This is a genomic window from Dickeya parazeae Ech586, assembly GCF_000025065.1.
GTDB classification, from domain to species: Bacteria; Pseudomonadota; Gammaproteobacteria; order Enterobacterales; family Enterobacteriaceae; genus Dickeya; species Dickeya zeae.
On record NC_013592.1, the window covers coordinates 2,249,189 to 2,710,561 of the forward strand.

The window sequence follows — 461,373 nt, forward strand, 5'->3', positions numbered from 1 at the left end:
GCAAAAACCATTACCTGAACGAAGCAGCGAAACGGTGATTATTTCTCGGCGGTCGGCGTAGGTGGTGCAGGCTCGTCGGCTTCTGGCAACGTAACGTTCAGTTCCAGTACGGAAATATCGTCGCCTTTTTGTTCCAACTGCACCGTGACCATTTCCGGGTCTATCTGCACGTATTTGCAGATGACCTCCAGAATGTCTCGTTTGAGCTGCGGCAGATAATGCGGCTCACTGTCCCCACGGCGTCGCTCCGCGACAATAATCTGTAGCCGTTCCTTGGCGATATTGGCTGTCGTTTTTTTGCGGGACAAAAAGAAATCGAGTAACGCCATGATTTATCCCCCAAAGAGTCGTTTCAGGAAGCCTTTCTTCTCTTCCTCAATAAACCGATACGGTCTATCTTCGCCCAACAGGCGATCCACGGTATCTGCATAGGCTTTGCCTGCATCGGCTTCTTTATCCAGAATAACCGGCTCACCCTGGTTGGACGCTCGCAATACGGACTGGTCTTCCGGAATGACGCCTATCAACGGAATGCGAAGAATTTCCAGCACATCTTCCATGCTCAGCATATCGCCGCGGCTGACACGACCTGGGTTGTAACGGGTTAGCAGCAGATGTTCCTTGATAGGGTCCTGCCCTTGTTCTGCACGGCGCGATTTGGACGACAAAATCCCCAGAATGCGGTCGGAGTCACGCACTGACGAGACTTCCGGGTTGGTGGTAATGATAGCCTCATCGGCGAAATACAACGCCATCAGGGCACCGGTTTCAATGCCGGCAGGGGAGTCACAGATAATAAAATCGAACTCCATGTCAGCCAGATCGTTGAGAACCTTATCTACGCCTTCGCGGGTCAGGGCCTCTTTATCCCGGGTCTGCGAAGCCGGTAATATGTACAGATTTTCGGTACGCTTATCTTTGATCAACGCCTGATTCAGGGTCGCGTCGTTTTGGATGACATTCACAAAGTCATACACGACCCGGCGCTCACATCCCATGATCAGGTCGAGGTTACGCAGACCGATGTCAAAGTCGATGACAACCGTCTTCTTACCTTTTTGGGCTAAACCGGTAGCAATGGCCGCGCTTGAAGTGGTCTTGCCAACGCCCCCTTTACCTGAAGTAACAACAATGATGCGTGCCATAAATAATTCCTTTCAAGGGCCTAGTCTAGAGGTTGTATAGTCAAAACATGGTCAGGCGGATTGAGTTTCAGGCGTGCCGCCTTCCCGAAATAACTTTCCGGTATCTGGTCGCTAAGCCAGTAACGCCCGGCGATAGACACCAGTTCCGCGGCCAACTGGGTACAGAAGATCTGGCTGCTGACATCGCCAGAAACACCTGCCAGCGCACGGCCGCGCATCATGCCGTAAATATGGATATTGCCGTCGGCAATGACCTCGGCACCGGCACTAACATGGCTGGTGACGATAAGATCACAGTCGCGAGCATAAATTTGCTGTCCGGAACGGACGGGCGTGTTGATCACTCGTGTTTTTACGGGCGGAGCAACCGGTGCCGGAGGTTGAGTCGTCCGGCGTTCCTTGCCTTCACGTGATTTACCTTCACGTAATAGCGGGAGTCCCGCTCTGGCGATGACGAGCCTGAGTTGCTCATCATCGCATCCACTTACCCCTACAACCTTCAAACCGGCGTCGGTAATCGCCTGCTGAAGTTTGCTCCAGTCTGCATCAACGGGCAGTGTCGATACATTGACAACAACCGGTGCGTTTTTGAGAAACGCCGGTGCCTGCTCAATTTTTTCCTGCAATGCCTGGTGAATAATGTCGGGCTGTGCATCATGCAGATGAACAACAGATAAGGTAAAGTTGCTGCCTTTCAACTCAATTGGCGTTTGTGACATCTGTCCTGACTCAGTTTCAGCATCTTTAAATCCCCAGAGTAGCATTTAAGGCATGATATTCCAGAGCGCTCCAAGCATGTTATAGTCACATGAAAATACAGGCAAGACACCATTTTCCTGGTTCAGAGTAAAAAACATGTATTGTGTGATCTATAGAAGTTCTAAACGCGAACAAACATATCTCTACGTCGAAAAAAAAGACGATTTTTCCCGAGTTCCGGCAGAGCTGATGAAAAGTTTTGGTCTGCCACATCTGGTGATGATATTACCGCTTGATGGTAGTAAAAAACTGGCCTCAGCAGATATAGATAAGGTAAAACAGATGCTTAAGGAACAGGGCTTTTATCTGCAACTGCCTCCGCCGCCGGAAAATCTATTGGATGAGTTGCAGGCAAGCGAGAAAAAATAATGTCCGAATTATTTTCCATATAATGTTCGGGCAGCCGGAGGAATTCGCCGCTGTTTTTTAATACAGGGGTGTCAGAAATAAACCAGGAAATGCTTTAATTTTGCTGATGCTATTTCCCGGATACTGATTTATATACAGGTGTATTATAAATAACTTTATTTTCTGCCGCCCCTGAGGATTCCTTTCTTCGTCAGTGTATTGGTGGCGCTTGCATAAAGGTAGCGCAAAATTTCTGATACATTTCAGACACTATTGTTCATCAATTGTGCTTACTTTTTGGATGGCGATGCCGGTATGATGAGCAAGCTATGTCCCGCTCACTGTGGTGGGCTGGCGCATCCACTAACAGAAAAGTCAGGAGAGGGTTCATGTATCAACACAGAGACTGGCAGGGCGCATTACTGGATTTTCCTGTCAACAAAGTGGTGTGTGTCGGTAGTAACTATTCCGAACATATCCGTGAAATGGGTAGCGCCAAACCGGCGGAACCGGTTATTTTTATCAAGCCTGAAACCGCGCTGTGCGATTTGCGCCAGCCAGTGGCTATTCCGAAAGACCTGGGGTCGGTACATCATGAGGTTGAGCTGGCCGTACTGATCGGCACGCCGCTCAAACAGGCAAACGAAGAACGTGTCGCCAGAGCCATCGCGGGCTATGGTGTGGCATTGGATCTGACGCTGCGTGATTTACAAGCTGGCTTCAAAAAAGCCGGGCAGCCGTGGGAAAAAGCGAAGGGATTTGATGGTTCTTGTCCGGTATCTGGTTTCATTCCTGTGGCTGAATTTGGCGATCCGCAGCAGGCGGAACTGGGCATCAACATCAATGGTGAGGTGCGCCAGCAAGGAAATACCAGCGACATGATTACGCCGATCCTGCCGCTGATAGCCTATATGAGCCGCTTTTTCACCCTGCGCGCCGGCGACATTATCCTGACCGGCACCCCTCAGGGTGTGGGGCCGTTACAGGTGGGTGATGCATTGACCATTACGCTTAATGATCGCATCCTGACTACCCACGTCATTTGATTCAACGCCACCCGCGGTGTTGCTGCGGGTGGTATCCCTCATCGTCCGCCTTTACAATACCCAACAGACCTCCTGTTTATCATCGGAATTGCAGTTATGACTCAACAACCCTTTTGGGAAACCAAAACACTGGAACAAATGTCGAACGACGAGTGGGAGGCACTCTGTGATGGTTGCGGTCGCTGCTGCCTGCATAAGCTGATCGATGAAGATACGGAAGAGCTCTATTTCACCAATGTCGCGTGTAACCAACTGAATATTAAAAGTTGTCAGTGCCGTAATTACGCGCGTCGATTTGAGTATGAGCCGGATTGCATCAAGCTGACGCGAGAGAATTTGTTGTCATTTGACTGGTTACCGGAAACCTGCGCCTACCGTTTGATCCATGAGGGGAAAGGGCTACAACCCTGGCATCCGCTGCTGGCGGGCTCCAAATCGGCGATGCACCAGCAGCGAATCTCGGTACGTTATATCGCGGTGCGTGAAAGCGATGTGGTGGACTGGCAGGACCATATTTTAAACAAACCAGAGTGGGCCAGATAAAGGTGGGTAGCCTGACGGTGATATCGGCATGATGCAGTCAACAGTATTAGTTAGGAAATGCAGTTAACGTATCGTCTAAAACACGCCGGGCCAGAGTTTATCTGGCCCGGCGTGTTAGTGGTTCACTGACTTATTTACCGAAATGCTTAACGGCCGAACAGGTCACGGCGTTTGGGGCGAAATGGTTGGGCAATCAGTACCAGCACCGCCACCAGCAGGTAGGCACCGAAAATCACGATCATCCACTGTGGCATTTCCAGATTCAGGAAGTTCCACTGACGTTCGGCACAATCACCGGTTGCGGTGAAGATAGCCGGCAGCCATTTGTCCAGTGGTAACCAGGATGGGAAGCTGACAAAAAAGTCACAGGTAACGAAAGGCGAGGGATGCAACTGAATATTGGTGTGTTTGATGGCCAATGCCAGACCTTCCCAGGCACTGTAAATCCATAACCCGAGAGCTGGATAACGCAGCGCGGTACCCGGCGCGATGGCACCCACCAGTCCGGCGGCCATGACACCATAGAGCGCAGTTCGCTGATAAATGCACAGTACGCAAGGTTTTAGCATCAGTACGTACTGGAAATAAAGAGCGACCAGTTCAAAAGCCAGTGCCGTAAACGCCATCAGAAGCCAGGCGCCCCGGCCGCGGGAGCAACGGTTTAAAAATCGCAACATAAAAAATATTCCATGCTAAAAACGATAATATGAGCAGTGATAACCGTGCTCACCGCCCTCATTGAATCTTTGGTTCGGGTGAGCTGACGTTTCTCGCGGTGGTGGGGTTGCCCTGTACCGCATGGAATGTGCGTCAGCGCCTGAGCGAAGATTCTGCTGTGCCAACAAATACCCTGCTGTTTTTAACGCTTTCTGTGAGGGATCGCCAGTTTCATGACAAAATCCGCCCCTTACTATACACGATTTATCCCAGAGCATGACGGTATTGATCAATCATAACCGTATTGAATAATGGTGCTGCGGCCGCGTGCGTGCGTGCCATGTAACTGATGGTGCTTCACGGATACCGTCTCTCAGGATGAGAGTGGCGATAATAACCGTTTGTTGGAATAGGTTGTCGTTATCATGAAAATCCGTAATAACAAAACTTCAATATTACCAAGGATGGCATGCCATACTTGATTTAGACTGGTCATGCCAGTGAAAATAGTCTGCCGACGCGGATACGCCATCGGACCGCGGCAGGTAGCATTCAGGGCTTATGCCCAGGGAAAATAACCACCGTGCACAAAGCCACGGCGACAAATGGGCGTCTGGCGGAAACGGCAAGGTGGGCAAAATGAGAATAATGGCATCGCGACACGTCGCTATCTGACGTGGTGTCAGGAATTTCAGGGGAAATACGGTGGCAGATTGCGTTTGTCGTATCGATTTTCCTCTTTTAACGTTAATTAAATTTAACTATTTGATAGGTGTTTAGAGAAATTTATCGTAAGGCGTGGGGGATATTCGCGTTTGTTTACGGGTAATTGTCTTTAGTCACAGTTTTTATGTCGAATTGAGATTTTCAGGTCCTGCTATGCTATGTGATGTAGGGTTCGTTTGGTATGATGATGTTGACTTTCACTGGTAAACATCGCTACGGAATATAAACTTATGGTTATAAAGGCGCAAAGTCCGGCGGGATTCGCGGAAGAATATATTATTGAAAGTATATGGAATAATCGTTTCCCTCCTGGGTCTATTTTGCCCGCTGAGCGGGAGTTGTCCGAGTTGATCGGGGTGACGCGTACGACGTTACGCGAGGTGCTGCAGCGCCTGTCCCGTGATGGATGGCTCACAATCCAGCACGGCAAACCGACCAAAATCAATAATTTTTGGGAAACATCCGGATTAAATATTCTGGAAACGTTGGCTCGACTCGATCATGACAGCGTTCCCCAGTTGATCGATAACTTGCTGGCGGTGCGTACTAATATCGCCGGGATTTTCATCCGCACTGCAATCCGTTTGCATCCGGCAAAATCGGTCGAAATCCTTAAGCTGGCTGAGTCTGTTCAGGATACCGCAGATGCGTATTCCGAGCTGGATTACAACGTGTTCCGCGGGCTGGCTTTTGCCTCCGGCAACCCGATTTATGGTCTGATCATTAACGGGTTGAAAGGGTTGTACATTCGGGTCGGGCGTTATTACTTCTCTAATCCTGAAGCTCGCAAAACAGCACTGGCGTTTTATCGCCGTCTGGAGTCGTTGGGTCGTGATGGGTTGTATGAGCAGGTGCCTGATGCGATTCGTCAGTACGGTAAAGAGAGCGGTGCGTTGTGGCATAGCATGCAAAATGCCATCCCGCGTGATTTGGCGGAAGGTCGCCGATAGTCGCTTCTGCCACTAAATTGTCAGACAATAAAAACGGGTAGCGTCAAGGCTACCCATTTTTTATGGGAGCGCCATTGGTCATAAGGCCGGGTTGCGCGGCGGGCAACGGTCGATCAGTTCAATGCTGCCATCCTCGTTCATCTGCTCCAGTGTGACGTCAAATCCCCATAGACGATGAACATGTTTTATCACTTCATGGCTGCTTTTATCCAGCGGTGCGCGGTTTTGTGGCACATAGCGCAGAGTCAGTGAACGATTGCCGCGTAAATCTACGTTCCAGACCTGAATATTGGGTTCGATGTTGCTCAGGTTGTACTGGGAAGACAGCTCCTGGCGGATTTTCCGGTAACCTTTCTCATCATGGATCGCGGCAATCTCCAGATAATTGTTGTGATCGTCATCCAGTACGGTAAACAGCCGGAAATCCCGCATCACTTTCGGTGAGAGGAATTGGCTGATAAAGCTCTCGTCTTTGAAGTTTTGCATCGCGAAATGCAATGTTGTCAGCCAGTCTTTACCGGCGATGTCCGGGAACCAATAATGGTCTTCTTCCGTCGGGCTCTGGCAAATGCGCTTGATGTCCTGAAACATCGCAAAACCAAGCGCGTATGGATTGATACCGCTGTAATACGGGCTGTTGTACGGCGGTTGATAGACCACGTTGGTATGACTGTGAAGAAATTCCAACATAAAACGGTCGGACAGTTTACCCTCGTCATAAAGATGATTGAGGATGCTGTAATGCCAGAAGGTCGCCCAGCCTTCATTCATCACCTGAGTTTGTTTTTGCGGGTAAAAATACTGGCTTATCTTGCGCACGATACGCAAAATTTCACGCTGCCACGGCTCTAGCAACGGGGCATTTTTCTCCATGAAGTAGAGCAAGTTCTCTTGCGGCTCATGGGGGAAACGACGGGCTTTTTCCGGCGAGGTTTCCTGTTCACGACGCGGCAGTGTGCGCCACAGTTCGTTGACCTGACTTTGCAGGTAGGCCTCACGGCTTTTCTGGCGCAGCTTTTCTTCTTCCAGCGAGATTTTCTGCGGCCGTTTATAGCGGTCCACACCGTAATTCATGAGTGCATGGCAGGAGTCGAGCAGTTTCTCCACTTCATCGACACCATGGCGCTCTTCACATTGGGCAATGTATTGGCGGGCGAACAGCAGGTAATCGATGATCGAACTGGCGTCGGTCCAGCTACGAAACAGGTAGTTACCTTTGAAGAATGAGTTATGACCGTAACACGCATGCGCCATCACCAATGCCTGCATCGGCATGGTATTTTCTTCCATCAGATACGCGATGCACGGATTGGAGTTGATGACGATTTCGTAGGCCAACCCTTGCTGGCCGTGCTTATAACGCTGCTCGGTTTCGATAAATTTCTTGCCGAATGACCAGTGAGCATAGTTGATGGGCATCCCGATACTGGAATAGGCGTCCATCATTTGCTCAGACGTGATCACCTCGATTTGGTGGGGATAGGTATCCAGACGATACAGTTTGGCTACCCGGTCAATTTCATCCAGATAGACCTGCAGCAAATCGAATGTCCAGTCAGGTCCGTCATTCAGACGTTGTGGGCTTGTTACCCGCTCATCAGTCGATATAGCCATCAGCGCACCCCTCACTATAACTGCCGCCACTTCATTGCGTCGGCATACTTAATCGTAGCTTATTCTGAGAAAAGTGATGTGAAATCGGTAGCTTGGATGAAATCTTTAGATAGAAAGCCGGATGACGCGCCGTCAGCGCTACGCCTGATAGCGACACACCGCTGTGGGTTATCCTACGTTGTTGTGTTCACTCTCTCATAATAAATAAAAGCTATATCTGCAACAGATGACAATTAATACCCGCATGTTAAAGTAGGTTTTTATTTTGGTGTTTAAACTGTTACGCAGCATATTTCGCCGGATTGGCGGAGGAAGCAGGGAGAATAGCAATAATGAAGGTGGTAATTTTAGGGAGTGGTGTTATCGGCGTCAGTACCGCCTGGTATCTGGCGCAATCGGGGCATGATGTCACGGTTATTGATCGTCAGGCTGAGCCGGCTCTTGAAACCAGCGCGGCTAACGCGGGACAGATTTCTCCCGGTTATTCCGCCCCTTGGGCGGCACCGGGTATTCCACTTAAGGCCGTCAAATGGCTCTTTCAGCAGCATGCCCCGTTAGCGATTCGCCCGGATTTCACCGCCACGCAGCTGCGCTGGATGTGGCAGATGCTGCTAAATTGCGACAGCGCACACTACCGGGTTAATAAAGCTCGTATGGTCCGGCTGGCCGAATACAGCCGTGATTGCCTGCAGGCACTGCGTGCCGCAACCGGCATTGCCTATGAAGGGCGACAGGGTGGGACGTTACAACTGTTCAGAACCCCACAACAGTATGAAAATGCTTACCGTGATATCGCGGTGCTCAAGGAAGCCGGTGTTCCGTATGAATTGCTGGAGGCGAGCCAACTGGCTTCTGTCGAACCGGCGCTGGCGGGCGTACGCCACAAGCTGACCGGGGGATTGCGATTGCCGCATGATGAAACCGGCGATTGCCAGCTGTTTACCCGGCAACTGGCGACGATGGCGGCAGCAGCGGGTGTCACTTTCCGTTTCAATAGCCCGATACAGCATCTTGATGTGGAAGGGCAACGGGTCAGCGCGGTGTATTGCAGCGGTGAAAAAATTACCGCAGATGCTTATGTGATGGCATGCGGTTCCTATTCCCGCGGTTTATTGGATAAATGGTTCGATATCCCTGTCTATCCACTCAAGGGCTATTCGCTGACGATCCCGCTCTCTAACGAAGAAGGCGCACCGGTATCTACCGTACTGGATGAAACCTATAAGATCGCAATTACGCGTTTTGATCAGCGCATTCGCGTCGGCGGTATGGCGGAGATCGCCGGGTTTGATCTCTCGTTGAACCAGAAACGCCGGGCTACGCTGGAAATGGTGGTACGTGATCTGTACCCAAACTGTGGGCCGGTAGAACAGGCAACATTCTGGACCGGGCTGAGACCGATGACGCCAGACGGCACGCCATTGGTGGGGCGTTCCCCCTTGCAAAACCTGTATCTGAACACCGGACATGGCACGCTGGGGTGGACAATGGGGTGTGGCTCCGGTCAGTTGCTCGCCGATATTATCTCCGGCAAAACGCCAGCCATTGAGTACGACGATCTTTCTTTCTCTCGCTACGCCTGACTTTGCCATTCCTGCTAATCATTAACCGCTCTGATTGGGGCGGTTAACTATAAAAGGGATCCTCGCGGATCCCTCTAGATATATAAATGGTTAGTTTGCCAGTGGTGCATCCGGATGCAGGCCCAGCCAGCCGGGAGTGGGATCGCCTTTGGCTTCTCCGACATACAGACTCATTTGGGCACGGAAGCGTTCAACGGCGCCGCGATCAGACATGAAATCAGCAAATGCCTGTGGACGGGTGTTGCTGTATTCCCAGATGTGCTTATAACCCGCAGGCGGAGCCACGTCGGTGCGTACTGACCACATACGCGCAACCTGTGTTTGTGTTTGTGGGTCCAGCAGCCAGCTCAGATACAACTTGGCACTTTCAGGATGTTTGGCCTGTTTGAAGATGGCAGCACGCTGTGCCCAGGAGACAAAGGGGTCTGATTTCGGCAGTACAAATCGCGTTACTGAACCTGCCGCTGGAACCAGTGCGCCAGAACTGCTTGGGGTAGCGCTGTATTTACCCGTGGCTATTTGAGCGCCGGGTACGTTAGTTCCTCGGGCATAAACCGGGTCTTGCTCCTGGAGTTTTTCTACAAACACCCAGCCGTATTTATCCACTATTTGTTTGTACCAAAACAGCACCGCATCATCGTCGTTTGGATAGGCCAGTATCAGGTTGCCTTTTAAATCAGGGCGCAGATAGTCGTTTGCTTCTCGTGGCCAGGATTTCTCATCCAGCAACTGGGTGTTGACCAGGTTACTAAACGCGATGACGTACGCACCAATCCAGGCACCGTCTGCGTCACGAAATTCCGGGTAGACTTTGTCCCAGCCTACGGGTTTGTAATTCAGCAAAACCCCCTGTTTTTTCCAGCGAGGGAAATCCTGCACCGTCTGTAACTGCACCACATCCGGAATCAGGGTATTGGTCGCCAGTTGGTTGTCGATACGCGCGTCGTGATATTTGCTGTAGTCAACGATGACATTCAGTTTGATGCCAGGAAAACGGTTTTCAAACGCCTGTTTAAAGCCTGTTTGCTGTGACTGGACATCGCCACCGGCATAAACGGTGACCGTCCCGCCTTCCTTGAGCGCGCTCTGATAAATTTCATCCAGTGAACGGGTATCGGGTGCAACGGCAGCCTGCGCTTGCCAGCTGCTGATGCCCGCCATCATGGTCAATAGTAGTGCGGTTTTCTTCAAGTACTTCCCAGTGTATTGCATCGTGGTCTCCTTGACTGGGGGGATAAAAGCCGCGCCGACAGGCAATAACCTTATCAATTAAATGACGGCGACGGCGTAACAAACGAACGACTACAGGTGTTTTTCCCTTTTTCTGTCAGGGAATTGAGAATCGAGTCTATCGGATTAAATAAAAACAAACAGGAAGAAAAAATGAACGAAATGATTAAAAACATTGAATGATATGAGGTGGCGGGTTGTTCTTGTGACGCCATTTTTTCTGGAATTAAATGGCGGTAAATCGGGTGTTGCACAGCGATACTGTTAATTTTTTCTAATTGTTTTGGGTTGGGTAAAAGAATGGTCTGATTGTGTGGAAAAGGCTGATGGATCACAGACAAAGAGGAAAACGCCCTGGCTGGCAGGGCGGAGCAAGAGTCTCGGGCGAACGACCATCAGGCGGCGGTATTAACCAGGTTGCCTTGTGATGAGGCGGAAGCCAGCGAAGAGGAAAAGCTTTGCAGGAAAGTCGACAGCGATGCATTGCTGCTATCGCCACCCAGAGCGGTGACCATTGAACTGAACGCACTTTGCAATTCGCTCAACTGGCTGCTCGACACAGAACTGCTGGAAGAGGAATCGGAAGAGAGTGCACTAATCAGTGAAGACAGGTCATTTTTCATCGGGTTGTCAGACAACGACGATGAGTTGGATGACGCACCAATGCTGTGCAGGGTATCCATCAACGTATGCAGGAAGGTGGCCACGGCTTCCTTCGCACTGGAAGACGAGGTGTCCGACGTGCTGCTGTCTGTTGAGGATGTTGAAGATGTCGTGGAACTGGTTTCCGAGGTACTGCTGGTGCCAAGCGTAATACCAATTGAAGATAACGCTGTCACCAAAGACGAAAACAATCCCCCCTCTTTATCATCATCCTGTTTACGGTAAGGGAGCGCCGTTACAGAAGATGAGGAGGACGACGTGGAACTGACGCCGGATACCTGCAACACGGAATTATATAACCCCGAGTAGTTGGAGGATATGGACATCACCATGATATTTCTCCTTGTAGTATTTGCCAGAAAATTAACTACTGTCGACACGTGCATGAAATACACGACGCCGCATAGGTATATAGAATAATTAAAATTATTTTTCTATCAGGGGGAGTTGGCGTGGAGACGGTTCAATAAAGATTGAAAATCAATCGGATGAAAAGATGGTGATTTATTTTTCTATTAATAGCATAGAAAAAGGTGAAACGTAATGTTTGTAAGGATAGAGAAAGAAAAACGATATTGTAGAAATGGATTGAAATAAATAACTGCAAGGGTAAGGAAAGCGTAAATTTATTATCATGAAATCATAATAAGCGAAAAAATAAATCGCAGCCTCGACACCGGGACTCACTGTGTCCCGGCACAAGCACCGCGTTTGGCAGGGGAATCAGAGTTCGAAACCGGGGGCGACTTCTTTCACCGGTTTGCGACAGGCAGCCGGGACATCGCTGGCCGAAGAACGGACTGTACAGTCAGGGGCAAACGGGTTAAGCGACTCACGGTTTACGTAGATCAACAAGAGCAGGAGTATCAGCACGATGGCGCGCAGGCGTTTTTTCTTTTTCATATCATGTATCGGTTCATGTGATATATCGGCAGTATGACGCGTAGCGTTCAGGCCGCGGTAGGTTAAACGCCAGCTTACGGGAGCGCTACCTCGCTGTCTCGTTTTACAAACTTTTGTCATCACTGCCGTGTTGGTTGATAACCACGCTCTTGCCGTCAGCCTGGCTCTTGTTTCTGATAGCGGCTGGCAAGCCGCTATGGTGAATGGGACTACGTTATCAACCGTGATTGACCTGCCTCACCAGGCTAATCGATTACCGGCATAATCGACGAAGTGGTGGCCGCCTTCGCCCTGAAAAGCGGTTATTTGCTGCAGTAATCCACTGACGCTGGTTTCCACCGTAAGGGGTGCGTTACCGCCGCCGAGATCGGTTTGCACCCAGCCGGGATGTAATGACAGCAATGTGCCTTGTCGGCTGGCTATCGCATCGCTCAGGCTACGCGTCAGCATATTCAGCGCTGCTTTGCTGGCGGCGTAAAAAGGCAGTTCGGCATGGGGGTTTTCGGTCAGGCTACCCAGTCGTGAGGTCATGAATGCGAGTGTGGCACCAGGGGCCAGACAAGGCAGTAATGCTGATGCCAGAGCAATCGGTGCCAGTGTGTTGGTCAGGAATAACGGCACCAACTGTTCAGGTTCGATGGCGGTAGCATCCTGGTGTTCAGGGCCATAAATCCCGGCGTTAATCAGCACTAAATCGAACGAGGTTGCGACCAGCGACTGGCAAAAAGCGGTGCGTTGTGACGAGTCATTGATATCCAGCGCCAGCCAGTGTACCGCCAGCTTATCTGTTACGGTGGACGGCGTACGTCGTGTCGCACTGACTGTCCATCCTTGTTGGTGCAGTGCGGTGGCGATGCCGAGCCCCAGCCCGCGAGAGGCGCCAATGATGAGCGCTCGTTGTCCCGAATCCATAACCTGTTACCTCCTGAAGGGTCTGATGGCTATCTCCGTTGTCTGAGCGCTTTATTTTACGAGGAGTGGATGCGGCGCTACAAGATGAAACGCCACACCGGCATCAGGCGTAAAAAAACCAGCGTCTGGCGCTGGCTTGTGAGGTGGAGTGCTAACGGACTATAACGCATGCCGTTGTCGTTGCAGGGCAATCAAATGATCGGCTATCTGGCGAATGACCCAGAATGCGGTTTGTCCTACGTCGCTGTTTATTTCTGGGTCCAACGTGGTATCCACGCTTTTCAGAAAATCGGCCTCCAGCGAGTCAACAAAAGCGTCAAAGTCGAACTGACCACTACGCGGTAATTCTTTTTTGCTCAAAACCAGATTGAAACGTCGGGTAACCATCTGAATAGCCTGCTCGAATGCCTGGCGTTGCGCTGGTGTGATATATCCGCCCCGGTCGACCAGTTCAGTCCAACGGGTAGGGGTGTCGATATCATGTTCGGTCATGATGAATTTCCTGTCAGTGTATTTGCAGCGTGGTGGATTTAGGCACTTTGTAGTGATTGTTGACGTTATCCAGACTGGCGTTATTGACGTTGACTTTCAGCCCTTCGCTATCACTTTTGACGAAGGAGAACTTGCCGTTCTGGGCATCGATATTGCTCAGGTTGATGTTCCAGTTACCCTGTTGACCACCGTTGGTGCGAACAAACGTACCGAAATCTTTCACTTTGAAGTTATTGACGCTGAAATTGGCATCGGCATTGAGCTGGAATACCTTGTCAGCTGCGCCCTGTGCACTGCTGTTGGTGATAGAAACATTGGCCGGTTTACCCGTGTTGCTTTTCACCGTCAGTGCATCTTCGCCAACGTTAGTCCAGTGCACGTTATCGATTTTGGCATCGCCGTGCAGATGGATGCCGTCGGCGGCGTTGTTGCCAAAAATCACATTCTTGACTGAACCGCCGTCAGCGACTTCAAACAGGGGTTTTTGTCCTTCCTTCTGACCACCATCACCTAATGCCGGACCGGCAACATAGGTTTTACCTTTGCCGTCGAAGACCTCACCCGGGCCGACTTTGATTGGTTCATTCACAACGATAGCATTAGCGTTATCCGCCGTGGGAAAGGACACCGGGCCTGATTTACCTGAACCACTGGTGGGTACAGAACCGGTGGTATCACCTGGTGTGACGCCAGGTGTATTCCCCGTCGCGTTGCTGTTCGCCACATTATTGCTCCTCGCGTTGTTACCAACAGAAGGGGCTGCTCCGCCGTTAGCGCCATTGGCAGGGAGGGCGCTGCCCCTATCAGCCTGCGGTTGGGTGTGCTGATTTTTCTGGTTTTCCATCAGCATCGCTATCAGTGACAGCAGCAGTTTCGATAGCGGATCCTCGCCGATTTGGCCGCCGCCATCCTGTGTGGGAGAGATGCTATTACCGAGCGCGCTTTCACCGGCATCCTGTAGTAATGATTTGCTGAGATTCTCCAGATTGGATGTGCTGGCCGAGGCCGGAGTTCCACGCGAAGTCTGCGCGCCGGAAGGCCCGTTATTGCTCAATCCGTTATTCGTTATGCGGTCTGCGCCGCCAACACCGTTCGTAAGGCCCACGCTGGGGATGCGAAGCGTGATGCTGATATCTGACATGATATGCCCCTTTAACCCAAAGATGAGATACCGTTCCCAAAACAGACAGGCAAGACGGCCCTGTCTTTCACAGAATAAAAAACGCGCCTGATGTGTTTCATTCAGGAGAACGCAAGCAGGCGCGTGAGACGGTTATACCGTGGCTTTGCCGGTATCGTTGCCTGCCCCGGCAGGGGCTGGTGCCATACCGAATGGCGTTCCGCCTTTGCCGTCGGCCAGTTCGCTGGCGCTATGGCTGGCCCCGGTTGGCGCGATACCGCCGGTTTCAGGTGCCGTGCCGCTCATAACAGGGGCAGCTCCGTCACCAGCAGCCGGTGCCGTACCGCCGCTGCTGGGAGCCGCATTGCCGCCGGATACCGGTGCCGCGCCACCAGCACCACCTGAACCGCCCTGAGGCTGACCAAATTGGTTTTTCTGGTTTTCCATCAACATAGCTACCAGCGCCATCAGGATTTTCACCAAGGGGTTATCACTGATTTGGCCGCCGCCATCCTGCGTTGGAGAAATACCGTTGCCGAGGCTGTTTTCGCCCGAATCCTGCAACAGTGATTTACTGAGATCCTCCAGACCGCCCGTTCCCCCTGGGCCGGATGCTCCGCCTGCGCCTTGTGCGCCGCCCGCACCGCCACCACCACCTGCGCCGTCTAATCCGCCACCCTGTAATCCCTGACCGCCTTGCGCCCCGTTTTTCGGCATCAGCAAGTCCAGTAATTTGGTCAGCATATCGGTCAGCCCGTTTTGACCCTGGCTACCGTTTGCCCCCGCGCCATCGCCCAGACCGCTCAGGCCGTTATTCAGCCCGCCGCCCAGTCCGTTGCTCTGCCCACCGCCTTGTGTGTTGCCCGCACCGCCGCCGAGCGCATCACTGGTTCGCCCGAGAGGGCTGTCGCCGCCGCTCTGACCGTCTTTGTTGTTCAGCAGACTGGGGAGCAGCGCGGTCATGATCACCGCCAGCGCCTCCAACAGTTTGTTGTCCTGCGCACTCGATTTATTGCCGGAAAGCCCGTTACCGCCCAGGCCATTATTGAGGTTGTCTGCGCCGCCAACGCCACCCAGTCCGCCATTCAGGCCAGCACTGGGGAGACTTAGCGTGATGTTGATATCAGCCATAGTTCGCCTCTGTTTATCAGGATGTGGATGCCCGTTATCGAAAACGAGCGCGTGTCAGCACGGCAAATGCCCGCTGTTTGCTGAGTGAAGAAAGCGGCGTGATGGTTCCATCCCACACGTTGGGGGCGGCGGGAGGACATTCTGTGGGCTGACGGAACTGAAGGCGAGCACAGGCCACTCAACAGGCATCACCGCACTCAATCCAGCACACGGGAGAAGGCCAATGTTGGGCAATATCACTCATATTCAGCGACAACCGTCGTTGACAGACATCCAGAACTCCGCCCCCCAAAGCAGTCATACACTGACGCAAGGCAGTACGAGCGTGCCCGCGCAGTCCACGTCGGCGTCACTGCAACGGGCAGGAATGCACGCCGGTATCGCACACGTTAGCCAGCAGCCGTCGCTTCCCAATGGTGAAGGTGCGCAGATTGGCCGTTCTCCCAATTTGCAGGGCATGCAAGGGGCGATAGACCGCGCGCTATCGGCAGCTACGAATACGCCTGCGGTGGCCGGGTCAGGCAGCGTGATATCGCTGGATAAAAAAGGGCGGCTTGAACTGGGTGATGGGGTGTCCGATCACCTGAAAACGTTGTTGTCGCAAACAGTGGGTAAGAACGCGTTGCCCTTTGTTGCGCATCAGGCTAGCGGCGATGGTAGCCAACATGTGCTGATGGATAAAAGCGGTCGACTGTTTAGCCTGCATCTGGCCGGTGACAGAATGGTGGCGTTGCATTCCAGCGCTCCGGCGCAGGCGGGTAAAGCCGCACAGGCGTTGTCCGGCAAGCATCAGGCCAGCTTTGCGCTGGAGATGGATGACACACACGTCCGTGCGTCTGTCGTTAACCACAGTGGCGTCACTACCATCAACCTGCCACAACCGGGGCGGGTGGTTCAGGCGTTGCTGACAGGGGTGCACACCGACCCGTCAAACGAGAACCAGACGCTGAGGATTCATGATAAGGCACTGTATAGCCTGAATGCCGATCGGGTATGGGAGAAAAAGAGCGATACGCCGTACAGCCATCTGGCGAGTCAGGCGGATGGTAAATTGTATGCCGTGAAGGGGGATAAAACCCTTGCTAACCTGTCGGCGGGACAGGAATCGCCGCCGTTTGCCGACAAAATTAAATCCTTCTTCGCCAATGCACAGCACAACGTGGCGTTATTGACGGAAAAAGAGGACAGCACGGTACAGCTTCATCTGTTGCCGAAAGCCGATGCCCCCGCAGATCAGCACATCACGCTCAACCTGAAGCTCGAAGGACATGTGGCGCTGGCTCGCGGCAGTGAACAGGTGAACGCCAGAGCCGTCGGGCTGGAAGGCCATCGTTTGTTTGTTGCCGATGATGAAGGCAAGGTGTTTGTCGGGGCGTTGCCATCGGCTGGTGACAATACCGTGAAGCTGGAACCGTATCACAGCCCGGCGTTGAATGCGGTACTGGGTGAACACCACAAGGTGCAAGTTTTTGTGGCGGATGAACACGGTGCCATGCACGCGCAGGTTAACGACGCTGCCGGGCAGAAACATCTGGCCCCACTGGCAGATGGCAGTAAGCCGGGGGAAACCGAAGGGTTCACACCCGGCTGGAATCTGAGTGATGCACTGATAGTGGAGAATCAGGCCGGGTTAACCAAACAGGACCCACCGGCGCATGAGGTGATGGACATGGGGCGGCTGGGGGCCATGGCGCTGCATGACGGCAAAATTCACTACCTCGACAGCACCACTCAGAGCTGGACCAAAACCGAGGTGGGTGCCACTCAGCTGGCGCGTGGCCTGGATAATCAGGCCTACGTGCTGGATGAAGGGCAGGTGAAGAAGCTCTCTATCAACCAAAAAGCCGACAGCGTGACCCATGGCGATAACAATGTCTTTGCCGTTACGCAAGGACGTAACTCTCCGTCGGCGGGTGACCCGTTATCCGGGCCGGATAAAAACAGCGGTACCAGGGCACTGGCGGTGGTAGATGGCAACAAATATGTTACCGCCACCGCACAAGGCGCGTTGCAACTGCATCTTAACAAGCCGGGTTTACAGCGTGCGGCGATACCGCCGCAGCCATTACCGACCGATGGGCTGAGTGGTGAAGTGAAACATCTGGCGTTGGATAAGGAGCAGAACCTGTTCGCGCTCAATAACGACGGACAGTTATTCAGGCTGGATAAACGGGCGTTACAGGGTCACGCAGAGGCACGAGCCAGTAGCCAGTGGCAGCCGGTTGTGCTGCCGGACAATGTGAAGGCCGAGCGGTTGTCGACCAGTAAAAACCACGAGCCGATGATCGTGGATGACGGGCATCAGCAGCACAGCTTAACGAGCGATGGCTGGAAAACCGCCACACCGGAACCCCCCGACACGCATGCACCGCGTGCCGCCGCTGCGGCTTATGATCGGCTGGCGGGGGCGACCAAAGCGGTACACATTCCCTTGACTCACCTCACGGGGAAAGTGGAAGCACAGGTTCTGGGGCGCTCAGGGATGGAAAGCCATAAGACCAACAGTCACTTTGGTGATTTTTTGGGAGCTTATGTCAAAGAAACGGTGAAAGAGATAGCCAGAAAGCCGATTGACGCCGCACAACACCACCTGAAAGGGCGGGAAGGGCTGTCACCGCTTTACGACACGCAGGCCAACCTGTTTAAAAAATTGGAACTGGCGGTCTCTTCTCATCGCTGGAGTGCTAAACGTGAAGATTTGCAAAGTCGGCTGGAAAAACTCGATTTAGGCGAGGCCGGAAAGCCGTTACTGGATGAATTGAAATCATTCCAGAACGATGTGGAAATGAGTGCGGCTAAATCCGCCACCTTGCTAGGCAAGCATCAGGGGGTATTGCAACCTGGCGGCGAGGTCAACGACACCTTCAAACCCTCGGCATTCAAGGCGGTGGCTCAAGCCATCAATGATAAGCGTTCCGGCAACGATCTGAGTGTGGCGCTGTCGACGGTCATCGACGCGGCACCGCTTTCCAAAGACAGCAAAGCCGGGGCATTGCTGAACACCTTCGTCGCCAAAAAAGTCGACATGAGCTACCAGAGTGACAGCGTGGCAACCGGGCCCCGCCGCGATCTGGGCGATGCGATGGCGCTGACCAAATCACGTCTGGCGTTGGATGTCATGACGGCAAGCGATCTGCACGGCATCGTTGATAAGCTGGCCGCCTTCTCCGGTAAACAACCGAGCGCGGCTGATCTTAAGCCAGTGCACGCGGCCCTGAGTGCGCTGCGTGATCACCACTACGGTGATAACGATGTCAAAAAAGTCACGGATATGGGCTTTACCCGGTTTGGCGCGCTGGAGGCGGATTACGATGCGGTGAAAACGTTTACTCAGGCGTTTAGCAACGAGAAAAGCGCCGTCAACCTGACCTCTCGCACCTCGCTGGATGCCAGCGACAAGGCCGGGTTAGCCAGTAAACTCAAAGAGACCATTTTGTCGCTGGATAACGGTGAAAGCCTGGCCGTTAACCGCAGTTATAACGCAGGGGCCAGCACCTTCTATGTACCGGCGAAGGCCAAAGTGGTGCTCAACGCCACCACTTTTCCGATTGTGCCCAACGGCGGGGTAACCGGCGATCGTGCCTATAGCCTCACGTTCAGCCGCAGTGATAACGGCATTGACGTCAACTTTGGGCGCAATGGGGGATTGAATGCCAAAGTCGGGGTCTCAACCGGGCAAATACCGAATGATGCTAAGAAGAGTTTTGATTTCGACGATAAAAAACACACGATGACGTTGGATGTTCGCTTTGGCGGCAGTCTCTCCGCCGGGCTGGGAACCGTTCAACAACATGGCCTCAAATTCACGCTGAGCGAAAAAGAGCTGCCCGGTTTCATCGATAACCTGACAGAGGGCAAGGTGAATCCGCTGGATCTGGTGGCAAAGGGGAGCGACCATCGGGTCAAAGAGGGATTCTCCATTAAATTTGATGTGGATGCCGCCCTGACAGCTGATGCCCGTGCCGAAGTCAATCTGACGGATAAACCCGCTGCGTCGAAAAAAGGCAAAGTGCCGACCTCAGCAACCCGTTTTTCTGTTGGTGTGGGTGCTGGTGCGAACCTGATGTCGGCCAGCCATGAGCACAGCACAATACGGGGGGCGTTCACCGAGCAGAGTGCGACCACCAATAACCGGGCGCGTTTTATGAACCAGGTGAACGTCGGTGCCAACGCCACCGCCTTCGCCGGTATCACCCGACCGGACCCGAATGGTGCATGGGTCGCCCCGCTAACCACCGGCGCGTCGGCCATGATGACGGTGGACACCAAAACCAATCACAGTATCAGTATGCAGCTCAAACCGGCACAACCGCTGGAACATCGTGAGATGGATAACCTGCTGACGGCCTTGAAGAAAAAATTTACCGACCCAGAGACACAGCAGGTGCTGAAAGGCGTGAAAGACCTGACGGATGTTGGCGAACAACTGGCCATTCTGAATACGCATTTTGACGCGAAAACCCCGGTGGACGACGGTCAGTATGGCGCCATCAGGGATTTGCAGGCGAAGGTTCGACAGCATGACGCGGCGGGAAAACAGGGTGTGACGCTGGATAGCGCCAGCTACAGCACCACGTACGCTAACCTGTCCAAACTGGACAGCAATGGGATTTTCCATGCCCTGCGCAAGCTGGTCAGCGATAACCTGCCACCCACCAACGCCGAACGTATTCATGGGTTTATGGAGGAAAACCCGGCGCTGAAAGCCGTGGTGCAAAAAATGCAGTCACTGACTAATGCCACCGCGGGCGTCAGCCTGGAGTTGAAAGACGAGGTGAAAGCAAGGGTCGAAAAAGGCATCCAGAACAATACGCTGGGTAAGGATGATATTGCGGCTATTTTCCGCGACAGCAACAACCTGCGTATCAAGTCAGTCGATTTCACCCAAACAGTAAAAAATAAGGAAGGGCTGGCGTTTCCGCTGCCGATTGTCAGCGCAGGCAGCAGTGCCGATGTCAGCATGACCAAACTGCTGGGCAAAATTAACTTCAGCTACGGCCAGAACCAGAACAACCCCGCCAGTTTCAGTCTGGAAGGGGCTATCGCTAAAGCCAATCCTGAGGTGTCGCAGGCGGTCAATCATCTGCACCAGCAAGGGATTACGCTGGCAAAACAGTGAAAAGCGAAACCCCATTAACGGTTCATTAAGGTATTAAGGAGTAAAACACCATGACATCAGCACAACAACAGGCGGCGCGTTTGCTGCAACATTTCAGTCAGTTTAACCACACCCGACTGACGCTGAATAACGGCATCTGTGTTCTGAATGATGCACAGGGGCAAGAGGCGGCGGTCATCGAAGTGCCAGCACAAAGCGACAACCTGCTGCTGCACTGCCAGATAGTGAACCTGCAAGGGGAAGAGCGACCCGCTATCTACCGCCTGATGTTACTGCTCAATTTCGAAATGGCGGCGATGCGTGGCTGCTGGCTGGCACTGGATGAGTTCGATAACCTGCGGCTATGCACTCAGCACCCGCTTGATACGCTGGATGAGCCGGGCTTTACCTCGTTGCTTACTGGTTATATCCGGCAGGTGAGCGACGTTCGAGCCTTTATCACGCAGTCGTTGGCGGACAGTCAGGCCGCCTGACGAGGTCTGTACTAAGAGGTCTGTACTAATAAGTTCTTACACCTGAAATCATCCTATCAACATCATCACACCGGTCGCGGCTGCGACCGGCTTCGCACGACGCGCTTCCCGGTATCACAGCCAATCCCATGAATGCTAAGATATTTACTGACTGTACTGTTATTCGGTACATCCGGTGCGGCAACGAGCAGAGAGAGCGATGAACGAAAACAGGCTACGACCCGGTTTGATGGCGATTCACAGCAACCATCCTGAAGCGCTGCGTGACGTGCTGGTATCGTGGATGGCGGCCCACCCGCTGTCCGGGCTGGAAAACGAACTGATTCTGGTGCAAAGCAACGGTATTGGGCAGTGGCTGAAACTGGCGCTGGCGCGTGATACCCACGACGGCGGTTGCGGTGTGGCCGCCGCGCTGGATATTCAGTTACCGTCGCGTTTTTTCTGGCAGGCTTACCGGGCGGTGCTGGGCCGTGAGCAGGTGCCGGAAACCTCTCCCTTTGATAAACCGTTATTGGTCTGGCGGCTGCTACGCCTATTGCCGGACCTGCTGACACAGCCTGAGTTTGCCGCGCTGGCGCGTTTTTTGCGACAGGATACCGATTTGCGAAAACACTACCAGTTGGCCGAGCGGCTGGCTGACCTGTTTGACCAATATCAGGTCTATCGCGCTGACTGGCTGGCCGACTGGAGTGAAGGGCGGGATGTACTGACCAGCCACCGACGCGGCGTGGAGCCGCTGCCAGAGGAGCAGCGCTGGCAACCGTTGTTGTGGCGTGCACTGCTGGCGGATACCGGCGAGGCGCTGTCCGGCACCAGCCGTGCGGCGTTGCACCGACGTTTTCTGGATGAGGTCGACCGGCGAGGCGACAGCGAACGTCCTGCCGGTTTACCGTCGCGTGTTGTCGTGTTTGGTATTTCGTCATTATCGCAACAGGCGCTGGAACTGCTGGCGGCCATCGGGCGTTGGACCCAGGTGTTCATGTGCGTGCATAACCCGTGCGAACATTACTGGGGCAACATTATTGCCGATAAAGACCTGTTACGTGCTGAACGTGCCCGTCAGCAGCGAAAACCCGGCATGCCAGAAGTGATTGCGCTGGAGGAATTACATCAGCATGCCCACCCGCTGCTGGCGGCATGGGGCAAACAAGGGCGCGACTACATCGGATTGCTCGATGAGTACGACCAGCGTGAGCAATATGAGTCTCTGCTGCAACCGGTGATCTCGCGTATTGATCTATTCAACAGTAACGGCGAAGACTGCCTGCTGCATCAGCTACAGGACGACATTCGGGATTTGCGCCCGCTGGCGGAAAGTCGGTCGCGCTGGCCTGCCATCGACTCCGATCAGGACAGTTCTGTCCGGTTTCATTTGGCGCACAGCCCACAGCGTGAAGTGGAAGTGCTGCATGACCAACTGCTGGCGGCGTTTGCCGCCGACCCGACGCTGCGCCCGAGCGATGTGATTGTGATGGTGCCGGACATCAACAGCTATGCGCCGCATATTCAGGCGGTATTCGGGTTGATAGACCGGCAGAAAGACCCGCGTTACATCCCATTCAGTGTGGCGGATCGCGGTGCACGGCAGAACAACCTGGTGTTGGCGGCACTGGAAAAACTGTTGCACCTGCCGCAGTCGCGTGTGGCGGTCAGCGATGTGCTGGATCTACTGGACGTACCGGCGGTGCGTCAGCGTTTTGCCATTGAGGAAGAACAGCTACCGTTATTGCAGCGCTGGATTAGGGCGGCCAACGTGCGCTGGGGGTTACATGCGCGCCAGCGCCAAAGCCTTAACCTGCCGGATGCGCCGGAGCAGAACAGCTGGTTTTTCGGCCTGCGCCGTATGCTGCTGGGGTATGCGGTAGGCGCAGGTGGTGCCTGGCGGGATATCGAACCGCTGGATGAAATTGGCGGGCTGGATGCTGCGCTGGCTGGACAACTGGCGTGGTTGCTCGACAGGCTCGATTACAGCTGGCAGCAGCTGTGTCAGCCCGCAACGCCGGTGCAGTGGTGCGAGCGGTTACGTGTACTGTTGAGCACGTTTTTTGCGGCGGATGATGGCGAGGATGGCTTCATGCTACTGCAACTGGACGAAGGGTTGCAGAACTGGCTGGAGGCGTGCGAATCGGTCGCGTTGACGCAGGAACTACCGTTATCGGTGGTTCGGGAACACTGGCTGGGGTTATTTGAACAAACGAGCCTGACCCAGCCGTTTTTCGCCGGTGCCGTCACCTTCGCCACATTGATGCCGATGCGCGCCATCCCATTCCGCCATGTGTGCCTGCTGGGCATGAATGACGGTGATTACCCCCGCAACCGGGTGCCACTGGACTTCGACCTGATGGGGCAGGATTACCGCCCCGGCGACCGTTCCCGCCGTGAAGATGACCGTTACCTGTTTTTGGAGGCGCTGCTGTCGGCACGTGAACGGCTGTACATCAGTTGGGTTGGGCGCAGTATCCACGATAACAGCGAGCGTCCGCCCTCGGTGCTGGTGGCGCAACTGCGCGACCACCTCAGCAACGGCTGGCGGATTGTTAACGGGCAGGATGTGTTGCCCGCGCTAACGGTGGAGCACCGATTGCAGCCTTTCAGCCCGGAGTACTTTACCGCGGGCAGTTCGCTGTTCAGTTATGCCCGTGAATGGCGTGCCGGGCTACCGTCATACGATGGCGCGTCATCGCAAACGGCCGCCGCATCGGATGCGGTGTTGGATGATTATGTGCAGGATGGGGTGCTGACGTTGCGTCAACTGGCCGATTTTGTGCGTGACCCGGTGCGCAGCTTCTTCCGTTTACGGCTCAACGTCTGGTTTGAGCAGGAAGACCCCACCAGCCAGGATCAGGAACCGTTTGCCATTGATGCACTGGAAAACTGGCGGTTGCAACATGAATTGATTCAGGTACAAAAAGCCGCGTTGCAGCGGCAGATTCCCCGCGAGCAGGCGCTGGCTGAACATTTGCAGCGTATCACCCGGCGTGGAGAGCTGGCACCCGGCGGTTTCGCCACAGTACTGGAGCAGGATTTGGCCGAACCGATGGCGGACCTGTTTACCCGTTACGAACAGGAGCGGGATAAATGGCCGACACCGATACCGGACGAACCGCTGTCGTTGCCGGAATTACCGCTGGAAGACTGGCTGAACGAACTGCGCCTTGACGAACAGGGGAACCGCTGTCGGCTGGTGCTGGAAAGCGGCGGGTTGCTCCATCCCACCCGTCGCAGTTACCGCCTGGATAAACTGTTGCCGTTCTGGGTGGCGCATCTGGCCGGGCACCTCGGCGGGCACGCGTTACACAGCACATTGGTCAGTAAAAACGGTACCGTTCATCTGCCTGCGCTGGAGCCTGCGCAGGCGGCGGCTTACTGGCAGTCACTGATGGACGCCTGGCGAGAGGGCATGCGTTGCCCGTTGCCCGTCGCGGTGAAAACCGGGTTTCGCTGGCTGGAGGTTGGCGGTGAGCTGGGGCAATCGGCTGATGGTGAAGCAGGGAAAGCGGCACGCCAGTGCTATGAGGAGCATGATCCTGCTAACCGCAAATATGCTGAATCAGCGTCCAACCCTTATCTGGCGCGGGCTTTCCCGACGTTCGAGCATCTGTGGGCCGACGGCGAATTTGCCCGCTGGGTACAGCAGTTACTGGCACCGCTACACCACACACTGAAAGCCGCATCGGCGAGAAATAAAAAATCAGGGGGCCAGCCATGACGGCGAGCGCGTTACCTTCTGCGCTGGATGTACTGCGCTTTCCACTCTGCGGCAGTCGGCTAATCGAGGCCAGCGCCGGTACCGGCAAAACTTTTACCATCGCCATGTTGTATGTGCGGCTGGTGCTGGGGCACGGTGGTGAGCACGCCTTCTCGCGTCCGCTCAATCCGCCGGACATTCTGGTGGTGACCTTTACTGATGCCGCGACCCGCGAATTGCGTGACCGTATTCGCGCACGACTGGCGCAGGCCGCGGCTTACTTTCAGCCGAACGACAAGGGCGGCACGGCGGGTGAGGATGACGAGGTTGATCCGCTACTGCGCGAACTGCGTGCCGACTACCCATCAGAACAGTGGCCGGATTGCGCCCGCAAATTGCAACTGGCGGCGGAATGGATGGATGAAGCGGCGGTGTCCACCATCCACAGTTGGTGTAACCGGATGCTGGGCGAACACGCGTTTGACAGCGGCAGCCTGTTTAATCAGACGCTGGAAACCGACCAGAGCGAATTGCTGCTGGAGGTGGTGCGTGATTACTGGCGTACCTTCTTTTTCCCGCTCGATGCCCGTGATGTGCTGGAGCTACGCGATAGCTGGGCCGCACCGGAAGATTTTTATCGCAGCGTCACACCGTTGCTGGATTATGCTGATGAGATTGGCATTGATGACCTGCCCGCACAGATCTTCAGTACCGTCCGCGCAGAAAAAACACGCCAACTGGCGGCACTGAAAGCGCCCTGGACACAATGGTGCGACGAGCTGCGCGACCTGTTGAACGCCGCCGTGGCAGCGAAAAAAGCGGATGGCCGTAAGCTACAGGCCCGCTATTTCGACCCGTGGCTGGATAAACTGCAACACTGGGCGAGCAGTGACGAGACGACGCTGGATATCGGCACCGGCTGGACACGGCTGACGCCACAAGGGTTACGGGAGTGCTGGAAAATACCGGACGAGGCACCGTCACACCCGGCGTTACGTGCGATGGAAACGTTGGCGCAGCAGTTGAGCGACTTGCCGGAGCCACGTAGCCAACTGTTACGGCACGCCTGCCGCTGGATACACCAGCGTTTTCGCTCCGAGCAGGAAAGCCGGGCGCAGATGGGGTTTCAGGACTTGCTGACCCGGCTGGATGGCGCGTTGCGCGGCGATAACGGCGAACGGCTGGCGCAACGTATTCGTCGCCAGTTTCCGGTAGCGATGATCGATGAATTTCAGGACACCGACCCGCTGCAATACCGCATTTTCGATACCCTGTACCGGGTGGCAACCAATGATCCGCAACAGGGGTTGATCCTGATAGGCGATCCGAAACAGGCGATTTACGCGTTTCGCGGTGCCGATATCTACACCTATTTGCGCGCCCGGCGCGATACCGACGGCCGACATTACACGCTGGGGACCAACTTTCGTTCCACACAGGCGATGGTCGATGCCGTTAATCAAGTGTTTATGCAAGCGGAAAACCGTGCCAACGGCGCAGGCGCGTTTTTATTTCGTCAGCCGGATGGCGACAACCCGGTGCCGTTCTTGCCGGTGCAGGCTAACGGCCGTGATGACATCTGGGTGCAAGAAGGAACGCCAGCTGCGGCATTGACCTGCTGGACGCTGGAAACCGATGAACCGCTGTCGTCGTCAGAATACCGTCAGCGAATGGCGGCGGGGTGCGCCCGGGAAATGGTGCGACTGTTACAACTGGGCGAGCAGGGGCAGGCCGGTTTTGTCTCGTCTGATCAACGCTGGCGTCCGGTCAAACCGGGCGATATGGCGGTGCTGGTCAATACCGGGCGCGAGGCGATGGCGGTACGGGCGCAACTGTCCGCTCGCGGGGTGCGCAGCGTGTATTTGTCTGACCGGGAGTCGGTGTTTGACAGCCCACTGGCAGGAGAACTGCACTGCTGGTTGTCCGCCTGCGCTGACCCGGAGAACGACCGATTGCTGCGTGCCGCGCTGGCCACGCCGTTACTGGGGCTGAGCTGGCAGGCGCTTGACCGCCTTAACCACGACGAGCAGGAGTGGGAACGACGGGTGATGCAATTTGTCCGCTACCAGCAGTGCTGGCGTCAGCAAGGCGTGTTGCCGATGCTACGGCGGTTGCTGTGGGAGTTTGATGTCCCGCGTCGGCTGCTGGCTGCCGATAACGCCCGGGCGTTGACCGATGTGCTGCATTTGTCGGAGTTACTGCAACAGGCCAGCGTGCATCTGGACGGCGAACACGCGCTGATCCGCTATCTGGCGGAGCAGTGCCAGGCGGATAATCCCGGTAGCGATAGCCTGAAAGTGCGGCTGGAAAGTGACGCCGATCTGGTCAAAGTGGTGACCGTGCATAAATCGAAAGGGCTGGAATACCCGCTGGTGTTTCTGCCGTTCGCCTGTGCGTTTCGAACGGTCAGCCATCGGGATGTGCCGCTGAAATTTCATGATGATGACGGGCAGCCGCGCCTTGAGTTGATTGCCAGTGACGAGGCGGTTGCGCGAGCCGACCATGAGCGCCTGGGTGAAGACCTGCGTAAATTTTATGTCGCGTTAACCCGCGCGCGCTATGCCCTGTGGCTTGGGGTAGCGCCGCTGAAAGAACTGGAAAAAAGTGCTCCCGGCTATCTGCTCGGTGCCGGTGAGCCAGTGGAGGCCGGGCAACTGGCGTCATGTTTGTCGCTCTGGATCGGCCCGCACAGCCAGATAGCACCACTGCCGGAAAGTGATGATGCGGTATATCGCGCGGCGCGGGAAACACCGGCATTGGGGCAAGAGCCGCCGTTACCGGATATTCGCCGTCACCGTTGGCGCATCACCAGTTATTCCGGGTTGCAACTGGCACCGGAGGGGCAGTATCAGGAGCGTCGTGAGTCCGCCGCTCATGACGCCGCCGAAGTACAGAGCGCACGGCAGGAAACCTTTAGCGAACCGCAGGAAACCGCAGAGCGTCTGCCACCGCTGCCGGTCGGCTACGATATGTACAGCTTTCCACGTGGTGCGGTGCCGGGCAGTTTTCTGCATGGGTTGTTGGAATGGGCGGGTAAAGAGGGGTTTGCCGCGCTGGCAGCGGATCGCCCGCGAGTGGAAGATCAGGTAGCGCGACGCTGTAACCGACAGGGCTGGACACCGTGGATACCGATGCTGACCGACTGGCTGATGGCGCAACTCAACCAACCGCTGGCGTTGCCCGCATCACCCGCTGGTACGGTGTCACTGGCTGGTCTGACGCAGTATCAGGTGGAAATGGAATTCTGGTTTGCGCTCAATCAGGTCGATACGCAACGTCTGGACCAACAGGTCAGCGCCGCCACACTGGCGGGGGCACCACGCGTGCCGCTGATGCGTGACGCGCTCAATGGCATGCTGAAAGGCTTTATCGATTTGGTGTTTGAACATCAGGGGCGCTACTACGTGCTGGATTACAAGTCCAACTGGCTGGGGGCGGACGCCGCCGACTATGACTTAGCGCATATGGCTCGAGCCATGCTAGACCATCGGTATGATCTGCAACTGGCCTTGTACCTGTTTGCCTTGCACCGCTTACTACGCTCCCGATTGCCAGATTATGACTACGACCGTCATGTCGGTGGGGCGTTGTATCTGTTCCTGCGCGGTAGTCAGGCACCGGGGGGCGGCGTTTACGCTGAACGACCGGATCGGACGCTGATTGACGCGCTGGACCGCCTGTTTAGCGGTGATACGGAGGTGACGGCATGACCCTCACTCACCATGATGACGTGGTTCAACTGCTGGATCAGTGGGTTGATTGCGGGTGGTTACGCGAGTTGGATCGCGCGCTGGTGCGCTTTCTGCATCAGGAATGCCCGGAAGCATCACCGCTGTTGCTGCTGGGTGCGGCGCTGGTCAGTTATCAGCTTGGGCGCGGGCATGTGTGTCTCGATCTGGCCGCTACGCTGGCTGATAGCAGTTTTTCGCTGGCGTTGCCGCCAGAGGGCGATCGCAGTGACAACCGTAAGATAGCACGCCCGGCGCAGGCGCTGGCGGGGGTGACCCTGTCAGCCTGGCTGGCGGCGTTGCAGCAGCCGCAACTGGTGGCGCCGGGGGAAGGGGTAACCCCGCTGGTATTGGTGGGGTCGCGTCTTTATCTGCGTCGTTACTGGCAGTATGAGCAGGATGTCCGTCAGGCGATTACCCGACAGTTACGGCACAACGAAACCTTGCGTGCAGCCATCGCGTCGGCGGCGCTACGCCAGCGGCTGGAGGCACTATTTCCTGCGACGACACCTCATACCACCAACTGGCAGAAGCTGGCGTGCGCACTGGCGGCGGGCAGTGCCTTTAGCATCATCACCGGTGGGCCGGGTACCGGGAAAACCACCACGGTGGTGAAATTGTTGGCGCTGTTGCAGTCACTGGCGCTGGAGCAACAGGGCAAACCGCTGCGTATCCGACTGGCGGCACCGACCGGCAAGGCAGCGGCGCGGCTAAACGAATCCATCGCTGGCGCGATTGCCAGCCTGACGCTGGACGGTCTGGCGCAGGGAGAGGCGATTCGTACGCACATTAACAGCGAGGTGGTAACGCTGCATCGCTTGCTGGGTAGCCGACCGGATACCCGACATTTCCGGCACCATGCCGATAATCCGCTGCTGCTGGATGTGCTGGTAGTGGATGAGGCCTCGATGGTGGATCTGGAGATGATGGCGGCGTTACTGGCCGCCATGCCGCGCGATTCCCGGCTGATTTTGCTGGGCGACAAGGATCAACTGGCGTCGGTGGAGGCGGGGGCGTTGATGGGGGAACTCTGTCAACGCGCCGCACAGGGGCATTACCTGCCACAGACCTGTGACTGGTTGCGTGAGGTGACCGGAGAGGCACCGGATGACGACTTGCTCGACCCGCAGGGCAATGCGCTGGATCAGTCGATTGTTATGCTGCGTCACAGTTACCGTTTTGGTGCTGACAGCGGTATCGGGAAGCTGGCCGATGCGGTAAATAGGGGAGATAACGCGGCGCTGGCGTCTGTCTGGCAACATGGGTTTGCCGATTTGGCACGACTGACGCTCGCCGCGAATGATGACAACACATTGCGTGAATGGGTTATCGAGGGCGCTGCCAGCCGATTCGGGGCTCAATCTGGTGTGGCGGCTCCGGTGGGCTACGGTGACTACCTGCGGCGTATGGCGTCGACACGGCCAGCGCTGACGGCATCTATGGAGGCGTTTGACGCCTGGGCTACAGAGATTCTGGCGGCGTTTGGTCAGTTCCAGTTGCTGTGTGCGTTGCGTAATGGGCCGTGGGGCGTGGAGAGCATGAACGAACGCATCGCCCATTTGCTGTATCGGGAAAGGCTGCTGGCTGGCTGGCAAGGCTGGTACCCCGGAAGGCCGGTGATGGTGACCCGCAACGATTATGGTCAGCGGCTGATGAACGGTGATATCGGCATTACGTTGACGGTACCGCAGACGCAGCCGGACGGTACCCGGCTATGGGTCACCCGGGTGGCGTTCCCGGTCGGTGACGGCTCCTCAGGCATTCGCTGGATGATGCCGGGGCGCTTGTCGGCGGTGGAAACCGTGTTCGCCATGACGGTGCATAAATCACAAGGGTCGGAATTCACTCACACCGCGTTGCTACTACCCGATAGCTTAAGCCCGATTCTGACCCGTGAACTGGTTTATACCGGCATCACCCGTGCGAAGCAGGCCTTCAGCCTTGGTTGTGTCGGCGAACACAGTACGGTGCTGGCAGAGGCAGTCAGCCGACGGGTACTCCGGGTCAGCGGACTGGTGGAGTAGTCCGCCAGTCGCTTGCTGATAGCAACGGTGGTCGCGTTTGTTCTCCTGAAATTGTCCAGTGGTTTAGGCATGGTGCGATAGGGTGTCGCAGTCTACCTGTTTATACCGTCGATATCTGACTTGTTGAGGACGCATCATAAAGATGAAAATAACCACCGAAAGACTCGTCATTAGACCCTTTGAGACGAAAGATGCCGCTGGGTTATGGGAATATCTCGCCCAGCCGCGCATGAATTGTTTTATGGATGAAAAGCTCGATACCCTTGAGGATGCCATCAGCGAAGTACAGCGCAGGCATCACGATGAAACGCAATTTGCTGTTTGCCTGAAAGATACGGATACCCTCATCGGGCATGTATTTGCTGAACGCGATGACGTAGATAATGACACGTACGGCGTCGGCTGGCATTTCAATGGAAAATATGAAGGGAAGGGCTACGCCAGTGAAGCAGCGCGGGCATTTTTCAATTTCCTGTTTGATAGTAAAAATGGAAGGCGAATTTATGCGTACGTCGAAGATTATAATGTCCGATCGCAGAAAATGTGTGAGCGCCTGAATATGCGTAGGGAGGCCTGTTTTCTGGAGTTTGTTCCGGTATGGCGCCGCACCCCAGATGAAGTACAGCGATACGACAATACCTATGTGTATGCGATCTTAAAAAAAGAGTGGCGGGTGCAGACGTCATTGAACGAGCCATCGATCCGCTGAGGTAGGGAAAACTCCTCGCGGCATGGCAGTCAAGGAATGGTATTATTGTCGGCCGATCCTATCTGGAATTTTCACTGTGACCTCATTTGCTGAACTGAACGCGCTTGCTGCGGAACAACTCACCACCTTAAACGAACTGGGCTATCTGTCCATGACCCCGATTCAGGCTGCGGCATTACCGGCGATCCTCGCCGGGAAAGATGTCCGCGCGCAGGCGAAAACCGGCAGCGGCAAAACGGCGGCTTTCGGGCTGGGCCTGCTGCAGCATCTGGATGCTGGGCAGTTCAAGACTCAATCGTTGGTGCTGTGCCCAACCCGCGAACTGGCCGATCAGGTTGCCAATGAGTTGCGTCGTCTGGCGCGTGGTATGCCGAACATCAAAGTGTTGGTATTGTGCGGCGGTGTACCGTTTAGCATCCAGCGTGACTCGCTGATTCATGCTCCCCATATTATTGTCGCCACGCCGGGCCGACTGTTGGATCACCTGAAAAAAGAGACCGTCAGCCTTGATGCGTTGCAGACATTAGTGCTGGATGAAGCGGATCGCATGCTCGATATGGGGTTTGCCGATGCTATCGATGAGGTGATTCACCACGCACCGGCCGAACGCCAGACACTGCTGTTTTCCGCCACCTGGCCGGAGGCGATTGCCGCCATCAGCCGTCGTATTCAACGTGATCCGTTGGTCATTGAAATTGACACGGTGGATGAATTGCCGGCGGTCGAGCAGCAATTCTATGAGGTGTCGCGCAACGGCAAGCTCGATCTGCTGCAAAAGTTGCTGAGCCGTGAACAGCCCGCGTCGTGCGTGGTGTTTTGTAATACCAAGAAAGATTGTCAGGCGGTATACGATGCGCTGACCCACAGTAACCAAAGTGTACTGGCGCTGCACGGCGACATGGAGCAGCGCGATCGCGACCAGACATTGGTACGTTTCGCCAATGGCAGTAGTCGTGTGCTGGTGGCAACCGACGTTGCTGCACGCGGGCTGGATATCAAGGCACTGGAAATGGTGATTAACTACGAACTGTCGTGGGATCCTGAAGTGCATGTTCATCGTATTGGCCGTACCGCCCGTGCGGGTGAACAGGGGCTTGCCATCAGCCTGTGCGCGCCGGAAGAAGCCCAGCGAGCGAATGCACTGGAAGAGATGCTGAAGATGAAACTGACCTGGCATCCATTGCCCAGTGGGTTGCGTATCACTCCGCTGGAGGCCGCAATGGCAACGCTGTGTATTGATGGCGGCAAAAAAGCCAAAATGCGCCCCGGCGATATTCTGGGCGCGCTAACTGGCGACATGGGGCTGGATGGCGCGGATATCGGCAAGATTACTATCCACCCGATGCACGCTTATGTGGCCGTCAAGCAGTCGCTGGCGCGTCAGGTATGGAAGCAACTACAACAAGGCAAAATTAAAGGGAAGGCGGTGAAGGTCCGGTTGTTAAAGTGAGTGGATGACCGTTATCAGGTTCTCTTTCATTGCTATTATTCGTTGATAATCTCAGGGATGCTGGCTGCTTTTGCGGCCAGCATGTGTTGTGATTTATTTATTTCGAGCATCAGGTTAAAGATAGAAAATAGAGAAAGAGCTAATTATTAGTTTGGTCTTAATTTATCTAATTATACCATCTTGTTAATATAAAATATGAGAGTTAGAACACGTGAAATATAAATTTCATAAAATGACACATAAGTAAATTACTATTACAATGTAAGTTCTGGTGGGTTTATAGGCTGTCCCCATTAGTATCAGAAATAATAATTTTGATTATTTCCAATTATTTCCTAATGTTCATGTTATTAAGGATGGATGCTATGAATGGAAATGTTAGTCTCTGGGTTCGTCATTGTTTACATGCGGCTCTATTTGTTTCGGCTACGGCAGGTTCTTTCTCTGTATATGCTGATACAGTAAAAATTGACGCAAACGTTAATTATCAAATAATTCAAGGTTTTGGTGGAATGAGTGGGGTGGGGTGGATCAATGATCTCACCACGGAACAAATTAATACTGCATACGGGAGTGGGGTTGGTCAGATAGGGCTGTCGATTATGCGCGTCCGAATTGATCCAGACTCCAGTAAATGGAATATACAGCTTCCGAGTGCACGTCAGGCTGTTTCACTGGGAGCCAAAATAATGGCTACCCCCTGGTCACCACCCGCTTATATGAAAAGTAACAACAGCCTGATAAACGGCGGCCGTTTGTTGCCGGCAAATTATTCTGCCTATACTTCGCACCTGCTGGATTTCTCCAAATATATGCAGACTAACGGTGCACCGTTGTATGCTATTTCGATACAAAATGAGCCAGACTGGAAGCCGGATTATGAATCCTGCGAATGGAGCGGGGATGAATTTAAAAGCTATCTCAAATCGCAAGGATCCAAGTTTGGCTCTCTCAAAGTCATTGTCGCGGAGTCGCTAGGTTTTAACCCGGCGTTAACTGACCCGGTATTGAAAGACAGTGACGCATCAAAATATGTGTCAATCATCGGTGGGCACCTGTATGGCACGACGCCTAAGCCCTATCCGTTAGCACAGAATGCCGGTAAGCAACTGTGGATGACCGAACACTATGTTGATTCCAAACAGTCGGCTAATAACTGGACGTCGGCGATTGAGGTGGGCACTGAACTGAATGCCAGCATGGTGTCAAACTATAGCGCTTACGTCTGGTGGTATATTCGTCGTTCGTATGGATTACTGACAGAAGACGGTAAAGTCAGTAAGCGGGGTTATGTGATGTCACAATATGCCCGCTTCGTTCGCCCTGGTGCTCTGCGTATTCAGGCAACGGAAAATCCCCAGTCAAATGTTCATCTGACTGCTTATAAGAATACCGATGGAAAAATGGTGATTGTTGCGGTCAATACCAATGACTCCGACCAAATGCTATCGCTGAATATCAGTAACGCCAACGTGACTAAATTTGAGAAATACAGCACGTCAGCATCACTGAACGTTGAGTATGGCGGCTCGTCCCAGGTTGATAGTAGCGGCAAAGCAACGGTATGGCTGAACCCGTTAAGTGTGACAACGTTTGTCAGCAAATAATGTGGCGTATTAACCTGTATTAGTCACGACACTGTCTGACCAATCAGTCTGAAAGCATGAGAGTTACCGATTGTGGTAGGGGACAAATACCCTGAAGTAAACATAAAAGGTAGCTCTCATCCCATTATGTAATACAACCCGCGGCGTATGCACCGGGTGATGCCAAAATGGTGTAGGGGAGCGCTGATTTCCCGCATGATGTTGTGAAAAGGCGGCTCCGGTGCTTTTGTGTATTGCAGTATCTCGACGGTTCTCAAAGCGTTACCTCTGTCAACGGCTTGTGTATGCATCCATAAGATTGGACCCAAATGATCAGAATCGAAATGGCAGCATGTTATTCATTATCTTGCTTGAATATGAGTAAAATGAATTGCATGCAAGAATTCAGATGTGCCTCAATGGCCTCATTCTCAACGGGATAAATTAAGCCAATCGCAGCCTGCCGAAGAGGTTCTGCGACGCACATAGCGAGTATTGCTTTGGCACTGATATCTGCTGGTAATATCGGCCACCAGCCATGATTTTGCTGCCGTCTTATCCAGTCAGTTAGTAATTGTTGGCCCCGTTCTATACCATTTTCATGGTATCTCTTCAGCAGTTCCTCCTTACCCGGAAATTGAGTATTGAGAAGCCGGAACATTTTCACTGCCGTTTCTGATAGTGCCTGGCTACAAATCGCCGCCAGTAATTTTCTTAAGGTTGGTAAAACGTCATTCTTACTACTCGGATCGATTTGTAAGAGTGGGGCATAATTATCAGTCCAGTTCCGTACTGATAGGCCGAGCAGTTCTTCCCGATTCTTTGCAAAGCGATATACCGTTTTTTTGGCTACGCCAGCATGTGCTGCAACTGCTTGTATTGTTGTTGCGTCATACCCTTCATCAAATAGCAACGTCATCGTGCTGCTGATTATCTGCTTCTTCACTTCTTCCTGGGGGGCAGAGGGGCGTCCGCGTAGTTTGGGAGGGAGTGTTGGCATATGAACTCCTTTTGGCTTGTCATATAACCATTCTATAGGCTACATTTAGGAAACGCACGTCGTTTCCTAAATGTTGTGTATTTCCCGATTTTACTGGAGAAAAAAATGCGAAAACAAAATATCGCCCGGCCATGGCTTGATCATTCAGCATTGCTTGATCCCTCCCCAATGCCACTGGAGACAGGCATTAAGCGTCTGGATGATGGGAGTCTGATGGTCGCTGTGCGCACTGACTTACATGGTTGCAAAGGACGGATGATTGACTGGTGGTTTACCTTTTTTGAAACGACACAGCATATAAAGTGGTGGCATCCCATTGATCATGTTGAGCATTGCGGTTGGGACGCCAACTGGAAGCGTGGAGAAAGTTTTTACGGCGCAAGCATATATGCCATCGAGTCGTTAGCTGAGATTCCGCCCATCCCCGCCCGTCTGAAATTCCATCATCCCGCAGCAATATTTGGAGAAAAAGCTGTGGAAAAGGCGATGGCTGACGATTGCATCTCGGCAATTATTGCCGCAAGGGTAGGCTTCGGTGAAGAAACTGAACTGGATAGCCTGGGTGATCCATTGGACGGGCAGATGTTACATGTTGTTCGAGATACGCCTTTTGGATGCGTGCTGCGTAGCCGCTTTATTCTTGGTATGAGTAATGATGATCCCTCTAATCCCGCAGATGAAATTGGATTAGCGCTTATGCGACACTGTTATACTGAGTTCACGTTCCTATCTCGTTTCCTGCCTTCTCTATATTATGGCGAGAAAGCTAATGATGAAAAAATTGCACTTCCTTGGTAAGACTAACCGGATCGGGAAATAATCCGACTCTGCCACGGTTTCAGCCACCGGATCACAACGGTTATCGGATGTTCAGCGCACGGTCATCTGAGTTTGCAGCAGGCTGGCGAAACGGGTGAACAGCTGGCATGACTAACTGACGGTTGTATCTAATACTGTTGGCAGGTCACTCCTTGTCTTCATAGCGGCCGAGCTGTGGTGAACTCATTCGAAACACTATGCAATAAAAAATCCACGCAATCGCGTGGATTTTCTGGGCTTATTGGCTTTCGTGAGATTCTTTGAAACCCCATAAGACAACAAATTTTATTTAGACGTTAAACAAGAAGTTCATAATATCGCCGTCTTTAACGATATATTCTTTCCCTTCTGAACGCATTTTACCGGCTTCTTTGGCACCTTGTTCACCTTTGTAAGTGATGAAATCATCAAAGGCGATGGTTTGGGCGCGGATAAAGCCTTTCTCGAAGTCGGTATGAATTTTACCGGCTGCCTGCGGAGCCGTCGCGCCGACTGGGATGGTCCAGGCGCGGACTTCTTTCACCCCGGCGGTGAAATAGGTCTGCAGGTTCAGCAGTTTGTAACCGGCACGAATCACGCGGTTTAGCCCCGGCTCTTCCAAGCCCAGTTCAGCCATGAATTCGTCGCGCTCGGCGTCATCCAGCTCGGCAATATCTGACTCCACCGCCGCACAGACAGGAACCACCACCGAACCTTCGCTGGCAGCGATTTCACGCACCTGATCCAGGTAGGGGTTGTTTTCGAAACCGTCTTCATTCACGTTGGCAATGTACATGGTTGGCTTTAACGTCAGGAAACTCAGGTAACGAATGGCAGCTTTCTCTTCTGCACTCAGATCTAAGGCGCGAAGCATGCCAGCCTTTTCCAGTTGCGGCAGGCATTTTTCCAGCGCAGCTTGCTCAATTTTAGCGTCTTTGTCACCGCCTTTGGCTTTCTTCTGCACACGGTGCAGCGCACGTTCACAGGTATCCAGATCCGCCAGAGCCAGTTCGGTGTTAATGGTATCGATATCTTCCGCCGGGTTCACTTTACCCGCAACGTGGATGATATTTTCATTCTCAAAGCAACGTACCACATGGCCGATGGCTTCGGTTTCACGGATGTTGGTCAGGAACTGGTTACCCAGACCTTCACCTTTGGAGGCACCTTTTACCAGACCGGCGATATCCACAAATTCCATGGTGGTGGGGATGGTACGTTGCGGCTTGACGATCTCAGCCAGTTGGTCGAGGCGTAGGTCCGGCATCGGCACAACGCCGGTGTTGGGTTCGATAGTACAAAACGGAAAGTTGGCCGCTTCGATACCGGCTTTGGTCAGCGCGTTGAACAGAGTAGATTTACCCACGTTAGGCAGCCCAACGATACCGCATTTGAATCCCATGTTTATGTCACCTTAAAAATCACTAATCATCAGGCTTTGCGTGTAAAAAGCCTGTCAGAATGGAAAAAGTCAGTCTTGATGCTAATTATACACATAATGTGGCATGAACTCGATCCACCCGATGTTTCATCACGATGCTTTGAACGCATGCAGGCGGTTCATGGCTTTGACCATGTCTTCTTTCATCAAAATATCGGTACAGCGCAAGGATTCGTCGATAGCCTGATCGATCAGCGTCTGTTCGCTGACAGGCGGCTTACCGAGTACGAATCCCACCACTTTGTTTTTATCGCCCGGATGGCCGATACCGATGCGTAAACGGTGGAAATTGGGGTTGTTGCCCAGTTTACTGACGATATCTTTCAGCCCGTTGTGACCACCGTGACCGCCGCCGAGTTTCAGCTTGGCAACACCGGGTGGCAAATCCAGTTCGTCGTGCGCTACCAAAATTTCATCAGGCTGGATGCGATAGAAGGTTGCCATCGCAGCTACAGCTTTACCGCTCAGATTCATGAACGTTGTCGGCACCAGCAAACGTACATCGTTGCCTGCCAGAGACAGGCGTGCGGTATAACCGAAAAATTTACTCTCTTCTTTCAGCGGCTGTCGGTAGGCGTCAGCCAGGCGGTCAACGTACCAGGCGCCCGCATTGTGGCGGGTGGCGGCGTATTCGGCACCAGGGTTCGCCAGACCTACAATCAATTTGATACCACTCACAGTTGCATACCACTCATTATTGGATACGACTCACGCGATACGTTTTCAAACGGCCAGGGGCGTGCCACGTATCTGGGGAATTGGCAAAGCCGGTAGTGTAACGCAGGGGCAGTTGATCACCAACATGTGATCCTTCACGCAACCCCAGGCGGAGGGGCTGCTTATACTGTGAGCAGATCAGAAGGACACGCAGCACTATTTTAATTATTCACCGTGGTCTAATTATTTTCCCTGGTCTGATTATTTCCACTGGATATTTCTGGAGGTGAAATATGAAACGTAGAAATGCTGTGAGAGTGGGCAACGCATTCATGGGATTGGGTCTGTTGCTTATGGTTGCCGGAATAGCGTATTCGATTGCTAATCAACTGCCTGAATTAAATCTGCCGGGGTCGCTCTATTATGTAGAGTTACTGGCTATTTTTGCTGGTGCTATTTTGTGGCTGACAGGTGCACGTATTAGTGGTCGTGAGAGTGTGACGGACCGTTACTGGTGGCTGAAGCATTTTGATAAACGCTGCCGCCGCGAGCGTCATCCTTGAGTCACGCGTAGCTTAAGACGTAATCGACTCGTCGGCCGCAGGCGGGGTTATATATACCCGTCATATTTCACGTTGCAGGCGTGTGTTGGCGTTTTACTCGATCCATAACGAGGCCCAAGCGCATCGTTCAGCTGTGAATGTTCAACGTATGAATGTTCAAAACAGAACGTATTGCCCTGCAACCCGAATGAGGTGGGGGAGATATTCACCAGCATCGGGTAAGAAGAATAAAGACGGGTATAAATAATACGCATCGTCATAATGTGATGCCAATAAAAACGCCACCGGATAATAATGCTCCGGTGGCGTCGCCTTGCTAACCGAAATATCGATTAATGCTCGAACATCGCGGAAATAGATTCTTCGTTGCTGATGCGGCGGATAGCTTCAGCCAGCATGCCAGATAATGTCAGCGTGCGTACATTCGGCAGTGACTTAATATTTTCCGATAGCGGGATGGTATCGCAGACAATCACTTCATCAATGACAGAGTTCTTGATGTTCTCGTAAGCGTTGCCGGAGAAGATCGGGTGGGTAGCATAAGCGAAGACACGTTTGGCACCACGCTCTTTCAGCGCTTCTGCCGCTTTGCACAACGTGCCACCGGTATCGATCATGTCATCAACCAGTACGCAGTCACGACCCGCTACGTCACCGATGATATGCATCACCTGAGAAACGTTGGCACGAGGGCGGCGTTTATCGATGATAGCCATGTCGGTATCGTTCAACAGCTTCGCGATAGCACGGGCGCGAACCACACCGCCGATATCCGGAGAAACCACGATCGGGTTATCCAGACTCTGTTGCAGCATGTCTTCGAGCAGGATTGGGCTACCGAACACGTTGTCTACCGGAACATCAAAGAAGCCCTGGATCTGCTCGGCATGGAGGTCCACCGTCAGGACACGGTCAACACCGACGCTGGAGAGAAAATCAGCCACGACTTTAGCCGTAATCGGCACGCGGGCGGAACGCACACGGCGATCCTGACGGGCATAGCCGAAATAGGGGATGACAGCGGTAATACGTCCTGCGGAAGCGCGGCGCAGGGCATCAACCATAACGACCAGCTCCATCAGGTTATCGTTGGTGGGAGCACAGGTCGACTGGATGATGAAAATATCACCACCGCGTACATTTTCGTTGATTTGTACGCTGACCTCGCCGTCGCTAAAACGACCAACAGCAGCGTCGCCCAGACTGGTGTACAAACGGTTGGCAATACGTTGTGCTAGTTCCGGCGTAGCGTTACCAGCAAAAAGCTTCATATCAGGCACGAGAAGAACCTCAAGCTTGCGTCCAGAGAAATATTCCGCCTGCGGAAGGCCGTGTGTCGTACCGCAAGCAGGATATACATACGGGTGTATGGAAAAGATCGTTAGAGCACCACGGTCGGCGGTGGTGTTTTAGCAACCCTTAAATTGCCCGGAAAGCTGTTGTTGCAGTGGAGAAACGTTCATTCCACGGGCAACAAAACCCTGTAAACCTTCCGGGGCCCGGTCTAACACCTGACGAGCGGCGGACTCGGTGTCGAATTCGGCAAACACGCAAGCGCCGGTGCCAGTCAGGCGCGACGGTGCGTATTCTAACAGCCATAAAAGTCGCTCTTCAACCTCACGAAAACGTTTTCTTACGACGGCTTCACAATCGTTGCTGAAAGTTTGTGTCAGTAACTGTGACAAGGGGCGTACTGGCGAGTCTCGCGTCAGGTCTGGATCGCCAAAGATAAGCGGGGTAGGAATACTCACACCGGGATGCACCACCAGATACCATTTTTCCTCAGGTGAGGCGGGGGTGAGCTGTTCTCCCACGCCTTCAGCGAATGCGGCGTGCCCGTGCACAAATACCGGTACGTCCGCCCCTAACTTCAGGCCCAGCGCGGCCAGCGTGTCCACGGGAACCTGACTGTGCCACAACTGATTGAGCGCCACCAGCACGGTGGCGGCGTTAGAGGAGCCACCACCCAGACCGCCCCCCATCGGCAGACGTTTATCGATACTGATATCAGCGCCGGCAAACGGTAATCCGGCCTGTTGGCACCACGCCTGCAACAAACGGGCGGCGCGAACCACCAGATTTTGTTCATCGGGAACACCGGGCAGCGGCGTCAGCAGCACGATGTGTTGATCCTGACGTGGGGTAATGGTCAGCGTGTCGCCGTAGTCCAGAAACTGAAACAGCGTTTGCAGATTATGATACCCGTCCGGTCGGCGACCGGTGATGTACAAAAACAGATTCAGCTTGGCCGGGGAAGGCCAGCGGTTACTTGCAGTCGCCATGATTTATTGCGTCGTCCAGTTGTCCATTTTCAGTTTGATGCGCTGCTCGCCCTGAGTCAGCTCCAGATTCTGCGGCAATGGCAACGGGCCGTCGATATAGGACAGGTAGGAGACATTCCAGTGCTGATCGCCTTGCTGATAGTTGACGCTGCGCAGCAGGGCATGTTCGTCCAGTGTGAAATCCTGTGCGTCGCCCGGCAGACCAAGCATCCACTGGCGTAAGTTGTCGAGCGGAATCGCCATGCCGGTTAACTGTTGGACCATGTACTGTGCGTCTTTACCCATGTAGCGTTTGCCCTGATTGTCGGTTATCTGTACCAGGTCCGGGCTTGCCTGAAGCTCCAGTTCCGTGCCGCCAAGCGGGTTGGTGAGTAACAGACGGTAGCGCTGTGGGGAGGGCTGCTGCCAGAAAAAACGGGCATACAGTTTTTTCCTATCAGAAATATAGGCAAACGATCCGCGCGTTTGATAGTGGGTCAAATTTTGTACTTTCTGCTCGTGTTCACGCCACTCGGGAGAGGTGGTTTTTTTACCCGGTAGGGAGGGCTGAGTCAGGGTACAGGCTGTCAGTAACACACTCGCCAAAGGCAGTAACCGTAAGGCTTGGGTGGGTTTATTGGGCATGTCGAAGAGGTCCTGTTACAAGCATCATAGGTTCACAACAAGGCGTCACGCTAGCGGGGTTGACTGGCAGCGTCAATCCTTGTGATGTTACCTGGTAAGACGTTGATGATGTGAGTCTAGTCAATCGGGGTTACTTTTCTTGCCCGCAGGCTTCAAGTAGAATGCCCCTCAGATGAAACCCATACTAACACCGGGATTACTCTGTAGACCATGACCCTGCTTGCGCTTGGTATCAATCATAAAACAGCACCAGTCTCTCTTCGCGAGCGCGTTGCGTTCTCGCCGGACAGACAGGGGCAGGCGCTGCACAGTCTGCTACAACAGCCGTTGGTTCAGGGCGGTGTATTGTTGTCTACCTGTAACCGCACAGAGCTGTATCTGAGTGTGGAAGAGCAGGAAAACCGGCACGAACAGTTAATCGCCTGGCTGTGTGATTATCACCAGCTCAACCCTGATGACATCCGCAAAAATCTCTACTGGCATGAAGGCAACGCTGCCGTCAGCCATCTGATGCGTGTCGCCAGCGGATTAGATTCTCTGGTGTTGGGTGAACCCCAGATTTTAGGACAGGTCAAAAAAGCGTTTGCGGATTCTCAGCGCGAGCGTTCGCTGTCAGGCGATCTGGAGCGCATGTTCCAGAAATCATTCACCGTCGCCAAACGGGTTCGAACCGAAACGGATATCGGTGCCAGCGCGGTATCGGTCGCGTTTGCTGCCTGTACATTGGCCCGGCAGATTTTTGAATCGCTGGCGGATGTCAATGTGCTATTGGTCGGTGCAGGCGAAACCATCGAACTGGTATCCCGCCATCTGCGTGAGCACCGTGTGAAGCGGATGGTAATTGCCAACCGTACGCGTGAGCGCGCTCAGGCACTGGCCGAAGAAGTGGGTGCTGAGGTTATTACGCTGGCGGAGCTTGACGCACATTTACCGCAGGCGGATATCGTCATCAGCTCTACCGCCAGTACATTACCTATCATCGGTAAAGGGATGATGGAGCGCACGATGAAAGCGCGCCGCAACCAACCGATGCTGATGGTGGATATCGCGGTGCCGCGTGACATCGAGCCGGAAGTCGGGCGGTTGCCGAATATTTACCTGTATAGCGTGGATGACCTGCAGGCGATCATTCAGCATAATCTGGCGCAGCGCAAAGCGGCGGCGATTCAGGCTGAATCCATCGTGCAGCAGGAGTGTTCAGAGTTTATGGCGTGGCTGCGCGCGCAATCAGCGGTAGATACTATCCGGGATTATCGCTCTCAGGCGGATAGCCTGCGTGAAGAGATGACAACCAAAGCGCTGGCGGCAATACAGAATGGCGGTGATGTTGAGGCCATCGTGCAGGAACTGACGCACCGCCTGACCAACCGCCTGATCCATGCGCCTACCCGTTCGTTACAGCAGGCCGCCCGTGATGGCGATGTTGAGCGTTTGCAGATTTTGCGTGACAGCCTCGGCCTGAACTAGCATTCTTCTCCCCCCAAATGATTCAACACAGGATTGAACTGCCCGCATGAAGTCTTCTATTGTTGCCAAACTGGAAGCGTTACAAGAGCGCCATGAAGAGGTGCAGGCGCTGCTGGGAGAACCCAGCGTGATTGCCGATATGGACCGTTTCCGGGCGCTGTCCCGCGAGTACGCGCAACTTACCGACATTACCCGTTGCTTTGAGCGCTGGCAGCAGACGCAAGATGATATCGAAACGGCCGAATTAATGCTGGACGATCCTGAAATGCGTGATTTGGCACAGGACGAACTGCAGGCGGCTAAAGTAGCCAGTGAAGATCTGGAACAACAACTGCAGGTGCTGCTGTTGCCAAAAGATCCTGATGATGAACGTGGCTGCTTTCTGGAAATCCGGGCCGGTACGGGCGGTGATGAGGCCGCGTTATTCGCCGGTGACCTGTTTCGTATGTACAGCCGTTACGCTGAGTCCCGCCGCTGGAAGGTCGAAATCATGAGCGCGAGCGACGGCGAGCACGGAGGCTACAAAGAAGTGATTGCCAAGGTTGTTGGCGATGGTGCCTATGGGCAATTGAAATTCGAATCCGGTGGTCACCGTGTTCAGCGCGTGCCAGCCACCGAATCTCAGGGGCGTATTCATACGTCCGCCTGCACGGTGGCCGTGATGCCGGAAGTGCCGGAAGCAGAGTTACCTGACATCAATCCTTCTGATTTGAGAATCGATACGTTCCGTTCCTCCGGTGCGGGTGGGCAGCACGTCAACACCACAGATTCCGCTATCCGTATTACCCACCTGCCGACCGGCATTGTGGTGGAGTGCCAGGATGAGCGTTCGCAGCACAAGAATAAAGCCAAGGCGTTGTCGGTGTTGGCTGCCCGAATTCGCGCAGCGGAAATGCACAAGCGCCAACAGGAAGAAGCCTCTACCCGGCGCAACTTGTTAGGGAGTGGTGACCGCTCTGACCGCATTCGAACGTACAATTTCCCACAAGGGCGAGTGACGGACCATCGTATTAACCTGACGCTCTATCGCTTGGATGAAGCGATGGAAGGCAAGCTGGATATGTTGATTCAGCCTATCGTGCAGGAATATCAGGCTGACCAACTGGCAGCGCTGGCTGAGCAGGATCAATGAATTATCAGAGCTGGTTGAAACAGGCGACAGTCCGGCTTCAGGCAAGCGATAGTCCAAAGCGGGATGCTGAAATCCTGCTGGAGCATGTGACCGATAAACGCCGTACGTTTCTGCTGGCGTTTGGCGAAACTGAACTGACTGATGACGAAGTTTTGGCGCTAGAATCCCTGCTGGCACGGCGTGTAAACGGGGAGCCGATTGCTTATTTGGTCGGGTACAGGGAATTTTGGTCGTTACCGCTGGCAGTATCGCCAGCGACGCTGATCCCACGGCCGGATACCGAATGTCTGGTCGAGCAGGCGCTGGCCGTATTGCCCGACGGTGCGTCATCGGTGCTGGACCTGGGGACCGGTACCGGGGCGATAGCGTTGGCCATTGCCCATGAGCGGCCTGACTGTCAGGTTGTGGGTATTGATCGTCAACCGGATGCGGTCGCGTTGGCAAGCCAGAATGCCCGCCGACTGGGGATCCATAATGCCCGATTTTTGCCGGGCGATTGGTTTTCGCCGTTAGCCGGACAGCGATTTGCCGTCATTGTCAGCAACCCACCGTACATTGATGAGCATGATCCGCACCTGTTGCGTGGCGATGTGCGTTTTGAACCCGCCAGTGCATTGGTAGCGGGTGCGCAAGGATTAGCGGATTTACAGCACATTATCCGACAGGCGGGTGACTTCCTGCTGGATGACGGCTGGCTATTGCTCGAACACGGCTGGCAGCAGGGAGAGGCGGTTCGGGGACTGTTGTCGCAGCAGGGTTTCGTACAGGTGAAAACATACCGTGATTATGGTGATAATGAGCGAGTGACGCTGGGGCAATGGCCAGCCGGTACGCCTGACCAGTAATAAACCCCGTGGGGGCCTCTGGCGGCACAACTTGAACAGGATCACATTGGTAATGATTAGCGGTCATTATCGCTTGAGGTTCCAGACAGAGCTGCTGACGAACACGCGATTTGGCATTATTATCGGATTCGCTGGCGCGACCGGACTCGCGAGGCGTGTGGGCAGCGGTTATGAGGTTCGCTTTTCAGGCGTGCAGCTGACGTTATCTTTGCTTTGATGGAATAACTATGAGTTCTATTGCTGATTTTGAATTTAACCAGTCATCCTTAAGCGAAGGTGTGATCCTGGTCTCCCAGTCGATACGCCGCGATTTTTCCGCGCAGGAAGTGAAGCAAAATCTGCAACAGCTTGTTGATGAAGCGCGAGCGACTATCTCCGCCGATTTGGATCAGGATCAACAACTGGAGCAGTTGATTGACCTCTTTTTCCATACCTGGGGTTTTGGCGGTGCCAGCGGTGTATACCATTTGTCTGACGTGCTATGGCTGGACAAGGTGCTGGCTACCCGACAGGGGATGCCGGTGTCGCTCGGGATTATCTTCCTGCATATCGCTCATCAGTTGGATCTGCCACTGATGCCTGTGATTTTCCCCACTCAACTGATTTTACGTGCGGATTGGCTTGATGATGAAATGTGGCTGATTAATCCGCTAAATGGCGACACGCTGAGCGAGCATGTGCTTGAGGTCTGGCTGAAAGGTAATATCGGCCTCTCTGCCAGACTGCTGGATAGCGATCTGGATGAAGCGGAAAACGTGATGATTGTTCGTAAATTATTGGATACGCTCAAAGTTGCGTTGATGGAAGAAAAGCAGATGGAGCTGGCGCTGCGTGCCAGTGAGGCCGTGTTGCAGTTTGACCCTGAAGACCCGTATGAAATTCGTGACCGTGGTTTGATTTATGCGCAGCTGGACTGTGATCATATCGCGTTGTCAGACCTGAGTTACTTTGTGGAGCAGTGCCCGGAAGACCCGGTCAGCGACATGATCAAAAAACAGATTCACTCCATTGAACATAAGCAGATTGTGCTGCATTAGTTCGGGGCATCACCGGAAATCCGAATATCTGATTTATCCGACAATAAGGTAAGTTTATGAACAATAAAGTGGTTAACATCGGGTCTATCCCGGTCGGCAACCATCTGCCGTTTGTGCTGTTTGGCGGCATGAATGTGCTTGAATCCCGCGAACTGGCGATGCGGATTTGTGAGCACTATGTCACGGTGACGCAGAAACTGGGCATCCCCTATGTTTTCAAGGCTTCCTTTGATAAAGCGAACCGCTCTTCCATCCACTCTTACCGTGGTCCAGGTCTGGAAGAAGGGATGAAGATTTTCCAGGAGCTGAAAGACACCTTCGGCGTGAAAATCATTACCGATGTGCACGAACCGCAGCAGGCTCAGCCGGTTTCTGAGGTTGTTGATGTTATTCAGTTACCGGCCTTTCTGGCCCGCCAGACCGATCTGGTCGAGGCGATGGCCAAAACGGGCGCGGTTATCAATATCAAAAAACCACAGTTCATTAGCCCCGGTCAGGTCGGGAATATCGTGGATAAATTCCGCGAAGGTGGCAATGATCAGGTGATTTTGTGCGATCGCGGCAGTAACTTTGGCTACGACAATCTGGTGGTGGACATGCTGGGCTTCAATGTCATGAAACAGGTTTCGCATGGTGCGCCGGTGATTTTTGATGTCACGCATGCACTGCAATGCCGTGATCCGTTTGGTGCGGCATCAGGTGGACGCCGTGCTCAGGTTGCTGAACTGGCGCGTGCGGGTATGGCGGTCGGCATCGCTGGGTTGTTTATTGAAGCTCACCCAGAGCCGAACAGCGCCAGATGTGACGGTCCGTCGGCATTGCCGCTGGATAAACTGGAACCATTCCTGCAACAGATGAAAGCGATTGATGAGCTTGTTAAAAATTTCCCGGAATTGGATACCAGTAATTGATCGACGTTTCAGACATAAAAAAACCGCCATCTGGCGGTTTTTTTATGCATCACACGCGATGATTATTTGTACAGATCGGCACCGATAGTGTAGTGGTCGCCGTTTTCTTGCCACTGTTTGGTGATGTGGTAGAACTTGGCACCTTTCTTGTAAGCACGTTTGGCAACGGCTTCGGAGATATCTGTCGGGCTGCTAAAGCTATCGCGGAAGCTAATGGAGTCAAACGGTGCCATTTGAGCGGCAGTGGCGTTGTTGAGTTCCTGAATCTTGGTGCCATCCGGCATCGTTACCGTGTAACGAGAGCCTACGGTTGAAGACTGGGTCTGGAAAAAGTTACCCACCTTGTCGCTCAGGCTCGAAGAGGTGGCCACACCGGGGATTTCCACTTTAGAGGCGGCGGCACCACCAGCAGCAATTGCTGCTTTACCCGCTTCAGAGTCTGCCGGAATAGCATCGGGGCTTTGTACCTGACGTTTTGGCGCATCTTTCTTATAGATAAAAGCGGTAACTGACTGAGTGGCACCGCTGGAGTTGATATCGACTTGGCGAACAATATAGAAAGAGTATGCCTTTTTTTGCTGGGCGGCTTTACCGATAGCCTCGTTTACTTCTGGCTGATTGCCGAAATAACCAGTTACGGTAACGGTATCATAAGGTTCCTGGCGCACCGCTTCATCTTTTGGCAACTCTTTAACGCCACTGAATTCACGGTAAGATGTATCTTTGACGGCAGCCGGTGCATCTTTTTTATACAAATCAACGGTCACCTGCCAACGGCCACCGTTAACTTCGGAAGTACCCTGAATGTAAAACGCCGCTGCACCGCTCTCATCGGCCTTTTGGGAGGCATCGGCAGTTGCTTCATAAATAGCATCGTAACGACCATAAAAGGTAATACGCTTAAAGGGCTGTAGTGATTGTGCTTTTTCTGGCGTAAGTTCCTGCGCAGCCTGCGTCGAAAACGCTACTATTGATAAGAGTGTGGATGCAACAACGCTAGTTCTCAGCTTCATAAAAAATCCTTTCGCCTGACGCATACGGTGAATACGTTCCAAGCCATCTTTATGTGGTAGCCGCTGATTATGGCATGGAACCTGATGTTATGCCTCTGCATTTTAAGCCAAATCTTACAAAATCATGCGCGAATAGCAGAGAAAGAGAAAAATGAAAATAATCACCATTAATAATCGAATTCATTTTATAAACGATATTTATCGCAATTAATGCAGTTAACAAAGCGTTAACAGCGCCTTTTTGTGAGGTGCCTTTGAATATTGTTGTAGCAATAATGGTAGAAAAACTTGTTTTAGCTGTGATTTTTGACCGTAAATGGGCATAGCTGCCTGTCATAACTCTGCTTTTAGAACGTAATGGTTTTAGCAGTGGATCATTAATTCCATTTTAAGTAGGTTATAAAGGGACTTATCGCTGCCGCCGCGGGTGCTGGTAACAGCGACAAGTCATTTTTCAAGTGATTGACATAGCCTATATAAAACCTTCGTGACAACGAAAAGGGATTCACAATGCGTATTGGTGTACCAAAAGAGAGGTTGGCCAATGAAGCCCGTGTCGCAGCCACGCCAAAAACGGTGGAGCAACTGCTGAAACTGGGCTTTGAGGTCGCTATTGAACGTGGGGCAGGCAAACCAGCCAGTTTCGAGGACAGTGCTTACGAACAAGTCGGCGCGACAATTCTGGATACAGCGGAGATCTGGCAGAGCGATATTCTGCTCAAGGTGAATGCGCCGCTGGATGAAGAAATAGAGTTAACCCGCGCTGGCAGCACGATCATTAGTTTCATCTGGCCTGCTCAGAATCCGGCGTTGCTGGAAAAACTGGCGGCGCGTCAGGTGACCGTTCTGGCGATGGATTCTGTGCCGCGTATTTCCCGTGCCCAGTCCATGGATGCGCTGAGTTCGATGGCAAACATTGCCGGGTATCGTGCCATTGTTGAAGCGGCGCATGAATTTGGCCGTTTCTTTACCGGTCAGATAACGGCGGCAGGTAAAGTACCACCGGCGAAGGTGATGATCATCGGTGCTGGTGTGGCAGGGCTTGCCGCGATCGGGGCTGCTGGAAGCCTGGGTGCCATTGTTCGTGCATTCGATACACGCCCGGAAGTTAAAGAGCAGGTGAAAAGTATGGGCGCCGAATTCCTGGAGCTGGAATTCGAAGAAGAAGCAGGCAGTGGTGACGGTTACGCCAAAGTGATGTCTGAAGCCTTTATCAAGGCCGAAATGGCGTTGTTCGCGGCACAGGCGCAGGAAGTGGATATTATCGTCACCACTGCGCTGATCCCGGGCAAACCGGCACCGCGACTGATCACCCGTGAAATGGTGCAAAGCATGAAACCCGGTAGTGTGATTGTCGACCTGGCAGCACAGACCGGCGGTAACTGTGAGCTGACCGTTGCTGATCAGGTTACGGTGACAGAAAACGGCGTGAAGATCATCGGTTATACCGATTTGCCCAGTCGCCTGCCGACCCAGTCGTCACAGTTGTACGGCACTAACCTGGTGAATCTGCTGAAGCTGTTGTGTAAAGAGAAGAACGGCGAAATCGATATTGATTTCGAAGATAACGTTATTCGTGGCGTAACGGTGGTTAAAGCGGGTGAAATCACCTGGCCAGCCCCGCCGATTCAGGTTTCGGCACAACCGCAGCAGGCTAAACCGGCAGCAGCGGTTGCACCGAAAGAAGCGAAACCCACTTCGCCCTGGAAGAAATTTATCTTCATCGCGTTGGCGATAGTATTGTTTGGCTGGCTGGCAAACGTGGCACCGAAAGAGTTCCTGTCTCACTTCACGGTATTTGCGCTGTCTTGCGTGGTGGGATACTACGTGGTCTGGAACGTCAGTCACGCGCTGCACACGCCATTGATGTCGGTCACCAATGCGATTTCCGGCATTATTGTGGTGGGGGCGTTGTTGCAGATTGGGCATGGGGGATGGGTATCTTTTCTCTCCTTTATTGCCGTGCTGATCGCCAGCATCAATATTTTCGGCGGGTTTACCGTCACTCAGCGCATGCTGAAAATGTTCCGTAAGAATTAAGGGGTAACGGATGTCTGGAGGATTAGTGACAGCAGCATACATCGTTGCTGCAATTCTGTTTATTTTCAGCCTGGCTGGTTTATCCAAACACGAGACGTCCCGTCAGGGGAACATTTTCGGTATTAGCGGGATGGCCATTGCGCTGTTGGCGACCATCCTGGGGCCGCATGCCGGGAACGTAGGCTGGATTCTCGTAGCGATGGTGATCGGCGGCACTGTCGGTGTGCGCCTGGCTCGCAAGGTAGAAATGACCGAAATGCCGGAGCTGGTCGCGATTCTGCACAGCTTTGTTGGCCTGGCGGCGGTACTGGTTGGCTTCAACAGCTTTATTGGCGAAGCCGATATTGCTGAACCCATCATGGAAAATATCCATCTGACCGAAGTATTTTTGGGTATTTTCATCGGTGCGGTGACCTTTACCGGTTCGATTGTCGCGTTTGGTAAACTGCGTGGTTTGATTTCATCGAAACCACTGATGCTGCCTAATCGCCATAAGCTGAATCTGTTGGCGTTGGTACTGTCATTCCTGTTGTTGCTGGTGTTTGTCAAAACCGGCAGTGCTGGAATGCAGGCATTCGCGTTGCTGCTGATGACGCTGATTGCGCTGGCGTTCGGCTGGCATCTGGTGGCCTCTATCGGTGGTGCTGATATGCCGGTAGTCGTTTCCATGCTGAACTCCTATTCAGGGTGGGCGGCCGCGGCGGCAGGGTTTATGCTGAGCAATGACCTGCTCATCGTGACCGGTGCGTTGGTGGGTTCTTCCGGTGCGATTCTGTCTTACATCATGTGTAAGGCGATGAACCGTTCGTTCATTAGCGTTATTGCCGGTGGTTTCGGTACGGATGGCTCTTCGACTGGTAGCGATGAAGCGGTAGGTGAACATCGTGAAACCACCGCGGAGGAAGTTGCGGAACTGCTGAAAAACTCGACCTCGGTGATCATTACGCCGGGATATGGTATGGCGGTGGCGCAGGCGCAATACCCAGTGCATGACATTACCGCTAAACTGCGTGCTCGCGGTATTACGGTTCGCTTTGGTATTCACCCGGTTGCCGGTCGTCTGCCTGGGCATATGAACGTTTTGCTGGCGGAAGCGAAAGTACCTTACGATATCGTGCTGGAAATGGATGAAATCAATGACGACTTCACCGATACCGATACCGTGTTGGTGATCGGCGCTAACGATACCGTTAACCCTGCTGCCCAGGAAGATCCACACAGCCCTATTGCCGGTATGCCGGTACTGGAAGTCTGGAAAGCGCAGAATGTTATCGTGTTCAAGCGCTCAATGAATACCGGCTATGCTGGTGTGCAGAACCCGCTGTTCTTTAAAGAGAACACCCAAATGCTGTTCGGCGATGCCAAAGAAAGCGTGGAAGCGATTCTGAAAGCGTTGTAATCAGCACCCATACGATGAAACATCAGTAAAACAACAGGGGCCGATGGCCCCTGTTGTTATTGAAGGTTACGGGGCTGTATCGACGTGGTGGTCAGTTGGCCTTTTCCTGATTACCCGCGTCATTTTCACCCTGCAATGTGACCGGAGAGACAAAATCGTCTGGTTTAATGGCCAGCAAATCGCATTTTAGATGATCGATCACGTGTTCTACCGTGTTGCCGATAAACGCAGCGGACAGGCCGGTGCGCCCAAGCGATCCCAACACCACCACCCCAGCTTGCAGATGTTCCGCCAGGTCGGGAATGACCTCTTCCGGCAAACCTTTTTCCACGTGGGTGACGCGTTCATCCAAATTGAACTTCTGTCGCAGAGACTTCATCGCCAGCAGGTGTTGGCCGCGGATAGCTCCGTTATAGACACCGGGGTCGAAATCCGGTAGCTCAATGGCGATATTGATGGGGGTGACCGGATAAGCGCCGACCAGGTGGACTTCGGTTTGGTTAACCTGACGAGCCAAATCCAGTGCTTCGGATACCAGTTTTATATTGAGCGGGTCGTGATAGGGGTCTTCACTCGCCAGATTGACCGCCACCAGTGCGCGACTGTCTTCCGGCCAGGGCTGGTCTTTCACCATCCAGACCGGGCAAGGACATTTGCGCAATAACTGCCAGTCGGTCGGGGTGAAAATCACCGCCTCCAGCCTGTCGTGCTGGTGAGCCATTTTGAGCAATAAATCGTGTTTACCAGCAATCACCTCCTGAATAATGGCTTCATAAGGTTTGTTATGCCAGACGACCTTGATATCAATGGGGATCCCCGCATCAAGATAGTATTTACACTGTTCCGCAATCCATTCGGTTCGTTGGGCGATAACCCCTTGTCTCATCTCGGTTCGTTCATCCGGAGAGAGCAGGGTAGTCATTTCGTAGGAAAAGTCGTAGATAGGCAAAAACGCCTTAATACGACCACCAAGCCGCTGGACCAGATAAACGGCCCGTCTCAGTGCGGGCTGGTCATCCTGATTGGGGTCAATAGCTACCAGTAAATTCTGATACTTCGCCATAGCTCCTCCTGTTGGCTGTCACTCTGCAGCCTGCCCGTTAAGAGTAACGCAAGGAAATCGCTTTGAACAATACGATGAGCGCGACCGGATCAACAATTCAGAGCAATCATTGATCCGGCGCTGTACAGGGGGTGTTAAGCTTTCGTGCGAGATGAGCCAGCCAGTTCGGCCAGAAGCTCATTATTCTCGATAGTGATGTACTTGCCTTTTACAGCTAGCATACCGCTTTTCTGGAAGCGACCGAGTAGGCGACTGATGGTTTCTACCGTCAGGCCCAGATAGTTGCCAATATCGCCGCGAGTCATGGTCAGCCGGAATTCGCGAGGCGAAAAACCGCGCTGGGCAAAACGGCGGGAAAGATTGTAGATAAAGGCAGCCAGGCGCTCTTCGGCGTTCTTCTTCGACAACAGCAGGATCATGTCCTGATCGCCACGGATTTCGCCGCTCATCAACCGCATCATTTGCTGACGCAGGTTGGGCATTTTACCGGACAGGTCGTCCAGCGTTTCAAATGGGATTTCACACACCATGGACGTTTCCAGGGCCTGAGCAAAACTGGGGTGCTGGGCGTTGCCGATAGCATCAAACCCAACCAGATCGCCTGCCAGATGGAAACCGGTGATTTGTTCATCGCCTTGTTCGGTGATGGTGTAGCTTTTGATGGTGCCTGAGCGGATGGCATACAGTGATTTCAGTTCATCACCGGCCTTGAACAACGCTTGCCCTTTCTGGATGGGTTTTTTCCTTTCGATAATGTTGTCGAGCTGGTCGAGTTCATGCTCGTTCAGTGTGAAAGGAATACACAGTTGGCTGATGCTGCAATCCTGACAGTGGATTGCGCAGCCGCCAGACTGAATGCGTCGGATTATTCGCTTTTCAGGAATCATAGACTTTACTCAGGCGATAATTGATATTGGTCAATTTTAACAGCTTTTATTGGGTCTGATAAGATCTGCTATCTCTGGAACTGACAAGTAAATAGTGAGCTTATTAATATTTTTGGCACGATATTTGGATTCTTCGCCTCACCACTCGCGGATTTTCACTAACTTAGCGTCTGCTATTGAATAAATCTTGCTGTGGTAAATACCCTTCGTGGGTTAATAACCATTGTTTACGATGAATGCCGCCGGCGTAACCGGTGAGCGCACCTCGCGCACCAATAACGCGATGGCAGGGGACAACAATACTGATGGGATTGGAACCATTGGCCAGTCCAACGGCGCGGGCGGCACCTGGTTGCCCGAGTCTGGCAGCCAGTTCGCCGTAAGTGGTTGTCGTGCCGCAAGGTATGGTACGAAGCGCCTGCCAGACCTGATGCTGGAAGTCAGTGCCTGCAGCCGCGACTGGCAAGGTCTCAATAATGTTCAGGTCGCCTGCGAAATAGGCGGATAACGCATCGGTCAATTGACCGGGGTTATTACAGGCTTTTAACACGAACGAGTCATGACGGTAACGTTTATTCAGCGATTGATATAAATTTTCTTCATATTCACGCCATTCAACCGCTCTAAGGTGATAATTTTCATCAGCAATCAATAATAATTCCCCAATGGGCGTGGGGAGCGAATCAAATAAAAATGTCTGCATGGATATCGTGTTATGTAACGTCAGCCAATAACAGTGACGTGGTAACCAGATTTAAGCGTGGGCGCATTGTCGCTTTAATAGCAACATCTGTCACATAAAAACTGCATGATTTTTTAGAAAGGGCTGGAGGTGATAGCCGGGTAAACGGCCAGCACCTCCAGGGTACGGCAGATTCAGGATGAGGCCAGTTTTTGAAGTGTCGTCAACTGGTTAACGGCGTCTTGCATGGCGTCCATACCTTTGGCGAGATCTTTCAGATTACCCAGATTCGCCGTCATGTTGGCCCGGTCCTTATCGGTTTCGGCACTCATGGTGGCGATTTGGTTTGCTGCCGAGATACTTTTATCCGCCATTTGCGCAGTGGTCGTTACGGTTTGCTGAGCAATGGAGCGAATATGCGCGATGGTTTGAACGGCTTCATTAATGCTGTGGGTCGTCGCGTCAACCTGCTCTTTAGAGGAACTGGCCAGTTTGCGGACCTCATCCGCGACCACGGCGAATCCCCGACCTGCCTCACCCGCGCGGGCGGCCTCTACGGCGGCATTCAGTGCCAGCAAGTTGGTTTTATCCGCAATCGCATTGATACCGCTGGTGATATGACTGATGCTGGTTGAAATGCGTTCCAGGTCGTTAAGGCCGGTTTCCAGCCGAACCTGTGCTTCTTGTGTTTTTGAGGCGGAGTCGCTAATTGCACGGATGCTGCTTTGAGCCACATCCAGTGTATCGCTCTGGCGTAGCGTTGCCTGTTCCAGTTGAGGCATGGCTATCAACAGCGGTGCCAACGCCTGTTCATAATCAACCACCTGTTTGACTACGGCCGACTGAATGTCATGCAGGGCTTCCCAACGCCGCAGGGCGCGTTGGGCATAATGACCGGCGTAGGCGGCGTATTCGACCGGGAAATGGTTCATGGCTTTCACGTCACGGTCAAAAAATGCCAGTGCGGATAGCGTCTGGTTGATGGGTACCCCAAGAATTTCACCAAAGCTGGAAAACCCGGCGGCGGGAACCTGATCAAAAAACTGAGCTTGCTCCAGATTGGTGTTGCCAACCCGGCGCAGCACACAGTCATTGAGCAGTAACAGTTCCGGTTTGCCATGTTGTGACACAAATTGTTGCCAGTCCCGTTCGGTGGTGGCGATAAAATCGGTTGATTGCATAAGATGCAGTCGGTCACCAAATTCCAGGTCACAGAAAAAGGCAATATGGTCTTCTTTAATGGCGGCGACGGAACGAACGAAGTACTCGTCATTGACCTTAACTGCGAACGTTTTTCCTGTCAGATGCTGGCTGATTTGACCTGGTGGACAGCGTAAACAGGTAGCGATCGCTTCAATGATCGGCTGCTCATGGCCGTGGGCATCGAAAACAGATTTCACCGTACGGGCGACAGGGTCAGCTTCTGCCACCAGCCAGCTCTGTTTTGTCGGTTCAAAGTTCTGGCTTTTGAATGGCGCGAATGATTTGCCGGGCGCCATCTGACAGAACACGATCACCGCCTTTCCTTGTAGCACAGCGTTATCCGCACCAATGTAGGTGCCGCTGAAATCGAGCCGTCCACCTGCCGCACCGCCAATGGTCAGGCAGGGGAAACGGCGGCAGGCGTACCAGGCCTGCATCAAAAACCCTTCCGATGCCGCCAGACCATCACAATAAATCAGCGCAAAGGTGTTATCCGGAGAGAGCGGCATACTGACGTTCAGGCGCTCCAGTTCTCGTTTAATAGCGTCGATTCTGACGCGAGCGCTGGGTTTGTCATGCATGTGTAGATCGACCAGATGTACCTCATGTCTGGCGATCAGCGATTGAGGCATCCATAACCAACTGCCTTGCGGGCTATTCATCTCGCAATAAGCAGAGCGATTACGCTGACTGCATAATGCACCGGTGGAGGAGAGGGTGATCACGGTGCGATTAGGGGCTGAAAATCGTTGCCAGGCGCGATTGACCTCGGAGAAGTTGGCTTCAGGGGGGACGAATGCCAACAACAATCCCGGCTTTGAGGGGAGCCCGAGAGCGGACAACGAGGTAGGTAAAGCGTCACAACGATAGGTGCCACGTGCTGGGCGATTCCTTGTTAAGCCCGGGATTGCGATATGGCTCAGGAAAGATGACATGATATTTCCACTCCCTATATTTAAATTAATTTAATGGGAAGCCTGATTTTATCCTACGAGATGCAAATAGAGTGTAGGGTGATCGGGATCACCTGCCATCACTCGAATAGGCAAGAAATCTAATTCCGTGTGCGGGATCACATTGATGATAGTGGTAGATGAACGAGTTAGGGAATGATAAGAAAATTATTTTGTGAAAAATGAAATTACTTAGATTTATTAATGTATTTTGGGGTGAATAGGGTGGCTATCGCACGGATTACTGCCAGAGGATGGCCGATACAGTGCGCTGTCGTATCGGCCGGAGTCCGTTACTGGATAACGCCGCAGGCAATGCGCATTCCGCCGCCGCCGAGTTCCTTTGGTGTATCGGCGTAGTTGTCACCACCGGTATGAACCATCAAGGCGTGGTCTTTCACTTCCGATAGCGATTTCAACCGTGGCGCCAGTACCTCGTACGTGGCGCTGCCATCAGCATTGGCGACCAGACCAGGCAGATCGCCCAGATGACCTTTATCATTGTAAGGGCCAAGATGCCGACCGGTTTTTTGTGGATCCAGATGTCCACCCGCCGCCAGTGCCGGTACAGTATTGCCATTTTGCGTACCTGGCGCACAACTGGCATTAGCATGGACATGGAAGCCATGAATGCCCGGTTGCAACCCTTTCAGGTTGGGGCTAAACAACAGGCCATACTCTGTTTCAGTGATAGTGATATTACCAAGCGTATCGCCATCGCCAGTAGGTAGCGCCTCTTTCAGTGTGACGGTTGTACTGGCCGCATGGGCGATGACGCTGATGAACAGGCCAGACAGAATCAGTGCGTTGAGTTTCATGATACTCCCTTGTTTCCATTGTCGTGTATTGCCGCAGTCCTGATTATTACGCGGCAACATCAGCGGTCATGCCGAGGGCATAAAACGCCCGTTTACCTCATCAACGGGTACCCAAGAAAACGGATTCCCTCAAGCCAAATATAGTCGGCACGGTATAGCGCGCCAGTTTTTAGTGACGTTGTCACGTTTTGTCGACGGAAATCAATGCTGGAAGGGCCAGCCACACCCGCAGTTTGAGCATCGCCAGACGGTGTAATCGTCGACACAGGACAAAAATTGGGTCTATCACACTGATAAAACAACAATTCGATATATAGTGTAATCAGGGGATGGAAAATGTGATTAAAAAATCAGGCATGAAGGAGACGAAAAAAATGAGTAAGGGTGTGGTAACGAAAGGGCTGTGTGGCCTGTTGCTGGCAATGCCGCTCTGCGGTTTCGCCGATAACAAAAATCCGGATCTGATTGCCGGTTATACCTCGCAACAACTGGCTGATGCGTTACCGGAGGTGGTTGATGGCTTAAAACGCCGCGGTGTGGAAGTGGATGCCAAAGAGCATTCCGTGCAGGCCGAGTATGTAGATACCGCAACGAAACGTAAGACGCTGGTCACCATTTATATTCCGCCATCAATCAGCGGGCAGGAAGCGACTAGTGAAACTGAACTGGATGCTGCGGTTGCCAGTTCCGAGAAAGAGATGTTACGCCAGCGAATTCGCCCGGAGAAAAAGGAGCTGGTTGCCGATGGCACACCAAAATTCCGGTGTCTGCTGACCATTCTGAATGACCAGGTTGTGCATTCATTATGTTCCGCCGTGGTGAAAGGTCGGGTGGTGGAGATCCAGCCGGTCACACTGGTGGACAATAAAGCGTTTGAACCGGCACAGCAGCGCCAGGCCGGTGTGGTGTTGTCCATCGGAAAAAGTCTGCTGGCGACTAAATAGCGTAATTGTCATCGCCTGATGGCTCAGCCCTGCCGGTCGGTAGGGCTTTTTTATGGGCTGCAAGTGATGATAAAAAATCACCAATGATTAATTAAGCGCTAAATTTGTTATAAGTTGTGATTTTAATCACGTTTAATTGCTAAAATAAAATCAAACATTTCCGATAAGTAAAATATCTGTGCGCTTTTAATCAGGGCGTATTCCACTTAAGTCGGAGAGGCAAGGATGAGTGTGTTTGGGCGTTATGTGCGAAATCTCAAGGTTTCTCACAAGTTATATGGCGGATTTGGCATTGTATTGTTGCTGGTTATTCTGGCATCAACGTTTAGCTCAGTCCGTTTTTTCACGATTCGTGATTTATATATTAAGAGTTCGATCATGAATGAAATGGGCAATTTCATCGATCTGACTCGAATCGCCCGCATTAAATTCACCTATACCCTCAATGATGACAACCTGATTAACCTGAATAAATACCTGCAGCAGGCTCGCCAATTAAATGATAAAGCGAAGGCGCTGAAATGGGATGAGACGTATCAGGGCGATTTCAAAAATGTGGAGCAGGACTTTGCCGATTACACCCAAAATATCGACCGCATCAAAAGCAGTGTCGAGGGTATGAATGAAGTGATTAAAGGCATCTCGACACTTGACCAACAAGCCGCTCCCGGTGATGCGCTGTACACCCTGTCAAATGACATCAATCTATTACGCCAATATCATCAAACGTCTGTCCTCTATGGGCAATTGGTGGATAAGGTCCATTTGTTGCAAAAAGAGAACAGTGACGCGTCATTTAAGGCGGTGAAAAGTGCCTACGATCAGGCGAAAAAATCTTTCGATAGCTTGAATAGCGCACTCCCTGGCGAGGTGAAAAATAGCATCAGCGAGCTTGGCGAACGTATTGAGCGCTACAACCAGAGTGGGGTGAAATATAACGACAACGTGAATCAACTGAAGGCGTCTGATTCTGCACTCCGGGCGACCGGGGATAAATTGATTAGCGATATCGATGGTGTTCTCAAAAAGATCGGTGCTCGCAACAACGATATTATTAATAACTCTGTCTTCCAGACGGTTATTTGCGGCATCACCGCCGTTATTCTGGGGTTGTTGATCGCCTGGTCGGTTACGCGCCAGATTACCCGGCCGGTGATCGCCAACCTGAAACTGGCGGAGAAGATAGCCAGTGGCGATTTGTCCGCCAGTGTGACCGTGGCGCGGCATGATGAACTGGGACAATTGACGTTGGCAATGATGTCGATGACGGAAAAACTCCGTCAGTTGATAGCCGATATCCGACATAGTGTGTATAGCGTGGCCAAAGCCTCTTCTGAGATTGCGGCGGGCAACCATGACCTGTCCTCACGCACCGAACAGCAGTCGTCCGCGATTGTCGAGACCGCAGCCAGTATGGAACAGTTGACCGCCACCGTGAAAAACAATGCGGATAATGCGCGTCATGCCAGCCAGATTTCCGAACAGGCCACGGATAACGCGAATCGTGGTGGTGAGATTATTCACCGGGTCGTCCAGACGATGGGCGAGATTTCCGGCAGCTCGAAAAAGATTTCCGATATCACCAGTGTCATTAACAGCATTGCGTTTCAGACCAATATTCTGGCGCTCAACGCTGCCGTGGAAGCCGCGCGCGCCGGTGAGCAAGGACGTGGGTTTGCCGTCGTAGCCGGTGAAGTCCGCAATCTGGCGCAGCGTAGTTCACAGGCGGCCAAAGAAATCGAAGGGCTGATTTCAGAATCAGTGAGCCGGGTTAATACCGGGACGGTACTGGTATCCGATGCCGGGAGCGCGATGGATGATATTGTGGCGTCCGTCAAACGGGTACACGACATTATGGGAGACATTGCCTCCGCGTCGGATGAACAGAGTCGTGGTATTGCGCAGATTGGTGGTGCGGTATCCGAAATGGATTCGACTATTCAGCAGAACGCCGCGATGGTGCATGAATCCTCTGCGGCAGCGAATTCTCTGGAAGATGAAGCCGCCAGGCTCTCGCAACTGGTGTCGGTCTTCCGCCTGTCAGCGCAGGATGAGCCTCAGACATCAGGCAACACACCGATGTTGGCCAGCCGTCTGCGTCGGCCAGAGATCGCAAATCGACAAGCGGCATTACCGGGTAGCAATACCACACCAGGTAATAGCGCTATAGCCGATACTTCGGCGGATAACTGGACAACGTTTTAAGCCGACTACCATCGGTATGACAGACAAAAACGGCAGGCCATTCGGCCTGCTGTTTTTTATGGCATCGTTATCTGGCTGATATAGCGGAATTAGCGCAGATTCTGCGGAAAGTTGTCCGGCAAGTCGCTGGCCGGGCAATCAATAACGCTATTGTTGTTTTCACCACAGTCACGCACAAACGTGATGGTGGCGAATTCGTCAATCACTTCTGTCGGGTAGGCTGGGCCTGCTGCACGGTAAGATTCCATCAACGGAATGTGCTCATTCTGGAAGCAGACGGTTTTTTCCGGGTTATTGATGACCCAGCGTGGGAAGAAAATGGTGCCGTGAAAAATGCGATCGCCCAGGTTGACTATCAGGCTCACGTCGGTGCCGGTCGGCTCTGTCCAGGAAATTTTGTAAACATCGCTGGCGACACGGACAATGAACGCCTCCTGATCTTTTACCCAACGATTGGCCACGATACCGCTATGAATGCGGTAGTCTAATGTGTGACCATTTTTCACGTATATCTCGTAATTCCAGCCGTTATCGTAGGTATAAACCAGGTGTTTTCCTACAAAACCGCTGAGATCGTGTTTGTCGAAAGTACTCATACTGTTTTCCTTATTGTTGGCTGAAACAGAGTATAAGGCCTGAATAAATTGATGAATAACGCTGTTTTTAGTGTTAATTAATTCAATAATTAGATTGATTGGCTGGCTTATGCCGGTAGACCAACAGATGGAATGACGCAGATGCTGACGAAAACGACACTGGAACAATGGGCGCTGTTGCGGGCAGTGGTGGAGCTGGGTGGGTTTGCTCAGGCCGCGCAAGCGCTTAACCGTAGCCAGTCTTCGGTGAGCTACCAATTATCATTGATGCAGGAACGGCTGGGGGTCTCGTTGTTGGTGCCATCCGGGCGTCGGACGGTGTTGACTGCACAGGGGCAGCAACTGCTGACGCAGGCCATTCCGCTGCTTAATGCCTTTCACTCGCTGGAGTCGCGGGCAGACATGCTGCGGCGCGGCGGACGGGCCAGAATTGATCTGGTGGTGGATAGTATTTTCCCCAAACCGACTTTGTTTGCGGTGCTGCGTACTTTCCAGTCGCGTCATCCGCACACTCAAGTCCATTTAATGGAGGTGCTACGCAGCGAGAGTCGGGCGCAGCTTGCCGACTATCAGGCTGATATCTGGCTGATTTCCCAGCCGTGGGAGGGGATTAACCGAGGACGATTATTGATGGATATGGCATTCGTTGCTGTCGCGCGGGCAGACCATCCGTTGCATCAGCAGGCGCAGCCGTTGTCATTTGCGGATCTTAGCGCGTATCCACTGATTGAAATTATTGACAGACAACAGCAGAAAGAGAGCCTGCATAAACCCGCCAGCACGGAAAACTGGACATTTACCACGGTGGAAGCAGCCATCGAAGCGGTGATGCACGGTGTGGGTTATGGCTGGATGCCGCAAGCGCGTGTGGCCGATGGTCTGGCGTCCGGCATACTGAAATTGCTGCCCTTGCCACAAGGCGGGCGGCGTTTTACGCCGCTCTATCTGGTCGTAGAAGAGGATAAACAGCCTTACGACACAGAGGTCGCAACGCTGGTGGCTCTGCTGACGGAGGCCACCGATGTTATTGCGTAAAGTGACGTTGTCACTAATATGGTGGCAATGTTGTGATAACGCGCCTTGTACAACCGCTTACTCAGGCAAAATAGCGAGCCTTGAGCGGCATGAGTGCAGCGCCAATCACCGCCGGGTCATGCTGAATCTGGCTTAACAATAGCCGGGGATAACGGGCGGCGTGTCCATAGCGTGGCGGCTGCTGGGTGGGGGGCACGTTCAGTAACATCTCTCCCAATGCTGTTGGTAACTCGCCGCCAAAGACAATCGCCGCCGGGTCGACGACCGCCCGCAGCGCATCAATGGCACGGTTCAGGCAGGGCCTGACTTCTTCAACCCAGTCTGACACACCCGGCCACTGTGGGTTGAACTGTTTACGCAGGGCGCTGACCCGCTGAATATCGATCCCCTGTGCATTAAGCCGCTTAAGCAATTCGCCCAGTGCGGGGCGGGAGGAGAACTCCTGCCTGGTATAAATACGGCTGATTTCTCCGGCGTTGCCGAAAGAACCGGCAAAGGACTGGCCATTGAGGATGAGCCCCGCGCCAAAGCCATAGTTGAATGACAGGTAACCGAAGGTCGGGTACTGTAGCCCCGCGCCCAGCACGGATTCGCCAATCGCACCGGTGGTGGCGTTATTCTCAGTCCAGACTTCCAGATCAAACAGGGTTTCCAGCTCACTTTTGATATCCACCAGTGACCAGTCGCGAAGCGGTTCCGGTGCGTTAAACAACCGTTTTTCTTCCACCAGATAGCCTGCCATAGCGAACCCTATGCCCACCACGGCTGACGTGGGGATCGCGCACCGCTGAAGTGCCTTACGCGCCTGGTCTTTCAACATAAACAACGCACGCGTACGGTCATCCAGCGGAATATCGAGGGTTTCTTCATAGACCACCTGGCAACTGAAGTTGCACAGGCAAAACGTCAGCGCATCGGTATTTACCGAAATACCGATGCTATAACGAGCCGACGGCGCCAGTTCCAGCGCCGGGCTGGGTTTCCCGCGGCCATGTACAATGCTTTCACCTAACTGTAATAGCCCACGCTCCAGCAGGTTATCGATGATGCGGTGTACAGAGGGTTGGGTCAGGTTGGTCTGCGGTGACACCGCAGAGCGCATGATGTGCCGGTTACGACGAACGATATCCAGAACCAGACGTTCATTCACGGTAACACTTGCATTGTCGTGAAGTATTGGCCACATCAGGCGCGAGCCTCTGCGTGTGTCTTCATGGTGTTTATGATCCTTTTATCACGCCCCGTCGTGCGGTTAGCTCATTGCTGATGCCAGAGGGCATGCCGGAAATACCATGCTGTCAATTATCAAACATAAAGAATGATAATTATCTCTGATATCAGATACAACCCTATGGCTGATGCGATTTTTTGAGATATTACAGTTAATTTAAATATATTTCTTTATATATCATTTATTTGTGTTGTCTATTTTCTGTGACGCATTTGAAACGTATTTGTCATTATTATTATGCATAATGCATTATAAATTTAATTGGCAGCGTTTTCACCTGATTAAACAGGTGCCTGACAAACGACGGGGAGCGTGTGATGAGTAGACTGGAAGTGGAGCGCGCCAGTGTGGCTTACGGTGATACGCCTGTACTCAAGGGGGTGTCATTCGAGGCTAACGAAGGTGAGTTCGTTACCCTGCTGGGGCCGTCTGGATGCGGCAAAACCACGCTCTTACGGGCTATTGCTGGCTTTGTGCCACTGGATGGCGGGGCCATTCGTATTGGTGGGCGGGAGATGAATGGTCTTGAGCCAGAGAAACGCAACACCGCGATGTGCTTTCAGTCTTATGCCTTGTTTCCCCACCTGACCGTATCAGAAAACATTGCCTTTGGATTACAGCAACGGCGGGTGTCGGGAGAGGCGCTAAGCCACCGGGTCGTGGAAACGGCGTTGACGGTGGCGATGGCCGGACATCTGGATAAATTGCCTGCTCAGCTCTCAGGCGGGCAGCAACAGCGCGTGGCGCTGGCGCGCTCCATGGCCGTGCGACCGGACGTGATGCTGTTTGATGAGCCCTTGTCCAACCTGGATGCCCGACTGCGCGAGCAACTGCGGTTGCAGATTCGCACGTTACAACGCAAACAGGGCTTTACCGCTGTGTATGTCACGCATGATCAGGCTGAAGCGTTAGCCATGTCTGACAAGGTGATGGTGATGCACGGCGGCAGTATCATCCAGGCCGGTACTCCCCAGGATATTTATCAGCGGCCGGTTAACCGCTTTGTCGCAGATTTTATTGGTACCGCCAATATTATGGTCGGCACCGTCATGTCGCGGGATGAACTCTGCGGACATTATCGGGTGGCGACGCCGCTGGGCGAGTTGGTCGTGGCATCCGACGAACCGCCGATTCGGGATCGACTCTATCTGTGCTGGCGTCCTGAAAACGCCAGTCTGCTGTCCATGTCGGCGACGGGGCAGAATATTTTTTCTCTGCGGGTGAAACGCCATACTTTCCTCGGCAATCTGACCGACATCGAGGGAAGCCCACCAGATTCCGACATGACCTGCTATCGCATCCAACTGTTGGGATACCAGCCGTTACTGGAAGGTGAAACCTACACCTTTTCGCTACCGCTTGACGCGTTGCGTTTTTTGCGCGAGGAGGTGACATGAAATCGTCATTCATGGCTTACCTGTTACTGTTGCCTGGCGTGGGGGTTATTGTACTGGCGATGGGCGCGGTACTGGGGATGGCATTCTCCCAGTCGCTGGGTTTTTTCAATTTTGCCGGTGACAGTGCGTTTTCGCTGCGTTTCTGGCAGGTCATGCTGGCAGACGAGCAACTCTGGCGTTCTTTTTTCTATTCAGCCCGCATTGCCTTGTTTAGCGCCGTGTTGTCCGTTGCACTGGCGTACCCATTAGCCATTTGGCTACGTAAACCGTTTCCGGGGGCTGTTACCTTACGTGCGGTACTTAAAGCGCCGTTACTGGTGCCGGGGCTGACAGCGGCGTTTTTGTTCGTCAACTTTATCTCTTATCAGGGGTTTCTCAACGTCGCGATGTTACGGCTGGGGATAACGGAGCGGCCTATCCGTATGCAGAATGACGCCAACGGTATCGGCGTGATCCTGCTTCAGATTTGGAAACAGATGCCGTTTGCGTTGTTGCTGGTGAGTGGTTCCGTGCAGGCTATCGGCGAAACGGTGCTGGAGGCCGCCCGTAATCTGGGGGCCGGTGTCTGGGTTCGCTTTTGGCGGATTGTACTGCCGTTAACGTTACGGGCGTTGCAGACCGCCATGATGCTGATCTTCATCGGTGCTGCCGGTGACTTTTCCTTTCAGTCGGTTGCCGGGCCGGTCAACCTGAACTCCATGTCACAACTGATGTTGCGGGTACAACAGTCGGGAAGCGATGGCTGGAACCAGGCGGCGGTCGTGGCAGTGATGCTGATGCTGTTGTCGCTGGCGGGGGCCGGATTGTTGGCGATGGCGGCCGGTGCAGTGGTACGCGGCATAAGGAGATAACCGATGCAACAAACAGCCGTTAACCGACTCAATCGCCTGCTGGTCATGTTGTTTTTGCTCTTGGGGCTTGTCTGGCTGGTTCTGCCATTTGCCATGGCGATACTGTGGTCATTGGTGGATCCTGCCCACCCCTGGTCTTACCCGGATGTCTTTCCACCAGTCTTGTCGCTGTTACGCTGGGGTGAACTGTGGAATAACACGTCATTACCTGATGCGCTGCTGCACAGTTACTTGCTGGCGCCCTGCGTTACCGTAACGTGCCTGCTGCTGGCGATGCCGACGGCTTATGCGTTTGGGCGGTTGTCATTCCCGGCAAAAGGGGTGGCGCAGGCAGTGACGCTGTTGCCGATTGTGTTGCCGGGGTTCGTTATCGCGGTGTTCTTATCCTCATTACTGATGCGGTTGGGTGTTTATTCGCGGTTCATGGGGATTTTTCTTGGGCACACCGTGTTATTTCTGCCATACGCCATTCGCATTCTGAGTGTCTCCTTCAGTCAGGTGCGACAGGATTTGGTCGATGCGGCACGCAATTTGGGCGCGTCGGGCGGGGCGATCTTCCGGGTGGCTTACTGGCCGTCGCTGCAATCTGGGGTGATCGCGTCGATGATTATGGTGTTCATCCTTTCTATCGAAGAGTTTTCCGTTTCCTACATCGTGGGGGCACCGGATTTCATTACCGTACCCACCATTTTGTACTCATACCTTGGTTATAACTTCATCCGGCCTAATGCCGCGGTGGTGTCACTGATTCTGGTGGTGCCCAACGTGGTGCTGATGCTGTTGATGGAGCGCTGTCTTAAAAATGTGCCGACGTCAGCGTTCGTCAATAAAGGATAGCGATGATGCGGTCTCACTACTTATCAGGGAAATCATCAGGGGAGTCTTGCATGTTTACTCGATTTACGCAGTCGGCCTTACGCAAGCTGGTGGCGTTGCCGGTGTTGTTGTTGCCACTGTGCGGGGCTCAGGCCGCAGATTTAAAAACGATGTCCTGGCAGGACGTGGAGGCACAAGCACGCCAGGAAGGGCAACTTACCTGGTTTAACTGGTATTACCAGGACCGGCTGCGCGACGAAGTGAAGGCCTTTGAGAAACAGTACGGTATTCGGGTCACCATTCCGGATGGCGAGGCGGCGGGCAGTATCAATAAGCTATTGGCGGAACAGAACCGCGACCAGGGTGACATCGATGTGATATCGGTGGGGGGCAGTCAGTTTGGGTTGTTCAATGGACCCAAACTGTTCTGGGGGCCGCTGACATCACGGTTGCCCGGTGGTGACAAACTGACTTACCAGATAGAAGGGGTGGATACGAAAGGCTATGCCGTGGCGTTCTGGGGGAATCAGACAGTCATCGCTTACAACTCGGCCCGTATCAAGGAGGCCGACCTGCCGCATTCGTTGCCTCAACTTGAACAGTTTCTGGTGAAAAACCCCGGCGAGTTCGCTTTTAACGTAGAGAATGGCGGTTCCGGACCGGCATTCATCGAGTCTGTCACCCGCACGCTGGTGCCGGGTGTGAACTACCGCGACGGGCGTGTCACACCGGAGATATTGCAGCAACTCGCCCCATCCTGGCGCTGGTTCAATCATTACAAAAGTAGTCTGGTGATCAGCGCCTCCAACGCCGATAGCATCACCCGGCTTAATGCCGGTGAGTTTAAACTCGCCGCCTCCTGGGAAGATTTGGTGCTGTCACTGCAGCACAAAGGTGAATTGTCGCAGGACATCAAATTTTATCTGCCCGATTTTGGTATGCCGGGCGGCGGTAATGTCGTCGGTATTCCCGCTAATGCCAAACACAAAGCGGCAGCGTTGCTGTTTATCCACTGGCTGACACTGCCTGACACCCAACTGCGCTTCCATTCTCAGTTTGGTACGGCACCGTTGATGCCGGCGGGAACCGACGTGCCGGTATCCGGTTCACTGGAGCGGTCGCACAGCTTTGCCTGGGCGGCTAAACCGCTGGGCGAAGAAATGAGAAAACAGTTTATCCAAAACGTCATGCTGAAATGACATGACGACGCCTGGCCACAATACCGGAGCCCAACTGACTGATGGTCTCCGGTATCGACTGGGCGCAACGAAAAATAAGACGCCTGACGTCATCCAGATATCAACACATTTTTTTACTCAACACCGATGCATTGAAACACCAGGGAAACCATTATGTCTGATGTTGTAATCGAGCACTCACGTCGTTGCCGTGTGGTAGCGTCGTCACTCATTGCCCACCGTGGCGCCTCCTCGCTGGCACCGGAAAACACGCTGACTGCGATGCGTAAAGCGGCGCAGCAGGGCGCGACCTGGCTGGAGGTGGATGTCAAACTGACCAGAGATAGTCAGCCGGTGATTATTCACGATGACCGGGTCGATCGCACCACCAACGGCCGTGGTTTGGTCGCCGGGCTGACACTGGCGGAGATTCGCCAGCTTGATGCGCGCGCGCACTTTGGCGACGCATTCGCTGGCGTGACAATCCCAACCTTGCAGGAATTGATCGAATGTGTACTGGAATTAGACATGGGGCTGCAACTCGAACTCAAGCCTACCGCAGGCGATGATGTGGAAACGGCGGAGGTCGCACTGGCGGTACTGAAGTCAATGTGGCCTGCCAATCGTGATCGCCTGTTTCTGTCGAGTTTTTCTGTTCGCTCAATTCAGGCGGCGGCTCGATTGATGCCGGATGTCCCGCGTGCCTTTGCTGTGGTGGTTCCGCCCAAAAACCCCATCGCATTGTTACAGGAAACGAACTGCCAGATTTTGCACTGCTTGTCGGAACTGTTGGACGATGAGGCACAGCATATTCTGGCTGACAGTGGTATTGAATACGCGGTGGCGATTGTTAATGATGCCGCACAAGCCCGGCGATTTTTGGATAAGGGTGCTCAGACCGTACTGTCTGATATTCCCAATTTGCTGGGGTAATAACCGGAGGACGTCATGTCTGATTTGCAGTTACGCTTTGAAACCGCCAACGCGGTTATGGAAGAGGCCGCGTTACTGGCGAGGCAGTTGTTTGCCCGGCGTGACAGCGTGGTAGTGGAGCAGAAATCCGCCAACGACTTTGTATCGGATGCAGACCGTCAGGTAGAACAGTTGATTCGCGATCGCCTGAAAGATGTTTTTCCTGAGGACGCCATTTTGGGCGAGGAAATGGGCGGTGAGGTTGGCGATAGTTTTTGGTCTATCGACCCGATTGATGGCACCACCAATTTTTTGCGTGGCTTGCCGCTGTGGGGCATTTCCATCGGGTATGTCGAAAACGGACTGGCGGTGGTCGGTACCATTGCGTTACCGATGCTGGGCCTGACGCTGTCAGCCGCGATTGGATGCGGGGTCTGGCGCAATGGTATGCCTTATCGCCGTCAGGTTCCCTTCAGTGAAGTTCGTTTGTTGGCGTTGGGCGAAAGCAATAAATGGGCGGCGGCGGAAGTGGCGATGCTCGATGGCTATCTGCGCGATGAAGGCTGGGCCGTGGCGCGCTATCGTTGTGCGACGGTTGGGCTGAGTTTTGCCGCGCTGGGCTTTACCGATGGCTATGTGGAAAAAAATACCAGCATTTGGGATATCGCCGCCGGGGTGGTCATCGGCTCAGAAGCCGGGTTGGTGGTGAAATATCGGGGGAGTTACGAGGCGGGTGGCATGCATGTGGCAACGGCCATTCCCGAGGTACAACAGATAATCGAACCGTTTTTCATCCTCTGACTTAGTCGATGACTCGATCTGACTCGATATAGATAAATAAAAAAGCACCGCCAGTGCGGCGGTGCCAGTTCGACCCCATCAAAAATGGCGTTATTTGTTGATGAACGACCGTGGTTTTGGCGGTGTGGCCGCCAACGCCGCCTGAATGCGCATCGGGTTGAAATAATGACGCATCAGCCGAATGCGGTGATCGCTGGTAAATTCATACCGGATTGCCCAGTCGTAGCTGTAAGGGACGCGGGTAGATTTGGTGATCCCTTGCTGGCTGCCGTAAGCCATTGCCTGATTGTCGCTGAAGAAGACTTTTTCCACTACTTCGCTACTGAACTCCACGGTTTGGCTCATCAGTGACCAAAAACGGGAGAAACCTTCATGACCGTAGAATACGCCAGTGTACGGCACATCTACCGGGCCGGTCATGTCCCACACCAGTTGTTCACTCAGGCACGCCAGTGCCATCTGCAAGTCACCGGCGGTATAAGCCTGAGAGAGTTTTTCCAGCGTGGCCTGATTATTAGCGAAGGTCACCGCCTGGCTTTTGGCCTGGAAGCGCGGCGGCGGCGGCGGGGTATATTCGAATGTCGGTGCCGCGTGGTACGCGTTATCACCGGGGAACGGATGGGCAACAATGGCGCGGAAATCTTCGCGCAACGACCCCATTGCCATGACCGCCGGGGTGAGTTTCAGCGGGCGACCAGATAGCGCCAGTTGCAGGTTTTCCAGTATTTCGCTGTAACGGCGATTGAAACGCACAATGGCTTTACGCAGCTCGCTTTCTGGGTAATCGGCGATTTTGGCAGCACTGTGGGTTTTAACCGCTTTATCCCATTCGATGTTCAGTGGATCGCCGGTTGGACCGCTGGCGATGGTATCGCCGTGCGTGTACATGCGCTCACAGTAGATTTCGTTGAAGCGGTAGTAATGCGGCACATTATTTTCGTCACCCTGCCAAATATTGTGTGGTGAACCTTCGCCCTGATCGCAAATTTGACGCAGGGTATAGACCGCGCTGTCAAGATCGACCACGGGCGTAATATTGCCGTATGAGCCGTGGCAGAACTGTTCCGGTTCGATCTGCCGGGTAGGGTCGCCGCAGAACACGGCTTTTTCGCCGAAAGACTCCACCGCCGCACGCAAGCGTGATTCGATGTAGATGTAGTACTCACCGATAGACATGTCACTGCAAACATGACTGGCGACCACTTCCGGGCGAACGTACTTGGGGTGTTCGATTTGCATCGCCTGATGAATGGCGTGCTGAGAAAATGGATGAAGTTGAATTTCCAGGTCTTCAATACCGAACGGCAGTGTGGCCGGATAGTCAGGCATGAAACTGGGGCTGTTAATATCGGGTGTGCCGCCTACGGCGTTGAGTAGGTTGCCGACCATGACGAAATGCAACATTTCTTCTATTACGACCGAATGGATAACGTCAGTCACCCGTGGGTCGATATCGTCATTCACCGTGTAAAGCATGGTCAGATAGGGGGGGATTACCGCATGTTCCAGCACCATCGCCTTTTGCAGGAGATCACGGATGTCGTCCAGTTCATGGGCCAAATCTTTATGACTGGTGAGTTTGACGTAGCCCTTTTCCCTGAAAGTCGCATCCAAATCGTGCTGTTGGTTTTGTTCGTTTAAGTTCATGGTGTTATTCCGTCTAGTCAGTTGCGGCAGTGACGAAGTGTGTAATTAGTCTTATCTATTTATTCCTAGCATGAAACCTGAATATCATCATCTTTTGTAGCGCTTTTTTCACGTTTAACGTGTGCTGGCACACATTCTGTCCAGTTCGGAAAGAATTGTGTGCGCCGCCCATAACGTCAGTGCTGCCAGTGTCAGAGTCGGTGGTGCCGTTCCCATGCTAACCATATTTCCGGCTCCTACCAGATAGAGATTCTTATGAGTCCAACTACGCTGTTGGCGATCCACCACCGAGTGGTGCGGAGAGTTCCCCATGCAGTGGGTCCCTGCGATGTGCCCGGCGCCGGTAAACGCCAGCGGCTGCCCCTGACAGGTAAAATAACCGGGTTCACCGGGTGAATAACGGCTGTAGTCATGCATACCTATCTGTCGGAAAACCTGCCGCATGAACGTGCTGGCGCGAGCAACACCGGCGCGGGTATACAGCGACAGATCGTAATGAATCACCGGGCGGTAATTACCCAGCGCATCGCGGTAATCCGGATGGATTGTCACCCGGTTATGGTATTCCGGCAACTGCTCTACCATGCAACGTGCGCTGCATTGCCGTGACAGTCGCTCACGAATCTGGCTGCGTAAGCGGGGGCCACACAAGGGTTCTTGCAGTAACGCCTCAACATCGTCATACAGTTTGTTAACCGGCCAGCGCCAGCCGTCATTGCTCAGCTCGATACGAAACGCCGCCCGGTGTACACGGGCGCTGCCGCCTCGCATCGTTTCAATGCCTGAGGTGGTCAGCGGGCCACGCATCGGCCAGAGCGGTGCATCCGCCCGACCCCAAACCGGTAATACTGGATGATCCATCAGGTGGCGACCGACCAGATCATTGCCTTTACAGGCACCGGAAGCTAGCAGTAAAACCGCGTTAGCAATCGCGTTGCCAGCCAGTACATAGCGTCGGGCGCTGACGGTATGCAAATGATGTAATGCCGTTTCATGATGGACGTAATGACGAAACTGGATACCAGTGATAGCGTCGGTGGCAGGGTCGATCAATAGCTTATGCGCCACACTGCAGGTGAGCACATCCAGCCGTGTACCATCGGCGTCTTCCAGTGTTTTCAGCGCATTATAACGCGCCTGTGTCGGACAGAGCGGCGTGCAATAGCTATTACCGGTGCAATACAGGCCAAGGTGCGGGTTGTCGGCCGCCCCACGCGGGTGATAGCCGTGCCCATGATTATAAGCGGGATGCGGTACACCGTTACGGGCCGATGGGGTAGCGCGCAGTGACAGAGGGATAGGCTGTCCGTCCTCCATGATACTCATGCCGGTCAAACGCCGGGCCAGTTGCCGATCGCCCCAGGCGGTAGGTATCCCGTGCATGGGATAAACATAGTCCGGTGGAAAATGAATATCACCATACGCTTGTTCTTCGACATTGGCCGACACCCCCAGCTCATACTCGGCAGCCTGATACCAGGGCTCCAGGTCGTTATAACGCAGCGGCCAGTCCAACCCGACGCCGTAACGGCTTTGCAATTCGAAGTCTTCTGGTAGCATGCGCATGGCGCTGCCAAGCCAGTGTAGCGAGGTGCCGCCGAGCTGGCGGCAATAGGTAGAGCTGAATGGCAGCGGGCCGCGTTGCACCAGATAACCACGGTCGTCGTACCCATCCGGCAGTAGCTGATGCAGTGTTGTATCGTGCGGTACCGGCACATTGACATTATGTACGCCAGATACCTGATGGCTTTTATCCGGCCGCTGACGATAGTGCGTCAGCATCTCCCGGTAGCCGGTGTAGTGCAGATTATCTCCCGAGCCAGCTTCCAGTATCAGACAACGCTTGCCTGCGCGAGTCAGTGTTTTGGCCATCAGCGCCCCGGCAATGCCGCCGCCGACGATCACCACATCGTAATCAGTCTGTTCTGCCTGATGGGGTGTGACAAGGTTCATCCACGTGTTCTCCATTCAGCCATCGGCGGCTCGGCCCAGGCACCGAACTCCTGTTGACGGATTGACTGCGGATGGGCGTGGATAGCCTGCCAGATCAAGGCTTCTCGCCAGGCCGCCTCACTGAGAAAACGGGCGTCTGCATGGGGTGTCGGGTTGACCGGGATCCACTGCCCGGTATACCACAGCCGTAGCAGGCTGCGTGTGACGGGGCCGAGTGAGGATGATGTCAGTACCGTGTTTTGCAGCCAGGTGAGCCTTATGGTGTCATCATCGGGTTGTGCTGAAAAATCACGCTGCAATTGCCTGAAGGGTAACGGTGCTGCCTGTTGCAGCCAGGTGAAATAGTCATGGGCCAGCCCGGTTCCGGTCAGTTCAAACCGACTGAACCCGGTAAGCAGGGCGGAAAGGGTCAGAAAATCATCAAATGCGGTATCGGATTCGCTACTGTTACTCATGATGCGTTACCTGTGCCATGTCGTGAACAGCTAAGAGAGACCCGCGCGTCTGATCCGGGTGTCAGGCGTCGTGGAATAGGCGATGCTATATCTTTATCTTAGTTAATCGTTTTACGGCGATAGGCCGGGAAACGACATCAGTAACCGGATATGTGAATTCGGATGGTCAGCACGACTGGTGCATACCCAATCGATAACGGTAACTGATATCCCTGGAAGCGGTGCTTTTCTGTCTTCGCCAGAGAGCAGAAGAAACAGAACAGCATCAAGGTGGCGGAAAAAGAACGGGGTGGCCTGTGTTCCTTTTTTTAAATCAACAGCATGTTTTAAACCGGGCGAATTAACGAAAAAGCATGACAATAACAGACATTCGGTACAACAGTACGCACCCCGCCAGAAACTATGACGTGAGTGCTGCGTTTTTGCAAGACCAGCCTGATTTATAACGTGATTTTGTCGAAAGGAGTGGCCCGGAAAGCGACATAATTATTTGATTATGTAAACTTTTGTACAGAAAATGAAGAAGGGCGGAGCCTGCTACTCCGCCTACGTCGTTATCCTTCCGTGGGTTTGATCAGACTGAGGATCGTTCCCAGACGTTCACGTTGTTTTGGCTTGATATCACGACCAGCAGCGTAACCAGCGTTCTGGATAATCATCTCATTGAGACCAATAAGCCAGTCATAGATGTAATACGCGGTATTGTTGACCGGGGTAACCGACAACTTCGTTAGCCGACGTGAGGCACCAAAATTAGCGACCTGCTTTTCCGGCTTCGCGAAGATCTTGTTGCCTTTGTTGACGCGGCTGTCCGGGCGCAGGGATTCCGATATTTGCTGGAAGCCCAGCCAGGCGACGAAATCGCCGAGCACATTGAGTGCGCGGGATACCTGACGGTCTGCTTTGCTTTCCCGGTTAATCCCTAGCTGACCGGAATCCACCAGCATGATTTGTAATTCGTCTTCGAGTTTCAGACGAATACTGGCGGTAATCAGCTCTTCCACCAGCATTTCGATGGTGGGGCGGTTAATCCCCAACAGCTCAATGATGGCGACATTTTCCGGCAAATTGCGCAGGTGATTGATCCAGTAACGGTACAGGTTGCGGGCGAACTCTGCCTCATAGCTGTGATTCTCAGCCTGGTCTTCTTCCGTTTGCACGGGTACAGCGGGCGTTGGTTTTTCTTCGCTTTCAGCCTGTTCGCTATCATCGCCGAAGAGGTCGATATCCAGCCCGACGCCAAATGGCTCGTAACTGGCCATCGGCACGGTGGTATCCTGCGTTTCCTGATAGGCGACAAAATTACGCGATTGCTGCTCTTGTTGCTGCAAATAGAGATGACGCAGCTCATCACGAGAGGGTAACAGCCGCTCCAGTAATTCGCCGTGTACGCCGGTTCGCGTCTGCAGCGCTTTGAGCATCGATTCGGCGATGTGTTGCTTGCGCGCCGGATCGTCAGCACCCGCAGGTTGGTACCAACTGCCGAGCAGGTTATCAGACAACTCACGTTGTAACTCACTCAACTGTTCGTTAATACGCCCCAGTTTGACCTCGCGGCGAACTTCGGTATCCAGCCAGGCAGCCATGCGGTTGATGCCGCGCTTGTCCATCGCCAGCATGGTGCCCCAGGCATCGCCGGGGTTGCCCACATAGCGCTGTACCGCTTCATCGTTGTTATGACCGTGGGTGAAACGCCGGTCATGGCGGGTTACCGCCCAAATCAGCCCCGGTTTACGGCGGCTGCGAATTTGCGGGTTTTCCCCCTGGGTATGGCGAACCCAAAAATCCAGCGCACGACCGACGTGGCGCACATCCGCTTTACAGGCTGCGGCGGTACACACCATCAGCAGATTCATTTCCTGATCGTCGGTATAGCGTTCCAGCAAATAAGCGCGCTTGGCGCGCAGCAACGCTCGGGATAACGGGTGCGGTTTGAGCCGCAACAAGCGGTCCGGGTTATCGTCATCCGACTCTGCTTCAGGTTCATCCTGCAGGCTAAACCCCGGGAAATCGAGTAGGTCGACCTGACCGAATAGGGATTCCTTCGGTGGTGACAGCAGCGGAATCAGCACTTCGGCCGCCAGCATAATCAATTCTGCCAGCGACAGTTCCACGCCTCGGGCAGCACGACCATTCACGATAGGGCGTACCTGTACGCTCAGATCGGAAGGGCTATTAAGCCGGTCGAACTGGCTGGCATTAAAAATACCGCTGTCAGGTTGCAACGATTCGTCCACCAGCAGGCTAATCGGTGCCAGTACTTTTCGAGCACCGGAGAGTTGCTCCAGCGTGTGGGCAAAATGGCGATACAGCGAGGTATAGTCTGCTCGCTCACCCCACAGCACCGAGAACAGGCTGGCGCGATCGTCGATGCTGAGGTGTGGCGCCAGTTCGACCGCCATCGGCCAGAACTTGCGTTCCAGTGGTTTTTGCCGCCGGGCGTCATGACGCGTCAGGTAATCCCACAATGCCACCACATCATCGCTGCTCAGCCCGGTTACCGGCTCCTGTTGGCGGTGCAGCGACAGGGTTTTCAGGTGCTCGGCAATATGCTGCTCATCCAGTTCCGCGGTGTCGCTCTGGGCGTCTTCCAGAATGAAGGAGTAAGCGATAATACGGGCGATATCGGCTTCGTTAAGCAACTGGAGTTGCACCGGATTCGGCGTATTTTTACCATCGACCTGACGGGTAAAGCGGGTAACAAACGCCGGTTGCTGGTTGTCCGGGTTGATATTTTTCTGGTAATCCAGCGTAACGCCGCCGACGGACGTTTCGATTCGACCGTTTTCTCCGCCGGCCAGTGACGTCAGCAGGTAGGTTTTCCCCCCCTGAGCCAGACCGAACATCCCCATGGCGATCTCTTTGAGCGATGACTCGGACAACCCACGAGCTTTGTTGCGACAACGGCGCAATTTAATGATCAGCCTATCGGCTTCCATATCCAGACGAGGAACGTTGCGTCGGGTCTCTTCTACCCAGGCGATCGCCTGATCCACGCCTTGCGAAACGGACTGTAACTGACGGCTGAGGCGGCTCGACAACTGTTTGGGCGTTAATGGTTTCATTTCTTGAAGACGCTCCCGCTATCGATCCAGTAATGTGCCATGCCGGAAACCGTGCTGGATAAGGTATTCAGTTTTAACCTCAATTGATGCGGTGAAATAGTATGCCCCGACCCTAACACCGCACTGGCTATTTCAACGCGTTCTGGTGTGAGGTTATCGTCACCCGGTACGACTTTCAGACGCACATGCAGGACGCTGTCACCCGCGACTTTACGCGCCAGCTCCGGGTCGACTATCGACAGTGAATAGAGTGGCGAAGCGGGCCAACGCTCGTTATCCAACTGGCGGAAACCGAGGCACAGCGAACCGCGCACTTCAAAACCGGGTTGGTCATCCAGCGTGAAATCCGCATCATCCAGATCGATATCGTTATAGTAGACGTTATCGGTGGTGAGTGTGTTGGTGTTGTCGAGCATGCCAAGATAACGCACGGTGGAATAGGGCTCGAAATCCCCGGCTTTGAAGTAGAAGCCGGGCAGGCGTAGATCCAGCGCCAGCAGGCATAACATGGCCCCCACCGCCGCGGTGGATTTCGGGTTTTCAATGCGACCACGCTTGTTAAACGGGTACCAGTCGCTGGTGTGATAGCCATCCAACGACATCATGCGGTTAATCGGCAACGGTTGCAGGTGGCGGAACAACGCCTGAATGCCCGGGAAACGGGATGGCCGACCGGTCAGCAGCAGCACATCACAGGCGTACAGCGATACCACTTCCGACATCAAGCGCAAATGTTGGGTGATACTCATGCGGTTAGCCAGAAACTCGCTGTGTAGCTTGCTAAGACGCAGAATCAGCGGCACCTGCAGAATGTCGAACGGGGTCTCTTCATCCGGCAATTCGCGCTGGATCTCGTTGTTGACGTACTCCAGCACCTTACGGGTCGGCGTTTGCGACAGCATTTCACCGAACGTGGTGTCGATTTCCGCATTTAGATCGAGCGGGTCGAATCGTTCATAGGCTTCCAGAATCGCCTGCCCGATAGGAATGAACATTTGCAGCGTCACCTGCTGACGCAGTGTCAACTGTCCATCCATGCGGCCTTCACTGCCAAACAGGCGGGTCATCAGGCTATCCGGGCTGGTGACACCGGCTTTTTTCAACGCCGCCTGCAGGGCGGGCAGGACATACAACTGAATCACGTCCAGCAAAATGTCATCGCCGGCGACTTTGAACCCTTCACGAAACAGCAGGCGAGGAATGATTTTGACGTTGCTGCCGACACCGTCATCCAGCCAGTACTGAGTGATCGCCAAATCGGTGGTACCGCCACCGATATCGATAGACGCGATGCGCAAGGTTTTCCCTGGCTGCTCGTCATCCGCCAGTTCTTTATCCGGCCGCGCCATACTGGCGAAAAAGGCCTCCGCCCGGCCACCGAAATTCACTTGTGCTTCGTTGTAGAGATACACCATCTGCCCGCAGGTGGCTTCATCCCACTCCATTTGTACGTCAGGCACGGGCACAGTGCTGCGGCGCTTGTCGTCCGCCGTCAGGAACTCATCATCGGCCGGGTGCCATCCCATCGCTTTCCATACCAGTCCGATCGCTTCGATCATGCGACGGCGGAAAATCTCTCGCTCCGGTTTGGGCATGGCTGAAGGCAGGGTCAGAATAATATTGCGCAACTGACGCGGCGCATTGGCATGAATCATCTTCAGACGCTGGGCCGCGCTGTTCATTTGCATCAGCGCTTGTGCCAGCAACTCGGAGAGCATGAATGTCATGACCGAACTGCGACTGTAATGCGGGTCGAATACCGGCAGGCGTTCATCCAGCGGCAGGCTAAACAGGGGCTGACCTTCATCGTTGACCAGCATGGTCAACGGCATGGCGGTCGCCAACGGTTCCTGCTGGCGTGGGCTGGTTGTCTGGCTAAAACGCCAGCCCGGCACATACGGTTCTTCGTCCCACAGATAGCGACGCGGGCTGGAAATACCACTGGAACCTTCGGTTCCCTGACGCTGTAGCGCCAGACGGCTGGCTTCGCGACCAACGCGGGTAATCGATGGCCAGACAAAGGCGTCGTCGCGCCCGCTTTCAAAGGAGAAGTTTTGCTTACCGAAACGCACCTGGGCGAATTCCACCCGGCTGTCGAACAGTTCATTGTACAAATAATGCGGCTGACTCAAATCGCGAATCTGCAATTCGTAGGTCTGCCGCAAGCCGTTACTCTCATCGGCATGATCCTCCACCAGGATCCCGGCGGTATGGGAGTTGCCGACATCCAGGATCAGATCCACGTTAATGGCGGGTTCTTTCAAGGTGCCGCTGGTGATCCTGATTTCCGGTACATCCAGCAGCGTCGCCATAATATCCAGCAGATTCAGGTAATGCGCCTGATATTCGAATTCACGCAGGTTCTGGCGGATATCGCGAGGTTTGCGGTTTTCCACCGCGAGTGCTTGCTGCGAAAAGGTTTCGCGCAACCAGCCATCTACCCAGGTCTGATCGAGAAAATCATCCAGTTCTTCGCTGTGGTAGGCCAGCGTGAACAGTCGCCCGGCGTTGATATCGTTCTCGCTGGGGGCCAGTGCTTCAAGGTCATGGCTTTCCGGGTAAACGCGGGTATCGAACGCCAGACAGATCCGGTGAGTGTTGCCGTCATCGTCCGGCTCGTCGAGTTCCAGCACCTGTACCCGCGCCCAGTTATTCGGGCCGCCCATAAAGGTACGTGGTGGGTTAAAACGGAAAAACGGTAGCGGTAACCACGCGTTGCTCAGTAAATGGAGAGACTGCTCCAGCGTATAACTGGATTCCGGGTTGACCGCTTCCGGCAGCACCTGCATCGCGCTTGGCAGGGTGTATTTCCCGCTGTGTTCGTTATAGGTCAGTCGCAGCAACGGCCCATTGGCGCTTTTGCGCACGAAACGATTGGCGAATCCTGCGCGGGCTGGCGTGAGCTTCAGCGCAAAGTCAAGGAACTGAATACCGCTATTTTGAATCAGCGTAATGTGTTGTTTGTAATCTGTCAGGGTTGCCAGCATGGTTATTTACTCTCACGCTTAATCGTCATCGGTAGCACAGTGTCGGCATCATAGCGGCCTTTACATTCAGCAGCCTCGCTCGACTCCTGTCGGGTACAGACGATTTCCGGCATCGGATAGCGGGAACCATCGCTGCAGCGCGCACGGTAGCGGCTGTTGATCACCAGATTGCCGGATTGATGCAGCCCAGCTTCCACCTCGGCCTGGCAGGTGATGTTGTCGCCATAGGTAAAGTGCACCCGGCCTTTGCCGTTTTTGAGCTGATAGCGCAATACCGGCGGCTTACCGGTCAGTGGGTTTTTCACCGACAGTGTGGCTTGCCAGTTGCCATCCAGGAAGCGGATGGAACCGATTTTCACTGCGTCGGCCGGCATCACCAGCGCGCCTTTCGGCGCGGCGGCCATTTCTACTGCCGCTGGCGCTTGCGGTGCTTTCTCTTCCGCTTTTTTCTGTGGGTCAGCCGTGACGGGCTGCGGCAGCAGTGTGGCCACATTTAATGGCAGATTGGGTTGTGGGAGCGCATCCGTCGGCGTTGCACCCAGTGCACGTTTTTCCGGTTTGATAGCTGTCACGGCAGAGGGCGCGCTGCTTTCAGGGTGGGAAACGCAGCCGCGAATCTGAAACGCCAGCGTTGCCAGTAGTGCGATACCTGGCCCCAGAACCCAAGGACTGGTCCAGACACGGCGTACTGACAGCGGAGCGGGGGGTGCTGCGACCGGCTCGGCAATCACGACGGGTTCCGGCTCGACGACTGGCGGCGGTAACTCCGGTTCGGGTTCGGCAATGTGCACCGTGACTTCCGGCAAGGGTTCCGGTTCCGGAACCGGTTCAGGAAGTTCAACCGGACGCAGGCACTCCAGCACATCCTGGCGAGATTTTTTGCCCAGGCTGACGAATCCCCAGAAGGTAATAACCGGTTTATCGTCGACCAGATAAACATGATTGGAGCTCGGAAACTGAAAGGCTTTCGACAACAAGACGCCGAAGAGTTTTTGTGCAGGTTTGTCGGACTTCCGCGCACGTTCGCTGATAGCGTCAATCGTGTTGAGATAGTGCTCCAGCAGAGCCAACGCCTGCTCGCGTTGTTCGTCGCTGGCTGCCATCCAGGAAGTAATTTTACCGGAGAAAGGGGAATACCAGTCGATGCGATCGCCATCCTCATTAGGCTGAGGGATAGCCAGACAATCAGCGATAGGCTGTTGTTTGCGAAGACGCAGTGTTTCCCGTAGTTGTAGCGCCGAAGCATAAACGGGCTGGCCGTTCTCTCCCAACGCAAGAAAATCGTCTAAATTTCCACTGCGTAAAAATAATTTTGCCACGCCAAAGAGACCCTTTGTGATAAACCGTCAAGGCAGAAAATCGTGTCCACTGTCTGCGATTATAATTCTGATGGGCACGAATCAAATAAGTAAAGAAGTGACAAATATGACAAATATTTGCGTCATCAGCTCTCTGAGAAAGCAATATCGCATAAGTGCGATATGACTGAAACTAAAAAACCGGCTGAGAGCCATCTTACAGATTACCCTGCAACACGTCAGCAGGAAGCCGGTGGCCGGGATGTTGTGATGATGCTCGCATTGTTATTTCACACTAACATTTTTGTTAGTACTTACTAAAAGTGAGTTCAGGTCATATGCTGCGGATATGAGTTTCAACCGGATACCGAGGTTTAGGATATACGGGCTGAAGCGTGCAGCGGTATTTCCCCATTAACAGGAGTACACGATGTTTGCGATTACAGGAGCAACAGGTCAGTTAGGCCGTTTAGTGATTGATACTCTAGCGAAATCAGTACCGACAGCGCACATCATTGCTGTGGTTCGCGATCCAGCGAAAGCCAGTGGACTGGCGTCAAAAGGGATCCATGTGCGTTATGGCGATTACGATCGACCGCAAGCACTGGTCAAGGCACTGAGCGGGGTCGACAAGCTGTTGTTGATTTCATCCAGTGAGGTTGGCAAGCGCGAAACGCAACATAAAGCCGTTATCGACGCGGCTAAAGCGGCAGGCGTCGGTCTTATCGTCTACACCAGTTTACTGCATGCTGATACGTCTCCATTAGGATTGGCGGCGGAGCATCTGGCGACGGAAGCGGCGTTACAGGCTTCCGGCATTCCTCATGTGATTTTGCGTAACGGCTGGTATACCGAAAACTATGCCGCCAGTATTGCTCCGGCGTTGGCGCATGGTGCATTCGTCGGTGCGGCCGGTGAGGGGCGTATCGCGTCAGCGGCGCGTAGTGATTATGCCCAGGCCGCGGCTATCGTGCTGCAATTGAGCGGTCAGGCAGGAAAAATTTATGAACTGGCCGGTGACAATAGCTATACGCTGGCGGAGTTTACCGCCGAAATCGCCCGGCAGAGTGGCAAACCATTGCAGTATGTCAACCTGTCGCAAGCTGAGTTCGCCAACGCGTTAAAAGGCGCAGGCTTGCCAGGTGGCCTTGCCGATATGCTGGCTGATTCGGATGCAGGGGCGGAAAAAGGCGGGTTGTTTGATGATAAGAACGCGCTGTCAGCGTTACTGGGTCACCCGACGACGCCGTATGCCGATGTCATCCGCAGTACGCTGGCGTCGTTGTAGTGCCGTTATAGTGCCGTTGTCATTCGTCATTGATGACTGAGTGATGCTCTGAAGTGGTGCGTTTGGTTACTTACGCACCATTTTTTATTCTGCTAATTTTTCCTTTCACACTCTTCTGTCTGGTTTTTTTTTGGCAGCCTGAATTGTCTGTAACAAAACATCGATTTTCTTGATGAAATCTTGTCATTTTATTTCTGTTTTACTAACCTGTCTGTGTTGTCAGGCTATGTTGCCTGAATAGTTGATTCATGCCTAACAGGGAACATTCGCTTTTAACAGCAAAAGTGAATGGTGGGTGTTCAGCGAGCGTTTTATGAATTACGCGCTTACAACGCGTGTATTTATAAAAAGATGTTATGTCCGCACATAACATCATCAAATATGAACGTAATTTCATGGAGGAAGCGTGATGGCTTTATATAGCAAAAAAACCGATCTTTCTTCCGCACCGTCCGGTGGCTATACCGGTGTGGCGGATGTCTATCAATTCTGGAATTATCACCACCGCGGCGATGGCAATATTGGCGATAAGCCATCCTATACGCTGGAGCAGGCGCGGGATCAAATAACCCGTGGTAATGTCACCTGGAATGGCGACCATGTATTCGGTAAACCTGTCGCACTGACTTACGCTTTTCTTCAGTCAGTTTCTGATGCCAATATGCCTGATAATTACAAAGGTTTCGTTAAATTCAACGCCGCACAAATTCAGCAGGCCAGACTGGCATTACAATCCTGGGCCGATGTAGCCAATGTAACGTTCACGGAAGTTAAAAACCCTCAGCAGGCTACGATTAAATTCGGTAACTATACATTAACCTCTGATGGCCATACGGATAACAATAGCCAGGCCTTTGGTTTCTATCCTGGAAATTGGAAGTGGGCCGGTTCGGCCTGGTTTAATTACAATCAGGCTGATAACCAGCGGCCGGATATTAATGAATTTGGCCGCAATACGCTGGCACATGAAATTGGCCACACGCTCGGATTATATCATCCGGGGGATTATGACGCCTCCGATGGCAACCCTGGCTATAAAGACGTGACCTACGCCGAGGATACCCGTCAATTCAGTATCATGAGTTACTGGAATGAGGGCTATACCGGCGGCGATTTTCATGGCTATCATGCCGCCGCTCCGTTAATGGATGATATCGCCGCGATCCAGAAACTGTATGGCGCAAATATGACCACCCGCACTGGCGATACGGTATACGGGTTCCATTCTAATGCCGGTCGTGATTTTTATACCGCGACCGACAGCAAAACACCGCTGATATTTTCCGTTTGGGATGCTGGCGGCAATGATACCTTTGACTTTTCCGGTTATAGCTCGAATCAGCGCATCAGCCTGATTAGCGGTACGTTTTCAGATGTCGGCGGTTTGAAAGGTAATGTCTCCATTGCGGCGGGCGCTGTAATTGAAAATGCGATTGGCGGTTCCGGTAATGATGTCATTGTCGGTAATCTGTCTGATAACCGTATTGATGGTGGGGCGGGTAATGACGTGCTGTACGGTGATGGCGGCGCTGATATTTTAACGGGCGGGGCGGGTAAAGATATTTTTGTTTATGCCTGGGAAAAAGACTCGCTTGCATCGGCACCGGATACCATTACTGATTTTCAGCGTGGTGAAGATAAAATCGACTTATCCGCCTTTAATAAGAATCATGATCTCCAGTTTGTCGATCATTTCTCCGGAGCCGGAAACGAAGTGTTGTTGAATTGGGATGGTCAAGCGAATCAGACCAATATGTGGATGCATTTAAGCGGACACAGTTCGGCTGATTTTTTGGTAAACATTGTCGGTACGGCGTTGCAGCCGTCGGATTTCATTGTTTAAGAGCAATATAATTGTTTAAAAACAGTATGATTGTTTAAAAACGGTGCGCTCGTTTAACGGCAGTGTGATTTTTAACGAGAACGTTTAAACGAGCGCTTTTAAACAAACGAGAATAGAAACTCCCTGTTATTTACAGGGCCATTAAATAATGGCAGGTGATGTTTGATGTGAAATGATCCTGCCATTATCAATGTCTTTAACAAGATAGTTTCAATCATGAATCGCGCGCTCTGATAACCGAATGATGGGAATATCATGAAAAAGCTGATTATTGCGACATTACTGGGTGCACTGAGTGGAGGATGTATGGCGAGCAGTCTGAGATTACCGTCTGCAGCGGAGCTGAGCGGAGAGTGGGTATTAAGCGGCACGGAACAGCACTGCGATATCCGTTTGAATACCGAGGTGCTTGATAGCACGACCTGGCGACTGGCGGGCGACAAGACCTGCCTGCAAGCGCTGTTGCCGGAAGCGCCGGTTGGCTGGCGGCCTACGCCTGATGGGGTGACGCTGACACAGGCCGACGGTTCGGCAGTGGCGTTTTTCAGCCGTAATCGTGATCAGTACGAACATACGCTGGCTAACGGCAGTGTACGTATTTTGAAAAAGAAAGCCTGAGTGGGAGTCGCCCGTCGTGAATGCTTCCTCTGAGCAAGATCGTTCGCTGTTCGGCGTACTGCGTCAGTTTCGCCGCAGTTTTTGGAGCGTCGGCATTTTCAGCGCGGTCATCAACCTGCTGATGCTGGCTCCTTCGGTCTACATGCTCCAGGTGTATGACCGGGTACTGGCGTCAGGTAACGGTATTACCCTGCTGATGCTGACACTGCTGATGGCGGGACTGTGTGCTTTTATGGGCGCATTGGAGTGGGTGCGCAGTCTGCTGGTCGTGCGACTGGGGACCCGGATCGACCTGGCGCTCAATCAGGATGTTTTTAATGCCGCTTTTGCCCGTAATCTTGACGCCGGTGACGGTCGTGCCGGAATGGCACTCACCGATTTAACGCTGCTGCGCCAGTTTATTACCGGCAATGCGTTATTCGCCTTCTTCGATGTACCGTGGTTCCCACTGTTCCTGCTGGTACTGTTTTTATTGCACCCCTGGTTGGGGTTGCTGGCTCTGGGCGGCACCGTAGTTTTGGTGGCGCTGACCTGGTTAAACCAGCATCTGACCAGCCAGCCGCTGGCGGAAGCTAACCTACAATCCCAGCAGGCGACCCACCTGGCTGATGCCCAACTGCGTAACGCTGACGTGATTGAAGCGATGGGGATGTTGGGTAACCTGCGTCGGCGTTGGCTGGCGCGTCATTACCGCTTTATTTCTCTGCAAAATCTCGCCAGTGAGCGTGCTGCGGCTGTCGGCGGTGCCTCCAAATACAGCCGTATCGCATTGCAATCATTCATGTTGGGGCTAGGGGCATTGCTGGCGATCGACGGCAAAATTACACCGGGGATGATGATCGCTGGCTCCATTCTGGTAGGTCGTGTTCTAAGCCCGATCGATCAGTTGATCGGGGTGTGGAAGCAGTGGAGCAGCGCACGCATTGCCTGGCAGCGTTTGACCCGACTGATGGCGGTGTATCCACCGCGTCCAGAATCGATGGCATTACCCGCACCGGAAGGTCATCTCAGTGTTGAACAGGTATCACTGCGCCCGGCACAAGGTAATGGCAATGCCCGATTGCAGAATATCCATTTCTCACTACAAGCGGGGGAAACGCTGGTGGTGCTGGGGGCCTCTGGCTCCGGTAAGTCTACATTGGCCCGGTTGTTGGTCGGTGCACAAGCGCCGACGCAAGGCAAAGTGCGCCTGGACGGCGCAGATCTGGAACTGGTGGATAAAAGCGCGTTTGGCCCGGCTATTGGTTATTTGCCGCAGGATGTGCAGTTATTCAGAGGAACACTGGCGGAAAACATTGCCCGCTTTGGCCAAGCCGATCCACAGAAAGTGGTGGCGGCGGCAAAACTGGCGGGGGTGCATGAGCTGATTTTGTCCTTACCCAAAGGGTATGACACGGAATTAGGGGATGGCGGTAGTGGCCTGTCGGGTGGTCAGCGTCAGCGTATTGGTCTGGCCCGGGCGATGTACGGCGATCCTTGCCTGTTGGTGTTAGATGAACCCAATGCCAGCCTTGACAGTGACGGTGATAAGGCCCTGATGCAGGCGATCGTCGCACTGCAAAAACGTGGCGCCACCGTGGTGCTCATCACGCATCGTCCGGCGCTAACTACCTTGGCGCAAAAAATTCTTATCCTCCATGAAGGCCAGCAACAACGTATGGGACTGGCACGGGATGTACTGACGGAGTTGCAGCAACGTAGCGCAGCTAATCAGGCCCGGATGAATACGCCGGCTGCGATGCCGCAATGACAGGAACGGACCAATGACAGGCATGGATGTAACGACACAGGATGAATTAAACGAAGTGACAATGCGCGATCGTGCCAGCCGTGATGAAAAACGGGCGTTGCGATTGGGGTGGTGGCTGGTATTTGTCGGTTTTGGCGGTTTTCTGCTGTGGGCATTGCTGGCGCCGCTGGATAAAGGTGTGGCGGTGCAGGGGAACGTTGTGGTTTCCGGCAATCGCAAAGTGATCCAGCACATGCAAGGCGGCATTGTCGAGCGCATTCAGGTCAAAGAAGGGGACCGTGTTGCTGCCGGTCAGGTATTGCTGACGCTCAATGCCGTTGATGCTCGCACCACCAGTGAGGGATTGGGTTCCCAATATGATCAGTTGATTGCGCGCGAAGCCCGACTATTGGCGGAACAGCGCAATCAGCCATCGTTAGTGGCGACCCCCCGGCTGGTTGAAGCACGCCAGCGGCCGGAAATGGCGGGCATTATCGCGTTACAGGAAAATCTGCTGTATAGCCGACAACAGGCGCTGAAACTGGAAACTGAAGGTGTGCGCGCCAGTATCGAGGGCATGGAGACATCGCTTGGCGCGCTGCAAAAAGTGATCACCAGCAAGCAGTCGGAACAGGCCGTATTAAGCCAGCAATTGCAAGGGTTACGTCCACTGGCGGCGGAGAATTATGTGCCGCGCAATAAAATGCTGGAGATGGAGCGACTGTTTGCGCAGGTGAGCGGTGAACTGGCGCAAACCGGTGGCGATGCAGGGCGAATCCGTCGGGATATTCAGCAACAGAAACTGCGTATTGCCCAGCGTCAGCAGGAATATGACAGAGAGGTAAGCAGCGAGTTATCTGACGTACAGTCCAAACTGAACGAAGTGATAAGTCAGCGCGAGAAGGCGGATTTTAATCTGGCCAATGTGCAGGTGCGTGCACCGGTTGCCGGTACCGTGGTGGATATGAAGGTCTTCACTGAAGGTGGGGTGATCGCCGCCGGACAGGTGATGATGGAAATCGTGCCGGAAGATCAGCCCTTGCTGGTGGATGGGCGCATTCCGGTCGAAATGGTGGATAAAGTGTGGGCCGGGTTGCCGGTGGAGTTGCAATTTACCGCGTTTAGCCAGAGTACGACACCGCGGGTTCCGGGGACGGTGACCTTGCTTTCCGCCGACCGATTGGTCGATGAGAAAGACGGTATGCCGTATTACAGCCTGCGTATTCAGGTGAGCGAAGAAGGCAAGCGAACGTTGCATGGGCTGGAGATTAAACCCGGCATGCCGGTGCAGGGCTTTGTGCGTACCGGGGAGCGCTCGTTTATCAATTATCTGTTTAAGCCGTTGATGGATCGTATGCATCTGGCGTTGACGGAAGAGTAGCGGAAGAAAGCAATGCGAAGGAAAGCGGTATTACTGGCAATCGTGTTATCTCTGCCTAGCGGTGGCGCTCAGGCGATGGGGTTGGTCGACGCTTGGGAACTGGCGTTGCGTAACGATGCGCAGTTACGAGCGGCTGGTTTTGAACGGGACGCCGGGCAGGAAGAGGTAGCGATCGGTCGGGCCGGATTGTTGCCGTCGTTACAGTACAACTACGGCGTTAACTATAGCCATTCCAAGGTGACGCAGCGGGATCGTACGGTGAATAACACCAGTCAGCGTGATTACGACAACTATGTGTCAACGCTGACGCTGCGTCAGCCGTTGTTGGATTATGCCGCCTGGGCGCGTTATCAGCAGGGTATCAGTCGTAAACTGATGGCCGATCAGCGATTTCGTGATCGCAGCCAGGACTTGATGGTGAGGCTGTATCAGTCATGGAGCGACGCGCTTCTGGCACAGGAAAAATTGACGTTACTTGATGCGCAACGTCGCGCTTATGAGGAGCAACTGGCGTTAAACCGTCGCTTGTTGGCGGCGGGAGAAGGGACGCAAACCGATCTGCGTGAGACGGAGGCACGTTACACCGTCACTAATGCGCAACGTATTGAGCAGGAAGATACGCTGGATGCTGCCATGACTACGCTGGAAAATATGATTGGCTCGCCGCTACAGATTCAGGATTTGTCGCCGCTGGCGTTGGATGTGTTGCCGGATAACGTGACGGAAAACCGCTCTTTGACGCAATGGCGTGAACTGGCGGTCCGGCACAACGCAAAACTGGCGGTGCAGCGAGAAAACGTCGGTTACAGCCGCTATGAAATCGAGCGTAACCGTGCAGGTCATCTGCCAAGCATGGATCTGGTAGCGTCGACTCGCAATAGCCTGTCTGAATCTGAATATAACTATAACCAGAAATATGACACCCAGACGGTAGGGTTGCAGGTGCGTGTACCGCTGTATTCCGGTGGTGCGGTGTCGGCGTCAATGCGTCAGGCGACGGCGGAATATGAGCAAAGTCAGGCTGAACTGGATAATCAGACCCGGCAAACCTTTGCAGAATTACGTCGTCAATTTAACCTGTGTACCAACGGCGCAGCCAAGATCCGAGCCTGGCAAATGAGTGTCGCCGCCGCGGAGGAAGCCATTCGAGCTACACGGCAAAGCGTTGCCGGTGGTGAACGTATTAATCTAGATGTATTGATGGCGGAACAGGAGTGGTATAACGCCCGGCGCGAGCTGGCGGAAGTGAAATATCGCTGGCTACAGGCATGGTTAACTCTGCGCTATACCGCAGGTACGCTCAATGAGCAGGACATGATGCAACTGGCCGCCTGGTTCCAACCCGCCGATGTTGCCAGAAAAGGTAAGGTAAAAACGTCATCCGGCAATAAAACAAATTAATAAGCGCTTGTTGCGCGAAGTGATGCCGTTTCCACAAGATTTCTTTCGTAGCTGGCTGCGAAAGATGGGTGTGCCATTCGTTGGGCGGTCAGGGTGACTGCCGACGATATAATGGCGAATAAGGCATTCTGACTGTAATAAATAAGTCAGACTTTATGGAAGAAGTAATATGCAACAAAACGAGAATATACCATCAAATACCTCTGCTGCCGCCAAGGCAGGTAATTATATCGGCTATGCTGATGTCTATGATTTTTGGTATTACCATCAACGTGGCGATGGCGTGACGGTGAATGGCAAACCGTCCTATTCCACCGATAAAGCGGTGAGCGAAGGGTTAACCCGACCGCATACCACCTGGAACGGCGATAATGTGTATGGCAAGGCGGCGAATCTGACCTATTCGTTCCTGGATACCTTTACGTCGACGCCTAACGGCCATACCGGACCGGTAAAATTTACGCCGGTACAAATGGATCAGGTAAAACTGTCATTACAGTCCTGGGCGGATGTTGCGAACCTGACTTTTACCGAGGTCAGCCCCAGTCAAAAAGCGAATATTACTTTTGCTAATTACACCCGCAATGCGGATGGCAGTCTGAATACGGATACGCAGGCTTATGCGGCTTATCCGGGGACGCATCCGCTGTCGGGCAGCGCCTGGTTCAACTATAACCAGTCGACCGTTCGTAACCCTGATACGGAAGAATACGGGCGGCATACCTTCACCCATGAAATTGGGCACGCATTGGGGCTGAGCCACCCGGCTGAATATAACGCCGGTGAAGGGGATATCAGCTACAAAAACAGTGCGGCCTATGCAGAAGACTCCCGCCAGTTCAGCATCATGAGCTACTGGGATGTGGAAAATACCGGCGGAGACTTTAAAGGCCATTACTCCGCCGGACCATTGATGGATGATATTGCCGCTATCCAGAAGCTGTACGGTGCCAATATGACCACCCGCACTGGCGATACGGTATACGGATTTCACTCCAATACCGATCGTGATTTTTATACCGCGACCGACAGCAGCAAGGCGCTGGTTTTCTCGGTGTGGGATGCCGGTGGCAACGATACCTTTGATTTCTCTGGTTACAGCGATAACCAGCGTATCAATCTCAATGAAGGCGCGTTCTCGGATGTTGGCGGCCTGAAAGGCAACGTATCGATTGCCCACGGGGTGACCATCGAGAATGCGATTGGCGGCTCCGGCAACGATATTCTGGTTGGCAACAGCGCTGATAATGTACTGCAGGGCGGAGCAGGCAATGATGTGCTGTTCGGTAGTGTGGGGGCTGACACCCTGACCGGCGGTGCCGGACGCGACATTTTCGTCTACGGCAGCGGTCAGGATTCCACCTTGTCGGCGTACGACTGGATCACTGATTTCCAGACCGGTGTGGACAAAATCGATCTGTCGGCGTTCCGTAGCGAGGGTCAGCTGAGTTTTGCGCAGGACCAGTTCTCTGGTAAAGGGCAGGAAATCATACTGCAGTGGGATGCGGCAGATAGCATCACGAATCTGTGGTTGCATGAAGCGGGCCACAGCGCTGCCGATTTCCTGGTGCGTATCGTCGGTCAGGTGTCGCAGTCCGATATTATCGTGTAATTAATCACTGAAAATATTAAACAGGGTAGTGTAACTATCCTGTTTAATAAGATTTCCATCGAAATCTTATTTACATGCCATTCTGGCAGGGATGTGTTCGCCCTGAATAAGTAATGGCTACTCTCGGTTATATTATTTTCAGAGGATTTTATGGGAAAAAATCTGTCTTTACGTCAAGATGACGCGCAAAATGCATTATCTGCCAGTAGCAGCAATGCGTATAACTCGGTGTATAATTTCCTGCATTACCACGACCGGGGTAATGGGTTGACGATTAATGACAAGGCCTCTTATTCTGTTGATCAGGCTGTATCGCAAATCACCCGGGAAAATACCACCTGGAATGGCAGCAATATATTAGGTAAATCAGCCAGTCTGACATTTAAATTTTTGCAATCAGCAAGCTCAACCCCAGCGGGTGATACCGGGTTTGTGAAATTCAATGCAGAGCAAATTGCACAGGCGAAACTGGCATTGCAATCCTGGGCGGATGTCGCCAACCTGACGTTTACCGAGGTAACGGGAAATAAATCAGCCAATATCACCTTTGGTAATTACACCCGCGATGCCAGTGGTAATCTGGATTATGATACACAGGCCTATGCTTATTATCCGGGTCAGTATCAGGGCGCAGGCAGCTCTTGGTATAACTATAACCAGTCTAATATTCGCAGCCCAGGGACTGAGGATTATGGCCGTCAAACTTTAACTCATGAAATTGGGCACGCTCTGGGGCTGAGCCACCCGGCCGAATATAACGCCGGTGAAGGGGATATCAGCTACAAAAACAGTGCAGCCTATGCAGAAGACTCCCGCCAGTTCAGCATTATGAGTTATTGGGATGTGGAAGACACCGGTGGCGATTTCAGAGGTCATTACTCTGCCGGGCCGTTGATGGATGATATTGCCGCTATCCAGAAGCTGTACGGTGCCAATATGACTACCCGTACTGGCGATACGGTATACGGGTTCCACTCCAATACCGATCGTGATTTTTATACCGCGACCGACAGCAGCAAGGCGCTGATTTTCTCGGTGTGGGATGCGGGCGGCAACGATACCTTTGATTTCTCTGGCTACAGTAATAACCAGCGCATCAACCTCAACGAAGGCGCGTTCTCGGATGTTGGCGGCCTGAAAGGCAACGTATCGATTGCCCACGGGGTGACCATCGAGAATGCGATTGGCGGCTCCGGCAACGATATTCTGGTTGGCAACAGCGCTGATAACATACTGCAGGGCGGTGCAGGCAACGACGTGTTGTACGGCGGTGCAGGGGCAGATACGCTGACCGGCGGTGCCGGGCGTGACACATTCGTCTACGGCAGCGGTCAGGACTCCACCGTGTCGGCGTACGACTGGATCACCGATTTCCAGACCGGTGTGGACAAAATCGATCTGTCGGCGTTCCATAACCAGGGCCAGCTGAGTTTTGCGCAGGATCAGTTCTCTGGTAAAGGTCAGGAAATCATACTGCAGTGGGATGCGGCAGATAGCGTTACGAATCTGTGGTTACATGAGGCTGGCCACAGCTCTGTCGATTTCCTGGTACGTATCGTTGGTCAGGTATCACAGTCCGATGTTATCGTGTAATTAATTACTGAACGTTATACACAGGGCAGACTCTCTGCCCTGTTTTATTATTAAGACCTTGTCTCGGTATTATTCTTTACTACAATAATTTACGGCTAGTAATACTTGCTTTAGCGAAAAGCAATCGTTTTCTTTATTCTCCCTCATCATTCTTATAACTTATTTCAATTCCATCAATTAGCGGTGTATTTAAATTTTCATGCTAGCATTACGATGAAATGGAAAAATAGCGACACATTCTTTACAAAATCATTACAGTGAATTATATAACTAATTGGCGCTGGTGACAGTGCTGACCAGGTTATATCTGATATTAGCAAATTCATTTCCTAAAAGTAGGCCATTAAGTTGGTAGGGTATTTTTATCCGTAAATTTAATGGCGATTTATGACTATTCATGAGAATGAGGGTTTTATGGAAAGAAATCTGTCTTCACGTGATGATGACGCTTTGCATTCACTATCTGCTCCCAGCAGCAGTTATGACGCAATTTATAATTTGCTGCATTACCATGAACGCGGTAATGGATTAACGATTAACGGCAAACCCTCTTACTCGCTCGAGGAAGCGGGGGCGCAAATTACCCGTGACAATGTGAGCTGGAACGGTGCGAATGTGTTTGGCAAATCCGCTAACCTGACGTTTAAATTTCTGCAGTCAGCTCGAGCTACACCGGATGGCGATACCGGGTTTGTCAAATTCAATGCCGCGCAAATTTCCCAGGCGAAGCTGGCACTACAATCCTGGGCGGATGTTGCCAATATCACGTTTACGGAGGTCACCGGTAATCAGTCAGCGAATGTCACCTTCGGTAACTACACCCGTGATTCCAGTGGACGTTTAGACTACGGCTCTCAGGCTTATGCGTATCTGCCGGGAAGCGGTAGCGCTTCCGGTTCGACCTGGTACAACTACAACGTGGATAACATTCGTAGTCCGGATACGATGGAGTATGGTCGCCAGACCCTGACGCATGAAATTGGCCATGCGTTGGGTCTGAATCATCCTGGCGATTATAATGCCGGCGTAGGGAACCCCAGTTACAGCGATGTCACTTACGCGGAAGACACCCGCCAGTTCAGTATTATGAGTTACTGGAGTGAGAAAAATACGGGTGGTGATTTCAAAGGTCACTATGCCGCCGGGCCGATGCTGGATGATATCGAAGCTATCCAGCGTTTATACGGTGCCAACATGTCCACCCGTACGGGGGATACCATTTACGGGTTCCATTCCAATACCGATCGTGATTTTTATACCGCTACCAGCAGCAGCAAGGCGCTGATTTTCTCGGTATGGGATGCGGGTGGTAACGACACCTTTGATTTCTCCGGCTACAGTAATAACCAGCGTATCAATCTTAATGAAGGCGCGTTTTCGGATGTCGGCGGCCTGAAAGGCAATATCTCGATTGCGCACGGGGTCACCATTGAAAACGCGATTGGCGGTTCAGGCAATGATCTACTGATTGGTAACGATGCCAATAACACCTTACAGGGTGGTGCGGGTGACGATATCCTTTATGGTGGGGGCGGGGCCGATCGTTTGTATGGTGGTAGTGGTAAAGATACCTTTGTCTATACCGCGGTGTCCGACTCAAGTGTTAACGCCCCTGACTGGATTCTCGATTTTCAGACCGGGGTTGATAAGATCGATCTTTCCGCATTCAATACCGGCCACAATTTGCACTTTGTTAATCAGTTCAGTGGTAGCGGTGGGGAAATTATGCTTAATTGGGATGCGTCATCCAATGTCAGCAATCTTTACCTGAATCTCGATAACAATACTTCTGCGGAATTTCTGGTGAAAATCGTGGGGCAGGTGTCACAAACTGCGGATTTCGTTGTTTGACGTTTACATCAGAGAAGGGCGGTTATCCGCCCTTTATTCCTGAACACTTCCCGCCAATATTTATCGCATGTCATCACATCCCATGCACCAATAACCAACATTATATTAGTTACAACATACTATTTTTTATTAACCAAACTCTCACCTGAGACTCTATCGTTACTGTCGCAAAGCAGGGTTAAAACGGGAGATGAGAGGGTGACAAAGACGGAAGAAACGCTTGTCACCCTTCAAGGCAGGTTAGATAGCTATCCGGCGGCCGATTTCGATTACCTGATTGCCCGGCAACTGATAATACTCTGTGACATGCAGGCTGTTTCTCATCATCCAGGCAAAAAGATAGGATTGCCAGCGTGGCAGAGCATCAGTGCCGTCTTTAGCAACAATCGACTCATGCCCGATATAGTAAGTTACGGCCTCATGGTCGTTGCATGCCTGAATGGGTGGCGTTTGTTTAAGCAGTTCGGGGATATTGGGCTTTTCCATAAATCCGTAGTACGCCACACCTTGCCAGAAACCCGGGTACTGCTCGGTAATAATCAGTTTATCTTCCTTCCTGACTCGCGGCACATCCAGCACCTGAATAGTCAGCGCGATAATATTATCATGCAGTGCGTGATTACGCTTCACATGCCAGCGCATTACCGGGGGCGCTACATTTTGTATTCTTGTCAAAAATACGGCCACGCCCGGCACACGTGAAATACCATTCTTCTGTAATGATGATAGGAATTCATCCATCGACTGCGTTTTTTCCGCCACCATTTGTGATACCCGGGTCACGCCCCGACGCCAGATAAACATGATGCAGAAAATCAGCATGGCCAGTAGCAATGGAACGTAGCCACCCTCGAACACTTTCAGCATATTGGCGACGCAAAAACCGAGGTCTATCAGGATAAAGATCGCGGTGACACTCAGGCTTAGCATCCTGTTCCAGTGCCAAATCTTACGCATTGCCATATACAATAACAGCGTCGTCATCAGCATGGTAATGGATACGGCAATACCGTAAGCCGCGGCCAGCCGTTCTGACGATTGGAAAAAAATAACCAAACTGAGGGTCACCACCATTAATAGCCAGTTGACGGTTCCCAGATAGATTTGCCCATAACTTTGTTCCGCCGTTTGGGTAATTTTCATTCTGGGTAGCCAGCCCAACTGAATGGCCTGGCGGGTCATCGAAAAGGCACCTGAGATAATCGCCTGACTGGCGATTATCGTCGCCAGGGTTGCCAGGACAATCAAGGGCATTTGCAATGAGGGGGGACAGAGGCGATAGAAGATATTATTGCTGACGTCCGCACCGGATAAAATAAACGCGGCCTGGCCGGCATAATTGAGCAGCAGGCAGGGAAGTGCCACAACATACCAGGCAAGCCAGATAGGCTTGCGACCAAAATGCCCCATATCGGCATACAGTGCTTCCGCTCCCGTGACGCACAGAAATACACCACCAAGAATCAATAAGCCGATATGTCCGTGGCTGGCAAAAAATGCCAGCGCATAACCAGGATTCAGCGCCCAGAGCACAGCGGGATAACTCAAAATGCTCTTGATACCCAGTAACGCCAGAACGGCAAACCACAACAGCATCACTGGTGCAAAAAATCGGCTGATTCTGTCTGTGCCCAGCGGTTGAATAGCGAAGATAAGAATCAACAGAGCCAGCGTCAGCGGCAGGATATAACTTGCGGTTTCAGGAAACACCAGTTCCAATCCTTCCAGCGCTGACAACACAGAAATAGCTGGTGTAATCGCCCCATCGCCATAAATAAACGCCGCACCAAGCAGGCCGGCGGCAATGATCCACTTCTGATGTTTGGGTTGATTACCTTGTAGCAGAGACATCAACGCCAGAACGCCACCTTCACCTTTGTTATCAATCCGCATGGCGAACAGCGCATATTTAACAGAGGTGACAATGATTAAAGTCCAGAACAGTGTGGAGAGCAATCCCAGGATGGTGGCTGGCTGAGTAGCGTCACCAGATAGCTGTATTACGGTGTTGAAGGTATAAAGTGGGCTGGTACCGATATCGCCAAAAACAATGCCCAACGCGGAAATAGCCAATAAACCAGGTGATTTCTCTTGTTGCGTATTCATCATATGCACATCCCGGTGAAGAGTTAGTATCAGGAAAAATGCCGTGTAATCATAGTGTAGACGGTTATGATTATCTGAGTGTGACCCCACCGTAGTTCTGAACAACATCAGAAAACATAAAAAATTGTGAAGTGAAGCAACGTTTCTGTCACGGTGGCGTGGCGAGACGGAGGGCTCAAAAGAAAGAAGAGGGTTACCGGTTGTACCGGTAACCCTCAGAAGGTGGCCACAAGCGTTACCGATCGATTATGGCAATTGGACTTTTCCGGTGATCAGATAGGCTGACGACGTGCCATCTGGCATCGGTGGCAACGTATCACTTAATATGTTGCCTTTAAGATCGGTAAATTCGATGGGAATATCATTTTTGCCAACGAACTCAATAATAAAGTGATTGTAATCCGTTTTTGGCACGCTGACCCATTGTGTATCTCGTAAATACTTCACCCCGACAATGGGGTATTTCACGTTCCTGAACTGCACTGCCGCCCAGTAAGGATTTGAGCCTTCTTTAATCCTATACACGACGTTACCACTCACCGGTGCTTTAACCAGCTCCCACTGAATATTGATTTTACCATCTTGCAAATTACCAATTTTCTCGAAGGCATTGAATGAGAGATCTAAAGCACAATCTCCCCCTTCAGGGTAAAGATCCGTAACATATACAGTCGTGCTTCCTTTTGGGCCGGTGACTTTTAAATAAGCACCGGCAAGTGCTGCTTTTACTCCTTTATAGTCTAGTTGTGTCCGGTTTAACGCAGTAATTTCCATATTGGAAGGGATAGGGTCCAATAATAGAGCACCACCGGAATAACCTGAGCCGGTGGCTGTCGCGTACCCATAACAAATATCACCAAGTTCCCAGGCTGCCTGGGCATGTTGAGTCAGAGGAAAAAATAATACTGAGGATGCTAACAAAACTTTTTTAAGTTTCATCATTTTCATGTCCATATATTATTTAATGTAAGAATAAGAAGCATGTCCTGCTTCGGAGATAACAGTGTTGGACAATTGTTTTTTACGAAATAAGAAAAATCTTAATTTATGGGGTTTAATAAACGTTTTGTTTGTCATTTTTATGAAAAAATTAAACATCCTCAGGAATAGATAAAGAAATTGAAACACGTAATGCAATGATAGATATCGAGTGAGCAATGGTGTGAAGTGGACGATTTTAGGTGTCGATACATATAATCAAAACACCGACGGCCGCCGGTGTTTTGATCTCAGCTATTACTTTTTATCTATTTCTTCCCAGACGATGAGCTTCCCTCTGAGTAAAAGCATACTTGTCTTTATAATAAGTAGGATGATAATAAAATTCGATGCAATAAATAGCGGAAAGGCCATCCAGTATAATGCGCCTCCCGGTACGGCATGCCCCAACCGGATGGAGGTTGTTGCCAGTGACGCTACACCAAATGAGACGCTCCAGAATGCCGGGGAAAACGGTTGAGAGCAGTACCACGGAATCAGCCTGATCATAAATAGCACCTGCAACAAACCGTAACCAAATAACAACTTGGCAAACACGTCTACCTGGCCACCATTCACACTCAGCCAGGCACTACAAGCAACAAACGCCGGGGCCATCTGAATACCCAATGAAGAACGCACCGCAGGAGACATCTCATCGACATTCCTCAATCGGCTCAGTATTGCTGGTTCCAGGCTAAGCCATGAGAAAATCCCCGCCCCAAGGAACAGGGTACCCACATCCTGAAATCCCAACGCGCCGCATGCCATCGCACTGATAAAATTATTCGCGACAGTAGGGAGATACAACCCGGGCGTGGTTGCCTCATGGGGATGCCGTCCACGCCATAATCCCGCCGTTTGCCATGCGGCATAGGTGAGTTGGACTGTCACTGCGATGAGAAAAAGACCGAGCGCCGTTGGATAACTCCAGGGCACGAGCCCTATTGCGACCAACATGGAGGTGGCAGGAGCCAGACTCACAAAGCTACTTTTAAGCGGATGTCTTATCTCTTGCAAAAGCGTATCAGCATGCCTAACCATCCTGACAATGAGTGCCGCCATGAGCAGCACCCATATAATGGTGGCCATCATGATAAGGACGTTCGCCGGTATTGTTGTAACCGGCCATATGGTCGCTGCAAACCGCCATGAAAACCCCAGCCCAATAATCCCCAGAACGATGCCAAAGTAACCCGAGGGCAGGTTAAGACGTGATTTTTTCATCACTAGTCTCCTGAAAATTTCAAATTATTATTCGATGCAGCGTTCATGAGGCCAGGAAGACATCCTCTCTTGCTGGTGTTCAAAAAGCCATCCCATCATCGGCCGGTATACTTATATAGTTAGCAAAGAATGTCTATCCCCCTAATAGGTAATACTCTGGCTAACTTTTTGTTATAACTTGGAAATAACAAAACTGATGCATTTGTGGAAAAGACTGGTAATAAACGAAACGGTTGTTAACGTCAGCGGGCTCGATTGTACATAAACAATGCTTAATTGATTGGCGAGATTACCACCGCGAGGTTAGGGCACAAAAACAGAAGGGGCCGCTAGTACCCGGGTTCTCAAACTCTTGCAGGCTTTTCGGTAGCGAGCTGTCTGGTTGCGGATGTGGCGCAGTGATATCGTGCTCACGATTTTTTTATCATGTAGCGTCAGTAGCATGTTTTATACGTGGAATGCTATTTTGACTGTGATATGATTGCTTCACTTTTTCATTAGGGTTATTTCACTTGCCATCTTTTAAGTTCGGTCATCGTCGATACCTTCACCTACGCAGGGTTAATCGTTACGCTGTTCTATCGAGCAAGACTCATCCTTGTCAGTTCAACATATCTATTGTGCTATAAAACTAGCCATGCCATGGATGTGTATTAATTGAAATGGATTAAAATTATTACCTATAAAATACTATACCCAAAATAATTTGAGTTGCAGGAAGGCGGCAATCGAGTGAATCCCCAGGAGCTTACACAAGTAAGTGACTGGGGTGAGTGAGAGCAGCCAACACACCTGCAACTTGAAGTATGAAGGGTATATGCCACTGATCGTTTGCATGGAATATATAACAAAGAGAATATAACAGAATGGAATGGCTCTATATAGCTAGGATTGTGTCGACTTTTGCGGTTATTGTTTTGCATATCTCAGCATACACGGTAAATTTAGCTGAACTTGGCAGTCTTTCCTGGTGGGCTGGCAATGTATATGATTCATTAACTCGCTGGTGTGTCCCTGTTTTTGTAATGATTAGTGGAGCCTTATTGCTCTCTCCAGAAAAAAACGAAAGTCTTTCTTTTTTCTACAAAAAGAGGATGAGTAGGATCTTCTATCCGTTGGTCTTTTGGTCCGCTTTCTTTATTTTTTGGGGCGTAATCAAATCAAGGATTAGTGGTGGTGGTGAGATTGAGGTATTAAGAAATATCGTGAATGGCAGACCCTATTATCACCTGTGGTTTCTATATATGATAATGGGCTTGTATATTTTCACTCCATTAATTAGAGTCGTGGTGTTCAATACAGAAAGAAAATTTTTATTATTTTTCGTATTCATGATGTTCGCATTTTGCTCATTGAGCGATATGTATAACTTCTCTATAAAAAGTAACGATTTTCTGTTTTTTAGTGAGTTCCTCTATTACCTCCCTTACTATATCTGTGGGCACTTGATAGTCAGGAGTAACCCCAGCCGTTCGTCACTACATTACAGTGTTGTTTTTTTCGCTTCTTTTGTCTTTACCTGCCTGTTTTGTTACTTACTCTCTTTACTTTCGGGGAAAGAAAATGGTCTCTATTTTTATAATTACCTCAGTGTTAATGTCATCATTATGTCCATTTCTTTCATGTGGATCCTTAAGGGGATTCGCACTAACCATATTAATCCAGAAAGGTTAAAATCCTTATCTGAAATTAGCCTCGGGATTTATCTTATTCATCCCATTTTCGTCGAGTTGTTTTATTTTCTGACCTCAAGGCGGTGGATGGTTCAATCTGTCATCACTATACCCTTAATTTCCGCAATTGTTTTTTTATGCTGTGTTGTTTCGGTCTTTTTTATAAAGAAAGTACCTTATCTAAGGCGGGTTGTGTGATTGTTGAACTTGCTCTCCAGTCTTTGAGACTTACTGTACAATCACACTGAACAACTATCAGAATAGGGACCGGAAACGGTATCAACTGAGAACCATGCGGTATGAATACAGAACAGTTTTTTGAAAACATTGCACGGCAATATGGGGTGTCACCAGACTATCCATGGAAAAACACGAATGCCTGCGTATTTCGGCATCCAAACCGAAAATGGTTTTGTGTGCATATGACCGTGAAAAATCACCAGTTGGGGCGAGCAGGTGATGCGGAAGTGGACGTCGTTAACGTCAAAGCCAGACCAGAGACGATCGGTTCACTGCGCTCAATCAACGGTGTTTTACCGGCTTACCATATGAACAAAGAACATTGGGTAAGTATCGTCTTGCAGGAAATTGATACCGAGATACTTTGGCAACTGGTGTCCGATAGCCACCTGCTAACAGCATAACAAGCGATTCCCCGCAAGCCGGTGGGCTGCTAAAGCGGCTTTTCGACTTTTTTTCAACTTTTCAGCAATATTTTTCCCGCTCATTCGTCTACTACATCACAAGCAATTTATCCGCAAACGTGATGAGGTAGCAATATGATGGGAAATGGTGAAATGTATCGGCATGGTCGAGGTTATGGCTTCCATGGGCATCGGATGGCAAAGCCGCTATTGATTGCCCTTGTGCTGTTTGTCGTACTGGGACTACTGGTAATGTCGTTATGGAATGCGTTGTTACCAGCGATTATCGGGGTAAAAAGTATTGATTTCTGGCAGGCGTTGGGGCTGTTGGTACTGAGTCGCATTCTGTTTGGCGGCCTGGGATTCCGGCCTGGGATGTTTGGTATGGCACGCGAGCGTCGCCGTATGCACGAACGTTGGATGCAAATGACACCGGAACAACGTGAAGAGTTTATCCGGCAACGCCGTGACGAATTCGGCCATCGCGATCGCTGTAACTGGCATGGGCGCCGTCATGATCGCAATGCAACCGATGCAACACCTAAAACACCGGAAGCTGAGTAAGCGTGATGAAAGCCGAAATGGCAGGAGAGTCATTGCTGATTTCAGCCATCAAAGCCTGCCGGTCGCGGTTAACCGCTTTTATCCGCGGCCGTACGGCTGTGCGTGATGACGCTGACGATATCTTGCAGGAAGTGACGTATCAATTGATGACGGTGGAGCAGCCGGTGGAAAACGTCGCCGCCTGGTTGTTTCGTGCTGCACGTAACGAGATGACCGACCGGGCACGTAAAAAACGCGAGCTGCCGTTGTCTGGATATTTCATTGACGATGATGACGGAGATTTCCCAGAGGATGAACTGGCAGAAACGCTGTTCGGTACACCGCAAACGCCGGAAGATGAGTATCTTAAGGCGTTATTGTGGGATGAACTGGACGCAGCGTTATCTGAATTGCCATCCGCACAACGTGAGGTGTTCGACAAAACCGAGTTGCAGGGCTACAGCTATAACGAGCTGGCAGAGGAAACCGGCATCAGTGTTCAGGCATTGTTATCACGCAAACACAAAGCCGTTCTCTACCTGCGCACGCGGTTACGCAATGTCTACGATGCGCTAACAACAGAGTAGTGAGCCTCACGGCTGAAGGCCAGCCGCACACAGCAGTTGCGCACGTAACCAGACGTTGGCCGGATCATGACTATTTTTCGGATGCCAGTACATGCTGATGACAATCGGTTGTAGGGGTAGCGGTGGATCGAAAATATCAAGTGTCTGGGTAAAACGTTGCAACATTCGTCTGGGCAATGTGCAAAGCAGATCGGTTCCAGCAACAATCGGTGGTGCCATGGCATAACTTTGGGTGGACATCACCACGCTACGTTGGTACCCAAGACCGGCCAGCGTTTGATCGACAAAGCCAGTAAATGGATCTCCTTCGGAGGAAACCACCAGGTGGGGAAGGGCGCAATAGCTTTTCAGGTCAAGGGGAGCCGAGCCTCGCGGATGACCTTTACGCTGCGCGGTCGCAAACTCATCGTCAAAGAGTTTGCGTCTGATCCAGGCATCATGCGCTCCGGCATTCACGCCAATATAGATGTCAATATCACCTGTTTCCAACTGCTCAGGTAAACGAGCACTTTCCGGCAGAGCGAAGCGAAGCCGAATACCCGGTGCGGCTTCGCTAAACTGATTAACCAGATCTGCACCCAGCATCAGGGCCGGGTTTTCATGCAACGCAATCACAAACGTTCGACTGCTGCTTGCTGCATCAAAATGTATCGGTTCAAGCATGGCCGAGATATCGTGTAGAACGCTTGCAATCTGTGGTCGCAGCGACTCAGCTCTTGGTGTTGGTAAAACCCCACGTCCATGTGGGGAAGGGATAAACAGTTGATCACCAAAGGTAGCCCGCAGGCGTGACAGCCGGGCCGACATAGCCGGTTGACTGATACCCAGCCGGGCGGCGGCGTGCGTGATGTTCTGATCTTTCAGCAACGCATCTAGCGTCAGCAGCAGGTCAATATCAATGTCTGAAAATGGCGTCATTCTGTTATCCGTTTACTTTGTGACGGCAGCGGCACGATCAGTATAGGTGACGGGTACCCACGCATAGCCGCCATGTTCGTTTCGGGCAACATAGCCAATACCGGGGAATGGCAAATGTGGTGCAGCAATAAGATCTTTATTTCTGGCAAAGTTTTCAAACGCATGAATGCGTACACGAGCCGCCAGATCCTGGTCTTCATCATACGCGATAGTGATATTCGGCTGTGGGAACTGCACGGCAGCAATGTGGATAAGATCGCCCACAAAGGTTATCGTTTCACCTTCGCTTGTCAGCGTATAGAACGCCGATCCTGGCGTATGTCCAGGATGCACCGTACTCGTAATACCCGGTATTAGCTCCGTTGAGCCTGAAAACGGCACAACTTTACCCGCATCCAGATAGGGTTTTAAGGTTTTCTGGGCAATATCAAAGTAACTTTTGTCGTAGCCTGTTTTTTGCTGATTAGCGTTATTAAAGAAAAAATCAATGTCCGGTTTTCCCACGAACACGCGTGCATTGACGAATACCCGCTGACCGTCTTTAACCATGCCACCAGAATGATCGGAGTGCGCATGAGTCAGCAAAATATCAGTAATATCCTGCGGATGAATCCCTTGGGTCGCCAGGCTCTCAATCAGTCGACCGCCATTGCCAGGGCCAAATAGTTGGCCAGCACCGGTATCAACTAATATTTTGCGTCCGGGCAGACTGATCAGAAATGCATTAATGGATGCTTCAACCGGGTTGGACTGAAAGTTTTTAGCCAATAACGCGTCCGTATTCTGCGTTGTTGTACGCCGCAGCAGCTGGTGAAGATCCTGCGCGACACTGCCATCGGTAAATGATGTGACAAGAATTTTGCCAACCTGAACGCTATAGCCACCAGCCTGCTGTTGAACAGTATGCTGAGGTACGTCAGCCGCCATAGAGTGAAGAACAGGGTATAACAGCAACGATCCGGTTAACAGTGTTGTTGTAGCGAGTTTTTTTGCAATAAACATGATGGGCTCCTTACGAAAAGCCTCATGTTATTCCACCAACATTTTTTGAGAATCCGCATCTGGTGGATACGACCTATCCATGGTGTGAATAGGTCTGTATTTGTCCACGAAGATTGCCCATAGAGAGGGCGAGTTAATGCGGTCATATCGAGTGGCTGAATACACGTTAGCGTAGGTTGACAAAGTGACGCTCAAAATATGATGACAGCCACACGCGGCCTCCGACCACCACCATTAATCATGGCAGCAGGCCATACTGCGTCTCCTCTACCGGTTCCAGCCACTCATTTGTGGCACCTTCAGCAGGAACTTCAACCGCAATATGGGCAAACCAGCTGTCTCTGGCAGCACCATGCCAGTGTTTCGTGCCGGGCGGGATGTTAACGACATCGCCGACGCTCAGCCGACGGGCGGGTTTATCCCATTCCTGGTACCAGCCACGCCCCCCGGTCACCAGCAAAATTTGTCCACCCTTGTGATGAATATGCCAGTTATTACGACATCCAGGCTCAAACACTACATTGCCAATAGTCACGCCCTCAGTAGAAAGCATGCTCAGATAGCTCGTCCCCTGGAAATATTGTGCATAGGCTTCATTTTTCGGCCCTTTAGGGAAAATGCCGTTACCGTCAAAGTTATCGCTCATAAATTCTCCGCTTTTTATCTACTGAAGGCATTCACTGTTACGTTTTGCCAGCAACTGGTTCAGTACCTCTCGGGCATTGCCAGCGATTGTGGCTCCACAGTTAGCCGACAAAATATCCGTGAAATCTTTTAGCTGCTCCACAGTGAATCCATTATTGAGGCTGATGGCATAGTGGCTCTCAAGCTGGCTGTTCACTCCAGGCATTGCAGCCAGGGCTGAGATGGTGGCCAGTTCACGAGTCTGCCAACTCAGGATATCGCGCTGAAAAATATCGCCAAACAGATGTGCTTTAAGAAACTGGTCTATGGCGGGTGCAAACTCAAACAGCGCACCGCTGACAGGATGCCCGACCAGACGGGTCTGATTGTGGTAACCGGACTCAAGGCTGTTCCATTTTTCAGGCAGAGGTGTCGCCGGTATACCGATTTCATCACGGATACCCTGCTGGTGACGCTCCTCCGTGACTTTCATGAACGCAGCCAGTGCATTTAGGCTTCTGGGAAATCCTGCATAGGCATACATCTGAACCAATATTTCTTTAATTTCAGAGATGGTCAGCCTGGTATTCAGCCCGTCGTGAAGCGCTGCATTAAGATCGTTCATGTCCCCAGTTGCGGTAAATGCGGCAATAGAAATTATCGACTGTTGTTTTTCATTCAACAATGTCTGCATTGTCTCTCTCCTGATGACTTCGCCAGACTCGGCAAATAGCAGTAACTGGTTGAGTCAGTGATACAGTGTGGAAAGTGTAGTGCAGGCATTTCAGGATGATAAGATAGCCAGATGAGAATGCACTTGTGCAGGATTTTCACCAATGAAAATGAAAGAAAAGCTGAATGACCTTCAGGCATTTGCTGCAGTGGCAAGTGAACGCAGCTTCACCAGGGCGGCAGCTCGCTTGGGTGTTTCCCGTTCATCCCTGAGTCACGCGATGCTTGGCCTTGAAGAACGGGTAGGGGTGAGGCTGTTACACAGAACCACTCGCAGTGTGTCAACAACTGCGGCGGGTGCGCGTTTGTTGCGCGTCCAGTCGACGCCAGTTGACCAGAGCCTTTGAGCTTGTCATCGATGCATTACGCTGTCATACAAGATAAACCCAACAATTAGGTACCCGAATAACTCAGCTCACATGTGTATGAAGAAAATGTACTCAGTACCTAATGCAAGAAACGGGAGGGAAGTCAGAAATTACTAAGGCATTGATTTATCAGAACGTGTAATTGGCTTGTGAACTTATTAACCATTACATATTATTTAACATAATATACATTATGCGAACCAAGGTAAGGTCAGGCGGGTTCTGGCGTTTCGGCTTACCAATCTCCCCGTGGTCAGTACTGGCTTGAACTATAACCCTCAATTTGCCAAAACCGTGATCCCTGTCTAGGCTTAATAAAGCATTCGAATCATTTCCATAAAAATAATCAGGCGAATAGCGTTATGTCGCCAATCCGCATGTCAGTTGCCTTATACCACTCCCTCATCACACCCACATACATACAGGAGGTAAAGTGCCTGAATTGACTACGAATTGGGTTATTTTTACCGATCTGGACGGTTCATTACTGGAGCACGACACCTACCGGTGGGATGCGGCCAAACCCTGGCTGAACCGCTTGCAACGCCATCAGGTGCCGGTTGTCATCACCACCAGTAAAACAGCAGCGGAACTCCTGCCGCTGCAGCAGGAACTGGGGTTAAGCGATATGCCAGCTATCGTGGAAAACGGTGCTCACATTTTGCTGCCATCATGCTGGCAAACACCACCGCTATCCACACGTTCAATACATTCCCTTACCTACCCTGACCTCTGTCGGGCACTACAGCGGTTACGTGAACAATACGGCTTTCTATTCTGTGGTTTTGCGGACATGGATGATGCCACTGTGGCGGCAGCAACAGGTTTGACACTGCCGCAGGCGGCGTTGGCCCGTCAACGCTACGCTTCCGAGCCCATATTGTGGCAAGACGATACGACATCGCTGGAAACATTCAAGACCTGTCTGGCCCAAACACAGCTTTGTTTAACACAAGGCGGCCGTTTTCTTCATGTAATGCCTGACGGTATCAGTAAAGGTAATGCGGTACAGCGCCTGATAAAACAAATGCAATCAGCAAGCCGAGGGCCTGTGGTCACTATCGGATTAGGTGATGGCCCCAACGATGTATCGTTGCTGGAAGCCACTGACTATGCCGTGATCATCAAAGGTCATCACACCCATAACGTGACGTTGTCACCAAAAAATCATAAGGAGATCTACCATACACAGGCTGCCGGACCGGCTGGCTGGAATGAAGGACTCACCTATTTTCTTAGCCGCTACGGGGCTGAACTGCTTGATTGAGATGGGAGGAATAGCAACCATGAGTGAATTCTATCAGGATGGAATGATTACCAATTTTCATAACCTTACCCGGCGCAGCGTTGAAGAACTGGAATACGAGTTACAGGTGTTTTCCGGTCAGAGCAGTATGGGGTTGATCCTCCCTTCCCTGTATTCTGAGCTGGAAGGACCGGCGCTGGATAAGATTGTCGATATGCTCTCTCAGGTACCTTACCTGTCAGAAATCGTTATCGGGCTGGACAGGGCTGATCGCGAGCAATTTCTGTTTGCCCGACAATTTTTCTCCCGCCTTCCGCAGCGGCACCGCATTTTGTGGAACGATGGCCCGCGCCTGACCCGGCTCAGTCAGGAACTGACCGACAAGGAATTAGCGCCGATGGAACAAGGCAAAGGTCGTAATGTCTGGTTCTGTGTTGGTTATACCTTAGCGTCACGGCGCACGGCCTGTATTGCATTGCATGATTGTGACATTGTCACTTACGATCGCACTATGCTGGCTCGCCTGCTCTATCCGATTGCCAACCCCTATTTTCACTACGATTTCTGCAAAGGCTATTACGCGCGAGTGGCAGAGGGAAAGCTGAATGGCCGCGTTGGACGTTTGCTGGTTTTCCCATTATTGAAATCGTTGCAAAGCGTTTACGGTAATTCAGATTATCTTGAGTATATGCGCAGTTTTCGCTATCCACTATCCGGTGAATTCGCGATGCGCAGCCATGTGTTGCGGAATTTGCGCATTCCGAGCGACTGGGGGCTGGAAATCGGTATGCTATCGGAAATCCACCGGGGAACAGCGACCAGCCGTATCTGTCAGGTGGATATCGCTGACAATTACGACCACAAACATCAACCGATGTCGGAAAACGACCCCAGTTCCGGGTTGCAGCGTATGGCGATGGATATCACCAAAGCGCTATACCGCAAACTGGCAATTCAGGGCGTGAATATCACAACGGATTCGTTCCGGGTGTTACGTGCCACTTATTATCGAACCGCGCTGGATATGATCGACTCATTCGAACATGATGCCCGTATGAATGGCCTGCATTTTGATCGCCATACCGAAGAATCGGCAGTCGAATTGTTTGCTGATGTCATTACCCAATCAGGACAGGCATACAGTGACAGCCCTGGGGACAAACCGTTTGTCCCCAGTTGGAACCGTGTTCAGTCAGCATTTCCTGATATTCTGGAGCGGCTGTACGACGCCGTTGAAGCAGATAATCAGGAAATGAGTGATGCATAGTCTGCTGTCTTGCTCTTTTACCCCCGACTGGCAACAATAAAAGCCGTATCGGTGGTAAAGGAGCCATCCGGCTCAATAGCGTAATGGCGGATAACGTCGGCTGACATTTGCTGCTGCAGGGCGCGGATTGCCGTGACAAAGTGTTCAGGAGTCCGCATCCGCGTCACCCAGCTTTGGAATTCCAGGTGCAGACGCGATGTTTGCAAAGAACGTACTGTCAATCCGGCTTCGCTCAGCAGTGTCAACCATTCACCCGAGGTATAATCGCGTACATGCGATGTGTCGCGCAGCATTTCCGCCGTTTGCAGATAAACATCCAGCACCGGGTGACCGGGTGAAATCACGTCCATGAAAATCGCTTCACCTCCCGGTTTCAGCACCCTTCTGACTTCCCGCAGCGCCTGCCCGACATCCTGCCAGTGATGGGCTGAATAACGGCTCACCACCACATCAAAACTACCATCGGCAAATGGCAATGACTCCGCTACCGCCTGCTCTGTCCTGATATTTGCCAGCCCTTTTTCCTGTGCAGCACTGGCAACAACATCCAGCATTCGCGGTGACAAATCGCATGCCACCACGTTTTCGACCAGACTGGCAATGGTAAAGCTGACATGGCCGGCACCACAGCCTAAATCCAACACACAGGTATGGTGGTTGCCCTGTAGACGCTGGGCCAACTGGGCAAGGTCTTCGCCTTGAGCGTGAACGGCGCTGTTAAGATAGGCGTTAGCCTGCTCACCAAACTGTTGTTCGACGGACTGCTGGTGACTTTTGCTGCTTTCCATACCTGTTCCTTACCCGTGTTATTGATACCCAGACTCATCATTACCTCAAAAACCACTATAGAGCCAGACAATAATCGATAACAAACCTGTGTGGATTAGCCTGCGGCCCGGCTCGACAGAATATCTGCAACATAGTGCAACGCGGTATCCTGAGTACGAGCGGCACCGAAAAGATCAACACTGACATAGAGATAGCCATGACGTTGAGGTATGCTGATTTTCATTATGATGTTACAGGCAAGATCTTCGTGATAACGTGGCGAACACCGTGTTGGGTTCAAGTTGGGCTCAAACGCTGTCAAAAGCGAAAGATCGCTGTCAGGCATTGCAGTCAGAAATAATTGCAGTCAGAAATAACAGAGGAAAAACGCATGATTATTTTGGTTACCGGTGCAACGGCGGGCTTTGGTGAGGCAATTACCCGGCGTTTTATCAAAGAAGGCCATCAGGTTATCGCCACAGGGCGCCGCCAGGAACGTCTTGATGCGCTGAAAGCTGAATATGGCGATGCGCTTTTCACGCTTCGTCTTGATGTTCGCGATCGGCAAGCCATTGAGCAGGCTATCGCTACGTTACCTGCCGAATGGCGCAATATTGATGTGCTGGTCAACAATGCCGGTCTGGCTTTGGGGTTAGAGCCTGCGCATAAAGCCAACGTCGATGACTGGGAAACCATGATCGATACCAATAACAAAGGGTTGGTCTTTATGACCCATGCGTTATTGCCGGAAATGGTGAAACGCAATGTGGGCCATATCATTAATATCGGCTCGACTGCGGGCAACTGGCCTTATCTTGGTGGGAATGTCTACGGTGCGAGCAAGGCATTTGTGCGTCAGTTCAGCCTGGGATTGCGTGCCGACCTGTCCGGTACTCGTGTGCGTGTGACCAATATTGAACCCGGTCTGGTTGGTGGTACCGAATTCTCAGCTGTACGCTTTAAAGGCGATGAAGCCAAGGTCAGCCAGACATATGACAAATCCAACCCACTGACGCCGGAAGATGTGACTGAAGCGGTGTTCTGGGTGGCGACATTACCTGCTCATGTCAATATCAACACGCTGGAAATGATGCCGGTCAGCCAGACATACGGTGGCTTGAAGGTTACCCGCGACGAGTAATTCATACCGGTAGTACCAGATAAAGTAATACCACATCAATAGGCTTTCGGCGTGATGCGCCAACGCCTGATGTGAACATTCAGGGACGAACGCGGAGCGGTGTATCTGCCATGCCATTCAGGCGCAGTGATACCGACTCCGCCCAGACTATACTGCAGTGAAAGCAGCGGCGTACCCTGAATCTGTTAGTTCAGTTATAGTTTGTTGATGGTAGCGGATGCTATAGTCACCATGACGCTATCTTTGGTTATGACAACCTTGCTTTCGTATTTACAGAAACTCCTGTCTGGGTGAAACATGCAGAAAAAAACACGTAATTTACTCCTTCTTCTTACCTCATCCCTGTTTAGTCTGGGTCTTTTGTCATCAGCACAGGCTGCGCAACACATCGTGATTGATAACGGCAACAGTGCGTTATCAAAAGAAGCGGCGCGCCAGAGTAGCGAAGACTGGAACGAGACACGTACATTGCGTAATAAAGTGAACAAGCATCTTGAAAAACGCGTTGATAAAGCCGATCGGGATTTCGATAAAGCCGATATGGCAGAAGCGCTTGAAGAGAAATGCAAAGCCAGTTCTAACTTCAATGCTTACTGGGAACCCAGCTCTTCGCGCTGCCTTGACCGTCGCTCTGGCCGTCCGGTAACACCCTGATAGATTGATCTATACTTTATCTGCCCAGACTGGGCAGATAAACCATCAAGATGAGTGGGAGGATGCCATGAAGAAAACGATGCTGGCCGGTGCAATAGCGCTGTTACTGACACCACTTATCGCACAAGCGTCACAAGCCTCCTGTGAACAGATTCGCGATGACATCGCCCGCAAGATTATCAACAATGGCGTACCTGAATCCGGTTTCGAGCTGGATATCGTACCTAACGATCAGGTCAGCCAGCACGGCGGCCAGGTTGTTGGTCATTGCGGCCAGGATACACAGAAAATCGTTTATATCCGCCTTGCGGATAATTGATAACGACGATCTGAGCGCTCACCCGGTGGGTAAGAAGCGCTAGACGTAATCAATCGATGCCATGATGCGATATAAAAAAGGGGAGCGACATTCTCCCCTTTCCTCTTTGTTATTCAGCGCTAAAAATACCCGGGGATTACCTCCACCATAGACCGTGGATGATATAGAACCGGGTACCCGTCGACAGTTAGAACGACTGGCTAATCGCGGAAAGATCAATGTACGTGGACAAATCTCGTTGTTCTGCGCGGGGCAAATACGGTAGCTCACCCAATTGAGGGGCAGGAATTTTTTCCCGCAACGCCTGGATGATTTCAGCATAGTTAGCCAGCCCTGGGTTAATGCGGTTAGCAACCCAGCCGACCAACGGCAACCCATCATTAATAATCGCCTGCGCCGTCAGCAGCGCATGGTTGATACAACCGAGCTTTATCCCAACCACCAAAACGACCGGTAATTGTTCCTGAACCACCCATTCCGAATAGGTCCGCATGTCGTTCATTAAGGTACGCCAGCCGCCGCTACCTTCTACGATAACCATGTCTGATAGCCCACCAAGCTGGTTCAACCCTTCGGTCATCGCGCAGTAGTTAATCTCTTGTTCGCTGGCACTGATTTCATCTTCCTGTAACGACACAGGATTGACTTGCTGATAAGACAGTGGGATCGACGAGGCTTCCTGCAAGATCAGCGCATCTTTGTTACGCAGCCCCTCTTCTGTTTCCTTGCAGCTCTTGGCAACAGGCTTATACCCCGTCACGGTTTTGCCCGTTTTCGTCAGCGCCTGTAATAACGCCTTCGATACGACTGTTTTTCCAACGGCAGTATCCGTTCCTGTAACAAACATACGCTTTAACATGAAAACACCACTCCGGCAGGCCCCACCTGAAAAAATAAACCTCAAAAAACGTACTGATGAAGCCTAAAGTCTAGGGGATGGGCCTGTGGAGCGGCTTGCGTTAGCGCAATGTTTTGTCGGTAAGCGAAGACACGACGCAGTACTGATTAACCCTGCATCAGTTTAATCAGTAAAGAACCGTTATAGAGCGCATCCTTGATGAGAGCGGCACCGGGCACCGTTCCCTGATTATAAAAATGGGTCGATGTGACTTGCAAATGGTGACTATAAGCCGGTAATGCCTGACGGCGGATGCAATCAAGAATGGCAGGATACAGAATATCAGCAGCCTGATTCAGCGGAGAACCAATGAGAATTTTTTCCGGATTGAACAGGTTAACCATGATAGCGGTAATACGGCCCACGTTATTGCCAACATCAACGATAATATCTTTTGCCAGCTGATCACCGTTCAGTGCTGCCTCACACAGCGATTCGACCGTCAACGGTGAGCCATGCAACAGTGAACTCATCGAACCTTTCAGGCGCTGCTGGGCCAGTTCCAGCATACTTTCAATGCTGGCAACCGTTTCCAGGCACCCGTGATTACCGCAATAACAGCGCTTACCATAAGGGTCAACCTGCGTGTGGCCAATTTCCACCAGTGTTCGGCTACCGGCATGCAGTATACGTCCACCGGTAATAATGCCGGCACCGACGTTATGGTCGATAACTATCTGGATAACGTTTTGGCAACCGCGTGATGCACCAAACAACGCTTCTGCCATCGTCCAGGCGCAAATATCATGTTGCAGATAAACTGGCACCCCTGTGCGCTTTTCCAGCGCCGGGCCGATCGCCATTTCTTCCACGGCGTAAAACGGCATACGGTGAATGATGCCGGTGGATGAATCCACCATACCGGGAGAAGTGATAGCGATAGCGGTCAGTCGTTCCAACTTACGTTGGTGGCGGATAAAAAACTGATCGATGTCCGTCAGAATACGTTCCAGTAGAGGCTGGGGATGTTCACTCGGTAAATCAGCCTTGTCCTCCACCACCAGATATCCACTCAAATCACGCAGGGCCAACGTCATCACCTGGTTGCTGATTCGTACCGACAGATAGTGCCAAGCTTCGGTATCCAACACCAGTCCGATTGCAGGCCGCCCGCGGCTTCCCATCTCCTGGTACTCGGTTTCCCGTACCAGATGCGCCTCCATCAGTTCACGCACGATTTTGGTAATACTGGCGGGAGCAAGCTGGGCCTGTTTTGACAACTCAATGCGGGAGATGGGGCCATGTTCATCGATCAGTCGATAAACGCCACCTGCATTCATCTGTTTGATCTGATCGATGTGTCCCGGCTGACCACTGACAATCACGGTAAAGCGGCTCCTGCAATTAGGCGTAATGGGTATTTTTTACGCTGTAAAATAAAAAACTGAGGCTATGGTGGAGCTTTTGTAAATAGCCGTCAAATATTTGATTCGATATGTGATTAACCGCACATATTTTTGAGGGTATTACCCAACATTAGCGTGATTAACGTCTGGGCGGCGGTGTTCAGCGGGCGGTGCTGGTGGGTTACTAACCACATTTCACTGATAGCGTCTTTTTCCTGCAACGACAGGTATTTTACGCCATCTATCCGGATACGACGGAATGACGCTGGCAACAAGGAAACCCCTAACCCGGATGAGACCAGGCCGATAATTGTCATCGCCTCGCCGACTTCCTGCGTAATGTACGGTGTAATGCCGTATCTTTTGAGCAAATTCAGGACTTCATCGTACAGCGCCGTTCCCACTTCACGGGCAAAAAACACGAAGGGTTCATTGGCTAACTGCTGGATACTGATATGCCCGCCGGGAACAGAGGCCAGCGGGTGTTCCTCATGCACAACCGCCACCATTGGCTCATGCAGTAGTAGCTGATGACGCAGCATATCCGGCAATGGGTTGTTACGCATGACGCCCAGATCCAGCTTACCGTCAAGCAACGGTGCAATCTGTTGCTTAGTGTTGATCTCCATCATCTGGATATGTACTTCAGGATAGCTCTGGCGAAACTGCAACAGACTACGCGAAACCTGTTTAACAAACGGAGCTGATGAGGTGAAACCGATATTAAGCTCCCCTATTTCACCGCGCTGAATGCGGGCCGCTCGCTCTGCCGCCTGATTGACCTGGCTGATGATGGCCCAGGCCTCTTTCAGAAATAATTCGCCCGCCTGTGTCAGGCGTACATTACGGTTATTTCGCTCCAACAATTGAGCGCCGATTTGCTCTTCTAATGCCTGTATCTGCTGACTGAGAGGCGGCTGAGAGATATGCAGTCTTTCCGCTGCCCGCCCAAAATGCAGCTCTTCGGCGACGGCAATGAAGTAGCGTAAATGCCTGAGCTCAATATTCATATTTATAAAATATCATTATTAACAATTAATATATTATACAAAACAATCGGGCTAATTCTATGATTTGTCCACTGATGTTTTTGCCGTATTTTTCCGGATAAGGATTGATTTTGAGTACCCCCATGTCTGCACAGAGAATGTCCGTTTCTGTCACTGACGATATCCAACCTCAACGCGACACCCGCGTTCCTGTTTACAAAAATCCGTTTATCAGCCGAGGTACGCCGTCGTTCATTCGCGTTACGCTCGCCTTGTTTTCTGCCGGTCTGGCGACCTTTGCCCTGCTGTACTGCGTACAGCCCATATTGCCGATATTGTCGCAGGCTTTTGGCGTATCTCCGGCCACCAGCAGCCTGTCGCTTTCCGTTTCCACGATGACGATGGCTGTCGGATTGTTATTTACCGGCCCGCTATCAGACACCATTGGTCGTAAAAATGTCATGGTGGTATCGCTACTACTGGCGTCGGTATTTACCCTGCTAGGTTGCATGATGACCAACTGGGTCGGCCTGTTGGTGATGCGCGCCCTGGTTGGCTTATCGCTCAGCGGCGTGGGGGCGGTAGCCATGACCTACCTGAGTGAGGAAATCCATCCCAGTGTGGTGGCATTTTCTATGGGGTTGTATATCAGCGGTAACTCAATTGGCGGGATGAGCGGTCGTCTGTTAACCGGGGTCATTGCTGATTTTTTCGGCTGGCGTGTATCCATCACCTGTATTGGCATCGTCGCGTTACTGGCCTCATTGACGTTTTGGCGGATATTGCCGGATTCTCGTCACTTTCGTGCAGGTTCGCTGCGCCCTAAAACACTGTGGATCAATACCCGCTTACACTGGCGTGATGCGGGCCTACCTTTGTTATTTGCCGAAGGGTTCCTGCTGATGGGCTCCTTTGTGACGCTGTTCAACTATATTGGCTATCGCTTGCTGGATGCCCCCTACAACCTGAGCCAGACGGTGGTAGGGTTGCTATCGGTGGTCTTCCTCACCGGTAGCTACGCATCACCACGCGCCGGGGCGATGATTGCTCGTTTCGGACGGGGACCGGTATTGGTCGGCAGTATTATACTGATGTTATCAGGCCTCTTACTCACCCTGTTCAGTTCGCTGCTGATGATGTTTTTGGGGATGATGCTCTTTGCCGCCGGGTTCTTTGCCGCCCACTCGGTTGCCAGTAGTTGGATTGGTTTGCGTGCATTGCGCGCGAAAGGTCAGGCTTCGTCGCAGTATTTGTTCTGTTATTATCTTGGGTCGAGCCTCGCGGGTACTTCAGGTGGTTTCTTTTGGTATCACTATGGTTGGACGGGGCTGGTGCTGTTTCTGTCATGCTTGCTGACGCTGGCTATCGGCTTAGGATTCAAGCTGAAATCCCTGAAAAACTGAGTCAACGGTAACTTATCTCCCCCCTTCTACCCACCGGTGCTGAAAATTCAGAATCGGTGGGTACTTTGCTTTTTCGTACTATCAAGCTGATAAAAAGATGCATTGCTGAACCGGGCGTTTGGGATATAATCAATAGTATGTTGTAACTAATATGATGTTGAAAATTATGCCTGCCTACGACCTGATTGAACGGATGAACCGTTGCTTTACCTCACTGGAAGCGCATCTGGTTGAAATGCATCAATTGTTTCTCACCTTTAACTTTACCGGCGGGCGCTTGTTTACCCTCCCTCCGATAGAAAAAGGTACAGAGCATGACCCGGTAACACATATTCAGGTTATGTCCGTCACTGGTATAGAAGCCCGTGATATCGGTTTGCAGCATTTTCGGCATTTATTCATTCACCACTACGCTGAAACTATCAGTAGCAAAGCAGCCATCCGCCTGCCCGGCGTACTGTGTTTTCGGGTTAATAACGCTGAATCACGACAGGCTCGTCAGTTAGTGACGAACATAAACGCCCGGAAAAAGGAACTGGAGCAGATCATCACCGTGGAATCTGGACTGGAACCCGAGCAGCGCTTCGATTTTGTCCATGCCCACCTCAAAGGGCTGATAACACTGAGCGCCTATCGCACCATTACCCTGCTGCTTGATCCGGCCTCGGTGAGATTCGGCTGGGCGAACAAGAACATCATCAACAACATTACCCGTGATGCGTTACTGGAAAAACTGGAGAAAAGTCTGCAGGCAGGACGCAGTCAGGCACCATACAGCAAGGAGCAATGGGCATCGTTGCTGGAGCAGGAAATCCGTGATGTGAAGCGCCTGCCGGAACAGGCGTTGCTAAAAATCAAGCGGCCCGTGAAAGTTCAGCCGATTGCACGGGTCTGGTATCAGGAACAGCAGAAGCAAGTACAGCATCCCTGCCCGTCACCGCTGCTGGTGTTGTGTCATCAGGATACGATGCCGGTGATGGGAGACCTCAATGACTACGATGCTGACAACATTCAGCATCGCCATCGGCCCAAAGCCAAGCCGTTGCGGTTACTGATCCCGCGCTTGCATCTGTATACCGATGACGGTGCCTGAGTATCACGGTTTCATACTGCCGACCATGTCCTCTGGGCGAACCCACTGCGTAAATTGCTCCTCAGTGAGATAGCCCAGTTTCAAGGCTGATACCTTCAGTGTCAGCCCTTCTTTATGCGCTTTTTTGGCGATTTCAGCGGCCTTGTCATAACCAATATGTGGATTGAGCGCGGTCACCAGCATCAGCGACTCATTCAGCAATTGGTTAATCCGCTCGCGGTTAGGTTCAATGCCCACCGCGCAATGCTCGTTAAAGCTCTTCATACCATCAGCCAATAACCGAACGGATTGCAGGAAATTGTGAATCACCATCGGCCGAAAGACATTCAACTCAAAATTACCGGCAGCGCCACCCATATTGACCGCGACATCGTTCCCCATAACCTGGCAACATAACATGGTCATCGCTTCACACTGTGTCGGGTTGACTTTCCCCGGCATAATCGAGCTACCGGGCTCATTTTCCGGAATGGCGATCTCGCCAATACCGCAACGAGGCCCGGAGGACAGCCAGCGCACATCATTCGCAATCTTCATCAATGACGCAGCCAGACCTTTCAGTGCGCCATGCGCATGCACCAGCGCATCACAGGTTGCCAGGGCCTCAAATTTGTTCGGCGCACTCACAAAGGGATGTCCAGTCAGCGTCGCCAGTTCCGCCGCCACCCGCACCGCGTATTCAGGGTGTGTATTCAACCCGGTACCGACAGCTGTGCCGCCTAACGCCAGTTCACACAGGTGAGGAATGCTATTCTCGAGATGGTGCACATTATGCGATAGCATCGCCACCCAGCCAGAAATCTCCTGCCCTAACGTCAGCGGCGTCGCATCCTGCAGGTGCGTGCGCCCAATCTTGACGATATCGGCAAACTGCGTCGCCTTATCCGCGAGAGTCTGTTGCAACACGTTCAATTCAGAGATCAAATGCTCGCGCAGCACGGTCACTGCCGCAACATGCATAGCAGTGGGAAAAACATCGTTAGAACTCTGGCTTTTATTGACATCATCATTCGGGTGAACCAGCCGGTCATTACCCCGCTCTCCCCCCAACAATTCACTGGCCCGATTCGCCAGTACCTCGTTCATATTCATGTTGGTCTGAGTACCAGACCCCGTCTGCCAGATAGCCAGCGGGAATTCACCGACGTGCCGACCACTCAGGACTTCGTCTGCCGCCTGAATAATGGCATCACCTTTACTGGCGTCTAATAACCCCAAATCTATATTGACGCGCGCTGCTGCACGTTTGGTCTGGGCTAGCGCCATAATCAGTGCACCCGGCATTTTTTCTTCCGAAATACGAAAATGCTCCAGTGAACGCTGGGTCTGAGCCCCCCACAAATGCACGGCAGGCACCGCAATCGGCCCCATGGAATCTTTCTCAATACGCGTGTCTGACATGGTTTTCTCCTTTGCGAAACACGTCATTTTCAGATGACTGCGAATTATTACCTTTCTGGAATCATGGCATATAAAGCATTAGCATAGCGGGCATCGAGATGGCGCAACCTTATCAGGCGCGATTATCCGCCGTTATTGCCATGAAATTAACAATCTATTTAATAGCAGGAAAATATTATGCAAAAAATGCGCAACAATGTGCAGCATTATGCCTGGGGCAGTAAACACGCGTTAACCGAACTGTATGGGATTGAAAACCCAGACAATCAACCAATGGCAGAGCTGTGGATGGGGGCGCACCCGAAAAGTAGCTCTCTCTTACTTGATGAGCAGGGGCAGGCACAGAGCCTTCGGGATCTGATCAATAAAGACCCATCCGGTTTTTTAGGTACGGCAGTAGCAAAACGCTTTGGTGAGTTACCTTTCCTTTTCAAGGTATTATGTGCTGAACAGCCGTTATCGATTCAGGTTCACCCCAGTAAGTCTGCGGCTGAAGTGGGATTTGCGCGAGAAAATGCCGCCGGTATAGCGCTTGACGCCCCACAACGCAATTACAAAGACGCTAACCACAAACCGGAGTTGGTCTTTGCCCTCACCCCTTATCTGGCGATGAACGGATTTCGTGAACTGAAGGCGATCGCCGGTTTGTTGCAACCGCTAGCCAACGCCCACCCGGCTATCGCCGCATTTTTGTCATGCCCGGATAGCACCACGCTCAGTACCTTGTTCTCCAGCCTGTTGAGCATGGAAGGCAAGCAGAAAGCCTCCGCTATCGCCGGACTGAAAGAGGTTTTGAGCCATCAACATGGCGAACCTTGGGACACCATTCGCTTTATTGCACAGTTTTACCCTGATGACGGTGGTCTGTTTTCCCCGTTACTGCTGAATGTCGTTACACTGCAACCGGGCGAGGCCATGTTTTTGTATGCCGAAACCCCGCATGCTTATCTTCAGGGGGTGGCGCTGGAGGTGATGGCCAATTCGGACAACGTTCTGCGCGCCGGTCTGACGCCCAAGTATATTGATATCCCTGAGTTACTCGCCAACGTCCGCTTTGAGCCGAAATCTGCCGACACCTTGCTGACGTCGCCGGTAAAAACGGCCAACGAACTGAGTTTTCCTATTCCGGTCGATGACTTTGCCTTTTCACTGCATTATCTTACCGATGTACCGCAGATGCTGAGTCAGCAAAGTGCAGCTATTATCTTTTGTGTCGAAGGTCAGGCAGTGCTGGAACACGGCGCACAGCAGGTCCGTTTGCTGCCAGGCGAATCATGCTTTATCCCCGCCAGTGAATCACCGGTACAAATCCAGGGGAAAGGTCAGATTGCCCGTGTTTATAACCGGCCTTTACTGGTATAACGCCATGTATTCCCTGATGAGGAATACAACACATTGAATCAACAAGGAAATATAACGTGGCAAAAAAAACAGTTGTAGCCGCTGGGGTTGTTATTGCGCTCGCCGTAGCCTGGGGAGGTGCCTCCTGGTATACCGGCAAACAGATTGAACAGCATATTGGGGAAGTCACCGACAATCTGAACAACGAGTTAAAAAACGCGTACCCGCAATCAGGCATCAAGGTCGCCTACCGGGACTATCACCGCGGTATGTTCAAAAGCCAGGTCGCGTTGGTGTTACAGTCTGACGGTACCGATGCCCGGCAACGCCTGTTAGGTGCCAATGACGAAGTGGTCTTTAACGCCACCGTATTCCACGGCCCCTTCCCGCTGAGCGCCAGTCAGTTTAGCCTGAAACCGGCATTAGCCGCCGTACACGGCGAGCTGGCCAACACTGAATCAGTAAAAGCGCTGTTTGATCTGACGAAGAACAAACCGTTCATCACCGCAGACAGCCGCATTGACTATAACGGAGATACTCACTCTGCCGTCACGCTGGAAGCGCTGGACGTTAAAAGTCAGGATACGAAGGTTAACTTCAGCGGTACAACACTGTTGGTCGATGTGGCCGGTAATCTGCGTGCAGGCAAAGTGGTCGGCAATGTGGCCAACCTGACGATGGAGAAACCCAACCTGCAAGGACAGAATGAAAAACTGACGCTGCAGGATCTGGCGCTTAACAGCGACACCCACAAAGGTAAATTCGATCTCAATGTCGGCGACGCCAAACTCACGTTGAAGAAACTGGCGCTGGATGTTCAGAGCGGCGATAACCTGGTATTGAACGATTTCTCGCTGGTCAATCACAGCTCGGAAGATGACACGAATCTCGCAGGACAGCTGACCCTGTCGCTAGGGTCGGCGCTATTTCGCGATCAAAATCTGGGGTCGTGGAACATTAACTTCGCCTTCTCCGGGCTGGATGGCAAAGGTACCCGCCAATTCGTGACGGAATACCAGAAGAACCTGCAATCCTTGCTGCAAAACATCGATCAGATGACGCCGGAAGTTTACGACCAGCAGTTAGCTGCTCTGGTTCTGCACAATTTGCCGCAATTGTTGAAAGGTAATCCGAGTATCAAAGTAGCGCCATTAAGCTGGAAAAACGCCAAAGGCGAAAGTACCTTCACGCTGGCGTTGGATTTAACCGATCCGCTGCAAAAGAGCACCGCGCCAACCGCGAATCTCTCTGACGAGGAAGCGATTATCCGCCAGTCTGTTAAAAGTCTGGACGCACGCCTCAACGTGCCGATGGATATGCTTACCGAACTGATGATACAGATAGCGCCGAAAGCCACCACGGATGAAGAGAAAAAGCAACTGGACCAGATGGCTCGTCAGCAGACCCAACTGATGGCCAATATTGGTCAGATGAGCCAGGTTACCGTCACCAAAGACAACGCCATCACCAGTTCACTGCAGTACAGCGATGGCACCGTGACCTTCAACGGGCGTAAGATCCCGTTGGCTGAGTTCATCGCGCCGTTTATCACCCAGCCGTCGGAAAATGTGCCCGAGCAAGGTGATGATGCACCAGAAGACACCCAACCGGACGCATCCGTCAGTCCATAATCGCTCACCGGCGCCACTCAGGCGCCGGTTTCTTTCACTCGGCAAACACATCACGTTTTAACATGCAGTACAACAGACCGCGAGGCGGATGACACAAGCTGGCATCAGGTACTTATGCTTAATTTGTATTATGTCCGCATTGATATATAAACTTCTTTTTATCAATCAATGGTAAATTGCCTGGGTTTATTCTTATACTGCACACCGAGTTATCAGACTCTGTCCCTTGTGGAACGGTGGCGTAATGCCAGCGTCACAAGGAATACCGCCTGCTGATGGATTTTTTTAATAAAAAACGAGTACAACATACAACATGATTGATCCGTACATTCCGTTGACGGATATCCATCGCCATCTTGATGGTAATATCCGCCCCCAAACCATCCTTGACTTAGGCCGCCAGTTTACTATCGATTTGCCCGGCCATGACCTCGAGTCCCTGCGTCCCCACGTACAGATAATCGACCACGAACCCGATTTAATCAGCTTCCTGCAAAAGCTGGACTGGGGTGTGGCCGTACTGGGATCGCTGGATGCCTGCCGCCGAGTGGCTTACGAAAACGTGGAAGATGCGATCCGCGCCGGACTGGATTACACCGAGCTACGTTTTTCGCCTTACTACATGGCTCTCAACCATCAGTTACCGCTGGAAGGCGTGGTTGAGGCCGTGATCGATGGTGTTACCGCGGGTTGTCGCGACCATGATCACGCCGTGATGGTGCGCCTTATCGGCATCATGAGTCGTACCTTTGGTACCCACGCCTGTGAGCAAGAGCTTGACGCGTTGCTGGCACACAAAGACGGTATTATTGCCATCGATCTGGCAGGCGATGAGCTCGGTTTCCCCGGTGAGCTCTTCACCACACATTTTACCCGAGCGCGCGATGCGGGCTGGCATATCACCGCCCATGCAGGCGAAGCCGCCGGTCCGGAAAGTATCTGGCAGGCGATACAGCAGCTGGGGGCTGAGCGTATCGGTCACGGCGTCACGGCGATCGTCGACAGCGCACTGATGGAATATATGGCAGAGCACCAGATTGGCATTGAATCCTGCCTGACCTCTAACCTGCAGACCAGCACGGTAAAAGCGATGCATGAGCACCCACTGGTGCATTTCCTGCGTCACGGTATTCCGGCGACGATTAACACCGACGACCCTGCCGTGCAAGGGATCGATATTCGCCATGAATACGAGATAGCAGCGCCATTAGCAGGCCTGTTGCCGGAAGATATCCGACAGGCACAAGAGAACGGACTGCGTATGGCGTTTATCTCCGAGCAGGAAAAACAGCTGTTGCGCCAGCGTGCCCAACAACGACAGGCGTAATAAGACTGCGCCGGAAAAAAAAGCGGATACCACAAGGTATCCGCTTTTTTCATGCCGGAGTGACCTGTCGATAACATGGTCGACAGCATCCCATCACGGCATAGTTAGTCTTTCGGTTGTACGGACGAATGGTGACTGGAGATCAACCATTTACCGTCCTTGAAAGCATAAGTATAGGTATAACGCGCTTTAACCTGTGATTTGTCGCCAAATGTGAAGGTGTAATTGCCAATATCCAGCGCTTCGTTACAACCAATCTTGATAACGCGGTTATCAATGTTACCCACCGGTTTTTTCACCAAAAAGTGCTCAAAGTAGTCAATGCGCTCAGCATCTGTCGTACGCATTTTTCCAGACAGTGTCGGCAATAACACCGCGTCGGCCTCATAATTGGCGTTGACCTTCTTCGCATCCCCAGTCTGTAACGATGCATTCCAGCGATCAAACAAACTGGCGATAGCGCTTTCATCGGTCTTGACACAGGTTTCCGTTGTCGCAGCATAAGCCTGAGATGCGGTAATGGCACTGAGGAAACTCAGCGAGAGCAGCACTTTCTTATACATGTCTATCCCTCATCAATTAAGTAATGATTACTTTCTCTATCCCTATTGCTGCGAGGCCTCAAAAAGCCTCGCAGATTAACACTATAGTCAATGCACTCTCGGTTGACCATTTCGCAAGGAAACTCCCGACATCAGCAAAAGTGGTTTAACCCTGTATAGGATGTGTTATTTTCCCGCTTTTTCTTCACCCGGCGACACGGCTCGCTTCGCATAGCGCTGCGCCAGCGTCGCACACACCATCAACTGAATCTGGTGGAAAATCATCAGCGGCAACACCATTGCCCCAACGGCGGCGGCTGGAAATAGCACGTTAGCCATCGGGATACCATTGGCCAGACTCTTTTTAGAACCACAGAATACGATGGTGATTTCATCCGGGGTATTGAACCCCAATTTGCGGGCGGCCAGCGTGGTGCAGACCAGCACAATCCCCAGCAGCACCAGCGAACAGATAACCACCGCCAGCAGCGACCACCCGTTAATCTGATGCCAGATCCCCTGCACTACCGCCTCGCTGAACGCCACGTACACCACTAACAGAATAGATGACCGGTCAGTGATATTGATCAGTTTGCGATGACGATCGACCCAGCGGGCAATCAACGGACGGGACAGATGACCAATGACGAACGGCACCATCAGTTGCATGATAATGGAGCCGATCGCATGCAGCGTATCAGTTTGCCCACCTTGTGTATGCATCAGCAGGCCGACCAGGATCGGCGACAGGAAAACCCCGAGAATGCTGGATGCTGAGGCGCTACAAATTGCGGCTGCGACGTTACCGCGAGCCATCGAGGTGAACGCAATGGCGGATTGCACCGTCGCTGGCAATGCACACAGATACAGGAACCCCAGATACAGTCCGGGTGTTAAAACCTGCGGTGACAGGAACGCCATGCCGATCCCCAGTAATGGGAACAGAATAAAGGTACTGGCAAACACCACCAGATGCAGCCGCCAGTGACCCATACCAGCCGTAATCGCATCACGAGATAGCTTGGCGCCATGCATGAAAAACAGCAGTGCGATGGCGGCGGTGGTCAGGTTTTCGAAAAAAACCTTGGCCGTGCCCTCACACGGGAAAATGGACGCGGTAATAACGACCGCAATCAAAACCAGCAAAAATTTGTCAATTTTCAAGCGTTGTAACCATGCCATAGCGTGTTTGCATCCTCAGACATAAAAAATACAGGCGATCCTAAGATCGCCTGCTTAAACAATGCCCCACTATCAGCAATAAATACCCATAATGCAAGACTGAAACCCGTCTCACGTTCAAGGATTTACGTCACAAATCATGACGGTTACCGGCTAACTGCTCTTCAGTGTCATCGTTTTTTTCTGTTCATACGAGGTCAGCCCCAGCTCGATCAACTCCATCACGTTAATCGCCTGTCCGACAGGCACCGGGTTGTCGCCCCGCCCCCACAGCGCATCACGAATACCGGCATAATAAGCCTGGTAATGCCCGGGAATAGTCGGCACGGTTTGTTCTGCCAGTACCCCCTCACGGTGCAGAGTCAGAATACCGTCGTGGTTATCCTGCCCCCAGTCATCATGAGCTTGTGGTTTTTCGCCCGCTTTTAAGCGGTCTTCCTGCGGGTCAAGACCAAATTTCACATAGCTGCCCTGGGTGCCATGCACGATGTAACGTGCGCTTGGCGCAGCTGCCAACATGGTACTGTGCACCACGACACGTCGCTGGGGGTAAATCAGCGTCGCGTGGAAGTAATCCGCGGCTTTGCTGCCGGGACGAAGCTGCGCCATATCCGCCTGAATCGCCACCGGCAAACCGAACAGCTGCAACACCTGATCAATCAAATGTGGCGCCAGATCGTACCAAATACCACTCCCTTCGCCGCCCTCTTCACGCCAGCGTTGACGCACTTGCGGTCGATAGCGGTCAAAATGCGACTCCATATACACTACATCGCCCAGCGCCCCTGCTTTCAACAATTGCTGTAATGTCAGGAAATCGCTGTCCCACCGTCGGTTATGGAAGACGGAAAGGAGTTTCCCCGCATGCTCTGCCAGTTGGTTCAGCTCACGCGCCTGTGACAGTGTCACGGTAAAAGGTTTGTCCACCACCACATGCTTACCGGCCAGCAACGCCTGACGTGCCAGTGGAAAATGGGTGTCATTCGGGGTGGGTATGACAATCAGATCGATATCGGGATCAGTGAACAGCGCCTGCGGCTCCGGCACGACGTGCATTGAGGGCCAGTCAGCCTGAACTTTTCCCGCATCGCGGCTCGATACCGCCGCCAGCTTCATTCCTGACGTGGCTGCAATCAGTGGCGCATGAAACGTCTTACTGGCATAACCATAACCTAGCAGACCAACACAGATGGTCTCCGTCATATATTTCCCCTCATTGGCGGACCTGAAGATCAGGCCCGTTGTCTTGGTGCAATTAGGCGGCGTCCCGCCTTCAGCTCACCGCTGGCGGAACACAGCCTATTATAGCACCGGGGAAAATGATGATTATCGGACAGTACTGAGATGGCAGTGCCGGATAGTAATACTGAGATGATAATACTGATAGAAACCCCGGCTATAACTACCCATCACAGTCATAGCCGGGGTACATCGACAGGTAATTATGGCGTCACGACCCAAGGGTGAGGCGGAACGAGCGATTCACCCCGCCAGGGAGAAACCTCCACCGGTTTCTCTATCACCGGATGATGGATTTCGCTGTTACGCCGCCGGAAATCGCTAGGGCTAACGCCTACCCGCTTGCGGAAAACGCGGGAAAAATAGAGCTGATCGTCATAGCCCACCACACGACCGACAGCGGCTATCGACTCCTGTGTAGTCTGCAACAACAGCTTGGCGCGAATAACTCGTTGGTCTTCACGCCAGCGCAGGATGTTCACGCCAACCTGTTCACGAAACAGATGAGCCAGCCGCGACGGCGACAGACAAACATGGCGAGCCACCTCATCAATGCGCAGTTCTCCAGCCAGATTACCGGTAATAAACTGGCACGCCTCGATCACGCGCGGGTCCATAATGCGCTGCGGGCTCTGTGGATCCTCCTCCATAGCCCGCAATAACAGACGTTCCAGCAGATTCATCGCCAGTTCTTCAGCAAAGCGCCGCCCGGAACGGTGGGTCTGTTCAATATTGGCGAACAGCTTATCAAACTCCTGCAACAGCCCGGTACTGGAGAGCGTCAGCCGCCCGACATCACAGCCTTTACTGTGCCACTCCAGCCAGTCGGCCCAGTAGGCACGAGGGCGGAAATAGACCCAGCGGTGATACCAACAGTCGCTACCGGGCGCACGACCATAGTAGTGACGCGACCGGGGTGGAAACAGCAGCAGGTCGCCGGGGTTACAGAAAAACGTATCATCGCCATCCAACACCTTCCCCTGACCTTTGATGGTCAGGTTAATGATGTATCCTTTCATACCATCTGGACGATCAATGAAGAAATCCAGCGGTCCGCCAGCCAGAATCGGCGTCAGTCCCGCCACCAGATAGGCGTTAAACGCATAACCGGGCAGCAACGGGTTAGGCTGGGACTCATGCGCCATACGGTGATACATGCGGCCTCCTGAAAAAGAGATTCTCGTCTCGTTATGGATAGCGCCAGCACGGGCTGGCGCTATCCGGCTATCACACCGTTTTCTTCGACATTTGTTTGTAGCGGTCAAAGATAACCGCGGCCAGCAGAATCAGACCACGCACCACATATTGGGCAAAAGGCGAGATATTCAGCAGGTTCATGGCGTTTTCCACCGTCCCCAGGATCAACACCCCGGCCACCACATAGGATATCTTGCCGATACCGCCTTTCAGTGACACACCGCCCAGTACGCACGCTGAAATCACAATCAATTCATAACCGATAGACGTCATCGGCTGTCCACTGGTCATACGCGACGCCAGAATGATGCCTGCCGCCGCAGAGACCAGCCCGGACAGACCGAAAATAATGATTTTGGTCCGTACTACCGGTACCCCGGCCAACCGGGCGGCCTCTTCGTTACCGCCAATCGCCAGCGTATTGCGACCAAAGGTGGTTTTATTGAGCAGCAAACCGAACAACACCATACAAATGACCGTCAGCCAGATCGGTGCCGGTAACCCCAGCCAGTTGGCGTAACCCAGTGTGAAGAAACGCTCATCTTCAATACCAACCGCCTTGCCATCAGAAATGATGTACGCCAGCCCACGCACAATCTGCATGGTTGCCAGTGTGGTGATCAATGCGTTGATTTTCAGTTGCGCGATAACAAATCCGTTGAGTAAACCGAACGCAACGCCAAGCAGTAAACCAGCGGCGACGCCCAGCCACAAACTTTCGCTGACGTTGATCACCACGGCGGTGGTAACACCTGCACAGGCAATCACCGACGCGACCGACAGGTCAAAATCACCGGAAGCAAGGCAAAACAGCATGCCGCACGCCACCATGCCCGACATGGAAATCGCCAGCCCCAGCCCTTTCATATTGATGAAGGTAGCGAAATTGGGCACAAAAAACGTGCAGGCTAAAAACAGTGCGGCAAACACAACCAGCATGCCGTAATTATCCCAGATACGGGACAGGCTGAAGCCATGAGATTTACCGGCATGGGAAGGGGAACTAACCGTAGACATTCATCAACTCCTTGGCGGTCAGGCAACCGCGGGTTCAGTAGCAGTCGTTTTTAACATCGCCAGACTCAGGACCTGCTGCTCACTGGCTTCACCGTGCAGCAATTCGCCGGAAATGGCACCCTCGCGCATCACCACGATGCGGTCCGCCAGCCCCAGCACTTCAGGCAGGTCGCTGGACGCAAACAACACGGCAATACCCTGCCGGGCCAGCTCATAAATCACGTGGTAAATCTCATGCTTGGCACCGACGTCAATGCCGCGGGTCGGTTCATCCAGCATGATCACTTTCATATCCTCCGACAGCCAGCGACCGAGGATCGCCTTCTGCTGATTACCGCCGGACAGGTTCATGATCAGTTGCTCCGGCGACGGCGTTTTGATATTCAGCGCCTGAATGTGGTGATCGGCGTTTTCCTCCTCCCAGGCTTCATTGATGATGAAACCGTTCTTGATGTGTTTGCGACGGGCGCTGATATTGATGTTATCCCGCACCGAATGCACCGGAATGATGCCGTCGGCCTTACGATCTTCCGGGCACAGCATCAACCCGCTCCGAATTGCGTCGCCGGGGGTTCTGGCACGCAGTGGTTGCCCGTCCAGCCGCACTTCGCCGCTGGTAATACCGGTAGCGCCGAACAGTGCTTTCATCAGTTCGCTACGCCCGGCACCCACCAGCCCGAATAAGCCGACAATTTCGCCGCTACGCACCGATAACGACACCGGTGATTTCACACCGACAGCTTTGACTTCGTGCAGTTCCAGCCGCGGTTCGCCATGCGGACGCGGCTGATAACCGTAAATGTCGCCCAGATTCCTGCCCACCATCGCCTGCACCAGTTGCGCATGGTCAACCTGCTGCATATCGGAGAAGGTTTTCACGTAGCGCCCGTCTTTAAACACGGTGATGGCATCGCTCAGTGCAAAGATTTCCTCCATACGGTGTGACACGTACAGAATCACCCGTCCTTCGCTGCGTAACTCGCGAATCACCCGGAAAAGTTGTTCGATCTCACGTGCCGACAACGAGCTGGTCGGCTCATCAAAGGCGATAATTTTGGCATTACGTGCCAGCGCCTTAGCGATTTCCACCATCTGCCATTGCCCGATGGACAGGTATTTCAACGGGGTATCCGGGTCGATATCCAATCCAAGGTGTTCCAGTTGTAAACCGGCCTCATAACGCAGTAGCGATTGGTTTACCAGCCCCCCCTTGTGCGGCAACTGCCCCAGATAGATGTTTTCCGCTACCGTCATTTCCGGCACCAGATGCAATTCCTGGTAGATGATCGCCACACCGGCATTCAGCGCGTCCATCGTATTGGTGAAGCGCACTGGTTGCCCTTTAATATGAATTTCTCCCTGCGACGGCGTGTAATTGCCGCTCAAAATTTTCAGCAAGGTGGATTTCCCCGCGCCGTTTTCTCCCATCAACGCGTGGATTTGCCCGGCATGACAGTCAAAACTGATGTCATCCAGTGCTTTGACGCCGGGAAAAACTTTGCCAATCCCCCGGAAAGATAAATAAGGCGACTGTACGGTCATTTCAGCATCCTCAATGGTCTGCGCCGTCGGGTGACAGCGCGGCCAGTGTTTTGCCCGCACGACTACCAGCACGGGCGGGCAAAGGTCATTACATCAAGCCTTTTTTCTGCAGTTCGGTTTTAAAGTTATCGCGGGTAATCAGCACCACATCCGTCACCTCGGTGAATTTCTGCGGTTCAACGCCTTTCGTTACCCAGTCATGCAGCATCTGGATGCTCTTGTAGCCATGTACGTCCGGGCTTGGCAGCAGTGAGCCGTAGAAACCGGTCGGCTGTGCTTTGGACAGTTCGCTAACCGCATCCACCCCATTGATACCGATACCGATGACATTCGCGGCCTTGAATCCCTGACCTTCGGTCGCACGCACGCCACCCAGTACGGTGTTGTCGTTCATACCGACGATCAGCCAGTTTTTCACGTTAGGGTGTTGCACCAGCAGCGAGTTGGCGGCATCAAATGCGCCGGGGATATCGTTAGACTTGGTCGGTACCTGATAGATCTGTTTTTCCGGGAACCCAGCGGCTTTCAGCGCTTCCATCGATCCCGACGTACGGCGGCGAGCGGTATCCAGCTCATTGGCAGTGATCGCCATAACGGCGGTGTCTTGCAGTTTCCAGCCACGTTTCTGCATCTCTTTCCATAATTCCTGGCCCTGACGTTCGCCAATCTTGGTGGCGGCCATCATCACCAGCGGTACGGTGTCCATCGGTTGCCCTTTGGCATTCACAAACTGGTCATCTACCGCGATGACTTTCAGGTTATAGCTGCGCGCTTTGGCAACAATAGCTGACCCCAGTTTCGGATCAGGTGTACAGATAACGAAACCTTTGGCACCGCTGGCAGCCAGGCTGTCGATAGCATTGAGGGTTTTCTCGCCATCGGGCACGGCTATCTTGATAACGTCAAATCCCAGGTCTTTACCGGCTTTGTCGGCGAACCGCCATTCAGTCTGGAACCAGGGCTCTTCCGGTTGTTTAACCAGAAAGCCCAGCTTCATATTTTCTGCGATAGCCGATTGTGACATAACCGCAGCCAGGCCAATCGCCGCCAGAACCTTAGTGAATTTATGCATGGTTTTCTCCGCTCATTGTTATCTTTACCACGATGGCAACCGGAGGTGCCATCACGTATGTAAACGCTCTCAGTAAAATGCTTTTTTCTGGAACAACGGAAAAACAATAAGTTATTGTGATTCCATCCTCCGTTTACTTTCAGACGGGTAAGTTGTAGCGGGTATTTTCACCACGAAGAGAGAGCGCAATCACATTCAGAAACTACAGCTGATTCGTGCATAGATTCAGCAAATTTAACCTGCCGTTAACTTATGACCGCCATCACAAAACCCCTGAGCGTGACAGAAAAGTACATACTTCCAGCTAATGACTCCTCACGGCGTTAAATCGGCCTGTCTATCGTAAACAGCGTGATCCCTACGATTAACAGGAGCAGCAACGATGAGTGCGGGCGCCATTACTCTTGGTCTTGATTTTGGCAGCGATTCTGTCCGTGCGCTGGCGGTGGATTGCCACAGCGGGCAGGAATTGGAAACAGAAGTGGTCTACTATCCGCGCTGGCGTCAGGGACAATATTGTCACCCGGCCAGCAACCAGTTTCGCCACCATCCATTGGATTACATCGAATCACTGGAATTAGCGATTCGGACTGTGGTCGCACGATTGACTCCCGAACAGCGCCAGCAGATAACCGGCATTGGCGTCGACTCCACCGGTTCAACGCCTGCGCCCATAGATGAACAAGGCAACGTGCTGGCGCTACGTCCGGAGTTTGCGGATAACCCCAACGCCATGTTTGTGCTATGGAAAGATCACACCGCTATTGATGAAGCTGAAGCCATCAATCAGCTATGCCGCAGCGGCCAATTCCCGGATTACACCCGCTACATCGGTGGCGTGTACTCATCGGAATGGTTCTGGGCCAAAATTCTCCATATCACCCGGCAGGATGCGGCAGTACGTCAGGCAGCGGTCTCCTGGATAGAACTGTGTGACTGGGTACCCGCCCTGCTCTCCGGCACCACGGCGCCGGGCGCAATTCGTCGCGGCCGTTGCAGCGCCGGGCACAAATCACTGTGGCACCCGGATTGGGGTGGCCTACCGCCAAAAGATTTCTTGCAAGCGCTCGACCCCTGCCTGACAGAAAAACTGCACTACCCACTCTTTACCGAGACCTGGACCGCCGATCACCCGGTCGGCACGCTGACGCCACAATGGGCACAGCGATTAGGTTTGCCTGACAATGTCGTGATATCCGGCGGCGCTTTCGATTGCCACATGGGTGCAGTCGGTGCGGGGGCCCAACCTTACACGCTGGTTAAGGTCATCGGCACCTCAACCTGCGACATTCTGATAGCAGACGCGGATCGTGTTGGCGATAAAACGATCGCCGGGATCTGTGGTCAGGTGGATGGTAGCGTGGTGCCCGGTTATATCGGGCTGGAAGCGGGTCAATCGGCCTTTGGTGATATGTACGCCTGGTTTGGCCGCGTGCTGGGCTGGCCGTTGCAACTGGCCGCCAGCGAACACCCCGAATGGCAATCACAATTAGATCAACTGCAATCCAGCCTGTTGACACAGCTAACACAAGCCTGGGCCGACGCCCCTTCACTCGATCATCTGCCGATCGTACTCGACTGGTTTAACGGCCGTCGCACGCCGTTTGCCAATCAGCGGCTCAAAGGTGTGATTACCGACCTCAATCTCGGTACCGATGCCCCGCCGCTGTTTGGTGGATTGATTGCCGCCACCGCTTTTGGCGCACGCGCCATCATGGCGTGCTTCGAGTCTCAACAGATTCCAGTGGAAAACCTGCTGGCGCTCGGCGGGATCGCCCGTAAATCCGCCACCATCATGCAAGTGTGTACCGACGTGATGAACCGCCCGATGCAAATCGTGGCCTCAGATCAATGTTGCGCGCTGGGTGCGGCCATCTTCGCTGCTGTCGCCGCCGGGACGCACCCGGATATTCCTTCTGCACAACAGCACATGGCCTGCGGAATCGAACGCACATTGATGCCGGACCCACAGCGTGTCGCCCGCTATCAACAGCTTTACGAACGTTATCAGCAGTGGTGTCGGCTGGCGGAACCCGCCTACAGCCCCCACGCCGGGGCAGACCATTGAGTGTTTGCCGACCATCACTTTTACATCCCTTTGGGAACCCAAACAGGAGTCATCATGGAACAATTTAAGCCGCTCGAAGTCTGGTTTGTGATTGGCAGTCAGCATCTGTACGGCCCGGAAGCACTGCGTCAGGTGAAAGAGAATGCCGAAAAAGTGGTGAATGGCCTTAATCGTGACGCCAATCTGCCAGTGCGGCTGGTACTTAAACCGCTGGTCAAAACGCCGGATGAAATTACCGCGCTGTGCCGCGACGCTAATTATCAGGATAACTGCATCGGCTTGCTGACCTGGCTGCATACCTTCTCACCCGCCAAAATGTGGATTGGTGGCCTGAGCATTCTGAATAAGCCGTTATTGCAGTTCCATACCCAGTTCAATGCCGATATTCCGTGGGACAGTATGGACATGGACTTTATGAACCTGAACCAAACGGCCCACGGTGGACGTGAGTTTGGGTTTATCGGCGCACGCATGCGTCAGGCCCATCAGGTGGTGGTCGGTCACTGGCAGGATCGCAACGCCCATGAACGCATTGCCAAATGGATGCGCGTTGCTGCCGCGTTGCAGGAAAGCCGCCAGCTCAAAGTGGCACGATTTGGCGACAACATGCGGGAAGTGGCGGTCACCGAAGGTGATAAAGTCGGCGCGCAAATTCAGTTTGGCTACGCCGTCAGCGCCTGGGGATTGGGAGACCTGGTCGGTGTGGTGGACGATGTCGGCCAGGGCGATGTGGAAGCGCTGATTGAAGAGTACGAAGCAACCTATACGCTCAGCGACGCGGTCAAATTGCACGGTCCCAAACGGCAGAATTTGCTGGATGCCGCTCGCATCGAACTCGGTCTGAAGCGTTTTCTCGATCAGGGTAACTTTAAAGCCTTTACCACCAACTTTGAAAACCTCTACGGCCTGAAACAACTCCCCGGCATAGCGGTACAACGGTTGATGCAACAGGGATATGGTTTTGGCGCTGAAGGCGACTGGAAAACCGCTGCACTGCTGCGCGTCATGAAGGTGATGGCACAAGGTTTACCCGGCGGGACCTCCTTCATGGAGGATTACACCTACCATTTTGCACCAGGTAACAATCTGGTGTTGGGTGCTCACATGCTGGAAGTCTGTCCGAGTATTGCCAGTGAAGCCAAGCCGTTGGTGGATGCGCAATACCTCGGGATCGGCGGTAAAGCGGATCCGGTGCGGTTGATCTTCTCCGCCCCGGCCGGATCAGCACTGAATGTCAGCATGATCGATCTGGGCGATCGCTTCCGTCTGCTGGTGAATCAGGTCGATGCTGTCGCGCAACCGCACCCATTACCGAAACTGCCAGTTGCCCGTGCTCTGTGGCAGGCACAGCCATCACTGGAAACCGCAGCCGAAGCCTGGATTCTGGCGGGTGGCGCACACCATACTGTCTTCACGCAGTCGCTTGATCTGGATTATTTACGGTTGTACGCCGACCTGCATAACATCGAACTGACGGTGATCGACCAGCACACCACCCTGCCTGCCTTTAAAGACGGACTGCGTTGGAACGACCTGTATTACAAGCTGTGCGGACATCGGGCCTAATCCCCCCAACCGCTCGCCGGTCAGTAACACGGTAGTAAGTAACACGGTAAACGGACAGCACTGTAAACAACAAAGCCGACACCATGTGTCGGCTTTGTTTATTTTATAGATCAGACAATTACCCCTAAACGCAGCCAGTGACGGTCGCTATTTTGTCAGTGTCACAGCGTCATACATAAAGGTGCCGCCATTCAGCGTGAAGGTAATGGTGTTGGTGCCGTCGCGCAGTAAGCCACTGTCGATGGGAATACGCTCGTAGTGATATTTACCGCTGTTAAGCGCCCCGCGGTACACGGATTTGTCGTTGTCATACTGAATGTCTTTGACTTTAGTGCCGTTGACCAACACCGATAACGACGGCGTCGTCGGGTTGGTCATCCCACGATTGCTGGCCGCGGCAAACGCCACATTCAGCACCCTGCTGCTGCCATCGGCACGATCGATATAATTCACATTCCAGCTACCGGGATTCGTTTGGGCGTAATACCAATCCTGTGCTGGACTCGACTCGCCGATGGTATAAGTCAGATTTGCGGGAACATCATTCTGCCAGTGATAATTACGCAACTGGTCGCCAAATCGGAATTCAGACGCCAGCCGATCACTTTGACCAATAGCCCACACCACCGGTGCCGCTTGAGCTAACTGGATAGCAGGTATCGGCGTATTGCCGGTGACATTCACTACATCGCTGTAGAGCACGCCCGGCCTGCTGCCACCATTGGCGTAAATCGTCAGGGTATATTTTCCTTTGCGCACCTTATCAAAGCGGAAATTTCCCTGACTGTCGGTATTGGTGGTGAAGGCATACCCTAAGGTCTGTACATCTGACGCTTCATTGAGCGAAGACGATAGCGTCACGTTTAACGGGACGGTGGTATTAACACTCCCGGTGACACTGGCGCGATCCACCGAAAAACGACTGTCGTTTACCCAATTATATGGCCATGAGGCGATTTCCTGCAGACTACGCGCCAGCGCGTCACTGTACATCTGCTCATCGGTACCGGCGTTCACATACAACAACCAGGGTCCATACAGCTTTTGCCAACCTGGAGGGGCAATCAAGTCCGGCGTACCAAAATGCGACCCCGTCATATACATGATCGCCAGACCGTCCTGATGCACCATCAAATCCTGCTTGGTGTCGTCACCCGACATATACTCAGTACTACCCGGGACTATCCATGCACCGATATTGTTGCCGTATACGCCCCAGACCGGGGTTTTGCGCATATAACCGGCGAAGTCGTATTTGGAGTAATAACTACCATCCGGTAATTTCCAGGTTTCATCCTGAATCTTCTCAAAGTTATTGAGCTGGGAGTAGAGGTAAGGTTTGGTGGTATGAATACCATTGGAGATATGATCCAGCAGAAAAGGATTAAACCGGTACACCCCGCGTAATTCGCTCACCGTCAGATTGGATGATGTATCGTTACGTGCCACGGCATAGCTATAAATCCCGCTGACACCACGCCGTACGATAAAATGGTATTCCAGACTCAATGCGCTGGTTTCATTATCGATATAAGCAATATGTACAATGTCTTTCGTGTTTTCAATCACAGAAATCTGCTGTGGTTTAAACTTCAGAAATGCGCCTGAATAATAATCCAGATAACCGGTACTGCTTTTACCCAGCGCGTTCACCTGGCTATTGGCTTTATCGATAAGATTTTGACTGCCGTTTGACAGTGTGCCAATACTGCCATCGCTGCCAATCGCGACGGAAACTAACCCATTATCTATTTGTGCTTTCATGCCGGAAAGCCCCACACTGACATCAGACGGTGATGCCGCCTGCGCCAGTGAGGAACCGAGTATACTGATTGCGATAAGCATTTTTCTGCTTTGCATATACGTTTCCCTTTTCTCTACGTCATCGACATGACCCGAAATCGACGGAAAGAAACCGATTGGACGTCATGACCAACGCTCCTTCGTCAACATGCGGATTCCCCGCGCCTTCACCACCTGCGCGGAGTCCCATTCTGTGCAACCAGTGATATCCCCACCTTTTTGCTATTGCCCTGACGCTCAGGATGGTGGCAAAGAAACGAAGATATGCCTGACCACATTCGCATTTTCAGGTTACGGCGCGCTGACAATCCTATCGGGCAGCCTTTCAACAATCTCCGGAGCACACACTACCGATGCGCCCATAGAGCACGCTATTTACCCTGAGACACAAGATATAACGCCAATCTTCACGCCAGTGTTTTCTACTACAATCCGAATGTCGACAGGTATAGAAAACCAGTGAAAGCACTATTCATCCTTTTATTTATCAGTCGCAGGCACATTACTCGCGGTTTTACGAAATGACGTGTTAATGAAACCCGCAACGGCGTATTGATACTTGATGACGTCTCCTGACGACTATTTTTATTAACCACAATGCGTACCAAGTGTATACCCTAAATAATTCGAGTTGCAGGACAAAACGCACTGCGTTTTGAACAACGCCACGCGTTGGCCCTTTAGGGCAAGGCTAATTAGAGCCTTGTAACGCGGCAAGTGAGTGAATCCCGATGAGCTTACTCAGGTAAGTGATTCGGGTGAGCGAACGCCGCCAACACACCTGCAACTTGAAGTATGAAGGGTATATATTTTTGAATTCACTACTGGACAGAAATATTATGACGAATATACTGAATTCCCTAAAATCACTACTATTGATAATTTTGCGAAAATGAGTGTTTACGAATATTTGTTAAAATTCAGAAAAGTGAATTCACCAGAAAGTCTTGAAAAATTGTTTGATCACCTAAATTATTCTCTGACTGATGATCATGACGTTATTAATATGTACCGTGCTGCCGATCATCGTCGGGCGGAATTAGCCGCGGGCGGAAAGCTGTTTGATATTGGCCAGGTGCCGAAATCTGTCTGGCATTTTGTGGTCTGACATTTTATGGCCTGAGAGGTACGCTAACCTCACAGTCTGCCTGGATAACCCTTGCCACATGGCGGCCAGTGCTCTCCCCCCCACGCACCGCTCAGTGGATTTTCGCACCGTTTTATATTTTCTTACTATTTATACCCGAAACACCTTAGGCTGCTGGATAATGCGCTCGCGTTTTGAACAGTGCAACACGTTAGCCCTGTAGCGCAAGGCTCATGAGTAGGATTAATAACGCCATCCTGTTGCTTAACGGATGACGGCTAACGCCTGTCAGCTTATCTTTTTCCCTGCCTTACCCGCACGATTACTGAATAACCCCACAGAGGGTAAGTTGCCGAACGCCTGACAATGCCCGATAATACGCCGGTTTTATTGTGTAGGCACTGTAATGAGCGAATATGTATTACTGTTTGTTGGCACGATTCTGGTCAACAACTTCGTACTGGTGAAATTCCTGGGTCTATGCCCATTCATGGGCGTGTCCAAAAAACTGGAAGCCGCTATCGGCATGGGGTTTGCTACCACATTTGTGATGACGATAGGGTCGGTATTTTCCTGGCTGGTCAACACCTATGTCTTGCTGCCGCTAAACCTGCTCTACCTGCGCACGCTGGCTTTCATTCTGGTGTTTGCCGTCGTGGTACAATTCACCGAACTGGCGGTACGCAAAACCAGCCCGGCGCTATACCGCTTACTGGGTATCTTCTTGCCACTGATCACCACCAATTGCGCCGTCCTTGGGGTGGCATTGTTAAGCGTCAATCAGTCGCACAATTTCCTGCAATCCACCATCTATGGATTCAGTGCTGCCGTCGGCTTTTCACTGGTATTGGTGTTATTTGCTGCACTGCGTGAGCGCCTTGCGGTCGCTGATGTACCGGCGCCGTTCCGGGGCTCATCGATTGCACTGGTGACTGCAGGGCTCATGTCGCTGGCCTTTATGGGCTTTACCGGGTTGGTGAAACTGTGATGAACACTATCGGAATGGCCATTGTCGCTCTCAGCGCACTGGCGATAGTGTCCGGGCTCATTCTGGGATTCGCTTCCCGGCGTTTTCGCGTGGAGGCCGACCCGGTAGTCGAACATCTGGAAGCGATGCTGCCACAGAGCCAGTGTGGTCAGTGTGGCTATCCGGGGTGCAGACCTTATGCTGAAGCTATCGCCCTCAATGGCGAGCTCATCAACAAATGCGTACCGGGCGGAGAGCCGCTGATGCTCAAGCTGGCGGAGCGTCTGAACATCGAACCGCAACCGCTGGATGCCGATACGCCGCAAAAACCAGAACCTCAGGTCGCCTGGATAGACGAAGCGAACTGCATCGGTTGTACCAAATGTATTCAGGCCTGCCCGGTCGACGCCATTATCGGCTCCACGCGTGCCGTTCATACCGTCATCCGTGATCTGTGCACCGGTTGCAACCTGTGTGTGGCCCCCTGCCCGACGGATTGTATTGACTTAAGACCTTTAGCGCCGACAACCGCCAACTGGAAATGGAATCTCGACGCCATTCCGGTGCGTGTCATTCAGGCGGAAAACCGTGTGATCGAAAACCATGTTTAAGCTGTTCGCCGCCTTTAGAAAAGACAGAATCTGGGATTTTGCGGGCGGGATTCATCCTCCGGAAATGAAAACCCAATCCAGTCAGGTACCCCTACGGCAAGCGCCTATGCCTGACTATCTGATTATCCCGCTCAAGCAACATCTTGGCCCGGAAGGCGACCTGTGCGTCAACGTCGGTGACAAAGTACTCCGAGGGCAACCGTTGACGCGTGGCTTTGGCCGTATGCTGCCAGTGCATGCACCGACCTCCGGCACCGTGCATGCTATCCGTCAGCATATGAGCAACCATCCCTCCGGGTTGACGGAACTGAGCATCATTATTATCCCAGATGGGTTAGACCGCTGGTGTGAACGCCGTAAGCTGGTCGACTATCGTCAGGCAACAGCGTCTGAGCTGGTGGAGCATCTACATCAAGCCGGTATCGCCGGGCTGGGTGGCGCAGGTTTCCCCACCGCCGCCAAATTACAGGGCGGCCTGCGCGGCATCGAGACCCTGATCATCAATGCCGCTGAATGCGAGCCCTATATCACCGCCGACGACCGGCTGATGCAAGAGTGCGCACAGGAAATTGCACAAGGGGTCGATATTCTTGACCACCTGCTACAACCGCAACGCATCCTGCTGGGTATTGAAGACAACAAGCCGGAAGCCATCAGAGCACTACGTGTTGCGCTGGTGGATTACCCGCGCATTCAAATGCGCGTCATTCCCACCAAATATCCGTCTGGCGGCGCCAAACAACTAACCCGAATTCTGACGGGCAAAGAAGTGCCATTCGGCAAGCATTCAGCGTCTATTGGCGTGCTGATGCAAAATGTCGGCACGGCCTATGCTATCAAACGCGCGGTTATTGATGGTGAACCGTTAACTGAGCGTGTCGTCACCCTCACCGGCGATGCCTTGCGCCAGCCGGGTAACGTTTGGGTACGGCTGGGAACACCGGTACGTCATTTGCTGCGTCATGCTGGTTATCACGTCACCACCACTCAACCCATGGTCATTATGGGCGGGCCGCTGATGGGGTTCACCCTGCCCGCACTGGACGTGCCAATCATCAAGACCAGTAACTGTATTCTGGCCCCTGCCCGCGATGAAATTCAGGTGCAGGAAGAGGAGCAGGCTTGTATTCGTTGCAGCAAGTGCGCCGATGCCTGTCCGGCCGGGCTGCTACCGCAGCAACTCTACTGGTTTAGCCGGGGACAAGAGCACGAGAAAGCGCGCCAGCACCACCTGTTCGATTGTATCGAATGCGGTGCCTGCGCCTATGTTTGCCCCAGCAATATCCCGTTGGTGCAATATTACCGCCAGGAAAAAGCCGAGATTCAGGCGCTGAGTCAGGAATCCCGCAAAGCCGCCGAAGCGAAAGCGCGCTTTGATGCTCGTCAGGCCCGACTGGAGCGTGAAAAGCGCTCGCGTGAACAACGGCATAAACAGGCCGCTGCCAGTGTCGCCGCTACCGATAAAAGCGCCGTGATGGCCGCGCTGGAAAGAGTTCGAAACAAACAGGCCACCGCCGTTAAACCCGACATTCGCATTGAGCCGGGGCAGTTGCCGGACAACAGTACCGTTATTGCCGCCCGCGAGGCGCGCAAAGCGCAGTTACGTGAACGGCAGGCGGAAAAAGCACTGGATACCACGCACGACAATACCCCAAAAGCTGCCGTAGCTGCCGCTATCGCGCGCGTGCAAGCCCGTCAGGCTGAGGCAATGCGCGTTACCACCGTTGATATTACAACCAGCGGTATCACAACCACTGATGCTGAAACAAGCGACGCAAACGACAAGCTCGACCCACGTAAAGCGGCAGTCGCGGCTGCCATTGCTCGGGTAAAAGCTCGTAAAGCGGCACACTCTGATCATACCGAAGACACTGATAACTCCGAATACGTGACAACGTCACAGGATATTTCACCATCTACGGCAAGCGCATCCCCCGAAAGTCGTCTCACGACTACACCGACTGGCTCGCCCCAGAACGACAACCTCGACCCACGTAAAGCGGCGGTCGCCGCTGCTATAGCTCGGGTTAAAGCCCGTAAAGCGGCACTATCTGATAGCACCGGACAGGCCGACAGCACCGAGAGTGTGACAACGTCACCTGAAGCATCCCCATTAACGGCAGTCACCGCTCCCGACAGTGCTCTCACTGCTGCACCGGGCGACGCCACCCAGAACGACAGCCTCGACCCGCGCAAAGCCGCCGTCGCCGCCGCTATCGCCCGGGTTAAAGCACGTAAAGCCGCCGCATTGTCGGCATCGCAAGAGGATTAAATGGCTTTTAGAATCGCACCCTCACCGTTTACCCATAACCGCCAGTCCACCCGCGCGATTATGCGTTGGGTCCTGCTCGCCTGTGTGCCCGGCATCGTAGCGCAAGTCTGGTTTTTCGGGTACGGCAACCTGATTCAATTGGCACTGGCCAGCATCACCGCGCTTTTTACCGAATCGGTCATCCTGGCCTTGCGAAAACGCCCGGTGCTGGAAACACTGCTGGACAGTTCCGCGCTGTTAACCGCAGTATTACTGGCCGTCAGTTTGCCGCCGTTTACCCCCTGGTGGATGGTGATATTAGGAACAACCTTCGCGATTATTATCGCCAAGCAGTTGTATGGCGGACTGGGGCAAAACCCGTTTAACCCCGCGATGATAGGTTATGTTGTTCTGTTGATTTCCTTTCCAGTACAAATGACCAGTTGGCTACCGCCACAGGGATTGCAGGCATCCCCTGTCGGTTTTCAGGATGCGCTGATGGCTATCTTTACCGGCCATGGCACAGCAGGCCAGACTATCCAGCAACTGCTCCAGGGTGTCGATGGTATTAGTCAGGCGACGCCGCTTGATGCCTTCAAAACTGGCTTGCGCAGCGGCCATCAACCCGATGTGTTGTTGCATCAGCCGTTATTCAGCGGCGTAGTGGGCGCCTTAGGCTGGCAATGGATTAATCTGGCTTTTTTGGCCGGTGGCCTGTTTATGCTGTTGATACGGGTCATCCACTGGCAGATCCCGTTGAGCTTCCTGCTAGCGTTGTCCTTATGCGCGCTGGCTGGCTGGCATCTTCATCCAGAGATCAGCGCCCCGCCGCTGCTGCATCTGTTTTCCGGTGCCACGATGTTGGGCGCGTTCTTCATCGCGACCGATCCGGTAACGGCGTCGACCACCCCCAAGGGTCGTCTGATATTCGGTGCGCTGATCGGCATACTGGTATGGACCATTCGAACCTACGGTGGTTATCCCGATGGTGTAGCCTTCGCGGTATTACTGGCCAACATTACCGTGCCACTGATTGATTATTTCACCAAACCGCGCGCTTATGGCCATCGTTAAGGACGGATTATGTTGCTGACCACAATGCGTCGCCATGCGACTACACTGGCCTTGTTTGCCGCGTTCACTACCGGATTGACGGCGCTGGTCAACTATCTGACTGAAAGCACCATTTCACAGCAGGTCATCGCGCAACAGCGCGCCCTGCTTGATCAGGTACTGCCTGCCAATCGGTATAACAACAATCTGCTTAGCGAATGTTATCTGGTGACTGACCCGGCGTTGGGTTCCACTTCACCGCACCACGTGTATATCGCGCGCCAAGACGGCACCCCCGTGGCGGCCGCACTGGAAAGTACCGCGCCAGACGGTTATTCCGGCGCAATCCACCTGCTGATTGGTGCGGACTTTCATGGTAACGTGCTGGGAACTCGTGTTACCGAACATCATGAAACCCCTGGGCTGGGGGATAAGATCGATATTCGTATTTCCAACTGGATAACTGGTTTTACCGGCCAGACGATAACGGGTCCGCAGGACAGTCGCTGGGCGGTGAAAAAAGACGGTGGCCAGTTTGACCAATTTACCGGTGCCACCATTACCCCGCGCGCGGTGGTGAACGCAGTGAAACGCAGCGTGTTGTTTTTGCAGACCTTGCCGCCGCGTTTATCCAGCCTGACGCCATGTGGAGAGAAATAATGAACCAGACAAAGGAACTGGCCTTACAAGGGTTGTGGAAAAACAACTCTGCGCTGGTACAACTGCTGGGGCTCTGCCCGTTGCTGGCTGTCACCTCAACGGCCACCAACGCACTCGGGCTTGGGCTTGCGACCACACTGGTGCTGACTTGCACCAACATAGCCGTTTCAGCGTTGCGCCGCTGGGTGCCGGGCGAAATTCGTATTCCGATTTACGTTATGCTGATCGCCTCGGTGGTCACCATCGTGCAAATGCTGATCAATGCTTACGCCTATGGGTTATATCAGTCGCTGGGCATTTTTATCCCGTTGATCGTGACCAATTGCATCGTGATTGGGCGGGCGGAAGCGTTCGCATCCAAAAATACGGTGATACTGTCCGCGCTGGATGGATTGTTCATGGGGCTCGGGGCCACCAGTGCACTGTTTGTACTGGGGGCGATACGAGAAATCCTTGGCAACGGTACCGTGTTTGATGGCGCTGACCTGCTGCTGGGCAGTTGGGCACGGGTACTGCGCGTTGAGGTGGTACACATGGATTCGCCGTTCCTGCTGATGATTCTGCCACCCGGCGCGTTTATCGGGCTGGGAATGATGCTGGCCGGTAAGTACCTTATCGACGAGAAACGTAAACAGCGCCAGGCCCGTACGGTACGCCCCACCGTCATCGGTTCATCACAGACGTTAGCGGAATAATATGAACAAAGAGAAACGGATTGCCATTCTTAGCCGCCTGCGGGATAACAATCCCCATCCGACTACCGAGCTAGCATTCAACTCGCCGTTTGAGTTGCTCATTTCGGTACTGCTGTCCGCACAGGCAACCGATGTGAGCGTTAACAAGGCAACGGCAAAACTCTACCCGATCGCGAATACGCCACAGGCCATGCTGGACTTAGGTGTGGAAGGTGTAAAGGCGTATATCAAAACCATTGGGTTATTCAACAGCAAGGCAGAGAACATCATCAAAACCTGCCGCATTCTGCTGGAACAACATCAGGGTCAGGTGCCGGAAGACCGTGCCGCGTTGGAAGCGCTTCCTGGCGTGGGGCGTAAAACCGCCAATGTCGTATTGAATACCGCCTTTGGCTGGCCCACTATCGCGGTCGATACGCATATTTTTCGTGTCTGCAATCGCACCCATTTCGCACCGGGCAAAAACGTCGAGCAGATAGAAGAAAAATTACTGAAATACGTCCCGGCTGAATTTAAAGTCGACTGCCACCACTGGCTGATTCTCCACGGCCGTTATACCTGTGTCGCCCGTAAACCACGTTGCGGCGCATGCCTGATAGAAGACCTGTGCGAATACAAAGAAAAAGTCGATATCTGACCGACAACAGCGCTTTCCTATCATGATAAGGGCAGGTTTTCACCTGCCCTTATGCTTGTCATACCATGTTGTGTCATACGTTATTGACATCGCCACGGATGGCAATCGAGTGCACAATCGACGGTTATTTTATCGGTAGCGTCACATCCTTGAACATGGCTTCGATTTCTTCATTGGAGCGCAGCGCAATCGCGGTATCGACCACATCTCGCGTCAGGTGTGGTGCAAAACGATGAATAAAATCGTACATGTAACTGCGCAGGAACGTGCTACGACGAAACCCGATTTTTGTCGTGCTATAGCTAAACAGGTTATCGGCGTTGATCGCCACCAGATCAGGATCACTGGTTGGTGTCACTGCCATATTGGCGATAACACCAACACCCAGCCCCAGACGGACATAGGTTTTAATCACATCGGCATCGGTGGCGGTAAACACAATGCGCGGCGTCAGCCCGGCCCGATTGAACGCGGTATCCAGTTCTGAACGGCCGGTAAAACCAAAGGTATAGGTAACAATCGGATAAGCGGCCAGCTCCTCAATACTGATCTGGGATTTTCCCGCCAACGGATGATCGGGTTTCACAACCACCGCACGGTTCCAGTGATAGCACGGCAGCATGATCAGGTCTTCATACAAATGCAGCGCCTCAGTGGCAATGGCGAAATCCGCCGTACCCTTTGCCACCGCCTCGGCAATTTGCATGGGCGAGCCCTGATGCATATGCAACGACACGCGTGGATAACGCTCGATAAACCCTTTAATCACGTCAGGTAGTGCATAACGCGCCTGAGTATGGGTCGTTGCAACATACAGCGAACCTTTATCCGGATAGGTATGCTCACCAGCGACAGCCTTGATGGCATCGACCTTGGACAGGACTTCTCGGGCAATACGGATGATTTCCTGTCCGGCGGGTGTCACTTGCGTTAAATGTTTTCCGCTGCGTGCAAAAATCTGAATACCCAGCTCATCTTCCAGCATCCGAACTTGTTTACTGATCCCCGGCTGCGAGGTATACAACCCCTCGGCAGTGGAGGAAACGTTCAGATTGTGATTAACAACTTCAACGATATAACGAAGCTGTTGCAGTTTCATAAGTTATCCCATTCCGTAATATGTCATGCGCGGCGGCATCTGTGTTATTGACGTTATCTGCGTTGACAAGGTGGTGACAGCTCAATGCAACGGTGTAGATTCCCGCCATGTAATAAATGCCATTTAATCATAAAAAAATATTTTTTATAACCATTTCCCATATTGGTTAGACAGTACTGGCACTGGAAAACGGATTTTTATTTCCTTTTTTGTTATCGGCTGCCTGCGGATGATATTCATGATTCATGGATCAAAAAAGCCAGCCTGTGCAGGCTGGCTTAAGGTAATGTAACCGTAACCACTGGGAAAAAATGCGGTTTTAGTCAATTTATCGGCACAATTAACGGCTGGCCTCTGCCCATTTGCCGTCAACATAGAACGCCGACCATCCCGTTGCCTTTCCTTCTTTTTCAGAAGAAACATACTGTTGTTTGGTCTTACGGCTAAACCGCACCAGCGTTTTATTGCCTTCCGGGTCGGTTACCGGCGCATCAGCCAGATAACGCAGTTTTTCCGGCAGGCGATCGCGGAAACGCACCAGCTCTTCCACCAACGGCGCACGGGTTTCCCGTGATTTCGGGAACGTATTGGCCGCCAGGAACACACCGGCAGCGCCGTCGCGCAGTACAAAATACGCGTCGGACTTTTCACACGCCAGTTCCGGCAGTGGTACCGGGTCTTCTTTCGGCGGGGCCACTTCACCGTTACGCAGAATTTTACGGGTATTACCACAGGTCTCGTTGGTACAGGCCATGTACTTGCCGAAACGCCCCATCTTCAGGTGCATTTCCGAACCGCACTTCTCACACTCAACGACCGGGCCGTCATACCCCTTAAGCCGGAACTCGCCGTGTTCAATCTCATAGCCATCGCAGGATGGGTTGTTACCGCATACATGCAGTTTACGCTGATTGTCGATGAGGTAACTGTCCATCGCCGTACCGCATTTCGAACAACGGCGACGAGCACGCAGCGCATTGGTCTCGGCCTCATCACCTTCCAGCACGTTCAGCACTTCTGCTTCCGGGATCAGGTTGATGGTGGTTTTGCAGCGCTCTTTCGGCGGCAACGCATAACCCGAGCACCCCAGAAACACCCCGGTACTGGCGGTTCGAATACCCATCTTACGACTACAGGTCGGGCAATCAATGCTGGTCAGCACCATCTGATTCGGCTTCATCCCGCCTTCATCCGGCTCCAGCTCGGCGGTTTCCAGTTGCTTGCTGAATTCAGCAAAGAATTCATCCAGCACGGCTTTCCATTCGGCCTGGCTGTTGGCAACCAGATCAAGGCTGTTCTCCATACGCGCGGTGAAATCATAATTCATCAACTCGCGGAAGTTATCTTCCAGCCGGTCGGTGACGATTTCCCCCATTTTTTCCGCATAGAAACGACGATTTTCTACCCGGACATAACCACGATCCTGAATCGTAGAAATGATAGCGGCATAGGTGGAAGGACGGCCGATGCCGCGCTTTTCCAGTTCCTTAACCAGCGAAGCCTCGCTGTAACGTGCCGGTGGCTTGGTAAAATGCTGGCTTGGCAACAATTTTTCCAGTGACAACGCTTGTCCCACATCGACAGTCGGCAGCGTCCGGTCTTCATCGCTCTTGCGTAATGCCGGCATCACTTTCGTCCAGCCATCAAAACGCAGGGTACGCCCTTTGGCGCGCAGTTGATAATCCCCGGCACTGACCAACAGTGTCGTGGAGTCATACTGGGCCGGTGTCATCTGACACGCCACGAATTGCCGCCAAATCAGTTGGTACAGCTTTTGTGCATCAGCTTCCATGTCTTTAAGCTGGTCAGCCAGCACCTTGACATCAGAAGGACGGATCGCTTCGTGCGCTTCCTGTGAATTTTCCTTGCTGGTGTACAGGTTAGCGGCATCCGGCAGATAGCGTTTACCAAATTCACTCTGGATATAATCACGCGCCATCGTCAGCGCATCCTGACTCAGGTTCGTGGAGTCGGTACGCATGTAGGTGATGTGACCGGCTTCATACAGTCGCTGCGCCATCATCATGGTTTTTTTCACGCCAAAGCCCAGACGGGTGCTGGCGGCTTGTTGCAGCGTAGAGGTAATAAAGGGAGCGCCCGGTTTGCTGCTGGTCGGTTTGTCTTCCCGCTCAGCGACCACATAGCTGGCTTTTTCCAACAGGCTGAGCGCCGCCTGTGTCTGTGCCTGATTTACCGGACGGAAGGGTTTACCCTGATGATGCGTTACCTGCATCTGCAATGCCGTCTCGGCATTCGCCAGCAGATCGGCGTGCAACTCCCAGTATTCTTCCGGAACAAACGCTTTGATTTCACGCTCGCGTTCCACTACCAGACGCACCGCCACTGACTGCACTCGTCCGGCAGACAATCCGCGGGCAATTTTCTTCCACAACAACGGCGATACCATGTACCCCACCACGCGATCCATAAAACGGCGTGCTTGTTGGGCATTAACACGGTTGATATTCAGTTCGCCCGGTTTTTCGAACGCCTGACGAATGGCATTCTTGGTGATTTCGTTAAACACCACACGGCTAAAACGCTTGTCATCACCACCGATAATTTCCCGCAGGTGCCACGCAATGGCTTCCCCTTCGCGGTCAAGGTCGGTTGCGAGGTAGATGTGGTCGGCATTCTGTGCCAACGTTTTTAACTCTGAGACCACTTTTTCCTTGCCGGGCAGGATCTCATAATGGGCTTGCCAGCCATGGTACGGATCAACGCCCATGCGATTAACCAGTGCGGTTTTTTCATCTTTTTTGACCGCTTTCTTGGCCTTCTCGCCACTTTTGGCTTTCTCGGCGGAGCCTTCAGCGCCTTTCTTGCTCGCGGAACCCGAACCGCTGGTCGGCAAGTCACGTACATGCCCTACGCTGGACTTCACCACGTAGTCATTGCCAAGGTACTTATTAATCGTTTTGGCCTTTGCCGGGGACTCGACGATAACGAGAGCTTTACCCATAATATATTGTTACCTACTGAATTCTTTGAAAAAAGAAAAAATTTTCTCAGTTATTCGCTCTGGCTTTCCAGCCGGCGTAGCCTGAACCATCACGGTTGCGGGAAAATCGTTTTTTTAACGCGGCGACGGTGCGCCGCACGCATTCACTGCGCCGCAACCCTATGATCAATCAGGATTATTCTTTACTGCATCTCACTCATCGGCAACCGGTTCCATCCCGGCATAACGTAATTTTTCTGCCCGACGATGCAAAATCCCACACTCTACCTGATAAATAGCACCACGCAACCTAATTAGCATGTAAAACCGGTTTTCGCCAATCATTACTCTTGTGTTTATCGGCAAAGTAGTGAATAAAAATCAGTCAATTTGCGCTAAATCCCGCTCAGACGCTACAATAGCGCCAGAAAAACTAGGGTTACTTGCAGGAGAGAAAGACCATGCCTGGTTTTATACACATAAATGAAGAAAAAACACCGATTAGCCGCGAAGCCCTGTTACAGGAAGCCAATGCGCTGATTCAGAATCACGACGATTACCTGCATGGCATGATCGCCAATGCAGTCGAACAAAAAAATGGCGTACTGGTGTTTCGTGGCGAGTACTTTCTCGATAGCGATGGGCTCCCGACGAACAAAACCACAGCCGTGTTCAATATGTTCAAACATCTGGCGCACGTCTTATCAGAAAAATATCAGCTTGTTGATTAATACCAACCTTGCACCGGGAGCACACCGCCCGGTGCATCTTCGGTGTTGCAACTCTTCGGTGTTTTTAGTCTTCCCGGTTCACATGCCCTGTGGCATTCACCAATATTATCCTTTGCGCATTCGCGGTTATCCGCCGTCAGCCATGCTATGACCCTATGTTTTAGGCCGTAATAATGGAGAATGGCAACGCTACCATTAACAACACCCAAATAATTAAAAAAGAAATATAATAGACTTAATTTAAAAAGATATTATTTAAAGAGTAGCCATTCTTAAAAAGACAGAAAACATTTCACAACAAATATTGCGATTTATTTACAGAACAAAAATCATTATTTATACTCTCGAGCGATGCCTTATTGGCATCCATTAAAAATCATTTATGGAGAGTGTTATGAAAAAGCAATTTGGATTGCCTTTACTATTGTCACTCGCAGCAATTTTTAGTCATGGCAGTTATTCTCAGACCCTTAATAATACCAATGAGGCAGGACCACCTATTGAATTAGGTCTGACAGCGTTTGAATCACTGGAAAGTACAAGTCCGCTGTCTGCGGCCAGAGATACATCTCGCACCTCACAATCTGGCGCTTTACGAGCACCTGCCCCGGCCTTGTCTAGAGTTACCGTGTATGCTGTTGGTTCATCAAGTTGTGGCTGGGAATACATGACATCTGTTGGTCAGTCATCAACTACCTGTGATCACGGCGGTGCTCAACTAAGAGTGGCGGTGCAGGAAATTGGTTACGGCAGTAATCCAATTGCCTGGATGAATGGCAACTTATTACCCCGTTCAGCCAATTATCAAACTGACACCATTTGTGTTGTTGGGAATCAATACACATTCCCTTGTCCAGCGGGATATAACGTTGTTGGTTGGATGTACTATTATAACCTGGATGGAACTGATAACGGTCAGTTCAAATTCCAGGACACATCCACCAATGCCCCCATAAATACATTATTCACACAAACCTATATTAAATAACTCGCTATCTGAACAGCCCACCCGGGCTGTTTTTCACAGATAAAAACCTGTCACTAGTCTAATCTACCCGCCACCAACATAACAATAAATCAACCTTATTGTATGCACGTCATACATCAAGTTGTAGATGCAATGACTTTCCTGCAACTCGAATTATTTAGGGTATATAAAATCATAGTCCGAAAGTCAGAAAAATAAAAAATCCATAGTTCATATAGGCGACTATGGATAAAAAAGCAGCCAACATAGCAAAATTACTGACGAAATCGCTCAGTGCGTTTTCCCGCCAACTTACGCACGAACATCGGTCATCAGACTCTGCCCCTGTAAACGACGTAACGCATCGATCGTACCTTGTAGATTATCCGCACTTTGGCGATCATTGAGTGACAATGCGACAGCCATATTCTGTTGCAAGCGATTAAATACGTTCATCGGCTGCTCTGCATTTGAATACCCCAGAGAAGAAGCCCCCAGTCCGCCCGCAGTAGACAGTTCAGTAGAAGCCATCATGCCAACTAGCGGTGTTGTTTGATCAAGATCCAGTTGACCGCTGCGAATCAGGCGATTGACGGATTCATGTAGAGCAGTTGGCGTAATATGAGTAAAATCATAAGCCTCAGTCTGCACCGTGGTCGACTGGCTAGTCGGAGACACCGAACTCATATTCGCGGCCAGCAACGCAGCAAATGCCGACACGTCCTCTTTACGATGAGTAGCGTTATTTATCTGAGAGCGCTGATTCGCCAACAGGCTATATTCTCCAGTATCAATTTTCATCACACCTCCTTACGTCTATGATGGGAAGCAAAAGTCACCAGACCTGTTGGCAACATTTTGCAGACATCTGGATTGTCGGTTTAACCTTCATATCTTATGAAAACCGAAATTACAATCCATAAGAAATAATAAACAATTTAACTGGTTTTATCTAGTTTTAGTGAAAAAACCAGTTAACCATTCAAAATTTGAAATAAAACTAATTGAACGTGTAAGGTGGGCCACTAATAACATTAAAAATTATAATGGATTGAAAAATACAGTAATCTTGAATAGGAATGCCATACTCAGCAATAAAACTCAACGTACTGGACATAAAAGTCGTGATAAATCACAAGAAACCGATTTACCCACCTATCCGGCACGCCAAAATACACTGATGGTATTGATACAAAGGCAATACGCGGACAGGCAGGTCAAACAACCGACTTACAGGTGGGGATGATTTCCTCGTTGCCACCACCGCAGCATCAGACGTTCCAGCGCATCACTGGTACTGCCGGTTAACCGGTCCAACAGACGCTTGCGGCGGGTATAGCGTACCGCCAATACTTCGTGGTTTTCCATTTCAGCAATCAGTAGGTCGTCACTGGTGCCAATAGCATCCACCAGCCCCATGTCCTTCGCCTGTGTACCAAACCAGTGCTCACCGGTTGCGACCGATTCAATATCCAACGACGGGCGCATCTCGCTGACAAACTGTTTAAATAGCAGATGCGTTTCATTTAATTCCTGACGGAATTTTTCCCGCCCTTCATCCGTGTTTTCACCAAACAGCGTCAGTGTGCGTTTGTACTGGCCCGCCGTATGCAATTCCACATCAATATCTTTATTCTTCAATAACCGATTGAAGTTCGGGATTTGTGCCACCACGCCAATCGACCCGACAATAGCGAACGGCGCCGCCACGATACGATCCGCCACGCATGCCATCATATAGCCGCCGCTGGCCGCCACTTTGTCCACCGCTACGGTCAGGCGAATACCACGCTGCCGGATACGTTGTAACTGGGACGCAGCCAGCCCGTAGCCATGCACAACACCGCCTGGGCTTTCCAGGCGTAGCAACACTTCATCTTCCGGTCGAGCCACCGCCAGCACCGCCGACACTTCTTCTCGCAGCGAACTGACTTCGCCCGCGTCCATACTGCCGTTAAAATCGAGCACATATAAGCACGGGCGAGCGGATTTCTCCTCGCCACGTTTGGCTCGCTTCTTTTCCTGTTTGGCGGTTTCCTTATCTTCTTTTTTTTGTTTTTTCTCCAGCAGGTTACGCTCGGTGTCGCTCATAGCAGCAGAGCGCATCTCCTGCCGCATCTCACGGTATTGTTCGCCCAGATTAATCACCTGCAGTTCGCCTTTACGATGGCGTTTACGCTGCGTCATACCGACTGTCAGCACCACCAATGCGCCGATCGCGACGACAAGGGTGACGACTTTTGCCAGGAATAAACCATACTGAGAAAGTAATTCCACAAATACCGCCTTCATTGACCAATGTGATATATGACGTTGATTCTCAAACAACCATTACGGTTTACAGCGCGGGGCGCCGAGCTTCTAACCTAACGTATGACAAGCGTGATGGCGATGATCTTTATATATAAATTGAACTTTCCGCTGCTTTTTGCTGCGCAGTCTGTGAGAAAGCCGGACCTTCTGATTGAAAACACCTATTGTTTCAGGCATAAAAAAACCATGATGGCTTTTTAGGAACACCGCATCATCCACGAATGATGACAGCCAGAGGACACTGTTTTGCATTACCAACCGAAAAAAGATTTGTTGCAACACCGTATTATTCTGGTCACGGGTGCCGGTGACGGCATTGGACGCGAGGCCGCGCTGACCTACGCACGTCATGGTGCAAGCATGGTGTTGCTGGGACGTACCGAGAGTAAATTGCGGGACGTGGAACAACAAATCCTGCAAGAGTGCGGGACCCACAGTTATCTCATCCCCTGCGATATGCTGACCGCCAGCCACCATGACTTTGTGCAGATAGCCGGACAGCTTGGTCAGGCGCTACCGCGGCTCGATGGCGTGCTACACAATGCCGGTCTGCTGGGTGACATTGTGCCGATGGCTGAACAATCCGCTACCGTCTGGCACCAGGTCATGCAGGTTAACGTTAACGCGACTTTTATGCTGACACAGGCGTTATTGCCGTTGCTGCTGAAATCCGCCACTCCGTCGCTTATTTTCACCAGTTCCAGTGTGGGTCGTCAGGGGCGTGCTAACTGGGGGGCTTATTCGGTCTCCAAATTTGCGACTGAAGGCATGATGCAGGTGCTGGCCGAGGAGTATCGCAACCGCAACCTGCGGGTCAATTGCATCAATCCTGGTGGTACTCGTACCCCGATGCGCGCTGCCGCATTCCCCAATGAAGATCCGAACAAGCTCAAAACGCCAGCGGATATTATGCCGCTTTACCTCTATCTGATGGGGGATGACAGCCGCCGTAAGACCGGCATGAGCTTTGACGCACAACCCGACCGCAAACCCGGCCCAGCCGAATGATGCAACACACAATGGAACAAAGGGTATCCGCTTATGAGTGATGATCGTCACCAGCAACGTCAGCAGCGACTAAAAGAAAAAGTCGACGCCCGCATCGCCGCCGCTACTGATGTCCGTGGCATTCTGATGGTATTCACCGGTAACGGTAAAGGAAAAACCACGGCGGCCTTCGGCACGGTAACCCGGGCTGTCGGACACGGACTGAAAGCTGGCGTCATCCAGTTCATTAAAGGTGAATGGCCTAACGGCGAAAAGAATCTGCTACAGCAGCATGGGGTGGAGTTTCAGGTGATGGCGACCGGCTTTACCTGGGACACACAAAACCGCCAGACAGACACCGAAGCCGCCCAGCGTGTGTGGCAGCATGGCCTGCGTATGCTGGCCGATGACTCGCTCGATCTGGTGGTGCTGGATGAACTGACCTATATGTTGAGCTACGATTATCTGCCGCTGAACGATGTTATGACTGCACTACAGCAGAGGCCAGCGCATCAGAGCGTAATCATTACCGGCCGGGGTTGTCACCGCGACCTGCTGGAACTGGCGGATACCGTAACGGAAATGCGGCCGGTGAAACATGCCTTTGATGCCGGGATTCAAGCCCAGCAAGGAATTGACTGGTAGATATCAGGAAAGAACAACAGCAAAGAGGCTGCGCCAGTCGGCACAGCCTCAGACAAACCAATCAACCGTTGCGCTTCGGCGCACTGCGACGGTTACCAGACGGACGACTCGCTGCGCCCGTCTGTCCATGGCGTTTCACCGCACGGCGTATCTGGTTAGCCTTCACCCGACGGCGCTCACGCTCCACCGGCAGCTTACTGACCGTCTCTGGCGTCAGTTGCACCAGTTCACGCAAGTAGTTAACGTCAGCCAGCGGCATCTCCGTCCAGCCACCACGGGGTAACCCTTTCGGTAATTGAATATCGCCATAACGCACACGGATCAGACGACTCACCTGTACACCCACCGCTTCCCACAAACGACGTACTTCGCGGTTACGGCCTTCCGTCAGGGTGACGTTGTACCATTGATTCAGCCCTTCACCACCTTGATAACGAATCGCACGGAATGCCGCCGGGCCATCTTCCAGTTGAACGCCTTTACTCAATTGACGAATTTTATCATCACCCACTTCGCCAAAGACGCGTACGGCATACTCACGCTCGACTTCACGGCTAGGGTGCATCAGACGGTTAGCCAGCTCACCATCCGTTGTAAACAGCAGCAGGCCAGAGGTATTCACATCAAGACGCCCTACTGCCACCCAACGGTATCCCTGAATGCGCGGCAGACGATCAAACACCGTCGGTCGGCCTTCCGGGTCGCTGCGGGTACAGAGTTCCCCTTCCGGCTTGTAATACATTAATACACGGCAGACAGCTTCTTCAGTTTCACGAACTGACACCACATGTCCGTCGATACGAATTTTGGTCGCCCGGGTAACCTCAACGCGATCCCCCAACGTGGCAATCTTGCCGTCAACGCTAATGCGCCCGGCTTCAATCATACTTTCAATTTCGCGGCGTGAACCGTGCCCTGCACGCGCCAGCACTTTCTGTAGCTTTTCGCTCATTGAGCAACCTCTGATGTCGCCTTCACAGGCGTCGGGGGGAATGTCATTGATGACCAGAAATGCGTTAACTCATTAAAAATAAAGAGTTAACGCAGAATAGTGTGATTATACCTTGATTCAACCCATTTGTATGCCAAATGTTAGCGGCAATAGGCCTGATACCCGCGCCTGACCGTAGGTTTATTGCCAGAATAACGTATTACAGGAGACCGATTACAAAAACGGCGTTACATCCCCCGTGCCTTCGCGTACCACCACCGGTACATCTTCGGTCAGATCAATAACCGTGGTGGGCTGTTGCCCCAAAAAACCGCCGTGAATAATCAAATCCACCCGTTTACCCAGCTGTTCCTGAATTTCTTCCGGATCAGATTCGGCAAAATCGTTACCCGGCAGCATCAGCGTGGTTGACATTAACGGCTCATTTAGCACCGACAGCAAGTCCAACGCAATCGGGTTAGACGGCACACGCATACCAATGGTTTTGCGCTTATCGTTCATCAGGCGACGTGGCACTTCTTTGGTTGCCTTGAGAATAAACGTGTAATTACCCGGCGTATTATTTTTAATCAAGCGAAACGCGGCATTATCCACATACGCATAGGAGGACAACTCTGACAGGTCGCGGCACATCAGCGTGAAGTTATGGTTTTGGTCCAGCTCGCGAATACGGCAAATACGCTCCATCGCCGCTTTGTCTTCCAGCATACACCCCAGCGCGTACCCTGAATCGGTGGGATAAACGATAACACCGCTTTTACGCAGGATTTCCACCGTCTGGTTAATCAGACGCGGTTGCGGGTTCTGCGGATGAATATAGAAAAACTGACTCATGCTACATCCTCTGTCTTCTGAAAACGCGCCACTCTCAGGCCAACGACTACAACAGGAGAGACACGCTACAAAAAGCTGTATGAATACCGAGCGGGACGAATACGAAACCGATATAACGTCATCAATCCAGGTCACTGTCACTCTCAACGAGCCAGCACGACGTACCAACAACTGTCACCGTAACGCCGTAACAGCAACGGTGTAACCGTTGTTACCCACAGCGTGGTAACTTAGACCGCCAACGCCGGGTGCTGCCAGACTGGCTCCACGCCCGCAGGCAGCCACAATTTTCGACCCAACTCTATCCAGGCACAGGGTTGATGAAAATCCGACCCCTGCGACCCCAGCAAATGATAGTCGTGCGCATAACGCGCCAGTTGTGAACGCTCATCCGGCGCCTGCTGACATTGAGCAATTTCCATCGCTTCCCCGCCACAATCGGCAACATGCCCGATCAGGCGTTTGAGCCATTTGGTGGTCAGATCGTAACGGCCGGGATGCGCCAACACCGCCACCCCGCCCGACTGACGGATAGCGTCCACGGCTTGTTGTATTGTACACCACTGTGGCGGTACATAGCCGGTTTTCCCTTTCGCCAGGTATTTTTTAAACACCTGGGCGACCGTGTCGGCTTTTCTCTGCTCGACCAGATAGCGAGCAAAATGCCCGCGGGTGATCATGCCGCCTTCCGCCAGCCGCGATGCGCCGGCCAGCGCATCGGGGATAAGCGCCTTTTCCAGCCGATGGGCTATTTGTTCCGCCCGTTGCTGACGGTACTGCACCTGCTGTTGCAGCAACGAGGTCAACGCCGGATGGTCACAATCCATTCCCAGCCCGACGATATGAATTTCGTGATTTTCCCAGACCGTGGAAATCTCAACACCAGTAATCAACCGCAGCGGTAATGCCTGCTGCACAATAGCCGCACGCGCCTGCGCCAACGCGGCCGTGGTGTCGTGATCGGTAATTGCCAACACGCTGACGCGCATACTCACCGCTCGCTGCACCAACTCGGCTGGCGTCAGTAATCCATCAGACGCCGTGGTGTGGCTGTGCAAGTCATACAGGGGAAATGCAGGTGATGCGGGTAACTCATCTGGCACGTCGGGTATCTCGCTGTTTCAGGAAATTTCAGGCGGCATGATGCCATCAACCTGACGAAAAAGGAAAAAAGATCGGTCTATGCCGCCTGCTCTCGCCATCCTGCCATCAGCCACCAGACGTGTCCCCGAAAAAATCCGGTTAAATGTTATTGACTTCCTTTCTGCGTTCCAGTTAACTAGTACACAAGTTCAAGCGTAGCGATAAGCGAGGATATGGCGATGACGGTAACAACCCTGCTCCTGAAAAATCATGCTGGTTGGTGGCGCTTCTCCCTGTTGCGGGCGAAGTGATAACGCATAGCCATTTTCCGACATGCCTATCCTGAAACCCGCTGGTAGCGGGTTTTTTTATGGACAAAATACGAGTAAACATCATGCACACACCACAACCTGAGCTAGAGCTGTTGCGCGTCGACGCCGAATACCGTAACGACCCCAGCGCCACGTTCCACCAATTATGCGGCGCGCGTCCGGCAACGCTGTTGCTGGAGTCTGCCGAGATCGATAGCAAGCAGAATCTGCAGAGCTTGCTGATTGTCGACAGCGCATTGCGCATTACCGCCCTCGGCTCGCAGGTATCCATTCAGGCATTAACAGCTAACGGTGCCTCGCTGTTACCGTTGCTGGACAAGGCATTACCGAGCGATGTCACGGTCGATGTGCGTCCAAACGGCCGCGAACTGACCTTTCCTGGTATCAATGGTTTGTTAGATGAAGACGCTCGCCTGCGCTCGCTTTCAGTATTTGATGCGCTGCGCCAGATGTTGACACTGGTGATCTGCCCGCCGGACGAACGCGAAGCGATGTTCTTCGGTGGCCTGTTCGCCTACGACCTGGTGGCTGGTTTTGAGAGCCTGCCGCCACTCAGCCAGCAGCAGCGCTGCCCGGATTACTGTTTTTACCTGGCTGAAACACTGCTGATTGTGGATCACCAAAAACGGGTCACCCATTTGCAAGCCAGCCTGTTTACACCTGACGCCACTGAGCGTCTGCGTCTGCAACAGCGTCTGGAGCAGTTACAACACCAGTTACGTCAGCCTGCTCCAGCATTGCCGTACCAGACGGTAGACACCATGACACTGAGCTGCAATCAGAGCGATGAAGACTATGGTGCCGTCGTCAGCCAAATGCAGCAGGCAATTCGCATCGGTGAGATCTTCCAGGTCGTCCCGTCCCGTCGCTTCTCGCTGCCGTGCCCGTCTCCGTTGGCCGCCTACCAGACGCTGAAAGACAACAATCCGAGCCCTTACATGTTTTACATGCAAGATCAGGATTTCACCCTGTTCGGTGCATCGCCGGAAAGCTCGCTCAAATACGATGCCATCAGCCGCCAGATAGAAATCTACCCTATCGCTGGCACTCGCCCTCGTGGACGTCGCGCCGACGGCTCACTGGACCGGGATCTGGACAGCCGTATCGAACTGGAAATGCGCACCGACCATAAAGAACTGGCCGAGCACCTGATGCTGGTGGACCTGGCCCGCAACGATTTGGCGCGGATCTGCGAACCCGGCAGCCGCTACGTGGCTGACCTGACCAAAGTAGACCGTTACTCATTCGTCATGCATCTGGTCTCTCGGGTGGTTGGCACGCTGCGTCACGATCTGGATGTTTTGCACGCCTACCGCGCTTGTATGAACATGGGGACGCTCAGCGGCGCGCCTAAAGTCCGGGCGATGCAGTTGATCGCAGAAAGTGAGAAAACACGCCGCGGCAGCTACGGCGGTGCGGTAGGTTACTTCACCGCACGTGGCGACCTCGACACCTGCATCGTCATCCGTTCCGCCTATGTGGAAGATGGCATCGCTACCGTGCAGGCTGGCGCTGGCGTCGTGTTAGATTCCCAGCCACAAGCTGAAGCCGACGAAACCCGTAACAAAGCCCGCGCGGTTCTGCGCGCGATTGCCAGCGCGCATCATGCCCGGGAGGTGTTCTGATGGCCGATATTCTGCTACTCGATAACATTGATTCTTTTACCTATAACCTGGTCGACCAACTGCGTGCCAGCGGCCACAACGTCGTGGTATACCGCAACCAATTGCCTGCGGATGTGATCATCGAACGCCTGCAGCAGATGGAAAAGCCGGTGTTGATGCTCTCTCCTGGACCCGGTACCCCCTCTGAGGCCGGGTGCATGCCGGTACTGCTGCAACACTTGCGCGGCCAACTGCCGATCATCGGGATTTGTCTGGGACATCAGGCCATCGTCGAAGCCTACGGCGGTCATGTCGGTCAGGCCGGTGAAATCCTGCATGGCAAAGCCTCCAGCGTTGAACACGATGGTCAGGCCATGTTCATCGGATTACCCAGCCCGTTGCCGGTAGCGCGCTATCACTCGCTGGTGGGAAGCAATATCCCGGCTGAACTGGTGATTAACGCCAGTTTTAACGGCATGGTGATGGCAGTGCGCCACGATGAACACCGTGTCTGCGGTTTCCAGTTCCACCCGGAATCGATACTGACGACTCATGGTGCGCGTTTGCTGAATCAGACGCTGGACTGGGCTTTGGCTTGAATGGAAGGAGACACACGAATGCAACAGATTCTTGAGAAATTGTACCGTGCCGACATTCTGAGTCAGGCGGAAAGTCAGCAACTGTTTGCCGCTATCATTCAGGGTGAACTGGAGCCGACACAGTTGGCGGCGGCACTCATCAGCATGAAAGTGCGCGGTGAACACCCGGATGAAATCGCGGGTGCCGCGACGGCACTGCTGGCGGATGCCAAACCGTTCCCGCGTCCGGACTACCTGTTTGCTGATATTGTCGGCACCGGCGGCGATGGCTCCAACAGCATCAATATTTCTACCGCCAGTGCTTTTGTCGCGGCCGCCTGTGGCGTAAAAGTCGCCAAACACGGCAACCGTAGCGTTTCCAGCCGTTCAGGATCGTCTGATTTATTGTCGGCCTTCGGCATCAAACTCGACATGTCAGCGGAGTTATCCCGTCAGGCACTGGACGATCTGGGCGTATGTTTTCTGTTTGCGCCGCAATACCACACGGGGTTTCGTCACGCGATGCCAGTGCGCCAGCAGTTGAAAACCCGCACTCTGTTCAACGTGTTAGGACCGCTGATTAACCCAGCCCGTCCGCCGCTGGCGCTGATTGGTGTCTACCGGCCGGAACTGGTCGCGCCGATTGCCGAAACACTGAAAGTACTGGGGTATCAGCGTGCCGCGGTGGTACACGGCGGCGGAATGGATGAAGTCGCCATTCACGCCCCAACGCACGTGGCAGAACTGCGTGACGGGCAGGTAACCACCTACCAGTTAACCCCGCATGATTTCGGGCTGGACTCCTTCTCGCTGGACGATTTGCTGGGCGGCTCACCGGAAGAAAACCGTGATATTCTGGCCCGATTGCTCCAAGGTAAAGGGCAACCCGCGCACGATGCCGCCGTCGCGGCTAATGTGGCGCTCTTGTTAAAACTGTTCGGACAGGAAGATCTGCGGCAGAATGCCCAGCAAGCACTGGACGTGATTCATAGCGGTCAGGCTTACCAGCGTGTGTTGGAACTGGCAACCAGAGGATGATGATGAACATGCAGGAAACCGTATTAACCAAAATCGTACGCGACAAGGCACTGTGGGTAGCCGAACGGAAACAACAACAGCCGCTCGACAGTTTTCAGTCGCAGGTCACGCCCAGTTCGCGCCATTTCTATCAGTCGCTGAAAAAGGCCAGTCCGGCATTTATTCTGGAATGTAAAAAAGCCTCGCCCTCCAAGGGGTTGATACGGGCTGACTTTGACCCGGCTGCTATCGCGCGAGTTTATCAGGATTACGCCTCCGCCATTTCGGTGTTGACCGACGAGAAGTACTTTCAGGGTGACTTCGCCTTTCTGACCCAGGTGAGCGCTGCGGTTGCCCAGCCGGTTCTGTGCAAAGATTTTATTATCGACCCGTATCAGATTTACCTGGCCCGTTACTATCAGGCAGATGCCATCCTGCTGATGCTCTCAGTGTTGGATGATGACCAGTATCGCCAGTTGGCACAGGTGGCACACAGTCTGGATATGGGCATTCTGACTGAAGTGAGCAATGAAGCCGAACTGGCGCGTGCCATCGCTCTGGAGGCACGCGTTGTCGGCATTAATAACCGCGATTTGCGCGACCTCTCCATCGATTTGAACCGTACCCGCACACTGGCACCACAGTTACCCGCCAGCGTCACGGTCATCAGCGAATCCGGTATCAGCCGCTATGCCCATATTCAGGAATTAAGTCAGTATGCCAACGGCTTTCTGATCGGCAGTTCGCTGATGGAGGAAGACGACCTGTCCATGGCGGTGCGTCGGGTTATTTTGGGCGAAAACAAGGTCTGTGGACTGACTCGACCTGAAGATGCCGCCGCCGCGTTCCAGGCCGGTGCGGTATATGGCGGGCTGATTTTTGTTGCCAGCTCACCTCGCCACGTGACAACGTCACAAGCACGTACCGTCATGGCTGGCGCCCCGTTGCGCTATGTCGGGGTATTCCGTGACGCGCCACTGGCTGAAATCGTGGAAGCGGCATCATCGCTTCAACTGGCAGCAGTTCAATTACATGGCCATGAAGACGATGCCACCGTTGCTGCCCTGCGGGAACAACTGCCTGCAACCTGCCAGATATGGAAAGCCCAACCGGTCGGCGATACGCTGCCACCACTGGCATTACCACTGGTTGACCGGGTACTGCTCGACAACGGTCAGGGCGGCAGTGGTCAATCGTTCAACTGGTCGTTGCTGCAAGGGCAATCGTTACAGCAGGTATTGCTGGCCGGTGGCCTCAACCCGGACAACATCGCGCAGGCGGCCAAATTCGGCGCGGCAGGACTGGATGTTAACTCCGGCGTAGAATCGCAACCCGGCATCAAAGACTCACAAAAAATTGCGGCGGTATTTCAAACGCTGCGTGCGGCGCAATCCCGCCGCACCTCTCATGCATAAACAAGGTACAGGCTGATTATGACATTACTTAATCCTTATTTTGGCGAATTCGGTGGTCAGTATGTACCACAGATTCTGATGCCCGCCCTGCGTCAGTTGGAAGAGGCGTTTGTTAGCGCACAGCGTGATCCGGCGTTTCAGTCTGAATTCAGCGATCTACTGAAGAATTATGCCGGTCGCCCGACCGCGCTGACACGTTGTAAAAACCTGACGGCAGGCACCCGCACCACTCTCTACCTGAAACGTGAAGACCTGTTGCACGGCGGTGCCCACAAGACCAATCAGGTATTGGGTCAGGCGTTGCTGGCAAAACGGATGGGCAAAACAGAAATTATCGCCGAAACCGGTGCGGGCCAACATGGCGTCGCCACCGCGCTGGCGTGTGCGTTGTTAGGATTGAAATGCCGCGTCTACATGGGTGCCAAGGATGTAGAACGTCAGTCGCCGAATGTGTTTCGTATGCGATTGATGGGCGCAGAAGTCATCCCGGTACACAGTGGTTCTGCCACGCTGAAAGATGCGTGTAACGAGGCGCTGCGTGACTGGTCCGGTAGTTATGAAACGGCGCATTATCTGCTGGGTACTGCCGCCGGCCCCCATCCTTACCCCACCATTGTGCGGGAATTTCAGCGCATGATCGGAGAGGAAACGAAAGCCCAAGTGAAAGAAAGAGAAGGTCGCCTGCCGGATGCAGTGCTGGCCTGCGTCGGCGGTGGATCCAATGCGATTGGTATGTTCGCCGATTTCATCGACGAGCCTTCTGTGCGCCTGATCGGTGTAGAACCGGCAGGCCTTGGGATCGACACCGGGCACCACGGCGCACCACTGAAGCATGGTCGCACCGGTATTTACTTCGGGATGAAATCACCGATGATGCAGACGGATGACGGCCAGATTGAAGAGTCATACTCGATTTCAGCCGGTCTGGACTTCCCTTCAGTCGGTCCGCAGCATGCGTACCTAAACAGTATCGGGCGAGCTGAGTATGTGTCGGTAACCGACGACGAAGCGCTGAGCGCCTTTCGCGAGTTATCTCGTCATGAGGGTATCATCCCGGCGCTGGAGTCATCCCATGCGTTGGCACATGCGCTGAAAATGATCAACGCTGAGCCGGAAAAAGAACAAATCCTGGTGGTGAATCTGTCCGGGCGCGGCGATAAAGACATTTTTACGGTTCACGACATTCTGAAATCCCGGGGAGAAATCTGATGGAACGCTACCACGCTTTGTTTAAACGGTTATCTGAAAAGCAGGAAGGGGCGTTCGTACCGTTTGTCACCCTGGGTGACCCCACCCCAGCCTTGTCGCTACAGATTATCGACACGCTGGTTGCCGCCGGAGCCGATGCACTGGAGTTGGGTATCCCGTTCTCCGACCCGCTGGCAGACGGCCCAACCATTCAGAATGCCACGCTGCGTGCCTTCGCCGCAGGCGTAACCCCGGCGCAGTGTTTTGAAATGCTGGCCACTATCCGTCAGAAATACCCTGACCTGCCGATTGGGTTGCTAATGTATGCCAACCTGGTTTTCAGCAATGGTGTCGATGCCTTTTATCAGCGTTGCGCAGAAACCGGCGTTGACTCTGTGCTGGTTGCAGATGTACCGGTGGAAGAGTCAGCACCATTTCGTACTGCGGCCATGAAACAGGGTATTGCCCCTATCTTTATCTGTCCGCCGAATGCCGATGACGAGTTACTGCGTGAAATCGCTTCCTTTGGTCGCGGTTACACCTACCTGCTCTCCCGGGCCGGGGTAACCGGTGCAGAAACACGTGCTCAGCTACCGTTACATCATTTACTGGAAAAACTGCAGGAATACCATGCGGCGCCGCCGTTACTCGGTTTCGGTATTTCTGAACCGACTCAGGTGCAGCAGGCGTTAACATCTGGCGCAGCCGGGGCGATTTCAGGTTCAGCGATTGTCAAAATCATTGAGCGGTATCATGAGCAACCGGATACGATGCTGGCAAAACTGAGCGCATTCGTCAGCACGATGAAAGCAACCACCCGCACTCACTGATTTATCCCCCCCTTCGTTTTAACGCCATAGCCTGTTGACCGGCTATGGCGTTTTTCTTGTCAATCACTCCAGATCTTATCCACGGCGACACTGACCCCTTCCTTGCCCGGTATCTTGTCGTTTAGTTATGTCGCCCCTATCACTACATTCACCCTCACTCACAAGCAGGATTAACGTCACAAAATGATAAATATGCTCACAAATATGAATTTATTAAGAAGAAAATAAATTGTTAAAAATTAATTACAATAGAAAAAGTCAACAAAATTAAAATTTACAAAGACGTTTATATGTAACAAATAAAATATAAATGAAATAATTTAATTCCATTTTGTTGAAACATGGTTTTATTTCTATAGGCATAGATTTCCTGCTATGTAAATAGACGAACATCACACAATGAAATGGCTTTTCATTTTTTTCAATTTGATGTTCCTGATCACACATTTGTAAGCAGAGATAAATAAAAATCGGCATCGTGCTGCGCCACATCGGCGACACACCACTTATAAGAAATGATCTCTGAGAGGGTTATAACAATGAAATTTAAAATTCTGACAGTGATGGTTGCATCTTTGGTAAGTATGAGTTCAATGGCAGTGACGTTTGATTATCGCCATGAGATGTTAGATACCAAAAACGCCGATCACAAAGATCGACTGCTGATTTCGCACCGTTTTGACAATGGATTTGGTCTGTCTTCTGAAGTGAAGTGGAAACAATCCGGCACTGACACTACCCCAAACAAACCGTACAACGAACAAGTAAGTAATGGTACTGAAGTCACTGCCAGCTATCTGTATAAATTCAACAAAATGTTTAATACCGAGTTTGGCTTCAACCTGGTTACCGACAGTACAGGTAACACCTATCGTCCTTACATCAGAGGCGGGGTAAACTTTACCGATAGCCTGTACTATACGCTGCGTTATCGCCCGTTCTATCAGCGCATGGATGATAAAATCACCACATCAGGTGCTGACACCACAATGAAGGGCTACACGATTACCAGCGTACTGGGCTATAAATTCCTGGACAATTTCACAGTTGAATACGAGCTGGAATACAACAAAAATACCAAAGCAGGTGTAACTGGTTACCGCTTTGATAAAGACAGCGACAACTTCACTCACGACGTGAAGCTGGCCTACAAAATCGACAAAAACTGGACGCCGTACATTCAGCTCGCCAACGTTGAAGGCAGCAAAACAACTGACGAACGTCAGACTCGTTATCGCGTCGGTGTGCAATACAACTTCTGATAACCCTTATCGTGGTTATAAAAAAGGCGGAACCTCGGTTCCGCCTTTTTTGCTGGTTACGTCGTTTATTAGAACTTGTAACCGAAGCCAAACATAAACACCCAAGGATCCAGACGGGTTTTGATGCTCTGATCCTGACCTGCTGCCTTGAATTTTACAGTAGTATCGATATCCATCCACCATACCGACATATTCAACAGCCAGTTTTTATTCAGGTTGTAATCCAGACCCGCCTGTGCGGCAACGCCCCAGGAACTTTTCAGGTGCAGATCGGTTAACCCGGCATCCTGACCGGTCTGGTTAAATTTCTCATCAAAGAATGTCGTGTAGTTCAAACCAACACCCAAATAAGGGCGCAAACTGTCTGTACTCTGCCCAAAGTAGTACTGTGCCATCAGTGTTGGCGGTAAGTGTTTCACTTCAGCAATCTGGCCCACACCACCGACCCCCACCCGATGCTTAAACGGTGTTGCAGCCAGCAGTTCGACACCAATATTATCCGTCGCCATGTAGCCTAAAGTGAGGCCCAGTTGGGTATTGTTATTCACACTGAACGACCCCAAACCCAGCACATCATCAGAGCTGGTATGCGGGCGTACCGTTGCGGTTCCGGCACGAACAATAATATCCCCTGCCTGATGGGCTTGCGCCAGTGCAGGTACCATCGCCGCTGCTACCATCAATAAAGCAACCTTTTTCATTATCCACTCCATTTGTAATGGTTAATATCCGTGCGAACTATACCCACTAAGGGGTAGTTTTGTTTGAAGCCAGATCACATCCTGACAGGATTTTTATGGCAAAACGACCTCAATCAAATCATCCCAAGTCACTAAAAAACATAGAATTGATCCAAATCAAAAAGCACAGGAAAAGCAAATCCCCCGCAAGCACGAAAAAGAAGCTGCACAGCCTGACATTCCGGCGTAATGTTATTTTTTGAGCTGAGATTCAACGCCGAGTGAGGCCGGTGGATAATCAATGATGAGTCATCACAGTCACGCTAACCCTTGTATGGAATGCGGCGCATGTTGCGGTTATTTCCGGGTGTCTTTTTACTGGTCAGAAGCGAATGACGGAGGCGGCACCGTACCCGTTGAGCTGACTGAACCTATCACGCCTTTTCTGCGCTGTATGGCAGGCACAAACAGCAAACCGATTCGTTGCTGCGCGCTGGAAGGTAACATCGGCGAGTCGGTCAGTTGCCGCATTTATGCTCAGCGCCCTTCGCCATGCCACGAATTTGCGCAATCGGGTGAAAATGGTCAGCCTAATGATGCCTGCGATCGGGCACGCGCAGCCTATGGCTTACCGCCGCTCATCCCTGCCCGCTTGCCGCAGCCGTGCTCATAAATCAGAGCAAAAATAAGTAGATAGACGAAAGTGATGTCGGGGTGCCACGGAACACCTGAACGGGTTACAATAGCCAGCTAATTGCCTATTGCTAACTTTTGCCAAGGAGTTTTCATGCCTATCACGGCCAGCAGGTTGTACCGTGACACCTTGAATTTTACACGTAACCAGTTTTTCAGCATTCTTATGCTGTCGCTGCTGACGTCATTGATCACCGTCGTCCTTGGGCACGTCTTTACCCCCGATAGCGAGCAACTACAACTGCTCAGTAACAGCAACGTAGATTTATCCGCCATTGAGCAGCCAGGCATCAGCGATATCATTGCGCAACTCTCCCCCGAGCAACAACTCGTCCTGCTGAAGGCGTCCGCCGCAGGTACCTTTGCGACGCTGGTGGGGAATGCCCTGTTAACTGGCGGTATCCTTGTGCTGATTCAACTGGTCTCAGCGGGACACCAAACCAGCGCTCTGCGTGCCATTGCCGCTTCTGCTCCGCTGTTACCCCGCCTGCTTCTGCTGATCCTGGTTTGTACCTTGTTAATTCAGTTAGGCATGCTACTGGTGGTGGTACCGGGGATTTTATTATCCATCGCCTTTAGTTTGTCGCCGGTGATTGCCGTAACGGAAAAGCGCGGCGTATTTGCTGCCATGCGAGCCAGCAGCAAGCTGGCATTCGCCCATTTCCGCCAGACCGCACCAGCCGTCATGTTATGGTTACTGGTCAAAGTCGCACTACTGCTACTGATCGCCCGTTTGCCCATGGTGTCGCCAACCGCGATGGCGGTGATGTTAAATACTATCAGCAACATTATCTCTGCCATGCTGCTGGTCTATGTGTTTCGTCTATACATGCTGGTACGCGGTTAGTGCTACCTATCGAATGGGGGTGGCGCCAGCGCCGCTCCCTCTCACCGCGCCGTTATGGCGGTGATAACGTAATTTTCTGCAAATTGTTACGATAAATCGGGAATCGTGCCGCACAAACAGCGATAATAATTCGCAGAGAGTTCACCCTTTTTTGGTATATGCGGCCACACACCGGATACGTAACGGATTAACATAATGAAGCAACTTATTGATTTTATTCCTCTTATTGTCTTTTTTGTTTGTTATAAACTGTATGATATTTATGTCGCTTCGGGTGCATTGATCGCAGCAACAGCAGCAGCATTACTGTTTAGCTGGCTCATTTACCGCAAGATAGAAAAGATGATGCTGCTGACCTTCCTGATGGTGGCCGTATTCGGCACCCTGACGCTGGTCTTCCATAACGATCAATTCATCAAATGGAAAGTCACCATCATTTACACACTGTTCGCTACCGCGTTGCTGTTCAGCCAGTTTGTCATGAAAAAACCGCTGATTCAGCGCATGCTCGGCAAAGAGCTGGTCTTACCGGAAATGGTGTGGGCAAAACTGAACATAGCCTGGGCTATCTTTTTCCTGCTGTGTGGACTGGCGAACATCTATATTGCCTTCTGGTTGCCACAAAGCGTTTGGGTCGACTTTAAAGTATTTGGCCTCACCGGCCTGACTCTGGTATTTACATTACTGTGCGGCGTTTACATTTACCGTCACCTGCCGGGCGAACCGGAGAAGACGGAAAATGAAGGCGATAAATAACCCACCGCCACAGACTGATTATTGACTACTCACAAGCGGATTCGTTGATCCTATGAGCAAACAAGATGTATTACCTCACGGCGAGCTGGTGCTGCGCACCCTGGCCATGCCAGCGGATACCAATGCCAATGGCGATATCTTTGGCGGCTGGCTAATGTCACAGATGGATATCGGTGGCGCGATTCTGGCAAAAGAGATTGCAGAAGGCCGCGTTGTCACCGTTCGTGTTGACGGCATGACCTTTCTCAAGCCCGTTGCCGTTGGTGATGTGGTTTGTTGCTACGCCCGTTGCGTTCGTACCGGACGTAGTTCAATGACAGTCAATGTGGAAGTGTGGGTAAAAAAAGTATCAACAGACCCCATTGGCCAACGCTATCGTGCGACTGAAGCCCTGTTTACTTATGTCGCTGTCGATGAAGAGGGGCGTCCACGAGAGTTGCCGCAAGGGAAAAGCAACTTCGCACCAGAACAATAATCACCTTAACCATTCTGGAAGCATGACAATAAGGCACCACTTGCGGTGCCTTATTCATTGGTGCGACACTGACCCAGCTTATTCCATCGCCGTAGCGCCATTGACTTTGAAAATAATCGTCACCACCAGGTCTTTCCCTGGTCGATTCTCTTCATAACGCCACTTACGCATCGCCTGCCTGATATCTCGCTCGAACAGGTTTTGCGGTTCAGCTGACAACACCCGGACATTACCTACACGACCCGACTCATCCACATCGAACTGTACTTTAACCCGGCCTTCAATATGCAGGGCTAACGCACGGGCAGGATATTCCGGCTGAGCCCGATTTACCGGTTTGGGACCAGCCGGCTGGGCGCTGGCAACCGGTGCCTGACTAACCGGTGCCGGATTATGGCTCACGGTCTGGCTGGATGCGGGTGCGGCATTCGGCTCAGGCACACGTTCCTGGGGTTTGTCCTTTTGCGGCTCCAGCTTTTTCACCGGTTTGGGCTTTGTTTCCGGCTTAGGTTTCGGTTTCGGCTGAGGTTTAGGTTCCGGTAACGGAATGGGGACCGGTTTTGGCAACGGCGGCGGCTCAGGTTGAACCTGTGGTTCCGGCTCGGGTACCTGTGTTGGCTCTGGCTCAGCGGTCGGTGCGGGTGCGGCTTCCTGCGGTGCGGTGTTAACCATCATGACCTGGATCGGTTGTGGCGCCGTCGGCAGAGTGACTGATGTATTAAAAGAAGCAAACAACAACCCAGCTATCAGTGAACCATGGAATACGACGGAAACCAGTACAGGCCATGAGTATCGGTGGGTCAGGAAAAATGTTTTCTGCGGCATAGTTATATGATGTCCTCTCACCGCTCAAGTTTAAATGCAAATGACAATCATATTCAATAGCATCACCTCAATTCCTGTCATAAACGACGGTACGATTTATCCAGTTTCTGCCAATCAGACCAGGTTGGCCACAACGGGGATTGTTCCATTAGCATCATAGCGTATGATGACAGTTCATCTCATAACGATATGACACACCGAGGTTTACCATGCTGTATGTGATTTATGCTACCGATATCCCCGGCTCACTGGAAAAGCGTCTTGCCGCCCGTCCGGCACATCTTGAACGATTGCAGACACTACGCGATCAGGGGCGTTTGTTAACGGCAGGCCCGCTACCAGCCATTGACAGTGAAGATCCCGGTACCGCCGGATTTACCGGTTCCACCGTCATTGCCGAATTTCCATCGCTGGAAGAGGCTCGTCAGTGGGCTAACGACGATCCCTATGTCGCTGCGGGTGTTTACGAGTCTGTCAGCGTTAAACCCTTTAGAAAAGTTTTTTAATCTAAACTTGACGGAGGTTATGGAATTTTCAATAAATACGACCTCCATTTTCACCCTAAATATCTGAAATATTTTATTCATTTAATGATGTTATGTTGGCGGCAGTTTTCTTTAGCGAGTAAATTGTCATGTCAACATCCACCCCGTCACGCTCCGGTTTTCTGGGCAGAATACGCCAGTACCGCCTGAGTTTCCTTTCCGGTTTACTGTTGATCATCGGACTCTTTTCCTTATTACAGTTGTTGTCTGTAGGCATGATCTCGAAAACCATGACCGAGGTGCGTCAGGATAGCGCCGCCAACGAAGCACTACGCCAGCAGCAGGCACTGATGGACCAGGCACGAATGGAGGTGATGAACGCCAGCGATAAGCTCAATCGCGCAGGCATCTACCTGATGTTTGATAAGGAAACCGGCTCTGTCGGCAGTTGGAATAGCCTAATGTCGGAAGCAGAAACCTCATTAGCTAACGCACAAGAGTCTTACCAAAAACTGGAACGTTTCTCTGGCTCCGCACGTAATGATGCCGCTTTCACCGACCTCAAAAATAGCTATCAGCAGCTTTATAACGGGTTAGTTGAACTTGCCCAAGGCATTAAAAAAACGAACGAAATCGACATTTTCTTTGCCGTGCCTATTCAGGCTTACCAGACGCAGTTCACCCAGAAGTATTCCCGCTTCCTGCAGGAAAACGATACCCGCCAGAAACAGCATGCTCAGCAATTGTTGAATAACCTCGATGCTGCACACACCCTGTTTATCGTGATTCTGGGATTACTGCTGGTCATTTCGGTGCTGGTCTGGATTGGTGTCAACAAGGTGATCGTTCATCCACTTAAACGCATCACCGATCACCTGAAACTGATCGCATCCGGTGATTTGTCACACGACATTGCCATAGAAAAACGTGCAACCCGTGAAATTGCCGTATTGAACAATAGTGTGGTTCAGATGCAAAGCGGTCTGGTCGAGCTGATAAGCCAGGTTCGTCAGGGCATGGAAACCATGATGCAGCAGGTAAGCCACGTCACCAGCGACAACCGCCAGTTATCTGAACAGGCCAACCTGCAATCCGCAGAACTGAAAGTCACCACCGAGCACATCATCCAGATTAGCCAACATCTGGAACAGAATGCTCAGTACACGGAAAAGGCCAGCCATCATGCAGAAGAAACCAGCCATATCGCCGAACAGGGCGAAAGCATGATGAGCGACGTCAGAAACGCGATGCAGAATATTTCCAGCCGCAGTAAAGAAATGACGGAAGTGATCTCACTGATAGAAAACGTCGCCTTCCAGACGCATATCCTGTCACTGAATGCAGCGATTGAAGCGGCACGGGCCGGAGAAATGGGCAAAGGGTTTTCAGTCGTGGCACGGGAAGTCGGTACGCTTGCCTCGCAAAGCAGCCAGTCGGCGCAGAACATTAATGCCTTGATTCATGAATCAGACAGCAGTGTTGCCACGGGCGCTAAGCTGGTTGTTCGCCTCAATGACAGCTTGCAGGAAATCATTCAGGCCGCCAAAGGCACCAGCACATTCCTCAATGAAATCACTGATATTTCGCAACAACAGAATCAGAGCATTCATGAGGTCACCAACCGGATCAGCTCACTCAATGACACCGTGAAACAAAATGCCGTGCAGGTGGAAGCCTCGGCCCGAACCTGTCTTCAACTTCTTGAACAGGCAGAACAGCTCAACCTGTCGGTATCCCTGTTCCATTTGCCCGTGATAGAAGACACGCCGGTCGAGTCCAATGCCCAGCGCACGACACCGATTCAGGTCGCCAAAAGCTACGTCGCCCTGCCGCAGCATTCACCGGCACTGTAGGTATAGATACTCTGATCGGATAAAAAAGCCCAACAACCTGACGGTTGTTGGGCCTGACACTCACTACCCGGCGACTACCACTCGTAAGCTACGGCATACAATAACGCACGGCGCTGTTGCTTCTGGCACAGATAACGTACGTGATGGATATGTCGGTAACTACGCGACTGGGCCTCAAGCCAGCGACTCCGACGGCGCTGCACCTGACGTTGCATACGCCAGCGGCTGACTTCATTCCGGCTGCGTTTCATGGCACGACTCTTATGATAAGCATGATGGGCCCGCCTATTATATCCCCCTGTTTTCGCGCGCCAAGAGAGAAAGCAGGATTTTCCCGAATCCGCATGCTTGCCAGCCATACGCTATAGTATTCAGAGTAAAGGACTTTCCCCTCAGGGGAACTATGCATACACTTGAGCTGGTGAATATTTCGCAGCAGGGAACCGTGCATTGTTACTATGACAGCATTTTATACTGTACTTAGCGGATTACTGGTTTTCAGTTACTGGCTGCTTATTGCCAGTATTACGCTGCGCATTCTGATGAAAAGACGGGCCGTCCCTTCTGCGATGGCCTGGCTGTTGGTGATTTATATTCTGCCACTGGTCGGTATCGTCGCTTATCTGTTGTTCGGTGAGCTACATTTGGGGAAGCGCCGTGCGGAACGTGCCCGACAAATGTGGCCGGTGACAGCCCAATGGCTACGTGACTTGAAGGAATACCGCCGCATTTTCGCCACCGAGAATAGCGAGGTCGCCCGCTCATTATTTCAACTGTGTGAACGCCGACAGGGAATTGGTGGTATCAAGGGTAATCAGTTGCAATTGCTGACCTCCTTTGACGACACCATCAAAACGTTAATCCGCGACATCGAACTGGCACAAAGTAATATTGAGATGGTGTTCTATATCTGGCAGGCGGGCGGTTTGGTGGATCACGTGATGAACGCCCTGCTCTTAGCATCACGCCGTGGGGTCAAATGTCGAATCCTGCTCGATTCGGCAGGCAGCGTACAGTTCTTTCACAGTACCTACCCAGAGATGATGCGTACTGCTGGCATCACCGTGGTGGACGCGTTACAGGTGAATCTGTTACGCGCCTTCCTGCGCCGTATGGATTTACGTCAGCACCGCAAGGTCATCCTGATAGACAACCGTATCGCCTACACCGGCAGCATGAATATGGTGGACCCGCGTTATTTCAAGCAGGATTCCGGCGTTGGTCAGTGGGTGGACCTGATGGTGCGTATCGAAGGCCCGGTAACCACCACCATGGGCGTGATTTATAGTCTCGATTGGGAAATGGAAACCGGTCAGCGCCTGCCACCGCCGCCGCCGGATGTCAATATCATGCCATTCGAGCAAGAGCGCGGCCATACAGTGCAGGTTATCGCTTCTGGCCCCGGCTACCCTGAGGAGATGATTCATCAGGCATTGCTGACAGCGGTTTACTCTGCCCGGCAACAGCTCATCATGACCACCCCTTATTTTGTACCGAGTGATGACCTGCAACACGCCATCTGTACCGCAGCCCAGCGTGGCGTAGAGGTCAGTATTATCGTACCGTACAAAAATGATTCCATGATGGTAGGCTGGGCCTGTAAAGCCTTTTTCACCGAGTTACTGGCGGCGGGGGTCAGGATCTACCAGTTCGAAGGCGGTTTGTTGCATACCAAAAGCGTGCTGGTCGATGGGCAACTTAGCCTGGTGGGTACGGTTAATCTGGACATGCGTAGCCTCTGGCTGAACTTTGAAATCACGCTGGTGATTGACGATGACGGTTTTGGTAGCGATCTGGCCTGTGTGCAGGAGGACTACATGTCCCGTTCACGACTGTTGAATACCAAGGAGTGGTTAACGCGCCCTTATTGGCAACGGATTGTCGAGCGACTGTTTTACTTTTTCAGCCCACTGCTGTAATCACACCGCCCTTCATGCTCTAATACCCCCATTACGTTTTAACAGGAATGTTGTATGGATTTAAATAACCGCCTGACAGAAGATGAAGCGCTGGAACAGGCTTACGATATCTTTCTGGAACTGGCACCGGATAATCTGGATCCAGCAGATATTTTGCTGTTCAACCTGCAGTTTGAAGAGCGCGGCGGTGCGGAACTGTTTGACCCGGCGGAAGACTGGCAAGAGCATGTGGATTTCGACCTGAATCCGGATTTTTTCGCCGAAGTGGTGATTGGGTTGGCCGAGCAGGACGGTGAGGAAATTACGGACATTTTTGCCCGTATTCTCATCTGCCGGGAAAAAGACCACAAGCTGTGCCACATTCTGTGGAAAGAGTAACACTCTCGGACATAACCTGACTGGCGGGTCAACCGCCTGTCTTAAACGCAAAACGCCCCGTGTCAGGGGCGTTTCTTTTACGTGATACTGGATACCAGACGTATCAGCGTATCACGGTAATGGATCTACCTTCAGGCAAGATACGGCGTGTCTGAAGCTACCTTCCAGTACCGGCCGGGTTTTGGTGCACTCTGGCCCCACAACCGGGCAGCGGGTACAGAATACGCAACCTGATGGCGGGTTAATCGGCGAAGGAAGATCACCTTCCAGCAGTTGAATCTGCTTGTTGCGTTCCTTGTCTGGATCCGGAATCGGCACCGCCGACATCAGCGCGCGGGTATAAGGATGCTGTGGGTTATGGTACAGCTCATCATAGGTCCCCAGTTCTACCGCATGTCCCAGATACATCACCAGCACACGGTCAGAAATGTGTTTTACCACCGACAAATCATGGGCGATAAAGATCAATGACAGCCCCATCTCACGCTGCAACTGTTGCAGCAGGTTTACCACCTGAGCCTGAATCGACACGTCCAATGCAGAAACCGGTTCGTCACAGATAATCAGCTTCGGCTCCAGAATCAGTGCACGGGCGATACCGATACGCTGACACTGACCGCCAGAAAATTCATGCGGGTAACGGTTAATCAGGTTTGGCAACAAGCCGACCTTCATCATCATGGTTTTGACGCGGTCTTTCACTTCCTGACGCGACATATCCGGATGGTAGGTACGCAACGGCTCAGCAATAATTTCACCAATGGTCATACGCGGGTTAAGCGATGCCAGCGGATCCTGAAAAATCATCTGAATATCGCTACGTACATCACGCCATTCAGCATCACGCATCCCCAGCAGATCTTTCCCCAACCAGCTAATGCGCCCGCTGGTGGCTTTTACCAGGCCGATAATGGCGCGAGCCAGTGTGGATTTACCGCACCCCGACTCCCCGACCACGCCCAGGGTTTCCCCTTCATACAGACGTAAGGTAACGCCATCTACCGCCTTCAGCTTTTTAGCCGGTTGCCAAAACCATTGTTTGTCATCACGGATATCGAAGTGGACCTTGAGTTCATCCACTTCAAGTAAGACTTTTTTGTTTTCCAGCTCATTCATACTAATTCCCCCACACTCCGGAAACAGGCACGCAGACGACCTTCACCAAACGGCTTCAACTCAGGTGCATGCTGGCATTGTTCCTGTGCATACGGGCAACGCGGCTGGAAAGGACACCCTTTCGGCAGGCGCAACAGGTTAGGTGGATTCCCAGGAATAGTGGCCAGCTCAGCATTCTCTTCATCAAGACGAGGAATCGCTTTTAGCAGGCCCAAAGAGTATGGATGGGTCGGTTCATAGAAAATCTCGCGCGCACTGCCGTACTCCATGGTACGTCCGGCGTACATGACCAGGACTTTGTCGCAAATACCGGCGACCACACCCAGATCATGGGTAATCATGATAATGGCGGTATTGAACTCACGCTTCAGGTCATTGAGCAGCGTCATGATCTGCGCCTGCACCGTCACATCAAGCGCGGTAGTCGGTTCGTCAGCAATCAATAATTTAGGACGGCACAACAACGCCATGGCAATCATCACACGCTGGCGCATCCCACCCGAAAACTCGTGCGGATACATGCGCATCCGTTTTCTGGCTTCCGGCATTTTTACCGCGTCCAACATGCGTACCGATTCTTCAAACGCATCGCTCTTACCCAATTTTTTGTGCTGCATCAGCACTTCCATCAACTGATCGCCAACACGCATGTACGGGTTCAGTGAGGTCATCGGGTCCTGAAAAATCATGGCGATCTCTTCTGCTCGCAGGCGGTTAAGTTCACGCTCCGGCAGATTGAGAATCTCGCGTCCGTTGAAACGCGCCGAACCACCAATGTGACCATTGGCAGCCAGCAGCCCCATCAGCGCAAACGCCGTCTGGGATTTACCAGAACCGGACTCGCCCACAATCCCCAGCGTTTCACCGGCACTGAGCGAAAAATTAAGATCGTTTACCGCCGTGACATCACCATCAGGCGTACTGAAAGTCACGCGCAAGTCTTTAACATCAAGCAATGCGTCGCGGGTTTCTGACGTATTCATCATGATATGAAGCGTCTCCTTAGCGGTCTTTCGGGTCGAGGGCGTCACGCAAGCCATCGCCGATAAAGTTGAAACAGAACAGGGTTACCACCAGGAAACCGGCGGGATAAAGCAACAACCATGGCGCCACTTCCATTGAGTTAGCACCATCGTTTAATAATGCCCCCCAACTACTCAGCGGCTCCTGGGTACCCAGGCCAAGGAAACTCAAGAAGGATTCAAACAGGATCATGCTCGGCACCAACAGCGATGCGTACACCACCACCACACCCAGCACGTTTGGTACCACATGACGCAACACGATGCTACGGGAGGAAACACCACACACCAGTGCTGCTTCAATAAACTCTTTGCGCTTCAGGCTCAGCGTCTGGCCGCGGACGATACGCGCCATATCCAACCAAGAGACCATGCCGATAGCCACAAAGATCAACAGAATATTCTGTCCGAACAGAGTGACCAGCAAAATCACGAAAAACATGAACGGAAAGGAGTTGAGGATCTCCAAAAGACGCATCATCACTGAATCTACTTTGCCACCCAGATACCCCGACGCCGCACCATACAGTGTACCGACAATGACCGCCACCAGTGCTGCAGCAACACCGACCATCAGCGAAATACGCCCGCCGATAGCCACACGCACCAACAGGTCGCGACCGGAAGAATCGGTACCAAAGTAGTGTTTAGACGCCATATCCGGTGCACTGGACATCATATTCCAGTCGGTGTCCGCATAATTGAACGGTGCCACCATCGGGCCGATAACAACAAACAGCGTAATCAGCGTCAGGACAAACAGACTGGCCAGCGCGGCACGGTTGTGCATGAAGCGACGGCGCGCATCCTGCCACAGGCTACGCCCTTCCACTTCCAGTTTCTCGCTGAAGTTATCCAGCGCTTCACGGTTACGTTTATTCCAAAACATCAGTGATTTACCTTAGTAACGGATCTTCGGATCGATGACCGCATACAGCACATCGATGACCGCATTAAACAGAATGGTCAGCGCGCCCACTAAAATAGTCAGGCTCAGCACCAGCGAATAGTCACGGTTAAGCGCACCGTTAACAAATAACTGACCAATACCAGGTAAACCAAAGATGGTTTCAATCACCATAGAGCCAGTGATAATCCCCACGAAGGCAGGCCCCATGTAGGACAACACCGGCAACAGCGCAGGCTTGAGTGCATGGCGCAAAATGATCCGACGCAACGGCAACCCTTTGGCGCGGGCAGTACGGATAAAGTTTGAATGCAGCACTTCAATCATGGAACCACGGGTAATACGCGCAATGCTGGCGATATACGATAACGACAGCGCGACCATCGGCAGAATGATGTATTTTGGCGCACCGCCATTCCAACCGCCCCCCGGCAACCAGTGCAGGGTTATCGCGAATATCAGCACCAACAGTGGTGCTACAACAAAACTCGGGATCACCACCCCGGTCATGGCGAACCCCATGACGGTGTAATCCCATTTACTGTTCTGATTCAACGCGGCAATCACACCGGAGGTCACCCCCAGCACTACCGCCAACAGAAATGCAGCAATCCCCAATTTGGCCGACACAGGGAAAGCCTGGGCAACCAAATCGTTGACTGAATAATCTTTGTATTTGAAAGAGGGACCAAAGTCACCTTTCAACAACTGCACCAGATAATTGCCATACTGTTTGATCATCGGATCATTCAGATGGTATTTGGCTTCGATGTTCGCCATCACTTCAGGGGGAAGATTACGCTCTCCCGTGAACGGACTTCCCGGGGCCAGCCTCATCATGAAAAACGAGATGGTGATCAGGATGAACAGCGTCGGGATTGCTTCCAGGCAACGACGGAAAATAAATTTTAACATTGACCTTACCTATAAAACCGGTCTGAAATTTTCGCTTCTATTTATCAAACTTTATCAAACCGAATAAGGGCCGTGTGCTAAGCACACAGCCCCGTCATCATTAATGCTTGATAATATAAAGGTTTTTAACGTTCAGGTTATCCAGCGGATCTTTGCCTGTAATGCCACCCACGTACGGTTTAACCAAACGGGTGTTGGCATAGTAATACACCGGAACCACGACAGCGTCTTTTTCCAGCAGCGTCTCAGCCTGCTTGTAAACATTCGCGCGCTCTTCTTCAGTGGTGGCAGCCAATGCTTTTGCCATCAACTTGTCGAAATCCGCGCTCTTATAATGTGCGGTGTTGCTGCTGCTGTTGGAAATCATGGTGTTCAGGAACGTGGTCGGTTCGTTGTAATCCGCACACCAGCCAGCACGAGCGACATCGAATGTGCCCTGATGACGGCTATCCAGGAACGTTTTCCACTCCTGATTTTCCAGTTTTGCGTCTACCCCGATGTTGTTTTTCCAGATAGAGGACGCGGCGATCGCCAGTTTTTTATGCAGATCGGAGGTGTTGTACAGCAGGTTAAAGGTCAACGGTTTTTCCGGCGTGAAGCCAGCTTCAGCCAACAGTTTCTTCGCTTCAGCGTTACGTTTTTCACGTGACCAGCTCACCCACTCAGGCGGAGTCAGTTTGCCATCCAGACCATCGATGTACGGCGGGGTGAAACCGAACGCTGGGGTATCGCCCTGCGCTTTCACCTTGTTAACCAGAATGTCTTGATCCAGACCCAGCACCAGTGCCTGGCGTACACGCGCATCGTTAAATGGCGCCTTCTGGTTGTTGATCTCGTAGTAATAGGTACACAGATACGGATCCGCCTTCACTTCGTTGGGGATCTCTTTCTTCAACTTCTGGAACAACTCGATAGGCAGGTTGTTATAGGTCATGTCGATTTCACCGCTGCGGTAACGGTTAACATCCGTCACTTCAGAAGAAATCGGCAGATAGGTCACTTTGTTGATGATGGTATGCGCGTTATCCCAGTAATTCGGATTACGCTCCAGCACGATTTTCTCGTTCACAACCCATTCTTTCAGCGTATAAGCGCCGTTGCCGACCCAGTTAGCTGGCTGAGTCCATTTTTCACCGTATTTCTCAACGGCTTTCTGATTCACCGGGAAGGTGGAGGGGTGAACCAACAGCTTATAGAAGTACGGAACCGGCTCGCTCAGCGTAACTTCCAGCGTATGATCGTCGATGGCTTTCACACCCAACGTATCAGGGGATTTTTTACCATCGACAATCTCATCAATGTTAACGATATGACCAAATTGCAGGTAGCTGGCATAAGGAGAGGCTGTTTTCGGATCGGTAACACGACGCCAGCTATAAACGAAATCCTGCGCCGTCACCGGCTCACCATTGGACCATTTAGCGTCTTTACGCAAGTGAAAGGTCCATACTTTGAAATCTTTGTTATCCCAGCTTTCTGCAACACCTGGTGCCGGGTGGCCATCTGGAGAGGTAACCAGCAGCCCTTCCAGCAGATCGCGCGCGACGTTAGATTCCGGAACGCCTTCCATTTTATGCGGATCGAGGGAAGCCACTTCAGCACCGTTATTACGCACCAGCTCTTGCTTTTCAGCCAGTTGCACACCAGCCGGCACCGTAACAGCCCAGGCAGAAACGCCAGCGGAGGCCGTGATCGCAGCGAAAATGCTAACTGCCAGTCTTTTTTTAATAGTGTTGTTTACCATTATTTACCTTGCTCCTGTTCTACTGTTATCACCCAATCAGGCATATAACGTTTTTTACGTATTACGCGGACAGTCAATACCGTCGCCAGAGGAACGACTCTGGCGACATGCCGCTTAATCACATCAAAATTGTTTTATCCACGCCGCACGACCCGATACTCATAGTGCCGCAACAACGTGTTGGAAAAATCAACAGAGATAAAAACAGCACATAATCAGCAAATCAAAAACCGCCGCAGTCCCTTCCCAGGATCGGCAGTCTGTAGCCATTTCCACTCTTCCCTGATGGTACGCCCTCCCACAATTCCACAAAAAGTCGTCAGGGATAACGTTCTAATAAAATTAACTTATCCGTAACGGCTTGGGAGAATAGCGTGATGCCGAATGTATCAGAAGAATCCGTCTTCGCCAATAGATTTTGCAGGCTGTTACTTAAATTTCTTTTCAATCCCGGAAAGTCACAAAAAAACCAGTATGTATAAATGGATACAAAAGCACCCGTGCATTGTGTCAACTTGGCAAAAGCGCACCCGACAGCAGATTGTCCAACAACGGGTAAGTATGGAAGAATTAACCATAGTTTAGAACAAAAAATGCACGATAAAACACTCCCAACATCATCAGTGCCTTTCCAACGCCACATCCTCTACATGTGAATAAATTAACAGTGAAATCCCATGTGCATTGCAACAAAACATCTGCTGTGTTTTACGTCATATGCATTAGCTTATCTAAGGCATTCACGTAGCATAAAAATAAGTTATGCCACCCCATGTGATAAATAATAGTAGGGAATACGCCTTTTTCTGCTGATGATTACCGGGAAATAACATAAGAAAAAAATATTAATAAAAATAAGGCGTGCCGGAGGAATGAAATGTACACAATGGAGGATTTTTGAGCCTTGTAAGGTCATAGGCACGAGAGCACATTAACTTATCTTCAGTCCCGCTCTTTAACGCCATCGACATAGAAATGCTGCGAGAGCCAGATTGAGCAAAGGCTATCTCACTCAGGCGGATTCACCAGCGGCCCAGACATCACGTATAGTGTCCGAAACCTGGGCACGCTTGTTATTAGGACAATCCAGGAAATAACGCGCGGATGCCTGTCACGATAAACTCAATGCCGAGCGACATCAGCAACAGCCCCATAATACGCGTCACGACGTTGATGCCGGTTTGCCCAAGCAAGCGTACTAACGCCGGTGCGGCGCGAAACAATAACCAGCAACAAAATGAAAAAACGGCAATCGCCAACGACAGCCCCAATAAATTCTGCCAGCCGTGATAGCGGGAACTCCAGACAATAGTGGAACTAATGGCCCCCGGCCCTGCCATTAATGGTAATGCCAGCGGCACCACCCCAATACTTTCCCGATTGGCTGTTTCTGTCTTCTCCTGTTTATTCTGTTTGTCCTCACCCAGTTTGCCGCTGATCATCGACATCGCAATGGTGGTAATCAGAATACCGCCGGCAATGCGGAATGAATCAATCGAGATGCCGAACAGCCGCAAGATAGCGTCACCAAAAAATAGCGCGACCCAAAGGATAATCACCACAGAGACATTGGCAGTCAGGTTGGTTCTCGCCCGCCCGTCTCCTGCCTGATAGTTGGTCATACTGATGAAGATAGGCAGAATGCCTACCGGGTTTATCAACGCAAACAGCCCAATAAAAAACTTGATGTAACCAGAGAAATCCAGGACAGGCTGAATCACTTTTCACCTCTGAAGATTATTGTCAACGCCAGGCGTCTTTGGCGATCGACGGCACACACCGTGACATCGTCTACAGTAATGTAAAGTACAGCGTGCCTCCACTCTTTCATCTGACGATTATTCTCTGTCACCACGCCAATTTTCGATACAAATTCATCCAGAAAAGCACATAGAATGGTCATTTATTTTTAACAAATCCCGAATATAGATGGTATCGATTATCAATAACACCATGCTGAATGGTGTCAGCATGGCGATTTAGCGAGTGAGATCACAAAAAACCGACTAGTAACGGGGTATTCTGATTTCAGAGTAAAGAACAAAGCCTAACGCAGCGAATATTGCCCTTGTATCGGTAGCAGCTTTAGGAACAGCATTGAGAAACCATGGTTTCTGGCCGTAAACAAGGCAATGACATGCATCAGAAGATTAATCGAGCGCTTTGAGTCAATGGATAATCGTAAGAGCCAAATTATCAGGTACCTCAACCATTATCTATACTGCTTATTTATCGATGGACCATTGACTGAAAGAGCTTAACATTACAGGAGAGCATTATGGCCGTAACAAACGTTGCTGAACTTAACGCTTTGGTCGAACGCGTCAAAAAAGCGCAGCATGAATTCGCAAACTTCTCGCAAGAGCAGGTTGATAAGATCTTCCGTGCGGCAGCACTGGCTGCAGCAGATGCGCGTATTCCGCTGGCAAAAATGGCGGTTGCAGAATCAGGCATGGGGATCATCGAAGATAAAGTCATCAAGAACCACTTTGCTTCCGAATACATCTATAACGCTTACAAAGACGAACAAACCTGTGGCGTACTGTCCGTCGACGACACTTTCGGCACCATTACGATTGCTGAACCGATCGGTATTATCTGCGGTATTGTCCCGACCACCAACCCCACCTCTACCGCTATCTTCAAAGCGCTGATCAGCCTGAAAACACGTAACGGCATTATCTTCTCCCCTCACCCACGCGCTAAAAACGCGACCAACAAAGCAGCAGATATCGTGCTGCAGGCAGCGATTGCCGCCGGTGCCCCGAAAGACATCATCGGCTGGATTGATGAACCCTCAGTAGAACTGTCTAACCAGTTGATGCACCACCCGGATATCAACCTGATCCTGGCAACCGGTGGGCCTGGTATGGTGAAAGCCGCTTATAGCTCGGGTAAACCGGCTATTGGCGTAGGTGCAGGCAACACCCCAGTCGTGATTGACGAAACCGCTGACATCAAGCGCGTCGTCGCATCGATTCTGATGTCAAAAACCTTTGATAATGGCGTGATTTGTGCGTCCGAACAGTCGGTCATCGTCGTTGATGAAATTTATGACGCTGTACGCGAACGTTTCTCTACGCACGGCGGTTACCTGCTTAAAGGTAAAGAGTTGCAGGCAGTGCAGGCAATTATTTTGAAAAACGGTGCACTCAATGCCGCTATCGTTGGCCAGCCAGCCGTCAAGATCGCCGAAATGGCCGGTATTACAGTCCCTGCCAGTACGAAGGTATTGATCGGTGAAGTCACCCACGCCGACGAATCTGAACCGTTTGCACACGAAAAACTCTCTCCGACACTGGCTATGTACCGGGCGAAAGATTTTGAAGACGCAGTAGAGAAAGCGGAAAAACTGGTTGCGATGGGCGGGATCGGTCATACCTCTTGTCTGTACACCGATCAGGATAATCAGGCGCAGCGTGTGAACTATTTTGGCGACAAAATGAAAACTGCCCGTATCTTAATCAATACCCCAGCGTCTCAGGGTGGGATCGGTGATCTGTACAACTTTAAGCTGGCACCCTCGTTGACGCTGGGTTGTGGCTCATGGGGCGGTAACTCTATCTCCGAAAACGTCGGACCGAAGCACCTGATCAACCGCAAAACCGTTGCTAAGCGAGCTGAAAACATGCTGTGGCACAAACTTCCTAAATCTATCTATTTCCGCCGTGGTTCACTGCCGATCGCGCTGGAAGAAGTGGCGACTGATGGTGCTAAACGCGCCTTTATCGTGACTGACCGTTTCTTGTTTAATAACGGCTATGTAGACCAGATTACCTCCGTACTGAAACAGCAAGGTCTGGATACCGATGTCTTCTTCGAAGTGGAAGCCGACCCGACGCTCAGCATCGTTCGCAAAGGTGCCGAACAGATGAACGCGTTTAAACCTGACGTCATCATCGCTCTGGGTGGTGGTTCACCGATGGATGCTGCCAAGATCATGTGGGTTATGTACGAACACCCGGATACCCATTTTGAAGAACTGGCGCTGCGCTTCATGGATATTCGCAAACGTATCTACAAGTTCCCGAAAATGGGTGTGAAAGCAAAACTGATTGCCATCACGACTACCTCGGGCACCGGTTCCGAAGTCACACCGTTTGCCGTAGTAACCGATGATACCACCGGCCAGAAATACCCGCTGGCAGACTACGCACTGACCCCGGATATGGCGATTGTCGATGCTAATCTGGTGATGAACATGCCGAAATCGCTGTGTGCCTTTGGTGGGCTGGATGCAGTAACCCACTCGCTGGAAGCCTACGTTTCAGTACTGGCAAATGAATACTCCGACGGACAGGCGTTGCAGGCTCTGAAACTCTTGAAAGAAAACCTGCCAGCCAGCTACCACGAAGGCGCCAAAAACCCGGTAGCGCGTGAGCGCGTCCACAACGCGGCGACCATTGCCGGTATCGCTTTTGCTAACGCCTTCCTGGGTGTCTGTCACTCAATGGCGCACAAATTGGGGTCTGAATTCCATATCCCACACGGTCTGGCGAATGCCTTACTGATTAGTAACGTGATTCGTTACAACGCTAACGATAACCCGACCAAGCAGACGGCATTCAGTCAGTACGACCGTCCGCAGGCGCGCCGTCGTTATGCAGAAGTTGCCGATCATTTGGGCTTGAGTGCCGCCGGTGACCGTACGGCTCAGAAAATTGAAAAACTGCTGGCCTGGCTGGAAAGCATAAAGAAAGAACTGGGTATCCCGGCGTCTATTCGTGAAGCCGGCGTGCAGGAAGCCGATTTCCTGGCCAAAGTAGATAAGCTTTCTGAAGATGCCTTTGACGATCAGTGCACCGGGGCTAACCCACGTTATCCGCTGATTGCCGAACTCAAACAAATCCTGCTGGATTCGTTTTATGGCCGCCCGTTTGTCGAGCATAGCGTGACTGACGCCAAAGCCACTGCGGTAGCTGTTAGCGCACCAGCCAAAGCGGAAAAAGCAGAAAAGAAAGAGAAGAAAGCCGTTAACTAATAGCCGTTAACCACTACAAGCATTAGTCGTCTACCAAGCCCTGTGCATACCCGTACAGGGCTTTTTTACGCTCTCGCAGAAGATGCCGCCCTACCAATCTCAATCCCTCTAAACAGTCGCTAGCTGAGGCGTCCATAGGCCTGTATGACGTTGCGTATCGGTATGTCTGCACCCAACGCAAGAGAACGAAAATCAGGCCCGTAAACACCGGTTGTAAGCCTGAAATCAGGGTGATGAGTCGAGGGGCGATAAGAACAAAAAGAAAGCGTGGTGGGCTTGCCAGCAGCGATTCCCCTTTTAGGACGAAACCACCGCATTTTAAGCAACACCACACGCACGCCTTTTGGAACAGTCGTCATGGGATGGGAAATCTTACTGCCGACATTTCGGTCATCTGACGATGGGTATCCATACACATAAAGTAACGAATACTTAATTTTTATTAGCAATATTTACCGAGGGCTATAACCGGATCGCCTTGCCACACTCCGGTTATTAATAAGGCAGGCTAAATACTTAACCTATTATCGATATGGATTATTCCACCTCTGCCCGCGTCAGTCCCAGTGCGATTTTATAATGTTTACGGCATACCGATACATAACTTTCATTTCCACCAATGACAACCTGAGCGCCCTCAATGACGGGCTTGCCATGCGAGTCTACTCGCAATACGTGATTCGCTTTACGCCCACAATGGCAGACGGTTTTAAGTTCGACCAGTTTGTCCGCCCAAGCCAATAAATAATGACTGCCACTAAACAATTCCCCACGGAAATCGGTTCGCAGGCCATAACAAAGAACCGGAATGTCTAATTGATCGACAACATCACACAGCGCATTCACTTGCTCACGCGTCAAAAACTGACTTTCATCAATTAACACACAGTGAATAGTTTGCTGACGATGAGCCTGTTCAAGCACCCGGAATAAATCTGTCTGCTCGTTAAACAATAACGCGGGTGAAGAAAGACCGATACGAGAACTGACGATGCCGCTTCGCCCGGAACGATCGTCTATTTCTGCCGTAAACACCAGGGTCCGCATTCCCCGCTCTTGATAGTTATATGAAGACTGCAACAGTGCGGTAGATTTCCCTGCATTCATCGCGGAATAATAAAAATAAAGCTGCGCCATAGCTCCTCGGTCAACGGCATTCACCGGTCGGTAATCGTTAAAATTTATTGTAACATAGGTATTGATACTGACGAGGGTTTAGTCATACCGCCTGCGTTGTCAGTACCACAATCATTCTGTGGTTTAGTAATATTGAATGCGCCATCGTGGTGCTCAAAGAAACTATCGCTACGCTTGTGCATGGCTATTTCCGCTACAGAGCACGCTAACAGAATGTATTAGCTGGTTTGTTAGAAATTTATATTGCCCGTCTGATACGTGATTTTCGATTTAAATTTGCTAAATTTTAACAACCTGACAATTTTGCCTATTGCAGAAAATAAAACAGCACTCTATTATCTCTGTACTGTCACCGATAATATTTATTTTGAGATTAATCCAATGAGCGAAGCACTTAAGATTCTAAACAACATCCGCACTCTGCGTGCCCAGGCAAGAGAATGCAGCCTCGAAACACTGGAAGAAATGCTGGAAAAGCTGGAAGTCGTGGTTAACGAACGTCGTGAAGAAGAAAACCAGGCTCAGGCTGAAATTGAAGAACGCACACGCAAATTACAGCAGTACCGTGAAATGCTTATTGCTGATGGCATTGATCCTAACGAATTACTGCAATCTCTGGGTGCAAACAAAGTTGCGGGTAAAGCTAAACGTGCTGCACGTCCGGCTAAATATCAATACACCGACGAAAACGGCGAACTGAAAACCTGGACTGGCCAGGGTCGTACACCTGCAGTTATCAAGAAAGCCATCGAAGAACAGGGTAAATCCCTGGATGACTTCCTGCTGTAATTCTCAGTTAAAGAATAAAGTAAAAACACCCCTTTAAAGGGGTGTTTTTTTATGCCTGATTCGCTAAACCAAACACTCGCCCAACTGATGCTTTCGCCATACTTCGAACGACCAGCTGCAGGCTTTTTACTCGCCTCACCTTGACTCGTTCAATAATAAGCCTGTCTTTGTAGCGGTGTACTAACAGATGCCTTCATTCAGATTTGCACGCCCTCAGCCGTTTAACCGTGTAAGCGACTGAGGATATGCAATGTTGGCTACGTTCGTTACCCCGAATCACTTATCTGAGTAAGCTCATCAGGATTAAATGAGAGACAGTCTGTCTCTCACCGGAGGCCAGCCGTTGGCTGGTCAAATCGCTCCCAACGAATTTGTCACTCTCTTACTTACCACAGTCCTGCAACCTACATTATTTGAGGTATACAGAAGGGAAGAAGCGGATTAATTAGCGTCTTCTTCTATCGCGTCTTTCAGCCACTGGGTAAAGTCCTCACCCAGCGCGTCGTGACGAATACCATATTCCACGAATGCGGTCATGTATCCCAGTTTATTGCCGCAGTCGTGACTTACCCCTTTCAGGTGATAAGCCTCAACGGTTTCTTTTTCCATCAGCATGGCAATAGCATCTGTCAGCTGAATTTCATTCCCCGCGCCGGGTTCCGTTTTCTTCAGCAGATCCCAGATCTGTGCAGACAACACATAACGACCCACCACAGCCAAATTAGACGGCGCTTCTGACGCTTTGGGTTTTTCCACAACCCCAACCATAGGTGCACTGTCACCCGGTTTTAATTCTACGCCTTTACAATCCACCACACCGTAACTACTCACGTTTTCCACCGGCTCCACCATAATCTGGCTATGGCCCGTGCTATAAAAACGTTGCAGCATTTCACTGAGGTTATCTTTTTTCAGATCAGATTCGTATTCATCGATGATGACGTCCGGCAAAATAACCGCTACCGGTTCATCACCCACTAAAGGATGTGCACAAAGCACTGCGTGCCCTAATCCTTTCGCCAGCCCCTGACGAACCTGCATAATAGTGACATGCTCTGGACAAATAGCTTTAACTTCTTTCAACAACTGACGCTGAACACGTTTTTCCAGCATAGCTTCCAGTTCAAAGCTGGTATCAAAATGGTTTTCTATTGAATTTTTGGAAGAATGTGTAACCAAAATTATTTCATTGATACCGGCAGCAATACATTCATTAACTACATACTGGATTAACGGCTTATCGACCAGCGGCAACATTTCTTTGGGAATGGCCTTAGTCGCAGGCAACATACGTGTTCCCAACCCGGCCACTGGAATGACCGCTTTTTTTACTTTTTTATTAACAGTTGACATAAACAGCCTCGTATATATCGTTCAAATAATGAGCTTTATTTGTCCGGCGCATAAAACCGCGAAAGTATATCAGGTTCAATGCGTGATGCTCGTCCAATCTGGATGTGTGATGAGAAAAATCATAGGCCACATAGTAGGGGATAAAGAATAATTACGATAGACACACAGAGTCTGAAGTGCGGGGAGACTCGCCGCTATCGGATTAGTCTGTAGACAACATCAGACGCAGACGACCGCCACTCCCCCACATCTGACACTGCCATGCTGCACACGGGTAACTCATTTGATTGAGATAAGCTGCATCTAATGTGCCTAACGGTACGCCGTTATTCAGCCCGATATTATGATCTTCAACACTTAATGTGGCATGCAGACCAGCGGAAATCAGAATCAGTCGTTTCAATTCACGATGGTAATAACCCACCAGTAAAGGAAACTGCCCTTGCAGATTCGCCTGACGCAATAATTGGTTGACCTGATTAAGCAATACCGATAATTCAGGTAAGCGGCGCTGCTGGTGCGCCAGATGCTCCTGCAAAAGACTGTTGAATAACGCACGCAACAGTAATGCCGCCAGCACACCGTGATTATTCGCAGCCTGCGTCACATCAAGACAGTAGAACGCCAGCTCGTCCTCAGATAACGCCGCGATATCAAGCACCAGTCCTGGTCGGTCTGCCGCCATTAATTGCCGATAGTTAATACGACAATGCGCCAGCGTCTGCTGGACCGGTGGTTGCAACTGCTCCAGAAGTTTCAACGCTGCCCCTGGCGACTGGTTCAAGGTATCCAAATCGCGCATCAGTTGTTCCACTTCATTCGCCTGCGAAGTAAACATCGTCGGGTACAGGCAGGCCATCACCGACTCACGCAAACGCGTGTAATCATGCAAGGGTTTGAGCAGAACATCCTGCACGCCAAGGCGTAATATTCTGGCGACATCCGCCAGATGGCTGGTGGCAGACACCACCAGTACTGGCGTTGTGGTATCGTACAAACGCAAGCGCTCGACGAATTCAAAACCGCCCATCATAGGCATATTGAGATCGCAAATAATTAGATCGGGTGGCTGAACAGCCATTTTTTCCAGCGCTTCTTTGCCGTTACCCGCCTCGTGCACATCAGCGCCCAGGGATATCAGATAACCGGCCAGCACAGAACGGAAAACAGCCTCATCCTCAACCACTAAAATGTGTTTTCCCGTCAATGGTTGTGCCATCAGCGACCCCTTGAAACGCTTATTATCATTCGTTGCCGAATCGAAAACCTTCCTAGATGACCCGGTTGACCAGCGGCAACAATAACTCCCGCTGTTTTTCTACCGCCGCTCTGCCGGACTCAATAGCTTCCCCCGCCCGATGAAAATCCAGCGTGGCAATTTGCGGACAATAAGGTTGGATCAATACATCAGGAGGATCACCCGCCATACGGTTCATCTTCAGGCGATTCTCCAACACCTGTATAGAGGTACTCATTATCTCCATCGCGGTGGGCGTCACCTCCGTATGCCGACGAAAGCGGTGAGCTAAACGATAGCGAATACGCTCACGCCATCCGCGCGGTGGCGTCATTTCTTGCTCTTGCGCTGAAGCCATTTTGGCAGACAGCAGGTTATGCTGCTGCAAGCTGGCGTCATGCTGCAAATCCACCGCGATCACCACATCCGCCCCCATCGCCCGCGTCAATGAAACCGGGACCGGGTTAACCACGGCACCATCCACCAGCCAGTAACCATTCAATTGCACCGGCGCCAATAACCCAGGCATGCTGCAGGACGCACGAATGGCTAAATGTAAGTCACCTTGTGTGAGCCATAGTTCCCTTCCTGTACTCAGGTTAGTCGCTACAGCACCATATTTGATAGCACACTCTTCAATATGTTGCGTAAGTAGCAAATGCTTTACGTGGTTGAAAACACGGTCGCCCCGCAATAATCCCCCACGACGCCAGGAAAAATCCATCAATCGGATAACATCCCAGTAGCGGAAACTGTTTACCCAACGCGCCATGCTATCCAGGCGGTGTGTGGCATAGGCAGCACCAACCAGCGCGCCCACCGAACATCCAGCAACGACATCAGGGAAAATCCCCAACTCCTCCAGTGCATTCAGTACGCCAATATGCGCCCATCCCTTCGCGGCACCAGAACCCAATGCCAGACCTATTTTTACCTTCCGCATGGTGTTCCTCCTATGTCTTATTCTAGGCGGTGTCACACAATCGTGTGTGACAGTTATCGTGCGTGACAGTTACTGATGGCTATTTCACTGCAGAGCACGGCGGGATGCGATATCGTCGTGACGTCCTTAACGACGTCAGATGATTGCGGCCGACAAACCGTATTGGGTAACATACCCCACGCCTTATCGATGGTGTCTTAATTAATTAACGTTATTGCAGAATTTTGCAGGAGATAGTGTGTCCGAATATTGCCCATGCGGTAGTGCCCAGCCGTATGAACGCTGCTGTCAGCCCTACTTGCACCATGACAGTCAGGCACCTCGCCCTGAGTTGCTGATGCGTTCACGGTATACTGCTTACGTCAAACAGGACGTTGACTATCTGGTCGCCACCTGGCATCCGGACTGTCACGCGGAAAACTGGCGCACCGATATTGCCGCCAGTTGCGCGGATACCCATTGGCTTGGTCTACGGATACTGGATGTTACGCCGGGAAAAACAGCAGACGAAGGGTATGTGGAGTTCGCTGCCAGCTATAGCACAGCCGACCATCCAGACTCCCGGGTATTGATGAGAGAGCGTTCTCGCTTCCTTCGCTGTCACGATCGCTGGTACTATGTCGACGGCGTTCACTTGCAAACCGGCAGGAACGATAGCTGTCCGTGCGGCTCCGGCAAAAAATACAAAAAGTGCTGCGGACAATGACACCTTGATTACGGCGGTGATTCCGGCATCGCGTAACGGCAATACTTGATTTATGTTTTGGACAGGATCCCAACTCCATGCAATCCCAGAATATCCAAAGAAAAATTTTACGGACAATCTGCCCTGATGCAAAAGGGCTTATCGCCAAGATCACCAACATCTGCTACAAGCACGAATTGAATATTGTGCAGAATTCGGAATACGTTGATCACCGTACCGGTCGTTTTTTCATGCGTACGGAATTGGAAGGCATTTTCAATGACACTACACTGCTGGCCGATATGGACAGCGCCTTACCGGAAGGTTCCGTGCGCGAGCTTAGCAGCGCCGGGCGTCGCCGTGTTGTCATTCTGGTTACGAAGGAAGCACACTGTCTTGGCGATCTGCTGATGAAAAGTACCTACGGCGGTCTGGATGTTGAAATCGCTGCCGTGATCGGTAACCACGATACGCTGCGCACCCTGGTAGAACGCTTTGATATTCCGTTCCATCTGGTCAGCCATGAAGGCCTGACGCGCGAAGAGCACGACCTGAAAATGGTCGCGCAGATAAATCAATACAAACCGGACTACGTGGTACTGGCGAAATATATGCGAGTCTTAACTCCCGCGTTTGTCCAGAACTACCCTAACCGGGTTATTAACATTCATCATTCGTTCCTGCCAGCCTTCATAGGTGCACGTCCATACCATCAGGCGTATGAGCGTGGCGTGAAAATCATCGGCGCAACTGCCCATTACGTGAACGACAACCTGGATGAAGGCCCCATCATCATGCAGGATGTGATTAATGTGGATCACACCTACACCGCCGACGACATGATGCGTGCAGGCCGTGACGTAGAGAAAAACGTACTGAGCCGGGCACTGTATCATGTTCTGGCCCAGCGCGTGTTCGTGTACGGCAACCGCACCATTATCCTGCGTTGATTCGCTATCCTGCGTTGATTAGCACTTCGCCGCCCTTCGCCTACAATTGCATCGGGCGGCATAAAAAAACGGCAAACGAACTTGTTTTTGTTTTTTCAGCCTTTACAGGGGCGTGGCATTTGATATGATGCGCCCGCTCGAAACGAAAGAGCAATCAGGCCAGTGGTGGGGTTCCCGAGCGGCCAAAGGGAGCAGACTGTAAATCTGCCGTCACAGACTTCGAAGGTTCGAATCCTTCCCCCACCACCATCTCTACCGCGCATCGCGCGAGAATCCGAACATCGCCCAGTCGTTATCCAACGACACCATTCCAGAAAAAATAATCGATTACAAAATAACGATGATGCCAGTGCAAAGCCGATGCTGCCTGCAGGCGTTATGGCGTCAGTCTTATACCGGCATAATGGTCAGTGTCATCGTGTCCGATGCGAGAATCGATTACTCTTTCCAGCGCTCCGGCATATAACTGAATACCGGCAACTGCCAGGACCAGAAAATGGCTGCCAGACGCAGCGCCAGCCCGATGGAAAAAGAGATAAGCTGATTGAGGTCGTGGTTAACGCCGATTTCACGCAAGCTAAGGTACACCAGCGCTACCAGCAATGACACGCAGGCGTAGAGTTCCTTACGCAATACCATGGGCGTCCGGTTACAGAAAATATCCCGCAGGATGCCGCCAAAGATACCGGTGGTGATGCCGGCCATCACGACCACGGTGGGTGAATAACCCAGCTCGATAGCCACATTGCAGCCGATGATGGTAAATGCCACCAACCCCATGGCATCCAGCACCAAAAACAGCCGATGCAAATGATGCATCACACGCGATGCCAGCACAGCCAGCAGGCCTGCACCGATAGTGAGATAGATATAGGCAGGGTGTTGCGTCCAGGCGATGGGATAATTACCTAGCATAATATCGCGCACCGTACCGCCACCCAGCGCGGTAATAAAGGCGATCATCGAAACACCAAAAATATCCATGTTACGACGGCCAGCGGCCAGCGCACCGGACATTCCCTCAGCAGTAATAGCGATCAGATAGATATAGGTCAGCACACACGTACCCTTGTGAAATGTGCCCCTCCCTCTGTCCTTTTACCTGAGAGTTTACGCGGTGGTACCGCTTGCCCCTTCGGTGGGTTGTCTGGCAACCGCTCTCCAGTTGGCGTCATTGAAATGTGCAGTAAGGTGGCCTGAGCGATTATGGGAGTTTGCGCCTTCGGCGGGAAGTCGTGTTGTGGCATGTCGTGCCTTCCGCTCTCCTGCAAGGCGCGGAGTATACGGGCTATTGGTAACCGGTTCAACCAGCCATCACCGATAGTTATGACTGTTGACGCGATCGTATCGCCGCCGTGACTCCTCAGCCGCCTTTCTGCTAACATCAGGGCACGTTTTTTTAACAACGGCAGCGAACATGAAGTTTGTTTCTTTCAATATCAATGGGCTGCGAGCCCGCCCCCATCAACTGGCCGCAGTCATCGAACAACACCAGCCTGACGTAATCGGCTTACAGGAAACCAAAGTCCATGACGACATGTTTCCACTCGACGATGTAAAACAGTTCGGTTACCACGTTTTCTATCATGGACAGAAAGGCCATTACGGTGTTGCGCTGCTGACCAAAGCTGAACCACTGGCGGTTCGGCGCGGTTTTCCCACCGACGACGAAGACGCCCAGCGCCGTATCATCATGGCGGATCTGGCAACGCCACTCGGCACACTGACTGTGGTGAACGGCTACTTCCCGCAGGGTGAAAGCCGTGACCACCCTGTCAAGTTCCCCGCCAAAACCCGTTTTTACCAGGATTTGCAGCACTATCTTGAGCAGCACCATCAGGCGGACCAGCCGGTGCTTATTATGGGCGACATGAACATCAGCCCGACGGATTTGGATATCGGTATTGGGGAAGATAACCGTAAACGCTGGCTGCGCACCGGGAAGTGTTCATTCCTGCCTGAAGAGCGTGAATGGATGGAGCGGCTGAAAAACTGGGGGTTGGTCGATACATTCCGGGCTGCTAATCCCGAATGTCAGGATAAGTTCTCGTGGTTTGACTACCGCTCATCAGGGTTTGATGATAACCGAGGACTGCGTATCGACCTGATCATGGCGACCTCACCGCTGGCCAGCCGCTGCACCGCCACCGGTATTGATTACGCCATTCGGGGAATGGAGAAACCCTCTGACCATGCACCGGTATGGGCGGAATTCACTCTCTGAAATAACAACGGGGCTACATCGCCCCGTTATCCCTTGTTTATTGCTGATCTTTGAGGATCCGCCACACCAGATTATTGGTGCCCAGGTTGCCTTTATCTCGCTGGCATTGCAGTAATACCCCTTCCGCCCTGACTACCGAGCCTTCGGAGTAGCTTCTGTTTTGATAAATGCAGCAACTCATGCAATTGACCTGAGTTTCTCGCTGAACATTGCCACCGGCATTACCACCGTTCCCCCACACGACCTGTGGCGGCACAGGCACCACCACTTCTGTATTGGTCGTCCCCTGAGCATTGGCAGCGCCCTGCGTATTAATGGCCCCCTGCGTGCCAGATACCGTCCCCTGGGTGGCAACGGTATTTCCTGGCAAAATGACGGGATGTCCCTGCGTCACCACGGTGGTTTGCGTCGCCGCCTGCGTAGCGGAAGATAGCAACAAGCCTGTTGCCATCAGGAAGGTGCCCCATGCTTTCATCTGCGTTACTCCTTGGTGCTGGCTGAACGTGACTGACGACGTTTGCGCTTCTCGGGCGAAGCGCGCTTAACGGGTGGTAATCCTCTGAATGCCGAGATATTACCACTTTGTCGTGCCTGCTGAATAAGTTCGTACAACGACTGCGTCAGTGGCTGCATAAAATCCTGGTAGCGGCAACGCTTTTCACTAATTTGCGTCAGCGTGGCTTCCCAGTGTGCCGTCATATCCGGGTGCGCGGCGATCGGCGGTAACGCATGGATCAACGCCTTACCCGCGTCAGTCGCATGGATATGCCGCCCTTTCTTTATCAGGAACGCGCGTTTAAACAACAGTTCGATAATGCCTGCACGCGTGGCTTCGGTACCCAGACCATCCGTTTCACGCAGGATCTTCTTCAGCGCCTTATCCTGCACGAAGCGGGCAATCCCAGTCATGGCGGATAGCAAAGTCGCATCGGTAAACGGCCGGGGAGGCTGAGTTTGTCGCTCAACCACCTCCCCCCTCTCACACAACAACTCATCACCTTTCGCCACCACCGGCAACGGCATTCCCTCGTTTTCCTCGTCCCGTTCTTTATGACCGAGCAACGTGCGCCACCCCGCCTCTGCCAGAAAACGGGCCTTCGCCACAAACTTGCCACCGGCGATATCCAGCTCAATAACGCATTTACGAAAGACAGCATCAGCGCAAAACTGCATCAGGTACTGCCGGGCAATCAACCCATAAACCTGACTTTCCTGCTCGGTCAACGATGTGCGGGCGCTACGTGCGGTGGGGATAATGGCATGGTGTGCGTCAACCTTACTGTCATCCCAGCAGCGATTGCGGCGTTCAGGATCCGCCGCAGGCTGCGGCAATAAATCTGGCTGATGTGCGGCAATCGCGTTCAGTACTGCGTGTCGCCCGGCGAAATGTTCTTCCGGCAGATACCGGCAATCCGAACGCGGGTAGGTAATCAACTTGTGCGTTTCATACAACCGCTGGCAAATATCCAGCACTTGTTGGGCGCTCAAACCAAAGCGTTTAGCCGTTTCAATTTGCAAGGTAGAAAGGGAATACGGCAACGGTGCGGTTTCCGATTCCCGTTTATCATTATAGGCCGTGACCTGTGCGGGCTGCCCTTCGATGCGTTTAACAACGTGTTCAGCCAGCGGGCGATGCAGCAAACGCCCTTCTTCGTCCTGATACGGCTCACACGAATCACTTGGCTGCCACAACGCGATAAACCGCTCGTTGGCGGTAACGATATGGGCCTTAACCTCGAAATAGTCGCGCGACACAAAATTGTCTATCTCTTCATCACGGCGGACAACCAGCCCCAATACTGGCGTCTGCACCCGGCCGACTGACAACACGCCTTCATACCCGGCATTCTTCCCGAGCAGGGTATAGGCGCGGGTCATATTAATGCCATATAACCAGTCAGCACGTGAACGTGCCAGTGCGGAAACACACAGCGGCACAAACTCCCGGTTTTCACGCAGGCGCGATACTGCACGTTCCACCGCTTGCGGGTTCAGGTCATTGATAAGACAACGACGTACCTGCTGGCGTTTCGCTTCAGGCAGCGCCAGATACTCCAGCACCTCATCGACCAGCAACTGCCCTTCCCGGTCCGGGTCACCGGCATGGATCACTTCATCGGCCTGCGTCAGCAGTTTTTTGATCACATTCAGTTGCTTACTTACCGATGGACGTGGCTGGAGCAGCCATTTTTGTGGCACGATCGGCAAGTCAGCCAGCGACCAGCGCGCGTAGCGGGCATCGTAAACGTCTGGTTGTGCCTGTTCCAGCAGGTGCCCCACACACCAGGTCACCATATCCTGTTCGCCACAGGCAATGAAGCCATCGCCCCGCCGGTGCGGTTTAGGCAAGACATCGGCAATCGCTCTGGCAAGACTGGGTTTTTCCGCAATAAACAGTCGCATGTTACACCGCACAGCAGAACGGATATCCCTTGCTTCACTGCCCATCGGGCATGTGGCGCAAGGGAAACATCGTCAATACAGGATTAGAAATAGCTGACAAACTTCGTGCTATCAACGGACGCGACAGCGGCGGAGGCTTTAAGCTGCGGTGTCCCCAGATAGAGGAAACCGACGATTTCATCCGACGCACGGCAACCAAATGCATCGCGTACCAGCGGATGATGAGTCCAGGCACCACTGCGCCAGATACCGTTGAAACCTTGCGCCAGTGCGGCCATTTGCATCGCCTGTACCGCACAACCGGCCGATACCACCTGCTCCCAATGAGGCACTTTCGGATTATCCACGCAGTGCGCTACCACGGTAATGATCATCGGTGCACGAAACGGTGCCTGACGTGCTTTCTCAATCGCCGCCTCATCCTGCTTATCCTGCAATGCTGCTCGAACCAGCAACTCACTAAAACGGGACAACCCTTCATCCTGGATAATGGAAAAACGCCAGGGTTGTAGCGCACCATGATCAGGAGCCCGCAAACCCGCTCGCAGGATATTGTCCAGTACCTCACCTGTCGGCGCAGGGGCGGCCAGGCGCGACGCCGAACGGCGATTCAGTAGCAATTCCAGAGCATCCATCACATCTCTCCTGTCATGAAAAATCTGCTGTCGGTGAATAAAATCCGGTTGCGCGCCACGGTAGCACAGGTAGAAGATTTGTTACAAGTTAGCGCCCTGCTACTGACCCTGCGGCAAGATAAATAGCTGACTTTTATTCTGTCGCTCATTAGGATACCGCCAGTGCTCGCGTTCGGATGCGTTCGCGCAAATATCACCGCTAACCCGAAGCACAGCTTAAACCCAGTTTTCTTTTGACGGAGTGGACATGCGCACAATGTGGCGAATTTTCAGTGGAATATTCAGATGGGGATGGCGCCTGCTGAATTTCATCCGCGAATTTATCCTTAACCTCTTTCTGGTTTGCCTGATCCTGGTCGCTATCGGGATCTACAGCCAGTTCAAAGCCCCGCCGACCGAACCGGTGCGGGGGGCGTTGTTGCTGGATCTGACAGGGGTGGTGGTGGATAAGCCCTCCGTTAATAACAAGCTGCGCCAGTTCGGCCGCGAATTTTTCGGTGCGTCGGCAAGTCGCCATCAGGAAAACTCGCTGTTTGATATTGTCGACAGTATTCGACAGGCCAAAAACGACAGTAACATTACCGGCATGGTGATGGATTTGTCTGACTTTGTCGGCGCTGACCAGCCTTCACTGCAATACATCGGTAAAGCGCTGCGCGAATTCCGTGATGCGGGCAAACCGATTTTTGCCGTCGGCGACAATTTCAACCAGACGCAATATTATCTGGCCAGTTTCGCCAACAAAATCTACCTGACCCCGCAGGGAAATGTTGACCTGCATGGCTTTGCGACCAATAACCTCTACTACAAGACGCTGTTGGATAAGCTGAAAGTCACCGCGCATATCTTCCGGGTGGGCACGTACAAATCCGCCGTCGAGCCGTTTATCCGCGATGACATGTCGCCCGATGCCCGTGAAGCCGATAATCGCTGGATTTCCACCCTCTGGCAGCACTATCTCGATACTGTCGCGGCCAACCGTCAAATCACCCCTCAACAAGTGTTCCCGGGCGCTGATGCGGTCCTCGCTGGTCTGCAAAAGATGGACGGTGATACCGCGCGTTACGCGCTGGAAAATAAACTGGTGGATGAAGTCGCTCCCCATTCAGCGATTGAGCAATCGCTTATCAAAGCCTTTGGGTGGGATGCCAAAACTAAAAACTTCAATTTCACCAGCATTTATGATTACACCACGACGCCACCGGCCACGAGCAGTAATGAGATAGCGGTCGTATTTGCCAGCGGCACCATTATCGATGGTAAAGAAACCCCTGGATACGTTGGTGGCGATACCACCGCCGCACAGATTCGCGATGCACGACTGGATCCGAAAGTGAAGGCCATTATCCTGCGGGTCAACAGCCCCGGCGGTAGCGTAACGGCGTCTGAGCTGATTCGTTCTGAACTGATGGCTGCACGCCAGGCAGGTAAACCGGTTATCGTCTCCATGGGGGGGATGGCGGCGTCTGGCGGTTACTGGATTTCTACGCCAGCTAATACCATCATCGCCAGCCCCAACACGTTGACCGGGTCGATTGGTATTTTCGGTGTGGTGACCACGTTTGAAAACGCGCTGGATAGCATTGGTGTGCACACTGATGGCGTTGCCACTTCGCCGCTGGCTGATTTGTCTCAAACCAAGACACTGCCACCGCAAGTGAGCCAACTGATGCAACTTAGCATCGAGCGTGGTTACCAGAACTTTATTTCGCTGGTAGCCCAGTCACGCCAGAAGACACCGCAGGAAGTCGATGCGATAGCCCAGGGGCATGTCTGGGTCGGCAGTGACGCCAAAGCCAATGGTCTGGTGGATCAATTGGGCGACTTCGACGATGCCGTGAAGAAAGCCGCTGAACTTGCCAAACTGGAACAGTATCAGTTGAGCTGGTACACGGAAGAGCCGGATCTGCTCAACGTGATGTTCAGTCAGGTCAGAAGTTCGGTCTATGCGCTGTTGCCTTCCGCCGTGCAGGCGTTAGTACCGGCACCGGTGGCTCAACTGGCGCAAACCGTTCGTGCCCAGACCTCGATTCTGGACGCGCTAAACGATCCGCAAAATCGCTACGCGCTGTGCCTGAACTGCGGCGACTTACGATAACACTCCCTTACACAGCCCGACGCGAGTCGGGCTGTCTTTACCACTGAAACCTTTTTATAATCCCAGCATTTCAGGGCCAACCCTTTCTATAACCAATCGAGTCCCGACCCATAACATCCATGCAAAAGAAATCCATCTACGTCGCCTATACTGGCGGCACTATCGGTATGCAGCGCTCCGCCCACGGGTATGTCCCGGTTTCAGGTCACCTGCAACAGCAATTGGCGCAAATGCCGGAATTCCATCGCCCGGAGATGCCGTCATTCACTATTCATGAATATACGCCGCTGATTGACTCTTCCGATATGACGCCGTCGGACTGGCAATCCATCGCCAACGATATTCAGCAACACTATGACCAATACGATGGTTTCGTCATTCTGCATGGCACCGATACCATGGCGTTTACCGCCTCCGCGTTGTCATTCATGCTGGAGAATCTCGCCAAGCCGGTAATCGTGACAGGGTCACAAATCCCGCTGGCGGAACTGCGTTCTGATGGACAAACCAACCTGCTCAATGCGCTGTACGTGGCAGCCAATCATCCGGTTAACGAGGTGAGCCTGTTCTTCAACAACAAATTGTTGCGTGGCAACCGGACAACCAAAGCACATGCCGATGGTTTCGATGCTTTCGCGTCCCCGAACTTTCCGCCATTGCTGGAAGCAGGTATTCACATCCGCCGCTTAACACCCGCCAGTCACGAACCCGTCGACGGGTCGCTGATTGTCCATGCCATCACCCCGCAACCTATCGGCGTGGTAACCATCTATCCCGGTATTTCCGCCGATGTAGTGAGTAATTTCCTGCGTCAGCCGGTCAAAGCGCTGATTCTGCGCTCCTATGGTGTCGGTAATGCGCCACAAAGTTCAGGCTTGCTGGATGAACTACGCCGCGCGTCTGAGCGCGGTATCGTGGTGGTTAACCTGACGCAATGTATCTCCGGCCGGGTCAATATGGATGGTTACGCGACTGGTAATGCACTGGCACAAGCAGGCGTTATCAGCGGGTTTGATATGACGGTTGAGGCGGCGCTGACGAAACTGCATTACCTGTTAAGCCGAAACGATCTCTCCCCCGAGCAAATTCGCCAACTCATGCAGCAAAACCTGCGCGGAGAATTAAGCGATAAAGATTAAATCACCTGCAGCCGATGTATTAAGGGTATACAACATCAATGAGAAGAAGAGACGATGAACAGAGCACTCTTGCTGGTGGATATCCAAAATGACTTCTGTGCGGGGGGCGCACTGGCTGTCTCGGATGGGGATAGTGTGGTCGCGATCGCCAATCAGGCTATCGCGGCCTGCAAATCGGCTGGCGTCATGGTGGTAGCCAGTCAGGACTGGCATCCGGCGGATCACCGCAGTTTCGCCATTAACTCCGGTACCCATGTGGGTGAACAAGGCGAACTGGATGGCCTGCCGCAGATTTGGTGGCCAGTGCATTGCGTACAGGGTTCACCGGGTGCCGACCTCCACCCCCGACTGAATCAGCGCGCCATCGACTGGGTGGTGCGTAAGGGAATGCATCCCTTTATCGACAGCTACAGCGCATTTTTCGATAACGGTCACCGTACCCGCACCGACCTGAACGACTGGCTGAAAGCCAGAAACATTACCCGTTTGACCATCATGGGGCTGGCAACTGATTATTGCGTCAAATACACCGTGCTGGATGCGCTAGCGCTGGGGTATCAAACCGAGGTGCTGGCAGACGGCTGCAGAGGCGTTAACCTGCAATCCAACGACAGCCAGCAGGCGATAGACGTGATGGTAAAACACGGTGCCACCCAGGTTTCTCTGGCAACGTTTATTGCGTCACTGGGTTAATAACGCTCTTCTCATCACGCCAGCGCTCAGCGCTGGCGTGCCCAAATCACCGACATGTCTCATGCTTAGTCTTGTGGTTTCAGCGTGGTGATCGTATCACCAGCAAAGCGCTGTTTTAGTTCCTGCTTACTTTTCATTTCGATTTCACCACGGGTGTTGATCGTCATATGGTCAGCCTCGTTGTTATTACGCGCCTGCCATAGCATCACCATCTGTAGTGCATTTTCTTTTTGTTCCGCCGTCAGGGCCACACCATCTGGCCACTTTCCCAGTTCCACCGCGGTAGTCAGACGCTGATAAATCTCCGGCGTCATGCTGTTTATTAAATCGTCTAATTGCATGTTTTTTTCTGCCTGAAGTCAGATTTAGCTGAAACGTTTCAAGTCAATCTATTGGTTTCACGTCAATCTATTGTATTAGCCCAGCTAACCATCCGTCTGCTGACCATTTTCCGCATCAATAAAGCTGAGTGACACAGAATTCACACAATAACGTTCACCGGTCGTCTCCTGTGGACCATCCGGAAAGACATGCCCCAGATGAGCGTCACACTGACCACAACGGATCTCAATACGGTGCATATGATGCGAATGATCATCAAGATAGCGGACGGCCTGCTCATTCACCGGGCGATCAAAACTCGGCCAGCCACAGCCGGAATCATACTTGCTATCGGAATAAAACAACGGCTGATGGCAGCACAGGCAGTGATAAACCCCCGTGCGCTTGTTATGCAACAGCTTGCCGGTATAGGGGCTTTCGGTCCCCCGTTGCTGTGTCACGTGCCGTTGCAGGTCGGTTAACTCATCCAGATTGCGTTGGAAAACAGTTGTCTTGGTCATCAGATGCTCACTGAAACACGATTTTTTCACCAGAATGATGCTGCATAATTCTAACAAAAAGTTAACACCGCCACAGCCTATTTTGGCCTACACTTATCCCCACGCAGTAATGGCACATTTAATTGTGATCACTATCACAATTACACCTATGGCAGGTGTTTCCATGCCTGTGCATTCCTCATATGATTGGGTTATGCCCTTTAGTTAGGCTGATAGCTGTTTATCGTGCAACTGTTGAGCGGACTTTTGACTTACCGCAACGATTGACACGATTCCGCTTGACGCTCAGTAAGGTTTTTGTAATTTTACAACCAACCTTTTATTCACAAACCAATAGCTGGTGGAATATATGACTATCAAAGTAGGTATCAACGGGTTTGGCCGTATTGGCCGTATCGTTTTCCGCGCTGCACAGGAACGCTCTGACATCGAAATCGTTGCCATCAACGATTTGCTGGATGCGGAATACATGGCATACATGCTGAAGTATGACTCCACCCATGGCCGCTTCAAAGGTACTGTTGAAGTTAAAGACGGTCACCTGGTTGTTAACGGCAAAACCATCCGTGTTACCGCTGAGAAAGATCCGGCTAACCTGAAGTGGAACGAAGTTGGTGTTGACGTTGTTGCTGAAGCAACCGGTATCTTCCTGACCGACGAAACCGCGCGTAAACACATCCAGGCTGGCGCTAAAAAAGTGGTTCTGACTGGCCCGTCTAAAGACGACACCCCGATGTTCGTTATGGGGGTTAACCACGCTTCCTACGCTGGTCAGGATATCGTGTCTAACGCGTCTTGTACCACCAACTGCCTGGCACCGCTGGCTAAAGTTATCAACGACAAATTCGGTATCGTTGAAGCGCTGATGACCACTGTTCACGCTACCACTGCTACTCAGAAAACCGTTGACGGCCCGTCTCACAAAGACTGGCGCGGCGGCCGCGGCGCAGCTCAGAACATCATCCCGTCTTCTACCGGTGCAGCTAAAGCTGTAGGTAAAGTTATCCCGGCACTGAACGGTAAACTGACTGGTATGGCGTTCCGTGTACCGACCCCGAACGTATCTGTTGTTGACCTGACTGCCCGTCTGGAAAAACCGGCAACGTACAAAGAAATTTGTGCCGCTATCAAAGCCGCTTCCGAAGGCGAACTGAAAGGCGTTCTGGGTTACACCGAAGATGACGTGGTATCCACCGATTTCAACGGCGAAAAACTGACCTCTGTGTTCGATGCCAAAGCCGGTATCGCACTGAGCGACACCTTCGTGAAACTGGTTTCCTGGTATGACAACGAAACTGGCTACTCTAACAAGGTTCTGGATCTGATCGCTCACATCTCCAAGTAATGTGGCGATGAACAGATGATAAGAGGGCGACGTAAGTCGCCCTTTTTTATTGGGTAGATACCCGTCATACTTCACGTTGCAGGGGCGTTGTTCAACACGGGCGTATTGTCCTAAAACTCGAAGTATTTAGGGTATACAACAAGAACACTAAGGCAAAACCAATACCATGAACGACAACATTTATTCACTTCCCATCAGTCATGCGATCACCACCCACCTGAGCCAACGTCAACTGGGCCAACTGCCGGTGATTGTGGTCGACCATCCGCAGGTTCGTGCCGCCGTTGCCTTGCAGGGTGCTCACCTGCTGAGCTGGCAGCCTACTGGCGAACAGCCGGTGCTATGGTTAAGCGACAACACGCCATTTGAAAACGGTGTGGCCATTCGCGGCGGTGTGCCTATTTGCTTCCCCTGGTTTGGTCCGGCTGCGCAGCCCAATCACGGCTTTGGTCGCCTGCTGGCCTGGGAATTCACCTCGCACAGCGAAGACGCGAATGGCGTGACCCTCGCGTTTACTTTACGTGATTCCGAACAGACACGCGCCACCTGGCCGCATACGTTTACCGTTCTGGCTCGCTTCCATTTGACGGCCCACGAATGCCGCATGGAGCTCGAATGCCACGGTGACTACAGCCTGACCACTGCGCTACATACCTACTTCCAGATTGGCGACATCAGCAAAATTCGGATTAGCGGCCTGGGTGAGACCTTCATCGATAAGGTTAACGACGGTAAAACCGATACCCAGCAAGGCGACCTGACCTTTGCCACCCGTACCGATCGTATCTATACCCATCCGGCATCAGTCAGCCTGATTGAAGACCCGGAACTGAAGCGCACCATTGAAGTGCATCACGCCCATCACAGCGATGTTGTGGCCTGGAACCCAGGAGCAGAGCTGTCTCGCACCATCAGCGATATGACGGATGACGGCTACCAGACCTTTGTTTGTGTCGAAACGGCCCGAGTGACGCAACCGGCTGTGGCAACCACACAAACCCCGGCACGCCTGACCTCTACGATTCGTCTGCGTAAATAATCTTATTATTGTTGTTTCTGCTGAGCATGACTGGCGAAAGCCAGCCATGCTTTTGTTGTCCCGCTTAGACGACATCGAGCGGTTGCTTGTGACGAGGCGCCGGATAAGCCTCATCGAGGATAGCTATCTGCTCAGGTGACAACGTCACATCGAGTGCGACGGCGTTCTCTTTGACATGCGCCAGAGTACTGGCTTTGGGAATAGCAATAACGCCAGACTGGCGAACCACCCAGGCCAGCAACACCTGAGCGGGTGTCAGCGCCTGCTGGCGAGCAACCTGCACAACCGCCGGATGCGCCAATAAATCATGCCGCAATTGCCCGGCCTGAGCCAACGGGCAGTACGCCATCACCGGCAGTTGACGCTGCTGACACCAGGGCAGTAAATCATATTCGATGCCGCGTGAAGCCAGATGATACAGCACCTGATTAGTCTGGCACTGACTGCCACCCCGACATGACCACAGTTCTGCCATATCCCGCGTATCCAGATTAGAAACACCCCAGCGACCAATTTTGCCGGCCTGTTGCAAGCACTCCATCGCAGTAATGGTATCTGTCAACGGAATACCGCCACGCCAGTGCAGTAAATACAGGTCGATATAATCGGTTTTCAAACGCTTCAGACTGCGTTCGCAAGCCGCGATCGCCCGCTCCCCACCGGCATTATGCGGATACACCTTAGAAACCAGGTAAACCTGATCACGACGGCCACGCAGCGCCTCTCCGACCACCTCTTCCGCGCCACCATTAGCATACATTTCCGCCGTATCGATCAGCGTCATGCCCAGATCGATACCCGTTTGTAGCGCACTGACTTCCGCACGTCGTCGTTGCGCACTCTCTCCCATAAACCAGGTTCCCTGACCTATCGCGGGAACCGTTCTCCCCTCTGGGAATACCACCTGCTTTAGCATGTTCTTACCCTCCTGCGCTCAGGGTAACAAACCTCGCCCGCGCCATTAATGTGCAAATGGGGTGAACGCACCCCATTTTTGTGCAGCCAATGCACAATACGCGAGCACGCCATGTCAGAAACGATAACTGACACCACCGCCCAGCATCAGGTTATAGCTTTTATCAACCATCGGGCTGTCTTTCACTTCATCAGACAGGTGGATATAACGTCCGCTCACCCAGGAACTCCAGTTGGAATTGATTTGATAACCCGCACTCAACTCAACGTAGGGCGACCAGCCATCATTCGGTTGGTAATTGCGTAATCCGGAGCGTGCCGCTTCATCACCCGTCACACCATAATAGTAGCGGTTCTGGTTCTCACTCGACCAGGTAACCCCGACTCCCGGCGTCAGGCTCCAGTTACCGGCATTGAAGCGATAAAGGTAGGCGGAATCCCACACCAGACCGTTGCTGTAGTCTAACGTGTCGCCAGCGAAAACCGTGCGCAACGTTCCCCACTGGGCGTCGTAACGATACGCCAGCCCCGCCATCAACGTGCCACGTCGCCGATCGAGCTGCTTCATCTGACTATCATCGCTGTCTCCCGGTCTAAAACCGAAAGGATTGTAATAGGCCGTCAGTGATAGCTTGTTCTGTGAGTCATTCCACAAGTAATACCCGCCTTGCAGACCACGCAGATAAAAATTATCACCGTCATAGTTCACCATTGGGAAAGGATAAACATGCCCGCTATCGCCACGGTATAGTACCGTTCCGCCAACCGCACCAACGCCCAGCGAGAACTCCTCCGCCAGTGCGGTGCCTGTCGTAACAGCGCCAGCCAGTGTCGCCGTTAAGAAAGTGAATACGTGTTTTTTCACGGTCGTAGCGCTCCTTCGATGTTACACATTTGATCGCATTCGGCAGCATAGCAGCGCCGGAGTCCTACATACATCACATTAATGTGAAAGATACATAAGTTATAACGATTTCGTCTGCCCCATCATCACCCCGCATCGGGTCTGTGTTGGCGGATAAAAAAGCCAGCTTTACGCCTTCATGCCGAAGTGAGTCATTGAAATATCTTAAAAATGCGACGCAAGAATAGAGGCAAATTTATGGATGCAAACTACGCTTTAAACAAGGCAGAGGATTTCCGCTGACTACAGCCGGGTGCCAGTTATCCCCCGCCCTGTTGCCAGCCAAGTTGGCATAAGGGTTGCTGTATTCCAGTATGAGGTCTTCTTCCGGGAGAGCCATCCATTACATAGGCTTTATACATACCATTCGCTCTCTTACTCTGTGTTAATCGACGAAGGACGGGCAACGCTATGAACATATTTGATCATTATCGTCAGCGTTACGACGCTGCCAAAGACGAAGAGTTCACTCTGCAAGAGTTCCTTACCATCTGCCAGCAAGACCGCAGTGCGTATGCGAACGCCGCTGAGAGATTGTTAATGGCTATCGGTGAACCGGTTATGGTAGACACCGCCCAGGAACCACGTCTGTCTCGTTTGTTTTCCAACCGGGTAATTGCCCGCTACCCTGCGTTCGAAGAGTTCTATGGCATGGAAGAAGCCATTGAACAAATCGTTTCCTATCTGAAACATGCCGCGCAAGGGCTGGAAGAGAAGAAACAAATCCTCTATCTGCTGGGCCCGGTCGGCGGCGGTAAATCCTCTCTGGCTGAACGGCTGAAAGCGCTGATGCAGCGTGTTCCTATTTATATCCTGAGTGCCAACGGCGAGCGTAGCCCGGTCAACGACCATCCGCTGTGCTTGTTCAACCCGCAGGAAGATGCGTCAATCCTGGAGAAAGAATACGGCGTTCCACGCCGCTATCTGGGCACCATCATGTCCCCTTGGGCGGCTAAACGCCTGCAGGAATTCGGCGGTGACATCACCAAGTTCCGTGTCGTCAAAGTCTGGCCTTCGATCCTGGCCCAACTGGCTATCGCCAAAACCGAGCCGGGTGATGAAAACAATCAGGATATTTCAGCGCTGGTCGGTAAAGTGGACATCCGCAAGCTGGAGCATTTCGCACAAAACGACCCGGACGCTTATGGCTACTCCGGCGCGCTGTGCCGTGCCAACCAGGGCGTGATGGAATTCGTGGAAATGTTTAAAGCACCGATCAAAGTGCTCCACCCTTTGCTGACGGCCACACAGGAAGGCAACTATAACGGTACCGAAGGTATCGCCGCGCTGCCGTTTAACGGGATTATCCTTGCGCACTCCAACGAATCTGAATGGGTGCAATTCCGTAACAACAAAAACAACGAGGCCTTTCTCGACCGTGTCTACATCGTCAAAGTGCCTTACTGCCTGCGGGTTTCTGAAGAAGTCAGAATTTATGACAAGTTGTTGGTAAACAGTGAGCTGAGCCGCGCCCCTTGCGCGCCTGGCACGCTGGAAACCTTGGCCCGCTTCTCCATCCTGTCGCGGCTCAAAGATCCAGAAAACTCCAGTATCTACTCAAAAATGCGGGTATACGATGGTGAAAGCCTGAAGGATACCGATCCGAAAGCCAAGTCGTATCAGGAGTACCGTGATTACGCAGGTGTCGATGAAGGCATGAAAGGGCTTTCCACCCGTTTTGCCTTTAAGATCCTCTCGCGCGTGTTCAACTTTGATCACAGCGAAGTGGCGGCCAACCCGGTTCACCTGTTCTATGTGCTGGAACAGCAAATTGAGCGGGAACAGTTCCCGCAGGATGTGGCGGAGAAATACCTGGAACACCTGAAAGGCTACCTGATTCCGAAATACGCCGAATTCATCGGTAAGGAAATACAGACGGCCTACCTTGAGTCCTACTCGGAATACGGTCAAAACATCTTTGATCGCTATGTGACCTATGCTGACTTCTGGATTCAGGATCAGGAATACCGTGACCCGGATACCGGTCAGTTGTTTGATCGTGAATCACTTAACGCCGAACTGGAGAAAATCGAAAAACCGGCGGGTATCAGTAACCCGAAAGACTTCCGCAACGAGATCGTCAACTTTGTATTACGCGCCCGCGCCAGTAACAGCGGCCGTAATCCGAACTGGACCAGCTATGAAAAACTGCGTACGGTCATTGAGAAAAAGATGTTCTCCAATACCGAAGAGCTGCTGCCGGTGATTTCGTTCAACACCAAAACATCGACGGAAGAACAGAAAAAACACGACGACTTTGTCGATCGCATGATGGAAAAAGGCTACACCCGCAAACAGGTGCGTTTGCTGTGCGAATGGTACCTGCGCGTGAGGAAGTCATCCTGATGCCGGACATCGACAGGCATGTCGTTTGGGGGAAACATGGCCTATTTCATTGATCGTCGCTTGAACGGCAAGAACAAAAGCGCGGTTAACCGCCAGCGTTTTTTGCGCCGTTACAAGTCGCAAATAAAGCAGTCGATTGCCGGGGCCATCAACAAGCGTTCGGTCACCGACGTGGAAAATGGGGAGTCTATCTCGATCCCCAACGCGGATATCAGTGAACCGATGTTCCATCAGGGGCGTGGCGGGGTTCGTCACCGGGTTCATCCCGGTAACGATCACTTTGTCGAGAACGACAAGATCGAACGCCCTCAGGGTGGTGGTGGCGGTAGCGGCTCAGGCCAGGGGGATGCCGGGCAGGACGGTGAAGGTCAGGATGATTTCGTGTTCCAGATATCCAAAGATGAATATCTTGACCTGCTGTTCGAAGATCTGGCGCTGCCGAACCTGAAAAAAACCGAGCATCGGCAACTGAACGAGTACAAAACCCATCGTGCGGGGTACACCGCCAATGGCGTCCCCGCCAATATCAGCGTGGTGCGCTCACTGCAAAACTCGCTGGCACGCCGCATGGCGATGACCGCCGGTAAACGACGCGAGCTTCACCAGCGAGAGGAAGACTTGGCATTGCTGGAAAACACGGAACCGGCTCAGTTGCTGGAGGAGGAGCGGCTGCGTCAGGAAATCGCCGAGTTGCGCCAGCGTATTGCCAGTGTGCCGTTTATCGACACCTTCGATCTGCGTTACAAGAATTACGAACGTCGGCCGGAACCATCGAGCCAGGCGGTGATGTTCTGTCTGATGGATGTCTCTGGTTCTATGGACCAGGCCACCAAGGACATCGCCAAACGTTTTTATATTCTGCTGTATCTGTTCCTGAGTCGAACCTACAAAAATGTGGAGGTGGTGTATATCCGCCACCATACACAGGCCAAGGAAGTGGATGAGCAGGAATTCTTTTACTCTCAGGAAACCGGCGGTACGATTGTCTCCAGCGCCCTGAAATTAATGGAGGATGTCGTCAAAGAACGTTATAACCCCGCGCAGTGGAATATTTATGCCGCGCAGGCTTCCGATGGCGATAACTGGGCGGACGATTCGCCGCTCTGTCGTGAATTACTGGCCACCCGCCTGCTGCCGGTGGTGCGTTACTACAGCTATATAGAGATCACCCGCCGCTCTCACCAGACGCTGTGGCGGGAATATGAAGTGCTGCGGGAGAATTTTGATAATTTTGCCATGCAGCATATTCGCGATCAGGACGATATTTATCCCGTCTTTCGCGAAATCTTTCACAAACAAACCGTCAACAATTAACCAGACCAACATCAGCCAGCGTGTTACACGCTGGCTGTTTCCCCTCGCCTTTTTCTGCTGTACGGCCCGATATTTCATCAACCCAGCAAAAACTTAAATAACCGGTACCACCTTGCCGAACGATTTATTGAATGACGAGTCTTTAATTTTCCCCTCAGAGAATACAAACAGCATCTTGTGTTTTCCCATATAGGCGCCGAACCCGTTCTTCGCATTGATCACCACCGGGACCACCCAGCCAAATGTGACTTTATTCTTTGATGTGAATGAATCCTTTTCCAAATAACCTTTGTATGGCGCCATGAATGAATAATGCGCGCTATACGGGTCTTTCAGCGCAAAGCTGCAATAGCTGTAAATCTGTTTTTTATAATCTGCCGGTAATGTTCCATAATCCGCCGTTTCAGCGGCCATCCGCATAGAGGCTGACTGATTCGCACAGCCAACCAACACGACCGACAGCGCAGCCGCGGCAATGATTTTTTTCATTATGTATAATCCCGTTGATGGTTGTTTCCCATTGCAACATCTCAGGAATCACCTCAACGGCACCTTAACCACTATTCGGTCTCCACATTTTATCCTTAATCTTGAGCAAACTGGCGCTTACCTTCGCATCAGTTGCACTCGCTATGCCGTTAGCTCGACTTCATCAAAGCGGACCGTTATGATCGCGGTTTCAGTCATACTGGTTTCTCTCACGCTTTAACCATAGCGAATCCAGCACCCAACAATATGCCTGAGAACAGTATGCCTGAGGTGACCTCTGGTCAGGGTGCGCTTTAGATGGAATATCACGATGAAAAAAGTAGTACTGTCACTGATTGTCTCGGTCCTGTCGGCGCAGGCATTCGCTGCTCCGCAATTAGCAAATTTAAGTAAGCTGGAATATGGCGCGAATTGGGCATTTAACCGCGAAGAGGTTCAGTTGGTCTGCCGGGCTGACCACGCGATGTACGTGATTAACCCCAGCACACTGGTACAGTACCCGCTTAACGACATCGCCCGAGAACAGGTCAGCACCGGTAAAGTAAACGCCAGCCCGTTGGAAACCATCCTTCTGGATGACCCGAAAAATCCGGGGAAAAAAATGAGTCTGCAACCCTTTATTGACCGGGCACAACACCTCTGCCAGTAGCACATATAGCACGACAGAAAAGCGAGTGGATCGTCAATATGCAGGTTTGCGTTGGTTGTCACAAAGTGTACAGATTGTTTCAGAATTGACCGCCAAAGCGCGTGCCAGACTGGAAAACAAAGAGGGGTCGTCTACGCTTAAAGAGCAGGTTGTGATGCAACTTGCAACAAATGCCAACTTTTAGCGCACGGCTCTCTCCCAAGAGCCATTTCCCTAGACCGGGCACAGGAATCGTGTTCGGTCTTTTTTTAACTAATTGATATGTATTGATTTATTTTTCAATGTCCGAAAATGTCCGAAAACCCGTACCCGGTGTAAATTGCTGCAAGCTAGATATCGACTACTTTCTGTCACTGAATAACGGGTTCAGAATATATATCGCACATAAAGTCGGCCTCAATTACTCAAAGAGACCGAATAGAAAAGACACTGAGTTAGTTATGCGTCGCAAAAATGAACAATAAAAAACTGAACCTATTTTGCACATCATGCTCCAGGCTCTTTGAGTAATTTAGCGTGTACGTGTTATTAGATTAATTATGGTTTCTGTAATAAACCAGCTTCTTTCAGTGCCAGTACAACATCCATCTGCCCATTCTGGTTTTTCGCAGCATCAGGGTAATTTTCTGTAGCATTTCGCCACAACACAGCCTTTGAATACTTTCTGTCAGGTTCTTTTAGTACCAATTCCGCCGCTATCTTGGCATAGTCTTTATTTGGGCTATCCGATGATAGATAATTTCTCTTCGGAATCCCTTTAACATAACCATCCTGACACAAGCCAAGAAATGCAGACCGAGGACACCCTTTTTTCTGGCTATCCTTACTATTGGTGAACTGGGTAATTGAATCTTCCCAACACTCCCTTGGATCAGGCTTATTAAGCCTATCGTATACTGCCACTGCTGCTATTGCTGTTTTCCCATAAACGTTCATATTATATTTCTACCTCGCCATGTATTTCCTTGCTGATATATAGACCACTTTGATACTTCAGCGTATAGACATTGTAAACACTATTCCACCAGACATATAACATTACCACGCTCCTACCTTTATTATAAACCCATAATCATCACAAGTTAGAATCTATTAAATTATCGATTTTGCAGTCTGTAAACATCCCAGTAAGAATCTTGTTTTTATTGCATATATTTTGATTTTCACTCTTATTTCATTTATCTATCATCACTCCGGTAGTAATTTTCTAAAAAAATATAAATATGTGAAAATTGATAACTGCATTACCGCAGGCATTCAATGAATGTCTGCGGTAATCGTATTCATTCTTCCCACACGTGGAGATTACCACTGCGCCATAACTCACCATCCCAGGAAATCACATCAGGTGAAATCAGACAGCTTCTGCCCGGAAACAATCAACTCATCCAATAACATTTTACGGCGATCTGGCGGCGTATCGCGGCTAACCATAAAGCAGACTGCCGCTACCGCCTGACCACTGCGTGAGCGAATCGGGGCGGCCATGCAACAGGTAAAACTTTCCGATAGCCCTTCCGTCTGGCAATACCCTTGCAGCCCTGCCCGATGGATATCATCAAGGAACGCCTGTTTATCCAGAATGGTTCCATTCGCCAGACGATAATCCTCTTCAGGGATCAGCTCAAGAATGGCACTGTCTGACCAATTACTCAGCAGCAACCGTCCCGTCGCCGTCCACGGAATGGGAACGCGTACACCGATATCCGAGGTTATCTTGAAGGGATGCGCGTTACTTTCCGATAGCACTACGGTGTATTTATTCCCTTCCAGCATGCAGAGCTGCACGGTTTCACCATGACGCGCAACGAGTTCCACCATGAGCTGGTGCGCCCGACGAATCAAATCATTGTGCGCCATGTAGTCCGCACCATAGTAGTGCATCTCACGACCGAAGAACACGGCACCATCAGCATCCAGTTCCAGCAAGCCAGCCTCACTGAGCAGGCTCACCAGTTCATAGACGCTGGAACGGGGAGCACCTGTTGCGTCAATCAAATCACGCATGGCCATGGGTTTTCTGGAAATATGCAGTTGGCGAAAAATCTCGATGACCCGGTCCACACCGCGCGCCCGTGACGTTTTCTCGTCAGACATAGGCACATTCTCCTGTTGCAATCATGCAATGATAAATACGCTGAAAAAAGAAAGCATCATACACTGCCAGCCCTCGTTAACCCATCTCGATAAAATAATTTTTTACTCTGGATACCGATAATACCTGCGCTCCATTTTAGTGCCCCAATCTGGCGCAAATAAATAATGTTCGTTAAAGAAAACAAAACAACCGATGTTTTCATCCCTAAAACTGATATTCGTTTCTCTTATTTTTGGGATCCTGTCAGCAGGATTAAAAATTAAATACGGATCCCTATATTGCAAAAATAAAAATCCTGTGCAAATCTTGCGCTATCCGGTATTGCAGATTAAAGTCTGATATACCGGACAGATACACAGACAACACCATACCCGAGTTATCATGAATAAGGAGCAGGTGGCATGACGATCAAACGCTACGGCATTGAGGGTGGGACCGGTACCGGCGGGCAAAAACTGCCATTCGCACGGGCCGTCGAAGCCGATGGATGGCTGTATATCTCCGGTCAAACGCCCATGCGTAATGGCGAAGTGGTGGAAGGTGGCATCATCGAGCAAACGCAATTAGCGTTCGATAATTGCCTGACTATCATGCGTGAAGCGGGTTACCGTGTGGAAGATGTCGTCCACGTCACAGCAGTATTAACCGACTCCCGTTACTTCAGTTCATTTAATAAAGTATTTAGTGAAATATTTAACGGCCATCCTCCCGCACGAATTTGCAGCGTGCAGGATTTGGTCGTCGACTGCAAAGTGGAAGTGGATATGAAATGCTTTCGTGCCGATCGCAAGTAATTAAGTCCACGCTAAAAACAGGCTAATTATTTTCATTTTACGCGTCAAAACCAGGGTAGCCTGTTATTAATAAGCGTTTTCCACTTTTCTGCAAAATAACGGTTTTCATATCATCTCCATTCAATAAGAGAGCATAAAATGAATACAACATCGCTAAAAATAAACACCAGGCTCTTTGCCAGCGCGCTGGTGTTGTTGACCCTGGCAGGCTGTACGCCTACCGATGAGAAGAAGGCTGACAACGCTGCGCCGCAGTCTGCCCTTCAAACCGTTTTGCAACGTGGGACGCTACGCGTCGGTGATTGTCTGAGCTTCGCACCATTCGGCTTTTATGACCAGGCGGGTAACCCTGATGGGTACGATGTGGATTTGGCCAAAGCACTGGCAAAAGCGATGGGAGTCAAGCTAGAGATGGTCAACACCACCAGTGCGAACCGCATTCCTAACCTGCAGACCAATAAAGTGGATGTCGTGTTTTGTAACTTCACCCGCAACCTGGAACGCGCCAAAGAAATCAGTTTCACCGCCCCGTATGTCGTGGCAAGCGAAGCCATGCTGGTGCGTAAGAACAGCGGAATTCAGTCCGCTCATGATATGGCGGGCAAAACCATCGCCACCGTGAAGGGCTCAACAAACGGCGACGAAGTGCGCAATCTCGGTATCGATGTCAAGATTCAGGAATACGACTCATCCCAGGCGGCCATTCTGGCGGTAAAACAAGGTCAGGCTGATGCGATGATCGAAGATAATAATTTCCTCGCCTATCAAAGTAAGCTCGACTCAACACTGACGGTCACCAATGAAGCATTGGTTCCGCTTGAATACAACGCATTCGGCGTGAAGCAAGGCGATCAGGTCTGGCTGAATTACCTGAATGAATTCCTGTTTGAGATTAATGCGTCCGGCCAAAACGCAACGCTGTATCAGAAATGGTTTGGCAGTAAACCTCGCTACCCACTGAACCCACAATATTGACCGCACGTGGCGCAGCATTCACTGTTGCGCCGCTCAAAGGAGCAGACCCATGAATTATCAATGGCTAACCCTGTGGCACTATGGTGGTACGTTTCTGACGGCCACCTGGCTGACATTGCAGGTCACCCTGCTTGCTTTTGCACTGGCGATAGCACTTGGCCTGTTAGCGGCGCTGGCAAAAGCCTCATCGCTGGCACCGGTACGCTGGCTGAGTCACGGCTATGTGGAGTTCATTCGTAACACGCCGGTGCTACTACAAATTTTTATTATCTTCTTCGGGCTGCCCTCACTCGGTATAACCATGAGTGCAACAACAGCAGGGATACTGGCATTAGGCATTAATGTCGGCGCCTATTTATCGGAAACCTTTCGGGCCGGCATTCAATCGGTGCCTAAGGGCCAATTGGAAGCGGCCTGGATCCTGGGTATTCCACGTTGGCACATTTTCCTGAGCGTAGTGCTGCCCCAGGCCACGCGCGCTGTATGGCCTGCCATTATCAACAACCTGATCCAATTGCTGTTAGGTACCTCGTTGTTATCCGCCATTGCCCTGCCGGAACTGACGGGTACCGCAACCGTCATCAATGCCCGCACATTGCTGTATATCCAGACCTTCAGCATCGTGACGGTGATTTATTTACTGCTCAGCAATCTGTTTTCATGGTTAGGGCATCTGGCAGGACGGCGTCTGTTTACCCCGCCGCTGGTCACCCCGGTAAAAAAGCCCGCCGCCGGGCTGATAAGACAATGGCTGACTAATTCGCTGCCAAAACGGGAGAATGCGCTATGAACGACATCATCATCAGTGCTCTGCCGTTGCTGTTAACCGGTCTTGGTACCACGCTGGTACTCTCGGTGGCCGCAATTATTGGTAGTACGTTGCTTGGCCTGCTGGCAGCGGTGCTACGCACCAGCCGATTGCCCATCGCCCGACAACTCGCCCTGTTGTACATCGAGCTGTTTCGCGGCACACCCGTACTCATTACGCTGATGTTTATCTACTTCGGCGTAGCGTATTTTGGATACGACATTAACTTGTTCGCCGCCGGGATCCTGGGGCTGAGTATTTATCAGGGCGCTTACATCGCGGAAGTGTTTCGCGCTGGCATTGAAGCGGTGCCCAAAGGGCAATGGGAAGTGTCATGGATTTTAGGTTTATCCAAACGCCAGACCTTTCTCAGTGTGATCCTGCCCCAGACTCGTGGCATCGTGCTGCCCCCGCTGACCGGGCAATACCTGTCGCTGATTAAGGATACCTCAATAGTCAGCATGATTGGCATGTCAGAGCTGATGCATCAGGGGCAGGCGATTGTCGATCGTATCGGCCAGCCGGTCATCATTTATGGGCTGGTCGCCCTACTCTATTTCGCCGTTTGTTTTCCGCTTTCCCGTTGGGTTCAACATCACCAGGCCAGGAGCCAGTTATCATGAGCAAATCCGCCATTACACTGAGCCGTATTTCCAAATCATTTGGCACCACCCAGGTGTTGAAAGCCATCAGTCTTGACGTCTCGCCAGGTGAAGTGTTGGTGCTGATTGGCGCGTCCGGTTCTGGAAAAAGCACCGTATTGCGCATTATGAGCGGCCTGGAGAGTGCCGACAGCGGCGAGATTTGGGTCAATGATGTGCCGTTACATGATACCAACCGCAGCCATGAGATCTGTGGCCACGTTGGCATGGTGTTTCAGCAATTTAACCTGTTTCCGCACAAAACGGCGCTTGGCAACGTGACCCTAGCGCTGATAAAAGCACAAAAATTACCTGAAGCCGAGGCCACGAAACGCGGTATGGCTGCACTGGAACGTGTCGGGCTGGCGGAACGCGCGCACCACTATCCTGCGCAGTTATCCGGCGGGCAACAGCAGCGGGTTGCCATCGCCCGGGCATTGGCGGTTGAACCCAGGATTATGTTCTTTGATGAAGCCACCTCTGCACTCGACCCTGAGCTGGTCGGTGAAGTAATGGAAGTCATGCGCAGTCTGGCTCGTGACGGCATGACGATGGTGGTGGTAACCCATGAAATGGGCTTCGCACGCAAAACAGCTGACCGTGTGGTGTTCATGGATCAAGGCATAATCGCGGAACAAGGCTCACCCGAGCAGATTTTTGTGCATCCGCAAAATCCACGGACTCAACAGTTTTTATCCCGCGTACTTGAACATTAACAGGAGGCGACATGTCGATTCACTTTCCGTTGCAGGCTGATGGCTTACTGGATGCGCCGCACACCGCACCACGTTTTAAATCTGTTGCCGGTAGCGGTACGGAATACTTGCCTGTCGGGACGCCGGTGTTAAGCAGTGAAACGGTGTTCTCCCCGTTGATGTTGATGAAGCAGTCTGCTTTGGAGAACAACTTGCGCCAGTTGGCGGCCTTCTGCCGCGAGCGAGGCGTGATGCTGGCAGCCCATGGCAAGACGTCTATGTCTGCGACTGTTTTGCGCCGGGCGATTACCGAAGGTGGCGCATGGGGCATCAGCGCCGCGACGCCTGCGCAAGTGCGTGCACTGCGTCACTTCGGCATTCGTAATGTTTTTCTTGCCAATCAGTTGGTTGACCCTGCGGGTATCCGCTGGATAGCGCAATGGCAACAACAGCATCCCGACCACGGTTTCCTCTGCTACGTCGATTCACTGCACGGGGTAAAACTGCTGGAACAGCATCTTGGTCATAGCCGTATCTCGGTGTTGCTGGAGATGTCAGTCAGCGGCGGCCGTACTGGTTGCCGCTCACTTAAGGACGCTGTGATGATTGCCGACGCCATCGCGGCAAGCCCATCATTACAGTTGGTTGGTGTGTCAGGGTATGAAGGTGCACTGGGCGCCGGGCGGGATGCCTCCGGTATCGCACGAGTGAAAGACTATTGCCACATGCTAATCACCACCGCCGCACTGCTGGCGGAAAAGCGCTTATTCGGCAGCGACAACATTATCCTTAGCGCCGGTGGTGGGGCGTGGTTTGATGTGGTCACAGACTGTTTGACTAGCGCCCGCTTACCATTACCGGTTATCCCCTTGATCCGCTCCGGTGCCTACATGGCGCATGATAATGGTCTCTATGCGCGTATCGCACCATTCGCCCAGCCCGGTAGTCACCACCATTTCACTGCCGCACTGGAAATCTGGGGGCGCGTGTTGTCACGTCCAGAACCTGGACTGGCATTTCTCGATTTTGGTCGACGCGATGTGCCATTCGATCAAGATTTACCTATTCCGTTATGGATCCGCCAGGCAGACGGCAGCGCGGCACGTTCGGCCGCGCAGTTGCGCATCACGGAAGTTAACGATCAGCACGCGTATCTCAGCCTGCCAGACGCAGAACGGTTACAACCCGGAGACTGGGTGGGATGCGGCATTTCCCATCCTTGTACGGCATTTGATAAATGGCGCTACCTGCCATTGGTTGATGACCATTACTGCGTAACGGATTCACTGGAAACCGTATTTTAAGACGCTAACCTCGGCCCCACGGATGTGGTTATACCATTATGACGATTGAAAACGACTGAATGACAAACACCGCGGCAATAAGACCTTAAACACAAACGGTGTTACAGCAGATTTGATTTAACGTGGGAGTAGGAACGGCTGGCAAAAGCATCGCAAGGGGAATGGGTAAAAAGGGAACGGGTAATAGGGAGACTATTACCCGACACATATCAGGCAGATGGGGTTACTGAAGCCGCCATTTTTTTCAAATCCTGATCAATAAAGAACAAGCCGCCTTCCTGTGCATTCACCATACCCAGCTTGTCGAGAATGGATTTGAACAGTTTTTCTTCTTCGTGCTGTTCCGACACATACCACTGCAGGAAATTAAAGGTGGAATAGTCCTGCAATGTCATAGCAGCATGAGCCAGTTCATTGATTTTTTGGGTAATCAACTGCTCGTGCTCATAGGTCAGTTTGAAGACATCCTGCAACGAATCAAACTCGATCGGCGGTGCGGCAATCGCGCCCAATTGCGGCATGCTGCCGGTGTCGTTCAGATAATCGAACAGGCGTTGCATGTGATCCATCTCTTCACGGGAATGTGATTTCAGGAAAGCCGATGCACCTTCAAAACCTTTATCGCCACACCAGGCGCTCATCTGCAGATATAAATTGGCGGAGTAAAATTCAAGATTAAGCTGTTCATTCAGCTTTTGAATCATTTCTTTTTTTAACATGGCCGTTCCTTATTTTACTGGCAGGTGACTGATTTTCTTATTATGCCTGTAAAAGACGGGATTTAAAACATTCCATTAACACAAAATTGAAATAAATCCTTTATAACTTCAATGTATTATCATTTAGTTATGAGAATAATTTTCATTATTCTCATAGTTAGAAAATAGCTTTGATAATTATTTTCATTACCTGTTTTTATTAAGCATTCTGGGTTTATTAAAAATCCAGGTTTATAAAAAATAAAGTCAGTATGCTTGTCTGCATAATATACCCGGCACGGGCACATTTCCTTGCCTACGGTATACTCATGCCGGTGACAATGTCGCCAGAACACTAACCAGCGCAACCACCAGAACAGATAATGACAGTTCTACAATCGTCAATCGCAGAAAATAACCATAAGCGGTCGCACCAGCACGCTGAAAGCGCGGTACTACCCAGTAGCGATTGAATAACGCCAGCAGCACCATGGCAGCAACCAGCAAAACCTTCACCGCCAACAACGCGCTATACACCCCGAACGGCGGCAACGGCCAGCCGAGAATCAATCGGGCATTCACCAAACCAGTCAGGATTGCCAGCGCAACCGCCAGATGACCGAAACGAGAAAAGCGCATCATCGTCAGGATGGCATCGTCACGTGCCGACACCCGCTGCGCATCCCGTAATACCGGCAATAAAGGAGACAGTCCGCCGACCCAAAATGTCACCGATAACAAGTGCACCGCCTGACTCAAGCCATGCACTATCCCGGGCCATCCCTCCAACATCGCCGCGTGACCTACCCACGCCATACCACAGAGCTGGGCTACGCCAGACACCAGCATGCCCGTTAACCATCCACTGCGGTGCCAGAACACCGCCGCACACGTGATTAACGCCAGCACCGGTTGCCAGATCCATAGCATCCCGAAACGGGTACCCAGTACGGCATACCAGGTACTGACATCACCGATATTACGCCAGTCACCGCTCATCAATCCGGTCTGAGCCGCCAGGATACCAACAGCGGTCAACACGGCTACGATGCTGCTGAACACCATCACCCCATACAACCGTAACGCCAACTGCGCACGATAGGTCCGGGGTGACAGTAACCGACAATAGCAGGTTGTCCCTACCAGCAGCATGAGGCTGGAAAAATGTCCGATACGCAATACGGCGTATAGCGCTTCCAGCAGCATCAGCCAATCACTGCCGTATTATTTAACGTCAAAACGATAGCTTCCCTGCGTTTTATGACCATCGACAGACAACACATGCCAGGAAACCTGATAGCTACCACTGGCTAACGGCTTTTCAATCGGCACCACCATTACATTATGATGATCATTTTCTACCGTCGCCTTGCCTACCGACACCACCTGCCCCGCCAGCGTCAACTCCACACCACTGAACGCGGGTTCGATATCTTCAGAAAAAAGCAGCGTCAGAGAAGACGGTGCTGTTTGTTTTGCGATCACCTTGTCTGCCGCCGGAATCTGGCTTTTGAGATGGGCATGCGCCAGTGCAGCCTGAGAGATAAAAAGGCTTCCCACTAACAGTACTGCATTCATCACCGGAAAAAATGTACGCTTCAACATGTTCTTATCCCTTCTAATCATTTTCTGTTGCGTTCAGTTAACGCAAAACAACGGCAAGGATACGGGCCGCCCACCGCCTTGTCGAGAGTCCGGAAAGTAACAGGATTTGCCAATTCCGCACTTCTGCTTTACTTTTGTGGCGCAACAAAGAGGAGGCAATCATGGGATACAATCTGGCCGACCTGCCTTATGAAGAAATGGAAAAGGTCAATGTGGATTTGGCGGCATCCGGCGTAACGTTTCGCGAACGCTATAATATGCCGGTGATCATGGATGAAGTCGAACAGCAACAACCCGCACATCTGCGCCCTTATTTTCGCGAAAGGGTTAGTTACTACCGGGAACTATCCCACCAGTTCTCCACCTTACCGTACAACCCAAACAGTAAATAACGGCTCCATTCATCAGTACAAGTTCACAGCGACGCTATCCAATACAAACGGATAGCGCCTGATTACCCGTCCGCCCACACCGATTTCCGCCGTTTTTTCTAGTCAGCGCCGTCGTTTTAATGACCACAAAAGCACTTTTTCGCTTGCATCTGTCCACAAACAGGGGGTTAATGGATAGGCAACCAACCTTTTACCTAGCGAGGCACAAGATGAGTAAAGGAATGGACAGCAAGAAAAACGCCAAGAAAAAACCGCTGAAAACCGCCGAGCAGAAACGGGCGGAGAAGCGGGCCAAACGGGCTCAACCACAGCCTGAAATTAACTGAAACTAACCGCGTTGCCACAAATTTCGTTGTTCACCTAACCGAGCACCATTAAGGCAACATCCTGCGATCACCCTCTGCCTCCTGACACCTGGTGATCGCAGTTCCAACGCTTCGCGTCTGGCTTCTCGCTTTTCTTGTACTCTTTTTGGGTACCATTTTTCTGGCACGGCCTTTTCTGACGTTAGGGCTCGACAAACCAGGTTGCTTGTCTTACCCCGCTCCCCCCGTCCGGGGTACTACCCCGACAAAGTCTGGCTTTCAAGCAGCATTAACAGGAAGGTGAACTCCTGGGCAATGTCTTCAAACTGGGCCAAACGGCCAGATTTACCGCCATGGCCAGCCCCCATATCAGTGTGCAACAACAACAGATGATCGTCGGTTTTCAGTTCACGCAGTTTCGCGACCCATTTGGCCGGTTCCCAGTACTGAACTTGTGAATCGTGCAGGCCAGTCGTCACCAGCAAGTGGGGATAACACTGCGCCGAGACGCGATCATAAGGACTATATTGCTTGATGTACTGGTAATCAGCCGCGTTATTCGGATTACCCCACTCATCATATTCGCCAGTGGTGAGCGGAATGGACTCATCCAACATGGTCGTGAGTACATCGACAAACGGCACCTGCGCCACCACCCCATAAAACAGCGAAGGCGCCATGTTTATAACGGCTCCCATCAGTAACCCACCGGCGCTACCCCCCATGGCGAAGGTTTTTTTCGGGTCACCATAGCCTTGCGCCAGCAACGCTTGCGTAACATCGATGAAGTCGGTAAAGGTGTTCATCTTGTTGAACAACCGGCCCTGATCGTGCCATTGCTGTCCCAATTCCCCACCGCCACGAATATGCGCCAGCGCATACACGAAACCACGATCCAGCAGACTTAAACGACTGCTACTGAACTCTGGATCCATACTGCTGCCATAAGCGCCGTAGCCGTAAACCAGCAATGGGCTCTGCGCCAGTTTGCAGTCTTTGCGATACACCAGCGATACCGGTACCGATTCACCATCACGGGCGGTTATCCAGACTCGTTCGCTGCGGTAATTGTCGGCATCAAAATTTTTTACCGCGGATTGTTTGAGTACCGCCTGCACACCGGTTGCCATATCCAGTTCATAGATGGTCATCGGCGTGGTCATTGAAGAGTAACCGTAGCGCAGTTGTGTGCTCTCGGGCGTTGGGTTATAGCTCAGCCAACTCACGTAGGCTGGGTCATTAAACGCAATCTGGCGCGAAACCGCCGTTTGCCAGTGAATATAGCGAATCTGGGTCAACCCGCGCTCACGCTCTTCAACCACGTACCACTCATCAAACAGTGCGAACCCTTCTAGCACACAGTCCGGGCGTGGGGTGATCAATGGCTGCCAGGTTGATTCGTTGGCATCGTGAGCACGATAAAAGCCGAAGGTTTTGCCGTCTTTGTTGGAACGAACGTAAAAATCATCACGAAAATGGTCAATTACATACTCGTGATCCGCCCGCCTCGGTAAAAACACCTGCGGTTTTGCCTGTGGGTCAGTCGCATCCAGCAACAGAATTTCTGTACTGGTGGTACTTTCCAGATAGAGCAGGATATAACGCTCGGACGTGGTTTTATCAAGGCTGAGATAAAACGTATCATCTGTTTCCTCATACACCAGCGCATCCTGCTGCGGATCATCCCCCAGACGATGGCGATACACCTGATAAGGCAGCAACGTCTGCGGATGTTTACGCACATAATAGAGGGTGCAGGAATCTGCCGCCCATTCACTACCGGCAGACACATTCTCCAGCCGGTCCTCCAGCCATTCGCCGCTGGTCAGGTCTCGAAACGTCACCACATACTGCCGACGGGAGAGCAAGTCTTCTGCCACGCTCATCAGTCGATTATCAGGGCTTACCCCCAACGCACCAAGGCTGTAGAACTCGCTGCCAGCCGCCCGTTGATTGCCATCCAGCAATACCTGCCAGGTATCATGTTCCGTTTCCTGCTCCGGCTGGCGCTGATAAATAGCGTAATCTTTGCCGGGCTCGTAACGACTTTGGTAGCGGTAGCCGCGTTTCACATAAGGCACCGAAACATCTTCACCGGGGATCCGCGCCACCATTTCCTCGTACAGGGTACGACGCAGTGCTTCATGAGGCGCCATCACCTGTTCGCAATAGCGATTCTCTTCCTGTAGCCAGGCCAGCACATCCGGACTGTTGCGTTCATCGTCCCGCAGCCAATAGTAATTATCGATACGGGTATCGCCATGCATCGTCATCCTATGCGGGCGTTTTTCGGCTTGCGGCGCGCTCATGCACATCACTCCTTTCCATTCATTTGTCAGACTCTGCCTTACCGCTGCCCCACACTGGCAAACCAGCCATGGCGCAACGGCAAATGCCCAAAGCCTGTCATGAATCAGCAGGGGAATCCAGCTTGTACCGAGATCTGCACGGATTTTCACTCGCTTTTGCGTACCAGTACGCGAGTGATGCCAAACGCAAACGTTTTCGTTTATACTGTGGCCACGTTCGGGCCATAGTCCGCCCGTTTTTACCCCCCTCTTTTCACAACACCATCAGGTATCAGGTTATGTTAACAATGGGAACAGCCCTGCGTCCCGGCGCCACTCGCGTTATGCTGCTAGGTTCCGGTGAACTGGGAAAAGAAGTAGCGATTGAGTGTCAGCGTTTGGGAATCGAGGTGATTGCGGTTGATCGCTATGCTGATGCCCCGGCGATGCAAGTCGCTCACCGCAGCCATGTCATCAATATGCTGGACAGCGACGCATTAAAACAGCTGGTATTGCAGGAGCGCCCGGACTATATCGTGCCGGAGATTGAAGCTATCGCTACCGATATGCTGGTCGCTCTGGAACAGCAAGGACAACGAGTTGTGCCTTGCGCTGAAGCTACCCGTCTAACCATGAATCGTGAAGGTATCCGTCGGTTGGCTGCGGAAACGCTGGGGTTACCCACATCCAGTTATCGCTTTGCCGCCGACGAAGCCGCATTTCGTCAGGCTGCTCAGGAATTAGGTTTTCCCTGCATCGTCAAACCCGTCATGAGTTCGTCAGGGAAAGGCCAGAGCCTTATCCGTTCACCGGAGCAATTGGATCACGCCTGGCGCTACGCACAGGAGGGCGGCCGGGCCGGTGGTGGAAAAGTGATTGTCGAAGGTCTGGTGAAGTTCGATTTCGAAATCACATTATTGACTATCCACGCCGCCGACGGCCTGCACTTCTGTGACCCTATCGGCCACCGTCAGGAAGACGGCGATTACCGTGAATCCTGGCAGCCGCAACACATGAGCGACCTGGCGTTGGCGCGGGCTAAAGAGATTGCCGGCAACGTAGTAAAAGCGCTGGGTGGGTTCGGTTTGTTTGGCGTGGAGCTGTTTATTTGCGGCGATGACGTCATCTTCAGTGAAGTGTCGCCACGCCCGCATGATACCGGTATGGTGACACTCATTTCACAAGACCTGTCCGAGTTTGCTTTGCATGTCCGCGCGTTTCTCGGCTTGCCGATCGGCGCAATTCGCCAGTATGGACCATCCGCCTCGGCGGTTATCTTGCCGGAGCTAACCAGCAACGATGTGCGCTATCAAGGTCTGGAACAGGCTCTGAAACCGCATACCCAGATTCGCCTCTTCGGCAAGCCAGACATCAGTGGGCGCCGCCGTATGGGGGTCGCGTTGGCGACGGCCGACAATACAGAGGCAGCAGTAGAGCTGGCGAAATCCTGCGCGTCTGCCGTCAGCGTAAACGGCTGATATCCTGTATAAGACGGGCCTGTCGGCTCGTCGATTCAGAATGCAAAAAAAGCCCGCATGCGGGCTTTTTGATATGAAGAAAGGGATAACGCTATCAGGCTGTTGCGCCAGCAACCGCTTCACGCGCCAGCGCGGTAATACGATCGTAGTCACCGCTTTCCAGCGCATCAGCAGGCACCAGCCAGGAACCGCCAACACACAGCACGCTTTTCAGCGCCAGATAGTCACGATAATTCTTCAGTGAGATACCGCCGGTTGGACAGAAACGAATTTTGCCAAACGGACCGGCAATCGCCTGCAATGCCTTCACACCGCCATTTGCTTCAGCCGGGAAGAATTTAAACTCACGTAATCCGTAGTCCATCCCCAACATCAGCTCGGACACGGTGCTGATCCCTGGGATCAACGGAATAGTGCCTTCTGTTGCTGCTTTCAATAACGGTTCGGTCAGGCCGGGGCTGATGGCAAACTGCGCACCCGCTGCGGTCACTTCCGCCAGCTGCTGTGGGTTGGTAACGGTACCTGCGCCAACGATAGCGTCCGGCACTTCCTGTGCGATCAGGCGAATAGCCTCTACCGCGCAGTCGGTACGCAACGTCAACTCCAGGACACGAACGCCACCCGCTACCAGGGCTTTCGCCATCGGTACCGCGTGTTCCAGTTTGTTAATCACAATAACAGGAACAACCGGACCGGCTGTCAGAATCTGTTCCGCACTGGTTTTCCAGTTTTTCATCGAGGGTAATCTCCAGTCATGCCCAACGGGCATTGATTAATATCTGGCGCGCCCCTGCCACAGGGATCCGCAGTTACCCACGGATGTCCGACCGCACCGTCAGCCAAAAAAACGCTAACGGCCTCACTCCACCTTTCGGCAGTGCAAAACCGCTTTATTCCACTTCGTTCCAGGAACGCCCATCACGGGTAATCATGGCGACAGACGCCACCGGTCCCCAGGTCCCGGCCTGATAAGGCTTGGGAGAATCATTGTCCATTGCCCAGGCATCCATAATGGAGTCCACCCACTTCCAGGCTTCTTCCACCTCGTCACGACGCACGAACAGCGCCTGAATGCCGCGCATGCTTTCCAGCAACAATCGCTCATAAGCATCCGCCAGATGTTGCTGATTAAACGTTTCGGAGAAACTCAGGTCGAGTTTGGTAGTCTGCAACCGATGTTTGTGGTCCAGGCCAGGGATCTTGTTGAGGATCTGGATTTCGACCCCTTCGTCCGGCTGCAGGCGGATGATCAACTTGTTCTGAGGTAACTGCTGGTAGGAATCATGGAACAAATTGAGGGCTGGGTTTTTAAAGTAAACCACCACTTCCGAGCATTTCGACGGCAAACGCTTGCCGGTGCGCAAGTAAAACGGTACGCCGGACCAACGCCAGTCGTCGATATCGACACGAATCGCCACAAATGTTTCGGTGTTGCTAGCCTTGTTGGCACCCTCTTCTTCCAGGTAGCCAGGTACTTTTTTGCCCTGCACAAAGCCGCCGGTGTACTGACCACGGACGGTTACGTCATGCACATTAGAGCGATCGATACGGCGCAACGAGCGCAACACCTTCACCTTTTCATCGCGAATACGATCGGTGCTCAGGTCCGCTGGCGGCGACATGGCAATCATGGTCAGAATTTGCAACAGATGGTTTTGGATCATGTCACGCATCTGTCCTGCCTGATCGAAATACCCCCAGCGCCCTTCAATCCCCACTTCTTCCGCCACGGTAATCTGTACGTGATCGATAGTGCGGTTATCCCAATTGTTGGCAAACAGGGAGTTGGCAAAACGCAGCGCCAGCAAATTCAGCACGGTTTCTTTGCCAAGGTAGTGGTCGATACGGTAGACCTGGCACTCGTTAAAGAACTCTGCCACCTGGTTGTTAATAACCCGGGAGGATGCCAGATCGGTACCCAGCGGCTTTTCCATCACCACACGGGCGGGTTCTTTGTTAAGACCGGCTTTCCCCAAACCACGGCAGATGGCACCGAATGTGCTGGGCGGCATGGCGAAATAGTTGATGGTGGTACGATTTTGCTGATCGAGCATCGTTCCCAGACGATTGAACCCCTCGGTGTCTTCCACATCAAGGTTGCAGAAGTCGAGGCGGCTGCTCAATGTTGCCCATAGCGCCGCATCAAGCGGCTCTTTGAGAAAGGTTTCCAGCGCTTCGCGCACCACGCCGACATACGTGTCGCGGTCCCACGCCGCACGCCCGACACCGATAATGCGGGTTTCTGGATGAATATGGCCTGCTTTTTCCAGTTGATACAGTGAAGGCAGCAATTTACGGCGCGCAAGATCGCCCTTCGCACCGAAAATAACCAGGTCACACGCCTGGGCTGTTGACGTTACCGCCATTTTCAATCTCCTCATTGCAGGACGCTGTAATTTTATTACATCAATAATGTACTCTTTTTGACGCAAGCCAGTAAACCCGTAAGAAAACCACATTATCGACTGATTCTGATACCATAAGGCCTCAGAACCTATTGTGCCGATGAAGGAAACGAGTCTGGCATCCGCCTAAAAGAGAAATTTTCCATCGTTTCTGACAGTCAGTTACCGTTCTGAAAGTTAGACACACATCATGTTCTGACAAAAAAAGCCGATGACTGGGTGTGTCCACCTCTGCCAACCGTAGCGGGCTCGTAGTATATTTCACAAAATCCGCATCGGTTTCACCTTTGGCTGAAATCCAAAATACCATAGATGGTCGTTGTCATATGAATATGCTGGAAAAAATCCAGAGTCATCTGGAGCTGTTGAGCAAGTCGGAACGAAAGGTGGCGGAGGTTATTCTTGCCTCACCACAGACAGCCATCCACTCCAGTATCGCCACTCTGGCCGGTATGGCTGAGGTCAGCGAGCCTACCGTTAACCGCTTCTGCCGTCGTCTGGACACCAAAGGCTTTCCCGATTTTAAACTGCATCTGGCGCAAAGTCTGGCCAATGGTACGCCTTACGTGAACCGCAACGTAGAGGAAGACGACTCGGTAGAGTCTTACACCAGCAAGATTTTCGAATCCACCATGGCTGCGTTGGAACAGGTGAAATCATCTCTGGATATTCAGGCCATCAACCGCGCGGTGGACCTGCTTACCCAGGCGCGCAAAATTTCCTTCTTCGGGTTTGGTGCCTCGGCAGCGGTAGCCCACGATGCAATGAACAAGTTTTTTCGCTTCAATATCCCCGTGGTTTACTTTGACGACCTGGTTATGCAGCGCATGAGCTGCATGAACTCCGGTGAGGGCGACGTGGTGGTGCTGATTTCACATACCGGACGCACGAAGAGCCTGGTGGGGATGGCACGGCTGGCGCGGGAAAACGACGCGACTGTGATCGCCATTACCTCGGAAGGCTCGCCGCTTTCTCGCGAAGCCTCTCTGGTCTTGCAGGTTGATGTCCCGGAAGATACCGATGTTTATATGCCGATGGTGTCGCGTATCGCGCAGTTAACGCTGATCGATGTGCTGGCAACCGGTTTTACTCTGCGGCGCGGTGCAAAATTCCGCGATAACTTGAAGCGGGTCAAGGAAGCATTACGTGAATCGAGATTTGATAAGGAAGAACGATTCAGCAACCCGTTCAACTAATTATGCTATAACATCAACATCGGGTGGCAAGGTGTGATATCGATGATAAGACCAACCTGTCGCCCAATCATAACTACAGGCGCGGCATCCGGACAGTGCAGAGCGGCAAAAACGGCGCTATACCGTGCCCTCGCCTGACGGCATTACCACATTACAACAGCTTCACCAGTCAACGGAGTTATACATGTCCAGACGGCTCAGAAGAACCAAAATCGTTACCACGCTGGGGCCGGCTACGGACCGCGACAATAATCTGGAAAAGATCATTGCCGCAGGCGCAAACGTAGTCCGCCTGAACTTTTCTCACGGTACGCCGGAAGACCATCTTCTGCGGGCCGATAAAGTTCGCGAAATCGCAGCTAAACTTGGCCGCCATGTTGCCATTCTGGGTGATCTTCAGGGGCCCAAGATTCGTGTATCGACCTTCAAAGAAGGGAAAATTTTCCTGAATGTCGGCGACAAGTTCCTGCTGGATGCCAATCTGGAAAAAGGCGAAGGCGACAAAGAGAGAGTGGGTATCGACTATAAAGGATTACCCAACGATGTGGTTCCAGGCGATATTCTGCTGCTGGATGATGGCCGTGTGCAGTTAAAAGTACTGGCAGTCGATGGCATGAAAGTGTTCACCGAAGTCACTGTCGGCGGTCCGTTGTCTAACAACAAAGGCATCAACAAACTCGGTGGCGGCCTGTCGGCGGAAGCGTTAACAGAAAAAGATAAAGCGGACATCGTTACCGCAGCCAAAATCGGTGTAGATTTCCTGGCGGTCTCTTTCCCTCGTACTGGCGAAGACCTGCACTATGCCCGTCGTCTGGCTCGCGAAGCTGGCAGCAACGCCAAAATTGTGTCGAAAGTAGAACGTGCAGAAGCCGTATCAACGGATGAAGCAATGGATGACATTATCCTTGCTTCTGATGTGGTCATGGTGGCTCGCGGTGATCTGGGTGTGGAAATCGGCGACCCGGAACTGGTCGGTATCCAGAAAAAACTGATTCGCCGTGCTCGTCAATTGAACCGTTCCGTTATTACGGCAACGCAGATGATGGAGTCGATGATCACCAATCCGATGCCAACCCGCGCGGAAGTGATGGACGTCGCCAACGCCGTACTCGACGGCACCGATGCCGTGATGCTCTCTGCAGAAACTGCGGCGGGTCAGTACCCGGCAGAAACAGTTGCCGCGATGGCTAAAGTGTGTCTGGGCGCAGAAAAGATCCCCAGCATCAATGTCTCCAAACATCGCCTTGACGTGCAGTTCGATAACGTGGAGGAGTCAATCGCCATGTCCGCAATGTATGCGGCCAACCACCTTAACGGTGTTACCGCGATTATCGCCATGACCGAATCCGGCCGCACCGCACTGATGATGTCTCGTATCAGTTCAGGCCTGCCGATTTTCGCTATGTCGCGTCATGAGCATACCCTTAACCTGACTGCCTTGTACCGTGGTGTCACTCCGGTGCAGTTCACCAGCTATACCGATGGCGTCGCTGCAGCTAATGATGCCGTACTGCTGCTGCGTGACAAAGGCTTCCTGGTCTCCGGCGATCTGGTTATCGTAACCCAAGGGGATGTCATGGGAACGGTCGGTACCACCAATACAGTGCGTGTGCTGCGGGTTGAATAACCGCCAGACAGGCAATTCCTGTGATACCCGGTAATCACATATCGCGCATCATGGGTGATAACAAGGGGGCTGCTAACACTGCCCCCTTGTTATTCATCAGTGGTACGACCTGCGTGCTGCTTTCAGCTTTCTTGCCTGATTCATGCCTGATTAGTGCACCTTTACTACAGACTCACTATCCAGCCCGCCGGACAGATTGGCGCGACTGCGGCTGGCTTGTCCATTGCTGTAATCAACGTCATAACCACCAGAAAGGTTAGTACGACTGGTACTGCTTGAACCATCACTGTAATGGGTATCCAACCCGCCGGACCGGTTTACACGACTGGTGCTACTGGTACCGTCACTAAAATGAGTATCGTAGCCACCTGCCAGATTAGCCCGGCTGGTACTACTTCGCCCATCACTATAGTGGGTATCAAATCCCCCCAATAGATTAGTGCGACTGGTCGATGTAGAGCCGTCGTCATAACGACAATCCTGACCACCAGACAGATTGGCGCGACAGCTCTGCGCCTGGGAAAAAGGAATATGTGCAGTCAGTAACGCAAGATATAAAAGCGATTTATTCATAAAACTCGACCTTTCATCCAAAAAGGATATACCGTTATAGTGCCGGTCAGGAATAGCGGTTGTGTTATCTGACAAATTGGACTTCATTGCCATCACACTTATCGCTATTTCCTGACCGGTAAATTATTGCCATCTGCGCGAATGCTACTATTCCTTTTATTACTGCGCGATGTTCATCTTATTGTTTATTGACTAACGGACGGTTTTATTGGGCATTCGTGGTGGTATTTTTTATGTCGTCCTGTTTTTCTCCGGTGCTGGCTTTGGTTTTTTCCCTGGTATTAGCGCTATCAGTATGATGTTTTTTCACCACCTTCTTCGCTGACTTCTCTTCAGTTTTCGTTTGTGTTTGTGCCGTGGCCTTTTCAGGCTTTATGGTTGCATCCCCACTGGCATTGGCTTTCACGGCCGATGCGTCAAGCTCTGACCGTTTGGCAGCATCCGTGTTAGCTTTATCCACCGCCTTACCCAGTGCAGACTCCGCCGATGCGGGTGTCGTACTGGCTGCCGTGGCGTTAGTTGCGCTTTTTTCCACCGTGGTGGTCGCTGCGTTGGCAGTTGCATAAGTCGTTGCCAGTAAAACGCCTAAAAACAGTGGTTTCAGATTCATGGTTGAAATCCTTCAGCAGAAATTTTTTATTAGCCGGAATTAAATAAGCAATCTCGCATTATTTATGGTGGCTAACGGTTGAAGTCATAACAGAGCGGCTTCGGGGGTTATTAAATCAAAAGCGATAATAAAAAGAATATGGAATAGTCTGAGAAAAAAAGGGCGGCACTCAACGCTATTTTTAAATTTTTTTATAAGTTCCAGCGGTTATTAAATTAAGCAGACATTAACTGTTACAGATTATGTATTATCTCTCAACTCTTATGTGCAAGGGTACCAAGTAGTGGGTACATAGCGCAGAAAACGACGTCCTAAAAACGCAAATAAGGCAACCGGTACCCCGCTGGAAACATAAGGGCGATACCTGTGGTATCGCCCTTATTGGTTGTGCTCCTAACCCTCGGGTGACTTATTTCTTGCGCGGGTACAAATCCTTTCGCAAGTAGGGCTCTGTTTCCCCCGGTTTGCGGGTTTTCAACAGCTTCAGAATCCAAGTGTACTGCTCCGGATTAGGCGCCACCAGATGCTCGACTTCTTCATTCATACGACGGGCGATAGTATTATCGTCTGCGCCATTGATGTCGCTCATTGGCGGGCGGATATAGATATCCAGTTGTGACGTTTTGCCGTTATAAACAGGAAACAGCGGTACGATTTCAGCCCGGCAGACCTTCATCAAACGGCCAATCGCCGGTAGTGTCGCTTTATAGGTCGCAAAGAAGCCGACGAACTCGCTATGCTCCGCGCCATGATCCTGATCCGGCAGATAATACCCCCAATACCCTTCGCGAACCGAGCCAATAAAGGGCTTGATACCATCATTGCGGGTATGCAAACGACCGCCAAAACGACGGCGCAAGGTATTCCACAAATAATCCTGTAGCGGGTTTTTCTGGTTATGCATCATGGCCGCCATTTTCTGACCTTGCCAGCTCATCAGCATCGCCGGGATATCGACAGCCCAGCCATGTGGCACCATGAAAATAATATTACGCTGCTGCTCCCGCAGCGCATCGACAATCTCCATACCATGCCAGCGAACGCGACGATAAGCGCGGCTGGCTGGTAATATCGCCAGTTCCACCATCATCAACATCGCTTGCGGCGCGGTCGCAAACATTTGATCGATAATATGCTCGCGTTCGTTTTCCGTCAGTTGCGGCATGCATAGCAACAAATTGATGCGTGCGCGCCGTCTGGCGCCTTTAGACAATCGCCCTACCCACCGACCTAACGTACCCAGAATAGGATCGCGCAGACGAGCTGGAATACATACCAGTAGCGCCATCACCCCTACCACCAGCCAAATTCCCCAGTAACGCGGGTGCAAAAAAGCCGACGTAAACTGTGGGATGAATTCAGCGTTGGTTTTTCGTTCTTTTTTCTCTTGTTCCATGCAACCACTCTTCATTACAAAATCGGGTTAATGATAATCGCTACCCGATGTTTTGCAATTGAACACGCACTGGCCTGACATTTGCCCGTACGTGATAAAAAAACAGCCGGCAGCGTTGACTGCCGGCTGTCGATTATCCACAACGACACTCAGTCCAGTTGCAACTGAGGTAGAACTTCGCGTACATGCGCCAGATAATCACGACGTTCTTTACCCATCAAGCCCTCAGAGCGTGGCAATTTCGCTGTGAGCGGGTTAACCGCCTGCTGGTTAATCCACAGTTCATAATGCAGATGTGGGCCGGTTGAGCGTCCGGTATTGCCAGATAACCCAATTCGATCGCCGCGTTTCACCTTCTGCCCCGGCTTCACCAGCAAGCGGGTCATATGCATATAGCGGGTGGTATACTGACGCCCGTGACGCAAGGCGACGAAATTACCGGCTTCGCTATCACGCTCAGCCACAACCACTTCACCATCACCCACCGCCAGCACCGGGGTGCCTACCGGCATAGAAAAGTCGACGCCACGGTGCGGCGCAATGCGACCGGTGACCGGATTGAGACGACGTGGATTGAAATTAGAGGACACCTTGAACTGCTTCATGGTGGGAAAGCGCAGGAATCCACGCGTCAGACCTGAACCTTCCCGGTCGTAGAATTTGCCGTCTTCAGCGCGGAACGCATAGTAATTTTTCCCGCCGGTACGCAAGCGAACGCCCTGCAATTCACTTTGTTCGCTGTGACCATCCAGGATCTCGCGGGAAATCAGCACAGCAAAGCTATCGTCTTTACGCAACTTGCGGAAATCCAATTGCCATTGTAACGCACGAATCACTTCACGCACTTCGCTACTGGTCAACCCGGCAGCCTGCGCGCTGCTGGCAAAGCTGCCGTCGAGACGTCCGGTCAGCACCTTGTTTTGCCAGTCGCCCTCAACGTTTTCGATTTCCTCACGGAATATGTCGCCGCTGCGGGTATAAGTGCGGCTTTCACGTCGGGAGACTTGCCAGGTCAGGGTTTGTAGTGCGCCATCAGCATCCAGCGTCCAGCTCAACTGCTGACCAATTTTCAAATTCCGCAGCGCCGCATTCTTGTCCGCCAGTGCAGCAATATCGGACATATCGATGCCATATTGGGTCAGAATGCTGCTTAGTGTGTCACCGGTAGAAACAACGTACTCATGCGTATTATCAGAGTCTTTGTCGTCCAACTCGTCGCTGGCAATACCATTGGTTGTTGAGGGTTGATCCAGCGGTTCGCTGTTAGCTTCAGAAACATCCGTCGTTGGTGCAGGGGCAGTCGTTTGCTGGGCAGCAACAGGCGGCAACGGATTACTGTCCAGTGGTTCACTGGCTGGGGGATTCAGAGCCTGGCTCTGGGTGTGTGTTTGCGTTTTTTCGCTTTCCGCGTCTCTTACGATAACAGGTGCGTCATTGACTGGTGGATATGTCATTGGCCGCCAGACAGCGGCGGCCAGTGTAACAACAGTCAGTGACCCCAACATCACACGGTGAGGTCGGGGCAGGCTGTTATACGCCAGAGCGATAGTTCGGACTATCTGCTGCACTTATTCCTATCCTCATGATTTTTCCTTCAGGCAGCTCAAATACTGATCAGACAGTTGCGACAGAAAACGCATATAGCTGTCCTGATCCAGTGCAATGTCACTTCCCAATGGGTCCAGCACGCCGATGCGCACGTCAGTTCCCTTGGCGACAGCATTGATGACCGCTGGCCTGAATTGTGGTTCAGCAAAAAAGCAAACCGCTTTATGCTCAACCAACTGTGTTCGTATCTGGTTTAAACGCTGTGCGCCGGGTGCAATAGCCGGGTTGATAGTAAAATGCCCCAGCGGGGTCAACCCGTAATGCTGTTCGAAGTAGCCATAGGCATCGTGGAACACGAAATACCCTTTGCCGCGCACAGGCGTCAGCATATTAACAATATTTTTATCTGCCTGTGCAAGTTTCTCAGTGAATTTACGCAGATTTGCATCCAGTTTGTCTTTATTCTGCGGCATGAGTTCCACTAATTTTGCATGAATCGCAATGGCAGACGCCTGCGCCATTTCCGGCGACAGCCAGATATGCATATTAAACTCACCGTGATGATGCCCATCATCATCGCTATCCTGATGATTTTCAGGCTCATTACCGTGATCATGCTCGAGGCTGGCGTGATTGTCATGATCAGCGTCATGATGCGCATCATTTTCTGCTGCCGCCTGTTCAGGATGTGATTCTTGTAACAATAGCGTGCGGATTGCTGGTTGCTGGCTTAAGGCGATTTGCCGCTCTGCGGGTAACGGCTGTAACGTTTTAGACAGAAAGGCTTCCATTTCTGGACCGACCCAGATAACCAGTTGCGCCGATTTAAGGCGCTGTACATCAGACGGACGTAGTGCATAATCATGCGGCGATGCGCCGTCCGGGAGCAGCACTTCCGTTGGTGTCACACCTTCGGCGATAGCGGCGGCAATAAATGCCAGCGGGCGGATAGAGGTGACCACGGCAGCACAGGCCGTCGACGCACTAGCCAAGGCAGCCAATAATGCACCAGTGGCCAGCGCGGCGTTTAGCCATTTATAATGAGTTACTCGCAACATACCTAATCATCCGTCGATTTATTAACAATAACCCGTTATATTATAACGTCACACATCCTCTGCAAACAGAATTCTATGTCAACGCTGGTTTCACTGGAAAATATTGGCGTGCAGTTTGGCAACAAATCTGTACTCAATGATATTTCTTTTACATTACAGGCTGGTCGTATTTTGACGTTGCTTGGGCCAAATGGCGCGGGGAAATCCACGCTGGTACGGGTGGTACTGGGTTTGCAACATCCCACCCGCGGTACAATGACGCGGTCTGCGGGTCTTTGCATTGGGTATGTGCCGCAAAAACTGCATCTGGACCCTACCCTGCCCTTAACGGTAAAACGCTTTATGCAATTACGCCCAGGGGTGAAGACGCAAGACATTATGCCTGCATTAAAGCGTGTGCAAGCAGGCCATCTGCTTGAACAACCGATGCAAAAACTTTCAGGTGGCGAAACCCAGCGCGTTTTGTTGGCGCGCGCGATCCTCGCCCGTCCACAGTTGCTGGTACTGGATGAACCCACTCAGGGGGTCGACGTCAATGGACAGTTGGCGTTGTACGAGCTGATTAATCAGTTGCGGCAAGAATACCAATGCGGTGTGTTAATGGTTTCCCACGACCTACATCTGGTGATGGCGAAAACCGATGAAGTTCTGTGTCTCAATCAACATATTTGTTGTTCAGGCACGCCGGAAGTCGTGTCGCTGCACCCGGAATTTTTAGCCATGTTCGGCCACCGTGGTGCCGGACAGCTGGCTATTTACCGCCATCATCACAATCACCGTCACGATCTGAACGGGAAAATTATCTTAAAACGACAGGATGGTAATAACGCATGATTGAGTTGTTGTTGCCCGGCTGGCTGGCAGGGGTATGTCTGGCTGTGGCGGCAGGTCCGCTTGGTTCTTTTGTCGTGTGGCGCCGTATGTCCTATTTTGGCGATACTCTCGCCCATGCTTCATTACTCGGCGTCGCGATAGGGTTATTGTTGGGCGTTAACCTGTTCTATGCGGTGATAGCCATTACCCTGTTGCTGGCGGTGGGTCTGGTCTGGCTGGAGCGACGCCCCGGACTGGCCATCGATACCCTGCTCGGCATCATGGCACACAGCGCATTGTCATTAGGTCTGGTGGTAGTTAGTCTGATGAATAATGTCCGCGTCGACCTGATGGCGTATTTGTTTGGCGACCTGCTGGCCGTCACCAGTGAGGATTTGTGGCTGATAGGGCCGGGTGTACTGCTGGTGCTCGCTGTGTTGGGGTGGCAATGGCAGGCGCTACTCTCCATGACGGTCAGTCCCGAGCTGGCGCACGTCGACGGTGTAGCTATCGCCCGCACCAAACTGATTCTGATGCTGGTCACAGCATTAACCATCGGACTGGCGATGAAATTTGTCGGCGCACTGATCATCACTTCACTGTTGATTATCCCTGCCGCTACCGCGCGCCGATTTTCCCGCACACCAGAACAGATGGCACTCTGCGCGATGGGCGCGGGTATTCTGGCTGTCACCGGTGGGCTTGCCTTCTCGGCAGAAGCGAATACACCAGCGGGCCCTTCCGTTGTGCTATGCGCATCACTGCTGTTCATTCTCAGTCTGCTAAAAAAGCAGGCCGCCTGACCTGGCGTATCACGCTACGGTAAAACAATACCCACCAGTTGCAAGAACCAGAGTTGCCGCCAGCTTATAAACTGGCGGCAATAACGGATAGATGTGGCTGACGATATCGTCTTGTCCTGTTTACTCGCCGTGTTCACGAGTTAGCCCGAAATGGCGATAGGCATGCTGCGTCGCAATGCGCCCCCGTGGCGTGCGTTGCAGAAAACCCTGCTGAATCAGATAAGGCTCCAACACATCCTCAATCGTTTCGCGCTCTTCGCCGATAGCCGCCGCCAGATTGTCCAACCCCACCGGACCACCCATAAATTTATCGATAACCGCCAGCAGCAGTTTGCGGTCCATATAATCAAAACCCTCGGAGTCGACCGCCAGCATATCCAACGCCTGCACAGCGACGTCCGCTGAAATTGCACCGTCTGATTTCACTTCGGAGAAATCTCGCACCCGGCGCAGCAGTCGGTTGGCGATACGTGGCGTACCGCGTGACCGGCGAGCTATCTCCAGCGCACCGTCACCCGTCATATCCAACCCCAGACATTGCGCACTGCGTTGCACGATATGCTGTAAATCAGCCACCTGATAGAACTCGAGGCGCTGCACAATACCAAAACGGTCTCGTAGCGGTGATGTCAGCGAGCCCGCGCGGGTTGTCGCACCGATCAGCGTGAAAGGCGGCAAATCCAGCTTGATGGAACGTGCCGCTGGCCCTTCACCGATCATGATATCCAACTGATAATCTTCCATCGCCGGATAGAGCACCTCCTCCACCACCGGTGACAGTCGATGAATTTCGTCGATAAACAGCACATCATGTGGTTCAAGGTTAGTCAGCAGCGCCGCTAGATCGCCTGCTTTTTCCAGCACAGGTCCAGAGGTCGTACGCAGATTGACGCCCATCTCGTTAGCGACAATATTCGCCAGTGTGGTTTTCCCCAACCCCGGCGGGCCGAAAATCAACAGATGGTCAAGCGCATCACCTCGCTTGCGGGCCGCCTCGATAAAAATCTCCATCTGTTCCCGCACCACCGGCTGCCCGACATACTCTGACAGCAGCTTAGGACGAATAGCGCGATCCAGTATCTCTTCATCAGAGGCTGCCGCAGGTGAAATCAGACGATCGGCTTCAATCATATATACCTCACAACGCAGCGCGTAGCGCATCCCTGATCAGGGTTTCGCAGTCAGCGCCCGGTCGAGACACTTTACTCACCATCCTGCCCGCTTCCTGTGGTTTATAACCGAGCGCGACCAACGCAGCTTCAGCCTCAGCCAGCGGGTCCGTTTCCGGTGTTGTATTCCCGGTCGCCGCCGGCAAGGCAATATCACTGGCAGCATTAAACAAATCGCCATTCAGGCCTTTAAAGCGATCTTTCATTTCCACAACCAGCCGCTCTGCAGTTTTCTTGCCGACTCCTGGCAATTTCACCAGTGCGTTAATTTCCTGGCGTTCCACCGCGCTGACAAACTGCTGAGCCGACATGCCTGACAGAATCGCCAATGCCAGCTTCGGCCCCACGCCATTGACTTTAATCAGTTCACGAAACAAAGAGCGCTCTTGTTTATTGTTAAACCCAAACAACAGTTGCGCGTCTTCACGCACCACAAAATGGGTAAAAATCACCGCTTCCTGACCGAGATCCGGCAACTCGTAAAAGCAGGTCATCGGCATATGCACTTCATAACCCACCCCCCCTACTTCCAGCAGTACCTGCGGGGGTTGTTTTTCTACAATGATGCCTCTGAGTCTACCTATCACGTGATGCTCCTGCGGTATGGGCTAAGGTGTAATTCTGTATCATAAAAAAAGGCTGGATAGATATCCAGCCGAATATACGAAAAACGCGTGCGCACTTCAGGAATGGGCGTAATACGCCACATCACGCAGATCAGCTAGCAACCCTCGTTGTGTGGGTTGCCATCGCATGAAGAAGACGAACAGAAGATCCGATCGCTGCTGTAAAAAAACGCCGGTTTCCCGGCGCATTTTAGCGTAACCGACCGCGAGCGAGGTTGAGCCTCGTGCTACTCACCTGCAGGGCATTCTGACTGATATGACAGTGTGTAATAGCAATCGCCAGTGCATCGGCAGCATCTGCCTGCGGGTTAGCCGACAGTTTAAGCAGTGTTTTCACCATGTGTTGTACCTGGCTTTTTTCCGCCGCCCCCGTGCCGACCACCGTTTGCTTTACCTGCCGGGCCGCATATTCAAATACCGGCAGTGACTGATTTACCGCTGCAACAATGGCCGCACCGCGCGCCTGACCCAGCTTTAGCGCCGAATCAGCATTGCGAGCCATAAATACCTGCTCAATGGCGAAATAGTCAGGTTGAAACTGGGTGATGATTTCGCTGACACCGGCATAAATCAGCTTAAGACGTGTAGGCAGATCATCTACCCCTGTGCGAATGCATCCACTGCCGAGATAGGTTATCTGCCGTCCCTGCTGGCGGACAATACCGTAGCCGGTCACACGGGAACCGGGGTCGATACCGAGAATAATACTCATCGCTCTTCCCCAGTCACCCGTTGAAAGGAAGGGACTGCCATTACAGCAGTGCCGCTACCTCGTCGGAGATCTCACCGTTGTGATAAACCTCCTGAACGTCATCGCAATCTTCCAGCATGTCGATCAAACGCATCAATTTCGGTGCCGTTTCTGCATCCATATCGGCTTTGGTAGACGGAATCATCGATACTTCAGCTGCCTCAGACACCAGACCAGCGGCGTCCAACGCATCTTTTACCTGACCGAAGATTTCCCACGGCGTAAACACGTCGATGGCGCCATCATCATAGGACACCACGTCATCAGCACCGGCTTCCAGCGCTGCATCCATTACCGTATCTTCATCCAGACCCGGAGCATAAGAAATCACGCCTTTCTTGGAGAACAGATAGGACACCGAGCCGTCAGTTCCCAGGTTGCCACCGCATTTGGTAAAGGCATGACGCACCTCAGACACGGTACGATTGCGGTTGTCACTCAGGCATTCCACCATCACCGCTGTACCGCCAGGGCCGTAACCTTCATAAATGATGGTTTCCATGTTGGCGTCTTCATCGCCACCCACACCACGTGCGATCGCACGGTTCAGGGTGTCGCGCGTCATGTTATTGGACAGCGCTTTATCGACAGCAGCACGCAGGCGCGGGTTAGAACCGGGATCGCCGCCGCCTAAACGGGCCGCGGTAACCAGTTCGCGGATAATCTTGGTGAAAATTTTACCGCGTTTAGCGTCCTGTGCCGCTTTGCGATGTTTAGTGTTGGCCCACTTACTATGACCTGCCATAAAAATCTCCGAAAAAAGCCTGTTATTCCCTAACGTTATCGGGTCGCCGCGCTGCAGCGCTCCAAAAGCGGTTAAGGCCTGGCTGGGCAAATAACAAATTCTTCAATCGCCTGCCGGTTGCTCCAGGATTTGGTCAACCGCGCCGCATCGGGTGCATCCAGCCATTGGTAAGCCAGATGCTCACTGATTTCTATCTGACGCTCATCGGGCAACGCCAGACAGAACCAGTGTTCCAGGTTATGCGTCACGCCTGGGGCATAGCGACGTCTCAAATGAGCAAAAAGCTCGAATTCCACACTGCGTTGACAGTCAACCAACGACAACGCCTCAGCGGCGATGTCGATGTTAACTTCTTCTTTCACTTCACGCTGTGCGGCACATCGCGCGCTTTCATCCTCTTCCAGGCTGCCGGTTACCGACTGCCAGAAATCCGGATCATCACGCCGCTGAAGCATGAGCACCCGCCCCGTGTTCTGGGCATAAATCACCACCAGCACCGAGACAGGTCGCTTATAGTTCATCTTACTGATTCTCTGCATCCTGTGCGGCTTTGCCCTTACCTACCACCGCAATGGATAATTCCTCCAGCGCTGACGGGTTTGCGAAGCTCGGTGCTTCGGTCATCAGGCAGGCTGCTGCTGTGGTTTTCGGGAAAGCGATCACGTCACGGATATTGTCGGTACCGGTCAGCAGCATCACCAGACGATCAAGCCCGAACGCCAGACCAGCATGCGGCGGCGTACCAAATTTCAGGGCATCCAGCAGGAAGCCAAATTTTTCGCGCTGTTGCTGTTCGTCGATACCGAGAATACGGAACACCGTCTGCTGCATCTCACCGTTGTGGATACGCACAGAACCACCGCCGACTTCATAACCGTTCAGCACCATGTCGTAAGCGTTGGCGATAGCGGCTGTCGGGTTGGCTTTCAGTTCCGACGGGGACATATCACGCGGTGCCGTGAACGGGTGATGCATCGCGGCCAGACCGCCTTCGCCGTCATCTTCAAACATCGGGAAGTCGATGACCCACAGCGGCTGCCAGCTGTTTTCATTGGTGATTTTCAGATCACGGCCCAGCTTCAGGCGCAGCGCGCCCAGTGCGTCCGTGACCACTTTCGCGCTATCGGCGCCGAAGAACAGAATATCGCCGTCATCAGCAGCGGTACGTTCCAGCAAGGCGGCCAGAATGCCGTCGTTCAGGAACTTGGCCACCGGACTCTGGATACCCTCAAGCCCGTTAGCCTTCTCGTTAACCTTGATGTAAGCCAGCCCTTTAGCGCCGTAGATTTCGATAAATTTGGCATATTCATCTATTTGCTTACGGCTTAACTGTGCGCCACCCGGCACACGAATCGCGGCTACGCGGCCTTTGGGGTCGTTGGCCGGACCGGAAAAGACTTTGAAATCGACATCTTTAAGCAGGTCAGCCACATCCACCAGCTCCAGCGGGTTACGCAGGTCTGGTTTGTCAGAACCGAAACGGCGCATGGCTTCTGCGAAGGTCATGATCGGGAAATCGCCCAGATCCACCCCTTTCACCCCCAGCCACAGTTCACGCACCAGTTTTTCCATCACTTCACGCACTTGTGGCGCGGTCATAAACGACGTTTCCACATCGATCTGGGTGAATTCTGGCTGACGGTCGGCACGCAGGTCTTCGTCACGGAAGCATTTGACTATCTGATAATAACGGTCAAACCCAGACATCATTAGCAGCTGTTTAAACAACTGCGGCGACTGCGGCAACGCGTAAAATTTCCCCTTGTGCACACGGCTTGGCACCAGATAGTCGCGAGCGCCTTCCGGTGTGGCTTTGGTCAGCATTGGCGTTTCGATATCGAGGAATCCGTGGCTGTCCATGAAGCGGCGTACAAAGCTGGTAATGCGGGCGCGGGTTTTCAGACGCTGAGCCATCTCAGGGCGGCGCAGGTCAAGGTAGCGGTATTTCAGGCGCGCTTCTTCGGTATTGTTCTGGTTAGAGTCCAGTGGCAGCGGTTCAGCACGGTTGATGATGGTCAGTGCTGTCGCCAGTACTTCTACTTCACCGGTCGCCATGTCTTTGTTGATTTGAGTGTCCGGACGGGCACGCACTACACCAGTCAGTTGGATGCAGAATTCGTTGCGCAGCTCGGAAGCCAGATTGAATGCCTCCTGACGGTCCGGGTCGAAGAACACCTGCACCAGACCTTCGCGGTCGCGCATATCAATAAAAATCAACCCACCCAGATCGCGGCGGCGATTGACCCAACCGCACAACGTCACTTCCTGGCCCACATGGGACGAATTCAACAGCCCGCAATATTCAGTACGCATTACGATGTCCTTTTACACCGCCGCCGGTGCTCTGTTTCGCTTGCCAGATGGCAACGATAAGAATCGGTGAACCGGTCGGCATGGTTTTTCTGGATTACAGTCCAATGAAAAAAGGGGGGCATTATAAAGGAATTTCCCCACAACGATAAGTATGATGGTAGCGGTCTGCGGGCCGCCCCGCATACTCTTTTTTGTTTTTTACCGTGCATTTGCCTGCTGGTTACACAATTGCGGGGTATTATGCTAAAACCCTGTTACATCCATCGTCATAAAAGTGGATAGCCTCAGGGTATTGGCTCGCAGAGAAACCTATCAGGACAAGGGCTTATGTATATTGGTTTACCGCAGTGGCAGCATCCGGGTTGGACCCGGCTGGGCCTGCGCGATCTGGCGGATTACGCCCGCTATTTCAACTGCGTGGAAGGAAACACCACCTTTTATGCGTTGCCGTCGGCCGAATCGGTATTGCGCTGGCACGACATGACCCACGACGATTTTCGCTTCTGTTTCAAATTTCCCTCTGCCATTAGCCATCAGGCTGGTTTACGCCATTGCCAACAGCAGGTAGCGGAGTTTTTCCGCTGCCTTGAGCCACTCCACCCTCGTCTGGGGCAACTGTGGTTACAGTTGCCGTCCGCATTTGGCCCCGACCAGGAAGAAACGTTGTGGCAGTTCCTGGATGCACTGCCCACAGGGTTTTGCTACGGGGTCGAGGTGCGCCACCCTCTGTTTTTCGCTAAGGGTGACGATGAACGCCGCATCAACCAAGGGTTGCATCAACGTGGCCTGAACCGGGTGATTATGGACAGTCGGCCAGTGCACCATGCCGCACCGACCAGCGATGTAATACGCGATGCTCAACGCAAAAAACCCAAGGTACCACTGCACGTCGTGCGCACCGCCGATGCCCCCTTAATTCGATTTATTGGCAATGAAGACGCTGACGACAATCTCCGCTGGTTCACACCGTGGATAGACAAACTGGCGCAGTGGCAATCACACTCGCCTTATCTGTTCATCCACACGGCAGGCACCGCCAGCGCCCCTGAGCTGGCGCAACGGCTGTGGCCGCTTCTGAGCGCTGTCATTCCGAGCATGCCGCCCTGTCCCGACTGGCCGCAACAGACCTCGCTATTTTAAATAGCTGTCGCTTAACGCATATCGGTTTAAAAAGCGCGTATTGAAAATGTTTTTTGAAGATGATGCATTGAAGAGACTGTTTTAGCGCATTATTTCGGCATGCGGGCCCTTGTTTACTGTCATTGGCTTCTATCACAATTTCTTATTAACAGCATTGGATATCCGACAATTTTACCTACAATATCTTCGTGTTATGCGGTCAACAGACAAGCTATGATAACAGCCGCCGTTTATGGTCAGGCAATGGAGTAAAAAATGGTAAGCGCGCTTTATGTGGTGCTCAGCGCATTGTTGTTAGTGAAATTATCGGTTGATGTCGTAAAACTGCGGATGCAATACCGGGTGGCTTACGGCGACGGCGGGTTTTACGAGTTGCAGACTGCCATTCGCGTTCACGGTAACGCAGTCGAGTACATCCCCATCGGTGGCTTGCTGTTGGTACTGATGGAGATGAACGGAGCCATGAACGCGATGATTCATCTGTGCGGTATCATGCTGTTGCTCGGTCGGCTGTGCCACTATTATGGCCTGCGCCACCGCGAGTTGAACTGGCGACGTTCCGGCATGATGGCCACTTATGTTTCATTGCTGCTGATGATCCTGTTCAATCTCTATTATCTGCCCTGGGAGTTGATACTGACCCTGCGTTAACCCCATTCATTATTCACGGTAAGGCATCCCCGCCCGCTTATAGTGATGTCTTACCGCCTTTCTCTCATACATCTTTGTGCCATCTTTCTGCTAGAATGCGCCCCTGTTCTTCCCTGTATGTATATTTCCTGCTATGTCAAACCGCGATATGCTTTTTTCCGCGCCCATCGCCAATCTGGGCGACTGGACGTTTGATGAACGCGTCGCTGAAGTGTTTCCAGACATGATTCAGCGCTCTGTTCCTGGCTATTCGAATATTATTTCCATGATCGGCATGCTGGCGGAGCGCTTTGTCCAGGCGAACACCCAGGTCTATGATCTTGGCTGTTCTCTGGGGGCGGCCACCTTGTCGATGCGTCGCAACATTCATGTCCCCGGTTGCCGTATCATCGCTGTGGATAATTCGTCGGCGATGGTGGCACGTTGCCGCCGCCATATTGAAGCGTTCCGTGCCGAGACCCCCGTAGACGTTCGCGAAGCGGATATTCTGGATATCGACATCGAAAATGCGTCACTGGTTGTGCTCAATTTTACGTTGCAATTTATCCCGCCTGAACAGCGCTTGCTGCTACTAAAACGTATCTGCCAAGGGTTACGTCCCGGTGGCGCGCTGGTGCTATCGGAGAAATTCAGTTTTGACGATGCTTCTATCGGCGAATTGCTCTTCAATATGCATCTGGATTTCAAACGTGCCAACGGCTACAGCGAGCTAGAAATCAGCCAGAAGCGAAGCATGCTGGAAAACGTGATGCTCACCGATTCGGTTGATACCCATAAGGCCCGGCTGCGTGAGGCAGGCTTTGCACACAGCGACGTGTGGTTTCAGTGCTTCAACTTCGGCTCTTTGCTGGCACTAAAAGCGGAGCCGCAACCATGATCGATTTCGGTAATTTCTATCAATTGATCGCCAAAGGGCCGCTTAGCCACTGGCTCAATACGCTGCCGCCCCAGATCAGTCAATGGCAGCAGGAGTCGTTGCACGGCGAATTCAAACACTGGTTCAATAGCGTTGCACATTTGCCGTCTCTGACGCCCGACCAGCTCGACCTCACCCATAGCGTGACCGCCAGTCTGGACACACCGTTGTCGGTGCGTCAGCAAGCGGGTATTGAACGCCTGTTACGCAATCTGATGCCCTGGCGCAAAGGTCCGTTCTCGCTCTACGGCGTGACTATCGACACCGAATGGCGTTCTGACTGGAAGTGGGATCGCGTCATGCCGCATATCAGCCCGCTACAGGATCGGCTGATTCTGGATGTGGGCTGCGGCAGCGGTTATCACTTGTGGCGCATGGTCGGTGCTGGTGCCAAACTGGCCGTCGGAATCGACCCCATGCAACTGTTCCTGTGCCAGTTTGAGGCGGTACGCAAGTTGCTGGGTGACGATCAACGTGCACACCTGCTGCCGTTGGGCATTGAACAACTCCCGGCACTGGCGGCGTTTGATACCGTCTTCTCGATGGGCGTGTTGTACCACCGGCGTTCACCGCTCGACCATCTCTGGCAGCTCAAAAATCAGTTGGTTACCGACGGAGAACTGGTGCTGGAAACACTGGTGGTAGAAGGTGATGAGAATACGGTGCTGCTGCCGGGCGAACGTTACGCTCAAATGCGTAATATCTATTTCCTGCCTTCGGCTACCGCACTCGCCCGCTGGCTGGAAAAATGTGGTTTTGTCGACATCCGTATCGTGGATCAATGCGTGACGACGTTGGAAGAGCAACGCCGCACCGACTGGATGACGACAGCGTCGCTGGCGGACTTTCTTGATCCACATGACCGCAGCAAGACAATCGAAGGCTATCCTGCGCCGTTACGTGCGGTACTGGTTGCACGCAAGCCCTGACCGGGCAACCCGACAGGCAAAAACAGAGCGGCGCGACATGCCAGCTGATAGATAGCGACTGGCATGATCTCGCCGCCCCACTGCACAGAATGTTCAGTTGCGATGCTTGACGATCATATCAATGGCCGCTTCTTCGGTCATATCGGTACTTTGGATCTCGACCTGAATGTCCTGATTGCTGGTTTCATTAAAAAGCGTCGTATTACCAACGGTATGAAAATCACCGGTTACCGTGTCTCCCCTTTCCACCTCATAAATATCCAGCAATTTGGCAACGATAAACCGCTCTTCAGGATCGCGGATAACGATGAGACCAATGCGATGCTCATGATGCACAACGACTCCACGCATAACAGGATTCCTTTTGACTGTTGAGATAGTAAGCAGCATATCACCGGCTTAGAATGATAAAAGATAAGCGCATAACAATTCAGTGCATTTTTGGGTATGGATCACGTTCGATAACGGAATAATCGCTGCACCAACCCTGTATTACGCAAACGGCTGGACCACAATGTATAGCAGAAAAAAGCCCCGTTATAGCAGAAAAAAAGCCCCGACAAAGCGCCGGGGCCTGGTACTCGCAAGCAGACCGATAAAGGGAATGCTGCGCGGCAAAGGGCATCGGAAGAATACCTGATGGAGCCCACCCCACGGGATACCATCTAGGAAGCGGATGTCGCAGAGGGAGCCGTTTGCGGGCTCAACGCGTTTTTCATGGCCGCGACGACATCGCCATCAACACAGTAATGCTGGAACTCATCCATTTCAGTTTCAGAGCAGAGCGTGACGCCTAATTTGCGATAACGCATCGGCGAGGGTAACCACTGGCCTGCGGACGTATGTAACTCCTGAATGCCGCAGGCACGAAACTTGTGCAAATTAGTCAGACGCACCCCAGCTCCAGCCATAATGATTGGACCACAACTGGCCTCATTAAGTTCCCGTAATAGCGTTAAACCATTTTCGGCACTTTGCTGTTGTCCGGATGTCAGCACCCGGGCAATCCCTAAATCCGTCAGTTGATTCAGCGCCAGACGCGGATTCAGGCACAGATCAAATGCACGATGAAACGTGACCGCCAGCCCGTCACACCGGGCCATAACCTGCCGCATACGTGCAATATCAATGTGCCCTTCTTCATCCAAAACGCCTACAACTAACCCGGGAAACCCCATTGCCTTAATCTGATCAATGTCATACAGCATGGCGTTGAATTCCTGCTGGCTGTAGCAAAAATCTCCCCCACGCGGTCGAACCATCGGATGTACTGGAATAGACAGCATTTCCCGTGAGCAACGCAGCACACCGTACCCTGGCGTTAAGCCCCCCTCACGCTGTGCAGCACAGAGCTCTATTCGATCCGCACCTGCCTGCTGTGCCGTCAGTGCGCAGTCCAGGCTGTAACAGCAGACCTCCAACATCGGCATACCCCCTCCTTCGAAAAAATAACCAAACCGGAAAAACGCCAGACTTTCCGAAACAATTGCCCGCTCATCATGAGTTGGCCGTATGGAACACGGCCTAATACTGGCATCACCTCGCAGGTGGCGAAGAGAGGCATGTCACACTGGTGACAGCATTTACACGTGGAATATGACGCGCCACACAGTTTACCGACCATTTACCGGCCACCAATAGCATGTCATTGATGGCATACCATTTGTTATATGTGGCGTGGTGAGTTGTATGGCGCTTAACGGGACTTAACCTACTGGCTGGTGGAGTGTTCGCTGGCCACGATGTCCTGAATGCGATAGGGATGGAATTTTAACGTGATGCGACCATTGGTCACTGCCAGCGTCGGGTTGGGCAATCGTTCATGCTCACCCTGGGGATGACTGAATTTCAGTTTAATCCCGGGCGCCGTCAGGGCTGCATCAGACAAACAGGCCAGTGCGCGGGGATGAAATGTCGCCGGGTCGCCGGGCAATACCAATTCCACATGCTCCCACCCTTCATGCGGGTAATGCCGATTGCCTGGCCAGGGTAACTCCACGCAATCAATCTGCCACGGCCCAACGGTTAATGGCTGGTGCAGCGTGAACAGGCAGATTGTTCGGCCATTAATCACGTTTTCCGATAACAAGGTACCACAAGCCAGTAATGCGGTACGCCAGTGCTCAGCGGTACTGTTTTGATGACAACGCAGGGATATGTGGTCGGCTTCAAACGCAGCCAGATCAAGCTCAAGCTGTTGCGCGAGTTGCTGGAGTTCTGTCGTAAAGCGGGAAAGATCATTCATTAAGGAGGGGGGAAGCGTCGACGGTAACAGAGCGGTCATTATTTCCTCATTAACCTGAATAAAATGTTTATTCAGTATAATTTAACATAGGCAGAATAACCGCCATCTTTTTTATGCTTTTTGTATCAAACAATGCTGACATTAGCCCCCTATTCTTGTCTTTTCATGTCATCATTGACAATGTTGGACAAACTTCATTTCAATCAAACAATAATACCAACAGGCACTATTAACAAAATGAAAGAAATATAATATAAATTACAATTCATTGATTTTAAATGATTTTAAAAACCAGATGAGAGTATTCTTAAATATTCTCTGTAACATTGAGAAATAAACAAAAAGCAGATAACTTCGAAACTACCCACTCTCCACTAAATGACTGAAGGGCATTCATCATGTTACTAATAACGTTCTCTATGCTGGTTGTCATTGCTGGCTATTCTCTGTTCCGTCATTTCAAAACGATACAGAGCACACGCCTGAGTACGGATCGCCGACACAGACGGCGCTAAGTTTTTTTTTATAATTCCCTCCCTTCATTATTCCGGCTTGTCGGTAAGCCGTGTGTTTTACCTTAATTCTGATCATCGATAATGACAGCAAGTATCTTGCCGCATTATCAGGCACTGTATTTATTTTATTGCCGCCCCGCCCGGGGCGCTTGTTATGCTGCTCTGCTGACTACACCACCCAAATATGGTATAAAGAAAGGCTTGATTCGTCATTTAGGGTAAACCGGTGAATATTCAGGCTCTTCTTTCAGAAAAAGTCCATCAGGCAATGATTGCGGCGGGCGCGCCCGCTGACAGCGAAGCAATGGTTCGCCAGTCAGCAAAAGCGCAATTTGGTGATTATCAGGCAAACGGTATCATGGCTGCCGCCAAAAAATTAGGCATGCCACCGCGCCAGTTAGCCGAAAAAGTCGTTAACACGCTGCAATTGGATGGCATTGCAGCCAAGACAGAAATTGCCGGTCCCGGTTTCATCAATATCTTCCTCGATTCCCAGTGGTTGTCTGCCCAACTGGAGCACGCGCTAGCGGCACCGAAACTCGGTGTTTCACCGGTTGAACCGCAAACTATCGTCGTTGACTATTCTGCTCCCAACGTGGCGAAAGAGATGCACGTCGGCAACCTGCGCTCCACCATCATCGGTGATGCGGCCGTGCGTACACTGGAGTTCCTCGGCCACCATGTTATCCGTGCCAACCATGTCGGCGACTGGGGTACACAATTTGGCATGCTGATCGCGCATCTGGAAGATGTCCAAAATGACAGTACCCAAGACCTGGAGCTGGCTGACCTGGAAGCCTTCTACCGCGAAGCGAAAAAACAGTACGACGACGATGAAGTCTTCGCTGAGCGGGCGCGTGGTTATGTGGTAAAACTGCAAGGCGGCGACGAGTACTGCCGTTCAATGTGGCGCAAACTGGTCGACATCACCATGGTGCAGAACCAGCGCAGTTATGACCGCCTGAATGTGTCATTGACGCCAGAAAATGTCATGGGGGAAAGCCTCTATAACGCCATGCTGCCTGACATCGTCGCGGACCTGAAAGCCAAAGGGCTGGCAGAAGAAAGTGAAGGTGCCATCGTCGTCTATCTGGATGAATACAAAAACAAGGAAGGCGAACCGATGGGCGTCATCATCCAGAAAAAGGATGGCGGCTACCTCTACACCACCACCGATATTGCCTGCGCCAAGTACCGCTACGAAAAACTGGGTGCCAATCGTGTGCTGTATTACATCGATTCTCGCCAGCACCAGCACCTGATGCAGGCCTGGAGCATCGTACGCAAAGCCGGTTACGTGCCGGAATCCGTCAGCCTGGAACACCACATGTTCGGCATGATGCTGGGTAAAGACGGCAAACCGTTTAAAACCCGTGCTGGTGGCACCATCAAATTGTCCGAACTGCTGGATGAAGCCTACGAACGTGCACTGACGCTGATTGCCGGTAAAAATCCGGAAATGGAACGTACCGAGCTGGAACAACTGGCGCAAGTGGTCTCTATCGGCGCGGTCAAATACGCTGACTTGTCGAAAAACCGCACCACTGACTACATCTTCGACTGGGATAACATGCTGGCGTTCGAAGGCAACACCGCGCCGTATATGCAGTACGCTTACACTCGCGTGTCGTCTATTTTCAAACGTGCTGGCGTGGAAGAAAGCAGCCTGACGCAGCCTATCGTCCTGACGGCTGAACATGAGCAGGCGCTGGCGACTCGCTTGCTGCAATTCGAAGAGACCGTAACGACCGTAGCCCGCGACGGTACACCGCATGTGATGTGTGCTTATCTCTACGATCTGGCTGGGTTGTTCTCCGGTTTTTACGAGAACTGTCCGATTCTCAATGCTGACAACGACAGCACCCGCCAAAGCCGTCTCAAACTGGCACTGCTGACAGCCAAAACGCTGAAAACCGGCCTGGATACGCTCGGTATCCAGACCGTTGAGAAGATGTAATTATCCGAACCCTAGCCGACATCCACTACGTGATGTCGGCCAGTCTCAGTCAATGATTCGATTGTCGTTAACCGTTACCTCATCCCAACAGACAGCCGGGGTGCGGATACCTCGCCAAACTGTTGACGTTCCCCGCCTGCATTCAACCGAAAGATCTCTACCAATTGACGCAACCGCGCCGCCTGATCGTTGAGTGACTCTGCCGCTGACGATGCCTGTTCCACCATAGCGGCGTTTTGCTGCGTGACAGCTTCCATCTGGTTAATCGCCACGTTGATCTGGCTGATACCGCGGCTTTGCTCTTCCGATGCTAGTGACATCTCCCCTACCAGCGATGATGCATTGGTGATCAAGGTTTTGACATTGCTGATGGCATCGCGCACATCATCTGCCTGCTGCGACCCGTTTTTCACTGCCCCAATAGCATTATCGATGAGCGTTTTGATTTCTCTGGCTGCAGAAGATGAGCGCTGCGACAATGTGCGGACTTCGCCTGCTACCACGGCGAAACCCCGGCCATGCTCACCGGCACGTGCCGCTTCCACCGCGGCATTAAGCGCCAGAATGTTCGTCTGAAAAGCGATACCTTCGATCAGCGTGGTAATCTCAGCGACCTTTTCAGAGCCGGAAGCAATCGCCTTCATCGCCTGCATCATGCGTTCCACCGAGTCATCACCATGAGCGACGGCATCTGCGGCTTGCTGACCAAGACTATTGGCCTGACGGGCATTTTCGACGTTACTTTCTACAGTAGAAGAAATTTCGTGCATGCTGGCGGCGGTTTGCGCCAGTGATGCCGCCTGCTCTTCAGTACGTGCAGAAAGATCGATATTTGCTGCGGCGATTTCGTTAGATGCAGTTGCCACGCTCTCGCTAGCCGTACGCACGTCTGCCAGCACAGTCGCAAAACGCTCGGTCAGGCTGTTAAGCGCCTGTGCCGTTTTACCGATTTCATCGTGACGACTATCATCTGCCTGCAATGTCAGGTCCAGACTGTCGCTGATCGTCAACAGCGTGTGCTGCAAGTGATTGAGGCTACGCCGGACATAAAGCAGGATCATCAACGCCAGCGTGCCCGCTACCGCGACCGAAACAACAATCAAGCCGATAAGCGTATACAACGTGCTGTTATAGCTCTCCTTATTAGCTTTTTCCTGAGCCGAAGCCAGCGTCAGATTGTATTCACGCTGATCCTGCAAGGATTTGATCAAAGCCTGCTCTGTTTGCTTTTTAGCGCTTTCCGCTGCCGTATCGGTATTTTTCTGATTATTTCCCTCTTTATAAAGGTTATCGATGGACTGACGGTAAGATGCCAACAGTTGAATCGTAGTATCCGTCATCTGTGCATCGCGACTATCGGCAATGTAGTTCTGCTTATAATCCGCCATGAACTTATCCACATTTGCCAGCCTGTCCAGCGTGGATTTTAACTGGGCTGCACGCTGCGTCTGATCATCAATGTCTCTCAGCGACGCGAGCGCGACCCGAATTTCACGCACATTAATATTCGAATTAGATAATAATGTCAGGCTGGGTAGCGTATTCCCTGTCACGTATTCCACCCTATCTTTCGAATCCCCGAGTGCCTTAATGCCGTACCCACCCACCCCAATGAGCGCCAGTACGAAAATCATGATAGCTATCGCTAGCTTTTGGAAAATTGTCATCTTTTTTTCCTTTGTTTACTAAAGGTTATCGTGTTTTTATTTAAAGCATCAGCCGTGTTGCACTGATAACTCATTATCGGCAACAAGTGTTACACCATTAAAGGAATCGACTTACAAAACAGTAATATAAAAAACATTCCTTCAACGAAGAGCGATTAAAACCTGATCTTTACTGAATAGGTTATTTGTGAAGCTTTCGGCTTAACTGATCAGAAAAACTAAACAAAACGCTAAAAGTCAGTTGATGTGCTATTTTTTTAGGAAACGTCAGAATAAAAATGGAACCCTAAAAGGCAGGAATTCTCTGCAGGCGGCGGGTCAGACCACCTGCAGAACGCAAGAGAGAGCAAGAAAAAGAGAAAGATCAGAGACTGCGGCGAGAAAAATCTTTCGGGCGGAACCCCAATAAAGCCAGTGAAGCAAAGTAGCTGCCAGCCCCCACTACTACCACAAACAGCAAGCGCAGCAGGCGCTCCGTCATGTTGCCTTGCGCCCAGGGGGGCATCCACAGGTTCAGCGCTAGCAGCACCAGCGACATGACAACAACGGCCGTGACCATTTTAACCAGAAACATCGTCCAGCCGGGCTGCGGTGCAAACAGGCGCTGACGGCGCAATTGCCAGAACAGCAACCCGGCATTGATGCAGGATGCCAGACCAATCGACAGCGACAACCCGGCATGTTGCAACGGGCCGATAAACATCAGGTTCATCAGTTGGGTCATCACCAGTGTTGCAATACCAATTTTTACCGGCGTTTTAATGTCCTGCCGGGCGTAAAATCCGGGCACCAGCACTTTCACCAGGATCAACCCCATCAACCCGATGGAGTAAGCCACCAGCGCCCGCTGGGTCATCATGGCGTCAAAGGCACTGAATTTACCGTACTGAAATAACGCAACGGTCAACGGTTTAGCCAGCAACCCCAACGCGACGGTGGCGGGCAATGCCAGCAGAAAGCAAAGCCGCAGCCCCCAATCCAGTAACCGGGAATATTCCTGGTGATCGCCGCTGGCGACACTTTTCGACAGCGAGGGCAACAAAATCGTCCCCAGCGCCACGCCCAGCACACCAGATGGGAACTCCATCAACCGGTCAGCGTAATACATCCAGGAAACCGCGCCCTGGCTCAGGAATGAGGCAAAAATGGTATTGATGATCAGAGAGATCTGGCTGACTGAGACGCCAAGAATGGCGGGTGCCATCAACTTCATTACCCGGCTGACACTGGGGTCGCGAAACTTGATGCGAGGCAATACCAGCATGCCGATTTTTTTCAGATGCGGTAGTTGATAGCCCAGTTGCAGTACCCCGCCGACCACCACCGCCCAGCCTAACGCCATCACCGGCGGATTAAACCAACGCACACCCAGCAACGCAAAACCGATCATGCTGACGTTCAATAAGGTCGGTGCAAACGCTGGAACGGAAAAACGGTTCCAGGTATTGAGAACCGACCCGACCATCGACGTCAGTGAAATCAGCAGAATATAAGGAAAGGTTACCCGCAACAGTGCCGATGTCAGCTCGAAACGCTCCGGTGTGGAGGCAAAACCCGGTGCCGTCACCATGATGACCCAAGGCGCGGCAATCATCCCAGCGACCGTGACCAGCGCCAGAATCAGCGTCAGCATACCGGCAACATACGCCAAAAAGGTACGGGTTGCCTCTTCGCCTTGCTGGCTCTTGTACTCCGCCAGAATCGGCACAAACGCTTGGGAAAACGCGCCTTCGGCAAAAATACGTCGCAACAGATTAGGCAGTTTGAACGCCACAAAAAAGGCGTCGGTCGCCATACCGGCACCAAACACGCGAGCGACGATGGCATCACGCACAAAGCCCAACACACGGGAAAGCATGGTCATGGAACTGACCGCAGCCAATGATTTCAGTAGATTCATTCAGTTGTTCTGACTATGGGAAAGAGAGAGATGGCAGGGCAAAACCGGCTCAGCCGCCATGTCCACGACGGTCAAACCGCCCGCGATACGTCATACCAACAGCAACAACACTGACGGTCAGGTACGGCTATCGCGGCACACAGCCTAGTCGATTGTACCGTCAATAGCCACATGGACACCCGATGGTCGCTGCTTTTTTCAGCACTCTCTCAGCAGCGAGTCGATCAGCCTCTGTGCATACAACGCCTGATCGCCTGAGGTCAACGGCGGCGTCTGTGAAACCACCGCCTCAATGAAATGTCGGACAGCGCCGGTAAAACCACGTTGCTCCAGCGTGCTCTGCCAGGAGGGTGCAGGACGAACTACCACCACCCCCTCACGCTCTTCACGCCATTCCCGAAGGTTATCCACCTGATACCAGCCGCCGTCATTGATCAACTGAACGCTTTCTCGCTGGCTACCCGCCTGGCGATGCATGCTGGTGGTGATCAGGGTATGCGCGGTCTGAAACTGGTGTTCGGCGTACACCATCTGCCCTTGCGGGTTACACCGTATCCGGCCAGCGCACAAGATGGCGGTCGTATCCGGTGTTTGTGCCAGCCACAGTGCGGTATCCACCACATGCAAATAGTCATCCAGCAGCGTAAACGCCAGCAGCTGCGGGCCAACATTATCAACACGATGCTTTTCCATGCGCAGGCTATCCGGCAACGCCTGCACCTGTCTCAGCCGTTGGTAGAGCGGCGCAAAGCGACGATTGAACCCTACCATCAGCAGCAGATTACGACTGGCAGCCAACGCGACCAGATCTTCCGCCTGCGCCAGCGTTTCTGCCAGCGGTTTATCCACATAAACGTGTTTTCCGGCCAGTAGCAGTGTTTTCACCACCTCGTAGTGGCTGGCGGTACTGCTATGAACAAATACTGCGTCACACTGGCGACCCAACTCAGCCAGAGAAGAAAAGCAGGTTATGCGGTACTGTTGGCATACCTGTCGGGCTCGCGCCTGACCCGGCGACCAGGCCCCCACAAGTTGCCAGTCGGTAGCCTGAGACAAAATCGGTAAATAGGCTTTACGGGCAATATCCCCTAACCCCACCACACCAATACGCAAAAGTGTCATGCTATTCTCCCGCCTTCCCGCTTATCTGAGTGGTATCAGGCAAGGCGTGCCTGTAACGCAGCCAGTTGCGCACGCAGTTCAGCCACCTCATTTTCCAGCGCACACACCCGTGCGGCCAGCGAGGCATCTACCGATGCAGACGTCTCGTCCGACACAAAAGACGACACCGCCTCGTCAACCTCGCCGCTAAACAGATGCATAAACCGGCTTTCACGTTTACCGGGTTCCCGCGCCAGCCGCACGACAAACGGCCCGTCTTCCCGCTGTTGCAGGTGCTGTAGGACGTTCTCCACCTCGTCCATATCGGCAAACTCGTACAAACGAGCCGCACGGGTACGAAGTTCGCCCGGCGTCTGAGCGCCCCGCAACAGCAAGGTCGTGACCAGTGCCACTTCAGCGGTTGAAAACTTCAGGTCACCAAATTCGGAGTTACAGAAGCGGTGTTCATATTTCATCACCCGGTTGCCAAAACCGCTGACGGTACGCAGAAAATGCCGCTTCACCAGCAAATCCAGCGTTTGTTGTACCTCGCTTTCGCTCAGATCCACGACCGGCTCTCGGTTGGTTTTCTGATTACAGGCAGCGGTCAGTCCATTGAGGGACATCGGATACTGTTCCGGGGTGGTCACCTGCTTTTCCAGCAGGCAGCCAATAATCCGCGCTTCGCGGGGCGTCAGTTGGTATTTCATGGGTTCATCCTCATTAGGATCCGTAGCGGCGTGCACTTAACGCATCGGCGTCCATTCATTATTAGTCAGGGCAGTCAGCACGTGATCTTGCCATTTACCATCAATCAACAGGTAATTCTTGGCGTAACCTTCCTTCTCGAACCCCAGACGAGCCAACAGGTTACCGCTACGCTGATTATGCGGCATGTAGTTAGCCATAATACGGTGCATATGTTGCTGGCGTTGCATGTAACGCAGCGCAGATTGCAGCGCCTCATACATCATTCCTTGTCCCTGCCACTTTTGGCCCAGCGAATAGCCGAGGTAACAGGCGTGAAAAGAGCCGCGCAGCACATTGCTGAAGTTCGCGACGCCACGTACCTCGTTTTCATCCGGGTCCAGCAGCAAAAAGTAGTAGGCGCTGCCCTGTTTGTGCATATCGCAAATCACGCTTAGCCGCGCCTGCCAACCGGAAGGATAACAATGGCTGGCATCGCGCACCGGCTCCCAGGGTTTCAAAAAATCACGGTTTTCCGCGTAATACTCAGCCAGACGCCAGGCATCGCGTTCGTGCGCCAGACGGACCACCAGCCGTTCCGTAGTCAGACGGACTCTGGGTGTCGTTGAGCGATAGCCAAACATGCCTTCCCCCTCAGGTGACGGATTATCGATGAATAACTTTTATTAATGTGATCAACGCCAACGAACGTCGTCACAGGATAAACAACCCATAGCGCTTACTATAACCACATAAATTCCATAGCGTAAAATCATGACCGCTGAGTTATTGCACAATCGATACGCCGTAATGCCTTTTTTTCTTAAATTGTTCGTCAGATAACAGTTGAACGATAAAAAAATTTATTAGCAGGATCCCCTATCGCCATCACGCAATCAGCGAGAGAATGGAATGGTTATTTTTTACCTTCCTCTCTTTCTGCCTCGTGGTGAAACATGTCGTTGATGGCACAGGCTCGCAGCCTGGGTAAATATTTTCTGTTGCTGGATAACATGCTGGTGATACTGGGTTTCTTCGTGGTGTTCCCGCTCATTTCCATCCGTTTTGTCGATCAACTTGGCTGGGCTGCGCTCACCGTCGGGATTGCGCTCGGCCTGCGTCAGTTCACCCAACAGGGACTCGGTATTTTCGGCGGCGCGATCGCCGATCGTTTCGGTGCCAAACCGATGATCGTCACCGGCATGCTGCTGCGTGCCTCTGGCTTTGCGTTCATGGCGCTGGCGACGACACCGCTGATGTTGATGCTCTCCTGCGTGCTCTCTGCACTCGGGGGGACGTTGTTCGAACCACCCCGTAATGCCATGGTGATTAAGCTGACGCGTCCACATGAGCGTAGCCGCTTCTTCTCCTTGTTAATGATGCAGGATAACGCTGGTGCGGTGATCGGCGCGCTGATCGGCAGTTGGCTGATGCAATACAACTTTTCCGTGGTGTGCTGGGTCGGCGCAAGCGTATTTGTATTGGTGGCCTTACTGAACGCCTGGCTGTTACCCGCCTATCGTATTTCTACCACCCGCACTCCGATCCGCGAAGGCATGATGCGGGTCATGCGCGACCGGCGTTTTGTGGTCTATGTACTGACGCTGACCGGCTATTTCATGCTAGGCGTGCAGGTACTGTTGATGATGCCGATCATGGTCAATGAACTGGCTGGTTCGCCGTCTGCGGTAAAATGGATGTATGCGATCGAAGCCGTGCTATCGCTGACGCTGCTTTACCCCGTTGCCCGCTGGAGCGAAAAGCGCTTTCGTCTGGAACAACGACTAATGTTTGGGCTGTTCATCATGACCCTGAGCCTGATTCCGATGGGGATGGTCACCAGCCTGCAATGGCTGCTGGGGTTAATCGCCCTGTTTTACATTGGCTCTATCATCGCGGAACCGGCACGGGAAACGCTGGGAGCATCACTGGCTGATGCCCGTGCCCGCGGCAGCTATATGGGGTTTAGCCGTATGGGGCTGGCGCTGGGCGGCGCGCTGGGTTACAGCGGCGGCGGCTGGTTGTTTGATACCGGAAAGGCGCTCGGCCAGCCAGCTTTACCCTGGTGCATGCTGGGTATCATCGGCATGCTGACTCTGGCGGCCCTCTACTGGCAGTTCCACTTAAGACGTATCGAACCGGCCATGCTAAGCGAGCATTGATCGCAGGTTGGTTTAACATCCCGAACGGGGCGTCACATCGCCCCGTTTTTTGTCTTCAATTTCCAGCTGTTGCCGCACACATTGCGCATGGACGAGCCGACGCTGACAATAGATAATCCCCTTCGACACCATCATCACAGTTGCGTCCGATACGACGCTGCTCAACCCAAGGAGTTCCGGTATGAAACTGTTTATTTATGAACATTGTCCTTTCTGCGTGAAGGCACGCATGATTTTCGGTCTGAAGCAGTTACCGGTGGAACTGTGCGTGTTATCCAACGATGACGAAACCACGCCGATTTCGATGGTCGGTCAGAAAATGGTGCCGATTCTGCAAAAAGAGGACGGCAGCTATATGCCGGAAAGTCTGGATATCGTGAAATACGTTGATGAGCTGGACGGTAAACCGGTATTGACCGGTACTACTAATCCGGCGATTGATGCCTGGATTCGTGGCGTGTACGACTACGCGCCGCGTCTGCTGATTCCCCGTTTCTCCCAGGCCGACTTTGAGGAATTCGCGACAGAAGCCGGCCGTAATTACTTCATCAACAAGAAAGAGGGACAAATCGGCAGCTTTGCGACCCACTTTAGCCAGACTGATACTCTGACAAAACAGCTGGAAAGTGATCTGCAGGCACTGGCCCCATTGATTGTCTCATCACAGGCTTGCAATGGCACACTGTCACTGGATGATATCAACCTGTTCCCCTTGCTGCGTTCGCTGACTATCGTTGCTGACGTCAATGTCCCGGCGGCTATCGCCACCTACTGCGATACGATGTCTCAGCTTGCCAACATCGATCTGCTGATCGAACAGGCACAATAACCCCTATCGCCGCCGCCCGACGGCGGCGTTTAGGTGTATTCCGATTGGCGATATCAGCGGAATAACGCACCCTGCCGACAGGCCTCGCACGGCGGGGTAATCACGAAAAACAAGAGGTTATAACAATGAGAAAATCGGGACTGGCCGCTCTGGCGCTGTTGGGGACGTTACTCATCAGCGGTTGCAACCAGTTGGCGCAATACAGCCTGAGCGAGCAGGAAATCAATCAGTATTTGCAACAGCATAATGACTACCAGAAGCAACTGGGTGTTCCCGGTGTGGTGGACGCACACATTACGCTGACTGACCTGGCCAGCCAGATTGGTCGCACAGAACCCGGCAAAGTCACGCTGAGCGGCAACGCGAAAGTGGATATCAGTTCCCTGCTGGGAAAACAGCAGGCGGATATGAAGCTGACGCTCAAAGCCCAGCCGGTATTCAACAAGGATGAAGGTGCTATCTACCTGAGAGATATGGAGCTGGTGGATTACAGCGTTCAGCCAGAGAAGTTACAAACGGTGATGCAAACGCTGGCGCCCTACCTGAACCAATCGTTGAAAAGCTACTTCGACCAGAAGCCTGCCTATGTGCTAAACCCGGAGCACAGTAACAAAGAGGCACTGGCGAAAAAGTTGGCTAAAGGTATCGAGGTAAAACCCGGTCAACTGGTTATCATGTTGACCGATTAAATGGGAAACGCCCAGCCTGGCTGGGGTTTTCTATAGACAAAAAATCGGGTGGCATGTGCCACCCGTTTTTCATTCTTCAGACGACTCATCATCCGTTTCGTCGCCTTCTGCTTCCGCCAGTTCGTCACGCATCGCGTCCAGCGCTTCGCGGCAAATAATCGCCAGCGTACGATAAAACGCCGTCGTGGCATGGCTTTCCACCTTGCCCAGAAAACGATCGCTCCACGGCAACAAATAGTTATCGAAAAACGCTGACTGCGCTGCCGTTTCATCTTCCTGCGCCTGATCTTCCAGCCAGGATGCGGCCAGCAGCAATGCGCCAAAGTGATCGACCGGCCCTTCGCCTAATGGCATACCGCGCTGTTGTAAAAACTCCCGGATTTCAGTTTGCGGCGCGTCGGGCTCCCAACTGGAACGCCACGGCGACACTGAGGGTTCCGCGCCGAACAAGGCCTCGTAATCCACACTCATCGCCGGTAAATCGACACTGCGCTGCCAGCGCGCCATCAACGCATCCTGCTCTAACGGCCATTGCTGTGCCAGCTTGCCCTGCTCAATCAGGGTAAACAACGGCGCCAGCAGCGGATCCTGTGGCGAGCGGTTAAACAGCGTGCCGAGAATACGGCACACCACGGAAAATTCATTCATCTCATCAACCTGTAAAAAGACATGACAGCGCGATTAGTGACAACGTCACAGATCGGCAAACTCCGGGATGGCCGGTCTCCCGCGTAGTTCCAGAAAATCCAGCACCCGGCGCGGGCTGACATTCAACACGCGATCCTGCGGAAAATCAACGTCCCGCATAATACGCTCACAGTGTGGAAACTCACCCAGCGACCAGGCGATATGTGAATCTGATCCCAACGCCAGATACCCCCCCGCGTCGCGCACCGCTTCAGCTACTGCCCGGCAATTCGCCTCACTGCCTTTGCGGGAATGGGTAAACGAGGAATTATTCAATTCCAGCGCCACGTTATATTTCGCGGCCGCCTGAGCAACCGCCTGAATATCAATCGGGAATTTCGGGTTACCGGGATGACTAATGATATGTACTGACCCTTGCGCCATCGCGGCAATCATCGCTTCGGTGTGGATATCACGGTTTGAGGGGGGAAACACCGGCTCATGAAAACCAGCGATAACCACGTCCATACACTCCAGCATCGGCCCGGTGCAGTCGATGTCGCCTGCCAGATTCTTAATATTCGCCTCAATACCACGCAGGATACCGATCCCCTCCACCACCCGCGGCCAGACACGCATATTGATGAAATGCCAGTGATGCGGTGCATCCGCCATATCCGGGCCGTGATCGGTAATAGCGAACAGGCGGATCTGTTTGGTTTTGGCTTCTGCCACGTAGTCATGCAGGGTGCTGTAAGCGTGGGTACTGGCGACGGTGTGCATGTGTAAATCGACGGGGTACATGGTTTCTCCTGACTCGGCATTGATAAGCAAGCATACCATTTATCCCGCACTGGCACAGCCGAGGCAATGATGGGATAACGACAAATTAACAGAAATGAAACATGCACGATTTCCCCCCATCGCGCCGGAGAGCTGACAGACTGAAATGGCGACTAAAGCAGCAAATTGCGCTAAGTTTGGCTAAACGCACGCTTTTATGAAAGAAGTGTGTTGACGCTGCTGCGGATTTTCCCTAGAGTAGCGCCCCGTTGCCCCTGCTGGCGACGATCCGGTGAGGTGTCCGAGTGGCTGAAGGAGCACGCCTGGAAAGTGTGTATACGTGAAAACGTATCGAGGGTTCGAATCCCTCCCTCACCGCCAGGTTAAAAACAAAAACCCCAGACGAAAGTCTGGGGTTTTTGTTTTTAACCGGTGACGGGATGGATGAGAAGCCTCGACAGGGTTCGACAAAACGGCTTGCCGTTTTGGACCGCCGCAGGCGGCCCGCAGGGCGAGCGCAACGCGCGAGTCAATCCCGACCGGGGCTACATCGCTCTCCTGCTATATCGGCTATAGGCTGATTCATGTCCTTTTAGCCGTAAAGAATGGACAACACTTTCGCAAATATAAAATAATCACAAGTGGCCGCGCGTGATCCGCGATCATAGAAGAATATGTAGAACAGCAGGATTGTCATGATGTGAAAGCATTCCATATCATGATTTTTAGGACGGCAAAGCAAATCCAACATGCGCTCTTACGACGGAATTGACTATCAATACAACGGAACTGAACCTGAAAGGGAAAAAACCATCGGGGTCATTGCAAACATCCTTGGTTTTCGACCTTTAACAACTGATTTAGATTACTCCTTGAATTTCTATGCCGGAGGCTCAGGAATCAATGATTGCCTGGGTATTCGTTGCTTGTATGTCGAATCAGACTGGCCTGCAATAGCTAAGGCCCTTCGCCTCAAGCAAGTTAGCGAAGTGGCTAGCAACCCCACCTGGGAAGAAGCGTTTTTGTGGCTAATAAAGGCTGAAAGATCGATTGAAAATCACTGCTTCACGTTTATCAACAATCAGAAGCTCAAATTCCAAGATATTGCAGATAAACGCCATGAAATCTTTTTTTCCAACGAAAGTGACGTGAATTCGTGGTGTGTTGTGTGGCGCGACAATATCCACCTGAATTATCTGAGTTTCGATCAGGGGTGATTATTCTAGTTAAAACTACGTCGCCTAACTATTCTGAGCTGACCTCCGATAGCAAACACCAGAGAACCGCAGTGGCGATAACTCCCCCGGAAGGACTAAGGACTCTTTGCTCGACATTGGAACATCAAAAAAACATCAATTCCGGCTGAGTTATCATACCAGAATTTACTATTTGATACAGTTAGTTAGGTATTACATGCATCCAGATATTGAAGCGTTATCCAAAGATCTTCAGGTATTTATAGACTTTCTACTATCCGTGAATGAGAAGCATTGGGCTCATTGGTTTGAGAAAAATGCTGAATTAATACGCGGCTCTGACTTCAGAGGCATTGAAGGAATTTTATCGTCATTTGGTGGTATGGGTAGCATTAATGATCTGGTTATTCATCCAATCAATGGTCACACAATAACAGAAGAGCAGATTCGAACCGCTAACATTACGCTCGGATCATTACTAAGTTCAGTTGCTGGTAAAACCCGGAAACTCTATGCCGAAGAAATCGATGCCCGTCGGCGTAAATGACATTGATTAACTTTATTCGTCTTCTCACTGGGGTTCGCTGAAATCGACTTTCATTAAAAGAACCCCATCCAATCCATAACCCCACCACCCACAACTTCAAGCCCGAACCAAACTCACCCCCGCCTGCGCAAAAGGTGCCGTCACTTCATCAGGCACCGCGGATTCCACAATCAGCGTGCTGGCCATGGTGAGCTCGCCGATTGCATAGCGGGAGGCGACATTCAGTTTATCCTGTGTCGCCATGACAACGGTTTCCGCCGCACGTGCTGCCAGCGCCCGTTTGATATACGCCTCTTCCAGATCGCCGGTGCTGAAACCCGCTTGCGGATGCACTCCGGTGACGCCCATAAAAAAGATATCGGCGCGGATCGTCGCCAGTGCTTCCACCGCCGCCGCACCTACCGCGACCAGTGAATGCTTGTAAAGGCGACCACCAATCAGCACCACATCAATACCGGGGTGGTTTACCAACGCCACCGCCACACTCGGGCTATGCGTTACCACTGTCGCCGTCAGCGAAAGTGGCAGGCACGTCACCAGTTCACCACTGGTCGTGCCGCCATCAATCATGACGACCTGCCCCGGCAGAATCAGCGATGCAGCGGCCTGCGCCAGTTGATGTTTGGCTCCTATCGCTATCCGGCTGCGGGCATCAAAACTGACTACCGTTTCTGACGCAGGCAAGGCACCGCCATGTACTCGCTGTAATCGCCCTTCACTGGCCAGCTCACGTAAGTCACGCCGAATGGTATCTTCCGACACGCCAAAGGCATCGCTCAGTTGCTTTGCCAGCACCTGCCCTTCAGCCGCCAGTTGTTCCAGAATTCGCTGTTTGCGTTGTGTCGTCAGCATGGTGTTCCCCCAGTATGTTGTGCCTACCTTTATTTACTTGATTATGCCTGAATTTGCACGTTTATTCTTTTTATCAGTATTTCAGGCAACCAATTTCGCACGAAATTGCACGAAATAACTTGAGCATGCACGAAACCTCGCGCTAGGATGAGTGCTCATTCCTTGTTCAGGAGAGTAATAATGCTCACCACACGCGATCGCGTTCGTATTGTCGACAGCGTTGTACTGTCTGACGATTGGTATGTGCTGAAGAAAAACACCTTTGATTTTTTACGTCGGGACGGCACCTGGCAGCGGCAAAACCGTGAAACCTATGATCGCGGCAATGGCGCGGTTATCCTGCTGTATCATCGCCACAAGCAAACATTGTTGCTAACGCGCCAGTTCCGCTTTCCGGTCTTCGTCAATGGGCACGACGGGATGCTAATTGAAGCCGCAGCCGGTTTGCTCGATCATGCCGACCCCGAAGTGCGGATCCGTGCCGAAGCGGAAGAAGAAACCGGTTATCGGGTATTCAATGTTCGTAAGGTGATGGAAGCCTACATGAGCCCCGGTTCGGTAACGGAGAAACTCTATTTCTTTCTGGGGGAATATGACGATAGTTCGCGTATCGGCACGGGAGGTGGCATTGAAGATGAAGGTGAAGATGTGGAAACCCTGGAAATGACGCTACCGCAAGCATTGGCCGCGATTGCCGAAGGTACCATTATGGATGCCAAAACCATCATGCTGGTGCAGCACGTCGCGTTGCATCGTGCGCTACCGTTTGAGGGGTTGCCAGATTAATCACTAACCCGGTTTTCGGCGAGTGCAAAGGCTCGCCGCACCATACATCATCGTCAAAAGAGACACCTTCCTCATCTAATAATTATTTAGGGTATGCACCGGTTATTTTCCATTCGATGTTTTTACAAAATAACCAGACGAGTAATTCATGATCACTATTATTTCCCATAAAATAACGGCCTATTTTTCTCCTTTCTCAAAATAATTTAACTAACTGATATTTAAACGACATTAATATTTATTACACCATAATTTGACATTTCGTGATTTTTTACGCATACAGAATACAGCTGCTATACTGGCATCACGCACATGTTGCGGTTATTTTTCACCCAGCATTTATGATCTAAAAAATAAGATCCATCGCAAAGTTTTTACTTGTTATTTTTGTCCGCCCTATGGGATAGGGCAAACACGTATCCGTGAAAAACGAAGAGCCTATCCCAGTAGGCGTTATTGGCGCAGCCAGTTTGGACACGGACAGCGCGGAGACAACATGCAACGCATGTTGAACGGACAAAATACTTTGTCCGGCCCAACGGGCGAGCGCAGCGAGTAACCCGGAGCGTACACGGAGTACGTGAGGAGTTCGAGCACTGCCCAGGGCCAAAATGGCAAGTGAAATAGCCCTAATGGGATAGGCTCTAAAAAATCCGACAGGAGAAAATTATGAAAAAAATATATTCGTTGCTGGCTGGTTTGGTATTCACCGTCGGCCTGACGGTAAGCCCTGCTGTGCCCGCAAAGGGTCAGGCCGGTGTGTTTGATTTCTATCTATTGACGTTATCCTGGTCCCCCACGTTTTGTCTGACACACGCCAGTAATGAGCAATGCACCAAAGGGTATGGTTTTGTGCTGCACGGCCTGTGGCCGCAATATGCCAACGGTGGCTGGCCGCAAGACTGCCCACCGATTAAAGCGCTTACCGCGCAGGAACGTAAATACGGCAATACCCTGTTCCCAACCGATGCGCTGCTGACGCATGAGTGGGAAAAACACGGTACCTGTAGCGGGCTGGGCGCTAATGGCTATTTGCAGGCAGCGGATAAAGCCGTAACCAATGTGAAGATCCCCGCCAGCTTCAATGCACCGGCTAAGCCGCTGCAAATGACCGCCGAGCAGATTCTGGCCGCATTCCGCCAGAGCAACCCATCAATCCCACAGGATGGGATCGCCGCCGTTTGTAGCGGCCCGGAATTGTCTGAAATTCGGGTGTGCATGGACAAAAATCTGAATTTCCAGTCCTGCGGTAAATCGGTAAAAACCCAGTGTCGTGATGGCAACATCCGCGTGCCTAACGTGCGCTAATCCCCATGCTGGCGCAGATGCACGCCTGTTACATGACGCCTTTAGCCCGCCACGTGTGCGGGCTATGTCAAGTAATGTAGAAACAACGAATAACAATAATTACTTTTGTAAAGTTTTCCATTGTATTTATTCTGTTTGTGAAATATCACTGTCACGCTAGGTCTCTAGCATGTCCGGTCGGACATATTCATTCACCCCAGTGCAGGTATGAGAGCATGTTTTTGTTTTCCCCGCAGGACAGCACCTACACCAGGATGTTGTGCCAATTTGAATTTCAGGCACAACAAGAAGGGATTACTCGTCAAACCATGGCCGCCGCGGTGGTATTCCGGGGCGGGATACTCCTGGTGCGCCGCAGTGCGAATGATCCGATGTTACCCGGATACTGGGAAATCCCCGGCGGTGGCCGCGAACCTGGCGATCACAATCTGCTCGCCACACTGATGAGAGAATTGCAGGAAGAAACCGGCCTGCGTTTGCGTTATATCCGTCATTATCTGGGTTTTTTCGATTATCTGGTGCCGAGTAACGAAAAAGTTCGCCAGTGGAACTTTCTGGTTGACGTGATGCAAGAAGAGGTTTGCCTGAACGAAACCGAACACGATGCCTGGCAAATCGTGCGTCAACCGTCCGATATCCCGGAGGATTGTCCCATCAGTGAAGAAAGTCGTTTCGTGGTGAATGCCGCCATCTGCATGTTATGACGGCACGATGATAACGATAAGGCCATGCCCGCAAACTCAACTGTCAGACCCCGACAGATCGGGGTCTGACGGCATTTAGGCCAGCTGACCCAGCGAGGCCGGTTCGAACCCTTTAAGGCTATCCAACTCCTGACGATGCACTTTCGCCGCCCAGTGAGCGTCAGTCAGCAGTGCCCGCCCTACCGCGATTAAATCAAACTCATCGCGTTCCATTCGCTCCAGCAGTCTATTCAAGCCCGCCGGGCCAGACCCTTGCCCGGCAAACGCACCGAAGAAATCATCAGACAAGCCGACAGACCCCACGCTAATGGTCGCCGCCCCGGTGACTTTCTTCGCCCAGCCGGCGAAGTTCAGGCCGTTTTCACCGTCTACATCCGGGAATTCCGGTTCCCAGAAACGACGCTGCGAGCAATGCAGGATGTCCACGCCAGCAGACACCAGCGGTGCCAGCCAATCCTCCAGTGCCAACGGCGTCGGTGCCAGACGTGCACTGTAGTCCTGCTGCTTCCACTGACTGACGCGTAAAATCAACGGGAAATCCGGTCCGACCGCTTCACGGACGCTTTTCACCACCTCGGCGGCAAAATGCGCACGCTGTTTAACCGTTGCGCCACCAAAGGCATCGGTACGCAGGTTGGTTTCCCCCCAAAAGAACTGATCGATCAGGTATCCGTGCGCACCATGCAATTCCAGCGTATCAAACCCCAAGCGCTTCGCGTCAGCGGCTGCGCGGGCGAAGGCGGAAATGGTATCGGCAATGTCTTCTTCCGTCATGGCATGCCCACGCTCGACCTCTGGCGAGAACAGTCCTGACGGGCTTTCAATGTAATCCGGTTCCCACTCAACACCATTAAGCGGTGCTGAGCCGACATGCCATATTTGCGGCCCCATCTTGCCGCCAGCCGCGTGTACCTCGTTAATCACGTTCTGCCAGCCCGCTAACGCACGCTCACCATGAAAAAACGGGATCCCGGGGTGGTTACGTGAACCGGGGCGATCCACCACCGTACCTTCCGACAAAATCAACCCGACTTCACCTTCCGCACGGTGGCGATAGTAAGCGGCAATATCATCGCCCGGAATACCATCAGTGGCGAAACAGCGGGTCATCGGCGCCATCACGATACGATTTTTTAATTTCAGTGTTTTCAGCGTAAAAGGACGGAACAGCACATCAGTATTGGCCATGTAATCATCTCCTTGGGCATGAACCCGTGATGGTATACAATGTAAACCTGGTGTCAATCAGGCACATTCATGCTACCAGGTAGCCTCAAGGAAACCACCATGCTGAAATCTTGCGCCGCCCCTTACTCCCACGCTAACTGCCCCAGCCGCTTTTTGCTGGAACAAATCGCCGACAAATGGTCGGTACTGGTGCTTGGGGCATTATGTGAGAAACCGCTGCGCTTTAACGATCTCAAGCGCAGTCTGGAAGGCATTACGCAAAAGGCCCTGACGCAATGTCTGCGCAAACTGGAACGCAACGGTATTGTGGAACGACGGGTACTGGCATTTTCGCCTATTGCGGTGGAATACCATATCACGCCATTGGGCCACACACTGAAAGAACCCTTTCAGGCGCTGTACCGCTGGACGGTCGAACATCTGCCGCAAGTAGCGCAGGCTCGCGAGCGTTTTGATCAACGGCTCACTGAACAGGAACAAGCGATGTCCGACGCGCAGGCCTGAGGCGGTTGCGCAGCGAACCTCGCTTTTCCTCAGGTATCAGGACACCGTAAACGACATCATCATGCCGGTGTCCTCATGTTCCAGCAGATGACAGTGCGCCATGAATGCCCGTTCCTTCGGTGCCGGGTGACTAAACTGCACCAGCACCTCGCTGCGTGCGCCTTCCACATGCACAATGTCCTTCCAGCCACGCCGGTGCGCAGCAGGCGGTTTGCCATTTTCGGACAGAATGCGAAAACGGGTGCCATGAATATGGAAAGGATGCAGCATCATGTCGCCTTGCCCGGAAATACTCCAGACTTCAAGCTCGCCGCGTTTCACATCAAACATCGGCTGCCCCATCTGAAACGCGACACCATTGATACGATTGGCCGACAACAGATCCAGCGGTGCGAGTCCGGCTTGTGGGTCCATTGCCCCGTGATTCATATCGCCGGGGTTCATACCGTTATGCTTCATGTTGCCATGATCCATGCTGCCGTTACTCATCGCGCCATGATTCATACTGCCGTGATTCATACTCATGCCTTGCTGCCCCATGCCCGATGGCATAGACATGCCAGCATCATGCGACATCCCTTGCATCGAGCCGTGCGCGTTCATGTCCATCCCTGACATCGCCTGCATGCCATAACGCACCATGAGCGCCTGCATACCCAGCATGTCGAGCCGTGGGTCCATTGACAGTTGTAGCTGGCGCGTTTTCAGGCCCGCCGTTGATGGCAGTGCCGGTAATGGTGCCAGTGTTTCTGGCAGCTTGCCCGCCCCCGGTTGAGCGGAAGGCTGGATACGCAACACCGGTAAGGGTTGGTCAAACGGCGGCAGGCGCATCCCCATCTGTGTCACCGGCAATGTCACCATATCGAACGCTTTGCCGTCACGCGCATCGACCAGAACTTCAAACCGCTCACCCATCAACACCGTCAGGTTACTCACCTGCACTGGTTCAGCCAGCAGCCCACCATCACTGGCAATTACATACAACGGGCGACTGTCACTGGCCGCCAGCGTTAGCGAACGTGCGTTACATCCGTTAAGAATACGCAAGCGTAACCAACCGCGTGGCGCAGTATGCTGCGGATAGCGAGCGCCATTGGTCAGCATCAAGTCGCCAAACCAGCCAACCGCTGCCGACATCACATCCAGTTGATAGTCAATCTGCCCTTTGGCATCCAACCGCTTGTCTTGCAGAACCAATGGAATATCATCCACACCCCATTGAGCAGGTAACGGCAATGCACGGCTGACGGCATCCTGAATCAGGATAAGCCCACCCAGCCCCATCGCCACTTGTCGCCCGGTCACGCCATGGGTGTGTGGATGAAACCACGCTGTCGCAGCCGGCTGTTCAACCCGGAATGTCGCCGTCCATGTTCCACCCGGTGCGATCTCCGCCTGTGGGCCCCCATCGGCATCACCCGGAATTTCCATGCCATGCCAGTGCAGAGTGGTGGTTTCAGGCAAGGTATTGGTGACATTCATCGTCACCGTCTTGCCTTGCTCCAGTTGCAGTGCTGGCCCCAAAAATCCGCCATTGATGCCCCAGGTAGCGGTTTCCATTCCCGCCAGCCAACGCATACTGCCCGTTTGCAGTGTCAGTGCGATGTTGCCTGCCGCATCCGGTGCCAGCAGTGGTGGCACCGGCAGGCTCGGGCGCTCATCAGCCCATGCGGAACGGCTCCACCAGGGCAACAGGCTGGATGCCCCCAGCATAGCGCTCAATTTGATAAACTCACGGCGACGCATACCACTCTCCTCCAGTCAGTTATCATTCAAAAAAATGGTGATAATGACTGGCAGACTGCACCTTCCAGTAACAGGAAGGTCAAGCTTTTTTACTTCAATGGCGTTTTGCTTCCATCGTGTTCTACTTCACTCGTGTTTTACTTCGATCACGTACTGCCATGCAGTGAACATGCCCCGACAACCGCTGAACCCGTCACTGTAATAATGAATATATATTTTACTAACAACGAAAGTAATTTTATTTACCAACCCGTTTTTACGTTCTGTATCACTTTTGATTAAGACCACTCTGATTTTCTTCTGATATATTTTTTCCTTCATATCTCATTGCAATAATGTTTTTCCAACCGGCCAACATCGGCAAGATATCATCGATAGCGAGATAAAATGAGTGACTCCTTTGTTTCTGCGTTACTATCAGAAATAGCACCCACATTAGGTATTCAGATAGATTTTGAACCAGAATTCGGCTTTGTCGGCGAAATTACATTCCCTGACGGAAAGAAACATCTATTCAAAAACAGAAATCTCAACCTTAATCTCTCTGCATCATCAGATATTGCCAAAGATAAATTCTACACAAATTATTTTTTGCAAAAAAAAGGACTTAATGTCCCACGGGGAAAAACCTTTTTTTCTGAAAAGCTAAATAAAAAACTGCCACAGGAAAAGCGAAGAGGCATTGCTGAAGCGAAACAATTTGCCAAAGAGCTCGGGTTTCCCGTTTTTGTCAAACCCAACAATCTTAGCCAGGGAGAATGGGTAACCAAAGTTTATGATATAGCGGCAATGGCGATGATCAGTGAAAATATTTTTTCTCGTACGGATGTACTGCTGGTAGAGCAACCGTGCCTGGGACGTGATTATCGGGTTGTGGTGCTGGGGGAGACCGTAATATCGGCATACGAACGCTTTCCACTGGCTGTTTCTGGTGATGGCACCCGTACTATCCAACAGTTGCTGGCCGATGCCCAGCAAACACTTCCTCTGCATGGGCGTCCCAATAGCGAGATTGATCCTGATGACCTACGTATTGATCTCAAGCTGACTCAATTGGGTTTACATCGCGAAACGGTTCTGCCTTTCGGGAAAAAGGTATTTCTTCTGGATAACGCCAATCTCTCCACCGGCGGCACCTCATCGGATATTACCAGAAACATCCATGAAAGTTTTGCTGCTTTAGCCATCAACGCCACCGCATCATTAGGGCTGCGTGTTGCTGGCGTTGATATTATATGTCGTGATTTATGTCAGGATGCCGCTGCACAACGATGGAATATTATCGAAATTAATGCGGCCCCGGGTTTAGATAATTACGCCGCCTCAGGTTACGAGCAACGGGAACGCGTGAAAGATCTTTACAGGAGAATTCTGCTACAAATTCAACAGGAAAACAGCCTGTCTTATTAATTTATGATTACCGACAGGGATAGGCTCTAAAACCCCGTCACGCCTGACGGGGTTCAACGTAGTATTCCTTTCGTTAGTATTCCTTTCGTCCCAACCAGCGTTCTTTCAGAATGCTGCCACGAATGCCGATATCCAGCAACGGACGTGGTGGAATCCAATTCGGTTTACCCAGTAATTGCATTTCACTAATCAGCGGATTGTCGACGCCGCTTGCCAGATCCGCCAGCGTGCTGCCAGCAATGGTTTGCTTCGAGATACCGGCACCATTGCACCCCAAAGCGGCATACAGGTTATCGCCGTATTGCCCCCACGTCGGCGCCCCATTGCGTGTCACACCGATCATCCCAGACCAGCTATGCGCGATAGCCACATCCGCCAGTTGTGGGAAACGGGATAAAAAGATCGCCTGATGCCGCCGCGTGATATCTGCCGTGTATTTTGCCGTGACAGTGTAACCCGGTACGTAGGTGACATGCTGGCGAATCAAAAAACGGTGATCACGGGTGTAACGCAACGTTGCCCCGGCGATGGCATTTGCAGGCGTCATCCCCCATTCACCAATATTCCCGATGCGCTGTTGCTGCTCCGCCGTCAGTGGCTCAGTCAACGTAGCGAATGTCGATAATCCTGCCACCTGATGGGAAAACATCGGCAATTGTCGGGCACAACCGTTCGTCGCCACCATCACCTGCCGGGCCTGTACGCTCCCGTAAGGGGTTCGCACCCGCACCGTTGTGCCGGGTTGGATCTCCAGTACCGGCGAGCGCTCATACAGCGTGACATTATCAGGCAGGTTATCCGCCAGCCCCCGCACCAGCGCCGCCGGATTGAGCAAGACACAATTCGGCGTATAGATAGCCGCGTGGTAATAAGGCGTGCCTAATTGGCGGGCCAGGTTCTCGCCTTGTAATAACTGATAAGGTTCTGACAGCGACTGTAATTCGTGAGCATACTGGTCCAGCAATGTCCCCAGCTCAGGGCGGACAATACAGTGATACTTACCGCTACGGTTCCAGTCACATGCAATACCATAACGGGTGATCAGCGCCTCCAGTTGCGCCAGCCCTGCCTGCAACAGACGCCGATAACTGGCGGCTTTTTCCAGCTCTGCGGTGGAACTGCCGATGTTGTGTGGCAGGTCAATGGCAAACCCGGAATTCCGCGCGGACGCGCTGTCATCAATATCAACGGCATCCACCACCACCACCTGCTCATGTGGGCGGTTCTCCGCTATCCGGCGGGCGAACGCCAACCCGGCGTAACCCGCGCCAATCACCAGCCAGTCGGCGATGATCGACTGGCGCAACGCCGGTAGGCTTTCTCGCGACGACAACATCGCCGACCAGCCATTGGTGTTGGCATCCAGTGGTAATGCATTGATGTTCAAATTATTCTCCTATTTAAAACCGTTCTCTGTACAGCATACCCGCCCACAGCCAATTGCGGCGTGCAATTGGCTCTTTCACCGGCACATTTCATCATCGTAGCTGTCCCAGTCGTTGCTGGTTATCATGCCAATAGCGAAAACGGTGTAAGTAACGCTAATAATTCACGGCAGAACTTCATCAGTTCGGGGACCGAAAATATACGCCAGAATACCGCCTGTTTTGGTGTTGTATGCATACCAAAGCCAGTACCGGTGGGCTTTACTGCCAACAAAACGCCATTGTTCATCAAGCTCGCAGATAAGTGACACATCGGCATGAGCAACTGGCGAAGACGTTATTCGCTTTGGTGTGAGTTTTTTAATGTGCGGATGACAGTATTGATGCCAACGTTGAGTGTTCTTGCCGTATCGCGAACGCCAGCACTGTTGAAAGCCATGTCAACAATCTGGTCTCTAACGCCGGGTTTTCAAGCCTGATAAGTGTAAGTTAGTTGGAATACGCGGTGACATTCACGACACCGGAAACGTTCCTGACCTGCCGGATTTTTACCATGACGATAAACCAGAGCAGAATCACAGCGGGGCAATGAACATTAATGCTGGCCATAAGTCATCTCAAAAGGTCTTATTGTACACCTATTTCTACTAATTGGATTCCCCCCCCCTTTTGAGCGTCCATAGTTGGCGATATCTGTCCAGGAGTCAGCACCGGCGATAACAGCACAGAACGCAATGATTAACATATCGATGAATCAATGCTGTATTTGTCCGTGACGTCGGGGATCAGGGAAATCAGCAAATGACTGAATCAGTCCTTTCATCAAAATACTTTCCACTAAATTTACGAATTTATGTTTTGAGTATAATGAATTATCGCCAGTTCATTTTAGTGCGTAAACCCTGAGCAGCAGGGCATGCCTCGTTAACCTGTGGAGAGATGGCAGCTTTAAGCCGCTCGATGAAGCAGGAGTCCGCCGAGGCGAATCAGACTCCGGTCTGAACGTTGTAGGAATCCTCTCCCTTTAGGGCGGGGAAGATGTCAAATCATTGAAAGTGCAATTTCAATGAAATACCATTTCCCTCCCGTGAGTACAGGAGAAGTTCTCTGTTAGCGGTAGCAATGCTCGTAGCGGTCAGTGCCTTGGCGGGATGTATTACAGCGCCGAAACCACCGCAAGAACCCAACATGTCGCGGCTCGTTCCGGTCAACAAGACCTTGCCGAGTGAGCTGCCAGACTCCTTCTTCGGAAGGGAAGAAAGGGGGGCAGTAACTATGGGCATATTCAACAAGGGCGCGAGCCCGGCCGCTGTAACCCGCGACACCATCGACCACTACCGCCAGAAGCGCCGCGGTCTGGAGGTCGATATCCTTGATGAGATCCTGCTATCCCGGAAACCACCACTTCCCCGATCCCAACATCCCTGAGAGGAGTCGCCCCCTGATGAAAACCCGACAACTGCAAAAACGTATGGCAGCCATCGCAATAGCCATTGTCGCCACCCTCGCATCCTCGGTCGCCACGGCGCAAACCCCGCCCGTCGTGCCGCCTCGCAACCCCGACCGCGGCACCCTGCCGGTCATCTCCGGCTCGAAGGTCGGCGTTCCCTCTGGATCATGCACCGTAGGGGCGGTTTTGGTGCCCACGGGCATCTTCTCCAGACTGACGCCGTACCAACGTGCCACACGATGGATCGTGCTGGCCAAGCACTGTGCGCCGATGTACGCGACTATCCACCTGGGTGGTACCTCCACTGCCATCGGCAACGTCGTGTGGCAGTCGGCCGCCTCAGACATTGAGCTTGTGCGGGTTTCGCCCCAGCCGAATCCGATGGCGCTGTACTGCGCCACCCACCACAGCGCGGCGTTCTGCAATCCGATCCAGACCTACACCCCCCGTGCAAACAATCAGGTCTTCATGCTGCGTGCCGGGCGGGAAGCGCGACTTGCTGTTACCGGGTGGTCGAACGCGCCGGATGAACGGTTCTGCACAAGCGGTTGGCGCACCGGCGTCCGCTGCGTGTGGCGAGGCATGTCTCTCGCGCCGGGAATTTGGAGACCGAGTTATGAGCACATCGAGGCCGCCGACGGGGACGAGTTCAATAGCATCGACAGAGGCGACTCCGGCGGACCAGTCGTCACCTACGACCGGCATCTGATCGGGATCATCTCCTCCGGCGAGCCTAACGGCCGTGCCTTCATCTACTACACGCCGATGCAGCAGGTGCTGCACGAGCTGTTTAGCTACACCCTCGCTCCGGCCGACCTGCCCACCGCTGCCGACGAGGACAATCCGCTCTCCACCGGCGGTGAAAACGCTGGGTGGGAACTGGCGCCGACCGACGAGTGAGGCGCACGGCCGCGACCCACTGCGAGATGAAGGCGAGCGGGGCGGCGCGTTCAGGTGGGTAGTCGGGAAGCTATTCAGTCAGCAAAGCGCTGCACGGAGGCGGCGTTTTGCTATGTGGTTGAACAGCGACTGCCCACAAGGCCGCCAGTTGCTGAGCCGCGCTCTTGCAAGATCAGAGTAATGTGAAGTCATCTCCACACCTGTAAAGCTGTATCCCTCCGCCTGCGCCGCAACTAGAGTCGTTCCGCTTCCGGCAAACGAAGTAGCAGAAGGAAAATAACGAAGCGCTGGAAGCTCTTAACCGCTTTCACAATGAACACGGTTGTTTCAGCGATGAGTACAGGACATTTTAACAATGCAGTCCACTGTATACAGTAACATCGGGAAGCGCGCCGTCTATTCCCTGCTGCTTGATGTAACCAGCGATATTATCGGCCAGTTGAACCGTAGAATTGTGCTCCCCCTGCTGCCTGTTGAAAAGTACCCAAGCAGCACACGCCCCGAACGGCTGGTTCCGCTTGTCAGACTAACCGACGATAAAAAATAAAACGGGCTGTATCGCACAGCCCAAACAGGTTTGTTCTCAATATTATACCGCCCCGCCGACGGCAGGCGTCACTCAGAACTCAACGATGACCTTTTCTTCTGGATCCTCGCCCACAGAAACCCCGCCCATCCTCTGCAGATCCCCTATGGTTATCCGTGCTTTGGCCTCATAGCTGACCGTACCGCCGGACTCTACCCGTTCCAAATATAGCTTACTGGTGACAATATCCTTCAACGCCCCCCATGAGGAGGTCCAAATCCGGGTGCCAGCATTGACCACGACCGTATTCTTACCCAATAGATTATCTGCCAGGGACCGTCCTTCACCGGAGCCGATCCCCATCACATTGCACACCTCCACATAGGCCACCGCCTTGCCATCCAGCATGAACTCCCGCTCAGCCGCCACCTTCGATTTAGCCGTCGTTCCCGCCATCACCGTTATCACCTGCGGAGACACATAATCATTTATGCTGAACCCCAGCAAAGGTTCGCTGGGATAAGTGCTGGCAGCACCAGCGGTATTCAGAAATGCGGTCAGTTGATCCATGCAGGCTTTCACCGCCAGCTCGACTTTCAGTTTGGTGTCATTGCTCTTGATGATTCGGATATCTTTGCCATTCACGGTATCCATCGGTGCACCATCAGGGTATTTCATGTTGTACCATTCCGATGTCATGGTACCAGCATAATGCGGCAACCACTGCAACCGGTTATAGACCACTTTGCTAGTCTTCAGCTTATCCCAGGTAGCAAGAAAACACTTCGCTCGGTTGCTAACCATATCTTTATCCGGCGTATCTGCATAAGGCATTAGCGCTTCGCCCGGTTCCACATCGACAATCAGGTAACGGTCGCTAGCATTCAGGGGATGCTGGTTCAACAGCAGAGCTTTGTGCAAACCGAACGATCGCAGCAGTCCATAGGGTATGGTTTTCAGCCTGTTCTTCCGCGATGACAGTTTACCTTTCACTATCGATGCGTCCGCATCGGCAGGCGCGGCGGCATTGTCCAGCTTCCCACGCTCCCGGTTCATCAACCAGGCGCTGCAATCAATGGCAAAACGGATTTTTACCGCTCCTTTTCCCTGCGTATCCAGCTCCTTGATCAGATTCGCGGCTCCCGTCGTGATAACCCAATCGGTCATCAAGGGTGAATTCAGGTGCAGATGGATCAGCCATTCGACGTTCTGGAATTTCACTGCATCCGATGTTGTGGCGTCACTCAGCGTCTTCGCCCACGCCTTCATGGTCGCCAGCCCGCTCATTAGTTGATTGGAAATGATCAGAATCGTGCCGATGACTTTGCCTGCGGAGATCGCATTGTGACCAAATAGTTTCGTTTCATGCGTCTGTAGCAGAATGCCCGACTTGTTCAGGGCGTTATACCCTTCGGCGCTCAGGTTATTGGTCATCACATAATTGCTGACGTTTTTAACGTAATTCGCCACTACCGCCTCATCCGCCAGCGGCGCCAGCTTATAGGGTGTTAGTCTATCTACCATGTTCATCTCCATGAGTCTGCATATCGGAATAGCATTGCCAGCGCGGTGAGGGAACAACAATCGCCGCGCCATCACCACGCTGGCGCCCACCGAAAAATTACGTCATGTAGGTCAGGATGACTCGGCGAAACGCCGTGCCTGACAAGGGGAAAATCGCATTCGGATGAAAACCCGGCGGACACAGACGAAAACGCCGCGCCGGTGAAAAGACAGGGATCGCGGGGACAATGCGCCATAACCGACGATATGGCGCATTGTTGCTCAAATGAGAATTACGAAGGGGAGATTACGGCGTCGGCAGGTTCTCTTTCGTTTCGGCACCAAACCCGCGTAGCCCCACCACATGAACATGCTCGTGGTTCTGGAATACTTTTCGCACCAGTTTGTAGGTGGTGCCTTTTTCCGGGCTGATGTTTTCCGGCGCGGCGATAATCAGCTGCATTTCCAACCGTTCACACAGCTCGAACAAGGTCGCGATGGATTTCGCATCCAGACGCGCCGCTTCGTCGAGGAACAGCAGACGGCACGGCGAAATATCCTTGCCACGCAAACGGCGGGACTCTTCTTCCCAGCTCTGTACCACCATCACCAGAATCGACATCCCGGTACCGATGGCCTCCCCCGTGGACAACGCCCCACTCTCAGCACGCAACCAACCATCGGCACCACGGTTAACCTCCACTTCCATCTCCAGATAGTTTCGGTAGTCCAGCAGCTCTTCGCCGATGGTCTGCGGCGTACGCTGCCCCATGTCGATTTCTGGGTTCAGGCGCTGGTACAGCTTCGCCAATGCTTCAGAGAAGGTCAGTCGGGTGCTGTTGAACAGGTCCTGATGCAGTTCCTGCTGCTCGGATAAGACATTAAGCAGCGTGGTATGGGTTTCGCGCACGTTCACATTCAACCGCACACTCTTAACCTGACCGAATGCCACCGACTGCAATCCCTGGTTGAGCATGCGGATACGGTTTTGTTCGCGCTGGATGGTCTTGCGGATGATGTTCGCCACACTGCGGGAACTGATCGCCAGCGTTTTCTCGCGGGCGGTGAGTTCTTCCGTCAGCCGGTTCAGTTCTATCTCCATCTGTTCGATGGCTTCCACCGGGTCATCGGTACGGATGATATCCTGACGGATGCGCTCGCGCAGATGCTGATACACCGCAATGTAGAACTGAACTTTGCGCTCCGGTCGTTTCGGATCTTCCGACATGCGCAGCACGTCACGCAGGTGTTCGTTATCCGCTACCGCCTGACGCAACGCCCCCAGTGCCTTATCCGACATCGAGCGCAGTTCGTCGCCACTCATGTACGCCAGTTCACGGCGGTGCAAACGACGCTCTACGCCATTGTCTTTCACCAAGCGCATCACTGCGCACCAGCCCGCCTTGGCGGTCACCACCTGCTCGCGCATGACATGGTAATCACGCTCCAGCTTACGCAGCTTCTTCTGCAAGCTATCCATTTCCGCTTCACAGAAGGTTATCTGTTTTTCCAACTGGTTACGGCGAGAACGGTTGGCACTTAACGCCGCATGCAGTTCATCACGACGTGTCCGGGCACGCGCTTCTGCATCAGCATCTGCACGAACACCGATATCCGACAGCTCTTGCGTCAATTCCTTGAGCATGTCGCGTTTAGCGTCATAAGAACTCTTCAGCGATGCCTGCAACTGGCTGTATTGGGTCAGTTGCGCCTGATGCTGTCGCAGTTGCTCGCGGGCACGGGTACGCTCCTGCTCAGCCTGCTCCAGCCGCTGACGCAATTTATCATTAAGATCGGCATTGGCATTGAGCATGCCCGCCGAGTCGGTATAGCTGAAGTGTGCGCGACGCTGCACCACTTCGGTCAGGGCGAACGCCTGCTGTTTGGCAGTACGTTGCGCCGCCTGCGCCTGCGCATAATCTTCACGCATTTGCTCATGCTGCTGCGGGTCGTTTTGCAACACCGCCGCCAGCGGTTCCAGTTTCACCAGCGCAGCACCATGCTGCTGGATAAAACGCGCCGCGTCTTCGGCTTCGTCCAGCTCTTCACGAAGTTCTTCCACCCGATCGGCCAACGCATCATCACACAGCAGGCTGATACGCGGGATCAGGCGGTTTAGCATACCGACCTGCTCTTTCGCTTGCTCATATTGCTGACGCTGCTGCTGATTTTCGTTATCGAAATTACTGATAGCGCGATCCAGCTCGCTGCGTCGGCTACTGATCTGGCGGATTTCCGCTTCCGGATCCGCGTCAAATGCCACCGCTAAATGGCTACCGATAAAGCGACTGAACGCCTGATGCAGACGCTGGATTTTCTGGACGTCAAACGACAGCGTGGCGTACTGTTCCGCCAGTTGCTCGCGTTCTTCACGCAGGCTTTCCAGACGCTGTTCACGGGCCGCACGACCAAACAGTGGTACCTCGGGGAAGCGAGAATAACGCCACTGACGATCGGCGATTTTCACCACCACCGCTTTTTCCAGCTCTTCGACTTCAAACACGCTATCGTCAAACGACTGCGGATCCCCTTCAATCAAATAGAGGTCTTCCGGGCAATCGTCCAGACCGGCCAGTTGATCGCGCACCAGTGACAAGTCCGCCACCACGATGGCGTGACGCGACGGGCCGTATAACGCGGAGAAGTACGGCGCGTCATCCAGCGTCACATCATCATAAATTTCAGACAGCAGCACACCGCCAAACCGCTCCGCCAGTGCGTTAAGCCGCGGGTCTTCAGAGCCGCCCGGTTGGCTCAGGCGTTCAATCTGTGCGTCAATGTGCTGCTTACGAGCCGCTACACTGTCGCGCTCCACCGTGGTTTCACGTTCGCGCTCCAGCAATTGCTGCATGAATTCGGTGACTTGCTGGCTATCAGCAAAATGCTCGCCGCTCTGTTCACCTAACTGGGTCAGCGCTTCCTGCGCCGCCAGCCATACCGGTGCGCGAGTGGTCAGTTGCGCGATTCGTTGCTGGATCTGTTCCAGTTCCTGACGCAGTGCCAGACGATGCTCGCCAGCCTCCGACACTCGGACGGATAAATCTTCGATACGCGCTTCCAGTTCCTGTTGCAGGTCGTCGAGGTCTTCCGGCTGATAATCCTGGCCACTACGCTTGATGAATTCCTGCAACAAACGCTCGGCGTCTTGTTGTTCGCGCCGACGCTGTTCAAGTTCCGACACCCGCATACGCAGCGGTTGCACCTGCTCAGCCAGATAACGCTGGGAAGAGCTGTCGCGCAAGAGCTCGCGCGCAACATCCCAGGCTTCACTGCGACTGACGGCACCGGCAATGCGGCACACCAACTGATAAGCCTGCTCGAACTGGCTGTTGGCGGCATCTGCCACGCTCAGCTTTTGCTCCAGCATCAGCAGCAATTCTGTCGCTTCCTGCTCTTTGGCCTGGAAGCTGTCGAGCCACTCATCGGCGTTATCCGCTGTCAGTTCAGGCACCTGACACAAGCTGCGGGCACGCTCCAGCGCCTGCTGTGCCTGCTGGTACTGAATCGCACGCGTCTGCTGCACATCCAGCGCCTGCTGGTAATCGGCCAATTGGCTCTTCAGCTCGTCTACTTCCTGCTCGGCGGCGTCAGCGCGGGCTTCATTCTCTTCCAGTTGATCGCGCGCTTCTTCCACCACCTCGTTTTGTTCTTCCAGCCGGTAACTCAGCTCTTCCAGGTCGGCGTTGTAACGCTCGATTTTCTCCTGCTGGCGCATCGCAGTCTGCACCAGATTGAGGTGATCGCTGGCAGCCTGATAATCGGTTTCGAGATCGCTTTCAGCACCGCTCTGTTCTTGCAGTTCACGCGCCATTTCCACATGGCGGGTTTGCTCGGTGATCAACTGTTTACGGCTGGCGAACAACTCACGACGCAGCGCCAGCGCGCCATCCAGATGCACACGTCGCTCATTGGCGTGGCGCATGTAGTCGGCCGCCACGTACGAGGTCGCTTCAGAGATCAGGTGCTTAAACAAGTCGCGGTCCGACTGGGTAACGCGGATAGCTTCAAGCGTCATGCGGTTTTCACGCAGTGCCGCTTCCATATCCTGGAAGGCTTTACGCACGCCGCTGTTTTCCGGCAACAGGTAATCGCGCAGCGAGCGGGTAATGGCACTGGAAATCCCGCCGTACAGCGAGGCTTCGATCAGGCGATAAAACTTACTGCGGTCCGATGCCGAACGCAGGCGTCTGGGCACTACGCCCAGATCAAACATCAACGAATGGTAATCGGTGATGGAATTGAACTGCTTGAACTGAACGCCTTCGTACTCGTCAAGCCGGTCTTTGACATCCTGCAACGACAGCACGCGTGCCTGCCGCTCGCCCACCGTCTGGGTGAGGATCTGCGTCGGGGAAACGGCAATCGGCAGGCCCTGAATGGTAAAGGGTTTAATATCGACCTTACGGTCACGCCCGGCGACCTGCTGCAGGCGGACCCCGACCAGCACACGTTGATGACGAGAGTTGACGACATCGAGCACCGAGTAACACACTCCGGCACGTAGCTTACCGTGCAGCCCTTTATCACGAGAACCGCTGGTGGCACCCGCTTCTGTGGTGTTACGGAAGTGCAACAGCGTCAGATCGGGGATCAGCGCAGTGATAAACGCCGCCATGGTGGTGGATTTCCCAGCGCCGTTGCCTCCGGACAAAGTGGTTACCAGTTCGTCCAGATCAAACGTGCGGGCAAAGAAGCCGTTCCAGTTAACCAGCGTCAGTGAGCGAAATTTACCGCGTTCAATCATTCCTGTTCATCCTCAGCACGTTGATCATCACCGGAGGCGTTATCGCCAGTCCCCTCATCGCTATCGTCCAGCGACAGGCTGCCGTCTATCGGCATGGCTTCTCCATCACGGATCATCCGCAATTGCGCTTCACGTGGGTCATCACCACTACGCACATCGGCACCAAAACGAAACACCGCTTCGGTGATACGGAATTTGCTGCTGTCGACACCCATAAAATAGATCATGCCAAGACGACGTAACCGGTTAAGCGAGGTGCGCACCTTCTCCTGCAATTTCTGCCGGTCAAGGTCCGAGCCGGTGGAACGCTGGTTTACCAGCTTCAACAATTTGTTCTCATCCGCCAGGCTCAGCAGTTCTTCATACAGTTCCTGTTGGCTGAAAATGCCCTCATGCGCCAGCCGCTCGGGGCTGAGGTAGAGATAACAGAGAATTTTGCCCACCATCATATCCAGCTCGGACAACACCGAACGCGGGATAAGCGTGGTGGAGCGCGGTCGCAGGTAGAAAAATCCCTCGGGAGCGCGAATCAGCTCCACGTTATAACGGCCGTAGAACTGCTCCAGCTCATCCTGAAAATCCATCAGGAAAACGTGATTTTCCAGCTCTTCCACGCCAATGTGGCGACCGGCGCGCAGTTGGCTGTCCAGCGCCGGAAATAAGGTGTTGGAGAGCGCGGTCATCAGCCGGGCGGAAACGTGTTGATCAATATTTGTCGATGACATGGGCCTGTACCTTGGCTCCGTAATCATTGATTGCCTGCCACAGCGCAGGCAATCCGGTGAAATCAGCTTCGGCCACGCCCAGGCGAACTGCCTGGTCGACCACGATTCGGGCAACATCAAAATGCTGCGAGCGCGGGTACTGTGTCAGGTATTCCCGCACAACGTCACCCAGATTAAGCGGTATTTGTTGCTGTTTGTATTTCTGCAGCGCCTGCTCGATCATAGCGGCGATCTGCTCACGAATTTCACTGAAGGCTTCATACTCCAGATCCGGCGGCAACTCACCGGTGACCTCTTCAGAACGCAACGCCAGCTCTTCATCGCGCATGTCCAGCAGGCGATCGGCGTTGGCGTAGGTCAGCGCCCATGGCGCCTCGAAATAGCTTTGTACCGACTGACGCAACCGCTGGGCAAAGACGCGATTCTTATCCATATCGATGGCGGTACGGATAAACTTGTGAACATGGCGGTCGTAACCGATCCACAGGTCAATGCTTTGCTGGCCCCAGCTGATAATGCGGTCAAGTTTACCCTGCAGGTCAAAAACCAAATTGTCGACAAACGCCAGTTCAGCATGGCCGAGCGTCGCATCCTGAATACGCAGCAGGCTGGTTTGTAACTTGTCACCCGCCGCTTCCAGCGTGTCCTGCAATTCACGCAAGGTATCGGACGTTTCGGTCAACAGTTTTTCACAACTGGAAATCGCCGCACGCCAGTCCTGATTGAGCAGCCCGGCGATATTCTCTTTCACCCCATGCTGCTGCTCATCCATCACGCGCTGCGACAGGTCGATACTGTCGAAAATTTCCGCCACCGAATACTTGAGCGGTGCGAACACATTGCGGTGCCAGTGAAACTCGTCGCCCCCCTCTTCCGCAGCCTCAGCCGCGCGCCCCAGCTCCTGCGCCACGATCGACAACTGCATTGACAGACGCAGTGCGGAGAATTCACGCTGACGAATGTAATAGTCGGTGATACCGATACCCAACGGCGTCAGCCGGTAAATTGCGTTGCCATCCGCCAGCTCACTGGTGAATCGGTTGATCAAACGCTGGCGCACCAAATCGTTGATCGCATTATTGGCACGTACCGGAATGGTTTCATGGGTTTGTTCAAAGCCTTTACTGACATGACGAAACGCATCCACCAGTTCCCCTTCGCTCATTTCGCCATCCATACGCTCACCGTTTAAGGTGGCGATAGCCAGCAAAAACGCCAGACGCTCAGTGGGCAGCGTAATGGCAAAGTCATTTTTTCTCGCCCAGGCAACCAGTTCGGGTACGGTCTGGGAAAAATCACTCATAATGCATCCTTCATAGGGGGCTTATGCGCCATAACATGAATGTAGCGCCCCAGGCTGACAAAGGGCTCCTGCCGACAATAGCGCTGCTCCAGCGCCAGCAGCAGGTCAAAATCATCAATCTGTTGTTGCTTATTCTGCAGGTAGTCATGAAACACCCGGATGCCGGTCTTACCGCTCAATTGCAGCCCCAGTTCAGCAAGCCACTGATAGACCTGCGGCGGGTCCAACGGGTGGTCCGGTGACAGCGAACGCCGCTTGCGCTTGGGCATACCGGCTTCAACATAACCAAAGTTACCCAGCACCATATTGCGCATTACCAGCGCCTGGTGGTTGTAAAACATCAGCGATAGCGCACCGCCCGGTGCCAGACAATCGGTCAACGCACGCAACGCGTGTTGCGGCTGTGCGACCCACTCCAACACGGCGTGAAACAACACCAGATCGACCGGTTGCGATAAATGTGCACCGACATCCTGCGCAGCACAGCGCACGAAACGCATGTTATCCGCCACACCCTGTTCACGCGCCGCTTCATGGGCGCGCGTAATCATCTCATCGGAGAGATCGCACAACAACACCTGATGGCCCAACGCCGCCAGACGGCGGGACATCGGCCCTTCGCCACCGCCCGCATCCAGAATACGCAGCGGTTGTGACGGCAGGCGTGTCAACAGGGTTTCAAGATCCTGCCACAATACCGCCTGACGTAACCGCCCTTTGGTGGTGCCATAAATGTTGCGGGCAAATTTGTCAGCGATATCGTTAAAATTACGATCCTGCATTCCACGGTTCTGCATGATGGGTGACTGTACTACCTAAACAACTGGTTTTTCTCTGAACCTGACATTCTGTCACAGGCTGGCCTGGAATAAATGGTTTGAACACGCTAATTTCGCCCGTATGATGTTTTTTCATTCAAAAGGGACGCTATTTTATGCTGTTTGCCGTCAAAAAATACATCGGTAGTCTGTTACTGCCACTGCCGTTGTTAATGCTGGTACTGGGTATCGCGCTCGCCCTGTTGTGGTTTTCGCGCTGGCAAAAAACCGCTCGCATCATGCTGACCGGCGGCTGGCTGGTCCTGTTATTGTTGAGCCTGCAACCCGTGGCTGACAGGCTGCTGCTGCCATTGGAATCCCGTTACCCGACCTGGACGCCGGATTTTCCTAAAGTGAATTACATCGTGGTGTTGGGTGGCGGGTATACCTTTAATCCGGACTGGCCCCCCAGCGCCAATCTTATCAACAACAGCCTTGCCCGGGTCACCGAAGGTATTCGGCTCTGGCGTGCTAACCCTGGCGCCAAACTCATTTTTACCGGTGCTGCGGCACAGGGAAATCCCGTTACCAGCGCCAGCACTGCGGCGCGGGTCGCGGAAAGTCTGGGTGTGCCCGCACAAGATATCCTGCTGGTGGATAAGGCGCGCGATACGGAAGAAGAAGCGGCGGGAACTGAGGCCCTGATCGGCAAGCAACCATTCCTGCTGGTCACCTCCGCCAACCACCTGCCACGCGCGATTCGCTTTTTTCAGGCTCGCGGGCTGCATCCCATTCCTGCGCCCGCCAATCAATTGGCTATCACCTCGCCGTTAAACCCCTGGGAACGGGTATTCCCCTCCGCGCTCTATCTGTCTCACAGTGAACGCGCCTGGTATGAAGGACTGGGGCTTATCTGGCAACAAATGAAAGGGGTCACCCCACAGCCGGAATCCTGATAGCCGACCGACTGATGGCGGATAGACTAATGCCGGATAGATTGATAACGGCCACGCGGGAGACCCACACATCACCCGCGTTGCTGATTATTCAAGCCAGGGCAGTAATTCCCGAGTTGCGGTATCAAATAAGGGGCGATCCAACTGGCCGGTGTGGATATAACGGGAAACCGCCGCCCACAGGATGTACAGCCAGCGGCGGCAAACAAAGGATTCTGCCAACGGTGCCTGTTTCAGATAGTGATAAAACAACTGCTGCGGCATACCCGGCTCTTCGCACAAACGGAACAGGTCATACTCTCTCGGGGCCCACAGCATCATGCCGGGGTTGATCATCGCCAGCAATTGATCGCTGCGGGGGTCTTTGAGCATGCTGCGCAAGGTCAGATTGCCATGCACCAGTACGCAATTGTCATCAAAGTCCTCAAACAATCTGGGCAGACTTTGTCGTGAGCGGTACAGCACGGTGCGATCCTGCTGGGTCAGTTGCGTAGCATTGACATTCATCAGCGTGGCCCATAGCACCTCCAGTCGCTGGCGATACCAGTTTGCCCAGCTATTATCTTGTGTACTGTCTACCGTGCCGACGCAGCCATGACTGTCGATGCGGTGCCACGCCAGCATGTTCTCGACAATTTGATCCATCAGTAATGTCCAGCGCTGGGGCGAGCGGGACGGTGCTTCTACCGATACGCCACGCAAGCGTTCGATGAGCAGCAACTCCTTATAAGGTGCCTGATGCGTCATCACCATCCCGTAAACAGTGGGTAGCCTGACTTCACCTTCGCGGGACAGCATGGTCAGCTTATACGCTTCCTGTGCGGCAACGCCCTGGCAAATATAACTTTTCGCCAGCAGTGGCATCGCATTGCCCGCGTGATCGTACAGAGCATACAAGTGCGCGTAAGGTTGTTCACTGATGCGTTCAAGGCGACTGAGTGATTCCCCCAGCACCGTACTCAATTCAGCTTTCAAGAGTTCCATAAGCGACCTATCTCGCGGTTGCAGACTCGCGTCGTACTGATCACAGTCGTACTCACCTCGCACTTTACTCATCACGTACGGTAGTGCTCGTGTGTGGTGCGATCGCGTGTCATTGTCACATGCACTTATCATGCGAGTAGCACATAACAATTTCCCCAATGCAGATCAAAGAAAGCGGGATATACAACGGTGCAACTGATTGACGATAGACAGTATTCAGTCCCCCGCAGAACGGCCATCCCCCACTGTCGCTGGTTTACCGGCAAAAAAAGCCCGCCGAAGCGGGCATTAGTGAGATATCCGGTGGTATCGTCATCTATCCTTCCGGATAGCGGCCACACCTCGACTTATTTTCAACTCACCTTATTTCAGCTCAAACGCCCCCAGATCCGGCGCGGCACCTTGATACGCAATCTTCACGTCACCGCCCTTATCGATCATCCAGCTATCTGTCGCCAGACGCAGGTGTTTGAGCACCGGCAAGCTGCCATCAGCCTGACGTGGCGCGTCCCAACCGGTGGTCGATACACTCTGGAATTCCGCATCAGAAATCACGTTGCTGTAATTCCAGGAGTTGTAGCGCATATTCGCGCCATCGGTATAGGCCAGTGATTGCGACTTCGCCGCATAGGAAATATTGTTGCGCAGGGTACCCAATGCTATCGCGTTACCGTTTTCATCAATGCCACGCATGCTGAAGTTAACCGCATTTCTGTACGACGTATTGTTGAAGAAATCGTTCGCGACCGGATGGTGGTTAGCATAAAAACCGGCGGCTTTATTCAGAAAGGCCACCGAATTTCGCACAATGTGTTTCGGCGCATTGCTGATATATTTGGCGCCATAGCCACCCGCCTTGAAGCCGTTGCCGTTACCGGCAGCCAGGGATGTCGTGGTACCGGGCAGATAGCCGTGAGACCAGGCCCAGGAGTTCTCGATAGTGACCGAGGAATACGCGTTGATAAGATCAAAACCATCATCCGAATTAGACCAGGCACGGCAGCCGCTGAAAATATTGCCTGGCATGTTAGCGGCGATATGCGCACCGAAACCATCACCACTCTGTCCGGCGCCATTAGATGTCAACGGATCATAGTTATGGTGCGAGTCAGAATTAAGTACGGTGTTATTCGCACCATTTTGCAAGAATAACCCCGTACCCATGATGTGATGGATATCGAGCTGCTCAAACCGATTGTTGCTGCCTTTTATCCATACCCCCCATGACTCGTGGTTTTTATTATTGTTTTGCGGCACGCCTTTTATTTCGAGCCCTTTCAGGGTTATCCAGTCTGCGACGACGTTAAATCCTTTAACGCGGCAATCATCTTTCATCTGGCTGAAATCAAACACCGGGGTTTCACCGGTATAGGCGACATATTCAATGCGTTTGCCGGAGGTGCCACTCTTGTTGAGAGTAATCGCATTCACGATATCCGTCTGACTGGCGCAGCTGTTAAGCCCAGCGGTAAAGGTATAGGTACCACCACGAACCCACAGGCGATCGCCGGGGGAGAGGGTTTGTTGTGCGCGGGCGAACGATTTCCAGGGAGCGCTTTTACCGCCGTTGCCTGAATCACTGCCGTTCGGTGCCAGATAGTATTCTGCCGCCAGAGCTTGTGCGGCAGTCCCAGTCAGTACGCATCCCATGATTATGGGTAAAAGTTTTTTATTCATATTCATTGTTACTCCATCCTTAAGTAAAAAATTAATACATTCATCATAATGGGATGAATGCCATCCAATAATAAGCCATGGTTAATCATTGTGCATCTGCGTCATCGGTTTTTATTATTCCGATCTCTTTTTCATTATTTTTTCATTCCTTTTTTTCATTCCTCTGCTTCATTATTCCTGCCAATAATAAAAATCGGCCTTCTCAGACACCGGATTTATTCATGACAGGATTACCTCTCCTCAGGCAAAGCTGACAAGTCTTCAGGCAGAACTGACCAGCGAGGCCACTGGCAGGCATTATGCGAATGATGCTGAACGGCTGGTACCGATAACGGCACTGTGTGTGATAAAAAAAGGTGGGATAAAAAAAGCGCATGTGTTGTTAGCACATGCGCTTGCGAGGCGGTATACCGAAACCGACGTCAGTTAGCCATCATGACCGCTCTGACACGAGCCAGATCTTCAGGGGTATCAACGCCGACGCTCGGCACTTCTTTGGCTACCGCAACATGGATCTTCTCGCCGTACCAGAGCACACGCAGTTGCTCCAGCATTTCGATTTTTTCCAGCTGGCTGGGCGCCCAGCCAACATAGCGACGAATAAATCCGGCACGATACGCATAAATCCCAATATGTCTCAGGAAATGATCACCGATAGTCTCCTGGGATTCGGCAAAGCGGTCGCGTTCCCACGGGATTGTGGCGCGCGAGAAGTAAAGCGCATACCCTTCTGCATCGGTTACCACTTTCACCGCGTTCGGGTTAAACGCTTCCTCACAGGTCGTGATCGGCACAGCCAGCGTTGCCATACCAGCACGGCTGCCCGCCAGATTATCTGCTACCTGACGAATGATCACCGGCGGAATCAACGGTTCATCACCCTGCACGTTGACGATGATTTCGTCATCGGCAAACCCATAACGGTCGATCACTTCAGCCAGCCGCTCGGTACCGGAGTTGTGGTCCGGGCTGGTCAGACAGACTTCGCCCCCCGCCAGCTCAATGGCACGAGCCACATCGGCATGATCGGTCGCCACCACAACACGACTGGCACCCGACTCACGGGCACGCTCCATGACGTGTATCACCATAGGTTTGCCATGAATATCCGCCAGCGGTTTACCTGGCAACCGGGTGGATGCATAGCGAGCGGGAATAATTGCGGTAAACGTCATTGTGCAATCTCATCCGGCGCCAGTGAACGAGCTTCATTTTCCAACAGTACGGGAATACCATCCCGTACCGGGTAAGCCAGCCCGTCGACTTTGCAAATCAGTTCCTGTTTCTCTTTGTCAAAAACTAACCGCCCGTTACACACCGGGCAAGCCACGATTTCAAGCAAACGATGATCCATGCTTCCTCCCATCAAGAAGCGATTATCAAAAATAGCCGGTCACCCGGTTTTCGTCTGGCGCGACATACTGTGCGTATCAATCAGTTGCGTCAGACGCTGTAATAGTAACGTCGACTCCGGTGCCGACAATACGGCATCAACCGGCAGATACCACCAGTTGGCACGCGCAAAAGCGCGGCATTTCACCGCATCTTTTTCCGTCATCATCAGGGGCTGCTGGTCAGAGGCAGTCAGCCGCTGTAATTCTTCAGCTTGCCAGTGTTGATGGTCGGCGAACGCCACTTCACGCACCAGCGTGCTTCCCAGCGCTTTCAGCGTAGCAAAAAAACGCGGTGGATGGCCGATTCCCGCCATTGCGACCAATGGCGGCAACGTCGCTACCGCCCGGCGTTCTCCGGTCAGCAAATTCACGGCATCGCCCGCCGTCAGTTGCATGGCAATTTCGCCCGGTCGAGCGTCACCGCCATTCACAATGACTGCGTCAACAGTCCGCAAGCGCGAGGCCCGCTCCCGCATCGGTCCGGCAGGCAACCACCAGCCATTCCCAAAACGACGAATGCCGTCTACCACCACCAGTTCCATATCCCGAGCCAGCGCGTAATGTTGCAAACCGTCATCTGTTACAATCACATCCAGTAGGTGCTGAGCCAGCAATGCTTTCACCGCGTCACAGCGCTTGGGGGCAACAGCAACCGGCACACCGGTACGCTGGTAAATCAGTAGCGGTTCATCACCGGCCTGTGCAGTAGTCACCTCATCAGTCACCCGTAGCGGATAGTGTTCCGCTTTACCACCATAGCCACGCGACACCACACCAACGCGATAACCCCGCTGCTGCAATTGCTCCACCAGCCAGATAACAATAGGTGTTTTACCATTGCCGCCCGCCGTCAGATTTCCAACGACCACGACCGGTACTGGCGCACGCCACACCTTGCGCCAGCCATACTGATAACTCAGCCGTATAAGATGACTCACCAGCCCATAGAGCAACGACAGCGGTAGCAACACCAGATACAGTGCAGAGCGCCCCGACCAGATGCGTTCAATCATGCGCCAAACTGCAATTTGTGGAGCTGGGCATAGGCCCCGTTTCGCGCCAGCAACTCAGCATGCTGACCACGCTCGATGATCTGCCCATCCTCTACCACCAGAATTTCATCCGCATTTTCAATCGTGGACAAACGGTGGGCAATAACCAGCGCAGTACGGTTCTTTTGCAATTCGTCCAATGCCGCCTGAATAGCGCGCTCTGACTCGGTATCCAACGCCGATGTCGCCTCATCCAGAACCAGAATCGGGCAATCCCGCAACAGCGCACGGGCAATAGCGATACGCTGACGTTGACCGCCAGACAGTAACACCCCGTTCTCACCGATGACGGTATCCAACCCCTGATCCAGCTTGCCGATGAAATCCATCGCGTGGGCCATTTTGGCCGCCCGCTCGATATCCTCACGGCTGTAGCGATCGCCGCAGGCATAGGCAATATTGTTGGCAATGGTATCGTTAAACAGGTGAACATTCTGCGATACCAACGCCACCTGGCTGCGTAATGATGGCAGCGTATAATCGCGTAAATCGCATCCATCCAACAGAATTTCGCCAGACTGGATATCGTAAAAACGGGTAATGAGATTGGCGATGGTCGACTTGCCAGAACCTGAGCGCCCTACCAGCGCCACAGTTTTTCCGGGCAGGATATGCAGGCTAATATTTTTTAACGCCAGCGTTTCTTTACCAGGATAGGCGAAGTTGACATCACGGAATTCGATATTGCCTTTAGCGTGCTCCAGTACACGAGTACCGGTGTCTTTCTCCTGCTCCATATCCAGAATGGTAAACAGGGTCTGGCAGGCGGCCATACCACGCTGAAACTGCGCATTGACGTTAGTGAGCGACTTCAATGGCCGCATCAGCGTAAACATGGAGGAGAACACTACCGTGATGGTACCGGCCGTTAACGTTTCCATCACCGACGGGAAACTGGCGGCATATAACACGAATGCCAGCGCCAGAGAAGCAATCAACTGCACCACCGGGTCAGAAATGGAAGACGCGGATACCATTTTCATGCCCTGCTGACGCATGCGATTGCTGACGGCATCGAAACGCTCCGCTTCGACGGACTGCCCGCCAAAAATCAGCACTTCTTTGTGCCCTTTCAGCATCTGCTCAGCGCTGGTCGTAACCTGCCCCATGGTGTTTTGCATATTTTTGCTGATACTACGAAAACGCTTTGACACCACCCGCATGCTGTAGGAAACGAACGGTGCAATCAGCACCAAAATCAGCGATAACTGCCAGCTGTACCAGAACATCAGCACAAACAGGCCAATGATCGACGCCCCTTCACGTACTACGGTTACCAGCGCGTTTGACGATGAGGAGGCCACCTGCTCGGAATCATAGGTGATACGCGATAGCAATGTGCCGGTAGATTGCTGATCAAAAAAGGACACCGGCATCCCCATGATGTGGCTGAACAGCCGACGACGCATGTTCATCACCACCTTGCCCGATACCCAGGCCACACAATAACTGGACACATAACTGGAGATGCCGCGCATAATCATCAACCCGATGATAGCCAACGGCATCCACACCAGTACACTGCGATCAGCCTTGCCGAATCCGTCATCCAGCAACGGCTTGAGCAGGGACAGCATCAGCGTATCGCCTGCGGCGTTGACCACCAGCGCCACAGCCGCAACGGCCAGCCCGGCTTTATAGGGGGAGATCATCGGCCATAGGCGACGAAACGTCTGCCATGTGGAGAGATCTTTATCATTAATCATGCAATAAACCTGAGCCTTTGATAAATAGCCGTCTATTATTACTCATTATCCCGGCCAGCGCCAAACCACTGATGATACCAGCGAGGTGATATTTCACCCCGGTAGCGCAACATTTCGATGCTTTCGTCGAAAAAATGCACACTCAATTGCCCGCTGCTGGCTGTATCACGCCAGCGATACCCCATTTGAAGGTAACGCCTTACCACGCTGACCGCTGGCAAGCGCCACGGATTGTATCGGGAATTGGACGACAATACGGCTTTCGCCCCCACAGCCCGTAAAAACGGTGGTGATGACGATGTGGTGCTGCCATGATGCGGTACTTGCAGAATATCCGCCGCTAATTCGCCCGGTTGTGTGCGCAATAATACAGCCTCATCTTCGCGCTCTACATCGCCAGTCAGCAATACCCGATAATGCCCATCATCGACCCGAACCACACAGGAATCGTGATTGCCAGCTTCACGAACCCGTAGCGGCGGCCAGATAACGCTAAATGTCAGCCCCTGCCAACGCCATTGTTCCCCCTGAACACAAGGATGGTGGCTCGGCTCAAGCAACGAACTGTATATCGGCACCGATGGAAACGCGCTCTGTAATGTCTTCAGCCCACCGCGGTGATCCAAATGGCTGTGACTCAGGATAATGCCTTCCAACTGTAGCCCTCGCCATTTAAGATAAGGCAGGATTTCACGCTCGGCACTATTACCACCTTCCCAGCCGGGCCCAGTATCGTACAGCCAGGCTTTGCCTTGCTGTTCAATCACTACCGCTAGCCCATGCCCGACATCCAGCATATCAATGCGCCACAACGGCGCCGGGGGTTTAGGACGCAGCACCATGAAAAGAACCAACGCCAGCAGACTGAACGGGTATGTTCTCCACCAGCCAAAGCGCCAGACAATAACCGCCAGCCATCCTGCTACGCTGTACGGCACGAGATGTTCTCCAAGTGGTAACCAGCCCGGCGGCATAGCCTGCAACGGCAGGAAAACCAGTGCCAGCGATCGATCAGCCAACCACCAGAGACCTTGTGCCACCAGCGGAATCCCCATTAGCGGTAACGCCAGCAGAATCAGCGGCGTCGTCACAAATGAAACCAGCGGTACCGCCCACAAGTTGGCAGGTAGCGAACTCAGGCTAACACCATGAAAGATCAACACCTGCAGTGGCATCAGCAGCAGTGTGACGCCAGCCTGCATGTGTAATCCGCGCAGCCATACCCATCGCCATGCGTGTTGCATGTGCGGCGACAAAGGTGCCCATTGATACCAGAAAATTAAAGCGGCGACTGCCAGTGCCGAGAGCCAGAAACTGTCTGAAAGAACGCTCAGTGGATCACTGACCAGAATTACGGCCACACACCACAACCACACCTGCCATGATGACACTGACAGACCACGCAATCTGATCAGTGTCCAGCACGACAAAGCCAGCGCCGCTCTTACTGCAGGCGGGTTTCCTCCGGCCAGCCAGACATACACCCAGGCAAAACACAGACCACACCACAACGGGATACGATGCCCAACCAGATGGGCTGGCAGCAAGTATTGCGCCGCACGTACCAGACTCCAACCCAGCAGCGCCGCTAGTGCAATATGCAACCCCGATATCGCCATCAGGTGCATAATTCCTGTCTGTCGCAGCACATCGAGCACCCCGGCGTCCACCGTGGCCATTTCCCCAACCGCCAGTGCCAATATGATTGAGCGCCACGGTAGCGACAGAGTTTGCTGTTCCAGTACACCAACCAGTCGCTGGCGCAAACCACACTCTGATGTCTCAACCTCCGCAGCCATGATCCGCCCGGTAAACGGTTGGGCTTTCGCCAGCGCCCAGCGCTGGCGATCAAATCCCCCTTCATTTAACCGGCTATGTACAGGACGCAGCCGTAATCGAAGGTTCCACTGCTGCCCACCACACCAGTTACTCATCTGCGGTTGTGCATCCAATCTGGCATAGAGCGGCGGAAATACCCAACGCCCGTTAATCTGCAACAAACGCACCACAACCTGATCGGCATCTGCTTGTGCAAATCGAACACTGCTCACGCTGACCTTCGTGGTCAGCGGCTGCCGGGTATACCGTTCCACCTGATCCAGCATCAGGCGACCACTGTAGAAGCTCCAGAGCACGCCAATCACCACCCATCCGAATAGACAAAAACGTGATCTCAATAGCCACAATGCGGGTAGCCCCCACCACAGCACACAGGTATCTGGCATCTTCGGCATGATCAGCAACAACAACGGCCCCACAGTCAATGCTGTCGCCAGTTGGTTCAATGAAATTCTGATAGTGCATCCCTTACCCGTTGTCGCCGATGTTCTGGCAATCCTCCTTTCGGATGCAGTCTGCCAGCTCATCATCCCCGGTAGTAGACCGAAATGACACATCAGGAATCTGCTACGCAAACAACCGCAATAGTTGCACACCATTACATTGAGACTGCGAGGCGCGATGAATGTACCAACACGCCCCAGGCACCGCTGTTGACAATCAACCCTGTCCTGGTCAATCGTCTATCGCGATCGCACCACCGCTTAGATATGCAGGTGTAGAAATGCGGGTTGTGTAAATAATGGGAGATTGCGTAAATAACGGGAGATTGCGTAAATAACGGGAGATTGTGTAAACGTTATGCACGCCAATCTGTATAAACAACGAATGCAGGGATGACTATTGAAAAGGGAGACCTCACGTATGGCTGATAGACACGGCATTTTGTCAGTAGGGGCTTTGCTGCTCGGTTCATTGACGTTATCGGCCTGCTCGGTTGCCCCCCAGAGCCAGCCTGTTGATAACCCGATTCAAAAGGTGGCAAACGCCGCCAATGAATGTACTACCGATATACTGGCACAGGTGAAGCAGTTCGGTGGGAAATACCAGATAATAACCCGATATTACATTAAAAATCAGACGGCTGAGATAAATGGCAGCAGAGTTGTCGATACTCAGGTACGAGAGCTTCCTGCCATCAATGCTGCATCAGTTGATAAAGGCAACCCCGGCAGTGCCTGGCGCGACTGTATGAAAGGGAAAAATGCACTGGCACCGGAAATCGTGATGAGTCAGTCCTAGGTCTGGCAAACGGCTGGCATCCCATCAAATGCAGTGCAGCCCAAATGCATCAGGGCCGGAAACCCGGCCCTGAATCAGTGAAATTACTTCGCCTCTACCGGCGGTTTAATTTCACCCATTTCTTTAATTTTGCGGGACAACTCGCGACGCTCTTTCGACAGCTCCGCGTTCTTGATGATGTATTCATCAACACGGTCTTCATAGTCGCTACGCATGTTAGCAATAATGTTCTGGATGTCTTCAATCGACATACCCGGCTTGATGTACTCACTCAGGTTATCCAGCAGCAGTACACGCTTCTGGTTATCGCGGATTTTCTTTTCGTTATCTGCAATTTCACGCTGCAGCTTGTTTTTACGACGGAACATACGCACGAATTCCAGCACATCCTGGAAACATGGCTTAGTGTTACCCTTATCCATTTCTCTACCCTTACTTAACGATTAAGATTCGTCACGCGGAAACCGCTCTGCGTTAACCATACAGGTTAGCCGCTATCGTCGACAAGGTGGTTTATTCACATCGCTGATGCAATCGTTGCCTTTCTGTGCACCCTATCACTCCCGCGAGCAGATTGCACCTGACTCGATTCAACACAGCATAACATCGCTGCGGTCGACTTTAGTCAGACGACAGGATGGTTTACCATGGCGACCTTGTGTTGTCCGTCACCCTTTTTACTGAAAGAGTAATACGTTGCCGTTGCGCTGGCGAACCATTGCGCATGGTTCTAAGGCTAGCTAAAACCGGCGATGACAAACACGCTTCGCGGCGGTATGAGTATTTTATAACGCGCGCCGACGTCAGGCTGAACAGAGAGAAACCGTGCAAAACCAACACATCGAACCCACTTTTTTTATCCACGATTATGAGACTTTTGGCAAACACCCAGCCAAAGATCGCCCGGCACAGTTCGCAGGCGTCCGTACTGATTTGAATTTTACCGTGATTGGCGAACCAGTCGTGATCTACTGCCAGCCAGCCGATGACTACCTGCCCGACCCGGAAGCGGTAATGATTACCGGCATCACGCCGCAAGTAGCACAAAAACGGGGAGTACGCGAAGCCGAGTTTGCCAACCACATCCATGAGGCGTTCAGCGTGCCAGGCACCTGCATCATGGGATACAACAATATCCGCTTTGATGACGAAGTCAGCCGTAACCTGTTCTATCGTAACTTCTTCGACCCCTATGCCTACAGTTGGCAACAGGGCAATTCTCGCTGGGATTTGCTGGACATGTTGCGGGCATGCTATGCCTTGCGCCCTGATGGCATTGTCTGGCCGGAAAACGACGACGGTTTTCCCAGTTTCAAGCTGGAGCATCTGACTCGTGCCAATGGCGTTGAGCACACGCAGGCGCATGATGCGATGTCCGATGTCTATGCCACCATTGCGATGGCGCGGCTGCTTAAACAGGCACAACCTAAACTGTTCGATTATCTCTATGCGTTACGGAACAAAAATAAAGTCAGCGCGTTAATCGATATCCCGCAAATGAAACCACTGGTACATGTTTCCGGTATGTTTGGTGCCGCACGGGGTAATACCAGTTGGATTGTACCGCTGGCCTGGCATCCGGATAACCGCAACGCGGTCATTGTTTGCGATCTGGCGGGAGATATTCAGCCATTACTGGCTCTGGATGCGGATGAACTGCGTACCCGACTTTATACCCGCCGCGAGCTGCTGGCTGAAGATGAATCGCCTGTCCCTATCAAACTGGTGCATATCAATAAATGTCCTGTGCTGGCACCAGCCAGTACACTGCGACCAGAAGACGCTGAGCGGCTGGGCATCGACCGTCAGCATTGTCTGAATAATTTACAGTTGTTGCGTCAGAATAGTAGCGTAAGAGAGAAAGTCGTGGCGCTATTTGCCGATGCACCGCCGTTTGAGGCCGCTAAGGACGTCGACCTGCAACTTTACGATGGCTTTTTTAGTGACGCCGATCGCGCCGCGATGGCCATTATCCGTAAAACCGATGCTCAACATCTCCCTGCACTGAATCTCCAATTTGCCGATCGTCGGGTGGAGGAGTTACTGTTTCGCTATCGGGCGCGCAACTTCCCCGGTACGCTGGACGAACAGGAGCAACAACGCTGGCTGGCACATCGTCGAGAGGTATTTACCGCAGAGCGGTTACAAAACTATTTCGATACGCTTGATCAGCTCTACCAACAGCACGATGGCGACGAAAAGAAAACTACGCAGCTAAAGGCACTGTTTGCCTATGCACAACAACTGCTAGCCTGATGCCGGTATGAATCAGCAACACAAAACCCATTATCGAGTATGTAAACGGAACCCCTAGCCTGGCTGGGTTTTCTATAGACCAAAAACAGGCTCCCGCAGGAGCCCGTTCTCATCACCAGGAATTACGCCAAGTCTTCGTTGTACTGCGGTACCGGCTGGCTGAAACGGCGTGTTACGAATGCCAGATAGAGCAGGCCAATCGCCGCCCACACCAGTCCAAGCGTCATGGATGTACGCTCCAGATTCAACCACAACGCGCCTACCGTCAGCGCCCCCATTACCGGAAGAACCAGATAGTTCACCGTATCCTTCAGCGTCTTATTACGGCGCTCACGGATGTAGAATTGGGAAATCACCGACAGGTTCACAAAGGTGAACGCTACCAGCGCGCCGAAGTTAATCAACGCCGTCGCGGTAACCAGATCAAACGAAATTGCCGACAGCGCAATCACGCCAACCAGCAATACGTTCAATGACGGGGTACGCCAACGAGGATGCACGTAACCGAAGAAACGCTCCGGGAACACGCCATCACGCCCCATCACGTACATCAGGCGTGAAACACCAGCATGTGCTGCCATGCCGGATGCCAGCACAGTCACACAGGAAAAAATCAGAATACCGAACTGGAAGGCTTTACCTGCCACATACAGCATGATTTCAGGCTGCGAAGCATCCGGGTGCTGAAAACGCGAGATATCCGGAAAGTAGAGTTGCAGGAAGTAAGACACCACAACAAAGATCACCCCACCCAACAGGGCTGTCAGGAAAATCGCTTTCGGAATCACGCGACCGGCATCTTTGGTTTCTTCAGACAACGAGCTAATCCCATCGAAGCCGAGGAATGAAAAACACAGAATCGTCGCCCCCGTAATCATCGGGACTACGTGAGCGTTATCTGACCAGAACGGACGGCTGCTGGCCAACGTACCGGCCCCTTCCCCCTGAGACACACCGTAAATCACCATCCCCGTGATGACCACCATCACGGCAACCTGCAGTACCACTATCAGGCTGTTGAAGTTGGCGACGGTTTTGATGCCACGCAGGTTGGATAACGTCATGAACCCTACCAGCAACACGACAAAGATCCACGATGGGATACTGGGGATCAACGTTTCAAAATAGATTTTTGCCAGCAGGATATTGATCATCGGCATGAACAAATAGTCCAGCAACGATGACCAGCCCACCATGAAGCCCACTGTTGGGCTAATGGCTTTCTGGGCATAGGTATAGGCCGAACCGGCAGAGGGGAAACGACGCACCAGTTTGCCATAGCTGAGGGCGGTAAACAGGATAGCTATCAGGGCAAACGCATAGGCAGTTGCGACATGACCATCCGTCAACCCAGAGACGATGCCGAAGGTATCAAACAGCGTCATCGGTTGCATGTAAGCCAGTCCCATCATTACCACTGGCACCAGCGTCAGGGTTTTACGCAGTTGTACGCGCGATGTGGAAACCGTGGAATCAGTTGTCATTACGCAAACCTCCTTTACCGATAGCCGCCATCACCCATGAATTCATCGCCAATGGCAACGTAGCACAACGATGTTTCAGGTAACTGGACGTGGTCGCGCGAACGAGGTCGCTGTAACCGAGGTGAGCATGAGCAGCAGACACGCCGCCCGGTACAAAGTCTGCCCAGATAGCATCTTTGCCGCTGCGTTTACAGCACCAGCCGGCGGGCACCGGCTCAAAAACAACTGATTGCCCCATTGTCTCTCTCTATTCACTCTGCGCAGCCTGTATGGCATGCGTGTTACTGATATCTATCCGGAACCATCAACAGCGCCGGCCTCTTGATGAAATACAAAAAAATAACCGACGCGATAACGGTGCGTCGGTTTTTCAGGGCGCGTATTTTGCCCCAGCTAGCAATTTGAGACAAGACCTGTTCGTTCAATCGAGCGCGACTTACGCACTCGTACCAGTCTTGATGTGGATTAATCAACGCAGGCGTTTGCGTTTTTCGTTCTGATCCAACTCCAGCTCAGTAATAACCTGCTGTAATCCACGCTCCTGCACCGCACTTAACGTCGGGAATTTGAAGCTCAGGCGCTCTATTTGCTTGACCTCGCCTTTGCTGTCGACCACTTTTGTGGTGGCATGGTTGACAAACTCCATGTCCAGACAAAACTGCCCGTAACTGGCAAGATCGACATCGACGTTCTTCAATATCATCCCCGGCTCAAACAGCCTTACCAGGCTTTGTTCATCGGTGTACATGCACAGACCACCCAATGACAGATCCTTCAGGTTAAATTCAAAATAGGTACTGTCAGGTAATTCCCCACGGCAAACCATCGGTGGCCAGGCTGGCGAATTAATGCGGAAAAAATTACGGCGCTGGATATAGTACAGCACGTCAGGTATCGCCGCGCAGAAAGCAGGCAAGTCGTCATGTTCAACTGTGCGGATAATCGCAGTACGAAATTCAACTTTGGCACCAGCCGTTTCCGCCACAAAACCAAGTTCGCCAGCAAACAGCGCCCGGCTGTTTTCACGCTCCAGCGCGCCAAGGTCAAACAGGAACTCTTCCTCGTCCGAATCGACCTCAAGGATCTTACTGATGAATTGGCCATGTGTGTGATACACCATTACAGTGGCGTCCTGCTTTTGCAGTCCGCGCAATGTGGCGCAAATAGCCATTTTGCCGCGCCTGGCGTACTGTTCTTTCATATTGTCATCCACTACATCCATCCCCACCGTCAATTGAATGGTTAATCCGTTATTCAGTGTCCCAGACCCCCTGGATACGACATGGCACTAGTATCGACATGGTTCTCGTCAACTTTAGTGTTTTATCAATTCATTAGCTTATATACCCACCCTCTATCGCGTTGCCGATACGTCAGTCCGGTTTCTCACGTCTTTCCATAAAACTGTTCAGGGGTCAACGCACACAGTCATTCAATAATCAGCTATTCAGCAAGCCGTTATTCAACACCTGTTATTCACCTATCAGTTATTCAATAACTGCAAAAACCGCCAATGTTCTGAAACACAAATAGTGAAATATATATGGCGGACACGGAATCTCCGGCACGCACAATGCCCCGCCAGCGCGAGGCACATTTCATGAGAGGCACACATTCATGAAAAACAGGAGGGACTGTTAGTCAATAATAGACGAGGTTTAGGCGGCAGGATAGTGTGAAAGTAACCAGGTCAGCGCGAGTAGGTCAGCGCTACCGCCTGGGCTGATGTTACGCTCAACCAACGCACGGTTCATTTCCCGTAAGCCCTGATGCGTTACACCGTCAGACAGTAACGTGCGTGCATATGCCTGTACGAATGCCAATCCATCCATTCCTCCACGGGAAACGACATTGGTATCCGGGTTGTTGGCCATTAACACCACCAGTGCCTGCAATAAAGCGGTTTCATCGTCTTTACCCTGTGCACGAGCACGGAGGTAAGCGGGTAACGCATGCTGACGTGCAGTAGCAAACCCGCTGGCAGCCTCGCCACGTGCGCCGGTCAAACCGTGGCGCCGAAACAAAAACTCACCCGCTGTCGCCGTATGCTGACTGTTCTCCAACTCATTGCGAACCAAATCGGCACTCATCTGCGCCACGCCCTGACATAGGGAGTCCTGCGTCAACGGTTGTCGGCGCCCAGCCAACCAACCCGCTGCACTGCACAGCAGCCCAAAGGCAAAGATACCGCCTTTGTGGGTATTTACGCCGCCTGTCGCCGCCAGCATTGCCTGTTCCGCAGCAATACCAATCGGCCGCACCTGGGATAAGAGCTGGGTTATCGGCAACATACTGTGAGCCATTCCGGCTTCGGTAAAACGGGCAAACCACGGACTGAGGGCAGCGATACTGGCCTGAAATAACGGCACATCCATATCGCGATGCGCGCCATTATTATCCCTATCCACCAGACCGGGTTTTGGCGTCAACATCACTTCAACCGTCAATGCAGCGACCACACGTTGGTGAATATCAGGAAAGGCCACCAGCGCACCGGTGGCATCGGGAAATAGCGCAGTCAGTAATGGAGAAGCAACAACTGATTCAGTGGGCGTTAAACCAGGCATGGAGGATACTCTCGATTTTTTCAATCACATCCGGTAATGCATGGCGGCGCGAACGCGCGCAGGCATGAGCGGATTCCTCACAGAGTATACACCGACGAGGTTCGTGCGCCAGCAACGTTCGACTCACCGACCCTTCCTGCGGGCAGAACACGTCAAAATCCCACAGCCGACCCAGCGGATGCTGCTCTTCCAGCGCAATCGCCGCCGCCTTCACGCTCAGCGCATCCTTGGTTATCACCCAGAATGCCTCCGCCCCCGTCTCCAGCCAGTGCAGCTGCTGCTCCGGCACCCCCCATCCCCGGGCCAGACACAGGTCGTTGAACGCCGCCACCGCGGCCCCCATACCCCGACGGTACAGCGCCGAGTCCTTCACCGCACCCGGCGTCACCAGCGTCAGCGACACCACCGTCGACTGGTGCAACGCCAGCAGCTGCTGCTGGCGTGCATGGCGGCGATCCTTCGCCGCCAGCAGACTGTTCAGTGAGACGCTGACCGCAGTGCCTGTCGCTGCCTCGCTCACGCGTTGTCCTCTTTCACCTGACGCACCACGTCGATCACGCTGCCGTCACGGTAGCGGATCACCCCCACGATGCGGTCGTGGAATTCAATCGCCTTCGGTTCGCCCACCAGCGCTATCGCCCGCTGGTACAGTTCTTCGATAGGCATCACGCTCAGCCCGGCCTCGGTCAGCCGCGCCGCCACCTCCGGGCGCGCCGGGTTCACCGCGATACCGTGGTCCGTCACCAGCACGTCTATCGCGCTGCCCGGCGTCACGCAGGTGGTCACCTGACGCACCACCGTCGGGATACGGCTGCGGATCAGCGGCGCCACCACGATGGTCAGGTTCGCCGCCGTCGCCACGTCGCAGTGCCCGCCCGACGCCCCGCGCATCACCCCGTCCGACCCGGTTATCACGTTCACGTTGAACCGGGTGTCGATTTCCAGCGCACTCAAAATCACCACGTCCAGCTGGTCGCAGCACGCCGCCTTGGCGCTCGGGTTGGCGTACACGTTGGTCGAGATTTCCACGTGTTTCGGGTTTTTCGCCAGCGATGCCGCCGCGTTGGCGTCAAAGCACTGGGTGTCCAGCAGCGTCTCTATCAGCCCCTTCTCGTGCAGGTCGACAATGCTGCCGGTAATGCCGCCGAGCGCAAAACGCGCCGTCACCCCCTGTTTCTGCATCCGGTCTTCCAGAAAACGGGTACAGGCGGTCGAGGCCGCACCGGAGCCGGTCTGGATGGAAAAGCCCGGTTTGAAGTAGCCGGAATGGGCTATCACGTCCGCCGCCCGGCGCGCTATCAGCAGCTCCCGCGGGTTGCTGGTCACGCGCGCCGCCCCCACGCTGATTTTCGCCGGGTCGCCCACTTCCTCCACCGGCACCACGAAGTCCACCTGGTCCTGCACGATGCTGGCCGGCAGGTTCGGGAACGGCACCAGGCTTTCCGTCAGCAGCACCACCGTCTTCGCGTAGTGCGCGTCCACCATCGCGTAACCCAGCGACCCGCAGCGCGATTTCCCCGACGTGCCGTTGGCGTTGCCGAATTCGTCGCTGCTCGGCACCCCGAGGAACGCCACGTCTATCGTCAGCTCCCCGCTCTGCAGCAGGTGCACCCGCCCGCCGTGCGAGTGGATCTGCACCGGCTCGGTCATCAGCCCGTGCGAAATCGCGTCCGCCAGCTTGCCACGCATGCCGGAGGTGTAGATACGGCTAATCACCCCGTTGCGGATATGCTCTATCAGCGGCGCGTTGCAGGTCATCAGCGAGCTCGACGCCAGCGTCAGGTCCTTAAAGCCCAGCCGGGCCAGCGTGTCCACCACGTGGTTGATCACCTTGTCCCCTTCACGGAACGCGTGGTGGAAGGAGATGGTCATGCCGTCCCGCAGCCCGCTTTTGCGGATGGCGTCTTCCAGGTCGGCGCACAGCTTGCGCCGGTGTTTTTCGGTGACGTCATCCAGCCAGGGGGTACGGTGGTTGGCACTGACGAACGGGTGCAGCGGACGTTGTTCCGGGTATTGCTTCTGCAGTGCTTCAATAAAGTTACTCATGCTCTCATCCTGTCATTGCGACGGCCCGCCGGGGCGCTCTCCCGCCACCGGCCGGCCCGTGCAGAATCTGTCGGTTAACCGGGCCGTGCCTACTGGCGCACGCCGGAGGCCCGTGCACGCTCCACCACCTGGCGGGCGTGGTTGATAATCGGGCCGTCGATCATTTTTCCGTTCAGCGAGATGACCCCCAGGCCGGCGCGCTCGCCCTCTTCCGCCGCCCTGATCACCAGGTGGGCGTAATCCACCTCGTCCTGGGTCGGCGCGTAGGCGTTGTGCAGCAGTTCAATCTGCCGCGGGTTGATCAGCGACTTGCCGTTGAAGCCCAGTTTGCGGATCAGCTCCACTTCCTTCAGGAACCCCTCCTCGTCGTTGACGTTGGAGTACACCACGTCAAACGCGTCGATACCGGCGGCACGGGCGGCATGCAGCACCGCACAGCGGGCGTAGAACAGCTCGGTGCCGTCCCCGCGCTCGGTCTGCATGTCCATCACGTAGTCGAACGCCGCCAGCGCGATGCCAATCATGCGCTCGGACGAGCGGGCGATGGACACGGCGTTAATCACCCCGACCGCCGACTCGATGGCCGCCATGATGCGGGTGGAGCCGACTTCCCGGCCGCAGGCCTTCTCGATGCGCGCCAGGTGGTGCTCCAGTTCGTCGACGTCGTCGGTGGAGTCGGTCTTCGGCAGGCGGATGACATCCACCCCGCCGCGCACCGCCGCTTCCAGGTCCTTGAGCCCGAACGGGGTGTTGAGCTGGTTGATGCGCACCACGGTTTCAATGTCCCGGTACATCGGGTGCTGCAGCGCATGGAACACCAGCAGCCGCGCGGTATCTTTCTCGCGCAGCGACACCGCGTCCTCCAGGTCGAACATGATGGAGTCCGGCTGGTAGATGAAGGCGTTGGACAGCATGGCGGCATTGGCGCCCGGCAGGAACAGCATGCTGCGGCGCAGTTTTTTCGGTTGCGTGGTGCTCATCACAGTCTCTCCCAGTCAATCTGTTCCACCTCGGCGGCACGCAGCACGGCGCTCTGCACCCGGGCCCGGATGACGCAGTCCAGCGCCCCCTTGTCTTCCACCACCACGGTGCCGGACTCGACGCCCAGCGCACTCAGCGTGTCGTTCACCACCCGGGTGATCTGGTCGCCAAACTGCTTGATGACCTCACTGTTTATCACCACCGTCAGCGGGCCTTGCGCCGGGGACACCCGGACCAGCAGGTCGCTGGACTCGAAGGTGCCCGCCAGGGCTTCCTTGATAATTTTCATGTTGGTTTTCCTGCCTGATACATTAAAAACACGTCACGCGCAGGCGAGCTCGCCATAGCGTTGTAAATGCGCAAACGTCGTCGCCGGCACAATCTGGCGGATGGCGTCGAACTGGCGCTGCCGCAGCAGCCGCCGTACCGCCGAGGCGGATATCGCCTGACCGTCGTGCTCGCGCGTGCGTTCGATTTCCACCACCGTCAGGGCCGGGGCGGGCACCCGCCCGTCCTGCTCCAGCCAGTGGTGCATGTCCTGGTTGTACTGGTGCGTCACCGGGCAGAACGGCTCGGTGCCGACAAAGCGCCGGGTGATGCCGAGCGCCGGGGCGATGTACTGGCGGAAGATGATGAGGTCCAGCGCCGCGTGCGCCTGGCTTATCAGCGACTCTTCCTTCAGGAAATAGCCCGGAAAGGTGGCCTTGGATATCAAATATTCCGACCCGGCGTGCACCGTCAGGTTGGGGATGTCCGCCACCCCCTGGCGCACCATCTCCAGCCGCTCGGCGAACGGGAAGAAGGAGACGTCCTCGCGCACCACGAAGATGTGCAGCCAGTCGCAGGCCCGCGCGGCCTGCTCGGCCAGGTAGCGGTGCCCCAGCGTGAACGGGTTGGCGTTCATCACGATGGCGCCGATGTCCCGCCCCGGTCTGACTTCGGCCGCCAGCGACTGGCAGTACTGCCGGATGCCGAGCGGCGTGTTCTCCATCAGCACCGCCTGGTCGTCATAGCAGGCAATCGGGTAGAAACCGCAGCCGCGGAACGCCGTGACGTTGCAGGGACGGGTGTAGAGAAACAGGTGGAACAGGCCGCGCTCGGCCGCCAGCTGCACCACCTCGTTGACCACCTTCGCCCCCAGGCTGAGCTCGCGAAAGTCGGGGTCCACCGCCACACACTTGATGGTGCTGGCGCACAGCCCGGCACAGGCCACCAGCCGCCCGTGATGCGTGCCGGCCACAAAAAACTCGACGTCCCGGTCCATGTCCAGCTGGCAGCGCGCCAGCAGCGCGGTTATCTCCACCAGTGCGGGGGACGGGCTGCGCGCATCCAGCGTGGCAAACGTAACACTCTCGTCGTCATCGGCGTACATAACGGTTATCCTGCTTGTTACTGGGCCCCGTCACCGCGGGGCTGACGCCGCCGGTCACCCGGCAGCGGGAACGATTCAGTGCCCGGCCGCCACGGACGCGGCACGCGGGGCGGTCACCGGCCGGACGGCCTCGCCGATGGTGTTGCGCAGGTGGCCGACCTTCTCGATCTCCACCTCGATGCTGTCGCCCGGCTTGAGGAACAGCGGCGGGGTGCGTTTCTTGCCGACACCACCCGGCGAGCCGGTGATGATGACGTCACCGGCGCTGAGCGCGGTGAAGGTGCTGATGTATTCAATCAGGTCCGCCACCTTGTGGATCATGCTGGCGGTGTTGTCGTCCTGCACCATGCGGCCGTTGAGGAAGGTGCGGATGGCCAGGGCGTGCGGGTCGGGGATTTCGTCGCGGGTGGTGAGGTACGGGCCGAAGGCGCCGGTCTTCTGCCAGTTCTTGCCGGCGGTGAACCAGCTGTGCTGCCAGTCGCGGGCGGAGCCGTCCATGTAGCAGCTGTACCCGGCGACAAAGGACAGCGCGTCGTCACGGTGGATGTTCTGGCCGTTTTTACCGATGATGACCGCCAGCTCGCCTTCATAGTCGAACTCGCTGGAGTAGTGGGGCTTGAGCACCGGGGTGCCGTGGCCGGTCTGGGAGTCGGCGAAGCGCACGAACAGGGTCGGCGCGGGGTTCAGCTCGTTAAACTCCTTGCGCTTGTCGGCGTAGTTCATGCCGACGCAGAGGATTTTGGACGGCGCGACAATCACCGGCAGGAAGGTGACGTCGGCGACGGCGACATCCGGCGTGTCGGTCTGGAAGGCGGCGGCCTCGTGCAGCGCCTGACCGGCCAGCAGGGCCTTCAGGTCGGGGTAGCGGTCACCGAGACGGCTGCCCAAATCGATCAGACCCGCCGGTGTGTGGATCCCGTAACTGTTTTTGCCCTGATGGCGATAACTTGCAAGTTTCATAATCTTTCCCGTTTAAATAAGGCCGCGAGCTATCGCGGCGTTATTTGTTTTTTTGTCATACAACCGTCACACCAGGAACTTGCCGAGTACCAGCAAGGCCACGGAGACGTTGATTGCACCACCGATACGGGTAGCAATCTGAGCGAACGGCATCAGCACCATACGGTTACCAGCGGTGAGAATCGCCACGTCGCCGGTACCGCCCTGCCCGCTCTGGCAGCAGGAGATGATGGCAACGTCAATCGGGTGCATACCGATTTTCTTGCCAACGAAGAAACCAGTGGTAACCAGCGCCACGACAGTGGACACAATCACCAGCAGGTTGGTTATTGTGAAAGCATGGACCAGCTCTTCCCAAGGGGTGATCGCCACGCCAACAGCAAACAGAATCGGATAGGTCACCGAAGTCTGGAAGAACTTGTAAACAACCTGAGAACCTTCCAGCAAACGCGGAGACGCGCCATTAATCAGTTTCACGATTACAGCGGCAAACAGCATGCCCACTGGAGCCGGTAAACCAATCAGTTTGTAGCCCAGCATCCCGATCATATACAGCAGGATAGCCAGCAGTGCGCCTGCAGCCAGATTGGTTGGATCCATCTTGCCGCTCAAAGAACTGGTCAGCGAAGCCGGTGCCGTCTCAATGCTATTGGCTTTATTCGGCATCAGGTCACCTTCACCGGTCAGGTGCGGGTAGCGTTTACCCAGTTGGTTCAGCACACCGGCCAGGACGATGGCAGTCAGGCTACCCAGCATAACGATAGGCAGGATACGACCCAGTGCAACGCCTTGCTCCATATGCAGCAAGGTGGCGTAACCGATAGAAAGAGGAATCGCCCCTTCACCCACACCGCCAGCCATAATCGGCAGTACCAGGAAGAAGAAGATCTGGAACGGATCCAGGCCCAGCATAATGCCCACGCCCATACCAACCAACATGCCCACAATTTCACCACACAGCATGGGGAAGAAAATGCGCAGGAAACCCTGAATCAGCGTCTGGCGGTTCATGCTCATGATGCTGCCGACAATGATGCAGCAGATATAGAGGTACAGAATGTTGGTGGATTTGTAGAACTTGGTGGTCGCATCCACAACCACATGCGGCAACAAACCGTAGTAAACCAGTGCAGACGGAATAAACGTAGCGCAAATCGCCGCTGCTCCCATCTTACCGATAAAAGGTAAGCGCTTACCGAACTCACCACAGGCGAAACCGAAAAACGCCAGCGTGGCAACCATCACCACGATGTCACTGGGCAACTTGCCGTCCAGGCAATCCAACGCAATTAATAGCCCAGCCAGGATAAACAGCGGCACCGGAATAACACCAATTTTGTAGTTATCCAGAATGTGCCACCATTTTTCTTTTAATGAAACCTTCCCAGAGGCCTCATCTTTTACAACGATATAAGAATCATCAGTGGTACTCATAACCTTCTCCCCTTGTTATTTTCCCGTGCATATTAAGAGGTCAACACACGTTATTATGTGATAATCATCAAATTAAAAAATGAGTTTTAATGGCATTTATGGTTTTTATGGTTTTTATTATTTTTTCATTAAAAATCAAATGATTGAATTTTCAGATTGCGGGGAGTTTTGATGTGGTTTTTATGGTTTGTATGGTTGAAATGGTCCTTATTTCGAGAAAGAAATAATATGTTGTGAAAAAGTAATTAAAATGTCCACTCTCGGTGACAGGCAATTTACGTCTTATTTAAAACAACTGAAACAAAAATACTATTTTCACAATCTGCGCGAAACGCTTCACAAGACTATTTTTTAGTCCCTTTCTTTTACGCCTTTCATGATAAATTAGCCACCTTCGTTTGCGCGTTTTCTCGGTGATTAGCACATTATGACGGTCAGGCTCTCGTTCCATCTCAAGCTGTTCATCTACCTGATGATCTTTTTTTCTCTGTTGTTGATCACCGCAGGGCTTTACTACTATCGCGCCGTCGATCGGCAGCTCTATGACGAGTTGGGTAGCCGGGCGCAAATTCAGGCACGAGAAATCGCGATTATTCCCTCGCTCATCGAGGCGGTGAAATATAAAGATACCGCCACCATCGACAATCTGGTCGATCAAATCAAAGCCCGCAGCGACGCCAGCTTTATCGTCATCGGCGATCGCAACGCAACCCACTTGTATCATTCTGAGGAACCATCGCTGCTTGGCACAGAAATGATAGGTGGCGACAATAAAGAAGTGCTGGAAGGACAAAGCTCTATCACGCTACGGCGCGGCGCGATTGGTATTTCACTGCGTAGCAAAGCACCGATCATGGATGGAGATCAGGTTATCGGCATCGTGTCGGTCGGGTATTTGAAAAAGCGTATCGATAACCTGACATTCAGCAAAGTAGCCCATGTCGGGCTCCCTATCGTTGCGATGCTGGTTGCGTTGTTTTTCTTTTCCTGGTGGTTCTCCCGCAACCTGAAAAAGCAGATGTTTGGGCTGGAGCCGCTGGAAATCCGGCTATTGGTCAGGCAACAAAAAGCCTTGCTGGAATCTATTTATGAAGGTGTGATCGCCATCGACAAGCAACGCAATATTGCGGTGATCAACCACGCCGCCAAAGATTTGCTGGGCCTGACGATGCCTTCGTATCAATTACGCGGCAAACCAATCGACGACATTATTACCCCCGTGCCATTTTTCTCTAATGAAGATATTTGGATAACCGATACTCATGATGAGATTTGCCGTTTTAATCAGATCACGGTTATCGCCAGCCGTGTGCGCATTATGCTGGAAGATGAATTGCAAGGCTGGGTAATCAGTTTTCGTGACAAAAACGACATCCACACCCTAAGCATGCAACTCAGTCAGGTCAAACGTTATGCCAACAGCCTGCGTATTCTGCGCCATGAACAATTGAATTGGACGGCCACGCTGGCCGGATTGTTGCATTTGCGCCGCTATGATGAAGCCGTGCGTTATATTGAAGCCCAGTCCGAAGGGGCGCAGGTGGTGTTGGATTTTATCTCCAGTCGTTTCTGTTCGCCGGCACTTTGCGGGCTGTTGCTGGGTAAATTCGCCAGCGCCCGCGAGAAAGGCATTGAGCTGCGTTTTGACCCACGCTGCCAGCTTAACGGCATACCGGCCTCTCTCACTGAAACAGAGCTGATGTCAATTATTGGGAATTTAATTGATAATGCGGTGGAAGCGACACTGGCCTGCACCTCGAGTTACTACCCTGTCGAAGTGTATATCTACGACGGTGAGCAGGAATTGGTCATTGAAGTCGCAGATCAAGGGACAGGGATTGACCCCACAATTGCAGATCGGGTATTTGAGATGGGTGTCACCAGCAAAAAAGAAGGCGATCACGGTTTGGGTCTGCACCTGGTTGCCAGTTATGTCAGTCAGGCACAGGGTGTGATCGAAGTTTCTGACAATTCGCCTCACGGCGCTATTTTTTCTATCTTCATTCCAAAAACTACCAATAACAGGGAAAACGAGTACCATGCCGATTGCGAGCACCATGCCAACTGAACGAACGATTGAAAATTTCGACGTACTGATCGTTGAAGACGAGAGAAAGCTGGCAAATATCCACGCGGAATTTATCGAAAAGAATTTCGCGCTGCGAGTGATAGGTACGGCGTCAACCCTGAACGAAGCCCGGCGTATGTTGCAGCAATACAAACCCCGGCTGATGTTGCTGGATAATTACCTGCCAGACGGCGAAGGCGTTCAGCTGATTGAAAGCGAACTGATGCGTAGCATCAACTGTTCGGTGATTTTTATTACTGCCGCCAGCGACATGAACACCTGCGCACAGGCCATTCGCTGCGGTGCTTTTGATTACATCATCAAACCGGTGTCCTACCCGCGGCTACGCTCGTCGCTTGAGCGGTTCATCCAGTTTGTCAAAACCCAGCATACTTACAAAGTCGTCGATCAGCAGAATGTGGACGTTCTCTACCAGTTGCAGGCATCAACCGTACCTAATGGGCCTGGCAGCAAAGGCATTGAAGAAAATACCCTCAATCTGGTCAAACAGATCTTTCAGGATCAACCGGAAACCTTGTTCTCTGTCGATGAGGTGGTGGAAAAAACCGGACTCAGCAAAACAACGGCCCGACGTTATCTGGAATATGGGCTGGAAAATCAGTTTCTGGATGTAGAAATGCGTTATGGCAAGATTGGGCACCCACGCCGCCTTTACCGTAAAAAACACCTCGATTGAATCCTGTGGTTTACTTCTGCCTGCACCCGCATTTCGCGGGTATGGCACCATCGCCAGTTGACGGGGATCGTCTTAAAAATGAGGCTCCCGTGCCCGATGCCGACAGGCGTTAAGCCCCTATGGCCACCGCGTGCTGGCGTACCCCGTACGCTAGTCACCGCCTTTAAGGCTAAATCGTATCATTTAGTCAACTGCCTAACTTTTTTTGGCAATTCACCAGATAAATGGCCAGATGTCACAAAAACGATCACACAGTACAAGTACAACTAAACCTCCGTATTATAACCGCCGATAACACACTGCCCGGTACTGTAAATCGCATACTCAGATAAACCACCAACCTTCACCGCACCAAATCAATAACAACACTCAGGTAATCTATTTTAAGGAGCATGGCAATGGGGTTCAGCAGTGCAATAAAAAACACAAAAATCTCTCACAAACTCTACCTGGGATTCGGCATAGTATTATTGCTGGTAGTGATTGCCTCAACGCTCAGCGCCATGCGTTTTCGTGACATTCGAGATATCTACGAAAAAACCAATCTAATTTACAACATCAATATTGAGGTTTTTCAGGCCAAAATTAACCGCCTCAAATACTTCTATACACCAGATGACAGCACGCAGACTGTGTTAACCGGCTTCGTTAAACACGCCGCCGAACTGACTCAAAGCGCCCATACGCTGTCATGGCGCAACGATGAACTGGGTTATATCAATGATCTGGATAAGATCATGGTGGATTTCCAAAAAGCAGTCGCTGATATGTCGTCCTCCACACAGCAGGTTGTCGCACTAAGAAAACAAATCAGTGCGATGAATACACAAAACGCGGTCAAAAGTTTCCGTGACGGTCTGCAAAACCAGCAACTGGATAACACGTTATACCAGCGTGTCGAGGAACTGGCTTACGCCACCGAATCACTGAAAAACCTCTCTTACGAATTGCAGCTTGCTGGTACCGATGATGCAGCTAAAGCCTTCGCCAGTCGCTATGCAGAAGTACAAAAAACGTATCAAGACCTGCAGCCAACATTAACCGGCGACACACAGAAACTGGCGGAATCACTCTGGAAATACACCTCGCAATACGCCACGCTGAATCAAGATTACGCCCGCGTCTGGGGTGATTTGAAAAAAGCGGAAAATGCGGTGAAAACCGGCGGAGACAAAAGCAGCGCGGTGATCAAATCTCTGATTACTGTCGTGAAAAACCAGAATGACGCGTTGGCGTACGGTTCAGCCAGCGCGACGTTATTGATTGGCGTGATAGCAGTCATCATCGGGATTCTGATCGCGGTTTATATCATTCGCCAGATTACCCGCCCGGTTCTGCATAACCTGACACTGGCAGAACGTATCGCCAGTGGTGACCTGACAGCAACCATTGAGGTGGACCGCCACGACGAACTGGGCAAGTTAACCGCTGCGATGGCAGCCATGAATGATCGTCTGCGCCACATGATTTCCGATGTACGCGACAGTGTGGCGCGTGTGACCCATTCAGCCGCCGATATCGCCGCTGGCAACAGTGATCTTGCCTACCGAACTGAGCAGCAATCTGCTGCAGTGGTGCAAACCGCCGCCAGCATGGAAGAATTGACCTCAACGGTGAAGAACAATACGGAAAACGCCCGCCATGCCAGCCAGATTGCGTCGGATGCCTCCCAAAATGCGCATAAAGGCGGTGAAGTGGTGCAAAACGTAGTGAAAACGATGGACGATATCGCTGCCAGTTCACGGAAAATTGCCGATATTACCGCTGTCATCAATAGCATTGCGTTCCAGACCAATATCCTGGCATTAAACGCGGCGGTGGAAGCTGCCCGTGCTGGTGAACAAGGCCGTGGCTTTGCCGTCGTGGCTGGCGAAGTGCGTAGCCTTTCTCAGCGTAGCTCTCAGGCAGCGAAAGATATCGCCGCCCTGATTGCCGAGTCTGTAGAGCGCACAAACGCGGGCAGTACACTGGTCGCCGAAGCAGGACACACCATGGATAGCATCGTTAAATCGGTATCTCGTGTTAACGATATTATGGGTGAAATCTCTTCCGCGTCGGAAGAGCAAAGTCGGGGTATTGAACAAATCTCCCGTGCCATTACCGAGCTGGATAGCACGACGCAGCAAAACGCCGCGCTGGTTTCGCAGTCGTCTTCCGCAGCCAATGCGCTGGAAGAACAAGCCGTGTTGCTGGAAAAACTGATGGCCACCTTCCGGTTGTCCAACGCGGCAGTACCGTCATCACGCCCTGCCGCGGCGTTGAATAATCCACGTCGTCCGTTGCAGGCGCTGCCTGCTACTGCCAAAGCCTCAGCAAAACCTGCCGCTAAAAGTCATCAGGATGACTGGACTTCCTTCTAAGTTCCTCACGCTCGGATAGCAATTACGCTGATGAACACAACAGGCCCGCCTCTGGCGGGCCGCTTTCTTTATGGTGCCACGGTATACATCCAGCAACAGCTAACCATTTTCGAAGCAAACGACAATCTGACTTACATTAAAACACCATCGTCATCGGGTCTGGATATTGATATTCGAACCCCAGTTCACTGCAAATTCGTTGTCCGTCGACCAGTCTCGCTTTCAGCGGATCGCCTGATAAAAACTCTGGCGGCTCCAGCCCCATGCGACGCGCCTGTTCCGGGTAGAAGTCCTGCTTCGCGGGGTGTCCCGGCGCGCACAGGTTATAGAGGTGTCCACCATGCGGGCGCTGCAACAGCAGCATGATGGCCCCAATGACATCCTCCAGATGGACCAGATTGACCCCATGACTGCCATCAGGCAGATCATGCCGACCGGCAAGGAAGCGCCCAGGATGGCGATGATTCCCCACCAATCCAGCCAATCGTAAAATATCCACTTCGGTATGAGGCAACGCATGCAGCCATTGCTCCAGTTCCTGTAGCACCTTACCGGTTCCGGTTTCCGGCTGTAATGGACTGTTTTCTCTCACCCTGCCGCTAACTGTACCGTAAACAGAAATAGAGCTGGTATACATAATGCGTGGTACGCCATGAGCCAGAGCGCTATCGACCACCTGCTGCACCGCCTGCAAATAAGCGCCGCCCGCACGCTCAACCCGGCCCGGTGGCAAGGTGATGATGAGTGCATCTACGTTCAAGAGTGCGTCCAGTTCGTCCGGCTCACACACCAGATCGGGCGTCAGGCACAGGCGATAACACTCCACACCGGACAAGCGTGCTGCTGTTACGCCATCATCGGTGCTTTTGCTCCCCACCACCCGATATCCCCGGCTCTGTAGCGCCAGCGCCAGTGGCATACCCAGCCAGCCAAGCCCGATTATCGCTATCTTTTTCATCGTCGTTCTCCTGACTTCCCGGCGTTGTTCTTCGGATGAATACTCTGCGTTTTTCATTATGTACCCTTATTGCCCATCTGGCGGCAATGTGATTTATACGCTGCAGGTAAAAAAATGTTGCGCTATCACATCAACATGGTTTAGGTTAACCAACAGACAACACCACTCTACGTTTACAAAAATAGAGACGAATTTATGTTACGCGTTAATTTCAACCACCATCATCACCATCACCCTGACTAGTCTTTCAGGCGATAGGTGCTGGAAGACACTCAAATCTTCCAGTGGCGGTAGACGCGTAAAAAGCCCCCGGAAGATCGATTCCGGGGGCTTTTTTTTGGCCGGAATTTTTTAAAAAAGCCTGCTTAACAGGCATCACAGACAGGATAAATTGAGGTTCACATGCTGGATAAAACACGTTTGCGTATTGCGATGCAGAAATCAGGCCGCCTGAGCGATGATTCCCGAGAATTACTGGCCCGCTGCGGTATCAAAATCAACCTGCATCAGCAACGTCTGATCGCCTTTGCCGAAAACATGCCTATCGATATTTTGCGTGTACGCGACGACGACATCCCTGGGCTGGTAATGGATGGCGTGGTTGACCTGGGGATTATCGGCGAAAACGTGCTGGAAGAAGAGTTGCTCAATCGCCGTGCTCAAGGGGAAGACCCGCGCTATTTCACCCTGCGCCGTCTGGACTTTGGTGGTTGCCGCCTGTCACTGGCGATGCCGCTTGATGAGGAATACACCGGTCCGCAATGTCTGCAAAACAAACGTATCGCCACCTCTTATCCACACTTGCTCAAGCAATACCTGGATAAACAAGGTGTTAACTTCAAATCCTGTCTGCTGAATGGCTCGGTAGAGGTCGCGCCGCGTGCGGGTCTGGCTGATGCTATTTGTGACCTGGTTTCAACGGGTGCGACGCTGGAAGCCAATGGTCTGCGTGAAGTCGAAGTCATTTATCGCTCCAAAGCCTGTCTGATTCAGCGTGACGGCGAGATGCCCGCAGAGAAACAGCAGTTGATCGACAAACTGTTAACTCGCATGCAAGGCGTTATTCAGGCGCGTGAATCCAAATACATCATGCTGCACGCGCCTAGCGAACGTCTGGATGAAGTGATCGCACTGCTGCCGGGTGCTGAACGTCCCACCATCCTGCCACTGGCTGGTGACCAGAACCGCGTCGCCATGCACATGGTTAGCAGCGAAACACTGTTCTGGGAAACCATGGAAAAACTGAAAGTGCTGGGCGCCAGCTCTATTCTGGTATTGCCGATTGAGAAGATGATGGAGTAATGCCATGAGCAACCGCTTCGATACCTTGATTGACTGGCAAGCCTGTACGCAAGAAGAACAGCGCCGGTTACTGACTCGCCCGGCAATCTCTGCCTCTGACCGTATCAGCACGATTGTGGGCGAGATTCTGGCTGCCGTGCGTAAAGATGGCGACACTGCGTTGCGCGACTACAGCGCCCGTTTCGACAAAGTTCAGGTCGACAGCCTGCGCGTATCCGCCGAGGCGATTGATGCCGCCGTTGCACGATTGGGCGATGATATCAAACAGGCGATGGCGAACGCCGTACGCAACATTGAAACCTTTCACAACGCACAAAAGCTGCCGCCAATCAGCGTAGAAACCCAACCCGGCGTACGTTGCCAACAGGTCACTCGCCCCATCGCCAGCGTCGGGTTGTATATTCCGGGGGGGTCCGCCCCGCTGCTCTCCACCGTACTGATGCTGGCAACCCCTGCTCGCATCGCTGGATGTCAGCGTGTGATTCTGTGCTCTCCGCCACCGATTGCCGATGAGATTTTGTATGCGGCAAAACTGTGCGGCGTGCAGGAAGTGTTCCAACTGGGTGGCGCACAAGCAATCGCAGCGATGGCGTTCGGCACCGATAGCGTACCGAAGGTCGATAAAATTTTTGGCCCGGGCAACGCTTATGTCACCGAAGCCAAGCGTCAGGTAAGCCAGTCGCTCGACGGTACGGCCATTGATATGCCAGCAGGTCCGTCCGAAGTGTTGGTGATTGCCGATAGCGGTGCCACGCCAGATTTCGTTGCCTCCGACCTGCTATCACAAGCCGAGCATGGCCCCGATTCGCAAGTGATTCTATTAACACCCGATGCCGCGATGGCACAAGCGGTAATCAATGCAGTAGAGCGTCAGTTGGCAACGCTGTCTCGCGCAGACATCGCCCGTCAGGCGCTAGCCAGCAGCCGGGTGATCATCGCGCGCGATCTCGATCAGTGTATCGACATCAGCAATCAGTATGGCCCGGAGCACCTGATTATTCAGACGCGTAACGCCGAAACACTGGTCGATCGCATCACCAGCGCCGGGTCGGTATTTTTAGGTGACTGGTCACCGGAATCTGCCGGTGATTATGCCTCTGGTACCAATCATGTGTTGCCGACCTACGGCTACACCGCCACCTACTCCAGCCTGGGACTGGCGGATTTCCAGAAGCGTATGACAGTACAACAGTTGTCGCCGCAAGGGTTGCTGGGACTGGCCTCAACCATTGAAATCATGGCGCAGGCCGAACAACTGACTGCCCACAAGAACGCCGTTACCCTGCGCGTCAGCACCCTTAAGGAGCAAGCATGAGTATTGAGAATCTGGCTCGTGACAATGTCCGCCGCCTGACCCCATATCAGTCCGCTCGCCGCCTGGGGGGAAAAGGTGACGTGTGGCTCAATGCCAATGAGTACCCACAAGCGCCGCAGTACCAACTGACATTGCAAACACTCAACCGTTACCCGGAATGTCAGCCCGCACAAGTCATTGAACGTTATGCGGCGTACGCCGGTGTTGCACCGGAGCAGGTACTGGTCAGCCGCGGTGCTGATGAAGGTATCGAGCTGTTAATCCGTGCGTTCTGCGAACCGGGTAAAGACGCGGTATTGTTCTGCCCGCCGACGTACGGTATGTACGCTGTCAGCGCAGAAACGCTGGGGGTGGAACGTCGTATCGTGCCTGCAACCACCGACTGGCAACTGGATTTAGCCGCTATTGCGGATGCGCTGGACAACGTCAAAGTGATTTACGTCTGTTCGCCTAACAATCCGACCGGCAATCTGATCAACCCGAACGATTTGCGTCAGTTGCTTGAACTGGCGCGCGGCCGCGCTATCGTCGCTATCGACGAAGCCTATATCGAGTTTTGTCCACAGGCGACAACGGCTGGCTGGCTCGCACAATACCCGCACCAGGTAGTGTTGCGCACACTGTCCAAGGCTTTCGCGCTGGCTGGTCTACGCTGCGGTTTTACTCTCGCCAGTGCCGAGGTTATCCAACTGCTGCTGAAAGTGATCGCCCCCTACCCGCTGGCGCTGCCGGTAGCGGATATCGCCGCACAGGCCCTGAGTGAAGACGGCATCGCGACCATGCGACGCAACGTAGCCGAACTCAGTGAGAATCGCCGCTGGCTAAGCGACTCGTTGCAAACGCTGCCGAACGTGGAAACGGTGTACGCCAGTGAAAGCAACTATCTGCTGGTGCGCTTTACCGATTCACCCGCCGTCTTCAAATCCTTATGGGATCAGGGCATTATTTTACGTGACCAGAACAAACAGCCGGGTCTGGCGGGTTGTCTGCGTATTTCTATCGGCACCCGCTACGAATGCGAGCGCGTCATCAACGCGTTGCAGGCACTGTCGGGCAAAACAGCATAATTTGAGGAATCACCGTGGGATTAAAGTATCTTTTCATCGACCGTGACGGCACGCTGATTGCCGAGCCGCCCGAGGATTACCAGGTTGATCGGCTGGATAAGCTGGCTTTAGAACCGGATGTTATTCCGTCACTGCTCACCCTGCAAAAAGCCGGTTTCAAACTGGTGATGATCACCAATCAGGATGGTTTAGGCACCAGCAGCTTCCCGCAGGAAGATTTCGATCCGCCGCACAACCTGATGATGCAAATTTTCACGTCGCAAGGTATTCGCTTCGAACGGGTATTGATTTGCCCACACTTCCCTGGCGATAACTGTGACTGTCGTAAACCCAAAACCGCGCTGGTCGATGCGTTTTTGAAAGACAACGTGATGGATAGCACCAACAGCTTCGTGATTGGCGACCGTGAAACCGATGTTCAACTGGCGCACAACATGGGCATTACCGGCCTGCGCTATCAGCGCGATGGTCTCAACTGGCAGGCGATCACCACCCAGTTAACCCAGCGCGATCGTCACGCCCACGTGAACCGTGTTACCCGTGAAACCGCTATTGATGTCAACGTGTGGCTGGATCGCGAAGGCGGCAGCAAGATCCACACCGGTGTCGGCTTTTTTGACCACATGCTGGACCAGATTGCCACCCACGGCGGTTTTCGTCTCAATATCGACGTAAAAGGCGACCTGTACATTGACGATCACCATACCGTGGAAGATACCGGGCTGGCACTAGGTGAAGCACTGAACAAGGCGCTGGGTGACAAACGCGGCATTGCCCGTTTCGGGTTTGTGTTGCCGATGGATGAATGCCTGGCGCGCTGTGCGCTCGATATCTCCGGCCGTCCGCATCTGGAATACAAAGCAGAGTTTAACTACCAACGTGTTGGGGATCTCAGTACCGAAATGGTCGAGCACTTCTTCCGCTCGCTCTCTTACGCGATGGGCTGCACCTTGCACCTGAAAACCAAAGGTCGTAACGATCACCATCGCGTCGAAAGCCTGTTCAAAGTCTTCGGCCGTGCACTGCGCCAGGCTATCCGGGTGGAAGGCGATACGCTGCCCAGCTCCAAAGGAGTGCTGTGATGAATGTGGTGATCCTGGATACTGGCTGCGCCAACCTGTCGTCCGTGATGTATGCGGTCAAGCGTCTGGGCTATGAGCCACAGGTCAGCCGCGAGCCGGAGGTGGTATTACGCGCCGATAAGCTGTTTCTACCGGGGGTGGGTACCGCACAAGCCGCAATGGACCAACTGGCTGAACGCCAGTTAATTGCTCTGATTAAAGCCTGTACCCAACCGGTACTGGGTATCTGCCTCGGCATGCAATTACTGGGTAGCCGTAGCGACGAAACCGGCGGTACCGACACACTGGGCATTATCGACACGCCGGTCGTGCAGATGGCAGATCACGGTCTGCCTTTGCCGCATATGGGCTGGAATCAGGTGACATCGCAAGCTGGTCACCGCCTGTTCCGCGATATTCCAGATGGCTCGTACTTTTATTTTGTACACAGTTACGCCATGCCGGTTTGCGCCAATACTATTGCCCAATCGCACTATGGTGATGCCTTCACCGCAGCAGTACAGAAGGATAACTTCTACGGCGTTCAGTTCCACCCGGAACGCTCTGGTGCAGCAGGTGCCCAGCTACTGAAGAATTTTCTGGAGATGTAAACGGACATGATTATTCCCGCATTAGACCTGATTGATGGACAGGTGGTCCGTTTGCATCAGGGTGATTATGGTCAGCAGCGTCAGTACGGCAGCGACCCGCTTCCCCGCCTGCAAGACTACCAACAGCAAGGGGCGCAGGTATTGCATCTGGTGGATTTGACCGGAGCCAAAGACCCAGCGGCACGTCAGATCCCATTGCTGAAAACACTGCTGGCCGGGGTTTCTGTACCGGTACAAGTTGGTGGCGGCATTCGTACTGAACAAGATGTAGAAGCGCTGTTGGCGGCAGGTGCCAGTCGTGTGGTTATCGGCTCAACAGCGGTAAAGCAGCCTGAGCTAGTGCAGCAATGGTTCGCCCGCTACGGTGCTGACGCACTGGTACTGGCGCTGGATGTGCGCATTGACATCAATGGTGTGAAAAACATCGCCATCAGCGGCTGGCAGGAAAACTCCGGCATCACGCTGGAGCAAACGGTGGAACGCTACCTGCCCTTCGGTCTGAAACACGTGCTCTGTACTGATATCTCCCGCGATGGCACATTGCAGGGCTCTAACGTCGAGCTCTATCGCGAAATCAGTGCTCGCTATCCACAGGTCGCTTTTCAGGCGTCTGGCGGTATCGGTTCACTGTCAGATATTGCTGCGCTGCGTGCTAGTGGCGTGCGTGGTGTTATCGTCGGCCGCGCCTTGCTGGAAGGTAAATTCAACGTGACGGAGGCGATTTCATGCTGGCAAAACGGATAATCCCCTGTCTGGACGTGCGTGACGGCCAGGTCGTCAAAGGCGTACAGTTTCGCAATCATGAGATTATTGGTGATATCGTGCCCCTGGCTCAACGCTACGCACAAGAAGGCGCAGATGAACTGGTGTTTTATGATATCACCGCGTCATCAGACGGCCGAGTGGTGGATAAAAGCTGGGTTTCTCGCGTGGCGGAAGTGATCGATATTCCATTTTGCGTTGCGGGTGGTATCAAAAGTGTCGAAGATGCCGGGCAAATTCTGTCTTTTGGTGCGGATAAAATCTCTATCAACTCACCCGCATTGGCAGACCCAGCGCTAATTTCACGTCTGGCCGACCGTTATGGCGTACAATGCATCGTCGTCGGCATCGATACCTGGCATGATGCCGAAACCGGCCGTTATCATGTCAATCAATACACCGGCGATGAAAAGCGCACCCGCGTCACGCAATGGGAAACCCTTGACTGGGTGCAAGAAGTGCAGAAACGCGGTGCTGGTGAGATCGTGCTGAATATGATGAATCAGGATGGGGTGCGCAACGGTTATGACCTGACGCAACTGCGGCAGGTGCGCGATGTCTGCCAGGTACCGTTAATCGCCTCTGGCGGTGCCGGTACCTGGCAGCATTTTCTTGATGCATTTCAGGATGCCGGGGTGGATGGCGCATTGGCAGCATCGGTATTCCATAAGCAAATTATCAATATTGGCGAACTCAAGCAGTTCCTTAAGCAACAAGGCGTGGAGATCCGGGTGTGTTAACCGAACAACAACAAAGCCAGCTCGACTGGCAAAAAACCGATGGCATGATGCCTGCCATCGTACAGCATGCCGTTTCCGGCGAAGTACTGATGCTGGGTTACATGACCCAGGATGCGCTGCAGGTTACGCAAGAGACCGGTCACGTCACCTTCTACTCCCGCACCAAGCAGCGTTTGTGGACCAAAGGGGAATCGTCCGGTCACTTTCTCAACGTGGTCTCGATCACGCCGGATTGCGACAACGATACGCTGTTAATTCTGGTCAATCCGGTCGGCCCGACCTGCCATCTCGGCAACACCAGTTGCTTCCATCCGGCTGAGACACAGTGGCAATTCTTGTACCAGTTGGAGCAGCTGTTGGCAGAGCGTAAGCATGCAGACCCGACCAGTTCCTATACCGCCAGGCTTTACGCCAGCGGCACTAAGCGCATCGCCCAGAAGGTCGGTGAGGAAGGACTGGAAACCGCGCTGGCAGCCACGGTGCACGACCGCGAAGAATTGACCAACGAAGCCTCTGATCTGATCTATCACCTGCTGGTGCTGTTGCAGGATCAAGAACTGGATTTAGGAACCATTATCCAGCGCTTAAAAGAGCGCCATACCAAGTAATCTTCCCAGCCCGTTTTAGCGTTATTAAAACGGGCTTCTCCTCATTCCTCTGGCATCGCCGCTTCTGACGGCATCTACCCGCAATTCAGCCAAGTATCCTCAAGCTCACTTTATTTACCCTGCCCTTAATGTGCACTTCACACCACAAGGCGATGACGACAAGCCCTGTGGTGTGAGGATTCTGTTTATATCACTGACTCATAAGGGCAAACGATGAAATTTACCAATAGCCGCGTTAAACCGTTAAGTATTCTGGCGACAACAGTGGTACTGTCCTCTCAGCCGTCACAGGCCACCTCATCTGAGGTGGAAAACGTACTTAAACGCAATGGATTAGACAACACACAAATTATGACGCTTTACCGTAATGGTGAGTTAAGCGTAAAAGAAGATACACAGCTTCACACACTGACACTGGTCAATAAGGCGGTAGTCGAGACGCCACAGAGTACAACCCGTACCGCCAAATACTGGTATCACGCCATGCCACTAGCGGAATATCGCACCTTTGAAGCCAACGGATTAACCGCGTTACCTTGCACACAGCAATATACGGATTGCAAGCTGACGCTGGAGTACTCTTATACCCAGAAATCGTTATCCAAAGAAAAAGCCGGTATTCTGATTCAATTCAGTACACCGAAAGAAGGATGGCTCTATGAAAACTTTGTCACACGCCATCATTGCCCTGTCAAACAAGAAGGTGGTGGCAGCTTTATTTTAGGTGAAAAAGGTAAGGCAGCCGTAGCCAGCGGTGAATGCGACAAGGAATACCAAGGTATGGGGCTGGGTAATGTATTCAACAATTACCTGAAGCAAAAGAGTGTAACCCCGATTATCGCTTATGTATTACTGACGAAATAAGGCATATCAAGCGCACTCCCTGAGGGAAAGTAACGTCCCATAGTGGTCAGTGAGAGCTTTAGTATTCCTCTTCAAGCTACAGGCGCAAATAACAGCAACAGGCTGTTTCATTAGACAAAAAAATAGCACCCAATTAATTGGGTGCTATCTATCAAACAGGCGTTACGACTGACTACTCAGCCATAAATGTTAGCGCGATCGCGCAATTCCTTACCCGGTTTGAAATGAGGAACATATTTGCCTTCCAGTTCCACTTTCTCACCCGTTTTCGGATTACGCCCCACACGCGGTGCACGGTAGTGGAGTGAAAAACTGCCAAACCCACGGATTTCGATGCGATCACCGCTGGCCAGTGTTGTGGCCATCTGTTCCAGCATCTCCTTCACGGCATCCTCAACCACCTTGGCCGGGATATGAGATTGCTGTCCAGCAAGTCTTTCGATAAGTTCAGACTTGGTCATGATTCCTCCAAGCATGTGGTCAGTAAATGCCACGTTAACTTACTACCGTTTGAGGTCAGGCAGCAAGTCGGCTGCCCAACCCACCGTCATTACTCGCCTTTTGCAGCTTTGAACGCTTCAGCCATGGCGTTAGAGAAGTTACCTTCTTCCTGTTTGTTGTTAACAGAAGCGATGGCATCTTTCTCGTCAGCTTCATCCTTAGCACGGATGGACAGGCTAACAACGCGGTTTTTACGATCAACGCCAGTGTATTTGGCTTCGATCTCATCACCCACGTTCAGAACCAGGGTAGCGTCTTCGATACGGTCACGAGAGGCTTCAGAAGCACGCAGGTAACCTTCAACGCCGTCAGCTAATTCAACTGTAGCACCTTTGGCATCAACTGCAGTGACTTTACCTGTAACAATCGCACCTTTCTTGTTAACAGACAGGTAGTTGTTGAACGGGTCTTCAGCCAGTTGTTTCACGCCCAGGGAGATACGCTCACGCTCTGCATCAACCTGCAGAACAACAGCGGCGATTTCGTCACCTTTCTTGTATTCGCGAACGGCTTCTTCGCCAGCCACGTTCCAGGAAATGTCAGACAGGTGCACCAGACCATCGATGCCGCCGTCCAGACCGATGAAGATACCGAAATCAGTGATGGACTTGATCTTGCCTTCTACGCGGTCACCCTTGTTATGGGTTTCAGCGAACTGCTGCCACGGGTTGGCTTTGCACTGTTTCAGGCCCAGAGAGATACGACGACGTTCTTCGTCAATATCCAGAACCATAACTTCCACCACGTCGCCCACGTTAACCACTTTGGACGGATGGATGTTCTTGTTGGTCCAATCCATTTCGGATACGTGTACCAGACCTTCAACGCCTTCTTCGATTTCTACGAAGCAGCCATAATCAGTCAGGTTGGTTACACGACCGGTCAGCTTGGTGCCTTCCGGATAACGTTTAGCGATAGCGACCCACGGATCTTCGCCCAGTTGTTTCAGGCCCAGAGAAACGCGAGTACGTTCGCGGTCGAACTTCAGCACTTTAACAGTGATTTCGTCGCCCACATTGACGATTTCGCTCGGGTGCTTAACGCGTTTCCACGCCATATCTGTGATGTGCAGCAGGCCGTCAACGCCGCCCAGGTCAACGAATGCGCCGTAGTCAGTGAGGTTCTTAACGATACCTTTGACTTCCATGCCTTCCTGCAGGTTTTCCAGCAGTTGATCACGTTCAGCACTGTTTTCAGACTCGATAACAGCACGACGCGAAACGACGACGTTATTGCGTTTCTGGTCCAGCTTGATCACTTTGAACTCAAGCTCTTTGCCTTCCAGATGCAGGGTGTCACGTACCGGGCGAACATCAACCAGAGAACCTGGCAGGAACGCACGAATACCGTTCAGCTCGACAGTGAAGCCGCCTTTTACTTTACCGTTGATAACACCGGTAACAGTGGCCGCTTCTTCGTAAGCTTTTTCCAGCATCAGCCATGCTTCGTGACGTTTAGCTTTTTCACGGGACAGCAGGGTTTCACCGAAGCCGTCTTCTACCGCATCCAGAGCTACGTCAACTTCATCACCAACCTGGATTTCAATTTCACCCTGGGCGTTTTTAAACTGTTCTACCGGAATGGCAGATTCAGATTTCAGGCCGGCATCAACCAGGACTACGTCCTTGTCAATAGCAACGACAACGCCACGAACGATGGAACCCGGACGGGTTTCGATTTCTTTCAGGGATTCTTCAAAGAGTTGAGCAAAAGATTCAGTCATGTTGATAATCTTTGGGTTTTCAAATTTAACGTCCACCTGACATCCTGCCCGATGGGGTTGTTTCACATCCCCGAGGCATCCTTGCGGCGGGGTAAGAAATATAATCAGGACAATTGAGGCAATACCTGACGAACATACGCCAGAGCCTGCTTGACCACTTCGTCCAACGTCATGTGCGTGGAATCGAGCACCAGTGCATCCGGTGCCGGCACCAACGGTGCAACCGAACGGTTACGATCGCGATCATCACGCTCTTTAATCTCGGACAAAAGACGTTCAAAGTTAACATTAAAGCCTTTCGCCTGCAACTGGAGCATGCGACGTTTAGCGCGTTCCTCTGCACTGGCATCCAGAAATATCTTCACCGGCGCATCAGGAAAAACCACTGTTCCCATGTCGCGGCCATCAGCAATCAGCCCTGGCGAATCACGAAACGCGCGCTGGCGGCGTAATAACGCTTCACGTACTCGTGGGAATACCGCCGCCTGCGACGCTGTATTGCCAACCTCCTGAGTGCGGATCTCATTGCTGACATCTTCGCCTTCAAGAATCACTTTAAGTTGCCCATCTTCCGGCACAAATTGCACATCCAGGTGCGATGCTATCGGCACTAACGCCTCTTCAGACGTGATATCAACCTGGTGGTGCAACGCCGCCAACGCCAGCACGCGATAAATCGCGCCGGAATCCAGCAGATTCCATTGCAGTGCATTAGCCAGCGCTTTACACAAGGTCCCCTTGCCAGCACCACCGGGTCCGTCGACCGTAATTACCGGTGCAGTCACCGCCATTTCTCACTCCTTTAAAACCGGGAAATCGCCTGTCATTGCAGACAACATTCATACAGATAATACATGTCGCCATTATACCTTGCTGTGGCAGCAAGCGTGAGATTAAAGGCTTATTACTGCAGAAAATCGGGCAAATATTGTGATACCCAGAGTATAACGCTAAATAATAACGCACAGAGCTCTACTGGCAGATCAGTCCAGCCACTCCGTGCGTTAACGCATTAGCCGTGTTGGCTCAAACGTTCCAGTTGCTGGAAATAATCCGGGAACGTTTTGGCGGTGCATTTAGGGTCAAGGATAGTGACAGGCGTATCTGATAACGCCACCAGAGAGAAGCACATCGCCATGCGGTGGTCATTGTAGGTCCCGATTTCTGCGGCCTTTAGCTGCTTCGGCGGCGTAATACGAATGTAATCATGCCCCTCTTCCACTTCGGCACCGACTTTACGCAGTTCTGTCGCCATCGCCGCCAGACGATCCGTTTCTTTTACGCGCCAGTTGTAGATATTGCGCAGCGTCGTTGTTCCCCCTTCAGCGAACAACGCAGCGGTAGCAATGGTCATCGCCGCATCCGGAATATGGTTCATGTCCATATCAATCGCATGCAACTCACCACGCTGGCATTCGATATAGGCATCCCCCCAACGAACCTGCGCGCCCATTTTCTCCAGCACATCGGCAAAACGGATGTCCCCTTGCACACTGTTGCGACCAACGCCAGTCACACGTACCGTTCCGCCCCGAATAGCGGCAGCCGCCAGGAAATAGGAAGCAGACGAGGCATCACCTTCCACCAGATAATGCCCTGGTGATTGGTAATGCTGATTACCGGCAACCACAAACGTCTGGTAATTATTATTGGTAACCGTAATACCAAAGGTTTGCATCATATGCAGGGTAATGTCGATATAGGGTTTGGAAACCAGATCGCCCTTGATGGTGATCTGCGTATCCTGTACTGCCAGCGGTGCTGTCATCAGCAGTGCAGTCAGAAACTGGCTTGATACAGAACCATCTACGCTAATTTCGCCGCCCTGAAAGCCCCCCCGCAAACGCAACGGCGGGTAGTTTTCCTGCTCCAGATAATCGATACGAGCGCCGCCCTGGCGTAACGCATCCACCAAATGGCCGATCGGTCGCTCTTTCATGCGCGGCTCACCAGTCAGCACGATATCGCCATCTGTCAGGCATAGCGCTGCCGCCAGTGGACGCATCGCCGTTCCGGCATTTCCCAAAAACAACTCCAGTGGTGCAGACGCAGTGAACGCACCGCCCAGTCCCACAATGTCACACTCCGTACGACTGGCAGACAAATGATATTCAACGCCCAGAGCACTCAGGGCATTGAGCATATGGCGCACATCATCGCTATCCAGCAGATTAGTCAGCCGCGTTGTCCCTTTCGCCAACGCCGCTAACAGCAAAGCGCGGTTAGACACACTTTTAGAACCCGGCAAATTAATAGTGCCGTCAATTAATGAGATCGGTTGTAGGGTCAGGGATTCCTGCATGTGAAACATGTTCTCCAAAAGTTTACATAAAAACCCCGGCCAGATAACCGGGGTTTTAAATAAAAAACAGCACGCTATCGCGCTCTATTTATTACGTTTTATCACGTTATCAGCCGTGACGGCGCTCGAAGTCTGCCATGAACTCCGTCAGTGCTTCTACACCACTCAGCGGCATAGCATTGTAGATAGATGCACGCATACCGCCCACAACACGATGGCCTTTCAGCGCATGCAACCCGGCAGCCTGAGCTTCCTGCAGGAATACCGGATCCAACGCGGCATCGGCCAACTGAAATGGCACGTTCATACGCGAACGGCTGCCCGGGACAACATCATTACGATAAAAATCGCTGCCATCAATGGCGGAATACAGCAGATCGGCCTTCGCCTGATTGCGTTTTTCCATCTCCAAAAGGCCACCCTGCTCTTTCAGCCACTTGAACACCATGCCGGATAGATACCAGGCAAATGTCGGCGGCGTGTTAAACATGGAGTCGTTATCAGCCAGAATTTTGTAATCCAGAATCGACGGCAATTCACGGCGAGCCTTGCCGAGCAGGTCATCCCGCACAATAACCAGCGTCAGGCCAGCTGGCCCTACGTTTTTCTGTGCACCAGCATAAATGACGCCGTAACGGCTCACATCCAGCGGACGCGACAAAATACTGGAAGAGTAGTCCGCCACCACAATTTTATCGCCAAAATCCGGCTCTTCTTCGATGGCCAGACCGTCGATAGTTTCATTCGGGCAGTAGTGCACGTAAGCGGCATCATCCGACAGCGCCCATTCGCTCATCGGTTTAACACCGCGCAGACCATCAACGCGGGTTTTCACGTCAATAACGGTCGGTGTGAGATATTTCTCAGCTTCTTTAACCGCGCTGTGCGCCCAGTACCCGCCATCAATATAATCCGCGTGGGTTTTCTCTCCCAGCAGGTTGAGCGGAACCGCCGCAAACTGGGCACGGGCACCACCATGACAGAACAAGACCTTGTAATTCGAGGGGATTTTCAGCAAATCACGCAAATCCTGTTCAGATTCGCTGGCCACCTGCATGAATTCTTTGCTGCGGTGGCTGATCTCCATCACCGAGGTACCCAAACCGCGCCAGTTGCACAGTTCTTGTTCTGCTCGACGTAATACTTCTACCGGTAACATGGCCGGACCAGCACTAAAATTAAAAACCTGAGTCATTTCCCTTCACCACATATCAATAGCGACCTGTCTACGTCGCATCAGTTTACCTTGCTATCGGTTTTATCATTCGTCTTTCTTGCCTGCAACGCTTATTGCCCTGATGTCTGAAAACTTGCGTACTCCCCCGCCAGTTACCGTTTATGTTATGTCAACGTTGCATCGTCACCGGGAAGCGCCGCGCAATACACAACATGCGGGATAGAGTCAGTACACAAAACCACGTATGATGCAGCCTCCTCATCACATATTCAGGTTCGAACCATGACCCAAACGTTTATCCCAGGCAAAGACGCCGCCCTGGAAGATTCCATCGCCCGTTTTCAACAACAACTCCTCGACCTGGGGTTTAACATCGAAGAAGCCTCCTGGCTGAACCCGGTGCCCAACGTCTGGTCGGTACATATCCGCGACCGCGACTGCGCACTGTGCTTCACCAATGGCAAAGGCGCTACCCGAAAAGCGGCGCTGGCTTCCGCATTGGGTGAGTACTTCGAACGTCTGTCCACCAACTACTTTTTTGCTGATTTCTATCTGGGACAGCACATCGCCAAAGGTGACTTCGTACATTACCCCGACGAGAAGTGGTTTCCGCTTCCTGAAGATGACAGCCTGCCGGAAGGCATTCTGGATGAGCGGTTACACGCTTTCTACGACCCGGAGCAGCAACTGGTCGCCAGCGATCTTATCGATCTGCAATCCGGCAACCACGATCGTGGTATCTGCGCCCTGCCATTTACCCGCCAGTCTGACCAGCAGACGGTTTACATCCCGATGAACATCATCGGTAATTTGTACGTGTCGAACGGTATGTCGGCAGGCAATACCCGCAATGAAGCACGTGTTCAGGGGTTGTCAGAAGTATTCGAACGTTATGTGAAGAACCGTATTATCGCCGAGTCCATCAGCCTGCCATCGATCCCGGCTGAAGTGTTATCACGTTACCCTGGCGTCGTGGAAGCCATTGCCACACTGGAACAGGAAGGCTTTCCAATATTTGCCTATGATGCCTCACTCGGCGGTCAGTATCCGGTTATCTGCGTCGTGCTGTTCAACCCGGCTAATGGCACCTGCTTTGCGTCATTCGGCGCACACCCAGATTTTGGCGTAGCGCTTGAGAGGACCGTGACCGAATTGCTGCAGGGCCGTGGGCTGAAAGATCTGGACGTGTTCACGCCGCCGACATTCGATAATGAGGAAGTTGCCGAACACACCAATCTGGAAACCCATTTTATCGATTCCAGCGGTCTTATCTCCTGGGATTTGTTTAAAAATCAATCAGATTATGACTTCGCCGACTGGGATTTCAGCGGCACTACCGAACAAGAATTCGCGACACTGATGGCCATCTTCAACAAAGAAGATAAAGAAGTGTATATCGCGGATTATGAACATCTCTCAGTGTATGCCTGCCGTATTCTGGTGCCGGGCATGTCGGATATCTATCCGGCAGAAGATCTGCTGCTGGCAAACAACAGTATGGGTGTGCATCTGCGCGAAACACTACTGTCCTTGCCGGATAGCCAGTGGGAAAAAGAAGACTATCTGGCATTACTGCAGCAGTTTGACGATGAAGGCCTGGATGATTTTACCCGTGTGCGCGAATTGCTAGGCATAGCAACCGGTAAAGACAACGGCTGGTTCACATTGCGTATTGGCGAGCTGAAATCCATGCTGGCACTGGCAGGCGGCGATCTGGAGCAAGCACTGAGCTGGGCCGAATGGTCACTGGATTTCAACCAGTCGGTCTTCTCTGCGGCGCGCGGTAATTATTACCGTTGCCTGCAAACATTGCTGCAACTGGCTCTGGAACCTGAACGAGACCCTGCTCAATACTACGATGCCTTTGTCCGTATGTACGGCCAGGATGCCGTCGATGCTGCCAGTGCGGCGATTGCCGGCGAGCAATGCTTCTATGGCTTGTTCACCGTTGATGCCGATTTGAAAGCACTGCCCGCTCATCAGTCGCTGCTGGCAGCCTATGAAAAATTGCAGCGCGCTAAACGTGCACACTGGCAGGTGAAGTAAGCATTATCGCAGCAGACCGGATGACGCTATCGTTATCCGGTTGCTGTTTGCGACACAGGCCACAACGTATCAGACAGGCTATGCGTTTACACCCACAAGTTGACTTGCAAAATAACGCACTCACATGTTGAACAACACCACGAACTGGTATGCAAATCGAAGCCTATTGATAGGCAAGTAAGCGCGCCAACACCGTTGCAACGTGCGGAATGACAGGGATATGACCTATTTTTATGCCAGTTCATCTGCCCTGCCAATCTATAGTCGCCCAATATACCGATTAACCACATATTTTTTATGGTTAATTTGAAGTGCACCGAAATGACTTTTATAAATTCGTTATTGTTATCGAATGGTAAATGGCAAATTAAATAATATAAACTTGAAATATGATATCACTACAAAGACTTATTTTATTTAACGTCATACGGGCTAATTTCAACCCATAATTCAACTGTTTTGATAATTTTTAAAAAAAATTTTCTGCATAAAAAACAATATGATATGCGTTAAATCACTCCAAAACCTCCTCCTGATCAGCCTAATAAATTCCAGCGGTATGATCCACGTCAAATTATGGCGAATAACCCTTTGTTAGTATCTCACCGTAGATAATTTTTAAGAGAGAGTTAGTGTGAAAGCTGACAACCCCTTCACCTTGTTATTACCACCGGCGATGGCGAAAGTCGCAGAAGATGCCGGTGTGTATAAAGCAACAAAACAACCGCTTACTACGTTTTTTCTGGCGATCACTGCTGGCGTATTTATTTCAATCGCCTTCGTCTTTTATATCACGGCTACCACCGGTTCCTCATCCATGCCGTATGGGATGGCTAAACTGGTAGGAGGCATCTGCTTCTCCCTAGGGTTGATGCTAGTGGTTGTCTGCGGTGCTGATTTGTTCACATCGACAGTGCTGATTGTTATCGCTAAAGCTAGCGGGCGTATTACCTGGAAACAGCTAGGATTAAATTGGCTCAATGTCTATGTCGGCAACCTGATTGGCGCGTTGTTTTTCGTTGCGTTGATGTGGTTTTCCGGTGAGCACATGGTGGCAAATGGTGCCTGGGGCCTGAATGTACTGCAAACAGCTAACCACAAACTGGAACATACGTTTGTTGAAGCGTTATGTCTTGGGATACTGGCAAACCTGATGGTCTGCCTGGCTGTTTGGATGAGCTATTCTGGCCGTACGCTGACTGACAAAATGCTGGCAATGATTCTGCCTGTCGCGATGTTCGTCGCCAGCGGTTTCGAGCACAGTATCGCCAACATGTTCATGATCCCGATGGGGATTGTGGTTAAGAATTTCGCTCCAGAAACTTTCTGGCACGCCATCAGCATGACGCCGGGCCAGTTTGAACACTTGACCATCAGCAACTTTATTGTCGACAACCTGATTCCTGTCACGATCGGCAACATTATTGGTGGTGGACTGCTGGTAGGCTTGACCTATTGGGTCATTTATTTGCGCGGTGGGGATCAGCACTAAGCTGCTGTCGGCCGCAACGTCGGGTTATAAAAATCCAAATCAAAGGTAGGTGTAATATGACCGAACTTAATCAGAAACTCGCCCAGGCTTGGGAAGGTTTTAGCAAAGGCGAATGGCAGAATGGCGTCAACGTACGTGACTTCATTCAGAAAAACTACACGCCGTATGAAGGTGACGAAACCTTCCTGGCCGGTGCTACCCCGGCAACCAGCTCCCTGTGGGACAAGGTAATGGAAGGCATCAAGCAGGAAAACCGTACCCATGCGCCGGTTGATTTCGATACCGACGTTGCTGCCACCATCACTTCTCACGATGCCGGCTATATCAATAAAGGCCTGGAAAAAATCGTTGGTCTGCAGACTGATGCTCCGCTGAAACGTGCGATTATCCCGTTCGGTGGTATCAAAATGGTTGAAGGTTCCTGTGAAGTTTACGGTCGTAAACTGGATCCGCAACTGAAAAAAATCTTCACTGACTACCGCAAAACCCACAACCAGGGTGTGTTCGACGTTTATACTCCGGACATCCTGCGCTGCCGTAAATCCGGTGTATTGACCGGTCTGCCTGACGCATACGGCCGTGGTCGTATCATCGGTGACTACCGCCGTGTTGCGCTGTACGGTATCGACTACCTGATGGCAGACAAATTCGCCCAGTTCACTTCTCTGCAATCCAAACTGGAAAACGGTGAAGATCTGGAAGCGACCATCCGTCTGCGTGAAGAAATTGCCGACCAGCACCGCGCACTGGGTCAGATCAAAGAAATGGCTGCCAAATACGGTTGCGACATTTCCGGTCCGGCAACAAACGCTCAGGAAGCCGTACAGTGGACCTACTTCGGTTATCTGGCTGCGGTTAAATCTCAGAACGGCGCAGCAATGTCCTTCGGTCGTGTATCCACATTCCTGGATGTCTACATCGAGCGCGATCTGAAAGCAGGTAAAATCACCGAACAGGAAGCCCAGGAACTGGTCGACCACCTGGTGATGAAACTGCGTATGGTGCGTTTCCTGCGTACCCCGGAATACGATGAACTGTTCTCCGGCGACCCGATTTGGGCAACGGAATCTCTGGCTGGTATGGGTCTGGATGGCCGTACGCTGGTTACCAAAAACAGCTTCCGTTTCCTGAACACCCTGTACACCATGGGGCCGTCTCCGGAACCGAACATGACCATCCTGTGGTCTGAAAAACTGCCGCTGAACTTCAAGAAATTCGCCGCTAAAGTGTCTATCGATACCTCTTCTCTGCAGTACGAGAACGATGATCTGATGCGTCCGGACTTCAACAACGACGATTACGCTATCGCTTGCTGTGTAAGCCCGATGGTTGTCGGTAAACAAATGCAGTTCTTCGGTGCTCGCGCTAACCTGGCGAAAACCATGCTGTACGCTATCAACGGCGGTGTCGACGAAAAACTGAAAATGCAGGTTGGCCCGAAATCCGAACCGATCAAAAGCGATGTGCTGAACTTTGACGAAGTGATGGAACGTATGGATCACTTCATGGACTGGCTGGCTAAACAGTACGTTACCGCGCTGAACATCATCCACTACATGCACGACAAATACAGCTACGAAGCATCGCTGATGGCTCTGCATGACCGTGACGTGTTCCGTACTATGGCATGTGGTATCGCAGGTCTGTCTGTTGCAGCTGACTCCCTGTCTGCCATCAAATATGCCAAAGTCAAACCGGTTCGTGACGAAAATGGTCTGGCTGTAGACTTTAACATCGAAGGCGAATACCCGCAGTTCGGTAACAACGACCCGCGTGTTGATGACCTGGCTTGTGACCTGGTTGAACGTTTCATGAAGAAAATTCAGAAACTGAATACCTACCGTGGCGCTACCCCGACTCAGTCCGTACTGACCATCACCTCCAACGTGGTATACGGTAAGAAAACCGGTAACACTCCGGATGGTCGTCGCGCTGGTGCACCGTTCGGACCGGGTGCTAACCCGATGCACGGTCGTGACCAGAAAGGTGCCGTTGCCTCTCTGACTTCAGTCGCTAAACTGCCGTTCGCCTACGCAAAAGATGGTATCTCTTATACCTTCTCTATCGTGCCGAACGCACTGGGTAAAGACGATGACGTGCGTAAAACCAACCTGGCAGGTTTGATGGATGGTTACTTCCACCACGAAGCGTCTATCGAAGGTGGTCAGCACCTGAACGTCAACGTGATGAACCGTGAAATGCTGCTCGACGCGATGGAAAACCCGGAAAAATATCCGCAGTTGACCATCCGTGTATCAGGTTACGCCGTTCGCTTTAACTCGCTGACTAAAGAACAGCAGCAAGACGTTATTACCCGTACTTTCACTCAGTCCATGTAATTACATGTCTGTCTGAAAAGGCGTAAACTAAAGGCTCCACATCGGTGGGGCCTTTTTATAACGGGTATCCAGCTCGCTTTCTTTGTGGGCCGCCGCAGCGGCGCTAAAGATTTCTTCCGGAAATTTTTTCACCACTCCTGCCGAAATAAATCAGAACCTGTTTTGTCAGCCTGCTCTCATCGGCTGGCAGGCTGACAAAACAGATTCGACGCCGAACAGCGTGGTGTAGCCCTCCGTGCTACCCTGTTGTTACTGCGCTCATTGCAGGCCGTTATTTCCCGGCCCAACCTGGAGAAACCTCGCATGTCAGTTATTGGTCGCATTCACTCTTTCGAATCCTGTGGCACCGTAGACGGCCCCGGTATTCGCTTCATCACCTTTTTCCAGGGGTGTTTGATGCGTTGCCTCTACTGTCACAATCGTGATACCTGGGATACCCACGGCGGTAAGGAAATCACGGTGGAAGAGTTGATGAAGGAAGTGGTGACCTATCGCCATTTTATGAATGCGTCCGGCGGTGGAGTAACGGCATCAGGCGGTGAGGCTATTCTGCAGGCTGAATTCGTGCGCGACTGGTTCCGTGCCTGTCATGAGCAAGGGATTAATACCTGTCTGGATACCAACGGTTTTGTGCGGCGCTACGACCCGGTGATTGACGAACTGCTGGATGCCACCGACCTGGTTATGTTGGATCTCAAGCAGCTTAACGACGAAATACACCAAAATCTGGTAGGGGTATCCAATCACCGTACTCTGGATTTCGCTCGCTATCTTGCTAAACGCAACCAACGTACCTGGATTCGTTATGTGGTGGTACCTGGCTGGAGTGATGACGATGCCTCCGCTCATTTGCTGGGCGAGTTTACCCAAGGAATGAGTAATATCGAGAAGATCGAGCTATTGCCCTACCACGAATTAGGCAAGCACAAATGGACAGCGATGGGCGAGGAATACAAGCTGGATGGCGTGAAGCCACCTAAAGCCGACACAATGGATCGCGTGAAGTCCATTCTGACCAGTTACGGCCACAAGGTGGTGTATTAATCGGTAAACACCACCGTTCAAGACAGGGATAACCATCCTGCCTTGCTGACCAGCCAGAGTGCGTCATCTGCTGACTCACTCTGGCTGGCAATCGCCACCATGTCCCTCTTTCCCCATTCGCTGACCTATCCAGCTTGCATCGCCAGCAAGCACCGCAATATTCCTCGCTCATCATGTAAGTATCCCGGTAAACCGAACCATTCACTTTTAGAGATCTTCCGACATACTGATTATGTCCCGTTGAGGAGATCGCCATGCGTAAAGCCCGATTCACCGAACACCAGATCATTGCCGTTCTGAAGTCCGTCGAAGCCGGACGTACCGTTAAGGATGTCTGCCGTGAAGCCGGTATTTCTGAAGCCAGCTATTACAACTGGAAAGCGAAGTTTGGCGGTATGGAAGCCTCTGATATCAAAAAGATGAAAGAGCTGGAGGACGAAAACCGGCGTCTGAAACAGATGTTTGCCGATCTGAGCCTTGAGAATCGGGCATTAAAAGACGTCATCGAAAAAAAGCTTTAAAACCAGCGATAAAGCGTGAGCTCGTCAGTTATCTGACCGCGCAGTTTACGATGAGCATACGCCAGGCATGCAGGACGTTATCGCTGAGCAGGACGGTATTTCGTTATCAGCCGGATACGCAACGTGATGAGCCGGTGATTATGGCACTGACCGCAGCAGCTGAACGCTATCCGCGATATGGATTTAAAAAGCTTTTTCAGGTGCTTCGCAGGCAGGGCAATATCTGGAACCATAAAAGAGTTCACCGGATTTACTGCCTGCTGAAACTGAATTTTCGCCGTAAGGGAAAGCAACGTCTGCCGGTGCGTAACCCCGCACCGCTGGTGACGCCGGAAGCACTTAACCAGAGCTGGTCGATAGATTTTATGCATGATGCGCTGGTCTGTGGCAGGCGCTTTCGGACCTTTAATGTGGTAGATGACTTTAACCGCGAGGCTCTCGCGATAGAAATCGACCTGAATATCCCGGCGCAGCAGGTAGTCAGAGTACTGGACAGGATCGTGGCAAACCGTGGTTATCCGCTGAAACTGCGGATGGACAATGGCCCAGAGCTAATATCACTGACTCTGGCGCAGTGGGCTGAAGAGCATGGCGTGATGCTGGAATTTATCAAACCGGGAAAACCCACGCAAAATGCCTTCATCGAACGTTTTAACCGGACATACCGGACAGAGATACTGGATTTTTATCTGTTCAGAACATTGAATGAAGCACGGGAAATCACAGAGCGCTGGCTGACGGAATACAACAGCGAGCGGCCTCATGAATCCCTGAATAACCTGACGCCGGAAGAATACCGGCTGATGACTGAAAAACCGGATATCTCAAAAAGTGCATGGAACTAAAACGGGTGTGCTTACAATCACGTGTCACAATCCGAAGCAAGCGCGCGCTATAAAAATAAAGCATGATAACGACCATGTGACAGAGAGCAGCGCGCCACTCAATGAGACAATCTGGAGAAACTCAGGGCACCGTGCATCATCACACTGTGGGGCGTCTACTCGCTACTGATAAAGCGGGAGGTATACACCACAGAAAAAAGACATTGAACACAATGGACTGCGTTCAATGCGAATTGAACCAGCTTATACCCAAAGTAATCACACCCCAGGACAAGCGCTGGCCCACATCGATGCTCGCACGACGCGAGAATAAAGTGATACCGCCAGTACGTCTGCAACCTGAATTACGCTGGGTATTTGTGTTTCAGGGACACACTATGCGGCTCGATAAACTGGAAATTCGTTGGTTGAAACTATTCTGTAAGATTGTTGAGAATAAAGGTATCACCAATGCACAGGACGCCACTGGTCTGAGTCAGCCGGTACTAAGTCACTACCTGTCACGACTAGAAGATACACTAGGGCTCATTCTGTGTGAGCGCGGCCGTGGTGGGTTTTCGCTCACCACAGAAGGCGAACTGGTTTATCAGGAAGCGCGTTCGGTTATCGCAACACTAGATGATTTTGCCAACCGACTGGCTCGTATCAAACATGAGCTGATTGGTGAGGTGCGACTGGGCTGTCTGGATAATATTGTCTCTCATCCAGAGCAAGCCGTTCCGCTGGCCATACGCCGCTTACTTGAGTTGAGCCCCGATGCATCAATGAACCTCTACGTTAGCGACCATCAGTCGCTGATGGAACGGCTGCGCAACGGTGAACTGGATGTCGTGTTGACCGTCCTGCCAGACGATGTGCTACCCGATATTTTCTTCCAGCCAGCCTTTATTGAACACAGCTCATTTTATGCTGCTGCGGAACACGCTGAACGCATTGAACAGGAATGGCGTGACGGCACCCTTAATCCGAAGCGGTTATTGGTTGGCGGCTATGCCATGAACGATATTTGCAAACAACTTGGAGCCGTGGCTAAACAAGGACAACAAAACATTGCCTGTAGCGAGGAAGGTTGCATGCTACTGATTTTAGCCGGCACCCACGTGGGTTTTCTTCCGGACCATTATGCCTCACGCTGGGTACAGGAAGGCGTGCTGACGGCCATTGCGCCGGAAAACCTGCAACTTAACAGTATTTTTTATCTGGTGCGCAACGCCAGACAGCGGTTAAGCCCGGTGGCTGAAGTCCTGTGGAACAACATTGCCGAAATCGGGCGACTCTCGCCAGCATATCGTCGACGCCGACAGTAAGTCAGTCAGCACGGGAGTTACCTCATACCGCCAGCGGTCGGGGGTGATGGTCGGCTTTTTTCAGCAGAATAATCAAATACCCCAGCGATACCGCTGCAATCAGCACAAACAGTAGCTGGTCGGAATAGGTCTGCATCAGCATGGCGGCAAGACTCGGTCCGCACAGGCTGCCAATGGTGTAACTGAGCAATAATGCCTGATTCATGGCGACCAGTTCATTGGGCGCCACCTTCTCGCAAGCCCAAGACATCGCCACCGGATAAAGGGTAAACCCGGCAGCGCCAAGCAAAAACAGTGACGACGCCATGCTATATCGCCCCGGAAGCAGTATCGCCAGCGAGCCGAGGATCACGGCAAACACCAGCACCCGCAGCACCAGCAATCTACCGTAGCGATCCGCCATCCGCCCGACGGGCCACTGCCCGAGAATGCCCGCGCTGATTAATAACGCCATCCAGTAACCGACGCTGGCATCACTCATCCCCTGATGAGCCAGATACAGCGGCATCAAGCCGTACAACGATCCCAGAATGATCCCGGAAATGACACACCCTTGAATCCCCAGCCGGGCGGTACGATAACGTAACATCCGCCAGACGTTGACACGGTGCGTAACGGGCTGAGGGGGTGGGATGCGGGCAAACAGTAATGGCAGTGCAGCCAGCAGCACCAACGCCACCAGCCAGGGCAGAATACTGAACAGTGCGGTAGACACCATGCTCAGGAGCAACTGCCCAACAACGCTGCCCAAATAGTAGGCCATCATGTACGCAGCCAGCAGTTGCCCTCGATTGAGCGCATTACCGCTGCACAGCAGCGCGCTTTCTACTACGACCCAAATCAGCGCACAGGCAATCCCGGCAACAAAGCGCCACAGAATCCAGCTCCCGATGTCCGGCGATAATGCTAACGCCGCCGTCGCACCGCCAAACATCAGTACGGCCAGATAGTAACTGCGATTAAAACCGCCGTATCGAATTAGCCTGCCTGCCACCAACGTACCGACCAAATTCCCACTGAAATAGGCTGACCCTACAACGCCTACCTGCCAGACCGGCAATTGACGATCATTAAGCCATAACGGCACCAGCGTATTTAACACTGCCAGGCAAACAGTAAGCAGCAACAGCCCACAGAGCAACAGCAGAACCGGGCGTGTATAGGTTGACATGGAAAGGCGAACCGAAAAGAGAGGATATTTTGGGCGCATCATGCCACTGACAATGGCAAAGTCAATTGCCTTCTCACCGGCTGTCGCACATTTTGTCCATGCCACCCGATTCGCAGCCAATGCTGCACCTTTACAGGCATATCAACGCCGTGCGACTCGTTTCCATTCCAGGTTATTACCGAACCACTCCGCCAGAAAATCTACCAATGCTCGTAACGCTGGCGACATTCTCTCACGCGAGTGATACACGGCGTAAATATCCAACTCTTGCGGCTGTGATTCCGGGAATAGTGCAATCAGCCGTTTACTGGCGATCAGGTCGGTAACGGAATAGACCGGTTGTAAACTCACTCCGGCACCATTTAACGCTGCTTCCAGCAGCACCAGCGAATCATTGGCACTGAAACTACCGCTGACCGGTACCGCTATCGCATCGCCTTTACGGGTAAACTGCCACAGGCTCTTACCGAAGAACGAATAGGTCAGGCAATTATGTACGGCCAGATCTTCCACGCGCTGGGGCGTACCGTGCGTAGCCAGATACGAAGGTGACGCACACACGACCGACGGGCAGCCTCCCAACCGACGGGCAATTAACCCGGAATCTAACTGATTGGTAATGCGAATCGCCAGGTCGATGCGTTCTTCAATAAGATTCAGAGTATGGCTTGCGACCTGCAGGTCAACCGCCGTTTTGGGATAACGCAGCAGATAAGTCGTAATAGCTGCAACCAACGTCGCCTGCGCCAGTGACGGAGAACAGGTCAATCGCAGTAAACCCGCAGGCTCCTTCCTGCCTTTGGCTGGCATATCGAGTTTGTGCGATACAGCCAACAACTCACGGCAGTGCTGCAACACCGTTTCGCCCTCATGGGTCAGGCTCAGTTGCCGGGTACTGCGATGCAATAATCGAGCTTCTGCCCAACGTTCCATTTCAGCCAGGTAGCGGGTCACCATCGCGCGGGACATCTCCAACGCGTCGGCAGCCCCAGTCAGGCTCCCTTGTTCAGTGATGGTGACAAATACCTGAGCGGCGGTGATTCTATCCATTATTTGTCCGATTTATGCAACAAAGCTGACTGAAAGTGAGGATTTTTCTTTATAAAAATGAAACTTATCATGGCGCCCTCTCATTCAGAAAGGAATATTACCCATGTTAAAACGCACCCTGCTTGCCACGCTGTTAGCGTCTATGGCGTTTTCCGCTTCCGCCGCACTAAAAATGGAAGTCTATAACCCCGGAGAAAAATCCCTTTTCCCAGTGTCGTCTGAAATCATCACCGGGGAACATGACGCCTTACTTATTGATGCCCAGTTCCAACGTAACGACGCCGAAAACCTGGTGGCAAAAATCCGCGCTACCGGAAAAAAACTGAAGACCATCTACATCAGCCATCATGATCCGGATTTCTATTTTGGTCTGGATGTCTTGAAAGCGGCCTTCCCTGATGCACAGATTGTGGCCACACCACAAACTATCGCGGCCATCAATGCGACCAAAGACAAGAAAGTGGCTTACTGGGGCCCCATCCTGAAAGAAAATGCACCGAAGCAGGTCGTCATTCCACAGGCCCTGACCACCGATCACCTGACGCTTGAAGGCAGCAATATCGATATCATGGGTCTGAAAGGCGCAACGCCGGACCGAACCTTTGTCTGGGTTCCGTCACTGAAGGCAGTCGTCGGCGGCGTGCAAACCTCGGCCAATATTCATGTATGGGTCGCAGATACCCAAACTATCGCCTCACGTCAGGCGTGGTTGAGCGATCTGGATACTATCGATAAGCTCAAACCAACCACGGTAGTACCAGGCCACTACCTGCCTAACAAAGATGGCACATCGCCCTGGTCACTACAGAATGTGAGTTTTACCCGGAATTACCTGAAAACCTTCGAGAAAAACATTCCATTGTCAGCAAATAGCACTGCGCTGGTTGATGCAATGAAAGGTGCTTACCCGGACCTTGGTGAAGCAGCATCGCTGGAACTGAGCGCCAAGGTCATCAAAGGCGAAATGCAATGGCCTTAATATTCACCTGATAGTATCCGTGGTTGCCGCGACACGGCTTGCCTTAGTGCCGGCGGTGGGGGACTTTTCTTTCAGGTTTGCGATCTATGATCGCAGAACCGGAAGGATAAAATGACGCCACCGCCTGCTAACTCTCAGGAAATAGACAATAATTAAGATAGAGCGTCACACAGGTAGTCATAGCAGGCCACTCTGGCAATTGCTCGGGAAGGTTTGTGGCGCGATAACCAGTCTCTTTCCCTTTGCTGATGTGCCCTACCTATCGGGCAACATACGGAGCGTATGAATGAACAGGCTACACTACATCTTCGATCCTCTGTGCGGTTGGTGTTACGCCGCAGCGCCGTTAATCCATGCAGCTCGCAAAATTGAAGGGCTGCCTGTTGTGCTGCATGCTGGTGGTATGATGACCGGACCGAACCGGCGGCGCATCACACCGGAATGGCGGGATTACGTTCAGCCGCACGATCGTCGCATTGCTCAGATGAGCGGACAGCCATTCGGTGATGGTTATTTCAATGGACTACTGTGGGATGTCACCGCAACGCTGGATTCAGAACCCCCCACAACGGCGATTCTGGCAGCCGAGGAGCTCGGTGGCCGGGGGATTGATTTACTTGAGCGTTTACAGCGTGCCCATTATGTTGAAGGACTTTGCATCTCCGAAACATCGGTACTACTGAAAATGGCGGTGGAAATCGGTTTGCCGCTGGAAGACTTTGAAAACGCCTGCATACACTGGCGTGGTTTACCCACCCGTAAACACATTGAGGAAAGCCGCCAGTGGCTAACCCAATCAGGCGGTGCCGGTTTCCCCACCATCGTTTTCGCAGTAGACGATATTTTTACCACGTTGAATATCGCGCCCTGGCTGGGACGAGCAGACGACTGGCATAACTACCTGCTCAAACTGGTGGAAGAAAATCAGTAGCCCACCTTCAACCCGCTATTTCATGACCAATGCCATCAGAAACAGCGGGTTGCCCCAGCCCAGGCGAGGCATCTGATTTTTCTTTTTTCGCCGGGCACGATATGGGATGGTAGTCCTTTCATCAGAAAAGCACACAGGGCGACCCTCATGATTCGAGTTCATCATCTCAATACCTCGCGCTCGCAGCGGATTTTATGGCTTCTGGAAGAGTTGGATGTCCCGTATGAGGTGATCAATTACCAGCGTAATAAAGCCACGATGCGCGCACCAGCCTCGTTACGTGATATTCATCCGCTGGGGAAAGCGCCGGTCATTGAACACAATGGTAACGTTCTGGCAGAAACGGGACTGATTCTGGAATATCTGGTTGCGACATTTGGCCCGTATCTGGCGCCTTCCCCTGATAGCCCGGATTTCTGGCGTTACCGGTACTGGATGCACTACGCTGAGGGCTCGTTAATGTCGGCCATGTTACTCAAACTGGTGGCTTACAAGATGGGTCCGTTCGGCTGGCCAATCCGTAATATGGTCAACACCCAATGCAACCTGCATTACGATTTTCTGGAACAAGAAGCGGCAACCTCCCGCTGGCTGGCCGGTGATGCTTTCTCAGCAGCGGATATCATGATGGGATTCCCGTTAGATATCGCCGCTCAACGCGGTTGGCTCTCACCTTCCCGCCCTCATCTGTGGCGTTTACTGGAAGCAATGCGGGCTCGACCGGCCTGGCAACGAGCTGCACGATACGGCTAAAGCATTCACCAGACACCACACACATCAATCCCCCCCTGTTCACAGACAGTGGTCGGGGGGTATGATTCAATACGGATTAATAAAAAAGCGCCTTCTCCGTCTGGATTAACTGAAAACGCCACTGCCAGTCCTGTAGGGTAATGTGTGTTAACCGAGCCACCCCCTGATAGAACGGATGGCAGCAATGGCGTTCCAGTAAATCCAGATAACGCATCGACCACGGTAGCAAATGTTCGCTAAGCAGTTCCGGCAGGCTGTCCGGCTGATTTTCCGCACACCACGCTGCCAGCATCAGCATCAACCCAATGTGATCTTCCGGTTCATGGCGATCACAACGCGGCTCAATCCCCAACTCCCGCAGCCAGCGCCGCAGCGCCAGTGTCGAATCACCAAACAACACGTTTTGCCTGTCAAGGTATACCGACCCCCAGGGGGGTACGGGCATGCCTTCATCACCACTGAGCCATCGCTTCCAGGCAAGCGATAACCGCTCATCGTAACCGGGTTGTAACCCGCTATGAATTTGTCGGGCAACAATGGCAATATCGGCCTGGTTACCACACGGCCATGTCTGCTGCCACGCGGAGTGCCTCAGCCGTTCAATCAACGCGACATTGTGTTCATCATCAGGTGCGTAATAGAGTAGCGCGCCCAATAAGCGCCCGGTCAGACTAACAATATGTTGTGGCATAAATCACCTCGCTGGCTCAATCCTCAGGAGTTTTCCCCTTGTTCTCATCGTGCTGCCCTTGCCTTTCTTCTTGTGAAAACGGCTCGGTCATTACAATGACAAAAAACTTAGAACCCGATGAGCCAGAGCTCCATAAGAGGATGCCTGAATCCTCTTATCAACGTCGTGATCGGCACGGAATCAGACAATTCCACACCGCGTCATCATGCCAGGATGAATTTCAAAAGATAAAAAAAGCGCCCCGAAGGGCGCTTTAACGAGAACGTTGAAATAGGCGAGGGTTAGCCAATAAACTGCGCACCGTTCATGTACGGACGCAGCACTTCTGGCACTTCGATCCGGCCGTCGGCTTGCTGATAATTTTCCAGCACCGCCACCAGCGCACGCCCAACCGCCAGACCAGAGCCGTTCAGGGTATGTACCAGCCGGGTTTTCTTATCACCTTTGCTGCGGCAACGCGCTAGCATACGGCGGGCCTGAAAATCCCCACAGTTGGAACAGGAGGAAATTTCACGGTAAGTATTCTGCGCAGGCAGCCAGACTTCCAGATCGTAGGTTTTGCAAGCACCAAAGCCCATGTCGCCGCTACACAGCAATACTTTGCGGTAAGGAAGTTTCAGCAGTTGCAGCACTTTCTCTGCATGACCAGTCAGTTCTTCCAGCGCCTGCATAGAGTCTTCGGGGCGGACAATCTGCACCATTTCCACTTTATCAAACTGGTGTACACGTATCAGACCACGCATATCCCGGCCATACGACCCGGCCTCAGAGCGGAAACACGGTGTATGTGCGGTCATTTTGATCGGCAGAGATTCTTCATCCAGAATCTCATCACGCACCAGGTTGGTCAGCGGGACTTCCGCGGTTGGGATCAACGCATAGTTGCTGCTGTCCGCTTCTTCTTCCAGCGGGCGAGTATGGAACAAATCCTCTTTAAACTTAGGCAACTGCCCCGTGCCATACAACGTGGCATGGTTAACCAGATAAGGAACATACGCTTCTTCATAGCCATGTTCAGCGGTATGCAAGTTGAGCATGAACTGCGCTAGCGCACGATGTAACCGGGCAATCTGACCCCTCATCACCGAAAAACGAGACCCCGTCAGTTTTACCCCGAGCGCCATGCTCAGGCCGCCGGTCAGCTCCCCTAAATCGACATGGTCACGCACTGGAAAATCAAACTGACGTGGTTCACCCCAACGCATAACTTCCTGATTTTCAGAATCATCTTTACCCAACGGTACACAGTCATCCGGCATATTGGGAATAGTCAGTGCAATACTCTGGATCTCATTCTGAATCTGTTCCAGCTCAACTTTAGCAGCATCCAGTCTTTCACCCAGCGTATTCACTTCTCGGCGCAATGGCTCAATATCTTCCCCACGCGACTTGGCCGCTCCGATCTCTTTCGATCGGGAGTTACGTTCTGCCTGCAAATTTTCTGTTTCGACCTGAAGCACTTTGCGGCGTTCTTCTAGTTTACGCAGTGCTTCCACATCCAGTTTAAAATTTCGGCGAGCCAGTAATTTTTCGGCAACTGCGTCTAGCTCATTACGCAGCAAGTTGGGATCGAGCATGCTAGTCCTGTGCTTGTATTATTAAGGGGATATAGATAATGCAGGGTGCCGGTGGCGGCCCCCTGCAGCAGAAAATCTCGCAATAACCTTACCGCAACGTTAATGCTAGCGGTAGCGTTTTGTCGGGCTATTTTGATCCTGAGCAGCGAGCCAGGCCAGCTTTTCACCAATCTTGCCCTCTAAACCACGAGAAGTCGGCTGGTAATAGCGTGTTTCTGCCATTTCAGGGGGAAAATACACTTCGCCAGCGGCGTAAGCGTTAACTTCATCATGCGCGTAGCGGTACTCTGCCCCCAGCCCCATCTCTTTCATCAGGCGGGTGGGCGCATTGCGTAAATGCTCCGGCACATCGTAATCCGGTTTTTCTCGGGCATCACGCATCGCCGATTTAAACGCGGTATACACGGCGTTACTTTTCGGCGCACACGCCAGATACACTATCGCCTGGGCGATAGCCCGCTCGCCCTCCGCCGGGCCGACCCGAGTGAAACAATCCCAGGCGGCTATCGCCACCTGCATTGCCCGCGGGTCGGCATTACCGACATCCTCGGAAGCAATCGCCAAAAGACGCCGGGCAACGTATAGCGGATCGCCCCCAGCAGTGATAATACGGGCATACCAATACAACGCGGCATCCGGTGCCGAACCACGAACCGATTTATGCAATGCCGAAATCAGGTCGTAATAACGATCGCCTTTGTTGTCAAAGCGGGCGCTGCGTTCGCCAGAAACTTCTTTCAGTAATTCCAGCGTCAGCAGGCGACGGCCGGTGGCGTCGACTTCAGCCATATCAGCCATCATTTCCAGCAGATTCAACGAACGGCGCGCGTCGCCGTTAACCAGTTCAGCCAGCAAGCGGCGGGTTTCATCCGGCAACACAATCTGCTGCTCCCCCAACCCACGTTCTTTGTCCTGTAATGCCTGCAACAGTACCTGCTCAATATCGTCGACACTCAATGCCTTGAGCAGATAAACACGTGCGCGCGACAATAACGCCGAATTGAGTTCGAACGATGGGTTTTCCGTGGTAGCGCCAATAAATGTGATGGTGCCATCTTCGATATGCGGTAAAAACGCATCCTGCTGACTTTTGTTAAACCGGTGCACTTCATCCACAAACAGGATAGTACGCCGTCCAGCATCACGGTTCTGACGAGCCCGCTCGATCGCCTCGCGAATTTCCTTGATACCCGACGTTACCGCAGAAATACGCTCGACATCGGCCTGACCGTAATGACCAATCAACTCAGCCAGCGTCGTCTTACCGGTACCGGGCGGTCCCCACAGAATCATGGAGTGAAGCTGCCCGGCTTCAATCGCACGCGGCAACGGTTTGCCTGGCCCCAACAGGTGCTGCTGGCCAATATACTGCGCCAGAGTAACTGGCCGCATTCTTGCGGCCAGTGGCTGAAACTGTTGGCTGGAAAAGTCGAGGGACAGGTTACTCACACACGCCTCACTGACGCTGGTCGTCCACCGCTACGCCTTTCGGCGGCGTAAAACGAAACTTCGCGGCATCCACATCGCCATTCTGCTGGTTCTTCAGCGTATAGGCACTGCGCTGCCCATCCTGTTCGGTGGCGGTAAAACCATGAATCGTGCCATCGCTGCTCACGTTGATAGAAAACCGCTTGAGGTTACCGCTCGCCACCCGGGGGGTCAGATCAAACTCATCCCCTTTCTGACTCACGTTATATTTGCCCCAGTCTTTCGGGTCGTTACGAGTAATCAGAATAAACGGTGTATTACCTGTCGCGTCTTTCACCCAGGTTGCGGTGACTTGTTCCACGAAAGGGTTATAAAACCATAACGTTTTGCCGTCAGACACCAGCGTGCTTTCATCCGGCGACGTGGTTTTCCAGTTGAACAGATTCGGGCGTTTTACCCATAGTTCACCGGCCCCTTCTTGCACTGCCTCACCATCATCCGTCGTGACTTTCTGCGCAAAGCTGGCATGAAAGCTATTCACTTTGCTAAGACGGCTCTGCAAATCACTGGCAGCATCAGCATAGACTGCGCTGGAAACCAGACTGGTGAGCAAACAGCCCGTTATCAACCCTATTTTTATCATACAAAAAATCCTTTGCGTGTTCTTACCGCGACTGCGGCTAACCACAGGCGTCGCGCTCAACCGAACGCGACTCGGCTGGGCGCTACTGTATCCCAGCCGGAAGCGGCATGACAGGCGAATTATCTGTTATCTACGACATTTTACGCTTCTTTGCAGGACGGGTGCAGGAAGCGACATCACCACTGAACATTACTCCATCGGTGGTGGAGCCAGCACCTCACGGTTGCCATTATGGCCGGGGCTGCTGACTATCCCCTGCATTTCCATCTGCTCGACGATACGCGCTGCGCGGTTATAACCGATGCGGAACTGGCGCTGTACCCCAGAAATTGAAGCCCGCCGTTTTTCCACCACGAACGCTACCGCCTGATCGAACAACGGATCCAATTCTTCGTCTCCGTCAAAGCCCAGGCTACCGCCCTCGCCATCGTCATCACCGCTAATAATGCTATCGATATACTCAGGACGGCCACGCGCTTTCCAATCCTGAACCACCGCATGCACTTCCTGATCACGGACAAACGCGCCGTGAACACGAATCGGGATCGACGAGTTGGGCGCCATATACAGCATATCCCCCATGCCCAGCAACGATTCTGCGCCGCCCTGATCGAGGATAGTACGAGAGTCAATCTTGCTTGATACGGTAAAGGCAATTCGGGTCGGGATGTTGGCCTTAATAAGGCCAGTAATCACGTCGACCGACGGACGCTGCGTTGCCAGCACCAGATGTATCCCAGCAGCACGGGCCTTCTGCGCCAGACGAGCGATCAGCTCTTCCACCTTCTTGCCCACTGCCATCATCAGGTCAGCAAACTCGTCAACCATCACCACGATATAAGGCAGTTTCTCCAACACTGGCGGTTGGGTATCCATACTGTCGCCCGGTTTCCAGAACGGATCCGGGATCGGGCGCCCCATCGATTCCGCCTGCATCACACGTTCGTTATAACCGCTGAGATTACGCACGCCCAGTGCTGACATCAGTTTATAGCGACGCTCCATCTCACCCACACACCAACGCAGCGCGTTAGCGGCGTCCTTCATGTCGGTCACTACTTCAGTCAGCAAGTGTGGGATACCCTCGTATACCGACAATTCCAGCATTTTCGGGTCGATCATGATAAAGCGAACATCCGCTGGCGTCGCTTTATACAGCATGCTGATGATCATGGCGTTCACACCAACCGATTTCCCGGAACCGGTGGTACCGGCCACCAGTAAGTGCGGCATTTTCGCCAGATCGGCAACGACTGGCTGACCAGAGATATCTTTGCCCAATACCACAGCAAGCGGCGACGCATTATCACGGAATCGGTCGCAATCCAGCACTTCTCGCAGGAAAACGGTCTGACGGTGGCGGTTAGGCAGTTCAAGCCCCACGTAAGGCTTGCCGGGGATAACCTCGACAATACGCACCGCGACCACCGACAACGAACGCGCCAGATCACGCGCCAAATTGGAAATACGGGCGGCCTTGACGCCAGGGGCTAAATCCAGCTCGAATCGGGTAATCACCGGCCCGGGATGGTAATCCACCACCGTTGCCTTGACGCGGTAATCCGCCAGTCTGGTTTCAATCAAACGCGCCATCTCATCGAGTGCAACGCGATCAACCGGCGCGTCATTCATCGACGGAGGCGTTAGCAGATCCAACGACGGCAATGGCGTTGTCGGCTTTTGCAGCGGTTGATCATTTCGCATCAGGAAGGGATGGATCAGGCTATCCATAATCGACGGCGATGATTCCATTTCCGCAGATTTAGGCTCAACCGACACAGAGGCAGGCTCATCATCCGGGAACGACGCCTGGGCCGAGAGGGTAAACAGCGGCTCCGATGGGCCATCATCCACAAGGTCGGCAAACGGCGAAATGGCAAAAACGCTGTCTTTTGTCTTGGGCACTTCTGTCTGAGGTGCTTCCGCCTGATGTACTGTTGACTGATGTACTGCTGGCTGGCGTGGTGCTTCGGTTTTCAGCACATTGCCAGAGACATAACTGCCTGTGTCTACGGGTGGTTCAGCCACGACGGCACGCGGCACATCCATCTCTTGCGGTTCTGGCTCATGGATTTCACCGTAACGGGAGTGCTGCATGGCAGCGAAATCACGCGCCAGTTGCGCCTGCAATAGCGCATCTTGCGCCTCTTCGTGGTCCGGGTAGGTTTCGCCGTAGCGCTCACGTTGCTGGTCAGCAAAGGCTTGCCGCAATGCTGCTTCCTGGGCCAACGCCTCCTGATCCTCGTCAGCAAAACCTGTCGGTGACGGTTGCGCAGAATGCAGCGATGATTGAGCAGCCAATGCCGCCACCGTATCCGATGGCGTGACACCATCCTGTGCCAGCAGCCCCTCGGGTGCGGTTAGCTCATTTTGCGTAGTTGAATCGATTGTCGGCTGCTCTGCATGGGATGCCTGCGCTCGTTCTGCCTCACGAGCCTGCTGTTCAGCCAGCCGCTGCGAAGGCAGTTTGATACCATAAGATGCCAACTCACGCCGGGTAGGAATGCGTACCGGATTGGGTCGCGGCAATTCCGGCCCCATACCGCGTTTCACCTGCGGATTATTCTCTTCATCTGTGGTGAATGCCGGCATAAACGGCGTCGCACTCTTCGGCTCCGGTTCATTCACTACTGCAGCGACAGTATTGGTAACGGCGGCCACGGTTGTCACTGTTGCGGCTGTTCGGCCAATACGATCGTCTACCTGTAATGTCAGCGGTTGCCAGTCCGGCATGGACTCCGGTAATGATGGCGCAGAGCCGAACGATGAAGACATTACGCCGCCAGAGACTGACGACGGAGGATTCGCGGTCGTCACCGGAGGAACATCCGCTCGCGGAGCAGCTTCCGATGCGAGTTTCACTGACGATGGCACCGAGTACGCGGTCGGTTCTGGCAACGGCGTCATTGCTATCGGTTCAGGATGTGGCTTCAGCACCGGCTCCGCATCAGGCATCGCCGCCGTGTTCTGACTTTGATTTTCCCTCTGCACATCCACTGCTGCCACTGCGGTGCCAGCGACTGGGGTGGCTGGCATATCCGCCTGTACTGATGCAGCCGCCACTGCCGATATGGCCGTCACGGCGGGTGCGGAAAACAGCACGTCATCCTCATCCTCGTCTGCCGAGGGCGGTGCAGACGCAATTAGCACATCGCCTTTATCGGCATGTACGACGTCATGCGCGTGCTCTTCACGCAAACTATCATGACGGGAGGATTCGTGTTTCGCGTCTACGGATTGCTCATCGACATCATCGTCATCGTAAAGGTAGTCATCTTCACGACGACGGCCGGAAAAGAGTGTCAGGCATCCCATGACACCGGCACCGATCTTTTCCGCAATCGTCAACCAGGACCAGCCCGTGAACAGGGTCAACCCTGCCGCCCACACACACAACAAAATCATGGTGCCACCAATATTGTTGAAGCGCGGAATCATTGAGCTGCTGAGCAGGCTGCCTAGTACGCCGCCAGAGGCGAAATAGTAAATGTCGTCTACGTTAAGCGCCGCCAGCCCACAGGAAGTCAGTATCAAAGCCAGTGTGCCGATAAGGCGCAATGAGAGAGCAAAATAATCCAATGTGGCGCGTTGCCCACGCTGGCGATGAACAACCCAGCACAACGAGACCATCACCACAGGAATGGCATACGCCAGCACGCCAAAAACGAAAAACAAGGTATCTGCCAGCCAGGCCCCTACCCCGCCCCCCAGATTATGAATCGGCTCATGCCAGGCAGTCTGTGACCAACTGGGATCCGAAGGGCTGAAACTCAGTAGCGCTACTGCCAGATAAATGGCAAAAAGCACCACGACGATTAACATCGCTTCCAGTAAACGTCGACCCGCGCTGAGTTTTTTCAGCGTGATGTCTTTATCTTCTGTGTATTCCTGGCTCAAGCGTCTCTCCAGGTTCCCTGTAAATGTTTCATGATAAAGCGCCGAGTATCACCCGGCGCCATACTGTACAGATTCACAGGAGTGTAGCTGAATTTATCAGGTTATGCACCCTTGCCGTCAGCGAGTCTTGATGACCAGCCGGTTGCTTTGCTTCACTTCTTCCATCACCACATAGGTACGGGTATCGTTCACGCCCGGCAGACGCAACAGCGTTTCTCCCAGCAACTTACGGTATGCCGACATATCCGGTACACGGGTTTTGAGCAAATAGTCGAAATCCCCGGAAACCAGATGACACTCCTGAATTTCCTCAAGTTTTTGCACGGCTGCGTTGAACTGTTCAAACACATCCGGTGCACCGCGGTTGAGGGTGATCTCAACGAACACCAACAACGACGCATCGAGATAATGCGGATTTAGCAGTGCGGTATAGCCATTAATAAAACCCTGTCGTTCCAGACGCCGAACGCGCTCCAGACACGGGGTTGGCGAAAGGCCGACCCGTTTGGAAAGTTCCACATTGGAGATACGCCCGTCTTTTTGCAATTCGTTCAGGATGTTGCGATCGATACGATCAAGATCTTTTCCCGGACGCTTTTTCGTGTCTACCATTCTTATTGTCTCTCTTCACCCTTCCCTGTTAAACCGCTGTCTCTGACCAACTTCAATGTACCAGAGCCACCCCTAAAGAAGACCCCTGCCTTTTGTAATGTGGTCCTGCTCTGTTCCAACCACGTTTACGGAAACGTTATAAAGATACCGGTTATCAATAACCGGGCCGACGCCGCCGATTCAGACCCTAAACGCATAAAAGCTGGAGCATTCAACTATTCACATACAAAATATTTCCTCTTCCAAGGATGTTTTCGCAAAAGCGCAGCCGATTGTCAAAGTAAAACAATTAAAATCAGAAGAAAGTGCCAGATTCAGCCTCTGCACCCCAGTAGTGCAGCGTTTTCATGCGTCGTCTGCCGTCAAGATAGACGCGTTACCCGCGCCTGCCGATATTTCGTAACGATTGAACCAATAGCCAACAACATTTCTCCACACTTTTTTTACGCAGGTAATTTCCTTACAATCGGCTACATCGTCCGTTCGAGTGAAATGAGGAACTCATGAGCACTGCCAAACATCGTAAACTATTGATTCTGGGTTCAGGCCCGGCAGGCTATACCGCCGCGGTCTATGCCGCGCGGGCAAACCTAAGTCCACTGCTGATCACCGGGATGGAAAAAGGCGGTCAGTTGACGACCACCACTGAAGTGGAAAACTGGCCCGGTGACGCGGATGACCTCACCGGTCCGTTGCTCATGGAGCGCATGCACGCCCATGCAGTCAAGTTCAATACCGAAATCGTGTTTGATCACATCACACGCGTTGATCTACAAACTCGCCCGTTTCGCCTGTTTGGCGACAGCGACGAGTACACCTGTGATGCCCTGATCATCGCGACCGGCGCATCCGCCCGTTATCTTGGCCTGCCATCCGAAGACGCCTTCAAAGGCAAAGGCGTATCCGCCTGTGCTACCTGTGACGGTTTCTTCTATCGCAACCAAAAAGTAGCGGTCGTCGGCGGTGGTAACACCGCCGTCGAAGAAGCGCTGTACCTGTCCAATATCGCCGCTGAAGTTCACCTGATTCACCGCCGCGACAGTTTCCGTGCAGAAAAAATTCTGATCGACCGTCTGATGGCCAAGGTCAGCAGCGGTAATATCGTTCTGCACACCAATCGCACGCTGGATGAAGTACTGGGTGACGATATGGGTGTAACCGGTGTACGCCTGCGCGAGGCGGCTGGCGAAGCAGTCGAACAGCTGGATGTCGCCGGGGTATTTATCGCCATCGGCCACAGCCCGAATACCGCGATTTTTGGCGACCAGTTGGCATTGGAAAACGGCTATATCAAGGTGCAATCCGGTATTCACGGTAACGCCACGCAAACCAGTATTCCCGGTGTCTTCGCCGCTGGTGATGTGATGGATCATATTTATCGTCAGGCCATTACCTCTGCCGGTACCGGCTGCATGGCGGCATTGGATGCCGAACGCTACTTAGACGCGCTCGCCAAGTAACCATTACTGGCCTTGCCCGCCTTCCAGACCCGGTCGTGATCATGACCGGGTTTTTTATTGCCTGTCGCCGAGATAAAAATTGATCGCTCCCCCATCCCGGCATCGGCTTTTCATTTGCACAACCCCAACACCGAGGTAACATGACGCCACAACAGCCATTACACACATGATTGTGTTAAGTAACGGCTACATAAGCGTTATTTTCATGTAGCAACTGGAACCGACCGGCACCTGATGAAAGACACCCGACAACGAGAACTGACCCACTGGCTGAAACAGCAAAGCCGCCTGGCACATCGCTGGCTACGACTGTCTCTCCTGCTGGGCATGGTAAGCGGCCTGCTGATTATGGCGCAGGCATGGCTATTGGCATCACTGCTGCACGCCCTGATTATCGCCCATACCCCGCGACATCAATTAGTGATGACATTCCTGCTACTGGCGGCCACTTTCGTATTCCGTGCCTTAGTCAGTTGGGTACGTGAGCGCGTTGGTTTTCGCTGCGGACAAACCATTCGCCAGCATATCCGTCAGCAGGTATTGGATCGCCTGCAGCAACTGGGGCCAGCCTGGATTCAAGGCAAACCGGCGGGAAGTTGGGCGACGCTGATTCTGGAGCAGGTCGACGACATGCATGATTACTATGCTCGCTACCTGCCGCAAATGTATCTGGCCGTGATCATCCCGGTACTGATACTGATTGTTGTGTTTCCGGTGAACTGGGCGGCGGGGTTAATCCTGCTGACAACCGCGCCATTGATTCCGCTGTTCATGGCGATGGTTGGTATGGGTGCAGCCGACGCCAACCGGCGCAATTTTCAGGCACTGGCCAGACTGAGCGGTAACTTTCTTGATCGATTACGCGGTCTGGACACGCTGCGCCTGTTCCATCGCGGCGAAGCAGAGATCGAACAGATTCGTCAGGCATCTGAGCAGTTCCGCAGCCGGACCATGGAAGTGCTGCGTATGGCCTTCCTCTCTTCCGGCGTGCTGGAGTTTTTCGCTTCCATCTCCATAGCGGTAGTCGCCGTCTATTTTGGTTTTTCCTACCTTGGCGAGTTACATTTCGGCAGTTACGGTACCGGAGTCACCTTATTTGCCGGTTTCCTGGTACTGATTCTGGCACCGGAATTCTTTCAGCCGTTACGCGACCTTGGCACCTTCTACCATGCCAAAGCGCAGGCGATTGGTGCCGCAGAAGCGTTGCACCGCTTTATGATGGCCGCTAGCGAAGAAACCGGAAGCGGTACGCACCTTTTTCACAGTGATACCCCTGTCACGCTCACCGCCGATAAACTCATTATCTTGTCACCTGAAGGCAAGACGCTGGCAGGACCGCTGAGCTTCAGGCTGGAAGCCGGTCAACGCGTCGCACTGGTCGGCCCGAGTGGTGCAGGGAAAAGCTCGCTGCTGAATCTGCTGTTAGGTTTCCTGCCGTATCGCGGCTCAATCACTGTCAACGGTGAAGAATTGCACACCCTATCGCCCACGTCATGGCGACAACACCTGAGTTGGGTGGGACAAAATCCGCATTTGCCCGAATCGACTTTACGTCAGAATGTGTTGCTGGGACGACCGGATGCCTCGGAGCAGGCGCTGCAACAGGCGCTTGAGCGCGCTTATGTCCACGAATTTTTGCCACAGTTAGCGCAAGGTCTGGATACGCCCCTGGGCGACGGTGCCGCCCGACTATCGGTGGGTCAGGCACAGCGGGTCGCGCTGGCGCGTGCGCTGCTTCATCCATGTCGATTGCTGCTGTTGGATGAACCTTCCGCCAGTCTGGATGCCCACAGTGAGCAACGGGTGATGAGTGCGCTAAACGATGCCTCACGTTCGCAGACTACACTGCTGGTGACACACCAGCTCAGCGAAATTCGCGACTACGACGCCGTCTGGGTGATGGTCGACGGGCAGTTAGTCCAGCAAGGCGATTACCTCACGCTGAGTCAGGTAGCCGGCCCCTTCGCCACGCTACTGACGCACCGCCGGGGGGAACTGTAAGATGGAAAAAATTCACGTGATGCAGGTACTTAAACCCTTTTTGGCGTTGTATCGCCGCCATTTTTTTCGGCTCGGACTGGGCATCATATTGGCGATTCTTACGTTGCTGGCCAGTATCGGTCTGTTAACACTGTCAGGTTGGTTTCTGGCCGCGTCAGCGCTGGCTGGGCTGGCCGGATTAGCCACGTTCAACTATATGCTGCCTGCGGCGGGTGTACGTGGCGCGGCCATCCTGCGTACCGTCAGCCGTTACTTTGAGCGACTGGTAAGCCACGACGCGACGTTTCGCGTTTTGCTGCATCTTAGAGTGTTCACCTTTAGCCGCATTCTGCCGTTATCACCTGGTGGGTTGGTTCGTTTTCGCCAGGCAGAACTGCTCAACCGACTGGTAGCGGACGTGGATACGCTGGACCACCTCTACCTGCGCGTCATTTCACCGCTGATCAGCGCACTGGTGGTGATTGTGGCGCTGGCCTATGGGCTCAGCTTCCTCGATAGCTCGCTGGCGTTGACACTGGCAGCCATCATGCTGGCGTTGCTGGTGGTGCTACCGTTGGTTTTTTATCGTGCCGGACAGCCTATAGGTACTGATTTGACCGTGTTGCGTGCGCATTACCGGGTGCAATTGACAACCTGGATTCAAGGGCAGGCAGAACTGGCTGTCTTCGGCGCGTTGACACATTTTCGTCGGCAGTTGGAAATGCTGGAACTGCGCTGGTTTGAACGACAACGCCAACAAGCCGGACTCAGTGCACTGTCGCAAGCTATCCTGATTGCGGCCAGCGGCCTGACCGCCACCTTGCTGTTATGGCTGGCTGCTGGCGGCGTAGGTGGTGATAGTCAACCGGGAGCGCTCATTGCGCTATTTGTGTTTACCGCCCTTGCCGCATTTGAAACACTGGCCCCTGTAGCGGGGGCATTTCAACACATTGGCCATGTGGTGGCGTCCGCCGCACGGGTCAACCAGTTACTGACATTACGCCCATCAGTCACCTTCCCCACCCAAGGGCCTGAACGGTTAAAACAGGTTCAGCTTGCTTTGGATAGCGTGAGTTTTACCTACCCAGAGCAGAGCCAACCGGCGCTGAGCGATGTGTCACTCACGCTGACACCAGGCGAGCATGTCGCGCTGCTTGGGCGTACAGGCTGTGGCAAATCAACCCTATTGCAGTTACTGACCCGTGCATGGGATTGCAGCACGGGCGAAGTTCGCCTGAATGGCACCCCGCTTGCGGCATTTCCGGAATCCACATTGCGTGATGCCATGAGCGTAGTGCCGCAGCGGGTACATATTTTCAGTGCCACCTTACGGGAAAACCTGCGTCTGGCGGCACCGTCTGCCAGCGATGAGCAGCTCAGCGCCGTGCTCACGCAGGTCGGGCTGGAAAAATTGCTGGATGACCAGGGGCTGAACGCCTGGCTGGGCGAAGGGGGACGCCAACTCTCCGGCGGCGAACAACGCCGTATTGGCGTGGCGCGAGCCTTACTCCACCCAGCCCCTTTGGTGTTACTGGATGAACCCACCGAAGGGCTCGATGCCGACACCGAACAGCGTATACTGCAATTGTTGCGGCAACACTGCCTTGGTAAGACCCTGATCGTCATTACCCACCGTCTTAACGGATTGGAAAGCATGGACAGGTTGTTCGTGATGGATGGCGGGAAACTACTAGAACAGGGGTCACATCACAGCCTGATGGCGTTACAGGGGCGCTACTGGCAATTTCATCAACACCTGTAGGCCGAGGTGAGCATGTTACTGTGTGAACTCTCCCCGTTCTCACTGCAGTTTCCCGATCCACAAACTGCACTGCGCGACCCTAACGGTCTGCTGGCTTACGGCGGCGATTTGTCGCCAGAACGGGTTTTAAGTGCCTATCGGCAAGGCATTTTCCCGTGGTTTTCTCAGGACGACCCCATTCTATGGTGGTGTCCAGACCCACGGGCGGTGCTGTTTCCGGCGCAATTCCACCTCAGCCGCAGCATGAGAAAGTTCATGCGCCGCGCTGATTATCGCGTCACGCTCAATCAGGCGTTTGAGGCTGTAATCTCCGCGTGTGCCAGTGAACGCGAAGAAGGCACCTGGATTGGTGAAGAGATTATTCGTACCTATTGCCAGTTGCATTCAGCAGGTGTGGCCCATTCGGTTGAGGTCTGGCACGGCGAACACCTGGTCGGTGGGTTATACGGCATCGCTCAAGGTGCGCTGTTTTGTGGCGAGTCCATGTTCAGCAGGGTGAACAATGCCTCAAAATACGCTCTGACGACGTTTCTACAGCACTTTGTGCATCACGGCGGCCAATTGATTGACTGTCAGGTACTTAACGACCACACAGCCTCTCTGGGGGCGACGGATATCCCCAGACGCGAGTTTCTGCACTGGCTGCAACAGTTGCAGCATAAGGTCTTACTCGACGGATGCTGGCACCCGCAGGCACTGCCCTCTCCGATTGTTGGGGCGACATCCGTGGGGGATAAATGAACGGCGGCTGCTCACGCGCCTTTACATAATGAGGGTTTTTCGGCATTATCTTGCCGGTTAAAAACTAAGGTAATTACACCTAGAGGACTCGATGGCCAAAGAAGACAATATTGAAATGCAAGGCACCGTGCTGGATACGCTGCCCAACACCATGTTCCGCGTTGAGCTGGAAAACGGGCACGTGGTTACCGCTCATATCTCCGGTAAAATGCGTAAAAACTATATCCGCATCCTGACGGGTGACAAAGTGACTGTGGAACTGACCCCGTACGACCTGAGCAAAGGCCGCATTGTCTTCCGTAGCCGTTAACAACCGCACTATCGTCTGAAACGATAGTCGGTATGTTTACCTTTCAGCCCTTGCCTCTGGCGAGGGCGTTTGCATTTTAAGGCGGCACGTTACTTACCCACCTATTAATTCAAACGACTCGGATGCAGTAAGCACATAAGACGGTCATACCGCCATGAAAAAGGGCATCTGACGATGCCCTCTATATTTTTATTTTCGTTGGGTTTGAGGAGTAGTGTGCTTGCCTCACCGCCACACACTCCGTTAACCCCACTCAGTGAACCGCACCTTCAGTCTTAGTTTTCTGGGCGCTCAGGAAACGGTAGGTCAGTTGTTGGGCGGCGTTATCCAGTTCCACCTTCACAGAGCCGCCGTCCACCAGCGAGCCAAACAGTAACTCATTCGCCAACGGTTTCTTGAGGTTTTCCTGAATGACTCGCGCCATCGGCCGGGCACCCATCGCTTTGTCGTAGCCTTTCTCTGCCAGCCAGTTGCGTGCTTCTTCACTGACTTCCAACGATACTCCTTTGGCATCCAGTTGTGCCTGCAGTTCGACGATGAACTTGTCGACAACCTGCTGAATCACCTCTGCTGACAGATGGTTGAACCAGATGATGCCATCAAGACGGTTGCGGAATTCCGGCGTAAAGACCTTCTTGATCTCTTCCATCGCATCGCTGCTGTTATCCTGCTGGATGAGGCCAATCGACTTACGCTGGGTTTCACGCACCCCGGCGTTAGTCGTCATCACGACGATCACATTACGGAAATCCGCTTTGCGACCATTGTTATCAGTCAGCGTCCCGTTATCCATCACCTGCAACAGCAGGTTGAATACATCCGGGTGCGCCTTCTCGATTTCATCAAGCAACAATACCGAATGCGGGTGTTTGATGACCGCGTCGGTAAGCAAACCACCCTGATCGTAGCCGACATAACCCGGAGGAGCACCGATCAGACGACTGACCGTATGGCGTTCCATGTACTCCGACATATCGAAGCGTAACAACTCGATATCCAGCGCTTTCGCCAGTTGCACCGTGACTTCGGTTTTCCCCACCCCCGTAGGCCCGGCGAACAGGAACGACCCAACAGGTTTACGCTCATGACCCAGTCCCGCACGGCTCATCTTGATGGCTTCGGTCAGCGCTTCGATAGCTTTATCCTGCCCGAAGACCAGCATTTTCAGACGGTCACTCAGACTACGCAGCACATCACGATCACTGGCGGAGACCGTTTTCTCCGGAATACGGGCGATACGGGCAACCACCGATTCAATATCCGCCACATTGACGGTTTTCTTGCGTTTGCTGGCTGGCAACAGACGGCAGCGCGCACCCGCCTCATCGATAACGTCAATGGCCTTATCCGGCAAATGACGATCGTTGATGTATTTCACCGCCAGTTCTACTGCGGCGCGAATCGCTTTAGCGGTATACCGCACATCATGGTGCGCTTCGTATTTCGTCTTCAGACCGTTAATGATCTGTACCGTTTCTTCCACACTCGGCTCAGTGATATCGATCTTCTGGAAGCGGCGGGCTAGCGCACGATCCTTTTCAAAGATATTGCTGAATTCCTGATAAGTAGTGGAGCCTACCACACGAATCTTGCCGCTAGACAGCAGCGGTTTAATCAAATTAGCTGCATCCACCTGACCGCCGGAGGCGGCACCTGCACCGATAATCGTATGGATTTCATCGATAAACAGAATGCTGCTCTGATCCTGCTCCAGTTGTTTGAGCAACGATTTAAAGCGCTTCTCAAAATCCCCTCGGTATTTGGTACCGGCCAGTAAAGAGCCAATATCCAGCGAGTAGATCGTGCACCCGGCCATCACCTCCGGTACGTCGCCCTGCACAATGCGCCAGGCCAACCCTTCGGCGATGGCGGTTTTCCCTACACCGGATTCACCTACCAACAAGGGGTTGTTTTTACGACGGCGGCACAATACCTGAATGGTGCGCTCCAACTCGCTGTCACGGCCAATCAACGGGTCGATGCCCCCCACTCGGGCAAGCTGGTTGAGATTTGTAGTGAAGTTTTCCATACGCTCCTCCCCGCCAGCCTGTTCTTCGTTAACCGGATTCTCCGGATTTGCAGCCGGACCGGACTCTTCTTTGCGCGTACCATGGGAAATAAAATTCACTACATCCAACCGGCTGACGTCGTGTTTACGCAGCAGATAGGCGGCCTGTGACTCCTGCTCACTGAAGATGGCGACCAGAACGTTGGCACCCGACACCTCACTGCGCCCCGACGATTGCACGTGGAATACAGCGCGTTGCAACACGCGCTGAAAGCTCAGTGTGGGTTGTGTATCACGCTCTTCATCGTTTTGTGGCAGTGTAGGCGTGGTTTGTTCGATAAAGGTTTCCAGTTCCTGACGCAGAACCGCCAGATCGACAGTACAGGCCTCCAGGGCCTCTCGTGCGGAGGGGTTACTGAGCAACGCCAGCAACAGATGCTCCACGGTCATAAACTCATGCCGGTGCTCACGCGCTCTGGCGAAAGCCATGTTGAGACTGAGTTCCAGTTCTTGATTGAGCATAGGCACCTCCCCCAATAAATTGCCCTATTCAGGCTTTTTCCAGCGTACAGAGCAACGGATGCTCGTTCTCCCTGGCATAGCGGTTCACTTGCGCTACCTTGGTTTCAGCCACTTCGGCGCTATACACACCGCAGATGGCCTTGCCCTGATAGTGAACCGTAAGCATCAGTTGCGTTGCACGTTCAATATCATAAGAAAAGAACTTTTGCAGAACGTCAATAACAAATTCCATCGGCGTGTAATCGTCATTGTTAAGTATCACTTTATACATCGATGGCGGTTGCAAGGCTTCAGTATAATGCTCTTTAGTCAGGTCGTCGGTCTGTGGCCCAGTGCTATGATTTCCCATCTTCTACCCAAAATCAGTTCTGATACTTAATCGCTGGCTGTCATTACAGCAGCATGCCTGATTTTTATTGTATCACCGCCTGCTCAAAATCGCTCTGGCCCCACAAACTCCCTTCCTGATATTAACGGCAATAAAACCTGTCGATAGCGTTACCTGTATCAAATTTTCACAAACCTGCTGCAAAGTGTCCGAGCCGAGCGCTTGACGGCAAAGACGATTTCAATAGAGTGTAGGGTGGGATTGATGATGTTTTAATCAATTCGGTTTGCCTTAACCCAATAACCTCACCTTAGAGAACACTCTAGCGAAGGATGAAGATGTATGGAGACAGGTACTGTTAAATGGTTTAATAACGCCAAAGGCTTTGGCTTTATTTGCCCCGAAAGCGGTGGTGAAGATATTTTCGCCCACTATTCAACCATTCAGATGGACGGCTACAGGACGCTGAAAGCAGGTCAGGTCGTGCAATTTACCGTGCACCAGGGACCAAAAGGAAATCACGCCAGTCTGATCGTACCAGTCGCCGGTGAAACGGTCGCCTGAATGCTCACCTTACGCTTTCCGGTCTTTCTCCTTTAATTCCTGAGACCAGGTCAAACGACTCCAATACCGGCCGCCGTCGGGCGGCTGGTATTTTTAGAGCCTATCCCAGTAGGCGTTATTGGCGCAGCCAGTTTGGACTCGGATAGGTTCTTAATCCGCCCGTCCGCGCGCGAGCCATAACACTCGAGAAAACATGCTGCGAATCAGCGGCGGGATTGCCGATTCCCCCAGCGATGCGGCCTCTATCGCGACCTCAATCGCCAGATCCGGCTTCGACGTCCGATGAATTGCCTTGGTAATGATTTTAGCCGCTGACAGCGGCACCGGTTCCGGTAATTGCGCCACCCGGTGATAGACCTGGCTAAACCCATTGCGATACATAAAATGTTCCATATCCAGGGCTGGCAACATCGTCAGGTGATCGCGCTCGGATTCCCCTTGCGACTGCAACAGGCTACGAGCGGTAGCCGCGTATTTTTTCCCGGCGTCATCGCCATCCACCAGCACATGCCATTCGATCCCCATGCGATAGGCGAATTTCAGTAGCGGTCTTAGCCCTGCCTGCGCAAATTCGATCACTCGCACCCCTTCCGCTTCAAAATGGTGCCCGCACTGGCGCGCCAGTTCGCTAAGCATCCAGACCTCGGTTTCGCCCTCTACCAGCAACCAGCAGCGCGCAAACAGCGATGTCGGGCGATTAAATCGAATGTGGAAGGTAATGCGGCGGCTGTCTTCCTGCGTCATGCCCTGCCGACCGATACGATAGGTCGCCACCTTCGCCGACTCGCGTACCAAACGGCACACCTGCTCTACCGGCACCAGTGACAGCAGCTCGCCGGAATTCGTGGTAGTGATTTTCTGTAATGGCAATTGCGTCAGCAGCCCCCATGCCACCGACAGCATGATCGGATGCAAGCGGGTTTCCGGGTCTTCTATCAACAGCAGGGGTCTGGCGTGTGGGTCTAACACAGCGGAACCTTTGGCCTGCAACAACGTAGAAAACAGCTCCAGCAGAATAATGCGGCGGCTGCGATTGTGAGAGCCGGAAATCATACGGTTGATGTTATCCAGCGAGCGCCAGGCCCGGCCATTACCAGCCCGCGCATGACGATGATGGCGCCTGTCGTTCGGGTCAGCACCCTGCTCAGAAAAATAGTGCTCCACCAGTTGGCGCATCGCCACCAACCCCTGGCGCAGCTCCTGATTTGTCAGCCGATTGGGATTCTGCGCCAATTCTCGCACCAGTGTTTCGAACTGGCGTGATAACAGCTCATTATCATCGACTTGCGGCATCAATGTACCGGTGCGGAAGCGGCGGATAAAACGGGCGTCGCGCAGCCGCAGCACCGGATGCAGGCGCACGATTTCGCTAGCCAGCCAGTCGATATTGTCCAACGCCAACGCCTGTCCATTGGCGTCCAGAAAACTGCGCCAGGTAAAAATCGCCTGACTTTCATCCATTTCCCCTTCCAGACGATAAAAAATACGGTGCAATCGTCCTTCACCTTTAATCCAGACCGGTGATAGAGAGCGGTAACGGGGAGCCAGGTGGTGACCCGGGGCAGACTCACAAAACGTAAAGATCACCTGCAAGTGACGTTCCCGGCTGGTTTCATCGCCGGGTGTAAAATGAAAATCCTGCAGATCGAAGTGATAAAGCGGCGGCGACGGTGTCAACAGCAGCGAAAGCGCATCCAACAGGCTGGACTTTCCCCAAGCGTTTTCACCGATCAGAACCGTATTCTCATCCAGTGTTAGCGACAGTCGGTTAATGCCCCGGAATCCAACAATCTCGACTCTTTCCAGATACATCCGTGCCTCCAGTGCTGTGCTTTCCTGATGAGCATGACGATAAAAGCACAACAGGGTCAAGCCCTATGCCTCGGATCTGCCTCGCGACGCATAAAAATGCCCCACAGATGCGAGTGATTTTCATCCACACATGAAAATTGCGCTAAATCAAGTTCACCTTAAATTGCATATAAAAAGCCTTTTTAGACACCCGCAACCGTTCTATTCTCATAACAGGCATTATAAATGCAACTTTAATAAAGGAAGCCATCATGTATTGTGTGCAATGTGAACAGACCATCCGAACCCCGGCCAGCAATGGCTGCGCCTACGCGCAAGGCATGTGCGGTAAAACCGCTGAAACCTCTGACCTGCAAGACCTGCTGGTTGCTGTTCTCCAGGGATTGTCGGCCTGGGCGTTGCAGGCACGCGCGCTGGGCATTATCGATCACGACATCGACAGCTTTGCTCCTCGCGCCTTCTTCTCTACCCTGACCAACGTAAACTTTGACTCGCCGCGCATCATCGGTTATGCCCGCGAAGCCATTAGCCTGCGCGAAGGTCTGGCAACCCGTTGCCGTCTGAAAGACGCCAGTGTTACCGTCGACCACCCGATGGCGGAACTGCAACTGGCGGGCGACGACATCCCGACCCTGTTACAGCAGTCTGCCGAGTTTGCGCTGAACAAAGATAAAGCCGCGATTGGCGACGATATCCACGGGCTACGCATGCTGTGCCTGTATGGCCTGAAAGGCGCGGCGGCCTACATGGAACACGCCCACGTACTGGGGCAACATGATGACGCCTTATACGCCGACTACCATGCATTTATGGCCTGGCTTGGCACCGCGCCTACCGATGTCGATACGCTGCTCGGCAATGCAATGGCTATCGGCAAAATGAACTTCAACGTGATGGCGATTCTGGATCAGGGTGAAACCTCCGCCTACGGCCATCCGCAACCGACTCAGGTTAACGTCCGTCCGGTGGCAGGCAAAGCCATCCTGATCTCCGGCCACGACCTGAAAGACCTGCGCATGCTGCTGGAACAAACCGAAGGGACCGGGATCAATATTTATACCCACGGTGAAATGCTGCCAGCGCACGGTTACCCGGAATTGAAAAAATTCTCCCATCTGGTCGGTAATTACGGCAGCGGCTGGCAGAACCAGCAAACCGAATTCGCCAAATTCCCCGGCCCGATCCTGATGACCTCCAACTGCATCATCGACCCTAACGTAGGCCAGTATACCGACCGTATCTGGACCCGTAGTATCGTCGGCTGGCCGGGTGCTCAACATCTCGAAGGGGATGATTTCAGCGCAGTCATCGCCCAGGCACAGCAACTACCGGGCTTCCCGTACAGTGAGATTGAGCATCTGATTACCGTCGGATTTGGTCGCCAGACGCTGCTGAATGCGGCAGATACGGTGATTGATCTGGTCGCCAGCAAAAAACTGCGCCATGTCTTTTTGGTTGGCGGTTGCGACGGTAGCCGTACCGAACGTAGCTACTACACCGATTTCGCCCGTAGCGTACCGCAAGACTGCCTGATCATGACGCTGGCGTGCGGTAAATACCGCTTCAACAAGCTGGATTTCGGCACACTGGAAGGCTTACCGCGTCTGCTGGATGTCGGTCAGTGTAACGACGCCTACTCAGCCATCATGCTGGCGGTCAATCTGGCGGAAAAACTGGGTTGCGGCGTCAACGATTTGCCGCTGAGTCTGGTGCTGTCATGGTTTGAACAGAAAGCGATTGTTATCCTGCTGACACTGCTGGCGCTGGGTGTGAAAAATATCTACACCGGCCCTACCGCACCGGGCTTCCTGACACCGTCGCTGCTGGCCATCCTGAACGAGAAATTCGGTATGCGCTCTATCACGACCGTTGAGCAAGACCTGAACGATATCCTCACCGCCTGATCGGTTTGTTGACCTTCACCTTCCGCCGCAACCCGGCGGAAGGCTGTTATGGAGACTCCCCATGACTATGCCTACCCCGCAATGCCCTAACCGCATGCAGGTGCACTCTCTTCATCAGGAAACGCCGGATGTCTGGACGATTTCGCTGATTAACCACGATTTTTATCCCTGGCAACCCGGCCAGTACGCACTGGTCAGCATCGCCAACAGTAGCGAAACGCTGCGTGCCTATACCTTGTCTTCATCACCGGGAGTCAGCCCCTTTATCACGTTCACCGTACGGCGGCTGGAAAACGGCGTTGGTTCACGCTGGCTGACAGAGCAGGTAAAACCCGGTGATTATTTGTGGATCTCCGACGCACAAGGCGAATTCACCTGCAACGCCGTCAGTGACCGTTACCTGATGCTGGCTGCTGGTTGTGGTGTAACACCGATTATGTCGATGACCCGCTGGCTGCTGGCGAATCACCCACACACCGACATTCAGGTCATTTTCAACGTCCGCGACCCGCAACACGTGATTTTTGCTTCGGAGTGGCAAACGCTCTGTCAGCGTTACCCGCAGCAACTGCAACTCACGCTGATGGCAGAGCAACAGGCAAACGCCGGTTTCCTCAGCGGACGTCTGACAGAATCGGTGCTACAACAGCAAGTACCCGATATCACCCGCCGTACCGTAATGACCTGCGGTCCGCAGCCGTATATGCAGCAGGTAGAAACGTTCTGCTTACAGGCCGGTGTGCCACGCGATCGTATATTTAAAGAGCAGTTCGGTGCCCCGGATATGGCGGGGGATGATGACGGCGAACAACTCACGATGACTATTCGCCATTCATTACAACAAGTGAAAGTTCCGGTCGGTATCAGCCTGCTGGCGGCACTGGAAAGTCATCAGTTACCGGTGAATGCCGCCTGTCGCGCTGGCGTATGCGGTAGCTGCAAAACACGAATTCTCAGCGGCCACTACACCACCAGCAGCACCATGACGTTGACGCCGGAAGAAATTGAAAACGGCTATGTACTGGCCTGCAGTTGCCAGCTACAAGGGGACGTCGAGCTAGCCTGATTTCCCGTACCTACCCACCTACGGCTCCATCAGCCTCTGGACCTACCCCGCATTTTCGTTACAAAACCATTAAGGCGGGGTTTTTCCCCTTTCAGCTTACCGCTATATTAGGCGGTACACGCCCGGTGCGGGGCGCAATCACCGCGCTATGGCATGCCATACGCTGACTGCCTGTTTTTAGGCTACATTTGAATAGCTGATTTTTACATAGCCTATTTTTACATAACCCATTTTTACATAATCTGTTTTTTACATAATCTATCGTTTCTTAGGGTCTGCATGGCGGACGTAAATATCGACAGGGACACCGCTGCCGTTTTAAGTTGCGTTGTTGTGGCAGGAGCAAAAAATACATGATGACCGTCAAACCCGCCCCGATTCTTATCCTTGGTGCCAGTGGCTATATTGGCCGACACCTCCTCACACGACTGAGTCAACAAGATCAACCGCTGATTGCCGCCTCACGCCATATCGACTCGCTGGCGGCGCTCAACCTTTCTGGTGTGCGCTGTGAACACATCGATTTAATGAAGCCCTATACACTGCCTGAAGGGCTATGGCAGGCAGAGACGCTCTATTATCTGGCGCACAGCATGGGCGATGGTGCCGATTTTCTGGAGCGGGAATATCAATCGGCGCAAAACCTGCGACAGGTGTTACGCACCAGCCGGATCCGACAGATTATCTATCTGGGGTCAGCACAAACCGACAAGCACCCATCCACCCACATGCAGGCACGTAAACTAACCGGCGATATTCTGCGCAGTAGCGGTATCCCGGTCACCGAACTGCGTGCGGGGATCATCGTCGGGCCGGGCTCCGCTGCATTCGAAATCATGCGTGATATGGTCAACAATTTGCCGGTGCTGACGCCACCACGCTGGGTGCGCTCGAAATCCTCACCGATCGCGCTGGAAAACCTGCTCACCTACCTGACGGAAATACGGCACCACCCAGCCGAACAGCACCGCATTTTCGATGCCGCCGGTCCGGAATACCTCAGCTATCAAACCCTATTCGAACGATTTATTCACCTGACCGGTAAACGCCGTCTGTTGCTTCCGGTTCCCGTACCGACCGCGTTGATCTCAGCCTGGTTTCTCAACCTGATAACCTCGGTTTCCAGTTCCACCGCCCGGGCGCTGGTGCAAGGGCTGCGGCATGACTTACCCATGGACGATAGCGAACTGCGGCGTCTGATTCCGCAGCGGTTATTGACCTTTGACGACGCGGTACGGGCCACGCTGGATGACGAAAAAGCCGCCGCACAGCACCCTGACTGGGCCTTTGATCCAGATGTACAGGCACGCTGGCGCCCTGATTACGCCTTCTACCCGAAACAAGCCGGTTGCAGCTACAAGACCAACGCCAGCAGTCAGGCACTGTGGAACATCGTGCAGCAAGTCGGCGGTCAACACGGTTATTTTTACGCCAATCCGTTATGGACAATTCGGGCCAAAATAGATGACTTGTGCGGCAATCAGGTGAGTTATAACCGTCCGGAACGGTCAGAATTGATGGAAGGCGACCTTATCAATGGCTGGAAAGTCATTCGGCTGAAACCGCTGCGGCAGTTGGTGCTGTTGTTTGGCATGAAAGCACCCGGGCTTGGGCGACTGGCGTTTTCTATTGACGAGCGCGGCACTTACCGGGTGCTGGATGTTCGGGCCTGGTGGCATCCGGCAGGTTGCAACGGATTAGGCTATTGGTTCCTGATGATGCCCGCACATTTGTTCATATTCCGTGGCATGGCACGCCGTATCGCAGCGCTGGCACAGGAAGCGGAACAACGGGATATCCATCGTCTCTCTCATCACGACTGAACCAGCCTCTACCGCACACCTGCCTTGGGCAACAAGGCAGGTTTCACACCGTGCGGTGCAGATCCATACCGTTCGCGTCACAGACGATAAGCAGGCAAAACCTCATGCCGCGCCCTTACACGATGCCACGCCGTATTTTTCCAACAGGGCATCAGCAATCGCTTCGGTTTCCGCATCAGCCTCACCGTCGTAGCGCTGCTGCCGGAAATGCATCTGGAATGCCGCCACGACCCGTTTCTGCTGACGTTCGCTCATTCCCTCTTTGACCTCATAGCCATAACACGCCAATTTGGTGAGCAACACGGTTCTGTCGACCGGCATCGTTTTCCCTCTGTCACCCATATAGAAACGCACCCGTGCCGCGTCCGGCCAGGCACCAATCCCCGACGCTGCCAGTTGCCGCCAGGGGAACAACGGGCCTGGGTCAACCTTGCGCTGAGGTGCTATATCGCTGTGGCCCACCACATCCTGTGGGGCAATGTGATGGCGTGCGATAATGTCACGCGCCAGAGAAGTGACCAGTGCAATTTGCTGCGGTGTGTAGGGTTGCCACCAATGCGTGCCAGACGCCGTCTGACGCCAGCCAGGGTTTTCCTGCTCGATGCCGACGGAGGTTGCGTTTAACTGACTGTAGCCGCGCCAGTAACTGGCGCCCGCATGCCAGGCAGCCTGTGATTCTGGCACCAGTTTCCACGCCACGGGTTTACCGTTTACTCGCGGAGGATAAGCGGGGACCAGATAATGTGCGCTGACTTGCTCAGCGGTGAGTGTTTCCAGCGACGAATCCAGATCTTCGGCTGTGTAGTGCAGCACCAGAAAACGGACTCGTTCACCGCGACTAACCGCCTTCGACGACAGATCTAGCTGGTAATCGCCTTCATCGACATACCGCTCACGCGTCTGACAGCCTGCCAGCACGATCACCGCCATCAGCACTGCGCTTCGCCACACCAACCGAATCGCTTTTCTTGTCATGAACCACGAACCACAACCGCCGTGCCGCTGACGGACACCATTAGCATGCTGCCGTTTTTCCCCACGGTTTCATAATCAATATCGATACCGACGATAGCATTCGCCCCCAGTTCCTCAGCTTGCTGTTGCAGTTCACGAAAGGCGATTTGCCGGGCATGGCACAACTCTTTTTCATAAGCACCGGAGCGGCCACCAACAATGTCTCGAATACCGGCAAAGAAATCCCGAAAGATGTTGGCACCAAGAATGGCTTCTCCCGTCACCACACCGCAATAGGTTTCAATAACCTGTCCTTCCAGCGTGGGTGTTGTCGATAACAGCATCATGCCTCCTCGCATCCGATGTTCACTTTCATGACCAACCGTGTTTTTCACAGTCTTCTTACGCTTTTATAGCAATTTCCGCCATTAACAATGCATTTTACAACACAGACGTCATCAATCACCTGTTTTAACAACGAACTGCGCCAAAACCGGGCCACCTTATAGCTGAAGATTGTGTGCCACAGTACGGCGATTGCCTTGACAAATCCACCACCATCGCGGCAAAGCAATATTTTGTGCTAAAATAGCGACAATAAGTCGTGTATTCGCAAATTTTAACCCGTGGCGATTGCATAACTATTCTGCCGAGGCTACCATTTGCGGCATCAATGTCTATTCAATTCTTGCGCATGAGTATTCAACTAAACAGCATTAACTGTTTCTATGGCGCACACCAAGCGCTGTTCGATGTCACCCTTGATTGTCCATCCGGCGAAACGCTGGTATTGCTCGGCCCCAGTGGGGCTGGCAAAAGTTCATTATTACGGGTACTGAACCTGTTGGAAACGCCTCGCTCCGGCACCCTGAGCATCGGCGGTACGACGTTTGATTTTAGCCAGACACCCGGTGAGAACGCGATCCGTGAACTGCGCCGCAATGTCGGCATGGTGTTCCAGCAGTATAATTTGTGGCCGCACCTCACTGTGCAGCAAAATCTGGTCGAAGCCCCCTGCCGTGTACTGGGCCTCAACCGTCAGGAAGCACATACCCGGGCGAAAAAACTGTTGAGCCGCCTGCGACTGAGCGACTTTGCCGACCGCTACCCGCTCCACCTTTCGGGTGGCCAGCAGCAGCGTGTTGCCATTGCCCGCGCGCTAATGATGGAACCGCAGGTACTCTTGTTTGACGAACCGACCGCGGCCCTCGACCCGGAAATCACCGCTCAGGTGGTGAGTATCATTAAAGAATTGAGCGAAACCGGTATTACTCAGGTCATCGTCACCCATGAAGTCGACTTCGCACGTAAAACCGCCAGCCGCGTGGTGTATATGGAAAATGGCCGCATTGTGGAACATGGCGACGCCTCACACTTTTCCCAACCACAAACACCCGAGTTTGCTGGCTATTTATCTCACTGATAGATAAGGATAATAACATGAAGAAACTGCTCGTTGCCGCCCTGCTCGGCGGCTTAAGTCTTTCCGTCGGCGCAGCTGAGACCATTCGTTTTGCCACGGAAGCCTCCTACCCTCCGTTTGAGTCGGTAGACGCCAGCAACCAGATCGTCGGTTTTGATATCGATCTTGCTAACGCACTGTGTAAACAGATTCAGGCTACCTGTACCTTCAGCAATCAGGCATTCGATAGTCTGATCCCCGGTCTGAAATTCCGTCGCTACGATGCAGTCATCGCCGGTATGGACATCACCCCGGAACGCCAGCAGCAGGTGTCATTTACCCAGCCATATTATGAAAACTCAGCGCTGTTCATCGCTCAGAAAGACAAACTGGCTGATATCGCCGCGCTCAAAGGCAAACGCGTCGGCGTGCAGAATGGCACCACACACCAGAAATACCTGCTGGATAAGCATAAAGACATCACCGTTGTGCCGTATGACAGCTATCAGAATGCCGTGCTGGATCTGAAAAATGGTCGCCTGGACGCCGTCTTTGGTGACACTGCCGTTGTGAACGAGTGGCTGAAAGAGAACCCGAACCTGGCATCCGTCGGAACTAAAGTGACCGATAAAGACTACTTCGGTATCGGTTTGGGTATTGCGGTTCGCCAGAACAATGATGAACTGGTGAAAAAATTCAACGATGCGCTGAACAACATCAAGCAGGATGGCACCTACCAGACCATCTACAAGAAATGGTTCCAGCAGTAATCCGATAGAAAATCAATGATTGAATTTCAACCTCTAGCAAGCGCCGCCGGGATGACCGTCGGCCTTGCCGTTTGCGCTCTGGTGCTCGGGCTACTGCTGGCTATGCTGTTTGCCCTGTGGGAAACCGCGCGCTGGAAAGTTATCAGCGCCTGCGGCACCGCCGTCGTCACGTTACTGCGCGGTTTGCCGGAAATCCTGGTGGTGCTGTTTATCTATTTCGGCTCATCGCAATTGATGCTGATGCTGTCAGATGGCTTTACGCTCAATCTCGGTGTGATACAGATCCCCGTTAAGCTGGCGATAGATAACTTTGAAGTCAGCCCGTTTCTGTGTGGCGTAATTGCCTTGTCGCTGCTGTATGCCGCTTATGCGTCGCAAACGCTGCGTGGCGCACTGAAAGCGGTGCCACAAGGGCAATGGGAGTCTGGTCAGGCACTGGGCATGAGCAAAGGCGTGATTTTCCGCCGACTGATCATGCCACAGATGTGGCGTCATGCCCTGCCCGGTTTAGGCAACCAGTGGCTGGTGCTGCTCAAAGACACCGCGCTGGTGTCGCTTATCAGCGTTAATGACCTGATGCTGCAAACCAAAAGTATCGCCACCCGCACGCAGGAACCCTTTACCTGGTACATGATTGCAGCCGCTATCTATCTCGCCATTACGCTGTTCAGCCAGGTGATCCTGAAGAAAATTGAAACACGCGCCACACGCTTTGAACGGAGGCCGTCCTGATGCTGGGTTACATTCCCGAACTGCTTAAAGGGTTGCACACCAGTCTGATGCTGACGCTAGCGTCGTTACTGCTGGCGTTAGTGCTCTCGCTAGTGCTGACGGTTATTCTGACACTAAAAACCCCGGTACTGTCCGTTCTGGCTAAAGGCTATATCACCTTGTTTACCGGTACCCCGCTGCTGGTGCAGATATTCCTGATTTATTACGGTCCGGGTCAGTTTGAGTCGATTCGCCGTATAGACTGGCTATGGAATCTGTTATCGCAGCCGTGGTTGTGTGCGGTCAGCGCGCTGGCGTTGAACAGCGCCGCGTATACCACACAGCTGTTTTATGGTGCCGTGCGGGCGATTCCATCCGGCCAATGGCAGTCTTGTGCCGCGCTGGGGATGAATCAGCGTCAAACGTTGCGTATCCTGCTGCCGTTTGCGTTTAAACGCGCGCTCTCCTCGTATTCCAACGAAGTGGTGTTGGTATTCAAGGGGACATCGCTGGCTTACACCATCACCCTGATGGAAGTGATGGGCTACGGCCAGTTGCTGTATGGTCGCACTTACGATGTATTGGTGTTTGGCGCGGCAGGCATCGTCTATCTGTGCGTCAATGGCCTGCTGACGCTATTGATGCGCTTGATCGAACGACGCGCACTGCGGTTTGAACAGCGCAACACCTGAATCATCAGTAAATATAACGTAATGACTGATCACGCCAGCTTTTATGCTGGCGTTTTTTTATGCGAGAAACCCATCTCTCCACGGAAAAAACATCGTAAATTATGCTTTATTTTTACTCATATTAGCCTGACATCAGGGCATTCAGGCCAGTAACGTGCAAAATAAAATGAATTTATAGTCATATTATTTGCATATAAATACATTTGATGGCATGGTATTGGCATCCTTACCAACGGCTATTAGGTTGGTATATATAAAATAATCTGGAGTACCCCATGAGAAAGCTTATTCTTGCCGCACTGCTGGCCAGCACCACCTTTAGCGCACTGGCAACAGAAACCATTCGTTTTGCTGCATCGGCCACCTATCCGCCGTTCGAATCGCTGGATGCCGACAACCAGATCGTCGGGTTTGATATCGACCTCGCCAATGCGCTGTGTAAACAATTACAGGCGACCTGTAGCTTCACCAATCAGGCATTTGACAGCCTGATTCCGGCGCTGAAATTCCGTCGGTACGACGCGATTATTTCCGGTATGGATATCACCCCAGAACGCAGCAAACAGGTGGCGTTTACCCAGCCTTACTACGCTAACTCGGCTATCGTCATCGCCCAGAAAGGCAAGTTCCATTCACTGGCTGACCTGAAAGGTAAGCGCATCGGTATGGAAAATGGAACAACCCACCAGAAATTTCTGCAGGAAAAACACCCGGAAGTGACAACCGTCCCGTATGACAGTTACCAGAATGCGCTGATCGACCTGAAAAACGGCCGCCTTGACGGCGTATTCGGCGATACTGCCGTGGTCAACGAATGGCTGAAGAACAATCCGGACTTAGCCACCGTCGGCGAGAAGATCACTGATCCAACCTATTTCGGCATTGGGTTAGGCATTGCCGTTCGCCCGGATAATCAGGCGTTACTGGAAAAACTGAATGGTGCGCTGAATGCCATCAAGGCTAATGGCACCTACAAAGCCATCAACGACAAGTGGTTCCCGCAGCAGTAAAATATGTGACCTTCACGCTGCCGGTGGCTACCGGCAGCGTACTGATGGAAAAGACGGTGAAGAGGGACGGGACTAAAGACAACTTACATCTGAAAACGCCCATCACTGACGTATCTCCCGGATTAGACACGCCGTTGTAGCAATGTCAGCACCTCATAATGCGCGGTATGCGGGAACATATCGAACAACTGCACCTGCTGTATCTGGTAGGCAGGCAAGCGTGCAATATCTTTCGCCATACTTTCGGCATTACAACTGGAATACAACAGATACGGTGGTGCCATACGACTCAGGTAGTCGCACAGTTCAGCGCCAATCCCTCGCCGGGGTGGATTAACGATCACCAGATCCGGCGTCTGCATTTCGCCAACCGCAAAGCGAGTGGAATCCAGCGCAGCAAAGCTGACATTCTCAAGCCCCAGCAGTGTCGCTGAGTGTTGCGCACAGGCAATCGCCTCTGGGCTAATTTCAATACCGGTGAGCACTCTATCCGGCCCGGCGCAATGCAAACCGAATCCACCCACGCCACAAAAGAGATCCCACAGGCTGCGTATCGGTAACGTCGACACCCACTGGCGGGCCGTGTCATACAATGCGGCGGCAACCACCGGGTTAGTCTGAAAGAAACTTTGCGGTCGAATATACAGCGGCACCTGGTTAAAACGCTCCTCCAACGCCTGCGCTGGCGTCAGCGGAATCTCCTGATCCCCTTCCAGTATCGCCTGATGAACAGGCTGGATATTCGCCGATATCACCGTCAACTGCGGCAACTGCTGCTGTAACCACGGTAATGCAGCGCGCAGTTGTGCCAGTTTCGTTTCGGAACGTAAAACCAGCCGCAGCATAAAACAACCGCTGAGGGTACTTTGCGTCAGTAGCAGGTATTTCAGCTCTCCCCGACGCCGGGCGACGTTATAAGGCGTCAAACCTGCGCGGGCGATAAAGACTTTTAACACGCTAAACACCGGTGCAAAACTGTCGGGATAGAGCGGGCAGTCACACAGATCAACCGCCGAACCGTCACGGTGCAACATCCCCAATAGCGGACGTTCCACACTGCCGCTGACCACCATCTTGGCTTTATTGCGAAACGCGGTCTGTGGCGAGGTGAACGGCGTCAGCCAGCGCTGGACCGGGTGATCGGCCAGCAGCTTAGACAAGTGCTGTTGCTTATCGATGATCTGCTGTGGGTAGTCGGTTTCCAGCCATTGGCAGGAACGGCACGAACCGTCGGTATAGCGGGAACATTGCATGGAAAATCTGAAATCTGTCGTTAACATCAAGGGGGGCCGATTGTATCACCCCCACGCGGGAAAGTTAGGGATGGCGAGTAAAAAAACGCTGGCTACGCCGGGGCAGGAACAACAGCAAAATCAGCAGAAAATCCGGCAATCGCTGCATCAACAAATGGTGAAGGATTTCACCGACGCCATCGCCGCTGACGTGAAAAATCGGTGGCAAAAATTCCACTAACGACGCCGTTAGCATATACACCGTGACCAGACACTGGGTTATCAGAAAACACCAACGCCCCCAGTTGATCCCGCTGAGAACCGCGAACCCACAGCGGATTTCAAGGCATACCACCAGCAGTGCAGCCAGCAGTACCAGCGTACTGTCCCACTGCTTTGCGCTACTGCTGAGCCAGCCACCAAAGCCGCTCCACCCCAGTTCACTGATGGTCAGGACGATGCCCAGACACCGGGTGGCGATAATCGCCCATCCCGCCACCATCACCGCCACAGGTGCGAATACGCCACGCTGTAGCAGTTCCCGTTTGCCGTACAGTATGATTGCATTCCCCCTGAAATGACCACGCCACCAAAAGTATGGCGGCGTGGTGAGAATTGGCAAGTTCGGGGGAAGGCAAAACGCTGTCAGCCGCGCCTCGCTTTTTGCAAATCACGCTGGCGTTGCTTTTCCGCCCGAGCCATAAACCACCAGGCAATCAAACCGATAATGCCTACCACCAACAATATCAGAGATGCCAGTGCGTTAATCTGCGGGTTAACGCCCATTCTTACGCTGGAAAACACCAGCATCGGCAGGGTCGTAGCACCGGGGCCGGAAACAAAGCTGGCAATCACCAAATCATCCAGTGACAGGGTAAAAGCCAGCAACCAGCCAGACACCAGCGCCGGAGCAATCATCGGTACGGTAATAATGAAAAAGACTTTCAGCGGTGTCGCACCTAAATCCATTGCCGCTTCTTCAATCGAATGATCCAACTCGCGCAAGCGGGCACTGATCACCACGGTGACATACGCCGAACAGAAGGTGACATGCGCCAGCCAGATGGTCAGCATGCCGCGCTCTGCAGGCCAGCCAATAGCCTGCGCCAGCGACACAAACAGCAGTAGTAACGACAACCCGGTGATAACGTCCGGCATCACCAGCGGTGCGGTCAGCATAAACGCAAACCCGTTAGAACCGCGGAAATTACCAAAACGCACCATCACTACCGCCGCCAGCGTGCCCAATACCACCGCCATGGTCGCCGAGGCCGCCGCGATAGTCAGGCTAAGCGCCACCGCGCTTATCATGGCAGAGTCTTCAAACAGCGCGCTGTACCACTGGGTAGACCACCCTGCCCACACCGTCACCAGCCGGGAACTGTTGAAAGAGTAGATAACCAGCATCAGCATCGGGGCATACAGAAAACTGTATCCCAGCACCAAAATCAGCGTCCGCCACGGTGAACGCACGACTGGTAAATTGTTCATGACTGATCCTCCGCGACTTTATTCTGATGTTTATGGAACCAGATGATCGGAATAATCAGCAGGAACAGCATCACCATCGCTACCGCCGACGCGACCGGCCAGTCGCGGTTATTGAAAAACTCCTGCCACAGAATACGGCCAATCATGATGCTATCCGGCCCGCCTAACAGCTCAGGGATCACGTATTCCCCGACGGTCGGGATAAACACCAGCATCGACCCGGCAATAATGCCGCCTTTGGTCAGCGGCACAATGACGCTAAAGAAGGTTTTGACCGGCCGCGCCCCCAAATCCAGCGAGGCTTCCACCAGCGAATAATCCAGTCGGGTCAGCGCGGTATAAATCGGCAACACCATAAACGGTAAATACGAATAGACCACACCGATATACACGGCCAGATTGGTGTGCAAAATCACCAGCGGCTGATCGATGACCCCAAGCCAAAGCAGGAAATTATTCAGGATACCGTTATCTTTCAAAATCCCCATCCACGCGTACACACGGATCAGGAACGAGGTCCATGACGGCAGGATCACCAGCAGCAGCAGAATGTTGCGGGTGGACGGCTTACTGTGTGCCACCGCCCAGGCCATCGGATACCCGACCACCAGACAACACAACGTAGAGACCGCCGCGACTTTCAGCGATTGCAGGTAGGCATCGATATATAACGGGTCAGACAATAATTGCAGATAGTTGCCGATATTCAGGCTGATTTGCAGCCGATCTTCCGCCCATGCGATCAGATCCGTATACGGCGGCACCGTACGCGCCATTTCGGCAAAACTGATCTTGAAGACGATCAGAAACGGCAGCATAAACAGGCATAACAGCCACAGATAAGGCAGGGCGATCACCAGTTTGCGGCCATGCGCCAGACGCAGCCGCGCCAGCGTCGCACGCAGCGGGCTCATCGGCTGGCCCGGCGGTTCATGTTGTTCAGATAACATCGCCATTGCGTCTTCTCCCGTTATACCGTCAACACCACGCAACTGTCCGCATCCCAGCACAGGCGCACTTCATCTCCCCAGGTGGGCGAGCCTTTGCGGAAACGGTCGGCGTTTTGCAACTGGGCGCTGATCGTCTGCCCACTGGTTAACCGGACATGGTAAATAGAGAGATCACCCAAATAGGCGATGTGCACCACTTCGCCCACGGCAAAGTTACATCCATCTGCTGGCACCTCGTCGCATAACATGATTTTTTCCGGGCGCAGCGCAATATAAACCGGCACGCCATCCACCACGGATACATCAGAATTGACCTTCAGCGGATGCACCAACCCCGGGCTTTGCACAATAAGCGCATCGTCCTGACGCTCTTTCAACAGCCCTTCGAACATATTGACTGAACCGATGAATTCAGCACTAAAGCGCGTATTCGGGTTTTCGTATATTTCTTCCGGCTCGCCAATCTGCACAAATTTGCCGCGATTCATGATAGCGATGCGGCCCGCCATGGTCATGGCTTCTTCCTGATCGTGGGTCACCATCACACAAGTCACCCCCACTCGCTCCAAAATGTCGACCACTTCCAGTTGCATGCGATCGCGCAATTTTTTATCCAACGCGCCCATCGGTTCGTCCAGCAACAGCAGTTTCGGACGTTTCGCCAGACTGCGCGCCAGCGCCACACGCTGACGCTGACCGCCAGAAAGCTGATGCGGTTTACGCCCGGCGAATTCCTGCATATGCACCAGCGTCAGCATCTCTTCGACGCGATCGTTGATTTCACCGCGCGATAACTTGTCCTGCTTCAGGCCGAAAGCGATATTTTTCTCCACTGTCATGTGCGGAAATAACGCATAGGACTGAAACATCATGTTGATCGGGCGCTGGTAAGGCGGTACCAACGACAGGTCCTGTCCATCCAGCACAATTTGTCCCTGGGTAGGTTGCTCAAAACCCGCCAGCATGCGCAGCAGCGTGGATTTACCACACCCTGAAGCCCCCAACAGGGCGAAAATTTCGCCTTTATAGATGGTCAGGCTGACGTCATCAACCGCAAACTGACCATCATACGCTTTGGTCAGGTTACGCACTTCCAGCAACGGCATGGCCGCTTTCTGGGGTTTGGGGCGGGGGATCGCTTCGTTCACTTAATTTGCTCTCCGGCAAAAGCAGAACAAAATCGCAGCCACATGACTGCGACACAAATAGCACAAACAGGCGGGGTAAGCCGCCTGTTGCATGAAAGTGGAGTCAAGGACAGCGATTATTTCCCGCTTTTTACCTTGGTCCACGAGCGTGTAATCACGCGGTCAATCTTGGGCGATTGCACCTTAAGCGTAAACAACTTGGCGCGAATATCCGCTGGCGGATAAATATTCGGGTTATTACGCACGTCATCTTTCACCAGTGCAGTCGCCTCTTTATTGGGGTTGGCGTAATACACATGGTTACTGATGTTGGCAATCACCTCCGGTTTCAGCAGATAGTTGAGGAACTGATAGGCTGAATCCAGGTTCTTGGCATCTTTCGGAATGGCGAAGACGTCAAAGAATGCCAGCGCGCCTTCCTTCGGAATGCTATAGCTGATATTCACGCCATTTTTCGCCTCTTTCGCCCGGTTGGCTGCCTGCATGACGTCGCCAGCCCAGCCGATCGCCACGCAAATATCGCCGTTGGCCAGATCGTTAATATACTGGGAGGAATGGAAATAGCGGATGTTCGGACGCAGTTTCAGCAGTAAATCCGTGGCGTCTTTGGTGTAATCCGACTCATTGGTACTGTTTGGGTTTTTACCCTGATAGTTCAGCACCGTGGCATAAATCTCAGCCGGTGCGTCAAGGAAGGATACGCCACAGCTCTTGAGCTTCTCCAGGTTCTCCGGTTTCAACACCAGATCCCAGCTGTTCACCGGCGCATCTTTACCCAGCACGGCCTTAACCTTGTCGACGTTATAACCAATACCGGTGGTTGCCCACAGATACGGCACCGCGTATTTATGGCCCGGATCGTGTTCTTCGATGAGCTTCATCAGCTCAGGATCAAGATTTTTGTAGTTCGGCAGTTTGCTCTTATCCAGTGGCTGGAAGACACCGGCGCTGATCTGGCGCCCCAGGAAGCTGGCAGACGGCACCACCAAGTCGAACCCTGTGCTGCCGGCCATCAGTTTGCCTTCCAGCACCTCGTTGGAGTCAAACACGTCATACACGACTTTAATGCCGCTCTCTTTCTGGAAGTTTTCCAGCGTGTCAGGCGCAATATAATCAGACCAGTTATAGACGTGCAGCGTTTTCTCTTCCGCCGATGCGGTGACGGACGCGGCCACCATTAAGCCGGCTAAAACACCCGAAAGCCATTTTTTACGTTGGGTGAACATCCGTTCCTTCCTCCATACCAGGGGTAAATACAGGGGGGTGAATGCACAGTGTCAGCAAATGACACCGTTCTGTGTTTCTTCATGCTCAGAATAACAACAGGCTCAGAATAACAACGATGATGCATGGCTATGCACCCGCGTTTTTCATCGTTAATACGCAATCCGCTATGACGTTATTATCTGAACCACACAGAAATAAAGCATAACCGCACTATTCCGCCCGTACCATACCAGAAAGTAAAAAACAGGTTTTATCGATTATTTATTCACAATTTATCTATGTGCTACGCCCTGAAACGGCAAAGGCAGAAAAACATCTGGTTTAGATAATAAAAAACCGCATTAAATGCGGTTTGAATAAATAAGCAAAGCTGATGACCAGCTATTGATCCATAACGTAATCAATGCAGGCTGGAGGTGTTGAAACGTTCAGCAGGGCTCTCTTCCTCATCACCCAAAAACAGCAGATTATTGGCACTGGCTTCCATAATAACCATGGAAACCTGCTGCTCAGCCTGCTCCATGAAATGGCGGAACTGTTCCAGTGTCATCCCCGCACCTGCGCTGAATGTCTGGCAGACGATCAATTTGGGCAGGTTATCGTCCTGAATATCAAGAAACGCTTTAGCCGTCAGCGAGCTGGCGTTGATCTGGCTCAGATTACTCATCAACGGGATCAGGGCGGTGGGTTTCACTTCCGCCAGCGCGGAAAACAGGATGACGCTGTCCGCCATATCAACCTTGGCGTCAAACACCCCGTCAAAATTCTGCATGTGCGGCAAATGCAACGCCTGACAAGAGTCACATTCGAAGTAAATAATGCCCAGTTGATCCAGCCACCGCCGAAGCAAATTCAAATCAGGGACGATGATTGAATCCATCTTGACCGCCTCATATTTCATGGAGATAAAAACCTGACCTACGCAATGCCTAACTCAGGAATAGCCGACCAATCGTCATCACGAACTGGCCATCACGGCGCGTCGACGCGCTAAAAACCGAATGGGTGCAAAACAGTTATTCGCAGCACAGTCATCCGCAACACACTCACCCTGTTCTGGCTACCCGAGATACAGAACGATGATGTTGTTCAATATATTCGATCATCATCCCTGCGATATCCAGCCCGGTAGCGGTTTCGATACCTTCCAGCCCGGGTGAGGCGTTGACCTCCATCACCAGAGGCCCTCGCGCCGAACGCAGTATATCAACACCCGCCACATTCAGTCCCAATGTTTTTGCGGCCTTTACCGCAGTTGCACGCTCTTGCGGCGTGATGCGTACCCGGCTGGCCGTTCCGCCCCGGTGCAGGTTGGAGCGAAAATCACCCGGTTTAGCCTGCCGCTCGATAGCCGCGACCACGCGATCGCCGATCACCAGACAACGAATATCTTTCCCTTGAGCCTCACGCACATATTCCTGTACCAGAATATGCGCATTAAGGCCCCGAAAAGCATCAATGACGCTTTCCGCCGCCTGCTGGGTTTCCGCCAGCACCACGCCAATACCCTGCGTGCCTTCCACCAGCTTCACCACCAGCGGTGCGCCACCGACCATTTTGATCAGATCCGCGGTGTCATCCGGTGAATGAGCAAATCCGGTGATCGGTAAGTCAATACCCTGGCGGGCCAACAGTTGCAATGAGTGCAGTTTGTCGCGGGCACGGATGACCGACATCGCATTATTCAGCACCATGCTGCCCAGCATTTCGAACTGGCGTAACACCGCAGTGCCATAAAAAGTAATGGCGGCGCCGATACGCGGGATCACGGCGTCATAGTGCCCGAGATGACGCCCGCGGTAATGCACTGACGGTGCGGCAGAGTTAATGTTCATGTAACACGACAGCGGGTTGAGCACCTCGATATCATGCTGCCGCTCTTCCGCCGCCTCACATAATCGCTTGCAAGAATAGAGAGAACCGTCCTGTGACAGAATGGCGATTTTCATAGCGCTCCAGTACTACCGGGTGGCCCAACCTTGCTGGTGCAGGTAGTCCAGCATGAACGGACGGCGCTCTTTGCTCAGGGTGCGCCGAATTTGGTCGCTCCAGCTCTCCATTCGCTGATTGCTGTCGCGATGGCGATAATACTCAACAATATGCTGATCGTATTGCGCCAGTAGCTCGCTATCCAACGGCTGATAGCGGTTTTCATGCACGACCAGCGCTGCCGGTAAACGCGGTTTGAGGTCCGGCTGCACGGCCGGATATCCAAGGCACAGTCCAAATAGCGGCAAAACCTGCTGTGGTATCGCCAGCAGGCGCGTCACTTCAGCAATCTGATTACGGATGCCGCCAATGAAGACACCGCCCAGCCCCAGCGATTCTGCTGCCACCAGCGCGTTTTGTCCCATCAGCGCCGTATCAACGCTGCCAAGCAGCAATTGTTCGGCCAGGCCCAGCTCGGCCTGCGGGTAGATTTGCTGATGCCGATAAAAATCGGCGCAGAATACCCAAAACTCCGCGGCCTGCCCCACCCACGGTTGTTCGCCGGTCAGGTGTACCAGTTGCGAGCGCAACGCCTGGTCAGTAATACGAATTATCGAACTGCACTGCAGAAAGCTGGACGTCGACGCACTTTGCGCGGCGGCAATAATCGCGGTCCGCTGCTCATCGCTAAGCGGCTGGTCGGTAAATGATCGGATGGAACGATGTTGGCGTAACAGTGAAATGGTTGGCGTCACGTTGAATATCCCTGAAGAACGATGGTGAGATGACACACTCTGACGACGTGGGCTGTACAAATTATAGGGCTTTGGGGCTTGTCGTTTGGCGATAAACGACCTGTATTAGCCATACGCCACGTTGCACAGACGTTGGCTTTCTTTATTGCATTGTCCACCCATACTGCCCATCAATGTCACTCATCAATAGGCTATGCCCCGACACCACCGCAGCCTCACGCCACCAAGCACATCAGTGAGTATATGTCAGACCAGCCGGTAGACCAACGTTGCAAGCGATTTTAGTCAACCGTTATCAATAGATGCGACAACCCACGACACAACATGAATACGGACAAACAGAGCAAGACATAGATGACGCTAATCGTTATAACAGGCAATGACTACTTCAGATCACCGCAGATTGCGGGCATAGTAACGCGGTTGGCTAAAACCGTTTACAATTATGGGTAGGTCCTGATAGCAGAGATACCCAGATAACATAGAGATGTTAAGGAGTTTACATGTACGCAGTTATTTTTGGTCGTCCTGGTTGTCCTTATTGTGTCCGAGCCAAAGAACTGGCTGAAAAATTGACCGAAGAGCGCGACGATTTCAATTACCGTTACGTTGATATCCATGCAGAAGGCATCAGCAAAGCTGATTTGTCTAAAACGGTGGGCAAACCGGTAGAAACCGTACCTCAGATTTTCCTGGATGAAAAACACATTGGCGGCTGCACCGACTTTGAAGCCTATGCCAGAGAGCATCTGTTCAATTAATCCCGCGCCGTTTATCTGCTCATCACCAAGGCACCAAGCGTACCTTGGTGATTTTTTGGTGTTTAGCGTAAGTAATGCAGACTCACCGCCCGTAAAAATAGAAACGCCAACGCCCCCATCAGACACCAGAACACCGCGCTGCTGAGATAAGCCAGTTCCTGCCAGAACGACAAGCTGGGAAAATACCATAGTTGCAACACCAACAGACAAACCGGCATCGCCACCACCGCGCCCATGAGGGGATAACGCAATCGCCGGTTACGCGACAAGTAGCTTGATACCATTCCAGGCAGTAAAAACAACAGCATCCCCGGATCACCATGAAAGCCGTCTTCCAGCGATGTCCCCACGATACGCATCTTTTGACTTAAAAATACTAACGTAAACAAGACAAAACAGCTGACTACACCCAGCCACCCTCTATTGCCTGTCATGTGAGCCTCCCCGAAATAGACTAAACCTGCGCATGACGGAGCAACGGTCGTCGCCCACCACTATCATGCGCAGCAGGTATCCCTGATGGGACGAAAAGCCAGCTTCGTGGTGATTTATCAGCATCACCGGCTGGTTGTCCGTCGGAGAAATCACTAAAATAGCCGCGTCATGCCAGACGGTATTTCCCGTCTTTTGAGACGTTGCCAGATAAAAAATAATGGGGTCCGCTCCTTTCTTATCATCATAGTGTCGTCCAGACATGGTCAGCGCCCCTTTAATGGGGTAAATTTAGTCTAAATTATTTTTTATATCAATAATTTACCAGTAAACAACAAGTTACATTCCATGAATATAAACGTCGCTGATTTGTTAAACGGGAATTACATTCTGCTGTTATTCGTCGTTCTCTGTTTAGGTCTTTGTCTGGGGAAATTGCGGCTCGGCTCGGTTCAACTCGGCAATTCTATTGGCGTTCTGGTGGTGTCGCTGTTACTGGGACAACAACATTTCGCTATAAATACCGAGGCGCTGAACCTCGGTTTTATGCTGTTTATCTTTTGCGTCGGTGTTGAAGCCGGTCCCAACTTTTTCTCGATTTTTTTCCGGGATGGTAAAAATTACCTGATGCTGGCGATGGTGATGGTCAGTAGTGCATTGCTGATAGCACTGGTGCTGGGTAAGGTATTCGGTTGGGGAATCGGCCTGACCGCCGGTATGCTGGCCGGTGCCATGACCTCAACCCCCGTGCTGGTGGGGGCTGGCGATGCGCTGCGTAACACCATTAGCCTTGGGCCACAGCTGTCGATAACGCAAGAGCAGTTGAGCCTCGGTTACGCCTTGACCTATCTGATTGGTCTGGTCAGCCTGATATTCGGCGCACGTTATCTGCCTAAATTGCAGCATCAGGATTTGCCGACCAGTGCCCAGCAAATTGCCCGTGAACGCGGGCTGGACACCGACAGCCAGCGCAAAATTTATCTGCCGATCATTCGTGCCTATCGGGTTGGCCCTGAACTGGTGGCCTGGGCCGATGGTAAAAACCTGCGTGAGCTGGGCATTTATCGCCAGACGGGATGTTATATCGAACGTATCCGGCGCAATGGCATTCTGGCAACGCCGGACGGCGACGCAGTACTGCAATTAGGGGATGAAATCGCACTGGTGGGATATCCCGACGCGCACGCCCGCCTGAACCCCAACTTCCGCGACGGCAAAGAAGTGTTCGAGCGCGAGCTGCTGGATATGCGGATCGTGACCGAGGAGATTGTGGTGAAAAACCACAACGCCGTGGGTAAGCGCCTAAGCCAGTTAAAACTGACCGATCACGGCTGCTTCCTCAACCGCATCGTCCGCAGCCAAATCGAAATGCCAATCGATGACGGCGTGGTGCTGAACAAAGGCGATGTCCTGCAAGTCAGCGGCGACGCTCGCCGGGTAAAAAGCATTGCGGATCGCATTGGCTTTATTTCTATCCACAGTCAGGTCACCGACCTGCTGGCATTTTGCGCCTTTTTCATCATCGGTATTATGGTCGGGTTGATTACCTTCCAGTTCCGCAATTTTTCTTTCGGCATCGGTAACGCCGCCGGTTTACTGTTTTCCGGCATCATGCTCGGTTTTTTACGCGCCAACCATCCGACGTTCGGTTATATCCCTCAGGGCGCATTGAATATGGTGAAAGAGTTTGGGCTGATGGTGTTCATGGCTGGGGTAGGACTCAGCGCGGGCAGCACCATCAATCACAGCTTTGGCGATGTCGGCATCCAGATGGTGCTGTCCGGGTTGATTGTCAGCCTGCTGCCGGTAGTGGTCTGTTTCCTGTTTGGTGCCTATGTGCTGCGCATGAATCGGGCATTGTTATTCGGTGCCATCATGGGCGCGCGCACCTGTGCACCGGCCATGGAAATTATCAGCGATACCGCCCGCAGTAATATCCCGGCGTTGGGCTATGCCGGAACCTATGCCATCGCCAACGTACTGCTGACCCTGGCCGGTTCGTTGATTGTGGTTATCTGGCCGCAATTGCCCGGCTGAGTGATTTTGTAAAGCAACGTCAATTTTTTTTCAAATTACGCAGAACTTTTTTCCAGGGGTAAAGTCTGAGTTAATGCCACTGCTTTTCTTTGATATCCCTGAATTGAGGAGCCCGTCGTTCACGCCGGTTAGGTTCAAGAACGACGGGCATTTTCTTTTAGGTATGCCCCGTTATGTGTGGCCCAAGAGTCCTTCTACACCTTACGTCACATACGCAGCCCTGATGCTTCCTGTCTTATCCTTTTACCTTCGCACCCGCTGTAAACAACAGAGCGTTACGTTAATAAGCCAGCCTAATAAGCGCCGCCGCGTTATAACATTTGCACGATAGATTTGCGCCTTGTATTTCATGAAGGTTATATTAATGCTCCGTCTGCTGAGCAATCAGCACACATTGCCTGCGGTTAACCATTCCCGGTGCATTTCCTTTTACCCCATTTTTATCCTGATTCAGGTGTAGCCATAAAAGATGGCACAGTGTGGGGTGATCCTGCATTGGAACGCGTTTGACCGGTCTTATTGAGGAAAACATGGAAACGCGTCGCGCAGCAAGGCTCAACAAACTGGCTCAGGCTTTAAAAAAGGCCGATAAACTGCACCTGAAGGATGCGGCACAACTGCTCGGCGTCTCTGAAATGACGGTCCGGCGTGACCTGAACGCACGCCCCGATGCGTCCGTTGTGTTGCTGGGTGGCTATGTCGTTTGTGACCCGAAAAACAACGGTGCTACCAGCTATTTTGTCTCCGACCAGCAGACCAAACACGTGGTAGAAAAGAACATCGTGGGTGAACTGGCGGCTGCCTGCATCGAACCCAACGATACGATTTTCTTCGACTGTGGCACGACCATCCCGTTTATTATTGCCGCCATTCCAGACGACCTGCCGTTTACCGCGATTTGTTATTCGCTCAATACGTTTATGGCATTGCAGGACAAACCGAATGGTCGGGTGATTTTGTGCGGCGGGGAGTTTCATCCCGATAATGCTATTTTTACCCCGCTGGGGCACCAGCACGAGTTGGATCAGATCTGTCCAACCAAGGCCTTTATTTCAGCAGGCGGCATTGACACACAAGCCGGAGCCACCTGCTTTAGCTTCGCCGAGCTGGCGATAAAGCATCGCGCCATGGCGCTGTCTCAACGGGTCATTCTGGCAGCGGACAGCAGCAAGTTCGGCAAACGTAAACCCGCCCGTATTGGTGCGCTGACGCTCTTTGATACGATTATCACTAACCGCGTGCCGGATAGTGACGCCCTCCACTACCTCAAAGCCAACAACATTGAGTTATTGACCCCTTAGCCCCCTCGCTGCAGTCGGCGTTTTAAGCCCTACTGCAGCGCCTTATTCCTGTCAGCCAAATAATCCGCCAAACCAGCCGGACAGCGTCATCAACACGGAATCCCACAACCGGCCAAAAAAGCCTGCTTGCGGTATATCATCCATCACCACCAGTGGGCGTTGGCCGATGCTGTTGCCATCGAGTTGGAAATCAATCGTGCCGACAACCTGCCCTTTTTTCAGCGGCGCTTGCAACTGCCGTTGCGCCAACGTAAAGCTGGCTTTCAGGTTCTTCGCCTGCCCTTTCAGCACCGTCATCGCGGCATCCTGCGCTACCCCTAATCTGACCTGTTTTTCGCTGCCAAGCCATACCCGTTGGGTCGTAAATGGGGTATCGCTGCGTATCAGCGTCGCGGTTTCGAAGAAACGGAACCCCCAGGTCAGTAATTTTTCACTTTCCCGGAAACGTATCGTGTCGGAAGGCGCACCCAATACCACCGAAATGAGCCGCATGTCACCATCGACAGCCGAAGCCACCAGACTATGACCCGCCCCATCGGTATAGCCGGTTTTCACCCCATCGACACGCAAGTTGCTGCTCCACAACAAACGGTTACGGTTTGGCTGGCGGATATTATTGAAGGTGAACTCTTTCTCGCTGTGTAATGCGTATTCGCTCGGTACATCGCGAATCAACGCCTGTGTCAGACGCGCCATGTCACGGGCCGTACTGTATTGTCCTGGTGTATCCAGACCATGTACCGTCAGAAAATGGGTGTTCGTCAGCCCCAGCGTCGCCGCGTACTGGTTCATCAGACTAACAAACGCATTCTGGCTCCCGGCGACATAATCCGCCAGTGCGATGCTGGCATCATTACCTGACTGAATCACTATCCCTTTATTAAGATCGGACACCGAAATCTGATCGCCCGGTTTAAGAAACATCAGTGACGACCCACGTAACGTCGGATTGCCGCCAGCCCAGGCGTCTTTTCCAACCGTCACTTTATCTTCTGGCGTGATCTTACCCACTTTGATGGCCTGACCAATCACGTAACTCGACATGATCTTGGTCAAGCTGGCGGGATCGAGTCTGGTGTCTGCATTCGACTCGGCCAGCACCCGGCCGCTGCCGTAATCGATCAGGATAAACGCTTTGGCGTCAATTTGTGGCGGAGGCGGCATCTGCTCGGCCTGAAGTACCGGCGAAACCGCCATCAATATCCCGGTAGCGGCGGCAACGATGCGTCGCCAGGAAATGCGAGGTGTCACTATCTTCATGCGCGCTGTCCATAAATTGTTAAAAATGAGGAGTATCAAACAGTTTACTGGGCCTAACGGGTACAAGGTAGCCTGACATATCTGAGAATAAAACCGACCACACTGTAAAGTTCATCAAAGAAAAAGAAAAAATCAGCGGAATCTGTCGACAGGCTCAGTCACAGCCACTGCAAAAAGGGGAAAAACCCCTTGATTACACCACCGATGACTCAGTCGTCCCGCATATCTATCGAAATGATTAAAATTTTTTATAAAATAGTCTTCGCATACTACTTAGGCCAACATTTTCATTCTGTTATTTCCACTTCGAAAGTTTAATAGTGCAAATAAATTAACTGGCATTTATCTCATCCCAAATAATGTGTTAAATTAATCATGTCAATATATTAACAAAAACGATGGAAGGAAGATTTCTTCGGCTTTTTTAAGCGGGAGCGTTATTAATTCGGTTAAATTTCACGACGAAAAACAATCTAACGATAGCGCCATGCCCTGTCGGGCAAACAAAAGGGACTTTATCATGTCAATAGAAAAATGCATTGTCACATATGACTCATGGAAAATATATGTTGAAAGGCATATTTCCGATCCTGCACATGAAACCATCATTATGGTTAACGGAGCACTATCGACAACGGCAGCGTTCAAAAACACCGTCAAGAATCTGTCTGGCAGGTTTAATATCATTCTTTTTGATTTACCGTTTATTGGTGAATCATTGCCGCACAACACGCTGGACAGAGTCATAACCAAAAACGATGAGGTCAACATCCTGCTCCACCTCATCGATACCTTTGAACCAGACCACATACTGTCGATATCATGGGGCGGGCTGTCTTCGATGTTGGCTTTGTCAAACAAACCCAAGCATATCAAGAAGGCCGTGATCGCATCATTTTCGGCACATCTTAACGATAAAATGCGCGATTATATCCAACGCGCCAGGTATTATATTCACTCAAAAGAATTCGAAAGAGCGGCGGAGTTACTCAATAATGAAGTAGGTAAATTTTTACCACCTTTATTAAAGCACATTAATTTAAAACACATCTCTTCGATGAGTGAATTCGCCTTTCAACAGGTTAACTTCCATATAGATCAAGTGCTCACACTGAAAGAAGAGAATTATATCGAAATATTCAAGGATATTAACGCTGATATACTTTTCTTGAATGGCGAAAATGACGAGTACACTACCGCTGACGATATCAAAAAAATGGGACAGTACATTCATAGCTGTGAATTCAGTACCATTCCCGAAGCGGGCCACTTCCTCGACCTTGAAAACAGGAAAGCGGCAAAACAAGTTGCAGAGAAAATAATCTCGTTTTTCGCATAATCGTTATCGCCGTCAGGCTGCTGGATAACTGCCAGCAGCCTAATCACTGAGCTGATTATCAAACAGTACTAACTTATCGCTCCTATCGCTGATATTCCTGCATTTTTAGCGCCTGTTCCCCCCATCGCCTGACGTTAGCACCACTGCTTTAGAACCACCGACCTTAGAACCACAGACCTTAGAACAATCGGTGACATCAAACCCTTGCTGTGGATATAGTGGCAACAGTCTGACATTGGTATGAGCAGCGTGTGCCATCCCACCACCTGCTTTATTGCGCCAAAAATCAACTCAAAGGAGTAGTGCCATGTTGAAAATCTGGGGTCGTGAAAACTCGACCAATGTGAAAAAAGCACGCTGGTGCGCGGCAGAACTTGGACTGGCCTATGAGCTGGTTCTGGCAGGCGGGCAATTCGGTCGCAACCATGACCCGGATTATCTGGCCATGAATCCTAACGGGCTGGTACCCTGCCTGCAGGACGACGATTTGGTGCTGTGGGAGTCGCACGCCATCGTGCGTTATCTGGCGGCACAGTACGGCCAGGGGCGTTTTTATCATGCCAATGCGAAAACTCAGGCTGGCATCGACAAATGGCTGGACTGGGCAGCAGGGTTCTCCGAGCCCTACAAACAGGTATTTATCAACCTGGTGCGTACTGCGCCGGAAAAAAGCAACAGGCAAGCTGTCGAAGCCGGTATCGCCGGTTGTGAAAAGTTATTTGCTATTGCTGATAGCGTACTGGCGACACAGCGCTGGCTTTCCGGCGAAGAGTTCGGCATCGGCGACATCCCGACCGGGTGCATCGCGTATAGCTGGTTCAATCTGCCGATTGAACGCCAGCCTCGGCCCCATCTGGAGCGCTGGTATCAGCAACTGACTGAGCGGGAAGCCTTCCGCCAGACCGTCATGCTACCGTTAACGTAACCTCTTTTCTTAACATCTCACCCAACGTCATCGCTTGCCGTGCGCCCCACACCGGGCGCACATTCTCACCAGCGGTCACGAATCTGACAGCCCCACCTTTAGCAACTTGCCATTATCCTGATCGGTCAGCACATAGAGATAGCCGTCTGGCCCTACCCGCACGTCACGGATACGTTCCCCCAGTTCCGTCAGTAGACGTTCTTGCGAGACAATACGGTCGCCTTCCAGCGATAAACGAATCAGGCTGGTCCCCGCCAGTGCACCGATAAATAGCGAGTGGCGCCAGGCAGGAAAACGACTGCTGTTATAAAATGCCATCCCGCTGATAGCAGGCGAGACTTTCCAGTAATAGACAGGTTGGGTCGTGCCAGCCACTTCCGCACCCTGAAACTCCGGAATCTTTTGCCCGGAGTAGTCGATACCATAGGTCGCCAGTGGCCAACCGTCATTCTCTCCCGGTTGGGGGATATTGATCTCATCGCCGCCACGCGGGCCGTGTTCACTTTCCCACACATCGCCAGACCACGGATTCAGCGCCAGCCCTTGTGGATTTCGCAATCCGTAGGCCCAGATTTCCGGCCGGGCACCCGTGTGATTCACGAAAGGATTATCGATGGGAACACCCCCATCCGGCGTAAGGCGTACCAGTTTACCTTGCAGGCTTCCCAAATCCTGGGCCAGCATCCGTTGCTGGTTTTCACCGAGTGCGATAAACAAATGTCCTTGTTTATCGAATACCATTCGCCCGCCAAAATGGGCACCGGTCGAGCGTTTCGGCAGTTGCCTGAAGATCACCGTAAAATGATTCAACCGCTGCATATCATCTGACAGCACGCCAAACCCTACTGCAGTTCCGGCCAGCCCCTCCGGCCCGGCTTCGGCATAACTCAGGTAGACCCGACGATCCTGACGAAAATTCGGCGACAACACCACATCCAGCAAACCACCTTGCGAATGAGCAAACACAGCCGGAACACCGCCTATTGGTGCAGAAAGCCCCTTACCGGCATGCCAGCGCCGCAACTGACCTGAACGCTCCGTCAGCAACAGCCCTTGATCGTCCGGCAAAAATGCCAGCGACCAGGGATGATCAAGATTCGCCTGCAACACGGCGACGGTCGGCGCGGCAAACAGCCCCGCAGAAAACAGCCAGCTCGCCGCCAATACCGGCAAGGTAAAAAAATGAAAGCGGGGAAACGACATGCCTGGTTCTCCCTGTTATTGGTGGTGGCAAGACGCTAGCCACATGAAAAACGATGCGGACGGTAAAATTAGCAGACGGTAAATTAATAGCATGCAGGCCTCAGCCATCAGGCAGAATTTACTCAAATTTGCATCCTGCCCATCATCGCCCCCACGACTGGGCCCCCCCGTGCACTGATTGTTTTATAATCACACAGGACTGTTTCCTGACGGCGATTCAGGTATAATCCGCCGCATTTTTCCGCCCCAACCCGATGTATGAGACGCTATGACTGTTAACACTTTCGATCCTTCACAAACCACCACACTGTCGGCACCGCAAAAAGCGCTAAACGATCAATCCGCTGACGTCAGCAAAGATCTGTCACGCAAAATTGGCTTTGTCAGCCTCGGTTGCCCGAAAAATCTGGTGGATTCGGAGCGAATTCTGACCGAGCTGCGTACCGAAGGGTATCAGGTGGTGCCGAGCTACAACGATGCCGATCTGGTTATCGTCAATACCTGTGGCTTCATCGATAGCGCAGTACAGGAGTCGCTGGAAGCCATTGGCGAAGCGCTCAATGAAAACGGCAAGGTCATCGTGACCGGCTGTCTGGGCGCGAAAGAGAATCAGATCCGCGAGGTGCACCCCAAAGTATTGGAAATCACCGGCCCGCATAGCTACGAGCAGGTGCTCAGCCACGTGCATCATTATGTTCCCAAACCAGAACATGACCCGTTTACCAGTCTGATACCGGCTCAGGGTGTCAAACTGACGCCACGCCACTACGCTTACCTGAAAATTTCCGAAGGCTGCGATCATCGTTGCACCTTCTGTATTATCCCGTCGATGCGTGGCGATTTGGATAGCCGCCCTATCGGTTCGGTGCTGGATGAAGCCAAACGGCTGGCAGAAGCCGGTGTGAAAGAACTGCTGGTCATCTCGCAAGACACCTCTGCCTACGGCGCTGACGTCAAACACCGCACCGGATTCTGGAACGGTCAGCCGGTGAAAACCAGTATGGTCAGTCTGTGTGAGCAATTATCGACGCTGGGGCTGTGGGTCCGCCTGCATTATGTGTATCCCTATCCGCACGTGGATGATGTGATCCCACTAATGGCAGCGGGCAAAGTGTTGCCGTATCTGGATATCCCGCTGCAGCACGCCAGCCCGAAAATCCTCAAGCTGATGAAGCGCCCCGGCGCGGTAGAGCGAACGCTGGAGCGCATCAAACGCTGGCGCGAGATCTGCCCGGATCTCACCTTGCGTTCAACGTTTATCGTTGGCTTCCCCGGTGAAACGGAAGAGGACTTCCAGATGCTGTTGGACTTCCTGCAAGAAGCACAGTTGGATCGCGTGGGCTGTTTCCGGTATAGCCCGGTTGAGGGTGCCGCCGCGAACGATCTGCCGGATCAGGTACCGGAAGACGTGAAAGAAGACCGTTACCATCGTTTCATGCAGGTACAGCAGCAGATTTCCAGCCAACGTCTGCTGGCCAAAGTCGGCCGGGAATTGAAAGTGTTGATCGATGAGGTCGATGAAGAAGGCGCTATCGGTCGCAGCATGGCAGATGCGCCGGAGATCGACGGAGCGGTCTATCTGAACGGTGAAAACCGGGTCAAGGTGGGCGATCTGGTGACGGTCAAAATTGAGCATGCCGATGAATACGACCTGTGGGGTTCACTGGTCTGATCGTCACGACACTGGCCGATGATCACTCGGCCAGTGATTCATCCCGCCTTGATTATGCTCAAAAAAACAGCGTCACTTGCCGCTTCCAGACAGTTCGCCTTGCGTCGTTTCAGTACCTCAAGTAGCCTTGCCTGATGATTACCGACGCCATAATGACTCTCTACTCCATACGGACGAAGGCAGCAGCATGTGGAAACGCCTGATATTCGGTCTTTTCGCCACCATTTTGGTGTTAGCCTGCAGTGCTTTTCTGCTTGATCGCTGTATCAGCTGGCGCACAGCCCCTTACATCTACGAGGACGTGGAGGATTTGCCGCCGCGTCAGGTTGGGGTGGTCTTGGGTACCGCTAAGTACTATCGCGCTGGTGTTATCAACCAGTATTACCTGTTTCGTATTCAGGGTGCGCTCAATGCTTTTAACAGCGGCAAAGTCAGTTACTTGCTACTGAGCGGCGACAATGCCCAGCAAAGCTATAACGAACCGATGACCATGCGGCGCGACCTGATCGCGGCCGGGGTCCCGCCCGCCAGCATCGTGCTGGATTATGCCGGGTTTAGGACGCTGGACTCTATCGTCAGGACCCGCAAGGTATTCGATACCAACGATTTCACGATTATTACTCAGCGCTTCCATTGCGAGCGCGCGCTATTTATCGCGCTGCACAAGGGGATTCAGGCGCAATGTTTTGCGGTCCCCTCGCCTAAGGATATCTGGCAGGTACGATTACGGGAATTTGGTGCCCGGCTTGGCACGTTGTTTGATTTGTATATTCTAAAACGTGAACCCCGCTTCCTGGGGCCACAAGTTCCGATTCCGTCCGAATACAAAATTTCGCATGACGAACCCAGCTACCCGGCGGTGCCGCCAGAATTCATGACCGATCAGGAGCCCAGAGTAGTAGAGCCGCCGCTACGCCAGAAGCCAGCGGCACCTCCGTCCCGCTAGTCATGACTCATTGGCTGACTGCGCTGAAACCGGACCGGCGACTTTAGCCGTCAGCCAGTGCCATAACCACTCAATCGGCCCTTGTCGGAACGCGCCCAACCAAAGGCGCGCGACCAGAAGATTGCACAACCAGACTGGCGGCACAACCAGCAGTAACTGCCAGCGATCAAATTGCATGAACCCGCCCAGGCGGTTGAACAGCGTGGTACAAATCAGGGTTTGCAGCAAATAGCTACTGAGCGCCATACGCCCGACGCTGGCTATCCAACGGGTAAGCCGCCAGTTCGTCAACGTCGGCCAATATCCGTAGCACAACGCCAGATAGCCAACCGCCTGTAGCGGCGCGCCAGTCTCTCGCGGAATTTGTAGCAACAGACCGCACCAGCGATAGTCCCACTGCAGTTGCCACTGGGCGATAACGCCTGCGCCATTAATCAACAGCGCCAACGGCAGCAACCACAGTGCAACGCGCCGATAATGTCGCAGGCTAAACTGGCCTCGCAACCAACCGCTACGCATCAACGAGGCACCCAGCAACATCGATCCAGCCAGCAACCAGCCATACTGAACCCCCAGCGACAACAGGCTTTCGTTCAATAATGACAAGCGATTTCGCCAGGCCTCCGGCCCGCCCTGCGTTAACCACCAGGCTTCATAATTCACCTCGGCAAGTCCGGGTTGCCAGAAACTGCCACCATCCTGACTCAGCACCTGACTCAAGACCACCAGCATCGCCAGCCCCATCAGGTACAGCACCACTCCGGTACGCAACAGCATGCGGGTACTGTCGGCATGACGCAGCATGCCGTAACACACCAGCCCAATCAGGCCATAATCCAGCAGAATGTCGCCATCCCACAGGAAAATCGCATGCAGCAGGCCGAAAACCATCAGCCAAAACAGTCTGGCATGAATCCAGCGCTTACCGCGTCTTAGTAGCAGTTGCAATCCAGCACCAAATAACAGGGCAAATACCGTGAGAAATTTTCCCTGCGCCACCATGTCCATCAACGCCCACGCCCAGGCATCAGCCGCAGAAGGCGGCCCCTGCCACGCCGGGTTGAGATAGGCGGCATGCGGCAAACCGAATGACACAATATTCATCAATAGAATGCCAAGCATCGCCAACCCACGGGCGAAGTCCAGCATAGGAATACGAGATGAGGAAGGCGGCGTTGGTGACATGGTTTTCAGCAAATACCGGGACGTGTCCGCGAATTGTAGTGACTGGGACAACAAATGCCCATGCTTTTCTGGCGATGGCGATTAACCGCCAGAAAAACATCGGCAATGCCGATCAATTATGATGGTGGCGCACAGCGCGCAGAAATTCCTGACGGGTATTCTGACTGGATTTAAACAGACCACCCAACGAGGTTGTCGTAGTGGCACTGGTGGCATCACGAATTCCGCGTGCTTTAACGCAATAATGTACCGCGTCAATCGATACCGCCACATTATTCGTGCCAAGCAGCGTCTGCAACGCGACCAGAATTTGCTGCGTCAAACGTTCCTGAACCTGCGGACGCTGGGAGAAAAACTGTACGATCCGGTTTATCTTAGACAGCCCAATCACACCGTCTTTCGGGATGTATGCCACAGTGGCTTTGCCATCGATAGTCACAAAATGGTGCTCGCATGTGCTGGTCAGCGTGATGTCACGTACCGTCACCATTTCATCAACTTTCATCTTATTTTCGATGATAGTGATCTTCGGAAAATTGGCATAATCCAGTCCGGAAAAGATCTCTTCCACATACATTTTGGCGATGCGGTGAGGGGTCTCAGCCAGACTATCATCCTCCAGATCGAGGTTCAGCAGGTTCATGATTTCCGTCATGTGCTCAGCAATCAGGCGCTTACGGGTTTCACGCTCCAGCATTTCGCCGCGCAGAGGGGTTTCCAGTCCACGTGCCAGTAACGCTTCGTGAACCAGGGCCGCTTCTTTTGTTAATACAGCCGACATGTTTTTCTCCAGCAGGTGTTCTCACTCTAACGTTGCCCAGAGCCAACGTCGGCCACAACTCTAATGGAGTGCCTGATGATTATCCAGTGATTGTGTGTCATGGCTGATGAAAAGACTTCAACTTGCCATTACGAGCTTGCCATCATGCCATCACACTCTCCTGCCATCGTAATATGCCCTGCCGCATTCACACAGATGAATGCGGCGGACGTTAATACGTTAGACATAGATACGTTAATAGATGGCGGCGTTAGAATTTCTCCCAGTTACCCTGTCCACCGGTTTTACCGGCTGGTGGCAAAGCGGGCGTCGTTCCTTTAAGTGATGGGCGTTTAAGCGCCAGGTTGTCGGTCTGTCCCCGATTCCCCGTCGCCGAACGGTACTCGGTACCAAGATGGAACACTTCCACCGCCTGCGTCAGTTGCCGCGCCTGCTCTTCCAGTGAGGCTATCGCCGCCATTGCCTGTTGTACCAGGGTCGCATTCTGCTGGGTCACGCCATCCATTTCATTGACAGCCTGACCGATTTGCGAAATCCCCCGACTCTGTTCGTCTGACGCAGAGGCAATCTCCCCAATCAAATTACTGACGTGCGATACCGTGTCGATAATCGTCCGCATCGCCTCCCCGGCCTGCTTGACCTGCGTTGACCCCACATCCACCCGGGATACCGACTCCGCAATCAAGCCTTCAATCTCTTTGGCCGCCTGAGCGCTGCGTTGCGCCAGGCTGCGCACTTCGCCTGCGACCACAGCAAACCCCCTGCCCTGTTCACCGGCACGGGCCGCTTCCACCGCCGCGTTCAGCGCCAGAATATTAGTCTGGAAGGCAATACCGTTAATAACCGAGGTAATATCGGCAATCTTGCGGGAGCTGGCGGTAATACTGTCCATCGTGTCCACCACAGTATTGGTGATTTTCCCGCCTTGTATCGCGGCGTCGGAGGCCTCCTGCGCCAGTTTGGTGGCCTGATGGACGTTTTCTGCATTGTGCTGCACGGTAGAGCTCAGTTGCTCCATGCTGGCGGCGGTTTCCTGCAACGCTGATGCCTGCTGCTCGGTTCGTCCGGAGAGATCATTATTACCTTGCCGGATTTCGGTCGCCCCCTGATAAATCGCCTCGGCGGTATCACGAATCAACGAGACGGTATCTTTCAAGCTCAGTTGCAGTTTTTTGATGTCGGGAATCATACGCCCGGCACAGTTACGGCCGAATTCATCCAGATGCTGATCAAGCCGACCCGCGATCAGTTTCCCAAGGTGCGCCTGAATTACAGAGATAGGGTTTACCAGATACTTGGTCAGATAGCGTTCACTGACCAGGAAGATGATCACACTGACAATCAGCGCCAGTATTAAAGTATTTCGGGTCCAGTCGTTATGGGTATTCACTGCCCCCAAAAAGTCAGCATTCGTCACCGCCGCGGTGTATTTCTGCGCCGCATCACCAAATGCCCAACTGGCAGGTGGATACACTTTACGAAATACGCTGCGAAACGCCTCCAGATCGTTTTTCTGCAGCGCAGAATACATGGGATCGATCGCCGTCGAAAGCAATGCCGACCAGCTTGATACCATTTCATCGGTAATTTTTTTATCTACACCAATTTGTGGTGCTGCCTTAAATTTTCCCAGTGCATCTTTGGTATTATTAATAGCTGTCAGCGCCATATCTAATGTCTTTTTAGCATTCTCTGCATCGCTAAATTGCAGATAATCCATCACACGCGCCATTCGGGTGACGGAACGGAAGTATTGGTCATTACCATAGGTGAGATAACTCTGGGTTTTACTTTGGGTCGAGTTATCATTTAACAGTAGCGTGACCTGCTTTAACGAATACAGGCTGTAGCCGGATACACTCCCCCAGAGCACCACAAAAAATCCCATAATAAATAACATCATGACTCTTATACTGATATTTCTTAGAAAAGACATAATTAACTCCCGAATGTTATTTGACGTTTTCCAGGATTTGCTGAGCAGCAGAGTGTCCTTTACCCCTTAATACAACAGTCACCCCATCAGAACGCACTGCGCCAAATACCACCAACGGTTCTTCATATAGCGCAAATGATACCGATTGGTAGTTATAAGCAGGATGATCACTCTGTGAACGCGCACGCTCTGATTTATCAGCAAGTATAGGCAGGGATAGAAAAAATGAGATGACGCAACCGGTTATTCGTATAAAAACCACGTCAGAAAAACGGCAATATCACGCGACTGTCACACTCCCGTTATGTCGGAATACCCAATAAAAAATGCACCGGCTAACCGGTGCATTTTCGTGTAAAACATGAACGTCGGCCCAGACTCAGAAGGTTTCCCAGTCCCCATGCGATGACCGGGCTGGCAACGCCGCCGTTTTCGGCGCCGGTCGTTTCAGTGCCGGTGTGGCGGTACGTGGCGCGTGTAACATTGACGACGACCCCAGGTCAAACGACGCCACCGCTGCCGCCAGGCTCTGCGCCTGCTCATCCAGCGAAGCCGCTGCCGCTGACGCTTCCTGCACCAGCGCCGCGTTCTGCTGCGTCACGCCGTCCATTTCCGTCACCGCCTGACCGATTTGCTCGATACCCCGGCTTTGTTCATCAGACGCCGCCGAAATCTCACCCATCAGGTCATGCACTCGCGAGACCGAGGAGATAATCCCCTCCATCGCGCTGCCTGCCTCACGTACCAGTGTCGAACCCGTATCTACCCGGCTTACCGATTCGCCAATCAGCGTTTCAATCTCTTTCGCCGCCTGCGCACTGCGCTGCGCCAGGTTTCTCACTTCACCCGCCACCACTGCGAATCCACGACCCTGCTCACCGGCCCGCGCCGCTTCCACCGCCGCGTTCAGTGCCAGAATGTTGGTCTGGAAAGCGATACCGTTTATCACGCTGGTGATATCCGCTATCCTGCGGGAGCTGTCGGAGATACTCTGCATGGTGGTCACCACGTTGTCGGTAATGTTACCGCCCTGTCTGGCCATCTGCTGGGCTTCTTCCGAAATTTGACGGGCCTGACGCACGTTATCCGCGTTATTTTTTACCGTCGAGGTCAGCTCTTCCATGCTGGCGGCGGTTTCCTGCAGCGCAGCGGCCTGCTGGTCGGTACGGCGTGACAGTTCGTCATTCCCCTGGCGGATTTCGCTGGTACCGGTATAAATCACCGTCGAGCTGGCGTGAATGGTCTGCACCGTATCACGCAGGTTGTGCTGCATCGCCCGAATATAGGGGATCAACTGACCGGCACAGTTACGGCCGAACTCGTCGAGCTCCACACCCAGTTTGCCGCTGGTCAGCAGTTCCAGATGACGCTTGATTTGACCAATCGGTTTCACCAGATAGTTCACCAGATAACGGTCGCTCAGGAACAGTACGATAACCCCCAGAATCAGTGCCGCCAGCAACAGATTTTTATTCACGGTAATGTGTCTTTCGACCTGGATGATGCCATCGTCAGACTGGATAGCCGTGGCATATTTCTCCGCGATAGCGCCGAATTCCAGGCTCAACGGAGGGTACTGTTTGCGGAACAACTGGCGGAAATCCTCCATGCGACCGTCTTTAATCGCTGTCAGCATCGGCTCCACCGCGCTTTGCAGTAATCTGCCCCACACCTCGGTCATTTGTTGTACGACCTGTTTGTCGACCCCGATGTGCTCGCTGCCCTTAAACTGGTCCAGCGCGTCTTTGCTGTTTTTCAAAGCGGTATCGGCGGAACTCAATGTCTTCTGAGCATTCTCTGTATCACCCGTCTGCAAGTAGTCCACCGCACGCAGCATTCGGGTGACGGTGCGAAAATACTGGTCATTACCTTTGACCAGCATGGAGTAACTTCTTTTTTGTGACATGTTGTCATTCAGCAGATCATTCATGTCACCAAATGAACTCAGTGTGAAGACAGAGGCCATTCCCCAGATAACGGTAAACAGCGTCAGGATAATTAACAGCATTCTTCTGACGGTGATGTGTCTTAAAATATTCATAATGGACTCCGGATAATTAGTCGCGCCTTTAGCGCTTGCGTAGTCATGGCCACCGGTGTTTGGTTATTCCCCAGTTCAAATAATGTGCAAATTTAAAACTGTACACCTGACATATATCGTGGCAAGAAAAACCTTGGCTAAAACGTTCAAAAAATGAATAACACTTTTTAATTCCGGCATACAGTACGGTTAAATAAAACCGCGTTTCCTTTTTATACATCACATTTATTCTACCACGTCTGCCAACACGTTCACTGTGTTTTCATCGTTAAAGCTACAGAACAAAAATTAAGTGAGCCTTAAATTTAAGATATAAAAATGACAGTGATCACGTTATCTCACCTTCAACCGTTTTATTTTTAATTTCCTACGTTACTGTTCTTTGAATTTTAATGCTTGCGACATTATCCTGTCTTATTTGGCTCTCGCCGATAGCAGAATGCACCGGCAACCGGTGCATTTTCGTGTAAAACATGAACGTCTGCCCAGACTCAGAAGGTTTCCCAGTCCCCATGCGATGACCGGGCTGGCAACGCCGCCGTTTTCGGCGCCGGTCGTTTCAGTGCCGGTGTGGCGGTACGTGGCGCGTGTAACATTGACGACGACCCCAGGTCAAACGACGCCACCGCTGCCGCCAGGCTCTGCGCCTGCTCATCCAGCGAAGCCGCTGCCGCTGACGCTTCCTGCACCAGCGCCGCGTTCTGCTGCGTCACGCCATCCATTTCCGTCACCGCCTGACCGATTTGCTCGATACCCCGGCTCTGTTCATCAGACGCCGCCGAAATCTCACCCATCAGGTCATGCACTCGCGAGACCGAGGAGATAATCCCCTCCATCGCGCTGCCTGCCTCACGTACCAGTGTCGAACCCGTATCTACCCGGCTGACCGATTCGCCAATCAGCGTTTCAATCTCTTTCGCCGCCTGCGCACTGCGCTGCGCCAGGTTTCTCACTTCACCCGCCACCACCGCGAATCCACGACCCTGCTCACCGGCCCGCGCCGCTTCCACCGCCGCGTTCAGTGCCAGAATATTGGTCTGAAAAGCGATGCCGTTTATCACGCTGGTGATATCCGCTATCCTGCGGGAGCTGTCGGAGATGCTCTGCATGGTGGTCACCACGTTGTCGGTAATGTTACCGCCCTGTCTGGCCATCTGCTGGGCTTCTTCCGAAATTTGACGGGCCTGACGCACGTTATCCGCGTTATTTTTTACCGTCGAGGTCAGTTCTTCCATGCTGGCGGCGGTTTCCTGCAGCGCAGCGGCCTGCTGGTCGGTACGGCGTGACAGTTCGTCATTCCCCTGGCGGATTTCGCTGGTACCGGTATAAATCACCGTCGAGCTGGCGTGAATGGTCTGCACCGTATCACGCAGGTTGTGCTGCATCGCCCGAATATAGGGGATCAACTGACCGGCACAGTTACGGCCGAATTCTTCCAGTTCGACGCCTAACTTGCCGCTGGTCAGCAGTTCCAGATGACGCTTGATTTGACCAATCGGTTTCACCAGATAGTTCACCAGATAACGGTCGCTCAAAAGCAGCACGGCAATGCCAATGATCAATGCAACCAGCAGCGTACTTTTGCTCATGGCGATGTAACGCTCGACATCTACGATAGTATTGTCGGACTGAATGGCAGCAGCATATTTTTCCGTCAACTCACTGAGTTCCACACTCATTGGCGGATATTGCTTCAGATAAATTCGTTTAAATTCGTCCAGTCGCCCCGCTTGCAACGCGGCCATCATCGGCTCTACCGCATTAGCAAGAATCTGCTCCCACGAAGTCACCAATTTCTGAACCTGCTCATCGCCAACGCCTATCTGCCGACTATTCTTAAATTGCGCCAACGCCTCTTGGGTATTTTTAAGCGCCTCTGCCGCACTTACCAAAGTTTTTTGTGCACTATCCGTATCACCTTGCTGAATAAACTCCGGCACACGCGACATGCGCGTTACTGCACGGGAATATTGATCATTCCCTCTGACCAGAATGGAATAGCTTCTTTTCTGATCCTGATTATCGTCTAATAATCGACTGACATTACCTAACGAATATAACGTAAAAGAAGAGGCAATTCCCCATACAATACTGAATAAGGCAAGAATGATTAACATCATTCTTCTGACGGTAATATTTTTCAAAAACATCATAGCAGGCTCCGAATTATTTTTGCGCTCAGCACGTATTTTCATCATCACCCACGCTAGCTATACTGAATGCCATCATAAAACCTTCAGCACAAATTATTTGCACTCGCATAGTGACAAGAAAACCCCTGATAGAGTGGATAACAATGGCGTTATTATCGGCCATAACATTTACCGCTCTTTTATGAATCATTGCCAATGAGACAAATAAAAAGTCTGACTTATCTATTTTGTCACCCGAAAAAATAATTCGAATCTCGACAATTTTCACGTCGAGAGTAAACAGCGAAAATTAAGCTAGCCTTAACACCAGTCATCACCAACATAAAGAATGGTAGTTTTGACCGGTATTCTTTTGTTATCTTATTAAGATCATTGGCTGTTTTCCTTTCATCGGCTATACCGATTACTGCAATTGCTATTTCCTTTAAATTAAAGCTCATGAGAACGCCATCATCGACTGTGATGCTGTGACAAAGAGAGAGAAAATCGAGCAGGCTGTAAAATAACTACCACAAGAATATGAAGAGAAACGGGCGATGCGAAAAGAAACGGGTGACGTGTAATGACGACACATAGGCCAGCCATCACCGCACAACGCGGTGATGGCTGTTACTGCACGTTTAGCGGGATGACAGCGCTCCTAATGCCAGGGGTGATGACGACAGCCTCTGGTTTGCGTGATACGAGTGACCATCCTCTTCTGACAGGCTGAATACGGCGACGGCATCAGCCAGTTGCCCAGCCTGCTGCTCCAGTGAGGCAGCGGCCGATGCCGCCTCTTCCACCAGTGAGGCATTCTGCTGCGTCACGCTGTCCATTTCCGTCACGGCCTGACCGATTTGCATAATGCCACGCTTTTGCTCTTCCGATGCCGAAGCAATATCCCGGATCAACGCATCCACACCCATAATACCGCTGATGATATCGCCCATCGCCGCTCCGGCCTGCGCCAGTTGGACAGATCCATCCTCCACACGCTGAACGGAATCGCTGATAAGCGCACTGATGTCTTTGGCGGCCTGAGCACTACGTTGCGCCAGGTTACGCACTTCCCCCGCCACCACAGCAAACCCTCGACCAGACTCACCAGCCCGAGCGGCTTCCACCGCCGCATTGAGCGCCAGAATATTGGTCTGAAAAGCGATACCGTTAATCAGGGTAATGATGTCGCTAATCTGGCGGGAACTGCTGGATATTCCTGCCATCATCGCCTCCAGCGCTTTTCCAACCTCACCACCGGTAACAGCTCGTTTCGTCGCATCCTGTGCCAGTTGGCTGGCTTGTTTCAGGTTATCCGCGTTGTGAATAACGGTAGCGCTCAGTTGCTCCATGCTGGCTGCCGTTTGCTGTAATGAAGCAGCCTGTTGCTCTGTCCGGCTGGCAAGTTCATCGTTACCGCTTTTGATTTCACTTGCCCCCACATGCAATGCCGCCGAGTTATCACGAATAACGCTCACCGTGTCGCGCAGATTGCTTTGCATATGATGAATGTATGGGATCAATTGCCCGATACAATTACGGCCGAACTCTTGCAACTCAACGCCAAGACGCCCCTGCGTCAATGCAGTCATATGACGTTTGATGTCGCCTATCGGCTTAACCAGATAGTTAACCAAATAACGATCGCACAACAGCAACATCAGAACCCCCAACACCAGTGCCGCACTGAGTACATTTCGACTGATAGCGGCCAAATGGTTCGCTTTCTCTAATGAGTTATCAACCTGTATCATTTCGCCGTACTGCGCCACATTGTTGCCAAACGCCAGCGCCAGCGCGGGATAAACATCCAGATAGTCATGTTGATATTCGTCAAAGTGCCCTGCCTGACTGGCATTGAGCATCGGAATCAGCGCCTGGGAAATCGCGTTTTCCCAGGAATCAGTGATTTTTCCCGCCAGTGTCGGGTCGATTCCGTCCTGACTGGCGGCACGGAAAGTACTCAGCAGCGAGCGGGTCGTATCGAGATTACTCTGCACCTTTTGCAATAAAGCCTGAGCCTGCGCCGTATCTCCTCGTTGTTGGAATAATGTACTGCGATTAAGTAACGCGATTGACTGGGTAAAAGCCTCCCGACCATTAGCCAGAATAGTGTAGTTTTTTTTCTCAGTCTGATTCGTGTCCAATAATGATTCGACTTTATTGAGCGACATGATCGTCGTAATCGCACTGCCTCCCCAGATTAAAGTAAATCCGGTGAGTATGATTAATAACATAGCCCTGATGGTGATATTTTTTAAAATGCTCATCATGATATCCAGATAATTATGTGTAGTTTGAATAATGACCTATCCACAACGCGGAAAAACGCGATGGCGCGAATATGGATAAGGTATTTCCCTTGGATAATCCGGGTCGCATAAAGCCAGTGATTGCATGACTTTCCAGTCACTTACATGGGTAAGTAGCCAGGACTACATCATGAATCTGCGACCTGAAATAGGGTGGGTATAACGGGTAGGAGAGCAATCAATACTGACTGCCAATGCCGCCCACATACCCGTCATCCTTCAAGTTGCAGGTGTATTGGCTACGTTCGCTCACCCGAATCACTTACCTAAGTAAGCTCATCGGGATTCACTCACTTGCCGCCTTCCCGCAACTTGAATTATTTGGGTATAGGATGTCATAAGAAATAAAGAGCGATAACCAGGCTACATGCCAAAACCCGAATCTCATCTTATCCTCACTTTGTGATAAAAAAAAAGCCGTCCTGTTACATTGCGGCTCATTTAAATGTCACAAAAAATAAATATGAGTGCCTCGCATCGATTATTTACCCTCTCTATGTCAGGGATATTAATCAGGTAATCACCTACGTTATTAAAAATATGCCGAGCCCGCAGAATCTATTCCAATAAAACGATACGGTGTGCGATGCCGCTTTTTATATCAGTAGACCGGCATGTACCCGGGTTGTCAGCAGCCTTCACAACCGCTACACTCAATAAAAATAAACAACTAAACAAAACTTATTCACGAAAAGAGAATGCATGGACCTGACTCAACTGCGTATGTTCTGTCTGGTGGCGGAAACTGGCTCTCTGGTGCGTGCCGCTGCCCAGCTTGGACGCGTGCCGTCTAACCTCACCACCCGACTGCGCCAGTTGGAACAAGAACTGGGTACCGATCTATTTATTCGTGAACGCCAGCGAGTCCGTCTTTCACCGGCAGGCCATAATTTTCTGTGTTATGCCCAACGTATTTTGTCACTCAGTGATGAAGCGCTAGCCATGGCGCACACCAGTGAACCTGCCGGTCTGTTTGCGCTGGGAGCGGTAGAAAGCCTGCTTACCACAGCACTACCTGAACTACTGGCGCTATACCATCGCCGTTACCCCCAGGTTCAGGTGTCGCTGCGTAGCGATACCTGCGGCGCATTGCTGGAAGCCGTGAATGCGGGTGAGCTGGCAACGGCGCTGGTCACCGGCCCGGTCACCCATGATGCCATCAACAGTTGCCGCATTTTTTCACAGCATTTAGTGCTGATTACCGCGGCAGGCATTCCGCCAGTGTCCCAGGCCTCACAGGTCAAACACCTGCCTTTGCTGACATTCTCCGCCGGGTGCGGCTACCGACAGCGACTGGAAGGCTGGTTTCGTGGGCAAGGCATCACCCCGGCCGCTATCGTAGAAATGCCATCTTATAGCGCGCTGCTGGCAGGCGTTGCAGCAGGAAGTGGCGTGGCGATGGTACCGATCGACGTTCTGAACGCGCTGCCTGCCGGGCAGCAGGTTCAGCCCCACCAATTACCGGGAGACGTGGCGTCGGTCACCACCTGGCTTATCTGGCGGAGGGATGCGTTTGGCCCCAACGTCGAGGCACTGAAAAAACTGATGATTGAACTCGGCACCTGATGCCTCGCTGTCAACAGGCCGTATCAACTCGCGAATACCGAAAATTATCTCTATACCTCACTATACCTGACTGCATAAAAGGAGCTTCACCATGCAAATGATCAAAACCCGTGCCGCTGTCGCCTGGGGCCCCAACCAACCACTGTCAATCGAAGAAGTGGACCTGATGCCGCCGCAGAAAGGCGAAGTCCTGGTGCGTATCCTCGCCAGCGGTGTCTGCCATACCGACGCCTACACGTTATCCGGCAAAGACCCGGAAGGCGTATTCCCGGTGATCCTCGGTCATGAGGGTGCCGGTATCGTCGAAGCGGTGGGAGAAGGCGTCACCAGCGTCGCAGTCGGTGACCACGTCATCCCGCTTTATACCCCTGAGTGCGGGGAATGCAAATTCTGCCGATCAGGTAAAACCAACCTGTGTCAGGCTATTCGCGCCACACAGGGTAAAGGCCTGATGCCAGACGGCACCCACCGTTTCTTTAAAGACGGCAAACCGATTTTCCACTACATGGGGACCTCAACGTTTGCAGAACGTACCGTCGTGGCGGAAATCTCAGTGGCAAAAATCAGTAAAGACGCTCCGCTGGAAGAAGTCTGTCTGTTAGGTTGCGGCGTCACGACCGGGATGGGTGCGGTGACCAATACCGCTAAAGTGAAAGCCGGTGATACGGTAGCGGTATTTGGTCTCGGGGGCATCGGGCTGTCTGCGATTATTGGCGCCAAAATGGCCGGAGCCGGTCGCATTATCGGTATCGATATCAACACCAGCAAATTTGAGCTGGCACGCAAGCTGGGCGCGACCGACCTCATCAACCCGAAAGATTACGACAAACCGATTCAGGAAGTGATTGTAGAAATGACCGACGGCGGCGTGGATTTCTCTTTCGAGTGTATCGGTAATGTCAACGTGATGCGTTCCGCACTGGAGTGTTGTCATAAAGGCTGGGGGGAATCGGTGATTATCGGTGTGGCCGGCGCAGGCGAAGAGATCGCCACCCGCCCCTTCCAACTGGTGACCGGGCGTGTCTGGCGCGGCTCCGCGTTTGGCGGCGTCAAAGGTCGCAGCCAACTGCCGGGGATCGTCCAGCGCTATCTGGATGGCGAGTTCCAGCTCAACGACTTTATCACTCACACCATGCCACTTGAGCAAATTAATGAGGCATTTGATCTGATGCACGAGGGCAAATCCATTCGTTCTGTGGTGCATTTCAACTGATGACGGAGAACCCACTCGCCATGACGACGTCACTGGAATTGCTGGACGAACACCGGTTGTTCGGCGGCTGGCAACGGCGCTATCGCCATGCGTCTAGCACGCTGAATTGTGACATGACCTTCAGCGTGTTTTATCCGCCTGTGGCCGGAGATCCCCCACCGCCCGTGTTGTACTGGCTGTCGGGGTTAACCTGCAACGACGAGAACTTTACCACCAAGTCCGGTGCTCAGCGCTTCGCAGCCGAACTGGGGTTGGTGCTGATAATGCCGGACACCAGCCCCCGCGGCGATGACGTACCGGACGATGCGCAGTACGATCTGGGCAAGGGCGCAGGCTTTTACGTCAATGCTACCCAGGCGCCCTGGGATCGGCACTTCCGTATGTTCGACTATATCAGCGATGAACTACCTGCATTAGTGCGTCAACACATCAGTGCCAGCGACCGGCTTTCGATTAGCGGCCATTCGATGGGTGGACACGGCGCATTGATGATGGCTCTGCGCCATCCCGGCCGGTTTCGTTCAGTGTCGGCCTTTGCCCCTATCGTCAATCCGACGCAGGTACCCTGGGGGCAAAAAGCCTTCAGCGCCTATCTGGGGGATGACCCGCAGCATTGGTTGGACTATGACAGTTGCTACTTACTCGCCCATAGCGGCTCGCCGCTACCGACGCTTATCGATCAAGGCGATAGCGACAGCTTCTTGCACCTGCAGCTCCAGCCTGAGCAACTGGAAACTATCGCCAAAGCCCGGCAGTGGCCGTTGACGCTGCGTATACAGCCAGATTACGACCATAGTTATTATTTCATCGCGAGTTTTATTGAAGATCATCTGCGTTTTCATGCAAAACACTTGCATGAAAACTAAACGGAGTTGTTTAATAACATCACCTCACAGCACGGGACGGTCCATCATGGGCTGTCACGGTCTGTGTCGGTGTAGCATTTAACCTGTGAGATCGCCACTGATGATGGGAATCTGCCCTGACGGGCAATGATTGACGGCGGGATAGATTCCTGTAGCCGTGGCATCCTCGGCTACTGTGTGTTTGTCGGCGTGCGGATTAAAAAAAGCCAGGGAAATGTTTTTCTCATTCTTTGTCTGTTTTTATGGTGCGTACCGGCCCTCTGGAGGTCGGAACTGATCAAAACACCACAGCGTGTAACATTAACGTTGTATTCAACGTTGTATTGCAACCACTAACAGGGAGTAATTTGTTTTGGAACGCAAGCGAGTATCTTCCACCGAGCTGTTTGCCGTGGGGTACGATTCGGAAAACCGCATATTAGAAGTAGAATTACTAAACGGTAGTCTGTATCAGTACAAAAACGTGGCACTGATGATTTATGAAGAGCTGATGGCATCTAATGCCAAAGCACGCTACTACGCACGTTACATCAGAAACTCCTTTCCGTATGACAAGCTGCAGTAACCCTGCCCGATACCACACCAACGGGGCGATGTTGTAAACCGCCCCGTTGTTTTATCACACGCCCGTCTGTTCTACCGACCGAAACGCCGCCAGCAGCCTTCCAGCGTCTATCGCACCGGGCAAATAATGAATGGATTCTCCTGCCTGCAACGTCCGCGCAATCACCGCCTGGATTGATGCGGTATCTTCAATATCTACCCCCAACTCAGCCAGCGACACCGGCAACCCGAACACCTGGAATGCCGTTTTCAACTGGCGCAACGTATCAGACTGCCCTAACAACGCGCATTGCACCAAAATACCGTATGCCACCTTGGTCCCATGCAGAAACGGCTCTGTTTGCGGTAATACCGTCAGCCCATTGTGCACCGCATGCGCCGCCGCCACTCGGGTATAACGCTCACCCAGCCCCCCAACCATGCCGCCACCGGCAATAATCGCGTCAATCACATCCAGAAAATCCTGATTCAACGTGGTAGCACCCACCGCCTTCAGTGCGGATTCACTCTGGCGCAGCAGCACATCACGGATGTCCTGCGCGGTTTGCAACCCGAGCCGCACTGTCAGTGATAACGCCTGTGGCTCGGGGCTGAGCACCACCGCCTCATACCATTTGGCCAGCGTGTCACCAATACCTGCCAGCAGGTACGCCACCGGTGCGGCCAACAGAATACGTGGTTCCACCAGTACCAGATGATTAGCATCAGTAAAAATCTCAAACCGCAGAGCCTGCCCGGCTTCGTTATACCAGACAGACAGCGGCGTCCAGGCGGCACAGGTCGCCGCGATAGTCGGTATCGCCACCAGCGGCAAGCCCAGACGACGCGCCACCACCTTGGCGGTATCTAACACCGCTCCCCCCCCCACGCCAATCACCACCGTGCGATCATCGCCCGCTGCCGCGATTAATCGTGCAACTTCATTTTCACTGCAATGCGCGGAAAAGCAGGCCGTGCGGGCCGTCGGCGCGGAAAATGCCGGGGGCAAATAAGGCCGGGCTGCCGCCAGTGCACGCTCACCGTGAATCCAAAATGCACGCGACAATATCTCGGGTGGATAAAATTCGCTCAGTTGGTCAATCGCCCCTGGAAAAGAAAAATAGTTGGCCGGCCCTACCTGGACGCGGATATCAGTTGTACTCATTACGGATATGTTCCTGTTCAACTAGTGAGGGGATAAACCTCCGGTTTAACCGGAAACCCTGTGCGGAAACACCACATTGAAAACCATATTTAGGCATAACGGATCGCGGTGTTAATAACGTTTTTGCTTAAGTTATGCTTTTTCATTTCTGTCTTAAGACGTCTGGAGCGCCATTCAGGCATTCCATTCTGCGGTTAATGTGATATTTTTCAACGTCGACATCTCGTCATTATCGCTATTAAGAACACGTTGTTGTCAATTATGTCCATAAACCCGCGCTCGCGTCTGGAAATGCGCTACATTTCCATCTCTTTTGCCGGATTTCCGGCCCTCAGACAAGTGAATTTCACGCTGGAAGGCGGTTCTATCCATGCGTTGACTGGCGCTAACGGCGCGGGAAAATCCACACTGATGGCGATTCTTTCTGGCGCTTATGACCATTACAGTGGAGATATTCTGCTGGATGGCGAAAAAGTCGCAATTCATTCTCCGCGAGACGCTAAACGCCACGGTATTCATCTGGTACAGCAAGAAGTGGACGCCGCGCTGGTGCCGACGCTGTCGGTCGCGGAAAACATTATGCTGGACCAGTTGGCGCAAAGCGGCCATGTTCTCAACTGGCCTGCGCTCTATCAGCAGGCACAGGCATTGTTGACACAGTTAGGGGTCAGCATCAACGTCCGCCAGCGACTGGAACGCTGCACGCTGGCGGAAAAGCAGCAAATCCTGCTGGCACGTGCCCTCTCTCATCGTTGCCGCTTTTTAATTCTTGATGAACCCACAGCACCGCTTGATCAGGAAGAAAGCGCCCGTTTGTTTGCGGTCGTTCGTCGCCTGCAACAAGACGGTATCGGCATCGTCTTCATTTCACATCGCATTCATGAGCTGAGCGCTATCTGCGACACATTGACGGTACTGCGTGACGGGCAGTTCGTCAGCAGCGGAACGATGCAAGGGCTCAGCGGTGAAGAAATTGTTGAACGCATGCTGGGCCATCAGTTGGATGACATTTTCCCACCACGTCGCCAGCAGCATGATGGTCATGTGCTGTTGCAGGTAGACGGCCTGCACGATGACACACTGCTGCACAACATTTCACTGCGGCTACGCAAGGGAGAAATCCTTGGCATTGCCGGTCTTGCCGGTGCAGGCAAAACGGAACTGTGTAAAGCGCTGTTTGGTGCAACTCGTAGTCGGGTTGATGGCGGGCGCTATCTGGGGAAACCCTGGCGCCCTACCTCACCGGCCGACGCGGTGCAACAGGGGATTGCGCTGGTACCAGAAGAACGGCGTAAAGAAGGCATTTTTATTGACGATTCCGTTACCATGAATCTCAGCATCAGCGACTGCGACAGTTTTTCCCGTTACGGGCTATTCGGGCATGGTCAGGCGCTGGCCTGGGCCCGGTCCCTGATCCAGCGTCTGACCATCCGCACCAGCGGGCCGCAACAGCGCTTGCGGCGCCTGTCCGGCGGCAACCAGCAAAAGGTCGCTATCGGCAAATGGTTACGCAGCGACATGCAAGTGTTGATTTTGGATGAGCCCACTAAAGGCGTGGATATCAAAGCCAAACAGGATTTGTTCACCCTGATCGACTCCCTGGCCCGACAGGGTAAAGGCGTGATTTATGCTTCCGGTGAGTTCTCCGAACTGGTGGGGCTGTGCGATCGCATTTGTGTACTGTGGGATGGACGCATCGTCGCTGAGCTCGACGGTGCCGATGCCGACGAAGAAACGTTGTTACTTTATTCAACCGGAGGAACTCCCGCGTGAGTCAGCCAATCGTATCCAACAGCGCCCCGAAGGACGCGATCCCCTTTCACCATCGTCTGTTCGACCTGTTTTATAAATGGGGAATGCTGATTACCGTCGTCTTGTTGATTGCCTTGTTTGGGCTGGCATCGGACAACTTTCTGGATCCGAACAACATCATCAACATCCTGCGTTCTATCGCCATCGTCACGGTGATAGCGATAGCGGTATCCATTTCGCTGTCAGTGGGTGGATTTGATCTATCGGTCGGGTCGACCGCCTCGCTGGCGAATGCGCTGGTGATATCGCTGTTCGTCTGGCATGGCTTTAGTACCACCGGCGCTATCGTTCTGACGCTGGCCTTGTGTTTGTTAGTCGGGCTGTTTAATGCCTTTTTAATCGTGATTCTGCGTATTCCGGACATGCTGGCAACGCTGGCGAGCCTCTTTGTGATTCAGGGGGTCGCCATGACGTACAGTTACGGTGGCTCCATCACCCAGAATATGCTGTTGCCAAGCGGCGAGATGGCAGAAGGCGTGATCCCCGAGGTGTTCTCTACACTCGGCCATGTACCGGTAATTGTAATAATCATGCTGGTCGTGACCATTCTGGTGCAGTTGTATATGTCACTCACCAAACACGGTCGACGTATGTACGCTATTGGGGGCAACCCGGAAGCGGCGCGACTGGCAGGGATCCGCACCGCGCGTTACCGGGTGCTGGCGTATCTGCTTTCATCACTGTTAGCGGCACTGGGCGGCATTCTGCTGGCATCGCGTATCGGTTCATCGCAGGTCAACGCGGGGGGCGGTTATCTGATGGACGCCGTCGCTGCTGCTTATATTGGCTTTTCGCTGGCTGGCTCCGGTAAACCGAATGCATTGGGTACGCTGGTAGGTGCGGTGATCCTCGGTGTATTGCAAAACGGGCTGGTCATGCTATCCGTACCCTACTACGCGATGGATATCATCAAAGGGTTAGTACTGGCACTGGCGCTGGCGATGACTTATTTTCATAAACGCTAACGCTTGTAGCTCATGGACGCTGACGCTGGTATCGGTCACGTTCTTCCCTCACGCTGTGAGGCACCACAGCGCTGCATATAAAAAAAATGGGGCGGGGATCACCGCCCCAAAAAGGCAAAGGGCTAAATCGTTTACACGCTAACGCACTGTGTAGCCAGACATCGTCTAACGCTTCAAACGCCGCAGAACACTGAACCCCAGCCTGGCGACGCCGGACAGCAGTTGGGACAGATTCAGTGAATTCAGCAGTGACCACAGTAGATATACCCGCACGGTTTTGCCGTAACTGGGTGAACCATGGACATCATCCAGCGACAGAATATGCGTTCTGTTGGATAAGCGTCGGATAGTGTCTGCTTCCATATTCGGGATCACCTCATCACGCAGGCTCTGAACGTAATACAGCCTGACCCCGTGGTTGATGTCCCCCGGGTGCATCACGAAGGTGCTATCGAGATACTGAAATATCTTGTCGTCATCATCGAGTTCCGGATGTGTTTTCCCCACGTTGTGCCCGATGACCAACCGTGTCACGTACGGCAACCGCCGGTAGACCTCCCTGTCGTGGTACAACGAATCCAGCGGTGTGCCAGCCATGGTGATGCCCACGATACGGTTGTCGGTCAGGCTGTTCTTGTAGGCGATAAACCCACTGAAGCTCAGGCCGAAAATATGGCAGCGTATGTCCGCGCGATCCTGTGCGAGATAATCCAGCACATCGCTGTACATGCGAAAAGACTGTTCGTTATACGGCAGTTGGTTTTCCCCCACCCCCGGCATTTCTGTCAGCACCACGGTCACGTCAAACCGCTCGAACAGCCCCACCAGATTCACCCACTGCTCTTTTAACGAGATGATGCCCCCGTTGATGATGATGACGTTATTGGTGTTCTTTTTCCTGACGTAGCACACCTGCCGTCCCTGCGACAGGCTGACCCGCGTTACCGCACCGCTCTCGATATACTGCTGATGAAACAACCGCTGGCAATGCTGGTTGCATTCATGCTGAAGTGGTGTTTCTGGATAGGGGAAACGCGCCAGATTGTAAAGCGAACAGGCCTTGAGCCACTCGCCTTGCTTTTCATACTGTTGCGCCTGATAGTAAAACATCTGGCTCCAGCTATGCGGCGCATCATCCCCCAGATGATGAATATCCGGCAGAATGGCGCGAGTTTCCGCGCCGACGTTCAACACATAGCTATGTAGCAGCACAAAATTTTTGAGTTCATCAAGCATCATGATGATGACTCCAGTGCAAAACCTTCCATGTTGCTTTTTATCCGTGTCAGAAATTCTGATGCCAGTCTGCCGTCCAGTACCCGGTGGTCGAAAACCATGGTCAGGTTCACCACGTGTGACAGAACCATGTCATGTGAAGACCGCGACACCCTTTCGTTGATCACTCCCACCGTGAAGGTGAACGTGGAACCAGAAATCGGAATACAGGCATCAGGGCCGTTTTTCCCCAGCGATGTCACGGTAAAGCTCCCCCAGGTTTCCGCCTGCAGTTTTGGCGACAACATGGCCAAACGCAGCAGTAAACCGGCGAGCCACGTCGGCAAACGCTGAATAAAACGAATTTTCTTGTAATGCTCGCTGGTCGCCGCATCCTCTTGCTTGAACTGTTGCAGCGCCCGCCCAATCTCGGCAACAGACAGCTTTTCGGTATGCTTGATGACCCGGGAATAGACCCCGGATACACCGTTTAGCGTCTTTTCCAGCGTGACCCGGGTGCTGATGTCATCCGGACAAATCAGCGTACTGTCGCTACCGAATTTGATCATCGCATTCAGTTGCGGAAATTGGTTCAACGCTTCGCTGATCGCCTTGATGGTAATCGCCGTCATATTGCGTTGCATCCCAGCTGCCACAATACGCGAGACATCTATCTCGCGCATGATAGTAATCGCCGGAATACCTCGGGATATCGCCAGAAAAGAGAGCGTCTGGCGTCTTTCCCTAGACACTTTCAGTAACTTCATGGCTCACAACCTTGTAAATGTCATTCAGCGTGGTGCACTGCAATACCTGTTCAACATCGATTTTGACGTTTTGTTGTTTTTCGATTTCCATCAACAGATAGACGAAGGTCAACGAGTCCCATTCCGGGAGAGTAGTTAAATCTTCCTGCGCCTGTTCAATCGCCAGTGCCATACCAGTTTTGGTGTTGATCAGACTAATAAAGTCGGCCAGTTTCATGCTCATTCCCCTTCTTTAACAGTGACGCTATTGCTGCTCTCGGCCAGCAACGCGGGTACCGGGTCGATAACGTTGAACACATTGCTTGCGGTTTCGGTGAATCCACAATCCGGATAAAAACGCTGGAATTTTTTATTTTTTTCGGTCGGGCCGTACACCGCGGTAACGCGATTAACACCCCGCGCCTGGCACACGCCGAACAACCAGCGCATCGCCGCGAACTCGATTTGACGCCCGAAGATACGGCAGCTCATGATGAAGTTATCGATATGACAGCCATCGCTGTCGAAACGCAGGAATATCGCGCCGATAGTGCCGTAGTCGCCGATGCGGTCGCGGCACGCCAGCGTAAACGCCTGATACCCTTCCCGAGCCAGATAACCCGCCACATCCTGTGAGCTCATTCGTTGTGTCGTCATGTTGAACTGGTTGGTGCGCAGCGTCAGTTGTGATACGCGATCCAACGTGGACTCATCCACCGGCTGGATAGTCAGCGTCATCTCCAGACTGCTCAGAAAGGCGTGGTCGTCTTCAAACTCTTTTTGCAGTTCAGTACGACGCTTGTTCTGCGCGTAGCTCAGATTGCGCATGCGGTCATCACTACTGATGGTTGGACGCAGGAAATAGTCGGCCGCGATCAGCGTGGCGACGTTCTCTGCCGCATCGCCGGAAAAATCCATCACGGTGATGTCCGGAATGCGGGCTTTGACTTCCGCGCATTCGAACGCCGAGTCATCGATAAACAGCATGTGTTCCGGAGAAATGTTTAACTCGCTGGCAATACTCAGAATGTTGCCGCTTTTCGCCTGCCAATTGGCGCAGACCACGGAAAACTTATCCAGCGAAATGCGCATCTCGTCGGCTCGGCGTTTAAACGCCTCTTCCACATTCTCCAGGTTGTTTTTGCTACAAATCGCCAGAATGACACCCTGATCGTACAGGTTGCGCAGGTACTCCTGATAACGCAGATGCCCAGTGCCGATATGTTTATCGGCCATCAGAATGCCGTCAACGCCGTCGTCTGCCAGAATGCCCTTCCACAAGGTATTATCCAGATCGCTGACCACGCATTTCAGCGTTTTCCCTAGCGCTTGTCGGATAGCACCGACACCAACGCGTGCAATGGCGTCCAACGCGTCCAGACCGACGCCCAGCCCCAGCAGTTGCGCCGTCCGGCTGGTGGCGGGGTCCTCCACCGTTCCACCGGCTTCCTGTAAAGAAACCACCGTCACGCGGTCTTCTGTCTGTTCCAGCGTCAGGAGATGGTCGTTGAACTCGTTGATCAACTGTTTCACCACCGCTCGCTGATCTTGTGCGATGATCTGTTTGAGTTGCGACTCACCAATATGGATGGTGTTCAGCACCAGGCGGGCATCACAACTGGCAGTAGAAAAATTCAGCAGATACGCCAGTCGTTTTTTTTGCTCGTGGATATTTTCACGGATATCGTCCACCGCCAGCAGAGAACCGATGTCGTTTTCGATAAAAGACGTATCCAGAACGTAGAAATGAAACTGTGCCCCGAACGCTTTGATGTCAGCAGCATTCCCCAACACATGGGGAAAATAGTCGCTGTAAATACCATCATAAAAAGAAGGATAACAACCCAGAGCATTCAGGTTAAACGTAATCAGGTCATTCAATGCTTTGTGATTGAAGTTACTGAATGTGGCTATATTAACGATGTGCTTTCCTTCCGCCGTTATTTTTTTCGAGGCGGCAATACGGCTCAATGCATTATCCTGTTTCATAAATATCCTTATTCTCCTTGTCCCTGTCAGATTGCAGAGGCCCCCACTCGCGACGTGACCTGCCTATTCCTCCTGCCTGGCCATGCCTGATACCACCTGACAGCCCCTGACTGGCGGGCGTGTTGGCTCGCCTCCGGGCCATTACGGAGATCATGACCAGAACATTCACGCGGCTGTCATGCGACAAGGCCCGTGATGAGCCTTGTCTTGAAAAGCAAACGTATTGCGGTGCGTAATAAAAAGGCCGAACACTCTGCAATTTTACTTTGGGGAGTATCAATAAACGTCTTTTTATCTGATATTACAAAAGACCTTTCTTATTTCTTAGAATAAGACCACCTGCCAGCCAGCGTGACGATTCAACAGATATACCGATGGCACATTCATTGGCAAGTGAGATATCACTAAATTCTTTTATCTGGAAAAACAGCGCAGCATTGGCGGTGTTACCAATTTTATCCACCAGGCTGAATATCTCATCCCCTGTGTAGCCGATGTCAGATAAAATCTTTTCCAGCATGGAACCGGAGAGTTGTGGTGGAAGCAGCCAGTTTGGCCGACCACCTAATTTATCTGTTAATGCATTGAGCGTATCCTGGGTAATAACCGGGACCAGCTTTTCAATTAATTTATATTCTTCATTGAGCAAGGCGCCGTAATCGATGTCATTACGGGAGCCACGCCAACTCGCCAATTGCCCGACCGCTTCATCAACACCGAGATATTTAAAAGAGATGTGTTCAATCTCAATGCTGGATGCGGTTGACTGGCTGGAGACCAGACATCCTCCAACGCCGTCACCAAACAGCGTGTAATTCACCAGTTCCTTGGTATCTTTCTTACCAGAATGTTCCTCGAAGAAATTCAGGAACTTATAAGCCGTCTCAACCCCGATAACCAGGCCGTTTTCCAAACCATTGTCTGGCGTTGCCACCAGCTCGCGAGCCAGTTTGAGCGCCTGCACCGCACCGGAACACCCCGAAACAATCTGGTAGGTTTCAATCGGCCCAAAATTCATGGCATGGCATGCCTGATTGACACTACTTGGCAAAAGCGTATCCGGCGTAGCAGAGGCTACGATAATAAAATCGATACGTTCTTTATTTATGCCAGCACTGGCAAGCAGTTTCTTGATGACGATAGTAATTAACTCTGCTGATGACGCAATGGATTTACCGGTATTCATATTAACAGCAAAATGTCGGCCAGTATTTCCGAAGAGTTTTTTAATTAACTCAGGCTTAAATCCAATCTTATTCCCCAATTCCTGATTGCTAATAATCGGACCAGGCAAATGGGTTTCCACCGCATTAATATATACGCTCATATCTGTTCCCTCATCGAAGCTTGTGACAAAGGTCTCATACTCGTTTTTGTTTTGCAACTACAAATTCAATTACCATTATAAAAAATTACCCCATCTTATCTATTCCATCACTGAGGGAAAATAATTATTACCAGGGTAATTTTTAGATATGCCAATTTCTTTTTTCCATGTTAACGTTTTGTTGAATTAACCAGTAATCCCGTAAGGATGATAATAACCGCCCACGCTGACAACGTAGTGATGACGGGATAAGTCCACATATCATAACCAATAACGCCAAAAACAGTCACAACTCCATAAAATGGAGTACCGTGAATGCCCGATATAACGTTATAACCTTCCCAAACACCACTGGCATTCCGGTTAAAAATATAAGACGTAAAAAAAGTGTCATATATTCGAAGCAAAGATTATTCATAAAAAGTATTTTCAGCGCGCCACAATAACACCACTTAAATAACCAGCCACCAAAATAAACAAAAAACACTTCTTTATGTAGCTTATCTAAAAATGAGCGATAGAAATAAGCCAGTGATATTTATTATATTATATAGTTTTGGCGCTGAATTATTGGAGGAAAAATTCTGCCTATAATAAAACCAGACTATTTTTACCACAGTGTCTGCATGATGCGCGGCCAGTGCGTTATCACAAGGCGCTCCTGCGCTGCACGATGCTGTCTTCTGACTGAAATGTGATCGTAATCGCATTTTCACCCACAATTAACTACAATAGCACGCTCGTCACACCCGTTCAGGATCCTGCTATGACATCCGCTTCCCCTTCACGCGCCACCGCCTGGTTACGCGTGGTGACGCTGGCCGTGGCCGCATTTATTTTTAACACCACGGAGTTTATTCCGGTGGGGCTGCTCAGTGACATCGCCAATACCTTTGCCATGAAAACCGAAGATGTTGGGCTGATGATCACCATTTATGCCTGGATAGTGGCGCTCGCCTCGCTGATCTGCATGTTGCTGACCAGCGGTATTGAACGCCGTAAATTACTGATCGGGCTGTTCAGCCTGTTTATCCTCAGCCATTTGCTGTCTGCCGTCGCCTGGAACTTTACCGTGCTGGTCATTTCCCGAGCCGGTGTCGCACTGACGCACTCGGTATTCTGGTCTATTACCGCCTCACTGGCGATTCGTATGGCTCCCCACGGCAAGCGGGCACAGGCATTGGGGCTCATCGCCACCGGCTCGTCACTGGCGATGGTACTGGGGCTGCCGCTGGGGCGGGTTATTGGCCAATACCTCGGCTGGCGAATCACCTTTCTGACTATCGCCGCAGGCGCGACCATTGCCATGATCCTGCTGGCACGTTTGCTGCCATTACTGCCGAGCGAGCATTCCGGCTCCTTGTCCAGTGTGCCGAAACTGTTCCGCCGCCCGGCGTTGGTCGGTATCTACCTGTTGACCGTCGTGGTCGTGACGGCGCACTTCACGGCTTACAGCTACATTGAACCCTTTATCCAGACTGTGGCCGGTCTGCCGGAAAATTTCACCACCCTGATTCTGTTGCTATTCGGGTGCGCCGGTATTGTGGGCAGTATGCTCTACAGCCGCTACAGCGAGCGTTTCCCGCTGGCGTTTCTGGTGACAGCCATGCTGTTGTTGTTAGGCTGTCTGACATTGCTGATGCCGCTGTCTGCCCACCCCTTCAGCCTGACGTTGCTGTGTCTGGTCTGGGGACTGGCAATGATGGCGATTGGCCTGGCGATGCAAGCCAAAGTCCTGTCACTGGCGCCTGATGCCAGCGATGTCGCCATGTCGATTTTCTCCGGCTTGTTCAATCTTGGTATCGGCGGTGGCGCACTGTTGGGGAGCCAGGTGAGTCTGCATCTGGGCATGGATAAAATCGGTTATATCGGCGCACCGCTGGTGCTGTTTGCGCTGGTTGCCCTGCTGCTCACGGTTTATCGCAGTGTGCGACTGGTGCATTCCCGCATCTGAGTACGACGTCTTTTGGGCGTAAAAAAAGCCAGTCGGTAATCCGGCTGGCTTTTTGGTTTAGAGGACCGTTATTTGTATTCCGGGAAGGTCATCTCGCTGTATTTCACTACCCGTGATTTTCTCACCAGACGATAGCCCAGCCAAATCACCAGAAACAGCGGAATACCGATGTACGTCGCCGTCACCGCATACCAGTCAATCTTATCAGCCAGAAACGCCTGATAGTTCTGCCCCAAGGTAATGACCAGGCAGAGTATAAAAGCAAAGATAGGCCCTAACGGGAAAAAGCCGGAACGGTACGGCAGTGCCTTCAAGTCATGCCCTTGCGCGACATAACCACGGCGAAAACGGTAGTGGCTGATGGCAATACCCAGCCAGGCGATAAACCCGGTCATACCGGAGGTATTCAGCAACCACAGATACACTGTCTGATTGCCAAACATCGACGACAGGAAACACAGACCTGCGACCACCGTGGTAGCGTACAACGCATTACGTGGTACCCCACCTTGAGAAAGTTTGCCGAAACACGCCGGTGCCTTACCTTCCTGCGCCAGCGTGAACAACATACGGGTGGAGGCATACATACCGGAGTTACCTGCCGACAACACCGCCGTCAGGATAACCGCATTCATGACTGCCGCAGCCGACAGTAAGCCAGCATTCTCAAACACCAGCGTGAACGGGCTGACGCTGATATCTTTCACATCGTTACGCAGCAGGTTAGGGTCGGTATAAGGAACCAGCAGGCTGATAATCAGAATCGCGAAGATATAAAACAGCAGGATACGCCAGAATACCTGACGAATAGCACGCGGAATGTTAGTCTGCGGATCTTGGGACTCCCCAGCCGCCACACCAATCAATTCGGTGCCCTGAAACGAGAAGCCGACGATCATGGCGACACCGATCATCGCGGAAAATCCGCCAGCAAACGGCGCATCGCCAATCTGCCAGTTATGCCAGCCCGCATGTTCACCACCGCGCAGAATACCGATAATCATCAGCACCCCAATGGCGATGAACAGAACCACGGTGATCACCTTAATCAGCGAGAACCAGTATTCCGCTTCACCAAAGCCTTTCACCGAAATGTAGTTCAGCAAAAACATCAGCGACAGGAACAACGCACTCCAGACCCAGCCAGGCACTGATGGGAACCAGTACCCCATGACCAGTTGTGCCGCCACCAGGTCAACGGCGATGGTAACCGCCCAGTTGTACCAATAGTTCCAGCCCAGCGCGAAACCGAATCCCTCTTCCACATAGCGTGCGCCATAGGTGGAGAACGAACCAGACACCGGCATAAATGCCGCCAGCTCGCCAAGACTGGTCATCAGGAAATAGACCATCAGGCCGATCAACGCATACGACAACAGTGCCCCACCCGGCCCGGCTTGCGACACCGTGGCACCCGAAGCGACAAATAACCCGGTACCGATCGAACCGCCAATGGCGATCATCGTCAAATGCCGCGCTTTCAGCTCACGGCGTAGCGTGGTTCCCCGCGATTGCGCGAGGTCAGTATCATGTTGAGCCATTACTATCCATGCCCTTGAAAATTTGAGGGCGGATTGTAGGCAATCTGCTACCTGCTGGATAGCGCATAGCGCGGATTATAAGAGACCTTCATAACTCACCCGGCATCATAAGTAATCCCTCTGGAATACACGCCGGGTTTGTAATGCTGATGTTGCCAGGCTGTTAGGGGTGGTCGCCTTCCCGGCAATATTCCAGAAAGCATTGCAGCACGCCAGATAAGTGTTTTTGGCGATGGTGTACCAGATATAACGTGCGGCTCAGTCGGGGTAAAGGAACCGGTAACTCCACCAACACGCCGGTGGCGAGCTGCTCGGCGACCACATGACGCGACAGGCAACTGATACCGATGCCATGACGCACCGCGTGCTTGATAGCCTCTGAGTTGCCAAGCTCCATCACCAACCGGAAATGTGGCAGACGTGCCAGCAGCAAATGATCCAGCACTTCACGTGTACCTGACCCGTGCTCACGCAGGATCCACGGCGCATCCGCCAGCATGGGTAACGTAAAATCATTGCCAATCAGCGGATTACCGGGGGCGCAAAACACCACCAGTTCGTCTTCCCGCCAGGGCTGGGTGAGCAAATCCGGATGATGGCACGGCCCTTCTATCAGGCCCAAATCAACCCGAAATTCAGACACGGCATTGACCACATCCAGCGTGTTCCCCACATACAGCTCCAGTGGGATGGCGGGAAAATCCTGACGATAGCGGGCAATCATCGCCGGCATCAGATAATTACCGATGGTACTGCTGGCATAAATACGCAGCGCGCCGTTATCACGCCGGAAAAGCTGTTCAATTTCCGCCGACTGCTCCAGCAACGCCAGCGCTTTAGGGTACAACAGCCGACCGTGTTCGTTGACCACCAGTCGTTTACCCACACGATCGAACAGCTGTACCCCCAGTTGACTTTCAAGATCAGCCAACGCGGCGCTGACGGCGGACTGTGACAGCGACAACACCACCGATGCCTGTGTGGTTGAACCGCTTTTCAGGACTTCGGTAAACACTTCCAGTTGACGTAACGTAATGTGCATAGGGGCTCTTATCGTAAATATCTATAGGTTATAAATATATAATCAATTTCTATTTTAAGCGCGCTGATCATAGGCTGTGCCCTCAACCTTACATTGATAGCGGGTATGGCTATGTTTTCATTTTCTTCCAGGGTACAACGACTTTCCCCTTTCTCCACAGTGGGCCATCTGCTGACTGGCATCATCCTGATTGGCCTGCTGACCCGTGGCATCTTATGGTTATCCGGCCTGCCGACCATTGCCGGATTGGGACTCGGTTCCCTAACGTTGGCGATACTGGTTGGCATGGTGCTGGGCAATACGGCTTATTCGCACCTGCAACCCTGGTGTGACGCCGGTGTCCAGTGGTCCCGGCATTACCTGCTGCGCTGGGGCATCATCCTGTACGGCTTCAGACTGAGCTTCCAACAACTCACCGCCGTCGGTAGCGCCGGTCTGGTTATCGATGTACTGACGCTGACCTCTACCCTGTTGCTCGCCTATTGGCTGGGACGGCGCTGGTTCCAACTGGACGGACATACCGCTTTGCTGATTGGCGCAGGCAGCAGTATTTGCGGCGCCGCAGCGGTACTGGCCACCGCCCCGGTACTGAAAAGTACCGCCGATAAAGTCGCGGTCGCGGTATCCACCGTCGTTTTGTTCGGTACTACCGCCATGTTTCTTTACCCATGGATGTACCAACATTTTATCCAGTATAGCGGCTGGTTATTTACCCCGCAGACTTTCGGACTCTACCTCGGTTCCACCGTACACGAAGTGGCGCAAGTGGTCGCCGCGGGTCACGCTATCAGCCCAGAGACGGAGAATACGGCAGTCATCGGTAAAATGTTACGCGTCATGATGCTGGCCCCGTTTTTGTTCCTGCTTGGCTTGTGGGTCAAGCAACGCCAGCCTGCTCACCAGACTGCGACGTCCGCTACTGCGGGTTATCCGTGGTTTGCGCTGGGCTTTGTATTGATGTGTGGTTTCAATTCGCTGAACTGGCTACCCACTCGCTGGGTCGCCTTACTCACGCAACTGGATAACGTACTGTTGACGATGGCGATGGTAGCGCTGGGGATAGCCACCCGCCTAAGCACGTTGCGACAGGCGGGGGTTAAACCCTTACTGCTGGCGGCAGTATTGTTCATCTGGTTAGTGGCAGGCGGTGCTGCCATCAATCTGGGGATACAGCATCTTTTTGCCTGAATGAATCTCCCAGGGTGAAATAACGCCTGGGTGAAACACGGGGCTACAGACCGTGACGTGGTGATGTCATAATGTGCGGGCATAAAAAGGAGAAAACCATGAAATATGTCGGAGCCCACGTCAGTGCATCTGGCGGCGTGGATCAGGCGGTTGCCCGCGCCCACGACATCGGCGCCACCGCGTTCGCGTTGTTTACCAAAAACCAGCGCCAATGGCAGGCCGCGCCATTAACGGCGGAGGTGATTGACCGTTTTCAGGCTGCCTGCGCCCGGTATCACTTCACCCCGGCGCAAATACTGCCGCACGACAGCTATCTGATCAATCTGGGGCATCCCGATGACGAGGCTTTAGGCAAATCCCAGGCGGCATTTGTCGACGAAATGATGCGTTGCCAGCAACTGGGGCTGACATTGCTGAATTTTCATCCCGGTAGCCACCTGCGTCAGATAGACGAAAGCACCTGTCTGCGCCGTATCGCCCAGTCCATCAATCTGGCGTTGGAAGCGACCAGCGGTGTCACCGCAGTGATAGAAAACACCGCCGGTCAAGGGAGCAACCTGGGGTTTCGGTTTGAACATCTGGCGGAAATCATCAGTCAGGTGGAAGACAAAAGTCGGGTCGGCGTCTGTATCGATACCTGCCATGCGTTCGCTGGCGGTTATGACCTGCGCACCGAGGCTGACTGCGAACGTACCTTTGCTGAACTGGAGCGTATCGTCGGTTTCAGCTATTTACGCGGTATGCACCTGAATGACGCGAAAAGCGAGTTTAATAGTCGGGTGGACCGTCACCACAGTCTGGGCGAAGGCAACATCGGTAAAACCGTGTTCAGCTATATTATGCGCGACTCGCGCTTTGACGGCATTCCACTGATTCTGGAAACCATCAACCCGGATATCTGGGCGCAGGAAATCGCCTGGTTAAAGTCACAGCAATCGCCAGCCAGCCTCCTCTGATAGCACACCGAGACAGCGACAGCGGCCAGTCACTGGCCGCTACACCGTCTCATCAGGCCGTTTCCTCCCGCCGTAATTGCGCTGCCCGCTCGAATATTCGGTTTGATACCGTGCGCGGTTTATTCCCTTGTCCGTCCGGTTGCACAACGCACTGAAATGCATCACGCAGTTGCATCGCTTTTCCCTGCTCATCACGCCCGATGGCGTATTTATCGTGAAAGGGCGAAATCGCCAGCGCCAGATTATCAATAATCGTGTCGCGATAAGAAAAGGCGTTTTTCTTTACCGACAACATCTGATTGATGATAGCGCAGTCGATCAACGTACCGGTGAGCCATTCGGTTTCACAGGCATACCCGGCACACCAGCGTAACTGATTACCGCGAGTAAAAGTTTCGATTAACTCGGTATGAGCCCCCACGAAGCAGGCACCGAGCAGCAACCCGGTAATATTGAACTGATGCGACAATTCGCCGATAGGTACCAGCACATCCCGAATGTGCGTCCCCCCCAATCGTTTCCCCTGACCGTGCGCGGCGACATAAATAATGATGTTTTTAAAAGGAATCTTGCACAAACACTGTAACGCGGTGCGAAAACTGGTCTTGTCGTAGAAATTGGCGCAATACACCTCGGTGTCACCGGCGACCTTGGCAATACCCTCAATAAACGGCACGACGGATGAGCGGTTGGCATCAAGCGCATCCAGCTCCCAGGGCGACTCCAGCACCAAAATCCCCCGGCTGGCATAATGACGCGGCATGGCATTCTCCTTCTCAGCGACCCTAGCATGACGAAATCATACCGCTGTTGAGTGCAGCACCTCGCGGAAAAAACGTAAAAAAAACGCCGGTACATCGCACCGGCGTTTTTATCACTGCATTATCATTAAGCGTCAGGCTTTAGCCAGTTGCTCTTCCGGACGTTTCAGCACAGCGTACAGCACGCCAGCCACGACCGTACCCGCTATGATGGAAAGCAGGTAGCCCACTACCGGTGTGATCGCACCTGGAATCAGCAGTACGAACAGACCACCGTGCGGAGCCATCAGCTTAGCGCCAATCGCCATAGAAATGGCGCCTGTCAGCGCGCCACCCAGGATACAGCACGGCAGTACACGCATCGGGTCACGGGCAGCGTAAGGAATGGCCCCTTCGGAGATGAAGCACAGCCCCAGTACCACCGCCGCTTTACCACCTTCACGTTCGGTAGCTGTGAATTTCTTCGCGGCAATGAATGTTGCCAGACCCATCGCCAGCGGCGGCACCATACCAGCAGCCATAACGGCAGCCATTGGCGCATACACCTGGCTACTGAGCAGCGTAGTACCGAATACATACGCCACTTTGTTTACCGGGCCACCCATATCGGTACACATCATGCCGCCCAGAATGGCACCCAGAATGACCGCATTCGCCGTACCCATGGATTGCAGCCAGCCAGTCAGGCCAGTCAGGATTTTCGCAACTGGAGTACCGACGACGTAAATCATGATAAGACCGGTTATCAGCGTCGCGAACAGCGGAATAATCAAAATCGGTTTTAGCGCCGACATACTCTGCGGCAACGTCACATGGTTGCTGATAGCACGCGCCAGATAACCCGCCAGGAACCCGGCGATGATACCACCAAGGAAACCCGCACCGGTGCTGACAGCCAGCATACCGCCAACCAGACCCGGTGTCAGACCCGGACGGTCAGCAATGGAGAACGCAATGTAACCCGCCAATACTGGCACCATCAGTGCAAACGCCGAACCGCCGCCGATCTTCATCAGCGCAGCTGCCAGCGTTCCTTCTTCCTTGAACGCGGTAATCCCGAATACGAACGACAAGGCAATACACAGACCGCCTGCTACCACCACTGGCAACATGTACGACACACCGGTCAGCAGGTGACGATACGGACCTGCGCCGCCTTTTTTGGCCGAGTCAGCCGCCGCCGCACCACTTTGGGCAGATGGCTGGAAGACCACCGCTTCAGACAGCGCTTTATCAAGCTCTTGCGCCGTCTTCTTCAATGCCAGACCAGTCGAGGTACGGTACATTTTTTTACCGGCGAACTTGCTAAGGTCGACTTCAATGTCCGCCGCCACGATAACCAAATCCGCCTGTTCTACTTCTTCCGGGCTAATCGGGTTACCTGCACCTACGGAGCCGCGGGTTTCCACTTTCACCCACCAGCCACGTTTTTTCGCTTCGCTTTCGATAGCCTCAGCCGCCATGAAGGTGTGCGCTACCCCTGTCGGACAGGCGGTCACCGCCACAATACGTTTGGCCGCAGTCGGCGCTGCCGCTGGAGCCGTAGCAACCGGAGCCTGATACGGCTTCGCGTCAGCTTTCGCTTTCTCCAGGAACTGAGCCGGCTGACTCAACGCCAACTCGACATCCCCGGCAAACACGTTCTTGCCATTCAATCCACTGTCTGCCTGTACGGAAGCACCCAGCACGATCGCCAGTTCCGCATCAGCAAGTTGCTCAGTGAGGGTAAGTCCTGCGTTAGCTGCGGCAGCACCGAGCAAATTCTTCACCAGACGGCTTTTAGCCAGCCCCAGTGATTTATCGAGTATCAGCAGCGTTTTCATTGTTTATCTCCTGCTGTCAATTAAAGGGTTGTAGATCAACACGCGCCATCATCGCAGCCAGCTGCGGACGATCGCTAATGCCTACGTTACTCTGGCTAACGGCCAGCGCTGCCACCGCAGTGGCCAGACGCAACGTATGTTCACTGGACTCACGCATCAATAAGCCATAAATCAATCCCCCCACCATGGAGTCACCCGCACCTACCGTACTGATCACTTCACAGGCTGGCGGCATCGCTCGCCAGGCACCGGACGCATTGACCCACAGCGCGCCTTCCGCTCCCAGCGAAATCACGACATGAGCAATACCCTGTTCACGCAACGCATGCGCTGCATCTACCACATCCGCCAGCGTAGGTAATTTACGCCCAGCCCAAATTTCCAGCTCACGGCGGTTGGGTTTTACCAACCACGGCGAGGCTTTCAGGCCTGCTACCAGCGCTTCGCGGCTGCTGTCGAAAATAATACACGGACACTGGCTACGCAGACGCGACATCCAGTCGGTAAACGCATCCGGGTCAACACCACTCGGCAAACTGCCACTGACAGCCACCATGTCAAACTGCCCCAACCAGCTCAGCGAATCGTTAACGAAACGCTGCCAGTCTTGCTGGGTCACCTCAAAACCGGAGAAATTCAGATCGGTCACATCGCCATTCTGCTCGGTGAGTTTGACATTAATACGCGTACGTCCCGAAACTACCTGGAAACGGTTAGCGATGCCCAACTCGCTGAACAACTGTTGAAAACCGTCCTGATTGTCTTTGCCCATGAACCCACCGACGGTGACATCAATACCCAGATCTTTGAGTACCTTGGCAACGTTGATGCCTTTACCTGCCGCATGCAGCCCCGTAGTCTGGACCAGATTCACCTCGCCTCGTTCGATTTCCGGGCAATACCCTACTAAATCATAGGCGGGATTCAGGGTAATGGTGGCAACGCGTCTGCTCATGCTGCACCCTCCCCAAGACCAGACTGAATTGCCTCGCCGATAGCCTTCAGCGCAGCTTCAGCATCTTCGCCACGGGCGGTAAAGCGCAGACGGTGGCCACTTTTCACACCCAGAGCGACCACTTTCATCAGACTGCGGCCGTTGGCGGGTTTGCCGGTGCCGTCAAGATTCGTCACCGTTATCTCGCTGGAGAACTGTTTAATCACGTTGACCAGCATCGCGCCGGGACGGGCATGCAGACCATGCTCATTGCGGACAGTAAATTCGGCTTCCAGAGCGTCGCTCTCGGCTTCACCTTCGGTTGCCTCGTCACTGGTCAGCAACGCCAGTAACGTGGTTTCGTCAGCAGACAGCAGGCTGTCAGCTTTGCCGACAATCAACAACTTGCTGAGATAATCCAGCGACGCGAATACCTGCTCGTCAGCGGCCGATACGGTCAGTAACAGCGCAACGGTTTCGCCGTCTAGCGCGAACGGCTCTGCCGGGCGACTCACCGCCAGTGCACTTACCAGGTTGCCATTCAGGCTATCGTTCAGCCAAATGCCCTGCCCCAGATGGGTCGGTTTAGTGGCGACGACATGGCTGACGAAACTGGCGTCAACTGCGCCAATCTGCTGTAAACGACCGGCGTTCAGCGCCTGCAAAGTCATCAGGTTATCCGTTGCCACATTCAGGTTAATCAGCGACGTATCGAAGCGGAACGCGCCCGCCAGTTGTTCGCCCATCAGCAACCCACGCAGTTCATCGGCGGAGGTGGTGCTGGCCAGACGGGCTGCAACGCGGTCATCGCTCAGCACATGGGTCAGTTGACGTAACAGCGCCAAGTGTTCGTCAGAACGGGCGGCAATGCCCAGCACCACATAAGCAGTCTGGTCTTCCCCCCACGCAATGCCCTGCGGGAACTGGAATACCTGAACACCGGTTTTCTTCACCAGATCTCGCGTATCGGTCGTGCCATGCGGGATGGCGATACCGCTGCCAAGATAAGTCGATGTCTGCTGCTCACGCTGCAGCATCCCCGCGACATAGCCTTCGCTCACGCAACCCGCTTCGGTCAGAGCGGCGGCCACCTGACGGATGGCCTCCTCTTTCGTACCGGCGGAAGCACCTAAATGAATGTCGTGCTGTGACAACTGAAACATAATGCTCCTCTCTTGCTGAACTTGAATCGTTTCAGCTTTTATGAGAAATAATTTGCTGACTCGCTCAGGGTAATTTCAGCAAAACCTCGCTGAAACGTTTCAAAAATTCTGCGTTTTTCATTATGGCTATGCAAGCATTCTGCATGGATGAAATGACAGATCTTAGAGGTCACGCACATTTTCACCCGAAAATTCAGTGCGCATTAACAGGTTGTCACATTTGTGCTGAATGGGTGCTGAAGAAAAAAAGTTGAAACAGGCTTTCGTTTCTACCCTATCAGCGTAAGATAGCGCGTTCAGTTTTCTCTCTGTTCTTTTTTTAACCTGAATTCAGCATGACATTGTCTTCCACCCGTATAGCCCGGCGTCTGCCCGACCTGACATCCTCGGCATTCCTGATGATTGCCTTCCTGACCGGGATTGCCGGTGCGTTGCAACTCCCCACTCTCAGCCTGTTTTTGTCAACGGAAGTACAGGTCCGCCCCGTTATGGTGGGGTTGTTTTATACCGGCAGCGCGGTGATCGGTATCGTCGTCAGCCAGGTTTTAGCAACCTATTCCGACCGCCAGGGCGACCGCAAAACGCTGATCCTGCAATGCTGCCTGCTGGGTGCGCTCTCCTGCCTGCTGTATGCCTGGAACCGCAACTACTTTGTTTTGCTGTTCATCGGCGTATTACTGTCGAGCTTTGGTTCCACCGCCAACCCGCAATTATTTGCGCTGGCAAGGGAACATGCTGATCGCACCGGCCGGGGCGCGGCCATGTTCAGCTCCGTGATGCGAGCTCAGATTTCGCTATCGTGGGTTATCGGGCCGCCGGTTGCTTTCGCGTTAGTGTTGGGATTCGGGTTCCCGGTGATGTACCTGACGGCAGCCGCGGTGTTCGTCTTATGCGGATTACTGGTATGGCTGTTACTGCCCTCCATGCCGAAGACCCGGGTTAAATCCGCAGCAACACTGGAATCGCCGCGGCAAAACCGGCGCGATACGCTACTGCTGTTTAGCGCCTGCACCCTGATGTGGACCTGCAACGGCATTTATCTCATCAATATGCCGTTATATCTGGTGCATGAATTGCAGTTACCGGAGAAACTGGCCGGGGTGATGATGGGTACCGCCGCCGCGCTGGAAATTCCGGTGATGCTGCTGGCAGGGTATCTGGCCAGTCGATTAGGCAAACGTCTGCTGATGCGTTTAGCGGTGATAGCTGGGTTGGTTTTCTATACTGGCCTGACGTTGCTGAACAATGACTGGGCATTGCTGGCGCTGCAACTGCTGAATGCGATTTTCATCGGTATTCTGGCCGGAATGGGTATGCTGTATTTTCAGGATCTGATGCCGGGTCAGGCCGGTGCCGCCACGACGCTATTTACCAATACCACCCGGGTCGGCTGGATCATTTCCGGCTCACTGGCTGGGATGGTAGCCGAGGTCTGGAGTTATCATGCCGGCTTTGTCATCGCTATCGCGATGCTGGCTGGCGCTGCCGTCTGCATGTGGCGCATCCGCGACGTTTGATGCGCTCAGGGCGCGGTGGCGTCTTCCAGTTCGATAAGGTACAGCATCGCCTCATCACGACTGTTGCGACACATGTCACGATTCGGTTGTAAACCACGACACACTGCCGGACGTAAAGGCGAAAAGAACAGGCCGCAACGCATACGCTCATCAAGATGAATACAGGGCGTATTGGCGGGTTTTCCCTGCGGCATGCCGGGAATCGGGCTGGAGATAGACGGTGCGATACAGCAGGCACCGCAATCAGAACGGCATTCCATCAGTGACCTCCGGGGATTTCCGTCGCTAGTGCAGGCCGCAGAGCCTAACAGGCTGGTGGCCGCAAGGCTACTACTACTCTATTACCAACATTTATCGCCAGCAGTTATTGGCGGCATTCATGGCCGGTGTTTGGCATCGTTATCATTCCTGCCGTGTTTTATCCCACGGGCCGTTTGTCTGATGTCAGACAGCCACAAATCCCTCTTGCCTGAACCCATCCTGACGAGTAACGTGTCGCCACAAAAATTTCTCTTCTTTATTTAAGGTACATTTCATGGCAAGAGCGAATGAGATCAAACGCGGCATGGCCGTTAACTACAACGGTAAACTGCTGCTGGTAAAAGACATTGATATTCAAAGCCCCAGCGCCCGTGGTGCCAGCACGCTGTACAAAATGCGTTTCGCTGACGTTCGCACCGGACTGAAAGTAGAAGAACGCTTCAAAGGTGATGACATTCTGGATACCATCACCCTGACCCGTCGCTCGGTCACCTTCTCTTATATTGATGGCGACGAATACATCTTTATGGACGAGGAAGATTACACCCCGTATACCTTCAAAAAAGAGCAGATTGAAGACGAACTGCTGTTTATCCCGGAAGGCGGTATGCCGGGTATTCAGGTATTGACAATGGATGGTCAGTTGCTGGCGCTGGAACTGCCGCAGACTGTCGATCTGGAAATCGTCGAAACCGCACCGGGCATCAAAGGGGCTTCAGCCAGCGCCCGCAACAAACCGGCCACACTGACTACCGGTCTGGTGATTCAGGTGCCGGAATACCTGAGTGCGGGTGAAAAAATCCGTATTCACATCCCTGAGCGCCGCTATATGGGTCGTGCGGACTAATTCGCTAAGCTAACCCAAGCTCACACCACCCTTCTCCGCGTCTGACAGACTATGTCAGACGCTTCCCGCACATACGCAAGGAGACTCCCGTGTTGACGAAAGTAAACCTGATTACCGGCTTCCTCGGTAGCGGCAAAACCACCACCATCAGGCACCTGCTCTCTCATAAACCCGAAGGTGAAACCTGGGCGGTGCTGGTTAATGAGTTTGGTGAAATCGGTATTGACGGTGCGTTGTTAAGCGACACCGGCGCACTGCTCAAAGAAATCCCCGGCGGTTGCATGTGCTGTGTCAACGGCCTGCCGATGCAGGTAGGACTCAACATGCTGTTGCAGAAAAAACCGCATCGGTTACTGATTGAACCGACCGGCCTGGGTCACCCGAAACAGATTCTGACACTGCTGACCTCCGAAGCCTATCAGCCATGGCTTCAGCTACAGGCCACTTTGTGTTTGCTGGATCCACGCCAGCTTGGCGACAGCCGTTATACCGACAATGAAAACTTCCGCGATCAGCTTGCTGCCGCGGATGTCATCATCGCTAATAAAGAAGACACCTGGCAGCAGAGCGACCGTGATGCACTGCAACGCTGGCATCAACAGCAGGGTCAGGATCGTCGACTGATCACCTTGTCTCAGGGGCAGGTCGATACCACCCTACTGGACCTGCCGCGGGACAATCACACCGCGTTGCCGGATGCCCGCCACCACCATCATGACGCTCCGGCTAAAACCGGGCTGGCGGCACTCAAACTGACGGGTCGCGAAAGCTGGCGTCGTGCGCTAAATCAGGGCCAGGGGTATTACGCCTGCGGCTGGATTTTTGATGGCGAGACTCAATTCAACACCGCTCGTCTGCTCGACTGGGTGCGGTTGGCACCGGTAAGCCGTGTTAAAGGTGTGATGCGTATTGCCGAAGGTACGCTGGTGGTCAACCGTCAGGGATTCGACCTGCGCATTGAAACGCAGCCAGCATCACCGCCCGACAGCCGTATCGAAATCATTAATGACTCTGAGGCTGAATGGAACACGCTGCAAAAACAGCTGTTAGATTGCCGCGAGAGGTAAGCACAACCGGTAGCGCATGCAGCCAGCGTTATACGGAAGTCGGGATGTCTGTCAGAACGCCATACTCCCTTTTATTTCTCGTTCTGTATGCCTATCGCAGTGTTTTATCGGGCTGACGTGGGATATTTCATCACGAAATCATATAAACAAAAAAGACAAAAAAACTCGCAATCTGGTTTTCGTTAAGGTATGGTCGTCGAGGTCCGAGATTCATGGGCAGACATCCGGCCAGTTAAATAGATGTTGCGACACCAATAATAATGTGCGGTGTTGCACAAATTAACAGACGAATAATTGTCCCATGAAAAGTAGTGCTTTAGTCTGACACTCGTTTTGTTTGGCATAGATAACAGTGTTTATAAACACAGCATAACGATTGAATCGTTAAGGACATCAAGGGAACATAACAACAATGGTCAAATCTCAACCGACTCTGAGATATATCTGGCGGGTTTTACCTGCCGTGGCAGTAGCGATAGCGCTTTCTGCCTGTACCAGCAACAATGCAAATGTTAATAATCAAACTGATAGGCGTGTGGTTAACGGTGGTGACCCTTCACTACAAGCCTCTCAGGATGAATTCGAAGCGATGGTTCGCAACGTGGAAGTCAAATCCAAGTTGCTTGAACAATACGCTAATTGGAAGGGCGTACGTTATCGTCTCGGGGGCGACAGCCGTAAAGGCATCGACTGCTCCAGTTTCGTTCAACGCACTTTCCGCGAACAGTTTGGTATAGACTTGCCGCGCTCCAGCTATGAGCAACAAGACATCGGTGTTCAGATTCAGCGCAACAAGCTGCGTCCCGGTGATCTGGTTGTCTTCCATGCGGGGTCAACCGGCCGTCACATGGGTATCTACCTCGGTAACCAGCAGTTCGTTCATGCTTCCACCAGTATTGGTGTGACTATTTCCAGTATGGATGACAGCTACTGGAGGCCTCGCTACCGTGAAGCTCGCCGGGTGCTGGAACAAGCGCCGCACAGCTGATTTACTTTTCCCTTGATATAGTCCAGACAATCAGAAAACGCCGCCTGCCAAACAGCGGCGTTTTTTTATTACCTGTCGGTTGCCTCCCGATCATCATCCGGGGTGATTAACAGTAGGTTCGACGTGTTATTTCGTGGTAAAACAGAACGCCATAGCGTCCGGCATCGCGATTGCCAGGAATTTCAGGCTTTTTCTCCGTTCAGTCTGCTTTCATACGGAGAAACATGAGGTTATCAGGAGTCAGCCCTTTCGATGTTTACACGTGCGATTATCGCCGCCTTACTGTCCACCTGCGCTTGGCTGGCGTATGCCGAACCCACCACGCTGCAGACCTACGCGTTCGCCACCCTGGGTGAGCCGAAATACCCACAGGGGTTCACCCATTACGACTATACCAACCCGGCGGCCCCCAAGGGCGGCAACGTAACGTACAGCGCGCTGGGCACCTTCGATAACTTTAACCGCTTTGCGTTGCGTGGCCTGGCTGCCGCTCGTACTGAAAGCCTTTACGATTCGCTCTACGTCAGTTCGGAAGACGAACCGGGCAGTTATTACCCGCTGATTGCGCTTAACGCCCGCTATGCCAGCGACTACAGTTGGATAGAGATAGACATGAACCCGGCCGCCCGTTTCCACGATGGCTCGCCGATTACCGCGTCTGATGTGGCGTTCACGTTCACGATGTTTATGACACAGGGTGTGCCGCAGTTTCGTCTTTATTACAAAGGCACTGAAGTCAGTGTGATTAACCCGCACCGGGTGCGCTTTACCTTCGCCGAGCCTGACAAAGAAAAAATGCTGGGGATGCTAACGCTACCGGTTATGCCAGAAAAATTCTGGCGCGACCACAAACTCAGCGACCCGTTAAGCACCCCACCGTTAGCCAGTGGCCCCTATCGCATCTCCGATTATCGCATGGGGCAATACGTGATTTATTCCCGTGTCACCGACTACTGGGCTGCCGACCTGCCGGTCAACCGGGGGCGCTACAACTTTAACCAGTTGCGTTACGACTACTATCTGGATGACAGTGTCGCGCTGGAAGCCTTCAAGGCAGGTGCCTTCGATCTGCGCATCGAAGGTTCACCCAAACACTGGGCAACCCAGTATGAAGGCGGTAACTTCGCACGGGGTTATATTCTGAAGAAAGATGAAACTAATCAGGCGGCGCAGGATACCCGCTGGCTGGTGTTTAACATCCAACGCCCACAGTTTAGCGATCGCCGGGTGCGTCAGGCGCTGGCACTCGCCTTTGATTTTAACTGGATGAACAAGGCCCTGTTTTTTAGTAGCTACCAACGCCCCTACAGTTTTTTCCAGAACACCGAGTACGCCGCGCAGGGAATGCCATCTGCTGCCGAACTGGCCTGGCTGACGCCGCTGAAAGACCGTCTTCCCACCGAGGTTTTCGGCCCGGCATACCGCCCGGAGGAATCCGATGGCAGTGGTTATGATCGCGCGGGTCTGCTTAAGGCATTACACCTGTTGCAGCAAGCGGGTTGGGAATTGAAAAATCAGGTGCTGGTCAATAAGAACACCGGCCAGCCTTTTCGTTTTGAGTTGCTGCTACCCAGTGCCTCAAACGCTATCTATGTGTTGCCGTTCCAACACAATCTGGCTCGGCTCGGCATCCGTATGGAAGTACGCAGCGTCGACAGTCCGCAATTCAATAATCGGTTTCGCAAGCGTGATTTCGACATGATCCCGAAACTGTATCCGGCGATGCCCTACCCCAGTTCCGATCTGGCGATCAGTTGGAGCTCCGCCTACATCAACTCGTCCTACAACTCGCCGGGTGTCCAAGACGCGGCTATCGACCAGTTGATTGACGATATTGTTCGTCATCAAGGTGATAAAGCCGCGTTGCTGTCATTGGGCCCGGCGTTGGACCGGGTACTCACCTGGAACCAGTTTGCGATCCCGATGTGGTATTCCAACCACGACCGTTTCGCCTACTGGAACAAATTCGCCATGCCGGCAAACCGCCCGGCCTATTCGCTGGGTCTCGACAGTTGGTGGTATGACGCCAATAAAGCCGCCACCCTGCCGGCAGCGCGTCGATAAGGAGCCGATGTGGGAACTTACCTGTTACGCCGATTACTGCTGGTGATCCCCACGCTGTGGGCCATCATCACCATCAACTTTTTTATTGTGCAAATCGCGCCGGGTGGCCCGGTCGATCAGGCGATTGCGTCCATTGAAATGGGCCAGGGCACAGGTTTTAGCATGGGTGGCAACGACGGCGGTGGGCTGGCTCGTGGGCCGGGGGGCAAACCTTCGGTGGAAAACACCTATCGTGGTGCACGCGGTCTGGACCCGGAAGTGATCGCTGAAATCACCAAACGCTACGGGTTTGATAAACCGCTGCATGAACGTTACCTCAAGCTGTTGTGGGATTATGTCCGTTTTGACTTCGGCAACAGCCTGTTTCGCGGTTCGTCCGTGATTGCATTGATTAAAGAGAGCATGCCTGTTTCGATATCCCTTGGGTTATGGAGCACGCTGATTATCTATCTGGTATCGATTCCTCTGGGTATAAACAAGGCGGTGCGTAATGGCTCGGCGTTTGACGTCTGGAGTAGTACGCTGATTATTATCGGTTACGCCATTCCCGCGTTTCTGTTCGCTATTTTGCTGATTGTCGTGTTCGCGGGTGGCAGTTATCTGGATTGGTTCCCGCTACGCGGTCTGGTATCCCCGCATTTTGATAGCCTCTCCGCGTTCGACAAGGTCATCGATTACCTGTGGCACATTACGTTACCGGTGTTGGCGACCGTGATTGGCGGCTTCGCTACGCTGACCATGCTAACCAAGAACTCATTTCTGGACGAAATCCGCAAACAGTACGTGATCACCGCTCGCGCCAAAGGCCTGGAAGAGAAACAGATCCTCTACCGTCACGTGTTTCGCAACGCCATGCTGCTGGTGATAGCCGGTTTTCCCGCCACGTTCATCAGCATGTTCTTTACCGGTTCACTGCTGATTGAGGTGATGTTCTCCCTTAATGGCCTCGGTCTGCTGGGGTACGACGCCACTTTGCAGCGTGATTACCCGGTGATGTTCGGCACCTTGTACATTTTTACGCTCATCGGCCTGTTGCTGAATATTCTCAGCGACATGACTTATACGCTGGTTGACCCGCGTATCGACTTCGAGGAGCGCCAATGAGTCGTCTAAGCCCGATTAATCAGGCGCGCTGGGCACGTTTTCGCGCTAATCGCCGAGGTTACTGGTCGTTATGGGTTTTTCTGGCGCTGTTTCTGGTGACACTCTGCTCGGAGTTAATCGCTAACGATAAGCCGTTATTGGTGCATTACAACGGGCAGTGGTACACACCGTTTATCGTGGATTACAGTGAAACCACGTTCGGCGGCCAACTGGCGACAGCGGCCGATTACCGCGACCCGTGGTTGGCTAAGCGGCTGGAACAAGGCGGTTGGGTGGTGTGGCCGCTGATTCACTACCGCTATGACACCATCAATTACGCCACTCAGCATGCATTTCCTTCACCGCCTTCACGCCAGAATTGGCTCGGTACAGACAGCCAGGGGCGTGATGTGCTGGCGCAAATCCTGTATGGTTTTCGTATTTCCATTCTGTTTGGGCTCGCACTGACGCTGCTGTCCAGCCTGATTGGCATTGTGGTCGGAGCCTGTCAGGGGTATTACGGCGGGCGTATCGATTTGTGGGGACAGCGCGTTATCGAGGTCTGGTCCGGTATGCCGACGCTGTTCCTGATTATCCTGCTCTCCAGTGTGATTCAGCCAAACTTCTGGTGGCTGCTGGGCATTACGGTACTGTTTGGCTGGATGGCGCTGGTCGGCGTGGTGCGAGCGGAATTCCTGCGCACCCGCAATTTCGACTATATTCGCGCCGCACAGGCCATGGGCGTTAGCGATCGCTCCATCATGTTCCGCTGCATGCTGCCCAACGCGATGGTCGCTACCCTCACCTACCTGCCGTTTATTTTGTGTGGCTCCATTACCACCCTGACCTCGCTCGATTTTCTGGGGTTCGGTTTACCGATGGGCTCGGCGTCACTCGGCGGTTTATTGCTGGAAGGGAAAAACAACCTACAGGCACCGTGGCTGGGTATCACCGTCTTCATCGTGCTGGCGGTGGTGCTGTCACTACTTATTTTTATCGGCGAAGCCGTTCGCGACGCCTTTGACCCGAGCAAGGCGCATTGATATGTCCGAACAACCTTTACTTGACATTCGTGACCTGAGTATCGCGTTTCGCAGCGGCGACCAGCAACGGTGTGTGGTCGAAAACGTCTCACTGCGTATTGCCGCCGGAGAAACACTGGCGCTGGTGGGGGAATCCGGCTCCGGCAAAAGCATCACCGCGTTATCGGTGTTGCGCCTGTTACCTTCGCCGCCTGTGGTCTACCCTCAGGGCGATATTCTGTTTGCCGGTGAGTCGTTGCTACACGCCAGTGAACAGCAACTACGCCAGGTGCGCGGCAACCAGATTGCCATGATCTTTCAGGAACCGATGGTGTCGCTTAACCCGCTACACACCATTGAAAAACAGCTGGCGGAAGTGCTCTCGCTGCACCGGGGCATGCGTCGTGAGGCCGCCCGTGACGAAATCATCCGTTGTCTTGAACGTGTTGGTATTCGTCAGGCGGCACGACGGCTGGCGGATTTCCCTCATCAGCTTTCCGGTGGTGAACGCCAGCGGGTAATGATTGCCATGGCATTGCTGACTCAACCCCGCCTGTTGATTGCGGATGAACCGACCACTGCGCTGGATGTTACCGTACAGGCGCAAATTCTCGACCTGCTGAACGAACTCAAGCAGGAACTGAACATGAGCCTGCTGTTTATTACGCACAACCTGAACATTGTGCGTCGGTTGGCTGACCGGGTGGCTGTCATGCAGGCAGGGCGCTGCGTCGAGCAGAACCTCACTCATGCGCTGTTCAGTGCGCCACAACATCCTTATACCCGACAATTGCTGGATGCCGAGCCAACCGGGGAAGCCTTACCGCTCACCTCGGATACGTCAGCCCTGCTGGATGTCCGGGGGCTGGGTGTCAACTTCCCTATCAGACGCGGTTTGCTACGCCGTACGGTGGGGGAAAAGTCGGTATTGCAGGCGCTGAGCTTCTGTCTGCGCCGTGGCGAAAGCATCGGGCTGGTGGGTGAGTCGGGGTCAGGGAAAAGCACTACCGGGCTGGCGTTGCTGCGGTTACTGCGCAGTCAGGGCGAGATCTGGTTTGATGGCCAGCCGTTGCATCAATTTAACCGCAAGCAAATGCTGCCGTTTCGTCGCCGCATTCAGGTCGTCTTTCAGGATCCCAACGGCTCATTGAACCCACGACTGAATGTGGAGCAAATTATCGCGGAAGGGCTACGGGTTCATCACCGACTGAGCGCGACAGAACAGACACAGCGGGTTATTCAGGCCATGCAGGAAGTCGGGTTGGATCCGGATAGCCGTCACCGCTACCCATCAGAGTTTTCTGGCGGTCAGCGTCAGCGTATTGCTATCGCCCGAGCCTTGATACTGCAACCGGAATTGCTGATTCTCGACGAGCCGACCTCATCGCTCGATCGCACGGTTCAGGCACAGATTCTGACTCTGCTGAAAACCCTGCAACAGACCCACCAGCTCGCGTATCTGTTCATCAGCCACGACTTACACGTCGTACGCGCACTTTGCCATCAGGTCATCGTACTGCGCCATGGTGAGGTGGTCGAGCAAGGTGACTGCCGACAAATCTTTGAACATCCGCAGCAGGATTACACCCGAGCGCTATTACAGCTGTCAGCCTAACCACGATTCAGAAGTACATGTCAGACGGACATGAGAACAGAAATCAGGCAGCATCGATACCGATGCTGCCGGTTCAGAATGGGTATTGCGCGCAAACCGACTCGGCGATCGCCACACCCACATCTTTCAAACGACACATCGCCGCACTCTCGTCCTGACGATATAAAAACAGGCAGGGCTCGCCTTCCCACTCCACCACGGCACATTGCAGTTGGATCTCATCCAGCGACTGGTTGAGATGCCGCATGATCTGACGGGCTTCATCGCCGTCATGGCTGAGTAGTTTAAAACCAATCAGATAACTGTCGTCATCCAGGCCGCAAAGCGGAATCGGTTCAACTTTGACACCAGTAAAACCCGATGACCATCGATAACTTTGCGGCAAGCGATGGACTACCGAAAGTTGGAGAGTATTCACAGCGTCTTCCTCAGCTAAGCTGCCATAAATTCACAAAATTATAACATAAACTCATAGGATTTTTTGCCAGACATCTTTCTTTTACCACGATTTAGATACAAAAAATCAACATATCTTCATAATGAGGCCAACCCAGACGCATGGCGCTCAATGTGGTCACTGGTCAAAACGTTAACAAGATCACGTTCCTGATCGATTTTGCGCTATATGTAACCTTTTATTCCCAATATCTCAACCCATTTCTTCTAGTTGTTCACTTTTGGTTCAAAATTTTCACAATTCAGGAACGGCTGGCGGGTGAACTGCCAGCGATGCGCTGGCAGTCTTATCAGAAAAAAGACAGAAAGGGAGTATTAACGCCGACTGGCGTACACAAATAAACCGAGGGCAGCAACCGAGCACACGGCCATGGCGCTCACCATCGGCCAGGCGCTTTGAGCGGTTGCCAGTGACAACACCGTACCCATCAGCGACCCCAGCCCGAAACGTAGCGTCCCGGCCAGTGACGACGCCGTACCAGCCATGTGAGGGAAGTCATCAAGGATCACCGCCATGGCGTTAGACGCCACGGTAGCCACACAGCCCACGAACACCGCCACGCCCAGTACCAGCGGGAAAAAACCCAGATGGAAACTGCAAACCGCCACCAGCCATATTCCCATCACAAACTGGATGATCAATCCCAGCCGGAACATGAACATCGCCCCCATGCGCGACACGATACGGCTGTTGAGCAATGTCATCAGAAACAGGAACACGATATTCAGCGCAAAGTAGTAGCCAAAATGTTGAGGTGACACCCCGTTCAGGTCGATGTAGACAAACGGCCCGGCGCTGAGAAAAGCAAACATGCCGGAAAACGACAACCCACTGGCGAACATATAGCTGAAAACGCGACGATGACGAACCAACTGGAAAAAATTCCTCAGCGTGGTACGCAGGCGAAAACGCTGCCGTCGCTCTACCGGCAAGGTTTCATGCACACATAGCCATACCAAAACTGTCGCCACCAGCGAGGCCGCCGCAATTGTCCAGAAAATGGCATGCCAGCTCAGCCAGAATAGCAACGCGCCGCCGATAATCGGGGCCAGCAGCGGCGCTACCGTCATGACCAGAATCACAAACGACATCATGCGCGAAAATTCATCTTTCGAGAATCGGTCACGCAGCAACGCGTTGATCACCACGCTGGCCGAAGCAGCGGACAGACCGTGCAGAAAACGCATATGAATCAGTTGTTCGACCGTTTGCGACAGTGCGCAGGCCGCGGCAGCTAGCGTAAAAATCAGTACGCCACCCAGAATCACCGGCTTACGACCGATGCTGTCCGACATCGGGCCGTAAAACACCTGCCCTATCGCAAAGCCGAGCACATACGAACTGAGGGTCATCTGCACCCGGCCGGGATCAACAGAAAATTCTTTTGCAATCACGGGCAAGGCAGGCAGATACATATCGATGGCGATAGGCATCAGCATCGATATCAACCCCAGGATAAAAATCAGACCGACGCGCGAAGATGAGGGTGGTTGCACGACAAACATTTCTCCAGACAGAAGAACAGTTCCCGCCGCCACAGCAGCGGGGCAAAAACGTCAGGCCAGATCAAAAACCTCCAGCCAGATAAGGACAGACCGACGACAACGCGTTGGTTACTGCCCGAAACTGTCGACTTCTTCCTGTGTCAACGGCCGGTATTCACCCGGCTCCAGCGTGTCATCCAATGTAATGGCACCAATACGTTCACGATGCAGCGCCACCACGTGGTTGCCGATCGCCGCAAACATACGTTTCACCTGATGGTAACGCCCTTCAGTGATAGTCAGACGGACCTGATGTTCAGACAGCACCTCCAGGGTGGCCGGGCGGGTTAGGTTCTTCTCATTATGCAGTTGAACACCTGCCTGAAATTTTTCCGCCGTATCGGCCGCCAGTGGCTGCTCCAGCGTCACCAGATAGGTTTTTTCACAATGGTGCTTTGGCGAGGTAATCCGGTGTGACCACTGCCCATCATCGGTCAGCAGCACTAAACCGCTGGTGTCGATATCCAGCCGCCCGGCAGCATGCAACTTGTGCGCGACCGGTTCGTCAATGAAATACAAAATCGTCGGGTGGTCAGGATCGTCGGTTGAGCACACATAACCCTGCGGTTTATTGAGCATGAAATACCGCGGCCCATTTTGCTGCTCGAGCACATTGCCGTCGAACGCCACTTCATGCTCTGGCAACAGTTTGAATGCCCCGCTTTTTACTACCTCACCGTTTACTGTCACACGCTGTGCACGCAGTTCGCGCACTATCAGAGAACGGCTGATTCCCAACTGCTGGGAAAGAAATTTATCCAATCGCATTAATGAATGACTGCCTATGGTGATCACGAATTGCCGGTCAGGTACGGACGTAACGTCACCTGACAGGAATAAGGCGTTGTCTTTCACACCGAATATCCTCTTTCAGAAAAGATATTGATGCAGACCGCCTCTCTGTATCGTTTAAAAAAGCATAATAAAAGCAACTTTACCACGTTGCCATCCTGCCGCTATCGGCCGGCACTGCATGTAAAGTCTATAGCGATGCTTCGCCGTCATACGGCGATAAATCGCCCGATAATTATCAGGAGACCTATTATGTCATCGATTCACGGTCATGAAGTATTACATATGATGGTGACCGCCAACAGATCCTTTACCACTGATGAACTGATTGCCGCCATCGAGGCGCGCTTTGGCCGCGATGCCCGCTTTCATACCTGCTCTGCCAGCGACATGACCGCCGCCGGGCTGGTGCAATTTCTGGCTGACAAAGGCAAATTCATTGCGCAAGATAACGGCTTTACGACCCACGAAAGCAAAATCTGCCGCCACTGATGTCATTTACACTGCGCCCGTACCAGCAAGAAGCGGTTGACGCTACCCTTGCCTATTTTCGCCAGCACACCGCTCCGGCGGTGATCGTCTTACCCACCGGCGCAGGCAAAAGCCTGGTGATTGCCGAACTGGCGCGGCTGGCGCGTGGGCGGGTATTGGTACTGGCGCATGTCAAAGAACTGGTTGAGCAGAATCACGCGAAATATTGCGCGTTGGGTTTACCGGCGGACATTTTCGCCGCCGGGCTCAACCAGCGTGACAGCACGGGCAAAGTGGTGTTCGGCAGTGTGCAGTCGGTCGCTCGCCATCCTGACCAATTCGACGATGCGTTTTCGCTGCTGATTATCGATGAGTGTCACCGCATTAGCGACGATGAAAACAGCCAGTATCAGCAAATTATTCAGCACTTGCAGCAGGCCAATCCCCGGTTACGGCTACTGGGGTTAACGGCAACGCCTTACCGCATGGGTCGGGGGTGGATCTATCAATACCATTACCATGGCATGATCCGTGGTGACGAAAGCTGTTTGTTCCGCGACTGTATCTACGAATTGCCGCTGCGTTACATGATACGCCATGGTTTTCTGGTGCCACCGGAGCGACTCGATATGCCAGTGGTGCAGTACGATTTCAGCCAGTTAGCCGCCCGCAGTCATGGCTTGTTCAGCGAGGTGGACTTAAACCGGGAAGTAAAACGTCAGCAGCGGGTCACGCCACAGATAGTCCGCCAAATTATCGAGTACACCGCCGATCGGCGCGGCGTGATGATTTTCGCCGCCACAGTGGAGCATGCCCGGGAAATAGAAGGCTTGTTACCGCCTGGTGAAGCGGCGCTTATCAGCGGGGAAACCCCTACCCCACAGCGGGACGCGCTCATCAGCGCCTTCAAACAGCAGCAATTGCGTTATCTGGTGAACGTGTCGGTATTGACGACCGGTTTTGACGCACCGCATGTCGACGCTATCGCCATTTTACGCCCGACGGAATCCGTCAGCCTCTATCAGCAAATCATCGGGCGTGGCTTGCGTCTGTTTCCCGGGAAAACCGACTGCCTGATACTCGATTATGCTGGTAATCCCTTTGACCTCTACACGCCGGAAGTCGGCAACAGCAAACCACACAGTGACAGCCAACCTGTGCAGGTATTCTGTCCGCAATGCGGTTTCGCCAACCTGTTCTGGGGGAAATGCACCGATGACGGTAGCGTAATAGAACATTACGGCCGCCGCTGTCAGGGCTGGCAGGAGGACGAACACGGCAAACGCCAACAGTGCGACTACCGTTTTCGCTTCAAGAGCTGCCCGCATTGCGGCGCGGAAAATGATATCGCCGCCCGACGCTGCCAGACCTGCGATGCGCTATTGGTCGACCCGGATGACATGCTGAAAGCCGCGTTGAAGCTTAAAGATGCACTGGTGCTACGCTGTAGCGGGATGCAACTGCAACACGGTACCGATGCCAAAGGCGAATGGCTGCGTATCACCTATCACGACGAAGACGGTGCCGATGTCAGCGAGCGCTTTCGCCTGCATACATCAGCCCAGCGTAACGCGTTTAACCATGTGTTTCTGCGGGTGCATCAGCGTGCGCCCGGCGTCCCGTTCCAGTGGCAACGCGCCGACGACGTGGTGGCCCAGCAGGCGTTGCTGCGGGCACCGGACTTCGTGGTGGCACGTCTGCAGGGAAAATACTGGCAGGTGCGGGAAAAAATCTTCGATTATCAGGGCCGCTATCGCCGGGCAAACGAACTGCGCGGCTAGCTTTAGGCGGTTTTATTTGCCCGCACGACCATATTCCGCTAGAATCTCGCCCGCTTTTATTTCGAATATCAACATTGTTATTTGAACAAAGCGGATTATCCTGCCTGTTGCTGGGTCGCCTGTAACAGGGTCATTTTATTAAGTAGAGAAAGCAATGATTACTATCAACGCAGAAGTACGTAAAGAGCAGGGTAAGGGTGCGAGCCGCCGCCTGCGCACTACCGGTAAATTCCCCGCTATCGTTTACGGTGGCAGCGAAGCGCCGGTTTCCATCGAACTGGACCACGATATCGTTAAAAACCTGGAAGATCGTAACAGCGAAGGCCTGTACGGTGAAATCGTCCTGGTTATCGATGGCAAAGAAACTAAAGCAAAAATCCAGGCTGTTCAGCGTCATCCGTTCAAGCCGAAACTGACTCACATCGATTTCGTTCGCGTGTAATTACACTACAACGTTTCGACGAGCCAGCAAAAACGCCGCACAACTGTGCGGCGTTTTTGTTTGTGCCTTCTCGCGACTTCTCCCTGCCATGTTGCTCTCTGCCATACCCACACAACATCAGTCTCCAGATAAAAAAACGCCACCGCAGTTGGCGATGGCGTTTGGCTACACGAAAACGGTGATTATCAGGCGTGGCTACCTTGGGCAACCAGCGGGATATCACGCTCACGCGGCGCTTTCGGCGGCTGGATAAACAGGGTAATCACCAGCGAAACCACCGACAGCAGCGCAATAGCGATAAAGGTGCTGTGGAACCCGCCCAGTGCGGCGGCGATAAAGGAACCGGCTAATGGGCCTAAGCCAAACCCCTGATAAATCAGGCCATAGTTTTTACTGTGGTGTTTGAGGCCAAAGAAATCAGCCACAATCGCCGGGTAGACCGTGATATTTCCGCCGAAGCAGAAGGCTACCGCCCCGGTGCACAGGAAGAACGTCATCGCATTGAGCGGCAGGAACGCCATCACTGTGACCGCCAATGCAGTGACCAGCAGCGTGAAGTTCAGCACCCGCAAGCGACCGACTTTATCAGACAGATACCCCAGAATCAGGCGACCGGCTGTGTTGCAAATGGCAATCGCTGATACGGCGCTGGCAGCCGTGACCACATCCAGCCCAGCCATTTTGACGCCGATATCCTTCACGATGCCGATCAAGTACAACCCACTCATGCAGGAGGTGAAGAACACCACAAACAACAACCAGGCTTCTTTGCGACGCAGCATTTCACTGACGGTGAAGTTAACGTTGCCACCCTGAGCCGCCGTCTGGACCGGCTGTGCCGGTGCGTCTTTCAGCAGCATCGCGCCGCCGGTGATCATCACTAACGCCATGGCTCCCCACCAGAAAAACGTCTGGGACACACCAACATGCATCAGCAACGCGCTATTGACGTATTTAAACACCAGACTCCCGGTGCCATATGCGCCGACGGACACCCCGGCAATCACACCTTTGCGATTCGGGAACCACTTGATCAGATTGGATAACGTGGTGATGTATGCCGTACCGTCGGCAAACCCGACCACGAGCCCGACCAGCAACCACAGCATCGGCAATGACGACACCATGGATGTCGCCATCAACGCCACACCCAACACCAGACCGGCAATCAATGTCAGCTTGCGGATACCGATACGCTCCTGAATGCGGCCAGCAAACAAGGTCGCGAAAGCCAGGAAAAAGCTGGTAAGGGAAAACGTTGTGGCAACCGAACTGAGCGGCCAGTGAAATTTATCAACCAATGGTTGGTTGTAAAGACTCCAGGTGTAGATGGTTCCCAACCCCATTTGAGACAGGATGGTTCCGGCAACAATAACGCCGCGATTTACTGGTTTTCCGTTCATAACGGTAGCCTCGATTTTTCTGGTGTGAAGACAAAGCAGGCAAAACGGCCTGCGAATGGCACCAGTATAAGGAGGGGTCACAACCACGGATTAAAGAACGGCATGAACGGCATGAATCAGGGAATGAAATGCATCCAGAGCGGTATTAATGACAGTAAATCTATCTTCTCATGTCTGACGTCTGACCTCCTAACCACTACAGACGCATCAGTTGACGGAATTCCCGCACTTTGCTACGACTCACTGGCACCTGAAAATCCAGATCGCTCAGTTTGAGGATATAGGTATTGTTGAACCAGGGTTCTATCTCACGGATCTTGCTCAAATTTACGCAATACGAACGGTGGCAGCGAAAGAAGTAGGCCTCCGGCAAGCGGCTGCAAAACTCGGTAATGTTCATCGACATGACGAACTCATCACGCCGGGTGTACACAAAGGTCAGTTTTTCGTGGGATTCGGCGTAATAGATATCGTGGATGTTGGTGACGATAATCCGCTTATCTTTGACCAGATTGATGGTCATCGGTGCCGGACGGGTGCTGTCGCTGCTGGGATGCGCCGGTAATTGCTGTTGCTGCCACGCCGCTTCAAGTTTTTGCAGCATGCCGACTATGCGGGTTTCATGATACGGCTTGAGAATATAATCGAACGCTTCCAGCTCAAACGCCTCTACCGCATGATTTTTATAAGCGGTAATGAAAACAATCAGCGGTTTATGCGCAAACTGGCTGATGTTTTTCGCCAGCATCACCCCATCCAGCGAAGGGATGTTGATATCAAGGAAGATGACGTCCACCCGGTTATCCTGCAGGTATTTCAGCACATCGAGGCCATCATCAAACACCGCATCCACGTCGATCTGGCTGTGTTGTTTGATAAGCCAGCTCAACTCCTGCTGTGCCAGAAATTCATCTTCGACAATGATCGCCTTCACGTTATTCTCCTGTCACCGGCCCTGCTCTGAGGGAAACGCCACCGCGTTATCCACACGCTCAGTGTTGTCACGGGTAATAAAAAATTCGATTTCCGTCCCAGGGTTAAGGCGACTGATGTGCAGCCCCTCCCCATACAGCAGTCTGATCCGATGATGTACATTGAGCAGACCAATCTTATTACCCGGTAACTCATTGCGCTCCACGCGGGCAATCACCTCATCGCTGATGCCAATACCGGTATCACGCACCGCCACCCGGATACGATCGCCCTGCTCCCGGATACTCAACGTCACCACCCCTTTGCCTTTGCAAGAACGGATACCGTGCACAATCGCATTTTCAACCAACGGTTGAATCAGCAGACCGGGAATCAGGCAACTGACGTCCTCATCAATCTCGTAAATCACCGTCAGCTTATCGCCAAAGCGCGCCTGCTCAATAGCGATGTAATCTTTTATCTGATAAAGCTCGCTTTTTATATCAATCAGTTCCTCGTCATTGCGCTCCAGGTTGTAGCGCAGATAACGCGACAAATTGATAATAAGCTGGCGCGCGGTATCCGGGTTAAGCCGGATAGAGGTGGAAATGGCATTCAGCGCGTTAAACAAGAAATGTGGATTGATCTTGCTTTGCAGCGCCCGCAGCTCCGCACGGTTTGCCATATCACGCAGTTGCTCAGCGCGTGACACCTCAAGCTGGGTGGAGATGATTTGCGACAACCCGACAGCCATCTCTTTGAGCGACCAGGTGATGCGGTGCGCCCGCTGGTAATAGATTTTTAGCGCGCCAGTCACTTCGCCTTTTTCCCACAGCGGGATGACGATCATCGAATGGATTTCCGGAGTGCGGTAGGCCTCATCATTGTTTTTGATGATAATCTTTCCGCTCTTGAGCGCCAGTTGCGTCGTCGGGCTCAGGTCACGATCACCGCTGTGGTAGTTCTCTTCCCCGACCCCCACGTAGGCCAGCACCTGCGAGGTATTAGTGATCGCCACCGCATCGGCATCGATATCGCGACGGATAATATCGCAGATCGTACTGAGCGACTGGCTATTGATATGGCGAAACAGCGGTAGCGTTTTATTGGCGATATCCAGCGCCAGCTTGGCCTGCCGCGCAGCAACCGCCTCTTTTTCCCCTTCCACGCTACGCACCAGCAGCACGATCAAACCGATACTGACCGCCCCCAAAATCATCGGAATTGCGATATGCGCGACAATGTCCAGCCCCAGTGAAAACGGCCGAGCCCACAGTACCACCAGCAACATAGTCAGCGACTCACACAACATGCCGCCGACAATCCCCACACTCCAGTGGCGATCACGCGGGATGCGGTGGTGAATCCAGGCAGACATAAACCCGGCGATAATGCTGGTGATAAGGCAAGGGACCGAGGTAATGCCGTGCATATCGATCAAGTAGCGATGCACCCCGGCGATCACCCCTGTGGTAATGCCCACCCACGGCCCAAACAGGATACCGCCAGACATCACCGCGACCACCCGCACATTCACCAGTGACCCTTCCACATTGATGCCAGACCAGGTACTGAATAACGCAAATAGCGAAAAGATGGCAGTAACCACCGCCAGGTCAAAGCGTGAATGCTCATCCTGCTGAAGTAGCTGACGAAAATGTCGTGTTCGGGTCAGGAAAAACAGGCAAATAAGCATCAGCGCCGCACGGTCATATACCGCCAGCACCATGTCAAAGATAGAACGCACGGGAATCTCACCACCTATACAGCCGAATACCCATCATAAAACAAGGGGCAAGCACTGCCAAACCCGTTTGCCATCAGAGATATTTCTGCCTGAACAGGCCCCCACGGTGGGAGGCCTGCGAAGAATGCGAAGGAAAGGGAAAAATCAGCGATTGCCGCCGCCGAACCGACGCTGCAACTGGTCGCGCAGATTAGGTGGTGTACCTTTGATGGTCAAGGTATCAGTAGCCGGATCCCAGAAAATACGTTCGCCTAACAGCAGTGCATCGAAATTAATGCTAAGCCCACCGCCGCTACCGGCGAATTTGGTCAACTGGCGTAACGTGCTGCGATCCGCCGGGAAACTCTCTTCCAGCTCATACCCTTGCTCGGCGGTAAACGCCTGGAAGGTTTTCTCGCCCAGTGGCGGCAGTTCGTTTGACAGCGCCTCCAGTTCGATTTCCTCCCCAGCCTGCAACTGTTCATTGCAGTAGCTGTACACCTGCTGACGGTATTGCTGACGCTCGTTTTTATCCAGTTGTGCATCCGAGCAGTAATCATCTACCGCCTTCAGCAGCCCTTTATTTTGCGCCTTGGTATCCAGTCCTTCAGCCGCCGCCAGGAAATCCATAAAGAAATCAGACACCTTACGGCCAACGCGACCTTTAAGAAACGTCAGGTAACGGGTGGATTCCGGGCTGGTTTCCCATTCGGTCAGATCGATGCGCGCCACGATATCCGCATGGTGGATATCCAGATAATGGGTGCTGCTGATATCCAACTGTTCGTTGACCCGCATGCTATTACAGCTGTTCAGCACCGCAATCAGCAGGTACTCGACTGCCAGATAACGGTACTGACAAAACAGCACCACGCCGCCTTCCGCGAAGGGGTATTTCGCCAGTTCGTCACGTAACCGGCCCGTCGCCGCACGCGAGAAAGCCAGAAAGTCATCATCGCCTTTACGGCAGGAACGCAATGCCGCCGCCAGTTCGCTCTCTTCATTAAACAGGCCATACGCCTTGCTTTTAGCGCTGTAGACGCGATGTAGCTCCGCCATCATATCGCTGACCGCGCCATTCACGGTCAATAACGAATCGCGCAGCACCATTTCCAGCGACTGCTCGTCACGTTTGATCAACTGGTGCAGGGCAATCTGGTCGATATCCAGACTCATGGTAAACTCTCCTTCTAGTAAGGCGCGTATTCAAACACCAGGTGTTCCGGCATGCAACTCAAAAGCACCTCGATTCTCGCGGGCAGTATTGATAAAAGTGCGGAAAACCACGCCCCTATACGGTAATATATTTGCCTTTCACCACCAGAGATACACGATTTTATGCCGCAATCATCCCGTTATAGTGACGAACAAATCGAACAACTGCTGACTGATCTGGTCAATGTATTGGAAAAGCACCACACTCCGACCGATCTTGCACTGATGGTGCTCGGCAACATGGTCACCAATCTGCTCAATACCAGCATCGCGAATCCGAAACAGCGCGAGGCGTTGGCGGGTTCTTTTGCCGACGCGTTGCAAGCGTCTATAAAAACCAACGACATCCATTGATACCGGCCCGTTTATGGTAACCAACCGTCCGCGCTACCGTGAAAAAGTCTCCCAGATGATAAGCTGGGGGCACTGGTTCGCCCTGTTCAACATTCTACTCGCACTGGGGTTGGGTAGCCGTTATCTGTTCGTTGCCGACTGGCCATCGTCACTGCCTGGACGGCTGTATTCGCTGGTAAGCTGGCTGGGGCATTTCAGCTTTATCGGTTTTTCTACCTACCTGCTGATCATTTTCCCGCTGACATTTATTGTGATGTCGCAGCGATTGCTGCGCTTCCTGTCTGCGGCACTCGCCACCACCGGTCAGACACTGCTGATCGTTGATGCCTCGGTATTCAGCCGTTTTCATCTCCACCTGAATATGACGGTCTGGGATTTGGTGACCAACCCGGACCAAAGCGAAATGGTGCGCGACTGGCAGCTACTGTTCATCAGTGTGCCGGTCATTTTCATGGTGGAGATGCTATTCGGCACCTGGTGCTGGCAAAAGCTACGCAGCCTTAACCGGCGTCATTTCGCCAGACCGATGGCGGCCGTCTTCATTGTGGCGTTTTGCCTGTCTCACCTGATGTACATCTGGGCGGATGCCAATTTCTACCGCCCGATCACCATGCAACGCGCCAACCTGCCCCTCTCCTACCCGATGACGGCCCGCCGTTTTCTGGAGAAACATGGCCTGCTCAATGCGCAAGAATATGAGCGCCGTCTGGCATTGCAGGGCAACCCGGACGCGGTCTCGGTCGAATACCCGCTCAGCGACATCCGTTTTCGCGACGCAGGCAGTGGCTATAACCTGTTGCTGGTGGTGATGGACAGCGTGCCGGATCAGGACACACCGCATTCCATGCCTAATCTGGCGCGCTTCGCCGAAGAAAACGTTCGCTTCAGCAACTATTTCAGCGCCGGTACTCAGCAAGATGGTGGTCTGTTTAACCTGTTTTATGGCATCTCCACCACCTACATGGACGGCATACTCGGCAGCAGCAAACCGTCTGCGCTGATCGATGCCCTGAGTCAGCAGGGTTACCAGTTTGGTCTGTTCTCCGCCAGCGGATTTAACAGTCCATTATACCGTCAGGCACTGTTATCCGACTTCTCACTGCCACCGCCCCAACCGCAAAGCGATGACGCTATCACCACACAGTGGGTCAAGTGGCTGGACAACAATACCGGTACCCGTTCGCCCTGGTTCTCGTTCATCGAGTTCAACCACGCGACCGCAGGCAGTAATGGCCGCCCGCTTGCCGCTGGCGAACAACAGCGTCGCTACCGTCAGGATACCGCCAGTATTGATGAACAAATCGACCGCATCATCACGACGCTGCGGGAGAAAAACCTGCTCGATAAAACGGTGGTGGTGATTACCGCCGAACAAAGCAGTGCCGAACGCCTCAAAGACGACGACCCGTCGCCAATGAACCGGGAACACCGCCAAGTGCCGCTGGTCGTTCACTGGCCTGAAACCCCGGCACAGACCATAAGCAAAATGACTGACCCGAAAGATGTGATGACCACGCTGATGCAACGCTTGCTGCATGTGAAAACGGCGACGGAAGATTACTCGCAGGGAGAGGACTTGTTCAGCGCTGAACGACGCACCAACTGGCTGCTCAACGGTGACAGCAATTCGCTGACCATCATCACACCGCAGCAGGTCATTCAGCTCGGTCGCAACGGCAGTTACCGGGCTTACGACGCCAATGGCCACTTATTACCGGATGAAAAACCGCAGTTAGGGTTGCTCTTGCAGGTGCTGACGACTGAACGGCGATTTATTGCCAACTAACTGCCTAAATCTAAAGCAGTCGTTTAGGGCGGCTATTGCAATCGGGTCAGGAAACGGTAGTATAGCGGCCCATAGCATCGGCACGTAGCGCAGCCTGGTAGCGCACCGTCATGGGGTGTCGGGGGTCGGAGGTTCAAATCCTCTCGTGCCGACCAAATACACCTTCCGTAAGTACCGGTTACTGACGGAAACCCCACAGAAACCCGCATCCTCTCTGAGTTTGCGGGTTTTTTGTTGCCTGTTATCTATCGGGATACCCCGTTTACAGCCGGAAAATTTAGTTATACGCTTAGTTATACCGCCCCATATAACTACAAAACCGTATAACTACGATGGCCCGTATAACTACCCCGCTGACCAATACCGAGATCAAAGCCGCCAAACCTGCCGAGAAGGAATACACGCTACAAGACGGGGATGGGTTGTATCTGTTGGTGAAACCGAGCGGTTCTAAAATCTGGCGCTTTAACTATTACCGCCCTGATACAAAGAAACGAGCGTTAATCAGCTTTGGCGCATTCCCTGCGGTTTCTTTGGCTGAAGCCAGGCAACGGCGTGAATCAGCAAAAGCCCTGATAAGCAAAGGCATCGATCCGCAATTCCACCAGCAACAGCAGCGCGAACAAGAACAAGCCATCAACCAGAACACGTTCGCCAAAGTCGCCGCCGACTGGTACGAAGTGAAAAAATCTCAACCGCTGGCTGCAAACACGATTAAAGATATCTGGCGCTCATTGGAAAAATACGTGTTCCCGTTCATCGCAAATCAGCCTATCAGCCAGCTTACCGCCCGCCATTTCATCACTGCGCTGGAACCGATACAGGCCAGTGGCAAACTGGAAACCGTTAAACGGGTTAGCCAGCGTATTAACGAAGTGATGGACTATGCCGTTAACTCCGGCCTGATACCGGCTAACCCGGCGGCGAAAATCCGCAAAGCATTTCAGACACCGGTGAAAACCCATATGCCGACCATCCGGCCAGAGGCATTGCCTGGCCTGATGAAAACACTATCGGTCGCCAGCATCGAGCTACAAACCCGGTTATTGATTGAATGGCAATTGCTGACCGTTGCCCGCCCGGCTGAAGCCGCAGAAACCCGCTGGAGCGAGCTAGACCTTACGGAGAACACCTGGACAATCCCGGCTGGCCGCATGAAGATGCGCCGCGAGCACGTCATTCCCCTGCCCTCACAAGCGTTAGCCATTCTGGACGCCATGAAGCCAATCAGCGGGCACCGGGAATATCTGTTCCCTTCCGCTAAAGACCCGAAACAGCCGATGAACAGCCAAACCGCTAACGCCGCATTGCGTCGCATGGGTTACAAAGGCGTGCTGGTGTCCCACGGTTTGCGCGCTATCTTCAGTACCGCCGCCAACGAAGCAGGCTTCCCGCCGGACGTCATCGAAGCCGCGCTAGCTCACGTTGACACCAATGAAGTGCGCCGCGCCTACAACCGTTCCACCTATCTGGAGCAACGCAAGGTACTGATGTGCTGGTGGGGTGAGTTTGTTGAAACCGCCGCCACCGGGAAAGCGTTAGCATCCGACGGGGCACGAGGTTTGAGGGTGGTTGGAGAGTAGTGGATAAAATCACAGTGGGGGTCTTCCCACACCTCCCCTATACGCGCTACGATTCCGGTGTATACCAATGATAACCGAATAAAGCCACGTCTAGGGTAGCTCCCGAACGCCCGATCCCTACGGGCTGGCGCTGGCTTCTATCACATAGGGCTATGCGAGGGGCGTAGATGACTGATTCAGTGTTAAATATTCCACGACATATTCGGCGATTGAGAATCGTCAGTGCGGAACTAGTGGCACTTGTAATGGCTGGAGTCTCTTCCGAAGCTGAAAGTATCATAGATGCAGAAAATAATAACTACACATTCTGGAGAGAAGCCAAAATTTATAAAGAGTCAATTTTACAGGCCATAAAGCTAAAAGAAATAACCCCTATTAAAGTGCTTGCCCCACTTCCTGCATCATTTAACGGTTTTATAAATGACGAAACCATTTTAGAACCACATGAAATAAATATTAATACTTATATAACCAATGCTGATTTTCTTGCATCTGATATATGGCCTTGGGCAGAAAAAGAACTATCAGAAGATTCATTTTCTGAAGGAGGTCGCCAACACCACAAGCAAGAGCCAATATCACCAGAAATCGCAGAGGAATCAAAAGAATCAATAGCCGCTCTGAAAAACAAAATAACCGAACTGGAAAAGGACATCCAAGAGTTAAAGAAATTCCTCCCTTGCCACATTGGATCATTTGTCGGAGGTGCCGATAACGACCCTCTATTTCAGGCTATCAGAATAAGAAACACCGAATGGGTAAACTATGACCCTAAAAATAGCGATACCAGAGTAAACCAGCAGGCCATAATCACAGATCTGAGAACCAATTATGGGTTTGTTGAAATCACAGCCAAAGCTATTGAAAAAGTCGCCTGCCCCATTGACCGTAACCCGTCTAAATCTGCTTAAAGTCTACCGTGAGGGTAAACACCCTCAACCCTCACGGTAGATTACCATTACCCTAAATGATGTTGCCCTGACACTAATCGCCTATGCCAACATCCCCATATCGCCGGAATCTACCGGTATCGTTGGAGATAGATGAAATGGCACCAGCAGAAAGAAAAATCCTACTGAAGAAAGAAGTTAAAGCGATCTTGCGCCTGAAGTCTGATAGCGCTTTTCAGGACATGATCAATGCAGGGGAATTCCCCAAAGGCTTTCGCATCGGCCTGCGCCGTGTGGGTTGGTTTGAGGATGACGTTAATACCTGGCTGAATCAGCGCATCGCAGAACGCGACCAGATGACGGGGGTGTGACATGTCACAAACAAAAAACGCCCGCGCTACCGGGCGTCAATGTGAACAAAATAGACCTGCTACGCAAATGCATATTGCTGGCGGACATAATAACCAGCCAGCGCGGATAAGACCAGTCCCTAAGAAGCATCGCGCACGGGTTTTCATGCTGCGTTCCGGCGCGGGTGGTTTTACCGAGAATGACATTCTCCACCACTGCCGCCTTTCTTCTGGCCGGAATTACGCCACGGAATTAGAGCGCCTGCTTGATATTCGGTTAGTGCGTATTGACGAACCTAACGTTGACGGGATCGGCTGTCATTACCGTTATCGGTTTGCAACGCGTGATGATATTTCCCGCGTCATTCGACTGGTCAATAGCAACGCAGAGATTAACGGCCACCCGCCGCTTACCCGGCAGGAAATCAGCCATATTCTAAGCCTGTACCCGGATTACGCCGCCCGCTAACGGAGCCTGATTTTATGACATCAAAAAATAATGACCTTCACGGTCAGGGACTCGCTCACCCTGAAAACAGCCAGAGCGATATTTCCAGTCATGGCTTTGCCGAATTAATCCCGGTGATTTCTGGCCGGATAGGCGAACGCGAAACCAATATTGTGAGCGCCAAATCCCTGCATATTGCGCTGGGTGTAGGGCGATTTTTTGCCAACTGGATAAAGGGAAGGGTAGAAGAATACGGCTTTGTGGAGGGTGTCGATTTCATAACTTTTGATTCCCCTGAATTGGTGAATCAAAGTGCAAATTATGAGCAATTATTGCCAAAACGGGCAGTAATTACCAAACGTGGACGCCCTGAAAAGGATTATGTCTTATCACTTAACATGGCAAAAGAGCTGGCAATGGTTGAGCGCAACGAGCAGGGCCGCGCCGTTCGTCGTTACTTCATCCAGTGCGAGGAAGCCTTACACCGCAGTGCGCCGGAAGTGGCCGCCCGTTTTCGCCGCCAGTTGAAGGCCCGCCTGACCGCCGCGAATTACTTCAAACCGATGTGCGCCGCACTGGAAATCGCCCGTTCTGAGCTGGGCAAGAAAACCCTGCCGCACCACTACACCACCGAAAGCAACATGATCGCCCGCCTGGTACTGGGCGGCCTGACGGCAAAAGGCTGGGCGCAGGTCAACAATGTGGCCGGTGAACCCCGTGACAGCATGAGCGCCGACCAACTGGAGCACCTGTCCTACCTTGAGCAGACCAACATCACGCTGATTGAACTGGGGCAGGACTACCCCCAGCGCAAAGCCGAATTAACCCGGCTGTCTCAACGCTGGATGGCAAAACGGCTGGGGGTGAATCATGCGTAACTTACGCGACGTTGCCCGCAGGGTACGCAAAAATCGCTTGCCGTTTGCTTCACAGATGGGCTATTTTCAACAGGCACCAGCAAAATCTGGTGCCGGGATTGGCGTCCTGACTATGATCGAGGCGACACATGACGCGCCGAGCGTCTTTTTTTGTGTCGTTAATCTGACTCACCCTTTTTTCAGCGCTGCGGGTATAATCCGTGCCGCTCACAAAGTAATGGTGGGCTGGATGGGGGCATCGAAAGATGCGCCGGGTTCCTTGATCACCGGTTACGCCAACCCTGTTCAGCTCACCACCAGTGAAATTGGCGTTTCCGGTGGTGAAAAGTTTTCACCGATCAAGGAGGCTGCCACATGCTGGCTACTACCCCTACCCCCAAACCGCAATTTATCTGGCTTATTGCCGCAATCCGCCGCGACTGTCTCACACAAAAACCGGTCATTCATCGTATCCCCGCCGTTTCTGAACACGAAGCCCGCCGCACACTGGCTGGCGATCACCTCTGCTTTTTCGCGGGCCGCCTGCCGGTTAAGGCGGTGCGCCATGTTTGATAACACCCCGTTAGAACTGGATGAAATTATCGACCAGTGCCGGGCGCTGGCCTATGCCGCCGTCAACACGGATGAATCGCAGGCGCGTGAAATCCTGCTGTTTGTCCTGCAAGAGCGTATCGACCACCTGTATCGCGCCAGCCAGAAAGAGCCTGAACAAGCGGAGGTGTCCCATGCATGACCAGCTCCCCACCCTCAACGCCACACTGAGCGTGCCGCCTGACTTTACCGGGCGCGTGCTGGTGTATGTGGAGAACGGCAGAGCCTCCAGCGACCGCCGGTTATTCGATGATGAACACGTCGCCTGTCTGGATGCCTTTCTGGAGCTGGCCCGGCTGGCGGGCTGGCAGGTTGTTGCGCCAACGGGAGAGCCACAGTGAACAAACAACGCCCCCTTTCCATGCTGGCGGCGCAATGCGCCGGTAGTCACGTTGACCTGTGGCCCGACGGTATCCGAATCACATATGAGAACGCCGCCGTGCCAGATGAACCCTGCTTACTGACCTTTAATGAGGCCGTTTCCCGTCTGGACAGCAATGAATATGACCGGGCGTTATTGACCGGCGTTCAGGTGGTGCGGGCGCTGACCGATGCCATGCTACAGGGCCATTTCAGGCCGGATGACCGGCAAAAACTGATCCTGTTCCGCTGGTTTGTGTCGGTGAAATTCGTGCTTGAACAGGAAGCGATAAACGGCTGCGTCACCGTGACGGACGACAGCGGCCACCCGACACCCGCCGCACTGTACCGCAGCCAGTACGGTGAATTACCCGTTTTCCCTGCCGCAGAGCGTGCAACCCTTGCCGATGCGGTCGAAGGGGCCATGACAGCCACATACGGGGAGGAAGACGGGCGGCGCAATGCGCTGGCGCTCTATGTCGCTATGGTGGGGCCGGTGGCCGGTGAGCTGACCGAAACCGGGCGCAGTGTGATGGCGACCCTGCATGACCAGGCGTTACAGCTCTTCGCGCTGGATAGCGTGCTGCCGCCACCGGCAACGCACTGAGGGCAATGGAATGCGCAATATCGATTTTATCCGTGAAGTGACCCGCTCGGCGGTGGGCTGCTGGCCTGATGTGCTGGCCCTGCTGGGTATTGAGGTTCCCCGCCACCCCACCACGCTCACCCCCTGCCCGGCGTGCGGGGGTAAAGACCGCTTCCAGTTCGATAATCTGGACGGGCGCGGCACCTGGCATTGCCGCCACTGTGAGCCGGAAGCCGGTGACGGGCTGGCGCTGGTGATGAACGTTCGCCAGTGTAATGCGGCAGACGCCGCCCGTCTGGTGGCCGACGTGCTGGGAATGCCAGCCGGTGCGCCAGCGCCGGACACGCGCCAGCATGATACCCGGCAATCATCGTCTGCCGACGAGCAGGCCCGTACCGCAGAAAAAGCCCGACGCTTTGCCGCCCGGCTGAAAAAACTGATCGCACAGGCACAGCCGGGGGAGTCTGCCTATCTGGCCGGAAAGGGCTTAACCGGGTTGTCGTATCCGCTGCTGCCCGATGGCACCCTGCTGCTGACGTTACAGGACGCCAGCGGCACCACCGCCGCCGCACAGACGATTAGCCCCGATGGCCGCAAGCGGCAGGTGGCAGATTCAGCGAAACGCGGCGCGTATCACGCGGTGAATGCGCCCGCACAGCCCGATACGGTGATTATCGCCGAAGGGCTGGCGACAGCATTAAGCGTTCACCAGATGTGCCCGGAGGCGCTGACCCTCGCCGCTATCGATGCGGGCAACATGGTACCGGTGGCAAAGGCCATGCGCACCCGGTATGCCCGCGTTCGTATCATTCTGGCCGCCGATAACGACATCAAACCGGATACGCCGAACGCAGGGAAAGACTGGGCGGAGAAAGCTGCCCGTGCGGTGAACGGCCAGGTGGCCCTGCCGCCCACCGATACCAAGGCCGACTGGGACGATTACCGCCAGCAATACGGGCTGATGGCCGCCACGCAGGCGTTTGCCGCCTCACTGTATTCGCCGCCAGCGGATGAACCGGACGACAGCAGGCCAACGCATAGCGACCCGTTAAAGCCACATGTGCAAAGCCGCCGGGATGGCGTGTTCTGGATAACCCCCAAAGTGGATAAAGACAGCGGCGAGATTATCAACAATGAAAGCTGGCTGTGCTCCTCGCTGGCAGTGGTGGGCATTGGCCGGGACGACAAAGACCAGTATCTGATAATGCGCTGGCGGCCCATCGGCGCGAAGACCGACACCACACAGGCCATTCCGCTGGCGGATATCGGCGAGCGCGAGGGCTGGCGAACGCTGAAAAACGGCGGCGTGAACGTCACCACCAAAAACAGCCTGCGTGCCATTCTGGCCGACTGGCTCCAGCGCAGTGCCGCACGGGATATCTGGCATATCGCCCACGCGACCGGCTGGCAGTGTGGGGCTTACCTCATGCCGGACGGGGAAATCATCGGCACCCCCGACAGGCCGGTACTGTTCAGCGGGCGCAGCGCAGCCGCCGCAGGCTACACCGTCAGCGGCACGGCAGCAGGCTGGCGCGACACCGTGGCCCGCCTTGCCGGGGGCAATTACGCCATGATGACCGGTATGGCGGCGGCACTGGCCGCCCCGTTAATCGGCCTGGTGGGCGCTGACGGGTTCGGCATCCATTTCTATGAGCAATCAAGCGCCGGGAAAACCACCACCGCCAGCGTTGCCACCAGCCTGTACGGTAACCCGGAGTTACTGCGCCTGACGTGGTACGGCACCGCGCTGGGGCTGGCGAACGAAGCCGCCGCCCACAACGACGCGCTGATGCCGCTGGATGAAGTCGGTCAGGGCGCTGACCCGGTGAGCGTGGCACAGGCCGCCTATGCACTGTTTAACGGCGTCGGCAAATTGCAGGGAGCCAAAGAAGGCGGTAACCGGGAGTTAAAGCGCTGGCGCACGGTGGCAATCAGCACCGGCGAAATGGATTTGGAAACGTTCATTGCCAGCGTGGGCAGAAAGACCAAGGCGGGCCAGTTGGTACGGCTGCTGAACATCCCGTTAAGCAAAACGGCACGCTTTCATGAACACGCCAACGGCAAACAGCACGCCGACGCACTGAAAGACGCCTGCCAGCAGTACCACGGTGCCGCAGGCCGGGCGTGGATTAAGCACCTTGCCGACCACCCGCAACAGGCTATCGAGGCCGTGAGAGCCGCTGAAACCCGCTGGCGCAGCCTCATTCCTGCCGACTATGGCGAACAGGTTCACCGGGTGGCCGCCCGCTTTGCCGTGATGGACGCGGCGCTGTCACTGGGCCGGGTCATTACCGGCTGGGATGAACAGGCTGGCCGGGATGCGATACAGCACAGCTTTAATGCCTGGGTGCGCGAATTCGGTACCGGCAACAAGGAGCACCAGCAGATTATCGAGCAGTGCGAAGCGTTCCTGAACGCCCACGGCCTGAGCCGGTTTGCCCCGCTGCCCTATAACCCGCAAGACCTGCCTATACGTGACCTTGCCGGATACAGGGACAGGGGCAAGCACGATGCCGCTCCGATGATGTTCTACACCTTCCCGGCCACCTTTGAGGGCGAAATCGCCAGGGGGTTTAACGTCAGGCAGTTTGCCGAAATCTTGCGCTGTGCGGGCATGTTGACGCCCCCTACCAGCGGGCGCGGCTATCAACGTAAGTCACCACGCATTGATGGGCGACAGATAAACGTCTACGTGCTTCAGTACCGACCGGAGGACGACTCGCCAGAATAGGAGACTTTCACACACGTAGAAGGTGTGTTGGTTCAGTCAGTTCAGTTGGTTCAATGTGTAAAGATGATTGTTATGTAAGGAAAATATTTTCCATTTTGAACCAACACTGAACCAACAACCGGGCGTTTTGAACCAACACGGCGACGTACCCGGTTACTTTCTGGCTGGCGGGCTGCGTGAACCAACAAAAAGCACGTCTGAACCAACGAAACCGACGCGGTGTTGGTTCACACACATCCAGTGCTGGCGCGGCCTGACGGCCCGTGAACCAACTGAACCAACTGAACCGACATCTTTCTGCTGATCTATAGGGGAATGTGGCGGGGTAAAAAAGCAGAGAGCCGTAGTCCGATGAACCGGCTACGCGCCATTATCCCTATTTACGCAACACACATTGATATCATTTCATTTTATGAAATAATGATTACTGTATAAATATCAGGCCAAGGGGGATGTATGGAGGCGGGCGGCAAGGTCAAACCGGTTTTACTCAGCAGGCATCAGGTGGAGGCACTCCGCCGTATTCAGGAGCAGGAGCGCCGCCAGTCACCGCTGGGGATTGCGCCCA

General features: G+C 52.8%; 400 protein-coding genes, 3 tRNA genes, 9 pseudogenes, 1 riboswitch and 2 other annotated features (1 of these 415 running past the window's edge). Of the genes and pseudogenes, 210 read left to right on the forward strand and 202 right to left on the reverse strand.

Features of this window, described 5'->3' with window-relative positions; translation table 11 throughout:
- Positions 1-38: 38 nt before the first annotated feature.
- From minE to minC, 3 genes are read right to left on the reverse strand one after another with little or no spacing between them, the layout of a single operon-like run.
- Positions 39-329 (reverse strand): cell division topological specificity factor MinE, encoded by a 291-nt coding sequence (gene minE, locus DD586_RS09840; protein ID WP_012884660.1) that lies wholly within the window; start codon positions 327-329, stop codon positions 39-41.
- Positions 330-332: 3 nt separating this feature from the next.
- Positions 333-1,145, reverse strand: a complete 813-nt coding sequence (gene minD / locus DD586_RS09845) for a septum site-determining protein MinD (RefSeq protein ID WP_012884661.1) — start codon at positions 1,143-1,145, stop codon at positions 333-335.
- 20 nt (positions 1,146-1,165) lie between these two features.
- Positions 1,166-1,864, reverse strand: a complete 699-nt coding sequence (minC, locus tag DD586_RS09850) for a septum site-determining protein MinC (RefSeq protein ID WP_012884662.1) — start codon at positions 1,862-1,864, stop codon at positions 1,166-1,168.
- Positions 1,865-2,000: 136 nt separating this feature from the next.
- Between minC and DD586_RS09855 the strand changes: the two genes are divergently transcribed.
- From DD586_RS09855 to DD586_RS09865, 3 genes are all read left to right on the forward strand, one after another.
- On the forward strand, positions 2,001-2,273 hold the full coding sequence (locus tag DD586_RS09855; protein ID WP_012884663.1) for a YcgL domain-containing protein: 273 nt from the start codon (positions 2,001-2,003) through the stop codon (positions 2,271-2,273).
- 368 nt (positions 2,274-2,641) lie between these two features.
- Positions 2,642-3,298, forward strand: coding sequence for a fumarylacetoacetate hydrolase family protein (locus DD586_RS09860; RefSeq protein WP_012884664.1), 657 nt, complete (start codon positions 2,642-2,644; stop codon positions 3,296-3,298).
- A 96-nt stretch (positions 3,299-3,394) separates the two neighbouring features.
- Positions 3,395-3,841 carry a YcgN family cysteine cluster protein gene (locus DD586_RS09865; RefSeq protein ID WP_012884665.1) on the forward strand — a complete coding sequence of 149 codons (447 nt, stop codon included), beginning with the start codon at positions 3,395-3,397 and terminating at the stop codon, positions 3,839-3,841.
- Between the two features lie 146 nt (positions 3,842-3,987).
- Here DD586_RS09865 and dsbB read toward each other — a convergent pair whose 3' ends face one another.
- Both dsbB and DD586_RS22475 read right to left on the reverse strand, forming a co-directional pair.
- Positions 3,988-4,518: a disulfide bond formation protein DsbB gene (dsbB, locus tag DD586_RS09870; RefSeq protein ID WP_012884666.1), complete on the reverse strand. Its 531-nt coding sequence runs from the start codon at positions 4,516-4,518 to the stop codon at positions 3,988-3,990.
- A gap of 353 nt (positions 4,519-4,871) precedes the next feature.
- On the reverse strand, positions 4,872-5,030 hold the full coding sequence (locus DD586_RS22475) for a hypothetical protein (protein ID WP_157668898.1): 159 nt from the start codon (positions 5,028-5,030) through the stop codon (positions 4,872-4,874).
- Positions 5,031-5,454: 424 nt separating this feature from the next.
- Here DD586_RS22475 and fadR point away from each other — a divergent pair, with 424 nt between their 5' ends.
- Complete coding sequence (gene fadR, locus DD586_RS09875) at positions 5,455-6,174, forward strand: fatty acid metabolism transcriptional regulator FadR (protein ID WP_012884667.1); 720 nt, start codon at positions 5,455-5,457, stop codon at positions 6,172-6,174.
- Positions 6,175-6,252: 78 nt separating this feature from the next.
- On the opposite strand, the gene DD586_RS09880 is transcribed toward fadR, so the two are convergent.
- Positions 6,253-7,788 (reverse strand): SpoVR family protein, encoded by a 1,536-nt coding sequence (locus DD586_RS09880; RefSeq protein WP_012884668.1) that lies wholly within the window; start codon positions 7,786-7,788, stop codon positions 6,253-6,255.
- Positions 7,789-8,120: 332 nt separating this feature from the next.
- Here DD586_RS09880 and DD586_RS09885 point away from each other — a divergent pair, with 332 nt between their 5' ends.
- Positions 8,121-9,371 carry a D-amino acid dehydrogenase gene (locus DD586_RS09885; protein WP_012884669.1) on the forward strand — a complete coding sequence of 417 codons (1,251 nt, stop codon included), beginning with the start codon at positions 8,121-8,123 and terminating at the stop codon, positions 9,369-9,371.
- Positions 9,372-9,461: 90 nt separating this feature from the next.
- Here the strand turns inward: DD586_RS09885 and DD586_RS09890 are convergent, their stop codons facing one another.
- The 7 genes from DD586_RS09890 to DD586_RS09920 form a co-directional block, all read right to left on the reverse strand.
- Positions 9,462-10,583, reverse strand: coding sequence for an ABC transporter substrate-binding protein (locus DD586_RS09890; RefSeq protein WP_012884670.1), 1,122 nt, complete (start codon positions 10,581-10,583; stop codon positions 9,462-9,464).
- A gap of 413 nt (positions 10,584-10,996) precedes the next feature.
- Entirely contained in the window at positions 10,997-11,596 is a 600-nt protein-coding gene (locus tag DD586_RS09895; RefSeq protein ID WP_012884671.1) for a hypothetical protein, read from the reverse strand.
- Positions 11,597-11,987: 391 nt separating this feature from the next.
- Positions 11,988-12,167 (reverse strand): hypothetical protein, encoded by a 180-nt coding sequence (locus DD586_RS09900; RefSeq protein ID WP_041164407.1) that lies wholly within the window; start codon positions 12,165-12,167, stop codon positions 11,988-11,990.
- A 237-nt stretch (positions 12,168-12,404) separates the two neighbouring features.
- Complete coding sequence (locus tag DD586_RS09905; protein ID WP_012884673.1) at positions 12,405-13,079, reverse strand: SDR family oxidoreductase; 675 nt, start codon at positions 13,077-13,079, stop codon at positions 12,405-12,407.
- A gap of 159 nt (positions 13,080-13,238) precedes the next feature.
- Positions 13,239-13,571 carry a hypothetical protein gene (locus DD586_RS09910; protein ID WP_012884674.1) on the reverse strand — a complete coding sequence of 111 codons (333 nt, stop codon included), beginning with the start codon at positions 13,569-13,571 and terminating at the stop codon, positions 13,239-13,241.
- Between the two features lie 13 nt (positions 13,572-13,584).
- Positions 13,585-14,712 carry a pectate lyase gene (locus tag DD586_RS09915; protein WP_012884675.1) on the reverse strand — a complete coding sequence of 376 codons (1,128 nt, stop codon included), beginning with the start codon at positions 14,710-14,712 and terminating at the stop codon, positions 13,585-13,587.
- A 132-nt stretch (positions 14,713-14,844) separates the two neighbouring features.
- On the reverse strand, positions 14,845-15,822 hold the full coding sequence (locus DD586_RS09920; RefSeq protein WP_012884676.1) for a hypothetical protein: 978 nt from the start codon (positions 15,820-15,822) through the stop codon (positions 14,845-14,847).
- Between the two features lie 223 nt (positions 15,823-16,045).
- On the opposite strand from DD586_RS09920, the gene DD586_RS09925 reads away from it, so the two are divergent.
- The 8 genes from DD586_RS09925 to DD586_RS09960 all read left to right on the forward strand — a co-directional run bounded on the left by DD586_RS09925 (position 16,046) and on the right by DD586_RS09960 (position 34,620).
- On the forward strand, positions 16,046-20,941 hold the full coding sequence (locus DD586_RS09925; RefSeq protein WP_012884677.1) for an AvrE-family type 3 secretion system effector: 4,896 nt from the start codon (positions 16,046-16,048) through the stop codon (positions 20,939-20,941).
- A gap of 50 nt (positions 20,942-20,991) precedes the next feature.
- Positions 20,992-21,414: a type III secretion system chaperone gene (locus tag DD586_RS09930; protein ID WP_012884678.1), complete on the forward strand. Its 423-nt coding sequence runs from the start codon at positions 20,992-20,994 to the stop codon at positions 21,412-21,414.
- A 199-nt stretch (positions 21,415-21,613) separates the two neighbouring features.
- Entirely contained in the window at positions 21,614-25,123 is a 3,510-nt protein-coding gene (recC, locus tag DD586_RS09935; protein ID WP_012884679.1) for an exodeoxyribonuclease V subunit gamma, read from the forward strand.
- Positions 25,120-28,812, forward strand: coding sequence for an exodeoxyribonuclease V subunit beta (gene recB / locus DD586_RS09940; protein ID WP_012884680.1), 3,693 nt, complete (start codon positions 25,120-25,122; stop codon positions 28,810-28,812). Before recC ends, recB begins: the two co-directional genes overlap by 4 nt.
- Positions 28,809-30,854, forward strand: coding sequence for an exodeoxyribonuclease V subunit alpha (gene recD, locus DD586_RS09945; RefSeq protein ID WP_012884681.1), 2,046 nt, complete (start codon positions 28,809-28,811; stop codon positions 30,852-30,854). Before recB ends, recD begins: the two co-directional genes overlap by 4 nt.
- Positions 30,855-30,996: 142 nt before the next feature.
- A complete protein-coding gene (locus DD586_RS09950; RefSeq protein WP_012884682.1) occupies positions 30,997-31,563 on the forward strand; it encodes a GNAT family N-acetyltransferase in 567 nt (188 codons plus the stop codon).
- A gap of 76 nt (positions 31,564-31,639) precedes the next feature.
- Positions 31,640-33,013, forward strand: coding sequence for an ATP-dependent RNA helicase DbpA (gene dbpA, locus DD586_RS09955; protein WP_012884683.1), 1,374 nt, complete (start codon positions 31,640-31,642; stop codon positions 33,011-33,013).
- A 365-nt stretch (positions 33,014-33,378) separates the two neighbouring features.
- Positions 33,379-34,620, forward strand: a complete 1,242-nt coding sequence (locus tag DD586_RS09960) for a glycoside hydrolase family 30 protein (RefSeq protein ID WP_012884684.1) — start codon at positions 33,379-33,381, stop codon at positions 34,618-34,620.
- Between the two features lie 170 nt (positions 34,621-34,790).
- Here DD586_RS09960 and DD586_RS22480 read toward each other — a convergent pair.
- Positions 34,791-34,877, reverse strand: a pseudogene (locus DD586_RS22480) (NIPSNAP family protein); the annotation flags it as partial.
- Positions 34,878-34,954: 77 nt separating this feature from the next.
- Positions 34,955-35,599, reverse strand: a complete 645-nt coding sequence (locus DD586_RS09965) for a TetR/AcrR family transcriptional regulator (protein WP_012884685.1) — start codon at positions 35,597-35,599, stop codon at positions 34,955-34,957.
- Between the two features lie 105 nt (positions 35,600-35,704).
- On the opposite strand from DD586_RS09965, the gene DD586_RS09970 reads away from it, so the two are divergent.
- Complete coding sequence (locus DD586_RS09970; protein WP_012884686.1) at positions 35,705-36,397, forward strand: DAPG hydrolase family protein; 693 nt, start codon at positions 35,705-35,707, stop codon at positions 36,395-36,397.
- Between the two features lie 310 nt (positions 36,398-36,707).
- Here the strand turns inward: DD586_RS09970 and ychF are convergent, their stop codons facing one another.
- Positions 36,708-37,799 carry a redox-regulated ATPase YchF gene (gene ychF / locus DD586_RS09975; RefSeq protein ID WP_012884687.1) on the reverse strand — a complete coding sequence of 364 codons (1,092 nt, stop codon included), beginning with the start codon at positions 37,797-37,799 and terminating at the stop codon, positions 36,708-36,710.
- Between the two features lie 129 nt (positions 37,800-37,928).
- A complete protein-coding gene (pth, locus tag DD586_RS09980; RefSeq protein ID WP_012884688.1) occupies positions 37,929-38,516 on the reverse strand; it encodes an aminoacyl-tRNA hydrolase in 588 nt (195 codons plus the stop codon).
- A gap of 272 nt (positions 38,517-38,788) precedes the next feature.
- On the opposite strand from pth, the gene ychH reads away from it, so the two are divergent.
- On the forward strand, positions 38,789-39,058 hold the full coding sequence (ychH, locus tag DD586_RS09985) for a stress-induced protein YchH (protein WP_012884689.1): 270 nt from the start codon (positions 38,789-38,791) through the stop codon (positions 39,056-39,058).
- A gap of 332 nt (positions 39,059-39,390) precedes the next feature.
- On the opposite strand, the gene prs is transcribed toward ychH, so the two are convergent.
- From prs to lolB, 3 genes are all read right to left on the reverse strand, one after another.
- Complete coding sequence (prs, locus tag DD586_RS09995; RefSeq protein WP_012884690.1) at positions 39,391-40,338, reverse strand: ribose-phosphate diphosphokinase; 948 nt, start codon at positions 40,336-40,338, stop codon at positions 39,391-39,393.
- Between the two features lie 129 nt (positions 40,339-40,467).
- Positions 40,468-41,340, reverse strand: a complete 873-nt coding sequence (gene ispE, locus DD586_RS10000; protein WP_012884691.1) for a 4-(cytidine 5'-diphospho)-2-C-methyl-D-erythritol kinase — start codon at positions 41,338-41,340, stop codon at positions 40,468-40,470.
- A 3-nt stretch (positions 41,341-41,343) separates the two neighbouring features.
- Positions 41,344-41,964 carry a lipoprotein insertase outer membrane protein LolB gene (gene lolB, locus DD586_RS10005; protein ID WP_012884692.1) on the reverse strand — a complete coding sequence of 207 codons (621 nt, stop codon included), beginning with the start codon at positions 41,962-41,964 and terminating at the stop codon, positions 41,344-41,346.
- 210 nt (positions 41,965-42,174) lie between these two features.
- Between lolB and hemA the strand changes: the two genes are divergently transcribed.
- The 5 genes from hemA to kdsA all read left to right on the forward strand — a co-directional run bounded on the left by hemA (position 42,175) and on the right by kdsA (position 47,356).
- A complete protein-coding gene (gene hemA / locus DD586_RS10010; RefSeq protein ID WP_012884693.1) occupies positions 42,175-43,431 on the forward strand; it encodes a glutamyl-tRNA reductase in 1,257 nt (418 codons plus the stop codon).
- A 46-nt stretch (positions 43,432-43,477) separates the two neighbouring features.
- On the forward strand, positions 43,478-44,563 hold the full coding sequence (gene prfA, locus DD586_RS10015; RefSeq protein ID WP_012884694.1) for a peptide chain release factor 1: 1,086 nt from the start codon (positions 43,478-43,480) through the stop codon (positions 44,561-44,563).
- Entirely contained in the window at positions 44,560-45,408 is an 849-nt protein-coding gene (prmC, locus tag DD586_RS10020; protein ID WP_012884695.1) for a peptide chain release factor N(5)-glutamine methyltransferase, read from the forward strand. Before prfA ends, prmC begins: the two co-directional genes overlap by 4 nt.
- A gap of 227 nt (positions 45,409-45,635) precedes the next feature.
- Complete coding sequence (gene sirB1 / locus DD586_RS10025) at positions 45,636-46,445, forward strand: invasion regulator SirB1 (protein ID WP_012884697.1); 810 nt, start codon at positions 45,636-45,638, stop codon at positions 46,443-46,445.
- A 56-nt stretch (positions 46,446-46,501) separates the two neighbouring features.
- A complete protein-coding gene (gene kdsA / locus DD586_RS10030; RefSeq protein ID WP_012884698.1) occupies positions 46,502-47,356 on the forward strand; it encodes a 3-deoxy-8-phosphooctulonate synthase in 855 nt (284 codons plus the stop codon).
- Positions 47,357-47,418: 62 nt separating this feature from the next.
- On the opposite strand, the gene ydgH is transcribed toward kdsA, so the two are convergent.
- Together ydgH and DD586_RS22020 are read right to left on the reverse strand one after the other, a co-directional pair.
- Positions 47,419-48,369 (reverse strand): DUF1471 family protein YdgH, encoded by a 951-nt coding sequence (gene ydgH, locus DD586_RS10035; protein WP_012884699.1) that lies wholly within the window; start codon positions 48,367-48,369, stop codon positions 47,419-47,421.
- Positions 48,370-48,436: 67 nt separating this feature from the next.
- The gene (locus tag DD586_RS22020; RefSeq protein WP_152426592.1) at positions 48,437-48,706 is read right to left on the reverse strand and encodes a hypothetical protein; all 270 of its coding nucleotides are present in this window, start codon (positions 48,704-48,706) and stop codon (positions 48,437-48,439) included.
- 173 nt (positions 48,707-48,879) lie between these two features.
- Here DD586_RS22020 and pntA point away from each other — a divergent pair, with 173 nt between their 5' ends.
- Both pntA and pntB read left to right on the forward strand, forming a co-directional pair.
- Positions 48,880-50,409 carry a Re/Si-specific NAD(P)(+) transhydrogenase subunit alpha gene (gene pntA / locus DD586_RS10040; RefSeq protein ID WP_012884700.1) on the forward strand — a complete coding sequence of 510 codons (1,530 nt, stop codon included), beginning with the start codon at positions 48,880-48,882 and terminating at the stop codon, positions 50,407-50,409.
- A 10-nt stretch (positions 50,410-50,419) separates the two neighbouring features.
- A complete protein-coding gene (gene pntB, locus DD586_RS10045; RefSeq protein WP_041164410.1) occupies positions 50,420-51,808 on the forward strand; it encodes a Re/Si-specific NAD(P)(+) transhydrogenase subunit beta in 1,389 nt (462 codons plus the stop codon).
- Positions 51,809-51,899: 91 nt separating this feature from the next.
- Here pntB and uspE read toward each other — a convergent pair whose 3' ends face one another.
- The 5 genes from uspE to sodC form a co-directional block, all read right to left on the reverse strand.
- Complete coding sequence (gene uspE / locus DD586_RS10050) at positions 51,900-52,871, reverse strand: universal stress protein UspE (protein WP_012884702.1); 972 nt, start codon at positions 52,869-52,871, stop codon at positions 51,900-51,902.
- A gap of 134 nt (positions 52,872-53,005) precedes the next feature.
- Positions 53,006-53,758, reverse strand: coding sequence for a fumarate/nitrate reduction transcriptional regulator Fnr (fnr, locus tag DD586_RS10055; RefSeq protein ID WP_012884703.1), 753 nt, complete (start codon positions 53,756-53,758; stop codon positions 53,006-53,008).
- Between the two features lie 163 nt (positions 53,759-53,921).
- Positions 53,922-54,461: a methylated-DNA--[protein]-cysteine S-methyltransferase gene (gene ogt / locus DD586_RS10060; RefSeq protein ID WP_012884704.1), complete on the reverse strand. Its 540-nt coding sequence runs from the start codon at positions 54,459-54,461 to the stop codon at positions 53,922-53,924.
- A 173-nt stretch (positions 54,462-54,634) separates the two neighbouring features.
- Complete coding sequence (locus DD586_RS10065; protein WP_012884705.1) at positions 54,635-56,578, reverse strand: methyl-accepting chemotaxis protein; 1,944 nt, start codon at positions 56,576-56,578, stop codon at positions 54,635-54,637.
- A 311-nt stretch (positions 56,579-56,889) separates the two neighbouring features.
- Positions 56,890-57,414: a superoxide dismutase family protein gene (gene sodC, locus DD586_RS10070; RefSeq protein WP_012884706.1), complete on the reverse strand. Its 525-nt coding sequence runs from the start codon at positions 57,412-57,414 to the stop codon at positions 56,890-56,892.
- 374 nt (positions 57,415-57,788) lie between these two features.
- Here sodC and DD586_RS10075 point away from each other — a divergent pair, with 374 nt between their 5' ends.
- Both DD586_RS10075 and DD586_RS10080 read left to right on the forward strand, forming a co-directional pair.
- Complete coding sequence (locus tag DD586_RS10075; protein WP_012884707.1) at positions 57,789-58,358, forward strand: hypothetical protein; 570 nt, start codon at positions 57,789-57,791, stop codon at positions 58,356-58,358.
- A gap of 225 nt (positions 58,359-58,583) precedes the next feature.
- The gene (locus DD586_RS10080; RefSeq protein ID WP_012884708.1) at positions 58,584-60,563 is read left to right on the forward strand and encodes a methyl-accepting chemotaxis protein; all 1,980 of its coding nucleotides are present in this window, start codon (positions 58,584-58,586) and stop codon (positions 60,561-60,563) included.
- Positions 60,564-60,652: 89 nt separating this feature from the next.
- On the opposite strand, the gene DD586_RS10085 is transcribed toward DD586_RS10080, so the two are convergent.
- A complete protein-coding gene (locus DD586_RS10085; protein WP_012884709.1) occupies positions 60,653-61,159 on the reverse strand; it encodes a phenolic acid decarboxylase in 507 nt (168 codons plus the stop codon).
- Between the two features lie 141 nt (positions 61,160-61,300).
- Here DD586_RS10085 and DD586_RS10090 point away from each other — a divergent pair, with 141 nt between their 5' ends.
- A complete protein-coding gene (locus DD586_RS10090; protein ID WP_012884710.1) occupies positions 61,301-62,194 on the forward strand; it encodes a LysR family transcriptional regulator in 894 nt (297 codons plus the stop codon).
- A gap of 61 nt (positions 62,195-62,255) precedes the next feature.
- Here the strand turns inward: DD586_RS10090 and DD586_RS10095 are convergent, their stop codons facing one another.
- Entirely contained in the window at positions 62,256-63,380 is a 1,125-nt protein-coding gene (locus DD586_RS10095) for an ROK family transcriptional regulator (RefSeq protein WP_012884711.1), read from the reverse strand.
- Positions 63,381-63,742: 362 nt separating this feature from the next.
- Here DD586_RS10095 and DD586_RS10100 point away from each other — a divergent pair, with 362 nt between their 5' ends.
- From DD586_RS10100 to DD586_RS10125, 6 genes are all read left to right on the forward strand, one after another.
- A complete protein-coding gene (locus tag DD586_RS10100; RefSeq protein ID WP_012884712.1) occupies positions 63,743-64,822 on the forward strand; it encodes an ABC transporter ATP-binding protein in 1,080 nt (359 codons plus the stop codon).
- Entirely contained in the window at positions 64,819-65,673 is an 855-nt protein-coding gene (locus tag DD586_RS10105; protein ID WP_012884713.1) for an ABC transporter permease, read from the forward strand. The genes DD586_RS10100 and DD586_RS10105 overlap by 4 nt, the downstream gene beginning before the upstream one ends.
- A 3-nt stretch (positions 65,674-65,676) precedes the next feature.
- Positions 65,677-66,510, forward strand: coding sequence for an ABC transporter permease (locus DD586_RS10110; RefSeq protein WP_012884714.1), 834 nt, complete (start codon positions 65,677-65,679; stop codon positions 66,508-66,510).
- 50 nt (positions 66,511-66,560) lie between these two features.
- Positions 66,561-67,688: an extracellular solute-binding protein gene (locus DD586_RS10115; protein WP_012884715.1), complete on the forward strand. Its 1,128-nt coding sequence runs from the start codon at positions 66,561-66,563 to the stop codon at positions 67,686-67,688.
- Positions 67,689-67,841: 153 nt separating this feature from the next.
- The gene (locus DD586_RS10120; RefSeq protein WP_012884716.1) at positions 67,842-68,600 is read left to right on the forward strand and encodes a glycerophosphodiester phosphodiesterase family protein; all 759 of its coding nucleotides are present in this window, start codon (positions 67,842-67,844) and stop codon (positions 68,598-68,600) included.
- Positions 68,601-68,615: 15 nt separating this feature from the next.
- Complete coding sequence (locus DD586_RS10125) at positions 68,616-69,380, forward strand: inositol monophosphatase family protein (protein ID WP_012884717.1); 765 nt, start codon at positions 68,616-68,618, stop codon at positions 69,378-69,380.
- Positions 69,381-69,470: 90 nt separating this feature from the next.
- Here the strand turns inward: DD586_RS10125 and DD586_RS10130 are convergent, their stop codons facing one another.
- The 6 genes from DD586_RS10130 to DD586_RS10155 form a co-directional block, all read right to left on the reverse strand.
- A complete protein-coding gene (locus tag DD586_RS10130) occupies positions 69,471-71,027 on the reverse strand; it encodes a ferritin-like domain-containing protein (protein WP_012884718.1) in 1,557 nt (518 codons plus the stop codon).
- A gap of 114 nt (positions 71,028-71,141) precedes the next feature.
- Positions 71,142-72,980 carry a GMC family oxidoreductase gene (locus DD586_RS10135; protein ID WP_012884719.1) on the reverse strand — a complete coding sequence of 613 codons (1,839 nt, stop codon included), beginning with the start codon at positions 72,978-72,980 and terminating at the stop codon, positions 71,142-71,144.
- Positions 72,977-73,435: a hypothetical protein gene (locus DD586_RS10140; RefSeq protein ID WP_012884720.1), complete on the reverse strand. Its 459-nt coding sequence runs from the start codon at positions 73,433-73,435 to the stop codon at positions 72,977-72,979. The genes DD586_RS10135 and DD586_RS10140 overlap by 4 nt, the downstream gene beginning before the upstream one ends.
- A gap of 554 nt (positions 73,436-73,989) precedes the next feature.
- Positions 73,990-76,500 (reverse strand): putative virulence factor, encoded by a 2,511-nt coding sequence (locus DD586_RS10145; RefSeq protein WP_012884721.1) that lies wholly within the window; start codon positions 76,498-76,500, stop codon positions 73,990-73,992.
- On the reverse strand, positions 76,497-79,487 hold the full coding sequence (locus tag DD586_RS10150) for a virulence factor SrfB (RefSeq protein ID WP_012884722.1): 2,991 nt from the start codon (positions 79,485-79,487) through the stop codon (positions 76,497-76,499). The genes DD586_RS10145 and DD586_RS10150 overlap by 4 nt, the downstream gene beginning before the upstream one ends.
- A gap of 2 nt (positions 79,488-79,489) precedes the next feature.
- Positions 79,490-80,806 carry an SrfA family protein gene (locus DD586_RS10155; protein ID WP_012884723.1) on the reverse strand — a complete coding sequence of 439 codons (1,317 nt, stop codon included), beginning with the start codon at positions 80,804-80,806 and terminating at the stop codon, positions 79,490-79,492.
- 409 nt (positions 80,807-81,215) lie between these two features.
- On the opposite strand from DD586_RS10155, the gene DD586_RS10160 reads away from it, so the two are divergent.
- The 9 genes from DD586_RS10160 (at position 81,216) to DD586_RS10200 (ending at position 94,101) form a co-directional block, all read left to right on the forward strand.
- Positions 81,216-82,073: an SDR family oxidoreductase gene (locus tag DD586_RS10160; protein WP_012884724.1), complete on the forward strand. Its 858-nt coding sequence runs from the start codon at positions 81,216-81,218 to the stop codon at positions 82,071-82,073.
- Between the two features lie 409 nt (positions 82,074-82,482).
- Positions 82,483-83,916: a serralysin family metalloprotease gene (locus DD586_RS10165; protein ID WP_012884725.1), complete on the forward strand. Its 1,434-nt coding sequence runs from the start codon at positions 82,483-82,485 to the stop codon at positions 83,914-83,916.
- A 255-nt stretch (positions 83,917-84,171) separates the two neighbouring features.
- The gene (locus DD586_RS10170) at positions 84,172-84,534 is read left to right on the forward strand and encodes a protease inhibitor Inh/omp19 family protein (protein WP_080516770.1); all 363 of its coding nucleotides are present in this window, start codon (positions 84,172-84,174) and stop codon (positions 84,532-84,534) included.
- A 16-nt stretch (positions 84,535-84,550) separates the two neighbouring features.
- Complete coding sequence (locus DD586_RS10175; protein WP_012884727.1) at positions 84,551-86,284, forward strand: type I secretion system permease/ATPase; 1,734 nt, start codon at positions 84,551-84,553, stop codon at positions 86,282-86,284.
- 13 nt (positions 86,285-86,297) lie between these two features.
- Positions 86,298-87,644 (forward strand): HlyD family type I secretion periplasmic adaptor subunit, encoded by a 1,347-nt coding sequence (locus DD586_RS10180; protein ID WP_012884728.1) that lies wholly within the window; start codon positions 86,298-86,300, stop codon positions 87,642-87,644.
- Positions 87,645-87,656: 12 nt separating this feature from the next.
- Complete coding sequence (locus DD586_RS10185; RefSeq protein WP_012884729.1) at positions 87,657-89,045, forward strand: TolC family outer membrane protein; 1,389 nt, start codon at positions 87,657-87,659, stop codon at positions 89,043-89,045.
- Positions 89,046-89,214: 169 nt separating this feature from the next.
- Positions 89,215-90,657 carry a serralysin family metalloprotease gene (locus tag DD586_RS10190; RefSeq protein ID WP_012884730.1) on the forward strand — a complete coding sequence of 481 codons (1,443 nt, stop codon included), beginning with the start codon at positions 89,215-89,217 and terminating at the stop codon, positions 90,655-90,657.
- A 150-nt stretch (positions 90,658-90,807) separates the two neighbouring features.
- A complete protein-coding gene (locus tag DD586_RS10195) occupies positions 90,808-92,250 on the forward strand; it encodes a serralysin family metalloprotease (protein WP_012884731.1) in 1,443 nt (480 codons plus the stop codon).
- Between the two features lie 414 nt (positions 92,251-92,664).
- Positions 92,665-94,101: a serralysin family metalloprotease gene (locus DD586_RS10200; RefSeq protein ID WP_012884732.1), complete on the forward strand. Its 1,437-nt coding sequence runs from the start codon at positions 92,665-92,667 to the stop codon at positions 94,099-94,101.
- Between the two features lie 240 nt (positions 94,102-94,341).
- Here DD586_RS10200 and DD586_RS10205 read toward each other — a convergent pair whose 3' ends face one another.
- The 3 genes from DD586_RS10205 to tehA form a co-directional block, all read right to left on the reverse strand.
- Positions 94,342-96,210 (reverse strand): potassium transporter Kup, encoded by a 1,869-nt coding sequence (locus DD586_RS10205; RefSeq protein WP_012884733.1) that lies wholly within the window; start codon positions 96,208-96,210, stop codon positions 94,342-94,344.
- A gap of 243 nt (positions 96,211-96,453) precedes the next feature.
- The gene (locus tag DD586_RS10210; protein WP_041164926.1) at positions 96,454-97,149 is read right to left on the reverse strand and encodes an expansin EXLX1 family cellulose-binding protein; all 696 of its coding nucleotides are present in this window, start codon (positions 97,147-97,149) and stop codon (positions 96,454-96,456) included.
- 294 nt (positions 97,150-97,443) lie between these two features.
- The gene (gene tehA / locus DD586_RS10215; RefSeq protein ID WP_012884735.1) at positions 97,444-98,412 is read right to left on the reverse strand and encodes a dicarboxylate transporter/tellurite-resistance protein TehA; all 969 of its coding nucleotides are present in this window, start codon (positions 98,410-98,412) and stop codon (positions 97,444-97,446) included.
- An 866-nt stretch (positions 98,413-99,278) separates the two neighbouring features.
- Here tehA and DD586_RS10220 point away from each other — a divergent pair.
- From DD586_RS10220 to DD586_RS10235, 4 genes are all read left to right on the forward strand, one after another.
- Positions 99,279-100,283, forward strand: coding sequence for an acyltransferase (locus DD586_RS10220; RefSeq protein WP_012884736.1), 1,005 nt, complete (start codon positions 99,279-99,281; stop codon positions 100,281-100,283).
- Between the two features lie 101 nt (positions 100,284-100,384).
- Positions 100,385-100,729 carry an MmcQ/YjbR family DNA-binding protein gene (locus DD586_RS10225; RefSeq protein ID WP_012884737.1) on the forward strand — a complete coding sequence of 115 codons (345 nt, stop codon included), beginning with the start codon at positions 100,385-100,387 and terminating at the stop codon, positions 100,727-100,729.
- Between the two features lie 138 nt (positions 100,730-100,867).
- Positions 100,868-101,293, forward strand: a complete 426-nt coding sequence (locus tag DD586_RS10230) for a hypothetical protein (RefSeq protein WP_041164928.1) — start codon at positions 100,868-100,870, stop codon at positions 101,291-101,293.
- A 5-nt stretch (positions 101,294-101,298) separates the two neighbouring features.
- Positions 101,299-101,859 (forward strand): RNA polymerase sigma factor, encoded by a 561-nt coding sequence (locus tag DD586_RS10235; protein WP_012884739.1) that lies wholly within the window; start codon positions 101,299-101,301, stop codon positions 101,857-101,859.
- A 6-nt stretch (positions 101,860-101,865) separates the two neighbouring features.
- Here the strand turns inward: DD586_RS10235 and DD586_RS10240 are convergent, their stop codons facing one another.
- The 4 genes from DD586_RS10240 to DD586_RS22265 form a co-directional block, all read right to left on the reverse strand.
- Entirely contained in the window at positions 101,866-102,777 is a 912-nt protein-coding gene (locus DD586_RS10240) for a LysR family transcriptional regulator (protein WP_012884740.1), read from the reverse strand.
- A gap of 12 nt (positions 102,778-102,789) precedes the next feature.
- A complete protein-coding gene (locus DD586_RS10245; protein ID WP_012884741.1) occupies positions 102,790-103,779 on the reverse strand; it encodes an MBL fold metallo-hydrolase in 990 nt (329 codons plus the stop codon).
- A gap of 238 nt (positions 103,780-104,017) precedes the next feature.
- Entirely contained in the window at positions 104,018-104,425 is a 408-nt protein-coding gene (locus tag DD586_RS22260) for a cupin domain-containing protein (protein ID WP_012884742.1), read from the reverse strand.
- Between the two features lie 18 nt (positions 104,426-104,443).
- A complete protein-coding gene (locus tag DD586_RS22265) occupies positions 104,444-105,097 on the reverse strand; it encodes a carboxymuconolactone decarboxylase family protein (RefSeq protein ID WP_012884743.1) in 654 nt (217 codons plus the stop codon).
- A gap of 142 nt (positions 105,098-105,239) precedes the next feature.
- Between DD586_RS22265 and DD586_RS10260 the strand changes: the two are divergent.
- The 3 genes and pseudogenes from DD586_RS10260 to DD586_RS10270 all read left to right on the forward strand — a co-directional run.
- Positions 105,240-105,452, forward strand: a pseudogene (locus DD586_RS10260) (LysR family transcriptional regulator); the annotation flags it as partial.
- Positions 105,453-105,936: 484 nt separating this feature from the next.
- Positions 105,937-106,770 (forward strand): mannosyl-3-phosphoglycerate phosphatase-related protein, encoded by an 834-nt coding sequence (locus DD586_RS10265; RefSeq protein ID WP_012884745.1) that lies wholly within the window; start codon positions 105,937-105,939, stop codon positions 106,768-106,770.
- Between the two features lie 19 nt (positions 106,771-106,789).
- Positions 106,790-108,016 (forward strand): glycosyltransferase family protein, encoded by a 1,227-nt coding sequence (locus tag DD586_RS10270; RefSeq protein ID WP_012884746.1) that lies wholly within the window; start codon positions 106,790-106,792, stop codon positions 108,014-108,016.
- Positions 108,017-108,033: 17 nt separating this feature from the next.
- On the opposite strand, the gene DD586_RS10275 is transcribed toward DD586_RS10270, so the two are convergent.
- Both DD586_RS10275 and DD586_RS22360 read right to left on the reverse strand, forming a co-directional pair.
- Complete coding sequence (locus tag DD586_RS10275) at positions 108,034-108,804, reverse strand: class I SAM-dependent methyltransferase (RefSeq protein WP_012884747.1); 771 nt, start codon at positions 108,802-108,804, stop codon at positions 108,034-108,036.
- A gap of 95 nt (positions 108,805-108,899) precedes the next feature.
- On the reverse strand, positions 108,900-109,028 hold the full coding sequence (locus tag DD586_RS22360) for a hypothetical protein (protein ID WP_267195270.1): 129 nt from the start codon (positions 109,026-109,028) through the stop codon (positions 108,900-108,902).
- Positions 109,029-109,175: 147 nt separating this feature from the next.
- Between DD586_RS22360 and ydfG the strand changes: the two genes are divergently transcribed.
- From ydfG to DD586_RS10290, 3 genes are all read left to right on the forward strand, one after another.
- Positions 109,176-109,925, forward strand: a complete 750-nt coding sequence (gene ydfG / locus DD586_RS10280) for a bifunctional NADP-dependent 3-hydroxy acid dehydrogenase/3-hydroxypropionate dehydrogenase YdfG (RefSeq protein WP_012884748.1) — start codon at positions 109,176-109,178, stop codon at positions 109,923-109,925.
- A 297-nt stretch (positions 109,926-110,222) separates the two neighbouring features.
- Entirely contained in the window at positions 110,223-110,579 is a 357-nt protein-coding gene (locus DD586_RS10285; RefSeq protein WP_012884749.1) for a DUF1283 family protein, read from the forward strand.
- Positions 110,580-110,646: 67 nt separating this feature from the next.
- Positions 110,647-110,898: a DUF1161 domain-containing protein gene (locus tag DD586_RS10290; protein ID WP_012884750.1), complete on the forward strand. Its 252-nt coding sequence runs from the start codon at positions 110,647-110,649 to the stop codon at positions 110,896-110,898.
- 187 nt (positions 110,899-111,085) lie between these two features.
- Here DD586_RS10290 and bioD read toward each other — a convergent pair whose 3' ends face one another.
- The 3 genes from bioD to DD586_RS10305 all read right to left on the reverse strand — a co-directional run bounded on the left by bioD (position 111,086) and on the right by DD586_RS10305 (position 114,152).
- Entirely contained in the window at positions 111,086-111,757 is a 672-nt protein-coding gene (gene bioD / locus DD586_RS10295; RefSeq protein ID WP_012884751.1) for a dethiobiotin synthase, read from the reverse strand.
- Between the two features lie 146 nt (positions 111,758-111,903).
- Positions 111,904-113,121 carry a sugar metabolism global transcriptional regulator Mlc gene (gene mlc, locus DD586_RS10300; protein WP_012884752.1) on the reverse strand — a complete coding sequence of 406 codons (1,218 nt, stop codon included), beginning with the start codon at positions 113,119-113,121 and terminating at the stop codon, positions 111,904-111,906.
- Positions 113,122-113,237: 116 nt separating this feature from the next.
- Complete coding sequence (locus tag DD586_RS10305; RefSeq protein WP_012884753.1) at positions 113,238-114,152, reverse strand: LysR family transcriptional regulator; 915 nt, start codon at positions 114,150-114,152, stop codon at positions 113,238-113,240.
- Positions 114,153-114,289: 137 nt separating this feature from the next.
- On the opposite strand from DD586_RS10305, the gene DD586_RS10310 reads away from it, so the two are divergent.
- Complete coding sequence (locus DD586_RS10310) at positions 114,290-115,534, forward strand: MFS transporter (RefSeq protein WP_041164416.1); 1,245 nt, start codon at positions 114,290-114,292, stop codon at positions 115,532-115,534.
- 166 nt (positions 115,535-115,700) lie between these two features.
- Positions 115,701-116,627 carry a DNA replication terminus site-binding protein gene (tus, locus tag DD586_RS10315; RefSeq protein ID WP_041164930.1) on the forward strand — a complete coding sequence of 309 codons (927 nt, stop codon included), beginning with the start codon at positions 115,701-115,703 and terminating at the stop codon, positions 116,625-116,627.
- A 3-nt stretch (positions 116,628-116,630) separates the two neighbouring features.
- Here the strand turns inward: tus and fumC are convergent, their stop codons facing one another.
- On the reverse strand, positions 116,631-118,028 hold the full coding sequence (gene fumC / locus DD586_RS10320) for a class II fumarate hydratase (RefSeq protein ID WP_012884756.1): 1,398 nt from the start codon (positions 118,026-118,028) through the stop codon (positions 116,631-116,633).
- A gap of 177 nt (positions 118,029-118,205) precedes the next feature.
- On the opposite strand from fumC, the gene manA reads away from it, so the two are divergent.
- The 3 genes from manA (at position 118,206) to add (ending at position 122,327) form a co-directional block, all read left to right on the forward strand.
- Complete coding sequence (gene manA / locus DD586_RS10325; protein WP_012884757.1) at positions 118,206-119,390, forward strand: mannose-6-phosphate isomerase; 1,185 nt, start codon at positions 118,206-118,208, stop codon at positions 119,388-119,390.
- 56 nt (positions 119,391-119,446) lie between these two features.
- Positions 119,447-121,000 carry a YdgA family protein gene (locus tag DD586_RS10330; RefSeq protein WP_012884758.1) on the forward strand — a complete coding sequence of 518 codons (1,554 nt, stop codon included), beginning with the start codon at positions 119,447-119,449 and terminating at the stop codon, positions 120,998-121,000.
- 313 nt (positions 121,001-121,313) lie between these two features.
- Positions 121,314-122,327, forward strand: coding sequence for an adenosine deaminase (add, locus tag DD586_RS10335; protein WP_012884759.1), 1,014 nt, complete (start codon positions 121,314-121,316; stop codon positions 122,325-122,327).
- Between the two features lie 104 nt (positions 122,328-122,431).
- Here add and DD586_RS10340 read toward each other — a convergent pair whose 3' ends face one another.
- The 7 genes from DD586_RS10340 to DD586_RS10370 all read right to left on the reverse strand — a co-directional run bounded on the left by DD586_RS10340 (position 122,432) and on the right by DD586_RS10370 (position 130,118).
- A complete protein-coding gene (locus tag DD586_RS10340) occupies positions 122,432-122,890 on the reverse strand; it encodes an SgcJ/EcaC family oxidoreductase (protein ID WP_012884760.1) in 459 nt (152 codons plus the stop codon).
- Positions 122,891-123,055: 165 nt separating this feature from the next.
- The gene (locus DD586_RS10345; protein ID WP_012884761.1) at positions 123,056-124,051 is read right to left on the reverse strand and encodes a bile acid:sodium symporter family protein; all 996 of its coding nucleotides are present in this window, start codon (positions 124,049-124,051) and stop codon (positions 123,056-123,058) included.
- Between the two features lie 153 nt (positions 124,052-124,204).
- The gene (locus tag DD586_RS10350; protein ID WP_012884762.1) at positions 124,205-125,254 is read right to left on the reverse strand and encodes an oxidoreductase; all 1,050 of its coding nucleotides are present in this window, start codon (positions 125,252-125,254) and stop codon (positions 124,205-124,207) included.
- A gap of 239 nt (positions 125,255-125,493) precedes the next feature.
- Positions 125,494-126,447, reverse strand: a complete 954-nt coding sequence (araC, locus tag DD586_RS10355; protein ID WP_012884763.1) for an arabinose operon transcriptional regulator AraC — start codon at positions 126,445-126,447, stop codon at positions 125,494-125,496.
- Positions 126,448-126,517: 70 nt separating this feature from the next.
- A complete protein-coding gene (gene araH / locus DD586_RS10360) occupies positions 126,518-127,504 on the reverse strand; it encodes an L-arabinose ABC transporter permease AraH (protein WP_012884764.1) in 987 nt (328 codons plus the stop codon).
- Between the two features lie 18 nt (positions 127,505-127,522).
- Positions 127,523-129,046 carry an L-arabinose ABC transporter ATP-binding protein AraG gene (gene araG / locus DD586_RS10365; RefSeq protein WP_012884765.1) on the reverse strand — a complete coding sequence of 508 codons (1,524 nt, stop codon included), beginning with the start codon at positions 129,044-129,046 and terminating at the stop codon, positions 127,523-127,525.
- 88 nt (positions 129,047-129,134) lie between these two features.
- Positions 129,135-130,118: an arabinose ABC transporter substrate-binding protein gene (locus DD586_RS10370; RefSeq protein ID WP_012884766.1), complete on the reverse strand. Its 984-nt coding sequence runs from the start codon at positions 130,116-130,118 to the stop codon at positions 129,135-129,137.
- 382 nt (positions 130,119-130,500) lie between these two features.
- Here DD586_RS10370 and DD586_RS10375 point away from each other — a divergent pair, with 382 nt between their 5' ends.
- Together DD586_RS10375 and araA are read left to right on the forward strand one after the other, a co-directional pair.
- The gene (locus tag DD586_RS10375; RefSeq protein ID WP_012884767.1) at positions 130,501-132,186 is read left to right on the forward strand and encodes a ribulokinase; all 1,686 of its coding nucleotides are present in this window, start codon (positions 130,501-130,503) and stop codon (positions 132,184-132,186) included.
- A 54-nt stretch (positions 132,187-132,240) separates the two neighbouring features.
- The gene (gene araA, locus DD586_RS10380) at positions 132,241-133,752 is read left to right on the forward strand and encodes an L-arabinose isomerase (RefSeq protein ID WP_012884768.1); all 1,512 of its coding nucleotides are present in this window, start codon (positions 132,241-132,243) and stop codon (positions 133,750-133,752) included.
- A 147-nt stretch (positions 133,753-133,899) separates the two neighbouring features.
- On the opposite strand, the gene DD586_RS10385 is transcribed toward araA, so the two are convergent.
- Positions 133,900-135,612: a polysaccharide lyase family protein gene (locus tag DD586_RS10385; RefSeq protein WP_012884769.1), complete on the reverse strand. Its 1,713-nt coding sequence runs from the start codon at positions 135,610-135,612 to the stop codon at positions 133,900-133,902.
- 835 nt (positions 135,613-136,447) lie between these two features.
- On the opposite strand from DD586_RS10385, the gene ydgT reads away from it, so the two are divergent.
- The 8 genes from ydgT (at position 136,448) to nth (ending at position 143,516) form a co-directional block, all read left to right on the forward strand.
- The gene (gene ydgT, locus DD586_RS10390) at positions 136,448-136,663 is read left to right on the forward strand and encodes a transcription modulator YdgT (RefSeq protein ID WP_012884770.1); all 216 of its coding nucleotides are present in this window, start codon (positions 136,448-136,450) and stop codon (positions 136,661-136,663) included.
- A 385-nt stretch (positions 136,664-137,048) separates the two neighbouring features.
- Positions 137,049-137,630, forward strand: coding sequence for an electron transport complex subunit RsxA (gene rsxA, locus DD586_RS10395; protein ID WP_012884771.1), 582 nt, complete (start codon positions 137,049-137,051; stop codon positions 137,628-137,630).
- Positions 137,630-138,220 (forward strand): electron transport complex subunit RsxB, encoded by a 591-nt coding sequence (gene rsxB, locus DD586_RS10400; protein WP_012884772.1) that lies wholly within the window; start codon positions 137,630-137,632, stop codon positions 138,218-138,220. The genes rsxA and rsxB overlap by 1 nt, the downstream gene beginning before the upstream one ends.
- On the forward strand, positions 138,213-140,492 hold the full coding sequence (rsxC, locus tag DD586_RS10405; RefSeq protein ID WP_012884773.1) for an electron transport complex subunit RsxC: 2,280 nt from the start codon (positions 138,213-138,215) through the stop codon (positions 140,490-140,492). Before rsxB ends, rsxC begins: the two co-directional genes overlap by 8 nt.
- Positions 140,493-141,545 (forward strand): electron transport complex subunit RsxD, encoded by a 1,053-nt coding sequence (gene rsxD, locus DD586_RS10410; protein ID WP_012884774.1) that lies wholly within the window; start codon positions 140,493-140,495, stop codon positions 141,543-141,545.
- A 12-nt stretch (positions 141,546-141,557) separates the two neighbouring features.
- Entirely contained in the window at positions 141,558-142,184 is a 627-nt protein-coding gene (rsxG, locus tag DD586_RS10415; protein WP_041164932.1) for an electron transport complex subunit RsxG, read from the forward strand.
- Positions 142,184-142,879, forward strand: coding sequence for an electron transport complex subunit E (locus tag DD586_RS10420; RefSeq protein ID WP_012884776.1), 696 nt, complete (start codon positions 142,184-142,186; stop codon positions 142,877-142,879). Before rsxG ends, DD586_RS10420 begins: the two co-directional genes overlap by 1 nt.
- A 1-nt stretch (position 142,880) precedes the next feature.
- A complete protein-coding gene (gene nth, locus DD586_RS10425; RefSeq protein ID WP_012884777.1) occupies positions 142,881-143,516 on the forward strand; it encodes an endonuclease III in 636 nt (211 codons plus the stop codon).
- A gap of 124 nt (positions 143,517-143,640) precedes the next feature.
- On the opposite strand, the gene cysB is transcribed toward nth, so the two are convergent.
- Together cysB and topA are read right to left on the reverse strand one after the other, a co-directional pair.
- Entirely contained in the window at positions 143,641-144,615 is a 975-nt protein-coding gene (cysB, locus tag DD586_RS10430) for an HTH-type transcriptional regulator CysB (protein WP_012884778.1), read from the reverse strand.
- 340 nt (positions 144,616-144,955) lie between these two features.
- Positions 144,956-147,577: a type I DNA topoisomerase gene (gene topA, locus DD586_RS10435; protein WP_012884779.1), complete on the reverse strand. Its 2,622-nt coding sequence runs from the start codon at positions 147,575-147,577 to the stop codon at positions 144,956-144,958.
- A 440-nt stretch (positions 147,578-148,017) separates the two neighbouring features.
- Between topA and DD586_RS10440 the strand changes: the two genes are divergently transcribed.
- Both DD586_RS10440 and DD586_RS21395 read left to right on the forward strand, forming a co-directional pair.
- A complete protein-coding gene (locus DD586_RS10440; protein ID WP_012884780.1) occupies positions 148,018-148,287 on the forward strand; it encodes a YciN family protein in 270 nt (89 codons plus the stop codon).
- Between the two features lie 394 nt (positions 148,288-148,681).
- Positions 148,682-149,275 carry a YolA family protein gene (locus tag DD586_RS21395; protein ID WP_012884781.1) on the forward strand — a complete coding sequence of 198 codons (594 nt, stop codon included), beginning with the start codon at positions 148,682-148,684 and terminating at the stop codon, positions 149,273-149,275.
- 291 nt (positions 149,276-149,566) lie between these two features.
- Here the strand turns inward: DD586_RS21395 and DD586_RS10445 are convergent, their stop codons facing one another.
- On the reverse strand, positions 149,567-150,055 hold the full coding sequence (locus DD586_RS10445; RefSeq protein ID WP_012884782.1) for a hypothetical protein: 489 nt from the start codon (positions 150,053-150,055) through the stop codon (positions 149,567-149,569).
- A gap of 429 nt (positions 150,056-150,484) precedes the next feature.
- Positions 150,485-151,531, reverse strand: a complete 1,047-nt coding sequence (sohB, locus tag DD586_RS10450; RefSeq protein ID WP_012884783.1) for a protease SohB — start codon at positions 151,529-151,531, stop codon at positions 150,485-150,487.
- A gap of 282 nt (positions 151,532-151,813) precedes the next feature.
- Here sohB and DD586_RS10455 point away from each other — a divergent pair, with 282 nt between their 5' ends.
- Positions 151,814-152,575, forward strand: coding sequence for a YciK family oxidoreductase (locus DD586_RS10455; RefSeq protein ID WP_012884784.1), 762 nt, complete (start codon positions 151,814-151,816; stop codon positions 152,573-152,575).
- A 33-nt stretch (positions 152,576-152,608) separates the two neighbouring features.
- Positions 152,609-153,199: a cob(I)yrinic acid a,c-diamide adenosyltransferase gene (gene cobO / locus DD586_RS10460; protein WP_012884785.1), complete on the forward strand. Its 591-nt coding sequence runs from the start codon at positions 152,609-152,611 to the stop codon at positions 153,197-153,199.
- 61 nt (positions 153,200-153,260) lie between these two features.
- Here cobO and rluB read toward each other — a convergent pair whose 3' ends face one another.
- From rluB to DD586_RS22365, 4 genes are all read right to left on the reverse strand, one after another.
- Entirely contained in the window at positions 153,261-154,151 is an 891-nt protein-coding gene (rluB, locus tag DD586_RS10465) for a 23S rRNA pseudouridine(2605) synthase RluB (RefSeq protein WP_012884786.1), read from the reverse strand.
- A gap of 213 nt (positions 154,152-154,364) precedes the next feature.
- Complete coding sequence (locus DD586_RS10470; RefSeq protein ID WP_012884787.1) at positions 154,365-154,985, reverse strand: L-threonylcarbamoyladenylate synthase; 621 nt, start codon at positions 154,983-154,985, stop codon at positions 154,365-154,367.
- A gap of 230 nt (positions 154,986-155,215) precedes the next feature.
- Entirely contained in the window at positions 155,216-156,088 is an 873-nt protein-coding gene (gene rnm, locus DD586_RS10475) for an RNase RNM (RefSeq protein ID WP_012884788.1), read from the reverse strand.
- A gap of 189 nt (positions 156,089-156,277) precedes the next feature.
- Positions 156,278-156,403, reverse strand: a complete 126-nt coding sequence (locus DD586_RS22365; protein WP_012884789.1) for a hypothetical protein — start codon at positions 156,401-156,403, stop codon at positions 156,278-156,280.
- Positions 156,341-156,440 (forward strand) — a sequence feature (Trp leader region). It overlaps the preceding gene by 63 nt.
- A 22-nt stretch (positions 156,441-156,462) precedes the next feature.
- Between DD586_RS22365 and DD586_RS10480 the strand changes: the two genes are divergently transcribed.
- The 6 genes and pseudogenes from DD586_RS10480 to DD586_RS10510 all read left to right on the forward strand — a co-directional run bounded on the left by DD586_RS10480 (position 156,463) and on the right by DD586_RS10510 (position 164,294).
- Positions 156,463-158,025 (forward strand): anthranilate synthase component 1, encoded by a 1,563-nt coding sequence (locus tag DD586_RS10480; RefSeq protein WP_012884790.1) that lies wholly within the window; start codon positions 156,463-156,465, stop codon positions 158,023-158,025.
- Positions 158,025-159,620, forward strand: a pseudogene (trpD, locus tag DD586_RS22270) (bifunctional anthranilate synthase glutamate amidotransferase component TrpG/anthranilate phosphoribosyltransferase TrpD). Before DD586_RS10480 ends, trpD begins: the two are co-directional and overlap by 1 nt.
- A gap of 8 nt (positions 159,621-159,628) precedes the next feature.
- Complete coding sequence (trpCF, locus tag DD586_RS10495; protein ID WP_041164935.1) at positions 159,629-161,014, forward strand: bifunctional indole-3-glycerol-phosphate synthase TrpC/phosphoribosylanthranilate isomerase TrpF; 1,386 nt, start codon at positions 159,629-159,631, stop codon at positions 161,012-161,014.
- Between the two features lie 15 nt (positions 161,015-161,029).
- Positions 161,030-162,223, forward strand: a complete 1,194-nt coding sequence (trpB, locus tag DD586_RS10500; protein WP_208855568.1) for a tryptophan synthase subunit beta — start codon at positions 161,030-161,032, stop codon at positions 162,221-162,223.
- Complete coding sequence (gene trpA, locus DD586_RS10505) at positions 162,223-163,032, forward strand: tryptophan synthase subunit alpha (RefSeq protein ID WP_012884795.1); 810 nt, start codon at positions 162,223-162,225, stop codon at positions 163,030-163,032. The genes trpB and trpA overlap by 1 nt, the downstream gene beginning before the upstream one ends.
- Positions 163,033-163,571: 539 nt before the next feature.
- Positions 163,572-164,294, forward strand: coding sequence for an oligogalacturonate-specific porin KdgM family protein (locus tag DD586_RS10510; RefSeq protein WP_012884796.1), 723 nt, complete (start codon positions 163,572-163,574; stop codon positions 164,292-164,294).
- Between the two features lie 68 nt (positions 164,295-164,362).
- Here the strand turns inward: DD586_RS10510 and ompW are convergent, their stop codons facing one another.
- Entirely contained in the window at positions 164,363-164,995 is a 633-nt protein-coding gene (gene ompW, locus DD586_RS10515; RefSeq protein ID WP_012884797.1) for an outer membrane protein OmpW, read from the reverse strand.
- Between the two features lie 283 nt (positions 164,996-165,278).
- Here ompW and DD586_RS10520 point away from each other — a divergent pair, with 283 nt between their 5' ends.
- The 4 genes from DD586_RS10520 to yciA all read left to right on the forward strand — a co-directional run bounded on the left by DD586_RS10520 (position 165,279) and on the right by yciA (position 167,745).
- Positions 165,279-165,647, forward strand: coding sequence for a YkgJ family cysteine cluster protein (locus DD586_RS10520; protein ID WP_095522555.1), 369 nt, complete (start codon positions 165,279-165,281; stop codon positions 165,645-165,647).
- A 114-nt stretch (positions 165,648-165,761) separates the two neighbouring features.
- On the forward strand, positions 165,762-166,514 hold the full coding sequence (locus DD586_RS10525) for a YciC family protein (RefSeq protein ID WP_012884800.1): 753 nt from the start codon (positions 165,762-165,764) through the stop codon (positions 166,512-166,514).
- A gap of 195 nt (positions 166,515-166,709) precedes the next feature.
- A complete protein-coding gene (locus DD586_RS10530; protein WP_012884801.1) occupies positions 166,710-167,270 on the forward strand; it encodes a septation protein A in 561 nt (186 codons plus the stop codon).
- 52 nt (positions 167,271-167,322) lie between these two features.
- Positions 167,323-167,745 carry an acyl-CoA thioester hydrolase YciA gene (yciA, locus tag DD586_RS10535; protein WP_012884802.1) on the forward strand — a complete coding sequence of 141 codons (423 nt, stop codon included), beginning with the start codon at positions 167,323-167,325 and terminating at the stop codon, positions 167,743-167,745.
- Positions 167,746-167,823: 78 nt separating this feature from the next.
- Here the strand turns inward: yciA and tonB are convergent, their stop codons facing one another.
- The gene (gene tonB / locus DD586_RS10540) at positions 167,824-168,570 is read right to left on the reverse strand and encodes a TonB system transport protein TonB (RefSeq protein ID WP_012884803.1); all 747 of its coding nucleotides are present in this window, start codon (positions 168,568-168,570) and stop codon (positions 167,824-167,826) included.
- Between the two features lie 209 nt (positions 168,571-168,779).
- On the opposite strand from tonB, the gene DD586_RS10545 reads away from it, so the two are divergent.
- Both DD586_RS10545 and DD586_RS10550 read left to right on the forward strand, forming a co-directional pair.
- Positions 168,780-169,076 (forward strand): YciI family protein, encoded by a 297-nt coding sequence (locus DD586_RS10545; RefSeq protein WP_012884804.1) that lies wholly within the window; start codon positions 168,780-168,782, stop codon positions 169,074-169,076.
- Between the two features lie 128 nt (positions 169,077-169,204).
- The gene (locus DD586_RS10550; protein ID WP_012884805.1) at positions 169,205-170,908 is read left to right on the forward strand and encodes a methyl-accepting chemotaxis protein; all 1,704 of its coding nucleotides are present in this window, start codon (positions 169,205-169,207) and stop codon (positions 170,906-170,908) included.
- 74 nt (positions 170,909-170,982) lie between these two features.
- Here the strand turns inward: DD586_RS10550 and DD586_RS21845 are convergent, their stop codons facing one another.
- Positions 170,983-171,159, reverse strand: coding sequence for a YciY family protein (locus DD586_RS21845; RefSeq protein WP_012884806.1), 177 nt, complete (start codon positions 171,157-171,159; stop codon positions 170,983-170,985).
- Between the two features lie 207 nt (positions 171,160-171,366).
- On the opposite strand from DD586_RS21845, the gene cls reads away from it, so the two are divergent.
- Together cls and DD586_RS10560 are read left to right on the forward strand one after the other, a co-directional pair.
- On the forward strand, positions 171,367-172,827 hold the full coding sequence (gene cls / locus DD586_RS10555; protein WP_012884807.1) for a cardiolipin synthase: 1,461 nt from the start codon (positions 171,367-171,369) through the stop codon (positions 172,825-172,827).
- A 54-nt stretch (positions 172,828-172,881) separates the two neighbouring features.
- On the forward strand, positions 172,882-173,205 hold the full coding sequence (locus DD586_RS10560; protein ID WP_012884808.1) for an HI1450 family dsDNA-mimic protein: 324 nt from the start codon (positions 172,882-172,884) through the stop codon (positions 173,203-173,205).
- A gap of 111 nt (positions 173,206-173,316) precedes the next feature.
- Here the strand turns inward: DD586_RS10560 and oppF are convergent, their stop codons facing one another.
- The 6 genes from oppF to DD586_RS10590 form a co-directional block, all read right to left on the reverse strand.
- Entirely contained in the window at positions 173,317-174,321 is a 1,005-nt protein-coding gene (gene oppF / locus DD586_RS10565; RefSeq protein ID WP_012884809.1) for a murein tripeptide/oligopeptide ABC transporter ATP binding protein OppF, read from the reverse strand.
- On the reverse strand, positions 174,318-175,307 hold the full coding sequence (oppD, locus tag DD586_RS10570; protein ID WP_012884810.1) for an ABC transporter ATP-binding protein: 990 nt from the start codon (positions 175,305-175,307) through the stop codon (positions 174,318-174,320). The genes oppF and oppD overlap by 4 nt, the downstream gene beginning before the upstream one ends.
- 16 nt (positions 175,308-175,323) lie before the next feature.
- Complete coding sequence (oppC, locus tag DD586_RS10575; RefSeq protein ID WP_012884811.1) at positions 175,324-176,232, reverse strand: oligopeptide ABC transporter permease OppC; 909 nt, start codon at positions 176,230-176,232, stop codon at positions 175,324-175,326.
- Positions 176,233-176,244: 12 nt separating this feature from the next.
- On the reverse strand, positions 176,245-177,165 hold the full coding sequence (oppB, locus tag DD586_RS10580; protein ID WP_012884812.1) for an oligopeptide ABC transporter permease OppB: 921 nt from the start codon (positions 177,163-177,165) through the stop codon (positions 176,245-176,247).
- A 100-nt stretch (positions 177,166-177,265) separates the two neighbouring features.
- Positions 177,266-178,909, reverse strand: a complete 1,644-nt coding sequence (oppA, locus tag DD586_RS10585) for an oligopeptide ABC transporter substrate-binding protein OppA (RefSeq protein WP_012884813.1) — start codon at positions 178,907-178,909, stop codon at positions 177,266-177,268.
- A 1,076-nt stretch (positions 178,910-179,985) separates the two neighbouring features.
- Positions 179,986-180,630 carry a YchE family NAAT transporter gene (locus tag DD586_RS10590; RefSeq protein ID WP_012884814.1) on the reverse strand — a complete coding sequence of 215 codons (645 nt, stop codon included), beginning with the start codon at positions 180,628-180,630 and terminating at the stop codon, positions 179,986-179,988.
- A gap of 557 nt (positions 180,631-181,187) precedes the next feature.
- Here DD586_RS10590 and adhE point away from each other — a divergent pair.
- Complete coding sequence (gene adhE, locus DD586_RS10600) at positions 181,188-183,890, forward strand: bifunctional acetaldehyde-CoA/alcohol dehydrogenase (RefSeq protein WP_012884815.1); 2,703 nt, start codon at positions 181,188-181,190, stop codon at positions 183,888-183,890.
- 537 nt (positions 183,891-184,427) lie between these two features.
- Here the strand turns inward: adhE and DD586_RS10605 are convergent.
- Complete coding sequence (locus DD586_RS10605; RefSeq protein ID WP_012884816.1) at positions 184,428-185,027, reverse strand: thymidine kinase; 600 nt, start codon at positions 185,025-185,027, stop codon at positions 184,428-184,430.
- 381 nt (positions 185,028-185,408) lie between these two features.
- Here DD586_RS10605 and hns point away from each other — a divergent pair, with 381 nt between their 5' ends.
- On the forward strand, positions 185,409-185,816 hold the full coding sequence (gene hns, locus DD586_RS10610; protein WP_012769908.1) for a histone-like nucleoid-structuring protein H-NS: 408 nt from the start codon (positions 185,409-185,411) through the stop codon (positions 185,814-185,816).
- Between the two features lie 441 nt (positions 185,817-186,257).
- Here the strand turns inward: hns and galU are convergent, their stop codons facing one another.
- The 3 genes from galU to rssA all read right to left on the reverse strand — a co-directional run bounded on the left by galU (position 186,258) and on the right by rssA (position 189,349).
- Positions 186,258-187,169 (reverse strand): UTP--glucose-1-phosphate uridylyltransferase GalU, encoded by a 912-nt coding sequence (galU, locus tag DD586_RS10615; RefSeq protein WP_012884817.1) that lies wholly within the window; start codon positions 187,167-187,169, stop codon positions 186,258-186,260.
- 202 nt (positions 187,170-187,371) lie between these two features.
- Positions 187,372-188,388 carry a two-component system response regulator RssB gene (gene rssB, locus DD586_RS10620; RefSeq protein ID WP_012884818.1) on the reverse strand — a complete coding sequence of 339 codons (1,017 nt, stop codon included), beginning with the start codon at positions 188,386-188,388 and terminating at the stop codon, positions 187,372-187,374.
- Positions 188,389-188,440: 52 nt separating this feature from the next.
- Entirely contained in the window at positions 188,441-189,349 is a 909-nt protein-coding gene (gene rssA / locus DD586_RS10625) for a patatin-like phospholipase RssA (RefSeq protein WP_012884819.1), read from the reverse strand.
- A 238-nt stretch (positions 189,350-189,587) separates the two neighbouring features.
- Here rssA and DD586_RS21400 point away from each other — a divergent pair, with 238 nt between their 5' ends.
- The 3 genes from DD586_RS21400 (at position 189,588) to DD586_RS10635 (ending at position 191,233) form a co-directional block, all read left to right on the forward strand.
- On the forward strand, positions 189,588-190,055 hold the full coding sequence (locus DD586_RS21400) for a YchJ family protein (RefSeq protein ID WP_012884820.1): 468 nt from the start codon (positions 189,588-189,590) through the stop codon (positions 190,053-190,055).
- A 77-nt stretch (positions 190,056-190,132) separates the two neighbouring features.
- Positions 190,133-190,984 carry a formyltetrahydrofolate deformylase gene (purU, locus tag DD586_RS10630; RefSeq protein ID WP_012884821.1) on the forward strand — a complete coding sequence of 284 codons (852 nt, stop codon included), beginning with the start codon at positions 190,133-190,135 and terminating at the stop codon, positions 190,982-190,984.
- Between the two features lie 164 nt (positions 190,985-191,148).
- Positions 191,149-191,233, forward strand: a tRNA-Tyr gene (locus DD586_RS10635).
- A 189-nt stretch (positions 191,234-191,422) separates the two neighbouring features.
- Here the strand turns inward: DD586_RS10635 and DD586_RS10640 are convergent.
- Positions 191,423-192,043 carry a trimeric intracellular cation channel family protein gene (locus DD586_RS10640; RefSeq protein ID WP_012884822.1) on the reverse strand — a complete coding sequence of 207 codons (621 nt, stop codon included), beginning with the start codon at positions 192,041-192,043 and terminating at the stop codon, positions 191,423-191,425.
- A gap of 21 nt (positions 192,044-192,064) precedes the next feature.
- Positions 192,065-192,159, reverse strand: a riboswitch (glycine riboswitch).
- A gap of 242 nt (positions 192,160-192,401) precedes the next feature.
- On the opposite strand from DD586_RS10640, the gene xthA reads away from it, so the two are divergent.
- Positions 192,402-193,208 carry an exodeoxyribonuclease III gene (xthA, locus tag DD586_RS10645; RefSeq protein ID WP_012884823.1) on the forward strand — a complete coding sequence of 269 codons (807 nt, stop codon included), beginning with the start codon at positions 192,402-192,404 and terminating at the stop codon, positions 193,206-193,208.
- 37 nt (positions 193,209-193,245) lie between these two features.
- Here xthA and DD586_RS22485 read toward each other — a convergent pair whose 3' ends face one another.
- The 3 genes from DD586_RS22485 to DD586_RS10660 all read right to left on the reverse strand — a co-directional run bounded on the left by DD586_RS22485 (position 193,246) and on the right by DD586_RS10660 (position 196,246).
- Positions 193,246-193,683, reverse strand: a complete 438-nt coding sequence (locus DD586_RS22485; protein WP_012884824.1) for a DUF1496 domain-containing protein — start codon at positions 193,681-193,683, stop codon at positions 193,246-193,248.
- A 5-nt stretch (positions 193,684-193,688) separates the two neighbouring features.
- Positions 193,689-195,611: a DNA topoisomerase III gene (locus DD586_RS10655; protein ID WP_012884825.1), complete on the reverse strand. Its 1,923-nt coding sequence runs from the start codon at positions 195,609-195,611 to the stop codon at positions 193,689-193,691.
- A gap of 83 nt (positions 195,612-195,694) precedes the next feature.
- The gene (locus DD586_RS10660) at positions 195,695-196,246 is read right to left on the reverse strand and encodes an NAD(P)H nitroreductase (protein ID WP_012884826.1); all 552 of its coding nucleotides are present in this window, start codon (positions 196,244-196,246) and stop codon (positions 195,695-195,697) included.
- Positions 196,247-196,493: 247 nt separating this feature from the next.
- On the opposite strand from DD586_RS10660, the gene sppA reads away from it, so the two are divergent.
- The 3 genes from sppA (at position 196,494) to pncA (ending at position 200,176) form a co-directional block, all read left to right on the forward strand.
- Positions 196,494-198,344: a signal peptide peptidase SppA gene (gene sppA / locus DD586_RS10665; RefSeq protein WP_012884827.1), complete on the forward strand. Its 1,851-nt coding sequence runs from the start codon at positions 196,494-196,496 to the stop codon at positions 198,342-198,344.
- A 119-nt stretch (positions 198,345-198,463) separates the two neighbouring features.
- Positions 198,464-199,483: an asparaginase gene (gene ansA, locus DD586_RS10670; RefSeq protein WP_012884828.1), complete on the forward strand. Its 1,020-nt coding sequence runs from the start codon at positions 198,464-198,466 to the stop codon at positions 199,481-199,483.
- Between the two features lie 54 nt (positions 199,484-199,537).
- Complete coding sequence (gene pncA, locus DD586_RS10675) at positions 199,538-200,176, forward strand: bifunctional nicotinamidase/pyrazinamidase (RefSeq protein WP_012884829.1); 639 nt, start codon at positions 199,538-199,540, stop codon at positions 200,174-200,176.
- 65 nt (positions 200,177-200,241) lie between these two features.
- On the opposite strand, the gene DD586_RS10680 is transcribed toward pncA, so the two are convergent.
- The gene (locus tag DD586_RS10680; protein ID WP_012884830.1) at positions 200,242-200,517 is read right to left on the reverse strand and encodes a YeaC family protein; all 276 of its coding nucleotides are present in this window, start codon (positions 200,515-200,517) and stop codon (positions 200,242-200,244) included.
- An 84-nt stretch (positions 200,518-200,601) separates the two neighbouring features.
- Complete coding sequence (gene msrB / locus DD586_RS10685) at positions 200,602-201,018, reverse strand: peptide-methionine (R)-S-oxide reductase MsrB (protein WP_012884831.1); 417 nt, start codon at positions 201,016-201,018, stop codon at positions 200,602-200,604.
- 349 nt (positions 201,019-201,367) lie between these two features.
- Between msrB and gapA the strand changes: the two genes are divergently transcribed.
- Together gapA and DD586_RS10695 are read left to right on the forward strand one after the other, a co-directional pair.
- Entirely contained in the window at positions 201,368-202,363 is a 996-nt protein-coding gene (gapA, locus tag DD586_RS10690; RefSeq protein ID WP_012884832.1) for a glyceraldehyde-3-phosphate dehydrogenase, read from the forward strand.
- A gap of 166 nt (positions 202,364-202,529) precedes the next feature.
- Positions 202,530-203,402, forward strand: a complete 873-nt coding sequence (locus DD586_RS10695) for a D-hexose-6-phosphate mutarotase (RefSeq protein WP_012884833.1) — start codon at positions 202,530-202,532, stop codon at positions 203,400-203,402.
- A 64-nt stretch (positions 203,403-203,466) separates the two neighbouring features.
- On the opposite strand, the gene DD586_RS10700 is transcribed toward DD586_RS10695, so the two are convergent.
- Entirely contained in the window at positions 203,467-204,318 is an 852-nt protein-coding gene (locus DD586_RS10700; RefSeq protein WP_012884834.1) for an aldo/keto reductase, read from the reverse strand.
- 114 nt (positions 204,319-204,432) lie between these two features.
- Positions 204,433-205,182 carry a MipA/OmpV family protein gene (locus DD586_RS10705; RefSeq protein WP_012884835.1) on the reverse strand — a complete coding sequence of 250 codons (750 nt, stop codon included), beginning with the start codon at positions 205,180-205,182 and terminating at the stop codon, positions 204,433-204,435.
- A 450-nt stretch (positions 205,183-205,632) separates the two neighbouring features.
- Here DD586_RS10705 and yeaG point away from each other — a divergent pair, with 450 nt between their 5' ends.
- Both yeaG and DD586_RS10715 read left to right on the forward strand, forming a co-directional pair.
- On the forward strand, positions 205,633-207,567 hold the full coding sequence (yeaG, locus tag DD586_RS10710; protein ID WP_012884836.1) for a protein kinase YeaG: 1,935 nt from the start codon (positions 205,633-205,635) through the stop codon (positions 207,565-207,567).
- 36 nt (positions 207,568-207,603) lie between these two features.
- Positions 207,604-208,881: a YeaH/YhbH family protein gene (locus DD586_RS10715; protein WP_041164937.1), complete on the forward strand. Its 1,278-nt coding sequence runs from the start codon at positions 207,604-207,606 to the stop codon at positions 208,879-208,881.
- 93 nt (positions 208,882-208,974) lie between these two features.
- Here DD586_RS10715 and DD586_RS10720 read toward each other — a convergent pair whose 3' ends face one another.
- Complete coding sequence (locus DD586_RS10720; protein ID WP_012884838.1) at positions 208,975-209,370, reverse strand: hypothetical protein; 396 nt, start codon at positions 209,368-209,370, stop codon at positions 208,975-208,977.
- Between the two features lie 310 nt (positions 209,371-209,680).
- Between DD586_RS10720 and DD586_RS10725 the strand changes: the two genes are divergently transcribed.
- Complete coding sequence (locus DD586_RS10725; protein WP_012884839.1) at positions 209,681-210,019, forward strand: YebY family protein; 339 nt, start codon at positions 209,681-209,683, stop codon at positions 210,017-210,019.
- 537 nt (positions 210,020-210,556) lie between these two features.
- On the opposite strand, the gene DD586_RS10730 is transcribed toward DD586_RS10725, so the two are convergent.
- The gene (locus DD586_RS10730) at positions 210,557-210,955 is read right to left on the reverse strand and encodes a DUF6979 family protein (RefSeq protein ID WP_012884840.1); all 399 of its coding nucleotides are present in this window, start codon (positions 210,953-210,955) and stop codon (positions 210,557-210,559) included.
- A gap of 408 nt (positions 210,956-211,363) precedes the next feature.
- Positions 211,364-212,116, reverse strand: coding sequence for an IclR family transcriptional regulator (locus DD586_RS10735; protein ID WP_012884842.1), 753 nt, complete (start codon positions 212,114-212,116; stop codon positions 211,364-211,366).
- A 402-nt stretch (positions 212,117-212,518) separates the two neighbouring features.
- Here DD586_RS10735 and DD586_RS10740 point away from each other — a divergent pair, with 402 nt between their 5' ends.
- The 6 genes from DD586_RS10740 to DD586_RS10765 all read left to right on the forward strand — a co-directional run bounded on the left by DD586_RS10740 (position 212,519) and on the right by DD586_RS10765 (position 217,334).
- Positions 212,519-212,911 (forward strand): RidA family protein, encoded by a 393-nt coding sequence (locus DD586_RS10740; RefSeq protein WP_012884843.1) that lies wholly within the window; start codon positions 212,519-212,521, stop codon positions 212,909-212,911.
- Positions 212,912-213,049: 138 nt separating this feature from the next.
- Complete coding sequence (locus DD586_RS10745) at positions 213,050-213,886, forward strand: ABC transporter substrate-binding protein (protein WP_012884844.1); 837 nt, start codon at positions 213,050-213,052, stop codon at positions 213,884-213,886.
- Between the two features lie 49 nt (positions 213,887-213,935).
- Positions 213,936-214,676 (forward strand): amino acid ABC transporter permease, encoded by a 741-nt coding sequence (locus DD586_RS10750; protein ID WP_012884845.1) that lies wholly within the window; start codon positions 213,936-213,938, stop codon positions 214,674-214,676.
- Positions 214,673-215,317, forward strand: coding sequence for an amino acid ABC transporter permease (locus DD586_RS10755; RefSeq protein WP_012884846.1), 645 nt, complete (start codon positions 214,673-214,675; stop codon positions 215,315-215,317). The genes DD586_RS10750 and DD586_RS10755 overlap by 4 nt, the downstream gene beginning before the upstream one ends.
- Complete coding sequence (locus DD586_RS10760) at positions 215,314-216,051, forward strand: amino acid ABC transporter ATP-binding protein (protein ID WP_012884847.1); 738 nt, start codon at positions 215,314-215,316, stop codon at positions 216,049-216,051. The genes DD586_RS10755 and DD586_RS10760 overlap by 4 nt, the downstream gene beginning before the upstream one ends.
- Before the next feature lie 11 nt (positions 216,052-216,062).
- Positions 216,063-217,334, forward strand: a complete 1,272-nt coding sequence (locus DD586_RS10765; RefSeq protein WP_012884848.1) for an alanine racemase — start codon at positions 216,063-216,065, stop codon at positions 217,332-217,334.
- A gap of 209 nt (positions 217,335-217,543) precedes the next feature.
- On the opposite strand, the gene ftnA is transcribed toward DD586_RS10765, so the two are convergent.
- The 3 genes from ftnA to copC form a co-directional block, all read right to left on the reverse strand.
- Positions 217,544-218,053, reverse strand: coding sequence for a non-heme ferritin (gene ftnA, locus DD586_RS10770; protein ID WP_012884849.1), 510 nt, complete (start codon positions 218,051-218,053; stop codon positions 217,544-217,546).
- Between the two features lie 306 nt (positions 218,054-218,359).
- Positions 218,360-219,238 carry a copper homeostasis membrane protein CopD gene (gene copD, locus DD586_RS10775; RefSeq protein WP_012884850.1) on the reverse strand — a complete coding sequence of 293 codons (879 nt, stop codon included), beginning with the start codon at positions 219,236-219,238 and terminating at the stop codon, positions 218,360-218,362.
- A gap of 18 nt (positions 219,239-219,256) precedes the next feature.
- Entirely contained in the window at positions 219,257-219,637 is a 381-nt protein-coding gene (copC, locus tag DD586_RS10780) for a copper homeostasis periplasmic binding protein CopC (protein WP_012884851.1), read from the reverse strand.
- 161 nt (positions 219,638-219,798) lie between these two features.
- On the opposite strand from copC, the gene DD586_RS10785 reads away from it, so the two are divergent.
- Positions 219,799-220,029: a DNA polymerase III subunit theta gene (locus DD586_RS10785; protein WP_012884852.1), complete on the forward strand. Its 231-nt coding sequence runs from the start codon at positions 219,799-219,801 to the stop codon at positions 220,027-220,029.
- A 562-nt stretch (positions 220,030-220,591) separates the two neighbouring features.
- Here the strand turns inward: DD586_RS10785 and DD586_RS10790 are convergent.
- The gene (locus tag DD586_RS10790) at positions 220,592-222,643 is read right to left on the reverse strand and encodes a S9 family peptidase (protein ID WP_012884854.1); all 2,052 of its coding nucleotides are present in this window, start codon (positions 222,641-222,643) and stop codon (positions 220,592-220,594) included.
- A gap of 278 nt (positions 222,644-222,921) precedes the next feature.
- Here DD586_RS10790 and purT point away from each other — a divergent pair, with 278 nt between their 5' ends.
- A complete protein-coding gene (purT, locus tag DD586_RS10795; protein WP_012884855.1) occupies positions 222,922-224,100 on the forward strand; it encodes a formate-dependent phosphoribosylglycinamide formyltransferase in 1,179 nt (392 codons plus the stop codon).
- A gap of 94 nt (positions 224,101-224,194) precedes the next feature.
- Here purT and DD586_RS10800 read toward each other — a convergent pair whose 3' ends face one another.
- Both DD586_RS10800 and zwf read right to left on the reverse strand, forming a co-directional pair.
- Positions 224,195-224,836, reverse strand: coding sequence for a bifunctional 4-hydroxy-2-oxoglutarate aldolase/2-dehydro-3-deoxy-phosphogluconate aldolase (locus DD586_RS10800; protein ID WP_012884856.1), 642 nt, complete (start codon positions 224,834-224,836; stop codon positions 224,195-224,197).
- A gap of 154 nt (positions 224,837-224,990) precedes the next feature.
- On the reverse strand, positions 224,991-226,466 hold the full coding sequence (gene zwf / locus DD586_RS10805; RefSeq protein WP_012884857.1) for a glucose-6-phosphate dehydrogenase: 1,476 nt from the start codon (positions 226,464-226,466) through the stop codon (positions 224,991-224,993).
- 365 nt (positions 226,467-226,831) lie between these two features.
- On the opposite strand from zwf, the gene DD586_RS10810 reads away from it, so the two are divergent.
- Both DD586_RS10810 and pyk read left to right on the forward strand, forming a co-directional pair.
- Positions 226,832-227,701: a MurR/RpiR family transcriptional regulator gene (locus DD586_RS10810; protein ID WP_012884858.1), complete on the forward strand. Its 870-nt coding sequence runs from the start codon at positions 226,832-226,834 to the stop codon at positions 227,699-227,701.
- Between the two features lie 184 nt (positions 227,702-227,885).
- Positions 227,886-229,328 (forward strand): pyruvate kinase, encoded by a 1,443-nt coding sequence (pyk, locus tag DD586_RS10815; RefSeq protein ID WP_012884859.1) that lies wholly within the window; start codon positions 227,886-227,888, stop codon positions 229,326-229,328.
- A gap of 150 nt (positions 229,329-229,478) precedes the next feature.
- Here pyk and DD586_RS10820 read toward each other — a convergent pair whose 3' ends face one another.
- From DD586_RS10820 to znuA, 5 genes are all read right to left on the reverse strand, one after another.
- Positions 229,479-229,901: a hypothetical protein gene (locus DD586_RS10820; RefSeq protein ID WP_012884860.1), complete on the reverse strand. Its 423-nt coding sequence runs from the start codon at positions 229,899-229,901 to the stop codon at positions 229,479-229,481.
- Positions 229,902-230,106: 205 nt separating this feature from the next.
- Entirely contained in the window at positions 230,107-230,511 is a 405-nt protein-coding gene (locus DD586_RS10825; RefSeq protein ID WP_012884861.1) for a hypothetical protein, read from the reverse strand.
- A 409-nt stretch (positions 230,512-230,920) separates the two neighbouring features.
- Positions 230,921-231,907 (reverse strand): lauroyl-Kdo(2)-lipid IV(A) myristoyltransferase, encoded by a 987-nt coding sequence (gene lpxM / locus DD586_RS10830; RefSeq protein WP_012884862.1) that lies wholly within the window; start codon positions 231,905-231,907, stop codon positions 230,921-230,923.
- 149 nt (positions 231,908-232,056) lie between these two features.
- A complete protein-coding gene (mepM, locus tag DD586_RS10835; RefSeq protein WP_012884863.1) occupies positions 232,057-233,475 on the reverse strand; it encodes a murein DD-endopeptidase MepM in 1,419 nt (472 codons plus the stop codon).
- 12 nt (positions 233,476-233,487) lie between these two features.
- Positions 233,488-234,513, reverse strand: coding sequence for a zinc ABC transporter substrate-binding protein ZnuA (znuA, locus tag DD586_RS10840; protein ID WP_012884864.1), 1,026 nt, complete (start codon positions 234,511-234,513; stop codon positions 233,488-233,490).
- 75 nt (positions 234,514-234,588) lie between these two features.
- On the opposite strand from znuA, the gene znuC reads away from it, so the two are divergent.
- Positions 234,589-235,347: a zinc ABC transporter ATP-binding protein ZnuC gene (znuC, locus tag DD586_RS10845; protein ID WP_012884865.1), complete on the forward strand. Its 759-nt coding sequence runs from the start codon at positions 234,589-234,591 to the stop codon at positions 235,345-235,347.
- Positions 235,344-236,129: a zinc ABC transporter permease subunit ZnuB gene (gene znuB / locus DD586_RS10850; RefSeq protein ID WP_012884866.1), complete on the forward strand. Its 786-nt coding sequence runs from the start codon at positions 235,344-235,346 to the stop codon at positions 236,127-236,129. The genes znuC and znuB overlap by 4 nt, the downstream gene beginning before the upstream one ends.
- A 120-nt stretch (positions 236,130-236,249) precedes the next feature.
- Here the strand turns inward: znuB and ruvB are convergent, their stop codons facing one another.
- From ruvB to aspS, 6 genes are all read right to left on the reverse strand, one after another.
- Positions 236,250-237,260: a Holliday junction branch migration DNA helicase RuvB gene (gene ruvB, locus DD586_RS10855; RefSeq protein ID WP_012884867.1), complete on the reverse strand. Its 1,011-nt coding sequence runs from the start codon at positions 237,258-237,260 to the stop codon at positions 236,250-236,252.
- Positions 237,261-237,267: 7 nt separating this feature from the next.
- A complete protein-coding gene (gene ruvA, locus DD586_RS10860) occupies positions 237,268-237,885 on the reverse strand; it encodes a Holliday junction branch migration protein RuvA (RefSeq protein ID WP_012884868.1) in 618 nt (205 codons plus the stop codon).
- A gap of 229 nt (positions 237,886-238,114) precedes the next feature.
- Positions 238,115-238,636: a crossover junction endodeoxyribonuclease RuvC gene (ruvC, locus tag DD586_RS10865; protein ID WP_012884869.1), complete on the reverse strand. Its 522-nt coding sequence runs from the start codon at positions 238,634-238,636 to the stop codon at positions 238,115-238,117.
- Between the two features lie 40 nt (positions 238,637-238,676).
- Positions 238,677-239,420, reverse strand: a complete 744-nt coding sequence (locus DD586_RS10870; protein ID WP_012884870.1) for a YebC/PmpR family DNA-binding transcriptional regulator — start codon at positions 239,418-239,420, stop codon at positions 238,677-238,679.
- A 71-nt stretch (positions 239,421-239,491) separates the two neighbouring features.
- Complete coding sequence (gene nudB, locus DD586_RS10875; protein ID WP_012884871.1) at positions 239,492-239,941, reverse strand: dihydroneopterin triphosphate diphosphatase; 450 nt, start codon at positions 239,939-239,941, stop codon at positions 239,492-239,494.
- A gap of 1 nt (position 239,942) precedes the next feature.
- Positions 239,943-241,733, reverse strand: coding sequence for an aspartate--tRNA ligase (aspS, locus tag DD586_RS10880; RefSeq protein WP_012884872.1), 1,791 nt, complete (start codon positions 241,731-241,733; stop codon positions 239,943-239,945).
- 327 nt (positions 241,734-242,060) lie between these two features.
- Here aspS and DD586_RS10885 point away from each other — a divergent pair, with 327 nt between their 5' ends.
- From DD586_RS10885 to cmoB, 4 genes are all read left to right on the forward strand, one after another.
- Positions 242,061-242,873 (forward strand): DUF72 domain-containing protein, encoded by an 813-nt coding sequence (locus DD586_RS10885; RefSeq protein WP_012884873.1) that lies wholly within the window; start codon positions 242,061-242,063, stop codon positions 242,871-242,873.
- 255 nt (positions 242,874-243,128) lie between these two features.
- The gene (locus tag DD586_RS10890) at positions 243,129-243,524 is read left to right on the forward strand and encodes an MAPEG family protein (protein WP_012884874.1); all 396 of its coding nucleotides are present in this window, start codon (positions 243,129-243,131) and stop codon (positions 243,522-243,524) included.
- Positions 243,525-243,657: 133 nt separating this feature from the next.
- Entirely contained in the window at positions 243,658-244,401 is a 744-nt protein-coding gene (cmoA, locus tag DD586_RS10895) for a carboxy-S-adenosyl-L-methionine synthase CmoA (RefSeq protein ID WP_041164425.1), read from the forward strand.
- On the forward strand, positions 244,398-245,369 hold the full coding sequence (gene cmoB / locus DD586_RS10900; RefSeq protein WP_012884876.1) for a tRNA 5-methoxyuridine(34)/uridine 5-oxyacetic acid(34) synthase CmoB: 972 nt from the start codon (positions 244,398-244,400) through the stop codon (positions 245,367-245,369). The genes cmoA and cmoB overlap by 4 nt, the downstream gene beginning before the upstream one ends.
- A 93-nt stretch (positions 245,370-245,462) precedes the next feature.
- Here the strand turns inward: cmoB and DD586_RS10905 are convergent, their stop codons facing one another.
- From DD586_RS10905 to DD586_RS10915, 3 genes are all read right to left on the reverse strand, one after another.
- Positions 245,463-245,759: a hypothetical protein gene (locus DD586_RS10905; protein ID WP_016941238.1), complete on the reverse strand. Its 297-nt coding sequence runs from the start codon at positions 245,757-245,759 to the stop codon at positions 245,463-245,465.
- Positions 245,760-246,034: 275 nt separating this feature from the next.
- The gene (cutC, locus tag DD586_RS10910) at positions 246,035-246,799 is read right to left on the reverse strand and encodes a copper homeostasis protein CutC (RefSeq protein ID WP_012884878.1); all 765 of its coding nucleotides are present in this window, start codon (positions 246,797-246,799) and stop codon (positions 246,035-246,037) included.
- Between the two features lie 281 nt (positions 246,800-247,080).
- Entirely contained in the window at positions 247,081-247,653 is a 573-nt protein-coding gene (locus tag DD586_RS10915) for a VOC family protein (RefSeq protein WP_012884879.1), read from the reverse strand.
- Positions 247,654-248,355: 702 nt separating this feature from the next.
- Here DD586_RS10915 and argS point away from each other — a divergent pair.
- Positions 248,356-250,086: an arginine--tRNA ligase gene (argS, locus tag DD586_RS10920; RefSeq protein WP_012884880.1), complete on the forward strand. Its 1,731-nt coding sequence runs from the start codon at positions 248,356-248,358 to the stop codon at positions 250,084-250,086.
- 74 nt (positions 250,087-250,160) lie between these two features.
- Here the strand turns inward: argS and DD586_RS10925 are convergent, their stop codons facing one another.
- From DD586_RS10925 to rimJ, 5 genes are all read right to left on the reverse strand, one after another.
- A complete protein-coding gene (locus tag DD586_RS10925) occupies positions 250,161-251,753 on the reverse strand; it encodes a methyl-accepting chemotaxis protein (RefSeq protein WP_012884881.1) in 1,593 nt (530 codons plus the stop codon).
- 364 nt (positions 251,754-252,117) lie between these two features.
- A complete protein-coding gene (murJ, locus tag DD586_RS10930) occupies positions 252,118-253,653 on the reverse strand; it encodes a murein biosynthesis integral membrane protein MurJ (protein WP_012884882.1) in 1,536 nt (511 codons plus the stop codon).
- A 198-nt stretch (positions 253,654-253,851) separates the two neighbouring features.
- Entirely contained in the window at positions 253,852-254,775 is a 924-nt protein-coding gene (locus DD586_RS10935; RefSeq protein ID WP_012884883.1) for a Gfo/Idh/MocA family protein, read from the reverse strand.
- A gap of 35 nt (positions 254,776-254,810) precedes the next feature.
- A complete protein-coding gene (locus tag DD586_RS10940; RefSeq protein WP_012884884.1) occupies positions 254,811-255,464 on the reverse strand; it encodes a YceH family protein in 654 nt (217 codons plus the stop codon).
- A gap of 36 nt (positions 255,465-255,500) precedes the next feature.
- Positions 255,501-256,085 (reverse strand): ribosomal protein S5-alanine N-acetyltransferase, encoded by a 585-nt coding sequence (gene rimJ / locus DD586_RS10945; RefSeq protein WP_012884885.1) that lies wholly within the window; start codon positions 256,083-256,085, stop codon positions 255,501-255,503.
- Between the two features lie 312 nt (positions 256,086-256,397).
- On the opposite strand from rimJ, the gene mdtH reads away from it, so the two are divergent.
- The 3 genes from mdtH (at position 256,398) to DD586_RS10960 (ending at position 259,121) form a co-directional block, all read left to right on the forward strand.
- Positions 256,398-257,603 carry a multidrug efflux MFS transporter MdtH gene (gene mdtH, locus DD586_RS10950; RefSeq protein ID WP_012884886.1) on the forward strand — a complete coding sequence of 402 codons (1,206 nt, stop codon included), beginning with the start codon at positions 256,398-256,400 and terminating at the stop codon, positions 257,601-257,603.
- A 181-nt stretch (positions 257,604-257,784) separates the two neighbouring features.
- Positions 257,785-258,432, forward strand: coding sequence for a glutaredoxin 2 (gene grxB / locus DD586_RS10955; RefSeq protein ID WP_012884887.1), 648 nt, complete (start codon positions 257,785-257,787; stop codon positions 258,430-258,432).
- Between the two features lie 125 nt (positions 258,433-258,557).
- Positions 258,558-259,121, forward strand: a complete 564-nt coding sequence (locus DD586_RS10960; RefSeq protein WP_012884888.1) for a lipoprotein — start codon at positions 258,558-258,560, stop codon at positions 259,119-259,121.
- Between the two features lie 69 nt (positions 259,122-259,190).
- Here DD586_RS10960 and DD586_RS10965 read toward each other — a convergent pair whose 3' ends face one another.
- Together DD586_RS10965 and DD586_RS10970 are read right to left on the reverse strand one after the other, a co-directional pair.
- A complete protein-coding gene (locus DD586_RS10965) occupies positions 259,191-259,769 on the reverse strand; it encodes a TorD/DmsD family molecular chaperone (protein ID WP_012884889.1) in 579 nt (192 codons plus the stop codon).
- 45 nt (positions 259,770-259,814) lie between these two features.
- Positions 259,815-260,552, reverse strand: a complete 738-nt coding sequence (locus DD586_RS10970; RefSeq protein ID WP_012884890.1) for a phosphatase — start codon at positions 260,550-260,552, stop codon at positions 259,815-259,817.
- A gap of 270 nt (positions 260,553-260,822) precedes the next feature.
- Between DD586_RS10970 and DD586_RS10975 the strand changes: the two genes are divergently transcribed.
- The 3 genes from DD586_RS10975 to DD586_RS10985 all read left to right on the forward strand — a co-directional run bounded on the left by DD586_RS10975 (position 260,823) and on the right by DD586_RS10985 (position 262,274).
- Positions 260,823-260,912, forward strand: a tRNA-Ser gene (locus tag DD586_RS10975).
- A gap of 368 nt (positions 260,913-261,280) precedes the next feature.
- The gene (locus DD586_RS10980; protein ID WP_012884891.1) at positions 261,281-261,748 is read left to right on the forward strand and encodes a hypothetical protein; all 468 of its coding nucleotides are present in this window, start codon (positions 261,281-261,283) and stop codon (positions 261,746-261,748) included.
- A gap of 196 nt (positions 261,749-261,944) precedes the next feature.
- Complete coding sequence (locus tag DD586_RS10985) at positions 261,945-262,274, forward strand: DUF6966 domain-containing protein (protein WP_012884892.1); 330 nt, start codon at positions 261,945-261,947, stop codon at positions 262,272-262,274.
- A gap of 96 nt (positions 262,275-262,370) precedes the next feature.
- Here DD586_RS10985 and DD586_RS10990 read toward each other — a convergent pair whose 3' ends face one another.
- Positions 262,371-263,126, reverse strand: coding sequence for a DeoR/GlpR family DNA-binding transcription regulator (locus tag DD586_RS10990; RefSeq protein ID WP_012884893.1), 756 nt, complete (start codon positions 263,124-263,126; stop codon positions 262,371-262,373).
- Positions 263,127-263,306: 180 nt separating this feature from the next.
- Between DD586_RS10990 and DD586_RS10995 the strand changes: the two genes are divergently transcribed.
- The 3 genes from DD586_RS10995 (at position 263,307) to DD586_RS11005 (ending at position 265,924) form a co-directional block, all read left to right on the forward strand.
- The gene (locus DD586_RS10995; protein ID WP_012884894.1) at positions 263,307-263,912 is read left to right on the forward strand and encodes an NUDIX domain-containing protein; all 606 of its coding nucleotides are present in this window, start codon (positions 263,307-263,309) and stop codon (positions 263,910-263,912) included.
- Positions 263,913-264,581: 669 nt separating this feature from the next.
- A complete protein-coding gene (locus tag DD586_RS11000; protein WP_012884895.1) occupies positions 264,582-265,220 on the forward strand; it encodes a ribonuclease T2 family protein in 639 nt (212 codons plus the stop codon).
- A gap of 215 nt (positions 265,221-265,435) precedes the next feature.
- Positions 265,436-265,924 carry an NUDIX hydrolase gene (locus DD586_RS11005; protein WP_012884896.1) on the forward strand — a complete coding sequence of 163 codons (489 nt, stop codon included), beginning with the start codon at positions 265,436-265,438 and terminating at the stop codon, positions 265,922-265,924.
- Between the two features lie 75 nt (positions 265,925-265,999).
- On the opposite strand, the gene DD586_RS11010 is transcribed toward DD586_RS11005, so the two are convergent.
- Positions 266,000-267,112: an NADH:flavin oxidoreductase gene (locus tag DD586_RS11010; RefSeq protein WP_012884897.1), complete on the reverse strand. Its 1,113-nt coding sequence runs from the start codon at positions 267,110-267,112 to the stop codon at positions 266,000-266,002.
- A gap of 99 nt (positions 267,113-267,211) precedes the next feature.
- Between DD586_RS11010 and DD586_RS11015 the strand changes: the two genes are divergently transcribed.
- Positions 267,212-267,616 (forward strand): winged helix-turn-helix transcriptional regulator, encoded by a 405-nt coding sequence (locus tag DD586_RS11015; RefSeq protein WP_012884898.1) that lies wholly within the window; start codon positions 267,212-267,214, stop codon positions 267,614-267,616.
- 36 nt (positions 267,617-267,652) lie between these two features.
- Here the strand turns inward: DD586_RS11015 and cueO are convergent, their stop codons facing one another.
- Positions 267,653-269,362, reverse strand: coding sequence for a multicopper oxidase CueO (gene cueO / locus DD586_RS11020; RefSeq protein ID WP_012884899.1), 1,710 nt, complete (start codon positions 269,360-269,362; stop codon positions 267,653-267,655).
- Between the two features lie 387 nt (positions 269,363-269,749).
- On the opposite strand from cueO, the gene DD586_RS11030 reads away from it, so the two are divergent.
- A complete protein-coding gene (locus DD586_RS11030; protein WP_012884900.1) occupies positions 269,750-270,772 on the forward strand; it encodes a cyanophycin synthetase in 1,023 nt (340 codons plus the stop codon).
- 73 nt (positions 270,773-270,845) lie between these two features.
- Here DD586_RS11030 and DD586_RS11035 read toward each other — a convergent pair whose 3' ends face one another.
- Both DD586_RS11035 and DD586_RS21705 read right to left on the reverse strand, forming a co-directional pair.
- On the reverse strand, positions 270,846-272,159 hold the full coding sequence (locus tag DD586_RS11035; RefSeq protein WP_012884901.1) for an NAD(P)/FAD-dependent oxidoreductase: 1,314 nt from the start codon (positions 272,157-272,159) through the stop codon (positions 270,846-270,848).
- Positions 272,160-272,243: 84 nt separating this feature from the next.
- A pseudogene (locus tag DD586_RS21705) lies at positions 272,244-272,766 on the reverse strand (IS1 family transposase); the annotation flags it as partial.
- Between the two features lie 513 nt (positions 272,767-273,279).
- Here DD586_RS21705 and DD586_RS11040 point away from each other — a divergent pair.
- The 4 genes and pseudogenes from DD586_RS11040 to DD586_RS11050 form a co-directional block, all read left to right on the forward strand.
- Positions 273,280-273,585 carry a hypothetical protein gene (locus DD586_RS11040; RefSeq protein WP_041164430.1) on the forward strand — a complete coding sequence of 102 codons (306 nt, stop codon included), beginning with the start codon at positions 273,280-273,282 and terminating at the stop codon, positions 273,583-273,585.
- Positions 273,586-273,601: 16 nt separating this feature from the next.
- Positions 273,602-274,507, forward strand: a complete 906-nt coding sequence (locus DD586_RS11045) for a trypsin-like serine protease (RefSeq protein WP_012884903.1) — start codon at positions 273,602-273,604, stop codon at positions 274,505-274,507.
- A 266-nt stretch (positions 274,508-274,773) separates the two neighbouring features.
- Positions 274,774-274,860, forward strand: a pseudogene (locus DD586_RS21420) (type II toxin-antitoxin system CcdA family antitoxin); the annotation flags it as partial.
- A gap of 2 nt (positions 274,861-274,862) precedes the next feature.
- Positions 274,863-275,051: pseudogene (locus DD586_RS11050) on the forward strand (CcdB family protein); the annotation flags it as partial.
- Between the two features lie 75 nt (positions 275,052-275,126).
- On the opposite strand, the gene DD586_RS11055 reads toward DD586_RS11050, so the two are convergent.
- From DD586_RS11055 to cmoM, 5 genes are all read right to left on the reverse strand, one after another.
- A complete protein-coding gene (locus DD586_RS11055) occupies positions 275,127-276,557 on the reverse strand; it encodes a hypothetical protein (RefSeq protein ID WP_012884905.1) in 1,431 nt (476 codons plus the stop codon).
- Between the two features lie 286 nt (positions 276,558-276,843).
- Positions 276,844-281,280 carry a chromosome partition protein MukB gene (gene mukB, locus DD586_RS11060; protein WP_012884906.1) on the reverse strand — a complete coding sequence of 1,479 codons (4,437 nt, stop codon included), beginning with the start codon at positions 281,278-281,280 and terminating at the stop codon, positions 276,844-276,846.
- The gene (gene mukE, locus DD586_RS11065; RefSeq protein WP_012884907.1) at positions 281,277-282,005 is read right to left on the reverse strand and encodes a chromosome partition protein MukE; all 729 of its coding nucleotides are present in this window, start codon (positions 282,003-282,005) and stop codon (positions 281,277-281,279) included. The genes mukB and mukE overlap by 4 nt, the downstream gene beginning before the upstream one ends.
- Positions 281,986-283,308: a chromosome partition protein MukF gene (mukF, locus tag DD586_RS11070; protein WP_012884908.1), complete on the reverse strand. Its 1,323-nt coding sequence runs from the start codon at positions 283,306-283,308 to the stop codon at positions 281,986-281,988. The genes mukE and mukF overlap by 20 nt, the downstream gene beginning before the upstream one ends.
- Positions 283,305-284,090 carry a tRNA uridine 5-oxyacetic acid(34) methyltransferase CmoM gene (cmoM, locus tag DD586_RS11075; RefSeq protein WP_041164432.1) on the reverse strand — a complete coding sequence of 262 codons (786 nt, stop codon included), beginning with the start codon at positions 284,088-284,090 and terminating at the stop codon, positions 283,305-283,307. Before cmoM ends, mukF begins: the two co-directional genes overlap by 4 nt.
- Before the next feature lie 152 nt (positions 284,091-284,242).
- Here cmoM and elyC point away from each other — a divergent pair, with 152 nt between their 5' ends.
- Positions 284,243-285,022 carry an envelope biogenesis factor ElyC gene (gene elyC, locus DD586_RS11080; protein ID WP_012884910.1) on the forward strand — a complete coding sequence of 260 codons (780 nt, stop codon included), beginning with the start codon at positions 284,243-284,245 and terminating at the stop codon, positions 285,020-285,022.
- A gap of 87 nt (positions 285,023-285,109) precedes the next feature.
- Here elyC and DD586_RS11085 read toward each other — a convergent pair whose 3' ends face one another.
- The 7 genes from DD586_RS11085 to DD586_RS11115 all read right to left on the reverse strand — a co-directional run bounded on the left by DD586_RS11085 (position 285,110) and on the right by DD586_RS11115 (position 294,231).
- Entirely contained in the window at positions 285,110-286,006 is an 897-nt protein-coding gene (locus DD586_RS11085; RefSeq protein ID WP_012884911.1) for a YcbJ family phosphotransferase, read from the reverse strand.
- Positions 286,007-286,369: 363 nt separating this feature from the next.
- Positions 286,370-287,689, reverse strand: a complete 1,320-nt coding sequence (gene pelN, locus DD586_RS11090) for a pectate lyase PelN (protein WP_012884912.1) — start codon at positions 287,687-287,689, stop codon at positions 286,370-286,372.
- A 416-nt stretch (positions 287,690-288,105) separates the two neighbouring features.
- Positions 288,106-288,858 carry a 3-deoxy-manno-octulosonate cytidylyltransferase gene (gene kdsB, locus DD586_RS11095; RefSeq protein WP_012884913.1) on the reverse strand — a complete coding sequence of 251 codons (753 nt, stop codon included), beginning with the start codon at positions 288,856-288,858 and terminating at the stop codon, positions 288,106-288,108.
- The gene (locus tag DD586_RS11100; RefSeq protein ID WP_012884914.1) at positions 288,855-289,037 is read right to left on the reverse strand and encodes a Trm112 family protein; all 183 of its coding nucleotides are present in this window, start codon (positions 289,035-289,037) and stop codon (positions 288,855-288,857) included. Before DD586_RS11100 ends, kdsB begins: the two co-directional genes overlap by 4 nt.
- 39 nt (positions 289,038-289,076) lie before the next feature.
- The gene (gene lpxK, locus DD586_RS11105) at positions 289,077-290,090 is read right to left on the reverse strand and encodes a tetraacyldisaccharide 4'-kinase (RefSeq protein WP_012884915.1); all 1,014 of its coding nucleotides are present in this window, start codon (positions 290,088-290,090) and stop codon (positions 289,077-289,079) included.
- Entirely contained in the window at positions 290,087-291,835 is a 1,749-nt protein-coding gene (gene msbA / locus DD586_RS11110) for a lipid A ABC transporter ATP-binding protein/permease MsbA (RefSeq protein WP_012884916.1), read from the reverse strand. Before msbA ends, lpxK begins: the two co-directional genes overlap by 4 nt.
- A gap of 38 nt (positions 291,836-291,873) precedes the next feature.
- Complete coding sequence (locus DD586_RS11115) at positions 291,874-294,231, reverse strand: ComEC family protein (protein ID WP_012884917.1); 2,358 nt, start codon at positions 294,229-294,231, stop codon at positions 291,874-291,876.
- 307 nt (positions 294,232-294,538) lie between these two features.
- Here DD586_RS11115 and DD586_RS11120 point away from each other — a divergent pair, with 307 nt between their 5' ends.
- The gene (locus DD586_RS11120) at positions 294,539-294,916 is read left to right on the forward strand and encodes a hypothetical protein (RefSeq protein WP_012884918.1); all 378 of its coding nucleotides are present in this window, start codon (positions 294,539-294,541) and stop codon (positions 294,914-294,916) included.
- Positions 294,917-294,999: 83 nt separating this feature from the next.
- Here DD586_RS11120 and DD586_RS11125 read toward each other — a convergent pair whose 3' ends face one another.
- Entirely contained in the window at positions 295,000-295,338 is a 339-nt protein-coding gene (locus DD586_RS11125; RefSeq protein WP_012884919.1) for a DUF496 family protein, read from the reverse strand.
- A gap of 403 nt (positions 295,339-295,741) precedes the next feature.
- Between DD586_RS11125 and sbcB the strand changes: the two genes are divergently transcribed.
- A complete protein-coding gene (sbcB, locus tag DD586_RS11130; RefSeq protein WP_012884920.1) occupies positions 295,742-297,172 on the forward strand; it encodes an exodeoxyribonuclease I in 1,431 nt (476 codons plus the stop codon).
- 122 nt (positions 297,173-297,294) lie between these two features.
- Here sbcB and DD586_RS11135 read toward each other — a convergent pair whose 3' ends face one another.
- From DD586_RS11135 to DD586_RS11185, 11 genes are all read right to left on the reverse strand, one after another.
- A complete protein-coding gene (locus tag DD586_RS11135) occupies positions 297,295-298,656 on the reverse strand; it encodes an APC family permease (protein WP_012884921.1) in 1,362 nt (453 codons plus the stop codon).
- Complete coding sequence (locus DD586_RS11140) at positions 298,646-298,894, reverse strand: hypothetical protein (RefSeq protein WP_012884922.1); 249 nt, start codon at positions 298,892-298,894, stop codon at positions 298,646-298,648. Before DD586_RS11140 ends, DD586_RS11135 begins: the two co-directional genes overlap by 11 nt.
- A gap of 231 nt (positions 298,895-299,125) precedes the next feature.
- On the reverse strand, positions 299,126-299,878 hold the full coding sequence (locus DD586_RS11145) for a flagellar brake protein (protein WP_041164435.1): 753 nt from the start codon (positions 299,876-299,878) through the stop codon (positions 299,126-299,128).
- A 436-nt stretch (positions 299,879-300,314) separates the two neighbouring features.
- Positions 300,315-301,223, reverse strand: coding sequence for a triphosphoribosyl-dephospho-CoA synthase CitG (citG, locus tag DD586_RS11150; RefSeq protein ID WP_012884924.1), 909 nt, complete (start codon positions 301,221-301,223; stop codon positions 300,315-300,317).
- Positions 301,201-301,743, reverse strand: a complete 543-nt coding sequence (gene citX / locus DD586_RS11155) for a citrate lyase holo-[acyl-carrier protein] synthase (RefSeq protein ID WP_012884925.1) — start codon at positions 301,741-301,743, stop codon at positions 301,201-301,203. Before citX ends, citG begins: the two co-directional genes overlap by 23 nt.
- The gene (gene citF / locus DD586_RS11160) at positions 301,740-303,269 is read right to left on the reverse strand and encodes a citrate lyase subunit alpha (RefSeq protein ID WP_012884926.1); all 1,530 of its coding nucleotides are present in this window, start codon (positions 303,267-303,269) and stop codon (positions 301,740-301,742) included. Before citF ends, citX begins: the two co-directional genes overlap by 4 nt.
- An 89-nt stretch (positions 303,270-303,358) precedes the next feature.
- Entirely contained in the window at positions 303,359-304,249 is an 891-nt protein-coding gene (citE, locus tag DD586_RS11165) for a citrate (pro-3S)-lyase subunit beta (protein ID WP_012884927.1), read from the reverse strand.
- Complete coding sequence (gene citD, locus DD586_RS11170) at positions 304,249-304,539, reverse strand: citrate lyase acyl carrier protein (RefSeq protein ID WP_012884928.1); 291 nt, start codon at positions 304,537-304,539, stop codon at positions 304,249-304,251. The genes citE and citD overlap by 1 nt, the downstream gene beginning before the upstream one ends.
- Before the next feature lie 33 nt (positions 304,540-304,572).
- A complete protein-coding gene (gene citC / locus DD586_RS11175) occupies positions 304,573-305,622 on the reverse strand; it encodes a [citrate (pro-3S)-lyase] ligase (RefSeq protein WP_012884929.1) in 1,050 nt (349 codons plus the stop codon).
- 75 nt (positions 305,623-305,697) lie between these two features.
- Entirely contained in the window at positions 305,698-306,582 is an 885-nt protein-coding gene (locus DD586_RS11180) for a fumarylacetoacetate hydrolase family protein (RefSeq protein WP_012884930.1), read from the reverse strand.
- Positions 306,583-306,648: 66 nt separating this feature from the next.
- Positions 306,649-308,016 (reverse strand): 2-hydroxycarboxylate transporter family protein, encoded by a 1,368-nt coding sequence (locus tag DD586_RS11185; protein WP_012884931.1) that lies wholly within the window; start codon positions 308,014-308,016, stop codon positions 306,649-306,651.
- Positions 308,017-308,443: 427 nt separating this feature from the next.
- On the opposite strand from DD586_RS11185, the gene DD586_RS11190 reads away from it, so the two are divergent.
- The 3 genes from DD586_RS11190 (at position 308,444) to DD586_RS11200 (ending at position 313,141) form a co-directional block, all read left to right on the forward strand.
- Positions 308,444-310,084 carry an ATP-binding protein gene (locus tag DD586_RS11190; protein WP_012884932.1) on the forward strand — a complete coding sequence of 547 codons (1,641 nt, stop codon included), beginning with the start codon at positions 308,444-308,446 and terminating at the stop codon, positions 310,082-310,084.
- Entirely contained in the window at positions 310,056-310,781 is a 726-nt protein-coding gene (locus DD586_RS11195) for a response regulator (RefSeq protein WP_041164436.1), read from the forward strand. The genes DD586_RS11190 and DD586_RS11195 overlap by 29 nt, the downstream gene beginning before the upstream one ends.
- Before the next feature lie 398 nt (positions 310,782-311,179).
- Entirely contained in the window at positions 311,180-313,141 is a 1,962-nt protein-coding gene (locus DD586_RS11200; protein ID WP_012884934.1) for a methyl-accepting chemotaxis protein, read from the forward strand.
- Between the two features lie 136 nt (positions 313,142-313,277).
- Here DD586_RS11200 and DD586_RS11205 read toward each other — a convergent pair whose 3' ends face one another.
- The gene (locus tag DD586_RS11205; RefSeq protein WP_012884935.1) at positions 313,278-314,099 is read right to left on the reverse strand and encodes an SDR family oxidoreductase; all 822 of its coding nucleotides are present in this window, start codon (positions 314,097-314,099) and stop codon (positions 313,278-313,280) included.
- A gap of 195 nt (positions 314,100-314,294) precedes the next feature.
- On the opposite strand from DD586_RS11205, the gene hisL reads away from it, so the two are divergent.
- The 10 genes from hisL (at position 314,295) to DD586_RS11250 (ending at position 322,429) form a co-directional block, all read left to right on the forward strand.
- The gene (gene hisL, locus DD586_RS22030) at positions 314,295-314,342 is read left to right on the forward strand and encodes a his operon leader peptide (protein WP_107768459.1); all 48 of its coding nucleotides are present in this window, start codon (positions 314,295-314,297) and stop codon (positions 314,340-314,342) included.
- Positions 314,318-314,438: a sequence feature (His leader region), on the forward strand. (Overlaps the previous gene by 25 nt.)
- Positions 314,439-314,501: 63 nt before the next feature.
- Positions 314,502-315,401: an ATP phosphoribosyltransferase gene (hisG, locus tag DD586_RS11210; RefSeq protein ID WP_012884936.1), complete on the forward strand. Its 900-nt coding sequence runs from the start codon at positions 314,502-314,504 to the stop codon at positions 315,399-315,401.
- 4 nt (positions 315,402-315,405) lie between these two features.
- Positions 315,406-316,716, forward strand: coding sequence for a histidinol dehydrogenase (gene hisD / locus DD586_RS11215; protein ID WP_012884937.1), 1,311 nt, complete (start codon positions 315,406-315,408; stop codon positions 316,714-316,716).
- Positions 316,713-317,783 carry a histidinol-phosphate transaminase gene (gene hisC, locus DD586_RS11220; RefSeq protein ID WP_012884938.1) on the forward strand — a complete coding sequence of 357 codons (1,071 nt, stop codon included), beginning with the start codon at positions 316,713-316,715 and terminating at the stop codon, positions 317,781-317,783. Before hisD ends, hisC begins: the two co-directional genes overlap by 4 nt.
- 14 nt (positions 317,784-317,797) lie before the next feature.
- Positions 317,798-318,865: a bifunctional histidinol-phosphatase/imidazoleglycerol-phosphate dehydratase HisB gene (gene hisB, locus DD586_RS11225; protein WP_012884939.1), complete on the forward strand. Its 1,068-nt coding sequence runs from the start codon at positions 317,798-317,800 to the stop codon at positions 318,863-318,865.
- Complete coding sequence (gene hisH / locus DD586_RS11230; protein ID WP_012884940.1) at positions 318,865-319,455, forward strand: imidazole glycerol phosphate synthase subunit HisH; 591 nt, start codon at positions 318,865-318,867, stop codon at positions 319,453-319,455. The genes hisB and hisH overlap by 1 nt, the downstream gene beginning before the upstream one ends.
- A gap of 6 nt (positions 319,456-319,461) precedes the next feature.
- Entirely contained in the window at positions 319,462-320,199 is a 738-nt protein-coding gene (gene hisA / locus DD586_RS11235; protein WP_012884941.1) for a 1-(5-phosphoribosyl)-5-[(5-phosphoribosylamino)methylideneamino]imidazole-4-carboxamide isomerase, read from the forward strand.
- On the forward strand, positions 320,181-320,957 hold the full coding sequence (gene hisF / locus DD586_RS11240; RefSeq protein ID WP_012884942.1) for an imidazole glycerol phosphate synthase subunit HisF: 777 nt from the start codon (positions 320,181-320,183) through the stop codon (positions 320,955-320,957). Before hisA ends, hisF begins: the two co-directional genes overlap by 19 nt.
- A complete protein-coding gene (gene hisIE / locus DD586_RS11245; protein WP_012884943.1) occupies positions 320,951-321,565 on the forward strand; it encodes a bifunctional phosphoribosyl-AMP cyclohydrolase/phosphoribosyl-ATP diphosphatase HisIE in 615 nt (204 codons plus the stop codon). The genes hisF and hisIE overlap by 7 nt, the downstream gene beginning before the upstream one ends.
- 213 nt (positions 321,566-321,778) lie before the next feature.
- Positions 321,779-322,429 carry a hypothetical protein gene (locus tag DD586_RS11250; RefSeq protein WP_012884944.1) on the forward strand — a complete coding sequence of 217 codons (651 nt, stop codon included), beginning with the start codon at positions 321,779-321,781 and terminating at the stop codon, positions 322,427-322,429.
- 176 nt (positions 322,430-322,605) lie between these two features.
- On the opposite strand, the gene ihfB is transcribed toward DD586_RS11250, so the two are convergent.
- From ihfB to serC, 5 genes are all read right to left on the reverse strand, one after another.
- The gene (ihfB, locus tag DD586_RS11255; RefSeq protein ID WP_012884945.1) at positions 322,606-322,890 is read right to left on the reverse strand and encodes an integration host factor subunit beta; all 285 of its coding nucleotides are present in this window, start codon (positions 322,888-322,890) and stop codon (positions 322,606-322,608) included.
- Between the two features lie 89 nt (positions 322,891-322,979).
- Positions 322,980-324,653, reverse strand: coding sequence for a 30S ribosomal protein S1 (gene rpsA / locus DD586_RS11260; protein ID WP_041164946.1), 1,674 nt, complete (start codon positions 324,651-324,653; stop codon positions 322,980-322,982).
- A gap of 104 nt (positions 324,654-324,757) precedes the next feature.
- Positions 324,758-325,444: a (d)CMP kinase gene (gene cmk, locus DD586_RS11265; RefSeq protein WP_012884947.1), complete on the reverse strand. Its 687-nt coding sequence runs from the start codon at positions 325,442-325,444 to the stop codon at positions 324,758-324,760.
- 221 nt (positions 325,445-325,665) lie between these two features.
- Positions 325,666-326,955 carry a 3-phosphoshikimate 1-carboxyvinyltransferase gene (aroA, locus tag DD586_RS11270; protein ID WP_012884948.1) on the reverse strand — a complete coding sequence of 430 codons (1,290 nt, stop codon included), beginning with the start codon at positions 326,953-326,955 and terminating at the stop codon, positions 325,666-325,668.
- Between the two features lie 109 nt (positions 326,956-327,064).
- Positions 327,065-328,150, reverse strand: coding sequence for a 3-phosphoserine/phosphohydroxythreonine transaminase (gene serC, locus DD586_RS11275; RefSeq protein WP_012884949.1), 1,086 nt, complete (start codon positions 328,148-328,150; stop codon positions 327,065-327,067).
- Between the two features lie 264 nt (positions 328,151-328,414).
- Between serC and ycaO the strand changes: the two genes are divergently transcribed.
- From ycaO to DD586_RS11310, 6 genes are all read left to right on the forward strand, one after another.
- The gene (ycaO, locus tag DD586_RS11280) at positions 328,415-330,178 is read left to right on the forward strand and encodes a 30S ribosomal protein S12 methylthiotransferase accessory factor YcaO (RefSeq protein ID WP_012884950.1); all 1,764 of its coding nucleotides are present in this window, start codon (positions 328,415-328,417) and stop codon (positions 330,176-330,178) included.
- Positions 330,179-330,812: 634 nt separating this feature from the next.
- A complete protein-coding gene (focA, locus tag DD586_RS11285) occupies positions 330,813-331,670 on the forward strand; it encodes a formate transporter FocA (RefSeq protein WP_012884951.1) in 858 nt (285 codons plus the stop codon).
- 56 nt (positions 331,671-331,726) lie between these two features.
- Complete coding sequence (pflB, locus tag DD586_RS11290) at positions 331,727-334,009, forward strand: formate C-acetyltransferase (protein ID WP_012884952.1); 2,283 nt, start codon at positions 331,727-331,729, stop codon at positions 334,007-334,009.
- A 303-nt stretch (positions 334,010-334,312) separates the two neighbouring features.
- The gene (gene pflA / locus DD586_RS11295) at positions 334,313-335,053 is read left to right on the forward strand and encodes a pyruvate formate lyase 1-activating protein (protein ID WP_012884953.1); all 741 of its coding nucleotides are present in this window, start codon (positions 334,313-334,315) and stop codon (positions 335,051-335,053) included.
- Positions 335,054-335,307: 254 nt separating this feature from the next.
- Positions 335,308-336,419, forward strand: a protein-coding gene (locus DD586_RS11305) for an IS3 family transposase (protein ID WP_095522536.1) whose coding sequence is annotated in 2 segments (ribosomal slippage) — positions 335,308-335,569 and positions 335,569-336,419 — 1,113 coding nt in all. Because the reading frame shifts where the segments join, the coding sequence is not laid out codon by codon here.
- 377 nt (positions 336,420-336,796) lie between these two features.
- Complete coding sequence (locus DD586_RS11310) at positions 336,797-337,726, forward strand: LysR family transcriptional regulator (RefSeq protein WP_012884955.1); 930 nt, start codon at positions 336,797-336,799, stop codon at positions 337,724-337,726.
- 22 nt (positions 337,727-337,748) lie between these two features.
- Here DD586_RS11310 and DD586_RS11315 read toward each other — a convergent pair whose 3' ends face one another.
- Both DD586_RS11315 and DD586_RS11320 read right to left on the reverse strand, forming a co-directional pair.
- Positions 337,749-338,897: an MFS transporter gene (locus DD586_RS11315; RefSeq protein WP_012884956.1), complete on the reverse strand. Its 1,149-nt coding sequence runs from the start codon at positions 338,895-338,897 to the stop codon at positions 337,749-337,751.
- Between the two features lie 141 nt (positions 338,898-339,038).
- Complete coding sequence (locus tag DD586_RS11320) at positions 339,039-339,947, reverse strand: LysR family transcriptional regulator (RefSeq protein WP_012884957.1); 909 nt, start codon at positions 339,945-339,947, stop codon at positions 339,039-339,041.
- Between the two features lie 103 nt (positions 339,948-340,050).
- Between DD586_RS11320 and DD586_RS11325 the strand changes: the two genes are divergently transcribed.
- The 3 genes from DD586_RS11325 to DD586_RS11335 all read left to right on the forward strand — a co-directional run bounded on the left by DD586_RS11325 (position 340,051) and on the right by DD586_RS11335 (position 342,610).
- The gene (locus DD586_RS11325) at positions 340,051-340,926 is read left to right on the forward strand and encodes an MBL fold metallo-hydrolase (RefSeq protein ID WP_012884958.1); all 876 of its coding nucleotides are present in this window, start codon (positions 340,051-340,053) and stop codon (positions 340,924-340,926) included.
- A gap of 286 nt (positions 340,927-341,212) precedes the next feature.
- On the forward strand, positions 341,213-341,857 hold the full coding sequence (locus DD586_RS11330; RefSeq protein WP_012884959.1) for a DsbA family protein: 645 nt from the start codon (positions 341,213-341,215) through the stop codon (positions 341,855-341,857).
- Between the two features lie 147 nt (positions 341,858-342,004).
- Positions 342,005-342,610: a glutathione S-transferase family protein gene (locus DD586_RS11335; RefSeq protein ID WP_012884960.1), complete on the forward strand. Its 606-nt coding sequence runs from the start codon at positions 342,005-342,007 to the stop codon at positions 342,608-342,610.
- Positions 342,611-342,686: 76 nt separating this feature from the next.
- Here DD586_RS11335 and dmsD read toward each other — a convergent pair whose 3' ends face one another.
- The 7 genes and pseudogenes from dmsD to lrp form a co-directional block, all read right to left on the reverse strand.
- Positions 342,687-343,301 (reverse strand): Tat proofreading chaperone DmsD, encoded by a 615-nt coding sequence (gene dmsD, locus DD586_RS11340; protein ID WP_012884961.1) that lies wholly within the window; start codon positions 343,299-343,301, stop codon positions 342,687-342,689.
- Between the two features lie 281 nt (positions 343,302-343,582).
- Positions 343,583-344,878, reverse strand: coding sequence for a serine--tRNA ligase (serS, locus tag DD586_RS11345; RefSeq protein WP_012884962.1), 1,296 nt, complete (start codon positions 344,876-344,878; stop codon positions 343,583-343,585).
- 105 nt (positions 344,879-344,983) lie between these two features.
- Positions 344,984-346,327 carry a replication-associated recombination protein A gene (locus DD586_RS11350; protein WP_012884963.1) on the reverse strand — a complete coding sequence of 448 codons (1,344 nt, stop codon included), beginning with the start codon at positions 346,325-346,327 and terminating at the stop codon, positions 344,984-344,986.
- A gap of 7 nt (positions 346,328-346,334) precedes the next feature.
- Entirely contained in the window at positions 346,335-346,949 is a 615-nt protein-coding gene (lolA, locus tag DD586_RS11355) for an outer membrane lipoprotein chaperone LolA (RefSeq protein ID WP_012884964.1), read from the reverse strand.
- Positions 346,950-347,138: 189 nt separating this feature from the next.
- Positions 347,139-349,181, reverse strand: a pseudogene (locus DD586_RS22490) (DNA translocase FtsK); the annotation flags it as partial.
- A 1,152-nt stretch (positions 349,182-350,333) separates the two neighbouring features.
- Positions 350,334-350,771: pseudogene (locus DD586_RS22495) on the reverse strand (DNA translocase FtsK 4TM domain-containing protein); the annotation flags it as partial.
- A gap of 192 nt (positions 350,772-350,963) precedes the next feature.
- Positions 350,964-351,458: a leucine-responsive transcriptional regulator Lrp gene (lrp, locus tag DD586_RS11365; protein WP_010277211.1), complete on the reverse strand. Its 495-nt coding sequence runs from the start codon at positions 351,456-351,458 to the stop codon at positions 350,964-350,966.
- Positions 351,459-351,961: 503 nt separating this feature from the next.
- Here lrp and trxB point away from each other — a divergent pair.
- The 5 genes from trxB (at position 351,962) to infA (ending at position 357,711) form a co-directional block, all read left to right on the forward strand.
- Positions 351,962-352,918, forward strand: coding sequence for a thioredoxin-disulfide reductase (gene trxB, locus DD586_RS11370; protein ID WP_012884966.1), 957 nt, complete (start codon positions 351,962-351,964; stop codon positions 352,916-352,918).
- Positions 352,919-353,152: 234 nt separating this feature from the next.
- Positions 353,153-354,919: a heme ABC transporter permease/ATP-binding protein CydD gene (cydD, locus tag DD586_RS11375; protein ID WP_012884967.1), complete on the forward strand. Its 1,767-nt coding sequence runs from the start codon at positions 353,153-353,155 to the stop codon at positions 354,917-354,919.
- Between the two features lie 19 nt (positions 354,920-354,938).
- Positions 354,939-356,660: a heme ABC transporter ATP-binding protein/permease CydC gene (gene cydC / locus DD586_RS11380; protein ID WP_041164952.1), complete on the forward strand. Its 1,722-nt coding sequence runs from the start codon at positions 354,939-354,941 to the stop codon at positions 356,658-356,660.
- Positions 356,661-356,672: 12 nt separating this feature from the next.
- Positions 356,673-357,401, forward strand: coding sequence for a leucyl/phenylalanyl-tRNA--protein transferase (gene aat / locus DD586_RS11385; RefSeq protein ID WP_012884969.1), 729 nt, complete (start codon positions 356,673-356,675; stop codon positions 357,399-357,401).
- Between the two features lie 91 nt (positions 357,402-357,492).
- On the forward strand, positions 357,493-357,711 hold the full coding sequence (infA, locus tag DD586_RS11390; protein WP_002211347.1) for a translation initiation factor IF-1: 219 nt from the start codon (positions 357,493-357,495) through the stop codon (positions 357,709-357,711).
- 253 nt (positions 357,712-357,964) lie between these two features.
- Here the strand turns inward: infA and clpA are convergent, their stop codons facing one another.
- On the reverse strand, positions 357,965-360,241 hold the full coding sequence (gene clpA / locus DD586_RS11395; protein ID WP_012884970.1) for an ATP-dependent Clp protease ATP-binding subunit ClpA: 2,277 nt from the start codon (positions 360,239-360,241) through the stop codon (positions 357,965-357,967).
- Positions 360,242-360,269: 28 nt separating this feature from the next.
- Positions 360,270-360,590, reverse strand: a complete 321-nt coding sequence (gene clpS, locus DD586_RS11400) for an ATP-dependent Clp protease adapter ClpS (protein ID WP_012884971.1) — start codon at positions 360,588-360,590, stop codon at positions 360,270-360,272.
- A gap of 321 nt (positions 360,591-360,911) precedes the next feature.
- Between clpS and cspD the strand changes: the two genes are divergently transcribed.
- Positions 360,912-361,133, forward strand: coding sequence for a cold shock-like protein CspD (gene cspD, locus DD586_RS11405; RefSeq protein WP_012770072.1), 222 nt, complete (start codon positions 360,912-360,914; stop codon positions 361,131-361,133).
- Between the two features lie 150 nt (positions 361,134-361,283).
- On the opposite strand, the gene DD586_RS11410 is transcribed toward cspD, so the two are convergent.
- Positions 361,284-362,945 carry an ATP-dependent endonuclease gene (locus tag DD586_RS11410; RefSeq protein WP_012884972.1) on the reverse strand — a complete coding sequence of 554 codons (1,662 nt, stop codon included), beginning with the start codon at positions 362,943-362,945 and terminating at the stop codon, positions 361,284-361,286.
- Positions 362,946-363,196: 251 nt separating this feature from the next.
- Here DD586_RS11410 and hcp point away from each other — a divergent pair, with 251 nt between their 5' ends.
- From hcp to DD586_RS11425, 3 genes are all read left to right on the forward strand, one after another.
- On the forward strand, positions 363,197-364,849 hold the full coding sequence (gene hcp / locus DD586_RS11415) for a hydroxylamine reductase (protein WP_012884973.1): 1,653 nt from the start codon (positions 363,197-363,199) through the stop codon (positions 364,847-364,849).
- Between the two features lie 61 nt (positions 364,850-364,910).
- A complete protein-coding gene (gene hcr, locus DD586_RS11420; protein ID WP_012884974.1) occupies positions 364,911-365,915 on the forward strand; it encodes an NADH oxidoreductase in 1,005 nt (334 codons plus the stop codon).
- 353 nt (positions 365,916-366,268) lie between these two features.
- Positions 366,269-367,738 carry a DUF2867 domain-containing protein gene (locus DD586_RS11425; RefSeq protein ID WP_012884975.1) on the forward strand — a complete coding sequence of 490 codons (1,470 nt, stop codon included), beginning with the start codon at positions 366,269-366,271 and terminating at the stop codon, positions 367,736-367,738.
- Between the two features lie 102 nt (positions 367,739-367,840).
- Here DD586_RS11425 and DD586_RS11430 read toward each other — a convergent pair whose 3' ends face one another.
- Both DD586_RS11430 and DD586_RS11435 read right to left on the reverse strand, forming a co-directional pair.
- Positions 367,841-368,713, reverse strand: a complete 873-nt coding sequence (locus tag DD586_RS11430; RefSeq protein ID WP_012884976.1) for an N-acetylmuramoyl-L-alanine amidase — start codon at positions 368,711-368,713, stop codon at positions 367,841-367,843.
- A complete protein-coding gene (locus tag DD586_RS11435) occupies positions 368,710-369,036 on the reverse strand; it encodes a heavy metal-binding domain-containing protein (protein WP_012884977.1) in 327 nt (108 codons plus the stop codon). Before DD586_RS11435 ends, DD586_RS11430 begins: the two co-directional genes overlap by 4 nt.
- Positions 369,037-369,386: 350 nt before the next feature.
- Here DD586_RS11435 and artP point away from each other — a divergent pair, with 350 nt between their 5' ends.
- From artP to DD586_RS11460, 5 genes are all read left to right on the forward strand, one after another.
- Positions 369,387-370,115: an arginine ABC transporter ATP-binding protein ArtP gene (artP, locus tag DD586_RS11440; protein ID WP_208855551.1), complete on the forward strand. Its 729-nt coding sequence runs from the start codon at positions 369,387-369,389 to the stop codon at positions 370,113-370,115.
- A 17-nt stretch (positions 370,116-370,132) separates the two neighbouring features.
- Complete coding sequence (gene artJ, locus DD586_RS11445; protein ID WP_012884979.1) at positions 370,133-370,864, forward strand: arginine ABC transporter substrate-binding protein; 732 nt, start codon at positions 370,133-370,135, stop codon at positions 370,862-370,864.
- Positions 370,865-370,879: 15 nt separating this feature from the next.
- Complete coding sequence (gene artQ / locus DD586_RS11450) at positions 370,880-371,596, forward strand: arginine ABC transporter permease ArtQ (protein ID WP_012884980.1); 717 nt, start codon at positions 370,880-370,882, stop codon at positions 371,594-371,596.
- Positions 371,596-372,267 (forward strand): arginine ABC transporter permease ArtM, encoded by a 672-nt coding sequence (artM, locus tag DD586_RS11455; protein ID WP_012884981.1) that lies wholly within the window; start codon positions 371,596-371,598, stop codon positions 372,265-372,267. The genes artQ and artM overlap by 1 nt, the downstream gene beginning before the upstream one ends.
- A gap of 275 nt (positions 372,268-372,542) precedes the next feature.
- Entirely contained in the window at positions 372,543-373,277 is a 735-nt protein-coding gene (locus DD586_RS11460; RefSeq protein WP_012884982.1) for an arginine ABC transporter substrate-binding protein, read from the forward strand.
- 122 nt (positions 373,278-373,399) lie between these two features.
- Here DD586_RS11460 and rlmC read toward each other — a convergent pair whose 3' ends face one another.
- The 9 genes from rlmC to nfsA all read right to left on the reverse strand — a co-directional run bounded on the left by rlmC (position 373,400) and on the right by nfsA (position 382,009).
- Positions 373,400-374,530, reverse strand: coding sequence for a 23S rRNA (uracil(747)-C(5))-methyltransferase RlmC (gene rlmC, locus DD586_RS11465; protein ID WP_012884983.1), 1,131 nt, complete (start codon positions 374,528-374,530; stop codon positions 373,400-373,402).
- 64 nt (positions 374,531-374,594) lie between these two features.
- A complete protein-coding gene (locus tag DD586_RS11470; RefSeq protein ID WP_041164954.1) occupies positions 374,595-375,047 on the reverse strand; it encodes a YbjO family protein in 453 nt (150 codons plus the stop codon).
- Positions 375,048-375,154: 107 nt separating this feature from the next.
- On the reverse strand, positions 375,155-376,000 hold the full coding sequence (gene potI, locus DD586_RS11475; RefSeq protein ID WP_012884985.1) for a putrescine ABC transporter permease PotI: 846 nt from the start codon (positions 375,998-376,000) through the stop codon (positions 375,155-375,157).
- The gene (gene potH, locus DD586_RS11480) at positions 375,997-376,956 is read right to left on the reverse strand and encodes a putrescine ABC transporter permease PotH (protein ID WP_012884986.1); all 960 of its coding nucleotides are present in this window, start codon (positions 376,954-376,956) and stop codon (positions 375,997-375,999) included. The genes potI and potH overlap by 4 nt, the downstream gene beginning before the upstream one ends.
- Before the next feature lie 14 nt (positions 376,957-376,970).
- Complete coding sequence (gene potG, locus DD586_RS11485) at positions 376,971-378,098, reverse strand: putrescine ABC transporter ATP-binding subunit PotG (RefSeq protein ID WP_012884987.1); 1,128 nt, start codon at positions 378,096-378,098, stop codon at positions 376,971-376,973.
- Between the two features lie 116 nt (positions 378,099-378,214).
- Positions 378,215-379,324 (reverse strand): spermidine/putrescine ABC transporter substrate-binding protein PotF, encoded by a 1,110-nt coding sequence (gene potF, locus DD586_RS11490; RefSeq protein WP_012884988.1) that lies wholly within the window; start codon positions 379,322-379,324, stop codon positions 378,215-378,217.
- A gap of 401 nt (positions 379,325-379,725) precedes the next feature.
- Positions 379,726-380,205 carry a YbjN domain-containing protein gene (locus DD586_RS11495; protein ID WP_012884989.1) on the reverse strand — a complete coding sequence of 160 codons (480 nt, stop codon included), beginning with the start codon at positions 380,203-380,205 and terminating at the stop codon, positions 379,726-379,728.
- A 166-nt stretch (positions 380,206-380,371) separates the two neighbouring features.
- Positions 380,372-381,274, reverse strand: coding sequence for a 30S ribosomal protein S6--L-glutamate ligase (rimK, locus tag DD586_RS11500; RefSeq protein ID WP_012884990.1), 903 nt, complete (start codon positions 381,272-381,274; stop codon positions 380,372-380,374).
- Between the two features lie 12 nt (positions 381,275-381,286).
- Positions 381,287-382,009, reverse strand: coding sequence for an oxygen-insensitive NADPH nitroreductase (gene nfsA / locus DD586_RS11505; protein ID WP_012884991.1), 723 nt, complete (start codon positions 382,007-382,009; stop codon positions 381,287-381,289).
- 503 nt (positions 382,010-382,512) lie between these two features.
- On the opposite strand from nfsA, the gene DD586_RS11510 reads away from it, so the two are divergent.
- On the forward strand, positions 382,513-382,770 hold the full coding sequence (locus tag DD586_RS11510) for a GrxA family glutaredoxin (RefSeq protein ID WP_012884992.1): 258 nt from the start codon (positions 382,513-382,515) through the stop codon (positions 382,768-382,770).
- A gap of 62 nt (positions 382,771-382,832) precedes the next feature.
- Here DD586_RS11510 and DD586_RS11515 read toward each other — a convergent pair whose 3' ends face one another.
- The gene (locus tag DD586_RS11515; protein ID WP_012884993.1) at positions 382,833-383,204 is read right to left on the reverse strand and encodes an inner membrane protein YbjM; all 372 of its coding nucleotides are present in this window, start codon (positions 383,202-383,204) and stop codon (positions 382,833-382,835) included.
- Between the two features lie 346 nt (positions 383,205-383,550).
- Between DD586_RS11515 and DD586_RS11525 the strand changes: the two genes are divergently transcribed.
- Positions 383,551-385,239, forward strand: coding sequence for an aspartate:alanine antiporter (locus DD586_RS11525; protein ID WP_012884995.1), 1,689 nt, complete (start codon positions 383,551-383,553; stop codon positions 385,237-385,239).
- 530 nt (positions 385,240-385,769) lie between these two features.
- On the forward strand, positions 385,770-386,540 hold the full coding sequence (gene deoR, locus DD586_RS11530) for a DNA-binding transcriptional repressor DeoR (protein ID WP_012884996.1): 771 nt from the start codon (positions 385,770-385,772) through the stop codon (positions 386,538-386,540).
- 51 nt (positions 386,541-386,591) lie between these two features.
- On the opposite strand, the gene DD586_RS11535 is transcribed toward deoR, so the two are convergent.
- Positions 386,592-387,800 carry a serine hydrolase gene (locus DD586_RS11535; protein WP_012884997.1) on the reverse strand — a complete coding sequence of 403 codons (1,209 nt, stop codon included), beginning with the start codon at positions 387,798-387,800 and terminating at the stop codon, positions 386,592-386,594.
- A 520-nt stretch (positions 387,801-388,320) separates the two neighbouring features.
- Here DD586_RS11535 and DD586_RS11540 point away from each other — a divergent pair.
- Together DD586_RS11540 and DD586_RS11545 are read left to right on the forward strand one after the other, a co-directional pair.
- On the forward strand, positions 388,321-389,139 hold the full coding sequence (locus DD586_RS11540) for an alpha/beta fold hydrolase (protein ID WP_012884998.1): 819 nt from the start codon (positions 388,321-388,323) through the stop codon (positions 389,137-389,139).
- A 307-nt stretch (positions 389,140-389,446) separates the two neighbouring features.
- Positions 389,447-390,064 carry a glutathione S-transferase family protein gene (locus DD586_RS11545; RefSeq protein WP_012884999.1) on the forward strand — a complete coding sequence of 206 codons (618 nt, stop codon included), beginning with the start codon at positions 389,447-389,449 and terminating at the stop codon, positions 390,062-390,064.
- A gap of 75 nt (positions 390,065-390,139) precedes the next feature.
- Here DD586_RS11545 and DD586_RS11550 read toward each other — a convergent pair whose 3' ends face one another.
- On the reverse strand, positions 390,140-391,267 hold the full coding sequence (locus DD586_RS11550) for a PQQ-dependent sugar dehydrogenase (RefSeq protein WP_012885000.1): 1,128 nt from the start codon (positions 391,265-391,267) through the stop codon (positions 390,140-390,142).
- Between the two features lie 268 nt (positions 391,268-391,535).
- On the opposite strand from DD586_RS11550, the gene rimO reads away from it, so the two are divergent.
- Positions 391,536-392,939, forward strand: a complete 1,404-nt coding sequence (gene rimO, locus DD586_RS11555) for a 30S ribosomal protein S12 methylthiotransferase RimO (protein ID WP_012885001.1) — start codon at positions 391,536-391,538, stop codon at positions 392,937-392,939.
- A gap of 187 nt (positions 392,940-393,126) precedes the next feature.
- The gene (gene sanA, locus DD586_RS11560) at positions 393,127-393,885 is read left to right on the forward strand and encodes an outer membrane permeability protein SanA (RefSeq protein ID WP_012885002.1); all 759 of its coding nucleotides are present in this window, start codon (positions 393,127-393,129) and stop codon (positions 393,883-393,885) included.
- Here the strand turns inward: sanA and yeiB are convergent, their stop codons facing one another.
- The 6 genes from yeiB to DD586_RS11595 all read right to left on the reverse strand — a co-directional run bounded on the left by yeiB (position 393,886) and on the right by DD586_RS11595 (position 404,230).
- Entirely contained in the window at positions 393,886-395,070 is a 1,185-nt protein-coding gene (gene yeiB, locus DD586_RS11565; RefSeq protein WP_041164442.1) for a DUF418 domain-containing protein YeiB, read from the reverse strand. It abuts the gene before it with no gap.
- A 112-nt stretch (positions 395,071-395,182) separates the two neighbouring features.
- Positions 395,183-395,851: a GTP cyclohydrolase I FolE gene (folE, locus tag DD586_RS11570; protein ID WP_012885004.1), complete on the reverse strand. Its 669-nt coding sequence runs from the start codon at positions 395,849-395,851 to the stop codon at positions 395,183-395,185.
- 250 nt (positions 395,852-396,101) lie between these two features.
- The gene (locus DD586_RS11575; RefSeq protein ID WP_012885005.1) at positions 396,102-397,787 is read right to left on the reverse strand and encodes a methyl-accepting chemotaxis protein; all 1,686 of its coding nucleotides are present in this window, start codon (positions 397,785-397,787) and stop codon (positions 396,102-396,104) included.
- A gap of 379 nt (positions 397,788-398,166) precedes the next feature.
- Complete coding sequence (locus tag DD586_RS11580; RefSeq protein ID WP_012885006.1) at positions 398,167-399,828, reverse strand: methyl-accepting chemotaxis protein; 1,662 nt, start codon at positions 399,826-399,828, stop codon at positions 398,167-398,169.
- A 491-nt stretch (positions 399,829-400,319) separates the two neighbouring features.
- Positions 400,320-401,981 carry a methyl-accepting chemotaxis protein gene (locus DD586_RS11585; RefSeq protein ID WP_012885007.1) on the reverse strand — a complete coding sequence of 554 codons (1,662 nt, stop codon included), beginning with the start codon at positions 401,979-401,981 and terminating at the stop codon, positions 400,320-400,322.
- Positions 401,982-402,601: 620 nt separating this feature from the next.
- A complete protein-coding gene (locus tag DD586_RS11595; protein WP_012885008.1) occupies positions 402,602-404,230 on the reverse strand; it encodes a methyl-accepting chemotaxis protein in 1,629 nt (542 codons plus the stop codon).
- Between the two features lie 744 nt (positions 404,231-404,974).
- Here DD586_RS11595 and DD586_RS11600 point away from each other — a divergent pair.
- The 4 genes from DD586_RS11600 to DD586_RS11615 all read left to right on the forward strand — a co-directional run bounded on the left by DD586_RS11600 (position 404,975) and on the right by DD586_RS11615 (position 408,482).
- Entirely contained in the window at positions 404,975-405,838 is an 864-nt protein-coding gene (locus DD586_RS11600) for a LysR family transcriptional regulator (RefSeq protein ID WP_012885010.1), read from the forward strand.
- 91 nt (positions 405,839-405,929) lie between these two features.
- The gene (locus tag DD586_RS11605; RefSeq protein ID WP_012885011.1) at positions 405,930-407,051 is read left to right on the forward strand and encodes an S-(hydroxymethyl)glutathione dehydrogenase/class III alcohol dehydrogenase; all 1,122 of its coding nucleotides are present in this window, start codon (positions 405,930-405,932) and stop codon (positions 407,049-407,051) included.
- Positions 407,052-407,071: 20 nt separating this feature from the next.
- The gene (fghA, locus tag DD586_RS11610) at positions 407,072-407,917 is read left to right on the forward strand and encodes an S-formylglutathione hydrolase (protein ID WP_012885012.1); all 846 of its coding nucleotides are present in this window, start codon (positions 407,072-407,074) and stop codon (positions 407,915-407,917) included.
- A 352-nt stretch (positions 407,918-408,269) separates the two neighbouring features.
- Positions 408,270-408,482: a KTSC domain-containing protein gene (locus tag DD586_RS11615; protein ID WP_012885013.1), complete on the forward strand. Its 213-nt coding sequence runs from the start codon at positions 408,270-408,272 to the stop codon at positions 408,480-408,482.
- A 54-nt stretch (positions 408,483-408,536) separates the two neighbouring features.
- On the opposite strand, the gene DD586_RS11620 is transcribed toward DD586_RS11615, so the two are convergent.
- Positions 408,537-409,625 carry an oxidoreductase gene (locus DD586_RS11620; protein ID WP_012885014.1) on the reverse strand — a complete coding sequence of 363 codons (1,089 nt, stop codon included), beginning with the start codon at positions 409,623-409,625 and terminating at the stop codon, positions 408,537-408,539.
- Positions 409,626-409,886: 261 nt separating this feature from the next.
- Here DD586_RS11620 and DD586_RS11625 point away from each other — a divergent pair, with 261 nt between their 5' ends.
- Together DD586_RS11625 and DD586_RS11630 are read left to right on the forward strand one after the other, a co-directional pair.
- The gene (locus DD586_RS11625; protein ID WP_012885015.1) at positions 409,887-411,398 is read left to right on the forward strand and encodes a sugar ABC transporter ATP-binding protein; all 1,512 of its coding nucleotides are present in this window, start codon (positions 409,887-409,889) and stop codon (positions 411,396-411,398) included.
- Between the two features lie 83 nt (positions 411,399-411,481).
- Positions 411,482-412,402 (forward strand): ABC transporter permease, encoded by a 921-nt coding sequence (locus DD586_RS11630; protein WP_226511704.1) that lies wholly within the window; start codon positions 411,482-411,484, stop codon positions 412,400-412,402.
- Positions 412,403-412,567: 165 nt separating this feature from the next.
- Here DD586_RS11630 and DD586_RS11635 read toward each other — a convergent pair whose 3' ends face one another.
- The 5 genes from DD586_RS11635 to DD586_RS11655 all read right to left on the reverse strand — a co-directional run bounded on the left by DD586_RS11635 (position 412,568) and on the right by DD586_RS11655 (position 417,679).
- Complete coding sequence (locus tag DD586_RS11635; protein WP_012885017.1) at positions 412,568-413,641, reverse strand: alpha/beta hydrolase; 1,074 nt, start codon at positions 413,639-413,641, stop codon at positions 412,568-412,570.
- Positions 413,638-414,384 (reverse strand): 2-oxo acid dehydrogenase subunit E2, encoded by a 747-nt coding sequence (locus DD586_RS11640; RefSeq protein ID WP_012885018.1) that lies wholly within the window; start codon positions 414,382-414,384, stop codon positions 413,638-413,640. The genes DD586_RS11635 and DD586_RS11640 overlap by 4 nt, the downstream gene beginning before the upstream one ends.
- Positions 414,362-414,607 (reverse strand): acyl carrier protein, encoded by a 246-nt coding sequence (locus DD586_RS11645; RefSeq protein WP_152490388.1) that lies wholly within the window; start codon positions 414,605-414,607, stop codon positions 414,362-414,364. Before DD586_RS11645 ends, DD586_RS11640 begins: the two co-directional genes overlap by 23 nt.
- A complete protein-coding gene (locus tag DD586_RS11650; protein ID WP_012885020.1) occupies positions 414,604-416,352 on the reverse strand; it encodes an HAD-IIIC family phosphatase in 1,749 nt (582 codons plus the stop codon). Before DD586_RS11650 ends, DD586_RS11645 begins: the two co-directional genes overlap by 4 nt.
- Before the next feature lie 301 nt (positions 416,353-416,653).
- Positions 416,654-417,679 (reverse strand): beta-ketoacyl-[acyl-carrier-protein] synthase family protein, encoded by a 1,026-nt coding sequence (locus DD586_RS11655; protein WP_012885021.1) that lies wholly within the window; start codon positions 417,677-417,679, stop codon positions 416,654-416,656.
- 766 nt (positions 417,680-418,445) lie between these two features.
- On the opposite strand from DD586_RS11655, the gene DD586_RS11660 reads away from it, so the two are divergent.
- On the forward strand, positions 418,446-419,633 hold the full coding sequence (locus DD586_RS11660; protein WP_012885022.1) for a sugar transporter: 1,188 nt from the start codon (positions 418,446-418,448) through the stop codon (positions 419,631-419,633).
- Positions 419,634-419,701: 68 nt separating this feature from the next.
- Here DD586_RS11660 and DD586_RS11665 read toward each other — a convergent pair whose 3' ends face one another.
- Positions 419,702-421,174: an amino acid permease gene (locus DD586_RS11665; RefSeq protein WP_012885023.1), complete on the reverse strand. Its 1,473-nt coding sequence runs from the start codon at positions 421,172-421,174 to the stop codon at positions 419,702-419,704.
- A gap of 163 nt (positions 421,175-421,337) precedes the next feature.
- Positions 421,338-422,216, reverse strand: coding sequence for a DNA-binding transcriptional regulator YeiE (gene yieE, locus DD586_RS11670; RefSeq protein ID WP_012885024.1), 879 nt, complete (start codon positions 422,214-422,216; stop codon positions 421,338-421,340).
- A gap of 105 nt (positions 422,217-422,321) precedes the next feature.
- On the opposite strand from yieE, the gene DD586_RS11675 reads away from it, so the two are divergent.
- Positions 422,322-423,404, forward strand: a complete 1,083-nt coding sequence (locus DD586_RS11675) for a YeiH family protein (protein ID WP_041164447.1) — start codon at positions 422,322-422,324, stop codon at positions 423,402-423,404.
- A 98-nt stretch (positions 423,405-423,502) separates the two neighbouring features.
- Positions 423,503-424,360 (forward strand): deoxyribonuclease IV, encoded by an 858-nt coding sequence (gene nfo / locus DD586_RS11680; RefSeq protein ID WP_012885026.1) that lies wholly within the window; start codon positions 423,503-423,505, stop codon positions 424,358-424,360.
- Between the two features lie 52 nt (positions 424,361-424,412).
- Here the strand turns inward: nfo and DD586_RS11685 are convergent, their stop codons facing one another.
- The 4 genes from DD586_RS11685 to fruB form a co-directional block, all read right to left on the reverse strand.
- Complete coding sequence (locus DD586_RS11685) at positions 424,413-425,123, reverse strand: hypothetical protein (RefSeq protein WP_012885027.1); 711 nt, start codon at positions 425,121-425,123, stop codon at positions 424,413-424,415.
- A gap of 132 nt (positions 425,124-425,255) precedes the next feature.
- On the reverse strand, positions 425,256-426,944 hold the full coding sequence (fruA, locus tag DD586_RS11690) for a PTS fructose transporter subunit IIBC (RefSeq protein ID WP_012885028.1): 1,689 nt from the start codon (positions 426,942-426,944) through the stop codon (positions 425,256-425,258).
- Positions 426,945-426,960: 16 nt separating this feature from the next.
- Positions 426,961-427,899, reverse strand: coding sequence for a 1-phosphofructokinase (gene fruK, locus DD586_RS11695; protein ID WP_012885029.1), 939 nt, complete (start codon positions 427,897-427,899; stop codon positions 426,961-426,963).
- Positions 427,896-429,041 (reverse strand): fused PTS fructose transporter subunit IIA/HPr protein, encoded by a 1,146-nt coding sequence (fruB, locus tag DD586_RS11700; protein ID WP_012885030.1) that lies wholly within the window; start codon positions 429,039-429,041, stop codon positions 427,896-427,898. Before fruB ends, fruK begins: the two co-directional genes overlap by 4 nt.
- A 335-nt stretch (positions 429,042-429,376) precedes the next feature.
- On the opposite strand from fruB, the gene DD586_RS11705 reads away from it, so the two are divergent.
- Positions 429,377-430,558: a sugar efflux transporter gene (locus DD586_RS11705; RefSeq protein WP_012885031.1), complete on the forward strand. Its 1,182-nt coding sequence runs from the start codon at positions 429,377-429,379 to the stop codon at positions 430,556-430,558.
- Positions 430,559-430,563: 5 nt separating this feature from the next.
- On the opposite strand, the gene DD586_RS11710 is transcribed toward DD586_RS11705, so the two are convergent.
- Positions 430,564-430,818, reverse strand: coding sequence for a YkgJ family cysteine cluster protein (locus DD586_RS11710; protein WP_012885032.1), 255 nt, complete (start codon positions 430,816-430,818; stop codon positions 430,564-430,566).
- Positions 430,819-431,093: 275 nt separating this feature from the next.
- On the opposite strand from DD586_RS11710, the gene yeiP reads away from it, so the two are divergent.
- The 7 genes from yeiP to yejF all read left to right on the forward strand — a co-directional run bounded on the left by yeiP (position 431,094) and on the right by yejF (position 439,505).
- A complete protein-coding gene (gene yeiP / locus DD586_RS11715; protein WP_012885033.1) occupies positions 431,094-431,666 on the forward strand; it encodes an elongation factor P-like protein YeiP in 573 nt (190 codons plus the stop codon).
- Between the two features lie 89 nt (positions 431,667-431,755).
- Positions 431,756-432,733 (forward strand): CobW family GTP-binding protein, encoded by a 978-nt coding sequence (locus DD586_RS11720; protein ID WP_012885034.1) that lies wholly within the window; start codon positions 431,756-431,758, stop codon positions 432,731-432,733.
- A 412-nt stretch (positions 432,734-433,145) separates the two neighbouring features.
- Positions 433,146-433,721, forward strand: coding sequence for a bifunctional murein DD-endopeptidase/murein LD-carboxypeptidase (gene mepS / locus DD586_RS11725; RefSeq protein ID WP_012885035.1), 576 nt, complete (start codon positions 433,146-433,148; stop codon positions 433,719-433,721).
- Positions 433,722-433,973: 252 nt separating this feature from the next.
- Positions 433,974-435,785, forward strand: a complete 1,812-nt coding sequence (locus tag DD586_RS11730) for an extracellular solute-binding protein (RefSeq protein ID WP_012885036.1) — start codon at positions 433,974-433,976, stop codon at positions 435,783-435,785.
- A 9-nt stretch (positions 435,786-435,794) separates the two neighbouring features.
- The gene (locus tag DD586_RS11735; protein WP_012885037.1) at positions 435,795-436,889 is read left to right on the forward strand and encodes a microcin C ABC transporter permease YejB; all 1,095 of its coding nucleotides are present in this window, start codon (positions 435,795-435,797) and stop codon (positions 436,887-436,889) included.
- A complete protein-coding gene (locus tag DD586_RS11740) occupies positions 436,886-437,911 on the forward strand; it encodes an ABC transporter permease (protein WP_012885038.1) in 1,026 nt (341 codons plus the stop codon). Before DD586_RS11735 ends, DD586_RS11740 begins: the two co-directional genes overlap by 4 nt.
- A 1-nt stretch (position 437,912) precedes the next feature.
- Positions 437,913-439,505, forward strand: a complete 1,593-nt coding sequence (gene yejF / locus DD586_RS11745; RefSeq protein WP_012885039.1) for a microcin C ABC transporter ATP-binding protein YejF — start codon at positions 437,913-437,915, stop codon at positions 439,503-439,505.
- A gap of 73 nt (positions 439,506-439,578) precedes the next feature.
- Here yejF and DD586_RS11750 read toward each other — a convergent pair whose 3' ends face one another.
- The 3 genes from DD586_RS11750 to rsuA all read right to left on the reverse strand — a co-directional run bounded on the left by DD586_RS11750 (position 439,579) and on the right by rsuA (position 442,274).
- The gene (locus tag DD586_RS11750; protein ID WP_012885040.1) at positions 439,579-439,923 is read right to left on the reverse strand and encodes a YejG family protein; all 345 of its coding nucleotides are present in this window, start codon (positions 439,921-439,923) and stop codon (positions 439,579-439,581) included.
- Positions 439,924-440,276: 353 nt separating this feature from the next.
- Positions 440,277-441,467: a Bcr/CflA family multidrug efflux MFS transporter gene (locus DD586_RS11760; protein ID WP_019845684.1), complete on the reverse strand. Its 1,191-nt coding sequence runs from the start codon at positions 441,465-441,467 to the stop codon at positions 440,277-440,279.
- A gap of 108 nt (positions 441,468-441,575) precedes the next feature.
- A complete protein-coding gene (gene rsuA / locus DD586_RS11765; RefSeq protein WP_012885043.1) occupies positions 441,576-442,274 on the reverse strand; it encodes a 16S rRNA pseudouridine(516) synthase RsuA in 699 nt (232 codons plus the stop codon).
- Between the two features lie 276 nt (positions 442,275-442,550).
- Between rsuA and DD586_RS11770 the strand changes: the two genes are divergently transcribed.
- From DD586_RS11770 to rplY, 3 genes are all read left to right on the forward strand, one after another.
- Complete coding sequence (locus DD586_RS11770; protein WP_012885044.1) at positions 442,551-442,790, forward strand: YecH family metal-binding protein; 240 nt, start codon at positions 442,551-442,553, stop codon at positions 442,788-442,790.
- On the forward strand, positions 442,790-444,550 hold the full coding sequence (locus tag DD586_RS11775) for a DEAD/DEAH box helicase (RefSeq protein WP_012885045.1): 1,761 nt from the start codon (positions 442,790-442,792) through the stop codon (positions 444,548-444,550). Before DD586_RS11770 ends, DD586_RS11775 begins: the two co-directional genes overlap by 1 nt.
- Before the next feature lie 154 nt (positions 444,551-444,704).
- Positions 444,705-444,992 (forward strand): 50S ribosomal protein L25, encoded by a 288-nt coding sequence (gene rplY / locus DD586_RS11780; protein WP_012885046.1) that lies wholly within the window; start codon positions 444,705-444,707, stop codon positions 444,990-444,992.
- A gap of 185 nt (positions 444,993-445,177) precedes the next feature.
- Here the strand turns inward: rplY and DD586_RS11785 are convergent, their stop codons facing one another.
- The 4 genes from DD586_RS11785 to yejK form a co-directional block, all read right to left on the reverse strand.
- Entirely contained in the window at positions 445,178-446,395 is a 1,218-nt protein-coding gene (locus DD586_RS11785; RefSeq protein WP_012885047.1) for an L-lactate MFS transporter, read from the reverse strand.
- A gap of 196 nt (positions 446,396-446,591) precedes the next feature.
- Entirely contained in the window at positions 446,592-447,329 is a 738-nt protein-coding gene (locus tag DD586_RS11790) for a LytR/AlgR family response regulator transcription factor (RefSeq protein ID WP_012885048.1), read from the reverse strand.
- 12 nt (positions 447,330-447,341) lie between these two features.
- On the reverse strand, positions 447,342-449,054 hold the full coding sequence (locus tag DD586_RS11795; protein WP_012885049.1) for a sensor histidine kinase: 1,713 nt from the start codon (positions 449,052-449,054) through the stop codon (positions 447,342-447,344).
- A gap of 144 nt (positions 449,055-449,198) precedes the next feature.
- On the reverse strand, positions 449,199-450,209 hold the full coding sequence (gene yejK, locus DD586_RS11800) for a nucleoid-associated protein YejK (protein WP_012885050.1): 1,011 nt from the start codon (positions 450,207-450,209) through the stop codon (positions 449,199-449,201).
- A 162-nt stretch (positions 450,210-450,371) separates the two neighbouring features.
- On the opposite strand from yejK, the gene DD586_RS11805 reads away from it, so the two are divergent.
- From DD586_RS11805 to DD586_RS11865, 15 genes and pseudogenes are all read left to right on the forward strand, one after another.
- On the forward strand, positions 450,372-450,602 hold the full coding sequence (locus tag DD586_RS11805) for a YejL family protein (RefSeq protein WP_012885051.1): 231 nt from the start codon (positions 450,372-450,374) through the stop codon (positions 450,600-450,602).
- Between the two features lie 13 nt (positions 450,603-450,615).
- On the forward strand, positions 450,616-452,388 hold the full coding sequence (gene yejM, locus DD586_RS11810) for an LPS biosynthesis-modulating metalloenzyme YejM (RefSeq protein ID WP_012885052.1): 1,773 nt from the start codon (positions 450,616-450,618) through the stop codon (positions 452,386-452,388).
- A gap of 78 nt (positions 452,389-452,466) precedes the next feature.
- Positions 452,467-452,543 (forward strand) — tRNA-Pro (locus DD586_RS11815).
- Positions 452,544-452,720: 177 nt separating this feature from the next.
- A complete protein-coding gene (locus DD586_RS11820; RefSeq protein WP_012885053.1) occupies positions 452,721-453,971 on the forward strand; it encodes an integrase domain-containing protein in 1,251 nt (416 codons plus the stop codon).
- 167 nt (positions 453,972-454,138) lie between these two features.
- Positions 454,139-454,882, forward strand: a complete 744-nt coding sequence (locus tag DD586_RS21100; protein WP_012885054.1) for a hypothetical protein — start codon at positions 454,139-454,141, stop codon at positions 454,880-454,882.
- 137 nt (positions 454,883-455,019) lie between these two features.
- On the forward strand, positions 455,020-455,232 hold the full coding sequence (locus DD586_RS11830; RefSeq protein WP_012885055.1) for a helix-turn-helix transcriptional regulator: 213 nt from the start codon (positions 455,020-455,022) through the stop codon (positions 455,230-455,232).
- A gap of 1 nt (position 455,233) precedes the next feature.
- The gene (locus DD586_RS11835; RefSeq protein WP_012885056.1) at positions 455,234-455,680 is read left to right on the forward strand and encodes a hypothetical protein; all 447 of its coding nucleotides are present in this window, start codon (positions 455,234-455,236) and stop codon (positions 455,678-455,680) included.
- Positions 455,681-455,694: 14 nt separating this feature from the next.
- Positions 455,695-456,537 (forward strand): antA/AntB antirepressor family protein, encoded by an 843-nt coding sequence (locus DD586_RS11840; protein WP_012885057.1) that lies wholly within the window; start codon positions 455,695-455,697, stop codon positions 456,535-456,537.
- A gap of 112 nt (positions 456,538-456,649) precedes the next feature.
- Positions 456,650-456,865, forward strand: a pseudogene (locus DD586_RS22500) (ash family protein); the annotation flags it as partial.
- A gap of 26 nt (positions 456,866-456,891) precedes the next feature.
- The gene (locus DD586_RS22280; protein WP_035343254.1) at positions 456,892-457,089 is read left to right on the forward strand and encodes a host cell division inhibitor Icd-like protein; all 198 of its coding nucleotides are present in this window, start codon (positions 456,892-456,894) and stop codon (positions 457,087-457,089) included.
- Positions 457,082-457,270, forward strand: coding sequence for a hypothetical protein (locus tag DD586_RS21425; protein ID WP_012885058.1), 189 nt, complete (start codon positions 457,082-457,084; stop codon positions 457,268-457,270). Before DD586_RS22280 ends, DD586_RS21425 begins: the two co-directional genes overlap by 8 nt.
- Positions 457,263-457,469: a hypothetical protein gene (locus DD586_RS11850; protein ID WP_012885059.1), complete on the forward strand. Its 207-nt coding sequence runs from the start codon at positions 457,263-457,265 to the stop codon at positions 457,467-457,469. Before DD586_RS21425 ends, DD586_RS11850 begins: the two co-directional genes overlap by 8 nt.
- On the forward strand, positions 457,466-458,095 hold the full coding sequence (locus DD586_RS11855; RefSeq protein ID WP_012885060.1) for a hypothetical protein: 630 nt from the start codon (positions 457,466-457,468) through the stop codon (positions 458,093-458,095). The genes DD586_RS11850 and DD586_RS11855 overlap by 4 nt, the downstream gene beginning before the upstream one ends.
- Positions 458,096-458,105: 10 nt before the next feature.
- Entirely contained in the window at positions 458,106-460,805 is a 2,700-nt protein-coding gene (locus DD586_RS11860) for a TOPRIM and DUF927 domain-containing protein (protein WP_012885061.1), read from the forward strand.
- A gap of 456 nt (positions 460,806-461,261) precedes the next feature.
- Positions 461,262-461,373, forward strand: the 5' portion of a protein-coding gene (locus tag DD586_RS11865) for a hypothetical protein (RefSeq protein ID WP_012885062.1). The gene runs 77 nt beyond the window's last position; only the first 112 of its 189 coding nucleotides appear in the window; the start codon lies at positions 461,262-461,264; its stop codon lies off the right edge, out of view.

Excerpts from the sequence above, each read along its gene's own strand:
- minE (WP_012884660.1), bottom strand. The coding sequence starts at position 329 with ATGGCGTTACTCGATTTCTTTTTGTCCCGCAAAAAAACGACAGCCAAT.
- minD (WP_012884661.1), bottom strand. The coding sequence starts at position 1,145 with ATGGCACGCATCATTGTTGTTACTTCAGGTAAAGGGGGCGTTGGCAAG.
- minC (WP_012884662.1), bottom strand. The coding sequence starts at position 1,864 with ATGTCACAAACGCCAATTGAGTTGAAAGGCAGCAACTTTACCTTATCT.
- DD586_RS09855 (WP_012884663.1), top strand. The coding sequence starts at position 2,001 with ATGTATTGTGTGATCTATAGAAGTTCTAAACGCGAACAAACATATCTC.
- DD586_RS09860 (WP_012884664.1), top strand. The coding sequence starts at position 2,642 with ATGTATCAACACAGAGACTGGCAGGGCGCATTACTGGATTTTCCTGTC.
- DD586_RS09865 (WP_012884665.1), top strand. The coding sequence starts at position 3,395 with ATGACTCAACAACCCTTTTGGGAAACCAAAACACTGGAACAAATGTCG.
- dsbB (WP_012884666.1), bottom strand. The coding sequence starts at position 4,518 with ATGTTGCGATTTTTAAACCGTTGCTCCCGCGGCCGGGGCGCCTGGCTT.
- DD586_RS22475 (WP_157668898.1), bottom strand. The coding sequence starts at position 5,030 with ATGGCGTATCCGCGTCGGCAGACTATTTTCACTGGCATGACCAGTCTA.
- fadR (WP_012884667.1), top strand. The coding sequence starts at position 5,455 with ATGGTTATAAAGGCGCAAAGTCCGGCGGGATTCGCGGAAGAATATATT.
- DD586_RS09880 (WP_012884668.1), bottom strand. The coding sequence starts at position 7,788 with ATGGCTATATCGACTGATGAGCGGGTAACAAGCCCACAACGTCTGAAT.
- DD586_RS09885 (WP_012884669.1), top strand. The coding sequence starts at position 8,121 with ATGAAGGTGGTAATTTTAGGGAGTGGTGTTATCGGCGTCAGTACCGCC.
- DD586_RS09890 (WP_012884670.1), bottom strand. The coding sequence starts at position 10,583 with ATGCAATACACTGGGAAGTACTTGAAGAAAACCGCACTACTATTGACC.
- DD586_RS09895 (WP_012884671.1), bottom strand. The coding sequence starts at position 11,596 with ATGGTGATGTCCATATCCTCCAACTACTCGGGGTTATATAATTCCGTG.
- DD586_RS09900 (WP_041164407.1), bottom strand. The coding sequence starts at position 12,167 with ATGAAAAAGAAAAAACGCCTGCGCGCCATCGTGCTGATACTCCTGCTC.
- DD586_RS09905 (WP_012884673.1), bottom strand. The coding sequence starts at position 13,079 with ATGGATTCGGGACAACGAGCGCTCATCATTGGCGCCTCTCGCGGGCTG.
- DD586_RS09910 (WP_012884674.1), bottom strand. The coding sequence starts at position 13,571 with ATGACCGAACATGATATCGACACCCCTACCCGTTGGACTGAACTGGTC.
- DD586_RS09915 (WP_012884675.1), bottom strand. The coding sequence starts at position 14,712 with ATGTCAGATATCAGCATCACGCTTCGCATCCCCAGCGTGGGCCTTACG.
- DD586_RS09920 (WP_012884676.1), bottom strand. The coding sequence starts at position 15,822 with ATGGCTGATATCAACATCACGCTAAGTCTCCCCAGTGCTGGCCTGAAT.
- DD586_RS09925 (WP_012884677.1), top strand. The coding sequence starts at position 16,046 with ATGTTGGGCAATATCACTCATATTCAGCGACAACCGTCGTTGACAGAC.
- DD586_RS09930 (WP_012884678.1), top strand. The coding sequence starts at position 20,992 with ATGACATCAGCACAACAACAGGCGGCGCGTTTGCTGCAACATTTCAGT.
- recC (WP_012884679.1), top strand. The coding sequence starts at position 21,614 with ATGAACGAAAACAGGCTACGACCCGGTTTGATGGCGATTCACAGCAAC.
- recB (WP_012884680.1), top strand. The coding sequence starts at position 25,120 with ATGACGGCGAGCGCGTTACCTTCTGCGCTGGATGTACTGCGCTTTCCA.
- recD (WP_012884681.1), top strand. The coding sequence starts at position 28,809 with ATGACCCTCACTCACCATGATGACGTGGTTCAACTGCTGGATCAGTGG.
- DD586_RS09950 (WP_012884682.1), top strand. The coding sequence starts at position 30,997 with ATGAAAATAACCACCGAAAGACTCGTCATTAGACCCTTTGAGACGAAA.
- DD586_RS09960 (WP_012884684.1), top strand. The coding sequence starts at position 33,379 with ATGAATGGAAATGTTAGTCTCTGGGTTCGTCATTGTTTACATGCGGCT.
- DD586_RS09965 (WP_012884685.1), bottom strand. The coding sequence starts at position 35,599 with ATGCCAACACTCCCTCCCAAACTACGCGGACGCCCCTCTGCCCCCCAG.
- DD586_RS09970 (WP_012884686.1), top strand. The coding sequence starts at position 35,705 with ATGCGAAAACAAAATATCGCCCGGCCATGGCTTGATCATTCAGCATTG.
- ychF (WP_012884687.1), bottom strand. The coding sequence starts at position 37,799 with ATGGGATTCAAATGCGGTATCGTTGGGCTGCCTAACGTGGGTAAATCT.
- ychH (WP_012884689.1), top strand. The coding sequence starts at position 38,789 with ATGAAACGTAGAAATGCTGTGAGAGTGGGCAACGCATTCATGGGATTG.
- ispE (WP_012884691.1), bottom strand. The coding sequence starts at position 41,340 with ATGGCGACTGCAAGTAACCGCTGGCCTTCCCCGGCCAAGCTGAATCTG.
- lolB (WP_012884692.1), bottom strand. The coding sequence starts at position 41,964 with ATGCCCAATAAACCCACCCAAGCCTTACGGTTACTGCCTTTGGCGAGT.
- hemA (WP_012884693.1), top strand. The coding sequence starts at position 42,175 with ATGACCCTGCTTGCGCTTGGTATCAATCATAAAACAGCACCAGTCTCT.
- prfA (WP_012884694.1), top strand. The coding sequence starts at position 43,478 with ATGAAGTCTTCTATTGTTGCCAAACTGGAAGCGTTACAAGAGCGCCAT.
- prmC (WP_012884695.1), top strand. The coding sequence starts at position 44,560 with ATGAATTATCAGAGCTGGTTGAAACAGGCGACAGTCCGGCTTCAGGCA.
- sirB1 (WP_012884697.1), top strand. The coding sequence starts at position 45,636 with ATGAGTTCTATTGCTGATTTTGAATTTAACCAGTCATCCTTAAGCGAA.
- kdsA (WP_012884698.1), top strand. The coding sequence starts at position 46,502 with ATGAACAATAAAGTGGTTAACATCGGGTCTATCCCGGTCGGCAACCAT.
- ydgH (WP_012884699.1), bottom strand. The coding sequence starts at position 48,369 with ATGAAGCTGAGAACTAGCGTTGTTGCATCCACACTCTTATCAATAGTA.
- DD586_RS22020 (WP_152426592.1), bottom strand. The coding sequence starts at position 48,706 with ATGACAGGCAGCTATGCCCATTTACGGTCAAAAATCACAGCTAAAACA.
- pntA (WP_012884700.1), top strand. The coding sequence starts at position 48,880 with ATGCGTATTGGTGTACCAAAAGAGAGGTTGGCCAATGAAGCCCGTGTC.
- pntB (WP_041164410.1), top strand. The coding sequence starts at position 50,420 with ATGTCTGGAGGATTAGTGACAGCAGCATACATCGTTGCTGCAATTCTG.
- uspE (WP_012884702.1), bottom strand. The coding sequence starts at position 52,871 with ATGGCGAAGTATCAGAATTTACTGGTAGCTATTGACCCCAATCAGGAT.
- fnr (WP_012884703.1), bottom strand. The coding sequence starts at position 53,758 with ATGATTCCTGAAAAGCGAATAATCCGACGCATTCAGTCTGGCGGCTGC.
- ogt (WP_012884704.1), bottom strand. The coding sequence starts at position 54,461 with ATGCAGACATTTTTATTTGATTCGCTCCCCACGCCCATTGGGGAATTA.
- DD586_RS10065 (WP_012884705.1), bottom strand. The coding sequence starts at position 56,578 with ATGTCATCTTTCCTGAGCCATATCGCAATCCCGGGCTTAACAAGGAAT.
- sodC (WP_012884706.1), bottom strand. The coding sequence starts at position 57,414 with ATGAAACTCAACGCACTGATTCTGTCTGGCCTGTTCATCAGCGTCATC.
- DD586_RS10075 (WP_012884707.1), top strand. The coding sequence starts at position 57,789 with ATGAGTAAGGGTGTGGTAACGAAAGGGCTGTGTGGCCTGTTGCTGGCA.
- DD586_RS10080 (WP_012884708.1), top strand. The coding sequence starts at position 58,584 with ATGAGTGTGTTTGGGCGTTATGTGCGAAATCTCAAGGTTTCTCACAAG.
- DD586_RS10085 (WP_012884709.1), bottom strand. The coding sequence starts at position 61,159 with ATGAGTACTTTCGACAAACACGATCTCAGCGGTTTTGTAGGAAAACAC.
- DD586_RS10090 (WP_012884710.1), top strand. The coding sequence starts at position 61,301 with ATGCTGACGAAAACGACACTGGAACAATGGGCGCTGTTGCGGGCAGTG.
- DD586_RS10095 (WP_012884711.1), bottom strand. The coding sequence starts at position 63,380 with ATGTGGCCAATACTTCACGACAATGCAAGTGTTACCGTGAATGAACGT.
- DD586_RS10100 (WP_012884712.1), top strand. The coding sequence starts at position 63,743 with ATGAGTAGACTGGAAGTGGAGCGCGCCAGTGTGGCTTACGGTGATACG.
- DD586_RS10105 (WP_012884713.1), top strand. The coding sequence starts at position 64,819 with ATGAAATCGTCATTCATGGCTTACCTGTTACTGTTGCCTGGCGTGGGG.
- DD586_RS10110 (WP_012884714.1), top strand. The coding sequence starts at position 65,677 with ATGCAACAAACAGCCGTTAACCGACTCAATCGCCTGCTGGTCATGTTG.
- DD586_RS10115 (WP_012884715.1), top strand. The coding sequence starts at position 66,561 with ATGTTTACTCGATTTACGCAGTCGGCCTTACGCAAGCTGGTGGCGTTG.
- DD586_RS10120 (WP_012884716.1), top strand. The coding sequence starts at position 67,842 with ATGTCTGATGTTGTAATCGAGCACTCACGTCGTTGCCGTGTGGTAGCG.
- DD586_RS10125 (WP_012884717.1), top strand. The coding sequence starts at position 68,616 with ATGTCTGATTTGCAGTTACGCTTTGAAACCGCCAACGCGGTTATGGAA.
- DD586_RS10130 (WP_012884718.1), bottom strand. The coding sequence starts at position 71,027 with ATGAACTTAAACGAACAAAACCAACAGCACGATTTGGATGCGACTTTC.
- DD586_RS10135 (WP_012884719.1), bottom strand. The coding sequence starts at position 72,980 with ATGAACCTTGTCACACCCCATCAGGCAGAACAGACTGATTACGATGTG.
- DD586_RS10140 (WP_012884720.1), bottom strand. The coding sequence starts at position 73,435 with ATGAGTAACAGTAGCGAATCCGATACCGCATTTGATGATTTTCTGACC.
- DD586_RS10145 (WP_012884721.1), bottom strand. The coding sequence starts at position 76,500 with ATGAAACCATTAACGCCCAAACAGTTGTCGAGCCGCCTCAGCCGTCAG.
- DD586_RS10150 (WP_012884722.1), bottom strand. The coding sequence starts at position 79,487 with ATGCTGGCAACCCTGACAGATTACAAACAACACATTACGCTGATTCAA.
- DD586_RS10160 (WP_012884724.1), top strand. The coding sequence starts at position 81,216 with ATGTTTGCGATTACAGGAGCAACAGGTCAGTTAGGCCGTTTAGTGATT.
- DD586_RS10165 (WP_012884725.1), top strand. The coding sequence starts at position 82,483 with ATGGCTTTATATAGCAAAAAAACCGATCTTTCTTCCGCACCGTCCGGT.
- DD586_RS10170 (WP_080516770.1), top strand. The coding sequence starts at position 84,172 with ATGAAAAAGCTGATTATTGCGACATTACTGGGTGCACTGAGTGGAGGA.
- DD586_RS10180 (WP_012884728.1), top strand. The coding sequence starts at position 86,298 with ATGACAGGCATGGATGTAACGACACAGGATGAATTAAACGAAGTGACA.
- DD586_RS10185 (WP_012884729.1), top strand. The coding sequence starts at position 87,657 with ATGCGAAGGAAAGCGGTATTACTGGCAATCGTGTTATCTCTGCCTAGC.
- DD586_RS10190 (WP_012884730.1), top strand. The coding sequence starts at position 89,215 with ATGCAACAAAACGAGAATATACCATCAAATACCTCTGCTGCCGCCAAG.
- DD586_RS10195 (WP_012884731.1), top strand. The coding sequence starts at position 90,808 with ATGGGAAAAAATCTGTCTTTACGTCAAGATGACGCGCAAAATGCATTA.
- DD586_RS10200 (WP_012884732.1), top strand. The coding sequence starts at position 92,665 with ATGGAAAGAAATCTGTCTTCACGTGATGATGACGCTTTGCATTCACTA.
- DD586_RS10205 (WP_012884733.1), bottom strand. The coding sequence starts at position 96,210 with ATGATGAATACGCAACAAGAGAAATCACCTGGTTTATTGGCTATTTCC.
- DD586_RS10210 (WP_041164926.1), bottom strand. The coding sequence starts at position 97,149 with ATGATGAAACTTAAAAAAGTTTTGTTAGCATCCTCAGTATTATTTTTT.
- tehA (WP_012884735.1), bottom strand. The coding sequence starts at position 98,412 with ATGAAAAAATCACGTCTTAACCTGCCCTCGGGTTACTTTGGCATCGTT.
- DD586_RS10220 (WP_012884736.1), top strand. The coding sequence starts at position 99,279 with ATGGAATGGCTCTATATAGCTAGGATTGTGTCGACTTTTGCGGTTATT.
- DD586_RS10225 (WP_012884737.1), top strand. The coding sequence starts at position 100,385 with ATGAATACAGAACAGTTTTTTGAAAACATTGCACGGCAATATGGGGTG.
- DD586_RS10230 (WP_041164928.1), top strand. The coding sequence starts at position 100,868 with ATGGGAAATGGTGAAATGTATCGGCATGGTCGAGGTTATGGCTTCCAT.
- DD586_RS10235 (WP_012884739.1), top strand. The coding sequence starts at position 101,299 with ATGAAAGCCGAAATGGCAGGAGAGTCATTGCTGATTTCAGCCATCAAA.
- DD586_RS10240 (WP_012884740.1), bottom strand. The coding sequence starts at position 102,777 with ATGACGCCATTTTCAGACATTGATATTGACCTGCTGCTGACGCTAGAT.
- DD586_RS10245 (WP_012884741.1), bottom strand. The coding sequence starts at position 103,779 with ATGTTTATTGCAAAAAAACTCGCTACAACAACACTGTTAACCGGATCG.
- DD586_RS22260 (WP_012884742.1), bottom strand. The coding sequence starts at position 104,425 with ATGAGCGATAACTTTGACGGTAACGGCATTTTCCCTAAAGGGCCGAAA.
- DD586_RS22265 (WP_012884743.1), bottom strand. The coding sequence starts at position 105,097 with ATGCAGACATTGTTGAATGAAAAACAACAGTCGATAATTTCTATTGCC.
- DD586_RS10270 (WP_012884746.1), top strand. The coding sequence starts at position 106,790 with ATGAGTGAATTCTATCAGGATGGAATGATTACCAATTTTCATAACCTT.
- DD586_RS10275 (WP_012884747.1), bottom strand. The coding sequence starts at position 108,804 with ATGGAAAGCAGCAAAAGTCACCAGCAGTCCGTCGAACAACAGTTTGGT.
- DD586_RS22360 (WP_267195270.1), bottom strand. The coding sequence starts at position 109,028 with ATGAAAATCAGCATACCTCAACGTCATGGCTATCTCTATGTCAGTGTT.
- ydfG (WP_012884748.1), top strand. The coding sequence starts at position 109,176 with ATGATTATTTTGGTTACCGGTGCAACGGCGGGCTTTGGTGAGGCAATT.
- DD586_RS10285 (WP_012884749.1), top strand. The coding sequence starts at position 110,223 with ATGCAGAAAAAAACACGTAATTTACTCCTTCTTCTTACCTCATCCCTG.
- DD586_RS10290 (WP_012884750.1), top strand. The coding sequence starts at position 110,647 with ATGAAGAAAACGATGCTGGCCGGTGCAATAGCGCTGTTACTGACACCA.
- bioD (WP_012884751.1), bottom strand. The coding sequence starts at position 111,757 with ATGTTAAAGCGTATGTTTGTTACAGGAACGGATACTGCCGTTGGAAAA.
- DD586_RS10305 (WP_012884753.1), bottom strand. The coding sequence starts at position 114,152 with ATGAATATTGAGCTCAGGCATTTACGCTACTTCATTGCCGTCGCCGAA.
- DD586_RS10310 (WP_041164416.1), top strand. The coding sequence starts at position 114,290 with ATGTCCGTTTCTGTCACTGACGATATCCAACCTCAACGCGACACCCGC.
- tus (WP_041164930.1), top strand. The coding sequence starts at position 115,701 with ATGCCTGCCTACGACCTGATTGAACGGATGAACCGTTGCTTTACCTCA.
- fumC (WP_012884756.1), bottom strand. The coding sequence starts at position 118,028 with ATGTCAGACACGCGTATTGAGAAAGATTCCATGGGGCCGATTGCGGTG.
- manA (WP_012884757.1), top strand. The coding sequence starts at position 118,206 with ATGCAAAAAATGCGCAACAATGTGCAGCATTATGCCTGGGGCAGTAAA.
- add (WP_012884759.1), top strand. The coding sequence starts at position 121,314 with ATGATTGATCCGTACATTCCGTTGACGGATATCCATCGCCATCTTGAT.
- DD586_RS10340 (WP_012884760.1), bottom strand. The coding sequence starts at position 122,890 with ATGTATAAGAAAGTGCTGCTCTCGCTGAGTTTCCTCAGTGCCATTACC.
- DD586_RS10345 (WP_012884761.1), bottom strand. The coding sequence starts at position 124,051 with ATGGCATGGTTACAACGCTTGAAAATTGACAAATTTTTGCTGGTTTTG.
- DD586_RS10350 (WP_012884762.1), bottom strand. The coding sequence starts at position 125,254 with ATGACGGAGACCATCTGTGTTGGTCTGCTAGGTTATGGTTATGCCAGT.
- araC (WP_012884763.1), bottom strand. The coding sequence starts at position 126,447 with ATGTATCACCGTATGGCGCATGAGTCCCAGCCTAACCCGTTGCTGCCC.
- araH (WP_012884764.1), bottom strand. The coding sequence starts at position 127,504 with ATGTCTACGGTTAGTTCCCCTTCCCATGCCGGTAAATCTCATGGCTTC.
- araG (WP_012884765.1), bottom strand. The coding sequence starts at position 129,046 with ATGACCGTACAGTCGCCTTATTTATCTTTCCGGGGGATTGGCAAAGTT.
- DD586_RS10370 (WP_012884766.1), bottom strand. The coding sequence starts at position 130,118 with ATGCATAAATTCACTAAGGTTCTGGCGGCGATTGGCCTGGCTGCGGTT.
- DD586_RS10375 (WP_012884767.1), top strand. The coding sequence starts at position 130,501 with ATGAGTGCGGGCGCCATTACTCTTGGTCTTGATTTTGGCAGCGATTCT.
- araA (WP_012884768.1), top strand. The coding sequence starts at position 132,241 with ATGGAACAATTTAAGCCGCTCGAAGTCTGGTTTGTGATTGGCAGTCAG.
- DD586_RS10385 (WP_012884769.1), bottom strand. The coding sequence starts at position 135,612 with ATGCAAAGCAGAAAAATGCTTATCGCAATCAGTATACTCGGTTCCTCA.
- ydgT (WP_012884770.1), top strand. The coding sequence starts at position 136,448 with ATGAGTGTTTACGAATATTTGTTAAAATTCAGAAAAGTGAATTCACCA.
- rsxA (WP_012884771.1), top strand. The coding sequence starts at position 137,049 with ATGAGCGAATATGTATTACTGTTTGTTGGCACGATTCTGGTCAACAAC.
- rsxB (WP_012884772.1), top strand. The coding sequence starts at position 137,630 with ATGAACACTATCGGAATGGCCATTGTCGCTCTCAGCGCACTGGCGATA.
- rsxC (WP_012884773.1), top strand. The coding sequence starts at position 138,213 with ATGTTTAAGCTGTTCGCCGCCTTTAGAAAAGACAGAATCTGGGATTTT.
- rsxD (WP_012884774.1), top strand. The coding sequence starts at position 140,493 with ATGGCTTTTAGAATCGCACCCTCACCGTTTACCCATAACCGCCAGTCC.
- DD586_RS10420 (WP_012884776.1), top strand. The coding sequence starts at position 142,184 with ATGAACCAGACAAAGGAACTGGCCTTACAAGGGTTGTGGAAAAACAAC.
- nth (WP_012884777.1), top strand. The coding sequence starts at position 142,881 with ATGAACAAAGAGAAACGGATTGCCATTCTTAGCCGCCTGCGGGATAAC.
- cysB (WP_012884778.1), bottom strand. The coding sequence starts at position 144,615 with ATGAAACTGCAACAGCTTCGTTATATCGTTGAAGTTGTTAATCACAAT.
- topA (WP_012884779.1), bottom strand. The coding sequence starts at position 147,577 with ATGGGTAAAGCTCTCGTTATCGTCGAGTCCCCGGCAAAGGCCAAAACG.
- DD586_RS10440 (WP_012884780.1), top strand. The coding sequence starts at position 148,018 with ATGCCTGGTTTTATACACATAAATGAAGAAAAAACACCGATTAGCCGC.
- DD586_RS21395 (WP_012884781.1), top strand. The coding sequence starts at position 148,682 with ATGAAAAAGCAATTTGGATTGCCTTTACTATTGTCACTCGCAGCAATT.
- DD586_RS10445 (WP_012884782.1), bottom strand. The coding sequence starts at position 150,055 with ATGAAAATTGATACTGGAGAATATAGCCTGTTGGCGAATCAGCGCTCT.
- cobO (WP_012884785.1), top strand. The coding sequence starts at position 152,609 with ATGAGTGATGATCGTCACCAGCAACGTCAGCAGCGACTAAAAGAAAAA.
- rluB (WP_012884786.1), bottom strand. The coding sequence starts at position 154,151 with ATGAGCGAAAAGCTACAGAAAGTGCTGGCGCGTGCAGGGCACGGTTCA.
- DD586_RS10470 (WP_012884787.1), bottom strand. The coding sequence starts at position 154,985 with ATGAGTCAGTTTTTCTATATTCATCCGCAGAACCCGCAACCGCGTCTG.
- DD586_RS22365 (WP_012884789.1), bottom strand. The coding sequence starts at position 156,403 with ATGTCGGAAAATGGCTATGCGTTATCACTTCGCCCGCAACAGGGAGAA.
- DD586_RS10480 (WP_012884790.1), top strand. The coding sequence starts at position 156,463 with ATGCACACACCACAACCTGAGCTAGAGCTGTTGCGCGTCGACGCCGAA.
- trpCF (WP_041164935.1), top strand. The coding sequence starts at position 159,629 with ATGCAGGAAACCGTATTAACCAAAATCGTACGCGACAAGGCACTGTGG.
- trpA (WP_012884795.1), top strand. The coding sequence starts at position 162,223 with ATGGAACGCTACCACGCTTTGTTTAAACGGTTATCTGAAAAGCAGGAA.
- DD586_RS10510 (WP_012884796.1), top strand. The coding sequence starts at position 163,572 with ATGAAATTTAAAATTCTGACAGTGATGGTTGCATCTTTGGTAAGTATG.
- ompW (WP_012884797.1), bottom strand. The coding sequence starts at position 164,995 with ATGAAAAAGGTTGCTTTATTGATGGTAGCAGCGGCGATGGTACCTGCA.
- DD586_RS10520 (WP_095522555.1), top strand. The coding sequence starts at position 165,279 with ATGAGTCATCACAGTCACGCTAACCCTTGTATGGAATGCGGCGCATGT.
- DD586_RS10525 (WP_012884800.1), top strand. The coding sequence starts at position 165,762 with ATGCCTATCACGGCCAGCAGGTTGTACCGTGACACCTTGAATTTTACA.
- DD586_RS10530 (WP_012884801.1), top strand. The coding sequence starts at position 166,710 with ATGAAGCAACTTATTGATTTTATTCCTCTTATTGTCTTTTTTGTTTGT.
- yciA (WP_012884802.1), top strand. The coding sequence starts at position 167,323 with ATGAGCAAACAAGATGTATTACCTCACGGCGAGCTGGTGCTGCGCACC.
- tonB (WP_012884803.1), bottom strand. The coding sequence starts at position 168,570 with ATGCCGCAGAAAACATTTTTCCTGACCCACCGATACTCATGGCCTGTA.
- DD586_RS10545 (WP_012884804.1), top strand. The coding sequence starts at position 168,780 with ATGCTGTATGTGATTTATGCTACCGATATCCCCGGCTCACTGGAAAAG.
- DD586_RS10550 (WP_012884805.1), top strand. The coding sequence starts at position 169,205 with ATGTCAACATCCACCCCGTCACGCTCCGGTTTTCTGGGCAGAATACGC.
- DD586_RS21845 (WP_012884806.1), bottom strand. The coding sequence starts at position 171,159 with ATGAAACGCAGCCGGAATGAAGTCAGCCGCTGGCGTATGCAACGTCAG.
- cls (WP_012884807.1), top strand. The coding sequence starts at position 171,367 with ATGACAGCATTTTATACTGTACTTAGCGGATTACTGGTTTTCAGTTAC.
- DD586_RS10560 (WP_012884808.1), top strand. The coding sequence starts at position 172,882 with ATGGATTTAAATAACCGCCTGACAGAAGATGAAGCGCTGGAACAGGCT.
- oppF (WP_012884809.1), bottom strand. The coding sequence starts at position 174,321 with ATGAATGAGCTGGAAAACAAAAAAGTCTTACTTGAAGTGGATGAACTC.
- oppD (WP_012884810.1), bottom strand. The coding sequence starts at position 175,307 with ATGATGAATACGTCAGAAACCCGCGACGCATTGCTTGATGTTAAAGAC.
- oppC (WP_012884811.1), bottom strand. The coding sequence starts at position 176,232 with ATGTTTTGGAATAAACGTAACCGTGAAGCGCTGGATAACTTCAGCGAG.
- oppB (WP_012884812.1), bottom strand. The coding sequence starts at position 177,165 with ATGTTAAAATTTATTTTCCGTCGTTGCCTGGAAGCAATCCCGACGCTG.
- oppA (WP_012884813.1), bottom strand. The coding sequence starts at position 178,909 with ATGGTAAACAACACTATTAAAAAAAGACTGGCAGTTAGCATTTTCGCT.
- adhE (WP_012884815.1), top strand. The coding sequence starts at position 181,188 with ATGGCCGTAACAAACGTTGCTGAACTTAACGCTTTGGTCGAACGCGTC.
- DD586_RS10605 (WP_012884816.1), bottom strand. The coding sequence starts at position 185,027 with ATGGCGCAGCTTTATTTTTATTATTCCGCGATGAATGCAGGGAAATCT.
- hns (WP_012769908.1), top strand. The coding sequence starts at position 185,409 with ATGAGCGAAGCACTTAAGATTCTAAACAACATCCGCACTCTGCGTGCC.
- galU (WP_012884817.1), bottom strand. The coding sequence starts at position 187,169 with ATGTCAACTGTTAATAAAAAAGTAAAAAAAGCGGTCATTCCAGTGGCC.
- rssB (WP_012884818.1), bottom strand. The coding sequence starts at position 188,388 with ATGGCACAACCATTGACGGGAAAACACATTTTAGTGGTTGAGGATGAG.
- rssA (WP_012884819.1), bottom strand. The coding sequence starts at position 189,349 with ATGCGGAAGGTAAAAATAGGTCTGGCATTGGGTTCTGGTGCCGCGAAG.
- purU (WP_012884821.1), top strand. The coding sequence starts at position 190,133 with ATGCAATCCCAGAATATCCAAAGAAAAATTTTACGGACAATCTGCCCT.
- xthA (WP_012884823.1), top strand. The coding sequence starts at position 192,402 with ATGAAGTTTGTTTCTTTCAATATCAATGGGCTGCGAGCCCGCCCCCAT.
- DD586_RS22485 (WP_012884824.1), bottom strand. The coding sequence starts at position 193,683 with ATGAAAGCATGGGGCACCTTCCTGATGGCAACAGGCTTGTTGCTATCT.
- DD586_RS10655 (WP_012884825.1), bottom strand. The coding sequence starts at position 195,611 with ATGCGACTGTTTATTGCGGAAAAACCCAGTCTTGCCAGAGCGATTGCC.
- DD586_RS10660 (WP_012884826.1), bottom strand. The coding sequence starts at position 196,246 with ATGGATGCTCTGGAATTGCTACTGAATCGCCGTTCGGCGTCGCGCCTG.
- sppA (WP_012884827.1), top strand. The coding sequence starts at position 196,494 with ATGCGCACAATGTGGCGAATTTTCAGTGGAATATTCAGATGGGGATGG.
- ansA (WP_012884828.1), top strand. The coding sequence starts at position 198,464 with ATGCAAAAGAAATCCATCTACGTCGCCTATACTGGCGGCACTATCGGT.
- pncA (WP_012884829.1), top strand. The coding sequence starts at position 199,538 with ATGAACAGAGCACTCTTGCTGGTGGATATCCAAAATGACTTCTGTGCG.
- DD586_RS10680 (WP_012884830.1), bottom strand. The coding sequence starts at position 200,517 with ATGCAATTAGACGATTTAATAAACAGCATGACGCCGGAGATTTATCAG.
- msrB (WP_012884831.1), bottom strand. The coding sequence starts at position 201,018 with ATGACCAAGACAACTGTTTTCCAACGCAATCTGGATGAGTTAACCGAC.
- gapA (WP_012884832.1), top strand. The coding sequence starts at position 201,368 with ATGACTATCAAAGTAGGTATCAACGGGTTTGGCCGTATTGGCCGTATC.
- DD586_RS10695 (WP_012884833.1), top strand. The coding sequence starts at position 202,530 with ATGAACGACAACATTTATTCACTTCCCATCAGTCATGCGATCACCACC.
- DD586_RS10700 (WP_012884834.1), bottom strand. The coding sequence starts at position 204,318 with ATGCTAAAGCAGGTGGTATTCCCAGAGGGGAGAACGGTTCCCGCGATA.
- yeaG (WP_012884836.1), top strand. The coding sequence starts at position 205,633 with ATGAACATATTTGATCATTATCGTCAGCGTTACGACGCTGCCAAAGAC.
- DD586_RS10715 (WP_041164937.1), top strand. The coding sequence starts at position 207,604 with ATGGCCTATTTCATTGATCGTCGCTTGAACGGCAAGAACAAAAGCGCG.
- DD586_RS10720 (WP_012884838.1), bottom strand. The coding sequence starts at position 209,370 with ATGAAAAAAATCATTGCCGCGGCTGCGCTGTCGGTCGTGTTGGTTGGC.
- DD586_RS10725 (WP_012884839.1), top strand. The coding sequence starts at position 209,681 with ATGAAAAAAGTAGTACTGTCACTGATTGTCTCGGTCCTGTCGGCGCAG.
- DD586_RS10730 (WP_012884840.1), bottom strand. The coding sequence starts at position 210,955 with ATGAACGTTTATGGGAAAACAGCAATAGCAGCAGTGGCAGTATACGAT.
- DD586_RS10735 (WP_012884842.1), bottom strand. The coding sequence starts at position 212,116 with ATGTCTGACGAGAAAACGTCACGGGCGCGCGGTGTGGACCGGGTCATC.
- DD586_RS10740 (WP_012884843.1), top strand. The coding sequence starts at position 212,519 with ATGACGATCAAACGCTACGGCATTGAGGGTGGGACCGGTACCGGCGGG.
- DD586_RS10745 (WP_012884844.1), top strand. The coding sequence starts at position 213,050 with ATGAATACAACATCGCTAAAAATAAACACCAGGCTCTTTGCCAGCGCG.
- DD586_RS10750 (WP_012884845.1), top strand. The coding sequence starts at position 213,936 with ATGAATTATCAATGGCTAACCCTGTGGCACTATGGTGGTACGTTTCTG.
- DD586_RS10755 (WP_012884846.1), top strand. The coding sequence starts at position 214,673 with ATGAACGACATCATCATCAGTGCTCTGCCGTTGCTGTTAACCGGTCTT.
- DD586_RS10760 (WP_012884847.1), top strand. The coding sequence starts at position 215,314 with ATGAGCAAATCCGCCATTACACTGAGCCGTATTTCCAAATCATTTGGC.
- DD586_RS10765 (WP_012884848.1), top strand. The coding sequence starts at position 216,063 with ATGTCGATTCACTTTCCGTTGCAGGCTGATGGCTTACTGGATGCGCCG.
- ftnA (WP_012884849.1), bottom strand. The coding sequence starts at position 218,053 with ATGTTAAAAAAAGAAATGATTCAAAAGCTGAATGAACAGCTTAATCTT.
- copD (WP_012884850.1), bottom strand. The coding sequence starts at position 219,238 with ATGCTGCTGGAAGCGCTATACGCCGTATTGCGTATCGGACATTTTTCC.
- copC (WP_012884851.1), bottom strand. The coding sequence starts at position 219,637 with ATGTTGAAGCGTACATTTTTTCCGGTGATGAATGCAGTACTGTTAGTG.
- DD586_RS10785 (WP_012884852.1), top strand. The coding sequence starts at position 219,799 with ATGGGATACAATCTGGCCGACCTGCCTTATGAAGAAATGGAAAAGGTC.
- DD586_RS10790 (WP_012884854.1), bottom strand. The coding sequence starts at position 222,643 with ATGAGCGCGCCGCAAGCCGAAAAACGCCCGCATAGGATGACGATGCAT.
- purT (WP_012884855.1), top strand. The coding sequence starts at position 222,922 with ATGTTAACAATGGGAACAGCCCTGCGTCCCGGCGCCACTCGCGTTATG.
- DD586_RS10800 (WP_012884856.1), bottom strand. The coding sequence starts at position 224,836 with ATGAAAAACTGGAAAACCAGTGCGGAACAGATTCTGACAGCCGGTCCG.
- zwf (WP_012884857.1), bottom strand. The coding sequence starts at position 226,466 with ATGGCGGTAACGTCAACAGCCCAGGCGTGTGACCTGGTTATTTTCGGT.
- DD586_RS10810 (WP_012884858.1), top strand. The coding sequence starts at position 226,832 with ATGAATATGCTGGAAAAAATCCAGAGTCATCTGGAGCTGTTGAGCAAG.
- pyk (WP_012884859.1), top strand. The coding sequence starts at position 227,886 with ATGTCCAGACGGCTCAGAAGAACCAAAATCGTTACCACGCTGGGGCCG.
- DD586_RS10820 (WP_012884860.1), bottom strand. The coding sequence starts at position 229,901 with ATGAATAAATCGCTTTTATATCTTGCGTTACTGACTGCACATATTCCT.
- DD586_RS10825 (WP_012884861.1), bottom strand. The coding sequence starts at position 230,511 with ATGAATCTGAAACCACTGTTTTTAGGCGTTTTACTGGCAACGACTTAT.
- lpxM (WP_012884862.1), bottom strand. The coding sequence starts at position 231,907 with ATGGAACAAGAGAAAAAAGAACGAAAAACCAACGCTGAATTCATCCCA.
- znuA (WP_012884864.1), bottom strand. The coding sequence starts at position 234,513 with ATGTTGCGAGTAACTCATTATAAATGGCTAAACGCCGCGCTGGCCACT.
- znuC (WP_012884865.1), top strand. The coding sequence starts at position 234,589 with ATGTCAACGCTGGTTTCACTGGAAAATATTGGCGTGCAGTTTGGCAAC.
- znuB (WP_012884866.1), top strand. The coding sequence starts at position 235,344 with ATGATTGAGTTGTTGTTGCCCGGCTGGCTGGCAGGGGTATGTCTGGCT.
- ruvB (WP_012884867.1), bottom strand. The coding sequence starts at position 237,260 with ATGATTGAAGCCGATCGTCTGATTTCACCTGCGGCAGCCTCTGATGAA.
- ruvC (WP_012884869.1), bottom strand. The coding sequence starts at position 238,636 with ATGAGTATTATTCTCGGTATCGACCCCGGTTCCCGTGTGACCGGCTAC.
- DD586_RS10870 (WP_012884870.1), bottom strand. The coding sequence starts at position 239,420 with ATGGCAGGTCATAGTAAGTGGGCCAACACTAAACATCGCAAAGCGGCA.
- nudB (WP_012884871.1), bottom strand. The coding sequence starts at position 239,941 with ATGAACTATAAGCGACCTGTCTCGGTGCTGGTGGTGATTTATGCCCAG.
- aspS (WP_012884872.1), bottom strand. The coding sequence starts at position 241,733 with ATGCGTACTGAATATTGCGGGCTGTTGAATTCGTCCCATGTGGGCCAG.
- DD586_RS10885 (WP_012884873.1), top strand. The coding sequence starts at position 242,061 with ATGTATATTGGTTTACCGCAGTGGCAGCATCCGGGTTGGACCCGGCTG.
- DD586_RS10890 (WP_012884874.1), top strand. The coding sequence starts at position 243,129 with ATGGTAAGCGCGCTTTATGTGGTGCTCAGCGCATTGTTGTTAGTGAAA.
- cmoA (WP_041164425.1), top strand. The coding sequence starts at position 243,658 with ATGTCAAACCGCGATATGCTTTTTTCCGCGCCCATCGCCAATCTGGGC.
- cmoB (WP_012884876.1), top strand. The coding sequence starts at position 244,398 with ATGATCGATTTCGGTAATTTCTATCAATTGATCGCCAAAGGGCCGCTT.
- DD586_RS10905 (WP_016941238.1), bottom strand. The coding sequence starts at position 245,759 with ATGCTGCTTACTATCTCAACAGTCAAAAGGAATCCTGTTATGCGTGGA.
- cutC (WP_012884878.1), bottom strand. The coding sequence starts at position 246,799 with ATGCCGATGTTGGAGGTCTGCTGTTACAGCCTGGACTGCGCACTGACG.
- DD586_RS10915 (WP_012884879.1), bottom strand. The coding sequence starts at position 247,653 with ATGACCGCTCTGTTACCGTCGACGCTTCCCCCCTCCTTAATGAATGAT.
- DD586_RS10925 (WP_012884881.1), bottom strand. The coding sequence starts at position 251,753 with ATGACAATTTTCCAAAAGCTAGCGATAGCTATCATGATTTTCGTACTG.
- murJ (WP_012884882.1), bottom strand. The coding sequence starts at position 253,653 with ATGAATCTACTGAAATCATTGGCTGCGGTCAGTTCCATGACCATGCTT.
- DD586_RS10935 (WP_012884883.1), bottom strand. The coding sequence starts at position 254,775 with ATGACACTTTTGCGTATTGGTGTGGTGGGGTTAGGGGATATTGCCCGT.
- DD586_RS10940 (WP_012884884.1), bottom strand. The coding sequence starts at position 255,464 with ATGAAATACCAACTGACGCCCCGCGAAGCGCGGATTATTGGCTGCCTG.
- rimJ (WP_012884885.1), bottom strand. The coding sequence starts at position 256,085 with ATGTTTGGCTATCGCTCAACGACACCCAGAGTCCGTCTGACTACGGAA.
- mdtH (WP_012884886.1), top strand. The coding sequence starts at position 256,398 with ATGTCGTTGATGGCACAGGCTCGCAGCCTGGGTAAATATTTTCTGTTG.
- grxB (WP_012884887.1), top strand. The coding sequence starts at position 257,785 with ATGAAACTGTTTATTTATGAACATTGTCCTTTCTGCGTGAAGGCACGC.
- DD586_RS10960 (WP_012884888.1), top strand. The coding sequence starts at position 258,558 with ATGAGAAAATCGGGACTGGCCGCTCTGGCGCTGTTGGGGACGTTACTC.
- DD586_RS10965 (WP_012884889.1), bottom strand. The coding sequence starts at position 259,769 with ATGAATGAATTTTCCGTGGTGTGCCGTATTCTCGGCACGCTGTTTAAC.
- DD586_RS10970 (WP_012884890.1), bottom strand. The coding sequence starts at position 260,552 with ATGTACCCCGTCGATTTACACATGCACACCGTCGCCAGTACCCACGCT.
- DD586_RS10980 (WP_012884891.1), top strand. The coding sequence starts at position 261,281 with ATGCGCTCTTACGACGGAATTGACTATCAATACAACGGAACTGAACCT.
- DD586_RS10985 (WP_012884892.1), top strand. The coding sequence starts at position 261,945 with ATGCATCCAGATATTGAAGCGTTATCCAAAGATCTTCAGGTATTTATA.
- DD586_RS10990 (WP_012884893.1), bottom strand. The coding sequence starts at position 263,126 with ATGCTGACGACACAACGCAAACAGCGAATTCTGGAACAACTGGCGGCT.
- DD586_RS10995 (WP_012884894.1), top strand. The coding sequence starts at position 263,307 with ATGCTCACCACACGCGATCGCGTTCGTATTGTCGACAGCGTTGTACTG.
- DD586_RS11000 (WP_012884895.1), top strand. The coding sequence starts at position 264,582 with ATGAAAAAAATATATTCGTTGCTGGCTGGTTTGGTATTCACCGTCGGC.
- DD586_RS11005 (WP_012884896.1), top strand. The coding sequence starts at position 265,436 with ATGTTTTTGTTTTCCCCGCAGGACAGCACCTACACCAGGATGTTGTGC.
- DD586_RS11010 (WP_012884897.1), bottom strand. The coding sequence starts at position 267,112 with ATGGCCAATACTGATGTGCTGTTCCGTCCTTTTACGCTGAAAACACTG.
- DD586_RS11015 (WP_012884898.1), top strand. The coding sequence starts at position 267,212 with ATGCTGAAATCTTGCGCCGCCCCTTACTCCCACGCTAACTGCCCCAGC.
- cueO (WP_012884899.1), bottom strand. The coding sequence starts at position 269,362 with ATGCGTCGCCGTGAGTTTATCAAATTGAGCGCTATGCTGGGGGCATCC.
- DD586_RS11030 (WP_012884900.1), top strand. The coding sequence starts at position 269,750 with ATGAGTGACTCCTTTGTTTCTGCGTTACTATCAGAAATAGCACCCACA.
- DD586_RS11040 (WP_041164430.1), top strand. The coding sequence starts at position 273,280 with ATGCTCGTAGCGGTCAGTGCCTTGGCGGGATGTATTACAGCGCCGAAA.
- DD586_RS11045 (WP_012884903.1), top strand. The coding sequence starts at position 273,602 with ATGAAAACCCGACAACTGCAAAAACGTATGGCAGCCATCGCAATAGCC.
- DD586_RS11055 (WP_012884905.1), bottom strand. The coding sequence starts at position 276,557 with ATGGTAGATAGACTAACACCCTATAAGCTGGCGCCGCTGGCGGATGAG.
- mukB (WP_012884906.1), bottom strand. The coding sequence starts at position 281,280 with ATGATTGAACGCGGTAAATTTCGCTCACTGACGCTGGTTAACTGGAAC.
- mukE (WP_012884907.1), bottom strand. The coding sequence starts at position 282,005 with ATGTCATCGACAAATATTGATCAACACGTTTCCGCCCGGCTGATGACC.
- mukF (WP_012884908.1), bottom strand. The coding sequence starts at position 283,308 with ATGAGTGATTTTTCCCAGACCGTACCCGAACTGGTTGCCTGGGCGAGA.
- cmoM (WP_041164432.1), bottom strand. The coding sequence starts at position 284,090 with ATGCAGGATCGTAATTTTAACGATATCGCTGACAAATTTGCCCGCAAC.
- elyC (WP_012884910.1), top strand. The coding sequence starts at position 284,243 with ATGCTGTTTGCCGTCAAAAAATACATCGGTAGTCTGTTACTGCCACTG.
- DD586_RS11085 (WP_012884911.1), bottom strand. The coding sequence starts at position 286,006 with ATGGAACTCTTGAAAGCTGAATTGAGTACGGTGCTGGGGGAATCACTC.
- pelN (WP_012884912.1), bottom strand. The coding sequence starts at position 287,689 with ATGAATATGAATAAAAAACTTTTACCCATAATCATGGGATGCGTACTG.
- kdsB (WP_012884913.1), bottom strand. The coding sequence starts at position 288,858 with ATGACGTTTACCGCAATTATTCCCGCTCGCTATGCATCCACCCGGTTG.
- DD586_RS11100 (WP_012884914.1), bottom strand. The coding sequence starts at position 289,037 with ATGGATCATCGTTTGCTTGAAATCGTGGCTTGCCCGGTGTGTAACGGG.
- lpxK (WP_012884915.1), bottom strand. The coding sequence starts at position 290,090 with ATGATTGAACGCATCTGGTCGGGGCGCTCTGCACTGTATCTGGTGTTG.
- msbA (WP_012884916.1), bottom strand. The coding sequence starts at position 291,835 with ATGATTAATGATAAAGATCTCTCCACATGGCAGACGTTTCGTCGCCTA.
- DD586_RS11115 (WP_012884917.1), bottom strand. The coding sequence starts at position 294,231 with ATGTGTCATTTCGGTCTACTACCGGGGATGATGAGCTGGCAGACTGCA.
- DD586_RS11120 (WP_012884918.1), top strand. The coding sequence starts at position 294,539 with ATGGCTGATAGACACGGCATTTTGTCAGTAGGGGCTTTGCTGCTCGGT.
- DD586_RS11125 (WP_012884919.1), bottom strand. The coding sequence starts at position 295,338 with ATGGATAAGGGTAACACTAAGCCATGTTTCCAGGATGTGCTGGAATTC.
- DD586_RS11135 (WP_012884921.1), bottom strand. The coding sequence starts at position 298,656 with ATGACAACTGATTCCACGGTTTCCACATCGCGCGTACAACTGCGTAAA.
- DD586_RS11140 (WP_012884922.1), bottom strand. The coding sequence starts at position 298,894 with ATGGGGCAATCAGTTGTTTTTGAGCCGGTGCCCGCCGGCTGGTGCTGT.
- DD586_RS11145 (WP_041164435.1), bottom strand. The coding sequence starts at position 299,878 with ATGGATGTAGTGGATGACAATATGAAAGAACAGTACGCCAGGCGCGGC.
- citG (WP_012884924.1), bottom strand. The coding sequence starts at position 301,223 with ATGCCTGGTTTAACGCCCACTGAATCAGTTGTTGCTTCTCCATTACTG.
- citF (WP_012884926.1), bottom strand. The coding sequence starts at position 303,269 with ATGAGTAACTTTATTGAAGCACTGCAGAAGCAATACCCGGAACAACGT.
- citE (WP_012884927.1), bottom strand. The coding sequence starts at position 304,249 with ATGAGCACCACGCAACCGAAAAAACTGCGCCGCAGCATGCTGTTCCTG.
- citD (WP_012884928.1), bottom strand. The coding sequence starts at position 304,539 with ATGAAAATTATCAAGGAAGCCCTGGCGGGCACCTTCGAGTCCAGCGAC.
- citC (WP_012884929.1), bottom strand. The coding sequence starts at position 305,622 with ATGTACGCCGATGACGACGAGAGTGTTACGTTTGCCACGCTGGATGCG.
- DD586_RS11180 (WP_012884930.1), bottom strand. The coding sequence starts at position 306,582 with ATGAAACTTGCAAGTTATCGCCATCAGGGCAAAAACAGTTACGGGATC.
- DD586_RS11185 (WP_012884931.1), bottom strand. The coding sequence starts at position 308,016 with ATGAGTACCACTGATGATTCTTATATCGTTGTAAAAGATGAGGCCTCT.
- DD586_RS11190 (WP_012884932.1), top strand. The coding sequence starts at position 308,444 with ATGACGGTCAGGCTCTCGTTCCATCTCAAGCTGTTCATCTACCTGATG.
- DD586_RS11195 (WP_041164436.1), top strand. The coding sequence starts at position 310,056 with ATGCCGATTGCGAGCACCATGCCAACTGAACGAACGATTGAAAATTTC.
- DD586_RS11200 (WP_012884934.1), top strand. The coding sequence starts at position 311,180 with ATGGGGTTCAGCAGTGCAATAAAAAACACAAAAATCTCTCACAAACTC.
- DD586_RS11205 (WP_012884935.1), bottom strand. The coding sequence starts at position 314,099 with ATGAAAAAGATAGCGATAATCGGGCTTGGCTGGCTGGGTATGCCACTG.
- hisG (WP_012884936.1), top strand. The coding sequence starts at position 314,502 with ATGCTGGATAAAACACGTTTGCGTATTGCGATGCAGAAATCAGGCCGC.
- hisD (WP_012884937.1), top strand. The coding sequence starts at position 315,406 with ATGAGCAACCGCTTCGATACCTTGATTGACTGGCAAGCCTGTACGCAA.
- hisC (WP_012884938.1), top strand. The coding sequence starts at position 316,713 with ATGAGTATTGAGAATCTGGCTCGTGACAATGTCCGCCGCCTGACCCCA.
- hisH (WP_012884940.1), top strand. The coding sequence starts at position 318,865 with ATGAATGTGGTGATCCTGGATACTGGCTGCGCCAACCTGTCGTCCGTG.
- hisA (WP_012884941.1), top strand. The coding sequence starts at position 319,462 with ATGATTATTCCCGCATTAGACCTGATTGATGGACAGGTGGTCCGTTTG.
- hisF (WP_012884942.1), top strand. The coding sequence starts at position 320,181 with ATGCTGGCAAAACGGATAATCCCCTGTCTGGACGTGCGTGACGGCCAG.
- DD586_RS11250 (WP_012884944.1), top strand. The coding sequence starts at position 321,779 with ATGAAATTTACCAATAGCCGCGTTAAACCGTTAAGTATTCTGGCGACA.
- ihfB (WP_012884945.1), bottom strand. The coding sequence starts at position 322,890 with ATGACCAAGTCTGAACTTATCGAAAGACTTGCTGGACAGCAATCTCAT.
- rpsA (WP_041164946.1), bottom strand. The coding sequence starts at position 324,653 with ATGACTGAATCTTTTGCTCAACTCTTTGAAGAATCCCTGAAAGAAATC.
- cmk (WP_012884947.1), bottom strand. The coding sequence starts at position 325,444 with ATGGCGGTGACTGCACCGGTAATTACGGTCGACGGACCCGGTGGTGCT.
- aroA (WP_012884948.1), bottom strand. The coding sequence starts at position 326,955 with ATGCAGGAATCCCTGACCCTACAACCGATCTCATTAATTGACGGCACT.
- serC (WP_012884949.1), bottom strand. The coding sequence starts at position 328,150 with ATGACTCAGGTTTTTAATTTTAGTGCTGGTCCGGCCATGTTACCGGTA.
- ycaO (WP_012884950.1), top strand. The coding sequence starts at position 328,415 with ATGACCCAAACGTTTATCCCAGGCAAAGACGCCGCCCTGGAAGATTCC.
- pflB (WP_012884952.1), top strand. The coding sequence starts at position 331,727 with ATGACCGAACTTAATCAGAAACTCGCCCAGGCTTGGGAAGGTTTTAGC.
- pflA (WP_012884953.1), top strand. The coding sequence starts at position 334,313 with ATGTCAGTTATTGGTCGCATTCACTCTTTCGAATCCTGTGGCACCGTA.
- DD586_RS11310 (WP_012884955.1), top strand. The coding sequence starts at position 336,797 with ATGCGGCTCGATAAACTGGAAATTCGTTGGTTGAAACTATTCTGTAAG.
- DD586_RS11315 (WP_012884956.1), bottom strand. The coding sequence starts at position 338,897 with ATGTCAACCTATACACGCCCGGTTCTGCTGTTGCTCTGTGGGCTGTTG.
- DD586_RS11320 (WP_012884957.1), bottom strand. The coding sequence starts at position 339,947 with ATGGATAGAATCACCGCCGCTCAGGTATTTGTCACCATCACTGAACAA.
- DD586_RS11325 (WP_012884958.1), top strand. The coding sequence starts at position 340,051 with ATGTTAAAACGCACCCTGCTTGCCACGCTGTTAGCGTCTATGGCGTTT.
- DD586_RS11330 (WP_012884959.1), top strand. The coding sequence starts at position 341,213 with ATGAACAGGCTACACTACATCTTCGATCCTCTGTGCGGTTGGTGTTAC.
- DD586_RS11335 (WP_012884960.1), top strand. The coding sequence starts at position 342,005 with ATGATTCGAGTTCATCATCTCAATACCTCGCGCTCGCAGCGGATTTTA.
- dmsD (WP_012884961.1), bottom strand. The coding sequence starts at position 343,301 with ATGCCACAACATATTGTTAGTCTGACCGGGCGCTTATTGGGCGCGCTA.
- serS (WP_012884962.1), bottom strand. The coding sequence starts at position 344,878 with ATGCTCGATCCCAACTTGCTGCGTAATGAGCTAGACGCAGTTGCCGAA.
- lolA (WP_012884964.1), bottom strand. The coding sequence starts at position 346,949 with ATGATAAAAATAGGGTTGATAACGGGCTGTTTGCTCACCAGTCTGGTT.
- lrp (WP_010277211.1), bottom strand. The coding sequence starts at position 351,458 with ATGGTAGACACGAAAAAGCGTCCGGGAAAAGATCTTGATCGTATCGAT.
- trxB (WP_012884966.1), top strand. The coding sequence starts at position 351,962 with ATGAGCACTGCCAAACATCGTAAACTATTGATTCTGGGTTCAGGCCCG.
- cydD (WP_012884967.1), top strand. The coding sequence starts at position 353,153 with ATGAAAGACACCCGACAACGAGAACTGACCCACTGGCTGAAACAGCAA.
- cydC (WP_041164952.1), top strand. The coding sequence starts at position 354,939 with ATGCAGGTACTTAAACCCTTTTTGGCGTTGTATCGCCGCCATTTTTTT.
- aat (WP_012884969.1), top strand. The coding sequence starts at position 356,673 with ATGTTACTGTGTGAACTCTCCCCGTTCTCACTGCAGTTTCCCGATCCA.
- infA (WP_002211347.1), top strand. The coding sequence starts at position 357,493 with ATGGCCAAAGAAGACAATATTGAAATGCAAGGCACCGTGCTGGATACG.
- clpA (WP_012884970.1), bottom strand. The coding sequence starts at position 360,241 with ATGCTCAATCAAGAACTGGAACTCAGTCTCAACATGGCTTTCGCCAGA.
- clpS (WP_012884971.1), bottom strand. The coding sequence starts at position 360,590 with ATGGGAAATCATAGCACTGGGCCACAGACCGACGACCTGACTAAAGAG.
- cspD (WP_012770072.1), top strand. The coding sequence starts at position 360,912 with ATGGAGACAGGTACTGTTAAATGGTTTAATAACGCCAAAGGCTTTGGC.
- DD586_RS11410 (WP_012884972.1), bottom strand. The coding sequence starts at position 362,945 with ATGTATCTGGAAAGAGTCGAGATTGTTGGATTCCGGGGCATTAACCGA.
- hcp (WP_012884973.1), top strand. The coding sequence starts at position 363,197 with ATGTATTGTGTGCAATGTGAACAGACCATCCGAACCCCGGCCAGCAAT.
- hcr (WP_012884974.1), top strand. The coding sequence starts at position 364,911 with ATGACTATGCCTACCCCGCAATGCCCTAACCGCATGCAGGTGCACTCT.
- DD586_RS11425 (WP_012884975.1), top strand. The coding sequence starts at position 366,269 with ATGATGACCGTCAAACCCGCCCCGATTCTTATCCTTGGTGCCAGTGGC.
- DD586_RS11430 (WP_012884976.1), bottom strand. The coding sequence starts at position 368,713 with ATGACAAGAAAAGCGATTCGGTTGGTGTGGCGAAGCGCAGTGCTGATG.
- DD586_RS11435 (WP_012884977.1), bottom strand. The coding sequence starts at position 369,036 with ATGCTGTTATCGACAACACCCACGCTGGAAGGACAGGTTATTGAAACC.
- artP (WP_208855551.1), top strand. The coding sequence starts at position 369,387 with ATGAGTATTCAACTAAACAGCATTAACTGTTTCTATGGCGCACACCAA.
- artJ (WP_012884979.1), top strand. The coding sequence starts at position 370,133 with ATGAAGAAACTGCTCGTTGCCGCCCTGCTCGGCGGCTTAAGTCTTTCC.
- artQ (WP_012884980.1), top strand. The coding sequence starts at position 370,880 with ATGATTGAATTTCAACCTCTAGCAAGCGCCGCCGGGATGACCGTCGGC.
- artM (WP_012884981.1), top strand. The coding sequence starts at position 371,596 with ATGCTGGGTTACATTCCCGAACTGCTTAAAGGGTTGCACACCAGTCTG.
- DD586_RS11460 (WP_012884982.1), top strand. The coding sequence starts at position 372,543 with ATGAGAAAGCTTATTCTTGCCGCACTGCTGGCCAGCACCACCTTTAGC.
- rlmC (WP_012884983.1), bottom strand. The coding sequence starts at position 374,530 with ATGCAATGTTCCCGCTATACCGACGGTTCGTGCCGTTCCTGCCAATGG.
- potI (WP_012884985.1), bottom strand. The coding sequence starts at position 376,000 with ATGAACAATTTACCAGTCGTGCGTTCACCGTGGCGGACGCTGATTTTG.
- potH (WP_012884986.1), bottom strand. The coding sequence starts at position 376,956 with ATGGCGATGTTATCTGAACAACATGAACCGCCGGGCCAGCCGATGAGC.
- potF (WP_012884988.1), bottom strand. The coding sequence starts at position 379,324 with ATGTTCACCCAACGTAAAAAATGGCTTTCGGGTGTTTTAGCCGGCTTA.
- DD586_RS11495 (WP_012884989.1), bottom strand. The coding sequence starts at position 380,205 with ATGGATTCAATCATCGTCCCTGATTTGAATTTGCTTCGGCGGTGGCTG.
- rimK (WP_012884990.1), bottom strand. The coding sequence starts at position 381,274 with ATGAAAATCGCCATTCTGTCACAGGACGGTTCTCTCTATTCTTGCAAG.
- DD586_RS11510 (WP_012884992.1), top strand. The coding sequence starts at position 382,513 with ATGTACGCAGTTATTTTTGGTCGTCCTGGTTGTCCTTATTGTGTCCGA.
- DD586_RS11515 (WP_012884993.1), bottom strand. The coding sequence starts at position 383,204 with ATGACAGGCAATAGAGGGTGGCTGGGTGTAGTCAGCTGTTTTGTCTTG.
- DD586_RS11525 (WP_012884995.1), top strand. The coding sequence starts at position 383,551 with ATGAATATAAACGTCGCTGATTTGTTAAACGGGAATTACATTCTGCTG.
- deoR (WP_012884996.1), top strand. The coding sequence starts at position 385,770 with ATGGAAACGCGTCGCGCAGCAAGGCTCAACAAACTGGCTCAGGCTTTA.
- DD586_RS11535 (WP_012884997.1), bottom strand. The coding sequence starts at position 387,800 with ATGAAGATAGTGACACCTCGCATTTCCTGGCGACGCATCGTTGCCGCC.
- DD586_RS11540 (WP_012884998.1), top strand. The coding sequence starts at position 388,321 with ATGTCAATAGAAAAATGCATTGTCACATATGACTCATGGAAAATATAT.
- DD586_RS11545 (WP_012884999.1), top strand. The coding sequence starts at position 389,447 with ATGTTGAAAATCTGGGGTCGTGAAAACTCGACCAATGTGAAAAAAGCA.
- DD586_RS11550 (WP_012885000.1), bottom strand. The coding sequence starts at position 391,267 with ATGTCGTTTCCCCGCTTTCATTTTTTTACCTTGCCGGTATTGGCGGCG.
- rimO (WP_012885001.1), top strand. The coding sequence starts at position 391,536 with ATGACTGTTAACACTTTCGATCCTTCACAAACCACCACACTGTCGGCA.
- sanA (WP_012885002.1), top strand. The coding sequence starts at position 393,127 with ATGTGGAAACGCCTGATATTCGGTCTTTTCGCCACCATTTTGGTGTTA.
- yeiB (WP_041164442.1), bottom strand. The coding sequence starts at position 395,070 with ATGTCACCAACGCCGCCTTCCTCATCTCGTATTCCTATGCTGGACTTC.
- folE (WP_012885004.1), bottom strand. The coding sequence starts at position 395,851 with ATGTCGGCTGTATTAACAAAAGAAGCGGCCCTGGTTCACGAAGCGTTA.
- DD586_RS11575 (WP_012885005.1), bottom strand. The coding sequence starts at position 397,787 with ATGTCTTTTCTAAGAAATATCAGTATAAGAGTCATGATGTTATTTATT.
- DD586_RS11580 (WP_012885006.1), bottom strand. The coding sequence starts at position 399,828 with ATGAATATTTTAAGACACATCACCGTCAGAAGAATGCTGTTAATTATC.
- DD586_RS11585 (WP_012885007.1), bottom strand. The coding sequence starts at position 401,981 with ATGATGTTTTTGAAAAATATTACCGTCAGAAGAATGATGTTAATCATT.
- DD586_RS11595 (WP_012885008.1), bottom strand. The coding sequence starts at position 404,230 with ATGAGCATTTTAAAAAATATCACCATCAGGGCTATGTTATTAATCATA.
- DD586_RS11600 (WP_012885010.1), top strand. The coding sequence starts at position 404,975 with ATGGACCTGACTCAACTGCGTATGTTCTGTCTGGTGGCGGAAACTGGC.
- DD586_RS11605 (WP_012885011.1), top strand. The coding sequence starts at position 405,930 with ATGCAAATGATCAAAACCCGTGCCGCTGTCGCCTGGGGCCCCAACCAA.
- fghA (WP_012885012.1), top strand. The coding sequence starts at position 407,072 with ATGACGACGTCACTGGAATTGCTGGACGAACACCGGTTGTTCGGCGGC.
- DD586_RS11620 (WP_012885014.1), bottom strand. The coding sequence starts at position 409,625 with ATGAGTACAACTGATATCCGCGTCCAGGTAGGGCCGGCCAACTATTTT.
- DD586_RS11625 (WP_012885015.1), top strand. The coding sequence starts at position 409,887 with ATGTCCATAAACCCGCGCTCGCGTCTGGAAATGCGCTACATTTCCATC.
- DD586_RS11630 (WP_226511704.1), top strand. The coding sequence starts at position 411,482 with ATGCTGATTACCGTCGTCTTGTTGATTGCCTTGTTTGGGCTGGCATCG.
- DD586_RS11635 (WP_012885017.1), bottom strand. The coding sequence starts at position 413,641 with ATGATGCTTGATGAACTCAAAAATTTTGTGCTGCTACATAGCTATGTG.
- DD586_RS11640 (WP_012885018.1), bottom strand. The coding sequence starts at position 414,384 with ATGAAGTTACTGAAAGTGTCTAGGGAAAGACGCCAGACGCTCTCTTTT.
- DD586_RS11645 (WP_152490388.1), bottom strand. The coding sequence starts at position 414,607 with ATGAGCATGAAACTGGCCGACTTTATTAGTCTGATCAACACCAAAACT.
- DD586_RS11650 (WP_012885020.1), bottom strand. The coding sequence starts at position 416,352 with ATGAAACAGGATAATGCATTGAGCCGTATTGCCGCCTCGAAAAAAATA.
- DD586_RS11655 (WP_012885021.1), bottom strand. The coding sequence starts at position 417,679 with ATGAGCGTATATATTAATGCGGTGGAAACCCATTTGCCTGGTCCGATT.
- DD586_RS11660 (WP_012885022.1), top strand. The coding sequence starts at position 418,446 with ATGACATCCGCTTCCCCTTCACGCGCCACCGCCTGGTTACGCGTGGTG.
- DD586_RS11665 (WP_012885023.1), bottom strand. The coding sequence starts at position 421,174 with ATGGCTCAACATGATACTGACCTCGCGCAATCGCGGGGAACCACGCTA.
- yieE (WP_012885024.1), bottom strand. The coding sequence starts at position 422,216 with ATGCACATTACGTTACGTCAACTGGAAGTGTTTACCGAAGTCCTGAAA.
- DD586_RS11675 (WP_041164447.1), top strand. The coding sequence starts at position 422,322 with ATGGCTATGTTTTCATTTTCTTCCAGGGTACAACGACTTTCCCCTTTC.
- nfo (WP_012885026.1), top strand. The coding sequence starts at position 423,503 with ATGAAATATGTCGGAGCCCACGTCAGTGCATCTGGCGGCGTGGATCAG.
- DD586_RS11685 (WP_012885027.1), bottom strand. The coding sequence starts at position 425,123 with ATGCCGCGTCATTATGCCAGCCGGGGGATTTTGGTGCTGGAGTCGCCC.
- fruA (WP_012885028.1), bottom strand. The coding sequence starts at position 426,944 with ATGAAAACGCTGCTGATACTCGATAAATCACTGGGGCTGGCTAAAAGC.
- fruK (WP_012885029.1), bottom strand. The coding sequence starts at position 427,899 with ATGAGCAGACGCGTTGCCACCATTACCCTGAATCCCGCCTATGATTTA.
- fruB (WP_012885030.1), bottom strand. The coding sequence starts at position 429,041 with ATGTTTCAGTTGTCACAGCACGACATTCATTTAGGTGCTTCCGCCGGT.
- DD586_RS11705 (WP_012885031.1), top strand. The coding sequence starts at position 429,377 with ATGACATTGTCTTCCACCCGTATAGCCCGGCGTCTGCCCGACCTGACA.
- DD586_RS11710 (WP_012885032.1), bottom strand. The coding sequence starts at position 430,818 with ATGGAATGCCGTTCTGATTGCGGTGCCTGCTGTATCGCACCGTCTATC.
- yeiP (WP_012885033.1), top strand. The coding sequence starts at position 431,094 with ATGGCAAGAGCGAATGAGATCAAACGCGGCATGGCCGTTAACTACAAC.
- mepS (WP_012885035.1), top strand. The coding sequence starts at position 433,146 with ATGGTCAAATCTCAACCGACTCTGAGATATATCTGGCGGGTTTTACCT.
- DD586_RS11730 (WP_012885036.1), top strand. The coding sequence starts at position 433,974 with ATGTTTACACGTGCGATTATCGCCGCCTTACTGTCCACCTGCGCTTGG.
- DD586_RS11740 (WP_012885038.1), top strand. The coding sequence starts at position 436,886 with ATGAGTCGTCTAAGCCCGATTAATCAGGCGCGCTGGGCACGTTTTCGC.
- yejF (WP_012885039.1), top strand. The coding sequence starts at position 437,913 with ATGTCCGAACAACCTTTACTTGACATTCGTGACCTGAGTATCGCGTTT.
- DD586_RS11760 (WP_019845684.1), bottom strand. The coding sequence starts at position 441,467 with ATGTTTGTCGTGCAACCACCCTCATCTTCGCGCGTCGGTCTGATTTTT.
- rsuA (WP_012885043.1), bottom strand. The coding sequence starts at position 442,274 with ATGCGATTGGATAAATTTCTTTCCCAGCAGTTGGGAATCAGCCGTTCT.
- DD586_RS11770 (WP_012885044.1), top strand. The coding sequence starts at position 442,551 with ATGTCATCGATTCACGGTCATGAAGTATTACATATGATGGTGACCGCC.
- DD586_RS11775 (WP_012885045.1), top strand. The coding sequence starts at position 442,790 with ATGTCATTTACACTGCGCCCGTACCAGCAAGAAGCGGTTGACGCTACC.
- rplY (WP_012885046.1), top strand. The coding sequence starts at position 444,705 with ATGATTACTATCAACGCAGAAGTACGTAAAGAGCAGGGTAAGGGTGCG.
- DD586_RS11785 (WP_012885047.1), bottom strand. The coding sequence starts at position 446,395 with ATGAACGGAAAACCAGTAAATCGCGGCGTTATTGTTGCCGGAACCATC.
- yejK (WP_012885050.1), bottom strand. The coding sequence starts at position 450,209 with ATGAGTCTGGATATCGACCAGATTGCCCTGCACCAGTTGATCAAACGT.
- DD586_RS11805 (WP_012885051.1), top strand. The coding sequence starts at position 450,372 with ATGCCGCAATCATCCCGTTATAGTGACGAACAAATCGAACAACTGCTG.
- yejM (WP_012885052.1), top strand. The coding sequence starts at position 450,616 with ATGGTAACCAACCGTCCGCGCTACCGTGAAAAAGTCTCCCAGATGATA.
- DD586_RS11820 (WP_012885053.1), top strand. The coding sequence starts at position 452,721 with ATGGCCCGTATAACTACCCCGCTGACCAATACCGAGATCAAAGCCGCC.
- DD586_RS21100 (WP_012885054.1), top strand. The coding sequence starts at position 454,139 with ATGACTGATTCAGTGTTAAATATTCCACGACATATTCGGCGATTGAGA.
- DD586_RS11830 (WP_012885055.1), top strand. The coding sequence starts at position 455,020 with ATGGCACCAGCAGAAAGAAAAATCCTACTGAAGAAAGAAGTTAAAGCG.
- DD586_RS11835 (WP_012885056.1), top strand. The coding sequence starts at position 455,234 with ATGTCACAAACAAAAAACGCCCGCGCTACCGGGCGTCAATGTGAACAA.
- DD586_RS11840 (WP_012885057.1), top strand. The coding sequence starts at position 455,695 with ATGACATCAAAAAATAATGACCTTCACGGTCAGGGACTCGCTCACCCT.
- DD586_RS22280 (WP_035343254.1), top strand. The coding sequence starts at position 456,892 with ATGCTGGCTACTACCCCTACCCCCAAACCGCAATTTATCTGGCTTATT.
- DD586_RS21425 (WP_012885058.1), top strand. The coding sequence starts at position 457,082 with ATGTTTGATAACACCCCGTTAGAACTGGATGAAATTATCGACCAGTGC.
- DD586_RS11850 (WP_012885059.1), top strand. The coding sequence starts at position 457,263 with ATGCATGACCAGCTCCCCACCCTCAACGCCACACTGAGCGTGCCGCCT.
- DD586_RS11860 (WP_012885061.1), top strand. The coding sequence starts at position 458,106 with ATGCGCAATATCGATTTTATCCGTGAAGTGACCCGCTCGGCGGTGGGC.